This window comes from Turicibacter sp. St.80E1, assembly GCF_059728495.1.
In genome coordinates this window covers 1,692,843-2,154,215 of the sequence record NZ_AP039386.1, presented here as the reverse complement: position 1 = coordinate 2,154,215, position 461,373 = coordinate 1,692,843, and the positions used below count along the sequence as shown (strand labels likewise).

Annotated in this window: 394 protein-coding genes, 19 tRNA genes, 9 rRNA genes, 1 other RNA gene, 4 pseudogenes and 4 riboswitches (2 of these 431 running past the window's edge); of the genes and pseudogenes, 349 read left to right on the top strand and 78 right to left on the bottom strand. The window is 36.8% G+C overall.

Annotated features, from left to right (window positions below):
• The 3 genes from AC6I0I_RS10325 to AC6I0I_RS10315 all read left to right on the top strand — a co-directional run.
• Positions 1 to 1,893, top strand: the 3' portion of a protein-coding gene (locus AC6I0I_RS10325; RefSeq protein WP_262953855.1) for a glycoside hydrolase family 3 C-terminal domain-containing protein. The gene continues 330 nt to the left of window position 1, outside the view; the window shows 1,893 of its 2,223 coding nt (coding positions 331-2,223); its start codon lies beyond the left edge, outside the window; its stop codon occupies positions 1,891 to 1,893.
• A gap of 65 nt (positions 1,894 to 1,958) precedes the next feature.
• Positions 1,959 to 2,087, top strand: a complete 129-nt coding sequence (locus AC6I0I_RS10320; protein WP_255421455.1) for a hypothetical protein — start codon at positions 1,959 to 1,961, stop codon at positions 2,085 to 2,087.
• 484 nt (positions 2,088 to 2,571) lie between these two features.
• Positions 2,572 to 2,739 (top strand): hypothetical protein, encoded by a 168-nt coding sequence (locus tag AC6I0I_RS10315; protein WP_161831001.1) that lies wholly within the window; start codon positions 2,572 to 2,574, stop codon positions 2,737 to 2,739.
• A 298-nt stretch (positions 2,740 to 3,037) separates the two neighbouring features.
• Here the strand turns inward: AC6I0I_RS10315 and AC6I0I_RS10310 are convergent, their stop codons facing one another.
• Genes AC6I0I_RS10310 through AC6I0I_RS10300 form a run of 3 tightly spaced genes read right to left on the bottom strand, consistent with a single transcriptional unit; the run spans position 3,038 to position 5,675 of the window.
• Positions 3,038 to 4,159 carry a hypothetical protein gene (locus AC6I0I_RS10310; RefSeq protein WP_262953856.1) on the bottom strand — a complete coding sequence of 374 codons (1,122 nt, stop codon included), beginning with the start codon at positions 4,157 to 4,159 and terminating at the stop codon, positions 3,038 to 3,040.
• A 14-nt stretch (positions 4,160 to 4,173) separates the two neighbouring features.
• Positions 4,174 to 4,980: a hypothetical protein gene (locus AC6I0I_RS10305; RefSeq protein WP_161831003.1), complete on the bottom strand. Its 807-nt coding sequence runs from the start codon at positions 4,978 to 4,980 to the stop codon at positions 4,174 to 4,176.
• A 2-nt stretch (positions 4,981 to 4,982) separates the two neighbouring features.
• On the bottom strand, positions 4,983 to 5,675 hold the full coding sequence (locus AC6I0I_RS10300) for an ABC transporter ATP-binding protein (protein WP_262953857.1): 693 nt from the start codon (positions 5,673 to 5,675) through the stop codon (positions 4,983 to 4,985).
• A gap of 333 nt (positions 5,676 to 6,008) precedes the next feature.
• Between AC6I0I_RS10300 and AC6I0I_RS10295 the strand changes: the two genes are divergently transcribed.
• Entirely contained in the window at positions 6,009 to 6,263 is a 255-nt protein-coding gene (locus tag AC6I0I_RS10295) for a hypothetical protein (RefSeq protein ID WP_262953858.1), read from the top strand.
• Positions 6,264 to 6,700: 437 nt separating this feature from the next.
• Here the strand turns inward: AC6I0I_RS10295 and AC6I0I_RS10290 are convergent, their stop codons facing one another.
• Entirely contained in the window at positions 6,701 to 7,003 is a 303-nt protein-coding gene (locus AC6I0I_RS10290) for a hypothetical protein (RefSeq protein ID WP_161831006.1), read from the bottom strand.
• 256 nt (positions 7,004 to 7,259) lie between these two features.
• On the opposite strand from AC6I0I_RS10290, the gene AC6I0I_RS10285 reads away from it, so the two are divergent.
• Positions 7,260 to 7,475: a hypothetical protein gene (locus tag AC6I0I_RS10285; RefSeq protein ID WP_161831007.1), complete on the top strand. Its 216-nt coding sequence runs from the start codon at positions 7,260 to 7,262 to the stop codon at positions 7,473 to 7,475.
• A 72-nt stretch (positions 7,476 to 7,547) separates the two neighbouring features.
• Positions 7,548 to 8,045: a YbhB/YbcL family Raf kinase inhibitor-like protein gene (locus tag AC6I0I_RS10280; RefSeq protein ID WP_161831008.1), complete on the top strand. Its 498-nt coding sequence runs from the start codon at positions 7,548 to 7,550 to the stop codon at positions 8,043 to 8,045.
• A 37-nt stretch (positions 8,046 to 8,082) separates the two neighbouring features.
• Here AC6I0I_RS10280 and AC6I0I_RS10275 read toward each other — a convergent pair whose 3' ends face one another.
• Entirely contained in the window at positions 8,083 to 8,298 is a 216-nt protein-coding gene (locus AC6I0I_RS10275; RefSeq protein WP_161831009.1) for a hypothetical protein, read from the bottom strand.
• Between the two features lie 338 nt (positions 8,299 to 8,636).
• Between AC6I0I_RS10275 and AC6I0I_RS10270 the strand changes: the two genes are divergently transcribed.
• Positions 8,637 to 9,299 (top strand): deoxynucleoside kinase, encoded by a 663-nt coding sequence (locus AC6I0I_RS10270; RefSeq protein ID WP_237658868.1) that lies wholly within the window; start codon positions 8,637 to 8,639, stop codon positions 9,297 to 9,299.
• A gap of 21 nt (positions 9,300 to 9,320) precedes the next feature.
• Here AC6I0I_RS10270 and AC6I0I_RS10265 read toward each other — a convergent pair whose 3' ends face one another.
• The gene (locus AC6I0I_RS10265; protein ID WP_161831011.1) at positions 9,321 to 10,535 is read right to left on the bottom strand and encodes a cation:proton antiporter domain-containing protein; all 1,215 of its coding nucleotides are present in this window, start codon (positions 10,533 to 10,535) and stop codon (positions 9,321 to 9,323) included.
• A gap of 184 nt (positions 10,536 to 10,719) precedes the next feature.
• Positions 10,720 to 11,550 carry an AraC family transcriptional regulator gene (locus tag AC6I0I_RS10260; protein WP_262951003.1) on the bottom strand — a complete coding sequence of 277 codons (831 nt, stop codon included), beginning with the start codon at positions 11,548 to 11,550 and terminating at the stop codon, positions 10,720 to 10,722.
• Positions 11,551 to 11,778: 228 nt separating this feature from the next.
• Here AC6I0I_RS10260 and AC6I0I_RS10255 point away from each other — a divergent pair, with 228 nt between their 5' ends.
• Together AC6I0I_RS10255 and AC6I0I_RS10250 are read left to right on the top strand one after the other, a co-directional pair.
• A complete protein-coding gene (locus AC6I0I_RS10255) occupies positions 11,779 to 12,180 on the top strand; it encodes a GNAT family N-acetyltransferase (RefSeq protein ID WP_262953859.1) in 402 nt (133 codons plus the stop codon).
• A 711-nt stretch (positions 12,181 to 12,891) separates the two neighbouring features.
• Positions 12,892 to 13,467, top strand: coding sequence for a GNAT family N-acetyltransferase (locus AC6I0I_RS10250; RefSeq protein WP_262951004.1), 576 nt, complete (start codon positions 12,892 to 12,894; stop codon positions 13,465 to 13,467).
• On the opposite strand, the gene AC6I0I_RS10245 is transcribed toward AC6I0I_RS10250, so the two are convergent.
• A complete protein-coding gene (locus AC6I0I_RS10245) occupies positions 13,461 to 13,901 on the bottom strand; it encodes a staygreen family protein (RefSeq protein WP_262951005.1) in 441 nt (146 codons plus the stop codon). The genes AC6I0I_RS10250 and AC6I0I_RS10245 overlap by 7 nt on opposite strands.
• Positions 13,902 to 14,823: 922 nt before the next feature.
• Positions 14,824 to 14,999: riboswitch (Lysine riboswitch) on the top strand.
• A 106-nt stretch (positions 15,000 to 15,105) separates the two neighbouring features.
• Here AC6I0I_RS10245 and AC6I0I_RS10240 point away from each other — a divergent pair.
• The 6 genes from AC6I0I_RS10240 to AC6I0I_RS10215 all read left to right on the top strand — a co-directional run bounded on the left by AC6I0I_RS10240 (position 15,106) and on the right by AC6I0I_RS10215 (position 22,289).
• On the top strand, positions 15,106 to 16,536 hold the full coding sequence (locus AC6I0I_RS10240; RefSeq protein WP_161831016.1) for a YfcC family protein: 1,431 nt from the start codon (positions 15,106 to 15,108) through the stop codon (positions 16,534 to 16,536).
• Between the two features lie 12 nt (positions 16,537 to 16,548).
• A complete protein-coding gene (locus AC6I0I_RS10235) occupies positions 16,549 to 17,679 on the top strand; it encodes a M20 family metallopeptidase (RefSeq protein ID WP_161831017.1) in 1,131 nt (376 codons plus the stop codon).
• A 496-nt stretch (positions 17,680 to 18,175) separates the two neighbouring features.
• Positions 18,176 to 19,342 (top strand): AI-2E family transporter, encoded by a 1,167-nt coding sequence (locus AC6I0I_RS10230; RefSeq protein ID WP_262951007.1) that lies wholly within the window; start codon positions 18,176 to 18,178, stop codon positions 19,340 to 19,342.
• A 131-nt stretch (positions 19,343 to 19,473) separates the two neighbouring features.
• Positions 19,474 to 20,841: an immunoglobulin-like domain-containing protein gene (locus tag AC6I0I_RS10225; RefSeq protein ID WP_262953860.1), complete on the top strand. Its 1,368-nt coding sequence runs from the start codon at positions 19,474 to 19,476 to the stop codon at positions 20,839 to 20,841.
• A 69-nt stretch (positions 20,842 to 20,910) separates the two neighbouring features.
• Positions 20,911 to 21,444, top strand: coding sequence for a helix-turn-helix domain-containing protein (locus AC6I0I_RS10220; protein ID WP_161832943.1), 534 nt, complete (start codon positions 20,911 to 20,913; stop codon positions 21,442 to 21,444).
• Positions 21,399 to 22,289 (top strand): IS3 family transposase, encoded by an 891-nt coding sequence (locus AC6I0I_RS10215; RefSeq protein WP_161832944.1) that lies wholly within the window; start codon positions 21,399 to 21,401, stop codon positions 22,287 to 22,289. The genes AC6I0I_RS10220 and AC6I0I_RS10215 overlap by 46 nt, the downstream gene beginning before the upstream one ends.
• Before the next feature lie 25 nt (positions 22,290 to 22,314).
• Here the strand turns inward: AC6I0I_RS10215 and AC6I0I_RS10210 are convergent, their stop codons facing one another.
• Both AC6I0I_RS10210 and AC6I0I_RS10205 read right to left on the bottom strand, forming a co-directional pair.
• The gene (locus AC6I0I_RS10210) at positions 22,315 to 22,755 is read right to left on the bottom strand and encodes an N-acetyltransferase (protein WP_202618801.1); all 441 of its coding nucleotides are present in this window, start codon (positions 22,753 to 22,755) and stop codon (positions 22,315 to 22,317) included.
• Positions 22,752 to 23,498 carry a hypothetical protein gene (locus tag AC6I0I_RS10205; protein WP_161832721.1) on the bottom strand — a complete coding sequence of 249 codons (747 nt, stop codon included), beginning with the start codon at positions 23,496 to 23,498 and terminating at the stop codon, positions 22,752 to 22,754. Before AC6I0I_RS10205 ends, AC6I0I_RS10210 begins: the two co-directional genes overlap by 4 nt.
• Positions 23,499 to 24,114: 616 nt before the next feature.
• On the opposite strand from AC6I0I_RS10205, the gene AC6I0I_RS10200 reads away from it, so the two are divergent.
• The 33 genes from AC6I0I_RS10200 (at position 24,115) to tsaD (ending at position 48,840) form a co-directional block, all read left to right on the top strand.
• A complete protein-coding gene (locus tag AC6I0I_RS10200) occupies positions 24,115 to 25,182 on the top strand; it encodes an NAD(P)H-dependent flavin oxidoreductase (protein WP_262953848.1) in 1,068 nt (355 codons plus the stop codon).
• Positions 25,183 to 25,311: 129 nt separating this feature from the next.
• Positions 25,312 to 25,818 (top strand): acetyl-CoA carboxylase biotin carboxyl carrier protein, encoded by a 507-nt coding sequence (gene accB / locus AC6I0I_RS10195; RefSeq protein ID WP_161832719.1) that lies wholly within the window; start codon positions 25,312 to 25,314, stop codon positions 25,816 to 25,818.
• Positions 25,819 to 25,856: 38 nt separating this feature from the next.
• Positions 25,857 to 27,212, top strand: coding sequence for an acetyl-CoA carboxylase biotin carboxylase subunit (locus tag AC6I0I_RS10190; protein WP_161832718.1), 1,356 nt, complete (start codon positions 25,857 to 25,859; stop codon positions 27,210 to 27,212).
• Positions 27,213 to 27,215: 3 nt separating this feature from the next.
• Positions 27,216 to 28,058, top strand: coding sequence for an acetyl-CoA carboxylase, carboxyltransferase subunit beta (gene accD / locus AC6I0I_RS10185; protein WP_161832717.1), 843 nt, complete (start codon positions 27,216 to 27,218; stop codon positions 28,056 to 28,058).
• Positions 28,059 to 28,997: an acetyl-CoA carboxylase carboxyltransferase subunit alpha gene (locus AC6I0I_RS10180; RefSeq protein ID WP_262950339.1), complete on the top strand. Its 939-nt coding sequence runs from the start codon at positions 28,059 to 28,061 to the stop codon at positions 28,995 to 28,997.
• Positions 28,998 to 29,023: 26 nt separating this feature from the next.
• Positions 29,024 to 29,989, top strand: a complete 966-nt coding sequence (locus AC6I0I_RS10175; protein ID WP_262950341.1) for a beta-ketoacyl-ACP synthase III — start codon at positions 29,024 to 29,026, stop codon at positions 29,987 to 29,989.
• Positions 29,990 to 30,016: 27 nt separating this feature from the next.
• A complete protein-coding gene (gene fabK / locus AC6I0I_RS10170; protein WP_161832714.1) occupies positions 30,017 to 30,946 on the top strand; it encodes an enoyl-[acyl-carrier-protein] reductase FabK in 930 nt (309 codons plus the stop codon).
• A gap of 22 nt (positions 30,947 to 30,968) precedes the next feature.
• On the top strand, positions 30,969 to 31,895 hold the full coding sequence (gene fabD, locus AC6I0I_RS10165; RefSeq protein WP_262950343.1) for an ACP S-malonyltransferase: 927 nt from the start codon (positions 30,969 to 30,971) through the stop codon (positions 31,893 to 31,895).
• 12 nt (positions 31,896 to 31,907) lie between these two features.
• A complete protein-coding gene (gene fabG, locus AC6I0I_RS10160; RefSeq protein WP_262950345.1) occupies positions 31,908 to 32,651 on the top strand; it encodes a 3-oxoacyl-[acyl-carrier-protein] reductase in 744 nt (247 codons plus the stop codon).
• Between the two features lie 20 nt (positions 32,652 to 32,671).
• The gene (gene fabF / locus AC6I0I_RS10155) at positions 32,672 to 33,910 is read left to right on the top strand and encodes a beta-ketoacyl-ACP synthase II (protein WP_161832711.1); all 1,239 of its coding nucleotides are present in this window, start codon (positions 32,672 to 32,674) and stop codon (positions 33,908 to 33,910) included.
• A gap of 50 nt (positions 33,911 to 33,960) precedes the next feature.
• A complete protein-coding gene (gene fabZ, locus AC6I0I_RS10150; protein ID WP_161832710.1) occupies positions 33,961 to 34,386 on the top strand; it encodes a 3-hydroxyacyl-ACP dehydratase FabZ in 426 nt (141 codons plus the stop codon).
• A 218-nt stretch (positions 34,387 to 34,604) separates the two neighbouring features.
• Positions 34,605 to 34,775 (top strand): hypothetical protein, encoded by a 171-nt coding sequence (locus AC6I0I_RS10145; protein ID WP_161832239.1) that lies wholly within the window; start codon positions 34,605 to 34,607, stop codon positions 34,773 to 34,775.
• Complete coding sequence (gene tnpB / locus AC6I0I_RS10140) at positions 34,765 to 35,121, top strand: IS66 family insertion sequence element accessory protein TnpB (RefSeq protein WP_161832238.1); 357 nt, start codon at positions 34,765 to 34,767, stop codon at positions 35,119 to 35,121. The genes AC6I0I_RS10145 and tnpB overlap by 11 nt, the downstream gene beginning before the upstream one ends.
• 83 nt (positions 35,122 to 35,204) lie before the next feature.
• Positions 35,205 to 36,788 carry an IS66 family transposase gene (gene tnpC / locus AC6I0I_RS10135; protein WP_262953973.1) on the top strand — a complete coding sequence of 528 codons (1,584 nt, stop codon included), beginning with the start codon at positions 35,205 to 35,207 and terminating at the stop codon, positions 36,786 to 36,788.
• A 759-nt stretch (positions 36,789 to 37,547) separates the two neighbouring features.
• A complete protein-coding gene (locus tag AC6I0I_RS10130; protein ID WP_161832708.1) occupies positions 37,548 to 38,507 on the top strand; it encodes a M23 family metallopeptidase in 960 nt (319 codons plus the stop codon).
• 210 nt (positions 38,508 to 38,717) lie between these two features.
• Positions 38,718 to 38,808 (top strand) — tRNA-Ser (locus tag AC6I0I_RS10125).
• A 19-nt stretch (positions 38,809 to 38,827) separates the two neighbouring features.
• Positions 38,828 to 38,904 (top strand) — tRNA-Glu (locus tag AC6I0I_RS10120).
• 10 nt (positions 38,905 to 38,914) lie between these two features.
• A tRNA-Asp gene (locus AC6I0I_RS10115) sits at positions 38,915 to 38,990 on the top strand.
• Between the two features lie 6 nt (positions 38,991 to 38,996).
• Positions 38,997 to 39,073 (top strand) — tRNA-Pro (locus tag AC6I0I_RS10110).
• Positions 39,074 to 39,080: 7 nt separating this feature from the next.
• Positions 39,081 to 39,154 (top strand) — tRNA-Gly (locus tag AC6I0I_RS10105).
• A gap of 37 nt (positions 39,155 to 39,191) precedes the next feature.
• Positions 39,192 to 39,277, top strand: a tRNA-Leu gene (locus tag AC6I0I_RS10100).
• Between the two features lie 17 nt (positions 39,278 to 39,294).
• A tRNA-Arg gene (locus AC6I0I_RS10095) sits at positions 39,295 to 39,371 on the top strand.
• A gap of 332 nt (positions 39,372 to 39,703) precedes the next feature.
• Positions 39,704 to 39,779, top strand: a tRNA-Asp gene (locus tag AC6I0I_RS10090).
• Between the two features lie 8 nt (positions 39,780 to 39,787).
• A tRNA-Glu gene (locus tag AC6I0I_RS10085) sits at positions 39,788 to 39,864 on the top strand.
• 279 nt (positions 39,865 to 40,143) lie between these two features.
• Positions 40,144 to 41,660: ribosomal RNA gene (locus AC6I0I_RS10080) — 16S ribosomal RNA — on the top strand.
• A gap of 92 nt (positions 41,661 to 41,752) precedes the next feature.
• Positions 41,753 to 44,646, top strand: a 23S ribosomal RNA gene (locus tag AC6I0I_RS10075).
• A 173-nt stretch (positions 44,647 to 44,819) separates the two neighbouring features.
• A 5S ribosomal RNA gene (rrf, locus tag AC6I0I_RS10070) occupies positions 44,820 to 44,928 on the top strand.
• Together the 16S, 23S and 5S rRNA genes with 10 tRNA genes alongside form the textbook arrangement of a ribosomal RNA operon.
• Positions 44,929 to 44,939: 11 nt before the next feature.
• A tRNA-Gly gene (locus AC6I0I_RS10065) sits at positions 44,940 to 45,013 on the top strand.
• A 104-nt stretch (positions 45,014 to 45,117) separates the two neighbouring features.
• A complete protein-coding gene (gene ytaF / locus AC6I0I_RS10060) occupies positions 45,118 to 45,717 on the top strand; it encodes a sporulation membrane protein YtaF (RefSeq protein ID WP_161832316.1) in 600 nt (199 codons plus the stop codon).
• Between the two features lie 508 nt (positions 45,718 to 46,225).
• Entirely contained in the window at positions 46,226 to 46,672 is a 447-nt protein-coding gene (tsaE, locus tag AC6I0I_RS10055) for a tRNA (adenosine(37)-N6)-threonylcarbamoyltransferase complex ATPase subunit type 1 TsaE (protein ID WP_161832315.1), read from the top strand.
• 2 nt (positions 46,673 to 46,674) lie between these two features.
• Positions 46,675 to 47,370: a tRNA (adenosine(37)-N6)-threonylcarbamoyltransferase complex dimerization subunit type 1 TsaB gene (gene tsaB, locus AC6I0I_RS10050; protein WP_161832314.1), complete on the top strand. Its 696-nt coding sequence runs from the start codon at positions 46,675 to 46,677 to the stop codon at positions 47,368 to 47,370.
• A 6-nt stretch (positions 47,371 to 47,376) separates the two neighbouring features.
• Positions 47,377 to 47,805, top strand: a complete 429-nt coding sequence (gene rimI / locus AC6I0I_RS10045; RefSeq protein WP_262953929.1) for a ribosomal protein S18-alanine N-acetyltransferase — start codon at positions 47,377 to 47,379, stop codon at positions 47,803 to 47,805.
• A 15-nt stretch (positions 47,806 to 47,820) separates the two neighbouring features.
• The gene (gene tsaD / locus AC6I0I_RS10040; protein ID WP_262953928.1) at positions 47,821 to 48,840 is read left to right on the top strand and encodes a tRNA (adenosine(37)-N6)-threonylcarbamoyltransferase complex transferase subunit TsaD; all 1,020 of its coding nucleotides are present in this window, start codon (positions 47,821 to 47,823) and stop codon (positions 48,838 to 48,840) included.
• A gap of 250 nt (positions 48,841 to 49,090) precedes the next feature.
• On the opposite strand, the gene AC6I0I_RS10035 is transcribed toward tsaD, so the two are convergent.
• Positions 49,091 to 50,053 (bottom strand): GNAT family N-acetyltransferase, encoded by a 963-nt coding sequence (locus tag AC6I0I_RS10035; protein WP_262953927.1) that lies wholly within the window; start codon positions 50,051 to 50,053, stop codon positions 49,091 to 49,093.
• Positions 50,054 to 50,123: 70 nt separating this feature from the next.
• Entirely contained in the window at positions 50,124 to 52,040 is a 1,917-nt protein-coding gene (locus tag AC6I0I_RS10030) for an ABC-F family ATP-binding cassette domain-containing protein (protein WP_262953926.1), read from the bottom strand.
• A 198-nt stretch (positions 52,041 to 52,238) separates the two neighbouring features.
• On the opposite strand from AC6I0I_RS10030, the gene AC6I0I_RS10025 reads away from it, so the two are divergent.
• From AC6I0I_RS10025 to AC6I0I_RS09945, 17 genes are all read left to right on the top strand, one after another.
• Complete coding sequence (locus AC6I0I_RS10025; RefSeq protein WP_262953925.1) at positions 52,239 to 52,898, top strand: redox-sensing transcriptional repressor Rex; 660 nt, start codon at positions 52,239 to 52,241, stop codon at positions 52,896 to 52,898.
• Positions 52,899 to 53,116: 218 nt separating this feature from the next.
• Positions 53,117 to 53,746, top strand: coding sequence for an ECF transporter S component (locus AC6I0I_RS10020; protein ID WP_161832308.1), 630 nt, complete (start codon positions 53,117 to 53,119; stop codon positions 53,744 to 53,746).
• A complete protein-coding gene (coaBC, locus tag AC6I0I_RS10015) occupies positions 53,747 to 54,958 on the top strand; it encodes a bifunctional phosphopantothenoylcysteine decarboxylase/phosphopantothenate--cysteine ligase CoaBC (RefSeq protein ID WP_262953924.1) in 1,212 nt (403 codons plus the stop codon).
• Entirely contained in the window at positions 54,952 to 55,725 is a 774-nt protein-coding gene (locus AC6I0I_RS10010) for a type III pantothenate kinase (RefSeq protein ID WP_161832306.1), read from the top strand. Before coaBC ends, AC6I0I_RS10010 begins: the two co-directional genes overlap by 7 nt.
• A 228-nt stretch (positions 55,726 to 55,953) precedes the next feature.
• The gene (locus AC6I0I_RS10005) at positions 55,954 to 56,241 is read left to right on the top strand and encodes a co-chaperone GroES (protein ID WP_161832305.1); all 288 of its coding nucleotides are present in this window, start codon (positions 55,954 to 55,956) and stop codon (positions 56,239 to 56,241) included.
• A gap of 39 nt (positions 56,242 to 56,280) precedes the next feature.
• Positions 56,281 to 57,900 carry a chaperonin GroEL gene (gene groL / locus AC6I0I_RS10000; protein WP_161832304.1) on the top strand — a complete coding sequence of 540 codons (1,620 nt, stop codon included), beginning with the start codon at positions 56,281 to 56,283 and terminating at the stop codon, positions 57,898 to 57,900.
• Positions 57,901 to 57,968: 68 nt separating this feature from the next.
• Positions 57,969 to 58,310 (top strand): holo-ACP synthase, encoded by a 342-nt coding sequence (acpS, locus tag AC6I0I_RS09995; protein ID WP_161832303.1) that lies wholly within the window; start codon positions 57,969 to 57,971, stop codon positions 58,308 to 58,310.
• 240 nt (positions 58,311 to 58,550) lie between these two features.
• Complete coding sequence (locus AC6I0I_RS09990) at positions 58,551 to 59,549, top strand: LolA family protein (RefSeq protein ID WP_161832302.1); 999 nt, start codon at positions 58,551 to 58,553, stop codon at positions 59,547 to 59,549.
• A 724-nt stretch (positions 59,550 to 60,273) separates the two neighbouring features.
• Positions 60,274 to 60,954 (top strand): response regulator transcription factor, encoded by a 681-nt coding sequence (locus AC6I0I_RS09985; protein WP_161832301.1) that lies wholly within the window; start codon positions 60,274 to 60,276, stop codon positions 60,952 to 60,954.
• A gap of 2 nt (positions 60,955 to 60,956) precedes the next feature.
• Positions 60,957 to 62,357, top strand: a complete 1,401-nt coding sequence (locus AC6I0I_RS09980; RefSeq protein WP_262953923.1) for a sensor histidine kinase — start codon at positions 60,957 to 60,959, stop codon at positions 62,355 to 62,357.
• 72 nt (positions 62,358 to 62,429) lie between these two features.
• Positions 62,430 to 63,590, top strand: coding sequence for a pyridoxal phosphate-dependent aminotransferase (locus AC6I0I_RS09975; protein WP_161832299.1), 1,161 nt, complete (start codon positions 62,430 to 62,432; stop codon positions 63,588 to 63,590).
• 299 nt (positions 63,591 to 63,889) lie between these two features.
• The gene (locus AC6I0I_RS09970) at positions 63,890 to 65,776 is read left to right on the top strand and encodes an N-acetylmuramoyl-L-alanine amidase family protein (protein ID WP_262953922.1); all 1,887 of its coding nucleotides are present in this window, start codon (positions 63,890 to 63,892) and stop codon (positions 65,774 to 65,776) included.
• A 263-nt stretch (positions 65,777 to 66,039) separates the two neighbouring features.
• Positions 66,040 to 67,182: an MGDG synthase family glycosyltransferase gene (locus AC6I0I_RS09965; RefSeq protein WP_161832297.1), complete on the top strand. Its 1,143-nt coding sequence runs from the start codon at positions 66,040 to 66,042 to the stop codon at positions 67,180 to 67,182.
• A complete protein-coding gene (locus AC6I0I_RS09960) occupies positions 67,157 to 67,981 on the top strand; it encodes a RecX family transcriptional regulator (RefSeq protein WP_161832296.1) in 825 nt (274 codons plus the stop codon). Before AC6I0I_RS09965 ends, AC6I0I_RS09960 begins: the two co-directional genes overlap by 26 nt.
• A 48-nt stretch (positions 67,982 to 68,029) precedes the next feature.
• Positions 68,030 to 68,737, top strand: coding sequence for a GntR family transcriptional regulator (locus tag AC6I0I_RS09955; protein WP_161832295.1), 708 nt, complete (start codon positions 68,030 to 68,032; stop codon positions 68,735 to 68,737).
• 80 nt (positions 68,738 to 68,817) lie between these two features.
• Positions 68,818 to 68,933, top strand: a riboswitch (FMN riboswitch).
• Between the two features lie 98 nt (positions 68,934 to 69,031).
• A complete protein-coding gene (locus AC6I0I_RS09950) occupies positions 69,032 to 69,691 on the top strand; it encodes an ECF transporter S component (protein ID WP_161832294.1) in 660 nt (219 codons plus the stop codon).
• A gap of 158 nt (positions 69,692 to 69,849) precedes the next feature.
• Positions 69,850 to 71,025, top strand: a complete 1,176-nt coding sequence (locus AC6I0I_RS09945) for a sugar ABC transporter substrate-binding protein (RefSeq protein ID WP_161832293.1) — start codon at positions 69,850 to 69,852, stop codon at positions 71,023 to 71,025.
• A 218-nt stretch (positions 71,026 to 71,243) separates the two neighbouring features.
• Here the strand turns inward: AC6I0I_RS09945 and AC6I0I_RS09940 are convergent.
• Positions 71,244 to 72,382, bottom strand: a protein-coding gene (locus AC6I0I_RS09940) for an IS3 family transposase (protein WP_262953963.1) whose coding sequence is annotated in 2 segments (ribosomal slippage) — positions 71,244 to 72,157 and positions 72,157 to 72,382 — 1,140 coding nt in all. Because the reading frame shifts where the segments join, the coding sequence is not laid out codon by codon here.
• A gap of 484 nt (positions 72,383 to 72,866) precedes the next feature.
• On the opposite strand from AC6I0I_RS09940, the gene AC6I0I_RS09935 reads away from it, so the two are divergent.
• From AC6I0I_RS09935 to metK, 8 genes are all read left to right on the top strand, one after another.
• Complete coding sequence (locus AC6I0I_RS09935; protein WP_161832292.1) at positions 72,867 to 74,282, top strand: peptidoglycan DD-metalloendopeptidase family protein; 1,416 nt, start codon at positions 72,867 to 72,869, stop codon at positions 74,280 to 74,282.
• 184 nt (positions 74,283 to 74,466) lie between these two features.
• Positions 74,467 to 75,744, top strand: a complete 1,278-nt coding sequence (locus AC6I0I_RS09930) for a hemolysin family protein (RefSeq protein ID WP_161832291.1) — start codon at positions 74,467 to 74,469, stop codon at positions 75,742 to 75,744.
• Between the two features lie 760 nt (positions 75,745 to 76,504).
• A 16S ribosomal RNA gene (locus AC6I0I_RS09925) occupies positions 76,505 to 78,021 on the top strand.
• A gap of 92 nt (positions 78,022 to 78,113) precedes the next feature.
• Positions 78,114 to 81,007, top strand: a 23S ribosomal RNA gene (locus tag AC6I0I_RS09920).
• Positions 81,008 to 81,064: 57 nt separating this feature from the next.
• A 5S ribosomal RNA gene (gene rrf / locus AC6I0I_RS09915) occupies positions 81,065 to 81,173 on the top strand.
• A gap of 11 nt (positions 81,174 to 81,184) precedes the next feature.
• Positions 81,185 to 81,258, top strand: a tRNA-Gly gene (locus tag AC6I0I_RS09910).
• Positions 81,259 to 81,342: 84 nt separating this feature from the next.
• A complete protein-coding gene (locus AC6I0I_RS09905; protein ID WP_161832934.1) occupies positions 81,343 to 82,524 on the top strand; it encodes a DNA recombination protein RmuC in 1,182 nt (393 codons plus the stop codon).
• Positions 82,525 to 82,592: 68 nt separating this feature from the next.
• A riboswitch (SAM riboswitch) is annotated at positions 82,593 to 82,694 on the top strand.
• A 148-nt stretch (positions 82,695 to 82,842) separates the two neighbouring features.
• Positions 82,843 to 84,033, top strand: coding sequence for a methionine adenosyltransferase (gene metK, locus AC6I0I_RS09900; protein ID WP_161832933.1), 1,191 nt, complete (start codon positions 82,843 to 82,845; stop codon positions 84,031 to 84,033).
• A 102-nt stretch (positions 84,034 to 84,135) separates the two neighbouring features.
• Here metK and AC6I0I_RS09895 read toward each other — a convergent pair whose 3' ends face one another.
• Positions 84,136 to 85,422 (bottom strand): ISL3 family transposase, encoded by a 1,287-nt coding sequence (locus AC6I0I_RS09895; RefSeq protein ID WP_289461271.1) that lies wholly within the window; start codon positions 85,420 to 85,422, stop codon positions 84,136 to 84,138.
• A gap of 257 nt (positions 85,423 to 85,679) precedes the next feature.
• Here AC6I0I_RS09895 and AC6I0I_RS09890 point away from each other — a divergent pair, with 257 nt between their 5' ends.
• The 20 genes from AC6I0I_RS09890 (at position 85,680) to gpmI (ending at position 112,923) form a co-directional block, all read left to right on the top strand.
• Positions 85,680 to 86,570, top strand: a complete 891-nt coding sequence (locus AC6I0I_RS09890) for a diacylglycerol/lipid kinase family protein (RefSeq protein ID WP_262950885.1) — start codon at positions 85,680 to 85,682, stop codon at positions 86,568 to 86,570.
• Positions 86,571 to 86,710: 140 nt separating this feature from the next.
• Complete coding sequence (locus AC6I0I_RS09885; protein ID WP_161832317.1) at positions 86,711 to 87,076, top strand: hypothetical protein; 366 nt, start codon at positions 86,711 to 86,713, stop codon at positions 87,074 to 87,076.
• A gap of 52 nt (positions 87,077 to 87,128) precedes the next feature.
• Positions 87,129 to 87,788: a B3/B4 domain-containing protein gene (locus AC6I0I_RS09880; RefSeq protein ID WP_262953683.1), complete on the top strand. Its 660-nt coding sequence runs from the start codon at positions 87,129 to 87,131 to the stop codon at positions 87,786 to 87,788.
• Between the two features lie 100 nt (positions 87,789 to 87,888).
• Entirely contained in the window at positions 87,889 to 89,541 is a 1,653-nt protein-coding gene (locus tag AC6I0I_RS09875) for a glutamine--tRNA ligase/YqeY domain fusion protein (protein WP_262953682.1), read from the top strand.
• 301 nt (positions 89,542 to 89,842) lie between these two features.
• Positions 89,843 to 92,065: a DNA helicase PcrA gene (pcrA, locus tag AC6I0I_RS09870; protein ID WP_161832320.1), complete on the top strand. Its 2,223-nt coding sequence runs from the start codon at positions 89,843 to 89,845 to the stop codon at positions 92,063 to 92,065.
• A gap of 206 nt (positions 92,066 to 92,271) precedes the next feature.
• Positions 92,272 to 94,260 (top strand): NAD-dependent DNA ligase LigA, encoded by a 1,989-nt coding sequence (gene ligA / locus AC6I0I_RS09865; protein WP_262953681.1) that lies wholly within the window; start codon positions 92,272 to 92,274, stop codon positions 94,258 to 94,260.
• A 12-nt stretch (positions 94,261 to 94,272) separates the two neighbouring features.
• Entirely contained in the window at positions 94,273 to 95,460 is a 1,188-nt protein-coding gene (locus AC6I0I_RS09860) for a CamS family sex pheromone protein (protein WP_262953680.1), read from the top strand.
• A 24-nt stretch (positions 95,461 to 95,484) separates the two neighbouring features.
• On the top strand, positions 95,485 to 97,350 hold the full coding sequence (locus tag AC6I0I_RS09855) for a sensor histidine kinase (RefSeq protein ID WP_262953679.1): 1,866 nt from the start codon (positions 95,485 to 95,487) through the stop codon (positions 97,348 to 97,350).
• A gap of 24 nt (positions 97,351 to 97,374) precedes the next feature.
• Entirely contained in the window at positions 97,375 to 100,215 is a 2,841-nt protein-coding gene (gene uvrA / locus AC6I0I_RS09850) for an excinuclease ABC subunit UvrA (RefSeq protein ID WP_262953678.1), read from the top strand.
• 652 nt (positions 100,216 to 100,867) lie between these two features.
• Positions 100,868 to 101,884 carry a resuscitation-promoting factor gene (locus AC6I0I_RS09845; protein WP_237658955.1) on the top strand — a complete coding sequence of 339 codons (1,017 nt, stop codon included), beginning with the start codon at positions 100,868 to 100,870 and terminating at the stop codon, positions 101,882 to 101,884.
• 802 nt (positions 101,885 to 102,686) lie between these two features.
• Positions 102,687 to 103,625 carry an HPr(Ser) kinase/phosphatase gene (gene hprK, locus AC6I0I_RS09840; protein WP_161832325.1) on the top strand — a complete coding sequence of 313 codons (939 nt, stop codon included), beginning with the start codon at positions 102,687 to 102,689 and terminating at the stop codon, positions 103,623 to 103,625.
• A 55-nt stretch (positions 103,626 to 103,680) separates the two neighbouring features.
• A complete protein-coding gene (gene lgt / locus AC6I0I_RS09835) occupies positions 103,681 to 104,532 on the top strand; it encodes a prolipoprotein diacylglyceryl transferase (protein ID WP_161832326.1) in 852 nt (283 codons plus the stop codon).
• 50 nt (positions 104,533 to 104,582) lie between these two features.
• A complete protein-coding gene (gene ppaX, locus AC6I0I_RS09830) occupies positions 104,583 to 105,230 on the top strand; it encodes a pyrophosphatase PpaX (RefSeq protein WP_161832327.1) in 648 nt (215 codons plus the stop codon).
• Between the two features lies 1 nt (position 105,231).
• The gene (gene trxB / locus AC6I0I_RS09825) at positions 105,232 to 106,161 is read left to right on the top strand and encodes a thioredoxin-disulfide reductase (protein WP_161832328.1); all 930 of its coding nucleotides are present in this window, start codon (positions 105,232 to 105,234) and stop codon (positions 106,159 to 106,161) included.
• Between the two features lie 113 nt (positions 106,162 to 106,274).
• Positions 106,275 to 107,605, top strand: a protein-coding gene (locus tag AC6I0I_RS09820) for an IS3 family transposase (RefSeq protein ID WP_411040339.1) whose coding sequence is annotated in 2 segments (ribosomal slippage) — positions 106,275 to 106,676 and positions 106,679 to 107,605 — 1,329 coding nt in all. Because the reading frame shifts where the segments join, the coding sequence is not laid out codon by codon here.
• 198 nt (positions 107,606 to 107,803) lie between these two features.
• Positions 107,804 to 108,280, top strand: a complete 477-nt coding sequence (locus tag AC6I0I_RS09815; RefSeq protein ID WP_262950709.1) for an NUDIX domain-containing protein — start codon at positions 107,804 to 107,806, stop codon at positions 108,278 to 108,280.
• 27 nt (positions 108,281 to 108,307) lie between these two features.
• Positions 108,308 to 109,177: an RNase adapter RapZ gene (gene rapZ / locus AC6I0I_RS09810; RefSeq protein WP_161832330.1), complete on the top strand. Its 870-nt coding sequence runs from the start codon at positions 108,308 to 108,310 to the stop codon at positions 109,175 to 109,177.
• 11 nt (positions 109,178 to 109,188) lie between these two features.
• Positions 109,189 to 110,169, top strand: a complete 981-nt coding sequence (locus AC6I0I_RS09805) for a gluconeogenesis factor YvcK family protein (protein WP_161832331.1) — start codon at positions 109,189 to 109,191, stop codon at positions 110,167 to 110,169.
• Positions 110,170 to 110,173: 4 nt separating this feature from the next.
• Positions 110,174 to 111,133, top strand: coding sequence for a DNA-binding protein WhiA (gene whiA, locus AC6I0I_RS09800; protein ID WP_161832332.1), 960 nt, complete (start codon positions 110,174 to 110,176; stop codon positions 111,131 to 111,133).
• Positions 111,134 to 111,381: 248 nt separating this feature from the next.
• Positions 111,382 to 112,923 (top strand): 2,3-bisphosphoglycerate-independent phosphoglycerate mutase, encoded by a 1,542-nt coding sequence (gene gpmI, locus AC6I0I_RS09795; protein ID WP_161832333.1) that lies wholly within the window; start codon positions 111,382 to 111,384, stop codon positions 112,921 to 112,923.
• 40 nt (positions 112,924 to 112,963) lie between these two features.
• Here gpmI and AC6I0I_RS09790 read toward each other — a convergent pair whose 3' ends face one another.
• Positions 112,964 to 113,743, bottom strand: coding sequence for a M15 family metallopeptidase (locus AC6I0I_RS09790; protein ID WP_161832334.1), 780 nt, complete (start codon positions 113,741 to 113,743; stop codon positions 112,964 to 112,966).
• Between the two features lie 161 nt (positions 113,744 to 113,904).
• Between AC6I0I_RS09790 and AC6I0I_RS09785 the strand changes: the two genes are divergently transcribed.
• From AC6I0I_RS09785 to AC6I0I_RS09730, 12 genes are all read left to right on the top strand, one after another.
• A tRNA-Thr gene (locus AC6I0I_RS09785) sits at positions 113,905 to 113,978 on the top strand.
• A 551-nt stretch (positions 113,979 to 114,529) separates the two neighbouring features.
• Positions 114,530 to 115,819, top strand: a complete 1,290-nt coding sequence (eno, locus tag AC6I0I_RS09780; protein WP_161832335.1) for a phosphopyruvate hydratase — start codon at positions 114,530 to 114,532, stop codon at positions 115,817 to 115,819.
• A gap of 254 nt (positions 115,820 to 116,073) precedes the next feature.
• Entirely contained in the window at positions 116,074 to 117,177 is a 1,104-nt protein-coding gene (locus tag AC6I0I_RS09775) for an AI-2E family transporter (protein WP_161831804.1), read from the top strand.
• A 112-nt stretch (positions 117,178 to 117,289) separates the two neighbouring features.
• Complete coding sequence (locus AC6I0I_RS09770; RefSeq protein WP_262953488.1) at positions 117,290 to 118,261, top strand: sodium:calcium antiporter; 972 nt, start codon at positions 117,290 to 117,292, stop codon at positions 118,259 to 118,261.
• A gap of 52 nt (positions 118,262 to 118,313) precedes the next feature.
• Positions 118,314 to 118,544 (top strand): preprotein translocase subunit SecG, encoded by a 231-nt coding sequence (gene secG / locus AC6I0I_RS09765; RefSeq protein ID WP_161831806.1) that lies wholly within the window; start codon positions 118,314 to 118,316, stop codon positions 118,542 to 118,544.
• Positions 118,545 to 118,861: 317 nt separating this feature from the next.
• Positions 118,862 to 121,192, top strand: a complete 2,331-nt coding sequence (rnr, locus tag AC6I0I_RS09760) for a ribonuclease R (RefSeq protein WP_161831807.1) — start codon at positions 118,862 to 118,864, stop codon at positions 121,190 to 121,192.
• Between the two features lie 33 nt (positions 121,193 to 121,225).
• Positions 121,226 to 122,722 carry a CapA family protein gene (locus tag AC6I0I_RS09755; protein WP_262953487.1) on the top strand — a complete coding sequence of 499 codons (1,497 nt, stop codon included), beginning with the start codon at positions 121,226 to 121,228 and terminating at the stop codon, positions 122,720 to 122,722.
• A 23-nt stretch (positions 122,723 to 122,745) separates the two neighbouring features.
• Positions 122,746 to 123,213, top strand: a complete 468-nt coding sequence (gene smpB, locus AC6I0I_RS09750) for an SsrA-binding protein SmpB (protein WP_161831809.1) — start codon at positions 122,746 to 122,748, stop codon at positions 123,211 to 123,213.
• Between the two features lie 386 nt (positions 123,214 to 123,599).
• Positions 123,600 to 124,001 carry a hypothetical protein gene (locus tag AC6I0I_RS09745; protein ID WP_161831810.1) on the top strand — a complete coding sequence of 134 codons (402 nt, stop codon included), beginning with the start codon at positions 123,600 to 123,602 and terminating at the stop codon, positions 123,999 to 124,001.
• Between the two features lie 433 nt (positions 124,002 to 124,434).
• The gene (locus AC6I0I_RS09740; protein ID WP_161831811.1) at positions 124,435 to 124,959 is read left to right on the top strand and encodes a DUF4358 domain-containing protein; all 525 of its coding nucleotides are present in this window, start codon (positions 124,435 to 124,437) and stop codon (positions 124,957 to 124,959) included.
• Positions 124,960 to 125,020: 61 nt separating this feature from the next.
• Complete coding sequence (locus AC6I0I_RS09735) at positions 125,021 to 126,433, top strand: MBOAT family O-acyltransferase (protein WP_161831812.1); 1,413 nt, start codon at positions 125,021 to 125,023, stop codon at positions 126,431 to 126,433.
• A gap of 14 nt (positions 126,434 to 126,447) precedes the next feature.
• Positions 126,448 to 127,569 carry a DHHW family protein gene (locus AC6I0I_RS09730; RefSeq protein WP_161831813.1) on the top strand — a complete coding sequence of 374 codons (1,122 nt, stop codon included), beginning with the start codon at positions 126,448 to 126,450 and terminating at the stop codon, positions 127,567 to 127,569.
• A 152-nt stretch (positions 127,570 to 127,721) separates the two neighbouring features.
• Here the strand turns inward: AC6I0I_RS09730 and AC6I0I_RS09725 are convergent, their stop codons facing one another.
• The 3 genes from AC6I0I_RS09725 to AC6I0I_RS09715 form a co-directional block, all read right to left on the bottom strand.
• On the bottom strand, positions 127,722 to 128,543 hold the full coding sequence (locus AC6I0I_RS09725) for an ABC transporter permease subunit (protein ID WP_202618736.1): 822 nt from the start codon (positions 128,541 to 128,543) through the stop codon (positions 127,722 to 127,724).
• On the bottom strand, positions 128,524 to 129,282 hold the full coding sequence (locus AC6I0I_RS09720; RefSeq protein WP_161831815.1) for an ABC transporter ATP-binding protein: 759 nt from the start codon (positions 129,280 to 129,282) through the stop codon (positions 128,524 to 128,526). The genes AC6I0I_RS09725 and AC6I0I_RS09720 overlap by 20 nt, the downstream gene beginning before the upstream one ends.
• A 117-nt stretch (positions 129,283 to 129,399) precedes the next feature.
• Entirely contained in the window at positions 129,400 to 130,425 is a 1,026-nt protein-coding gene (locus tag AC6I0I_RS09715) for an ABC transporter substrate-binding protein (RefSeq protein WP_161831816.1), read from the bottom strand.
• Positions 130,426 to 130,747: 322 nt separating this feature from the next.
• Here AC6I0I_RS09715 and AC6I0I_RS09710 point away from each other — a divergent pair, with 322 nt between their 5' ends.
• The 10 genes from AC6I0I_RS09710 to AC6I0I_RS09665 all read left to right on the top strand — a co-directional run bounded on the left by AC6I0I_RS09710 (position 130,748) and on the right by AC6I0I_RS09665 (position 139,377).
• A complete protein-coding gene (locus AC6I0I_RS09710; RefSeq protein ID WP_161831817.1) occupies positions 130,748 to 131,788 on the top strand; it encodes an ABC transporter ATP-binding protein in 1,041 nt (346 codons plus the stop codon).
• A gap of 9 nt (positions 131,789 to 131,797) precedes the next feature.
• Positions 131,798 to 132,715 (top strand): carbohydrate ABC transporter permease, encoded by a 918-nt coding sequence (locus AC6I0I_RS09705; protein WP_161831818.1) that lies wholly within the window; start codon positions 131,798 to 131,800, stop codon positions 132,713 to 132,715.
• Between the two features lie 18 nt (positions 132,716 to 132,733).
• Positions 132,734 to 133,576: a carbohydrate ABC transporter permease gene (locus AC6I0I_RS09700; protein ID WP_262950718.1), complete on the top strand. Its 843-nt coding sequence runs from the start codon at positions 132,734 to 132,736 to the stop codon at positions 133,574 to 133,576.
• 95 nt (positions 133,577 to 133,671) lie between these two features.
• Positions 133,672 to 134,988 carry an ABC transporter substrate-binding protein gene (locus tag AC6I0I_RS09695; protein WP_161831820.1) on the top strand — a complete coding sequence of 439 codons (1,317 nt, stop codon included), beginning with the start codon at positions 133,672 to 133,674 and terminating at the stop codon, positions 134,986 to 134,988.
• Between the two features lie 62 nt (positions 134,989 to 135,050).
• Complete coding sequence (locus tag AC6I0I_RS09690; protein ID WP_262950719.1) at positions 135,051 to 135,992, top strand: DHH family phosphoesterase; 942 nt, start codon at positions 135,051 to 135,053, stop codon at positions 135,990 to 135,992.
• An 11-nt stretch (positions 135,993 to 136,003) separates the two neighbouring features.
• Complete coding sequence (gene surE / locus AC6I0I_RS09685) at positions 136,004 to 136,720, top strand: 5'/3'-nucleotidase SurE (RefSeq protein WP_161831822.1); 717 nt, start codon at positions 136,004 to 136,006, stop codon at positions 136,718 to 136,720.
• Between the two features lie 435 nt (positions 136,721 to 137,155).
• On the top strand, positions 137,156 to 137,674 hold the full coding sequence (locus tag AC6I0I_RS09680) for a helix-turn-helix domain-containing protein (protein WP_161831823.1): 519 nt from the start codon (positions 137,156 to 137,158) through the stop codon (positions 137,672 to 137,674).
• Positions 137,675 to 138,057: 383 nt separating this feature from the next.
• Positions 138,058 to 138,453: a rhodanese-like domain-containing protein gene (locus AC6I0I_RS09675; protein ID WP_161831824.1), complete on the top strand. Its 396-nt coding sequence runs from the start codon at positions 138,058 to 138,060 to the stop codon at positions 138,451 to 138,453.
• A 135-nt stretch (positions 138,454 to 138,588) separates the two neighbouring features.
• The gene (locus tag AC6I0I_RS09670) at positions 138,589 to 138,840 is read left to right on the top strand and encodes a hypothetical protein (protein ID WP_161831825.1); all 252 of its coding nucleotides are present in this window, start codon (positions 138,589 to 138,591) and stop codon (positions 138,838 to 138,840) included.
• A 66-nt stretch (positions 138,841 to 138,906) separates the two neighbouring features.
• A complete protein-coding gene (locus AC6I0I_RS09665; protein WP_161831826.1) occupies positions 138,907 to 139,377 on the top strand; it encodes a hypothetical protein in 471 nt (156 codons plus the stop codon).
• 115 nt (positions 139,378 to 139,492) lie between these two features.
• On the opposite strand, the gene trhA is transcribed toward AC6I0I_RS09665, so the two are convergent.
• The gene (gene trhA / locus AC6I0I_RS09660; protein ID WP_161831827.1) at positions 139,493 to 140,140 is read right to left on the bottom strand and encodes a PAQR family membrane homeostasis protein TrhA; all 648 of its coding nucleotides are present in this window, start codon (positions 140,138 to 140,140) and stop codon (positions 139,493 to 139,495) included.
• Between the two features lie 304 nt (positions 140,141 to 140,444).
• Between trhA and AC6I0I_RS09655 the strand changes: the two genes are divergently transcribed.
• Positions 140,445 to 141,842, top strand: coding sequence for a flotillin family protein (locus AC6I0I_RS09655; RefSeq protein ID WP_161831828.1), 1,398 nt, complete (start codon positions 140,445 to 140,447; stop codon positions 141,840 to 141,842).
• A gap of 170 nt (positions 141,843 to 142,012) precedes the next feature.
• Positions 142,013 to 142,822 (top strand): M15 family metallopeptidase, encoded by an 810-nt coding sequence (locus tag AC6I0I_RS09650; RefSeq protein WP_262950277.1) that lies wholly within the window; start codon positions 142,013 to 142,015, stop codon positions 142,820 to 142,822.
• A gap of 91 nt (positions 142,823 to 142,913) precedes the next feature.
• Here the strand turns inward: AC6I0I_RS09650 and AC6I0I_RS09645 are convergent, their stop codons facing one another.
• The 4 genes from AC6I0I_RS09645 to AC6I0I_RS09630 form a co-directional block, all read right to left on the bottom strand.
• Entirely contained in the window at positions 142,914 to 143,474 is a 561-nt protein-coding gene (locus AC6I0I_RS09645; protein ID WP_262950276.1) for a lipofamily protein, read from the bottom strand.
• 326 nt (positions 143,475 to 143,800) lie between these two features.
• Entirely contained in the window at positions 143,801 to 144,664 is an 864-nt protein-coding gene (gene fba, locus AC6I0I_RS09640) for a class II fructose-1,6-bisphosphate aldolase (RefSeq protein ID WP_262953486.1), read from the bottom strand.
• A gap of 202 nt (positions 144,665 to 144,866) precedes the next feature.
• Positions 144,867 to 146,054 (bottom strand): AI-2E family transporter, encoded by a 1,188-nt coding sequence (locus AC6I0I_RS09635; RefSeq protein ID WP_161831831.1) that lies wholly within the window; start codon positions 146,052 to 146,054, stop codon positions 144,867 to 144,869.
• 717 nt (positions 146,055 to 146,771) lie between these two features.
• Complete coding sequence (locus AC6I0I_RS09630; protein WP_161831832.1) at positions 146,772 to 148,100, bottom strand: MATE family efflux transporter; 1,329 nt, start codon at positions 148,098 to 148,100, stop codon at positions 146,772 to 146,774.
• 213 nt (positions 148,101 to 148,313) lie between these two features.
• Between AC6I0I_RS09630 and AC6I0I_RS09625 the strand changes: the two genes are divergently transcribed.
• The 4 genes from AC6I0I_RS09625 to AC6I0I_RS09610 all read left to right on the top strand — a co-directional run bounded on the left by AC6I0I_RS09625 (position 148,314) and on the right by AC6I0I_RS09610 (position 155,447).
• Entirely contained in the window at positions 148,314 to 150,461 is a 2,148-nt protein-coding gene (locus AC6I0I_RS09625; protein WP_161831833.1) for a heavy metal translocating P-type ATPase, read from the top strand.
• A gap of 246 nt (positions 150,462 to 150,707) precedes the next feature.
• A complete protein-coding gene (locus AC6I0I_RS09620) occupies positions 150,708 to 151,406 on the top strand; it encodes a response regulator transcription factor (RefSeq protein ID WP_161831834.1) in 699 nt (232 codons plus the stop codon).
• Positions 151,381 to 153,750 carry a sensor histidine kinase gene (locus AC6I0I_RS09615; RefSeq protein ID WP_262953485.1) on the top strand — a complete coding sequence of 790 codons (2,370 nt, stop codon included), beginning with the start codon at positions 151,381 to 151,383 and terminating at the stop codon, positions 153,748 to 153,750. The genes AC6I0I_RS09620 and AC6I0I_RS09615 overlap by 26 nt, the downstream gene beginning before the upstream one ends.
• Before the next feature lie 335 nt (positions 153,751 to 154,085).
• Positions 154,086 to 155,447, top strand: a complete 1,362-nt coding sequence (locus tag AC6I0I_RS09610; protein ID WP_262950269.1) for an MATE family efflux transporter — start codon at positions 154,086 to 154,088, stop codon at positions 155,445 to 155,447.
• Between the two features lie 155 nt (positions 155,448 to 155,602).
• Here AC6I0I_RS09610 and AC6I0I_RS09605 read toward each other — a convergent pair whose 3' ends face one another.
• Complete coding sequence (locus AC6I0I_RS09605; protein ID WP_262953484.1) at positions 155,603 to 156,037, bottom strand: VanZ family protein; 435 nt, start codon at positions 156,035 to 156,037, stop codon at positions 155,603 to 155,605.
• A 51-nt stretch (positions 156,038 to 156,088) separates the two neighbouring features.
• Positions 156,089 to 156,496 (bottom strand): hypothetical protein, encoded by a 408-nt coding sequence (locus tag AC6I0I_RS09600; protein WP_161831838.1) that lies wholly within the window; start codon positions 156,494 to 156,496, stop codon positions 156,089 to 156,091.
• Positions 156,497 to 156,714: 218 nt separating this feature from the next.
• On the opposite strand from AC6I0I_RS09600, the gene AC6I0I_RS09595 reads away from it, so the two are divergent.
• The 9 genes from AC6I0I_RS09595 to AC6I0I_RS09555 all read left to right on the top strand — a co-directional run bounded on the left by AC6I0I_RS09595 (position 156,715) and on the right by AC6I0I_RS09555 (position 165,627).
• The gene (locus AC6I0I_RS09595) at positions 156,715 to 156,915 is read left to right on the top strand and encodes a hypothetical protein (protein ID WP_497993645.1); all 201 of its coding nucleotides are present in this window, start codon (positions 156,715 to 156,717) and stop codon (positions 156,913 to 156,915) included.
• Positions 156,916 to 156,998: 83 nt separating this feature from the next.
• Positions 156,999 to 157,793, top strand: a complete 795-nt coding sequence (locus AC6I0I_RS09590) for a hypothetical protein (RefSeq protein WP_161831839.1) — start codon at positions 156,999 to 157,001, stop codon at positions 157,791 to 157,793.
• 77 nt (positions 157,794 to 157,870) lie between these two features.
• Positions 157,871 to 159,127 (top strand): MATE family efflux transporter, encoded by a 1,257-nt coding sequence (locus tag AC6I0I_RS09585; protein WP_262950266.1) that lies wholly within the window; start codon positions 157,871 to 157,873, stop codon positions 159,125 to 159,127.
• Entirely contained in the window at positions 159,124 to 159,912 is a 789-nt protein-coding gene (locus AC6I0I_RS09580) for a ZIP family metal transporter (protein WP_161831841.1), read from the top strand. The genes AC6I0I_RS09585 and AC6I0I_RS09580 overlap by 4 nt, the downstream gene beginning before the upstream one ends.
• Before the next feature lie 110 nt (positions 159,913 to 160,022).
• Positions 160,023 to 160,289, top strand: coding sequence for a metal-sensing transcriptional repressor (locus tag AC6I0I_RS09575; protein WP_161831842.1), 267 nt, complete (start codon positions 160,023 to 160,025; stop codon positions 160,287 to 160,289).
• A gap of 48 nt (positions 160,290 to 160,337) precedes the next feature.
• Positions 160,338 to 162,773 (top strand): heavy metal translocating P-type ATPase, encoded by a 2,436-nt coding sequence (locus tag AC6I0I_RS09570; RefSeq protein ID WP_161831843.1) that lies wholly within the window; start codon positions 160,338 to 160,340, stop codon positions 162,771 to 162,773.
• Between the two features lie 395 nt (positions 162,774 to 163,168).
• Positions 163,169 to 163,369 carry a heavy-metal-associated domain-containing protein gene (locus AC6I0I_RS09565; RefSeq protein WP_161831844.1) on the top strand — a complete coding sequence of 67 codons (201 nt, stop codon included), beginning with the start codon at positions 163,169 to 163,171 and terminating at the stop codon, positions 163,367 to 163,369.
• A 299-nt stretch (positions 163,370 to 163,668) separates the two neighbouring features.
• Positions 163,669 to 164,451, top strand: coding sequence for a YiiX/YebB-like N1pC/P60 family cysteine hydrolase (locus tag AC6I0I_RS09560; RefSeq protein WP_300855968.1), 783 nt, complete (start codon positions 163,669 to 163,671; stop codon positions 164,449 to 164,451).
• Positions 164,452 to 164,460: 9 nt separating this feature from the next.
• On the top strand, positions 164,461 to 165,627 hold the full coding sequence (locus AC6I0I_RS09555) for a hypothetical protein (protein ID WP_262953483.1): 1,167 nt from the start codon (positions 164,461 to 164,463) through the stop codon (positions 165,625 to 165,627).
• Positions 165,628 to 165,694: 67 nt separating this feature from the next.
• On the opposite strand, the gene AC6I0I_RS09550 is transcribed toward AC6I0I_RS09555, so the two are convergent.
• Both AC6I0I_RS09550 and AC6I0I_RS09545 read right to left on the bottom strand, forming a co-directional pair.
• Positions 165,695 to 166,135, bottom strand: coding sequence for a threonine/serine exporter family protein (locus tag AC6I0I_RS09550; RefSeq protein ID WP_262950261.1), 441 nt, complete (start codon positions 166,133 to 166,135; stop codon positions 165,695 to 165,697).
• Between the two features lie 11 nt (positions 166,136 to 166,146).
• Positions 166,147 to 166,902, bottom strand: a complete 756-nt coding sequence (locus AC6I0I_RS09545; RefSeq protein ID WP_262950260.1) for a threonine/serine exporter family protein — start codon at positions 166,900 to 166,902, stop codon at positions 166,147 to 166,149.
• A gap of 391 nt (positions 166,903 to 167,293) precedes the next feature.
• Between AC6I0I_RS09545 and AC6I0I_RS09540 the strand changes: the two genes are divergently transcribed.
• From AC6I0I_RS09540 to AC6I0I_RS09530, 3 genes are all read left to right on the top strand, one after another.
• Entirely contained in the window at positions 167,294 to 167,494 is a 201-nt protein-coding gene (locus AC6I0I_RS09540) for a cold-shock protein (protein WP_161831848.1), read from the top strand.
• A gap of 252 nt (positions 167,495 to 167,746) precedes the next feature.
• A complete protein-coding gene (locus AC6I0I_RS09535) occupies positions 167,747 to 168,214 on the top strand; it encodes a nucleoside deaminase (RefSeq protein ID WP_317452438.1) in 468 nt (155 codons plus the stop codon).
• A 22-nt stretch (positions 168,215 to 168,236) separates the two neighbouring features.
• Positions 168,237 to 169,037, top strand: a complete 801-nt coding sequence (locus tag AC6I0I_RS09530) for a sugar phosphate isomerase/epimerase family protein (protein WP_262953482.1) — start codon at positions 168,237 to 168,239, stop codon at positions 169,035 to 169,037.
• Positions 169,038 to 169,059: 22 nt separating this feature from the next.
• Here the strand turns inward: AC6I0I_RS09530 and AC6I0I_RS09525 are convergent, their stop codons facing one another.
• Positions 169,060 to 169,320, bottom strand: a complete 261-nt coding sequence (locus AC6I0I_RS09525; protein ID WP_161831851.1) for an alpha-helical endospore appendage domain-containing protein — start codon at positions 169,318 to 169,320, stop codon at positions 169,060 to 169,062.
• Positions 169,321 to 169,529: 209 nt separating this feature from the next.
• Here AC6I0I_RS09525 and AC6I0I_RS09520 point away from each other — a divergent pair, with 209 nt between their 5' ends.
• From AC6I0I_RS09520 to AC6I0I_RS09510, 3 genes are all read left to right on the top strand, one after another.
• Positions 169,530 to 169,907 (top strand): VOC family protein, encoded by a 378-nt coding sequence (locus tag AC6I0I_RS09520; protein ID WP_161831852.1) that lies wholly within the window; start codon positions 169,530 to 169,532, stop codon positions 169,905 to 169,907.
• Between the two features lie 336 nt (positions 169,908 to 170,243).
• Positions 170,244 to 170,831, top strand: a complete 588-nt coding sequence (locus AC6I0I_RS09515; protein ID WP_161831853.1) for a hypothetical protein — start codon at positions 170,244 to 170,246, stop codon at positions 170,829 to 170,831.
• A gap of 550 nt (positions 170,832 to 171,381) precedes the next feature.
• On the top strand, positions 171,382 to 173,613 hold the full coding sequence (locus tag AC6I0I_RS09510) for an alpha-galactosidase (RefSeq protein ID WP_262953481.1): 2,232 nt from the start codon (positions 171,382 to 171,384) through the stop codon (positions 173,611 to 173,613).
• A 50-nt stretch (positions 173,614 to 173,663) separates the two neighbouring features.
• Here AC6I0I_RS09510 and AC6I0I_RS09505 read toward each other — a convergent pair whose 3' ends face one another.
• A complete protein-coding gene (locus AC6I0I_RS09505) occupies positions 173,664 to 174,545 on the bottom strand; it encodes an AraC family transcriptional regulator (RefSeq protein WP_161831899.1) in 882 nt (293 codons plus the stop codon).
• A 150-nt stretch (positions 174,546 to 174,695) separates the two neighbouring features.
• Here AC6I0I_RS09505 and AC6I0I_RS09500 point away from each other — a divergent pair, with 150 nt between their 5' ends.
• The 5 genes from AC6I0I_RS09500 to AC6I0I_RS09480 all read left to right on the top strand — a co-directional run bounded on the left by AC6I0I_RS09500 (position 174,696) and on the right by AC6I0I_RS09480 (position 180,368).
• Positions 174,696 to 176,021: an FAD-binding oxidoreductase gene (locus AC6I0I_RS09500; RefSeq protein ID WP_161831900.1), complete on the top strand. Its 1,326-nt coding sequence runs from the start codon at positions 174,696 to 174,698 to the stop codon at positions 176,019 to 176,021.
• 90 nt (positions 176,022 to 176,111) lie between these two features.
• Complete coding sequence (locus AC6I0I_RS09495) at positions 176,112 to 177,464, top strand: MATE family efflux transporter (protein WP_262953480.1); 1,353 nt, start codon at positions 176,112 to 176,114, stop codon at positions 177,462 to 177,464.
• A gap of 242 nt (positions 177,465 to 177,706) precedes the next feature.
• The gene (locus tag AC6I0I_RS09490; RefSeq protein ID WP_262953479.1) at positions 177,707 to 178,087 is read left to right on the top strand and encodes a desulfoferrodoxin family protein; all 381 of its coding nucleotides are present in this window, start codon (positions 177,707 to 177,709) and stop codon (positions 178,085 to 178,087) included.
• Positions 178,088 to 178,636: 549 nt separating this feature from the next.
• Complete coding sequence (locus AC6I0I_RS09485; RefSeq protein WP_161831902.1) at positions 178,637 to 179,107, top strand: hypothetical protein; 471 nt, start codon at positions 178,637 to 178,639, stop codon at positions 179,105 to 179,107.
• A 463-nt stretch (positions 179,108 to 179,570) separates the two neighbouring features.
• The gene (locus AC6I0I_RS09480) at positions 179,571 to 180,368 is read left to right on the top strand and encodes an AAC(3) family N-acetyltransferase (protein ID WP_262953478.1); all 798 of its coding nucleotides are present in this window, start codon (positions 179,571 to 179,573) and stop codon (positions 180,366 to 180,368) included.
• A gap of 16 nt (positions 180,369 to 180,384) precedes the next feature.
• On the opposite strand, the gene AC6I0I_RS09475 is transcribed toward AC6I0I_RS09480, so the two are convergent.
• Complete coding sequence (locus AC6I0I_RS09475; protein WP_262951090.1) at positions 180,385 to 180,948, bottom strand: 5-formyltetrahydrofolate cyclo-ligase; 564 nt, start codon at positions 180,946 to 180,948, stop codon at positions 180,385 to 180,387.
• Between the two features lie 71 nt (positions 180,949 to 181,019).
• Between AC6I0I_RS09475 and AC6I0I_RS09470 the strand changes: the two genes are divergently transcribed.
• A complete protein-coding gene (locus AC6I0I_RS09470; RefSeq protein WP_262953477.1) occupies positions 181,020 to 181,826 on the top strand; it encodes a DUF4037 domain-containing protein in 807 nt (268 codons plus the stop codon).
• A gap of 479 nt (positions 181,827 to 182,305) precedes the next feature.
• Positions 182,306 to 182,953 carry a YczE/YyaS/YitT family protein gene (locus AC6I0I_RS09465; protein WP_262951093.1) on the top strand — a complete coding sequence of 216 codons (648 nt, stop codon included), beginning with the start codon at positions 182,306 to 182,308 and terminating at the stop codon, positions 182,951 to 182,953.
• A 51-nt stretch (positions 182,954 to 183,004) separates the two neighbouring features.
• On the opposite strand, the gene AC6I0I_RS09460 is transcribed toward AC6I0I_RS09465, so the two are convergent.
• Positions 183,005 to 183,835 (bottom strand): AraC family transcriptional regulator, encoded by an 831-nt coding sequence (locus AC6I0I_RS09460; RefSeq protein WP_262951094.1) that lies wholly within the window; start codon positions 183,833 to 183,835, stop codon positions 183,005 to 183,007.
• Between the two features lie 487 nt (positions 183,836 to 184,322).
• Between AC6I0I_RS09460 and AC6I0I_RS09455 the strand changes: the two genes are divergently transcribed.
• The 3 genes from AC6I0I_RS09455 to AC6I0I_RS09445 all read left to right on the top strand — a co-directional run bounded on the left by AC6I0I_RS09455 (position 184,323) and on the right by AC6I0I_RS09445 (position 189,870).
• The gene (locus AC6I0I_RS09455) at positions 184,323 to 184,916 is read left to right on the top strand and encodes a hypothetical protein (protein WP_262953476.1); all 594 of its coding nucleotides are present in this window, start codon (positions 184,323 to 184,325) and stop codon (positions 184,914 to 184,916) included.
• Positions 184,917 to 185,920: 1,004 nt separating this feature from the next.
• On the top strand, positions 185,921 to 186,625 hold the full coding sequence (locus AC6I0I_RS09450; protein ID WP_161831909.1) for an ABC transporter ATP-binding protein: 705 nt from the start codon (positions 185,921 to 185,923) through the stop codon (positions 186,623 to 186,625).
• 2 nt (positions 186,626 to 186,627) lie between these two features.
• A complete protein-coding gene (locus tag AC6I0I_RS09445; protein ID WP_262953475.1) occupies positions 186,628 to 189,870 on the top strand; it encodes an FtsX-like permease family protein in 3,243 nt (1,080 codons plus the stop codon).
• A 552-nt stretch (positions 189,871 to 190,422) separates the two neighbouring features.
• Here the strand turns inward: AC6I0I_RS09445 and AC6I0I_RS09440 are convergent.
• Positions 190,423 to 191,367, bottom strand: coding sequence for an IS30 family transposase (locus AC6I0I_RS09440; protein WP_497993641.1), 945 nt, complete (start codon positions 191,365 to 191,367; stop codon positions 190,423 to 190,425).
• Between the two features lie 306 nt (positions 191,368 to 191,673).
• On the opposite strand from AC6I0I_RS09440, the gene AC6I0I_RS09435 reads away from it, so the two are divergent.
• The 3 genes from AC6I0I_RS09435 (at position 191,674) to AC6I0I_RS09425 (ending at position 193,845) form a co-directional block, all read left to right on the top strand.
• Entirely contained in the window at positions 191,674 to 192,351 is a 678-nt protein-coding gene (locus AC6I0I_RS09435; protein WP_262953835.1) for a YybI family spore inner coat protein, read from the top strand.
• Between the two features lie 145 nt (positions 192,352 to 192,496).
• Positions 192,497 to 193,132: a pentapeptide repeat-containing protein gene (locus tag AC6I0I_RS09430; RefSeq protein ID WP_262953834.1), complete on the top strand. Its 636-nt coding sequence runs from the start codon at positions 192,497 to 192,499 to the stop codon at positions 193,130 to 193,132.
• Between the two features lie 11 nt (positions 193,133 to 193,143).
• A complete protein-coding gene (locus AC6I0I_RS09425; RefSeq protein ID WP_262953833.1) occupies positions 193,144 to 193,845 on the top strand; it encodes a DNA alkylation repair protein in 702 nt (233 codons plus the stop codon).
• A gap of 19 nt (positions 193,846 to 193,864) precedes the next feature.
• Here the strand turns inward: AC6I0I_RS09425 and rluF are convergent, their stop codons facing one another.
• Positions 193,865 to 194,572 (bottom strand): 23S rRNA pseudouridine(2604) synthase RluF, encoded by a 708-nt coding sequence (rluF, locus tag AC6I0I_RS09420; protein WP_161831914.1) that lies wholly within the window; start codon positions 194,570 to 194,572, stop codon positions 193,865 to 193,867.
• Positions 194,573 to 194,722: 150 nt separating this feature from the next.
• On the opposite strand from rluF, the gene AC6I0I_RS09415 reads away from it, so the two are divergent.
• The 3 genes from AC6I0I_RS09415 to AC6I0I_RS09405 all read left to right on the top strand — a co-directional run bounded on the left by AC6I0I_RS09415 (position 194,723) and on the right by AC6I0I_RS09405 (position 196,302).
• The gene (locus AC6I0I_RS09415; RefSeq protein WP_161831915.1) at positions 194,723 to 194,986 is read left to right on the top strand and encodes a hypothetical protein; all 264 of its coding nucleotides are present in this window, start codon (positions 194,723 to 194,725) and stop codon (positions 194,984 to 194,986) included.
• An 82-nt stretch (positions 194,987 to 195,068) separates the two neighbouring features.
• Complete coding sequence (locus AC6I0I_RS09410; protein ID WP_262953832.1) at positions 195,069 to 195,581, top strand: YehS family protein; 513 nt, start codon at positions 195,069 to 195,071, stop codon at positions 195,579 to 195,581.
• A 121-nt stretch (positions 195,582 to 195,702) separates the two neighbouring features.
• Positions 195,703 to 196,302 carry an ATP/GTP-binding protein gene (locus tag AC6I0I_RS09405; protein ID WP_262953831.1) on the top strand — a complete coding sequence of 200 codons (600 nt, stop codon included), beginning with the start codon at positions 195,703 to 195,705 and terminating at the stop codon, positions 196,300 to 196,302.
• A 303-nt stretch (positions 196,303 to 196,605) separates the two neighbouring features.
• Here the strand turns inward: AC6I0I_RS09405 and AC6I0I_RS09400 are convergent, their stop codons facing one another.
• Positions 196,606 to 196,782: a hypothetical protein gene (locus tag AC6I0I_RS09400; protein WP_411040340.1), complete on the bottom strand. Its 177-nt coding sequence runs from the start codon at positions 196,780 to 196,782 to the stop codon at positions 196,606 to 196,608.
• A gap of 653 nt (positions 196,783 to 197,435) precedes the next feature.
• On the opposite strand from AC6I0I_RS09400, the gene AC6I0I_RS09395 reads away from it, so the two are divergent.
• The 5 genes from AC6I0I_RS09395 to AC6I0I_RS09375 all read left to right on the top strand — a co-directional run bounded on the left by AC6I0I_RS09395 (position 197,436) and on the right by AC6I0I_RS09375 (position 203,138).
• On the top strand, positions 197,436 to 198,932 hold the full coding sequence (locus AC6I0I_RS09395) for a dynamin family protein (RefSeq protein WP_262953830.1): 1,497 nt from the start codon (positions 197,436 to 197,438) through the stop codon (positions 198,930 to 198,932).
• On the top strand, positions 198,922 to 199,695 hold the full coding sequence (locus AC6I0I_RS09390) for a hypothetical protein (RefSeq protein WP_262953829.1): 774 nt from the start codon (positions 198,922 to 198,924) through the stop codon (positions 199,693 to 199,695). The genes AC6I0I_RS09395 and AC6I0I_RS09390 overlap by 11 nt, the downstream gene beginning before the upstream one ends.
• Positions 199,695 to 200,480: a hypothetical protein gene (locus AC6I0I_RS09385; RefSeq protein ID WP_262953828.1), complete on the top strand. Its 786-nt coding sequence runs from the start codon at positions 199,695 to 199,697 to the stop codon at positions 200,478 to 200,480. Before AC6I0I_RS09390 ends, AC6I0I_RS09385 begins: the two co-directional genes overlap by 1 nt.
• 12 nt (positions 200,481 to 200,492) lie before the next feature.
• Positions 200,493 to 200,915: a hypothetical protein gene (locus AC6I0I_RS09380; RefSeq protein ID WP_262953827.1), complete on the top strand. Its 423-nt coding sequence runs from the start codon at positions 200,493 to 200,495 to the stop codon at positions 200,913 to 200,915.
• A 573-nt stretch (positions 200,916 to 201,488) separates the two neighbouring features.
• Complete coding sequence (locus tag AC6I0I_RS09375) at positions 201,489 to 203,138, top strand: ABC transporter transmembrane domain-containing protein (RefSeq protein WP_161831919.1); 1,650 nt, start codon at positions 201,489 to 201,491, stop codon at positions 203,136 to 203,138.
• A 317-nt stretch (positions 203,139 to 203,455) separates the two neighbouring features.
• Here AC6I0I_RS09375 and AC6I0I_RS09370 read toward each other — a convergent pair whose 3' ends face one another.
• Positions 203,456 to 203,629, bottom strand: coding sequence for a hypothetical protein (locus AC6I0I_RS09370; RefSeq protein WP_161831920.1), 174 nt, complete (start codon positions 203,627 to 203,629; stop codon positions 203,456 to 203,458).
• 309 nt (positions 203,630 to 203,938) lie between these two features.
• Between AC6I0I_RS09370 and lysA the strand changes: the two genes are divergently transcribed.
• The 8 genes from lysA to dapF all read left to right on the top strand — a co-directional run bounded on the left by lysA (position 203,939) and on the right by dapF (position 212,269).
• Positions 203,939 to 205,234, top strand: a complete 1,296-nt coding sequence (lysA, locus tag AC6I0I_RS09365) for a diaminopimelate decarboxylase (RefSeq protein ID WP_262953826.1) — start codon at positions 203,939 to 203,941, stop codon at positions 205,232 to 205,234.
• 12 nt (positions 205,235 to 205,246) lie between these two features.
• The gene (locus AC6I0I_RS09360) at positions 205,247 to 206,443 is read left to right on the top strand and encodes an aspartate kinase (RefSeq protein WP_262953825.1); all 1,197 of its coding nucleotides are present in this window, start codon (positions 205,247 to 205,249) and stop codon (positions 206,441 to 206,443) included.
• A 13-nt stretch (positions 206,444 to 206,456) separates the two neighbouring features.
• Complete coding sequence (locus tag AC6I0I_RS09355; protein ID WP_161831923.1) at positions 206,457 to 207,587, top strand: M20 metallopeptidase family protein; 1,131 nt, start codon at positions 206,457 to 206,459, stop codon at positions 207,585 to 207,587.
• A gap of 12 nt (positions 207,588 to 207,599) precedes the next feature.
• Complete coding sequence (locus AC6I0I_RS09350; protein WP_161831924.1) at positions 207,600 to 208,580, top strand: aspartate-semialdehyde dehydrogenase; 981 nt, start codon at positions 207,600 to 207,602, stop codon at positions 208,578 to 208,580.
• A gap of 13 nt (positions 208,581 to 208,593) precedes the next feature.
• Positions 208,594 to 209,469 carry a 4-hydroxy-tetrahydrodipicolinate synthase gene (dapA, locus tag AC6I0I_RS09345; protein ID WP_161831925.1) on the top strand — a complete coding sequence of 292 codons (876 nt, stop codon included), beginning with the start codon at positions 208,594 to 208,596 and terminating at the stop codon, positions 209,467 to 209,469.
• 13 nt (positions 209,470 to 209,482) lie between these two features.
• On the top strand, positions 209,483 to 210,244 hold the full coding sequence (gene dapB, locus AC6I0I_RS09340; RefSeq protein ID WP_161831926.1) for a 4-hydroxy-tetrahydrodipicolinate reductase: 762 nt from the start codon (positions 209,483 to 209,485) through the stop codon (positions 210,242 to 210,244).
• A gap of 13 nt (positions 210,245 to 210,257) precedes the next feature.
• Positions 210,258 to 210,971 (top strand): 2,3,4,5-tetrahydropyridine-2,6-dicarboxylate N-acetyltransferase, encoded by a 714-nt coding sequence (dapD, locus tag AC6I0I_RS09335; protein ID WP_497993634.1) that lies wholly within the window; start codon positions 210,258 to 210,260, stop codon positions 210,969 to 210,971.
• A 428-nt stretch (positions 210,972 to 211,399) separates the two neighbouring features.
• A complete protein-coding gene (gene dapF, locus AC6I0I_RS09330; protein ID WP_262953824.1) occupies positions 211,400 to 212,269 on the top strand; it encodes a diaminopimelate epimerase in 870 nt (289 codons plus the stop codon).
• A gap of 272 nt (positions 212,270 to 212,541) precedes the next feature.
• Here the strand turns inward: dapF and AC6I0I_RS09325 are convergent, their stop codons facing one another.
• Positions 212,542 to 213,711: a NupC/NupG family nucleoside CNT transporter gene (locus tag AC6I0I_RS09325; protein ID WP_161831929.1), complete on the bottom strand. Its 1,170-nt coding sequence runs from the start codon at positions 213,709 to 213,711 to the stop codon at positions 212,542 to 212,544.
• Positions 213,712 to 214,168: 457 nt separating this feature from the next.
• On the opposite strand from AC6I0I_RS09325, the gene AC6I0I_RS09320 reads away from it, so the two are divergent.
• Positions 214,169 to 214,939, top strand: a complete 771-nt coding sequence (locus tag AC6I0I_RS09320; RefSeq protein WP_262953823.1) for a sulfite exporter TauE/SafE family protein — start codon at positions 214,169 to 214,171, stop codon at positions 214,937 to 214,939.
• Between the two features lie 28 nt (positions 214,940 to 214,967).
• On the opposite strand, the gene AC6I0I_RS09315 is transcribed toward AC6I0I_RS09320, so the two are convergent.
• Complete coding sequence (locus tag AC6I0I_RS09315) at positions 214,968 to 215,687, bottom strand: GerMN domain-containing protein (RefSeq protein ID WP_262953822.1); 720 nt, start codon at positions 215,685 to 215,687, stop codon at positions 214,968 to 214,970.
• Between the two features lie 376 nt (positions 215,688 to 216,063).
• On the opposite strand from AC6I0I_RS09315, the gene AC6I0I_RS09310 reads away from it, so the two are divergent.
• The 3 genes from AC6I0I_RS09310 (at position 216,064) to AC6I0I_RS09300 (ending at position 218,800) form a co-directional block, all read left to right on the top strand.
• Complete coding sequence (locus AC6I0I_RS09310) at positions 216,064 to 217,008, top strand: L-lactate dehydrogenase (RefSeq protein WP_161831932.1); 945 nt, start codon at positions 216,064 to 216,066, stop codon at positions 217,006 to 217,008.
• 98 nt (positions 217,009 to 217,106) lie between these two features.
• Positions 217,107 to 217,925 (top strand): Cof-type HAD-IIB family hydrolase, encoded by an 819-nt coding sequence (locus tag AC6I0I_RS09305; RefSeq protein ID WP_161831933.1) that lies wholly within the window; start codon positions 217,107 to 217,109, stop codon positions 217,923 to 217,925.
• Positions 217,926 to 218,503: 578 nt separating this feature from the next.
• On the top strand, positions 218,504 to 218,800 hold the full coding sequence (locus AC6I0I_RS09300; protein ID WP_161831934.1) for a YciI family protein: 297 nt from the start codon (positions 218,504 to 218,506) through the stop codon (positions 218,798 to 218,800).
• A gap of 44 nt (positions 218,801 to 218,844) precedes the next feature.
• Here AC6I0I_RS09300 and AC6I0I_RS09295 read toward each other — a convergent pair whose 3' ends face one another.
• Positions 218,845 to 220,827 carry a penicillin-binding transpeptidase domain-containing protein gene (locus AC6I0I_RS09295; protein WP_161831935.1) on the bottom strand — a complete coding sequence of 661 codons (1,983 nt, stop codon included), beginning with the start codon at positions 220,825 to 220,827 and terminating at the stop codon, positions 218,845 to 218,847.
• 555 nt (positions 220,828 to 221,382) lie between these two features.
• Between AC6I0I_RS09295 and AC6I0I_RS09290 the strand changes: the two genes are divergently transcribed.
• Both AC6I0I_RS09290 and AC6I0I_RS09285 read left to right on the top strand, forming a co-directional pair.
• The gene (locus AC6I0I_RS09290; protein WP_161831936.1) at positions 221,383 to 223,986 is read left to right on the top strand and encodes an ABC transporter ATP-binding protein/permease; all 2,604 of its coding nucleotides are present in this window, start codon (positions 221,383 to 221,385) and stop codon (positions 223,984 to 223,986) included.
• A gap of 137 nt (positions 223,987 to 224,123) precedes the next feature.
• Positions 224,124 to 224,990: a LysR family transcriptional regulator gene (locus AC6I0I_RS09285; protein WP_161831937.1), complete on the top strand. Its 867-nt coding sequence runs from the start codon at positions 224,124 to 224,126 to the stop codon at positions 224,988 to 224,990.
• On the opposite strand, the gene AC6I0I_RS09280 is transcribed toward AC6I0I_RS09285, so the two are convergent.
• Positions 224,987 to 225,562, bottom strand: coding sequence for a chromate transporter (locus AC6I0I_RS09280; RefSeq protein WP_161831938.1), 576 nt, complete (start codon positions 225,560 to 225,562; stop codon positions 224,987 to 224,989). The two genes, AC6I0I_RS09285 and AC6I0I_RS09280, sit on opposite strands and share 4 nt — an antisense overlap.
• A gap of 4 nt (positions 225,563 to 225,566) precedes the next feature.
• Complete coding sequence (locus AC6I0I_RS09275; RefSeq protein WP_262953821.1) at positions 225,567 to 226,160, bottom strand: chromate transporter; 594 nt, start codon at positions 226,158 to 226,160, stop codon at positions 225,567 to 225,569.
• Positions 226,161 to 226,367: 207 nt separating this feature from the next.
• Between AC6I0I_RS09275 and istA the strand changes: the two genes are divergently transcribed.
• Positions 226,368 to 227,855 carry an IS21 family transposase gene (gene istA, locus AC6I0I_RS09270; RefSeq protein ID WP_262953820.1) on the top strand — a complete coding sequence of 496 codons (1,488 nt, stop codon included), beginning with the start codon at positions 226,368 to 226,370 and terminating at the stop codon, positions 227,853 to 227,855.
• On the top strand, positions 227,843 to 228,607 hold the full coding sequence (gene istB, locus AC6I0I_RS09265; protein WP_262953819.1) for an IS21-like element helper ATPase IstB: 765 nt from the start codon (positions 227,843 to 227,845) through the stop codon (positions 228,605 to 228,607). The genes istA and istB overlap by 13 nt, the downstream gene beginning before the upstream one ends.
• Positions 228,608 to 228,857: 250 nt before the next feature.
• Here istB and AC6I0I_RS09260 read toward each other — a convergent pair whose 3' ends face one another.
• On the bottom strand, positions 228,858 to 230,489 hold the full coding sequence (locus AC6I0I_RS09260; protein ID WP_304407259.1) for an ISL3 family transposase: 1,632 nt from the start codon (positions 230,487 to 230,489) through the stop codon (positions 228,858 to 228,860).
• Between the two features lie 248 nt (positions 230,490 to 230,737).
• On the bottom strand, positions 230,738 to 230,956 hold the full coding sequence (locus AC6I0I_RS09255) for a helix-turn-helix domain-containing protein (RefSeq protein WP_161832926.1): 219 nt from the start codon (positions 230,954 to 230,956) through the stop codon (positions 230,738 to 230,740).
• A gap of 750 nt (positions 230,957 to 231,706) precedes the next feature.
• Here AC6I0I_RS09255 and AC6I0I_RS09250 point away from each other — a divergent pair.
• From AC6I0I_RS09250 to AC6I0I_RS09240, 3 genes are all read left to right on the top strand, one after another.
• The gene (locus tag AC6I0I_RS09250; protein ID WP_161832925.1) at positions 231,707 to 231,976 is read left to right on the top strand and encodes a Mor transcription activator family protein; all 270 of its coding nucleotides are present in this window, start codon (positions 231,707 to 231,709) and stop codon (positions 231,974 to 231,976) included.
• 44 nt (positions 231,977 to 232,020) lie between these two features.
• Positions 232,021 to 232,254 (top strand): HTH-like domain-containing protein, encoded by a 234-nt coding sequence (locus tag AC6I0I_RS09245; protein WP_161832924.1) that lies wholly within the window; start codon positions 232,021 to 232,023, stop codon positions 232,252 to 232,254.
• Between the two features lie 496 nt (positions 232,255 to 232,750).
• Positions 232,751 to 233,641, top strand: a complete 891-nt coding sequence (locus tag AC6I0I_RS09240) for a glucosaminidase domain-containing protein (protein WP_161832923.1) — start codon at positions 232,751 to 232,753, stop codon at positions 233,639 to 233,641.
• 120 nt (positions 233,642 to 233,761) lie between these two features.
• Here the strand turns inward: AC6I0I_RS09240 and AC6I0I_RS09235 are convergent, their stop codons facing one another.
• Positions 233,762 to 234,433: a manganese catalase family protein gene (locus tag AC6I0I_RS09235; RefSeq protein WP_262951201.1), complete on the bottom strand. Its 672-nt coding sequence runs from the start codon at positions 234,431 to 234,433 to the stop codon at positions 233,762 to 233,764.
• Positions 234,434 to 234,628: 195 nt separating this feature from the next.
• Here AC6I0I_RS09235 and AC6I0I_RS09230 point away from each other — a divergent pair, with 195 nt between their 5' ends.
• From AC6I0I_RS09230 to AC6I0I_RS09220, 3 genes are all read left to right on the top strand, one after another.
• Positions 234,629 to 234,931, top strand: a complete 303-nt coding sequence (locus AC6I0I_RS09230; protein ID WP_262951202.1) for a hypothetical protein — start codon at positions 234,629 to 234,631, stop codon at positions 234,929 to 234,931.
• 18 nt (positions 234,932 to 234,949) lie between these two features.
• Positions 234,950 to 236,098, top strand: coding sequence for a SadB/YajI family lipoprotein (locus AC6I0I_RS09225; RefSeq protein ID WP_262953716.1), 1,149 nt, complete (start codon positions 234,950 to 234,952; stop codon positions 236,096 to 236,098).
• Between the two features lie 141 nt (positions 236,099 to 236,239).
• Entirely contained in the window at positions 236,240 to 237,025 is a 786-nt protein-coding gene (locus AC6I0I_RS09220; protein ID WP_161830908.1) for a membrane lipoprotein lipid attachment site-containing protein, read from the top strand.
• A 191-nt stretch (positions 237,026 to 237,216) separates the two neighbouring features.
• Here AC6I0I_RS09220 and AC6I0I_RS09215 read toward each other — a convergent pair.
• Positions 237,217 to 238,553 (bottom strand): IS3 family transposase gene (locus tag AC6I0I_RS09215; RefSeq protein WP_370512580.1). Its coding sequence is split into 2 segments (ribosomal slippage): positions 237,217 to 238,146 and positions 238,149 to 238,553, totalling 1,335 coding nucleotides; the frame shifts between segments, so codons are not numbered across the junction.
• A 260-nt stretch (positions 238,554 to 238,813) separates the two neighbouring features.
• Here AC6I0I_RS09215 and AC6I0I_RS09210 point away from each other — a divergent pair.
• Entirely contained in the window at positions 238,814 to 239,791 is a 978-nt protein-coding gene (locus tag AC6I0I_RS09210; RefSeq protein ID WP_161830910.1) for a helix-turn-helix transcriptional regulator, read from the top strand.
• A 106-nt stretch (positions 239,792 to 239,897) separates the two neighbouring features.
• On the opposite strand, the gene AC6I0I_RS09205 is transcribed toward AC6I0I_RS09210, so the two are convergent.
• The gene (locus AC6I0I_RS09205; protein WP_161830911.1) at positions 239,898 to 240,806 is read right to left on the bottom strand and encodes an SDR family oxidoreductase; all 909 of its coding nucleotides are present in this window, start codon (positions 240,804 to 240,806) and stop codon (positions 239,898 to 239,900) included.
• A 236-nt stretch (positions 240,807 to 241,042) separates the two neighbouring features.
• On the opposite strand from AC6I0I_RS09205, the gene AC6I0I_RS09200 reads away from it, so the two are divergent.
• From AC6I0I_RS09200 to AC6I0I_RS09125, 16 genes and pseudogenes are all read left to right on the top strand, one after another.
• Positions 241,043 to 241,402: a hypothetical protein gene (locus tag AC6I0I_RS09200; protein ID WP_161830912.1), complete on the top strand. Its 360-nt coding sequence runs from the start codon at positions 241,043 to 241,045 to the stop codon at positions 241,400 to 241,402.
• 107 nt (positions 241,403 to 241,509) lie between these two features.
• A riboswitch (cyclic di-GMP riboswitch) is annotated at positions 241,510 to 241,594 on the top strand.
• A 13-nt stretch (positions 241,595 to 241,607) separates the two neighbouring features.
• Positions 241,608 to 242,681 (top strand): EAL domain-containing protein, encoded by a 1,074-nt coding sequence (locus AC6I0I_RS09195; RefSeq protein ID WP_161830913.1) that lies wholly within the window; start codon positions 241,608 to 241,610, stop codon positions 242,679 to 242,681.
• Between the two features lie 302 nt (positions 242,682 to 242,983).
• Entirely contained in the window at positions 242,984 to 243,889 is a 906-nt protein-coding gene (locus AC6I0I_RS09190) for a hypothetical protein (protein WP_161830914.1), read from the top strand.
• A complete protein-coding gene (locus AC6I0I_RS09185) occupies positions 243,877 to 244,542 on the top strand; it encodes a hypothetical protein (protein ID WP_161830915.1) in 666 nt (221 codons plus the stop codon). Before AC6I0I_RS09190 ends, AC6I0I_RS09185 begins: the two co-directional genes overlap by 13 nt.
• 15 nt (positions 244,543 to 244,557) lie before the next feature.
• A complete protein-coding gene (locus AC6I0I_RS09180; RefSeq protein WP_262953717.1) occupies positions 244,558 to 245,352 on the top strand; it encodes a polymer-forming cytoskeletal protein in 795 nt (264 codons plus the stop codon).
• Positions 245,353 to 245,361: 9 nt separating this feature from the next.
• Positions 245,362 to 245,991, top strand: coding sequence for a DUF4004 family protein (locus tag AC6I0I_RS09175; protein ID WP_262953718.1), 630 nt, complete (start codon positions 245,362 to 245,364; stop codon positions 245,989 to 245,991).
• Positions 245,992 to 246,307: 316 nt separating this feature from the next.
• Positions 246,308 to 247,840, top strand: a complete 1,533-nt coding sequence (locus tag AC6I0I_RS09170) for an ATP-binding protein (RefSeq protein ID WP_262953719.1) — start codon at positions 246,308 to 246,310, stop codon at positions 247,838 to 247,840.
• Positions 247,841 to 248,111: 271 nt separating this feature from the next.
• Positions 248,112 to 248,843 (top strand): response regulator, encoded by a 732-nt coding sequence (locus AC6I0I_RS09165; protein WP_237658861.1) that lies wholly within the window; start codon positions 248,112 to 248,114, stop codon positions 248,841 to 248,843.
• A gap of 158 nt (positions 248,844 to 249,001) precedes the next feature.
• Entirely contained in the window at positions 249,002 to 249,310 is a 309-nt protein-coding gene (locus tag AC6I0I_RS09160; protein WP_161830919.1) for a hypothetical protein, read from the top strand.
• Between the two features lie 55 nt (positions 249,311 to 249,365).
• On the top strand, positions 249,366 to 249,800 hold the full coding sequence (locus tag AC6I0I_RS09155) for a potassium channel family protein (protein ID WP_161830920.1): 435 nt from the start codon (positions 249,366 to 249,368) through the stop codon (positions 249,798 to 249,800).
• Complete coding sequence (locus AC6I0I_RS09150) at positions 249,800 to 250,474, top strand: potassium channel family protein (RefSeq protein ID WP_161830921.1); 675 nt, start codon at positions 249,800 to 249,802, stop codon at positions 250,472 to 250,474. Before AC6I0I_RS09155 ends, AC6I0I_RS09150 begins: the two co-directional genes overlap by 1 nt.
• Positions 250,461 to 251,921, top strand: a pseudogene (locus AC6I0I_RS09145) (TrkH family potassium uptake protein). The gene AC6I0I_RS09150 and the pseudogene AC6I0I_RS09145 overlap by 14 nt, the downstream one beginning before the upstream one ends.
• A 433-nt stretch (positions 251,922 to 252,354) precedes the next feature.
• Positions 252,355 to 253,488, top strand: a complete 1,134-nt coding sequence (gene nagA / locus AC6I0I_RS09140; RefSeq protein ID WP_262951212.1) for an N-acetylglucosamine-6-phosphate deacetylase — start codon at positions 252,355 to 252,357, stop codon at positions 253,486 to 253,488.
• A 359-nt stretch (positions 253,489 to 253,847) separates the two neighbouring features.
• Complete coding sequence (locus tag AC6I0I_RS09135; RefSeq protein ID WP_338617808.1) at positions 253,848 to 254,147, top strand: hypothetical protein; 300 nt, start codon at positions 253,848 to 253,850, stop codon at positions 254,145 to 254,147.
• A 14-nt stretch (positions 254,148 to 254,161) separates the two neighbouring features.
• A pseudogene (locus AC6I0I_RS09130) lies at positions 254,162 to 254,416 on the top strand (helix-turn-helix domain-containing protein); the annotation flags it as partial.
• A gap of 11 nt (positions 254,417 to 254,427) precedes the next feature.
• On the top strand, positions 254,428 to 255,183 hold the full coding sequence (locus AC6I0I_RS09125; RefSeq protein WP_338617586.1) for an ISL3 family transposase: 756 nt from the start codon (positions 254,428 to 254,430) through the stop codon (positions 255,181 to 255,183).
• 173 nt (positions 255,184 to 255,356) lie between these two features.
• Here AC6I0I_RS09125 and AC6I0I_RS09120 read toward each other — a convergent pair whose 3' ends face one another.
• Positions 255,357 to 256,601, bottom strand: a complete 1,245-nt coding sequence (locus AC6I0I_RS09120) for an MFS transporter (RefSeq protein WP_262950296.1) — start codon at positions 256,599 to 256,601, stop codon at positions 255,357 to 255,359.
• A 145-nt stretch (positions 256,602 to 256,746) separates the two neighbouring features.
• Entirely contained in the window at positions 256,747 to 257,736 is a 990-nt protein-coding gene (gene bsh, locus AC6I0I_RS09115) for a choloylglycine hydrolase (protein WP_262953670.1), read from the bottom strand.
• Between the two features lie 650 nt (positions 257,737 to 258,386).
• Here bsh (AC6I0I_RS09115) and AC6I0I_RS09110 point away from each other — a divergent pair.
• From AC6I0I_RS09110 to AC6I0I_RS09040, 15 genes are all read left to right on the top strand, one after another.
• A complete protein-coding gene (locus AC6I0I_RS09110; protein WP_161830929.1) occupies positions 258,387 to 259,238 on the top strand; it encodes a sialate O-acetylesterase in 852 nt (283 codons plus the stop codon).
• A 349-nt stretch (positions 259,239 to 259,587) separates the two neighbouring features.
• Positions 259,588 to 259,854: a hypothetical protein gene (locus AC6I0I_RS09105; protein ID WP_262953669.1), complete on the top strand. Its 267-nt coding sequence runs from the start codon at positions 259,588 to 259,590 to the stop codon at positions 259,852 to 259,854.
• A gap of 299 nt (positions 259,855 to 260,153) precedes the next feature.
• Positions 260,154 to 260,981, top strand: a complete 828-nt coding sequence (locus AC6I0I_RS09100) for an aldo/keto reductase (RefSeq protein WP_262953668.1) — start codon at positions 260,154 to 260,156, stop codon at positions 260,979 to 260,981.
• Positions 260,982 to 261,222: 241 nt separating this feature from the next.
• Positions 261,223 to 261,939, top strand: a complete 717-nt coding sequence (locus AC6I0I_RS09095; protein WP_161830932.1) for a MurR/RpiR family transcriptional regulator — start codon at positions 261,223 to 261,225, stop codon at positions 261,937 to 261,939.
• A gap of 181 nt (positions 261,940 to 262,120) precedes the next feature.
• On the top strand, positions 262,121 to 263,479 hold the full coding sequence (locus AC6I0I_RS09090) for a PTS transporter subunit EIIC (protein WP_262953667.1): 1,359 nt from the start codon (positions 262,121 to 262,123) through the stop codon (positions 263,477 to 263,479).
• 55 nt (positions 263,480 to 263,534) lie between these two features.
• Positions 263,535 to 264,965 carry a 6-phospho-beta-glucosidase gene (locus AC6I0I_RS09085; protein ID WP_262950370.1) on the top strand — a complete coding sequence of 477 codons (1,431 nt, stop codon included), beginning with the start codon at positions 263,535 to 263,537 and terminating at the stop codon, positions 264,963 to 264,965.
• Positions 264,966 to 265,198: 233 nt separating this feature from the next.
• Complete coding sequence (locus AC6I0I_RS09080) at positions 265,199 to 265,957, top strand: Tim44 domain-containing protein (RefSeq protein WP_262950369.1); 759 nt, start codon at positions 265,199 to 265,201, stop codon at positions 265,955 to 265,957.
• A 421-nt stretch (positions 265,958 to 266,378) separates the two neighbouring features.
• On the top strand, positions 266,379 to 266,771 hold the full coding sequence (locus tag AC6I0I_RS09075; protein ID WP_262950367.1) for a hypothetical protein: 393 nt from the start codon (positions 266,379 to 266,381) through the stop codon (positions 266,769 to 266,771).
• Positions 266,772 to 266,850: 79 nt separating this feature from the next.
• A complete protein-coding gene (locus AC6I0I_RS09070) occupies positions 266,851 to 267,624 on the top strand; it encodes a MerR family transcriptional regulator (RefSeq protein ID WP_262953666.1) in 774 nt (257 codons plus the stop codon).
• A gap of 83 nt (positions 267,625 to 267,707) precedes the next feature.
• Complete coding sequence (locus AC6I0I_RS09065; RefSeq protein WP_262953665.1) at positions 267,708 to 269,033, top strand: MATE family efflux transporter; 1,326 nt, start codon at positions 267,708 to 267,710, stop codon at positions 269,031 to 269,033.
• A 516-nt stretch (positions 269,034 to 269,549) separates the two neighbouring features.
• Positions 269,550 to 270,530 (top strand): LacI family DNA-binding transcriptional regulator, encoded by a 981-nt coding sequence (locus AC6I0I_RS09060; protein ID WP_262953664.1) that lies wholly within the window; start codon positions 269,550 to 269,552, stop codon positions 270,528 to 270,530.
• 190 nt (positions 270,531 to 270,720) lie between these two features.
• Positions 270,721 to 272,385 carry a glycoside hydrolase family 32 protein gene (locus AC6I0I_RS09055; RefSeq protein ID WP_262953663.1) on the top strand — a complete coding sequence of 555 codons (1,665 nt, stop codon included), beginning with the start codon at positions 270,721 to 270,723 and terminating at the stop codon, positions 272,383 to 272,385.
• 13 nt (positions 272,386 to 272,398) lie between these two features.
• Complete coding sequence (locus tag AC6I0I_RS09050) at positions 272,399 to 273,712, top strand: MFS transporter (protein ID WP_262953662.1); 1,314 nt, start codon at positions 272,399 to 272,401, stop codon at positions 273,710 to 273,712.
• 1,060 nt (positions 273,713 to 274,772) lie between these two features.
• Complete coding sequence (locus tag AC6I0I_RS09045) at positions 274,773 to 275,492, top strand: hypothetical protein (protein WP_262950360.1); 720 nt, start codon at positions 274,773 to 274,775, stop codon at positions 275,490 to 275,492.
• A 299-nt stretch (positions 275,493 to 275,791) separates the two neighbouring features.
• Positions 275,792 to 276,526, top strand: a complete 735-nt coding sequence (locus AC6I0I_RS09040) for a Fic family protein (RefSeq protein WP_262950358.1) — start codon at positions 275,792 to 275,794, stop codon at positions 276,524 to 276,526.
• A 246-nt stretch (positions 276,527 to 276,772) separates the two neighbouring features.
• Here AC6I0I_RS09040 and ssrA read toward each other — a convergent pair.
• Positions 276,773 to 277,118, bottom strand: a transfer-messenger RNA (tmRNA) gene (gene ssrA / locus AC6I0I_RS09035).
• Between the two features lie 209 nt (positions 277,119 to 277,327).
• On the opposite strand from ssrA, the gene AC6I0I_RS09030 reads away from it, so the two are divergent.
• The 3 genes from AC6I0I_RS09030 (at position 277,328) to AC6I0I_RS09020 (ending at position 278,770) form a co-directional block, all read left to right on the top strand.
• A complete protein-coding gene (locus AC6I0I_RS09030; protein ID WP_262950356.1) occupies positions 277,328 to 278,365 on the top strand; it encodes an RlpA-like double-psi beta-barrel domain-containing protein in 1,038 nt (345 codons plus the stop codon).
• On the top strand, positions 278,343 to 278,480 hold the full coding sequence (locus AC6I0I_RS09025; RefSeq protein ID WP_161830936.1) for a hypothetical protein: 138 nt from the start codon (positions 278,343 to 278,345) through the stop codon (positions 278,478 to 278,480). The genes AC6I0I_RS09030 and AC6I0I_RS09025 overlap by 23 nt, the downstream gene beginning before the upstream one ends.
• A 101-nt stretch (positions 278,481 to 278,581) precedes the next feature.
• Positions 278,582 to 278,770, top strand: a complete 189-nt coding sequence (locus tag AC6I0I_RS09020; protein WP_262950355.1) for a hypothetical protein — start codon at positions 278,582 to 278,584, stop codon at positions 278,768 to 278,770.
• 29 nt (positions 278,771 to 278,799) lie between these two features.
• Here AC6I0I_RS09020 and AC6I0I_RS09015 read toward each other — a convergent pair whose 3' ends face one another.
• A complete protein-coding gene (locus AC6I0I_RS09015; RefSeq protein WP_262950353.1) occupies positions 278,800 to 279,672 on the bottom strand; it encodes a LysR family transcriptional regulator in 873 nt (290 codons plus the stop codon).
• 154 nt (positions 279,673 to 279,826) lie between these two features.
• Between AC6I0I_RS09015 and AC6I0I_RS09010 the strand changes: the two genes are divergently transcribed.
• The 8 genes from AC6I0I_RS09010 (at position 279,827) to AC6I0I_RS08975 (ending at position 292,629) form a co-directional block, all read left to right on the top strand.
• Complete coding sequence (locus tag AC6I0I_RS09010) at positions 279,827 to 280,195, top strand: hypothetical protein (protein ID WP_262950352.1); 369 nt, start codon at positions 279,827 to 279,829, stop codon at positions 280,193 to 280,195.
• A 328-nt stretch (positions 280,196 to 280,523) separates the two neighbouring features.
• On the top strand, positions 280,524 to 284,684 hold the full coding sequence (gene gltB / locus AC6I0I_RS09005) for a glutamate synthase large subunit (protein WP_262953661.1): 4,161 nt from the start codon (positions 280,524 to 280,526) through the stop codon (positions 284,682 to 284,684).
• A 304-nt stretch (positions 284,685 to 284,988) separates the two neighbouring features.
• Entirely contained in the window at positions 284,989 to 286,173 is a 1,185-nt protein-coding gene (locus AC6I0I_RS09000) for an AI-2E family transporter (protein ID WP_262950350.1), read from the top strand.
• 203 nt (positions 286,174 to 286,376) lie between these two features.
• Positions 286,377 to 287,366 (top strand): SPL family radical SAM protein, encoded by a 990-nt coding sequence (locus tag AC6I0I_RS08995; RefSeq protein ID WP_161830942.1) that lies wholly within the window; start codon positions 286,377 to 286,379, stop codon positions 287,364 to 287,366.
• Positions 287,367 to 287,735: 369 nt separating this feature from the next.
• On the top strand, positions 287,736 to 288,101 hold the full coding sequence (locus AC6I0I_RS08990) for a hypothetical protein (RefSeq protein ID WP_262953660.1): 366 nt from the start codon (positions 287,736 to 287,738) through the stop codon (positions 288,099 to 288,101).
• A gap of 220 nt (positions 288,102 to 288,321) precedes the next feature.
• Complete coding sequence (licT, locus tag AC6I0I_RS08985) at positions 288,322 to 289,164, top strand: BglG family transcription antiterminator LicT (RefSeq protein ID WP_161830944.1); 843 nt, start codon at positions 288,322 to 288,324, stop codon at positions 289,162 to 289,164.
• A gap of 128 nt (positions 289,165 to 289,292) precedes the next feature.
• On the top strand, positions 289,293 to 291,170 hold the full coding sequence (locus AC6I0I_RS08980) for a beta-glucoside-specific PTS transporter subunit IIABC (protein WP_262953659.1): 1,878 nt from the start codon (positions 289,293 to 289,295) through the stop codon (positions 291,168 to 291,170).
• Between the two features lie 16 nt (positions 291,171 to 291,186).
• Positions 291,187 to 292,629, top strand: coding sequence for a glycoside hydrolase family 1 protein (locus AC6I0I_RS08975; protein ID WP_161830946.1), 1,443 nt, complete (start codon positions 291,187 to 291,189; stop codon positions 292,627 to 292,629).
• Between the two features lie 360 nt (positions 292,630 to 292,989).
• On the opposite strand, the gene AC6I0I_RS08970 is transcribed toward AC6I0I_RS08975, so the two are convergent.
• Entirely contained in the window at positions 292,990 to 294,075 is a 1,086-nt protein-coding gene (locus AC6I0I_RS08970) for an LCP family protein (protein WP_237658864.1), read from the bottom strand.
• A 190-nt stretch (positions 294,076 to 294,265) separates the two neighbouring features.
• Between AC6I0I_RS08970 and AC6I0I_RS08965 the strand changes: the two genes are divergently transcribed.
• Positions 294,266 to 296,701 carry a U32 family peptidase gene (locus tag AC6I0I_RS08965; RefSeq protein ID WP_497993614.1) on the top strand — a complete coding sequence of 812 codons (2,436 nt, stop codon included), beginning with the start codon at positions 294,266 to 294,268 and terminating at the stop codon, positions 296,699 to 296,701.
• A 69-nt stretch (positions 296,702 to 296,770) separates the two neighbouring features.
• Positions 296,771 to 297,430: a DUF421 domain-containing protein gene (locus tag AC6I0I_RS08960; RefSeq protein WP_262953657.1), complete on the top strand. Its 660-nt coding sequence runs from the start codon at positions 296,771 to 296,773 to the stop codon at positions 297,428 to 297,430.
• A 21-nt stretch (positions 297,431 to 297,451) separates the two neighbouring features.
• Here the strand turns inward: AC6I0I_RS08960 and AC6I0I_RS08955 are convergent, their stop codons facing one another.
• The gene (locus AC6I0I_RS08955) at positions 297,452 to 298,183 is read right to left on the bottom strand and encodes a tRNA 2-thiocytidine biosynthesis TtcA family protein (protein ID WP_161830948.1); all 732 of its coding nucleotides are present in this window, start codon (positions 298,181 to 298,183) and stop codon (positions 297,452 to 297,454) included.
• A gap of 191 nt (positions 298,184 to 298,374) precedes the next feature.
• On the opposite strand from AC6I0I_RS08955, the gene AC6I0I_RS08950 reads away from it, so the two are divergent.
• The 30 genes and pseudogenes from AC6I0I_RS08950 (at position 298,375) to tnpA (ending at position 320,011) form a co-directional block, all read left to right on the top strand.
• Positions 298,375 to 298,575, top strand: a complete 201-nt coding sequence (locus tag AC6I0I_RS08950) for an alpha/beta-type small acid-soluble spore protein (protein ID WP_161830949.1) — start codon at positions 298,375 to 298,377, stop codon at positions 298,573 to 298,575.
• A 50-nt stretch (positions 298,576 to 298,625) separates the two neighbouring features.
• Entirely contained in the window at positions 298,626 to 298,823 is a 198-nt protein-coding gene (locus tag AC6I0I_RS08945) for an alpha/beta-type small acid-soluble spore protein (protein ID WP_161830950.1), read from the top strand.
• 171 nt (positions 298,824 to 298,994) lie between these two features.
• A complete protein-coding gene (locus tag AC6I0I_RS08940; protein ID WP_161830951.1) occupies positions 298,995 to 299,192 on the top strand; it encodes an alpha/beta-type small acid-soluble spore protein in 198 nt (65 codons plus the stop codon).
• A 146-nt stretch (positions 299,193 to 299,338) separates the two neighbouring features.
• Positions 299,339 to 299,692: an arsenate reductase family protein gene (locus AC6I0I_RS08935; RefSeq protein WP_161830952.1), complete on the top strand. Its 354-nt coding sequence runs from the start codon at positions 299,339 to 299,341 to the stop codon at positions 299,690 to 299,692.
• On the top strand, positions 299,673 to 300,008 hold the full coding sequence (locus AC6I0I_RS08930; protein WP_161830953.1) for a thioredoxin family protein: 336 nt from the start codon (positions 299,673 to 299,675) through the stop codon (positions 300,006 to 300,008). The genes AC6I0I_RS08935 and AC6I0I_RS08930 overlap by 20 nt, the downstream gene beginning before the upstream one ends.
• Positions 300,009 to 300,085: 77 nt before the next feature.
• Positions 300,086 to 300,622, top strand: coding sequence for a DUF402 domain-containing protein (locus tag AC6I0I_RS08925; RefSeq protein WP_161830954.1), 537 nt, complete (start codon positions 300,086 to 300,088; stop codon positions 300,620 to 300,622).
• Positions 300,623 to 300,630: 8 nt separating this feature from the next.
• Positions 300,631 to 301,743, top strand: a complete 1,113-nt coding sequence (locus AC6I0I_RS08920) for an aminopeptidase (RefSeq protein ID WP_161830955.1) — start codon at positions 300,631 to 300,633, stop codon at positions 301,741 to 301,743.
• Positions 301,744 to 302,377: 634 nt separating this feature from the next.
• A 16S ribosomal RNA gene (locus AC6I0I_RS08915) occupies positions 302,378 to 303,894 on the top strand.
• Between the two features lie 92 nt (positions 303,895 to 303,986).
• A 23S ribosomal RNA gene (locus tag AC6I0I_RS08910) occupies positions 303,987 to 306,880 on the top strand.
• Positions 306,881 to 306,937: 57 nt separating this feature from the next.
• Positions 306,938 to 307,046 (top strand): 5S ribosomal RNA (rrf, locus tag AC6I0I_RS08905).
• A 12-nt stretch (positions 307,047 to 307,058) separates the two neighbouring features.
• Positions 307,059 to 307,135: transfer RNA gene (locus AC6I0I_RS08900), tRNA-Asn, on the top strand.
• Positions 307,136 to 307,144: 9 nt separating this feature from the next.
• A tRNA-Glu gene (locus AC6I0I_RS08895) sits at positions 307,145 to 307,221 on the top strand.
• Positions 307,222 to 307,235: 14 nt separating this feature from the next.
• A tRNA-Val gene (locus tag AC6I0I_RS08890) sits at positions 307,236 to 307,311 on the top strand.
• Positions 307,312 to 307,317: 6 nt separating this feature from the next.
• Positions 307,318 to 307,393, top strand: a tRNA-Thr gene (locus AC6I0I_RS08885).
• A 5-nt stretch (positions 307,394 to 307,398) separates the two neighbouring features.
• Positions 307,399 to 307,474: transfer RNA gene (locus tag AC6I0I_RS08880), tRNA-His, on the top strand.
• A 21-nt stretch (positions 307,475 to 307,495) separates the two neighbouring features.
• Positions 307,496 to 307,569, top strand: a tRNA-Cys gene (locus AC6I0I_RS08875).
• Between the two features lie 15 nt (positions 307,570 to 307,584).
• Positions 307,585 to 307,673: transfer RNA gene (locus AC6I0I_RS08870), tRNA-Leu, on the top strand.
• Positions 307,674 to 307,754: 81 nt separating this feature from the next.
• Entirely contained in the window at positions 307,755 to 308,540 is a 786-nt protein-coding gene (locus AC6I0I_RS08865; protein ID WP_262953788.1) for a DUF1189 family protein, read from the top strand.
• A gap of 101 nt (positions 308,541 to 308,641) precedes the next feature.
• Entirely contained in the window at positions 308,642 to 309,733 is a 1,092-nt protein-coding gene (gene queG, locus AC6I0I_RS08860; protein WP_262953787.1) for a tRNA epoxyqueuosine(34) reductase QueG, read from the top strand.
• A gap of 120 nt (positions 309,734 to 309,853) precedes the next feature.
• Positions 309,854 to 310,375, top strand: a complete 522-nt coding sequence (locus tag AC6I0I_RS08855; protein ID WP_161832801.1) for a tRNA (cytidine(34)-2'-O)-methyltransferase — start codon at positions 309,854 to 309,856, stop codon at positions 310,373 to 310,375.
• A 132-nt stretch (positions 310,376 to 310,507) separates the two neighbouring features.
• Positions 310,508 to 311,497 carry a LacI family DNA-binding transcriptional regulator gene (locus AC6I0I_RS08850; RefSeq protein WP_161832802.1) on the top strand — a complete coding sequence of 330 codons (990 nt, stop codon included), beginning with the start codon at positions 310,508 to 310,510 and terminating at the stop codon, positions 311,495 to 311,497.
• Positions 311,498 to 311,785: 288 nt separating this feature from the next.
• A complete protein-coding gene (locus AC6I0I_RS08845) occupies positions 311,786 to 311,908 on the top strand; it encodes a PTS transporter subunit EIIB (protein ID WP_237658991.1) in 123 nt (40 codons plus the stop codon).
• Between the two features lie 15 nt (positions 311,909 to 311,923).
• Positions 311,924 to 312,115 (top strand): annotated as a pseudogene (locus AC6I0I_RS08840) (glucose PTS transporter subunit EIIB); the annotation flags it as partial.
• A complete protein-coding gene (locus AC6I0I_RS08835; protein ID WP_317453426.1) occupies positions 312,116 to 313,159 on the top strand; it encodes a PTS transporter subunit EIIC in 1,044 nt (347 codons plus the stop codon).
• 199 nt (positions 313,160 to 313,358) lie between these two features.
• Positions 313,359 to 314,327, top strand: coding sequence for a carbohydrate kinase family protein (locus tag AC6I0I_RS08830; protein WP_161832803.1), 969 nt, complete (start codon positions 313,359 to 313,361; stop codon positions 314,325 to 314,327).
• Between the two features lie 18 nt (positions 314,328 to 314,345).
• Complete coding sequence (locus AC6I0I_RS08825) at positions 314,346 to 315,776, top strand: glycoside hydrolase family 32 protein (protein ID WP_262953786.1); 1,431 nt, start codon at positions 314,346 to 314,348, stop codon at positions 315,774 to 315,776.
• Between the two features lie 488 nt (positions 315,777 to 316,264).
• Positions 316,265 to 316,999, top strand: a complete 735-nt coding sequence (locus AC6I0I_RS08820) for a Fic family protein (RefSeq protein ID WP_161832805.1) — start codon at positions 316,265 to 316,267, stop codon at positions 316,997 to 316,999.
• Between the two features lie 1,147 nt (positions 317,000 to 318,146).
• Complete coding sequence (locus AC6I0I_RS08815) at positions 318,147 to 319,031, top strand: GIY-YIG nuclease family protein (protein WP_262953785.1); 885 nt, start codon at positions 318,147 to 318,149, stop codon at positions 319,029 to 319,031.
• Positions 319,032 to 319,138: 107 nt separating this feature from the next.
• Complete coding sequence (locus AC6I0I_RS08810; RefSeq protein ID WP_262953784.1) at positions 319,139 to 319,405, top strand: hypothetical protein; 267 nt, start codon at positions 319,139 to 319,141, stop codon at positions 319,403 to 319,405.
• Between the two features lie 163 nt (positions 319,406 to 319,568).
• Positions 319,569 to 320,011: pseudogene (tnpA, locus tag AC6I0I_RS08805) on the top strand (IS200/IS605 family transposase).
• 147 nt (positions 320,012 to 320,158) lie between these two features.
• On the opposite strand, the gene AC6I0I_RS08800 reads toward tnpA, so the two are convergent.
• Positions 320,159 to 320,386, bottom strand: coding sequence for a DUF3892 domain-containing protein (locus AC6I0I_RS08800; RefSeq protein ID WP_161832788.1), 228 nt, complete (start codon positions 320,384 to 320,386; stop codon positions 320,159 to 320,161).
• Positions 320,387 to 320,607: 221 nt separating this feature from the next.
• Here AC6I0I_RS08800 and AC6I0I_RS08795 point away from each other — a divergent pair, with 221 nt between their 5' ends.
• The 6 genes from AC6I0I_RS08795 (at position 320,608) to AC6I0I_RS08770 (ending at position 327,442) form a co-directional block, all read left to right on the top strand.
• Complete coding sequence (locus tag AC6I0I_RS08795; RefSeq protein ID WP_161832787.1) at positions 320,608 to 322,329, top strand: phospho-sugar mutase; 1,722 nt, start codon at positions 320,608 to 320,610, stop codon at positions 322,327 to 322,329.
• Positions 322,330 to 322,475: 146 nt separating this feature from the next.
• Positions 322,476 to 323,039, top strand: coding sequence for a hypothetical protein (locus AC6I0I_RS08790; RefSeq protein ID WP_161832786.1), 564 nt, complete (start codon positions 322,476 to 322,478; stop codon positions 323,037 to 323,039).
• 735 nt (positions 323,040 to 323,774) lie between these two features.
• Positions 323,775 to 324,779: a nucleoid-associated protein gene (locus AC6I0I_RS08785; RefSeq protein ID WP_161832785.1), complete on the top strand. Its 1,005-nt coding sequence runs from the start codon at positions 323,775 to 323,777 to the stop codon at positions 324,777 to 324,779.
• A 453-nt stretch (positions 324,780 to 325,232) separates the two neighbouring features.
• On the top strand, positions 325,233 to 325,676 hold the full coding sequence (locus tag AC6I0I_RS08780) for a hypothetical protein (RefSeq protein WP_262951054.1): 444 nt from the start codon (positions 325,233 to 325,235) through the stop codon (positions 325,674 to 325,676).
• Between the two features lie 221 nt (positions 325,677 to 325,897).
• Positions 325,898 to 327,001: a Panacea domain-containing protein gene (locus tag AC6I0I_RS08775; protein WP_161832783.1), complete on the top strand. Its 1,104-nt coding sequence runs from the start codon at positions 325,898 to 325,900 to the stop codon at positions 326,999 to 327,001.
• 228 nt (positions 327,002 to 327,229) lie between these two features.
• Positions 327,230 to 327,442, top strand: a complete 213-nt coding sequence (locus AC6I0I_RS08770) for a hypothetical protein (RefSeq protein ID WP_161832782.1) — start codon at positions 327,230 to 327,232, stop codon at positions 327,440 to 327,442.
• Positions 327,443 to 327,551: 109 nt separating this feature from the next.
• Here the strand turns inward: AC6I0I_RS08770 and AC6I0I_RS08765 are convergent, their stop codons facing one another.
• A complete protein-coding gene (locus AC6I0I_RS08765; RefSeq protein ID WP_262951056.1) occupies positions 327,552 to 329,207 on the bottom strand; it encodes a putative polysaccharide biosynthesis protein in 1,656 nt (551 codons plus the stop codon).
• A 188-nt stretch (positions 329,208 to 329,395) separates the two neighbouring features.
• Here AC6I0I_RS08765 and AC6I0I_RS08760 point away from each other — a divergent pair, with 188 nt between their 5' ends.
• The gene (locus tag AC6I0I_RS08760; protein ID WP_161832780.1) at positions 329,396 to 330,469 is read left to right on the top strand and encodes a PAS domain-containing protein; all 1,074 of its coding nucleotides are present in this window, start codon (positions 329,396 to 329,398) and stop codon (positions 330,467 to 330,469) included.
• Positions 330,470 to 330,514: 45 nt separating this feature from the next.
• On the top strand, positions 330,515 to 331,594 hold the full coding sequence (locus AC6I0I_RS08755; protein ID WP_262951058.1) for a PAS domain-containing protein: 1,080 nt from the start codon (positions 330,515 to 330,517) through the stop codon (positions 331,592 to 331,594).
• A gap of 62 nt (positions 331,595 to 331,656) precedes the next feature.
• Here the strand turns inward: AC6I0I_RS08755 and bsh (AC6I0I_RS08750) are convergent, their stop codons facing one another.
• Positions 331,657 to 332,646: a choloylglycine hydrolase gene (bsh, locus tag AC6I0I_RS08750; RefSeq protein ID WP_262951059.1), complete on the bottom strand. Its 990-nt coding sequence runs from the start codon at positions 332,644 to 332,646 to the stop codon at positions 331,657 to 331,659.
• Positions 332,647 to 332,825: 179 nt separating this feature from the next.
• Positions 332,826 to 334,451, bottom strand: a complete 1,626-nt coding sequence (locus AC6I0I_RS08745; protein WP_161831242.1) for a potassium/proton antiporter — start codon at positions 334,449 to 334,451, stop codon at positions 332,826 to 332,828.
• 217 nt (positions 334,452 to 334,668) lie between these two features.
• Between AC6I0I_RS08745 and AC6I0I_RS08740 the strand changes: the two genes are divergently transcribed.
• Genes AC6I0I_RS08740 through AC6I0I_RS08725 form a run of 4 tightly spaced genes read left to right on the top strand, consistent with a single transcriptional unit; the run spans position 334,669 to position 337,486 of the window.
• A complete protein-coding gene (locus AC6I0I_RS08740) occupies positions 334,669 to 335,712 on the top strand; it encodes a ParA family protein (protein WP_161831240.1) in 1,044 nt (347 codons plus the stop codon).
• Between the two features lie 18 nt (positions 335,713 to 335,730).
• The gene (locus AC6I0I_RS08735; RefSeq protein ID WP_161831239.1) at positions 335,731 to 336,264 is read left to right on the top strand and encodes a hypothetical protein; all 534 of its coding nucleotides are present in this window, start codon (positions 335,731 to 335,733) and stop codon (positions 336,262 to 336,264) included.
• Between the two features lie 24 nt (positions 336,265 to 336,288).
• Complete coding sequence (locus AC6I0I_RS08730; RefSeq protein ID WP_161831237.1) at positions 336,289 to 336,660, top strand: hypothetical protein; 372 nt, start codon at positions 336,289 to 336,291, stop codon at positions 336,658 to 336,660.
• A 46-nt stretch (positions 336,661 to 336,706) separates the two neighbouring features.
• A complete protein-coding gene (locus AC6I0I_RS08725; RefSeq protein ID WP_262953783.1) occupies positions 336,707 to 337,486 on the top strand; it encodes a CPBP family intramembrane glutamic endopeptidase in 780 nt (259 codons plus the stop codon).
• A 243-nt stretch (positions 337,487 to 337,729) separates the two neighbouring features.
• On the opposite strand, the gene AC6I0I_RS08720 is transcribed toward AC6I0I_RS08725, so the two are convergent.
• On the bottom strand, positions 337,730 to 338,086 hold the full coding sequence (locus AC6I0I_RS08720) for a hypothetical protein (protein ID WP_262953782.1): 357 nt from the start codon (positions 338,084 to 338,086) through the stop codon (positions 337,730 to 337,732).
• 132 nt (positions 338,087 to 338,218) lie between these two features.
• Here AC6I0I_RS08720 and AC6I0I_RS08715 point away from each other — a divergent pair, with 132 nt between their 5' ends.
• The 9 genes from AC6I0I_RS08715 to AC6I0I_RS08675 all read left to right on the top strand — a co-directional run bounded on the left by AC6I0I_RS08715 (position 338,219) and on the right by AC6I0I_RS08675 (position 343,728).
• Positions 338,219 to 339,034, top strand: coding sequence for a DUF3658 domain-containing protein (locus AC6I0I_RS08715; RefSeq protein WP_262951063.1), 816 nt, complete (start codon positions 338,219 to 338,221; stop codon positions 339,032 to 339,034).
• 124 nt (positions 339,035 to 339,158) lie between these two features.
• Entirely contained in the window at positions 339,159 to 340,247 is a 1,089-nt protein-coding gene (locus AC6I0I_RS08710) for a helix-turn-helix domain-containing protein (RefSeq protein ID WP_161831229.1), read from the top strand.
• A gap of 2 nt (positions 340,248 to 340,249) precedes the next feature.
• The gene (locus AC6I0I_RS08705) at positions 340,250 to 340,567 is read left to right on the top strand and encodes a heavy metal-binding domain-containing protein (RefSeq protein ID WP_262953781.1); all 318 of its coding nucleotides are present in this window, start codon (positions 340,250 to 340,252) and stop codon (positions 340,565 to 340,567) included.
• A gap of 31 nt (positions 340,568 to 340,598) precedes the next feature.
• On the top strand, positions 340,599 to 340,916 hold the full coding sequence (locus tag AC6I0I_RS08700; RefSeq protein ID WP_161831225.1) for a heavy metal-binding domain-containing protein: 318 nt from the start codon (positions 340,599 to 340,601) through the stop codon (positions 340,914 to 340,916).
• Positions 340,909 to 341,037, top strand: coding sequence for a hypothetical protein (locus AC6I0I_RS08695; protein ID WP_255421463.1), 129 nt, complete (start codon positions 340,909 to 340,911; stop codon positions 341,035 to 341,037). The genes AC6I0I_RS08700 and AC6I0I_RS08695 overlap by 8 nt, the downstream gene beginning before the upstream one ends.
• 12 nt (positions 341,038 to 341,049) lie before the next feature.
• A complete protein-coding gene (locus tag AC6I0I_RS08690) occupies positions 341,050 to 341,253 on the top strand; it encodes a PLD nuclease N-terminal domain-containing protein (protein ID WP_262951065.1) in 204 nt (67 codons plus the stop codon).
• Positions 341,250 to 342,188, top strand: coding sequence for an ABC transporter ATP-binding protein (locus AC6I0I_RS08685; RefSeq protein WP_161831224.1), 939 nt, complete (start codon positions 341,250 to 341,252; stop codon positions 342,186 to 342,188). The genes AC6I0I_RS08690 and AC6I0I_RS08685 overlap by 4 nt, the downstream gene beginning before the upstream one ends.
• Positions 342,164 to 342,928, top strand: coding sequence for an ABC transporter permease subunit (locus AC6I0I_RS08680; RefSeq protein ID WP_262953780.1), 765 nt, complete (start codon positions 342,164 to 342,166; stop codon positions 342,926 to 342,928). The genes AC6I0I_RS08685 and AC6I0I_RS08680 overlap by 25 nt, the downstream gene beginning before the upstream one ends.
• A 131-nt stretch (positions 342,929 to 343,059) precedes the next feature.
• Complete coding sequence (locus AC6I0I_RS08675; protein WP_262951069.1) at positions 343,060 to 343,728, top strand: restriction endonuclease; 669 nt, start codon at positions 343,060 to 343,062, stop codon at positions 343,726 to 343,728.
• Here AC6I0I_RS08675 and AC6I0I_RS08670 read toward each other — a convergent pair.
• On the bottom strand, positions 343,725 to 344,894 hold the full coding sequence (locus tag AC6I0I_RS08670) for an AraC family transcriptional regulator (protein ID WP_262951071.1): 1,170 nt from the start codon (positions 344,892 to 344,894) through the stop codon (positions 343,725 to 343,727). The genes AC6I0I_RS08675 and AC6I0I_RS08670 overlap by 4 nt on opposite strands.
• Before the next feature lie 140 nt (positions 344,895 to 345,034).
• Between AC6I0I_RS08670 and AC6I0I_RS08665 the strand changes: the two genes are divergently transcribed.
• The 8 genes from AC6I0I_RS08665 (at position 345,035) to AC6I0I_RS08630 (ending at position 358,870) form a co-directional block, all read left to right on the top strand.
• Entirely contained in the window at positions 345,035 to 346,381 is a 1,347-nt protein-coding gene (locus AC6I0I_RS08665; RefSeq protein ID WP_161831217.1) for an MATE family efflux transporter, read from the top strand.
• Between the two features lie 916 nt (positions 346,382 to 347,297).
• Entirely contained in the window at positions 347,298 to 349,361 is a 2,064-nt protein-coding gene (locus AC6I0I_RS08660; RefSeq protein WP_262953779.1) for an alpha-galactosidase, read from the top strand.
• A gap of 734 nt (positions 349,362 to 350,095) precedes the next feature.
• Positions 350,096 to 351,505 (top strand): melibiose:sodium transporter MelB, encoded by a 1,410-nt coding sequence (melB, locus tag AC6I0I_RS08655; RefSeq protein ID WP_161831214.1) that lies wholly within the window; start codon positions 350,096 to 350,098, stop codon positions 351,503 to 351,505.
• Positions 351,506 to 352,050: 545 nt separating this feature from the next.
• On the top strand, positions 352,051 to 353,172 hold the full coding sequence (locus AC6I0I_RS08650) for a translation initiation factor IF-2 N-terminal domain-containing protein (protein WP_262951075.1): 1,122 nt from the start codon (positions 352,051 to 352,053) through the stop codon (positions 353,170 to 353,172).
• A gap of 223 nt (positions 353,173 to 353,395) precedes the next feature.
• Complete coding sequence (locus tag AC6I0I_RS08645; protein ID WP_262951076.1) at positions 353,396 to 354,268, top strand: methionyl aminopeptidase; 873 nt, start codon at positions 353,396 to 353,398, stop codon at positions 354,266 to 354,268.
• Between the two features lie 187 nt (positions 354,269 to 354,455).
• Positions 354,456 to 357,485, top strand: a complete 3,030-nt coding sequence (lacZ, locus tag AC6I0I_RS08640) for a beta-galactosidase, LacZ type (protein ID WP_262953789.1) — start codon at positions 354,456 to 354,458, stop codon at positions 357,483 to 357,485.
• Positions 357,486 to 357,923: 438 nt separating this feature from the next.
• Entirely contained in the window at positions 357,924 to 358,508 is a 585-nt protein-coding gene (locus AC6I0I_RS08635; protein WP_262953778.1) for a hypothetical protein, read from the top strand.
• A gap of 77 nt (positions 358,509 to 358,585) precedes the next feature.
• The gene (locus AC6I0I_RS08630; protein ID WP_161831207.1) at positions 358,586 to 358,870 is read left to right on the top strand and encodes a hypothetical protein; all 285 of its coding nucleotides are present in this window, start codon (positions 358,586 to 358,588) and stop codon (positions 358,868 to 358,870) included.
• Positions 358,871 to 359,306: 436 nt separating this feature from the next.
• Here the strand turns inward: AC6I0I_RS08630 and AC6I0I_RS08625 are convergent, their stop codons facing one another.
• The 3 genes from AC6I0I_RS08625 to AC6I0I_RS08615 form a co-directional block, all read right to left on the bottom strand.
• Positions 359,307 to 359,756 carry a GNAT family N-acetyltransferase gene (locus AC6I0I_RS08625; RefSeq protein WP_161831205.1) on the bottom strand — a complete coding sequence of 150 codons (450 nt, stop codon included), beginning with the start codon at positions 359,754 to 359,756 and terminating at the stop codon, positions 359,307 to 359,309.
• A 142-nt stretch (positions 359,757 to 359,898) separates the two neighbouring features.
• Positions 359,899 to 360,906 (bottom strand): aldose epimerase family protein, encoded by a 1,008-nt coding sequence (locus AC6I0I_RS08620; protein ID WP_161831203.1) that lies wholly within the window; start codon positions 360,904 to 360,906, stop codon positions 359,899 to 359,901.
• Positions 360,907 to 361,148: 242 nt separating this feature from the next.
• Positions 361,149 to 362,162, bottom strand: a complete 1,014-nt coding sequence (locus tag AC6I0I_RS08615; RefSeq protein WP_161831201.1) for a LacI family DNA-binding transcriptional regulator — start codon at positions 362,160 to 362,162, stop codon at positions 361,149 to 361,151.
• 469 nt (positions 362,163 to 362,631) lie between these two features.
• Here AC6I0I_RS08615 and AC6I0I_RS08610 point away from each other — a divergent pair, with 469 nt between their 5' ends.
• The 4 genes from AC6I0I_RS08610 (at position 362,632) to galE (ending at position 367,138) form a co-directional block, all read left to right on the top strand.
• Complete coding sequence (locus AC6I0I_RS08610) at positions 362,632 to 362,994, top strand: PH domain-containing protein (protein WP_262951126.1); 363 nt, start codon at positions 362,632 to 362,634, stop codon at positions 362,992 to 362,994.
• A 366-nt stretch (positions 362,995 to 363,360) separates the two neighbouring features.
• Positions 363,361 to 364,530, top strand: coding sequence for a galactokinase (locus AC6I0I_RS08605; RefSeq protein WP_161831197.1), 1,170 nt, complete (start codon positions 363,361 to 363,363; stop codon positions 364,528 to 364,530).
• 94 nt (positions 364,531 to 364,624) lie between these two features.
• Positions 364,625 to 366,145, top strand: a complete 1,521-nt coding sequence (gene galT, locus AC6I0I_RS08600; RefSeq protein WP_161831196.1) for a UDP-glucose--hexose-1-phosphate uridylyltransferase — start codon at positions 364,625 to 364,627, stop codon at positions 366,143 to 366,145.
• A gap of 12 nt (positions 366,146 to 366,157) precedes the next feature.
• Positions 366,158 to 367,138 carry a UDP-glucose 4-epimerase GalE gene (gene galE / locus AC6I0I_RS08595; protein ID WP_262951124.1) on the top strand — a complete coding sequence of 327 codons (981 nt, stop codon included), beginning with the start codon at positions 366,158 to 366,160 and terminating at the stop codon, positions 367,136 to 367,138.
• A 461-nt stretch (positions 367,139 to 367,599) separates the two neighbouring features.
• Here galE and AC6I0I_RS08590 read toward each other — a convergent pair whose 3' ends face one another.
• The gene (locus tag AC6I0I_RS08590; protein WP_202618704.1) at positions 367,600 to 368,043 is read right to left on the bottom strand and encodes a hypothetical protein; all 444 of its coding nucleotides are present in this window, start codon (positions 368,041 to 368,043) and stop codon (positions 367,600 to 367,602) included.
• Positions 368,044 to 368,118: 75 nt separating this feature from the next.
• Positions 368,119 to 368,661, bottom strand: a complete 543-nt coding sequence (locus tag AC6I0I_RS08585; RefSeq protein ID WP_262953777.1) for a hypothetical protein — start codon at positions 368,659 to 368,661, stop codon at positions 368,119 to 368,121.
• Between the two features lie 126 nt (positions 368,662 to 368,787).
• On the opposite strand from AC6I0I_RS08585, the gene glpK reads away from it, so the two are divergent.
• The 5 genes from glpK to yjeM all read left to right on the top strand — a co-directional run bounded on the left by glpK (position 368,788) and on the right by yjeM (position 375,076).
• A complete protein-coding gene (gene glpK, locus AC6I0I_RS08580) occupies positions 368,788 to 370,275 on the top strand; it encodes a glycerol kinase GlpK (protein ID WP_161831190.1) in 1,488 nt (495 codons plus the stop codon).
• A 296-nt stretch (positions 370,276 to 370,571) separates the two neighbouring features.
• Entirely contained in the window at positions 370,572 to 371,252 is a 681-nt protein-coding gene (locus tag AC6I0I_RS08575) for a DUF554 domain-containing protein (RefSeq protein WP_262953776.1), read from the top strand.
• Between the two features lie 141 nt (positions 371,253 to 371,393).
• Complete coding sequence (locus AC6I0I_RS08570; protein WP_262953775.1) at positions 371,394 to 371,840, top strand: NUDIX hydrolase; 447 nt, start codon at positions 371,394 to 371,396, stop codon at positions 371,838 to 371,840.
• Between the two features lie 121 nt (positions 371,841 to 371,961).
• Entirely contained in the window at positions 371,962 to 373,200 is a 1,239-nt protein-coding gene (locus AC6I0I_RS08565) for an aminopeptidase P N-terminal domain-containing protein (protein WP_262953774.1), read from the top strand.
• 385 nt (positions 373,201 to 373,585) lie between these two features.
• Positions 373,586 to 375,076 (top strand): glutamate/gamma-aminobutyrate family transporter YjeM, encoded by a 1,491-nt coding sequence (gene yjeM / locus AC6I0I_RS08560; protein ID WP_161831183.1) that lies wholly within the window; start codon positions 373,586 to 373,588, stop codon positions 375,074 to 375,076.
• Between the two features lie 42 nt (positions 375,077 to 375,118).
• Here yjeM and AC6I0I_RS08555 read toward each other — a convergent pair whose 3' ends face one another.
• Together AC6I0I_RS08555 and AC6I0I_RS08550 are read right to left on the bottom strand one after the other, a co-directional pair.
• Positions 375,119 to 376,081, bottom strand: coding sequence for a Na/Pi cotransporter family protein (locus tag AC6I0I_RS08555; protein WP_262953773.1), 963 nt, complete (start codon positions 376,079 to 376,081; stop codon positions 375,119 to 375,121).
• A gap of 135 nt (positions 376,082 to 376,216) precedes the next feature.
• The gene (locus AC6I0I_RS08550; RefSeq protein WP_262953772.1) at positions 376,217 to 377,833 is read right to left on the bottom strand and encodes a Na/Pi cotransporter family protein; all 1,617 of its coding nucleotides are present in this window, start codon (positions 377,831 to 377,833) and stop codon (positions 376,217 to 376,219) included.
• Positions 377,834 to 378,445: 612 nt separating this feature from the next.
• On the opposite strand from AC6I0I_RS08550, the gene sufC reads away from it, so the two are divergent.
• From sufC to AC6I0I_RS08520, 6 genes are all read left to right on the top strand, one after another.
• Positions 378,446 to 379,288, top strand: coding sequence for a Fe-S cluster assembly ATPase SufC (gene sufC, locus AC6I0I_RS08545; protein ID WP_161831178.1), 843 nt, complete (start codon positions 378,446 to 378,448; stop codon positions 379,286 to 379,288).
• 70 nt (positions 379,289 to 379,358) lie between these two features.
• Positions 379,359 to 380,576 (top strand): Fe-S cluster assembly protein SufD, encoded by a 1,218-nt coding sequence (sufD, locus tag AC6I0I_RS08540; protein ID WP_262951121.1) that lies wholly within the window; start codon positions 379,359 to 379,361, stop codon positions 380,574 to 380,576.
• A gap of 13 nt (positions 380,577 to 380,589) precedes the next feature.
• Complete coding sequence (locus AC6I0I_RS08535; protein WP_161831175.1) at positions 380,590 to 381,819, top strand: cysteine desulfurase; 1,230 nt, start codon at positions 380,590 to 380,592, stop codon at positions 381,817 to 381,819.
• Positions 381,806 to 382,246 (top strand): Fe-S cluster assembly sulfur transfer protein SufU, encoded by a 441-nt coding sequence (sufU, locus tag AC6I0I_RS08530; protein ID WP_161831173.1) that lies wholly within the window; start codon positions 381,806 to 381,808, stop codon positions 382,244 to 382,246. The genes AC6I0I_RS08535 and sufU overlap by 14 nt, the downstream gene beginning before the upstream one ends.
• A gap of 45 nt (positions 382,247 to 382,291) precedes the next feature.
• A complete protein-coding gene (gene sufB / locus AC6I0I_RS08525; protein WP_317452441.1) occupies positions 382,292 to 383,713 on the top strand; it encodes a Fe-S cluster assembly protein SufB in 1,422 nt (473 codons plus the stop codon).
• A 103-nt stretch (positions 383,714 to 383,816) separates the two neighbouring features.
• Positions 383,817 to 384,122: a YgaP family membrane protein gene (locus AC6I0I_RS08520; protein ID WP_161831169.1), complete on the top strand. Its 306-nt coding sequence runs from the start codon at positions 383,817 to 383,819 to the stop codon at positions 384,120 to 384,122.
• A gap of 495 nt (positions 384,123 to 384,617) precedes the next feature.
• Here the strand turns inward: AC6I0I_RS08520 and AC6I0I_RS08515 are convergent, their stop codons facing one another.
• Positions 384,618 to 385,079, bottom strand: coding sequence for a CBS domain-containing protein (locus AC6I0I_RS08515; protein WP_161831168.1), 462 nt, complete (start codon positions 385,077 to 385,079; stop codon positions 384,618 to 384,620).
• Between the two features lie 236 nt (positions 385,080 to 385,315).
• Here AC6I0I_RS08515 and AC6I0I_RS08510 point away from each other — a divergent pair, with 236 nt between their 5' ends.
• The 6 genes from AC6I0I_RS08510 to AC6I0I_RS08485 all read left to right on the top strand — a co-directional run bounded on the left by AC6I0I_RS08510 (position 385,316) and on the right by AC6I0I_RS08485 (position 396,524).
• Entirely contained in the window at positions 385,316 to 385,642 is a 327-nt protein-coding gene (locus AC6I0I_RS08510; RefSeq protein ID WP_262951117.1) for a YunC family protein, read from the top strand.
• A gap of 309 nt (positions 385,643 to 385,951) precedes the next feature.
• Positions 385,952 to 387,967, top strand: a complete 2,016-nt coding sequence (gene glgB, locus AC6I0I_RS08505; RefSeq protein WP_161831166.1) for a 1,4-alpha-glucan branching protein GlgB — start codon at positions 385,952 to 385,954, stop codon at positions 387,965 to 387,967.
• A gap of 45 nt (positions 387,968 to 388,012) precedes the next feature.
• Positions 388,013 to 389,185: a glucose-1-phosphate adenylyltransferase gene (locus AC6I0I_RS08500; protein ID WP_161831165.1), complete on the top strand. Its 1,173-nt coding sequence runs from the start codon at positions 388,013 to 388,015 to the stop codon at positions 389,183 to 389,185.
• Entirely contained in the window at positions 389,175 to 391,622 is a 2,448-nt protein-coding gene (locus AC6I0I_RS08495) for a glycogen/starch synthase (RefSeq protein ID WP_161831164.1), read from the top strand. The genes AC6I0I_RS08500 and AC6I0I_RS08495 overlap by 11 nt, the downstream gene beginning before the upstream one ends.
• A gap of 316 nt (positions 391,623 to 391,938) precedes the next feature.
• Entirely contained in the window at positions 391,939 to 394,368 is a 2,430-nt protein-coding gene (locus AC6I0I_RS08490) for a glycogen/starch/alpha-glucan phosphorylase (protein ID WP_161831163.1), read from the top strand.
• Between the two features lie 825 nt (positions 394,369 to 395,193).
• A protein-coding gene (locus AC6I0I_RS08485) for an IS3 family transposase (protein WP_497993588.1) occupies positions 395,194 to 396,524 on the top strand; the annotation gives its coding sequence in 2 pieces (ribosomal slippage) (positions 395,194 to 395,595 and positions 395,598 to 396,524; 1,329 coding nt in all).
• A gap of 42 nt (positions 396,525 to 396,566) precedes the next feature.
• On the opposite strand, the gene AC6I0I_RS08480 is transcribed toward AC6I0I_RS08485, so the two are convergent.
• The 3 genes from AC6I0I_RS08480 to AC6I0I_RS08470 all read right to left on the bottom strand — a co-directional run bounded on the left by AC6I0I_RS08480 (position 396,567) and on the right by AC6I0I_RS08470 (position 398,851).
• The gene (locus AC6I0I_RS08480) at positions 396,567 to 397,208 is read right to left on the bottom strand and encodes a hypothetical protein (protein ID WP_262950675.1); all 642 of its coding nucleotides are present in this window, start codon (positions 397,206 to 397,208) and stop codon (positions 396,567 to 396,569) included.
• Positions 397,209 to 397,220: 12 nt separating this feature from the next.
• Positions 397,221 to 398,069: a polysaccharide deacetylase family protein gene (locus AC6I0I_RS08475; protein WP_262953887.1), complete on the bottom strand. Its 849-nt coding sequence runs from the start codon at positions 398,067 to 398,069 to the stop codon at positions 397,221 to 397,223.
• 179 nt (positions 398,070 to 398,248) lie between these two features.
• On the bottom strand, positions 398,249 to 398,851 hold the full coding sequence (locus AC6I0I_RS08470) for a methyltransferase domain-containing protein (RefSeq protein WP_161831159.1): 603 nt from the start codon (positions 398,849 to 398,851) through the stop codon (positions 398,249 to 398,251).
• A 150-nt stretch (positions 398,852 to 399,001) separates the two neighbouring features.
• Between AC6I0I_RS08470 and AC6I0I_RS08465 the strand changes: the two genes are divergently transcribed.
• The 6 genes from AC6I0I_RS08465 to rbr all read left to right on the top strand — a co-directional run bounded on the left by AC6I0I_RS08465 (position 399,002) and on the right by rbr (position 405,161).
• Entirely contained in the window at positions 399,002 to 400,900 is a 1,899-nt protein-coding gene (locus AC6I0I_RS08465; protein WP_262953886.1) for a DEAD/DEAH box helicase, read from the top strand.
• The gene (locus tag AC6I0I_RS08460; protein ID WP_161831156.1) at positions 400,897 to 401,373 is read left to right on the top strand and encodes a hypothetical protein; all 477 of its coding nucleotides are present in this window, start codon (positions 400,897 to 400,899) and stop codon (positions 401,371 to 401,373) included. The genes AC6I0I_RS08465 and AC6I0I_RS08460 overlap by 4 nt, the downstream gene beginning before the upstream one ends.
• Positions 401,374 to 401,378: 5 nt before the next feature.
• The gene (locus AC6I0I_RS08455; RefSeq protein WP_161831154.1) at positions 401,379 to 401,936 is read left to right on the top strand and encodes an NUDIX hydrolase; all 558 of its coding nucleotides are present in this window, start codon (positions 401,379 to 401,381) and stop codon (positions 401,934 to 401,936) included.
• Positions 401,937 to 402,141: 205 nt separating this feature from the next.
• Complete coding sequence (locus AC6I0I_RS08450; protein ID WP_262953885.1) at positions 402,142 to 403,476, top strand: ABC transporter substrate-binding protein; 1,335 nt, start codon at positions 402,142 to 402,144, stop codon at positions 403,474 to 403,476.
• A 118-nt stretch (positions 403,477 to 403,594) separates the two neighbouring features.
• A complete protein-coding gene (locus AC6I0I_RS08445) occupies positions 403,595 to 404,419 on the top strand; it encodes a PHP domain-containing protein (RefSeq protein WP_161831152.1) in 825 nt (274 codons plus the stop codon).
• A gap of 163 nt (positions 404,420 to 404,582) precedes the next feature.
• Positions 404,583 to 405,161 (top strand): rubrerythrin, encoded by a 579-nt coding sequence (rbr, locus tag AC6I0I_RS08440; protein ID WP_262953884.1) that lies wholly within the window; start codon positions 404,583 to 404,585, stop codon positions 405,159 to 405,161.
• A 33-nt stretch (positions 405,162 to 405,194) separates the two neighbouring features.
• Here the strand turns inward: rbr and AC6I0I_RS08435 are convergent, their stop codons facing one another.
• Positions 405,195 to 406,529 carry a dicarboxylate/amino acid:cation symporter gene (locus tag AC6I0I_RS08435; RefSeq protein ID WP_161831150.1) on the bottom strand — a complete coding sequence of 445 codons (1,335 nt, stop codon included), beginning with the start codon at positions 406,527 to 406,529 and terminating at the stop codon, positions 405,195 to 405,197.
• A gap of 317 nt (positions 406,530 to 406,846) precedes the next feature.
• On the opposite strand from AC6I0I_RS08435, the gene AC6I0I_RS08430 reads away from it, so the two are divergent.
• The 4 genes from AC6I0I_RS08430 to AC6I0I_RS08415 all read left to right on the top strand — a co-directional run bounded on the left by AC6I0I_RS08430 (position 406,847) and on the right by AC6I0I_RS08415 (position 409,842).
• Complete coding sequence (locus AC6I0I_RS08430; RefSeq protein ID WP_161831149.1) at positions 406,847 to 407,710, top strand: shikimate dehydrogenase; 864 nt, start codon at positions 406,847 to 406,849, stop codon at positions 407,708 to 407,710.
• A 5-nt stretch (positions 407,711 to 407,715) separates the two neighbouring features.
• A complete protein-coding gene (gene aroQ, locus AC6I0I_RS08425) occupies positions 407,716 to 408,165 on the top strand; it encodes a type II 3-dehydroquinate dehydratase (protein ID WP_262953883.1) in 450 nt (149 codons plus the stop codon).
• A 253-nt stretch (positions 408,166 to 408,418) separates the two neighbouring features.
• Positions 408,419 to 409,114, top strand: a complete 696-nt coding sequence (locus AC6I0I_RS08420) for an acyl-[acyl-carrier-protein] thioesterase (protein ID WP_262953888.1) — start codon at positions 408,419 to 408,421, stop codon at positions 409,112 to 409,114.
• 107 nt (positions 409,115 to 409,221) lie between these two features.
• The gene (locus tag AC6I0I_RS08415) at positions 409,222 to 409,842 is read left to right on the top strand and encodes a hypothetical protein (RefSeq protein WP_161831146.1); all 621 of its coding nucleotides are present in this window, start codon (positions 409,222 to 409,224) and stop codon (positions 409,840 to 409,842) included.
• A gap of 58 nt (positions 409,843 to 409,900) precedes the next feature.
• On the opposite strand, the gene AC6I0I_RS08410 is transcribed toward AC6I0I_RS08415, so the two are convergent.
• Positions 409,901 to 410,749, bottom strand: coding sequence for a patatin-like phospholipase family protein (locus AC6I0I_RS08410; protein ID WP_262953882.1), 849 nt, complete (start codon positions 410,747 to 410,749; stop codon positions 409,901 to 409,903).
• A 218-nt stretch (positions 410,750 to 410,967) separates the two neighbouring features.
• Here AC6I0I_RS08410 and AC6I0I_RS08405 point away from each other — a divergent pair, with 218 nt between their 5' ends.
• Both AC6I0I_RS08405 and AC6I0I_RS08400 read left to right on the top strand, forming a co-directional pair.
• A complete protein-coding gene (locus AC6I0I_RS08405; RefSeq protein WP_262950682.1) occupies positions 410,968 to 411,843 on the top strand; it encodes a radical SAM/SPASM domain-containing protein in 876 nt (291 codons plus the stop codon).
• Positions 411,844 to 411,854: 11 nt separating this feature from the next.
• Complete coding sequence (locus tag AC6I0I_RS08400; RefSeq protein WP_262953881.1) at positions 411,855 to 412,265, top strand: peptide deformylase; 411 nt, start codon at positions 411,855 to 411,857, stop codon at positions 412,263 to 412,265.
• Positions 412,266 to 412,399: 134 nt separating this feature from the next.
• Here AC6I0I_RS08400 and AC6I0I_RS08395 read toward each other — a convergent pair whose 3' ends face one another.
• Positions 412,400 to 412,861 (bottom strand): hypothetical protein, encoded by a 462-nt coding sequence (locus tag AC6I0I_RS08395; protein WP_161831142.1) that lies wholly within the window; start codon positions 412,859 to 412,861, stop codon positions 412,400 to 412,402.
• Positions 412,862 to 413,279: 418 nt separating this feature from the next.
• Here AC6I0I_RS08395 and AC6I0I_RS08390 point away from each other — a divergent pair, with 418 nt between their 5' ends.
• Positions 413,280 to 413,561 (top strand): nucleotide pyrophosphohydrolase, encoded by a 282-nt coding sequence (locus AC6I0I_RS08390; protein ID WP_262950685.1) that lies wholly within the window; start codon positions 413,280 to 413,282, stop codon positions 413,559 to 413,561.
• A 40-nt stretch (positions 413,562 to 413,601) separates the two neighbouring features.
• Here the strand turns inward: AC6I0I_RS08390 and AC6I0I_RS08385 are convergent, their stop codons facing one another.
• Positions 413,602 to 414,141: a metal-dependent hydrolase gene (locus AC6I0I_RS08385; RefSeq protein ID WP_161831140.1), complete on the bottom strand. Its 540-nt coding sequence runs from the start codon at positions 414,139 to 414,141 to the stop codon at positions 413,602 to 413,604.
• A gap of 99 nt (positions 414,142 to 414,240) precedes the next feature.
• Between AC6I0I_RS08385 and AC6I0I_RS08380 the strand changes: the two genes are divergently transcribed.
• The 7 genes from AC6I0I_RS08380 to AC6I0I_RS08350 all read left to right on the top strand — a co-directional run bounded on the left by AC6I0I_RS08380 (position 414,241) and on the right by AC6I0I_RS08350 (position 422,362).
• On the top strand, positions 414,241 to 416,847 hold the full coding sequence (locus tag AC6I0I_RS08380) for an ATP-dependent helicase (protein ID WP_262953880.1): 2,607 nt from the start codon (positions 414,241 to 414,243) through the stop codon (positions 416,845 to 416,847).
• Positions 416,848 to 417,169: 322 nt separating this feature from the next.
• Positions 417,170 to 418,465 carry a hypothetical protein gene (locus AC6I0I_RS08375; RefSeq protein WP_262950689.1) on the top strand — a complete coding sequence of 432 codons (1,296 nt, stop codon included), beginning with the start codon at positions 417,170 to 417,172 and terminating at the stop codon, positions 418,463 to 418,465.
• Positions 418,449 to 419,111: a DUF6320 domain-containing protein gene (locus AC6I0I_RS08370; protein WP_161831137.1), complete on the top strand. Its 663-nt coding sequence runs from the start codon at positions 418,449 to 418,451 to the stop codon at positions 419,109 to 419,111. The genes AC6I0I_RS08375 and AC6I0I_RS08370 overlap by 17 nt, the downstream gene beginning before the upstream one ends.
• 200 nt (positions 419,112 to 419,311) lie before the next feature.
• Entirely contained in the window at positions 419,312 to 419,764 is a 453-nt protein-coding gene (locus AC6I0I_RS08365; protein WP_161831136.1) for a zinc ribbon domain-containing protein, read from the top strand.
• A 410-nt stretch (positions 419,765 to 420,174) separates the two neighbouring features.
• The gene (locus tag AC6I0I_RS08360) at positions 420,175 to 420,372 is read left to right on the top strand and encodes a hypothetical protein (protein WP_161831135.1); all 198 of its coding nucleotides are present in this window, start codon (positions 420,175 to 420,177) and stop codon (positions 420,370 to 420,372) included.
• Between the two features lie 137 nt (positions 420,373 to 420,509).
• Positions 420,510 to 421,853: an AMMECR1 domain-containing protein gene (locus AC6I0I_RS08355; RefSeq protein WP_161831134.1), complete on the top strand. Its 1,344-nt coding sequence runs from the start codon at positions 420,510 to 420,512 to the stop codon at positions 421,851 to 421,853.
• A gap of 83 nt (positions 421,854 to 421,936) precedes the next feature.
• Positions 421,937 to 422,362 carry a DUF2871 domain-containing protein gene (locus tag AC6I0I_RS08350; RefSeq protein ID WP_237658877.1) on the top strand — a complete coding sequence of 142 codons (426 nt, stop codon included), beginning with the start codon at positions 421,937 to 421,939 and terminating at the stop codon, positions 422,360 to 422,362.
• 26 nt (positions 422,363 to 422,388) lie between these two features.
• Here AC6I0I_RS08350 and AC6I0I_RS08345 read toward each other — a convergent pair whose 3' ends face one another.
• Entirely contained in the window at positions 422,389 to 423,474 is a 1,086-nt protein-coding gene (locus tag AC6I0I_RS08345) for a lysylphosphatidylglycerol synthase transmembrane domain-containing protein (protein ID WP_161831133.1), read from the bottom strand.
• Positions 423,475 to 424,088: 614 nt separating this feature from the next.
• On the opposite strand from AC6I0I_RS08345, the gene AC6I0I_RS08340 reads away from it, so the two are divergent.
• From AC6I0I_RS08340 to AC6I0I_RS08330, 3 genes are all read left to right on the top strand, one after another.
• Positions 424,089 to 425,288 carry a M20 family metallopeptidase gene (locus AC6I0I_RS08340; protein ID WP_262953879.1) on the top strand — a complete coding sequence of 400 codons (1,200 nt, stop codon included), beginning with the start codon at positions 424,089 to 424,091 and terminating at the stop codon, positions 425,286 to 425,288.
• A gap of 169 nt (positions 425,289 to 425,457) precedes the next feature.
• A complete protein-coding gene (gene cysK / locus AC6I0I_RS08335; RefSeq protein ID WP_161831131.1) occupies positions 425,458 to 426,387 on the top strand; it encodes a cysteine synthase A in 930 nt (309 codons plus the stop codon).
• 18 nt (positions 426,388 to 426,405) lie between these two features.
• Positions 426,406 to 426,849, top strand: coding sequence for a hypothetical protein (locus AC6I0I_RS08330; RefSeq protein ID WP_161831130.1), 444 nt, complete (start codon positions 426,406 to 426,408; stop codon positions 426,847 to 426,849).
• Between the two features lie 199 nt (positions 426,850 to 427,048).
• On the opposite strand, the gene AC6I0I_RS08325 is transcribed toward AC6I0I_RS08330, so the two are convergent.
• The gene (locus AC6I0I_RS08325; RefSeq protein ID WP_161831129.1) at positions 427,049 to 427,474 is read right to left on the bottom strand and encodes an Hsp20/alpha crystallin family protein; all 426 of its coding nucleotides are present in this window, start codon (positions 427,472 to 427,474) and stop codon (positions 427,049 to 427,051) included.
• 126 nt (positions 427,475 to 427,600) lie between these two features.
• Positions 427,601 to 428,707 (bottom strand): DEAD/DEAH box helicase, encoded by a 1,107-nt coding sequence (locus tag AC6I0I_RS08320; protein ID WP_262950695.1) that lies wholly within the window; start codon positions 428,705 to 428,707, stop codon positions 427,601 to 427,603.
• Positions 428,708 to 428,919: 212 nt separating this feature from the next.
• Here AC6I0I_RS08320 and AC6I0I_RS08315 point away from each other — a divergent pair, with 212 nt between their 5' ends.
• A complete protein-coding gene (locus tag AC6I0I_RS08315; protein WP_161831127.1) occupies positions 428,920 to 430,683 on the top strand; it encodes a helicase-related protein in 1,764 nt (587 codons plus the stop codon).
• A gap of 54 nt (positions 430,684 to 430,737) precedes the next feature.
• Here the strand turns inward: AC6I0I_RS08315 and AC6I0I_RS08310 are convergent, their stop codons facing one another.
• Entirely contained in the window at positions 430,738 to 431,370 is a 633-nt protein-coding gene (locus tag AC6I0I_RS08310) for a YczE/YyaS/YitT family protein (RefSeq protein ID WP_161831126.1), read from the bottom strand.
• A 730-nt stretch (positions 431,371 to 432,100) separates the two neighbouring features.
• On the opposite strand from AC6I0I_RS08310, the gene pulA reads away from it, so the two are divergent.
• The 3 genes from pulA to AC6I0I_RS08295 all read left to right on the top strand — a co-directional run bounded on the left by pulA (position 432,101) and on the right by AC6I0I_RS08295 (position 436,744).
• The gene (gene pulA / locus AC6I0I_RS08305) at positions 432,101 to 434,230 is read left to right on the top strand and encodes a type I pullulanase (protein WP_161831248.1); all 2,130 of its coding nucleotides are present in this window, start codon (positions 432,101 to 432,103) and stop codon (positions 434,228 to 434,230) included.
• Positions 434,231 to 434,343: 113 nt separating this feature from the next.
• Positions 434,344 to 435,825 carry a coproporphyrinogen dehydrogenase HemZ gene (gene hemZ, locus AC6I0I_RS08300; protein WP_262953878.1) on the top strand — a complete coding sequence of 494 codons (1,482 nt, stop codon included), beginning with the start codon at positions 434,344 to 434,346 and terminating at the stop codon, positions 435,823 to 435,825.
• Entirely contained in the window at positions 435,815 to 436,744 is a 930-nt protein-coding gene (locus AC6I0I_RS08295; RefSeq protein ID WP_262953877.1) for a 3'-5' exoribonuclease YhaM family protein, read from the top strand. The genes hemZ and AC6I0I_RS08295 overlap by 11 nt, the downstream gene beginning before the upstream one ends.
• A 37-nt stretch (positions 436,745 to 436,781) precedes the next feature.
• On the opposite strand, the gene AC6I0I_RS08290 is transcribed toward AC6I0I_RS08295, so the two are convergent.
• Positions 436,782 to 438,275, bottom strand: a complete 1,494-nt coding sequence (locus AC6I0I_RS08290; protein ID WP_497993575.1) for a peptidylprolyl isomerase — start codon at positions 438,273 to 438,275, stop codon at positions 436,782 to 436,784.
• Positions 438,276 to 438,461: 186 nt separating this feature from the next.
• Between AC6I0I_RS08290 and AC6I0I_RS08285 the strand changes: the two genes are divergently transcribed.
• The 17 genes from AC6I0I_RS08285 to AC6I0I_RS08205 all read left to right on the top strand — a co-directional run bounded on the left by AC6I0I_RS08285 (position 438,462) and on the right by AC6I0I_RS08205 (position 458,373).
• Positions 438,462 to 438,554 (top strand): YjcZ family sporulation protein, encoded by a 93-nt coding sequence (locus AC6I0I_RS08285; protein WP_161831122.1) that lies wholly within the window; start codon positions 438,462 to 438,464, stop codon positions 438,552 to 438,554.
• Positions 438,555 to 438,640: 86 nt separating this feature from the next.
• Positions 438,641 to 438,727: a YjcZ family sporulation protein gene (locus AC6I0I_RS08280; RefSeq protein WP_161831246.1), complete on the top strand. Its 87-nt coding sequence runs from the start codon at positions 438,641 to 438,643 to the stop codon at positions 438,725 to 438,727.
• A 347-nt stretch (positions 438,728 to 439,074) separates the two neighbouring features.
• Positions 439,075 to 439,557 (top strand): NADH-quinone oxidoreductase subunit NuoE family protein, encoded by a 483-nt coding sequence (locus AC6I0I_RS08275; protein ID WP_161832289.1) that lies wholly within the window; start codon positions 439,075 to 439,077, stop codon positions 439,555 to 439,557.
• Between the two features lie 109 nt (positions 439,558 to 439,666).
• Positions 439,667 to 440,011: a hypothetical protein gene (locus tag AC6I0I_RS08270; protein WP_161832288.1), complete on the top strand. Its 345-nt coding sequence runs from the start codon at positions 439,667 to 439,669 to the stop codon at positions 440,009 to 440,011.
• A 56-nt stretch (positions 440,012 to 440,067) separates the two neighbouring features.
• Positions 440,068 to 440,613 carry an ATP-binding protein gene (locus AC6I0I_RS08265; protein ID WP_262953875.1) on the top strand — a complete coding sequence of 182 codons (546 nt, stop codon included), beginning with the start codon at positions 440,068 to 440,070 and terminating at the stop codon, positions 440,611 to 440,613.
• 20 nt (positions 440,614 to 440,633) lie between these two features.
• On the top strand, positions 440,634 to 441,002 hold the full coding sequence (locus AC6I0I_RS08260) for a (2Fe-2S) ferredoxin domain-containing protein (RefSeq protein ID WP_262953874.1): 369 nt from the start codon (positions 440,634 to 440,636) through the stop codon (positions 441,000 to 441,002).
• Between the two features lie 31 nt (positions 441,003 to 441,033).
• Positions 441,034 to 442,854, top strand: coding sequence for an NADH-quinone oxidoreductase subunit NuoF (gene nuoF / locus AC6I0I_RS08255; protein WP_262953873.1), 1,821 nt, complete (start codon positions 441,034 to 441,036; stop codon positions 442,852 to 442,854).
• Between the two features lie 11 nt (positions 442,855 to 442,865).
• Complete coding sequence (locus tag AC6I0I_RS08250) at positions 442,866 to 444,623, top strand: NADH-dependent [FeFe] hydrogenase, group A6 (protein ID WP_161832284.1); 1,758 nt, start codon at positions 442,866 to 442,868, stop codon at positions 444,621 to 444,623.
• A gap of 494 nt (positions 444,624 to 445,117) precedes the next feature.
• Entirely contained in the window at positions 445,118 to 448,690 is a 3,573-nt protein-coding gene (gene nifJ / locus AC6I0I_RS08245) for a pyruvate:ferredoxin (flavodoxin) oxidoreductase (RefSeq protein ID WP_161832283.1), read from the top strand.
• Positions 448,691 to 449,049: 359 nt separating this feature from the next.
• Complete coding sequence (gene glgC / locus AC6I0I_RS08240) at positions 449,050 to 450,315, top strand: glucose-1-phosphate adenylyltransferase (protein ID WP_161832282.1); 1,266 nt, start codon at positions 449,050 to 449,052, stop codon at positions 450,313 to 450,315.
• Between the two features lie 4 nt (positions 450,316 to 450,319).
• Positions 450,320 to 451,741 (top strand): glycogen synthase, encoded by a 1,422-nt coding sequence (locus tag AC6I0I_RS08235; protein ID WP_262950701.1) that lies wholly within the window; start codon positions 450,320 to 450,322, stop codon positions 451,739 to 451,741.
• 471 nt (positions 451,742 to 452,212) lie between these two features.
• Positions 452,213 to 452,776: a GTP cyclohydrolase I FolE gene (gene folE, locus AC6I0I_RS08230; RefSeq protein WP_161832280.1), complete on the top strand. Its 564-nt coding sequence runs from the start codon at positions 452,213 to 452,215 to the stop codon at positions 452,774 to 452,776.
• Positions 452,777 to 452,787: 11 nt separating this feature from the next.
• Complete coding sequence (aroC, locus tag AC6I0I_RS08225; protein ID WP_161832279.1) at positions 452,788 to 453,939, top strand: chorismate synthase; 1,152 nt, start codon at positions 452,788 to 452,790, stop codon at positions 453,937 to 453,939.
• On the top strand, positions 453,939 to 455,021 hold the full coding sequence (aroB, locus tag AC6I0I_RS08220) for a 3-dehydroquinate synthase (RefSeq protein WP_161832278.1): 1,083 nt from the start codon (positions 453,939 to 453,941) through the stop codon (positions 455,019 to 455,021). Before aroC ends, aroB begins: the two co-directional genes overlap by 1 nt.
• Positions 455,012 to 456,283, top strand: a complete 1,272-nt coding sequence (gene aroA, locus AC6I0I_RS08215; RefSeq protein ID WP_262950702.1) for a 3-phosphoshikimate 1-carboxyvinyltransferase — start codon at positions 455,012 to 455,014, stop codon at positions 456,281 to 456,283. Before aroB ends, aroA begins: the two co-directional genes overlap by 10 nt.
• A 10-nt stretch (positions 456,284 to 456,293) precedes the next feature.
• The gene (locus AC6I0I_RS08210; protein WP_161832276.1) at positions 456,294 to 457,544 is read left to right on the top strand and encodes a tetratricopeptide repeat protein; all 1,251 of its coding nucleotides are present in this window, start codon (positions 456,294 to 456,296) and stop codon (positions 457,542 to 457,544) included.
• 100 nt (positions 457,545 to 457,644) lie between these two features.
• Positions 457,645 to 458,373 (top strand): zinc metallopeptidase, encoded by a 729-nt coding sequence (locus AC6I0I_RS08205; RefSeq protein ID WP_262950703.1) that lies wholly within the window; start codon positions 457,645 to 457,647, stop codon positions 458,371 to 458,373.
• Positions 458,374 to 458,645: 272 nt separating this feature from the next.
• Here AC6I0I_RS08205 and AC6I0I_RS08200 read toward each other — a convergent pair whose 3' ends face one another.
• Positions 458,646 to 459,356, bottom strand: a complete 711-nt coding sequence (locus AC6I0I_RS08200; protein ID WP_161832274.1) for a hypothetical protein — start codon at positions 459,354 to 459,356, stop codon at positions 458,646 to 458,648.
• Positions 459,357 to 460,276: 920 nt separating this feature from the next.
• Here AC6I0I_RS08200 and AC6I0I_RS08195 point away from each other — a divergent pair.
• Positions 460,277 to 461,373 carry the 5' end (the start) of a DUF3427 domain-containing protein gene (locus AC6I0I_RS08195; protein ID WP_262953872.1) on the top strand. Its footprint extends 1,726 nt past the window's final position, so 1,097 of the gene's 2,823 nt are visible here — the first part of the coding sequence; it begins with the start codon at positions 460,277 to 460,279; its stop codon lies beyond the right edge, outside the window.

Below are 461,373 nucleotides of genomic sequence, written 5' to 3'. Positions count from 1 at the left end.
AAACGTTCGCCGTTAGGAGGAAGAAACTTTGAATATTTTTCAGAGGATCCTCATTTAACAGGTGAGTTGGCAACCGCGTATATTTTAGGTTTACAGCAAAAAGGGGTTGGAGCGTGTCTCAAACACTTCGCTTGCAATAATCAAGAAAGTTATCGGATGACGGCGAGCTCAGAAGTTGATGAGCGGACGTTGCATGAAATTTATTTTCCTGGATTTGAGAAGGCAATAAAAGAGGCAAAGCCTTGGAGTGTGATGTCTTCGTATAATCGTTTAAATGGGGAGTATGTTGGCGAGTCTTACTCGCTACTAACGAATCTTCTAAGAGATAAATGGGGATTTGATGGATTTATAGTCAGCGATTGGGGTGCCGTGAATGACCGGGTTTCTGCTTTAAAGGCGGGGATGGATTTACAGATGCCGGGTCATCATGGAATGAATGACGATGTTTTATTAAAGGCAGTAAAACATAACGAAATAGATGAAGAAGTTTTAGATCAGAGTGTGAAGCGCCTATTAAAAAAGGTTTTTAAGTCTTATGAGAATAATAAGCAGGTTGTAGTTAGTAAAGATCAACACCATCAACTGGCGAAAGAAATTGCGGTAGAGAGCGCGGTCTTATTAAAGAACCAGGGGGTATTGCCACTTAAAGAATCGGGAAATCGACTTGCGTTTATTGGGGAGTTTGCCAAGGCGCCGCGGTATCAAGGTGGGGGGAGTTCGCATATTCACCCTTATCAGATAGATACGGCATTAGAAGCGGTGAAGGGGATAACGGATGTGTCGTTTGCTCAAGGGTTTTTACTCGAGGACCACCCGCTTAATGAGCGTTTATTACATCAGGCGATTGAGTTGGCAAAATCGTGTGACGTTGCTGTTATTTTTGCAGGGTTGCCAGAATCCTTTGAAACGGAATTTTATGATCGTCCCCATATGAAGTTACCTGCTGTTCAAAATAAACTGATTCAGGAGGTTGCGAAGGTTCAGAAAAATACGGTTGTTGTTCTTCATAATGGAGCACCTGTGGAGATGCCGTGGGTGAATGAAGTAAACGCCATTTTAGAGATGTATTTATCTGGCGAGGCTGTTGGGGAAGCGACGGTGGATTTATTATTTGGTCGGGCGAATCCATCAGGGAAGTTAGCGGAAACGTTTCCTCTTCGTTTAGAGGATCATCCAGCTTACTTATCCACAAAAGTGGTTGACCATCGCGTGTATTATAATGAGCGTCTGTTTGTGGGGTATCGTTATTATGATGCAAGAAAGATGGATGTTTTATTTCCGTTTGGTCATGGATGTAGTTACACGACTTTTCAGTATGATCAATTAAAACTCAGTCGGGGACAAATAGCTGAGGATGAGCCGTTGGTGGTTCAGGTGAATGTAACGAATACAGGAAATTATTTTGGTAAAGAGGTTGTCCAACTCTATGTTGAAAATCCCACTGGTGATACAATTCGTCCAGTGAAGGAGTTACGTCAGTTTAAGAAAGTTGCATTAAGTCCTAAACAGACGCAGACGGTGACTTTTACGTTAACTAAACGTGATTTTTCATATTATCATCCGACGCTTCATGATTGGTATGTAGAGACGGGGGAGTATGGAATCCTTTTAGCTAAATCATCGAGAGATATTGTTCTTAGGGGAACCATTAAAGTAAAAGGGAAAACAAAGGTACCAACAGGAATAACGACGAATACAACGTTTAATGAACTTATTAAAAATCCGAAGTTGAGTCAAATGATAACGGAATTAATTGAGACGATGAAAGAAGATTATCAATTAGATATAGGGATGATCCAAGAGATGCCTATTCGCGCCCTTGCAAGTTTCCAAGTCGTTGATCAAGAAATGGTGAATCGATTAGTCACCATTTTAAATATCTTAAACAAATAACGCATAAAGGTTGGAACAGTTTGGAATATTAAGACTGTAACTTAATATTAAAGGAGGCGCGTGTTATGAAATTAGCACCTGCTCAGTTACATAGTCTTAATGAATTAAATTTAAAACGAGGAAGTACGCTTACGAAGGCAGCGATTTATAAAGATCACCTTAAATCGAAAAGCAAAGATGAGCAAACTCGTTAACCTGTTTAATGGCCATGTATTCTTTTAATGTATTGAAGTTACTAAAAACCACTCCTTAAGGAGTGGTTTTTAGCGAAGACCGATAGAGTGAAGAGGGTTAGGAGTCATTATTTTAAAAGAGGATAGATTCCTTTGTTCACGTTGCTATATTTTATCAACAGGTACTCATTGAGTTTTTGATTGATGCATCTCGCTAGTTTAAAGGGAGGATCATTATTTTTGAACGCGAAAAGTCCACGTCAATGATCAGTTGGCGTGGGCTTTAAAATAGGAGCGTAAAATCAGATAAAAGGAGGAACTTTGGTTAGAAGATTAATCTCTAACCATTTATAGTTTTTACAATGTGATATAAACTATTTATTAATTAAGAAAAAAAAGTTATAATTTTTTATAGCGAGATAAAAATAGGAAATTTTTTCATATTTCATAAAAAAACTAATACCATCCCTTGTTTCATTGGGTGATTGAAAGGGGGTGAAAAAGAATGGGGTTAAAAGCCAAACGAAATCTTTGGTTGTTAATTGGGGTTATATTAGCGGTATTTATTCGGATTTCAATCATATTCCCCGGTGTTAATTTTGTTTTAGCGTTCCTATGCTTCATGCGAGCTTATACGTTGCAACGACAGGTGAGAAAAGCAGAAGTTGGTTAAAAGGAAACAGAAAAAGCATTCTAATTGAACGACGTCCCAAGGGAACGTTTTTCATTAGAATGCTTTTGTTTATTTTAAAAGAAAGAAAAGCAATGGGGAGAGAAGGAGGAAAGGGAAGATAAATTTAAGAAGTGAAGAGAAAAGTTTAGGGGTTAGCGTCGGCAAGGCGACAATAAGGAATAGAATAATTAAAAGTAAAAACCCGATGTTTGATAATTTGATTTCCTTCAGAACATTAATGATTGTTTTTTTGAAATCGGCAATCATAAACGTGCCATCCTCCTTCTATTAATTTTAATTATTTGGAATCATTATCTGTAAAATGAAGTTTGTAATCCTCTGCTAATCCTTGCGTTAAAGAGGTATCTAGTTTTCCTTCGTAAACTACTTCATTTGTTTTTGGATTGATGATGGCAATAAACTCTGCACTTGATGTGTTTTTACGTCCGACGTATGTGACATAAAGGAGATCATCGTGGGAAACCATCGATTTTATATAACTTAAATCATACTTTTCATTTAATGTCGCAAGAAATTTAGGTTGAACCATTTCGACCAACTCAATCGATTTCGATTCCTCATTGACCATACCTTTAACTAATGTATCTGCTAGATTGAAGAAGTAATCGTTATTTAATGGAACAAGCTCATTGATAGAGGCATTTTCATCTTTATAAGATAATGAATAAACCGTCGATTCATTCGTTTTTAAGTTGCGTACTTTTAATTGTCCAAGTGATAAATCTACCTCATACATCTTACCGCCTTCTACCAAAATGGCAGGGTAGTTAGTTGCTGAAAATTCCTCTTCGAATTTAAGTGTTAATTCTAATGTTTGAGGATTTAATTGATAGATTAAAAGTTTATTATTTTTATCTGCTAACTGACTATAAACTCTTGTAATGTAATAATAGTCTCCCTCATATTCAGTTAAATATTCATCTAATGTACTTTCTCCGTAATTTAACTCTTTTAAGATAATATCCTTTTTAAGTACTTCGCCTGTACTCAATTCTTTTGAGCGAAGTCTTAAAAGAGGCTCTTCATTCGTATAAAGATAAGACGAGTTAAATTCTGCAAGCACAATATAATCTGTTGTTTCAAGTTTTGTTGCCCATCCTAAATGACGAAATAAATCGCGGTTATTTAAAACCTTTTCACCAGCACCTCTTAAAGGGTCATACTTTGTCTTCGTCAGTTGTGCACCATCATGGGTTAAGACAACCTTCGAGTATTGGTTGGGCCCCGTTTTCGCAATGGCTTCGAATTGTAAATCGGCTAAAAGATTCGCATCGCCCGATAATGTTTCAATTTTATACTCAACGTTTTCTGGAACCTCACTCTTAGGTGTCATAAATCCAAGGGCCGTTAGTGATAATAGGCCAGCCGTACCTAATCCAATCATATGATATAACTTCATTTCTCTCACCTCACCTAAATTGAAACTTTCTTATTGATTAACCATGTACATAAGCCCATCGTCAGTGCACTCATAACAAACACAAATCCGTAATCGACGATTAAACGTTCATCCATATATAAGTATAGTGTTTTAGTGTAGAGGAAGAGAGCGATATTAGCCAATAAAAAGGCACCGCCACAAATAATTCCAATCACTTTTTTTGAACGATCGCACAAGACGAAGAAAGAGATCAGACTAAACATTAAAATAATGAATCCTAGTTTATAAATAAAATCTCCCATAGAAAGTGGTAAAACAAGACCAATTGAGTTAGAGTAATGCAATAAACTCGTTACCGGTTGGGGAGCAATTAACTCTTTAGGGAAGACAAGTGTCATGACAAAACTTAAAATCCATAAAATGAATAGAATTAATCCATAAAAGCAAAAAACCGAGAAGACGGTGACGAGTAATTTAGAGAAGAAGATTTTCAGACGACTTCCTTTAAGTGTCAGTAACATATAGATTCGTTTTGATGCCCCAAACCATTCTTTATACCAAAGATAAAAGGCAAAACAAACTAATAGAATGGCACTTAATAAAAAGAGAAGGGGAACGGGTGTTGAATCAAATAATAGTGTTAGACTGACACGACCATTTTCTTTGACATAGGTTTCTAAAGAGCTCTCCATAATTTGTGGGAGAATTTCTTTTTGATAAGTTTTATTAATGAGTTTATAAAATAGGCCGGTCGATACGGCACTTAGTGTGATAAATAAGGTTAACATCCATGGAAGCAGCTTCTTTATCTCAATTTCAATTAGTGTTAAAAATTTCATAATTATACCTCGCTATATAAAGATTTCATTTTTTCAACAATCGTCAATCCTTCTTTTTCAGCCTCATCTTTTGAGAACGTTGCAAATACTTTTCCGTCTTCAAGGAGAACGATATGATCGGCAATGTCTTGAACTTCATCAATTTCATGAGTTGTTAAGATGACGGTTTGATCTTTTTCTAAAAACTCTGATTTAAGTAAATTGATAAATGTTTGACGGGTAAAGACGTCAATTCCACTAAATGGCTCATCTAATAATAGATAAGGGGTGTTTTGGCATAATCCAATAATAATGTTAAAGCGAGCTAAATTTCCCTTTGAAAGTTCCTTTAGTTTTTTATCAGTAGGTACCTTAAAAAATTTAATCATTCGCCACGCTTTTTCAATATCGAATCCTTCATAAAAGACTTGGGCAAATTCTAAGTTTTTAGGAATGGTCCATCCTAAATCATGAATTGGAATATCAGGAACATAGGCTAATTGGTTAATATTTTGTGACGTAATGGGGGTTTGATCAATTAAAATTTCTCCCTTATTAATAGGGACGAGTTTCATGATTGATTTCATTGTCGTACTTTTCCCCACCCCGTTGAGTCCAAGTAAACAAGTAATTGCTCCTTTTTGAAATTGAATGGAAACATCATCGAGAACAACTTTTTTCCCATAACGTTTCGTTACATTTTTCATCTCTAACATAAGAAACCTCCTTTAAAATGCTCATCTGCGTTCTTGAATCAAGTATAGCGTGTAAATATTAAGAAACAGCCATCCAAATTATAAAGAAATTCTTAATAAATTCTTAAGATAGCAAATAAAAGGGAGTGAAATGACATGACCTAGCTGGTAAGCCGTAACACATTCTATATAAGTGCAGATAAGTTTTCTATCATAGATATTCAGTCCTATCTATGATAGCGTTGTGAGGGCATCCTGCAGAGGAGATTTGATAGCATATTGCTTAATTTATCTTTAGTTCTGTGATATAGTACAGATAAGAAAAATCTGAGAAAAAGTGGGGATGTGACGATTGTGTTTAAAGATGTTTTATTTATGTTAGGTCAAGATGAATTGCATATTTATGATTATTTTACAAGAGAATTTTTAGATTCGGTGAAGCTCGGACAAAAGCTACAAATTGAATGTTATGATGAAATGGTTTATCTTTCAGGTGAATTAAAGAAAGATTCCATGACTGATAAATTATTTTTACACGATCGGAATGGATTTACGTGCTATATTGAATATGGACAAGTGTATGAAAAAGTATGGATTTTAAATGATTAAAGGGACGGCTTTTGAACCGTCCCTTTTTTGGAAGAATTCAGTCTGTTGAGTACGTAAAGTGTGTGCAACATCCCCCCTTTTTTTTATCGTAGAATCGTTCAAGCTATTAGTTTAGAAGAGAAGGTGATTAGGTTTACGGTGAATCAAACAACCGGGTGAGCGTCCGAAATAGAGGGTCATGGGCTCTTGCGTATATCCCTAAGGAGAGCTTAAACGGAAGCTGTATACTGATGATGTTGTGATGGATAAATGAAGTGGACAAGAAATAGGGTGCCCTTTTAGGAAGTAGCTACTACAGTAAACACGTCTTAAAAAAATGAGCAGAAGTGGCAACGATAGAGACTTCAACAAAGTAAAAGCTAGCGCCCTAGAACGCTAGCTAGTAATCAAGTCTTACCACACGATAGATAACGATTAATGGATTCTTACGCCATATGTTAGGATTCCAACTTTCTGATGCGGATAAACATGTCTAATATAATAATCAACATCAACGTCACTGGAATTGCTTTTTTTAATAGATAATGCGTATCTTGGAGTACTTCTAAAATAAAGGGGCTAACGAATATAACGACTGCAGCAAAGATAACATGTAGTCCTATAATTTTACAAATTTTTTGATTTGAAGAATAGTTCACATTAAAAAGAATATTAGATTTATATTGTAAAAATCCAATTCCTCCAATGATTAAAGATAATAAACAACAAATGATCATATTTCCCACGAACTCATTAGTCATAACCTATCCCTCCACAAATGTTTGATGGTCATTTAATTGATAAAAGTTTACAGTAATCTAAAGTTTGAACATCTAAATTTTCCTCAGGTCTTGAACTTATCAACACGATATGGTAAAAATTACATGATTATTATACCATATCGTGTTGATAAGAAGGATAACAATGTTAATTAAACAAATGAAATATTCCTGATTTAAGTGAATAAGTTGAAGAGTATAGGAATTATCCGAAAGCTATAAATTTAGGGGGATTAAAATGAAAGTGTCAAAGAGATGTCCAAAATGTGAGAGTACAGAGATGATTCGCGTAGAGGGGACTGCCGGCCCTTACGGAACGGGGAATAATATAGCAATTGGCGCTACGATTTTTTCTTATGTCAAAGTACCGAGATATGTTTGTTGTGAGTGCGGATACGCCGAAGAGTGGATTGATCCTGAGGATCTTCCAAAATTAAAAAAGAAGTTTGGTTAAAACGTTCTATTACAGGATTAAATATCACCTAAACGTTGTATAATAAAGGGAGTTAAAGTTGGAGGTGATGACATGAAAGTGACAAGTTCGGGTATTGTAAACGGTGTGATTATGGATCAATACGGATGCCGTGGCGAAATGAACGAGTATGAAATGCCGACCTATTCTTTACCCCTTACGATTAAAGATGCCCCTCAGGGGACAGTGTCTTATGCACTGGTGTTAGAAGATAAAGATGCCTTTCCGGTATCAGGATTCTCGTGGATTCATTGGACAGCTGCTAATATTGTGCGAACGGTGATTGAAGAGAATGAGAGTCAAACTGCAACAGATTTCGTTCAAGGTGTGAATAGTTGGATCAGTGATCAGGGGGGAAATACCCCAGCACAGGCTTGTTCCTACTATGGAGGAATGGCACCACCGGATGCTCCACACCTTTACGAACTTCATGTGTATGCCCTAGACAAAATGCTAGATTTAAAACCTGGCTTTTACTATAATGAACTCTATCAACAGATGGAGGGCCATATTTTAGCACAGGAAACCATCAAAGGAATTTATTCAAACTAAAAATAGCCCAGGCTCATGACTTGGGCTATTTTTTGATTTAAAGACTGCTATTGGGTTTGTTTAAAAAGTAACCAGCCAGTGCTGCAACTAAGGCAAGCATCGCAACAATAAAGAATAGTTTCCAGGAGTATAAGAGAATTCGATCTAACGATTTAAAAAATAGACCTAGAATTAAGTTAAGAACTAAAAGAAATGCTTGAATGAAAAATCCTAACACACTAATCACTCTTAATCCATATAATGTTCGTTCCATGAAAAGGCTCCTCCTTCAACGTGAATAATTTTATTGTATCAAGAGAAATCAGGTGAAGATGTCGACAGGAGGAAACTTTTTTAAAATATTTTTTATGTGTGGATAAGTGTATTAAATAATTAGGATAGGGAGAAGGAATAGAGGAAGGCATAGGACTTATTCTTTAGCGTTTATCCACATCTCATGTGGAATGAAAAATATGGATGAATTTGGCTAAGTATTATGTGTGATTTTCGTCGATATTTGTGCTATTATTGACAACGTTCAAACTTTTTAAAACATCATTTTAAAAGTTTTATCATTTTAAAGGACAGTATGAAAGGTATGGGTGAATAATGTTGATTACAATTGGAGCGATGATTGGTGCAGGAAAAACAAGTTTAGCAGAATTGGTGGCTAAACATTTCAATTCGGAAGTTTTTTATGAGAGTGTGGATGATAATCCGATTTTACCTTTATTTTATACAGCATCTGATGAAGAGATTCAAACCAAACGATATCCTTTTTTACTACAATTATGGTTTTTAAACACTCGCTTTAAAAGCATTAAGCAAGCGTTAGTTGAGGATAATAATGTATTAGATCGAAGTATATATGAAGATTGGTATTTTGCAAAGGTAAATAAAGATTTAGGACGTATTTCTGACTTAGAATTCAGTTTATACGAATCACTTTTGAATAATATGATGGAAGAGTTAGAGGGGATGCCTAAAAAGGCACCGGACTTAATGATTTATTTATCAGGAAGTTTCGAAACTATTATTGACCGTATTAAAAAACGTGGACGTGAATATGAATTAGATGAAGGACTTGTTTCTTATTATTACGAACTTTGGAAGGGATACGATCAATGGATTGAGCAGCATTATCAAGCAAGTGAGGTGCTAGTCATTAATATTGATGAGGTTGACTACGTTAATAATGAAAATGATAAGAAAAAGGTATTAAAGATGATTGAAGATAAATTAAATGAAATTCGTCAATCATCATCAAATGCCTAATAAAATAAAAGAAGCCGGGTCCTAATGGGACCCGGCTTCTTTTGTTTCCTTTTGCAAAAACTTATCACTTGTTAGTTTAATTCCAATGGCACCAATTGGAGCTGTAATTAGCACACTTAAAATAGCGATTGCTTGCATAATTTCCCCGCCGGCAACCCCCATTTCTAAGGGAATGGCGGCCTTTGCAGATTGAACAGTTGCCTTTGGAAGATAGGCAATCACACAAAATAATCTTTCTTTATAGGAGAGGTTTGTTCCAATTAGGGCAATTAAAACCCCAATCGAGCGAAGGGTTAATGAAACAATTAAAAGGGCACAACCAATTAAGAAAAATTGTCCGACGAGATTTGGATTAATAGCCATCCCTACAAAGGCGAATAAGTAGAGTTTCCCAACTTTCCAGATTGAATTCATGAGCGCTAAAATAGAAGGGGCGTTATCAACGATGAAATTTCGAATCCAAAATCCGTAAATCATAACTGTTAAAAGTGAATTAAATAATTCAAGGTGAAACTTTTTTTCGATGAAACGTAAAATTAAACAAATTCCAAAACAAATCAAAGTTTTTATATAAATGGAAGTCGTATGTTTTAGAAGGGGCTTGGTAAGAAGATAAAGAAGGTATCCAATAAAGAGACTAAAGATGATGGAAATTGGAATCATTAAAATTTGTAATCCAATTGATGGGGTACGTCCTCCTTGGGTATAAATTCCTAAAAAAGTAGTAAATAAAGTAATGGCTATGGTATCATCCGCACTTGCCCCGACTAAAAGCATTTGAGGAATGGCCTTATCTTGTCCGATTCGACGGTCAATTAAATCAATCATAGAGGGAATAAGGACGGCTGGACTAACAGCTGCAATAATAAAACCTAAAATAGCCCCCTGAATAAAATTAAAATGAAGCAGGGGCATCGCTAAAAGGGCGATCGTGAATCCCTCAAGAGTAGCGGGAATGGTACTTAGTAAAATAGCAGGGCGTCCAATTTGTTTCATTTGTTTTAAGCTTATCCCAAGTCCACCGATAAATAAGACGGTAACGAGTGCAATATCTTTTAAGGTTGGTGAAAGTTGAAGAGTCACATTAGGAACAATATTTAAGAAAGAGGGGCCAATTACCATTCCGAGTAGCATCATTCCAATTAATGAAGGTAGTTTAATTCGTTCAAATAAACGACCACTATAATGGGCACCCATACCAATGAGTATTAGGCTAATAAATAAGTAAAAAATCATTCTTTTTTTCCTCCAAATTATAAATGTATGTAGGATGTAAAAAAGGCGTTATAGGTGCTGAAATAGATTCATTGAATCGTAAGTCTAGCAACGTTACCCTAAAAAGTTATATCTATTTGCTTTTTTTATCATACGCTTATTTTCCGTTGATTATCACAAAAAAAGGATGCCCAATAGGGCATCTTTAAGTTGCGTTGTGGGTATTACGATACTTTCGGGGGCATGTTCCCGTTACTTTTTTGAATATTTTAGAAAAGACAAGTGCATCCGTATACCCGACTGAATGTGAAATCTCTTTGATGCTAAGCGTTGATTGTTTAAGAAGTTGACAGGCCTTGTCTATTCGATAATGAATGAGATAATTTTTAGGAGAGTTATCCATTCTTTCATTAAATAATTTTGTTAAATATTTGCGATTGATTCCGATATGATTTGAAATCTCTTCGATCGTAATCGGTCGTGAATAATTGGTTTCAATATATTCGATGGCTTGACGAATATAATCCGATTGTCGATTAGATGCTTTAACTTTAGGCGGTTGTGGCAAGCTGTGGTCACAAAGTGCCCCAAGTAGAGAGTAAAATCCACTGATTGCTTGTAAATCTGCGCTTTTTGGATGTTTAGCAGATTCTAAAATATAATCAAAGCACGTTTCGATTTGTTTGCTATTTTGACAGTTTAAAATAGGTGTTTTCTCCGATAAACCAATTCGCTCTAAATATTCTGGGACGTGTTCACCATTAAAACTCACAAAGTAGTAGGTCCATGGATTTAGTAGGTCTGGTTTATAGTTAACGATTGCACCGGGCGGAACTAAAAAACACGTTTCCTCCACTAGCGTATAATCTTGTCCATCAATAGTTAAGTAGCCAGACCCCTCCGTTACATAATATAAACTATAGTAGTCACGAATCCCCGGTCCCCAAGACTGATGTTTTTCTACTTGACTTGTTCCACAGTAGTAAAGCATAAAGTCTAGTCGTGAGTAGTCAGCTTTTGGTTTGAAGCAGTACATAGTCTAAAATCCCCTCCTTCTCGAAGACATTATACCATATTTTAAATAAGTAAGTAAGATTATTTGTAAGCACTTTTTTGCATATGTTATAATGAGAGTTAATGAAACTGTATGCGCTTTAATAAAAGGGGCCCATCAGTTAATTAGTGTAAAAATGAAGGGAAGTCGTGTTGATTGAATAGAGATTGCTTTTATAAGATTTATGATAATAGACGGGGAGGGAATTTAGTGGAGGTTAGACGAGGAAATGTAAAAGATGTATTGGATGTAGCCCAATTGGCCCTTGTATTGTGGCCAGATCATTCGTTACATGCGATGGCACTTAACGTATTAGAATCGATTCAAGGAAAAGACGCGGCATGCTTTTTAGCCATTTTGAATCATGAGGTAATTGGTCTAGCGTATGTGAGGTTAAGACAGGGGGAATCTTATTTAGAAGGTTTATTTTTAAAGGAAGACTATCGATGTCGGGAATATTTAATGCAATTAATTAGGGCCTGTGAACAATGGGCGAATGAAAAAGGAACCAAAACATTAATAAGTGGCCTTAACGTGGGAATGCAAGAGGGGAATCCTATGTATCGTTATGTACATTTAGAGTGGGGATTATATGACCGACCATTGGTGTAAGTTTAAATGGAGCGTTGTCAGTTGACATTCATAGGCAATAAAAAAACAGGTGGATGACTCCATCTGTTTTTTTATTGCCTATCATGTGAGTGGCGTTTAACGTAGGTAATCTCATCATCTGAAACCGTTAGAAATTTATTTTGAATCAGGGGCCGTAAATGCGAATCATGTTTTATCAGGAAAAAAATTTAATCGCATCACGTGGGAAAAGTTACTTGTTGAATAAAACGAATAGGCGATTTCTTTAGTCGGAGACAGTTTAGACGAGTACGGTAGGACGTATCTTTTAGTTTATTTTCTCCTTTTGAGCAATTAGGAATAAATCTTTTGCGCAAGATGTATTCTCTGACTTCCTGTTTGAGTCATAATTTGGGTCATAAGAAAAGGTACCAGTCGTATAGTTCATACATGAAACCGAAGACGAAGGTACCCTTTATTATCGTCTTACCGTTTAATTTCATCAAAGAAATCAGTGTATAACAAGGCAAAGACGATGAATAGAATAATACAAATAGCAGCCGTTCTTCCGTTAAACCATCCCATGTTATCACTTCCCCATGAAAGGATTTAAAGAACTCATTCTTGTACAGTAAAGGATATGCTAAGATAAATTAATAAATGAAACTTTGAATGATTCAATGTAGATAAAAATGGCATGGTCATTAGGACGGATGTATATAATAAAAATAAAAAGGTTGGGGAGATGATGAAATGGAAATTCGCACTTATCAACAGGAGGATGAGCGTGGGTGGTTACATTGTCGGGTGTTATCTTTTCTAGATACAGCCTACTATGATATTGTCCTTAATCAAAAGGAAACCTATAGAAACCCGGCTATTGAACTCGTTGCGATAGAGGATGATAAAGTCATTGGTCTTTTAGATATCGAGTGTGAAGAGAAACCGATGACTCTTTGCACGGCGGATCAGACGTTAGGGGGGATGATTACGCATTTGGCCGTGCACCCGGATTATCGTAGGCAAGGGGTAGGGCAGGCTTTGTTATTAGAAGCACAAAATAGATTAGTTAAGAGTGAGATTACTTATCTCGAGGCGTGGACCCGTGACGATCTATGGGTTCATGAATGGTACCTTCATCAACAATTTGAAAAATTAGGGACCTATTTACATGTTTACATTGAGGGCAGTGATGGGATCGCATCCAAAGTTGATGGATTAATTCCGGTACAAACTTTTTGTCAGTATGTTGGAAAGGATAGTGAGAAGATAAAGAAAAAGTACAAACGTGTTCACGAATGTACCGGGTTTTATAAAAGGATTCAATAGTCATTAAAGCAACCAAAACAATCCGTCCGATTTAGGTGGGAATCTTGGGATTGGAAAAAAACATAAATAGGGGCTTGTAGAAACTGGGGATAGAATTGAAAAAAGGATTCATCCCCCTTTTTAATAGCTTTTAATGCTAAAGGGAGTTCGCGTAGAAAGATTTCATTTCTTTTTTCTGTTGAGGCAGTTCCATCAATTCCATCAAGCCGAATGTAAATATAAAAGTAAGGGTGACCAGACTGATGAGCTAACCATTCACCAACGACCTCATCACGCTTTGTTGTTAGTTGTTCATAGGCAAATTCGGATCCAATGACTAAAAAGAGTTCTCCCGTCTGATCAGAGTGGGTCAATGTGTACCGTCTAGGGTGTAATTGGTATAAACGGTTTAATCGGTTATTGACCCATAACTTATTCTCATTAAAGGTACTCATTAAATCGCCCCCTTCAATGTAGTTTATGATGGGAATTAAAGATTGTTATTTTTTTCGAAAATTTTTTGATTCAAAATAATAATCGCTTTTTTAATGGATACCGACCGCTTCATCCGCTCGATCTCATTAAAAAAATAGTTTGATGGATGAGATAAGACATAAAATAGAGTGAGTCTATCTTGTGCCTTTTTCCACAGTTTGATTCAATTATCCACAGGTTTGGGATAGATTATCCACAACGCTATTCCGCCTACATATAATATCTTTTTTCGACATTTCGAAGGGATAAAACATAAAATAAATGATAATTTTCTATTTTTATGCGTATTAATCGATAAAAATAGAAAATTTGACATTTTAACGGATATAAAACGTTGTATTTAGTTGAAAAGTAAGATAAAATGACAGTGTAATTAAATACGTTGTGGATAGCATTGCGAAGATTAACTATCTTATTGACGGATTAGGACGAATGCTTGATAAGAAATTAATTTTTGTAAGAAACCGTAATGAAACAGTGGAAATTAGGATGAGGGAGTTAAGTCAAACAGGGTTAACCCAATTCAATGTATATCTGTGGATAATTTATGGATCGCTATCATTTCGCATTTAAATCATCCCAACTTAGTACGGTTATATCTAAAAAGTCCTGATATGGCCCTCAGGGCTTTTTAAAGAATTAAATAAAAAAGAGAATTAGGGTTGGGGAGCAATCTATTATGATAAATCACAGGGGAATCCTGTTAGCATATTATCATGGAAAAAGAATCAAACAGTGGATCTGTTTGATTCTTTTTTTTAGTTTAATTAAACAGAGAGCGTATTCATTGAAAAAACAGGAGTAGGACAGGGAAATTTAATGAAAAGGACCTTGTCTTTCACTAGGGAATAGGGTATGATAAGAACATATTTATTTGAATAGTTTTTAGATAGAGGTGCGGTAATTAAGAGTACTATTGAGGAGTGAAGATGTTGATGCAATAGGAAAGGAATTCTCGCCGAAGCCTATAATTGATACTTTAAGATTATAGAGCTGGTGTTAAATAAAATATATTTAACATTGTCACGGTTTGATCATCGTGGAGAGCTATCATTTAAGAATCCCCAATAGGAATCGTGTATTCTTTTTGAGAAGTCTTGAGTGAAAAGCTCAAGGCTTTTTTTATCTAGAACTATTTAAAAATTAAAGAGTAGGGGGAGTATTATGATCAGTTTAGAAAACAAAACAACATGTGCAAGTGTGAAAGAAAAAAAACAATTTAAAGTTCCACACACGTTGGTGATTGTAACTGCAATTTTAGTTTTGGTTGCCATTGCAACTTGGATTATCCCAGCCGGAACGTATGAACGTGTCGTAAATGATTTAGGAAATACGGTCGTTGTAAATGATTCATTTTCATATGTTGAATCAACACCTCAAGGATTATTTAGTTTACTACAGGCTCCAATCCATGGAATCGTGGGGGCAGCTGAAATTATTGCCTTTTTATTTATTGTGAGTGGTTCGATTGCGATTATTACTAAAACTCGTGCTATTGACGCGGGTATTACAAACGCGGTTAAATCATTTAAAGGAAAAGAATTATTAATGATTCCTGTTATTATGGGTCTTTTCTCATTAGGTGGAGCTGTCTTTGGGATGACGGAAGAAGCAATTCCATTTATCGCCATGTTAATTCCTTTATGTTTAGCATTAGGTTATGACAGTATCATGGCGATGGCGCTTTCTTATATGGGATGTATTGTCGGATTTGCTACGGCAATGTTAAATCCATTTTCTGTTGGGATTGCTCAAAGCATTGCGCAAGTTCCAGCCGGAACAGGTGTTGGTTTCCGTACAGTTATTTGGTTAGTGACAACCATCGTTTCAACCTTATATTTAATGTGGTACGGACGACGTATTAAAAAGAATCCAACTTTAAGTCCAGCTTATGAAATCGATCAAGCTCGTCGCCAGGATATGGATGCAATGGAGTCAGAACAATTAGAATTTACGATGCGTCATAAAGTAATTTTAGCCTCTATCTTAGTTTGTTTAGGCATTATCATTGTAGGGGTCTTGAAATTTGGTTTTGTTATTCCTGAAATTTCTGCGGTGTTCTTAGCGACAGGAATTGTTTGTGGAATCATCGGACGTTTAAGTTTTGATGATATGGCTACAGCATTTATTCACGGTGCAAAAGATATGATTAGTGCTGCTGTTGTTGTAGGTTTTGCCCGCGCGATTGTGATTATTGCCCAAGACGGTCAAATTATTGATACCATTTTATATAATTTATCGAACGTTATTGGTCAATTACCATCATTAGTAGCAGGTTATGTGATGTTCTTTGTTCAAATGTTTATTAACTTCTTTATTTCATCAGGTTCTGGACAAGCGGCATTAACGATGCCAATTATGGCTCCACTTGGTGAATTAGTCGGTATTACGCCACAAACATCAATTTTAATTTTCCAATTTGGAGACGGATTCTCAAATGCGATTTTCCCAACAAGTGCTGTCTTAATGGCTTGTCTTGGTGTATCGGGAATTCCATGGTCTAAATGGATGAAATGGATTTGGCCATTACAATTAATTTTTGGTGCTTTAGCTATTATTTTTATTACTATTGCTATTCTTATGGGATGGTCGTAAGGGGGATTTATCATGAAAGAACAATTAAAAGTAATTAGTGAGTCGTTAAAAGATCGTTTAGTTGAAATGAATCGATATATTCATGACCATCCTGAACTTGGAAATCAGGAACACGAAGCGGTAAATGTATTAACAACTTTTTTACGAGAAAATGGATTTGAAATTAAATGTCCAGTTGCCGGATTAGACACAGCCTTTGAGGCGGTTTATGATAGTAAAAAACCTGGATTATCAGTGGCTTATTTGTGTGAATATGATGCCCTACCTGAACTTGGACACGGTTGTGGACATAATATGATCGGTGTAATGAGTGCAGGGGCAGGTGTTGCATTAAGTAAGGTAATTGATGAGATTGGTGGAAAAGTCTATGTCTTCGGAACACCAGCAGAGGAAACAAATGGTGCTAAAGTTACAATGACAGAGGCCGGATTGTTCAATGGAATGGATGCTGTAATGATGGTGCACCCCTCGGGATTTACGACAGAGAGCGGGACATCGTTAGCAATGGAGGCGTTGCAATTTGATTACACAGGCCGTCCAGCGCATGCGGCCGCCGCACCAGAAAAGGGAATTAATGCATTAAATGCGGTGATTCAATTATTTAATGGGATTGATGCCTTACGCCAACATGTGACGCCAGATGTAAGAATGCATGGAATTATTACGAACGGTGGAGTGGCAGCAAATATTGTACCGGAACATGCAACCGCCCAATTTTATATTCGTGCAGCAACGAAAGAGTACCTAGCCGTTGTGAAGGAAAAGGTATTAGGGATTGCTAACGGCGCTGCTTTAATGACGGGAGCCACTTTAGAGGTGAGTAACTACGAGATTTCATATGACGATTTAAAAACAAATGAACTTCTTTCAGAGACATTTAATGAGAATATTCGTTCATTAGGAATCGAAGAAATTAAAAAGCCGTCTAAGAGCACAGGGTCAGTAGATATCGGAAATATTAGTAATATTTGTCCAACTATTCATCCGTATATCGGAATTGCTGATTGTGAAATTACGGGACATTCTCAACAGATGGTAGATGCAACTGTTACAGATTTTGCCCATGATCGCTTAGTGATAGCAACAACGGCTCTTGCTTATACGGGATATGATGTATTAGCAGGAAATGTTAAATTAAAATAAAAATCATCTTTGGTGTGCACCCCAAATGTTAGACTAAAAATCTAATGTTAGGGGTGCTTTTTTTATTGTTTTATTCTCCTTATAGCGATATTCAAGATACGGCTATTGAAAGGGGAGATACAATGCTATTTATCTCCGTGATGATGTGCATTTAACTTTTTATAATGGGAATCACCGGGATGTTTATCATTTACACAGTTTTTCTATTTTAGATCCATCATCCAAAATGTATGAGCGCTACGTATAGATGTAGAAAAAAATTATAAAAATATCCATAAATATATAAGTTTATTTTGTTTTATGATATATATAAGTATATAAGTCTAGATAAGTTTTTTACATCATAAAAAAACCTTGTGTTGTAGATGAGGTTCTCTTAACTAATCTCTTCAGTTTAGATATTGGTTGTTGTATTAAATGTAGAAAACGGCTCTGTTTTTATATCGTTAGGTAGTGGCATAAAAATACTAGGGAAAGTTTGTTTTAAGGAGGAGCTATGAAAATCAATTGGGATAAGAAGTATACAACAATTGCTGTTTATGCATTAATTGTGATTAGTTTAAGTATCGTATTTAATAATGTGATTTCTAAACTAGATGTTTTTACTGGAAAGTTAAATCAAATCCTGGTCGTTTTCCAACCGTTTATTATTGGATTTGTTATTGCTTATTTATTAAATTTTATTCTTAAGTTTTATGAAGAAAAAGTCTTTAAAATAAAGATGATAAAAAAAATAAGAAATTTTCCTTCCCGAGGATTAGGGATTTTGTTTTCTTATGTGACAGCACTCATCATTGTTTACCTCTTTATGCAATTTGTTCTTCCTCAATTGATTGAAAGTATTAGTGGATTAATTAATGATATTCCACGATATGTAAGAGAGTTAACAAGTCTTATTGAAACAGAACTATATGAAAGAAATATAGATCAAGAATATATGGCAATTATTAATGAAAAATTTGTGGAAATTACAAACTGGGTGATTCAACTGTTAACCAATATTCTCCCCTTAATTGGAAATATGGTGATGTCTGTTGCCTCAAGTATTTGGAATATTATACTTGGAATTATTATTTCAATTTATTTATTAACGGATAAAGAAAAATTCTTTGCTTTAGGGAAGAAAATTGTAACTTCAATTTTTAATCCTAAGCATACTACCATTATTTTAGATTTAGCTAATCGAACTAATTTAACATTTGGGAAATTTATTGGTGGGAAAATTGTTGATTCGGTGATTATTGGGATCCTCACCCTGATTATCTTGGCAATTTTTAAAATGCCATATATGGTTTTAATTTCGGTGATTATTGGTATTACGAATGTTATTCCATTCTTTGGTCCGTTTATTGGAGCTATTCCATCGGCCATCATTATCTTATTTGTTTCACCTATTCAAGCTTTATGGTTCTTAATTATTGTTCTTGTCATTCAGCAGGTGGATGGAAATATTATCGGACCTAAGATTTTAGGTGATTCCATTGGAATCTCAGCATTTTGGATTTTATTTGCGATATTAGTTGCTGGAAAATTATTTGGATTGATAGGAATGATTATTGGGGTGCCGATGTTTGCGGTTATTTATTCAATTATTAAAGATATTATTGAGGCGAGATTGCGTTATAAAGGATTACCGGTAGAAACGTCTCATTATACGAATTAAAAGGATGCCTTTTAGGCATCCTTTTTTAGTTCCATAAAAATGTAAAAAAGAGAAGTTTTAAAAATAATTCATAAATCGTCCTTTAACGACACATATTAAAAATAACAAATTTTTGAAAGGAAGTAATCGAAATGAGAAAGAGACTTCTTCTAATGACAAGCCTGATTAGCTTTTTATTTATTTCCTCGTTGAATGTTTATGCGAGTGAGTTTATTGAATTTCCAGATGAGCGTTTAGAAGTTGCGATTCTTGAGGAAATGGGGAAAAAGGAAAACGATAAGATTTCAGTAGCAGAGGCACAAAAGGTACAATTTTTACCCCTTTCAAATAAGGGAATTCAAAATCTAGAGGGGATTCAGTATTTTGAAAATGTTAATCATCTACAATTAGGGTTTAATCAACTAACAGACATCACCCCATTACATAAGTTGGATAACCTTAATATTTTAGATTTACAAGGTAATCAACTTGAAGATATTTCCCCCCTAGAAGGCCTAGAACATTTAGTCTCTTTAAATCTTAATGGTAATAACTTAGGAACGTTAGAATCTCTTACTAAGATTCATGGCCTAGGTTATTTGTATGTGAATAATAACCAAATTAAAGATATTTCCCCGACAGCTCATTTGGAAAAACTAGATGTATTTGATTATTCAGGTAATCAAGTCAGTGATATTAGTTGTCTAACCCGATATCATGAATTACGATATGGGGATTTAACTAAACAACAGATAGTCCTTCCTACTCAAAAGGTGAAAAAAGGGAGCGATGTGATTATCGACAATCCAATAAAGACTGTTGAAGGGGGAGTCGAGGATATTACGGTTAAAAACGGAATATATGATGAGTCTACCAATCAGATTATGATAGAAAATGTGACGGAGGATCAAACGGTGGAATACACCTTTGAAGCGACGATTGACTATCCTAAGTATGGGGGGGAAATTGATTTCACTGGTACGGTGACAATGGATATTCAAACAACATTAGGCGGGTTGCCTATTTTATACGGGGTAGATGATATTGAGATTCCATATGGTAAAGAATTTGATTTATTAGAGGGAGTTACGGCGCAAGATGCTGAGGGGGTAGATTTAACGGAACAAATTGTAGTTGAAGGAGAAATTGATGTTTTTACAGCAGGGGATTATGAAATTATTTACCGCGTAACGGATAGTGAGGGTCAGATCGAAACCGTGCACCGACTTGTGACTGTTGCGACTCCAGTTATCGGAAACCAATCTCCAGTTATTAATGCACAGAATCGTATTGTTAACAAGGGAGATAGCTTTAATCCATTAGAAGGTGTGACGGCAATGGATGAAGAAGACGGCGAATTGACTGCTAACATCGAAGTAATTAATAATACTGTTAATGTCAATGAAATAGGTATTTATGAAGTGACCTATCGCGTACAAGATTCTAATGGGGCGACCACTATTATAACGGTTGATGTAGAGGTACATGATATTCCAACCACCGGATTTTCACTATTTTAAAAAGGGTCTAATTATGATGTGCACCCCAAATGTTAGACTAAAAAATCTAACGTTAGGGGTGTTTTTTCTATGGCTAAATATAGTCCAGAATTCAAATTAAGGATTGTTAATGAATATTTACAAGGGACTTTAGGTTATCGATCGCTTGCTAAGAAATATCAGATTCCAAGTCAATCACAAATTGAAACATGGGTTAGACAGTATAAACAAGAAGGAAAAAACGGATTACAACCAAAAGAAAAACAAGTATATACTGGAGAATTTAAATTAAATGTATTAAACTATATCAAGACAACAGGTGCTTCATATAGCCAAACTGCTATTCATTTTGGAATATCAGATATAGGAACGATTGCGAATTGGAATGCAACGTTTCTAAAAGGCGGTGTAGAGGCATTACTTAAACCGAAAGGAAGGTCTCAAAGCCCTATGCCAAAATTAAAAGCATCTAAACAACCGAAAACTTTAACACGTGAACAACAATTAGAAGAAGAAATTAAATTACTCAGAATTGAGAATGAATACTTAAAAAAGTGTCACGCCCATGGGATTACGCCATGGAACCAAAGAATCAAATCGAGACAAGAATCATCCAAGAATTAACGGCTAATTTTAAATTAAGTGATATTTTAAAGGTCACAAAATTTCCTAAATCAACCTATCATTATTGGGTTAAAAAGATGGCGCAAGAGAATCCAGATCAAGAACTTGAAAATCTTATTTTAAGCATTTTTAAAGAAAATGATGAGAATTATGGTTATCGTCGAATCACAGATGAGCTTCATCATCGAGGTCATCGGGTTAACCATAAGAAAGTCTATCGTCTGATGAAAAAGCGTGGAATTATTTGCGTTAAGTTTAGTCATAAATCACGTAAATATCGTTCGTATAAAGGAACTGTTGGAACAGTGGCTAAGAATCGAATTAACCGCCGATTTAATACCCCTTATCCGTATCAGAAATTGACAACAGATGTGACTGAGTTTAAAACGCAGGAAGGAAAGAAATTATATTTAAGCCCAATCATGGACATGGCAACCGGTGAAATTTTGTCCTATTCAATGAGCCATAAACCTGACTTGAATTTTGTCATGGAATCTCTGAATCAGGTCCTACCTATTCTCAAACAAGCAAAATATAGAATAACCCTTCATTCCGATCAAGGTTGGCAGTATCAACATCAAAAATGGGTTAAAGCATTAAAAACACATAAAATTTTTCAAAGTATGTCACGAAAAGGAAATTGTCTAGATAATTCACCGATGGAAAACTTCTTTGGAATCCTTAAACAAGAAATGTACTATGGAAAGACATTTAAAACCTATGAGGAGTTAAAAGAAGCCATTGAAAACTATATCTACTACTATAATCATAAACGAATTAAAAGAAAATTGGCTGGTATGAGTCCAGTCAAATACCGAATTCGTACCAGCCAATTAGCTGCATAATATTAAGTTCAACTTTTGGGGTTCACTACATTAAGACCCTTTTTTTCATGATGTATTCAGCTTTACCTGAATCTACATTCAGTTGACGATCGATGATTTGAAATCCCATTTTTTTATAAAACAGGACGGCATTTTTGTTCTCTTCATAGACAGCTAGGGTAAGTTCTGATTGGTGCCGAAAAACAACTTCTAATAGTTTTTTGCCAATTCCTTGATGTTGATAGCGAGGTAAGATAAAGAGTGCACCGATAAAAGCTTCCTCTATAAGACTAATAAATCCTTTGATGACTCCGCCCTCTTCAAACACTAAAGTTTTTGATTGTGGAAGATATTCTCGCTTCACAACTTCATAACTTTTTTCCCAATAGTGAAGATCAATAAAGGGATGGGCATCTACTGTACTTTGAAACCAAATATCCATTACCGAATCAATATCCGAATCTACCATTTTTCTTATCATTGTCATTTATTACCTCCTAGAAAATAGTCGTTTAACTGCTTCATCATGTAAGGTTTATTATTTTCTAATTGTTTAAAGCGGTGGGCATTAGCCCCAGATGGATGGGGAAACCCCCGGAGGATTTGCTTTTCATTTATCATCTGGTGATTTGCTAGGTATAACAAAGCTTCCTCCACGCCTTTTCCTAACGGAATAATGAGTACATTATGGAGATTTGATAGTTCATCCACAAAGTAGTGTTCGATATATTTGAGTAAAATGGGGGTTTTTAATAATTTAGGTTGATGCCCGGTATAATTTTTTCCTTTTACAAATACAGGGTAGGGAATGAGGGACAGGGTGTGGAGTAATTCATCGTGAGTTGTGAAGAGTTCCTCCACATCGTCGATGTGGAGAAATTCATTTAGTTTTAATTGGCGAAGTAAGTCTAATAGATTTTTACGTAGTGCCCCACTAAACCTTGCCTGAACTTTACATTGATATTTTATTTCCTCAAGTGAACATCCTGTTTCGAGACAGGAGCGGGCTGTGCTAATAGCCGTGTTCATTTGCTCGAACCCCGGTGTAATACCTACAATAAAAATTTTAGCGTGGGGATTGATATATTCATTGTGAGGAGCGTAATAAATTTGAACACCATTTCCTTCTTCAATTAGAAAATCACGTGTGAGTAATTCCTCTTTTGTGTATTTTTTTTTCAAGGGCAATTGTTTAATAGCGGGCACGTAGTTTTGAAGAAATTGTTTCATGTGAATAGACCTCCATTTCTTTCGTTCATCAATGAAGTGATTTAGTAATGAATATCTTCATTAGGATTCCACCCTTGTGATAGGTAATACTTCCTTTTAGGCTTTTTTAAATCGTTAATGATGTGAAATCTTCCGTAGTAACCGTCGTCTACTTATATATTACAGCTTTTTAATAATAGAAGCTAGCCATACTGAGTGGAGATTCGATTGTGGTGATAAACAGTTTTTAAATCATAGTGCCGAAAGAGGGGGGATAAGTTGGAACGAGCGGCTACATTTCTGTGAAGACGTTATTTATACGGTATTCGTGTAAATTTTAATTTCTTCTACTTAGAAAGCGGTTTCGGTGAGTTTTTTTCTCCTTTGATTAGGGAGGTATTTGCTAAAAATAAGGCCTAATGTTCAAAAAAAAAGACGCTAAACATATAGTTAATGGGTGAGATAGAGAAATAAATGTTTCCTATTTTCACGAGATAATGTAAAAAAACTTTGAAATTCAAAAAAATAATCTCCTTTTAGAAAAGAGATGTGCTATAATTCCACCATAGTTAATAAATAGAGTATTTAAACCTATTATATAGTTTTAAATACTACATAATTATAGGTGGTGGATAAAATGGAATTTAAATCATTAAAAATTGGAAAATTCGAATTGGATCTTCCAATCGTTCAAGGTGGAATGGGAATCGGAATTTCGCGCTCAAATTTAGCGGCGGCTGTCTCAAATAGCGGTGGGCTAGGTGTCCTATCAGGTGCACAAATTGGCCATGATGAACCTGATTTTGAGACGAACACGTTACAAGCAAATCTAAGAGCTGTTAAAAAACATATTAAAAAGGCAAAGGAAGCAACCAATGGGAAGATGATTGGAATTAATCTGATGGTTGCGATGGAAAACTACGAGGAACATGTACAAGCTGCTGTTGATGCGGGAGTTGATATTATTATTTCGGGGGCTGGATTACCGCTTACTTTACCAGGGTTGCTAAAAGGGTCTGATACAATGTTTGCACCTATCGTTTCAAGTGCCCGTGCTGCCAAAGCGTTACTTAAAAATTATGACCGTAAATACCAAGTTGCACCGGATATGATAGTGATAGAGGGCCCTAAGGCTGGGGGACACTTAGGGTTCAAATTAGAGGATATTGAGAAGGATACTATCGATCTAGATCAAATTGTTAAAGATGTTATCGAAATTTCAAATGATTATGCGCAAAAGTATCAGAAGGAGATTCCAGTTATTGTTGCAGGGGGAGTTTTTGACGGAAATGATATTGCTCATTATTTAAAATTAGGAGCCGCTGGTGTTCAAATGGCAACTCGATTTATTGCAACAGAAGAATGTGATGCGCATATAAATTTCAAAAACGCCATTATCAATTCAAAAAAGGAAGATATTATTTTAGTAAAAAGTCCGGTTGGAATGCCAGGACGAGCAATTTTAAATCCATTTAGTCAAAGGTACGGAATTAAACGTGAAAAAATTAGAAAATGTTATAACTGCGTAAAACCGTGTAATCCGGCGACGACCATTTATTGTATTAGTAAAGCCTTATTACATGCGGTGCGTGGTGAGGTAGATGAAGCATTACTTTTTTGTGGGTCAAATGCCTATCGAGTCAATGAGTTAACGACTGTCGATGATCTGATGCAAACTTTAAAGCAGGAACTCTTATCTGCCTAATAAAAAAGTAAAAGAATAGCCCTCTAGGGTTGACAGATATCTAACTGTCCTTTATATTAAATAATATATTTGAACTTCAAAATATTTGAAAAGGTTAATATTTGATTTTGGAACAAAGGAGGAATAGAGATGAGTCAATCAGTGAAAGAATTAGATCGTAATGACGTAACGACTGATTATATGGATAATGTCTTACAGTTAATGGATCGATTTTCAAATAGTGATATGACACAGTTAAAGGTAGAAGTTGAGGGGTTTAAAGTTTCACTTCAAAGAGAGGTTAAGGAGATTATTCAGACAATTTCATCGGTTCAACCTTCGGTGACGGAAGTTGTTCCAGTGACACAAACACAGATTGTTTCGGTTAATAATGAGGGGGTTGAAGTTTCTTCGACGAATAACCTTAAAGAAGTGAAGGCGCCATTAGTAGGAACGTTCTATAGTTCTAATGAACCTGGTGGGAAACCATTTGTTTCTGTCGGTGATACCGTTAAAAAGGGACAGGTTTTATGCATTGTTGAGGCAATGAAAGTCATGAATGAGATTGAATCGCCTTATGATGGGGTTGTGAAGGACATTATGGTTGAGAATGAAGAGGCTATTGGATTCAATCAAGTATTAATGCGTATTGAATAGAATGATTAAGTTTTTGGTGAAAAAGGTGAGGTGTAAAAATGTTACACAAGATATTAATTGCGAATCGTGGAGAAATTGCGGTTCGAATTATTCGAGCATGTAAGGAAATGGGGATTGAAACCGTAGCAATTTACTCAACGGCAGATGATCGGGGATTACATGTTGATTTAGCTGACGAGGCGATTTGTGTAGGACCTACTAAAATTCAGGATAGTTATTTAAATATGAATAATATTTTGAGTGCTGCTGTTGCTACAGGGTGCGATGCTATTCATCCGGGATTTGGATTCCTATCCGAAAATAGTACCTTTGCAACATTAACAGAGGAGTTAGGTCTTAAATTTATCGGTCCTAAAGGGACTGTCATTGATCAGATGGGGAATAAGGCTAAAGCACGTGAGATGATGATTCAATCAGGCGTACCGGTTGTACCGGGCTCAGATGGATTAATTGAAACTGTTGAAGAGGGGAAAGCAATTGCAAATCGAATCGGTTATCCTGTGTTAGTCAAAGCCTCTGCCGGCGGCGGAGGACGTGGGATGCGTATTATTCGTGATGATTCTGAATTTGAAGAGCTATTTCAAACGGCTAAGTTAGAAGCCAAGATGGCATTTGGGGATGATTCGATGTATATGGAGAAGTTTATTGAGAATCCAAGACATATCGAATTTCAAATTTTAGCTGACCAATATGGAAATGTCGTTCATTTATATGATCGCGATTGTTCAGTACAACGACGTAATCAAAAAGTTATTGAAGAAGCACCGTCTCCTGTTTTAGACCAAAAGACTCGTCAGCGGATGGGAGAGATGGCGGTCCTTGCTGCAAAAACGGTTGGCTATGAAAATGCGGGAACCATTGAATTTTTATTAGATAAGCATCATCAGTTTTACTTTATTGAGATGAATACACGAATTCAAGTTGAGCATCCGATTACAGAGATGATCACGGGAATTGACTTAATTAAAGAACAGATTAAAATTGCTTCTAATTTACCGTTATCTTTTACACAGGATGAGATTAAGATTCAAGGGCATGCCATGGAATGTAGAATTAACGCTGAAAATCCGCATCAAAATTTCAAACCTTCTCCGGGGACAATAGAGGTTTTAAATCTACCGAGTGGATTTGGTGTACGTGTTGACACGGCTGTTTATCAAGGATATGAAATTCCTCCATTTTATGATTCAATGGTTGGAAAGTTAATTGTTCACGGGGAGAACCGTGATGAGGCTGTGGCAAAAATGAAGCGTTCATTAGAGGAATTGGTAGTAACGGGGATTGATACAAATATTGATTTCCAATATGCAATTATGGATCATCCAGATTTTATTAGTAATGATTATGATACGAGTTTTATTCAACAACATATGCGTGAATTGGAGGTGGGATAATAAATGGGATTTTTTCTACAACGGCAGAAGAAGTTAAAATCATCAACTCCTAAACGAGATATCAACGAGGGAGTTTATACAAAATGTGAATCATGTAAAGAGGTTGTATCGGTTAGACAATTAAACACTAATTTAGGAGTTTGTCCAAGTTGTGGATTTCATCATCGGATGACGGCACAACAACGGTTGGATAGTCTGATTGATCCGGGAAGTTTCAAAGAAATAAATCGTCGCTTACATACGCTTAATCCGTTATCCTTTCCAGGATATGAGAAAAAAATCGAAGGATTAATGGAGAAAACTCAATTAAATGAAGCAGTAGTGACCGGAATTGGTAAAATTGCCGGATACAGCGTTGCTATCGGTATTATGGACAGCCATTTTTTAATGGCAAGTATGGGCTCAGTCGTTGGTGAAAAGATTACGCGTTTAATCGAGGTCTCTACTTCACGTAAAATTCCACTTATTATGGTGTGTACATCGGGTGGTGCGCGGATGCAGGAGGGAATTTATTCCCTTATGCAGATGGCTAAAACATCGGCGGCACTTGCTAAACATAACCAAGCAGGCTTGTTATATATTAGTGTTTTGACCCATCCAACGATGGGTGGAGTTACTGCCTCATTTGCTACTTTAGGAGATATTATCATTGCAGAAAAGGGTGCCTCTGTTGGATTTGCGGGGCGTCGTGTTGTTGAACAGACGATTAAACAAAAACTTCCTGATCATTTTCAAACAGCTGAATTTTTACAGGAAAAAGGACTAGTGGATTTAGTTGTTAGTCGATATGAGTTAAGAGATAAACTTGCAATGTTAATTGAATTGCACGAAGGGAGTGAATGTTAGATGTCTATTCTTGATTTAGAAGTAAAGATTTCTGAGATTGAAATGAAATTAAATGAAATTTCATTAGACGATCAGGAGGAGATAGAGGAACTACAGCAACAATTAAATCGTTATAAAAAACGCGCCTATCAACATCTAACAGCATGGGATCATGTTACATTAGCCCGTCACTCCAAACGTCCTAAGGCACGTGATTACATAGAATATATTTTTGATTCTTTTATTGAGTTACATGGTGATCGGTTATATCGTGATGATGAAGCGATTATTGGGGGAATTGCAAAGTTAGGGAATCAAGCAGTCACTGTTATTGCCCACCAAAAAGGATGTACAACAGCTGAAAATATTAAGTGTAATTTTGGAATGCCTCATCCTGAGGGATATAGAAAGGCATTACGTTTGATGAAACAGGCTGAAAAATTTAATCGTCCGATTATCACTTTTATTGATACACCAGGGGCCTATCCGGGACCCGAGGCCGAGGAACGTGGGCAAGGTCATGCTATTGCAGAGTGCTTACGTGAGATGTCAAATTTAACGGTTCCAACTTTATCAATTGTTATTGGTGAAGGTGGAAGTGGTGGGGCTTTAGCCTTGGGAGTTAGCGATGAAATTTGGATGTTAGAGTATGCGATTTACTCTATTTTATCCCCAGAGGGATTCGCCTCTATTTTATATAAGGATGGATCACGCGCGCAGGAAGCGGCCGAGGTGATGAAACTAACAGCTAAGGAATACTTAGATCGAGGAATTATTGAGAAAATTATAAAAGAACCTATTGGTGGGGCCCATCAATTTCCACAATACGTATTTGACCAATTAAAAGAACAGCTAAATGGGTACCTTTCACAGGTGAAAAAAATGACAACAAGACAATTGTTAAATAAACGTTATAAAAAATATAGATTGATTGGGGAATACGATTCCCTTAATCGTTAGCATTTAAGAAAGCAGAGGTGAACTGAGTGGGGATTAAGATTTTAGGGAGTGGATATTGCGTTCCCGCTGCTAAATTAAATAATAAGCAGATAGAGTCCATTGTGGATACAACGGACGAATGGATTTTTACACGAACCGGGATATCGAATCGTTATATTGCTACAACCGAAGATACAACGGATCTAGCTTATGGTGCAGCCAAAGGTGCGATTGAATCTGCGGCTATTGATTTTGATGAGATTGGTTTAATTATTGTTGCCACATTTACTCCTGAGCAATTAACACCGTCAACAGCATGTCTAATTCAGGCAAGGTTAGGTATTAGTCAACCTGTTATTGCATTTGATATGAATGCTGCCTGTACCGGTTTTGTATACGCACTTGTAACTGCGGAACAATTTTTAAAAGCTAATCCAATCAAGAAAGCTTTAGTGATTGGTGCAGAAGTTTTATCGAAAATTATGGATTGGAATGATCGTTCAACCTGCGTATTATTTGGTGATGGTGCAGGTGCGGCTGTTATTGAGTATGATGGTACGCCGTCGCCAAGCTTTTATTTAAATTGTAAGGGTGACGAAGAAGGTGTACTAGGTACAAGTAAATTTCCTGTTAACAATCCGCTTTATCAAACGGAGATAACACCTATTTCTTTTCATATGCATGGTGCGGCAGTCTTTAAATTTGCCGTAACAGCGATTAAAGAAACTATTGAAAAATTATTAAAGGAAAATCAACTAACATTAGAAGATATTGATTTAATTATCCCACATCAGGCTAATAAAAGGATTATTGATAAAGTTGTTAAAGATTTAAGCGCGTCATCTGAGCAATTCTTTTTAAATGTCTCCGAATATGGAAACACATCGGCAGCGAGTATCCCAATTGCATTAAATGAAGCAATGAATAAACAGATAGTTAAATCTGGGGATCGTGTCATGCTAATAGGATTCGGTGGGGGATTAACATGGGGCGGATGCATCGTCTCTATTTAAAATATGAACATAAGGGAGGATAAAAAGATGTCTTTGACAACTTTATTAAATATTAAATATCCAATTATTCAAGGAGGAATGGCGAATATTTCTTTAGCGGAGCTAGCAGCAGCAGTTTCTAATGCAGGCGGATTAGGTATTATTGGTTCTGGTGGCTGGGATGCCAATCGATTAAGAGATGAGATTGTAAAATGCAAGAAGTTAACAGATAAGCCATTTGGGGTTAATTTAATGTTAATGAACCCACATTGTGATGAGCTGGCTAAAGTTATTGTAGAAGAGGGAGTTAAAGTTGTTACTACGGGTGCTGGAAGCCCCGGTCCATATATCGAGATGTTTAAAGCAGCTGGAATCAAAATTATTCCTGTCGTGCCTTCGGTGGCTCTTGCAAAGCGTGTTGCGCGATTAGGTGTAGATGCTATTATTGCTGAAGGAACAGAATCGGGCGGACATGTAGGTGAGCTAACAACGATGGCCCTTTTACCTCAAGTAGTTGATGCCGTTGATTTACCGGTTATTGCGGCAGGTGGAATTGCCGATGGTCGCGGAATGGTGGCGGCGATGGCTCTAGGAGCTTGTGGTGTTCAAATTGGAACAAGGTTCTTAACAGCAAAGGAATGTCCGGTTCATGAGAACTATAAACAGGCTATTTTAAAGGCGAAGGATACGGATACAGTTGTTACGGGACGAAGTGTTGGAGTCCCTGTTCGTTGTTTGAAAAATCCAATGACTAGAGAATACGTGGCTCTTGAGAAAAAAGGAGTTTCTGCTGAGGAACTTGAGTATTTAACATTAGGATCATTACGTAAGGCTGTTCTTGATGGGGATGTTAAAGGTGGTTCGGTTATGGTTGGACAAGTGGCCGGAATGCTTTCAAAAGTACAAACAGTCTCTGAAATTATTGAGGATATTTATAACCATGCATCAAAGGTTATGGAAGATTTAAAAGTCAGCTAAGAGAGAAAGGGGCAATCATATTATGGCGAAAATCGCATTTTTATTTTCTGGTCAGGGATCACAATATGCTGGAATGGGTAAATCTTTTTATGAATCTAATGAGAGAGCGCGTCAATTAATGGATAAAGCGAACGAAATCTTACCCTTTAACATAAAGGAATTATGTTTTGAAGATGCGGAAAAAAGATTAAATGAAACGACTTATACACAACCCGCTATTTTCGTTGTTTCTCAAATGGCATTATCATTATTAGAAGAGGCGGGGGTTAAACCAGACGTTTTAGCGGGATTTAGTTTAGGGGAATACTCAGCCCTTTGTGCAGCAGGAGTGTTTGATTTTAATGCAGGTGTTTCATTAGTTGCAGATCGTGGAGCTTTAATGGGAGCAGTTACGAATGGAAAAATGGCAGCTATACTTGGACTAGATAAAGAAAAGGCAGAGGCTCTTTGTCAGGAGGCATCAGATAAAGGAATTGTTGAAGTCGCTAATTTAAATTGTCCAGGACAAATTGTGATTGGTGGAACGGTAGAAGCAATTGACTATGCCTGTGAAATTGCCAAAAATTATGGAGCAAAACGAGCCATTGTTTTACCGGTCAGTGGTCCTTTCCATACCTCTTTATTACAAGAGACGGCAAAAGATTTTGGTGAACTTTTAGAGTCTAAAGAGATAAATGAGCCTCAGATTCCACTTGTTCTAAATGTACTCGGGGATTACTATCGTTCAGATAGAGACTTAAGGGAGTTAATGGTTTCTCAAATGGCGACGAGTGTTGAGTGGGAAAAAAGTATTCGTCAAATGATGGATGCGGGAGTGGATACTTTTATTGAAATTGGTCCCGGAAAGACATTAAGCGGTTTCGTGAAAAAAATTAATCGTCAGGCTAAAGTCTTAAACGTTGAAGATATGGATTCATTACAAAAAACATTAAATGAATTGAGCGCATAGGAGGAATTTTAAATGAAACTACAAGGGAAAGTAGCTCTAGTAACGGGAGGATCACGTGGAATTGGGGCCGCTATTGCGTTAAAGTTGGCATCACTAGGATGCCATGTGGCTATTAATTACGCGGGGAATGTTAACAAAGCAGAAGAAACATTAGCTCGTATTCAATCGTTAGGTGTAGATGCTAAAATTTATCAGGCTAATGTGGCTAATTATGACGAGGTAGAGGTCATGACTAAGCAAATTATCAAAGATTTTGGACATCTCGATATTATTATTAATAACGCAGGGATTACGGCGGACAATTTAATGATGAGAATGGATCAACAATCTTTTGATTCTGTAATAGATGTTAATTTAAAAGGAACGTGGAATGTTTGTAAAAGTGTGACACGCTCTATCTTAAAACAGCGAGAGGGAGTTATTATTAATCTATCGTCTGTTGTTGGAATGAATGGAAACATTGGACAAGCAAACTATGCAGCCTCAAAAGCTGGAGTTATTGGATTGACTAAATCATTAGCGAAAGAGTTTGCATCACGTAAAATTCGAGTAAATGCGATCGCTCCAGGCTATATTAAATCGGATATGACAGCTAAACTATCAGATGATGTTACTGAAAAAGTTTTGGAAAATATCCCGTTAGGTCAACTTGGAGAAGTAGAGGATATTGCAAATGCCGTGGCCTTTTTAGTAAGTGATGAGGCACGATATATTACAGGGCAAGTCTTAGTTGTAGACGGTGGAATGGCTATTTAATGAAAGAGGGTGTAATGACTGTGAATAAGCGTAGGGTTGTAGTGACAGGATTAGGAACTGTTTGTCCCGTTGGTAATGATGTTGATACGATGTGGGAAAATATTAAAAATGGTGTTTGTGGAATCGATGAAATTACTCATTTTGATACAACTGATTTTAAAGTTAAATTAGCTGGAGAAATTAAAGATTTAAATATTGAAGATTATATTAATAAGAAAGAAGCTAAACGATTGGATCGTTTTAGCCAACTGGCCTTAATAGCTGCTAAGCAAGCCTATGAGGATTCAAAAATTAATATGGATGAGATTGAAGCCAATCGCTTTGGAGTTATTTTAAGTTCGGGAATTGGTGGAATTGGAACAATTGAATCGGAAAAGGAAAAAGGAATCAAAAAGGGATATGAACGTGTATCACCATTTTTTATCCCAATGGCTATTGGAAATTTGGCTGCCGGAAATGTTGCTATTATGCTAGGGGCTAAAGGAGCTTGTTTAGATATTGTAACTGCATGCGCCGCTGGGACTAATTCAATTGGTGAGGCCTTTAAATATGTCCGTGATGGATATGCTGATATTATGTTAGCGGGTGGTGCAGAGGCTTCAATTACACCGCTTGGTATCGGTGGATTTTCTTCAATGAAGGCCTTATCTACAGCAACAGATAAAAATCGTGCATCTATCCCTTTTGACGCTGAGCGTAATGGGTTTGTTATGGGAGAAGGTTCAGGAGCATTAATTTTGGAAGAATACGAGCATGCCAAAAAACGTGGAGCAACTATTTATGCCGAGCTTATTGGATATGGTGTAAGTTGTGATGCATTCCATATGACAGCTCCTGATACAGAGGCAAATGGTGCTGCCGCTTGTTTTACAATGGCATTAAATGATGCAAATATTACAGCAGATCAAATAGATTATATTAACGCACATGGAACATCGACGCCATTAAATGATAAGTTAGAAACTCTAGGAGTAAAAAAGGTATTTGGTGATCAGACAAATGTGATGCTTAGTTCAACTAAAGGGCATACAGGGCATCTTCTAGGGGCAGCGGGAGCAGTGGAGGCCATTATTACAGTTAAATCGTTACAGGATGGTTTTGTTCCAGGAACTATTAATTATTCACAGCCTGATCCTGAATGTGATTTAGACATTGTTCCAAATCAGGGACGTAAAATGGATATTGAATATGCGTTATCAAATTCGTTAGGATTTGGTGGACATAATGCGTGTGTTATTTTCAAAAAATATGCCGGATAAAAGATTAACTTTTCTTTCTATATTATATGTATTAAATGGAGGGTGCTTAAATGGTTTTAAATAGTAATCAGATTCAGGAAATTATTCCTCATCGTTATCCATTTTTATTAGTTGATCGTATAGATGAATTAGAACCTGGTAAGAGAGCATTAGGGACGAAATGTGTTTCTGCAAATGAAATGCAATTCATGGGACATTTTCCGCAACAACATGTGATGCCTGGGGTTCTTATTATTGAGGCCCTTGCTCAAGTAGGGGCAGTTGCCATCTTAAGTTTGGAAGCTAATAAGGGGAAAATTGCCTATTTTGCAGGTATTAAAACGGCGAAGTTCCGTCAAAAGGTTGTTCCTGGAGATGTGTTGACTCTAGAAACTGAACTAGTTAAAGTGAAGGGGAGTATTGGAGTCGGCAAAGCAATTGCAACTTTAAATGGTAAGGTTGCTGTAGAGGCCGAACTAACATTTGCGATTGGATAATAAAATAAAAAACTGTTTTAAAGCGGGTGATTTGTCCATGCTTTGAAACAGTTTTTTTATGGGTTTTTAATAGTTAGTATTCGTAACTGATGATAAGAATGATTTTTGAATCTATTTAAAAGGGAAAGTTACTAAGTAAGCGCGTAATATAAACATGTCTATTTTGACCTCCAACTTTGAGCTATACTTTAGCTATCAAAGAAAAGGAGGTCATTTTTATGAAGGAAAGTCCATTAATTGTTCCGATTCAACTTGAAACAGATTCCACTAAAAAAAGAACTCCCATCTGTTGTGTTCAACTGAATGGAAGTGAAATAACTTTTTATCCTGGGATTAATGACGATCTTTTAAGGAGAGTTCTGACGGAGTTGATGAAAAATGTTAGTTGATTTCACTCATGTTAAAAATATTTTTGTCGTTTGTGGTCGGACGGATATGCGTTGTGGGATTGATCGTCTCGCGGGAATTATTACGGATAAATATAATTTAGATTTATTTGATGATGCCTTATTTCTTTTCTGTGGTCTAAAAAAGGATCGATTTAAAGCACTTTATTGGGATACGGATGGCTTTATCCTCTTATATAAAAGGCTAGAGAATGGGAACCTTCAATGGCCACGAAACCAAGAAGAAGTCAAAAAGTTAACGAGTCAGGAGCTTCGCTGGTTACTTGAGGGACTCTCTATCCAACAGCCTAAAGCTATCAAACCCGCCCGCAAAGGATGCATTAATTAAAAATGGTAATAAATCCTGTATTTTCTATATAAAGTTGGACATACTAAGACTAATAAAATCATTTAGAAAAGAGGTGAGCCAAGTTGAACACGTTTGAATCAAAACTAATCGAAGAAAATCAGAAACTATTAAAGAAACTGGATCAACAAGCTCAACTACTCGCCCAAAAAGAGGAAAAAATTAATAAGCTCCAATTAAAAATGATGGAGCAGACCGACAAAATTGATACGCTTATTGAACAGGTTGAGTTTCTTTCAAAAAAGCTTTTTGGATCCTCAAGCGAGAAAACTAAGGTTGATCCAGGTCAGCTTACCCTTTTTGGGGATCCTGTATTAGAAGAACCTCTGACAAAGGATGAACCGACAGAGGAAATTACGTATCGCCGTCGTAAGACATCTGGTCGTAAAGCAGAATTAACGAAAGATTTACCTATTGAAGAAGTTCATTGTGAACTTCATGGAGAGGATTGTACATGTGACCATTGCGGTCAGGCCATGAAACCAATGGGGAAAAAGGTTGTTCGTGAAGAAGTCTGTTTTGTACCTGCACGATTATATAAGAAAGTTTATATTTCACATGCCTACGAATGTGATTGTCATGATCCTAATCTTGAAGCTAAATCCATTCGTTGTGCCGAGGTTCCTAAGGGACCTATCCAACGTAGCTTAGCAGGACCAACAACATTGGCTTGGCTTTTTCATCAAAAATTTGAACTCGGATTACCAACTTATCGCCAAGAGAAAGAATGGTCGTCTTATGGATTAGAAGTAAGTCGGAAAACTCTCTCTAATTGGATTATCCGTGCCTCTTTTGATTGGCTAGAACCTTTATATAAACTATTTCTAGATAAATTACGCCAACAAGAGGTCCTACATGCGGATGAAACATATTATCAGATTTTAAATCGTTCGGATGGAAAACCTGCTACATCAGAGGCTCGAATTTGGTTGATTCGTACCATCAAAGATGTGTCCCATCCCATTGTTTTTTATCACGCCGATTTAACACGCGCGAAGTCTGTTATTTTAGAACTACTTCGGTCGTTTAAAGGATGGCTTCATTGTGATGGCTATATAGCTTACAAAGATTTGCCAAATGTGACCACCGTGGGGTGTTGGGCACATGCACGCCGGAAATTTCAAGAGGTTTCAACGGAACATGGGAAAGCCAAACAAGCCGTTCACTTCTGTAATCAAATCTTTCGGTTAGAACGAGAGTTGATACACCTTTCCCCTGAGGAACGTCAAATCCAAAGAGAATCAAAAATTCGGCCAATCATTGAATCCTTTTATCAATTTATTGAAGGGATTCGTACGGTTAAAGGTAAGTTACAAACAGCGATTGTTTATGCCCAGAACCAAAGACGAGCACTCACAGAATTCTTGTCAAATGGACGTTTAGAGATCTCTAATAATTTAGCCGAACAAGCTATTAGACCCGTTGTCGTTGGACGTAAGAATTACCTCTTTTCAACGAGTGTCAAAGGGGCCCAAGCAAACGCCATGGCATATACCTTAATTGAAACAGCCAAAGCCAACGGATTAAATGTCTATCGTTATTTAACCTACCTTTTTGAAAAACTTCCAAATTGCGAATTCTTAGTAAATCCACAGCTATTGGGGGACTTTTTACCCTGGTCAAAAATAATTCAAGAAAATTGTAAATAAAAAGCAAGATTCAGTGTGCCTTTAGTGTACAACGAACCTTGCTTTTTTTCTATCCGTATTATAATTACCCGCTTACGTTACTAACTCTGAAAGTCGTCTTTTATTAATGGATTCTTTATGACGCATAGGTGTAGGCTAATGTTTGGACATAATTTTAAAAAAACAATGATTATAAATTCGTTATTCCTTTTTAATCCTGCTATAATAAAGGAAATGGAAAAAAAGTAGGTGTAACAATGTCATTAGCATATGGTTTATTATTAATAGTATTTATTTTTATTGAGTACTATTTTACTATCTTATTCAGTCTAAAAAGTTAAATTTTCAAGGAAAAGACCGTTGGGTACAATTAGCAATCGTTTTTAATATCATAATCACTCTTTTGTTAATAATAAGCGGAGGGATAGGAATAATCACGTATTTGTTTATTGTTTTATTATTAGGAAGTGGAGGGTTTTACTATCTGTATAAAATTAAATATGAGAAAATTGGTTTTATAGGGAGTTTGTTTTGCTCTTTCTTTTTGTTTGTTTTTTTAGTTTTACAGCTTTGGATTTACGGTGTGGGGATTTAAGTTAACCGCAATTAAATGTATAAAAAAGGTAAAAGGATGATGCGCGTATCTTGCATACGATATTTTTAAAATTGGCATACTATTATTAGACTATTAATAAAGAGGAAATGATGATCCTGTTAGGAGACTTTAGTACCTTTCTGTTTATTAGTAAAGTAAATTCAATTTTGGAAATGGGTGAAAATATGAAGCATAGACTTTTAATACCACTGTTACTGTTTGTTATAGTGTCCATTCCGAATCTGATTGTTGATGCCGAAGATAGTAATCATGAAGCACGATTAAAAATGTATAAGGATTATGAATTGGCATCAGGGGTTCCATGGTATGAAATCGCGGCTATCGATCAATATGAAAGAAATACATATAAATTTAAAGAGGGATCAGATAAGTTGAAGTATGATACCATTTCTATTTTTATTACAAATGAGCGATGGTCTGGTCCTGAAAATCCTTACTATTATGATAATGATAGTTATACGATTAACTTGTTTGGGGGAATTGGAAAAGACGGAAATGGGGACGGGGTTGCTGATATTAATAATGAGGAAGATGTGATGTATACGATGGTTGAGTACATCAGATCATTTGATACATTTAAAGAAGCCTTGAACTCTTATTATCAACAGGATCAGGCGGTTAAAATTATTGAAGAAATTGCACAGCTTTTCAAACATTTTGATACTATCGTATTAGATAAGCGATGCCTTCCAGTTTCTAAAAGATATAGTTATAGTTTTCAAGATAATTATGGTACTGCTCGAAGTTGGGGAGGTGCTCGGTCTCATGAGGGAATTGACATCTTTGCAAATTATTCAACTCCCGTTTTAGCAACTGCATATGGAGTGGTAGAAATAATGGGATGGAATGATTATGGTGGCTATCGTATAGGTATTCGTGATATTTATAATACTTATCAATACTATGCTCATTTACAAGGTTATGAAGGCGATTTGAAGGAGGGGGATATCGTAGAACCGGGGCAAGTTATTGGATATGTTGGAAGTACAGGATATGGTAAAGAAGGGACGAGTGGGAAGTTTCCACCTCACTTACACTTTGGATTATATAAATATGATGGACGCTGTGAGTGGGCATTTAATCCTTATCCGCATTTAAGACGTTGGGAAAAAGAAGAACAGTAAGTAAATGAGGCCTCTCATAGTGATATGGGAGGCTCTTTTTAGATAATATTTCTAGGGATAAATGTTGTTTATGAGTTAATAAAAGTGGGGATAAAAGCTATTATTCTAATAAAATATAAATTTTTAAAAAAACTTTATAAAAAGTGTTGACCTTTAATGGGGGACATGGTATTATAAATGTGTGCTCAGGGATGAGCTAAAAAAACAAACGGAGTAGTACTCAAGTGGCTGAAGAGGTGCCCCTGCTAAGGGTATAGGTCGGGCAACCGGCGCGAGGGTTCAAATCCCTCCTGCTCCGCCATAATAAAAAAATGTTGTATGGCCCGTTGGTGAAGTGGTTTAACACACATGCCTTTCACGCATGCATACACGGGTTCGAATCCCGTACGGGTCACCATTTAATAAAAGGTCCAGTGGTGTAGCGGTTAACATGCCTGCCTGTCACGCAGGAGATCGCGGGTTCGATTCCCGTCTGGACCGCCATTTATTCGGGAAGTGGCTCAGCTTGGTAGAGCACCTGGTTTGGGACCAGGGGGTCGCAGGTTCGAATCCTGTCTTCCCGACCATATATAAGCGGGTGTAGTTTAATGGTAGAACTTCAGCCTTCCAAGCTGACTGTGAGAGTTCGATTCTCTTCACCCGCTCCAATTTTTTTGGTGAAATGCCGTTAAAAAGCCATGATAGGCGGTCGTGGCGGAATGGTAGACGCGCCAGCTTGAGGGGCTGGTAGGAGCAATCCTGTGGAGGTTCGAGTCCTCTCGGCCGCACCATAAAAACAACTAGAACAGCGCCCATAGCTCAATTGGATAGAGCGTTTGACTACGGATCAAAAGGTTAGGGGTTCGACTCCTCTTGGGCGCGCCATAATAAAGATAACAGTAAGAGTTTGTAAGAACTCTTTTTTGTTTTTATAAATAAAAATATTTGCTGAGAGAAGAAAAATATTTAGAAATTAATATCATTCGTAAAAAGAGACATTAAACTTATAATTTATTGAATATAAATAAATATTGATTGAAGATGGAGCTTTTGAATTTCCTATTTTAGAGATAGAAAGAGGAGGGGCGGAATCACGATTTATATGGTTGTTATGCGATTATCTATACGAGCGAGAGATCAGTAAAATAATTGACTGTGTTTTTCAAAAAAAAATATTGACATGAAATGTGAACTATGATAGTATAATTCATGTTCTTGGTCCAGTGGTGTAGCGGTTAACATGCCTGCCTGTCACGCAGGAGATCGCGGGTTCGATTCCCGTCTGGACCGCCATATTATATGGCCCGTTGGTGAAGCGGTTTAACACACATGCCTTTCACGCATGCATACACGGGTTCGAATCCCGTACGGGTCACCATTTAATTTTTTAATAGGATAATTATTTTATTAAATTATTTAGTGGTTAGAAAAAAGTTAAAAAGTGTTTGACAGAAGTTGTTGAACATGATAAACTAGAAAAGTCGCCAAGAGAGGTGGACAAGAAATCTTACAAAAAAAGATAAAAAAACATTTGACAGAAAAAGTCGAATGTGGTAAGATAAAGAAGTCGCCAAAAGGCGAGAGAAGTTCTTTGAAAACTAAACAGAACGTCAAGAATCATAAGCGAAAGAAATTTCGCAAGCTAAGGAAACAAACAATTATGGAGAGTTTGATCCTGGCTCAGGATGAACGCTGGCGGCGTGCCTAATACATGCAAGTCGAGCGAACCACTTCGGTGGGAAGCGGCGAACGGGTGAGTAACACGTAGGTGATCTGCCCATCAGACGGGGACAACGATTGGAAACGATCGCTAATACCGGATAGGACGAAAGTTTAAAGATGCTCCTGGCATCACTGATGGATGAGCCTGCGGCGCATTAGCTAGTTGGTGGGGTAAAGGCCTACCAAGGCGACGATGCGTAGCCGACCTGAGAGGGTGAACGGCCACACTGGGACTGAGACACGGCCCAGACTCCTACGGGAGGCAGCAGTAGGGAATCTTCGGCAATGGGCGAAAGCCTGACCGAGCAACGCCGCGTGAATGAAGAAGGCCTTCGGGTTGTAAAATTCTGTTATAAGGGAAGAAAGGTGATAGGAGGAAATGACTATCAATTGACGGTACCTTATGAGAAAGCCACGGCTAACTACGTGCCAGCAGCCGCGGTAATACGTAGGTGGCAAGCGTTATCCGGAATTATTGGGCGTAAAGAGCGCGCAGGTGGTTAATTAAGTCTGATGTGAAAGCCCACGGCTTAACCGTGGAGGGTCATTGGAAACTGGTTGACTTGAGTGCAGAAGAGGGAAGTGGAATTCCATGTGTAGCGGTGAAATGCGTAGAGATATGGAGGAACACCAGTGGCGAAGGCGGCTTCCTGGTCTGCAACTGACACTGAGGCGCGAAAGCGTGGGGAGCAAACAGGATTAGATACCCTGGTAGTCCACGCCGTAAACGATGAGTGCTAAGTGTTGGGGGTCGAACCTCAGTGCTGAAGTTAACGCATTAAGCACTCCGCCTGGGGAGTACGGTCGCAAGACTGAAACTCAAAGGAATTGACGGGGACCCGCACAAGCGGTGGAGCATGTGGTTTAATTCGAAGCAACGCGAAGAACCTTACCAGGTCTTGACATACCATTGACGCCTCTAGAGATAGAGGGTTTCCTTCGGGGACAATGGATACAGGTGGTGCATGGTTGTCGTCAGCTCGTGTCGTGAGATGTTGGGTTAAGTCCCGCAACGAGCGCAACCCCTGTCGTTAGTTGCCAGCAGTGAGATGGGGACTCTAACGAGACTGCCAGTGACAAACTGGAGGAAGGTGGGGATGACGTCAAATCATCATGCCCCTTATGACCTGGGCTACACACGTGCTACAATGGTTGGTACAAAGAGAAGCGAAGCGGTGACGTGGAGCAAACCTCATAAAGCCAATCTCAGTTCGGATTGTAGGCTGCAACTCGCCTACATGAAGTTGGAATCGCTAGTAATCGCGAATCAGAATGTCGCGGTGAATACGTTCCCGGGTCTTGTACACACCGCCCGTCACACCACGAGAGTTTACAACACCCGAAGTCAGTGGCCTAACCGCAAGGAGGGAGCTGCCTAAGGTGGGGTAGATGATTGGGGTGAAGTCGTAACAAGGTATCCCTACCGGAAGGTGGGGATGGATCACCTCCTTTCTATGGAGAAAGAGACGTTCTGTTTAGTTTTGGGAGAATTTCGATTTTCCTAGAATTGATCTTTGAAAACTAGATATCTTCTGAAGAAGAAAAGTTAAGTAATAAAGGGCGCACGGAGGATGCCTAGGCACTAGGAGTCGAAGAAGGACGCGACAAACGGCGAAACGCCTCGGGGAGCTGTAAGTAAGCAAAGAGCCGGGGATATCCGAATGGGGAAACCCGCTAGTGGTCATACGCTAGCACCGTATGGTGAATCAATAGCCATAGAGGAGACAGACCCAGGGAACTGAAACATCTAAGTACCTGGAGGAAAAGAAAGAAACATCGATTCCCCAAGTAGCGGCGAGCGAACAGGGAGGAGCCCAAACCGGAGTAATCCGGGGTAGAAGGACCTTCAGAAATGACTGAACATGATAGCCGAATGGTCTGGGAAGGCCAACCGGAGGGGGTGAGAGTCCCGTAGGTGAAATTGTGTGAAGCAGGGAAGGGATCCTGAGTACGGCGGGACACGAGAAATCCCGTCGGAAGCAACGAGGACCATCTCGTAAGGCTAAATACTACCTAGTGACCGATAGTGAACCAGTACCGTGAGGGAAAGGTGAAAAGAACCCCGGAAGGGGAGTGAAAGAGAACCTGAAACCGTGTGCCTACAACTAGTCAGAGCCCGTTAAAGGGTGATGGCGTGCCTTTTGTAGAATGAACCGGCGAGTTACGATATCGTGCAAGGTTAAGTTGAAGAGACGGAGCCGAAGCGAAAGCGAGTCTGAATAGGGCGAGGAGTACGATGTTGTAGACCCGAAACCGTGTGAGCTAGCCATGAGCAGGCTGAAGGTCAGGTAACACTGACTGGAGGGCCGAACCAGGGCACGTTGAAAAGTGCTTGGATGACTTGTGGCTAGGGGTGAAATTCCAATCGAACACGGATATAGCTGGTTCTCTCCGAAATAGCTTTAGGGCTAGCCTCGATAAGAGTCTACTGGAGGTAGAGCACTGAATGGGTGATGGCCCCACCTCGGGGTACTGATCTCAATCAAACTCCGAATGCCAGATAGATATGATCGGGAGTCAGACTGTGGGTGATAAGGTCCATGGTCAAAAGGGAAAGAGCCCAGACCGCCAGCTAAGGCCCCCAAGTGTCCGTTAAGTGGAAAAGGATGTGGAGATGCACAGACAACTAGGAGGTTGGCTTAGAAGCAGCCATCCTTTAAAGAGTGCGTAATAGCTCACTAGTCGAGTGACTCTGCGCCGAAAATGTACCGGGGCTAAACGGACCGCCGAAGCTGCGGATTGACACGAAGTGTCAGTGGTAGGAGAGCGTTCTAACAGCACAGAAGCAGTACCGGAAGGAGCTGTGGAGCGGTTAGAAGTGAGAATGCCGGTGTGAGTAGCGAAAGATAGGTGAGAATCCTATCCATCGAAAGCCTAAGGTTTCCAGGGGAAGGCTCGTCCGCCCTGGGTAAGTCGGGACCTAAGGTGAGGCCGAAAGGCGTAGCCGATGGACAACAGGTAGAGATTCCTGTACCACTTAATAAACTGAAGGAGTGACGGAGAAGGCTAAGTTGAGCGTGTGAATGGATTCACGTGTAAGCAGTGAGGTGGTCATGTAGGCAAATCCGCATGGCGAAACATTGAGCTGTGATGCCGAAAGCCCGCAAGGGTGAAGTCAGCTGATGTCACGCTTCCAAGAAAAGCTTCTAGGGATAATTTATTAGGTGCCCGTACCGATAACCGACACAGGTAGGCGAGGAGAGAATCCTAAGATGAGCGAGAGAACTCTTGTTAAGGAACTCGGCAAAATGACCCCGTAACTTCGGGAGAAGGGGTGCTTGTGAAAGCAAGCCGCAGTGAAAAGGCCCAGGCGACTGTTTATCAAAAACACAGGTCTCTGCTAAACCGCAAGGTGATGTATAGGGGCTGACGCCTGCCCGGTGCTGGAAGGTTAAGAGGAGAGGTTAGCGCAAGCGAAGCTTTGAATTGAAGCCCCAGTAAACGGCGGCCGTAACTATAACGGTCCTAAGGTAGCGAAATTCCTTGTCGGGTAAGTTCCGACCCGCACGAAAGGCGTAACGATCTGGGCGCTGTCTCAACAAGAGACTCGGTGAAATCATAGTACCTGTGAAGATGCAGGTTACCCGCGACAGGACGGAAAGACCCCGTGGAGCTTTACTGTAGCTTGATATTGAGCACTGGTGACACATGTACAGGATAGGTAGGAGACGAAGAGACCAGGACGCCAGTCTTGGAGGAGTCGCTGTTGGGATACTACCCTTGTGTTACTGGGGTTCTAACCCGTGGCCATGAGCTGGTCAGGGGACAGTGTCAGGTGGGCAGTTTGACTGGGGCGGTCGCCTCCCAAAGAGTAACGGAGGCGCCCAAAGGTTCCCTCAGAATGGTTGGAAATCATTCGAAGAGTGTAAAGGCAGAAGGGAGCTTGACTGCGAGACCAACAAGTCGAGCAGGGACGAAAGTCGGGCTTAGTGATCCGGCGGTACCGAATGGAAGGGCCGTCGCTCAACGGATAAAAGCTACCCCGGGGATAACAGGCTGATCTCCCCCAAGAGTTCACATCGACGGGGAGGTTTGGCACCTCGATGTCGGCTCATCGCATCCTGGGGCTGTAGTCGGTCCCAAGGGTTGGGCTGTTCGCCCATTAAAGCGGTACGCGAGCTGGGTTCAGAACGTCGTGAGACAGTTCGGTCCCTATCCGTCGTGGGCGTAGGAAATTTGAGAGGAGCTGTCCTTAGTACGAGAGGACCGGGATGGACACACCGCTGGTGTACCAGTTGTTCTGCCAGGAGCATAGCTGGGTAGCTACGTGTGGAAGGGATAAACGCTGAAAGCATCTAAGCGTGAAGCCCCCCTCAAGATGAGATTTCCCATTCGAAAGAAGTAAGATCCCTTGAAGACGACGAGGTAGATAGGTCAGGAGTGGAAGTTTGGTGACAGATGAAGCGGACTGATACTAATCGATCGAGGACTTAACTAAATAGGAAAGGCAAAAACGAGCGATTATCACAGGCAGAAAGTGAAAAGAACTGAGGAATCACGAAGGTGATGAACAGTTATTGAACTTTACCACTGTGATGCGAGAGTTGCCGGACAAGAAGAAGTAAGCAGAAGATATCTAGTTTTGTGAGATTGATAAGATCTGACAGAAGGTCTAGTGATAAGGGCAAGGAGGGCACACCTGTTCCCATACCGAACACAGAAGTTAAGCTCCTTAGCGCCGAGGGTAGTACGCAAGTGCGAGAGTAGGACGTCGCTAGGCCATAAAAAAATGCGGGTGTAGTTTAATGGTAGAACTTCAGCCTTCCAAGCTGACTGTGAGAGTTCGATTCTCTTCACCCGCTCCAAATAGCCAATTAACATCCTTTGGGATGTTTTTTTTGTTTTGTAGTCCCTATTACTACTTTATTTCATATAGTATCTTGTAATAAAGTAAAGGTAGGGATAGAAAATGAACTTTTTAGCTATTCTATTATTTTCCGCATCGGTTACCTGTGATAATCTCATAATAGGTTTAAGCTATGGTGCAAGAAAAATAAAAATTTGCTTTTTAAGCAATTTAATTGTTGGTATGATTTCATGCCTAGGTACCCTAGGTGGAATGTATATAGGTAATTTATTTGATGGATTTTGTGTTGGTTCGATTGCCCAGTATATAGGTAGTGCCTTACTATTTTTATTTGGTATTTATATGTTTTATCAGTCATTCAGGAAGCATTTAAAAACTAAAAATGATCGCGAAATCTTAGATGATGCTGCCAATGTTGCTGAACAATTTGATATGGATCATTCTAAATCTATCGATTTACGGGAAGCGTGCATGCTAGGTTTTTTTCTATGTATAAATAATTTTGGACTTGGGATCGGCGCTGCCCTTACAGGCCTTAATATTTATTTGACATCAATAACCTGTCTGATTTTAAGTATATTTTTTATCGAACTAGGATGCCGATTAACATACAATTTGTTGAGCCAAAATACTGTTAAGTATGCCGAATACGTTGCGAGTATTATGATTATTTTATTAGCTTTATATCAGTTAATTTCTTGAACGATTAAACAGGCGAGAATTAAATTAAATTAAATCCTGTGGATATAAGTAGCTGTATTTCCCCCTTATCCACAGGAATTTTTTATTTGTTGTCGATTAAATATAGGATGGTACATAATTATCTTAGAGATTTTCTTTATACGTCCATAGTTAGCTGTTCTTCTATAGAGGGACAGAGTACAATGAAAAGGGTTTCTAATTTAAGGTGTCTATTATTTAATTAAAGTTTTTTATTATACCCATCGGTTTAATTGTTAACCTTTATAAATAGAAAAATAAATAATTTTTAGATAGCTACATCGTGTTACCAACAGGATAGAACATTTAGAATGCTGTCGTTTTCTATCATTTTTCAGTGCTTTTATAGATAAATGTCGTATTAACAATAATTATGTGATATAGATATGTTATAATATAATTAGAAAATATTATAGATTAGAAAGTTATTTTTGATGAAAATTAATCCATAATAATGTAAGTTTTATTCTATGAGGTATAAGGTGATAGTATGACATATAAAATCAGAACGACGTCGTTGGAACAGACGCAAGATATCGCATATAAAATTGGTAAATGGGTAAGTAATGGAATGATTTTAACATTAGAGGGTGATTTGGGTGCCGGAAAAACCACTTTTACTAAAGGGCTCGCGAAGGGATTAGGAATTAATCGCAATGTAAACAGTCCAACATTTAATATTATAAAGGAGTATCAAGGTCGAATTCCTTTATATCATATGGATGTCTATCGCTTAGAAAGTGGTGGAGATGATATCGGATTAGATGATTACTTGTTTGGTGATGGGGTATGTGTTATTGAATGGGCAAGTCGCATCGAGGATTTACTTCCGATGGAAAGATTAGATATAAAAATATTTAGAGAGGGAGAAAATCAACGTTGTATTGAATTAACTCCTATAGGAAAAAATTATGAAACGATTGGAAAGGTGTTGTAAATATGTTAACAATCGCTATTGATACGTCCAATACTACTTTATCAATTGCCTTAGTAGAAGATAATCAAATATTATATGAGATCATTGAGACAACTAAAAATGATCACTCAAGACGCTTAATGCCTGCAATTGATCGTATGTTTAAACAAACTCAACGTTTTCCTAAAGATTTAGATTTAATTTCGGTTGCAAAGGGACCAGGATCTTATACGGGAGTAAGGATAGGTGTTACTGTTGCTAAAACATTGGCGTGGACGTTAAAGAAACCATTAGTTGGAGTTTCAAGTTTAGAGATATTAGCTCGTAATCTCTATGAAGAGGGCTATGTAGTCCCTTTATTTGACGCGCGCCGCCAATCAGTTTTTGCGGGAGTCTATGATGGGAAAACATATGAATCAGTAATTGCCGATGGTCACTATGATTTATCTCAGTTACTAGAAATTTTATCGAAAAAGGATAAAAAAATATATTTCCTAGGTAATGATGTTGTTAAGTATTGGGAAGTAATTACACAAACTTTAGGAAATAAGGCGATTAAGGTAGAAGATGCCGATTTAAATATTCCGCATGCTTCGATATTAGCTCAAATTGCTGTGAATAGGAAACCTGTTAATGATATCCATCACTTTTGCCCGACGTATCATCGCTTACCAGAAGCTGAGGTTAATTGGTTAGCGGAGCAAAAAATAAAGGAATAGATGGTTATGTTAATTAGATTAATGACAGTAGAGGATATTCCAGAGGTCTCATTATTACATGAGAATTTATTTTCCCAGGCCTTTAACTTTATCGATTATGCGGTGCAGCAAGACTTTTATTATGGTATTGTCATTGAAGTAGATTGTACGATTGTGGGCTATTTGGTTGGGCAAATTATTTTTGAAATGGCAGATTTATTTTACGTCGCGATTGACCCACGGTATCGCTCACTAGGTTATGGTAAACTGCTTGTGGAACGTTTTATTCTGGATGCCTTTGAAAATGGAGGAGAAAATATGACGTTAGAGGTTCGACGTAGTAATTATGTAGCTATTCATTTATATGAACAGTGTGGATTCCTTTCAGCAGGGATTCGTAAAAATTATTATGCGGATTCTGAAGATGCCGTATTAATGACTCGTAAAATTAATTAGAAGTAGGTGATGGTCATGGACAAGGATATTATAGTATTAGCTGTTGAAAGTAGTTGTGATGAAACAAGTGTGGCCGTTATTAAAAATGGTATTGAGATATTGTCGAATGTTGTTTCTTCACAAATTGAAAGTCATAAACGTTTCGGGGGGGTGGTGCCAGAGGTGGCAAGCCGCCATCACGTTGAGAATGTAACGATGGTATTTGAAGAAGCTTTATTAAAGGCTAATATAGATTGGAAAGATATAGACGCTATCACGGTAACAGAGGGGCCGGGATTAATTGGTTCATTACTTATTGGGATTAATGCTGCTAAAGCACTTGCCTTTGCACATGATATTCCACTTGTGGGGGTACATCACATTGCCGGGCATATTTATGCTAATCAACTTGTAGAAACTCTTCAATTTCCTTTACTTGCATTGGTTGTTTCGGGGGGACATACGGAATTAGTTTATATGGAAGACCATTATCAGTTTAAGGTTATTGGTGAGACGTTAGATGATGCTGTAGGGGAAGCCTATGATAAGGTTGCGCGCACTTTAAAATTACCGTATCCGGGAGGTCCGCATATTGACCGCTTAGCTGCTTTAGGGGAAGACACTTATAAATTACCACGGGTTTGGCTGGATAAGGATTCGTATGATTTTAGTTTTTCCGGACTGAAGTCAGCAGTAATCAATACGGTGCATAATGCTAAGCAAAGGGGCGAGGAGATTATACCTGAAAACTTAGCGGCAAGTTTCCAAGCGAGTGTGGTAGAAGTTTTAGTTGAGAAAACGATGCGTGCGGCAAAAGAGTTTCATGTTAAACAAATTATTGTAGCCGGTGGTGTTTCGGCAAACAAAGGATTGCGACACGCACTTGAAAATGCGGTTAAGGCACAGGGGCAATTCAAACTAACAATTCCACCGCTTTCGTTGTGTACCGATAATGCTGCAATGATTGGAGCCGCTGGAACACAGGCTTATTTAAGAGGTCATCGTAGTAATATGGAGATGAATGGGCAATCAGGTATGGAATTAAAATCTATTTAAAGGAATAAAAAAACGGACGACATTGGTTCGTTTTTTTATATAAAAGACATCGTCTAAGATTTTGATCAAGATGATTGTCTGACATCTCTACCGCCTAATGATTAGTACCCAAAGTAGGTAATAAAAGATGAAGGGGCCTTTTCTTTATATAGAGTTGATTCGTTTAATAGTTAGCTCTATTAATTAAGTCATCTTATAAATCATGACGATCTCATCCCCATTGAGCTATATTTATCAATAAGGAGAAACACTATAATTGAGCAATTATTTTTTGCGTATATTCTAATCTTTCTAACCCCATTTGTTTTCCTATGGAAGTGAAAAATTGAAAATCGCCCTCTATTATTTTATGAATGAGACTAGAATTTAATCCTTCTGTTGAAATGACTTTCATGAGAGTAGAGGCGCTAATCTGTTCAATATAATAAAGATCATGGATTATTTTTTCTTCCTCTGTAAGAGGTGTGGATAACTGTCGAGCTAAGCTATGTAATGCCTCGTTAATTTCTTTAGCAGACCAATTTAGATCGTTTAATTTAATTAGGGTTTCATGAATAAACTTACTATTAGTTTGTAGTTTTTCAAGTAATCCACAGAATGTTGCTAGAAAGTATAATTTTGAAGTATTTAACTGCTCGGGATTAAAAAATCCAAGATGGTTTATGATAGAGTAAAGCGATTCAGGATTGTGATAATGTGGAAGTGCATAATCGAGGTAGTCCTGTAACTGTCTGCTTGGTTCTTTTTTTATTTGTCCATATAGATGTATATCTTCATATGACCCTTTGTTGTAAAATGCTTGTTGCCGAATGCCTTCATGCCTAAATCCTATTTCCGTTAAAAATTGATGGTGTATAGGTTTTAAGAGGGGAGTCTCAATTTCGATTCGATGAATGTCCTCTTCAAATAGTTGGGTGATTAGTCGTGTTAAGACCCTCTTCATTTCTATGTAGGAATGTTCTAAATCGAGTTCGAATTCTAAACGAAGACAGCGGTTATCTTGATTTGAGCGATCAAGTTGAAGTATACCTTGTATTTGATTTTCTATACTTTTAAGTAAGTATGATGTCGAATTTTCAGGGTTATCCCCAGATTGAATGACACAATCAAAATCAGGAGAGATTGTCTGACAATGATTATCATTTTTCCATTGACTCCATTGTTGATAAGTTAAAAATGCCTTCTTGTGAATAGTTATTTCTTTAGCTTCCATGCCTGTCCTCCTGTAGATAAGATGATTCATTATATGAAAAAACTCTATCTCATATGAGATAGAGTTTTTATTAATCTATTTGTGCTAGTGATTCCCAGGTGTCCATAGCTTCTAAAAGAAGTTCCTCCAATTCTTCAATACGAGATTGGACTAGAGCCGATTTTTGCGAATCTAAGTAAACTTCTTCTTGGAAGAGCTCAGCCTTTTTGTAAGCCAGTTCTTCTTCATACGCATTTATTTTATTTTCAATGTCTTCTAATTGTCGTTTACGTTGTTGTTCTAATCGTCGTTGTTCCTTTTGTTTTTGATAGTCGGTAATGCTATTTGTTGAACTGTTCGCCATTTCATTTTGTTGAGACGCCATTTGTTCATTAATCAGACGTTTCTTTTCGATATAGTCAGAATAGTTTCCTAGATAAGAGACGACCCCATGTGGCGTTACTTCTAAAATACGTGTAGCAATTTTATCGATAAAGTAACGATCATGTGAAATGAAAAAGAGTGTACCTTCATAATCTTCGAGGGAAAGTTCTAACATTTCTTTGCTATCGATATCAAGGTGGTTAGTTGGCTCATCTAAAAGTAAGAAGTTATTTCTTTGGAGCATGAGTTTACATAGGGTAAGACGGACTTTTTCTCCACCCGAGAGTTGGTGCACTGTTTTAAATACATCATCACCGGTGAATAAAAAGTTTCCAAGTAGAGTTCGAATATCTTTTTCTAGTCTATTCGGGAAAACGTTCCAAACCTCATTTAGTACTGTATTATTTGAGGTTAAATTAGCCTGCTCTTGATCAAAGTATCCCATATCAAGGCTTTTTCCGTAGAAAATATCACCTTCTAGTGGTGGAAGATCCCCGGCGATTGTTTTTAAGATTGTAGATTTTCCAATTCCATTGGGTCCGATGAGAGCCACGCGTTCAAGGCGATTGATATGGAAATCCAAATGATCTGAGATTGGCTTATTATCATCATATCCAACGGCTACATTTTCTACCTTGAGAACATCGTTTCCACTACGACGATCGATTTCAAAGGTAATCCCTATAGACTTATCATTTAATTTAGGCATTTCGATTCGTTCCATTTTATCTAGGAGCTTTCTACGCGATTGAGCTCTTTTAGTTGTTGAGGCACGAACTATATTTCGGCTAATAAAGTCTTCCATCTTCGAGATTTCTTTTTGTTGCTTTTCATATTGTTTCATTAAGGCAGCGTAGGAAATGGCCTTTTGATCCATATAGTCTGAGTAATTCCCCTTATACTTTGTACATTTACGGTACTCAATTTCATAGACGGTTGTGGCTATCTGGTCAAGGAAGTATCTATCATGGGAAACAATAACAACAGCACCTGGGTATTTTTTTAAATAACCTTCAAGCCATTCAATGGTATCAATATCTAAATGGTTGGTTGGTTCATCGAGAATTAAAAGATCAGGTTTTTGAAGTAATAATTTAGCGAGTGCTAATCTCGTTTTTTGTCCTCCACTGAGGTTAGAAATTTTTTGGTCGAATCCGATTTCGTTAAATTTAAAACGATTTAAAATATTATTAATTTCTGATTCATAAGTATACCCACTCATTAATTCAAATTGATGGTTTAATTGTTGATATTGATCAATAATTTTTAGATAGTTCTTGCTCGTTGGATCTTCTTCAGCCATTTTTAAACTTAGTGCTTCTAATTGACCTTTAAGCATAATTGTTTTTTGGAAAACCTTTAACATTTCATTATAAATGGTATCATTTGAATTGATATGGCTAGATTGCGCAAAATATCCGAGGATGACGCTTTGCGGCTTATGGATTTCCCCACTATCATAGTCAATTTCATCTGCAATCATTTTTAGTAAGGTAGACTTTCCTGCCCCGTTACGCCCAACAACGGCAATGCGTTCCCCCTTTTTTACCTCAAATTGAACATTTTCAAGAATTGGGGTCCCCGAATAAAGTTTAGTTAGTTTACTTGTTTGTAATAAAATCATTTTGTTTCTCCTTTACTAACTTCTTAGAAGATTCACTCATTTAAGATAATATCTTAAGTATAATGCTTAAATCAGAGATAGGCAACGGAGTGCCTCAAATAATCTTTAAAATTTAACATATAGATGTTTTATTTGTGGATACTATTCACAATGATTTGTTTTCATGTTATTATTTAAATATGATAAAGGAGGTTTTGTATGCTATCAAATATACCAAACGCAACACTTAAACGATTAGCACTTTATCGTCGTTGTTTCGTAGAACTCGATGAGATGAGAGTGAGACGAATTCAATCGGGAGAGTTAAGTCAAAAAATAGGGATTGATTCTGCAACTATCCGACGTGATTTTTCATATTTAGGTGAATTAGGTCGCCAAGGTTATGGATACGAAGTACGTGTGGTATTAGAGGCATTTAATAATTTATTGAAACCAGGTGACGCGCAACGTTGTATTTTGATTGGGGTTGGAAACTTAGGGCGCGCTTTAGTAAAGTATTTTAGTTCGGATAAGTTTAAAAGACGATTATTTAGAACACCTGTTAATTTAGTCGCAGGATTTGATATAGATGAAAGTTTAGTGGGTCAGCATATTGGGGAGTTGCCGATCTATCATTTAGATAATTTATCTTCATACATTGAAGAGAATCATGTAACCTATGTGATTTTAGCGGTTCCACCATTTGTTGCTCAAAAAGTAGCGACTTCATTAGAGGGATTAGGTATTAAAGGAATTCTGAATCTTTCTTCAACTGTTATTAATGTGAGTGAGGATATCCTTGTTCATGAAGTTGATTTAAATATGGAGTTAGAAACGTTATTCTTTTATGTTTTTCAACGCGAACAGCTAAAAAAATAAGTCGAATGAAAAATCTATTCTCATATGAGAATAGATTTTTTCTATAATGGTAAATTGTTGCTATTATTCATAAAAATAGGTATAATTGTGGGCGATGAGAATGTTAGCGGTTGTTAATGGTGATTATTTTGACATCAATTAAGAAGAAGCTAACGTTTTTCATACGATTATTCGAGACGTTGCATCTAAAGGAGAGCGACAGTGGAGGAGAAGATAAGATGAATCAGGCAAGAAAGAGAATGAAGTTTTTAATTTTAGTAACTATGTTTTGCAGTATCCAGGTTATTTTAATGTTAACCCCGCTTGGGTATATTCCTTTAGGACTTGTACGTGCTACAACGATGCATATTCCTGTTATTTTAGCTGGAATTTTGTTAGGCATAAAAGGTGGGGCTATAACAGGTTTAGTTTTTGGGGTAAGTAGTGTCGTTATTAATACATTGACGCCTACGATTACGTCTTTTGTGTTTACTCCTTTTTATTCATTGGGCGATTATAGCGGAAATTTTTGGAGTCTTGTGATTGCGATTGTGCCGCGCGTATTACTGGGTGTTTTAGCTGCGATAATCTATCAATTATTTAAACATAAGGGCAATAAATTATCCGTTATCGGAAGTAGTTTTACGGCATTAGTGTGCACAATTATTCATTCTATTTTAGTATTAGGCATGATTTATGTATTTTTTGGCCCAAGCTATGCGTCGGCAAAGGGTGTTGAAGTTTCAGCATTGTTTGGTTTATTATTAGGTGTTATTACAACAAATAGTTTATTAGAAGCTATTTTAGCGGTGGTTATCGTGGCACCACTAACTAAGGTTTTAGAACCTATAACTAAGAAGGTGATGTAAATGGAAAAAAAAACAGTAGTCATTGGAATCTGTGGGGGGATTGCCGCTTATAAGACTGCACAGTTAGCGAGTAATTTATATAAAAAGGGCTATGATGTCCATGTGATTATGACAAAAAATGCAACGGAGTTTATTACTCCGATGACGTTTGAAACGTTAACGCATAATCGGGTATCAGTAGGAACATTTGATCGAAATTTTCAGTATGACGTTAACCACGTTTCATTGGCTAAACGTGCGGATGTATTTGTCTTAGCACCTGCATCAGCCAATTGTATTGCGAAGATTGCCCATGGAATTGCTGATGATATGTTAACAACAACTTTTTTAGCTGCCAATTGTCCTAAATTAATTGCTCCGGCAATGAATACAGGGATGTTGAATAACCCAATTACTCAACGTAATATCCAGCAATGTAGGGAATTTGGGATGACTATTATTGAATCTGCTAGTGGTTACTTAGCTTGTGGAGATGTCGGAAAAGGTCGCCTGGCAGAAATTGAAGATATTGAGGATGCCATTGAGTGTTTATTGATTAAGGATAAGCCTTTAGCTGGGATTAAGGTTGTTGTGACGGCCGGGCCTACACAGGAGGATATTGATCCTGTACGATTTATAACGAATCATTCTAGTGGTAAAATGGGGTACGCCTTAGCGAGAGCCGCACGTAATTTAGGTGCTGAGGTGACGCTTATAACGGGGCCTACTTCTTTGAGAAAACCTGTTTTTATGACGATTATCGAAGTAAGAACAGCAGATGAAATGTTTCAGGAAGTATCTGGATTAAAAGATCAGTATGATATTTTAATTAAATCTGCCGCAGTCTCTGATTATAGGGCCTCTTTTGTGAATCCACATAAGTTAAAGAAACAAAGTCAACAGACGACACTTGATTTAGTCATGAACAAAGATATTTTATTAGCTATGGGGAAAGAAAAAAAAGATAGCCAAGTGATATGTGGATTTGCAATGGAAACTGAAAATTTAGAAGAAAACGCCACTAAAAAATTGTTAGGTAAAAATGCGGATTTAATCGTTGCCAACCAATTAAATGAAGAATTTGCAGGTTTTAAGGGGGATACAAATGTGGTGACGCTTATTCAAAGAGATGGAATCGTGAAATTGAATAAGATGTCTAAGGAAGCCCTCGGATATGAAATTATGGAACAGTTATTGAAGATTTTAATAAAGAAAAGGGGAACAATATGTTAATCGTTATTGATGTCGGAAATACTAACATTACGTTAGGGGTATATGATAAAGACGATTTAATTGCTACATTTCGTTTAACAACTAAATTACAAAGAACATCTGATGAGTTTGGAATTACGTTATTTTCTTTTCTTCAAACAAAGGATATTAATCCCCAAGCGGTAGAGGCTGTTTTAATTTCGAGTGTAGTTCCTAAAATTATGCATTCATTAACTAATGCTATTCGTAAATATTTTAATATTGAACCAATGATTGTAGGGCCTGGAATTAAGACTGGAATTAGTGTTAGAACGGAAAATCCTCGTGAAGTTGGGGCGGATCGTATTGTAGATATTGCGGCTGCTTATTATATTTATGGAGGCCCTGCGCTTGTTATTGACTTTGGAACTGCCACAACTTATGATTATGTAAATGAGAACGGGGAGTTTGAATTTGGAGTAACTTCTCCAGGGATTGAAATTTCGGCACAGGCGCTATGGACGCAGGCAGCTAAATTACCAGAGATTGAAATTAAGAAGCCAGAAACGATTATGTGCCGTAATACGATTACTAGTATGCAAGGTGGTTTGGTTTACGGTTACATTGGCCAAACAGAATATATTATTAAGAAGGTAAAAGAGGCAGTTGGAAAGGATATCAAAGTAGTGGCCACAGGGGGATTGGGGCGCATTATATATAACGAAACTGATATGATTGATGTTTATGATCCAGATCTTGCATTTAAAGGAATGAGAATCATTTATCATAAAAATAAAGGCGGATTTTAAACCTTTTAAAAAATAGGGACCAAGTGCCACACTTGGTCTTTTTTTATCATAAATAAAAGGCTCTCCCATGTATTTGGAATAAATAGATCTAAGAAGCATATTAATCAGTAGGTAGATAATAATAAAAAGGATTTTTTCTTAAAATTATTGCCATTATTTATTCATCTCTGTATAATTTATTTAATAGCACTCATTATAATAGAGTGATAAAAACGAGGAGGGAAAGACATGTTAAGACCATTAAACGATAATGTTGTTATCGAAATTGTTGAGCTTGAGAAGAAAACGGCAAGTGGGATCATTCTTTCAAAAGAGACTTCAAAGCCAAGTCACTCAGAGGGTGTTATCGTGGCCGTTGGGGAAGGAAAGTGTTTAGAGAATGGAACGCTTAAGACGCCTTCTGTTAGTGTAGGACAACGTGTCATTTATAATGGATTTGCGGGAACAAAAGTTTCCCATCAAGGAAAAGATTTAGTTATTTTATCATCGGATGATGTTTTAGCGGTTGTTGAGTAAGTTATAAATAGATATTAATATAAGGGAGGATTTTATAGTATGGCAAAAGAGATTTTATTTGCAGAAGATGCCCGCCGTGCAATGATTCGTGGTGTGGATAAGTTAGCTGATACGGTGAAGGTAACTTTAGGACCAAAGGGACGAAATGTTATTTTAGAACAAAAGTTTGGAACGCCCCAAATTATTAATGATGGTGTCTCAATAGCTAAGGAAATTGAGTTAGAGGATAAATTTGAAAATATGGGAGCTAGATTAGTTGCTCAAGTTGCAAGTCGAACAAATGATGTTGCGGGTGATGGAACGACAACAGCGACAGTTTTAGCACAGGCGATGATTAGGGAAGGAAATAAAAATATTGTGGCTGGAGCCAATCCAATAACGATTCGCCGTGGAATTGAGCGTGCCGTGAAAGTAGCGGTAGAAGCATTAAAGGCTAATTCAAAACCAATTGAAGGCAAAGAATCAATTGCTAACGTAGCAGCTATTTCAGCAGCAGATGAGGAAATCGGTAAACTGATTGCTGAGGCAATGGAGCGAGTTGGAAATGATGGTGTTATTACACTTGAAGAGTCAAAAGGTTTTGAAACGACAATGGATATTGTTGAGGGGATGCAGTTTGACCGCGGATACTTATCTTCTTATATGGTGACTGATACGGATAAAATGGAAGCCGTTTTGGATAATCCCTATATTTTAGTAACCGACTCTAAGGTAGGTACTTTACAGGATATTTTACCTATTCTTGAACAATTGGTTCAAACAGGACGTCCAATGGTCATTGTAGCAGACGATATTGAAAATGAGGCATTGGCAGCATTAGTTGTTAATAAGTTACGTGGAACATTTAATGTTGTAGCTGTTAAGGCTCCAGGTTTTGGTGATCGTCGCAAACGCATGTTAGAAGATATTGCTATTTTAACGGGTGCACAGTTAGTAACAGAAGAATTAGGATTAGAATTAAAAAATACAACGTTGGATCAGTGCGGACGTGCTGGACGAGTGATTGTAACCAAAGATCATACAACCGTTGTTGAAGGAACAGGTTCACAAATGGACATTAATGCTAGAATTGCTCAAATTCGCGCAGAACTTGAAAATACAACATCGGAGTTTGATAAAGAAAAATTATTAGAGCGTTTAGCGAAGTTAAGCGGTGGTGTGGCTGTTATTAAGGTTGGAGCCGCAACGGAAACGGAGCTTAAAGAAAGAAAATTACGCATTGAAGATGCCCTTAATGCAACTCGTGCAGCAGTTCAGGAAGGAATTGTCGCAGGTGGTGGAACAGCCTACATGAATATTTATAATGAGGTATCAAAAATTGAGGCATCAGGTGATGAAGCAACAGGAATTCAGATTGTATTGAAGGCATTAGAGGCTCCAGTTCGTCAGATTGCTGAAAATGCGGGAATTGAAGGATCTATTATTATTCATAAATTGAAAGAGTTAGAGGCCGGATATGGATATAATGCTGCGACAGATGAGTTTGTAGATATGTTTAAAACCGGTATTGTTGACCCAACGAAGGTGACTCGCTCAGCATTACAGAATGCAGCTAGTATTTCTGCTTCTTTCTTAACGGCTGAAGCAGCGGTTGTAGAAATTGAAAAACCTCAAGTTTCACCGGCATCACCTGACATGAGCGGTATGGGAATGATGTAAAAAAAAATCTCTAGATTTTTCTAGAGATTTTTTTTATTATAAAGGAAAGAGGAAATGGAGGTTTTTTTATGAAGGGAATTGGTACTGATATCATTGAGATTAAAAGAATAAGTGAAGTGCGGCAAAAGGAACGATTTATTGATAAAATTTTAAGTGAGGAAGAAGTCACTTTGTATTCCCAATTTGTTAGTGAAAAGAGAAAAAATGAATTTATTGCAGGGAGATGGGCTGTTAAAGAGGCCTTATATAAGGCATTAGGGTCATTTTGCCACGGGAAAAAATATCAAGATTTTAGTATTGTCAATGATGAGACGGGGAAACCCTACTTATTAAAGCCAGTAATAGAAAATGTTCATCTTAGTATAAGTCATTGTGATCATTATGCGGTGGCTTTTGTTGTTTGGGAATAATTAAAATAGGAATCGTTTCAGGCAACTAATGACGATTCTAGACAATGTTAGTTGTCTGAAGGGCAACCTTTTCTAAAATGGAATAAATTTTGCGTAATAAAGATATAATTCTTATTTTATTTTAGGATAGGAGAGGTAAGTGTTTACTTCATCGATAAGTTTTTCTTTTAGTAAAGCATAAATTCAGTTGCTTCCTCATAGGATTAATTGAAATTGAACTTAATAAAGAGGTGGATAGCGATGAAGAAATTATGTTTAATGTTCACAGTAGTACTTACAGTGCTATTAACTGCATGTGGGGAAATGTCGCAGCAAGATGTTGTTGACAAATTAACTAGTAACGTAGAAGATGCTAAGTCTTATTATGCAACAGGGGTAATGGAAGTTGATAATAATGGACAAGTGTATCAGTACAACGTAGAAGTGGCTTATCAAAAAGATAACAAGTACAAAGTAACACTAAAAAATGAAACAACGAACAATGAGCAAATTATTTTAAAAAATGATGAGGGAGTTTTCGTTTTAACACCTGCATTAAATAAACAATTTAAATTCCAAAGTGATTGGCCATTATCAAGTTCACAAGTTTATTTATACCAATCATTAATTACGGATATTTTAAATGATGCAGAAGCTAAATTCGAGGCCACAGAGGATGCATATACATTCGAAACTAAAGCGAATTATCACGGAAATCGCGATTTAGTCTCTCAAAAAATTACTTTTGATAAAAAAGAATTAACACCAACAGAAGTTTATGTTTTAGATTCTAAAGGTGAGCCACGTATTTCAATGAAGTTTTCATCATTTGATTTTGATAAAAAGTTTAAAGATGGATATTTCGATTGCCAAAAAACAATGGAATATTCACAGGAAACAATGGGAGAGGGAGCTTTAGCAAATTTAGAAAGTGAACTCTATCCTGCTTATTTACCTGAAGGAACAACATTAGTTAATAAGCAAGCTATCGATATTCAAGATGGAGAGCGCGTGATTATGACATTTAGCGGGGATCAAGAGTTTACAATGATTCAAGAACCTGCTGCATATAATGAGTCTACAGGGGTAGAACCTGTTTCAGGACAACCTGTAATGATTAATGGTACAATTGGAGCATTAAGCGATAACTCAATTACATGGGTTGAGGGAGGCGTTGAGTGCTTCTTAGTTTCTGAAACATTAGAGACAGAGGAGTTAGTTTCAGTTGCTGCATCAGTTTCTAATCTTGCAGAAAAATAATAAATAAATCAAATACGTATGGTAAGGTACCCTGAACTTTTAGGGTGCCTTTTTACGATGGTCGATGCATGGTCTTTTGATCAAAGGGAAAGAAGAGAGGGCAACGAAAAAGGGTCATGGGATGTAGGATAATCTCAAAGGGAGTGTATACCTTTTAATTGTCGAACAAAAGAAGTAATTGGTGAATAAGGTTGAATCCATAAATTTTAGATTTATTAATAATTTTACAATCGGGATATGTTTGATTTAGTTGTTTTAAATAATCGTTATTTTTAGATGTGACGATTAGTTCGCATTTATCACTTATTGGGTGTGAAAGTTGAATAGTCGTTTGAAGGTTCTCGTCCGAGATATGATTTTTTTTTGTTTCACCTGGAAAAACAAGTAATTCTGAAAGAAGTGAGTATAATAGAAAGATAAGGGTAATTAATGTACAGGTGAGTAGAACAACAATAATTTTCTGATAATTAATTCGATGAATGGTAGTTCCTCCTCATTTTTTATGAATTTATTTAGCAAGGAAAGATGAACAGTGGTTAGAGTAAGTGATTCAGTCAAAGGCTTATAAAATATAATCATTGGATTTACCTATTAGGAAGGCCCGATAAAGGCGAAGTTACCTCTATATATAATAATAAAAAAATTATGTTTTTCTTGTGTACAAATTGTATCCATTTATGTTAAATTTTAAAGAGAGATTTTTTTCCTATTGGAGAGTGTTAGGATGAGTATAAAATATAAGGTCTTAGTGGCTGAGGATGAGTTAAAGATTAGAGAGATTCTTGTAGACTGCTTAATGGATGATTACGAGGTGATTGAGGCAAAAGATGGGTTAGAAGCACTTCGGTTATTTCATTCACAACAGTTTGACTTAGTTTTATTAGATGTTATGATGCCTGAGAAAGATGGGTTTTCTGTTTTAAAAGAGATTCGTTTGGTTTCTAAGGTACCTGTCATTATGTTAACGGCACGTTCTAGTGTGGAAGATCAAGTGCGTGGTTATGATTTAAAGGTAGATGATTACGTCACAAAGCCGTTTGATAATCAGGTTTTATTAGCAAAAGTTCATCGATTGCTATCTCGTATTAATGAAGACGATGAAGTAGAAACTTATGAATTAGCTTTTGATGGTCTGGTCGTTAATAAATTATCGAGGACGGTTCGTGTGGATAATGAACTGATGGATTTTAGACCTAAGGAATTTGACTTATTAGTTTTTTTAATTGAAAATCACCGAATTGCGTTAGATCGCGATCGAATTTTAGATGCGGTTTGGGGAATCGACTATTTTGGTGATACTCGTGTTGTGGATACGCATATAAAAAAAATTCGTAAAAAATTGGGGGACTATTCGAAATATATTCATACTGTCTTTGGTGTTGGGTATAAGTTTGAGGTGATATAGTCTTGCGTTTAGCAACAAAGATTTTTTTACTTTTATTTGGTTTGTTTTTTACGACGCTTCTTTTAGATATTGTTGCCCAATACTACTTTTATGATTTTGCTTATCCGGGTTATAAACAAAATCAAATTTATCGCTTGGTTTATGAAATAAAAGATGAGGTTCCGAACTTTCAACGTTTCACGAATGACTTTTTTTCTTATATGAACGGGATAGAAGATAAATATTTGATTAAATATAAATTACATAGTTCAAATACCTCGCAGCTAAATTTAGAATATTTAACGGATAATGATATCTTTTTCGAATCGACGACTGATAAAAATGTGACAACGTATCATTACTATACTAAAATTAAATTTAAGGAAGGAGAAGAATGGATTATTGAAATCTCCTATTCTTTACAAGTTTTAGGTGAAATGTTGTCCGTTTTTACAAATTATTATATCTTTATCTTCATGATTTTAGCTATCTTGGTACTCATTTTTGCTATTTGGTTAACAGAACATATTACTAAACCTTTATTGCATATGAAGCGGGTTACTACTAATATTGCAAATATTGATTTTAGCGAAAAATGTGAAGTAAATTCAGATGATGAGCTAAGAGAGTTAGCAACAAATATTAATGTTATGAGTGAGAATTTAAACAGGACGTTAACTGAATTACAAGTAGCGAATGAACGATTAAAAGATGATATTGCTCGTGAGCGAGAATTTGAACAAATGCGTTCAACTTTCTTTTCCACAATTTCGCATGAATTAAAAACTCCACTTACAATTATTAAGGGGATTGCTACTCGAATTCAATCGCGTTCAATGTCTCCCGACGAGGTTAAGGTACAATTAAACTCTATCATAGAAGAGGTTAATCGGATGACGGTGATGGTTCAAGATACATTAAATTATATGAAGATGGAAAATCCGGAGGATATTTTAGAATACAGTAGTTTCAATTTAAAAATGTTAATTGAGCATTTAAATAATAAGGTTAAGCATATAATGGGAGAGAAGAAATTACATATTCATTTAGATTTGGAAGATGAATATGTAGAGGCAGATTCTTCGAAGATTATGACCGTCGTTACAAATTTATATTCTAATGCTATTCGTTATACTCCTGATGGTGACCACATTTATGTAAGTCTTAAACGCTTTGGAAGTAAGGTTCAGTTTGAAATTGAAAATACGGGGATTTTTATTCCAGAAGAGGAATTGGATCGAATATGGGAACCTTTTTATCGTTTAGAAAAGTCAAGAAATAGGGACAGTGGGGGAACAGGTCTAGGACTACTAATTACGAGTAAAATTTTGCAGATGCACCAAAGTCATTACGGGGTCGTTAATACCTCACGAGGTGTAAAGTTTTATTTCGATTTAAATGTAGATCCAGACTTTGATGAATAGGGGGAATATATGAGGGTCATTTGTTATTTACAAATGGCCTTTTTATTATTTTAAAATTAGGGGGATGATCAAATGGAATTAAAAATTAATCGGTACGCTTCAATGCTAAAACCTTCATTGATTCGGGAAATGAAAGTGTTAGCAGATAAATATAATGATGTTATTGATTTTACATTAGGGGAACCCCATATATCTCGGCATACCTATGAGGTTATTCAAGAGGGGTTACATCATAAAATGATGGAATCTTCGTTGGGTTATTCTCATCAATATGGAATTATAGAGTTAAGAATGGCAATTTCAGAGTATTGTAAGCATAATTACGGCCAGATTTATGATCCATATTCAGAGATTATCATTACAACAGGTGTTTCTGAACCTATTAGTGCGGTTTTTAAAACAATTTTAGAGGAAGACGATGAGGTTATCATTTTTTCTCCATCCTTTACTTTATACAATACGAATGTTCAAATGTATGGGGGAAAAGTTGTTTTATATGATATGGTGGAAAATGATATGCAGGTAAAGGAAGAGGTATTAAGCAGGTTAATTACTGCAAAAACGAAAGCTATTTTAGTGAATTCTCCATGTAATCCTACGGGGAAAATATTTTCTGAAGAGGAAAATGAGGTGATATACAACTGTATAAAGGATAAACCTATTTTTGTGATTAGTGATGAGATATACCGTGAAATCGTGTTTGAACAGAAAAAATGTTGTTCGCTTTCAAAATATCCACGATTAAGGGATCGTTTATTTATTTTAAATGGTTTCTCTAAGTCATATGCGATGACGGGATGGCGGATAGGGTACGTATTAGGCCCAAAAGAGTTTATCAATACGGTAGCCGTTGTTCATCAAAACTTCGTTGCTTCTGCTTCAACTATTTCTCAATATGCGGCTCTTGAGGCATTAAATCACCCAGAATTGACGAAAAACATTCAGCAACTTTACGAAAAAAATAGAAATTATGTTTACCAACAGTTAAAACCGTATTTTAAGCATGTTGTATTGCCGGAGGGAGCCTTTTATCTCTATATAGACGTAAGTAATTACGGGTTAACTTCATATGAGTTCGCAATGAATTTACTAAAAAGTAAACAAGTAGCCATTGTTCCTAGTATGGCCTTTGAACCAAATGATTCGGGATATGTTCGTTTATCTTATTGTTGTGACTTTGAAACGTTGCGAGCAGGCGTTTTACGTATACAAAATTTTATAAAAAGTTTGTAAAAGAGTTAATTTACCCGTGACCTATGATAAAATACTGAAGGACTTGCATGTGATAAAAGTCATGCGATGATAGTTTAAAAATGCGGTATCTTAACATGAAGCAGTATCTCAATTAATTATTTGATAAATTTAATGTTAATGGTAAACCTAGAGATAGAACAACCGACTTTAGGAGATACGTGATACAATATAGCTTTATTTTTTAGAGACATTATTAAGGAAAATAAAATTTTTTGTTGTATAGACGAAAGACGATTAACCGCAAGAATATTTAATGTAATGTTGAAAGAGAGATGGCAATGAAGAAGAAATATAGAAGTTATAGTTATTATCCCAGTCAGAGAAAAAAGAAAATTAAAATTAATAAGGTAAGATTTACGCTATTTATCTTAAGCTGTTTACTTATTCTTAGCGGTATCGGTTTTGGATTAAAGCTGATATTAACCGATAAGGTTGATGTTTCCTTAGCGTTAACGGACGATCTTAATCCTAAGGAAGGGGAAAGTTTGTATCGACTATCGTTGAGTTGGGAGCCGTTGAAAAAAGATGCTTATAAGGAAATTCAAATCAACATTAATGATAAGTCCTACGTATTAGATAATACGGCTACAAGATTCGATGTTGATTTGTCGGCTCCTAACACCGATTATAAAATTACCTTCCAGGCAAGGAGGAAGGGGCTGTTCTTTTCTAAAAAGGTAAAAGACGTGATTCGTACATTTGCCGATAATGAAAGGATAGAACAATCAATTGCTGATTTAAAGATTAAGGACCATGTTTTATTATTTAGTCACGCGCTAAAGAAAACTAAAGAGATGAAATTTGATTCCGAAGAGATTCGTTATGAAATCATCGATGTGATTAACCAATCTGTCATTGAGGGTGATGTTACCATCACGAGCGAGGATAGAGAAGAGGTTAATCTTCAAGTCGAAATACCGATTGAGAAGTTAGTGCAGGCACCCGTGTTAGCTTTAAGAATGAGAATGGAGATAAATAATCATATCCTCTCGATTCCTGTTCAAGTAAATAAAGGGAGTCAGGTATTCAAAGGTTTAGATGGCTACGAATTATTACCTCAATCAGATAACCTTATTTTAGTTAATAAGGAACTTCCCCACCTGAATTACAAAAATCATCAATTTTATGCAGAATCCTTACACCTCAATATAGGGACAACGGATATTTTAACGTATCAACTAGTTGATGCATCTCGTAATATTATTGTTGATGAGGCTTACTTAGAGGGTGGAAATAAAGCGATTGAATTGTCGGATCTTAAGGAAGGAAATTACGTGGTTAAGTTAAACGATCTTCCTTTATACACGGATGAAGTCTTAAGCGAGCAGTGGTACTGTATTCTGAGAAATGGTGTAGCTAATCATGTGACGCTGAAATCAGAAAATGGCTTACTCTATCTTATCGTTCGTTCAGTGAAGGAAGTTCCTGAAGATGTGTATGATATTTTAATTGATCCTGGTCATGGGGGATTGGATGGCGGAACGGTTGCAGGTGAATTAACGGAGGCAAATGAGGCGCTTAAGCTGTCTAAGTATATAGCTTCAAGATTGGAGGATCATGGACTGAAGGTTAAGTTAACTCGTACTGAGGATGTAGATCCTGCTGGTCCTGGTAAATCTGATTATGGAAAATCGCCTTTTTATGACGAGGGAAGGGTTGAGCAAGTTTATCGTTATCAGACAAAATATATGATTTCTAATCACTTGAATTCTTTTAATGAGTCATTAGAAGGATTTGAGGTTTATAGTTCTGTTATCAATGACGATGATTGGTCTTCAAGGGTCTCTACTGCCTTAAAGGAGGCGGGACAAGATCCCCGTGATTCGGTAAAGAGTGAATTTCGTTCTTCAGAAGGGTCATATAAAAAATATTTTGTTTGCCGCGGATCTTCTTATGAAGAAAAATATGGTTGTCTTAATGATTCTCTTGACTATTTATACATTATTCGTGAAACAGGAGGGGCATTATCACAGTCTTCAGAATTAGTTGAACATAATAATAGCTATGATTCAATTCCACATTATGGGTCAGAAACGCTACTCATTGAATATGCATATCTCGATAATCCTAAAGATTATAAGGAATGGATTGCGGATTGGAAATCATGGGGCGAAGCGGTTGTAAAAGCAACGGTGGAGTATCTTGGAGTAAAATACCAAAAATAAAAAGGGGGAATCCCCCTTTTTATTTTTGGTAGAGTTTCCTATGTTGAATGTGGGAGTGGAGTATAGAATGGACGTATAATCTTAACGGAAAAGGTAAAGGTTATTATGGTAAATTAACATTTTAATTAAGAGGTGCCTGACAGGTGTTAAATTAATGGATATTATTTCTTAATAATGGATACAAAATATTTTTTATGATATCATATTATTTAGATTTTTAACATTTTATAGTAATAGAGATTAAGTGAGAGGGAGAGGAAATAATGAAAAATCAAAAGAAAGTATTAATATTAACTGCTCCTTTTGGTAGCGGGCATTTACAAGTGTCTAGTTCACTAACGGAAGAATTCTCCAAGTACGAAAATGTTATTGTAGAAGAATATGATTTATATTCTGAAGAGTTTCCGACATTATCTAAAACTATTCAAAAGGCTTATTTAAAAAGTTATAAACCGATTGGTAAAGACGTTTATCGCATGTTATATTACGGGTCTAGTTACGCCGTTCATGATTCATTTCAAGCTAAAATTTTGAAACCCTATTTGGAGTTTGGAATGCGATCATTGCGAAATAAAATCGAGTCTTTTAATCCCGATGCTATTATTAGTGTCTTTCCGGTAACTTCCTTATATACATTAGAAGATAAAGGATTTAAAATTCCAATCTACACAGTTATTACTGATTATTACGCAAGTGGGCTATGGCTTTACAAGGGGGCACGCCGTCACTATGTGGCCAATAATCGAATGGTGGCTTGGGGAGTCGCTAATGGATTGACACAAAGTCAATTTATGTTAACAGGAATACCTGTTCATGGGAAGTTTTATAAGGAGCTTAACCGCCAAGAGATTTATAAAAAATATGGGTTAGACCCTCAAAAGCGTACAGTTTTAGTTGCAGCAGGGGCACATGGTGTTGTTTCACATGTTGATGAGATTGCAGCCCGCTTAGCTTCCCAACCTCAGATTCAGGTTATTGTTGTCTGTGGAAATAATACAAAGTTATATGATCAAGTAATTCAATTGTTGGATGAATATGAAAATCTCAAGGTATTAGGTTACTGTCAGGAAATGCATGAGCTGCTCTCAATTGCTGATTTAATGGTTACGAAACCAGGTGGAATCTCACTAACTGAGGCTGCAATTAAAGGTGTTCCGGTTATTTTATATAATCCAGTTTACGGACAAGAATTAGAGAATGCAAAATATTTCTCAGATAAAAATGCTGCCGTGATTGTGACGAGTGAAGCAGAGTTAATCTATCATGTATTAATCATTTTAAATGAAGACGGGTTACTGGACGAAATGAAATGTAATATTAAACAGTTAGCGCGAGCATATTCGGCTAAAACAATTGTTGAGGATGTGTTGAAAGATAGTGATGAGTACTACGAACAACAACTATAAAGTATTAAAGCTTACCCATGTAAATGGTCCCGATTATGAAATTGCTTTAAGAGTTCCGAATGGGCAAATTGTTTTGTTGCCCGTTCATGAAGAGCTCGTTTTAAAGTTTAGGCTAGTCGTTGGGAAAGAATTAGACGAGTTACAAATTGATGAATTGAACGGTAAGTTGGATTTAGGTGATGCCTATCAATACACGTTAAAATTATTATCACGGCGCTCTTACACTACTGCTCAAATCCAAGAAAAATTAGAATCTAAAAATTATGCTGCTCATGTTATTAATGAGGTTTTAGGACGTTTAATTAATGCTGGATTATTAAATGATGGAGAATATGTAAGATCGTATATTCATCAAGAAATGGTAATGGGGAAAAAGGGTCCCAATAAAATAAAGTTAGAGTTAATAAGAAAAGGGGTATCTGAATCGGTAATTGATCAGTATCTTCCTGCGTATGGAGAGGAATATCAGACTGAACATGCATTAAAAATTGCCCATCGTATAATCAATAGTAACTATAAATACGGAGTGCACGTTATTAGACAAAAAGTTATAAATCAGTTAATTAATAAAGGATTTAATCAACAAATAATCGATAGGGTTATGAATCAGTTAGAAGTGGAAGATACTCAAGATAATCAACAAGCTATTTTAAGGAAAGAGGTGCAAAAGTATTATCAAAAGCACCGGAGTCTAAATGACTATCAACGTAAAACAAAGGTTGTTTCGGCTTTAATAAGAAAAGGATTTAATTATGAGGATGTTTTAAGTGTTTATCATAATCTGATGGAGATTGAATAGTTAGAGGGGCGATTCGTCCCTTTTATTTTATGAAAGAGGGTTTTGGACATGACACAGCCAATTTATTTAAAGGTAAAGGGGTTAATTGAAGAGGAAATTAAACAATTGGTACCTAATGCTATTATTCAATCAGAGCGTGACTTAGCCGTAAAATATTCGGTATCTCGCATGACCGTGAGAAAGGCGATTGAATCATTAATCCAGGAGGGGAAGCTATATCGTAAAGATAAGGTGGGAACATTTGTTGCTGATGATAAACTGCATGAACCTATTGCAGAATTAGTAGGTTTTACTTCTGAAATAAGTAGTAAGGGAATGAGACCTCATACAAAGGTTGTTAGTTATGAGCTAATTGAGGCGGACGAGAGATTAGCCCAAAAGTTAGAAATTAAGATTCATGACCGTGTACATAGTTTATTAAGACTTCGTATGGCGGATAATCGTCCAATGACATTGGAACATAATTACATTCCTGTATCTGTGATTAAAGAGTTACCTCAATCAGTTATTAATACCTCGATTTATGCATTTTTGGATGAGGCATTAAATGTTAAAATTGCATCCGGGTCACAAACTGTAACAGCCATTAAGGCTAACGAGGAAGTATCTCGATTATTAGAGGTACCATTAAATGAACCTTTACTCTATTTAGAATTAACTTCGGTTTTAATGAATGGCCAAGTTTTGGAATTTGTTGAAACATACGCTAATCCCCAAAATTATACGGTACGTATTCATTCGCGAAGAAAATGGTAAAATAAAGAAATAATCCGTAGGGGATTATTGACATGAGAGTCATAAAGGGGTAAAATGACAGTGTAAATTGAATCCATTTAATAAATCTTCGAGGCAGGGTGAAAATCCCTACCGGCGGTAAAGCCCGCAAGCCGTAAGGTTGATCTGGTATAAATTCCAGAGCCGACAGTTAAAGTCTGGATGGGAGAAGATTCGTTTTTGATATACTCTTTTTAGGATATATCTCACGAAGGTTTATTAACGTGAGATCTTTTTGCATTTCACTAAAACTTTAAATGTATTGGAGGAGAGTGTATGAAAAACGCAACAACAAGTTTCAAAGAAACAAAGAATTTAATTTTACTAGGGGTTTTTATTGCATTGGGGACAATTTTAATGCTCATTGAAATTCCTTATCCATTAGTTCCCTTCTTAAAATTTGATTTAAGTGAATTAATTGTACTATTAACTGTTGAATTATTTGGATTGATTCCGGCAATTATGGTGGCTTTCTTTAAGTCCCTATTAAATATTATGCTAGGTCTTAGTGCAACACCTATGCATATCGGATCTATTACAGCCTTTATTGCTTCTACGACCTTAGCGTTTCTGTACGTTATAATAAAAAAATATATTTCTGGATCAAAAATAGGACAAAAGGCATTACGATTCATTTTAGTTATTACAGGGTTTTCTCTTATTTTAACGATATGTAATTATCTCTTTATTACACCTATTTATTTCGGGGGATTATGGTTTACAGATGTTATAGAATGGGCAACTTTGGATTCTTTTATTCCAGGATTACCTTTTAACTTAGGTTATGGAGCTGCCATTGCGCTTGTTTATGTTCCGTTTAACGCATTGAAAGGTTTAATTGTATTGGGTGTATATGAATTAATTTCCCCTCGATTGTTAACAGCATTACGGTTTAGTACGAAGCATAAGAGAGTGTCGTCAGTAACTGCCAAATAAACTTAGGTTACTCTATAACTTTAATATAAATTATATTTATCCTTTATATAGAAAAGAGGTGGTGTTTGCCACCTCTTTTTTTGATATAATAAACATCAGATAAATGGAAATGATAGTTAAAAATAATCCTTTATAAATGAATATGAGAGGGTGTTTGGATGAAGAGAATGGTATATCTGATTTTTTTAATTTTTATAATGCTAGGTTTATATAAGTACATTAATCAAATTAATCTACAGTCATCTGAGGTATTGCAAGTATGGGTTAATGAATCGGATTATGAGGTATTAGAAACTGTAAATCCTATTTTTGAGAGTATGTATAACGTAGAGGTTCAATTGAAAATTATTCCCTCCGATAAAGTCATAACCAATCTGCCGCTATATAAAAAGTCTAATGAGTATCCGGATATTATTAATGTTTCACATACTTTAATTTCTGATCTAGTAGAAATGAATGCCATTCATCCAATGAGTGATATTTTCGATTCCTTTAATATATTGCCTAATGTAAAATCGGCTTTTAAGGTAAAGGGCGAGTATTATGGGGTACCTTATAATGCGCAGACCGATATTTTGTATTATAATAAGGAAATGTTTAAATACGGCATACAATCTTTTTCGCAGTTATTTGATGAGGACATATCTTTAGCGATTGATTATCAAAGTATATATCATATTAATCCATTTGTTACTGGATTTGGGGGATATACCGTGGGTGTTGATAATTTTGGTGATACTAATTTTTATGATATTGGGTTAAACAATGAGGATGCTATTCGAGGAATAGCCGCAATGTTTTATTTATTAGATAAATCATTGGTTTATCAAACCGAATTTGAAGTGTATCGATCGTTTATCAATCAGTCATCAGATTTGTTAATTGCTCCAGCCTCATTAGTATCTTCTCTATTAGAGGTGTATCCTAATTTAGGCTATCAAGCGATTCCTAACTTTGTAGAGGATATTTTACCGTATACATATACAAAAATCGACACGTATCAAATAACTCAATCGTCGAAGAATCAGGAGTTAGCTGCCAAGTATTTAAATTATTTATTAACCGAAGAGGTGGCGAAAGTACGATATGATTTAACAAAGGGAATAGCCCCTGTAGATTATGCTACTATTATCTCTCAGGAGGAGTATTATAATGTCGTGAAAAAACAATTACATCGCTCAATCCCATTGCCTAATCAAGTTGAATTTAGTTTTGTGTACCTTCCTTTTCAAAGAGCTTCCCAACAAATGTTACGACTTCCGTATCAGATTGAAACGATTATGAATGAGACTGTAGACTGCATCAATAGTGAATTAGAAAAGGTAATTAAATAACGGGAAATAAAGTGCCCTTATAATAGATATAAACCAGAAAAATGATATTTTATGATTAGTCTGGTTTTAGTTCTATGAGAGAGGTGCTTTTTCTTATGTAATGACACGGTTTCGGTATTATTTAAACAAAGACAAATAGAAATCCTATAACTCGGTATCTAATTGATTAGAGTGGATTGGATCTAGGTCAATATTTTGGACACAAAAAAGTTAAGTTTTTAAGCAATTTGTCGTGCAAGTTGCTCACATTCTTCTGGCGTTAAATAATTAATGGAACCATGAATCCTTTTGCGATTATACCAGCCTTCAATATATTGAAATAGGGCCATTCTAGCCTGTTCAAATGTCACATATGTAGTTTGATACACTTCTTCTTTCTTTAGAGTGGCATGGAAAGATTCGATACAAGCATTATCATAAGGACATCCTTTACGACTGAAAGACTGGATCATCTTAAAGTCTGAAGTTAAGTCTTTAAACTCTTGGCTAGTATACTGTGATCCTAAATCAGTGTGGAGAATAATCTCATCTTTAGGTTTTTGAGAAACATAGGCATTCTTTAAAGCTTTTACGATAATATCTGTGGTCATTTGTTTTGAAAAATGATAACCAATAATTTTCTTTGAATGTAAATCCATCACTGAAGCTAAGTAGCACCAACCTTCTTTTTGAACGTAAATATAAGTAATATCGGATACCCATTTTTGATTAATTGAAGTCGTCGAAAAATCCTGTTCTAGAATGTTATTACGTTCTAAAACAAGTTCCTTAGACTGTCTATAAGGAGTATATTTTCTTTGAATAATCGAAGCTAAACCGCTTGATTTCATTAACCGTTGAACACGTTTCAAGCTAACAGTGAATCCCTCTTTAATCAATTGATGGTGTACCTTAATAGCACCATACCGACACTTACTTTCAAAATAAATTTCTTTAATACGTTCAAGTAGTTTCTGATTTTCACGTTCCCATTTTGATTCAGTTTGATGCTTCGATTGATAATAAGTACTTCTTGGAACACTTAAGACCTCACAAAGTTGCTTAATATCGTGTTCCTGATGGTGTTGATTAATAAACTGACATAATTCAGATTGACTTACTTTCTCGCGAATATGGTCATAGCCTTTTTTAATATTTCATTCTCCTCTTGCAGACGTAACATTTCTTGCTTCATGCGTTTAATATCCTCTAGGGTAATTTCTGTATCATCTACCGAGGCAATCGGAGAAATTTGTTTAATCCATTTGTAAATTGTTACTTCTGAAACACCATATTCACGACTTAGATCTTTAACTGAACGTCCATTTTTATAAAGTTCAACAATCATTGATTTAAATTCATTATTATATTTTTTCATACAGACACATCCTTTTATTAAGTCTATTGTAACGACTTAACTTAAGTGTGTCCATAAAACTATACTAGCACCAGATACCTTGAGAAACTTAAAATTTTCTTCTTTATCTTAAGATATAATGCCTTAAAGTTTATAATAAAAAATACTTAAAAAGGTAAGGCTTGGAATTACTAAGGGTAAATATTAATCGTTAAAAATTAATTAAGCATTACTAAAGGAGACACGCTTTAATATTTTTAATTAAATAGAAAAAATTCAACAATTAATGTGGAAAAGATGTATAATTTCTGATAAAATTGTTCATTTATAGTCGTTTTATTAAGAAAATCTTTAGAAAGACACAAATTGGACACATTTGTGTGAAAAAATTAAAGTCAGAGAGGGAACTTAGATAAAAAATTAATTTTATATAGATTCTAACAGTCACCAAGACTAAAAAATTACCTTATTGTATTGTGAAATAAGGCGTGGAGGTCGTAATGATATGAAGAACAAGATAATTGGTGCATTAATTGTCACCATGTGTATAACGGGGAATAGGCAAAAACTAGTGGAGGCAGCTCCAGTAACAACACAAAATGTTGTTTATCGTGTATATGTAGATGAAGAGCCTATTGGGCTTATAACAGATAAAAGTGAATATGATAATTTAGTAAATAAACAAAAAGAGGAATTATCAAAGAAATATGAAAAGCAAACAGTTATTAAATCGCCGACTAATGTTCGACTTGAAAAAGAGGTTACTTTATTACCGTTAAATACGCTAGATAGTCAATCCGTTTTAGAAACAGTGGCTGAAAAAGCAAATTTCCAGGTTTCGGCCTATAAAATTTCAATTAACGAGGAACAGTTTGTAGTAGAGGATGCCAATGTAGTGACTAATACACTTTTAGAGTTAATGGTGCATTACACTGGAGTGGAAGATATTCAGAAAATAATGGATATTGAAAATGAGATTACTCCTTTAACTGAGGCGGGTTCACAATATATTGGTGCAAAACTATTAGAACCGGTTAAGGTAGAAACTGAATATGCTAATTTAGATGGTATTTTAAGTCGTGAGGAAACGCGAAGAATGGTGTTATATCGTCAAACGCAGCCTCAAAAGACGGTACTTTTTAATGAAGATTCATCATTATGGGATATTGCCACAGAGAATGGTTTGACTGAAGAGGAATTACACTTATTAAATCCTCAAATCAACGGTTTATCTTGGAATGAGCTATTAGGAATGGAGTTAGATGTAACGCCATTGAATCCAATGATTATTGTAGAGACTGAAAAAGAAAAAGTTGAAATTACAGAATTGCCATATGACGTGGAATATATTGATGATAGTACGTTACCAAAAGGAGAGACTGTCATTGAACAAGAAGGCCAAAATGGGCAAAGTTTAAAGCGGCTGAATATTGTCTACGAAAATGGCGTACAATCTTCTTTATCAGTCGTAGAAGATTCACAACTATCAGAACCGGTTAAACAAATTGTAAAACGAGGGACAAAGGTTATTTCTGGTGTAGGAAGTGGGAATTGGATTTGGCCAACGACTACGCGTTCAGTAACCTGTGGCTATTTATGTTATAGCGGACACTATGCTATCGATATTCAGGCTTATATTGGGCAACCTGTTTATGCAGCTGATGGCGGTGTTGTAATTAGTGCTGGATATAGTAATGGATATGGAAATAATATCTTAATTGATCATAAAAACGGTTATTATACTCGTTACGCGCATTTAAATTCATTGAATGTCTCGGCAGGAGACAGTGTCCAAGGTGGACAGACGATTGGTGAAGCTGGAAATACCGGAAACTCAACAGGACCACATTTACATTTTGAAATTCGTCCAAATACGGGAAGTCAACCAAGCTACGCACCTAATCCGTTAGATTTTTATTAATTAAAGGAATGAAAACCCCTAATAATTAATATACTCTAGAGCATATTAATTATTAGGGGTTTCTTTTTGTTATCTAGTTTGTAGTGAATTTGTATAAACCTGGACGTATTATTGACAAATACCCTTGAAATTGATATAGTAAACTACATAATAAAAATAGAAAATTATAGGAGTGTGAATTGCCTTGGACCCGTCCATGTATTATGTAATACTTGTTATCATGATTATTCTATCTGCCTTTTTTAGTGCCTCTGAGACTGCCTTTTCAAGTGTAAATTTAATTCGTTTACGTCAATATGTAGACGATGGTAGACCTGGAGCTAAAAAGGCACTAAATGTAGCGGAACGATTTGATGAAGTATTATTAGCAATTTTAATAGGAAATAATATTGTTAATTTAGCCTCTGCATCGCTTGCAACGATTGTCGCAACAGAAGTTTTAAATCTAGGTGCTTCGGGTGCTCCAATTGCGACGGCTGTCATGACCGTTTTAATTATCATTTTTGGTGAAATTTTACCCAAATCTTACGCAAAGGAAAACTCTGAATCGTTAGCATTGTCAATAGGTACTATCTACTATTATATGATAAAAGTAATGAAGCCTTTAATCTTTATCTTTATGGTATTAAAGGATTTTGTAGCTAAATTATACAGTAAAAAAGAAGACGAACCTTCAGTTACGGAAGATGAACTGAATGTAATTATCGATACTATGGAAGAAGAAGGGGTACTCCAACAGGATGAGGTTGAAATGTTACAGAGTGTTCTTGATTTAAGTGAAACATTCGTAAAAGATATTATGACTCCTCGTGTTGATGTTGTTGCCGTAGATGTTCATGATTCTACTGAAAATGTTAAAAATGTATTTTTTGAAGAAAAATATTCACGTATTCCCGTTTACGATGAATCGCGTGATAATATAGTTGGTATTCTTTATGAACGTGACTTATTTTCTGCTATTATTGAAAATGGATCAACAGATGATCTTTTAATTGCAGATGTGATGCGTGATCCAATGTATGTTTCCTATACAATGCGCGTTTCAGATTTACTTACCCGGTTACAATTAGAAAAACAACATTTAGCAATTGTTGCGGATGAGTACGGAGGAACTGCCGGATTGGTTACGATGGAAGATGTTCTAGAGGAAGTCGTAGGGGAAATATATGATGAACACGATGAAGAGGAACAATTGGTCGTTAAAAAAAGTGATACTCTCTATGAGGTGAAGGCCGAAATAGAGTTAGATGAATTATTTGATATCATGGATATTGATTTAGATATTCCAGAAGACGCTTATTCATTAGGAAGTTGGATGTATTCTAAAATAGAAGATATCCCGGAAATCGGAGATATGTATCAGTATCATAACCTGATATTTACGATTATTGAAGTAGAAGATCGCCGAATTATTAGGGTTAAAATTGAGGTTGTAGAACCTGAGAATGCACCTGAGGAATAGATTGAAAGAGTGGTAGGGCTAGTTAGCTTAATACCGCTCTTTTTGATTTTAGAGTCAAACACGCAGAATATTACAAGTTGAGAGATGAAAAGCTCATGCACGCATAAGATTCCGAACATATAGGAAATGAATTTTAGTTAGATAGCAATTTAAGGATTATACGAGAGATGGATGATTAGTAGGTAACCTGGCATGATAACTATCAACTGGATGAGTATGTCACGGAAAATGGTTCATTGTAAAAAAATATTTTGTAGTGTAGATCAGATGTACGCGTGTACGTGAGAGAATAGTTTTCGTGATTAAAGCTTTTAAAAATACCCTCATAGAGTGTAGGAGATAGAATCCTTTATGTGAAAGCTGATTATATAGGACCCTTGAATGGTATAAAAAAATATTAAATAATGAAAAAATATTTTATTTCGACGATATCTTATTTAATTTATTAAAAAATATAAAAAATCGGTTGACTACTAGATGACAAGATGTTATTATAAATGAGTCGCCAAAAGGGCGATGGAAAAGAAAACAAAAAAAGTTAAAAAGTGTTTGACAGAAACGGTTGAACATGATAAACTAGAAAAGTCGCCAAGAGAGGCAGACAAGAAATCTTACAAAAAAAGATAAAAAAACATTTGACAAAAAAGTCGAATGTGGTAAGATAAAGAAGTCGCCAAAAGGCGAGAGAAGTTCTTTGAAAACTAAACAGAACGTCAAGAATCATGAGCGAAAGAAATTTCGCAAGCTAAGGAAACAAACAATTATGGAGAGTTTGATCCTGGCTCAGGATGAACGCTGGCGGCGTGCCTAATACATGCAAGTCGAGCGAACCACTTCGGTGGGAAGCGGCGAACGGGTGAGTAACACGTAGGTGATCTGCCCATCAGACGGGGACAACGATTGGAAACGATCGCTAATACCGGATAGGACGAAAGTTTAAAGATGCTCCTGGCATCACTGATGGATGAGCCTGCGGCGCATTAGCTAGTTGGTGGGGTAAAGGCCTACCAAGGCGACGATGCGTAGCCGACCTGAGAGGGTGAACGGCCACACTGGGACTGAGACACGGCCCAGACTCCTACGGGAGGCAGCAGTAGGGAATCTTCGGCAATGGGCGAAAGCCTGACCGAGCAACGCCGCGTGAATGAAGAAGGCCTTCGGGTTGTAAAATTCTGTTATAAGGGAAGAAAGGTGATAGGAGGAAATGACTATCAATTGACGGTACCTTATGAGAAAGCCACGGCTAACTACGTGCCAGCAGCCGCGGTAATACGTAGGTGGCAAGCGTTATCCGGAATTATTGGGCGTAAAGAGCGCGCAGGTGGTTAATTAAGTCTGATGTGAAAGCCCACGGCTTAACCGTGGAGGGTCATTGGAAACTGGTTGACTTGAGTGCAGAAGAGGGAAGTGGAATTCCATGTGTAGCGGTGAAATGCGTAGAGATATGGAGGAACACCAGTGGCGAAGGCGGCTTCCTGGTCTGCAACTGACACTGAGGCGCGAAAGCGTGGGGAGCAAACAGGATTAGATACCCTGGTAGTCCACGCCGTAAACGATGAGTGCTAAGTGTTGGGGGTCGAACCTCAGTGCTGAAGTTAACGCATTAAGCACTCCGCCTGGGGAGTACGGTCGCAAGACTGAAACTCAAAGGAATTGACGGGGACCCGCACAAGCGGTGGAGCATGTGGTTTAATTCGAAGCAACGCGAAGAACCTTACCAGGTCTTGACATACCATTGACGCCTCTAGAGATAGAGGGTTCCCTTCGGGGACAATGGATACAGGTGGTGCATGGTTGTCGTCAGCTCGTGTCGTGAGATGTTGGGTTAAGTCCCGCAACGAGCGCAACCCCTGTCGTTAGTTGCCAGCAGTGAGATGGGGACTCTAACGAGACTGCCAGTGACAAACTGGAGGAAGGTGGGGATGACGTCAAATCATCATGCCCCTTATGACCTGGGCTACACACGTGCTACAATGGTTGGTACAAAGAGAAGCGAAGCGGTGACGTGGAGCAAACCTCATAAAGCCAATCTCAGTTCGGATTGTAGGCTGCAACTCGCCTACATGAAGTTGGAATCGCTAGTAATCGCGAATCAGAATGTCGCGGTGAATACGTTCCCGGGTCTTGTACACACCGCCCGTCACACCACGAGAGTTTACAACACCCGAAGTCAGTGGCCTAACCGCAAGGAGGGAGCTGCCTAAGGTGGGGTAGATGATTGGGGTGAAGTCGTAACAAGGTATCCCTACCGGAAGGTGGGGATGGATCACCTCCTTTCTATGGAGAAAGAGACGTTCTGTTTAGTTTTGGGAGAATTTCGATTTTCCTAGAATTGATCTTTGAAAACTAGATATCTTCTGAAGAAGAAAAGTTAAGTAATAAAGGGCGCACGGAGGATGCCTAGGCACTAGGAGTCGAAGAAGGACGCGACAAACGGCGAAACGCCTCGGGGAGCTGTAAGTAAGCAAAGAGCCGGGGATATCCGAATGGGGAAACCCGCTAGTGGTCATACGCTAGCACCGTATGGTGAATCAATAGCCATAGAGGAGACAGACCCAGGGAACTGAAACATCTAAGTACCTGGAGGAAAAGAAAGAAACATCGATTCCCCAAGTAGCGGCGAGCGAACAGGGAGGAGCCCAAACCGGAGTAATCCGGGGTAGAAGGACCTTCAGAAATGACTGAACATGATAGCCGAATGGTCTGGGAAGGCCAACCGGAGGGGGTGAGAGTCCCGTAGGTGAAATTGTGTGAAGCAGGGAAGGGATCCTGAGTACGGCGGGACACGAGAAATCCCGTCGGAAGCAACGAGGACCATCTCGTAAGGCTAAATACTACCTAGTGACCGATAGTGAACCAGTACCGTGAGGGAAAGGTGAAAAGAACCCCGGAAGGGGAGTGAAAGAGAACCTGAAACCGTGTGCCTACAACTAGTCAGAGCCCGTTAAAGGGTGATGGCGTGCCTTTTGTAGAATGAACCGGCGAGTTACGATATCGTGCAAGGTTAAGTTGAAGAGACGGAGCCGAAGCGAAAGCGAGTCTGAATAGGGCGAGGAGTACGATGTTGTAGACCCGAAACCGTGTGAGCTAGCCATGAGCAGGCTGAAGGTCAGGTAACACTGACTGGAGGGCCGAACCAGGGCACGTTGAAAAGTGCTTGGATGACTTGTGGCTAGGGGTGAAATTCCAATCGAACACGGATATAGCTGGTTCTCTCCGAAATAGCTTTAGGGCTAGCCTCGATAAGAGTCTACTGGAGGTAGAGCACTGAATGGGTGATGGCCCCACCTCGGGGTACTGATCTCAATCAAACTCCGAATGCCAGATAGATATGATCGGGAGTCAGACTGTGGGTGATAAGGTCCATGGTCAAAAGGGAAAGAGCCCAGACCGCCAGCTAAGGCCCCCAAGTGTCCGTTAAGTGGAAAAGGATGTGGAGATGCACAGACAACTAGGAGGTTGGCTTAGAAGCAGCCATCCTTTAAAGAGTGCGTAATAGCTCACTAGTCGAGTGACTCTGCGCCGAAAATGTACCGGGGCTAAACGGACCGCCGAAGCTGCGGATTGACACGAAGTGTCAGTGGTAGGAGAGCGTTCTAACAGCACAGAAGCAGTACCGGAAGGAGCTGTGGAGCGGTTAGAAGTGAGAATGCCGGTGTGAGTAGCGAAAGATAGGTGAGAATCCTATCCATCGAAAGCCTAAGGTTTCCAGGGGAAGGCTCGTCCGCCCTGGGTAAGTCGGGACCTAAGGTGAGGCCGAAAGGCGTAGCCGATGGACAACAGGTAGAGATTCCTGTACCACTTAATAAACTGAAGGAGTGACGGAGAAGGCTAAGTTGAGCGTGTGAATGGATTCACGTGTAAGCAGTGAGGTGGTCATGTAGGCAAATCCGCATGGCGAAACATTGAGCTGTGATGCCGAAAGCCCGAAAGGGTGAAGTCAGCTGATGTCACGCTTCCAAGAAAAGCTTCTAGGGATAATTTATTAGGTGCCCGTACCGATAACCGACACAGGTAGGCGAGGAGAGAATCCTAAGATGAGCGAGAGAACTCTTGTTAAGGAACTCGGCAAAATGACCCCGTAACTTCGGGAGAAGGGGTGCTTGTGAAAGCAAGCCGCAGTGAAAAGGCCCAGGCGACTGTTTATCAAAAACACAGGTCTCTGCTAAACCGCAAGGTGATGTATAGGGGCTGACGCCTGCCCGGTGCTGGAAGGTTAAGAGGAGAGGTTAGCGCAAGCGAAGCTTTGAATTGAAGCCCCAGTAAACGGCGGCCGTAACTATAACGGTCCTAAGGTAGCGAAATTCCTTGTCGGGTAAGTTCCGACCCGCACGAAAGGCGTAACGATCTGGGCGCTGTCTCAACAAGAGACTCGGTGAAATCATAGTACCTGTGAAGATGCAGGTTACCCGCGACAGGACGGAAAGACCCCGTGGAGCTTTACTGTAGCTTGATATTGAGCACTGGTGACACATGTACAGGATAGGTAGGAGACGAAGAGACCAGGACGCCAGTCTTGGAGGAGTCGCTGTTGGGATACTACCCTTGTGTTACTGGGGTTCTAACCCGTGGCCATGAGCTGGTCAGGGGACAGTGTCAGGTGGGCAGTTTGACTGGGGCGGTCGCCTCCCAAAGAGTAACGGAGGCGCCCAAAGGTTCCCTCAGAATGGTTGGAAATCATTCGAAGAGTGTAAAGGCAGAAGGGAGCTTGACTGCGAGACCAACAAGTCGAGCAGGGACGAAAGTCGGGCTTAGTGATCCGGCGGTACCGAATGGAAGGGCCGTCGCTCAACGGATAAAAGCTACCCCGGGGATAACAGGCTGATCTCCCCCAAGAGTTCACATCGACGGGGAGGTTTGGCACCTCGATGTCGGCTCATCGCATCCTGGGGCTGTAGTCGGTCCCAAGGGTTGGGCTGTTCGCCCATTAAAGCGGTACGCGAGCTGGGTTCAGAACGTCGTGAGACAGTTCGGTCCCTATCCGTCGTGGGCGTAGGAAATTTGAGAGGAGCTGTCCTTAGTACGAGAGGACCGGGATGGACACACCGCTGGTGTACCAGTTGTTCTGCCAGGAGCATAGCTGGGTAGCTACGTGTGGAAGGGATAAACGCTGAAAGCATCTAAGCGTGAAGCCCCCCTCAAGATGAGATTTCCCATTCGAAAGAAGTAAGATCCCTTGAAGACGACGAGGTAGATAGGTCAGGAGTGGAAGTTTGGTGACAGATGAAGCGGACTGATACTAATCGATCGAGGACTTAACTAATAAGGAAGTAAGCAGAAGATATCTAGTTTTGTGAGATTGATAAGATCTGACAGAAGGTCTAGTGATAAGGGCAAGGAGGGCACACCTGTTCCCATACCGAACACAGAAGTTAAGCTCCTTAGCGCCGAGGGTAGTACGCAAGTGCGAGAGTAGGACGTCGCTAGGCCATAAAAAAACGCGGGTGTAGTTTAATGGTAGAACTTCAGCCTTCCAAGCTGACTGTGAGAGTTCGATTCTCTTCACCCGCTCCAAATAGCCAATCAACATCCTTTGGGATGTTTTTTTTATATATGTTTATAAGTGATAGGACTAATAGTAAAAGAGGGGATAAGATAATGATTGGGTTATATCTTTTAATAATTATTTTAATTGTATTAGTTGTAATGGGGCTAAGAAATCAAAGTTTAAAGAATAGTGAGCATTCCTATTCGCTTATTGAAAATCAACATAAACAGTTATTGGATGAGCAACAACGTATGGAAAAAAGATTACAACAAGCCAATTTTCAAATGATTGATACGATTGGTCAAAATAATGAACGTATTATCGAAAGATATGCTCAATTTGAACGTACGATACGTGGGCAATTATTACAACATAGTACGATGGTTACGGAGAATTTACAAAAAGATTTTGAACAATTAAATGAACGAATTGAAATAAATTTAACACGTATTAATGATAAAGTGAATGAAAGATTAGACAACTCATTCAATAGAACAAATGAGACATTTCAGAGTATTTTAATGCGATTAGCAAAAATAGATGAGGCTCAAAAAAAAATTGAAAGTTTATCAACAGATATTGTCTCATTACAAAATTTATTAACGGACAAAAAAAGCAGAGGAACTTATGGGGAAATTCAACTCTATCAAATACTTGCCTCAGTTTTCGGAGATAAAAATGATCGGCTTTATCAAATGCAATATCGTCTATCTAATGGAACCATTGTAGATGCTATTTTATTTGCACCCGCTCCATTAGATAATTTACCTATCGATTCAAAATTCCCTTTGGAAAATTATCAACGCATGATGGATCGCAGCTTATCTCAGTTAGAGAGACAGGTAGCCACTAAAAAATTTAAATCTGATGTTAAAAAACATATTGATGACATTGCATTAAAATACGTTCAGGCTGTGGAAACTTCAGATCAGGCGATCATGTTTATGCCAGCCGAGGCTATTTTTGCGGAGATAAATGCATATCATTCCGATTTAATTGATTATGCACAACAAAGAAGGGTCTGGTTGGTATCACCTACTACATTAATGTCCACATTGACCACCATTCAGGTAATTCTAAATAATATTGAGCGTGATCGCCATGCGCTAGTGATTCAGCAAGAACTTAATAAACTAGGAGACGAATTCAAAAGATATAAGGAGAGATGGGATAAGTTAAGTAAACATATCGACACCGTTTCTAAGGATGTAAAAGAAATACATATTACAACTGAAAAAATTGGGACTAGATTTGATTCTATTTCAAATGTCGAGTTAGATTTTAAAGAATAATTTTTACAATTGACAAAATGTGATTTTATACTTATAATGATAGAGAAAATTAAAATATATAGAATATACTCTTATTCAGAGCGATGGAGGCATAGGGGCCTATGAAGTCGCGGCAACCTCCTTATAAAGGAAGGTGCCAACCCAAGCGAGTTTAACTTGAACAATAAGAGGGTTTGAATGAATTAGTTATTCAAGTCCGCTTATGGCGGGCTTTTTTTTATTAACTAAGAATGTTACATGAGTGATGACCCGTTTTATTATCGTTAATGAAGTATTAGGATAGAGTATAGCGTAGCAAAATTAAAGGAGGACATTATAATGTCAGAACGTCGTTTATTTACATCAGAATCTGTAACAGAAGGACATCCAGATAAAATTGCAGACCAAATTTCAGATTCTATTTTAGATGCCATTTTAAGTAAGGATCCGATGGCCCGTGTGGCATGTGAAACATCAGTTACTACTGGATTAGTTTTAGTTTTTGGAGAGATTACTACTTCGTCTTATGTGGATATTCAAAAGGTGGTGCGTGAAACAATTCGTGAAATTGGATATGATCGTGCTAAGTATGGGTTCGATGCCGATACATGTGCTGTACTAACTGCTATTGATGAGCAATCGGGAGATATTGCTATGGGAGTTGACAATGCACTTGAGGCAAGAAATGGTGTTATGACCGATGAGCAGATTGAAGCAATTGGTGCTGGTGATCAAGGTCTGATGTTTGGGTTTGCAACAAATGAAACAGAGGATTATATGCCATTACCTATTTCATTAGCGCATAGATTAGCTCGCCGATTAACAGAGGTACGTAAAAATGGAACATTAGATTATTTAAGACCTGATGGAAAAACACAAGTAACGATCGAATATAATGAAGATGGAAAACCAGTAGCGATAGATACTGTGTTACTTTCAACACAACATTCACCAGAAGTTAGTCATGAGAAAATTGAGTCAGATATAAAAAAATATGTATTTGATGCTGTCTTACCCGAACATTTAGTGACTGATAAGACACGTTATTTAGTTAATCCAACAGGACGTTTTGTTATTGGTGGACCACACGGGGATGCGGGATTAACGGGACGAAAAATTATTGTTGATACTTATGGAGGATATGCTAGACATGGTGGAGGTGCATTTTCTGGAAAAGATGCAACGAAAGTTGACCGATCAGCTGCTTATGCTGCCCGCTATGTAGCGAAAAACTTAGTTGCTGCCGGATATGCAGATAAGATTGAAATACAACTTTCATATGCAATCGGAGTAGCACAGCCTACCTCTATCATGGTAGATACATTTGGAACGGGGAAATTATCCGATGCAAAGATTGTGGAGATTATTCGTCGTAATTTTGACTTACGCCCAGCTGGTATTATTAATATGTTAGATTTAAGAAAACCAATTTATCGAAAAACAGCAGCTTATGGACATTTTGGTCGCAGTGATGTAGACTTTCCTTGGGAGCGTTTAGACAAGGTTGAAGTTTTAAAAGAGCAATTATAATTGTTAAAAAAGAGTCTGGTTAAAAATAGGTTCTTTGTCAAATAGTGTTGCTGATTAATTTGTAACCTGTTACAACGAAAATTCAAATCGAAATCCTAGTAGCTATGCTGCTAGGATTTTCGTTTTAGGCTTTGTTAGATTTTGAACCATGAGAATACGAGATTTAAAGTGATAGAAACTACGATATCCAAAGGCAATACGCTTAATGACCTTAATTTTATTATTAATTCCTTCGATGGGACCATTTGTGTAATGAGTTGAGAGTGTATTTTTAATATAGGATTGATAAGTTTTAAAGGTTTGGAAAGCCGTTTGAAACTCAGGAGAAACAAGCGGATGTTCCGTTTCGAGTAAATGATTAAATCGTTTTAAGTTTTTTGTCTGAAGAGCGAAAAGTAACTCTTGATATAAATCATAGGTTGCTTTTAATTCAGGAGATAAATCAAGTAGAAAGTTTAAGATATCAATTTCACGCATGGGTTGTTTAAAGCAGTAAACTGATCGATAAGTGGTGGTATTAAGTAAAGCGTGAGATTTTAAAAATAAGCGCCAATAACGTTTGAATTTACGACCATGCTTTTTGAACTTTTTCATGAATCGGATTCGAGTTTTGTTCAGTGCACGAGAGAGATGTTGAACGAGATGAAATTTATCAATGATAATTTGGGCATGAGGAAAAAGATCCTTAATGAGGCTGATGTAAGGAGCGTACATATCAATCACAATATTTTTTACTCGATGACGTGCTTCCTTTGTGTATCGTTTAAAATAAGCTTGAAGGGAGTTTAAACGACGATCTTCAACGATATCGATGATTTGTTTTGAGTCAGCATCGCAAAAAATAAAAGACATATGCCCCTCAGCAGACTTAACGGATTTAAATTCATCAAAACAGAGATTTTCAGGTAAATAATTAAGGTTTAAGGTTTGAGATTCATAAAAGCTATGGATGATTCGATTGACGGTTGAATGAGAGACCTGATGGCGACGTGCGATATCACATTCAGAAATTTTATTTTGGGCCTCTAAAGCAATGGCGTGTTTCGTATGATAAGAAATGTAACAGTTCTTTTCAACAATTGAAGTACTTAGTGTAAAAGTAGACTGGCAATGCCCACAATAATAACGCTGTTTTTTTAGGTCTAAGTAGGTATCGTGAAGAGAGACTTTTGGAATGACAATTCGAGAGGTTTTAAATCCATGCTTCTTAAATTTTGAATCAAATAGGGTTCCGCATTTTTGACAATGAGTCGGTTGATACGTAAGAATACCTTTAAAGATAAAGCTAGTAATTCCGTTCAACTTCACTTCCTCAAGATAATCTTCTGAAAATGTAATATTTTTATCTTTAATATTTAAAAGTTTTCTAGTAAAATATGAGTGAGACATTAAATCTTATCCTTTCAATATTGTTTTAGTCGATAACATTGTAACAGGATTGAGACTTGAAGTCTCTTTTTTTTATCCTATGAAAAAAGTGCTGCTTAATCAGCAACACTAAATATTATAGAACCTAAAAATAAAACTAGACTCTTTTTTTGTAGGTTTAATTATAAAATCGTAGGATATAAATTTACATTTTTTATTTAATTGGTGATATAATATAGTATAAAATTACTGTTTGATGTTTGAAAGGATGTGCCTCTGTGCTTAAAAGGTTATTACTTATTATTAATCCTACTTCTGGACGTGGGATGATAAAAGACTACTTATTATTGATCATTAAGGAGTTAAGTTTGGCAGGATATGAGGTAGTTGTATATCCGACTAAGTCCAAAAATGATGCAACCAATAAAATGAAAGAGGCAAAATCCTATGATTTAATTGTTGCCAGTGGAGGGGATGGTACTTTAAATGAGGTTATTACAGGTTTAATTAAAGCAAATGCCAATACACCAATTGCCTACATTCCAACAGGGACAACGAATGATTTTGCTACAACATTGGGGATACCTAAAAATATCCCGCGAGCTGTTAAATTATGTACAGAGGGTAAAATTGCCCCTATTGATATCGGGCAGTTTGATGAAAGATACTTTACATACGTCGCAGCATTTGGAGCGTTTACCGATGTTGCTTATGAAACTCCACAACCTCGTAAAAATATGTTAGGGGGATTAGCATACTTAATAGAGGGGTTATTAAAGTTACCAGCTATTCAATCTTATAAATGTCGAATCACATACAGCGGTGGTGTGATTGAAGGCGATTATATTTTTGGAATGATTTCAAATTCGGATTCTGTTGCGGGAATTAAAAATGCGTTTGGAAATCATGCTGATTTAAGTGATGGCTTATTCGAGGTCACTTTAATTCGTGCCCCTAAAAATTTATTGGATATACACCGAATTTTAACTGATTTTTTAAATACGACGTATGATCCGGAGTATGTAGTTACCCTAAAGACAGATCGGATAACTGTAGAGAGTGAACAAGATGTAAAATGGACGTTAGACGGTGAAGACGGTGGGGTACTAAAAAGTGTACACATTAGAAGCTTACAACACCGCGTTCAAATTTGTTGTCCTAAATTATAATATTATAAAATCTTTAAATTACTAGATGGTGGGGGCCGTCTAATGATTTAAAGATTTTTATTTATACGGGAAAATCTGAATGGAATAAAAGCCCATTGAAAAGACCATTCTATTAGTAATCAGAGTCTTGAGGTGATGAAATGATTGTTACTTTATTTTTAGTACTATCAGTACCTATTTTACTTTTATTTTTCCTTAATCAATTAAGAATTGCACAAATTTCTTTGAATCACTTATTTTCATGGTTAAAGTGGTATGGGCTATGTCTCATTGTTTATTATGTATTATCATCTAACCAGTACTATTTTGATAAAGTCAACTATTTAATGGTAGACGTGGTGAATTTGAGCGTGCTAATTATTATATCATTTGGTATGATTATTTATGTTCATCAATATTGTATTGATAAAGAAAGAGAAAATAAAATGAAAGAACTGGCAATAGCATACGCCCTACTGCAAAAGGAAGAGCAGGAGCGTGAGAATGATTCCCTAAAAAAAGAGTAGGACTATTATTTTATGAGGGATGATTGAATTGGATAACGTGACGGAGGTTTTCATGAGAAAAGTAACTGTAAGTAAGAATTTAAAAGAAAAAGTACCGGGGTATTGTTTAGCAGTGTTATCTTTTGATATCAAAATTGAGTTAACCTCGGATGCTTTAAAAGAAGAGATGACTAATTTAGAGCGTGAAGTGCAACAAATGCTAACGTTAGAAAACCTATTAAAACAACCACGGATTGAGGCTGCACGAGTCGGTTATAGAAGCTTGGGAAAGGATCCTTCTCGTTATCGACTGGCAACAGAGGCCTTGTTACGCCGACTCATAAAGGGAAATGGTTTATATCATATCAATAATGCTGTCGATATTGGAAATATATTATCTGTACGTACTCAAAGAAGTGTAGCAGTACTAGATGAGGATAAAATAATGGGAGATATTTTAATTCGAATTGGGGAAGATGAACCGTATGAGGGAATTGGTCGAGGAAATATAAATATAAAGAATATACCCGTATATTGTGATAAAAAGGGACCCTTTGGTACACCGACGTCGGATACACCTAGAACCCGCATTACGGAAAATACCCATAAGATATTATTGTTTATTACTTCCTTTAACGGTACAGAAGGATTGTTGACTGATGTGGAGTTAGCTAAAGAGCTGTTTTCTAGATTTAGTGTCTCATCAATTTTTTCAGTTGAAATAGTGGAATAAGGTACTATGTAGGACAGACTTATGATATAATTTTAAAATAGATTTTTATACAAAAAATGTTTAATTTTACATTTTTGATATGTAAGCGAGGTGTTTTTTTATGGAAATGATTAATGAAAATTCCAATTTCATTAAGACGATTATGAAGGAAGACTTAGAAAGTGGTAAACATAAAGAAATTATTACACGTTTTCCACCAGAACCAAATGGTTATCTCCATATTGGACATGCAAAAGCCATTTTAACTAACTACTTATTAGCTAAAGAGTTTAATGGAAAAATGAATTTACGTTTTGATGATACAAATCCCGTAAAGGAAGATGAAGAGTTCGTTCAAGGGATTATAAATGATATTAAATGGTTAGGTGTAGAATATAATCAATTATTATTTGCTTCCGATACATTTGAAAAGATGTATGAGCATGCTGTTGAGTTAATCAAAAAAGGGAAGGCATATGTCGATGACCAAACGCCTGAACAAATGCGTGAAAATCGTGGAACCTTAACACAACCGGGAGTAGAATCTCCTTATCGAAATCGTACAGTTGAGGAAAATTTAGAGTTATTTGAGAATATGCGTAACGGGCTTTATAAAGATGGTGAGAAGGTTTTACGTGCTAAAATTGATATGAGTTCTCCGAATATGAATCTTCGTGACCCAGCTATTTATCGTATTTTACATACCTCACATCACAATACAGGGGATAAATGGTGTATCTATCCAATGTATGATTATGCTCATCCACTTGAAGATGCCTTTGAAGGAATTACTCATTCCCTTTGTTCATTAGAGTATGAGGATCATCGTCCATTATATGATTGGGTGATTGAAAATTGTGAGACTGAAGCAAAACCACGACAAATTGAGTTTGCACGTCTTAATATGAAAAATACTATTATGTCTAAGCGATATCTTAAACAGTTAGTGGATGAAGGCGTGGTATCTGGTTGGGATGATCCGCGTATGCCAACAGTAGCCGGATTACGTAGAAGAGGTTATACACCAGAATCAATTACTAATTTTATTCAAGAGGTAGGTCTTTCTAAGGCAGTAAGTACAGTGGATCCTCAAATGTTAGAACACTTTGTGCGAGAGGATTTAAAGTTAAAAGCACCACGTACAATGGCAGTTTTACGCCCATTAAAGGTAGTTATTACTAATTATCCAGAGGGTGAAGTTGAATACCTTGATGCAGAAATTAATCCAGAGGTTCCAGAAATGGGAACACGCAAAATACCTTTTTCACGTGAAATCTATATTGAACAAGAAGATTTCATGGAAAATCCAATTCCAAAATATTTCCGTTTATTCCCTGGAAACGAAGTCCGTTTAAAACATGCTTATTTTATTAAGTGTACAGATGTGATTAAGGATGAGGATGGAAATGTGATTGAGATTCACGCAACTTATGATAAGGATACAAAATCGGGATCAGGATTTACGGGTCGTAAAGTAAAAGGAACAATCCATTGGGTGGATGCGAATCATAATATTCCAGCTGACTTCCATTTATATGAACCGTTACTTATTGAAAATGAAGAAACAGAAGGATTACCATTCTTAGAACGTATCAATAGAAACTCAGAAGAGGTTGTTCATGGTTTTGTAGAAGAAAACATGAAGGATGTAAAAGCGCAAGATAAATTCCAATTTTTCCGCCATGGTTATTTTAATGTTGATCCAAAACGTACTCAAGACGGTAAGTTATCGTTTAATCGTATCGTTTCATTAAAATCAAGCTTCCGTATTTAATTTATTTATTAATTTTAATGAAAAGCTCGTAGATTAAATCTATTTATTTAATCTGCGAGCTTTTTTATGGATAAGAAATGGTTAGGAAAGAAAAAGTTTCATTCTGACATTGCATAAGCTTACTTTATTTTTCCTAGACTAATAGGTAGAGTTAGAATTTTTATTAATATTTTGATAAAACATTAATTAGGGAATGACTGTTTATTTAATTTGAATACTAAAATTGTTATAATAAAACAGATTATGTTTAATAATGTTGAAACTTTGATAGTGCAGATGACTTTTATATAGAGGTGAAATAATGAATCAATTACTACATAATATGAACCCTCAACAGAAAGAGGCAATTTTAACAACTGAGGGACCGCTTTTAGTGATGGCCGGGGCGGGATCTGGGAAAACCCGTGTTTTAACCCATCGAATCGCTTATTTAATGTCGGAAAAGCAGGTTTCTCCTTACAATATTTTGGCGATAACTTTTACGAATAAGGCAGCAAGAGAGATGAAGGAACGCGTAGAAAAACTAATTGGGGAACGCGGAAAAGATGTATGGATTTCTACTTTCCATTCGATGTGTGTTCGTATTCTGAGGAGAGATATTGATTTAATTGGGTACGATTTGAATTTTGGAATTTTAGATGATGCGGATCAATTAAGTGTGATAAAGACTGTAATGGAAGATTTAAATCTTGATCCTAAGAGACAATCTCCAAAATATTTTTTATCTCAAATTAGTAACGCTAAAAACGAACTTAAATCTCCACGTGATTTGAGCAAAGAATTTGAAAATGAAGACGTAATTCGTGTATATGAAAGATATCAACAGATTTTATTTAAAAATAATCGTGTTGATTTTGATGATTTATTAGTGCTTACGGTCCACTTATTTGAAAAGCATCCGGAAGTGTTAACATTTTATCAAAATAAGTTTCAGTATATTCACATTGATGAGTACCAAGATACGAATAATGCACAATATCAAATTGTTTCATTATTGGCTCAAAAGTTCAGAAACATCTGCGTCGTTGGCGATTCGGATCAATCTATCTACAGTTGGCGCGGAGCAAATATTGAAAATATTTTATCATTTGAACACGATTATCCTGATGCAAAGGTTGTATTATTAGAGCAAAATTATCGTTCAAAGCAGATGATTCTTAATGCAGCAAATGATGTGATTCAAAATAATAGTGGCCGCCTGGACAAAAGATTATGGTCCGATCGTGGTGAGGGGAATCAAATTGAATATTATCGAGCGCTAGATGGGGATGTTGAGGCAACCTATATCGCGGATAAAATTTCATATATGCGCCGAGATAGTTATGATTATCATGATTTCGCTATTTTATATCGCACAAATTCACAATCACGAGCGATTGAACAGGCATTTTTAAGACAAAATATTCCGTATCGTTTAATAGGAGGACAGAGTTATTTTAAACGAAAAGAGATTAAAGATTTAATGGCTTATTTACGTTTAATTTGTAATCCTGATGATGATTTATCATTTAAACGTATCGTCAATGAGCCTAAGCGTGGAATTGGTGCAGCTTCAATTGAAAAATTAACTCAGTTTGCGAATGAGGCCGAATTATCATTAATGGCTTCAATTGATGAGGTTGACAACGGCATTGCCCGAGCAACTTTAAATAAATTTATTGATTTTAAACAGATGATTTATATGCTACGTTCTCAAATCGAAGCTTACTCTATCGCGGAATTCATTGATTTAGTTTTAAGACAAACTGGATATTTAGAGATGCTTGAAAATGAAAACACGATTGAGGCGGATAGCCGTATTGATAACTTAGGTGAGTTTCAATCGATGGCGACCCAGTTTGAAGAGGTAGATTTAAATGAAATTTTGGCTGAGGAAGAGAGTGAGGAACGCGCTGATGAACTCTCAACTATGACTAAACTTGTCATATTACTTAATGATTTAATGCTTCAAACCGATACCGAAACGGAAGAGGAGGCAAATGAATCCAAAGTTACCTTAATGACGATTCACGCGGCTAAGGGATTAGAGTTTCCAGTTGTGTTTATTTGCGGATTTGAAGATGGAATTTTCCCATTACATTCGGCTTTAGAACAAGGAGGAGACGAACTTGAAGAAGAGCGACGGTTAGCATACGTAGCTATTACTCGTGCGGAAGACATTTTATTTATTACAAATGCACAAAGTCGCTATCAGTATGGTCGACGTTCCGCAAATCGAGAATCGATGTTTATTCATGAAATATCTGATAAGTATTTAAATAAAACAGGAATCGAAACTCGTTCAAAACGCCCATCATTTACGTTACAGGAAGCATTAGATAATAGAAGTCCGAAAAAGACTATCCAAACGATAACCCTCACAACAGATTCATCTTGGAAAAGCGGGGATAAGGTTTTACATGATAGTTTTGGAGAAGGAGTCGTTGTCGGAGTTAAAGGTGAAATTGTTTCGATTGCATTTAGTTCCCCACATGGGATAAAAAAATTAATGGGATCACATCCCGCTTTGAAAAAACGAGGATAAGGCATATAATCAACCTAAATGTATCCGGGTGTATCTGTAGGGAGGATAACCTTATATAGGTATAAATCATTATTTTTAATAGGGTATAGACTGAGTAAGTTTTTATTGAAATCACGTTTTTACTTAATAGGGGGAAATAGGATAATTGAACGCCACTAGGATAGATAGAAATTAAAGAATATTATTTTTGATTGGAGGATTTAATGATGTTGAAGCAGCGTGTGGAAGAGTTAACAAAGCTATTAAATCAATATAACACAGAGTATTATGTCTTCGATAATCCAAGTGTTAGCGATCGCGAGTATGACCGGCTTTTACAGGAATTAATTGAAATAGAACAAAAAAACCCTGAACTTAAGACTCCAACATCCCCGACAGTGCGTGTTGGAGGCGCCGTTTTAGAAGGTTTTGATAAAGTGTTACATACGAATCCAATGTTGTCGTTAGGAAATGCTTTTAATGAAGGTGATTTAAGAGAATTTGATTCACGGATAAGGAAAGTGACGCCTAATATTAATTATGTTTGTGAATTAAAGATTGATGGGTTAGCAGTGACACTTCATTATGAGAATGGCCAGTTTGTTCGCGGTGCGACACGTGGGGACGGGACAACTGGAGAGGATATTAGTGAAAACTTAAAAACGATTCGGGCGATTCCGTTAACGATACCTTATAGTGATTTATTGGAGGTTCGTGGAGAAGCGTATATGTCAAAAGAGACGCTAGAAAAGTTAAATAAGCGCCGTGCGCAGAATGGAGAAGAGTTATTCGCCAATCCCCGTAATGCGGCTGCAGGGTCACTACGACAATTAGATTCTAAAGTGACGTCTAAACGTGAATTAAGTATGTTTTGTTATGCTGTGCCTAGTGCTAAACAATTAGGATGTAAAACGCATGCTGAAAGTTTAGATAAAATTAAGGAAATGGGATTTAATGTTAATCCAAATTATGAAGTATGCCAGTCTATTGATGAAGTATTAGCGTATATTGAAAAGTGGTCTACGATGAGAACGGAATTACCTTATGATATTGATGGAATTGTGATTAAAGTGAATCAATTGGATGATCAGGAGATTTTAGGTAATACGGTTAAAAGTCCTAGATGGGCCATTGCATATAAGTTTCCTGCCGAGGAGGTTGAGACTGTCTTAAAAGATATTATTTTTACAGTTGGTCGAACGGGGATGGTGACGCCTAATGCCGTGTTAGAGCCTGTTCGTGTAGCGGGAACACGGGTAAGTCGTGCGACGTTACATAATGAGGATTATGTAAAGGAACGTGACATTCGCGTTAATGATCGTGTAATTATTCGGAAGGCAGGGGAAATAATTCCTGAAGTAGTGAAGCCTTTAATCGAAGAAAGAAACGGTGATGAGGTACCTTTTGAGATGATTCATGAATGTCCACGCTGTGGAAGTGTTCTAGTTCGCGAGGAAAATGAGGCGGATTACTATTGTTTAAACATTGACTGCCCGGCACGTATTGTGGAAAGTTTATGCCACTTTGTATCACGTAATGCGATGAATATTGATGGATTAGGGATTAAGGTAGTACAGCAATTATATGAGCAACAGTTAATAAAAAATGTGGCCGACATTTATAAACTAGAGCGAAATCAGTTATTACCGCTTGAACGTATGGGCGAGAAAAAGGTCTCGAATTTATTAGCGGCTATTGAAAATAGTAAACAGAATAGTTTAGAACGGTTATTGTTCGGATTAGGAATTCGTCATGTGGGGAGTAAAACGGCTAAAGTTTTGGCAACTCACTTTGAAGAGATAGATAAATTAATAGGGGCCACTTTCGAAGATTTTAAAGGAATACCTGAGATTGGTGAAGTTATTTCAAAGAGCGTTATTCATTACTTTGCGGATGAATCAAATAAAATGTTGATCGAAGAATTAAAGACATTAGGATTAAATACGCTTTATACAGGAAATAAATTAGTGGCTAATACGCAGGAAAGTGCCTTCTACGGAAAAAGCGTGGTGTTGACTGGAACATTGACAACCTTATCGCGTAAGGAAGCGAGTATGAAGTTGGAGGAATTAGGGGCAAGAGTTTCAGGAAGTGTAAGTGCTAAAACAGATTTCTTAGTTGCAGGTGAGAAAAGTGGTTCAAAGCTTAAAAAGGCACAGGAGCTTGGAATCACGGTGATTGATGAAGAAACGATGTTAAAAATGATTGGTGAATAGGAGGGGTATACAATGAAATTAAAACGCGGATTTTTGTTAGCTGTTATCTGTTGTTTAGTTGTTTTGGTGGGGTGTTCTGCGCCCCCAACACCTAAGGTAGAAGAAGGGGGTTCAGAAGATGATTCCATGAAACGCCAACTCTTGTCTAACGAGGCAACGGCGGAATATTATCGGACGATGCTTCCCTATAAGACAAGTCCAACGAGGGGATTAGTTTATTCACGATATTCTAAAATGAATAACCGTTATGATATTGACGCATTTGAACTTGCCTTAATGCGAGAATCACAATCATATTTTTCTCCAGATCAAGTCTATTTCCAAGAAGGGCAAAACCTGACAAAAGCGATGGTTCAACGACTCTTATCTAAACGTTTAACCGAGGCGGAATTAGCTCAAGAATTAGAAGTAGACGCTAATTATAAGGATATCGGGTTAAATCCTACGAAAGATGAGGGAATTAATATTGATGGAATGGATGTCAATCCTGTTTACCTAGCATATTTACTTGAACAGGATTACGTGGTGACAAAAGATGAGAATACGGTTCTCGAAGGGGTAACCATAGGGTTAGCTTTAAATCCTTATCAAAATTGGAAAAATGAATTAGGTTACGATCAGACGATTGTATTGGATGAAGAAGCCTTAATTGAAAAAGGAAAAGAGATTGCTACTAGATTAATAGATATTCTCAGACAGGAAGAAGCTTTCAAGGATGTTCCAATTATGATTGGCTTATTTATCGTTCAAGAGGAAAGTGCGGTAACGCCAGGACATATGGTGGCGAAGACTTTAGTTGGTAAAAATAGTTCAACGATAAAAAATTGGGAATCAGTGAATGAGAAGTATTATTTGTTACCAGATAGCGCGATATTGGCGGTAGATGCTAACTTATCTAATCAGTTTAGTTCCTTTAAAGATACGATTAAAGAATATTATCCACATTATTATGGAGTCATAGGTCTTGCTCATGTTTTAAATAATAAAGTAGATAATTTGGAGATTATTATTAATATAGATTTTTATGGTTTAGCCGAAAAATTGTCTTTTCACCAGTTAGTGGCTCAGTTAATTCCCGATTCTTTTTCATCGGACTATGACATTGATGTGGTCATTCGTTCTAGTGATGAAATTTATGGAATATTAAAAAAATCAGCTAATGAACGCGAGGTAACATTAAAACTTACAGGTTGGAAATAAAGGATTATTTAGGAAGAGGTTAAAATGAAAAAATTATTTTGGCGTATAACAATGACGTTTTGGGTTCTATTCGGAATCGTTGTCGTCTCTTTTACGCTAACTTTCTATTGGAATTATGAAAAAATTTATTCTCAAAAATTGTTAGAGATTGATAGAGACGTTAATAAAATAGGAACTCAAATAGATCGTAATATCGTTTCATATGAACGGTTGCTTAAAACAGAGGAGTATAAACTTTTAACATTAACCGAAGATAATTTAAGGGTGTTGGAATCCTTAAATGATGAAGCACGTCATCAACTAATGAAGGATGGGGGTTTTGTAGAGTCTGACGATTTATTTGAATCTGCGTACCTAAGTGCGATTAATAGTATGAATGATATCTTACAAAAAAATCGGGAACTTTACGTGGACGATCATCGAGTATTAGATTTTCAAATCGTACCGATATTCGATCAGGGATATTCGGATGTTATGTCTAATAACTATCCAGAAGGGACTGAAACAATTAAGGTAGGTGATGCCCTTTATCTGGTCAATGATAAATTTGCGGATAAACGGAATTGGACAATCTACAAGCTTATCGAAAGTCAAGGAATATTATTTGGGTATATAAAATTATCAGTTGTATCGATTGGTCCGGGTACGTATGGGATTAATAGTGATCAGATTGTTGAAATGATTTATTATATTGGTAATAATCAATATATCGACGAAGAATTACCTACAAAGTTAAGTTCCCGAATTAAGGAATCAAATTTTGAGGAAGCATCTCAGTTATTAAAGGATAATGGGTATTATACGAATCGGTATATTTCATCCAAAAATAATATTAAAATGATTTATTACGTTGCCAATAAAGATTTAAGGAAAGCTATATTGAGGGAAACAATTAGTCTATTTGAATTTAGTACAATTTTGTTAACTTTACTATTTTTCTTTGCAGCGTATACATTATTTATCGTAATTATTAAGCCATGTTATTTATTAATTGAATACGTTGAACGTTGTGGAAATGGGGATTATTCTATGCCACCTAGAATTAATCCAGCATGGAAGACATCATTCTTAATGGTCCGTAATGCTTATTTAGAAAATGAACGCTTATTAAAGGTTAAGGATAATCAAAGTCAGGAATTAGAGCTTGCTTGGCAACGGTCCTTGCTCGCTAGCCAGGCGAAGACGTTGTTTTTAGCTAAAGTGTCTCATGAATTAAAAACGCCATTAAATGCGATTAAAGGTTATGTACAGTTATTGAAGTTAAGTATTGAGCAACCTAAGCAAAGAAAACAATTAGAAATTATTGAACATTCGAGTGATATTTTATTAAAGCATGTTAATGAATTATTAGACTTTTCAATGATCGAGGATGGAAAGGTGAAACTTACGGTTACGCAAATTAATGTTTTCCACATGGTAGACACTATTAAAGAGCTATTTTTTGTAGAAACAGCCAATAAGGGAATTAAGTTTATTGTGAATACGGATTCGACGATTCCAACTGAATTGTACGGTGATGAGGGACGAATTAAACAGATTATTATCAATTTAGTTTCAAATGCGATTAAGTTCACTGAGCAGGGAGAAATCAGGATTGACCTTACCTTGGATTATCAAAATGAATCAGATGCCTATTTAAGTATTAAGGTTACGGATACTGGAAAAGGAATAGCCCCAGATAAATTAGAATCGATTTTTGAGGCATTTACTCAAGAGAATAATACGATATCAAGACGTTTCGGTGGAACAGGCTTAGGATTAAGTATTTCAAAAAGATTAGCTGAGGCAATGGGGGGACGGTTAACCGTTGAAAGTACGGTTGATATTGGATCAACGTTTACTCTATTTTTACCACTTTCGAAATCTTTAGTGGAAGAGCAAGACATTTAACGTAAATGCACGAGGTGACTAATCATGAATGACAAAATTATTGTAAAAGGTGCACGTGAACAGAATTTAAAAAATATTGATGTTGAAATCCCACGTAATCAGTTAGTTGTATTGACTGGTTTATCGGGGTCTGGAAAGTCCTCTCTTGCATTTGAAACAATTTATGCTGAGGGACAAAGGCGTTATGTAGAGAGTTTATCAGCCTATGCAAGACAGTTTTTAGGTAATATGGAAAAACCGGATGTTGATTCAATTGAAGGGTTGTCTCCGGCTATTTCGATTGATCAAAAGACGACGAATCGTAATCCAAGATCAACCGTCGGAACTGTAACGGAAATCTATGATTATCTTCGCTTATTGTTTGCAAGGATTGGTAAACCCACTTGTCCTGTTCATGGAATTGAGATACAGGCGCAATCGATTGAGCAAATGGTTGATCGCCTATATCAGTACGAGGAACGGACAAGAATGCAAATTTTAGCTCCCGTTATTGTCGGTAAAAAGGGTAGTCACGTCAAAACGCTTGAAGGATTAAAAAAAGATGGATATGTACGTGTACGTGTTGACGGAGAGATGCTGGATTTAGATGATGAAATTAAGTTAAATAAAAATAAAAAGCATACGATTGAGGTTATCGTTGACCGCATTTCATTAAAGCCAGATACTCGTTCAAGGGTTGCGGATTCATTAGAAACTGCTTTGAAACTTGGAGCAGGTAAAGTATTAATTGATGTTGTAGGCCGTGAAGAATTAATCTTTAGTGAGCACTTTTCGTGTCCTTATTGTGATTTCTCCGTCGATGAACTTGAGCCGCGCATGTTCTCATTTAATTCTCCTTTTGGTGCTTGTCCTGAGTGTAGTGGCCTAGGGGTACAAAAGAAAATTGATATTGACCTATTAGTCCCAGATCAGCGATTATCTATTAGTCAAGGGGCTATTCGTGGATGGGAAAAAGAAGAAACTCATGGGCGTAAGTTATTAGATACCGTATGTCAACATTATGGGATTGATTTAGATAAACCATTTGAAGAATTGAGTGACGAGGAAAAGAACATTATTTTTTATGGAACATCAGAGCCTATTCATTTTCAACTTCAATCAGAGAGTGGAGTTAAACATGAGAAGGTGGATACTTACGAAGGGGTTATTAACAATTTAGAACGAAGATATATGGAAACGAGCTCTTCATTTATGCGGGAATGGATTGAAGGGTTTATGTCTGAATTAAAATGTAATAGATGTCATGGAAAACGACTCTCTGAACAAGCATTATCCGTATTAATTGATGGAAAAAATATTGATGACTTTACGGAATTATCGATTCAGGAAGCTTTAGATTTTATTCAGGAGTTAAGGTTAAGTGAAAAGGATTTAAAGATTGCCCATTTAATTTTAAAAGAGATTAAGGAGCGTTTGCTCTTCTTAGTTAATGTTGGTTTAGATTATTTAACTTTAAATCGTTCCGCGGGTTCCCTGTCAGGAGGAGAAGCTCAAAGGATTCGATTAGCTACTCAAATTGGGTCACGCCTATCAGGAGTTTTGTATGTGTTAGATGAACCTTCTATTGGTCTTCACCAGCGGGATAATGATCGATTAATTGATACCCTAAAGTCCATGCGGGATTTAGGAAATACGTTAATTGTTGTTGAGCATGATGAAGATACGATGATGGCGTGTGACTATTTAATCGATATCGGTCCCGGTGCAGGAATACACGGTGGGGAAATCGTAGCTCAGGGAACACCAGAAGAAGTTATGCAAAATGATCATTCAATTACAGGTCAGTATTTGAGCGGTAAAAAGCAAATCTATTTACCAAAGGAACGTCGAAAAGGAAATGGACAATTTATAGAGATAAAGGGTGCAAAGGAAAACAATCTTAAAAATATTAACCTAAAAATTCCGATGGGAATTTTAAATGTGGTGACGGGCGTATCAGGGTCAGGAAAATCAACGCTTATTAATGATATATTATATCGTTCCATTGCCTCTAAGCTTTATCGGATTAAGGATAAGCCGGGTGAACATAAGGAGTTAAAGGGCATGGAGTATATTGATAAAATCATTGATATTGATCAATCACCGATTGGTCGAACGCCACGTTCAAATCCTGCCACTTATACGGGAGTTTTTGATGATATTAGAGATCTTTTTGCGTCAACTAATGAGGCAAAGGTTCGAGGATATCAAAAAGGCCGTTTTTCGTTTAATGTGAAAGGCGGAAGATGCGAATCTTGTCATGGCGATGGCGTATTAAAAATTGAAATGCATTTTCTACCAGATGTTTATGTGCCTTGTGAAGTTTGCCATGGAAAACGTTACAATCGTGAGACACTTGTGGTTACCTATAGAGGAAAAAATATATCAGATGTATTAGATATGACAGTCGAGGATGCTTATATATTTTTTGAACATCATCCGAAAATAGCACGAAAATTAAAAACACTTTCTGATGTAGGATTAGGTTATTTAAAATTAGGACAGCCTGCATCGACCCTATCTGGGGGAGAAGCACAACGTGTGAAATTAGCATCCGAATTACATCGTCGTATTACGGATAAAACGGTTTATATTTTGGATGAACCGACCACGGGGTTACATATCGAGGATGTGAAAAGACTGTTAAAAGTTTTAAATCGCATGATTGACGAAGGTGCAACGATTGTTGTGATTGAGCACAATTTAGATGTTATCAAAATGGCTGATTATATTATTGATTTAGGTCCAGAAGGCGGAACAAGGGGCGGAACTATTGTGGCTAAAGGAACCCCGGAAGAGGTGGCTAAGGTACCAGAATCATATACGGGTAAATACTTAAATAAAATTTTAGTACGTGATCGGGAAAGACAAAAAAATCTTAGTTAATTAACGAGACTAGGATTAGTCTTACGGTGTATTTGGTGTTTTAGTAACATTGGATAAGATAAATTTTTAAATTTATATATAGATATGGATTGTTGTTCCCATCTAATTTTTTATGCTAGATAGGCAATCCTACTTACTTGAAGTAACCACACTAGGCAGTTCGATTTGAATTGTAGAAGAAAGTTATGTTTTTGAGGATACAAAGGAGAGAAGACGTAAAAATGTCCTCTCTCTTTTTTTAGTCGATGATATTAGCAGCATAAGAGGGATAAATGTGAATGGTTTTTAAATGAGGGATTAGGTGTATTAATAAAAAATATTTTTAAAAATTAATGTATTCTGTATAGTGTATTAAAAAAGGACCAATAATAGAGTAAACAGATTAATATTTAAATTTTTTCTTCTTTAGACAAAAAGTCTTAGTAAAATAAGGAAAAATATCGAAAACCGAACATTTTGTGTCTTTTTCGGGTCTAATTATGTTCTTTTTGTGTAAAAAGTGTATTAAACAAAGGGTTAACCGGTTTAGAAGGTTGACCTTTTTTTTGTACGCGTGCTATGATAGGCACGTCGTAAGCTCACTCTAGAAAGATTACTTGCTTGTTTATCGGACGTAAAGAAGGAGGTGAACTGTTGCTAAAATGGGCTATCGATGAAAGTCGTTAGGATTTGTTTTAGGCAACAGGCGCATGAGATGAAACGAGATCTAATTGCATTTATTATGTCATTATGCGTAATTGTAGTTGGAATCTACGCTGTCATGCAATCCAACTTGAAGGAAGTAAACATCAATGATAACGGAGAGCTGAATACATTCACCACATATCAACAGACGGTGGATGCCTTGTTAAAAGAGCAAGGAATAAGAGTTGGAAATTTTGATGATATGAATGTAAGTTTTGATGAAGAAATTTACGATGGAATGGACATTGAGATTAATCGTGCCCAGTCAGTCGTTATTAATGATGGTGGAATCAAAACTTTAGTCATGACAACAGAATCAACAGTAGATGATGTATTAAAACAACGTAGTATTGAACTTAGTTCAACAGATGAAATTTCAGTCGATAAATCTTCTTTGGTTGAGGGAGATATGGAAATTGAAATTACACGTGTAGAAAAAGCATATGAATCCGTATTTGAAGAAATTAATTTAGATACAGAGTATGTTTACACGGAGGACATTCCACAAGGGGAACAAGAAGTATGGAATGAAGGTTCGCCAAAAGTAGTCGAACGCGTCATCGAAAAGGTTTATAAGAATGGAGAACAGATCGAACAAACTGAAGTAAAGACGAATGTGGTTGACGAAGGTCAAACCAAAACGATTGCAATTGGAACGGGTCCAATTACATCTTTCGTTGCTAATATGACTGCCTATGATATTCATTGTGCAGGATGTGGAACACGAGTGGCGTGTAAACCATACACAGATATTAGCTCAACCATTTACTATAATGATAGTACATATGGTTCAGTTCGGATTGTTGCCGCTGGAAAAGATTATCCATGTGGAACAATCGTAGACATTGACGGAATCGGTAAAGCGATTGTTTTAGATCGCGGTGGTGCTGTTACCGGAAATGATTTAGATTTATTGGTCAATACAAATCCATGGGATTTTGGCCGCAAATACAAACAAACTAAAGTCCTCAGATTGGGCTGGTAATCTTTCGTTTACGAAACGTAATCGTCATCAAAATTTTATATGCTTGTAGAGGGATGGACAGTTAGTGAAAGTTCTTACGACAATCAATAATTTAGGTCATTAGCTGAAGTCATATAAAAGGCGAGAAACGTCGTTGCGTAAATAGTATGAAAAGGGTCTTCTGATTTTAACGTCGATCGGTTAAAGTCAGGAGACCTTTTTTTGTTATTAAGAGACATCTGTAAAAAAGTAATCTAATTTACAACAATTACTAAAAGTTTATGATAGAATAGAATTAGATTATTGGCGCGAACTATATTAAATTGATCTGGATTAAAGAAAGATCCTTCTTTGTTTTATAAAGATGATTTAAAGGTTAAAGTAGGTCAATATTTAAAAATAAGCATTCCTAAGTTAAATTCAAGAGGAAGATAATTTCTAGATAGCGTGTTCAGAATAATTAGTCAGATTCATTTATTTATGAGTAGAGGGAGCATATTCTTAATAGCAATCATTCAGTAGAGGTATAATTAATACGAAGGTTTGTTGAAGATGATTTTATTTTTACTTTAATATAAAGTATTTTCATTGCAGAGTGAATTTGTCATTATTCCAACTTCTAGATTATTTACTAGAATGGTGAATGAATTGTTGGAGTCGGTTACAGACTATTGAAGGGAAATCGTGTTTGGGGGAATTTTTTAGTCTAATTCATGTACATTCTATCTTATTGAAAGAATTTAATCCCTATTTATTAAAGGAAGCTTTGGAAACAATCCGTGAGGCTGGTTAGTTTATATTATAATTTGGTGGTGAATAGTTGATGAACGTAGTAACAGTTGAAGATTTAGTAGCGGAATTAGAGCTAGAGATCGTGACAGGGAAGGATAAATTGAATCGTCCGATTACAGAGCAGATGTTGTCACGTCCTGGAATGGAATTAACAGGTGTTGTTGAGTACTTTAGAGATAGTGCGAAGCGTCGTGTACAAATTATTGGGACTAAGGAATGGTTATACTTAGAGTCGCTCGATAGCGAGGTTCGACGTGAAAGAGCCCGTGTTTTATTCACTGAGGAAACGCCTGTCATTGTGTTTTCAAAAAATTTCAATATTCCACAAGAGATGATTGAACTTTCTGAGGAAACAGGGGTTCCACTTTTAAGAAGTGCAAAAGAAACGACCGTTTTATTTACATCTATTTCTAACTATTTAGAGGAGGCATTATCTCCTATCGAGTCAGTTCATGGAGTATTAGTGGACGTCAATGGAATCGGTGTTTTAATTACAGGTAAAAGTAGTATTGGGAAAAGTGAGACTGCGTTAGAGTTAATCCATCGTGGACATCAGTTAATTGCAGATGATCGTGTTGATATTTTTGAAAAAGAACCAGGTTTAGTAGTAGGGCGTGCTCCAGAATTGTTACAACAGTTTATCGAGGTACGTGGAATCGGAATTATCAATGTCGTTGAGATGTTTGGGGCGCGTGCTTACCGTCATAAGAAACGTGTAACTTTAATGATTGAACTAGAAGATTGGAATAATGAAAAAATATATAATCGCATTGGTTTGTCAGATGAGACGACTCGCTTATTCAATACGGACATTCCAAAAATCACGATTCCAGTTCGTCCGGGACGTTCGATTGCTTCATTAATTGAAGTTGCTGCTATGAATCATCGGTTAAAGGTAATGGGGTATAATGCGGCAGAAGCATTTACTAATCAATTAAATCAGTTTATTCAGTCAAAGAGTAATCATTAAAAAGTGAGGATGAGTTATCCTCACTTTTCAAATCAGATAGAATGGAGGAAGGGTATTGGATCATTCAACAATTGAACCGCTTAATAGAGTATTTTTGCAACTTGGCCCACTTACGATTTATTGGTATGCTGTTTTTATCATGTCAGGGGTTGGCTTAGGCCTCTTTTTAGCAGTGCGTGAAGGGAAGAGAATGGGAATTGGATCAGAGTTTTTTTATGATCTCGTTACTTATGGATTACCTATCTCAATTGTGTGTGCTAGACTTTACTATGTTTTATTTAGTCTTGATTATTATTTAGCTAATCCAGGCGATATTATTAAAATTTGGCAAGGTGGATTAGCGATTCATGGTGGAGTAATTGGAGCAGTCATTTTTGGCTATATGTTTTGTAAAAAGAGAAAGGTTAATTTTTGGCTAGTCGCTGATATCGCAGGGGCAAGCTTTCTTATTGCGCAGGCACTTGGGCGTTTCGGTAATTTTATGAACCAAGAGGCGCACGGTGGAGCAGTTCCCGGATCAACGTTAGATGCTCAACGGGAGTTTTTAAAATCTTTATTTATTCCTGATTTTATTGTGAATAATATGTATATAAATGGGGTATATTATCATCCAACATTTTTATATGAATCTTTATGGAATATAATAGGTTTTTTAATTATTATTTTTATTCTCCGTAAACTATCTCGTGTACTTGTTGGAGAGATTGCGGCTTTTTACGCTATCTGGTATTCGGTTGGACGTTATTTTATTGAAGGAATGAGAACAGATAGTCTAATGTTAACAGATTCCATCAGGGTAGCACAGTTTATTTCATTAATGATTATCCTTGTTGTTTTTTCTATCGTGATTGGACGTCGCATGATGAAGAAGGAATTAATTTCATATAGGAGCTTTTATAAATCATAAGTCTTGGAATCGATGAGATTTCAATCTATTTAGGAGGTGTGATAGAAGGGATGTTAAAGGCTGTTTTATTTGATTTGGATGGAACGTTAGTTAATACAAATCACCTGATCTTTAATTCTTTTAGACAGGCATTTTCGGAATTAATGAGTCATCGTGTATTAAGTGATGAGGAAATTATGGACTGTATCGGTCCGACTCTTCATCAAACGGGTGAGAAGTATTTTCAAGATAATGCGGAGCAATTTGTTCATTGCTATCGTAAATATTATCAACAAGATCATGATGAGATGATTGAGGCATTTCCGGGAATTGTCGGGATGTTGCAGATGCTTCAAGAAATGGGATTAAAATTAGTCATTGTGACTTCAAAAAAACGTGACATGGCGATTAAGGGATTATCTTATTTGAATTTGCTCTCATTTTTCGATTTAATTGTGTCATCTGACGACGTAACAAATCCTAAGCCACATCAGGAACCAATTCAACGCGTGTTAGATTACTATCATTTTTCGGTTGATGAATGTTTAATGGTTGGGGATAATTCGCATGATATTGAATGTGCTCATGCTGCAGGTGTGAGGAGTGTTGCGGTAGGATGGGCAATGCGAGGTTCGGATTATTTGAAAACGTATCATCCGACTTATATAATTAATGAGGCAAAGGAATTAGTTGATATTGTTAAAAAGGAAGGGATATAGAATGGAAAAGATTTATGATTTAGCTATTATTGGCGCGGGGCCAGCAGGGATGACTGCTGCAATTTACGCGGCACGTGCAAGTTTATCAGTTGTAATGATTGAGCGAGGTGCACCGGGTGGGCAAATGGTGAATACATTTGAGATTGAGAACTATACCGGTTTTGAAAAAATTTCGGGTCCTGAGTTATCGATGAAGATGTTTGAACACGCTCAAGCGGCTGGGGCTGAATATGCATATGGCAATGTAGAGAATATTAGTTTAGGTGATGATGACATTAAGATTATTGATTGTGGGGATCATCATATTAAAGCACAGACAGTTATTGTGGCAACGGGAACTAAACACCGATTATTGAATGTGCCAGGAGAAAGTGAGTTATCTGGCCGCGGTATTTCTTGGTGTGCGGTTTGTGATGGTGCTTTCTTCCGTGGGAAAAAAGTAGCCGTTATTGGTGGGGGTGATTCCGCAATTGAGGAAGCTATTTATTTGGCGGGACTTGTTGAAAAGGTTGTTGTTATTCATCGCCGTGATGAGCTACGTGCACAAAAGATTTTACAAGAAAGAGCTTTCGCAGATGACAAAATTGAGTTCGTATGGGATTCCGTTGTAGAAGAGTTTGTAAATAAAGATGGAAAGTTAGGCGGAGTTAAGGTTAAGAACGTAAAAACAGATGAAGTATCTAGTATTGAAGCAGACGGTGCCTTCATCTATATTGGTCTAGACCCAATCACTGATATGATTAAAGAGTTAGAAGTGACAGATGAGGCTGGATATATTGTAGTGGACCATTCAATGATGACACCGGTTCCGGGAGTTTTTGCAGCGGGAGATGTTATTAGTAAAGAACTTCGTCAAGTTGTTACTGCTGTAAATGACGGTGCCATTGCAGCGCAGTCGGCATTTAAATATATTGAAACGAAATTAAGATAACTAATACTAATAAAAAAGTAAAATGTACCCTAGAGAGTAGACAAATAAAAAAAGTCTACCTTCTAGGGCCTTTTTGTTATAATATTAACTATTAGATTTTAGGAGGATTTTAAATGAGCAAGAAGTTATTTACACCACAAGAGATTGAACAACTCAAACAAAACGAATATGTTAAGTCAGTATCTGAAAAAGGGATTACTTATACGAAAGAATTTAAGGAGAACTTTATTATGATGAGCGAGAAAGGAAAGTTTCCGCGAGAGATATTCGAATACTATGGATTTAATGTTACGGTGCTTGGCATGCAGCGTGTGAATTCTGCAGCTAAACGTTGGAAACAAGCCTTTAAAACCCAGGGCCCATTAGGATTGGATGATAGTCGTACTAAGAATTCTGGAAGGTCCCTAAAACGAGAGTTAACGCTAGAAGAACAATTATTACGCACGCAGGCTGAATTAGAAGTTTTAAAGATTGAGAACGAATTATTAAAAAAGTTGAGACTCATGAGAAAAATGCTCGAATAGTCTCTAAAGAAGTAAAGTTTCAAATGATTCATCAAGTAGTGAATCAGACATCAACTAAATTTAAATCTTTAATTTCTCATTTATGCGATAGTCTTGGTGTTTCAAGATCAGGTTATTATCGTTATTTTTCGTTATGTGCTGAAGAAGCTCGTTTAAAGCGATTAAAGGAGGAACAACATCGTTTAGAAGTTATTCAAAAGGCCATTTGTTTTAAGGGACGAAAAAACAAGGGAATTCGCCAAGTAGCGATGGTTCTTAAAGGGGAATTCAACATTATCTTTAACCTAAAATCTATTCATCGAATCATGAAAAAGTATGGACTATTGAGTCAAGTTCGTCGAAGCAATCCCTATCGTAAACTCGCTAAAGCGACACAAGCACATCGTGTCTGTCCAAATCTTGTTAATCGTCAATTTAGGCCATTAGAACCTTATAAAGTTCTATTAACCGATATCACTTATTTAAAATATGGAAAGGGTCAGACTGCCTATCTCTCGACCATCTTAGATAGTGCAACAAATGAAGTTTTAGCTTTTCAATTAAGTGAGCATTTAAAGATAGATTTTGTTCTCCAAACACTGAACCAACTTCAAGAAAATCCGACTGTCCAATTAACGAAGGAAACGATTATTCACTCCGATCAGGGCGTGCATTATACGAGTCCGCAATTTTCGAATCAATTAAAGGAATTAGGAATTCAACAATCAATGTCTAGGAAGGGGAATTGTTGGGATAACGCTCCACAAGAATCATTTTTTGGGCATCTAAAAGATGAAGCAGATATAACCAATCAACTGACATTTGATGATTTACTCATTGAAATTGAAGAATATATAGATTATCATAACAACTTTAGATATCAATGGAATTTAAAAAAGCTGACTCCTGTAGGATACAGAAATCAGCTTCAAGTTGCTTAGGTTTTTTTCTTTGTCCTTGACAAAGGGTACAGATTAAAATGGGATTGTAGGTAATCGAAAATAGTTATTCTTTTTTTTAGATTAAAAGTAGGATACCGACATATAATATAGAGTTGTTAGAATCAACGTTGTCAATATCATTTTTCCTATTTCGCTCGGATGTGTGATATAATAGCGATAGTGGAAGAGGGTGGAATAATGCGTGTCGTAAACAGTTTATTGCTAAAAGATGACAAAATATTGTTGTTATTTAAACAAAGTCGTCAAAAATGGTTTTTACCAGGTGGGAAAGCCGAATTTAGCGAAAATGTTATTCAAACGGGAATAAGGGAATTTTTTGAGGAGTCTGGCCTTCAATTACAGCACGTTAGCCTTGGTGCCGTGACGACGGTTGTAGTCGAAGAGGCTGAAGGACAAAAGGAATGGATGTTATACACAATTAAAGGGACCGATGCCGATGGCTCATTACAAGAGGTTAATCGCGAAGGCATTTTAAAGTGGCATGATGTAGGTGAGTTAGATCATTTACCGATGTTTGAAGGTGATCGTTTTATCATTAAGCATTTAATTCATCACGATGAACCCATCGTATCGACACAGTTTTATACTTCGACTTATGAACTAATTAAGGTTATATCAAGTTACGATGTTGAGGATAAAGAAGTTTTAAGTTAACGAATGAAAATGAAGGGGTGTGCTTAGATGAAGAAAATTAATTTATTAATTGTAACCGGAATGAGTGGTGCCGGGAAGAGTGTCGTTTTAAATAGTCTCGAAGACGTTGGTTATCATTGTATTGATAATTTTCCACCGAAACTGTTACCTAAATTAACAGATTTAATTATGGGGACCAGTGAACATGTAGTTAATTTAGCGGTGGTTATTGATTTACGTTCATTGGATTTTGATTCTATCGATGAGATGTTATACTTTTTACAAGATAGTCACTATGTGAATGTTCATGTTCTATACTTAGATGCGAATGATGAGACGTTAGTGAAGCGATATAAGGAAACACGTCGAACACATCCGTTATCAAGAGATACCAACTTATTAGATGGAATTCATAAGGAACGTAAATTACTAAAACCTATTTTTGATATTTCTGATTTTAAAATTGATACGACGGGTTTACCAGCAAAAGAATTAAAGAAACAAATCATTACGAAGTATGGGAATATCGATAAGGATTATTTTAGCGTAACATTTATGTCGTTTGGATTTAAACATGGGACACCGATTGACACAGATATTATGTTCGATGTTCGATTTTTACCTAATCCATTTTATATTGAGGAGATGCGTCCACAAACCGGGCTTGATGAAAGTGTTTATGAGTATGTCATGGGGTTTGAGGAGACCACAACATTTTTATCGAAATTGACTGATTTATTGCAATTTTTAATTCCAAAATATAAAGCGGAAGGAAAATCTCAAGTTATTATAGGAATTGGGTGCACGGGTGGACAACACCGATCAGTGGCAATTGCGGAGTATTTATCTCACGCATTTGAACATGACTATGCGACGAATGCCACACATCGGGATATTCATCGTGCGTATAAAAAGTAGGGGGAAGCATTATGGCAGAATATGATTTAAAAGTAGCGGTTATTGGAGGGGGAACGGGCCTTTCAACGATATTAAGGGGACTAAAACGATATCCTATTGATTTAACTGCTATTGTAACAGTAGCCGACGATGGGGGGAGTTCGGGAAGTTTGAGAACGGATTTCGATGTTCCCCCTCCGGGGGATATTAGAAATGTACTCGTAGCTTTATCAGAGGTAGAGCCTCTTGTGCAGGAGTTATTTCAATATCGATTTACTGGTCAAACCGATTTGGCGGGACATCCTACCGGAAATTTATTAATCGCAGCGATGACCAATATTACTGGAGATTTTGCATCTGCTATTCAAAAGTTGAGCGAAGTATTAAAAGTTCGAGGATGCGTATTACCAGTATGTAACACTCCGTTATGCTTGTGTGCGGAGTATGATGATGGTACAATCATTCAAGGCGAATCACTTATCCCGACTGTTGATAAAAAAATTAAACGGGTTTATTATACTAAAAAGGATGCAAGGGCACTTGAAGAGGCTGTTGAAGCTATTATGGAGGCCGATTTAGTTCTACTTGGTCCAGGAAGTTTATATACAAGTATTATTCCTAATTTATTATTTAGTGAGATTTCTGATGCTTTGGTTAAAACATCTGCTGAATGTGTCTATTGTTGCAATATTATGACTCAACCCGGTGAAACAAATGGATATACGGCTTCTGATCATGTGCGTGCGCTTCATGAACATGCAGGTGCAAGCTTTGTTGATAAGATTATTGTGAACGATGAGGAACTTGATACTGAGACATATGAGCGTTATTATGATCAAAAATCGGATATTGTTATAATCGATGAATGTAATCTTCAAGAAATGAATATTGAGATTATTAAAAGTCGTTTAGTTTCATATAACAGTGTAGGGGAGGTACGCCATAACGCTAAAAAAGTAGCGGCAACTATCTTTTCGCTACTATTAGATATCGAGGAAAAAAGGGAGGGGTGATACCATGTCATTCGCTTCTGAAACAAAAAAAGAATTAGTTCAAATACAATCAGATGATTGTTGTGCAAAGTCTGAATTATCGGCATTGATTCGGATGAACGGTGTGATTTCGTTATCGAGTAAAGGTTTAGTTTTGGACTTTGCGACCGAAAATGCTGCGATTGCCAGGAGAACTTTACAATTAATTAAGCAATTGTTTGATACAGAGGTAGATTTACTATCTCGAAAAAAAATGCAACTTAAGAAAAATAATGTTTATATTATTCGTATTAAGAAAAATGCCCGCGAAATTGCGACGGAGTTAGGGATTATGTCAGATACCGGCTTTGTTTTAGGAATTGCTAAACATTTAATAGAATATGATTGCTGTAAAAGAGCTTATTTACGTGGAGCTTTTTTAGCAGGTGGATCAGTAAATAATCCGGAGACCTCCTCTTATCATTTTGAAATTTGTACGCTTGATGAAGAGCATGCAGAGGATTTAAAGGATCTGCTTAATGTTTTTGACTTAAATGCTCGTGTTCTTCAAAGAAAGAAGGGTTATATTACTTATATTAAAGAGGCCGAGAAAATTAGCGATTTTTTAAGAGCGATTGAAGCATATAATGCCGTACTAAACTTTGAGGATGTTCGTATTTTTAGGGATATTAGAAATTCAGAGAATCGTTTGAATAATTGCGAGATTGCTAATGAAACGAAGACAATTGCTGCTGCAAAGCGCCAAATTGATAATATTGAACTAATAGACTTTGTTTACGGAATTAATTCATTGCCGGAACGTTTGCAATATGTTGCTAGACTCAGACTAGAATTTCCTGAGGAGAATTTAACGTATTTAAGTGAAGTTGCAACGCAACGCGGGATGAAATTGACAAAATCAGGAATTAATCATCGAATGAGAAAGTTAACAGAAATGGCCGAAGAAATTCGTGAAAATCAGCAAAAACGAGCTGAACAAAATTAAACTAAAGTGAGATGATTCTTATTAGTTGTTTCCAATTAGAAACAAAAAGTTAAACCTTATTCATGTACAATGTGTATGAATAAGGTTTTTTTAGAATATAAGAAAAGCTTGGATAAAAAATATTTAATTAGAAATAATAAAAAATGTTTTTGTCTGAAAAAAATTACAACCGCTTACAAATTGATATCCGTATACTTGTGAATTAAAGTTTAGTATACTATTATTATAAGAACGAAGGAGGAAATACTATGACTAAAAAACCTGTAGCATTAATTATTTTAGATGGTTTTGGTTTACGTGATGAAACTGCTGGAAATGCAGTTCAAGCAGCTAAAATGCCAAACTTAGATCGTTTATTCCATAAATATCCTCATAATACGTTAGAGGCATCTGGATTAGGAGTTGGATTACCTGATGGACAAATGGGGAACTCAGAGGTAGGACACTTAAACTTAGGTGCAGGACGTATCGTTTATCAATCATTAACTCGTATTAACTTAGCTGTGAAAAATGGAGACTTAAAAAATGATCCTGTTATTGAAAAAGGATGTGCACACGCATTAGAAAATAACAAAAAAGTGCATGTTATGGGATTATTATCACCAGGTGGAATTCACTCACATAATGAGCATATTTACGCGTTAGTAGAAGCAGCTAAAGCTCAAGGTGCAAAAGAAGTGTATGTACATATTTTCTTAGATGGACGCGATACTGCTCCTAAATCAGCATTAGAGTATGTAGAAGCATTAGAAAATAAATTAACAGAAATCGGAATTGGAAAAATTGCGACTGTATCAGGGCGTTATTATGCAATGGACCGCGATAAAAACTATGACCGTACTCAATTAACATATGATGCAATGACTCAAGGAACAGGTGAAAAATTCGAATCAGCGAAAGCTGGGGTTGAAGCTTCATATAAAAACGATATCTTAGATGAATTCGTTGTTCCATTTGTAGTTGATGCAAACGGATTAATTCAAGATGGAGATACAGTAATTTTCGCTAACTTCCGTCCTGACCGTGCACAACAAATTGCAATTGCATTATCTAACCCTGAAAATGTAGCAAGCTTTGCTAAAGAAGGTAAAGAAGCATTAGATCCTTCAAAAGGACCTAAAGATGTTTACTTCATCTCAATGATGTCTTACGGGGATGCTGTAAAAGGACCAGTTGTTTTTGGATTACAGGATTTAGCTAATACTTACGGAGAAGTTATCTCAGCAAACGGATTAAAACAATTACGTATCGCTGAAACTGAAAAATATGCTCACGTTACATTCTTCTTTGACGGTGGGGTAGACAAAGAAATCGAAGGAGCAACACGTGTATTAATTAACTCACCAAAAGTTGCAACATATGATTTAAAACCTGAAATGTCCGCATACGAAGTTGCAGATGCTTGTGTGGCTGAAATTAATAAGGATATTCACGATACAATTATCTTAAACTTTGCTAACCCAGATATGGTAGGACATACAGGGGTATTTGATGCAACAGTTAAAGCTTTAGAAGCAGTTGATGAGTGTTTAGGTAAAGTAGTTGATGCGATTATCGCTAAAGGTGGAGTCGCTATTATTACAGCTGACCACGGAAATGCTGAAAAATTAGTGGACGAAAATGGTGGAGCATATACAGCTCATACATCAAATCCAGTTCCAGTCATCGTAACAAAAGAAGGAATTGAGTTACGTGATGGTGGAAACTTAGGAGACTTAGCACCAACAATGTTACAATTATTAAATGTTAAACAACCTGAAGAAATGACAGGAAAATCAATTATTAAATAATAATTTTTATGAAAAGGGCATCGCTTCTCGCGATGCTCTTTTAAGATATATTTTTTTCGAAATGTTGATAATCTTTTGGTTGGTTCCAATCACCACCCCAACTCCAACCATATTTTTTGAAAATTTCACATACTTCACTTTCCGCAGTAATCATACCAGGAATCTCCTGTCCCCGGTCCGTATAGTCTTCGCCGTTTGCGGGTAACACTTTATTTGCGTACACATAAGGATTTATTTTAGGATTAATGTCAATCGCTAATCCGTAGGCGTGATTTGAAGGAGTAGATCCATTTGTAATCATCCTGAAATTAAAGGCGCTTGTATTATTATCTTCCATGGATAATTCATCAGAGTTATCGTAATGATGGATGGCCTTCATTTTTTCAATTGGAAAAGAAATTGTATAAAGTTCTTTAAAGATTTGTAGTACCTCTTCGGCAATCGCCTGATTTACAATGAGTTCTCCTTGGTGTATCTCACCATCAAAACCAACATGAAGAATTTCTAGGTACCGTAGGTCATCATATTCAATGTATTGTGGATCGATTGGGATTAAGGAAGCGAGAGAGTCTCCGTATTTTTCTTGTAGAGTTTGAATGGTAAAAAAGTCATCTACCGTGAACTCGGGAACTGATGATGTTTCAGAAACTTGATCATTTTCGGTGATCGTTGAACTAGGTGGGGAAACTTCCCTTACTAAAGGATTTTCTTCAGGTGAAGAAAAAGGATCGGATTCTTCTGAAACAAACGATAAGGTAATAGGGAGGTATAGACTAAGAGGAATTCCAATCATTAGGAGTGAGATGATAATTTTTTTCATTTAAGACGTCTCCTTTTCAAAATGGGTTGATAGGTTTATTATTGAGTAAGGTTATTATAAATGAGATCGTTGAAGAAATTTAGTTTTTTATGAAATACTCCTAAATGATGGGATAGGGGATTGAAATTTTAGAAATATATGTTAGAATAATAGTGTGAATGGCCAGGTTAGTTTAGTGGTAAAACAACGCAATGGTAATGCGTAGCCGCGAGTTCGATTCTCGCACCCGGCACCAGTTTATGAAAAGATTGATTCAGCTTGATGAAGCTGATTTTTTTTTGCTTTTTTCGCCAATTTTTATATCTTCACTTAAAATAAAAATCTCGAGGTTTGTAGAATTTATCGATTGTTTCATCCACAATGGTTATTAAATAAGGGGATGGGAAGAGGGAGCGGCAGGTTGATGATTAAGTTTTCATTTTTGAAAGGCTTTTATCGTCATTAAAATGGATTTCTTTACTTTAGGAGAAGATTTAGATTTTTTCTACATTACCGCATCAGTTGTTTATAGCGAGGGATTAATTGGTTAAAGATGACACTTTTATTTTTAATAAAGGATATCTAATAGAGATATAATAAAGTGTATAAATGGAGGATATTTAGAAATAATAAGTAATTACCTGATTTGGAAAAGGGGAATTAAGGAGTTTGTCGTTTTTTTTAGTATTATGGTAGGAATGAATAAAAATATAAAAAATAGCGTTTTCAATTTAAAAATATCTTTAATATGCAAAAAAATGTATTATAATAAGAAGTGTGAAAAAATTAGAAAAAGGAGTGTCTTAAATGCCTTATATTGCTGATGTATATGCTCGCGAAGTATTAGATTCTCGCGGAAATCCTACTGTTGAAGTAGAAGTAACAACTGAAAGTGGATCATTCGGACGTGCTTTAGTACCATCTGGAGCTTCTACTGGAATTTATGAAGCAGTTGAATTACGTGATGGAGATAAATCACGTTACTTAGGAAAAGGTGTTTTAAACGCTGTTAAAAACGTTAACGAAGTTATCGCTCCTGCTTTAGTTGGTATGGACGTTACTGACCAATGTGGAATTGACCGTTTAATGATCGAATTAGACGGAACTAAAAACAAAGGAAAATTAGGAGCTAACGCAATCTTAGGTGTATCTATGGCTGTTGCTCATGCTGCTGCTGACTTTGTTGGATTACCATTATACCGTTACTTAGGTGGATTCAACTCTAAAGAATTACCAACTCCAATGATGAACATCATCAATGGTGGAGAACATGCAGACAACAACATCGACTTCCAAGAGTTCATGATTATGCCTGTTGGAGCTCCAACATTTAAAGAAGCTATCCGTATGGGAGCTGAAGTATTCCATGCATTAAAATCAGTATTACACGGTATGGGATTAAACACTGCAGTTGGTGATGAAGGTGGATTCGCTCCAAACTTAGAATCAAACGAAGCTGCTATCAAAGTTATCTTAGAAGCTATCGAAAAAGCTGGATATGTTCCAGGTAAAGACGTAATGATCGCTATGGACGTTGCTTCATCTGAGTTCTACAAAGATGGAAAATACGTTTTAGCTGGAGAAGGTGGAAAAGTATTCACTTCTGAAGAATTATGTGATTTCTACGCTGAATTATGCTCTAAATATCCAATCATCTCAATCGAAGACGGTTTAGACCAAGACGACTGGGCTGGATGGGATTATTTAACTAAAAAAATCGGAGATAAAGTGCAATTAGTTGGAGACGATTTCTTCGTAACTAACACTGAGCGTTTAGCTGAAGGTATCGAGAAAAACGTTGCAAACTCTATCTTAATCAAAGTTAACCAAATCGGTACATTAACTGAAACTTTCGAAGCTATTGAAATGGCTAAGAAAGCTGGATACACTGCAGTTGTATCTCACCGTTCAGGAGAAACTGAAGATGCTACAATCGCTGACATCGCAGTTGCTACAAATGCTGGACAAATCAAAACAGGTTCAATGTCTCGTACTGACCGTATTGCAAAATACAACCAATTATTACGTATCGAAGACGAATTAGGTGAACAAGCTGTTTACAACGGAGTTAAATCATTCTATAACTTAAAAAAATAATTTAATTATTTTAGTTTAGATTAACTTTATGCCCCCTCTCTTTCTCCGACAAAGAGAGGGGGTTTTTAGTTTATCATCTGAATGATAGGTTAACGCTTATTGCAGGAGCTAGGTCTACAAGTAGGTGTTAAAGGATATACTGTAATTGGATTAAGGGTGAGGACACTCTACAAAGGATAAAGTGGATTATTTATGCCGAAATTAGCGTGCGTAGATTATTCTTCTCGCTATATATTTAAAAAGGGGGATTGTCAGTGAAGTTTTTCAAGGGATCAATCAATTACGCTTGTTTGAATGGGGTTCTTATTTTAATCGGTATTTTGGTATTGATCCATATCATTAAATTAGTTTTTCCGATTTTAACTCCAGCTCTTGCTATCATGAATTTTATTTTGTCACCATTTTTGATTGCAATTTGTCTTGCTTATTTATTAAATCCAGTCGTTGAATTGTTTTGCCGATTTAAAATTAAGCGAAGTTATTCCGTCTGGTTAACATTCTTAACGATTATAGGAACTGTTTTTTATGCTATTTTTAGCCTTATTCCCTATTTTGTTGTAAATATCCAGCAGGTGATGGGAAGAATTCCTGCCCTATTAGAAAGACTTCAATTTTTAGTTGATAAGTGGCAATTAAGCGATATCGATTTTTATCATTATGATTTTACAAAGTTGTTTTCTCAAAACTCTGAGGTGATTAAAATTTTCTCATCGTTTCTATCACGTTTAGGACCGTGGCTATCTTCATTTAGTAGTAGTTTTACCTTGGTGTTAGGAATGGTTTTTTTGGTACCGGTAGCGTTGTACTATATTTTGAGCCATTTTCATGAAATAAGGGGAGGAATTCGCCAGGCATTACTTATACATCATCAGGACCGACTATTCAAAATGCTTAAAGAATGTGAGTCTGTCGTGACCGCATATGTTTCGGGAACATTATTGGTTTCTGTTGTTCTGTCTATTATAGCCTCTATCTATTTTTCAATTATTGGATTAGATAATGCGATTGTTTTTGGGACTCTCATTGGATTTTTAAATATTATCCCCTATGTGGGACAGGTTATTGGGACGATACCTGCTGCGATTTTTGGTTTGATGGTTTCGCCGTTAACCCCGATTTATGTTATTTTAGGAGTTGCAGCCTTGAATGTGATTGAGGGAAATTTAGTTAAACCGTTTGTTTTTTCTAAATCGATTGATTTTCATCCGATTATTGTATTTACGTTGATTATGATTGGTGGACAGTTTTTTGGGGTTATTGGAATGATATTAATTATTCCAATCGCAGGTATTTTGAAAATTATCGGAAGATATATGTGGGAATTAATGAAAGAGAAAAAAGAAAAAGTTCGCGCTTAGCGAACTTTTTTTTGTCTGTTGTTGCAAGGAAATGCTCTTACTGCATATTTTAGTTTATTATAACATACGGTTAGATGTATGAGTTTGGTTATGGTCGTAGGAGGAGCTTTTGATGGGGATGCTATTAACTCAGTACTTTATATTATCAATCATTGTTGTTGTATCATCCATACGTATTTCTTCTTGTGTAGATGAGTTTACAAAACGGACTAAAATTGGTGGAGCCTTTATTGCAGGTATCGTATTAGCAGGGGTGACTTCCCTTCCGGAATTAATTACAAGTCTTTCTTCTACCATTGTGTTAAATAATGCTGATTTAGCAATGGGTGATATTTTAGGGAGCAACGCTTTTAATATTTTTATTTTAGCGGTAGGAAATTTAATATTTATTAAATCGCGTCTATTTAATTGGACAAAGCAGTTGAATGTAAAGACAAATGTGCTGAGTACGTTCGTTTATTTTTTTATTTTCTTGAACTTATATGGGTTTTTAACCGGACGAATAGGTCATATTGGAATTACATCATTTTTTATTTTAATTTTATATTATATCAATATTCGCCTAGTTGCTGATGGCGAGGAGCAGGAATTGTTAAATCCAAAGGTTACGTGCCGGCTCAGGGTTCTCGTCTATCAATTTATTTTATCTGCTATTGTAATTGTTGTTTCAAGTTTACTTATTTCTGTTGTTACAGACAAGATTGCTCGAATAAGTGGAATTGGGTCTTCCTTTATTGGGGCCATGTTTTTAGGGGTAGCAACTTCTCTACCGGAGATGGCAAGTTTGGTAAGTCTTGTGCGCCTAAAAAATTATGATTTAGCGGTAGGAAATATTGTAGGAAGTAACCTATTTAATTTCGTTATTATAGCATTGGCGGATATTTGTTATGTATCAGGGAGTATTTTTGAATTTTTAGATACATCGAATCGATTGTTAGTTATTGTCGGTTTATTAGAGTCTATTTTGTTAACTTATATGTTATTAAGAAAAGAAGTGAAAAATTTATTGTTATATGTTTTACCCTCTTTAATGATTATTTTTATTTATTTTTATTATCTAAGACTCTCCTTAAATAATGGTTGAAATTGTATACTGGATATGATAAAGTTTTGTTATAGTATAAGGAGGGTTTAGGATGTTTCAATATGGCGTAGTAGATATTCTATTTATGATTGTTTCTGTAATCCTAATTATTTTGGTAGCCTTACAAAGTTCTAAACAGGGGTTAAGTGATTCTCTTTCAGGTGGTAATAGCGAGTTATTTAAAAATCAAAAGGAACGCGGAGCAGAGGTATACGTTGTTCGAGCAACATATATTTGTTCAATTGCCTTTTTAGTTTTAGGATTAATGGTTTTTATGAAATAATTGTGGGCTCATATTCAAAATGAATATGAGTTTTTTTATTGAATGAAGTAGGATATGAATAGGATTTAAAAGTTAAGGATGCGGTTAAACTCTTTTTCGTAAGGTAGAGCTTGAGGGGAATAGAGGTAATGGATGAGCTCCTTTTATAAAAATTGGGTAAATTTTTTAGAGTAGGGAATAATAGTGATATAAAATAGACCTATTTGTATAAACTAGTGATAGGATAGTTTTGGTTAGTTTATCTATTCGTAGTAAAAAATGGTTAAATGTTTATGGAGTTATGATAGAATATAAGTTATGAGTTGGAGGTGTGCTATTTGCGCAATACAGTATTAGAGTTATTAGGATCGAGTCACTATGAGGCAATGACGATTGATGAATTAGTGGATTATTTACAGATTGATGATTCAAAGTCTTTTAAGGAATTTGTTAAATTGATGGTATCTCTTGAAGATGAAGGGATCGTGGTGCGTTCAAAAAATGATCGATATGATTTGGCGCGTGAGTTAGGTTATTATAAAGGAATTATTTCTATTCACCCCAAAGGATTTGGGTTTGTTGAAATTGAAGATATGGATGACGTTTATGTTCGAAGTGAGGATTTAAACGGGGCGTTACACAAGGATACGGTACTCGTAAAAATTTTACCAAGTTCAAAAGGTGATAGTTTAGAAGGTGAAATTACTCAGGTTCTTGAACGAGGAATGACGGATTTTATTGGGACGTATTATGAAATCAAACAGGTTGGCTATGTTAAACCGGACAATTCACGCTATCAGGCTGTTGTGGCAATTCCTAAAAATAAAACGAAGGGTGCTGTTAAAGACCATAAGGTGCGTGTTCGTATTATAGACTATTTAGAGAATAATGTGGTGAAAGCAGAAGTCACTGAAATTTTAGGACATAAAAATGATCCGGGAATTGATATTTTATCGGTTGTGTATAAGTATGATATTGTTCCCGAATTTAGTAAAGAGGCATTAGAACAGGCGGAGCAAATTCCGAGTGAACCTGATTATGATAGTTATAAAGGACGCCGTGATTTACGAGGGGAAACTATCGTTACAATCGATGGGGATGACGCGAAGGATTTAGATGATGCTGTCCATGTTCGTATGCTTGAAAATGGGAATTATTTATTAGGAGTCTCAATTGCCGATGTTTCTTACTATGTGACTGAGGGATCACCTCTTGATCGAGAAGCCTTCTTTAGAGGAACGAGTGTCTACTTGGTTGACCGTGTGATTCCTATGATTCCACATCGTTTATCAAATGGAATTTGTTCATTAAATCCACAGGTTGATCGTTTAACAATCACGTGTGAGATGGAAATTTCTCCAAAAGGTGAAGTCGTTAACCACGAAATTTTCCCTTCTATTATAAAGACAACTGAACGGATGACTTATAATCACGTTAATCGCATTTTAATTGATGAAGATCCACAATTATGCGAGCGCTACAAGGAGTTAGTTCCGACTTTTAAAATGATGTATGAACTTTCTCAAATTTTACGTCAACGTCGTCATGATCGAGGATCGATCGATTTCGATTTAGAAGAGTCAAAAATTATTGTGGATGAATATGGATTCCCAGTTGACGTGGTTCTTCGTGAACGAGAAATCGCGGAACGAATTATCGAAGATTTTATGCTAGCGGCAAATGAGACAGTGGCAGAACATTTTCACTGGATGGATGTTCCGTTTATTTATCGTGTGCATGAACATCCAAAACCAGAAAAGTTAGAACGTTTCTATAAATTAGCACGTGCATTAGGTTATGAGATTAAGGGAACGAAGGAACATGTTCATCCAAAAGCTTTACAGATGATTACAGAAGCGGTACATGGTAAACCAGAACATGCAGCCATTAATACGATGATGCTTCGTTCGTTACAAAAGGCACGGTACAGTGAGGAGAGTCTGGGCCATTTCGGATTGGCGGCCGAGTTTTACACACATTTCACTTCCCCAATTCGACGTTATCCGGACTTAGTTGTTCATCGATTAATTCGACGTTATTTATTTGACCAAGATTTATCGAAAGAAACCCTTGCTTATTATTCAGCGGTCATGCCTGAAATTGGTGAACAGACATCTAAGCGTGAACGGGATGCAATTGATGCAGAGCGCGAAGTAGAGGATATGAAAAAGGCGGAATACATGACTCAATTTATTGATGAAGAGTTTGAAGGGATTATTTCTTCAGTCACTAAGTGGGGAATGTATGTGGAGTTGCCAAATACCGTAGAGGGTCTTGTTCATGTGAATGATTTAACAGATGATTACTATGAGTTTGATGAGGATAATTTGGCTCTAATTGGGCGTCGAACTAAAACGGTGTACAAAATAGGGGATAAAGTTAAAGTTATCGTTTTAGCAGCTAGTAAAGAAGAACGTACGATTGACTTCCAGTTAGTAGGAATGAGTAAAAGCCGTCAAAAACGCGGATTTAAACGAATTGATACACGGGAAGTGTCACGTAAAGGGCGCTCAAAGGATCGTTCACGTGATAGAAAAGGAGGTAACCGTGATTATCGTCCTGTTCGTTCGCGTAAAACGAATAAATCAACGGATACTAACTTTAAAAATCCAAAACCAAAACGTAAAAAAACGAATGCTACTTCAAATGGCAAGTTGAAAAAGAAGTAATAGGTTATCGATTGAAAGGGAGCAAGGAAAGTCATGATGAAGAAATTGAAATCAATTAATTGGCGTAATGTTATCTTATTTTTATTCGTCATGGTTGGTTTATTAGTATTAGCCCAATCGTTCGTCTTACCAGACATGGTTGGTTGGGATGTTGAACGTGTGAAACACTATGAATCGGGTAATGATATAACGATTGATTACCGCTCTGTTTATTCGGATACAGTTGCCTATGGGACTGTTACCGAACAAGAAAAGTGCGGTAAAGAACAAAAATGCGATGTCATTTTAACCTTTTCTAAAGGAAAAGATGTGTCGAGTCAGTCTGAGGAAGAGGTTAAAGCATATATAGATGAGTTAATCGCTAGTCAATTGATTGATTTTAAACAAGTTGTATATAATGAACCAGAATACTCAAATGAGGTAAATCAGGGGTATCCTATTAGTTATGATGCCGAACCTTATGAAGAAAAAATTAGAATTACCTTTTCTAAGGGACCTGAGATTCATGTTTATGAGGCAAGCATGGTAGGTATTGGTGATATTTTGTTACATGACACGGTTTATAATGATTTCCGTGTAGAAGGAGAGGCATTTGACTTTGCGCCACTTTTTGAACATGTCAAACCTTATATTGATCCAGCTGATTTTGCCTTTGTTAATCAAGAAACAAACATTGGTGGGGTTGAGATTGGTCTATCGAGTTATCCTAATTTTAATAGCCCTTATGAAATTGCAAGGGATTTAATTAATATTGGATTTAATATGTTTTCACGTGCAAATAACCATACGTTAGATAAAGGTGAAGACGGAGTTTTAGCAGCTCAAAAACACTGGGAAACCTTTGAAGGAATTATTACGTCTGGATCGACGGATTCTGCAGAAAAAAGAGAACAAATTCCTGTTATTGAACAAAATGGAATTAAAGTTGCTTTATTATCTTATTCCTATGGGTTTAATGGACATCGTCTACCAGAGGATAAACCATACTTGGCCAATGAATTTGATTATGAAATTGCACGCTCTGATATAGAAAAAGCGAAAAGTGTGGCCGATGCTATTGTCGTATCGATGCACTGGGGAGTTGAATATTCAAATATTCCGAGTGAGATGCAAAAAGAACAAGCTCAATGGTTAGCCGATCAAGGAGTTCATATTATTTTAGGGACTCATCCTCATGTTTTACAACCTGTGGATTTATTAACAGGGCAACACGGAAACAAGACATTGGTTGCTTATTCGCTTGGAAATTTTGTTTCTGGACAAAAAGGTTTAGATCGCTTAGTCGGTGCTATTTTAAAATTTAATATTAAAAAGACGACAATTGGAAATGTAACAACGATCGAGATTGAAAACCCTCAGTTAATGCCAACTTATAATTATGCAAAACAAGCTGGACAAGAATACGATGTTATTCCATTGATTGATTCCGATCAGGCAGAGTACTTTGAGACAGTAAGGGCGTTAATGGAGACTTATTCATCAACAGTTGAAGTAGTAGAGTATATTACTTATGATAAGGTAGAGCAATAAAGTTTTTATAAGGTGGTGTAATAATGCCAAAAGGCGTGGGATCAACAATAGCACAGAATAAAAAAGCGGGGCATGATTATTTTATTGAAGATACGTTTGAAGCGGGACTTGTACTACAAGGGACAGAAATTAAATCTATCCGTGCTGGAAAGGTTAATTTACGGGATTCATTTGTGAGGATTGATCGTAATGAGGCATTTGTTCACAACATGCATATTTCGCATTATGAGCAAGGTAATCGTTTTAATCATGATCCGTTACGTACCCGAAAGTTATTGTTACATAAAAAGGAAATTGATCGTTTAATTGGCGTTCAAAAAATGGGAGGATACTCATTAATTCCTTTAAAGTTATATATCAAGGATGGCTACGCTAAATTATTGTTTGGAGTTGCTAAAGGTAAGAAAAATTATGATAAACGTCAAGACCTTAAAGCAAAGGATGCTAATCGTCAAATCGAAAAGGCCTTACGTGATCGACAAAAGTATTAAAATTAAAAAAGTCAGTATTTCATTTTTAAAAAGAAATACTGACTTTTTTTATAGATTAGTAGCGGCATTTGAATTTTATAGTTATCATAAATAGTAGACCAATTATTTAACTATATTTTCACTTAAAGGGTTGTTAGATTGATCGATTAAACAGAAAATCATATATTTGAAAAGAGGCTTAATTCCCTGATGGACGGGAGAGTAGGAGAGAAACTTTAAGGATACGAAAGTTATAGCGGATGATAGCGATGTATTACAGAAGGAGAGGTTATATGGTGGATAGTTATTAATTATAAGTAAGATACATATTTATAAATGAAGGGGCATATAATGTTTGAGGTAGTGCCTATAGGAGTAGGCATCGTCAGAGAATAAGGGGGGAGAATATGTTAAAAACTGAAACACTTAACATCATCGAGTTTAATAATGGTCAGTTTAAGAAACCAGTTTTGATTAGATATACTATTGTCATTCATTCGAATGAGCCGAAACCTTATGATGAAGATGCCTTAAATTTAATTAGTTTTCTTAAGAGTTTACCCGAACAATTTGAAACGGTTGAATTGGTCTATCAGGTTGCAGACGCAAAGGTAACAAATTTAGTCCGTCAAAAGATTGTGGTGAAGGTTGATGAAAACATCTACTCAACTTATGTTTTAGATGATGATTTAGACTTATTTTTTAATTTGTTAAGGTTATTTAAAAACTATGAGTATGATGTTGAAGGGGAGGAGCAAAGTGTTAATCCAATAAGATTGGCTGTTGCCCTAAAAAATTATCAAATTTAATGATCCCCAAAAAAGGTCCTGTTTCATTGAGAAGGATCTTTTTTTATCTGCTCCTTTTATAGATTAAGTGATCAAGGTAATCGTTTTAATGAAATAATCGTACTTATTCGGAGGATAAATCAAATGATAGACGAGGCTAGTGCGAGAAATTTATTAGCAAAGAAAGAAGTCCCTACGGGTTCCATTTATAAAATCAAGGTGTTTGTTTATAAGGTTTTTACGTAAACCCAATAAGGGACTTTAATAGATACTGATGGACGTTTAAGGAATATCCACAAGCGATAAAGGATCATTCTTGATTGAGAAATAAAAAAAGGGTGGAAATAATGTTATTATTTATTTAAATAATGGAACACTATTAATGAATAAATCGTCTAATTAAACGAATAGAAATTTGTTAATCAAATCGAATCACTTCATGGAGGAATCAAAGATGAAAAACTTAAAGTTAATGTTAGTGGCCTTATTAATGATTGTATTAACTGTCGGATGTAGTAAGGACAAACAAGAAACACCTTCTTCGGGTGAAGTATCGCCTAAGGAAGTTATTAATCAAATCCAAGCCGAACTTGCAAAAGCATACGATGTAAGTTTAGAAGATGGGGTTTTACCAGGATATGCGTTAATCGATATGACAAATCAAGATGAAATGGCGATGTATGAAGGAATTTTTAATCCAGAAGATATTAAGTCAGGATATATTTTACAAAACTTAATGAATGTTAGATCAGAATTAATTATGGTTGCTGAAGGAAAAGATGCGAAAGCGACAGAAAGTATTAAATCATCTTATGAAAAAGTTTTATCAAATCAAGAAGCTACATGGTCAACTTATTTACCTGATCAATATGAATTGGTAAAAAACAATAAAATAAAAACAAAAGGAAATTATATTTTATATGTAACAAGTGAAGAGTCTGAAAAAATTATTAAACTTTTTGAAAAGGCTGTTAAATAAAATAAAGAGTTAGATTGGGGATAACCCAATCTTCTTTTTATATGAAAGGAGATGATAATGAATGGTTTTTAGTAGTTTAGTTTTTCTATTTGTTTTTTTACCCCTTACGCTACTTCTCTACTTCAGTGTGCCTCGAAGGTTAAGAAATACTATTTTATTAATCGTGAGTCTTATTTTTTATGCCTGGGGAGAGCCAATTTATATTATTTTAATGCTTTTCTCTACGGTGACAGACTTTGTACACGGCCTATTAGTAGAGAGGTACAGGAATCAACCTAAAAAAGCTAAGCTTGTGGTGTTGTCTTCGATTACTATTAATTTAGGGTTATTAGTGTTTTTTAAATATTCTACGTTCTTATTAACTAATATTAACTTATTATTTCACACAAATTTTTATATTCCCCAAATGTCCTTACCGATAGGAATTTCCTTTTATACCTTTCAAACGATGTCCTATACGATTGATGTGTTCAGACAGGAAGCTAAGGCAAAGAAAAATATGATTGATTTAGGAGCCTATGTCACCATGTTTCCACAGCTTATCGCGGGACCAATCGTTCGATATCAAACGATTGCAAATCAGTTAGATCATCGAGTAGAGAGTGAAGATCTCTTTGCCAAAGGAATTTGGCGTTTTACCATTGGGTTAGGTAAAAAGGTGTTATTGGCTAATAATATAGGATTACTATGGAATCAAATACAATTAACAGAGATGAGTGATTTATCAATTGTAATGGCATGGCTTGGATTAGTGGCTTTTGGATTTCAAATTTACTTTGATTTCAGTGGATATTCTGATATGGCTATTGGTCTTGGCTACTTATTTGGATTCGAATTATTAGAAAACTTTAATTATCCCTACATCTCACAAAGTATTACCGAGTTTTGGCGACGATGGCATATTTCGTTAGGATCATGGTTTAGAGACTATGTGTATATTCCATTAGGCGGAAATCGTAAGGGTAAAAAAAGAATGTATTTGAATTTGTTTATTGTTTGGATGTTAACGGGATTGTGGCATGGGGCAAGTTGGAATTTTGTGTTATGGGGCTTATACTTTGGAATCTTAATCATCATAGAAAAGGCCTTTTTGCTCTTTTGGTTATCACGTGCTCCTCGCTGGATGCGGCATGTCTATACAATTATTTTATTACTGATTGGATGGGGACTTTTTGCGTTTGAGGACTTTCATCAATTAATCAATTATTTTACGGTGCTTTTTGGATTAAGGAACGCGACATGGGTTAACCAGGAAACACTCTATTATTTAAGCCAAAATATCATTCTTTTCGTTCTCTTAACGATCGCTTCTACTCCTATGATTCGTCTAATTGGGCAAAAACTATTTAATAGCCCATATGGTTCAGTAATTAAAGCATTCATCGTTCCTATGATTTGTTTATTGATTTTAATTGCCTCAACGGCCTATTTAGTCGACTCATCTTATAATCCATTTTTATATTTTAGGTTTTAAGGAAGGATAGCTATATGAACAAATTAACGAACCGATTAATCAGTTTTACTTTTTTAATCTTTATTTTTGGATTTTCCCTCCTTAATTTATTGACGCCAGATCGCGAAAAGTCAGAATCAGAGAATCGATTGCTTCAGCAATTTCCGCACTTTTCTTTAGATCGTCTATTGTCAGGGGATTATACAAGGGATTTTGATAAATACATGACGGATCAATTTGTTTTAAAAGACCACTGGGTTGGTTTAAAATCGGATTTTGAACAATTCGTCCACAAAAGTGAGAATAATGGTGTGTACTTTGGAAAGGATGGTTATTTATTAGAAAAGTTTTCTGATAAAGGAGAGTATTTTGATATTAATTTACAGGCCATTAATTCTTTTCACAACAAAATGGAGCAACTAAATACAACGGTGATGCTTGTTCCAACAGCAGTTAAGATTTATGAGGATAAACTCCCTCTTTTTGCCCCAACATATGATCAGGAAAAAATGTTGTCCCAGGCGCAGGATGAATTGAAGGTTCACCTGGTCGATGTCATGCCTATTTTAATGGAGCATAAAGAAGAAGCTATTTATTATAGGACGGATCATCATTGGACCACGCTAGGTGCCTTTTATGCGTATCAACAATTGTTGAAAGAATGGGGAATTAATCCTTATTTGGATTATCATGTAGAGACTGTTACGCACAATTTTTATGGGACGCACTATTTTAAAGCAAATGATCATCGCTTAAAACCGGATGAGATTCATGTGTACTATCCGAATCACCCCGTTGACTTTTCACTAACTTTTCCGGGAACAGGGGAGTCATTAGATGGATTATATAATTATGATTATTTAGATCAGCGAGACAAATATTCTCTGTTTATCAACGGGAATCAAGCTTTGACGGTGATTAAGAGTAATGTTGAAAATGGTCAAAAATTAGTGATGTTTAAGGACTCTTATGCCCATAATTTTGTCCCATTTCTCGCCATGCATTTTGAGGAAATACATTTAATCGATTTACGCTATTTTAATTTAAATCCGTATGATTATATAAGAGAACATGAATTTACTCAGGCATTATTTTTATATAATTTATCGAGCTTTGGAACAGATTCTACGATTAAAAAGTTAAAGGCCTATCATTAAAAAAGGAAGAAGGAACAATTTGTGTTCCTCCTTCCTTTTATCAAATAAATTCGGATATAGAAAAATCTATTGAGTAAGATTAAGACTCGTTTTCTTTCCTTCATGACTATAAACGAGGAGAGGTTCATGAGAGGGTAGTCGTCAACGGGCACTTATTTTTTTGTACTTTGTTTTTTTCTTAAATAGGTTTCAAGAAGGTTGACCCCTTGATACATAATAAGGGTAAGGATGGATAGAACGAAGACGCCCATCATGACAACATTTAATTTGAAAACTTGTCCCCCGTAAACGATAAGATATCCAATTCCCGCTTTAGAGGCGATGAATTCTCCGACGATGACACCGACCCAGGTCATACCGATATTAATTTTTAAAAGATTAATCATATTAATTCCGTTAGCGGGTAAAATGAGTTTGGTGAGAATTTGCCATTTATTTGCCCCGAAACTTTGCATGAGCTTGATTTTATCGGGATCCACCGTTACGAAATAATTATAAGCAGACATAATCGTGACGGTAATTGAGGTAATCACAGCAATGACAATAATTCCTTTCATGCTAGCGCCGACCCAAACAATTAAAATAGGGGCAAGTGCTGTTTTAGGAAGCGCATTTAGGACAACGAGGAAAGGGTCAAAGATTTTAGCGAGTTTATCTGACCACCATAAACAAATCGCAATAAATAACCCCCCAATTGTTCCGATGACTAAACCAATTAAGGTTTCAAAGAGGGAAATTCCAATATGTCTAAATATTTCTCCCGTTTCAATATATTTAATTAATAAGAACCAAATGGCAGAAGGTTTACTCACAAAGAAGTCATCAATCCATCCAATCGTGGCTGCAACTTCCCAAAGAATTAAGAAAATGAGACACGATAAAAGTTGAATCCATAAAATATGCCGGGCCTCTTTTTTGATATTTTTTAAATAGCTAAGGTAACCAGCTGAGCCTTTACTGTCTTTTTTCATCATTTTGCAACTCCTTCCAGAATAAATCGAAGTAATGTTGGAATTCGGGAGCCGTTCGTGCATTGAATGGCGTTTTTTCACCATCTAATGTTAAGTGAATTTGGTGAACACTCTGAATAGTTGTTGGACGGTGACTCAAAACAGCAACAGTATCAGCGAGTGAAATAGCTTCTGAAATGTCGTGGGTAACAAGAATAGCAGTTTTATTTTCTTTCTTAATGATTTTATAGATATCGTCTGTAACGGTTAGTCTCGTTTGAAAATCAAGCCCTGAGAAAGATTCATCTAACAATAGGATATCAGGATTGAGGGCAAGCGTTCGAATTAGAGCGGCACGTTGTTTCATTCCCCCTGAAAGTTCCCGTGGAAAATTATTTCTGAATTCCCATAAATCATAAATTTGTAATAGCCTTTGTATTTCTACTTTCGTTTTATCATCTAGCTTATGTTGAATTTCCAGACCAAGTGTAATATTTTTCATAATGGTTCGCCACTCAAAAAGTTGATCTTTTTGAAACATATAGCCAATTTTTTTTCCGTGGGTATCGATAGATCCTGCAGTAGGTTCTAAAAGTCCGGCAATTATATTTAAGATAGTTGATTTTCCGCATCCTGAAGGCCCGAGTAACACTAAAATTTCGCCTTCCTTTACAGAAAAGTTGATATCTTTGAGAATTTGACGTTCTTCATCTAAGGAGTAGAAATCTTTGTAGATATGATTCACATCGAGTATGTTTGACATATAATGACACCTCCATTTTGCGCATATGTCATACTATATCATATTAAAAATAAAGCGGTTTGTACCTAAAAAAGGATTTAACTCCGAATCATCGAGGTTAAATCCTTTTTTATGACGTTATTTTATAGATTCAACTGCATGTTCAGCATAACTTGTATCCACGATAACATCGTAAGGTGCACGTTGATCAAGTTGTCCAGCTTCCTCCATGACTGTCATGAGGTTATTTAGACTTTCCTCTTTTAAAATAGGGGTTTCTGCCCATGCATCAATTGATTTATATCGATTAACAACAGTGACTAAATCGTCATACTCCATTTCGCTAAAGAATCCATGGATTGAGGTTGCGATTTCTTCACTACTGTGTGAAGCGACCCATTGTTGCGCTTTGTAGATGGCATTTGTAAAGGCCTGGATTTGATCACCATTTTCGTTCATATAAGAAGCTGTCGTACTGTAGCAAGTGTAAGGGATGTTATCCACTTGTTCCCCAATAGAAGCTACAATATAACCTTTCCCTTCATTTTCCATAGAAGTTGCTAAAGGTTCAAATAAGGTTACATAATCCGCATCTAGTCCAGTAAATGCGCCTGCCATTGCATCAAAGGCAATATCTGTTCGGACATTGACTTCTGCATTTTTATCATCAGGGCGTGCATCTAAACCTTTTGATTTAAGGACATATTCAAGCGTCATTTCAGGAACGCCACCTTTACGTCCACCAATGATTTCAGATCCTTTTAGACTATCGAATGTAAAATTAGGATTAGGATTTTTAGATACTAAGAAACTTCCATCGCGTTGTGTTAATTGAGCAAAGTTGATTGGAATATCCTTTCCACCTTCGTTATAAACATAGATGGTTGCTTCAGGTCCCATAAACCCAACCTGAACTTCACCAGAAATGAGGGCTGCCATTGCTTTGTCAGCTCCACCAGCATTTGTTAATTCTACCTCTAAGCCTTCTTCCTCGAAAAATCCTTCGCTCATGGCTACATAACTAGGGGCATAAAAGACAGAGTGAGTTACTTCTGCTACCTTAATTTTTGTTAATGAACTTGTATCCTTTTGACAACCGGCTAAGAGACCTGTAAATACAAATAATAATATAAAGAACGATAGAAAACATTTGAAATTTTTCATAATATCCTCCTTATTACCGACACATTATTTCTCGGTCTAAGATAGTTTATTAAGGAGTGGGCGAAAGTGTGATTAATCGTAAAGAATTAATAAAAAAATATTTGTTTATTATAATAATTTTATTATTGGGCATAATTGTAAGAGAGTGAAAAAACAATCTGCATAGTTCGACAGTTATTGAAGGATATCTCTATTTTTTTAGGGAATTTTGTTGACTTAAACTACCATTATTCTTTAGAATACTAAATGAATGCAAAAAAATTATAAAAGTATCCCTATAAGTTGAGTCGTAAACGGATGCATATTTTTGGAGGTTAGTTCAATGGAAGTAAGATTAGAGGGCATTACAAAGAGCTTTGGCGATTTTACCGCAGTTAACAACTTGAATGTCACAATTGACGATGGAACATTAGCAGGACTTTTAGGCCCATCGGGTTGTGGGAAATCGACAACACTGTACATGATTGCAGGATTAGAAAAACCAACAAGTGGACGTATTTATTTTGGTGATGAAGATGTAACGGATTTACCACCAGAAAAACGTGGAATTGGACTGGTATTCCAAAACTACGCATTATATCCACATATGACAGTCCGTCAAAACATTATGTTTCCTTTAGAAAATGCTAAAGTTCCTAAAGCGGAAGCATTAAAGACTGCCCAAGAAATGGCTGATTTAGTTCAAATTGGTCACCTTATGGATAGAAAGCCGGGAGAATTATCAGGAGGACAGCAACAACGTGTGGCAATTGCTCGTGCTATTGCTAAAAAACCACGCGTATTGTTATTAGACGAACCATTATCAAATCTTGATGCTCGCTTACGTTTAGAGACGCGAGAAGAAATTCGCCGTATCCAACAAGAAACGGGTATTACTACTATTTTCGTAACTCATGATCAAGAAGAAGCTATGAGTATTACGGATACAATCGTTTTAATGAAGGACGGGGTATTACAACAAAAAGAGGCGCCTCAAGAGATGTACCGTAAACCAGCTAATCAGTTCGTCGCTTCATTTATGGGAACGCCACCGATGGGATTTTTAACAGGTAAAGTTGAAAATCATAAAATTATGATTGGTTCATCTGTTTTAAGTGAAATGGAGGCTGCAGATGGTGAAGTAATCATTGGGGTGCGCCCAGAATCATGGCGTTTATCAGAGCATGAAGGAATGGATGCGACGGTAACGATGGTAGAGGTTATTGGACGTGATACTTTAATGACAGTTGAAGTTGAAGGACAAAAAATTCGTTGCTTAATTGATTCAGATTATGAAGTGAAAGTTTCAGATAAAGTTAAACTGGCTGTAAAACCACAAGCCATTCATTTATTTGATAAAACTTCAGGTCATCGTTTAGGGTAGGTGTATAAAATGAAAAATAAAACCAATCTCTCAAATGCGACTAAAACTACGATTAAACAAAACTTTTTAGGTTATTTATATTTATTACCAACCCTCATCATCACACTGATCTTTGTTGTGTATCCATTAGTAATGTCATTTCGTATGGGATTTTACGAAAGATATAATTACTATACTGACGAAGGAAGTGGATTTGGATTATCAACATTTCAGTTTGTTTTAACAGACGCTAATTTTCAAAAAGCGTTAATGAATACTTTTTTAATTGTTGTTATCGCAGTACCTGTTTCGATGATTATTGCGTTGGCCATTGCTTTACTTTTAAATTCAGGAATTAAGGCGAGTAAGTTTTTTCAAGCAATTTATTTCTTACCTTATGTAACGTCTGTTATTGCAATCGGAATCGTTTGGAGTTGGTTATTCCATAGTGATTTTGGATACATTAATCAATTTTTAGGGTTATTCGGAGTACAGCCGATTCAATGGTTAAACGATCCGAAGATGGCCATTTGGGCCCTTATTATCTTTAATATTTGGAGTGGATTAGCATTTAAAATTGTTATCTTCTTATCAGGATTGCAAAATATCGATCCCCAATATTATAAAGCGGCGCAGATAGATGGAACACCTAAATGGAAGGTTTTCACACGTATTACGTTGCCACTTTTATCACCGACTGTGTTTTTCTTAACAATTACGTCTGTTATCGGAAGTTTTAAAGTCTATAATGAGGTATTCGCCTTATTTGGTGGTAAACCTGGCCCAGCTAATAGCTGTATGACTGTCGTATATTACATTTATGATATGTTTTATGGATCTTCTCAAGTACATAAAGCAGCAGCGGCATCAATTATCTTATTTGTAATTATCTTGATTATTACAGGTATTCAAATGTTGTTAAGTAAAAAATTAGTTCACTATAAATAAAAATAGGGAGTGTACAGAGTGGAAAGTAATACAAAAAAAATTACGTCAGTTTGGGCCAAAGTACTCATTTATGCAGCGCTCATTTTAGGGGCATTGGTGATGCTTTTCCCATTTATTTTCATGCTTTTAACATCATTAAAAACATATGGTGAGTCAATCTCTGTGCCACCTAAAATTTTTCCAGCGGTGGCACAATTCGAAAATTATAAAACGGCAATGGAAATGGCTCCTTTCGATATTTATTTTAAAAATACGTTAATTTCTTCAGTTGGAAATACTATTTTAACGTTATTTGTAACGATTTTCGCGGCTTTTTCATTTACACGCTATAAATTTTTCGGAAGTAATACTATTTTTACGCTTTTATTAGCGACGATGATGGTTCCAGGTGAAATGTTAATTATTCAAAATTATCAAACGGTTTCAACGTTGGGTTGGATTGATACATTTCAAGGGTTAATTATTCCTTATATTGCAAATGTTTTTTATATTTTCTTATTAAGACAATATTTCATGCAAATACCGGAACAATTATATAAGGCAGCAAAAATTGATGGATGTAGTGATTGGAAATACTTATGGAAAATCATGATTCCTAATACGATTAGTGCGATCGTAACGATTGCTATCTTAAATTTCATTGCAAGTTGGAATGCCTTCTTATGGCCATTATTAATTACAAATAATGATAAAATGCGTGTTTTAACGATTGGGTTAACACATTTTACAAATGAATCGGGTTCACAAGTTCATTTGCAAATGGCAGCAGCAACAATTATTATTATTCCAGTTGCAATCATTTACTTATTCTTACAAAAATATATTATTAGCGGAGTGACTCGTGGAGGATTAAAAGGGTAGTCTCCCCTAATAACATCAATGGTGAGTATAAAAGGAAGATTCCTTTATACATATAAATATATCATTCAATGTAAATTGAATAGGAGGTCTAAACCGTGAAGAAATTAATGTTATCATTATCTCTTGTTGCTGGTTTAACATCCCTTGTCGCATGTTCCTCAAAGGATAACAAACAACCAGAAAAAGAACAATCAGAAATTGTTACAACTATTGAAAATCCTGTAACCATTGAATTTTGGCATGCTATGGCAGGAACAAATCAGGAAGCTGTAGAAAAATTAGTTGCAGATTTTAATGCTACCGTTGGAGCAGAAAAGAAAATTACAGTTAAACCTGTTTACCAAGGTCAATATACCGATTTAAAAACAAAAACAACAGCTGCTTTAAAATCTGGATCGGTTCCAGCTATCGCGCAAGCTTATCCAGACTGGGTAGCTGAATATTTACAATCAGGTTCTGTTGTGGATTTAGATCCGTATATTAATGATGGAAAAGTGGGAATCAAAGATTTCGATGACATTATTAAATCTTACCGTGAAGAAAATAGCCAATATGAAGGTGGAAAATTCTATTCACTTCCATTTAATAAATCAACAGAAGTTTTATATTACAATAAAAAATTCTTTGATGAAAATGGTTTAAAAGTTCCTACAACTTGGGATGAAGTAGAAGAAGTTTCTGCTAAAATTCATGAGTTAACGGGAAAAACAGCATTTGGTATTGACGCACCTGCAAACTATTTCATCACGATGGTTCAACAATACGGTGGTAAATATACAAATTCTAAAGGAGATATTTTATTCGCCGAAGATGGAGCAAAAGCAGCTAAAGAAGCATTAGAGTTATTAAAACGTAATGCAGACGCTGGATATTGGCGCTTACCAGGGGAAGATAAATATTTATCAGGACCTTTTATGAGTGAATTACTTTATATGTATACGGGTTCAACAGCTGGATACTCTCACATTGCAACAGCTGACTTTGAAGTAGGAATTGCTCCAATGCCTCAAGTTTCTGATGAAACAGGAGCGGTTATTCAACAAGGAACAAACGTTGTTGTATTTGATCAAAACAAATCAAAAGAAGAAGTTTATGCTGCTTATGAGTTTGCTAAATATTTATCATCATATGAAGGAAACTTATTATTTGCAACTGAAACATCATATCTTCCAATCCGTGAGTCAGTTGTTGCATCTGATGCTTACCAAAATTATGTTGTAGAATCAAATGATCAAACAAAAATTGTAGGGCCTGAACAAGCAAAATATTTCTTCTATGACCCATCATTCTATAAAGATGCATACTCTTCATACAACGTACGTATGGCAGTTGAAAAAGCAGTAGAATCAGTTGTGTTAAATGGAGTTTCTCCAGAACAGGCAATTGAAGAAGCGGTTAATTCTTTAAAATAATAGTAGTTTAGAATAGGGGTAGGCAACTATCCCTATTTTTTATATCGTAGGAGATGATTATTATGGATATTACCCAGCAAATTGTTAATAAGATAGAAGAGTTTGAAACCATTATTATTCACCGACATGTGATTCCGGATGGAGATGCATATGGTTCATCGTTTGGACTATACGAAATTATTAAAACAACTTTTCCAAATAAAAAAGTATACATTGTAGGGGAAGAACTTGACTACTTACGCTACATTGGGGTTACTGATAAGATTGAGGATGAAACTTATCAGGGGGCTCTAGTTATTGTTACAGATACACCGAATGCGGCACGAATCTCTGATGAACGTTGGAAATTAGGGGCTTATAAAATAAAAATTGATCATCATCCATTTACAGATGAATTTGCGGATATTGAATGGATTGATACTTCTTATACTTCAACATGTGAAATGATTACACATTTATTAATAAAATGTCATTTGAAAATTAATGCGAATGGGGCCCGCTGTTTATACAATGGAATCGTATCGGATAGTGGACGATTTTTATTCAGGGGGGTTTCACCTCAGACATTAAAATATGCATCAGAGCTATTGAAGTATAATTTTGATATGGTAGAGCTGTATGCCCAAATGTATACGCAGTCTAAAGAAATGGTACGATTTAAAGGGTATACTCTTTTAAATTTTGAGGAGACTGAACACGGAGTTGCTTATGTTAAGTTAACTGATCAATTATTAAAACAGTTAAAGGTTTCAGAGAATTCGGCTTCATCTCAAGTTAACACATTAGCGAACATTGAAGGAATAAAAATATGGGCCTTTTTTGTTGAGGATAAAGACTCAGGAGTTATTAGAGTTAACCTTCGATCAAGCGGTGCTGCTGTTAATGAGGTTGCTAAAAAATATGGCGGTGGTGGCCATATTCAAGCGGCAGGTGCTCGGGTAGAAGCATGGGCGACTGTTAATGAAATTATTGAAGATTTAAATGCCCTGGCGGCGCAAAATTAGGAGAGGATAAGATGAAGATTTTAATTACAAATGATGACGGAATTTCTGCCCCTGGGATTGGCAAACTTGCTAAGTTAGCTTCCCATTATGGTGAGGTGTATGTTGTTGCTCCCCATCATAACAACAGTGCTGTCGGTCATGGAATTACGATGAGGCGTTCCTTAAAATCTTATTCAACCTTGATGGAGGGCACTCAGTTAGCGGTAAGTATCGATGGGACTCCAGCTGATTGTGTAAAATATGCAACGGCACATTTAAAAATAATTCCTGATTTAGTCCTATCAGGGATAAATGATGAAAGGAACGTTGGGACAGATGTATTGTACTCGGGTACAGTATCTGGTGCAATTGAGGCCAATCTCTGTGGGTATCCAGCTATGGCTATTTCGACAACAGATTCTAACTTTGACGTTGTAGTTACCTATTTGCCTGAAATTTTAAATAAATTACTGGAGCGTCCGTTACGATCAGATACTACAATAAATATTAATTTTCCTTCGTTGGCCCATCCTAAAGGAGTTAAAATTACAACCGTTGGGATAAGTCGTTATGAGGAGGTTTATGTCGAGGATTCGGAGGGACATCGTTTGTCTGGTCCTTTGTTAGATATTGATCAGTCAGAAGAGACTGATGTGAAGTCTATTATGAAGGGATACATAACGATTTCTCCACTTAAATTTAAACTAGACGATGATGAACAAATCAATGAGTTAAAAAATATTTTTTAATACGCATAATATCCAATTCCTGAGAAATTATTTCCCAGGAATTTTTTTATAGGCATGGGTTTAACTCTTTTTTATCTAATAAAAATTAGTATGATGTATACCAGTTGCCTTGTTTTCTCATTAATAACTCCTCTAAAAACGGAAATTAATGAGGTTTTATTGAAGAATGATGTCTTTTATTGCATCTTTCCATAGGATGAGAAAAAAATTTAGTTGAAAATATGAGATTTTAGAAGAAAAAAGGGATTAACGTCAAGGAATAATAACGATTATTTTCTCGTAAATTGGAAATAATGAGGGTCATGTGAGAAAAATAATAGGGTGTCAGATGTTTAGAGACGGGGGGATTTATCATGTTAATTTAGGTTGCTTGTGGCAACGACTATCTCCTTATACAATGGGTTTAGTGATGGAGTAAAAAGGAGGTTAACAAATATGTTAAATGAAAATATTAAGTTAATGAGACAGTCAAGGGGATTATCTCAAGAGAAACTAGCTCGTGAGTTAAAAGTAGTACGTCAAACAGTTTCAAAATGGGAACGGGGATTATCAGTTCCTGATTCCGAAATGTTGATTTCTATATCAGCAATTTTAGAAACAAACGTAAGTGTTTTATTAGGTGAAACGGTTAGGGTATCCAAGATTGAAATGAATGAAGACCTACTAGCTATTTCAAAAAAACTAGAGGATATAAATTTGCAACTCGTGCAAATTAAAGTCTCAAGAAGAAAAAAAATTCGATGGTTATTGATCTCCCTCGTTATTATTATTTTGATTATTTTTATTGTGCTATTCTTATTAAAGAGTCCTTACCTTGGTTGGGACTATAGTCATCCAGAAACGGTCGTGGTCGGTGTCCTCTTCCATATCTTCGAATGGTTATTTATTAGATTATCGCCACTTATTTTCATTGGAGCAATTATGGGGATTTTCCTTAAAAAGAAAAACGCATAAGATTATGATGTCATTTGAAAAAGGATGATAAAGCAGAAAAAGTGGAATAGTGGCAATTTGTTTAAGAAAAGGCATTCATTTATTAATGAAATTCTCGCCTTTTTCTTTTTTAGGTGAATTTAAAAAGTTCAATTTAAATTAAGTTTAAATATGTTTTTAATAACTACTCTTTTCAAGTCAATCGTAGGGAGCAATAAAGGGGAATATTTCATTTTAAAATAATAGATTCCCTTTTTATTTGTATTAGATAGTCTCTTGCCTCATAAGAGAGATGGAGTATCATATTAAAGGCAATAAATATATGAAATTTCATAGTCACAAGAGAATATTTTTATCTTCCCTTTTCATACTAATAGTAATGATTAGAAATGGGTGTGACATTAATGACATTTTCCAAAATTAATAGACTAACTCTTTTACTTTTTTTCTTTTTATTTTCTTTTACGCCAGTAGAATACAGGGATATATCTGCAAATGCCCATCAGAATCAAGGCATTCTCTATTTATCTAAGGCGGAAGCTGAAAAAATGGCAAATGATACACGAAACAATCTATTAGTAGATGTTCGAAATCACGCGGAATATCTTCAGTTCCATTTGGATCATGCAATTAATATTCCGATGTCTGAATTAAATGAACATTTGAATGAGTTAGAGCCGTATAAGGAGAAAAACATTATTATTTATTGCCAAAAGGGAACACGTAGCAAATATGTAGCTCAACAATTAAATTCTTTAGGCTATAAGCATTTATATGTGATTATGAATGGCGTTAATTGATCAAATAGAATCATCCAAATTTTTGGATGATTTTTTTATTTTATACGCTAATTTTAGGATAAAATACTAACAAAAATTCGACTTTTTAATATAGTATATTGTAAAGCTCAAGGGAAACCGAAAGGAGGAGATAACATGGAAGGATGGCAGTCCTATGCTATAACCAATGAAATAAAAGGAGCCAATACCTTTAAATCTTCTCATCAATTTGAGCCAAACCCCAATTCTACTCATTCAATGGATAGTTTTGGGTACTTAAGAGGTGACACCCCAGTCATTGTAACAAGAATCGGAAATCATTATTATCATCATCACTATGTGTATGTTCCCATTATGCAGAATAATATCGAGTATTATTCAAATGAGATAAATACTCCAATGCGGTAACTAAACAGATGTGGGAGGTAGTAATGAACGACAAAATACAGTTAACATTAAAGGAGATAAGAAACTATGAAAAGAAACGATTATACACGTATGCAAGAAGGAACAGAATGGTATACTGAAGGTATGGAAGAAAATTACTTCGACTTTAATCAAGAATATGAAGCAGAGGAATATGAAGCCGAAGAATGTGAATTTGAAGAGTTCAAAGGATGCGGTTGTCAACAACGTAAACCAGAAAAACCTATGAGAGGATGCGGATGCCAACAACGTAAACCTCAAATGGGATGCGGATGCGGACGTGAACGTCGTTGTAAAGTGATCGTTGAACCAACCGTATATTGTAGAACAGATAAAGAAGTTCATCATTGTGTAAAACATATTATTCCAGTTGTATGCAAAGAAGTAGAACATCATCATTATCATCATAACTATATTACTAAAACAGAAGTTGTGAAAGAATATGATCGTCGTGACCATGGACGTCGCCCTCAAGACGTGTGTAAAAAAGCAGGATGCAACGATAAATTCGACTGCTAATTATATAAAAGAACCTCTTAGCAAAAAAAGACTGAGTCAATTACTCAGTCTTTTTTGTTATATCTAAAAAGGCGTGTGGGAAGTAAACGTTGTTTAAGCGTCTTTTAGATACTGGTTATAGAACGTATAAGTAAATACAAAGGAAGTGATAAAGGCTTCCCATCATGATAAAGAGGTGAAATATTTCATGAAATCCCCAGTGTTTAAAGGATAAAGATTTTGGTTTTAGGGCGTAAATCACACCCCCAACAGTATAAAGCAACCCACCAAAGATTAAAAGAAATAATCCATTTGTACCTAAAGATAATAATAAAGGTTTAAAAACAAAAATAGCTAACCATCCCATCACAATATAGATTGTTGTAGAGATAACTCGAGGGCATTTAAACCAGGCTAATTTAAAGACGACGCCGAGTACGGCGAAGAGGCCAACGATACTAAATAAGATCCACCCTAATTTGTTATCTAGTGCAATTAGGCAAAAGGGAGTATAGGAACCTGCAATTAATATAAAGATCATACTGTGGTCGAGTCGTTGTAAAAAGTTAAGAACGTGATCAGATGAAATTACCATATGGTAAGTTGCAGAGGTAGCATACAGTAAAATCATACTTATTCCAAATATAATAACTGCTGTTAATTCAATCGAGGTCTTACCAGAAACGCATACCTTTGTAATCATAGCGATTAGTGCTAGTAAAGATAGGATAGCTCCTATAAGGTGAGTTAAACTATTAATGGGTTCGCGTATATAATTTCTCATTCTTGTTCCTCCTAACTATATAATCTAGTTTTTAATACTAGATAACGTGATAATAAAATTATATGTCTAATAGGTATCATTGTCAACTAACAATGTTGAAAGATGTTAAATCGTCCTAAAGGGACAGAATAAATATTATTTTGTTATAAAACCGATATTTTCATACTCTTTAATTTTTAAAATAGGTGATGCCTTCAACTATTTTATCTTATAAGTGAGGGGGTTAATAAGTAAACCTTAGTGTTCTATCTGGGGGAATATTGTCATATATTTATGATAAGGTTGGAATTGAGGAGGAGTGAAGATGATACCTATCATTATTTTTGTTGGGGTGTGTATTCTGTTGTTAATTGTATGGAAAAAGGCACCGCAGGATAAGGCGATTGTGGTGACGGGGTTAAAGCGTCGTGTTATTAGCGGAAGCGGGGGAATCGTGATTCCTTTTTTAGAACAAACGTCGCGAATTTCTTTAGAAAATATTAAGGTTGAAGTAAAGACACATGAATCACTTGATAGTAACGGTGTACCACTTGATACGGATGGGGTAGCTATTATTAAGGTTAATTCGGATCCCCGAAGTGTTTTGTTAGCAGTTGAACAGTTTAATACAGGACGTGAGAAGGAAACGATTAATGTTATTAAAGAAACGGTTCAAGATGTACTAGAAGGAAAGCTTCGGGAAATTGTCTCTAAAATGACAATTGAGGAAATTTATAAGGACCGCGAGATGTTCGCCAATGAGGTGGAAAATGTTGCAAAGGCGGATCTAGATAAGATGGGGCTTGAGATTAAAACATTTACGATTCGTGATATTGATGATACAAAGGGGTATTTAACAGCACTAGGAGCTAAACAAATTGCAGAAGTTAAGAAGAATGCTGCAATTGCGGAGGCTGAGGCTGAACGGGATAAAATGCAGAAAACTTCAGAGGCAAAGCGCCTTGGAACCGAAGCGCAGTTAAAAGCAGAAACGGAAATAGCTTTAGCTAAGAAAGAAAAAGAATTACGTATACAGGCTTATAAGGAAGAGGAGCAGAAGGCGCAGGCAAAAGCGGATTACGCGTACGAGGTTGAGCAGAATGTGGTGAAAAAGAGCGTGATTGAAGCTTTGAAAAATACTCAATTATTTGAGGAGCAACGCCAAACAGAGATTGCTGTTCAGCAGGCGATTAAACAGGAGAAAGAACTAGAGGCAACAGTTAGAAAGGTTGCAGAAGCCCAAAAGTATAAAGAAGAACAGGAAGCCGATGCAAAACGATATTCTATTATTAAAAGTGCGGAAGCTGAGGCAGAATCAATTCGCATTAAAGGTCAGGCGGAAGCGGAAGCAACGAAATTGAAGGGAGAAGCAACTGCACTAGCTATGAAGGCAGAGGCAGAAGCACTTCGTGAGAAAGCGGAGGCCTATAAACAATATAAAGAGGCGGCTATGGTCCAAATGATTGTCGATAAGTTGCCGGAAATTGCAAAAAATATAGCTGAACCTTTATCAAAAACAGAAAAAATGGTTATTATCGATAATGGTGATGGACGTGGTGCAGCAAAGGTTACCCAAAATATTACGAAAATGATGACAGAGGTTCCTGAAGTGGTCGAGGCATTAACTGGGGTTAACTTAGTGCAATTGATTTCTAATTTTCATCCAGTAAATAGCGATGATGATCATCAAGTGAATAATGAAGAGGTTTCTAACGGAGGATAATAATAATCTTGAAAATAGAATAGAAAATTCGTCTTTTTTATGAGTTTAATGACGAAAAAAAATACAATAATTGTCTAATTCTTTCGATAATTTAAACTAATTAGATTAATTTGTGATATACTAAAAGAAGATAAACAAATAGATGGGATAGGTAAGAAACGATGAAATGGATGGAGCTAGTACGTAAAAGAATTGAATTAAAATTTATTTTAGGATTAGTATTGATGGTCAGCGTTTTGAGTGTAAGTAATTATTTAACCATTTCTGGTGAAAGTGATGCGAAGTTATTAGAAGACTCTTCAAAGGTATCGCAGGTACGGGAAGATCAGGCAAAGGATGGAGAAAATCAATCTCTTGAAGAAGAAACGCAAGATAAACCTGGATTTTATGAAAACATTGTTACGGTTGCTGAAGGGGATGCAACACTTGTTTTAGTGAATAAAAATTATGCGTTGGATTCTAATTATGAGCCATATGACCTCGTATTACCTAATGTATTAACGGTTGGGGGAAACCGTAATCAATCAATCTATTTGCGTGAAGAGGCAGCTTTTTACCTTGAGCAATTATTTACGACTGCTCGTGAAGAGGCTGGTTTAATTCTCTTAGCACGTAGCGGTTATCGATCATATGATACTCAGGTTGCACTTTATCAACGTTATGTTTCAGAGAGTGGCCAAGAGGCAGCTGATAAATTTAGCGCAAGGGCTGGACATAGTGAACATCAGACGGGGTTAGCTATTGATGTGACGTCTGATAGTGTGGATGGTGACTTATCAATCTTATTTGGTGAAACGAACGAAGGAATATGGTTGAAAGAGAATGCCCATCGCTTTGGATTCATTATCCGTTATTTAGAAGGGCGCGAATCTGAAACAGGATATCAGTATGAACCCTGGCATTTACGTTATGTAGGAACTGAAGCAGCAACGGAAATTTATGAAAATAATTGGATATTAGAGCAATATTTAAACCAATAAAAAAACTACCCAATAATGGGTAGTTTTTTTGATTTAAAACAATATAGGAGTAGAAAAAACTACTGTTTTGACTTCATTTCTTAAAGAACGGTTATTGAATTTCCATTTTACCTGTTACTTTTGACGAGTCATCTAATTGGAAACTATCTTGTGCCGCTTTATCTTTAAAGTATACATTTCCATCGATAGTTGCATCAATTAGTTTAAAGTTATTACATTCAACATAGACGTCACCTTTAAATGTTCCACCTTTAATTGCTGATCCATCTTCTTTAAAGGTAGCACGGGGAGCTGTTAATGTATAAGAAGCGGTTTTAACCTTGTTTTCATCTTGATTATATAATGTGATTAAGCGAGGAGTAACAACGTCACCTTTTTTAAGACCACCTTGGAAAACTAAATCGTGATCAGCTGTTACATCATTTTGAAGGATTACAATCCAACTTGTTTCGCGTGCAACCTCTAATGATTTATCATCTGTTACGAGCGAAGGATTGGTAATTGTATCAACAGTATTATTTTTAGAATCGTCATTCTTTTTGTCTTCTACCGTTGAAGTTTGATATGGTGTTTCGCCTTGTTTAGTGTGGCTACATGCACTTATAAGAGTAATTACTGTGATGATGGCAAGAGCCGTTAAACTTTTTTTCATAGATATGACCTTCCTATCCTAATTAAAATTATTTTTATTAACTTAATCGCTTTTGATTGGATAAGTTAACACATCTATTTTCTTTATCACATGAACGGATAAAAAAAATGAATGGAATATCACCCATTAATTGGATGAAGCGAATAAACACAAAGATATTTTATCCTTTTTTTATCTAAATATACAAAAGTTAAAAAAATATTGGTATTTTAGGAAGTCATTCTATTAAATTTTAATAAGATGCAGTTTAGAGGGGGGGAGAGTAAAAAGAATTAATAAAAAAAACCGCCTACAAAAGGTAGACGGTTTTGATGGAAGAAGGAAAATTAAGCTTTGTTAATTGATCCGAATAATTCCATTTTTTCTTTAACAGTTGCTTTGATAGCTTCGAATCCTGGGTTTAATAATTTACGAGGGTCGAATCCTTTACCTTCTAAATCTTTTCTAGCTTCGATGTATTTACGAGTAGCTTCTTGGAATGCTAATTGGCATTCAGTGTTAACGTTGATTTTAGCAACACCTAAAGAGATTGCTTTTTTGATCATTTCTTCAGGGATTCCTGTTCCACCGTGTAATACTAATGGAGTGTTTCCAGTTGAAGCGTTGATTGCTTCTAAAGCATCGAATGCTAATCCAGCCCAGTTTTCAGGGTATTTACCATGGATATTTCCGATACCAGCAGCTAACATAGTAACTCCTAAGTCAGCGATTTGTTTACATTCAGCTGGGTCAGCAACTTCACCTTTACCAACTACACCGTCTTCTTCTCCACCGATTGATCCAACTTCAGCTTCTAAAGATAATCCTTTTTCAGAAGTTAATTTAACCATTTCAGTTGTTTTAGCGATGTTTTCTTCGATTGCATAGTGAGAACCATCGAACATGATTGAAGAGAATCCAGCTGCCATAGCATCTAATGCACCTTGGTAGCTTCCGTGGTCTAAGTGTAAAGCTACAGGAACAGTGATGTTTAATTCTTTCATCATTCCATTTACCATACCCACGATTGTTTCATAACCGCACATATATTTTGCAGCACCTTCAGAAACACCTAAGATAACTGGTGAGTTATTTTCTTGAGCAGTTAATAAAATGGCTTTTGTCCACTCTAAGTTGTTGATGTTGAATTGCCCAACAGCGTATTTACCTTCATAGGCTTTTTGTAACATATCTTTAGCAGAAACTAGCATGTTGTTACCTCCATTGTATTATTAAAATTATTGGACTTAGAATTTCACAAATCTTGCTTATTCTTATCTTCCTCATCCATAATTATAACGGAATCTATAAGAAAAATAAATAAAAATGTTAATATTCCCATCTGTTAAACTGAATAAAACTAAAGACATTAGGCCTGTTTCATAACAATCTCAAAAAAGAAAGGGCTATCATTTAGAGGTGAAGATTTGTTGAAGAAGCGGGTGTTTCTTTTTTTATTTTGTGAAGTCGTCGTGAGAGATAGACTTTGATAAGTGCAAGAACAGGAACCGATAAAATCATACCGATTGTTCCAAAATAATTACCACCAATTAAAATAGCCATAAAAATCCAAACAGGTGCTAATCCTGTACTATCTCCTAAGATTTTAGGTTGAATAAAATTTCCGTCAATTTGTTGGTAAATAATTAAAAGTGCAGCGCCTAATAGACCTAATTTTATATCAGTAAAAAGTCCTAAAATAATGGCTAAGGTGGCACCAATCATTGGTCCAATATAAGGAATCACGTTCATGACTCCTGCGATAAAACCGATGAGTAGGGCAAAGGGATGACCGATAATGAAAAGGAGGATGGTTGATGCAATTCCAACAAGTAAGGCATCAAGCAGTTGACCTAAAACAAATCCCCCAAAAATTTGATGAACATCATGAATAAAATGTTTCAGCTTTAATTTAAAAGTTGGTTTTAAAGTGATGGTTGACACTTTATCGAGGACATCAAAAATGATTTCTTTATCTTTTAAAAAATAAAAAGTTAGAATTAACGTTGCGAATAAGTTGAGGCAAAAGGTAGCAACATTAGTGACCATCCCTGTTCCCGAAGCAAACATTTTTTTAAGAAATCCACTTAACATTCCTGTGATATACAACGTCACCTGATGAATCTGATCATCCGTAATATGTAGGGATTTAAAATATGCTGCTAGTTTAGAAAGACTTTCCGTTAAAATCATTTGCACATGCGGAATATCGGCCCCAATGGTTAATAGATTTTGAACAAGTGGTGGAACAACAGCCTGAATTAATAGGAAGAGGCTTCCCAGTAAGGAGAGAATCAAAAGAAGGAGACAGATGAGACGCACCTTTTTAGCATCAGGCTCTTTTTTAAAGACGGCTTTCCAACCTTTGATCCACCATTTTTCTAAAAACAGCAACGGTCGATAGAGAATATAAGAGATTATAAAGGCGTAGATAATAGGTGAAAGGGCATTAAATAGGTGGGCCAACATGATTCTTAACGTAAGAAAAATGTCCCCTGCATGGCGAGATATTTGATAAACACAGACTAAGATGACGCCAATAATTAAGGTAATCAGACCGATACTGAGATATTTTTTATTTATTTTTAATTTCTCAAACATATCCTCACGTGACTGCTACTTCAAACATAGCTAAAAAGTGATTGTTATTAACTTTGGGACTGGTTAAATTGAAATGAAAGTTTATAATCTTTGTTGAATTTGAATTTTTTTATGTCATTCATATAGACAAGTTAGCTTTATTTATGTTGTTTCACACTTTTTAGTTTTTAGGCTGTCTAGTAGCAGTTCCTCCTCTCTTTTTTTAAAGTGTATCTTTCTTAATTATTTTCTTTGTTCCCATTTCTGGTTCGTTTCCAATTTTCTGATGGTGCTTCTCTGAAGTTATGATTAGGACGCGTAAAGGTTTTAAGGAGTTTCTGTTAAGTTGGTAAGGGATGTTGTGTGTGTGCGCTTGAAATATTTTCGCTTCTGCTTCCCTTATTCGTGTCACAGGTAGTTCTTGTTTAATTAACGATTTACTCCTGTCCAATCGTTCGTAGGATGAGGGGTAGAAAAAAAGGGACCAGTAAAGAAAAGGCATCTTAATATCAAAGTGGATGCCGCTTCAATCAAATTGAAATCAGGTAAAAAATTGAATTTTTATTCCATGATGATTTTTCCCTTTAATGTTAGAATGCACGAATTCAATGATTTTAATCTTAAAAATTTGGCTAAAAATTAAGGAAATGGAAAATATCTTGAGCTCTTTTTATGCTAGTTATTTTAGGAGGTAGTGGATAAAAAAACCGCTAGTTTTATAACTAGCGGCCATATGTTTTAGTAATGTTTAAATTCTCGTTTTACTAAATAAAAAGCGAGGAGAGAAATGATTAAATCAGTGATGGGTTGCGCAATCCACACCCCAGTTAAACCAAAGAAAGTTGGTAGGAAAATGATGAGGGGGACGAGTAAAATAAGTTGGCGTAAAACGACTAACCCAATAGAAATTCTTGATTGTCCAATGGCTTGAAATAGGTTAGGCGCAGTTGTTGCAAGAGCACATAGTGGAAGCGTAAATAAATAATATTTGAGTCCACTTACTGTTTGTGTGAGTAGCATCTCGTCAGAATTAAAGAATCGAACAAGGTGCTCAGGAATCAGTTGGATGAGAATATACCCAACCATAAAAATCACTGTTGAAGCAAGTGTTCCTAAGATGAAGGTTGACTTAACTCGATCAAATCGTCGTTGTCCATAGTTATACCCAATAATAGGCACGCATCCTTGATTAATTCCGATGGCGGGCATTAACGCTAAATTGGTAATTGTTGTAATGGTTGTGAAGGCCCCAATAGATAGGGGAGTTCCGTAGTGTGCTAAAGAGCGGTTAAATAATATTTGCACGAGGGCGGTCATAATTTGAACAAGGGATGTTGAAAGACCAAAAATTAAAATAGGGATGATATAGGTACGACGAGGTTTGAATAAAGAAGGTTTTAATTTTAGGTTAGATGCCCCACGTGTATAGTAATAAAAGACGTAGGCAAATACAAAAAGATAAGAAATGACCGTTGCAATTGCAGCACCTGCAATTCCTAAATCAAAGGTGAAAATGAAAATAGGATCCAAAATCACGTTAATTAAACAACTGGCAATCAAAATAAGGGCGGCTCGTTTAGGATTTCCTTCTGAACGAATGCTTGCCATGAGAGAAAATCCGATAATATAAAAAGGAATCCCAAGAATCATAATATCTAAATATTGAGTGGCCAGTGGAAGTGTCGTTTTGGTAGCCCCGAATAAGGTGAGAAGCGGGGCTTTAAAGGTTGTGAAGATAAAAATGAGAAGAAGACTGATGAGAAGGCCAAGAACCGGAACTTGATTTAGAAAATTTTGCGCTTCAGCTTCCTTTTTTTCCCCAAGTTTTAAGGAAAGATTAGCGATGACCCCGTATGTAATCAAGAGCTCACTTGCTAAAATGAGCGTTATAAAGGGTAGTACTGTTCCTAAGCTAGTTAAGGCGATATTCCCAATTTCAGGGATGTGGCCGATGAAAATTCTATCAACGGTATTATATAAGGAAACGGTCATCATACTAATAATAGCTGGAATACAATATTTAAGTAGTAAGCGATGAATAGGTTCAGATTTAAGTGGTGAACTCATGTATAAAATCCCCCTTGCTTTAAAATAATATATTTTCTTATCTTATCAAAAAATGTCAGATGATGCGACTGTTTTTTTAAAAAAACAATTTTTATAACAATAAAAATTAACTTTTATTGGAAAGGTAAGTTGACAAAGTGGGGTCGAGGGCATATATTAGGAGTATGAACATATGAATAATTATTCATATGAGTGGATAGGAGGAGGATGGTTATGGAGACTAATCGAGTGTTTAAGCTAGTATTAATGGGATTAAATTGTGCGAACTGTGCGAATAAAATTGAAACTCGTATTAATCATTTAGAAGGTGTAGAAGAGGCAACACTTAATTTTTCTACCAACCAATTAACGGTTTTAATAAAAGATACAGTAAATAAGGATGAGATCGTTGGTGGTATTAAACAAATTGTTAAACAATTAGAACCAGATGTTGTCGTTAAAGAAAGCGAAACCGCTATTGGTCCTCATAATATGTGTCATCATGGAGAATGTGGGGGAGATCATGATGAAAAAGTCAAAACGAGAAGTTTCTTTGTAGAGAATATAGCTTTATTACTTGGGGTATTTATCTTTATTATTGCGAGTTTGTTTGCTATTGAGGAACCAGTAAAGATTGCCCTTTATGTTGTCAGTTATTTATTAATTGGAGGGGAAGTTTTACAAACTGCGCTCCGAAATATTTTTCGGGGTGAAATCTTTGATGAGAATTTTTTAATGATGGTTGCGACAGTGGGAGCGTTTGCCATTGGAGAATACCCAGAAGCGATTGCAGTGATGCTATTTTATGAAATCGGTGAATTATTTCAAGGATATGCTGTCAATCGTTCGCGTAAATCAATTAGTAGCTTATTAGATATTCGTGCCGATCATGCTAATTTAGTGACCAAATCAGGAGTTAAAGAGGTTGTACCGGAGGCCGTTTTAATTGGTGAATGGATTGTGGTGAAACCAGGGGAACGAATTCCGCTTGATGGAGAAGTGATTGAAGGTGAGTGTTACTTAGACACGTCTGCCTTAACAGGGGAATCCGTTCCGAGGTTAGTGCGCGTAGGAGACGAAGTTTTAGCAGGTTGCATTAATACGAATGCTTTGATTACGGTTCGTGTGACAAAAGTAGCCGGGGAATCAACCGTAGCCCGTATTCTTGAATTGGTGGAAAATGCTTCATCTAAAAAGGCGGAGACTGAAAAATTTATTACTAAATTTGCCCGTATTTATACACCGGTTGTTGTCGGATTAGCTGTTTTACTTGCGGTTGTTCCAACGATGATGGGGGCCGACCTCTCAACGTGGCTTTATCGTGCGCTAAGCTTTTTAGTTGTTTCATGTCCTTGTGCGTTAGTTGTTTCGATTCCACTCGGTTTCTTCGCTGGACTCGGCGGGGCATCGAAACAAGGGGTTCTAATTAAAGGCGGAAATTATCTAGAGGCATTAAATCATGTCGAAACGGTTGTTTTTGATAAAACGGGAACATTAACAGCAGGGGTGTTTAAGGTCACTCAAATGAATCCTATGGGCATGGATGAAACACAATTTTTAGAGTTCGCCGCTTACGCGGAGAGTCAGTCAACACATCCAATCGCAACGTCTATTGTTGAAGCTTATCGTCAGGTGATTGATTCAACACGAATAACAGCGTATGAAGAGATAGCGGGGCATGGAATTAAGGCAACAGTAGATGGAAAACAAGTTCTCATTGGAAATAAAAAACTCATGACTCAAGCACATCTTGAAAGTGAAGAGGTTGAAACAATAGGTACCGTTATTCACTTGGCAGTGAATGGAGTTTACGCTGGATATATGGTGATTTCTGATGAAATTAAGGAAAATGCGAAAATGGCGGTGACTAAATTAAAACAACAAGGGATAAAACGTATCGTGATGTTAACAGGAGATCATGTAGGTGTTGCAAATAAAGTCGCGGAAGAACTTTTAGTGGACGAGGTTTATGCCGAGTTATTGCCTGATCAAAAGGTGGAACACGTGGAGGCCATTTTAGGGCATAAATCAAAAGATAAACACGTTGTCTTTGTTGGCGATGGAATGAATGATGCACCGGTTCTTGCGCGTGCTGATATCGGGGTAGCGATGGGAGGTATTGGTTCGGATGCCGCGATTGAAGCCGCAGATGTCGTGTTAATGGAAGATGATCCGTTGGCGCTTTGCAAAGCGATTGAACAGGCAAAACAAACACGCGCGATTTTATATCAAAATATTATTTTTGCTTTAGGGATTAAAGTGCTCGTCATGATACTTGTGGCTTGTGGCTTAGCAACGATGTGGGCCGCGGTGTTTGCAGATGTAGGTGTGACTTTATTAGCAGTCATTAATAGTACACGGGCGTTAAAATTACGCAAATAAGTGGATGACCTTATGGTCATCCTTTTTTATGTTTGTGGGTGAGGGCAGAAGTCTAGTAACAGAAAAGTTTTTATTTTCTTTAGAATTTCTTTAGTTTTATCCCTACTTTTTCTTAAAAATTACTTGTTATACTAGGGTTAACAGTTGGAGAGACAGAAAGGGGATGGTTTCTTGAAGTGGTGGGGAGATCAATCTTTTAAAATGGTATAATGAAAGAATCATGTTTGTGTTAGGAAGAGGGATAGGATGAAAAAGTCACATATTTTAATTGTTGAAGATGAGCGCGAGATTGCAGTGGCGATTGAGGCGTATTTATTGAATCAAGGCTATTTGGTGAGCATCGCCGCAAACGGGGTTGAGGCACTTGAAGTGGTTTCCTCACAACCCATTGATTTAGCGATTGTCGATGTCATGATGCCGAAGATGGACGGCATTACTTTTACGATGAAATTAAGAGAAACGCATCATTTTCCAGTGATTATGTTATCGGCTAAATCGGAGGAAGTTGATCAAATTATGGGACTCAATATGGGGGCGGATGACTATGTAACCAAACCGTTTCGTCCGCTTGAATTACTCGCCCGTGTCAATTCACAACTAAGAAGATACCAGCGTTTTTCGGCCATTAATCCCGAAAATCAACAAAATGTGTTAACGATTGGGGGACTTGAGTTAAATATGGAGACGAAAGAGTTCACTGTCGATGGGAGTTTGGTAAAATTAACTCCTATCGAATATAAAATTCTGAATTTGTTAATGAGGCATCCTGGTCGTGTCTTTCCGGCTGAGGAGATTTATGAACGGATTTGGAATGAAACGGCAGTAAGTACGGATACCATTATGGTTCATATCCGTAATATTCGAGAGAAAATTGAGATTAATCCAAAAAAACCAAAATATTTAAAGGTGGTGTGGGGCGTTGGCTACAAAATTGAAAAACAATAAATGGTTTTGTTTAATTGTATCCTTCTTTGTGATCTTAGGACTTTCGTTGGGAATGATGGCAACCTATCCAAAGATTGCAACCTATGTTAAGAAAAATCAAGAAGGATATTACGATCAATATGATATGTATAGTCAAATCACGATAAAAAATTATTTAACTTATATTGAAGCTTTAGATGAAAGACACAATGATTTCATTGGTCTAGCTAAAGATCTCTATGATGATAAGGGAAATTCAAGAAATTTAGGCGCATGGTGTGAAACTCTATTTGAGTATTATACCGAGACAGATGATATTGGGTACGAGGAGTATATCGATGAAGAGTATTCAGAGGGAGGAAATGAATATTCTGTTCCAACAGTTGCCGTAGATTATCGGCGTATCTTAAAAACAATTAATCCCCAGTTAGCGCGGGAGTTGGCAGACGTTCCGTTTGAACAACTCACTGAAGAACAATTAGTACAAGTCATCGAGTGTTTATTATCTGAGATGATTTCAGAAGAAATACGATCTCTTCGGGGGGAATATCATCTATCTGAATTGGATTCAATCGTCCGGGAGACTAAGTCAGAGTCGGAGGCGGATGAGGCCACTGAAAATCCCTCTTTTTCGACTGAGGAGTTGGAAAAAGACAAGAACCTAGCTCTCTTATTAAATGAATTAAGTGAAAATGACTTAAAGGAGCTTCAAAAAGAATATCAATATTTTATTCGTTTAGATTATGATGCGGCTGGGAGATTATCCATTCCTTATTTTTATGGAGAAAGCGGGAAGTCATCGCAACAATTTGCCTACGAGAGTTTAAAGGAAACTTCTAATCCTTATTTTATGTCTTCTGAGCTAGCCCCCATTAAAAATATGACGTTTATTTATGGAATCCCTAAGGGGAGTACAGCCGGGTTTGATTATGGGAGTGGTTATTATGCAACTTCTACGATTAGTATATTTTATGAATCAATAGTTGTCCTTTTGCTTACTGGGGTTACGATACTCATTCCGCTTGCCGGTCTGAATCAATTTAAACTCATAAAGGGATGGTTTAAATGGCCACTTGAGATAGTGAGTATTATTTCTACTGGCTTAATTGGCGTTTATCTATTGATGATTGAGCTGATCCATTCTGTGATTTCTAACCCACCCTTCTTACTTGAGTTATCTGAGAAGTTTTCGGTGAACTTAACATTTATTCAAAATCTAAGCTTATGGTTTATGCTTCTTTTAGTTACATTTATGACTCTCCTGTATTTTAAACAGTTGATTGTTCAAGGAGGGAGACGAACAATGCGTCAAAATTGTTGGTGTTATCGCCTAGGACGATTCATTTATCGTCAAGGGAAACGGTTGACAGAAGTTGATTTAAAAGAAGAAAATACGAAAAAGTTAGCCTTGTTTATTTTTATCCAAGCAATTTTAGTTTCTTTATGTTGTTTCGGTTGGTTTGTCGGGATCATCGGGGTGATTATTTATAGTGTTGGATTGTACATCTTTTTACGTAAACACCTTCTGACTATTCAACAAAACTATGCTACTCTATCTCAGATGACGGAGGCATTAGCAGATGGAAATTTAGATGTTGAAATGAATCAAGATCTTGGCATTTTTAATGCCTTCAAACAAGAAATTGTAGCTATCCAAGGTGGGTTTAAAAAAGCTGTGGATGCAGAGGTTCGAAGTCAAAAGATGAGGAGCGATTTAATTGCGAATGTATCGCATGATTTGAAAACGCCGTTAACGTCGATTATTACGTACACGGATTTATTGAAAGATGAGACGTTATCTAAAGAGAAGCGGGAGCAATACTTACAAACGCTTGAGAAAAAAGCGCAACGATTAAAGGTACTGATTGAAGACTTATTTGAAATGAGTAAGGCAAGTAGCGGAAATATTACAATGAATCTTCAAGAAGTGGAGGTGACGTCGTTAATGAAACAAACGTTACTCGAACTTGAGGATAAAATTCAGGATGCGAATTTAATGATTCGGCGCCAGTTTCCAGCCCATAAAGTGATATTAAAATTAGATAGTGAACGAACATTCCGCGTGTTTGACAATTTAATTTTAAATATGACGAAGTATGCGATGCCAGGAACTCGGGCGTACATTGAGATTTTAGATCAATCAGAAGTCGTTCAAATTGTATTTAAAAATATGTCAGCAGATGAACTTTGTGTAAGTGCACAGGAGTTAACGGAGCGTTTTGTTCGTGGGGATCAATCCCGTCATACGGAAGGTTCAGGATTAGGACTAGCGATTTCAAAAAGTTTTGTGGAGCTTCAAGGCGGAAGTTTAGATATCCAAATCGATGGAGACTTATTTAAAGTTATAATTACTTTTACTAAATAAATCAGAAAAAGGAGTCATGCATGAATAGGCGTGACTCCTTTTCATATAGAGTTAGGAAACCACAGATTAGAAATAGGTAAGAGGGGGGGAAGAATTGTTTTTAATGACAAGAGACTTGTATTATTTTCAAGTTCATTTATCATTCTACTTTTCTCCAAAAAGTTCATCTAAAGTTTCAGAAAGAGTTCATTTACCAAAGGGCTGTTGTCATTTATACTTATATATGAATAAAGTATTTGGCGATTGCTAAATACTTTATTTTATGAAATACTTAACGTGCGATTAAGTGATTTAACAAGATAGAGTGTGAGAGGGTTAAGGAGGAGATAAAATCAATGGTTTTGGAAAATGATTTAGGAAGAGATGATATTAAGAAACTGGTGTTTAGGTTGGCCATTCCATCTATGTTGGCCCAGTTTATTAATGTTTTATACGGCGTAATCGATCGCATTTATGTTGGAAATATTGCCGAGATTGGCGATTTAGCGCTCGCCGGAATTGGAATATGCGCCCCGATTACAGCTCTCGTTTTAGCTTTTGCGTCGTGGATTGGAGTTGGTGGGGCCCCATTATTAAGTATTTATTTGGGAGAGGATAAAAAGGATGAGGCACGCCGTGTATTAGCCAGCTCGTTTATGATGCTTTGTGTGATTTCTTGTGTGTTAACTATTCTTTTATTGCTGTTTAAGAAGCCTTTATTACTCGGGTTTGGAGCAAGTGAGGTGATTTATCCACTAGCAGATGAATATTTTTCGGTCTATATTCTAGGGACCATTTTTGCTCTACTTGCTCTTGGGATGAATCAATTTATTTTAAGTCAGGGATTCGCGAAGGTGGCCATGAAGTCGGTTTTAATTGGAGCTATTTTAAACATTGTTCTGGATCCTATTTTTATTTTTACGCTTGATATGAAAATTCAAGGGGCCGCCCTGGCGACCGTTATTTCCCAAGTTGTTTCATGTGCGTATACGTTGAGGTTTTTATTTGGGAAGCAGACATTAATCCCGATTACCTTTGGTGGCTATTCTTGCTCAATCATGAAAAAGATTTTAAAAATTGGAGTTATTCCATTCATTATTGTTGCTTTGGATAGCGTGATGCTCATTGCCTTAAATATGGTTTTTAAAAGTTATGGTGGAGAAAAGATGGGAGATCTTCTCATTACAGCGACTGCCATTTTACAAAGTTTTATGCTCATGATTACGATGCCTCTTAGTGGGATTACGATGGGAACACAAGCCATTTTAGGTTATAATTATGGAGCTCGAAATTCAAAACGGGTACTGTCAGCTCAAAAGTATATCTTTATTTTAAGTTTAATTTTCATCCTGATTATGTTATTGATTGCTCAAACGATTCCCCATTTATTTGTGAGAATTTTTACTGATAATGTAGAAACGATTCAGTTAACGAGTTGGGCAATTAAGATTTATACGCTCGCCTTAATTGGAGTGGCTATTCAATACGTGGTGGTGGATGGATTTACGGGAATGGGTGTCATTAATGTCGCTATTTTACTATCGATGGGACGAAAATCATTTTTCTTTATTTTCGTCTGCCTCATTCCGCTAGTATCAGATGTGACTCACGTTTATTATGCGGCACCGCTTTCTGATACGATTGGTGCGACGATTACGTCGATTTGTTATTGTTTATTAATTAAGCGTATTTTAAGAAAGCGAGAGCTCGCTGTTTAGTGAAGAGCTATAAATATAAAGAAGCCGGTAGATTTTCATTAGTTAAATGAAAGCCTACCGGCTCTTTTTATAGATTAGTCGAGCTTTTTTTATAGGTTAATATTTCATCAAATGAATGAATCGATGAGGTTTCTTCTTGAAACTTAAAAGTTTGTTTATCGTTTGATGAGTTTATATACAATATAGCCGATTAAGCAACCTAGAAAATTTAACAAAATATCATCGACATCAAAGATTCCTAAGTAAGTGAGGCGTTGGGTTAGTTCAATCCCTAAAATACTAAGCAGGGCGATAACAGTAAAGCTTAAAAATGAAGATCGACTTGGATAAGCTAAAGGGAATAAAATACCAAACGGAATAAAAAGGATGACATTTAATATGAGGTGGGCTTTGGAGTAGTGGATGTCTTGAATGAAGGTTTTAAATGGGATGAGATTTACTAAGGAGGAAGAGCCCATTTCAACTGAATTTTTATTAATCATCATGCGATTCAATACTTCATTCACGTCGCCAAAAAATTTAAAAACGATGAAGTTCATTAACATTAAGAAATATATCCAAAATAAGAGTTGAATCCATTTTTTAGTCATGGTTCTATACCTCCTTTAAGTGGGATTACTACTTTTATTTTACCTAGAAATTTACTTTATATCACCTTTTATTGAGTAGACGTTTCCATTTGTAGGAACTGTAAATAAAACGTAATATTTTTCATTTGCACTTAAACCATAAAATGTTGTACTTCCTTTTCCCCCAGAAACTGTAATAGTTTTATTACCAACACTCTTGTTGTTTTTATTATAAAGATATATAGTTGTTTGATTTTGTGTTCCTGATGGTTGAGGAGAGATGACAGAGAAACTAGTGATGGAAACTGTAATAGATGACTTTCCAGTAAACCAACTATCAGTGTATACCTTTGCTCCAATTCTGTCAATTTTAAAGGCATAGGCTCCCTTTGATAGATTATGTACTGGGGCGTTAGTCCCTGGTCTAGTGCTTCCCTTTGTTGAATTTTCATTTAAATTATGTGTTATTTCAGTATTCATTATACGTAATCTCCTTTTGTTTATTTTTAGGTAGATTTTCTCATAAGATTAATAATAAATTGAATTATGAGAAGCTCCGATAGTCATTATATGTATGAGTGTTTGGAGTGTGCTAGCTGTTTTTTGAAAATTGTTTTTTAATTTTATAATCGTTGATTTATACGCTAGGTTTAAGAGAGGTCGTCTTTTAATATATGTTTTGGGGTGGATGCAAAGGAATGAATATGATTAATGGAGCCATCTTAATGTCGCTGGAACGATGTTTATTTTTTATTATTCCCTTCCTAATCCCCATGTTATCTAATGAAATCAATATTTATTATGTAACACTAATGTCGGATATCATTGGTGGAAAGATTGGTGGAAAGACTATATCTATTTGTGAAGTGCCTTTTAAGAAAGTGGGAAATAGCCATTAATGAATGGAGAGACTTTTGAAAGGTAGGAGGTTAATAATCTCTGACCTTTTGTCATATATTGATTAAGAAAGGGGGGGGATTTGATGAGGAAGTTTTTAGGTGAGGAGTTTTATACCCTATATCGTGCAAGTTTAGAGATGTTGTTAAAAATTATTCCTGTTATTTGGGGAGCGCTCGCTTTTTTGAGTGGGATGATTCAAATGGAATGGGCTGAAGAAATAATTATTTTTCAGGTCGTTGGTTTAATGATGAGGTCATTAATCATTGGAGCGATTCAAGGATGGTTGGGGACCTTTATTTTTGTGACGCTTGTGTTTGTGTTGATGAAAGTCCTTAATGTACCAACCGATATCATTAATGGACAGATTATTAAAAATCTGACAGCACCTCGTCCACGGGGAAAGGGGCATTTTTCTCGCACGGATTGTTTGTTTAATATGATTGGGACGTGTGTTTTAATTTTCGTTTTTTGTTTTTTCCCACAGATTATCGCTAGTTATCATGTCGTGGATGGGGAATTAAAGATTTTAGAGCCACTTTTAAATTTAACGGTCTTTGAAAAGTATCAACCGTTCTTTTTGATGGTTTATGTCTTAGGATTTATTTACTATGGGTGCCGTTTTATAGTTGGACGGATGACGGGAAAACTTTTTCTTTTTTGTGTGATTTATAAAGGATTATCGTGCCTCCTTTTTTGTACGATGATTTTAAGTCCTTCCATCTTTAATGAGTCTTTTTTTACAACCCTTTTTTCATTTCAATCGGTGAATTGGCTAGTGGAGGATCATGTCGTGAGCCAGATATTGGTTGGAATTTCAGTCATTGGTTTTGGGATTGATATATTTGAAGGAATAATGGAGTTTTATCGACAACGCTAACGGTTAGGGGGAATGGAGATGAAGATGCTGTCTGAATTAACCCTTCTTTTCTAAGAGTTTGAAAAGAAGGGGATAATATGTTTAAGAAAAATGAGTTAGATCAATTAGCACTTCCGCTAATGTTGAGTAATGTTTTAGGATTAGTCATCGGTTTGTGTGATCAGGCGATTATGGGGCATTTGTCGATGGAGTGTTTTGCGGTAGTCGCTATTGTTTCAGGGTTTATCAATAGTGTAACGGGGATTTTAGGGATGACGGCCACTCGATTTAATATTTTAGGTTCAAAAGAGACGACATCGGTTAGGGTAATGGATGATATGTGGGCACAAGTTGTTCTAAGTATTGGCATCGGTCTTTTGTCAATACTAGGGATGGTAGGATGTGGGCCATTTATTTTTCAATACATTTACCAATTGAAGGGTGCCGTTCTGTCTGAATCATTAAATTATGCGATGATTTTTAGTTGCTCCATCGGATTAAACTTATTACTTTTTACGTGTTCAAGTTATTTGAAAATTGTGAATCAAACAACGTACATTTTAATAGGAAATACGATAGCGGCCATAACAAACGTTTTATTGGACCTCGTGTTTGTTTACGGGTGTTCACTTGGAATGATTGGAAATGCTATCGGGTCGATTTTAGCACTTATCCTCAATTTAATTATTTATGGGTGTCTTTTTCAAAGAAAAGGTCTATTGACATTTAGGAAAGTGAAATGGGAGAGGATAGGCGTCATTTTATGGGGTTCGATTCCGATGATGATTCAAGAATTTTTGGAAAGTACGGTGTTTGTTCTCGTAATCGGCGCACTTATTTCACGGATTGGTTTGCAGGAAATGGCGGTCTATCAAGTAATTAATCAGTTACAAACGATTGCCTGGATGCCGATGTATGCTTATGCCCAGGCGTCGTTAACGTTGGTTCATAAAAGTCCATCGTGCTATCGTTTAGCAACAATTCGTTCGGTGGGAATGTATTTGATTATTTCAGTTATGATGGTAGTAGGTTGGAATCCTGTCATTCATTTTCTAACGAATCAGGAGGAATTAATCTTAGCAACAGAAACCTACTTTATAGGCGCTTTAAGTCTTGGTGTTTTTTATAATGGTGTCACGGTATACCAGCAGACGTTACAGTCTTTAGGAAAACAAAGATGGGTTTTGTGTATCAGTTTTCTCTTTTATGCCATCGGAGGAGGTTTGATTAGCCTAGGATTACAAGGATGGGACTCGCTATGGGTGGTTTATTTAGGCTTAGCGGGAATTTACGCATTATTAGCAGTGATGATGAGCGTTAAATTGAAAGTTTTGATGAGGGGGGGACTAGAATGAGTCCAGTTTTATTAGCTTTTTTAGGAACGATGATGACGTTTTTAGCGACCACAATCGGTGCTGCTTTTGTTTTTTTCTTTAAGAATGGAATTAATGCGTTTTATCAGCGCATTTGTCTTGGTTTTGCGGCGGGAGTGATGATTGCGGCTTCGGTTTGGTCACTTTTAATTCCGGCGATTGAAATGGCGGCTGAGCAAGGAGGGATTGGATGGATTCCTGCGGCTGGAGGTTTTGTCTTAGGGGGCGCATTCTTATATTTATTGGATCAGGTACTTCCCCATTTGCATATGATGAGTGGGTTAGAGGAAGGACCGAAGACAAATTTTAAAAAATCTACTCTTTTGTTTTTAGCGATTACTTTACATAATATTCCCGAGGGACTTGCAGTGGGTCTTTCCTTTGCGTTAGCTGCAAGGGAGGGAAGTTCACTTAGTTTAAGTGCCGCGTTAATTTTAGCGATAGGGATCGGTCTTCAAAACTTACCGGAGGGAGCAGCAGTGTCACTTCCGTTAAGGGAGCAAGGGGTTAGTACGAAAAAGGCATTTGCATTTGGTTCATTATCGGGGATTGTTGAACCGATAGCGGGTGTACTTGGGGCTGCGCTTGTCGGTTCGATTATTGGGATTATGCCCTGGTTTTTAGCATTTGCTGCGGGGGCAATGATTTATGTCGTTGTCGAAGAGTTGATTCCAGAGGCCCAATTAGGGGATCATTCCCATTCCGGTACCGCCGGTGTGATGATTGGATTTTTGGTTATGATGATTTTAGATGTTGCACTCGGTTAGTCTCGTACAAAGAAGAGGTGTGAGTTATAAATGAATCGGTGATTGACAAAACTAAATAGGGTGATATAATAAGTTTACCCCCCACCCAGGGGGGGAGGAGGTAGTAAGAGATGAATGAAGAAAAAAAGAAAGCAATCCAGGTGTTAAAAACAGCACGTGGTCAAATAGATGGGATTATTAAAATGATTGAAGAGGATCGTTATTGTATGGATGTGACAAATCAGATATTCGCTTCTCAGGCGCTCTTAAAACGAGCAAATATTTTAATATTGAAACAACATTTAGATTACTGTGTGACTCAGGCCTGTCTTAACGGAGGCAGTGAGGAAAAAATTAATGAAATTATCTCTGTGTTGGAGCGTGCTATCAGTAAATAAACGGGTAGAAATCCATTAAAGGAAGAGAATGAAAGAGGAGGCTACTAGATGACGAAGAAAATATCGATGAAAATTGAAGGGATGAGTTGTTCATCGTGTGCGAATCGATTAGAGAAGGCCATTAATAAGCTAGAGGGGATTGAGCAAGGAAATGTTAATTTTGCGACGGAGATGTTAACAGTGGTTTATGATGAGGCGAAAACATCACCCATGGCAGTAGAGTTAGCGGTTGAAAAAGCGGGATTCAAAGTGAGAAAAGATATAAAAGATTATTCCTTTAAGGTTAAAGGAATGAGCTGCTCATCATGTGCGAACCGCCTTGAACGTCTTGTTCAAAAGTTAGAGGGGGTCGAGGCGGCAAGCGTGAATTTTGCAACTGAAAAGTTGACGGTAAAGCTAAATGCCGATGTGATTGGATATAATCAGCTTAAGGAGGCGACCCAGTCGGCCGGATTTGAGTTATTAACGGATGAGGAGATCAAGCAGCAGCCAACGAAGGAAGTGAGCGAGGCCCACCGATTGTTTAAGCGATTTATGATTTCTCTCATTTTTTCGGTGCCTCTTTTAATTATTTCAATGGGCCATATGGTGGGATTACCCCTTCCGCACATGATTGATCCAATGAGGAACCCTCTAAATTTTGGATTGATTCAACTTGTGTTGACGTTACCTGTTGTCTTCACAGGGTATAAGTTTTATCAGGTCGGCATTAAAAATTTAGTTCAATTAAGTCCCAATATGGATTCGTTAGTCGCGATTGGGACATTGACCGCCTTTTTATATAGTTTATTTGGTATTTATCAAATTTCGCAGGGGGATGCACATTATGCGATGCATCTTTACTTTGAATCGGCAGCCGTTATTTTAACTTTAATTACGCTCGGAAAATATTTAGAGGCAGTCTCGAAAGGAAAAACATCTCAGGCAATTAAAGCGTTAATGGGGCTCGCTCCAAAAACGGCTACTGTTGAAAGAAAGGGTGTGGAGTTAGAAGTTCCGATTGAGGAGGTCATGGTCGGAGATCTTGTCCTTGTGAAACCTGGTGAAAAGTTGCCTGTTGATGGAGAGGTCGTAGAAGGAATGACGGCCATTGATGAGTCGATGTTAACGGGTGAAAGTATTCCGGTGGAAAAAACCGTAGGAAGTCAAGTCATTGGGGCCAGTTTAAATAAAACAGGCTTTATTAAATATAAAGCGACACGAGTGGGGCGCGACACGGCATTATCTCAAATTGTGAAGTTAGTCGAGGATGCCCAAGGATCTAAAGCTCCGATTGCTAAAATGGCGGATATTATTTCTGCTTATTTTGTTCCTATCGTCATGGGATTGGCTGTGATTTCCTCACTTTTATGGAAAGTGTCAGGCGAAAGTGATGTATTTGCCTTGTCTATTTTTATTTCCGTTTTAGTGATTGCCTGTCCGTGTGCGCTTGGATTGGCAACACCGACGGCTATTATGGTCGGAACAGGAAAAGGTGCGGAGTATGGGGTCCTCATTAAAGGGGGAGAAGCCCTAGAAATGACGCACCGTTTACAGACGATCGTTTTTGATAAAACAGGAACGATTACAGAAGGGAAGCCGAAGGTGACCGACGTTTTAGCGTTGTCCCTATCCGAAGAGCAATTATTAAGTTATGCAGCGAGTGCCGAGAAGGCGTCCGAACATCCGTTAGGAGAAGCGATTGTTCGCGAGGCACAGGATCGGGGCTATGCTTTATGCGAGTTAGAGTCATTTCACGCGATGATTGGTCGTGGAATCGAAGGTGTGATTTTAGGTCAGAAGTTGCTTATTGGTAATCTAAAGCTTATGGTTGAACATCAGATCGATGTCTCTTCTTTACAAGAAAAAACGGATGAATTAGCCTATGAAGGAAAGACTCCGATGTATATGGCGATCGATGGAGAGTTAGCTGGTGTGATTGCCGTAGCGGATACCGTAAAAGAGAGCAGTAAAAAAGCAATCGAGACGTTACATCAGATGGGAATCCAGGTGGCAATGATTACTGGGGATAATCAAAAAACGGCGGATGCGATTGCGCGTCAGGTTGGAATTGATCTCGTGTTGGCGGAAGTGTTGCCAGCTGATAAGGCGAATGAGGTTAAAAAGTTACAACAATCGGGACGTAAGGTCGGAATGGTTGGAGATGGGATTAATGATGCGCCCGCTCTTGCTCAGGCCGATATTGGGATTGCGATTGGAAGCGGGACCGATGTTGCAATTGAGTCGGCTGATATTGTCTTAATGAAGAGTGATTTAATGGATGTTTCAACCGCTATTCGACTAAGCAAGGCAACGATTTTGAATATTAAGGAAAACTTATTTTGGGCTTTCGCCTATAATGTGCTAGGTATTCCTGTAGCAATGGGAGTTTTACATTTATTTGGCGGACCGTTATTAAATCCAATGATTGCGGCAGCAGCGATGAGTTTAAGTTCAGTTTCTGTTTTACTTAACGCGCTCCGTTTACGTAAATTTAAGGCTTAGGGAATGAAAAAGGTGAGCAGATAGTTGCTCACCTTTTTTGTTTGGGAAAAGGCTTGATCAACAAAAGGATGGACGTGTCCATGTTTGAAAGAGTTTAACTTTTATTTCGGTTAAGCACACAGATGCAACGGGCTTATGGGATGCCACCTTTTTTATCTATAGAAAAACAAGGTGTGATCACCGGTTAGTCACAAAAAGAACACAATTTTGTAGGTAAATATTGGTAATCTTTTGTGTGCGATGACGTATAATGTACTAGATGAGATAAAAAAGAAAGTAAAAAATGAAGCTATTTGCCGTATCAATTTATGAAGTAGTTATCGTAGTAAAAAGGTCAAGGACCTCATAAATCTTACACTTGAGCGTGTAAAGAAATAGAATGGAGGAATGGTAACGTGAGAAGAAAACTTCGATTACATGGAATGAACTGTAAAAATTGTGTGACACATGTGAATAAAACATTACAATCCCTCGAGACAACAAATTTACAAGTTTGTGTGGGGGCTCAGTCAATGTTAGTGAATACTGGAGGAACAAGTGCGTTAATCCAGCAAGCCATTGATGGAGCGGGTCATACTATCCTTGGAATTGATTAGTAGCAGTTTCTCACATCAAAATAATAGAGTAAATGAAAGACTGTCTAAACATTAAAGGGAATGTTAACCGTATTCCATGACAGAATGATGACATTTATTTATACAGAAGATGAAAAGGTAGTTTCTATGTTTCATAGAAACTACTTTTTTAATGAGAAAAGAGTTAAATGGATAATTTCAATATAATAGTCCATATTTTAATTAAAAATACTAATTAAGGAATTTAATTAAATATTTACTTTTTTTGTTTTTTTTTGTATAATCGGTATGTAATAAATATAGGAAAAGGAGAGATTAAGGTGAAAAAATGTATTTTAATGTTGTTAACTGTAGTATCTATGTATTCTACAGGAACAGTAAAGGCAGAAACAAATTCAGATTACGAGGTGAAAATGCCAGAGCAGTCTATATTAAGAACAGAGGGATTAGAGTCTTATTCACAACGTATCCGAGAATTAAACCAAAAGGAAATTGATAAACTACCTAGGGATGAGCAACAAGATGCAATTAGTTCAGTTTTACAAGTAATATCTGAATTAAATCAATCTAAAGTAGATGAAATTACACAGATGAAGGAACAAAGCGTAGGTGATTTAATTGAATCTAATACTCGTGGGAGAACTACGACAATTGAATGGCAGAATTATGGGGATATTTTAGTAACTTTAGATTCTAAGACTTTAGGATGGAATCATGGTCACGCGGGAATTGTAGATTTTAATAAAAATCGAGTAATTGAAGCGAATCCTGGGGAGGGAGTTCAGAGCAAGTTGAGTTATAATAAGTATTGGAAGAGTGTTAATACTGATGAACTTTATGTGGGTGGAGCTTCCCAATCAAATTATAAAACTGCGGTAAATTATGCAGCTAAACAAATTGGTAAGCCATATACGATTATGACCACGTTAAGTAATACAGATAAGTGGTATTGTTCTAAATTGGTGTATAAGGCTTGGTTAAGTGCAGGTTATAATGTAGGGGATCACTATAAAGACAGTGCATGGAAATATGATTTTATAGGTGTTACGCCAAAACAAATTTTATGGGATGATAATGTATTCTTTTACCAAAAGGTAAAATAGGAGAAAAAAATGAAACGAAATATTTTACGTCTTAGTTTATTGGTTGGCACTGTTTTAATCGGTTGCTATTTACTAAAACTGACAATAGGAGGAAGACCTAAAGAGTTTTCTAGTTTACAAATTATACCTAATGATTATTACACACGTTCTTATCTTGTTTATGGGAATTCGTCGGGTGAAATAATAGACAATCAAAAGCTACCGAAAGGAAAAGGAGTTGGCTACTCCTCCCTTCGACAAGTAGGAAATAGGGTTTATTTTGACGCCTACCCGGAGATTTCAACGATTTTAACTTATAATACTCAAACACATACGTTAGATGAAATGGCAACACTAGATCGGAAATATGAAAGTATTAATCCTTATTCTGAACAATTAGCCGTGATGATTAATGGTGGTTTTTTGGGTGATGGGGAGTCTTACCGTTCGGGGATTTGCTATTTAGATGAATCGTGGGAATGTCTAGATTTAGAAAGTAATCTTCATATTTGGACGGGAACTGTATTTAAGGATAAGATATATGTTTATGCAGATGCTGCCTATCCCCAGTTTGATGAAAATGACAATATCATAAGGGAAGAAAAAATATTGATTTATGATAAAGGATTCAATCAAATAGCTTCAATTGATGTGAATGAGGAATTAAATTTAGGACGAGACGTGATTTATTTTTATCCTTATCAAGATTCATTATTTTTGTTAGGAGAAGGACTAGAGACTGGACAGTTTACGATCCTAGAGGTAGATGAACAGGTACAGGTAAAGTCACGACTTAGTTTTGCAGAAACGAATAATGAGGCGAGAAATCTTTGTACGCCGTTATCCTTTTTCGAAGAAGATAAGGGAAACCTTATATTAGAATTGGCGTGTGATAAGGCTAAAGGATCGGTTGGTTATGATCCTGCAAGGGTACAAGAAGATAACTTATTATTGAAACTGGATTTTAATCATTTGGATTCAACTTCCCCCGCTATCAAAGAAATCGGAGAACACCGAACGGTTGGTGTGAACTTTGAAACCAATACGCTCCTAACCATTAATCGATTAGACAGCTCGACGATTAATTCAGTTCATGTTTATAATTTAGATTTTGATTTTCAAGAGATAAGAGAGCTTGAAAAATTTGATCATCGGCTACCAATGCTTATCGATTTTGTTGAAAGAAAAGATAACTGAATGATATAGTCATTTGTAAAATTTTTTGAAACAAAAAAGGGTCCATTTTATAGTAAAGTGGACCCTTTTATTGATTTCGGTCGATATTGATATGATGGGTGAGTCGGAAAAGAGAGGAAACAAGTAAAATTCCGAAAGCTAGGGAACCGGCAATCGCAATTGTATGAATAAATGTTTCTAAAAAGGCAACAATATCCCCTGTTAATGCGTGTTCCATGGTGTAGTAAATTCCGCTACCCGGAACAAGTGGGATTAAGGCAGCGATTAAGTAAACGGTAATAGGGACTTTGTGGATACGAGCCATAATCTCTGAGTAAAGGGCGATAATAACGGTTGCGATAAAGTATTGAATGAGATCCGTTCCTAAAAATGAGGACCCAATGAAGGCAAGCCAACCAATTGTTCCACCGAGCGCGGCATAAAAAACCATTTTCCCACGAATATTAAAAATAATGCAAAATCCGGCGGTGGCAATAAAGGTATAAAGACAAGGTAGTAAAACGTCCAAGATAATCCCTCCTAAAAATATGTTGAAATGGAAAGGGCGATCCCTGTTCCCACTGCGATTGAAGTCGCGGTTAATAAGGCTTCTGTCATTTTAGTTTGACCGGCAATAAAGTCACCGGCGATAATATCACGAACAGAGTTTGTAATGGCAACCCCAGGGACAAGATTCATCACTAATCCGATGATCATCTTATCGACATGTGAAGCCAATTGAAAATGACAGACGAGCGTTGAAAGAAGACCGCAGAAAAAGCTACATAAAATAGTCGTAAAAAAAGGATTCGTTCTCAACTTTGTTAGATGATGAGCGGTGATTTTTAAGAGAGGACCAATCCAAAAGGACCAAAATGCATCAACAAATGCCCCTCCAAAAAAGAGGGTGAACATTGAAGAAGTAATGGCATAGGCCATTAATTGAGCGTAAAAACCGTAGATAGGCCGTTTAGAAATCTCATCTAATTGGGCGTCCACAATATTTAAATCAGGGGTATTTTGACAAATTTGTCGACATAAATGATTTAATCGCTCGACCTTATCTAAATTCGTTGTTCGGTCGTGAATCCGCTTAGTTTTAGTTAAATTAATATGTTGGGTGGTCATTAAGGTGACGATGATAGTATTTGGAATTGCGTAAACATCGACCTCGCGTGCACCATAAGCTAACACCATTCGACGAATGGACTCTTCAACGCGATAAATCTCTGCTCCATTTTCAAGAAGCATAGTTCCGAGTCGCACACTGACATTTAATAATTGATCAAAATTCATGAGGAATACCACCGTCTTTCATAAATAATATGTTTGCAGATAGGAGAACATTTTGTTGATCACCAGTCACCTTTGGAATCGAAATAAGGGGAATGATCGTTCTGAATCTATAAGAATTTGTCTTTATTATATAAGAAAGAAAGGGGCCTGTTAACCCTAATTTTTTATTTTGATAGAATGCACAAAAACAAAGAAAAAAAATAAAAATTTTTTCTTAAAGGAATGTATATTTTAGTTTACATATTTTTGGTATGTATGTTATAATAAATATAACTTAATAGTCTTTTCTAATTTAAATTTGAACCACTGGGGTAGTATTTAACTCGAACATTGATTGAAATTATTTGAAATACGGCATTAAGAAATAAAAAATCTTAGGAGGTACTTGATTATGACAACAGGTACAGTAAAATGGTTTAACTCAGAAAAAGGTTTCGGATTCATCACTGTTGAAGGTGGAAACGATGTATTCGCTCACTTCTCAGCAATCCAAGGAGAAGGATTCAAAACTTTAGAAGAAGGTCAACAAGTTTCTTTCGAAATCGTTGAAGGAGATCGTGGACCTCAAGCAGCTAACATCGTTAAATTATAATTTTTAACTTCATTAGCTTAAAAGCTATAGATAGATATTCTATCTATAGCTTTTTTTAATTTTATAGTCTAAAAAAGAAATAGGTGTATATATTTAATAGTAGGAGTTAAACAAAGTTAGTTTAGGTAAAAAAATAAATTGTTACTGGCAGGACTGCTCGTTTAATAGGCCACTTTTTATTTAAATAGGTGGGGAAATGAAAGGTTTGTTATCGTTTGATGGGGCATAATTACTGAAAGCGAGGGATTAACCATGGATGAAGCCATGAGATTATGTATTAAAGAAGCAATAGAGGGAGTAAATAATGGGGATGGTGGACCTTTTGGGGCGGCTATTTTACAGGATGGAAAAATAATTGCATTAGAACATAATCAAGTGATTAAAACAAATGATCCAACGGCTCATGCTGAAATCAATGCGATACGTCGTGCTTCGCAAATCCTAAATCGCTTTGATTTAAGTGATTGCATATTAGTGACGTCATCGGAACCTTGTCCCATGTGCCTAGCCGCGATTTTATGGGCAGGTATAAAAAAGGTGTATTACGGATGTAACGTGCGTGACGCCAAGGAAATTGGATTTGCCGATGAATTTATTTATGACTTCTTAAAGGATAAATCTAAAAACTCCCCCACTATTGCTCTAGAAGAGATGCTTCGTGAAGAGGCGTTAGAGGCTTTTAAAATTTGGTATCAGAAAAAGGATAAGATCCCTTATTAAGAGGATAAGGAGGAATTATTAGATGATAAATTTAAGTTACGGAATGCCCCAGTTAATGGATGTGGATGGAATGGAAGAGAATTTTCAACTCTGCAAGGAACTAGGGCTTGATTTTGTTGAATTAAATTGTAATTTACCGATGTGCCAACCTGAAACAATGAATGTTCAGTATCTTAATCGCCTAAAGCAACAGTATGGTGTTTCTTGTACGATTCATTTACCTGAGGATTTAGATTTAGGTCATTTTAATCGTCATGTTCGTGAGGCTCATTTAAAAGTGTTAGAGGAGGCGATTGGGGTAGCTGATCGGCTTGGATGTAAAATTTTAAACATTCATATGAATTCGGGAATGGAGTTTAAAACGCCGGAAGGTGAGATAGCTCTTTATGAAAAATACGAGTCAAAATATTTAGATAATATTAGAGCGAGTTTAGAACTGGTTGATATTTGGTTAGGTGGAACGGGTGTACAGATTGCGATTGAGAATACGGGGGTATTAGACCGGCGATATATTCAAAAGGCAGTAAATGAGCTACTTAAGAGCGGAAGGTTTTGTTTGACCTTCGATGTAGGACATGATTATATTGCTTCTCATAAAGATCAAACGTTTATCTTAAACCATCGCGCTCTGATTAAACATCTTCATCTTCATGATGCAACGTTAGAGCGCGACCATCAACCATTGTACACTGGGGATGTAAAGATTGATGAGGGGTTAAAGTTGGCCTTGGAAAATAAGACGGGTGTTTTAATTGAAGTTAAAACAAAGTCAGCTCTTGAAACCTCAGTGGCAAAGTTAAAGGAAAAAGGGTATATTCGTTAAAAAACCTCCACGATGGAGGTTTTTATTTTGAAAATTCGGATTCAAAAAACTCAATTTTGGCTTGTAATATTCTTTCAAGTCCTGTGATAGCATGGGTAAGTTCAGATAAACAATTTTTAGACGTATAAAGTTCAGCGGGGGTTATCCCTTGTGAGTTAACGATATCAGTTAATCGCTTTGCTTCTGTATAAATCGTATCTACGAAAAAAGATTCCTGTAAAGCAATAGACGCAATTAAATTATTAATAGCTTGATTATGATTCGGTTGTTCGGGTGATAACATATTAAAATTCCTCCTTAGTCATCCTAAAAAATCAACGACACCTATACTTTATTTTATGCATCATCGGTTAAGATGTTATTAAAAGCTCATGTTATTTGTCTAAATAAGATAAAATTTTTTCCAGGTTAAATGTGATGTGTTTTATTGTTTAATTATTAGAAAATACGTTACAATAATAAGGATTATAAATGAGTTGGAGGAATGAATCTGTGGTTAATTATATTGCAAAGGTAACAATTTATGTAAATAACCAAGAAGAGGCGAAACAATTTTGGACAGAAAAAATGGGATTCATTTGTCATGAACAACCGATGGGACCTCACTTTAAATGGATGGAAGTTCGCCCAAAAGAAGCAGAAAAAACTTCTTTTGTTATTTATGAAAAGGAACTCATGCTAAAACAGAATCCAAAGGCAAATGTGTTACACCCTAATGTGATTTTAAGCACAACAGATATTGAGGGTGCTTATCAACAATTGCAAGCAAATGGGGTAAAGGTTGGCGAGTTACAAATCATGCCTTACGGAAAAATGTTTACATTCGAAGATCAAGATCACAATATCTATCTTCTTCGTGAAGATCAATAAAAGGGGTGATGGAGCGTTCCATTCCCCCTTTTTTAATTTTGTATAATTTGGAATGACTTGACTTATAATAACTATAGGTCAGAGTGAGCTTTTACGACTTCAATATGTTTAGATAGATGTACGCTTACTTTGTAGCGCACCATTGTTTAATTATTTAGTGACGCTCATAAATTTAGAAATCTCTTTTTATCTATCGTATAAAAAATGAAAACAGAGATAGATGATTAGTCGATGGTGGAATTTTTAAACGGATGTTTAGGAATTATTTTAAAGGAAGGGTATGTTTAAAAAGAAGTTGTTCATTCTAATAATGTATACTTGAGGAGGTTGGTTGGTGTGGAAAAGAAGATTCGGTTAGCGAGTTCAATTATTGTTCCAACATTATTATTTGTACTATTTACAGTTTCTTACCAAAATTATCGTCCGCAGGAAAGTGTCAAAGAATTACTAGAGGATTATAAAAATTTACAATATAATACGGATGATGTCGCTGTTAAATTAACTACGAATTCAGCGGTTGAAACCGTCCTATTAAATAAGGTATTACCTAATATGAATTATAAAGTATTACAAAGTCAGATTGATGATGATAAAGCAATTGTGACGCTCGAGGTAAGTAATGTTAATTTAGATCATATGCTTCAACATTATGAATCAAATGTCGTAGAACAAACGATTAAACCGATTGAGGATGATGTTCTTGAGGCATCCGCTCATATTGATGATTTAGAGGTTAGTTTGCTTGTAAATCTTATTGATAACCCAGATATTCAAAAGGATTACATCACCCAACAAATTGAAGTAACCTTACACAAACAAGGAAGTGATTGGGTTCTTGAAGATAGCGATGAATTATTTAAGGCAGTGATTGGAAGTCAGTCAGACGTCATTTCGTTTGAGCATTTAGTAAGAGAAACAAATTGAAATTAAAAGAGACTATTTCGCTAAAGCAAAATAGTCTCTTCTTTAAGTTTTCTTAAATAGCATGAGTAGATGAGATAGGGGGCATGATTAAAGAAGTTTTTGTTCGAAAGGGAAAACAGAAGTTGATGCGTATTAACAAGGGTGGTTGGTGGCATTTTTTTGAAGGATGTGACAATAAAACATAATTTTAAAAAATAAAAGTCATATTATTTGTGTTTTAGAAAAACGTACGATATAATAAATTTGTCTTAAAAAAAGACAAAAAATATTGCAATAAATTTCTTGCCAAGCTTTTTAACAGAAATTTATCCCCTCAAGAATATTTAATAATTATCCCCTCAAATAATTATTAAAACCTTAAAAGACAGGTCCAGTTACTTCTCGTAACTGGATTTTTTATTTTGATCGGATAGATGCTGTTTCTTCGTAAAGGGAGATTAAATAACATACATTTAACCATATATCTATAACATCTAAACATAGAAAGAAAACGTTTTTAAGTTTATAATGAAAACATATTCAAAAGCAATAAGAGCGAGGAGAGAAGAGAATGCCAATCTTATTTAACGATCAAACAAAAGAGTTTCACTTATATAATCAAGCAATTAGCTATATTATGACTGTTTTACCGAATGGGCAATTGGGGCAATTATACTATGGAAAGAAAATTCGTCATAATGCATCGTTTTCTCATTTGCTAGAACAACGTCCGCGTCCGTTATCAGCGTGTACATTTGAAGGAAATATGAGTTTTTCATTAGAACATATTCGTCAAGAATATCCATGTTATGGAACAGGTGATTTCAAATATCCAGCCTATGAAATTTTACAACAAAATGGTAGTGATATTACTGAGTTCGAATACGTTTCACATCAAATTTATAAAGGGAAACCAGCTTTAATTGATAAGATGCCATCAACATATGTTGAGTCGGATGAAGAAGCAACAACATTAGAAATTACATTAAAAGATGCGTTAATTCAAACAGAATTAGTTTTAACGTATACGATTTATGAAGAGCGTCCGGTTATTACACGTCATGCGACATTTAAACATTTAGGACAAGAGGAAGTAACCTTAACAAATGCCATGAGTATGGCAGTTGATTTTCCAGATTACAACTATGAAATGGTTGAATTAACGGGAGCATGGTCAAGAGAGCGCTATGTAAAACATCGTAAATTAGAACATGGAATTCAGTCTGTGTATAGTATGCGTGGAGCTAGTAGCTCAAATTACAATCCATTTTTAGCATTAAAACGTCCGCAAACGACGGAAAATAGTGGGGAAGTGTATGGATTTAGTTTAGTATATAGTGGAAACTTCTTAGCACAGGCAGAGGTTCATACCTATGGTACGACACGTGTGATGATGGGATTACATCCAAATCGTTTTAATTGGGTATTAAAACAAGGTGACGTGTTCCAAACACCAGAAGTTGTTATGGTTTATAGCGAAGATGGATTAAATGGAATGAGTCAAACGTACCATGAATTATATCGTACACGCTTATGCCGTGGATATTGGAGAGATCGCGTACGCCCAATTTTAGTAAATAACTGGGAAGCAACGTATTTTGATTTTAATGAAGATAAAATTGTATCAATCGCTAAAGATGCTAAAGAATTAGGAATTGAATTATTTGTATTGGATGATGGATGGTTTGGTAACCGCGAAGATGATACTGTAGGTTTAGGAGATTGGTACGTTAAAAACTTCGATAAGTTGCCAAATGGAATCGCCGGACTTGCGAATCGTGTAACGGATCTTGGAATTAAGTTTGGGTTATGGTTTGAACCTGAAATGGTAAATAAAAACAGTGATTTGTACCGCGCACATCCTGACTGGATTTTAACAACACCAAATCGTGGGGCTTGTCATGGACGCCATCAATTTGTCTTAGACTTCTCACGTAAGGAAGTGGTTGATTACATTTATGAAGCAATGGCAAAAGTATTATCAGAAGCGCCTATCTCTTACGTAAAATGGGATATGAATCGAAATATTACAGAATGTTTCTCAGCAGTTGCATCAGCTAAAGATCAAGGAAAAGTATTCCATAAATATATTTTAGGGGTTTACGACTTATATGATCGTTTAACGACTGAATTCCCAGAAATTTTATTTGAATCATGTGCGAGTGGGGGATCACGTTTTGACCCAGGAATGTTATATTACGCACCACAAACATGGACAAGTGATGATACAGACGCTGTGGAACGTTTAAAAATCCAATATGGAACATCAATGGTTTATCCGATTAGTAGTATGGGTTCACATGTCTCAGCTATTCCTAATCATCAGTTATATCGTAATGCGCCGCTATCAACACGTGCCAATGTCGCGTATTTTGGAACATTTGGTTATGAGCTTGACTTAAATAAATTAACAGAGGCAGAAAAGAATGAAGTGAAGCAGCAAGTTGCCTTCTTTAAAGAATACCGTGAGACCATTTTTAATGGAACATTCTATCGCTTATTAAGCCCATTTGAGGGGAATGAAACATGCTGGATGATTGTTTCACAAGATCAAAAAACGGCACTTGTTGGATATTATCGTCCGTTAAATGAGGTCAATGTAGGATTCCGCCGCGTTAAATTACAGGGGTTAAATCCAGATTTAAAATATACGGTTTCAATTAATGAGACCACTAATTACGGAGATGAACTCATGAATGCTGGATTGATTACATCTGATGGTTCATGTGGAGAAAATAAAGCACCATACGATGGAACAAATGGTGATTATCAGTCACGTATTTATTTATTAAAAGCAGAATAATGCCACCACACATTTCGCACACGCCTACAAAAAAGGGAACGACTAATGATTTAATCGTTCCCTTTTTCATGTTGGTGGGGGTCGCTATCCCGTTTATAGTGGTTTTGAGTATTAGCCTTACGGTAATTTAAGGGACTTAACCCTGTTATTTTCTTAAAAGCTTTGGAAAAAGCCAGTGGGTCATTGTAGCCACACGAGTTAGCGATGGTATGGACGGCAAGTTCCGAATTAATAAGAAGTTCCGATGCCTTTGTAATTCTAAATTTCATTAAAAATTGTTGCGGGGAAAGATGAAGTGTTTGTTGGAATAGGGTCGTTAAATAGGTACGACTTAATGAAACGTAATTGGCAATATCGGTCACTAAAATAGGGTTTTGATAGTTTTTTTGAATATACTCGACTGCCTTGCTAATATAAAGATTATCTGTTTCAACATCTTCCTCATAGGGAAGTTCTGCCGATTTTGCTAACGTCGCAAAGAATAAAAAGAGAATACCTTGCAACGAGAGTTCATGATAGTGTCCCCATGTATCGTGCTCAAGCATTTGCTCAAGGTACTGAGTCAGTTGTTCAGATTCTTGGCATCCAAATGTATAGTCTGTTTCTCCCATTCCTCCATACTTTAAATAAGTTTTTGCCTTACTCCCATTAAATCCAATCCATAAATACGTCCAAGGATCGGTTTCATCGGCTTGATAAAAGGTTAATTCTCCGGGGCGAATTAAAAAACCTTGCCTTGCTTCAATCGTATATTTTCGATCGTTTACATAATAATATCCTTTTCCTTTAATCACATAATGAATCAGGTAGTTTGGTCGTACGGCTGGGCCGAAACTATAACCAGACGGACAATTCTGGCGCCCACAATATAGGAGGTGGAAATCTTCAAATGTTGGATCCTTGAATTTTAAAAATGAATACTGTTGCGTCATACAAGCTCCTTACGGTTACTAAGATTTCTTTATTTAGATTATAACGCAAAACTTATTGAAACGATATCGTAGAATTTGTAGAAAAAAATAAAATTATGATATGATAGTGGAAATAATAAGATTGAATTCAAAGGTGAGAGGTACTTAAAAATGAACGCTCAATTAAATGGATTAATTGTAACCAAAGAAAGCCCTAATTATGAAACGTGTTGTTTATCTTGGAACCGTGCAATCGATAAACATCCATCTATGATTATTTATTGTCAGCAAACTGAAGATGTTGTTTTTGCTATTCATTATGTGAGAGAGAAACGACTCCCTTTTCGCGTGCGATCAGGAACTCATCATTATGCAGGATATTCAACGGGAGATGGAGTAGTGGTAATCGATGTAAGTCGAATGGATAAGATTGTATTAACTGATCAGTCAGTCACTGTTCAGGGGGGAGTTCGCAATCGGGAATTGTATGAAAAAGTTTGTCAGGCAGGATATGCGTTTGCTGGTGGGGGGTGTCCGACCGTCGGTGTTGCAGGGTATACATTAGGTGGTGGATGGGGATATTCTAGTCGATTGTTGGGATTAGGGTGTGATTCGTTAATTGAAGCAGAAATTGTGATTGCTAGTGGAGAAGTACTCACAGTGAATCAAAAACAACATGCTGAATTGTTTTTTGCTCTTCGAGGTGGCGGTGGTGGAAACTTTGGAGTTGTTACCTCTTTAACCTATCGCCTCTCACAAAAAAGAGCAATAGCGACGCTTATCAATATTGATTATCCACACCAAGATTTTGAAAAAGTGGCCGAGGTGGCTTTAATATACCAAACACTTTTTCATGGATTGGACCGTCGAATGAATTTAAAAATGGCGATGTACCATAGTGATGGAAAAGGAAGAGGTGTTAAACTTACAGGTTTATTTTACGGGCAAAAAGAAGAAGCGGCGATGTTATTAAGTGAATTTTCATCTGCTCCTCTATTTGAGGTGAGAGAGATGAGCGTATTAGAGGCTAATCGTGAAATTCAAGATAGTCACCCAGACTTTGAAATGTATTGTTCAGGTGGTCGATTTGTCATGCGCGATTATACAAGGGATGAGTTCATAAACATGTTGAATTTAATGGAGGAGCGGGCACAGGGATCTGTTTATACCGCACTAACACTGTATGGATTAGGGGGCGCCATTTCAGATATCTTAGGTTCTGCAACTGCCTTTTATTATCGAGATGCTAGATTTATTCTTGGGTTTCAATCGGTGTTTGAAGATAGGAAATATAAAGAAGAGAATATTCTTTTTGTTCAGGAGCGTTTTTCTACACTTCGTACATACACTAAGGGATCATTTATTAACTTCCCAATAGAGCAAGGTGAGAACTATGAAAAAGAATATTATGGAGATAACTTAGCGCGACTTCAAAGGGTGAAAAGAACCTATGATTCCGATCATCTTTTTAATTTTGAGCAAAGTATTCGTGGATAGAGGATAAAATCTTTTTAATGTCTTTTAAACATTGACAGTTAAAGTAGCGATTGATAAAATGAGATAGATTTTTTTAGAAGAGAGTGATGAATGATGACAGATATGACGAAAGGAAGTCCGGCCAAATTAATTTTGGCTTTTACTATTCCTATTTTAATTGGTAATTTGTTTCAACAGTTCTATAGTATGGTCGATACAGCCATTGTTGGTCAATTTGTTGGCGTTGGGGCATTAGCAGCTGTTGGGGCAACGGGAGGCGTTATTTTTTTAGTTCAAGGTTTTGTAAATGGATTAACGCATGGGTTTTCAGTGATTGTTTCTCAACGCTATGGGGCCAATGACGAGCTTGGAATTAAAAAGGCAACGGCAACCTCAATTTACCTATCAGCGATTGCGACGGTTGTTTTAACAGTGATTTGTGTATTACTTGCTAAACCGGTTCTTCAATTAATGAATACACCCGTTGATATTTTAGAAGATGCAACTTCTTATGTGACGATTTTCTTTGGAGGATTAGTTTCAATTATTGTTTATAATTTATTGGCGTCTTTATTGCGTGCATTTGGGGATAGTAAAACGCCACTATATTTTTTAATTTTAGCTTCAATTACAAATATTATTTTAGATTTAGTGTTGATTATTAATTTTAAAATGGGTGTCGCGGGAGCGGCAATTGCGACGGTTGTTTCACAGGGGCTTTCGGGATTATTATGCTATTTCTATATGATTAAAAAGTTCGATATCTTGACCCTCAAGAAAGAACATTTTAAGTATGATCCGATGTTAGTTAAAGAGTTAATGTATGTGTCGTTACCAATGGCACTTCAATACGCGATCACAGCGATTGGAGTGATGATTTTACAAGTGGCAGTGAATAGTTTTGGTTCAACGACTGTAGCAGCTTTTACAGCAGCGACGAAAGTAGAACAGCTAGTGGTTCAACCGGGAATTGCAATTGGGATGACGATGGCAACCTATGCGGCCCAAAACCTAGGAGCACGACGTATTGATCGTGTACGTCAAGGAGCTCGCCAGAGTGCGTGGATTACGATTGTGACGAATGCGTTATCGAGCGTGATCGTTATTTTCTTAGGAGGCTATATTGTCCAGTTATTTATCCCGTCAGCCAATGTCGAGGCTTTACCGATTTCGATGGAGTATTTGAAGATAACGGCTATTTTTTATCCTGTTTTAGGGTTATTGTTTTTATATCGCTTTGCTCTTCAGGGGCTTGGAAATACGGTTGTTCCAATGTTTGCAGGGGTCATGGAGTTGGTGATGCGTACAATTGTTGCGTTTACTTTACCAGGGTTACTAGGATACCAAGGGGTTTGTTTAGCAAGTCCATTGGCCTGGATCGGTGCAACTGTCTGGCTGATTTGGTCGTATTTTAGAATCATTCCTAAATTAGAGCGCGCGCATCCGATAGAAAATTTAGAATAATAAAAGGAATCTCTATTCTCTCATGATTGAGGATAGGGATTTTTTTATGTACACCTCAAATAAATAAGGGATTTTTGGCGATGAATTAGATTTTTAAGATGTCGATAAAAAGAGATTAATGTTGGATTTTGCGAAACCGAAAAGGAGATGAAAAATAAAGTGCATTATCATTGAAGTTGATGATTTTAATGGTTATAATAGGCTTATATTTAGGTATTCAAAATTGAATGGAGGATTCTAGTATGAAATTTTATATGTGCCCAGAAACAAAAACAGTAATCGAGGTCATTGAAGGTCAACAAGCACCATTAACTTGTGATGGAAAACCAATGGAAGAATTAGTACCTAACTCAACAGAAGCTGCAATTGAAAAACATATGCCAGTTTTATCAATTGAAAATGGAGAATTAAAAGTATGTGTGGGTGAGGTAGAACACCCAAGTATCGAAAAACATTGGATTCCATTCGTAGCTGTTAAAGCTGGAGATTTAGTATTACGTCGTTCAATTAAAGCAACTGAAAAACCAGAAGCTGTATTCCCATTAGGAAACTTTAAAGGGGAAGTTGAAGTTTACGCTTGGTGTAACTTACACGGAATTTGGAAAGCAACAATCACTGCTTAATTTATAAAGATGAGAGAGTCGGTAATATCCGGCTCTTTTTTTTTGTTTGATGAGATAATCATTTGGAAAATTACCGCCTTTCGAATGAAAGCTCTCGATGAATTACGAATAAGGGGGGGATAGGGAGAGAGAAGGTTTGAATCATACAAAAATATTTAACACGTGAATTAACCCTTTTAGGGAAATTATCTTATTAAGGATTAGCCACTTTTTAGGCTGATTATTCTTTGGTAGGAACTTAAAAAATCAGCGGGATGTTTGAACGAATAATAAGTTGTTTATAATACAGCTATACTAAGATATGACTCGATAATAGAAAAGTGATTGGATAGTATACGAGTTCAAGCAATAGAAAAAAGGGTGATGACACACAAATAGGTGAGTTGCCAAGATGAAACGGATAAGAAGGGAGGAAGATGTTACTAGAACACGAATTGGATAAAAGTTAGCAATCTGTCGCGATAGACTTTCAACGGAGTCACTTCGTCTGTAGACGAAATGAACGAGTAGGATGTTTAATGTACGATTAGTTTTCAGTAACATTAATTTATGAAAATTGGATTAAATTGTAATCAGGCAAGTACAGAATTAAAAGAAAAAATTATTTCTTATTTTCAAGATGAAGGGCATGAGGTTATAGATTTAACGGATAATTCCGATCAAAATCCTTTGAATCAATCAAAGTGGACAGTTGAAAAGGAATGGACAGTCATCAAAGAGCCGAATTGCCAATCGTCTCGACCCCATGCAGCATTGATGGTCAATCGTTTACCTGCGACTTCTATTATTGGAGTAAAGGAGAACACGATGACATCCGTAAGATTAGGGGCCGATCTTCCACAGCTTGTTTCAATGGCCAACGAGGCATGGATAAAACCTGCCTTATATAGACAGATCAATTATAAAACGGTATGGGCGACCCTTAAAAGAGCAAATCATTGGAAACACTCAGTAAAAAAATGGAGAGAGAATCATCGTAAAAATTCAAAAGAAAGCTCCGAAAACGAAAAAATTCAATGAAAGGGAAGTATGGGGGGCATTCTTGAAAGTTGTCTAACTCCCCTTTCATTAATCATTCTCTAATCTAATGTTTAGGATAAGAATGTTTTTCTTTATAGAAAACTTAGGTTAAACACGCCCCTAATGATAAAAAATATAGATTTTACAAAAGTATATATAAAACGACATAGCTGTGCGAATAAGTGAACAATCTTTTCTTTTTTTGCAGAAATTTAGGATGAATCATTTTCTAAATTGGTAGGATAAAACTATAAATAGAAATAGGTGGTAAAATCTTATGTTTTCTAGATGGATGGGTATTTTTTCTTGTAAGCAGCTAGGCACTTTTCCTGTATAATGTGCTTAGATAAAATAAATATAGTAAGTTATAATGTGGGGTATTAGGGTAACTTATTATATCAGTTAGAGAAGAGAAATGAAGATGATAACCATTGGTTATCATGGATTGGGAAGGGGAAGCATCATGGAATTAACAGGAGTAAAAAAGAGTACGACAACACCAATAACTAAAGCAGATGTGGTAAAGCAACTAAAAAAATTAAAGCTTGCTGATTTAGATTTATTGGTGGTATATGCAAACTTGGAGGCATTTGATTATATTATTGGTGGGGCTCAGACCATTGTTGAGGCCATTTATGAAGTGACAGGGTATCTTACGACAATCGTTATGCCTGCTCATTCTATTCACCAATCATGTCCAACCTTTTTTGATGAAGCATTGCCAAAGAAGTGGAAGGAATTAATGGTGAAGCATACGCCTGCGTATAATGAAAGTCTGTCACCTATTTTATCAGGTGAAGTGGCAGAAGCATTTGCCCGTATGCCTAGGGTTTACCGCAGTGCTCATCCGGTAGCCTCATATTTAGCTTCAGGTCGTAAAGCGGCTTGGTTTATGTCAGGTCATCAATTAGGTTCGATGTTCGGTGAGCAATCTCCCGTACAAAAGTTGTATGCACAAGATGCAAAGGTATTATGTTTAGGAATTGATTATAATCAATTAACAGCTCTCCATTTGGCTGAATACTATGCAGATTGTCGACCAAAGAAAATGCATGAGGCTATTGTGAATCGAGAGGGAGAAGCAAAGTTAGCTGAGTTTGAGGATTTAGCCTTTGATTCAACTTCTTTTAATGAAATCGGTGCGGCCTATGAGGCAGCAAACCATGAGGTGCCAGTTTTTGAAATTGGGAAAACAACGTGTAAATTAGTAGATTATCGCACATTAATTGATTTTGCTACGGATTATTTAAAGGCGAAATAAAAAGGAGTGAGACCGTTTATGTCTCACTCCTTTTTGTATAGATCTGGCATTCTGTAAAGATATATTGGGGACAAATATCGTGAGGTTCAGATGCGATTGAATCGACCATTTGACATTCATAAGCGAGTGCAATGGTAATAAGTTCAGGGAAATTTTTGAGGTAGCGATCGTAAAATCCTTTTCCATATCCAATACGATGACAACATCTATCAAATGCAACACCGGGCATAATCATTACTCCTTTTTTATCGGTAACACGCTCAGTTGTTGTCGGCTCTAAAATATTAAAGGTTCCACGTGCCACTTCTTCAAGGGAGTTAATTTTATAAAATTCCATGGAATGGTTAATAATTTTAGGAATGGCCACTGTCTTATTTAACCGAAGGGCTTCTTGTATAATGGGGATTGTTTTAACCTCATTTTGGTAATTAAGATAGATAAAGAGGGTAGAGGCCTGTTGGAAGAGGGGGGATTGACAGACACGGCGAGAAATGAGGGTGCTGTGGTGGTTGATGATTGATTCGTCCAATTGACGTCGTTTATTAAGTATATCTTGTCGGATTTGTTGTTTAGGATTCATATAATCACCTCGTATAAAGAATATTCATGACAAAGTTTTGTTAGTCATATGGTTAAAGGGGAGGGGATAAAATGGAGTTAATCATAGAGAAGCTTGTATCCGAATACATGAAATTAGATGAGGTAGAAGCAATCACGCTTGCAGGGTCCCGAGCGTCAGGGAGAAATGATTCCCAATCTGATATTGATTTGGATTTGTTTGTGACCAGAGCCATTCCGATTGCGAAGAGGCGAGAAATTGCATCAAAGTTTTCAGATTGTATGGAGATTGGAAACGAGTTTTTTGGAAGTTCGGATGAATTTATAACCCGTGATTCGTTAATCGATATCGATATTTGTTTTTTTGATTTAGAGGAGATTCGTCAAAACTTAGCTAGTGTGATGGAAGATGTCCAGGCTCAAACGGGATATACTACGTGTTTTGTTTACAATGTTTTAAATGCCGAAGTACTTTATGATAGAAATCAAGAACTCAAACATTTAAGGAAAAAGTATCAGCACGTTTATCCAAGATCTCTCAAACAGGCGATTGTAGATAAAAATTATCCGATTTTAAGGAACGCCTTTTCTTCTTACTATCACCAAATTGAAAAGGCGATCTCACGTGGTGATTTAAATAGTATCAATCATCGGGTAACAGCCTTTTTAGCAAGTTATTACGATATTATCTTTGCGATAAATGGTGTTCTTCATCCAGGTGAGAAACGTCTCTTATCAATCACAGAGTCAATATGCGTAATTTATCCACCTCATACAAATCAATATGTTCAGACGATAATTAAAAGTATCGGCGTAGATGACCAATGCCTTTTACAGACATTAAACTTATTAGTTGACGAATTAGAGATTCTATTAAAGGGGAAAGGATTTATTTCATAACTTTTAAAAGCTCGGAACCACCTCTTAGAAAATTACCCTTTTAAGTGAAAATATGTAGGACGTCTTAAGTAGTTTTACTATGTTGAAATTGTGAGAAAAGAGTAACGTTTTCTGGTGCTCTCTTTTTATTTTAGTTGCTTTATGATAAGAATTATACAACTAGATTCTTTTAACTGTGACATCTGTTTTGTCCTATAAAGGTCCGGATAATTTTTAAAAACCTTTAATGCTTTTAGTTATATGATAGGCTGCCTTGAACGGTATTATGGCAGATATGACTTAAGAGGGCGATAATAAGAGGGGAACAACTTAATTTAAATGGATTGGCTGAAGGGATATAGGAGAGTGGCTAGGTATAACTCGTTGGATAATAGGAAAAAACAGACATCTAACCATATCAATCTGAGTTTTTGAAATGTACGTTTTTTTCTCTAACCCCTATAATGACAGTAGATCATTTTGAAGAAAGAGGGGTTGGCATGAAACGAGCAAAAGTAGATTATATAGAATATATCGGGGGGATTTTATTACTAACGTTAGGTGTGGCACTGAGTTCTAGGGCAGGACTTGGAACAGGATCATTAGATTCGATCAATTTTGCATTGGCTAAGCGAACAGGTTTAAATTTATCGGTTATTATTGTTGGGATGGCTGGAGTGGCTATTTTAATATCTGCATTGATTCGTCGACAGAAGCCTCGATTAAAACCATTAATAGCAGCCTTTTTAATGGCTGTTTTTACTGAAGGATGGGTTAGCGTTGTGGAGACAATTTCTATTCAGTCGTTTTTAATGCAACTTTTTGTGTTTTTTAGCGCCCTTATCTGTATTGCCTTTGGACTCGCTATTTACCTAAAACCGAAGCTACCGGCTAATCCGAATGATGATATTACAGTTTCTCTTCATGAAGTCTATCACCTTAGAATCGGAACAGCAAAGTTGGTCGTTGATTTAACCGCGATTGGGATTGCTTTACTATTAAACGGTCCAATTGGGGTGGGAACTCTTTTATTAACCTTTTTATTAGGCCCACTTGTGAATCAAATTAACGCTATCTTTTTTAACCCTCGTATATTACCGATGAACAGGGAGATGAAAATGTCTAATGTAAATGAAAGTCTGAATTAGACACTTAACATTCTTTTCTAAAAAGTTCCTTTCATAAAAAAACAAGACGAGTTAGACGTCTTGTTTTTTTATGAGACGGAATTCAGTAGGTGAGACACAGTGAATCTTTTTAAAAGACTTTGAAAACGCAAGTGGATCTTGGTATCCACAGGATCGGGCGATATCCGAGACGGATAAGTCGGTTTCAGTTAACAACTGTGCGGCCTTTGTCATTCGAAATTGGATCAGGAATTGTTGAACAGACATGCCAACATGCTTTTGAAATAAGGCAGTCAAATAGGTTCGATTGAGACAAAGATAGTGGGATACATCACTAACTTTAATAGAATTGGCATAGTTATTTTGAATAAAGGCAATGGCCTGGTTAATGTAATGGTTTTCGTTTTTAGCCTGTTTAGATAGATTGTTTGGAGCTGATTCCGCTAATTTTGCTAAACATAAGTAAAGTAATCCTTGGTATTTTAATTCATTTGCCTGTGTAAGACTGTTGTAGTTGAGCATTTCGGTGACATAATTTTGTAACTCTTCACAATGCTCGTAGTGTAAGACTAATTGTTGGTCGGAAAATCCCGCAGCCTCTAAATATTTTTTTGCCATTTCTCCATCAAACCCAATCCAAACATAAGTCCATGGTTGGACCGGGTCAGCCTGGTAAAAGGTAAGTTCGTCAGGACGAATGAGAAAACATTGATTTTTAGTGATCTCATAGCATTGATCTTTTGAGTAATAACGCCCCTTTCCATCCATTACAAAATGTAATAAATAGTTAGAGCGGATAGCTGGTCCAAACGAATGAGAAGACTCGCACTGGTGTATTCCACAAAAACATAGATATAAATCACGGAAATGTTTATAATTAACTTCAAGACTTAAATGTGACACAATGAAATGCTTCCTCCCCCGAAAAAGACTAGATTTATTCTTATTATAACACAAAATGAAAGCGTTTGAATATATCAAAAAGAATGCAAATAGGCGTTTATTTGAAAATAGGTGGGAACTAGGGTGGTAGGAATAAAAAGTGAGAAATGTTTGAAAGGTTGATGCAAAGGGAAACTTAATTATAAAAGATGAAAAGTTAACTTGTTAGATTTATTCTTATGAGAATGTTAATTAGCCCTATTAGTCTATGATGGAGAATTTAAATGAATTTGGTCAAAGAGATTAATCGTTAGATGACTTATAAAAAGATGGATATAACGATTATTTATATAGGTTGCACGTTGAACAAATTTTTTTGATTTAAAAGTTGTAAAATTTGCGCTGCCCCGTCGAAAAAAATATAAATTTGCGTATTTTAAAGAGGATTTGAGAATACTAATAGTGGTTTCCGTTTATGAAACCAATTTCGTTAGAGGAGGTAGTTCAAATGTCTAATTGTAATCGTACTCCCGATCAAGAAGAGTTTGCTGAGGAAGTGGCAACTGGGGCAAAACACGTCGCACATAAAGTGGCCCACGAAGTGAAAGATTTAGCGGCCGACGTAGAACACGGGGCTAAAAAAGTCATGCATGGCGTGGACGATGTAGCCGAAGATGTGGCCCATGGTGCAAGTAAAATGGCGCATAAAGCAGCTCATGGTGTTAAAGATATGGCTGAAGATGTCGCATGTGGAGCTAAAAAAGTCATGCACGGCGTTGAAGATGTAGCTGAAGATGTGGCCCATGGTGCAAGTAAAATGGCGCATAAAGCAGCCCATGGTGTTAAAGATGCGGCTGAAGACGTGGCTCATGGGGCTAAAAAAGTGGTGAATGGTGCTGAGGATGTTGCTGAAGATGTCGCTCATCATATCGCTAAAGGAGCCAAACATGTCGCTCATGCAACAGAACACGTTTTACATGAAGCGAAAGATGGTCTAGAAAACGTGGGCGAGAAAATTGAGCATGCCTCAAAAAAAGTGGTAAATAAAACAAAAGAATTCGTTGACGATATCGTCCATCCGAATGATCATTTAGAACAATAAAAAAACAGCCCATCTGGGCTGTTTTCATTTATAACTGATGTTTTATCTAACAGAAGTTAGTGTTGCAATCATTTCAATGAACGGCGGTGTGATGTAAAATAAGGCAGTTCCAATAACTAAACCTTTAACCGCGTCTTTTAACATTTGAATTTGTTTCATTTTTATATCCTCCTTTGGTGTTTAATAACCCCAAAGGTTTTACAGGCCTTCTTCCTATAAAACGCGTGGTGCGTTTAAACAAGAAAAATAAACAGAGCCTAGTAGCCGCGTTTTCCGTCTGTTATTCGGAAATTAGCCGTCATATTGGTTTCTGTGATAATCTATTGTTTATCATTTACGTTTGCAATCTGAGCTCTATTTATGAAAAAGCGCTCGTAATTAACTTATGTGGTAATTACTTTCTTTTTGTGAATGCTTCGTCATTATCATTTCCGACGATAATGTTAACAACACATCAAGAACAGTACATGGAAATTGTTCTTTCCCTAAACCTCGAAACATTCCTTGTCTTAACGCAAGGGGTTGCTTTAATAGCATAACATCCTTCTTGAAATAATGCAAGAGAAAAAATGAAAAAAATAGATGTAGGGATTAAATAAATTTAGATTTAAGTCTTGTATCTTTATAGGAACTCACGCATAATTAAAGATAATTATAAGTTAAAATAATGGTTCTACGATGGATCTAAATAAATGGTTTTATGTTGAATTTCGTCCGTTTTACTCGGTATCACGATAGGTTGGAAAGTGTGGATAATCAAAGGTGAAAGGCAGTTTATTTAGTTATAACTTATAATAACTGAATACATTCCCAAAGATTTGATTCCCTTTATAGTGGGTCTTTCCCTTATAGAAACCAAACAACTTATCTTCTTTTCCTAACGGTGAAATCTTGTTTATTTTATCGATAGGATAATGAAGAAACCGGGGAGAGATAGGGCGGATTCAAGGCATGTAGGTGACGGTCTAACTAGTGAATTGTAACTATAAAAGGAGTGACGGTGTGTGAAGGAGTATATCACGTTTAAAGAGGTAAAAAAGATCTATAAAATGGGTGAAGTGGAGATTGAGGCATTAAGTGGCGTCAATTTTTCGATTGATAAAGGTGAGTTCGTCGTCATCGCAGGTGCGAGTGGGGCCGGGAAAAGTACAGTTTTGAATATATTAGGGGGGATGGATACTGCAAGCAGTGGTGAAATCTTTGTTGGGGGGAAAGAAATTACCCATTACACCAATAAGCAATTAATTACGTATCGTCGCCACGATATAGGGTTTGTGTTTCAATTTTATAATCTTGTTCAAAACTTAACAGCCCTTGAAAATGTTGAACTAGCAACGCAGATTTGTGAAAATCCATTAGATATTCATGAAGTATTGGAGGCGGTCGGTCTTTCCCATCGTAAAAATAACTTTCCAGCTCAATTATCGGGTGGGGAACAACAACGAGTTGCGATTGCACGGGCGTTAGCCAAAAATCCGAAGCTACTCCTTTGTGATGAACCAACGGGAGCACTTGACTACAATACAGGGAAGGCTATTTTAAAGTTATTACAAGATACGTGTCGACAAATGGGAATGACGGTCGTCATGATTACTCATAATCTTGCGATTGCCCCGATGGGAGATAAAGTAATCCATGTTCGTAATGGTCGAGTTGCGAGTATTGAAATCAATGAGAACCCGATTCCTGTTGAAAGGATTGAGTGGTAACGATGGCGAAAAGTTTAACAAAAGACACATTTCGAGATATCAAAAAATCATTTGGACGCTTTTTTTCAATTTTAATGATTTGTGCGTTAGGGGTAGCCTTTTTTGTTGGAATCAAGTCGGCGCCTCTTTCAATGGAAAAGACTGTGGATCAATACTATGACGATTATCATATGATGGATTTACGTCTTGTTTCCACATTGGGCTTTACCGAAGATGATGTTGAGGCCCTTCGAAAGCTCGATGGAATTGAGGGAATTTTTCCGACTTATTCACAAGATGTTTTAACGACGTATCATAATCGTGAATTAGTCCTTAAGCTGCACGCATTGCCTAAAGATTTAAGTGATGAAAATAAAAATTATCTTAATCGCGTGAAAGTCATTGAAGGGCGCCTCCCACAAAAATCAGGTGAAGTTGTGATTGAGCAAGGTGCTTATATGGATCAAATTAAAATTGGTTCTAAGTTAACCCTTGAGTCTGGAACCGACACCCCGCTTAGTGATCAACTTCACACGGTAGAATACACAGTTGTTGGAATTGTACAAACGCCGTATTACCTATCATTTGATAAGGGAAGTTCAACTATCGGTAGTGGTCAGATTTCTAGCTTTGTGATGATTCCACAAGAAGATTTTAAGTCAGAAATATATACCGAAATCTTTTTAACCGCGGAAGGGGTCAGAGATTTAGATACCTTTAGTAAAAAATATCAAGAGGCGTTAAATCCCCTCGTTTCGTCGATAGAAGAGGTAGCTCACCAACGCACGCAAGTACGCTATGATGAAGTTGTGCAGGCTGCAACGGAGGAATTGAACAAAGGGAAGGAAGAGTATGACGCTCAACGGAAAAAGGTTGAAGGCGAGTTACAACAGGCTGCCGCCCAGTTAGAGGAGGCACAACAAACCATTACCTCGGGTAAAAATGAGTTGACACAACAAGAGTCTGCCTTTCAAACGACCATCAATCAGGCCAAACAACAGTTAAATCAGGCCGAAACAGAACTCACTGATCAACAAAAAGTATTTGATGAGAAATATCAACAATTTTACGCTATAAAAGCGTCATCCTGGGAGCAAATTGAATTAGCTAAACAAGAAATGAATCAAGCAACAACTAAGGTTAGTCAATTAGCTGAAGCCATTGATGGATTAAAGGAATTATTGAATGGACCGTTGTTATCTGAAGAAGAAAAGGTGGCAACAAAGGAAGAGTTAACAAAGCTTGAAGCTCAATATCAACAGGCGAATGAACAACTACAGACTGGAAGAGAAGAACTTGCTAAAAAGGAACAGGAACTTATTGACGGTGAACAACAATTAATTGAGGTAAAGCAAGGGTTAATACAAGCGAAAGAAGCGTTAAACCAGCAAAAAACTCAGTTAGATTTTCAAATAAAAACAGCTCAGGAGAAGTTTGACGAGGCTAGACGTCAGCTGCAACAAGGTGAAATAGAATATAATGAGGGAAAACAGCAATATGAGGAAGGTAAGAAAGAGGCAGAAGAAGAATTCAAAAAGGTCGAGGAGCAACTAGCAAAGGCTCAAGAACAAATTGATGAAATATCGCATCCTAAATGGTTGATTCTCGATCGAAATAAACATTATTCATTTGTTGATTATCAAGGGGCATCCGATAGTATTAACGCGATTTCACAAGTTTTCCCGGTTTTCTTCTTCATGGTAGCTGCCCTTGTTTGTCTAACAACCATGACACGGATGGTAGATGAGCAGCGAATGAATATCGGAACATTGAAAGCACTTGGGTATGGGAAATATCAAATTGCCTCTAAATTTTTGATTTATGCCGGACTTGCTAGTATGATTGGAAGTATACTAGGTGTGGCTGTAGGTAATCTCGTGTTTCCAAGTGTTGTTGTAAATTCGTATTCGATGATGTATATTTTACCTCAACCGATTATTGTATTTAGTTGGCCGCTCATTTTATTGGCGGTTGTTATTGCCGTTTGTGTGACGACCTTATCTGCTTATTTTGCACTTAGTGCAGAATTAGTCGAGACCCCTTCACTTTTAATGAGACCGAAGGCCCCAAAAGAAGGAAAACGAATTTTACTAGAACGAATTCCATTTATTTGGAATCGATTAAGCTTTATTGCCAAAGTGACTGTCCGTAATATTTTCCGTTATAAGAAACGATTTTTTATGACTGTATTTGGGATTGCGGGATGTACGGCATTACTCTTAACCGGATTTGGGTTAAAAGACTCCATTCGTACGATTGTGGATAAACAATTCAATACTTTATTTTTATATGATATGACGATTTCTTTTGATCGAATGGTAACAAATACGGATCGTCATATGTTTAAAGATGCGTTGTCTCATGAGGAAACATTCGGTGCTACTTTATTGACAACAACCGAAAATGGTAAAGTGATGGCAAATGATGAGCAGAAGGAACTGACGTTATTTATCCCAGATGATTTAGAGAGCTTAGGGGATGTGATTCATTTCCAAAATCGCTTGACTAACGAAGAACTTCAACTCACAGATCAGGGGGCGATCTTAACTGAAAAGGCAGCCAAACAGTTAAAGGTTAAGGTGGGGGACCAGGTGACGGTTGAGAATTCGAAGGGAGAGCAGGCCCAGGTTAGTATAGTAGGAATTACAGAAAACTACATTTCTCACTATATTTATTTATCAAAGTCATTGTATCAAAAGTTATTTGGACGAGAAGTAGAGCCTAATCAATTACTCGTTTCTTCTGATTTGTCTGATTCGAAGACGAAGTCTCAAGTTGCTAGTGAATTGATGGCACGTGATGAGATTAGTGGAGTGAGCTTTGTTTCGGCTTTAAAAGATAACTTTGATGACATGTTAACGAATTTAAACTATGTTATTATTTTATTAATTATTTCCGCGGGTGCTTTAGCATTTGTTGTGTTATATAACTTAACGAATGTAAATATTTCGGAGCGTATGCGTGAGATTGCAACGATTAAAGTACTTGGCTTTTACGATCAGGAAGTATCAGCCTATATTTATCGAGAAAATATTATTTTAACGTTAATTGGAACACTTGTTGGGCTTGGATTAGGAGTGTTATTACATTTATTTGTTATGACGACAGTTGAGGTAGACATGATGATGTTTGGTCGTCAAATTGCGGGAACTAGTTATTTATACGCAGCGGGATTAACCATTCTCTTTGCTGTAATTGTGAATTTTGCCATGTACTATAAGTTAAAAAACGTCGAAATGGTGGAATCATTAAAGTCAGTGGACTAATTTGAAAATCCCTCTCTCTAAAAAAAAGAGAGAGGGATTTTGTATAAAAGAAAGGGGATTCTTGTTTGTTGTATACCTTTGCGCACTCGAATTCTTCGACAGACTTCGCTATAATCAATGTATAGAGTTGATGAGAGATAAAGTCTTAGTTATTGGATTTAACTCTATAGGTGGGAAGTGTCTGTCGTGAGTTTATCATGCATATCATTTAATTATTGGGAGTTTTTTAATTGTTAAAGAACCTTTATGGGGGTAAAGGTTATCAGTCTATAGGGCCTCTATCGTGAAAAGATGGATAAAGAAGGTGTCTTTTATAAGGGGGAGCTAAAAGATAGGTGATGATAAAAAGTTTAAGTGTTAGAGCGTTTTATCGTCGCTAGATTCGGTCTTTAGTTCATATGTATCCAGCCATTCGGGTTGTTTCTTAAGGTGTAAAATTCTTTTCGATTGGGAGATAGACGGTGAGTTGACTAGTTTGAAAATCGTTTAATTTATATTCAGATGGGCTATTATTGGGAAAGGGCCCATCTTTTTTTTTGCTAAGACGAATTGTCAATACAAATGCGACAGTTTCTCATGAAATAGCTCGAATGAAGTTTTCCAACCTAAGCATTTTCGTGGTCGATGATTAATGAGGAGGAGGGCTTCATCAATCTCTTTCTCACTAACTCGTGCTAAGTCCGTCTTCTTCGGAAAGAATTCTCGAAGAAGACCATTGGCATTTTCATTACTTCCTCTTTGCCAAGAGGAATAGGCGTCAGCGAAGTAAACAGGAACCTTTAAATCTGCTTCTACTTTGGAATAACAAGCAAACTCTTTTCCTCGATCAACGGTATAAGTTTTAAAGGTGTCTTTAGGAAAATGTTCATATAACTCACTAATCGCTCGGTACATTTCAGATGCTGAGTGATTTTCGATTTTAACGGCGACATAAAATCGTGTTTGACGTTCAATAAATGTAGCTAAACATCCTTTACTTTTACCACGGCTTGAAACAACTGTATCAAGTTCCCAATGACCAAATGCCTGACGTTTTTTTACCTCTTTCGGACGTTGATGAATTGATGTCCCAATGTTAAATCGTCCGCGTGTTTCTCGTAGTTTTCGGCGTTTTCCCTTTTGCCTTAAACAGCTTAAATCCCCTAACAAAATCGTTCCGTCATAAATCCAACGATAAATAGTTTTGAATGAAATAACCCCCTTTAAAACCGTATTAGAAATTTGTTCAGGCGACCAGGTTAACTTTAAATAATGTTGGATGGTTTGAATAACTTCTTCAGATTTGGTCTCTGGACGATGACAAACTAAGCGACGTTGCTCGGCTAATTCATCTGCTAGCTCTGCTTGATACATCTTTTGAGTATTTCGTTTTAGTTCACGAGCAATGGTTGAATGATGACGATTTAATTGCCCCGCAATTTGTCTCGTTGAATAACCCATTTTTGAAAGAACTTCTATACGTGTACGCTCAAATGTGTTAAGATGTTTATAACTCATAAATAGATCTCCTTGTTAAGAATTTGGTGTGGTAACTTCATTCTATAACAAAGAATTCTATTTATGAGCTTTTTTTATTTGTCGCACTTAATATTACAATCTGTCCTAAGAAAAGACCGATTGATTCATGAATCGGGAATAAAGCGGAGTATTTTGTAAAAATCATGGATCATTCGTTGAAATAAACGGCTTACCTGCTCCTTTTTTGTATTTAACGGGTTTTAGTTTTAGAAGATTTTTATTGCCTAATCATGTTTTTCTTTGATGGACATATAGTTTAAAGAGATGAGGGGAGGAATCAGGAGTATGCAACTTGATCAAGCAGTTCTTAGTATTCAATTTGGTGATATCGATGGAGATTATAATTGTGAAAAAGTCGTTCTTTTTGGAACACCGTATAGTCCGAATCAACCCTATATTCAGCAAGTCGAATTATTAATTCATTATATGGATGATCGAAAATTAAAGTTTCAATTAGATCTTATAGGGTACGATTTACAGTTGTTTCTCGGCGATTTTTTAAAGATGAATCAAAGTCAAATTTTAATTACAGGGCGAACAGGCGGCGAGAATGATGCGGTGATTGTTCGTTTATACACGTTGGAGGATAACAGATTAAAACTTCTACTAGATGAAGAGGATCTAGCTAAAAAATTGACGTGTCAAGCTGGATATATTAATATGAATGGAATGATTGGAGTCACTTGCCCGGCGACAGGACAAACGTTTATGATTGATAGTCGTGGCCCAATGACACCTTATGCGGGTGTGAGAAAAGACTTAATTCAGCCAATGATTACTACATTATATACGCTATATCCGGTGAAACAACCGTATGAAAAATATTATAGCTTACAAATTCAACAGCGAATTATCGGGGCTCATCCTTCAGATGTGTTAGGAATGATTCAAACGGTCATTGAATTAACTCAGGAGGCACCCATTATTAAAAGTCAACGGTTAATTAATTTCTCTAAAATGTAGGAATAAGAGATAGGGAGTGGGTTAAAGGCCATCTACAGCGAACTAAGCATGAGTTTAGTTCGCTGTAGATGGCTTTTTTTAGGAAGACAGAGAAGAAGAAATCGTGATATGATAGTAGTAAATTTGAAATAGGGTGCGATAGAAAATGCAAAAAATAGAAAAACCGAAATTATCCCCATTGTTGAAACCTGAACAATGTTTTGAGTTACTTATTAGAGAAGACTCTTTTATTCAAGGAATGTTATTTGAAAATGTGACGATTTCATCTCAACTGATGGATCGCCTTTATATTAGCAAATGTCATTTTAAAAATGTTCACTTCGAACCGTGTCAATTTGACCGAATGGATCTAACGGATACCGTCTTTGAAAATTGCGAGCTCTCTCATCTAAAATTAATGGATGGAAGTATCCATCGCTGTGAATTTAAAAATTGTCGATTAACAGGGAGTGACTTATCGAATTGTAGTATTTGGCATACTACTTTTTTGGAGAATACGATGCAATATGCTAATTTTTCCTACAGTAAATTTAAATTTGTTAACTTTATAAATAATCAAATGAAAAACAACAGTTTTAATGAATGCCAGTATAAGAAGGTAAGCTATGAAGAATGCCAATTAGCAGAAAGTGAATTTATAAATACATCGTTAGCAACCCTCGACTTTTCAAGTTGTGATATTCAACAGATCATCGTTCCAGTTGAAAACTTAAGAGGATTGACCGTTTCAAGCGAGCAGGCGGTCGCATTAGCCAGCTTGCTAGGTCTTAAAATTGTTTAGGAGGGTGATTAATGAATATAAGGGCTGAACTTTTAAAGCTAGCAGAGCCTGATTATCAGGTCTTCGCCTCACGTTTATTACCGGGGACACCTCATATTCTAGGGGTGAGGCTACCCTACTTAAGGAAAATGGCACAAAAGATTGTGAAAGAGGGAGCTACTTCTTTTTTATCAGAGCGTGAGACGGTTTACTTTGAGGAAGTGATGTTAAGAGGGATGGTCATTGGTTACCTGAAGAATCTTCCTCTTGAGCGCCACCTTTACTACATCAAAGAATTTGTTCCATTGATTGATAACTGGTCAGTGTGCGATAGTTTTTGTTCAGGATTGAAGGTGGTGGGGTGTCATCCAGAGTATTTTTGGTCTGAAGTCACGGCGTATTTAAAATCGACGAATGAATTTGAAGTCCGTTTTGGCGTCGTGATGCTCTTGAATTATTATGTGAATAATCGTTATGTGGAGCAGGTGCTTGGGTTGCTTGAAGAAACGATGCATTCCGGCTATTATGTGCGGATGGCGATTGCCTGGGCGATTTCTGTTTGTTATGTGAATTATCCACAGCTAACGTTAAGGTATTTACAAAAGACAACACTTGATACCTTTACTTATAATAAGGCGCTCCAAAAAATTAGGGAATCTTTAAAAACTGATCCCGATACCCGGGCATTGATGAAGCAGATGAAACGAAATGAAAAAACAGCGCCCCCTTCTTAGTAGGAATCGCTGTTTTTTTTTACCACTCTTGTGGTGTATAGTTTAAATCTTTAAATAAACGATCTTTTTCTTTTTTTGTTAAGTCGCGCCATTGTCCAATTGGAAGATTTCCTAAATGGATATTCATAATACGGACACGTTGAAGACGGTAAACTTCATAGCCTAATGCTTCACACATCCGGCGAATTTGACGATTAAGACCTTGGGTTAAAATGATTTTAAATTCGTACTTAGAGAGTTGTTCTACATAACAAGGAAGTGTTTTTGTTCCAAGAATTCGGACTCCCTTTGACATTTTTTCGATAAATTCAGGGGTAATTGGTTTGTCAACTGAGACAATATATTCTTTTTCGTGATTATTCTCAGCTCGTAAAATTTCATTCACGATATCTCCATCGTTCGTTAATAAAATGAGCCCATCTGAATCTTTATCAAGTCGCCCGATATTAAAAATTCGAAGAGGGTGATTCACTAAATCGATAATATTTCCTTTGACGTTTTTTTCTGTTGTACACGTAATACCTACCGGTTTATTTAAGGCAATATAGACATTATTACGCGCTAAGCGAAGACGTTGACCATTGACCATAACCTCATCTCCAGGTTTCACTTGGTCACCAATTTTCGCTTTTCGTCCATTAATTTTAACGCGTCCCTCTTCAATTAACTTATCTGCTCCACGACGAGACGCTTTTCCTGATTCACTAATAAATTTATTTAAACGCATCATTTCACATCCTTTAGCGATATTTTTTAAGTATACTCTGAAATGTCGAACTTGTCGATAAAAAAATATTTTCGTTAAGTAGGATGGACAACTGATGAATAAAATATGAATTATGCTATAATAAAGTAAAACGTTGAGGAGGCATTTCAAGTGGATCAATATTATTTAGTGATGTTTTTACGAGAAGGAAGTTACATTGAATCAAACGTCGATTTGTTAGAATTAGACGCGACGACGATTTCAGAAGTGGTGGAGCGTTTAATTGACTATCATAATAGTGATGAGTTAGAGGATGAGCTTCGAAGCTGTGGCACAAACATTCGAGCAATTATTCGTGTTTATTTAAATCATGTCGGTGATTATGGTTATGAAGATTTCTATCATTTAGAATTAGTGACACCAAAGTCATTGTAGGGGATAAGGAGCGATCTTTTGTGAGATGGCTCCCTTTTTCATGATATAATAAGAAAAAAGACGAAATGTTGGAGGTTTTGACATGAATAATAATGATATTTTAATTCGTATTCGATATGCCTTGAATTTAAAAGACGGGCAAATGGTTAAAATTTTTAAATTAGGGGGAATAACCCTAACTGAAGAGGATGTTAAAAGGTTATTAACGAAAGTTAAAGAGGAGTTTGGATTTACAGACGCTGAGGATGAAGAAACAATGGTGTGTACGAATAAAATGTTAGATGCCTTTTTAAACGGATTGATTATTTTTAAACGAGGACCTCAGGAACAAAAAACAGAATCGACGTCTCAACCGGTGACGATTAAGCGAAATAATGTGAATAATATTGTTTTAAAAAAATTAAAGATTGCGTTATCGTTAACGGCGGAAGAGGTGATTTCAATTTTAAATTTAGCGGGTGTTTCGCTTTCAAAAGGTGAATTAAGCGCAGTATTACGAAAAGAGGGGCATAAAAACTACCGTGAATGCGGTGACCGTTATTTACGAAACTTCTTAAAAGGGTTAGCGATTCAATATCGAATGGTCAATAAATAGTTTGATTCGGCGTCGTTATTTGAAGGAAAATGTCATTGAAAAAGACGAGATTTATTGATATAATTTAGACTCAAAGAAGAGTTCTGAGATAAAAAAATTCGATACATTGGAGACGTGAAAGATGACAGTAAGAATTGCAATCCTAGGTGGACCAAGATGTGGGAAAACAACGCTTATTCAACAGTTATATGTCGATATGAAAATTCGTGATATTAACGTAGGGGTAGCGACGGAATATAGTACCGATTATTTACGCGATAAAGGGATGATTGAATCGATTTCGGAACAATATGGAATTTACTTGGGACAATTACATTTAGAGAATGCTTTAAAAGGACATGAGTATGCCGTGACAGACTATGCAACATTTGTTCCTTATATTTATGGACGTTTAATGCTTGGGGATAAAAAACGTACGAAAAAAGAAATTGAAATTTTAAATGATTTATATAGTTTAGCGATTCGCGATTTACCAAACTATGACTATATTTTCTTTGTTCCTCGTGAATTTGGATATAAAAAAGATGGGGTTCGTTGGCAAGACGAAGAAGTCGCGCAACAAGTAGATAATGCGATTTTAGGTTTCTTAAATGCAGAAAATGTGAAATATGAACTTATCACAGGATCGACTCGTGAACGTTCTCAAAGAATCTTAGATATTGTAGGAATCGATAAAGAAATTGTAGCTCCACAACCGGTTCAAGTGGAATTAGCTGAGTAAAATAAAACAAAAAAACACGACACAAGATGAAGGGTGCCGTGTTTTTTTATGAATTTTTTTTGATATAAATCCTTAATGCTTTAATGATTAAAAACCATAGATAGATTCCCGCCCCAATTTTGATAAGTGCGAGTAATTGCATGATTATGATTGTGAAAGATGGTGAAATATCAATCTCCAATTTAATAATCCTCCCGAATTATAATCTATTAAATATTATAAGTTATATGTAAAAATATAGCAATTACTTTTGGAGCCTATTCGACATTAATTAAAATATTTAAGCGAATCTTTGCTAAAGGATTAATTAATGTAAATGTTAATAAAAAATGGTTCTACTACTATTTTGGTGAAAAGCCCTTTAATACGTAGAAGTTCAAAATTTTCTTGTCCATACATTTGTCTTTTAATCATTTTCATTCCGTTGACATTCCCCTCACAAATTGCATTAGTGTATGAATAAACTAATGCATTACTGATTGATTACTCATTACGTTTCATTCACCGACAAACTGACGAAGTAATTTAATTTTGTGAGTAGCGTAACGTTCTAGCCATTGAAATAATTTAAATATTTGCCTCATCGTGACCAATTCTCTAAATACGCGGATGGCTGTATATAACTCACTTAAATCCACACGAACTTAAAGTAGTTCATTTAATAACTCCAATTTCGCTTGAGTTAAAGACATTGTTTTTTTCCAGATGAATGAGGTGAGTTGAAACTTTGGGGTTTTCAATAATTTACTAGTTTTTTTGTGTTTTCTCTGGTGACTTTTCATACCACATAAGGGACAATGATTAAATTTTGATTCAGATTTTAAACAAATAAAGATTGTATTCCTATTATTTTTGACGGATTTAATCACAAGGTTTTCAGGAAAAAAAGGCATTAAAATTCATGATTATATACCTTTCTAAGACGTCTTTTCATTATATAATGTAAACGTTTTATAACTGAAAGAGTGGGAAAAAAACTTTTTAGTGACATTCATACACTTTATCGGATTAGTGATATCTTTGTATATGCAGCTACTATTTTACAAGTTAAATTTTATATAATGAATTGTAAAATTAATTTACTAAATGTTATAATAAAATACATAAAATCACAATTTTTTTAGGAGGAAAAGATGAATATTAAAAATTTAGAGGTAGTATTAAATAAATATAATATTAAAAATAAGGAAGCAATAGAAAAAATTAGAAATTCAGTGGATGAATTTCACAAAGAAATAAACTCACAAGAATGCACAGAAATTATTTGGGATTCTACAGTTAATAAGTACTATAAAAATATTCATAATCTTAAGTTAGCTTTAAATAACAAAAATATTAGAGAAAATATTAGTAATAGTTTAATTAAGGATTTGGATAATTTTCTGAATATTTGTCGAAATCCAGAATTTCATATTGCGTTTGTAGGGGCTATTAAGGCAGGGAAATCAACATTAATTAATGCATTATTAGGATTAGACTTAGCGTCTACAGCAGTAACACCTGAAACGGCAGCATTAACGAAGTTTAAATCATCAGAGAATAAGCATTATGTTAAGGTAACTTTTTATAGTGAAGTAGAATGGGATTTTTTATGGAATAGTGTTCAAGATTCAAAAGCAGAAGTATTTTTAGAGGAGTATAGTAAATTAAATGCAGATAGTGAAAAGAGTAATTGGTTAAATCATAAATCTATAGTTAAAGAGTTTGATCATCTTGTAAACTTAAAAGAAGAAATAAAAAAATGGACTTCTTCAAAAGAAGCAACACATTATTTTGTTAAAGAAGTAGAAGTAGGGATTAAAGATGCAAATATTCCTAAAGATGTCGTTTTTGTAGATACCCCAGGATTAGATGATCCAGTGAAATATCGTTCTGATATTACGAGAACATACATTGATCGAGCAAATGCTGTATTAGTGTGTGTAAAGTCGGACGCTTTAACTGGTGGAGAGTTAGCGACAATTTATAGTGTGTTTTCTAATAGTCGATATAATCCAGAGAAGGTTTATGTTATTGGGACTCAATTAGATTCATTAAATAGACCGATTGAAAATTGGAAGGAACAAAAAGAAGAGTGGCTTAAACATTTGAGTAAAAACGACTGTTTTGGGAACAATTCTTTAGCCCAAAATAATTTAATTAGTGTAGCTTCTTATTTGTATAACTTGGTAAATGAATTTGATAATTTAAGTGAAGATGAAATCTACTTCGAGTTAGAGCCGATTGCTCGTAAATTTAGAGTCAAAGAGTTTGACAAAAATTTAAATCAGCTTTTAGAATTATCAAATATTGATTTTTTAAAGGCTAAACTGAACCAAGAGGTATTAGTTAAACATAAGAAATTACTATTACAAGATATTTCTGAAAGTTATAAAAATCATAGATTAGATATCTTACATCTTCTTAATTGTATTAAAGAGAATCAGGAAGATATCTTAGCTATCGCGGATGCGGACATTAATACTATTAGAGAAGAATCCGAAAATAGTAAACGCATTTTAGAATCTATGCAAAAGGAAAAAGAGGAGATGGAAAAGGCTTTAAAACAAATTAGAATTTTAACAGAGAAGAGAGCGGAAGAGTTATATACTCAAATTAGGGGGCTAGGAGGAAATAAAAATGTTAAATAGACAATCAAAGGTTGCCCCCATTACCCACAAAAAACCTATCGATTTATGGAAAATTATCTATAAGGGGGGAAAGTTTTTATGGAATCTATTTTTTAATAAAAAGAAAGAAACAAGTGAAAAAATCAGTAAACAATCAGCTATATTAGATGGACAAGAAACTATTGATGAGATTATGGTTACTAATAATATTTTTCAAGAGTTTCTTACTGATTTAAATACAGACATTGAAGTAATAGAAAATCACTTGTTAACAGAGGTTTCCTATTTTTTTGAAGAGTTTCTTGAATATATTAAGGATGAATGTGAATCGTTTGATAAGCATGGAATTAATATACGTAAAGTAGAGAAAGATTTTTTGAAGATAAAAAGGTGTCTGAATGGTCAGTTAAAGAAAAAAATACATCAGACTATTTCATTAGATAATTTAGAATGTCGGGAAATATTGTCTTTAAGACCAGGAAATAAAAAAAAGGAAAGAATGGATAAATTTCTAGATTCAATATTTCAAATATGTTTAGATGAATTGATTCATGAAATTAAAGAAGAATTATTAAACCTTGTAGAAGAAATGGAGGTTATACTTGAAGATGCTTTAGATGTAATATCACAGTGTTTAAAACAGAAAATAACAGCTTGTGATCATTTTGAACAAAGTAACGCTCAATATGTCATAACAAAACAAAGTGTAATCATTGAAGCTATTTTGAAAAAAAAATTAGTTGAAGAAATATTACATCATTATGTGGAAGAAGGTGGTTTATAATGGGGTTTTGGAGCGCTTGCAAATCATTTGCCAAGAAGGTCGGTAGAACTATCGGATCAGGTATAGAGACAGTAGGAAGAGTTATAAAATCTGAAACGGTGGAAAATATGGGGAGAAAATTGAGAGATATGTGCACAGAGGTTGATAAACTTTCACAAGAAGTTAGCGAACTATCAAGCTATATCAAGGAGAGTGCGCGTTTATCCGAGACAATACGTATTAACGAATCTCTTAGTAATTTTAGTTTAAATCTTCAGAAGCAAGCTGATGAATTGGAAGAATTATCATTAAAAGAAAGTAAAATTTATTTTGAATATTTAATTGAACAATTACGTGAGACAAACGGTAGTAATGGGGTTAAAATTAATCTTAATAAAATGAAGAGAGAATTTTTAAAAATCGAAAGAAATATTAGGGGAAGTTTTAAAGTTCATTTGGCTAAAAGGATATCATTAGATGATACCGAATGTCTAAGGATACTTCAACTTGAAGAGGGGTTAGAGAAGAAACAACGGATGGAGTGTCTAGGAAATAAAGTTTTATTAGAAGCTAGGGAACAACTTTGTGATAATATACGCGAGTGTATTCTTGAGCAACAAGAATACATTGAAGATCAGGTTATAGACAAACTTGAGGAAGTTATTTGTTCTTTAAAAGAGTTAAATGATAAGGTATTAGAGTTTGAGAAAATTAAAGTAAATAATGAAGACAAGATTGAGCTAGAAAAAGCAAAATGTATTTCAAAAATAGAAATTATTAATGATGTTTTGAATTTAATGGATTAGGAGATTAAGTAGATGAACTTTTGGGAGTTTATTGGTTTACCAAGCAAACAGAGTATTGTTAATTTACAAAATGAATTATATCGTACGAATGAGAAGTTAGAGAGTTTAAAAGAATTAGTAGCAAAAGAAAGAGAGTTACAGCTTTTACACTTCAAAGTTGATGAAATAAATAAAGATTGTGAGGACATTAGGGACAGTAACCATAATATTTCTAGTAAATTACAAGAACTTTTACAAAAAATAAGCAATGAGTTGAAAGAATATAAGGAAGAGTTGGAATCTGTAATAACTAGTACTGGGAATAAATTACATAATGATAACGAGAAGGGGTTTGGAGCTTTACATCAAGATTTAGAATGTATGGAGATACTTTTAAAAGTATTAGCTATACAAGATTTAAATAATGGAATAGATAAATTAAAGGATTTTGAATAATGATGAAAGAATCGTAAGCGTGTAATATAAACACAGCTATTTCGGCCTCCAACTTTGAACTATACTTTAGATATCAAAGAAAAGGAGGCTATTTTTTACGAACGAAAGTCCATTAATTGTTCCGATTTAACTTGAAACGGAATCAACTAATTATAATTTAGACTTATTTTATGATGCTTTATTTCTTTTCTATTGTTTAAAAAAGATCGATTTAAGGCTCTTTGGAGTAGTACCTGTCAAGTAGACAGTTAATAAAAAACGAATTGATGAGGTATGTAGTCTGTATTCAACTGGACTCATACCGTATTTGTTAAATCGTAGGGGGAAATAAATTCTAATCATATAATCAGGAGGAATTAGTCCATCATTTAGATGGTTTGATTCCTCTTTTTTTTAGATCAAAATTTACGATAATTAAAAGAAGATATAGATTTCATCTATGTCGAATATAATAGGAGGAGTAAAAAAGAGATAAAACGCGACACGAGATGAAGGGTGCTTTTTTTATGAATAATCATTTACATATAATGGTAAAAGTGGTAGATTGGAGATAATAGTTCAAAAGGGGGGAGATTGGATGAGGGAAGTTTATCAATTTTTAAGGGGTATCATCAATCGAAAGGAAGGCTTATGCTTTACATCACGGTTAGCCTTTTGGTTAAAGGGTTACTTTTAATGATTCCATATTTAACAAAACAGTTAATTGATGACATTCAGTACCAACAATTAGGAGGATTTAAGTCAACGACGTTGTTGCTCATTGGAACAATGATCGTCTTTTCATGTGTATTATCGTTAAAGTATTATTTACAACAGTTGATTGAGATTCGGGTATTAAATCAAATGAAGCAGAGTATGTTAGTCAAACTATTTAACGGTAAGAATGATCAGTTTATTTCCACGACAACAGGGGAAATTATTCAAAAAATTTTTAATGATACTGAGACCATTCGTCCGTTAATCGTTAGTGCCTGGGTCGATGTTTTGATTGATGGGGGTTATGTCGTCGCGTTAATTTTCATCATGTTTAGGATGAATGTGATTTTGACCTTGCTTTTATTAGTGTTAATCCCCATTTTCCTTTTTCTTTATAAAATTTATGCGCCAAGAATCGAGAAGACAAGTCACGCATTGATTCAAGAAGACGAACAATTAAAAAGTATGGCAGAGGAACTCATGGCAGGGCGTCTGGATATTAAAGTAAATCGTGCGCAATCGTTTATGGAGCATCGGATTCATCATGGACTGAATCAGTATTTTAAACAATCTCTCCAAAAAACAAAAAATGTCATGCAATATGACTATTTTTATGTGACGGGCGTGATGAATTTAGCAACGTTATTGATTTATTGTTTTGGTGGGTATTTAGTGTTTAATCATCAAATTTCGATGGGGACGCTGATTTCGTTTAATTTATATTTTTCTAAGGTGTGGAGTCCAATCGAAACATTTATGGAGTTGACAAAAGAAATGAAGGTATGGAACGTCTCATTTGAGCGAGTTAAGAATTTTCTTTTACTCGAGGAGGAGCCGGACTCTTCTTCGACACAGCTTCCAACGTATACGGACCTGGTGATTAATGACTTAACTTTTTCGTATGAACACCGGACTTTGTTTAATCACTTGAATTTGGAGTTAAAGAAAGGAGAAAAAGTTGGAATTAAAGGCGGAAATGGTGCCGGAAAATCAACGCTTGCTAGTTTCCTAATTAAATTGCGTGACGGATATGACGGGAACCTACACTATAGCGGTGTGGATTATACGGCGCTTGATGCGCGAACGATTAGGGAACACGTTATCTATCTTCCCCCAAAATCATTTTTATTTAGTGGAACTGTTCTTGAAAACATTACACTCACAACGGATCCTTCTTCGGAAAAGTTAGACGCGTTTTTCGCTCTAGAAGAAGTGCAATCACTTTTAAATGTGCTAAAAGATAATCAACGCGATTTAAATACAACGGTTCAGCCCGAAACTCCGCTTCTTTCAAGCGGCGAACAAAAAATCATTCAACTCTTACGCGGAATGTATTTAGATGGGGAAGTCTATATTTTAGATGAACCGCTAAATTACGTTGATGGGAAGTATAAGCAGTTAATCATCGAGTGTATTCGTACCTATTTAAAAGATAAAAGTGTTATTATTATTTCTCATGATGAAGAGATTTTTGCTTGCTGTGACCGAGTGTATCGTTTAGATAAGCAATTGATTTTAGAACCTTGATAAATAAGAGGCATGAAGATCCTGAGTGATTTTCATGCTTTTTTGTCATCTCCAACATGCGCGGGAACTAAAAAATAAAGTAAAATATAATGTATTTTTCATAAAAAGAGAGAGTTATTGTTTAAATTCGTGTTTATTTTTCAACAATAAAAGCATAAAATGGGGCACATTCAATTTTAATGCCGGAGTTAGGGTCAATCATTGGTGACCATGATGTTGTTATGAATGAGAGTCTATATGTCATTTAGTCATTTGAAAGGTTGCCATGAAAAAACGTGAATAAGCATAACTGGGGTTATGCTTATTCACGTCTTTGTTTATTTACCGATGCATTGACGACAACGATTATAATCGTCACGTTCGGGAAATCTAGTATCAACTCGCCCTCCAGGGCCTACTTCTAAATTGCAATTGGCGCAGTAAGGAATTTCTTCATAGGTTCCTTCCTCATAGAAGTGTGACAAAGGTTGCATCATTAATTCTTCAAACATTATAATTCCCCATTTCTTATACGATTAGGAATAGTTCTATCATACCCTAATTAAATGTAGAATAAAACGAGTAATGATTGGAAAAAATCGTAAGAAAACGGTTGTTAAAACGTATCGAATCCGTATAAATTGGCTTAGACGTGAATATATTTTTTACTGTACGATAAGTGAGATGAATAATTCGGCCAGTCTCACAAGTGCTAATACCATTTTTATATGGGATGATGAATGAAGCTTCCTTAACTTTTAATCTGGGGAGCTTTTCTTTGTAAGTACGATTTTTTCGTTATCTAAAGAAAGGACGACGCAATGAAACTATTAGGAACGATGTCAGTAAAAAATGATGAATTACATATTGGAGGGGTGAGTTGTTTAGATCTCGCTAAAAGTTACCAGACTCCGTTATATGTATTTGATGAACAATTACTTCGTCAAAATTGTAGAGATTATGTGAATTATTTTAAAGTAAATGAACGTAAAAATCGAGTTGCTTATGCAGGAAAGGCTTTCTTACCACTTTACATGTGTCAATTAATTAAGGAAGAAGGTCTATATCTAGATGTGGTATCGGGTGGTGAACTGTACACGGCCCATAAGGCGGAATTTCCAATGGAGCGTGTTCTTTTTCACGGAAATAATAAAACGATTGATGAAATTCAGATGGGTCTTGATTTAGGGGTTGGTCGTTTTGTTGTTGATAATTATTATGAGCTCGATTTACTTGAGGCGTTTTGTAAGCAGCGTGGACGCAAGCAAGCCATTTATTTAAGGATAACGCCTGGGATTGAAGCCCATACCCATGATTACATTAAAACAGGACAAATTGATTCTAAGTTTGGGTTTACGTTAACCAATGGTGACTTGTATGAGTGTTTATCGGTTTTTTCACGCTATGAGCACTTAGAGCTTGTTGGATTGCACGCCCATATTGGATCGCAAATTTTTGATGTAGAACCTTTCCTAGATGAAGTAGACATTATGATGAACTTAGTGAAAGAACTTGACGAGAAGTATCAGATTAAGATTCGAGAGGTGGATCTCGGTGGGGGAGTAGGCGTATATTATACTGAAAATGATCACCCAAAAACAATCGAGCAGTTTTGTGAAGCTATTTTGAGTAAAGTTGATACCTCTTGTCAGCGGCTAGGTATTGAGGTCCCAACCCTTGTTATTGAACCTGGACGTTCAATCGTGGCCAATGCGGGAAGCACACTTTATACGGTAGGATCAACAAAAGACATTAAGGATATTAGAACATATGTTAGCGTTGACGGCGGAATGACTGATAATATCCGGCCTTCTCTTTACCAGGCACGCTATGAGTGTGCGATTGTTAATAAAATGAGAAGTGGTGATCAAAAACAAGTAACGATTGCGGGAAAATGTTGTGAAAGTGGAGACATTTTAATTACAGATGTTGATATTTTAGGAATTGCTAGCGGAGATATTTTAATTATTGCTTCAACGGGGGCGTATGGTTATTCGATGTCTTCAAATTATAATAAAATTCCGAAGGCACCCGTTGTTTTTGTTCACGATGAAAAATGTCGATTAGTTTGCCGTAGACAAACATTAGAGGAATTATTAGCGTTAGAAGTTTTATAGAGGGGGAGAATCATGAGGGGATTAGTGCATAAATATGGGGGAACCTCAGTGGCGACGCCAGAAAAAATAAAAAATGTAGCCAAACGAATTATCCGAGAAAAGGAGAAGGGTCTGGATATGGTCGTTGTTGTTTCAGCAATGGGAAAAACAACGGATCATTTAGTGGAACTGGCGGGTCAAATCAGTCAACACCCCGATGAAAGAGAGTTAGATTTATTACTTTCGACGGGTGAACAAGTCTCGATTGCTTTATTAACGATGGCGCTTCAGGAGGAAGGGTACGAGGCTATTTCTTTAACGGGATTTCAAGCGGGAATTAAAACGGTGGGCCCTCATACCAAAAATAAAATTATCGATATTGATATTGATAAAGTTAAGGATTATTTGGCAGAAGGAAAAATTGTCATTGTCGCGGGATTTCAAGGTATGAACGAATTAGGGGAAATAACAACACTTGGCCGTGGAGGATCAGATACGACGGCAGTTGCACTTGCCGCAAAATTATCTTTTCCTTGTCATATTTATACGGATGTTGAGGGGATTTATTCTGTCGATCCACGATTGTATAAGCCGGCTAAGAAATTAGAAGTGATTAGTTATGAAGAAATGATGGAAATGGCGAGTCTTGGAGCAGGAGTCATGGAACCAAGGTCAATTTTAATCGGTCAAAAGTATAAAGTTCCTATTTATGTCGCTTCAAGCATGAACCAAGAGAAGGGAACGTATATTAAGGAGTATGACGGGACAATGGAAGAAAAAGTAGTAACAGGACTAAGTGTTTGTGATGATATTTTAATGGTAACGATTAGTCAGATTCCTGACGCAGCAGAAAACATGGCTTTAATTTTTGACAAGTTAGCCGCGCGTCATGTTAATGTGGACATGATTAGTCAGGCGGCCTCATTCGGGGGACTGCTGAGTGTATCCTTTACGGCCAAAGTTGAGGATAGAGGGGCGGTTCAAGCGGTGATGGACGAGTTAGATCCGCAGTATCATGTATGTATGGAGTCTGAAATTTCAAAGCTTTCAGTCGTCGGAATGGGAATGCGAAATCAAAGTGGAGTGAGTGGTCGCTTATTCCGAATTTTAAGTGATCATAAAATACCATTTAGACAAGTGACGACTTCGGAGATTAGTATTTCTTATGCGATTGATCGTTTAGATAAAGAACGAGCCGTGGCCATTTTATCACAGAGGTTGAACCTGTAAGGGGGGATGACAGATGGATTTAAATGAAATAATGAAGTCTCATCGGAGGTATTTGCATCAAATTCCTGAACTAGGCTTTTGTGAGTTTAAGACATCAGCCTATCTTAAAGAACAATTACTTCAATTAGGATACGAGGTATATCCTACGGCAAAGACAGGACTCCTCGCCTATCGCCGAGGAGAGAGTGAAACATGTATTGCTTTTCGGGCGGATATGGATGGTCTTAGTTTAACTGAAGAAACTCAGATGGAGCATCCTTCTATTCATGAGGGGCAAATGCACGGATGTGGTCATGATGGTCACATGTCCATTCTTTTAGGATTTGCGACATATTTATCGACCATCAATGAACTAAAAAAGAGCGTTCTACTAATTTTTCAACCCGCGGAAGAGGGCCCTGGAGGTGCCGAGGTCGTTGTTTCCGAAGGGGTGTTCACGAAGTATCACGTTCAATACATTTTTGGCTTACATCTGTATCCAGAAATTGAAGAAGGAAAGTTCGGTCTTAGAAAAGGTGTGATGACGGCTCAGACGGGTGAGGTTGATATTAAGGTGCAGGGCCGTGGAGGTCATGGGGCTTTACCACATTTATCAACGGATGCGTTAGTCATTGCTTCACAGTTATTAATGAGTTATCAGACGATTGTTAGTCGTAATTTAAACCCTATTTCTTGTGGTGTTTTAACGATTGGGACGATGCATGGTGGAGAACGGCGAAATATTATTGCAGAAGAAGTAGAGTTGACGGGAACGATTCGAGCATTTAGTGAAGAGGTTTATGAAACGATAAAGCGTCGAATGGTTGAGATTAATCAAGGTCTTGAGTCGATGTTTAAGGCCCGAATTACGACAACATTTAGAGATATGTACCCGTGTATCGTAAATGATGCTCATTTAGTGGAATTGATTAAGTCTTCTTCCCTCGCCTCATCGATGGTTGAAATGGACCCGATGATGATTGCGGAGGATTTCGCTTATTATCAGAAGGAAGTTCCGGGATTGTTTTTTATGCTAGGAACTCGAAATGAGGAACGGGGATTTACGTACCCTTTACATCATTCAAAATTTAATTTTAGTGATGAGGTTTTTATGCGGGGACTTAAACTTTATCAGGAAGTTGGAAATTTACTAAAAATTTATTAGGGAGTGTGTGAAATGAGTGGGGTTAATGTTGCGATTGTTGGGGCGACTGGATTAGTCGGGCAAACTTTTTTAAAGGTGTTGGAAGAAAGAAACTTTCCTATTCATCACCTGTACTGTTTTGCATCAAGCCGTTCGGCAGGAAAGGAAATCACATTTAAGGGTGAGACTTATGTTGTTGAAGAATTAACGGAGCAATCATTCGATTACCCTATTGACATTGCTTTATTTTCAGCAGGAGGAGAAGTGAGTAAAAAATTTGCACCTATCGCTGTATCTAAAGGGGTACGTGTCGTTGATAATTCAAGTGCATGGCGAATGGATCCAGAGGTTGCGTTAATTGTTCCAGAGGTGAATGGGGACACGTTAACACCAGACGATTATTTAATCGCTAATCCAAATTGTTCAACCATTCAGTCGGTTGTTCCATTACGTGTCTTACACGAGGCGTATCAAATTAAACGAATTGTTTATTCAACTTATCAGGCAGTGTCTGGATCAGGGATTAAAGGCTTAAGAGATTTAGAAGATGGAACACAAAAATTTTATCCACACCCAATTACAGGAAACTGTCTACCTCACATTGATATTTTCTTTGATAATGGATATACGAAAGAAGAAATTAAGATGATTGAGGAAACGAAAAAAATCCTAAACGACCAAGAAATTAAAATTACAGCGACAACGGCACGCGTGCCTGTAAAATACGGACACTGCGTTTCTATGAATTTAGAATTTGAAAAAGAGTTTGAGTTAGACGACGTTTATCGCTTATTAGAACAAGTGCCTAATCTTGTCGTACACGGCAAAGAAAATCACTTAGATTATCCCCTTCCAATTGATGTAGCGGGGCATGATGAAGTTCACGTTGGAAGAATTCGTCGTGACTTTAGTGTAGATTCTGGTTTAAATTTATGGGTCGTTGCCGATAACATAAGAAAAGGTGCTGCAACTAATGCGGTTCAAATTGCTGAATCTTTACTGACATTTATGTAGGAGGGATGTCTTAATGTTTAGAGGATCAGGTGTGGCACTCGTGACACCATTTAAAACGGATGGTAGTGTAGACTACGATCGGTTACAGGAGTTATTAGAGTGGCATATTCAAAATCAAACAGATGCCATTATTATTTGTGGAACGACGGGCGAGTCTGCAACGATGAGTGATGAAGAACGTCGTTCGGTTATTAAATTTACGGTGGATGTTGTTGGCAAGCGTATAAAGGTCATTGCCGGAACAGGGAGTAATAATGCAGCGTATGCTCTTGAGTTAAGTCAATATTGTGAATCGATCGGTGTGGATGGATTACTCGTCGTGACCCCTTATTATAATAAGGCGACAGATCTTGGACTGAGACGTTATTATGAAATGATTGCGAATGCGGTAAATATACCGATTATTTTGTATAATGTTCCTGGTCGAACAGGAGTTAACTTAAAGCCATGTGTCGTTAAAGAATTAGCGTTAATTCCTAATATTATAGGAATTAAAGAAGCGAGTGGAGATATCGCACAGGTAGCCGAAATTGCTCGCTTATGTGGAAATGATTTTCTCATCTACAGTGGAAATGATGATATGATTGTTCCTATTCTTTCACTGGGTGGACAAGGAGTTATTTCGGTATTAGCGAATATCTTACCTCAACAAACGCATGATTTAGTTGAAGCATATTTAACGGGTGACGTTTTAAAATCACGCCAGTTACAGTTAGAGATGAATGGATTGGTTCATGCGCTCTTTATTGAGGTCAATCCAATTCCAGTTAAGACAGCTATGAATTTAATGGGAATGAATGTGGGTGGACTTCGTCTCCCACTAACAGAAATGACAGCAGAACATGTAGAAAAATTAAAAGAAGAAATGATGAAGCAACAATTATTGTAAGAGGTGAATGTAGATGTTAAAAGTTGGTTTAAGTGGTTGTAATGGAACGATGGGGCGTATTTTAAATGAGTTATTGCAAGAGGATCAACACACGACCGTTGTGTTTGGAATCGATTTAGATCCGACGCGATTTGAAAATGAATATCCTGTTTTTAAAATTCCGAAGGAAGTGACAGTGCCATGTGATGTGGTGATTGATTTTTCAAAACCAGAGAATATTGATGCATTGATTGATTATTGTCTATTAAACCGTGTACCGGCCGTCATTGCAACAACAGGTCTTACGGAGGAACAGGAGTCAAAGATTGTAGAGGCGTCTCATCAAATTCCAATTTTCCGTTCAGGGAATACGTCTTTAGGTGTTAATGTATTGCTTGATTTGGTAAAGACGGCAACACGCTTATTAAATGACCAATTTGATATTGAGGTTATTGAGAAACATCATAATAAAAAGGTGGATGCTCCGAGTGGAACGGCGTTTATGATTGCAAGTTCAATTAATGAGGAGCTTCATAATTCAATGGAATACCATTATGGTCGCCAAGGAAACCATACGAAACGAGAAGAAAAAGAGATTGGAATTCATTCGGTTCGTGGTGGAACCATTCCAGGAGAGCATACGGTTATTTTTGCAGGTCCAGATGAAATGATTGAGATTAAGCATACAGCATTATCGAAAAAGATTTTTGCACAGCAGGCGATTAGAGCAGCTGAGTTTGTGACACAACGTGAGCCTAAGTTATATAATATGCATGATGTGATGAATGCAAATTAGGGGAGGTTTTTGAATGAGTCAGGTGGGATTGTTAGATCCATATGAAATTGCACGTTATATTAAGGAAGCGAAAAAAAGTACGCCCGTTAAAGTGTATGTAAAAGGTGATTTAAAGGGTGTGGAGTTTCCCAATTGCCGCGTCTTTGGAGAAGGAGAATTTCTAGTTATTTTTGGTGAATATGAGGATGTTCAACCTGTTCTTATTCAAAATAAGGATCGTATCGCGTACTATGAAATGGAAAACGATCGTCGTAATTCGGCGGTTCCAATGCTCAACTTAAAAGAAGTTAAAGCGCGTATTGAACCGGGTGCTATTATTCGCGATAGGGTCAGTATTGGAGATAACGCCGTTATTATGATGGGAGCTGTTTTGAATATCGGGGCAGAGATTGGTGAAAATACGATGATTGATATGAATGCGGTTATTGGGGCACGCGGAACGATTGGAAAAAATGTTCATGTTGGAGCAGGTTCCGTGATTGCTGGTGTATTGGAACCACCTAGTAAAACTCCCGTTATTGTTGAAGATGGTGTAATGATTGGGGCCAATGCCGTTATTTTAGAAGGTGTTCGTGTAGGAGAAGGTGCGGTTGTTGCTGCAGGAGCTGTTGTGACAGAAGATGTGGCGCCTTATACGGTTGTAGCTGGAGTGCCAGCGCGTGTTATTAAACAAAAAGACGAGCAAACGACGGCTAAAACTCAATTGGTAGAAGATTTACGTCAATAATTAAAAAAAGTAGTAAAGTAAAAATCTGGTATAGTACCTTCGGGGTAGACAAAAAAATAAAAGCGCGCCTATCTCATATGGTAGAATCGCTTTAAGGTCTACTAAGGAGGTACTTTTTCTTATACAATTCAAAAAGATTAATCGCCATTTTAACTATTCTAAGCTCTAAGGAGTTAAAACTTCGTGCCGTTAAACTTTATTTGAAGGGGGAGTCTTGTTCCCCTGTTTGTGAACCATTGAAATCTAAGATCCCAAACGAATTTTGTCTTCTTTTCACTATTTTACCCACTAAGGAACGGGGAGGAGTCATATTCTTCTGATCCTTAATTATTTAACTATTATTTTTCGTTATATTGTTGCAGGAAGGGGAATATGATAAAAAAAGAAGTTGTAAAGTACTCAGTTGAGAGTTGATGGGAGGGGATCCTTTGTTAAAATTTTGTAAGTATCAAGGAACGGGAAATGATTTTATTATTGTGAAACAGTCTGAGATAGATGGCGTTACGTATTCTTCGCTCGCTAAAAATGTGTGCGATCGACGATTCGGAATTGGCGCGGATGGGATGATAGTTGTTGCCCCCTCAACGGTTGCTGACATTCGAATGATTTTTTACAATGCTGATGGCAGTATAGCTACGATGTGTGGAAATGGAATTCGATGTTTTGCCAAATATGTGTATGATCATGGCCTGGTGGGGCAAACCTCTTTTTCGGTGGAGACATTGGCGGGCGTGCTGACGGTTGAACTCGTGTCTATGACGAATGAAGAAAGCAACGTTAGAGTCAATATGGGATGTCCATGTTATGTTCATCCGGCAGTTCCTAAGGTGACATCGGATGGAAAATTCATTAATCAAACCATTGAATTAGAGGGAGAACCTTACACGATAAGTAGCCTCTTTATTGGAACGATTCATACGGTTATGTTCGTTTCAGAAATTGATGAGAAGATGGCGACCCACTTAGGGGAGCTGATTGAAAATCATGCCATGTATCCACAAAAAACAAATGTGAACTTTTGTCGGGTGATTGATCCTCATCACATTGAGGTTTTAACATGGGAAAAAGGAGTGGGTCTTACGCTCGCCTGCGGAACTGGATCAGCAGCCTGTGCTGTGTTAAGCAGGCAACTGTACCAGTGTGATCAATCCATCACCGTTTCTATCAAAGGAGGAACTCTTCTGATGGAACAAGAGGAAGATGGGGTATATATGACAGGGCCGGCTCGTTTGATATGTACGGGGCAATATGTTTATGGGGAGTCGCCACAAGGGGAGCAAGACCTCGACAGCTTCTAAAAATAAGAAAAACCTTCTAGGGGATAGAAGGTTTTTATATATATGAAACTAGTAGGGGGAACTAGTATTGAGTAAGCTAGCCACGTATAGGGGCAAGGATTAAAATAATTTATCAAAATTCAGGGGCACGTTAGCTGAACTTTGAAGCTTCGGGGAACATTATTTTAATCGGATTTAATGACTAGCTTCAATAGTAATATATGAAAATCTAACGATTTGGGAACGGTGATCTTATACTTTATAAAAAAATGGACGAATTATCGTCCATTTTTTTATAAGAAGAGTCCGACAACGCCAGCTGTCATAATATTAACGAGGGTGGCGATTAAAAGGGCCTTCACACCAAGTCGGGCAACTACAGGAACTTTATTTGGGGCGATTGCAGAATAACCACCCACAAGGATTCCAATGGACCCAATCCCGGCAAACCCACACAGTGCAACAGTCATCATCGCTTTTACATTTTCCGATAACTCACTAAATTGGGGTAAGGCAAAGGCAACAGCTTCATTGGTCACTAATTTTGTTGCGAGAATTTGAGAGACGAGCGAAACTTCTTCTTGAGAGACTCCCATTAAATAGGCAATTGGTGTAAAGAGAACACCTAAAATTGATTCAATTGATAAGTTCGGGGCAAACAAGGCGATAAAATTATTAATCATTCCAACAAGAGATAAAAACACGATAAGAGCGACGGTGATCCCAATGACACTTTTAAATCCCGTCATCGCATAGTTCATCATTGTTTCTATAACATTGACCCCTTTATCATTTTCTACATGAATGACGACCTCACGATCATATTCAGTCGGCATGAAAATTTGCGTAAGAACGAATGTTGAAAGAACAGTCAGAGGCATAGAAATTAAAATCCATGTCATTGAAGCGCCATAAGAGGCGTAAAGTCCAACAACAGATACACTAATGGATGTCATTCCACCGACAAGTGTTGCAAAGATGACGTTATCTTTTGCCTGAGGAAGATAGGATTTAGTGACGAATAGAGATTCTGTTTGACCTAAAAACATATTGGCTATTCCGTTTGTTGCAACTAACGTATCGACTTTTAAAAAACGGGCTAAACATTTACTTACGATAGAAATAAAGCGTTGTAATAGATTAAGGTGAAATAAAATCCCCATTAATGCTGAAATGAAAACGATAGGTAATAAGGAGTTAAGAAAGAACACAAACTGATCACTGATTCCACCAAAGACAAAGTCAATTCCTATTTTTGATTGATCTAATATCCAGCTAACGCCTACTGAAAGCCATTCTACCCCAATCCAAATAGGGGTTTTAATAAGAAAGAAGGCAAGAATAAATTGGCCTAAAAACGCCAACCCTACAGATTTCCATTGAATTTTTTCCCGGTTATTTGATGCGAGATAAGTGACGAGAACAATGAGCGCGGTTCCCAAGAGGGCAAATATCTTTGTCATAATAAAAAAACCTCCATACTATTATTTTAGTAATTATTTTCGCGTATTGCGATTCGCTCTTCAATTAAGATGGTAAAAGTTGAAGAATTTTGTTGTTTCCTTTTAAACTGATTCCATTTTATCAGAAAGAATCGGTCCATTCTAGAGTTATCGTGAGACATTAATCGTTCATCGTATAAAAAAACCTCCTATCAGGATTGTTGCTTTTCCTTGAGATGAATCAAATAGGAGAAAAAAACTCTCCAGACGGGAAGTTTTGTTGGGGAAGATTTCCCCTTAAAAACCGAAAAATAATGACAGTTTTTCGACTTTTATCCCTGTTTCATATGGAATAAAGCGAGGAAATGAGTCATAGAATGATATAAAATGTAGAAAAGATAAATGAAGGTGTGTGATGTGATAAGATGGCAATGGATGAGTAGTAAAAGGGTGAGTGAAAGAAGAGGAGGGAACCATTGTGATTTTAAAAACTGTTATCTGTTTAATAGCTGGCCTTTTTGCGGGAGTAGGTACTGGGTTATCAGGGCTTAGTGCCGCGTCTGTGATTTCCCCGATGTTAATTAGTTTTTTAGGTGTTTCTGCCTATGAAGCAGTAGGGATTGCTTTAGCTTCAGACGTTTTAGCCAGCGCCGTATCCGCCTATACGTATGCTAAAAATAAAAATATTGATATAAAAAATGGCTTAGTTATGTTAGGGAGCGTCCTTGTATTTACCCTAATCGGAAGCTATGTTTCCAAATTAGTACCTAATCAAATCATGGGGAATTTTTCAATTTATATGATGTTATTAGTTGGAATTAAATTTATCGTGAAGCCTGTCCTAACTCCAAAGGAAGTGGCGGATGAAAAAACGGTTCGAACGAAAATCATCCAATCTCTTTTATGCGGAGGACTTATCGGGTTTATTTGCGGATTTATTGGTGCAGGTGGCGGAATGATGTTATTATTAATTTTAACAAGTGTTTTGCGATATGAGTTAAAAACCGCCATTGGGACGAGCGTTTTTATTATGACCTTCACTGCATTAACTGGAGGTGTTTCTCATTTTATTATTGGCGGAATGCCAGATTTAGTTATCTTATTTTTATGTATTCTTTTTACTTTATTGGGGGCGCGGTTATCCGCACAATTTGCCAATCGGGCGTCAGAGGTTGTTTTAAGCCGAACACTAGGCGCCATTCTTTCGATTCTTGGCCTTGTGATGATTGGAATGTCGTTTTTTAGTTAAATGAAAAAAAGGATAAATCCCGAAGGATTTATCCTTTTTTCACATACTCGGTTGCATCGTCGACCGAAACTTTAAAATATCCACTAGACGTGGTGTCACTAGGATTTTTATAAGGTTCCTTGTTAACGAATAGAGCAACTTTTTCAACATTATAGTTATAACCATAAGTGTTGACGAGCGACTCAATAAATTTAGGTTCAATTTTTGAATCTAAATCTGTTGATAAATCGAAGCTATCATTGAAATAAACATTTAAAATTCCTTTTTCTTCATCAAGCTTAGCTGATGTAACAAAGGTTTCATCGTTTACCGCAACAAAATCTTCATTTTTTTGATTATTTTTCAGAGCATTTGTTAAGGCGTTAATATAAGCGCCATCGACAAGTTCGACTGTTTTATCGACGTAAAACATTTTTTCTTTTTCTACATCATAATAGTAGAGTCGACTCGTCTTCTTTTGTGTTTGTGTTTTCTGCTTGGAGCCTGAATCAGAATCTGAATCAGATGCATCCGAAGCATCGTGATTAGTATTAGTGTTAGAATCGGTATCCGCGGTTTGCTGTTTAGAACTAGAATCAGGTTGATCAGCTTTATCGGCTTGATCTTTTTGACCTTCATTCACTGAAGACTCGTTATTCACTACGTCTGTCTTGTTCTCTTTAGAGTCTTTTTCGTTTAATGTTTGGCAACCAAACAAACTAAAAACCATAAAGAAGCAAGTCATGATAGCTACGATAAGTTTCTTCATAAGCTCCCTCCTAAATATTCGATTCGATAGTATTATAACAAGCTAGGATGTAAAAAAAGGAAGAAATGTGGCAGAGAATTAAAATTTTAATAAAAAATTTAAATTTTTGCATATTTTTTATAAAAATGCATATATAAAGGGAATTTAAAGTAAGATGAAGCTCCTAAATTTTAGAATGAGGCTAGCTGTTATTTTTACAAAGATGAATGGAAGATGTATAGACAGGGGGTAATTTTGGGGATAATTTGAAAGAATAGTTTATTGTTAAGCAGTATAACTATAGATAAATGCTATTACATTAATTAGATTTATTTATTTTACCTATAGTAAATAAAGAGGTAAACTATTTAATAGCAATCCAAGGAGGTAGTGGTGAATGAAAAAAGAAATTAGACGTGTTGTATTAGTAGGAACAGGGTTTGTTGGAATGAGCTTTGCTTACTCATTGATTAACCAAGGTGGAACAGAGGAACTTGTTTTAATTGATGTTAATAAAGATAAAGCTGAAGGAGAAGCAATGGATTTAAGTCACGGGATTCCTTTCGGGCCCGAAAAAATTAATATTTGGGCAGGAACTTATGAAGATTGTAAAACGGCAGATGTTGTTGTTATTACAGCGGGAGTCAATCAACAACCAGGTGAGACACGTTTAGCTTTAGTAGAGCGTAACGCAAAAATTATGCGAGATGTTGTCAAAAATGTTATGGCATCAGGTTTTAACGGAATCTTATTAGTTGCAAGTAACCCAGTTGATGTTTTAACCTATATTGCTTGGCAAGAATCAGGATTACCAAAACACCGTGTAATTGGAACAGGGACTACATTAGACACTGCACGTTTACGTCATGAAATCGGGAAATATTTAAAAGTTGACCCACGTAACGTTCATGGATATATTGTCGGAGAACATGGGGATACTGAAACCCCATTATGGTCACATACAACTGTTGGTGTTAAACCTATTTTAGATATTGTAAAAGATCATCCAGAATTTACGAAAGAAGACTTAGACAAAATTTACGTTAATGTTCGTGATGCGGCTTATCATATCATCGATCGTAAACGTGCGACTTATTACGGAATCGGTATGTGTACGACGCGTTTAGTTAAAGCCATTTTAAATGATGAAAACTGTGTCTTACCAGTCTCAGCATATTTAGAGGGACAATATGGATTACATGATATCTTTACTGGAGTTCCAGCCATTATTAATCGTGATGGAGTTCGTGAGGTATTTGATTTAAATATTACAGAAGACGAGTTAAAACAATTAACAAAATCTGTTTCCATTTTAAAAGAAACGTTAGATACTGTGCGATAAAAAATTGTACCGTCTCTTTACGTGTATGACATTAAAAAAAAAAGTTGGTTCATCTTAAATTTAAAAAGGTTTTATTTGCGCCCAAACGAGGAATGTATATGAATATCAAATTAATTTGTATTGATATGGACGGAACATTGTTAATGGATCAGCAACGAGTTGCCCAGGTAGATCAAGAGGCAATTAAGTATGCTAATGATAAGGGCGTCCATGTAGCTATTACAACAGGACGGGTCTATAATTGTGCCAAGCTGTATGCTGAAACGATAGGATTAAAAACGCCGATTATCGCCTCAAACGGGGCCTTTATAGGGGGAACAAACGGTGAACAAATTTACTGTAACCCACTAAATTTGTCGGATATTAAGCAGTTTATGGAATTAACGCAAGAGGAGGGACTACTCTCTTATTTAACTGCTAATTTCGGAATCATTTCAACCCTAGAACTTCCGGATACTAATATTTATAAAGTATTAAATCAAACGTTACCTGATCAACAGAAAATTCGGTTAGAGGTGATTTCTACGCTGGATGAATTAGCCCCATTCGACGGGGAAGTGTTAAAAGGCGTTTGTGTTGGCCAAAACGCGGATCAGTTAAGTCGAATTAAGGCAAAGCTTAAAGAAAGTTGCCCCCATTTAGAGGTGGTATCTTCCTGGAACAATAACTTTGAGGTAATGAGAAAAGGAAGCTCGAAAGGGGAAGCCGTAAAACAGTTAGCAGAATATTTAAAAGTTTCACCAGATCAGGTAATGTGTATTGGAGATAGCGAGAATGATTTATCTATGTTAAAAGTGGCAGGTATTGCGGTTGCTATGGGAAATGCGACACCGGAAGTGAAAGAAGTAGCAGATTATATAACTGCTGATAATAAAAATGGCGGGGTATCTCAGGCTATTTACGAATACATTAAATAAAAAAGGAATAGACCGATTATTCCTATTCTAGATAAAAGTTGTAGATAGGCGTTTAATTTTGCCTTATTTCTAATTTTAAATGAAGTATTAAGTTTAGAAAGGGAAGGATTAGCTATAATAAAGAAGGTAGCAAATCTTTAGAAATAAAGGCTTACACTATCATGTCTTTTCTTCCGTTATAGCATAGGTAGAAAACTTATAGACAACGTTGTCTATAAGTTTTCTTTTTGCTAAAAATAAAAGGTGTTGATTAAAAAAAGGAAGAATATCCATAATAAGTTAAAAGAATTGTTAACCTTAAGAATTCTTTTTAAAGGCAGATTTTCTGTATAGACTCCTTCTATTATTATCATAAAAGACTTGCCACTCCCTTCAGGTATGGCAGGTCTTTTATTCTTTATCCCCTTAAACTTTAATAAAAAGCTAATAACGATTATTTTTAATTAAGCGTCATAACGGGACTGTAGGCCAGCGGGACAAATAATGATATAGTAGAGGGTTTAGTTGTATTTTCATAGACAACAGTGATGTGATTGAATTAGAATAATTGAAACGAATAGAAATAGAGGTGCTTATGAATGAAGTTTTTTATGGTAGAAGGGACACTCCAACATATAGAACAAATGAATGAAAAGGTAATGATGGAACATAAGAGTTATACGCAAAAGGAAATGGACGCGGGAAATATTTTAATGGCAGGTCTTAAGGAGGATATGAGTGGCGGATTGTTTATAATGAAGTCCGATTCCTTAGCTCATGTACAAACCTATTTAGAAAATGAACCTTTTTATACATACGGGATTCAAACGTATCGCATTATTGAATTTTCACCCCATTTTTTAACTCAAAATTTAGCCCAATGGCTCGAAAAATAAAAAAAGGTAGGAGACTCTCGTGAGAGAAGTTCCTACCTTTTTCATTATTTAAGGTAATTAACGAAAACCTCTTTAACCATTTTAACAACACCTAATGTGCCGACACCTTCTTGGACATCCTCTACAACCATTGCAACTGATAATTTAGACGATCCTAAATCAGTTGCAACAAACCAACCATTTTCACTTCCAGTTTGTCCTTGAGTTGATTTGATTTCCGCCGTTCCCGTTTTTCCGGCTAATTGAACCCCATTTATTTTAGCAAGGTGGCCCGTTCCGTCAGCATCATTTACGACTGCTTGAAAATCGGCTTGTAGAATGGATAGATTCTGTTCTGAAATAATCGCATCCTTTAAAACTGTTGGCTGATAATCTTCACTTAAAACAAGATGCGGGGACATAATGCTTCCATTGTTGGCAAGTGAGCTATACGCAAGTGCCATATTTAAAGTGGAAACTAAAATTTCGCCTTGTCCGTAGCCTGTATCTGCTAGTAAAATATCTCCCGTTAGTGATCCACTATTAGAAATCTGACTTTCCTTAATTGGGTAACCAATATTTAAATCGCTTCCGATGGTGAAATTATTAGCCCCCTGAATAAGAGCGTCGCTTCCCATAGCTAGGGCATTCATTGCAAAATAAATATTATCGGAATATTTAATCGCTTCTTTAAGGCTAATAGATGTTTGATCGTTAATGCGGTGAATATTATAATTTCCCCATGAACGATTAGGTTGCCAAGTAGAACCATTGATGGTTTTAACTTCGTTTGGATTTAATGTTCCATTTTCAAGCCCAGTTGCCGCTGTAATCAATTTAAATGTAGACCCAGGGGAATAGAGGCTAGCAAATCGGTTTTTCTCGTCTTCATAACCAATTGCCTCGCGTTGTTGTTGAACACTTTTTGTCATATAGGTTGTAAACCAGTTAGAGTTATAGGAAGGTGAACTTACAAGTGCTAAGACTTCCCCCGTTGTTGAATCAACTGCTGTCGATGATCCCTTTTGCCCTTTCATACTATCGTAGACAATTTGTTGAAGGTTAGAGTCGAGGGATAAGTGAATATCCTTCCCATTTTCAGGTTCCTTACTAATCAACGTGTCAACTTTTTCACCCTCACGCTCGATATAAATTTCATAACCGTTGATTCCACGTAAGGTTGTTTCATAGACTTGCTCAAGCCCAGATTTACCGATCATAGACTGAGCAGTATAAATACCCTCTGTATCTTTTGACAACTCTTCCTCATTAATGGGACGAATGTAACCGAGTAATCTTCCAAAGGCTTCGCTGTCTTTATAAATACGTCCATGTTTTGCCTGTTTAATAACGCCATCTAAATTTAAACTTTCTAGTATGACGAGTGCCTTCGCATCGGGGAGAAGATCAACCAGTGGAACAAAGTATTCCTTATTCGTATTTGCCTTTAATTTTTTTGTAATAGTTTCCTCACTAATATCGAGTAACTCAGAAATTTTAGCTATTTTTTCAGCTTCATTTTCTTGTTCGAATACGGCGGGGTGAATTCCAACGCTAATTAAGTCGCCATCAGTCGCTAAAGCTTCATTGTTTCGGTCGAGAATACTTCCGCGATTCGCAGTTTTCGTACTAATTCGTACTTTATCGCCGCGTTTCATCGTTGGAAAAATTAAACTTTCACTCCAAAGAATTTTTAACTCCTTATTTTCTTTAACAAATGGAAGTGCAAAATCCTTAAGCTTTAATGTTCCTGCGATAGTATCCATTGTTAAATTGAAAGGGATAATGTCATTTTTATGATCAATTTCTCCCATTTCAAATGTAAAATGTGCGGCTTTAATTCCAGAATAAATACTTTTGTATTTTGTTACAAATTCCTCTTCTGTTATTCTTTGTTTTGATTCTTCACTCAGTAGCTGATAAAGCGCGGCGTAATCTCCACCCGAAAGTGTTTCGGTAAAATTTTTAAAAAGCAGTTCATCAGCATTTGAGGAACAACCAGTTAAGATAACGATGCAGAGTAAAAGAACGGATAGAATTCTTTTCATTTGAAACCTCCTTTTGATGTTTAATGGTTATAAATTGACAACAGCTAAGTAGACTAGAAAGAATATAGTTCTTTTGTCAATTATACCCGATTTAGTGAATGAAGTATACGTTCCTCCTTTTGAGAAGAGGCGAAGGATTCACATTTTCTCATTTGTTATAAATTATTGAAATGGAGCGGGGATTATTCCGCTTTTATTTTCTTTTATTGTGGGATGACTTGAAAACGTTTAAACGAAAAAAACAAAATATATCAAAAGTTTGTATCATAGAATGAGGGAGTGTCCATAATGACCTTAGTAGCCTAGAAGTTAGGCTGACTTTTAAATCGTGGAGTGCTAAACATAAATAGACGAAGAAGAGATAGATAAAGTATTTGTCGTAGAAAAATAAACTTGATCTTTAGACCCAATGGCAGGGGTAATTTATTATGTGCGACGGTTTTATTAGGGCGCTTTAGATGAAAGATAGATATGTTGTAAGGTTTTTTAGTTGGAGAGTTTATTTTGAGTTTATTTAAAGGTGGTAAAATCCAGGCTTAAAAGAGGAGGAGAGAAATGTTACAGTTAAAAAATATTGTTAAAGATTATATGATTGGTGATTCGACCCAAAAAGTGTTAAAAGGAGTATCCATTAATTTTAGAGCGAATGAATTTGTTTCTATTTTAGGACCAAGTGGTTCCGGGAAGACAACCCTCCTTAATATTATTGGGGGGCTTGATCAATATACAACCGGTGATTTAATTATTAATGGGGTATCAACACAAAAATATAAAGATTCAGATTGGGACCTTTATCGAAATAAGTCGATTGGTTTTGTTTTTCAAAGTTATAATTTAATTCCACATCAAACAGTATTGGCTAATGTTGAATTAGCGCTCACTCTTGCGGGGGTGTCTAAATCGGAACGAAGACGGCGTGCTACTGAGGTTTTAACTAAAGTAGGTTTGGCGGATCATTTACATAAGAAGCCGAATCAGATGTCAGGGGGACAAATGCAGCGGGTAGCTATTGCTCGGGCCTTAATTAATAACCCTGAAATTTTATTAGCCGATGAACCGACAGGTGCATTAGACACTGAAACGAGTGTTCAAATTATGGAATTATTAAAAGAAATCGCCCGCGATAAATTGGTTATCATGGTCACACATAATCCGGAATTAGCAGAACAGTATTCAACACGGATTATTCGGCTATTGGACGGAAGAATCCAAGATGATACGAGTCCATTAGAGATTGTGCAGACACCATCTTCGGAAAAGGAAGAAAAAGGTCGACATGTTTCAATGTCTTTTTTAACAGCCTTATCTTTAAGCTTTAACAACTTAAAAACTAAAAAAGGACGAACGATTTTAACGGCTTTTGCTGGGAGTATCGGAATTATTGGAATTGCAATGATTTTATCGCTCTCAAGTGGAATGCGGGAGTATATTAATCAAGTTCAAGAAGATACGTTATCATCATATCCCATTACGATTGCGCAACAGGGAATTGATTTACTCTCAACTCGCCAACAACATATCGATACTTTATTAAATATGAGTGGAGAAGAGGAGCATGAAACAGATAAAATTTATCAGGGTGGTTATGCAGCAGATATATTACAATTAGCATCGGTTAAACTTTCAGATAATAATTTAGCTCAGTTTAAATCGTTTTTAGAGAGCAAGGATGGACAGGTAATTAAAGATCAAACAAATGCGATTCAATATGGGTACGATCTAGATTTACAAATTTATAAATCTGATACACAGGATGGAATGATTAAAGTTAATCCTAGTCCACTACTTGAAACAGAGCAATCACAGATGATGAATGAAGAGTTAGGAAGTGCCGTGGGAATGTCATCGACGGGAATCTGGACCGAGATGATAGATAACCAAGAGTTACTTTTTGGGCAATATGATTTAATTGCAGGAGCTTGGCCTCAGAACTTTAATGAGGTGGTTGTGGTTGTCGATGACTCGAATGAAATTTCGGATATGACACTTTATGCGTTAGGATTAAAAGATGTTGAGGAATATAAAGAAATCCAAGCAGCGGTTGAAGAGGGAGTGGCGATTGATTATGACAAGTATCCAAAGCAATCGTATACCTATGATGACATTTTAAAGCAAGAATTCAAACTTGTCTTAAATTCTGATTATTATGAAAAAGTTGGAGATACCTGGGTCGATCGTACAGCGGATGAGACTTATCTTTCAACCTTAATCAGTGAAAAATCTATTCCAATTCAGGTGGTTGGAATCATTCGACCAAATAAAGAGGCAGTTGCAACAACCATTTCGGGAACTGTGGCCTATCGTCGTGATTTAATCGATTACGTGATTGAAAAGATCAATCAGAGTGAGATTGTCCAAGAACAAAAGGCAAATGCAACAATCAATGTATTCACAAATCAGCCGTTTGCCACAGGAGAATTTACAACACAGGAGGAGCTATTATCACAGTTAACAGACGAACAAAAAATGATGTTAGCTGCCCTTCCAGAGAGTGAGCAGGTTAATTATTTGAAAGCTTATGCAGATACATTATCAGCAAGTTATGATAATAATTTACAACTATTGGGTGCCCGTGATTTAAATAAGCCAGCGACGATTTCCCTATATTTAAAGGATTTTAGCTCGCGAGAGACTGTAACTCAAGCTATTGAACAATATAATGAGGACCAACAAAAAGCGGGGCATGATAGTAATACAATTGAATATACAGATATGGTCGGTCTTATGACTTCCTCTATGACCTCTATTATTGATATGATTACATATTTACTTATTGGGTTTGTGTCCATTTCATTGGTTGTTTCATCAATTATGATTGGGATTATTACGTATATTTCTGTTCTTGAACGAACAAAGGAGATTGGAATTTTAAGAAGTATGGGTGCCTCTAAGCGCGATATTTCACGTGTCTTCAACGCGGAGACGGTGATTGTTGGTTTTGCAGCTGGAATGATTGGAATCGGTGTAACGTATTTATTGAATATCCCGATTAATTCGATTATTTCTCATTTATCAGGTGTTAATAATCTAGCAGCTTTACCATTAGGTGGTGCCATTGTGTTAGTCGTTATTAGCGTTATCCTAACGATGATAGCAGGCTTAATTCCTTCGCGATTAGCGTCTAAAAAGGACCCGGTGATTGCACTTCGAGCAGAATAAGATTAAAAAAGATTGGTACGGGGAGATACTCCACGCCAATCTTTTTTGTTGATGATCTTTCGGTGTAGTGCTATGATAAAAGATACAAATCAAGTAAAATGATGACTTGTTTGATATAAATTAGGAGGTAATTTTTGATGAGTATTCGTCATTTACGTATTTTTATTACGGTCGCATCACTACAAAATATGAGTGCAGCAGCCGAACAACTTTTTATTACCCAACCGTCGGTTAGTCAGGCTATTAAAGAGTTAGAACAATATTATGGTGTAAGATTATTCGAACGTTTGTCAAAAAAATTGTATCTCACGCAAAGTGGAGAGGCCCTATTAAAGTACGCGACGCACCTTATTCAATCATTTGATGAAATGGAAACGATGATGAAAAATAAGTCGGATGTTATTTCTTTACGAATTGGTGCCTCTATTACTGTCGGGGGATCATTAATAAACCGTATTTTAAATGAGTTTAACGAGCAGCATCCGAAGATTAAAACACAGGTTATGATTCGTAATACAAGAAAGATTGAAAGACTTTTATTATCGAGTAAGTTAGATGTTGCCTTAGTTGAAGGAAAGGTATCGAGTAAAGATTTAATCTCTAAATCGGTCTATGAAGATCAATTAATTTTGGTTGTTGGAAAGCAACATCCTTTTTACGGATGTGATAAATTAAGCATCTACGATCTCCAAGGGCAAGATATTATTGCCCGCGAAGAGGGAAGTGGGACGAAGATTATTTTTGATAATATCTTAAAGGAATATCGAGTTGATGTTTTTGAAAGATGGAGTAGCTCCGATACATTATCTATAAAACAGGCAGCGATTCAATCACGGGGGATTGCAATTTTATCGAGTTTAGTTGTCGAAGAAGATTTAAAAAAAGGCACACTACATAAGATTGCCCTTGAAGAAGTTTCATTATCAAGAGAAATTTATGTTGTGTACCATAAAAATAAATTTTTATCAGATTCATTAAAGTATTTTTTAGACTGTCTGCATTAAAATAACGTTGGAAGTAAGTAAATAAGTGTCCCAATAAATCCCGAACCAAAAATAACTGGGATAGGTCCAACTTTGAATTTACGGATGGCCACTAATCCTACAACGAACAATAAGAATTCAACAATTCGAAAGTTTGATAATACAATATCTTGTTTTTCAGCTTGGAAAATCGCAAGTGTTAAAATTGATAATCCAGCTGATGAAATAAGGGCCACAACCGCTGGTCTTAAACTTGCTAAAATGGTTTGGACACCAGAAAAATTACGATATTTGTAGTAAAAATGAGCCAATGTTAAACAAATGATGAATGATGGAATAATAACACCAATTGTACAGATTAAAGCACCAGGTAATCCACTTAATTTTGTTCCAACAAAAGTTGCCGCATTAATTGAAATAGGTCCCGGTGTCATCTCTGCAATAGTTACGAGATCCGCAAATTCGGCTAATGTCATTAATTCACGAATATTAACAATTTGATTTTGAATAAGAGGAAGTGCGGCGTAGCCACCCCCAACGCTAAATAATCCAACTTGAATAAAACTTAAAAATAAACTCCAAATGATACTCATTGTTTTAGCCCTCCTTTACCACTTGCTGTTTTGATTTCACAATTTCCATAAATAAAGTAACAAAACCGATGCCTAGGCATAGGAAGATAACTGTCATAGCACTAATGCCAAAAACATATGTCATGATGAAAGTAATAAACATGAGCGATGTATAAAGAACACTTTTTGTTTTAATGATATTTTGTGCAAGTTTAATGACAACATCACAAATAACAGCGGCAACCCCAGCACGCATAACCATAAGGGCAGTCGCAATCACTGTACTTTCTCTAAATTGCTTATAAAATAAAGAGATGACCGAAATAATAAAAATAGGAGGAATTGATGTCCCTAAAATCGCGACTAATGATCCGATAATCCCTTGCATACGATAACCTAGAATAACTGATGCATTGATTGGGATAGGTCCTGGAGAAGATTGCGCAATAGCCGTAATATCAAGCATTTCACTTTCCTCTAACCATCCTAGTTCTTCTACAAATTTCTTTTTCATCAGAGAAACAATAACGAATCCACCCCCAAAAGTCGAAGCACTTAAAATAAAAGTGGACCTAAATAACTCCCATAAAATTTTTGAATCTAATTTTTTCTTTTCCATAACAACGCTCCTTTTTAAAAAAACACTCACAGTGCAACAAATTACCTTAACATGAATATTTTACATGCTTTTTCATTATATAGTATGAATGCTAAATAAATGTAGGCCAAATAAAGCAATAATGCTCAAAAAATAATAGACCACTTAGTTAAAACATCCTGTAGAATTTTGTATGTTAATCATATAGCTATGGGAGGTTCCGAAAGGATGAAGATTGAAGTGGATATGTATGAAAAAATCAGATATCTCTATACACAGGAGAAAAGGTCACAACGGGAGATTGCACGGTTATTAGGAATCTCTCGGACAACGGTCAGAAAATATTGTGATGGATCTACTTTACCGGGGGTTAGAAACGGTGTAAGTGGGAGAAAATCGTATGTTATCACGGATGAAGTTTTGAGGTTTATTGAAGATTGCCTACTTGAAGATGAAAGTGAAAATCTAAAAAAACAAAAACATACAGCAAGAAGAATTTATACTCGACTGGTTGAAGAGTTAGGTTTTTCCGGAGGAGAATCAACGGTCAGACGATTAGTTGCCCAAATAAAAAATAAACCCTCTAAGGCTTTTGTTCCATTGAGTTATGATCCTGCCGAAGCAGCACAAATTGATTGGGGAGAAGCGACGATTTACTTAAACGGAGAGCGTACAAAAATTAATTTATTTTGTATGAGACTTTGTTTTAGTGCAGGAATTTTCGTTAAAGCCTATTTTAGACAAAATGAAGAAAGTTTCCTTGATGGAAATGTATCCGGATTTGAATTCTTCAATGGGGTTCCTAAAAAGGTTATTTTTGATAATGCGAAAGTCGCCGTTAAAGAGGGATTTGGGGTTCACGCCAAACCGCAAGACCGATATAAAACATTAGCGGCTCACTATGCCTTTACAACCGAGTTTTGTAACGTCGCCTCAGGACATGAAAAAGGTCTTGTTGAAGGTTTAGTTGGATGGGTTCGAAGAAATCATTTAGTCCCACTCCCAAGGGTTAGTATCCTTGATGAATTAAATGGATTTTTATATGAAAAATGTAAACTTTACTATCAACATCAGATTCAGGGACGCCATCAAACAGTCGGCGAAATGTTTAATATGGAAACGCCTTTTTTAACTCGACTTCCTGTCTATAAGTTTGATACAAGCCGCTCAATGACAGTCAAAGCTGATCAATTTTCAACCATCAAATTTGATTATAACTACTATTCTATTCCCATCGAGTATGCAGGGAAATCTGTGAGTGTAAAAGGCTATGGAAATGACATTTATATCTATTACCAACATCAACAGATTGCGCATTATACGCGCCAATATGTAAGAGGAGAAACATTCTATACATTAGAACATTACATGACATTGATTGAACAACGCCCTCGAAGTGTGTATAACGCCAGGCCCGTCAAACAATCTGTTTCTCAAGAAATTCTAAAAATCGGGCAACGATTAAATAACCCAAGAGAAATGGTGAAACTCTTGAGACTATGTATCGACTGTGGAGAAGATCGTGTCATCACTGCCGCAAAATCTCTATCGACCCAAGATTTAACATTCAACCAAATTCGAGGCTTACTTATTCAACCCTCTTTAGAGGAATCTAATCAAACGGCAACGGTTATTCAAGGTGAAATCTCAGTTAAGAGACCTAATTTAAATAGATATGATGAATTATTAGAAGGAGTATCAAAATGGGTACAATAAATACAAATAAGGAAATTATAAAACTATACGCACGCCAACTAAAGACACCAACCTTTTCAAATTATGATGAAATTATTCGACAGCTGCAATCAGAGGATGGTTACGAAGAGTTTTTAAAAGAAATCATGAGAACAGAGTTATTACAACGTCAGGATAACTTACATAAAAGAAGAATTAAAGCTGCCAAATTTCCCATTCATAAAACGATTGATGAATTTGATTTGAATCGCTTGGAGAATGTTTCGAAAGCATATATTTCAGAATTATTAAGCTGTGATTTTATTAATCAAAAACAAAATATAGTCATGATTGGAAACTGCGGTTCTGGCAAAACACACTTATCTATCGCTCTCGGATTAAAAGCTTGTCAAGTGGGGTATAATGTCCGCTTTTATACGGCCGTTAATTTAGCGACAGAGTTAGTTGAAGCTTTTCAAGAGGGAAGACTCTCTAAAGTGGAAAAAAGTTTAGCTAAAGCAGATTTACTTATCATCGATGAGTTATCTTATTTAACATTTAACCGCCATCAATCAGAGTTATTATTTCAGGTGATTTCAGAACGTTCAGAACGTGGGAGTGTCATTATCACAACTAACTTAGAGTTTTCTAAATGGACAGAGTTATTTGAAAATGAAATGATGGTTTCAGCTTTAATTGATCGGGTCACTTTTCGTTCACATCTATTAGATATGAATGTTTCAGAATCCTATCGATTTAAAGAAACAAAAAAAAGACTTCAACAAGAAAAGTAAAGCAACTGATTTACAGGCATAAATCAGAAGTTATTTCTTGTTGAAATCCACAAAACTAAATTAATTATAGCATGTTTAAGAGAAGAAACAATACTTTTTAAACATGCTTCATTTGAAACATCAGTGGTCTACTTTTTTACGAGCATAAAGTAACAGATGGTCTACTATTTTAATGGCGTAACTGGCCTACTATTTTTTGAGCACGTGGTACACTTTTTGATTCTTCCGCTATTTTGGTGAAAAGCCCTTTCTAGGAATAGAGCACTTTAATACGTAGAAGTTCAAAACTTGCTCGTCCATACATTTGGCGTTTAATCATTTTAATTCGGTTGACATTCCCTTCACAAATCGCATTAGTGTATGGATAAACTAATGCGTTACTGATCGATTGCTCATCACGTTTCATTCGAAGACAAAACTCACGCAGTAATTTAATCTCATGAGTAGCGTAACGTTCTAGCCATTGAGATAATTTGAATACTTGCCCCATCGTGACCAAATCTCTAAATACTTGGATGGCTGTATATAGTTCACTTAAGTCTGCATGAGCTTGAAAGAGTTCATTTAATAAATTTAATTCTGGTTGAGTTAAAGACGTTGGTTTTCGCCAAATGAATGAGGTGAGTTGAAACTTCGTTGCTTTCAATAATTTACTAGATTTTTTTGATATTTTTTCTGTTGCCTTCTCACTTGTTTTTACGGGGAGATTTGCTTTAATTTCTTGAACTTTTCGACGAGTTGAAGAAGCTCCTCCTTTAAACCCTTGGTGGATGAGTTGTTCATGAATCCAACGAGCAGTTTTTCCCTCCTGACACCATTGTGTGATTTGATTTAAATAGGGGACAAATTGATTAACACGGGGCTTTCGTATTTGCTTGGGAGGTTCAGATAACTGAATATACTTCGCTACGGTTGTCCGACTTAACTTAAGTTGTCTGGCTGTTTGACGAATAGAGCCTACTTGTTGGTAGACCTTTTGAATCTCCAAAATGAGTGCCCATTTTGCTTGTTCCTTTTCAGATAATGATTCATGACTGGATATTGAGTTCACGTTAGTAATCGTTATATCTGTCGCTGGATCTGTTTTTTTAGTGATTGAAGATTCAGGCATGATAAACCATCCTTTAGGAAAACGAGAACTAATGGTTTCTTTAACAACCGTTAATAGGTTTTTAAGAAAGTGCCACTTGTCGGCAACCTGAATAATGTTAGGATTCGTTAAATGAATGGCTTTAGTATAAGTTGTTGCACGATCACGTGTCACTAATTCAACTGAGGGATGTTTTTCCAACCATTCTTTAAACGCTTGAGTCGAACGAGAGGCCAGAATTTCAACCGGACGATGCGTTTCTAAATCACAAATAACCGTTCCAAAGTCGACCCCTCGACGAAAAGAAAAGTCATCAACCCCAATATGGGTTAATGACTGATTTTTTATATCTTTTTCAGTAGAATCGATACGTCGTAATAAATCTAATAGTGCATCTCCACTTCGTTTATATCCAAGTTTAAAAAGAAAGCGTGATAAAGCTTCCGCACTCATCGATAATGATAATTGAAGAAAAACCTCTTCAAGACGAATGGTTAAACGCCGATAGGCATTTAAAAAGCCAGTAAATCTTTCAGTAAAAATTTGACGTTTACAGTTAGGATTTAAACAAAAAAACTTTTTAGCTTGTATCCTTAATTGAACAGGTTTATTAAGGATAGACGCATCTAATGGTTTTCTAAGATACGTACTGTGTACCTGGTGACTTTTCATCCCACATAAGGGACAGTGGTTAAATTTTGATTCAGATTTTAAACAAATCAAGATTATATGCTCATTATTTTCAATGGATTGAATCATAAGATTTTCAGGGAAAAAGACATTAAGATTCATGATGATATACCTCTCTACGATGTCTTTTCATTATATCAGGTAAAGCGTTTTATCACCAAAAGTCAGGAAGAACCACTATTTTTTGAGCACGTGGTACACTTTTTTATTGACATTTATAATATAGGAAATAAGTATATTTTATCAAACACATAGGTAAATACCTATACATCGTAAAGAGTCTTAATATAATAAGGATAAAAAAAAGTCATCGAAAGATGACTTTTTTAATGAGTGTAGGGGGAAAGACCCTAGTTTTGATTTTCGATACTAATAATATCTCGAATATCTTCAATATCTAGGGCATCTGCAATCCTCTCAATATGATTAAAATTAATGTTTTTTCTCTTTTGATTAGCTAGTTCACTCAAAGCAGCATGACGGATATCAGTTAGTCGAGATAACTCTCTTAATGATAAACCTTCTTGCTGAAGTAGTTCATTAAGATTCACAATAACTTTTTTAGACATTTATGAAGTACCTACCTTTGAAAAGAATTGCTCCCTCAAGAAAAATATCATATAATGTAAAATGACGTGGTACGCGTAAACGTACCGAAGGGGGAAATAGGGAATGATTTTAGTAAACTACTAAAAGATAAGTACTAAATTGTCGATAATATCATGTTTTTCTAGGTATTTTGTCGATATTTGATGGATAATTGAAGAGGGAAGATATCACTAATTTTAAGAAATAAATTAGGCCCATACTAGTATGAATAATAATGGATTATCTCATTGATAGTAATTATTGGGAAAAGGAATAAGGCGCTTTTTTGATCGCCGGGGAGGATCAAAAAGGAAGTGAATGTTTAGTATTGTTATCTAAACGCTTCTCTTTAAAATGTACTGTAAAATTTTATTCTCAGACAAAAATCACTAAAATTTAATTAAAAATTTAAAAAGTAGATATCAGGTACGCAATCAAATTAACTAGAAAGCATGGATTATTTATCGAAATTTCGACGCGTAACCGGTTATAATATGAAAAAAATATCGACAAATTCAGGCATTTTGGATGAATTTTAGTTTATTTATTCTTATCTATCTAAGAAGAGGAAAAGTGTTAAAGCCCTTGATTTAAAGGCTTTTTTTGTTGATTTATCTCCCTTTAATAACTCTAATATTGGAATTATTTGTGGAATTTTACAAGGAAAAACTGCAATGATAATTTTGGATAAAAACTTTATGATTGAGAGAGTCTATTGAAGGAGGTGAATCATGAAAGGTAAGGCACAGGACTATAACGGAATCTATAGTGACATGGTAGAGGTATTAGGCGAGGAAATGACTCATAAGATTTATCAGTATTATAGGGGACAACAGGTGTCTTTCCCAATGAGATTATATAGTAAAACATACACCGAGAAGTATTTAAAACAACATTATAATGGAAAGAATTTAAGAGATTTAGCGAGAACATTAGGGTATTCTGAACGTTGGATTAAGCAATTAATTGATCAGTTTGGAATCGAATCGAAAGAGACCTAATGTCCGTTTAATATAGAACTTAGTAATAAGATAGGGTGATATGTGTGGAGGAGTTGCGATTAGGAAAAGCCTTAAGAGAGTTATACAATCAGGCTGCGCAGGCACAAGATCGCGTTATTATGTTATATTTATTTGGGGTTAAACACGGAAAGATGATTGTAGAGAAGCAATTATCCCTTAGTTATATTTTATGTTATGCGCAATTGCCGGAGTCGTATAGGAGTGAGATTGAAAAAGGGATTAAATTGGGTCAATACGTGAAAGCCATAGAGAGATAAAAGCTAAATCTAAATTTATGATGAACCGTTCAACCTATATGAATCTCAAAGGCTCATTGCTAGATTCGCCCTTAAGAGAATATCGTTTGAAAAAGATTTTTACAAATCTTAATTGCTCAAAACAATGAGTTGATAACAGGGTGATTAAAACAGAGGTAGAGTGAATACTCGTCGAATACTACTCTTTTTTTATGCTCACGTCTAGGAAGGTAGGAGAAGAAATAGCTCCGAGTTATAAGTTTTTAACAAAAAAAATAACCTAATTTCCCAAGTGGATTAGGTTATTTTTTTGTTTATTTATATAATAATCGGATAAATTATAGTAAAAATGTCCACAATTAATTAAAGATACGGTAGATTTGTATGAAAACATTCCAAAGGGGTCAACCGATTAAAATTTATGCTATAATAAATAAACTAAAAGACAACTGGATGGGAGGATGTTCATCCATTTTTCGTTGAGTGTAAAGTAGACTTTTAGAAATAGGGGGATTTTATGAAGAAAAGTTTTGTATCAGTCCTTTTTATTCCAATATTGGTGCTTAGTTATTTTGGTTTTTTTTCAGGGGAAAATTTTAATCATTCATTAAAAAGGGAACAATTAGACCTTCCCTTTATTATTAATTATGTCGATGAGCAAGGGGGAGACCAGTTTCAATTAAATTGGCAGGAGCTTATCGCTTTAATTGCCGTCGATGATACGAAAGACTTATCGCAAATTTCCGCTACAGATTTAGAAGAGGTAGGTTCTTATTTTATTCAAGATGGCGTTTTACAGTCTTTTGAGCAAGTTTTAGACTCAAGGGCATATAGCGAAACTGAAAGGGAGAAAGCCTATGAACATTTAAATATGCTTGCCGATTATGGGTATGTTCCTCATAAATTAAAATCAGATTCATTTGAAATGATGTTTATTAACTCTTTAAAGGAAGGTGCCATTGAAAACTATCGACTTTATGGAATATTACCGTCGATTACAATTGCGCAAGCTATTTTAGAATCTAACTTTGGCCAATCAGAATTATCTTTACAAGCTAATAACTTGTTTGGAATTAAAGTTGGAGTTAACTGGGATGGCGAGGCGATCACGGTTGCAACAACAGAGGGGTATAATACTGAAGTGATGGATACTTTTCGAAGTTATGGATCATTCAAAGAATCTCTTATTGACCATGGCGAATTTTTAGTTAACAATCCAAGATATAAAAATCACGGTGTCTTTGAGGCTAAAACCTATCGCTCCCAAGCACAGGCTTTAGAGGATGCTGGGTATAGTACGGTCATGGATGAACAGGGAAATAAAATATACGCCCAAAGAATTGGTGAATTAATTCGGCAATATAATTTGCAGTTAATTGATCATTCGTTACATGTAAGTGAGAACTAAAAAAACATAAGACACCTTGTCAAATCGGCAGGTGTCTTATGTATTAAAAAGTGTAAAAATAAAAGTGGACACATTTATGGTCCACTTTTATTGTGAGGATGACTATTCTTTAATGGAATCTTATTTGTTTGGGTTTTCAAATGATGGAGGTGTTGGATTTGGCGATTCATGTTTAGGCCCTGGACTTGATAAGTCAAAGTAGAGTTTAGAATCTTCAGTTACCCCAAAGTCACGATTAGAACCCGTATTTTTTACTTTATTGAGGGCCTCACGGAAGAGAGCATTATGGGCTTCTTCACGATTGAGTAGAAAATCGATCGTCTCTCTTACATATTTATCATCAATTTGACGGTATAAATATTCATAAACAACTTTTGCTCGTTGTTCAGATGCGATGTTTGAGAGAAGGTCAGCTACTAAATCACCGGTAACATTGACATAAGTTGCTGTCCAAGGAAATCCTGATGAGTTAACCAGTTCTGGATTTAGTCCATGCACAACATGTGCTTCTACTTCACCCGCAACTGCTGCTTGGTAATTTAAATCATGACCATTTAACAGGTTAATCGTTTGAGCAACAATTTCCATATGGCTTAATTCTTCAGCAGCGATGTCTAAAAAGAGGTCTTTAATCTCAGGGTCTTTAATGCGAAAGCTTTGTGACATATATTGTAATGCTGCTTTTAATTCTCCATTTTCACCACCTAATTGTTCTTGTAATAGGATGGCATATTGTGGGTTTGGAAGTTCAACCCGAACAGGGTGCAAATATTGTTTTTCATGTTTAAACATAGAGGAACCTCCTGATAGTAATTTCAACCTTAGAGTGGACATTTTTTCCTTCCCTATACCCTTTTTTAAAAAAGAGCAGACGTTAGTGGATAGGTAATGGTAAAATAGAGACATCTAGTCAGCATAGATTTTAAATTGTTATATTTAATAAGAGTAAGATTATAATAATTATGAAGATAGGAGTTTTGTAAACGGATGAGCCCATTAGAACAAAAGCTACAACAAGAAGTGATAAAAAATTGTCAACATATTGAAACGGTGTACGGTTGTAAAATGACGCGTCTTGTTCAAACGATTGAACGATTTGGCATTGTTAAAACAGCACGCGAAATTTTTCGAAAGCGCCGAACTTCTGACAACTTTAATCGTCTCGTCGAACTTGGACAAACGAAGTTAACGATGGAAGCAGTCATTGTGAAGGGAGAGTATGCCCAGTTATTTACGGACGAAGAAGTCAATTTATGTTATGAATTATTATGTGAGAATGGATATTACTAGAAAAATAGGGGGAAGGTCATGAAGAAAAAAATCGGGTTTTTACTTGCAATGATGATGCTTGCTGGGTGTCAGTCGCCAAAAGATCAGAAGATTGAGGAGCAACCAGTTGAAGAGGTGTCAAAGAAAAGAGAAGAAATAACGACAAATTTAACAAATCAGGAATTAACCCATCTTAATGAATATTTAAGTGAGTTAAGTCAGGCGGGTTTTTTATCGTATGATAGCCAATCTCCAGATCAGACCCAGCTATTAGATTTAGGTTTTATGCTCTATGCGTTTGAAGGAAAAATTCCTGATAGAGTAGAGGTTGACGGTGCGTCTTACAACCCATTTCCGTATGAGGAATTTAACAAAAAATTGAATTTTTATTTTGATTGTCAGTTAGAGAAGGAAGGAAATGATGAGTGGTTATTTCAAGAGGATACATTTTATCATCCCTTACTTGAAACCGGATTTTCAAAAAATAAAGTGACCCAAGTTGACCGAGTATATGATAATGGGGACGGAAGCCTTTTAGTAGAGGGAACCCTATATCGTTTCAAGTCAAGTATGGAAGAAGATCTTTATTCTCAATATGTTCAACCTAAATCAACGTGGACATCTTCAATGGATGCTCAACTTATCGGAAATGTGACGGTGACATTTGTTCAATCAGAAAAGCTATTACATGATGTGATTGATCAGTATCAAGCGAATTATTTTGAGGGGATAGAAGAAGAGGCTTCTGATGAGAGTCAAGAAGTGAATGCAGATCGTGCCGAATATGAAGAGCCTCAGACTGAAACATTAGAGGAGGAAGATCATTTAGAAATCCCAGATGAACGAACCTATTCTCCGACTGACTATATCCCGGCTTATCAAACAGATATTTTTGATTATGAGCAACAACCTATTCTAACAGCAGGGGTGGTTGATTATATTATGGAAGGAGACGGCGCATCCGAAAGTTATACAGCCATTTTAAATATTGTTCCATATAGCAACGATTACCCGTATACTATTTCTTTAACCGTTTCGAATAAATTCCCACAATTACAGGTGGGCGATCGATTAGAGGTCTACATCGTACCTGAGGTTCGAGATATTGAAGAATCAGAGGGCGTTATTATGGCTGAGTTACAATATTTTAGATATTTAAGTGAAGAAGAGTTAGCCTCTAGATTTTAAATGACGGAGAACCAAATTTCTAATATGAAATTTGGTTCTTTTTTGTTAAAAAAAGGTAAACTCAAAATGGCTGCCGACGGAATTTGACGGAGATTATAGGTATAATAAGCGTAGCATCAAGCAAGATGGGGGGAAACTGGGATGAAAAAGTTAATTTGTTTAATCATAGGGACTCTTTTGTTATCGGGGTGTCAACCCGTGTTAAAAGGAATCGAGGAGGTAGTGGATTCAAAAATAAAAACTTCGCCAAAAACGGAGATAACCGAAGAAAAACCGGAGATAACCGAAGAAAAACCAACGATACTTGAAGAGAAAAAAGAGATAACTGATCGGTTAGCTAATGAGGATTTTTATCGTGCTAATCATTATTTTAGTAGATTAAATGAGACAGGGATGAGCACCTATCAAGAGGGGGTAACGACCCATGAAGAATTGTTAAATCTAGCGTATTGGTTATATGTTGGGGAGGGTGGGGAAGTCAATCATGAGCTATTGAATGAGACGTATTACGATGTTATTCCTTATGATAATTTTAATGAACAAATTAGTCTTTATTTTGACCATGAGTTGGAGAAAAAGGGAAGTGCGACATGGGGATTTCAGGAAGATAATTATTATCAACCCGCACTAGAATGTGGATTTTTATCCTCAAATTTTACTCAAGTGGATCGCGTGTTTGAAATCGAGGAGGATCGCTTTTTAGTCGAAGGAACGATTTATCGTTTTGATCCTGCAATGGTCGATTATTCCTACTTTGAATACCTTCAACCTAAATCAACGTGGCAGCCTGCAATGGATAGTGAGTTGATTGGAAATATGGTCGCCGTTTTAAAACCAGCTGCTCAAGGGGAGCGTTTGGTGATAGAATCGTATGAGACCAATTACTTTGCTCCTGAATATAGCGATGTTGTGTCGGATGTGGAATAGGATGAAGTTACTATCCCATAAGCAATGAGATGTTTGTGTTGTGTGAAGGTATAAAAAGATGGGACCCTTATTAAATAGAAAAATAAGTAAATCGTGACCGCAGTCAAACTGCTTTTCAATCAGTTCTTAAAAAGGATGAACCTTAACTTTAATCTAGAACCTATGTCAAGGACATTTTAAAAAAACATGAGCTAAGCTACATTTAAAAGATGACTTCTATAACCTACAGGAGTCATCTTTTTTAAATTCCATTGGTAACGTGCTGTATTATGATACATCATATATCGTTTAACTTCGCGCTTTACCTCATCTAATGTTTGGCATTCTTTAATAGGAGCCTCATCTTTGAAGTGACCAAAGAAGGATTCTTGGGGTGCATTATCCCAACAGTTTCCTTTTCGAGACATGGACTGACCTAATCCCTTTTTCTTTAATAGAGCTTGGAAGCTTGGACTTGTATAATGTACTCCTTGATCCGAGTGGCTAAAAGCTTCTGGATGAAGTGGGATTCGTTTATTCCTAAATAGTTTTTCAATCGTTTCAATCACCAATGACATCCGTAAACTATCCGAAACATGATAAGATAAAATTTCATTGGTAGAGGCATCTAAAATAGTTGATAGATAGGCTACTTTGCCGGTTCCATAATATAAATAAGTAATATCAGTGAGTAAGACTTTACCTGGAGTTTCTTGTCTAAATTCTCGATTTAAAAGATTAAGAACAACGCGATGTTCTTCTGTTGCCTTTCTTAGTTTCAAATAAGGGTTACGTCGACGATGGGGACAGGTAATTCCGTATTTTTTCATGATGCCTCTAATTCGTTTAAGGCTATAAACAATCCCCATTTCACCTTCTAATGTCATTTTAATTTGAAGAGATCCCTTTTTATATCCACGACGATTAAAAATGTTCAAAATAAGATCCCTAACCATTAAATCAACTTCTTCACGCTTCAGTCGATTCTGTTTTGCATCATCACTAAAATATCGATAATAGCCTGAGCGTGAGACGTTTAAGACATCACAAAAATAGCCGATGACACCTTTTAAGTTAAAGTGTTCAATGACTTGTTTAATTAACTCATACTTCTGTGAGGGAGTTAGGGATTTGGCTAGTTTAGTAACCCCCTCTCCATCAAATACACCTTTTTTAGTAGTTCATTCTCAGCTTCTAATAATTTAATTTTAGCTTCAAGTTTAGCTGTCTGTTCTTGAGCTGTTAATTCCCTATTTAAACGACGTCCCGAGTTCATTTGACGCGTATCTTTTAATCCAACTAATCCTGATTTTTTATAAGCTAATTTCCAACGAGAAGCAGCAGCTTCAATTCGTTTCATTCCAATCATTTCAACATTAAATCCTGCTTGTTCAAAAACCATACGGGGAGTTTTTCCCTCATCCAGTTGTAGAACTAATAAACGTTTAAATTCATCCTGATAAGTAATTGCTTTTTCTGATACCTTTTTAACATAAGGATTTTTATTTAAGATTTTGATTTCTTTCTCTGTAAACTTCTTTTGACTCATTCTCTTCACCATTCTTCTATCAAGTTATCTTTTTTCTATTATAAAACAAAAGAACCTATAAGCTCACACTTTTTTCAAGTGTCTATCTTATAGGTTCTAGTTTACTTAACAGGTCATCCTTTTTCTTTGAACAAATAATTTTTAACTATTTTTTTGTACCGACAAATTGTGTCGGTATTGCTTAGTATAATGGTAGGAGATGAAGAATTACTTCCGATGTAGATGATAAGAGAATTTTTTTAGTAGTGGGTGATAATGATATGTATGATAAAAATACACGAATTTTATATATGCTAGAACGGTTATTAGAAAAGAGTGAAGTCTCAAAGGAAGAAATTCAAGAAATGTTTAGGATTGATAGTCGGACGTTTGAACGGGATATTGCAACATTACGTACTTATTTTAGTCATCGAATGGGGTCGATGGGGGACCAATACATTGAATATGACTATCAAAAAAAGAAGTATTACTTAAAAAATCCCGTTAATCAACCGCTAGATGCCAAGCAAGTGTTAGTTTTGATTAAACTCTTACTTGGTACACGTTCGTTAGCTGTTGAAGAACTTGACCAGATGATTGACTCCCTTTGTACGTTGTTAGACATGAATGATAAAAAAAGAATCCAAAATTTTATTAGTAATGAACGGCTTCATTTTACGCCGCTTAAACATGAACAACAATTAATGGATCGCATATGGGACTTTAGTCAATTAATTGATAGTTCTCATAAAATGATCATGGAATATAAAAAGGCGAATCATACGATATCGACTTATACAGTTGCCCCAGTTGGACTCCTGTTCTGTGATTTTTATTTCTATGTGGTGTGTTATGTGACCGACAGAGAAATCCCATATCCGATTTCCTTCCGTGTCGATCGAATTTTATCGTATCAAGTGTTGAAAGAAACATTTAAAATTCCGTATGCTCACCGATTTGAATCCGGTGATTTTCGTAACAAAATTAACATGATGTATCAGGGGGAGTTGATTAAGTTTACGTTTAAATTTACGGGTCATTCCGTTGAAGCAGTGCTTGATAAATTTCCTATCTCACGAGTGATTGAAGAGGGCGACGGATACTGTATTATTGAGGCAATGGCTTATGAACAAGGACTACTCATGTGGATCTTTAGTCAAGGGGATTGGATCCACCTATTATCTCCACAAGATTTAATTGAAAAAGCAAAGGCACGTTTAAACCGCATGCAGCGTTACTATGAACCATTAGAAGCTTAAAAAGGGTGAGTCTATCCGTTTGAGATAGGCTCACCCTTCTTTTATAGATGAGAGGTTCACAACTGATGAATGAGTTGAGGTGATTAACATAGATCATGTTGAGTCATTAACTCCCTGTAATCGTTCCTCCATTTGGATGAAGAATTTGTCCGGTCATATAACTTGAATCATCGCTTGCTAAGAAGACGTAAGATTCAGCTACTTCGAACGGTTGACCTGCCCGATTCATCGGAACTTTTGGTGTTTTTGTTCCGAATGTTTCAATGTGCTCCGCTGACCAAGAGGCAGGTTGGAGAGGGGTCCAAATAGGTCCAGGGGCGACTCCATTCACACGAATGCCACGATCGACTAAGGAACTAGAAAGCGATCGAGTGAACGCAACAATAGCCCCTTTAGTAGCACTATAATCGATCAATTGTTTTTCTCCCTCGTAAGCGGTGACGGAAGTCGTATTAATAATTGTACTTCCCGATTTTAGATGAGGAAGCGCAGCTTGGACAAGATAGAAAAAAGAATATATATTTGTCTTAAAAGTTAAATCTAATTGTTCGGCACTTATATCAAGAATACTATCGGCAGTATATTGGACGGCGTGATTATTAACAAGGATATCAAGTTTTTGAAAATGTTTCAGTGTCTTTTCGACGGCTTCTTTTGTGTGGTCGATGTCAGTTAAATCGCCCGAAATTAAGATACATTCCTGACCTAGTTCTAAAATATGTTGCTTTGTCTCCTTTGCGTCGATTTCTTCGTTTAAATAGGCAATGGCCACGTTGGCCCCTTCGCGTGCAAAGGCATAGGCAACTGCCCGGCCAATACCGGAATCTCCTCCTGTAATCAGGGCAACTTTGCCTTTCAATCGCCCACTTCCTTTAATATATGGATTTTCTGAGATGGGACGAGGGTTCATCAAATATTCCATCCCCGGTTGCTGATCCTGATGTTGCAAAGGAAACGCAACCTCAATCTCTTCACAGTTTTCAACAGTTCCAAGCTTTTTATAAACGGGATACATAGGACACCTCCTTAGTTTCTCTGTATTCCATGCATAACGTCATAGGATACGAGAGGTGACGATGAGGATGCAAATCTTCTTAAAAGTAAAACATTTCTCGTCATTAATATATATGAAAAAAGCGTGATATTTATGATTTTAGTGGGGATTTTGGAAAAAATGACACGACCCTTTTGTTATAATAGCGGGAAAGAGACATATATTTGAGATGAAATGATAAATAGGGGGAGAATAACATGAAGGGCATGAATCAATTTGCAAAGACCCACTCGCATGCACTTACGCTGCTAAAAGGGTCAATGGAGAAGAAGAAAGCCAATTTTTATGTTGAAAAAGGGTATCCTTCTTTAAACCATTTTTTAGATCAAAAACATCGGACACTATTTTATGGAGAGATTGAGATGGGGGTTAAAAAAATAAAGGGGAACATTCAACATCACGTTCATTGTTTTTTACGTGAAATCCATCCTCTTTTACTCAAGCTCTTACTAAAGATGAATAATTACGTGTTAATGAACGATGGGAACCCTAAATTTAGAATTATTCACCAACATCTCAAATTAGTGATTACACTTATCACGAAGCAACTCAACTAATACCGAAAACACGATTTGCCTAGATAAAAGGGGAGTTTTAAAAAATTTAATTAAAAATAATTGATGTCGAATGCACAAGAGTCTGATACACTAGAAAGAAGAAAATATTCTGATTTAGATTCGATGAGTGGCTTTCGTGAATGTGGGTACCTTGGAAGTCAGGAGAAAATGGTACAACCGGCTAAATTAGTAGTTGGAGGATAAGATGATTAATAAAGTTTTGGGCAGTAATTTTACGACGAAGAAAATCTTAGCAACAGAAACATTAGGTGAATCATCTCATCTGAGGAAAAGTATTTTGGATTATTTCGGGTTACGATTTATACTTTTAGGTGGATTAGTGATGCCGCATCAGTCTGTTTTGGCAACACCTACAACGAATCAGTTGGAGTTTAGTGAGTATCAACGACAGATGGAGGCTTCAGTGATTGGACTAGTCTTCATTTTAATGGCGGTGGCAACCTTTTTTTCTCATCGTCTCTTAGCGGTTTGGGAAAAGCGAAAACAAAAGTATCGATTTATCCATAAGTTAGCTCATGATGAATTTATTCTTTATTACCAACCGATCGTTAATCCAGATCAACATAAAGTGATGGCATGTGAGGCGTTATTAAGGATGAAAGACAACGATAACATTTTATCACCGTTTCATTTTCTAGAGACGGTTGAGGAACTTGGATTAATGGAACGCATCACGCTGTGGGTTTTACAACGGGTGATTCAAGATTATCCAGAAATTAAAGCGCATAATCAACATCTTGATGACGAATTTTATATTTCTTTAAATGTTTCCTTTAAAGAGCTAGCTAGCCCTTCATTTATTGAACAGGTAAAGGAGATTTTAGCTCATGTGGATTTAACTGAAATTAAACTTTGTTTTGAGATTATCGAAAAGTATCACCTTGAGAATCAAAGCTTGACGAATCAGGTGATTCGTGAATTAAGATCGCTTGGGGTTAAAGTGGCGATCGATGATTTCGGTGTCGAGTATGCGAATTTAGATATGCTCGATAAAATTGATTATGACATTATTAAGCTAGATAAACATTTTATCGATGAAATCCAAACCTCTTTTATTCGCCAGGCATCCGTCTTATTTATAGGAAAAGTGATTGAATATTATCAAAAAAGAATGGTGATGGAAGGGTTAGAGTATCCTAAACAACTCGAAGTTTTGCAAGAATTATATCCAGGTGTTGTCTATATTCAAGGTTATTTGTATTCACCGCCGATTAGCTTAGAAGAATTCAAAGTATTTACGCTTAAATCGGTAGAGTGAGCAAGTTAAATGTTTAGTCGAATCAATGAGGAATAGAGGGAATGATGCTCAAAGCATTTAAAAAGAGGTGTCCGAACTAGGGCACCTCTTTTTATGACGGGTTGGATACTTTTAAGTAACCATTAATTTAAGCTATGAGGCCTGTTTTAGGAAGAGGACAGGTATTCTTATTTTAGTACACACTGTTTTGTTTGTTTAACTTTTTGCGAAACAATGTTTTATTAACGCGTGACAACGTAACATTGTTATGTTATATTAAAAGTAGAGTGTAACACTGTCGATAGGGAAAGGTGTTGAGAAAAATGCGTCGTAACGATTGTTTATCTATTAGTGGAAAAGAGCAGGTGTTAGGTGGAAGTTATAAAGAGGTCCGTCTTTCGGGATATGGATCTATTCAAGGAGCGTTGACTGCTGAGCTTTTGAAAGTAAGTGGGCTAGGAATGTTTGATGAAGGTGTAACTGTGTCACAATTAGAAGTAAGTGGCCAAGCAACGTTCAATCATCACCTAGAGGTACATGAGGCAAAGGTAAGTGGTTTGTTAACAGCGAAGAAGAACGTCAGTTGTCAGGAAAAGTTTGTAGTAAGTGGGAAGGTAAAAGGTGAGAGTCGGATGAATATCCGTGAGTTAACAATTTCTGGCCTTTTGACTGCCTTACAGGAACTTGAAGTTGGGATATTAAAGCTTTCAGGAAAATTAAGTGCGAACAGTTTAAAGGTAGAAAACGCAGAGATATCTGGGATGGTAACGATAACAGGGGAACTGTGTGCACATGTGTTAGAGATTCGAGGAATGATGACGGCCGATTCGGTTGAATCCGAAGTCTTAAAAGTGAAAGGACGGATAGATTGTAAGGACATGATTAATTCAGAAAAGGTTGAGATTTCATCAACGTCTGGATCTTCATTTAATGAACTCGGAGCGAGCGACGTTAAAATTTGTGAGTTAGAACCGAAACATGGATTACTATCACGACTTTCAACACTGTGTCATTTATTTTCAGGCACAACCGTCGTCAAAGGGAACTTAATTGAAGCGGATTCTGTTTATGTTGAAAATGCGAGAATAAAAAAAATTCGTGGTCAGGATATCGTGATTGGACCGCACTGTGAAATTGAGGCGATTGAATACAGTGGGACGTTAGTGGTTGATTCAACCTCAACAGTAAAACAAGCAACGATGCAGGAGGAGAAGCGATGTTTAATTTAGAGATAAACGGAATAGGTCAAAGTGGTGGAGGAACATTTGGCGATGTGAGTATTGAAGGGATCGGTCGTTTCACCGGACCTATTAAATGTCAGCAGTTTACGGTCTCAGGTGTTGGTTTTTCAAAAGAGGTTGAGTGTGAGCAGCAGCTCGTCATTGAAGGAACCTTAAAGTCTAAATCTCTTAAAGCGAAAGAGATTCATGTTTCTGGATTATGTAAAGTAGTAGGTGAGATGAAGGCACTTACTTTAAATGTGTTTGGCTATTTACATGTCGATCAATCCCTTAAGTTCGAACAGGCCGTGATTGAAGGGAAAGCCAAATTAAAAGAATCACTTGAGGCGAATCATTTAGAGCTCTTGTTTGTTGAGGATTCTTTTTTTGAGGTCATCACGGCAACCACTATTCGGATGACACGCTCATTAGAAAGTACACGGTTATCACAAAATAAGTGGTTTTCTCTTAAAAAGCGAACGGGGTTAATAAGTGGTGAATTAATCGAGGGAGAGGACATTCATTTAGAATATGCACAAGTCAAACAGGTTTACGGCGATCGTGTGTTTGTAGGGCCGGGATGTCACATCGATACGATTGAGTATAAAGAACAATTAGAAATTGCCCCTGGTTCAGTTGTTAAAACCATTAAACAAATTTAGAAAGGAGAACCGGAAATGGCTAGAAAAATAATGATTTATGGGGATGGATCCGTTTCGGGTGGAGAAGTGTCGAAGGTACGCGTGTTTGGTGACGGAACGATTCAGACTGACGTTGTAGCTGATTCCATTAAAGTTTACGGCACGGCAATATTTAATGGAAAGGTGGAAGCAGAAGAAATTAAAATTTTAGGTGAGGCACTGTTTAATGGACAGGTGAAAGCGAAGAAAATGAGTGTTTATGGGACTGCTACCTTTGAACAGGAGGTCACCATGAACCGATTAAGTGTTTATGGAATGGTTCAATTATCGAAAGATGCGGTTATTGAGAAGCTAAAAAATATGGGCTATATTCAAATAAATGAGCGCTTAAAAGGGCGAAAAATAAAAAGTTACGGAAGTATAACTGGAAGGGGCCGATTACAGACGGAGACGCTATTATCTAAAGGGGTATTACAACTTGAAGGTGATATTGAAGGAGAGGAGTTAATCTTCAAAGGTGGTGTGTGTCAGGCTGCACTCGTAAATGGTGAAAATGTTGTGATAGAAGTTGCTACTATTTGTCAGTGTCACAGTATTGGGGCTACGAATTTAACCATCAAAAAAGCCGCCTTTAAATCTAATCAACGGGCCCTTATGGTCGCAGAAGAAATTGAGGGTGACCAGTTAAATTTAAGATGTATTCGAGCGAAGGTCGTCCGCGGAGATGTGATTAAACTAGGGGATCATTCTACGATTGACCGGTTAGAATATCGGACGCTAGTAGCCAGTCCATCCAAAACCATTTCGGTTTCACAATCTGTTAGAAGTTAGGTGATAAAAGTGGAAACAGCATTAATCTCAAAAAAAGAGTTATTACAGACGATGAATATCTCATATGGACAACTTTATCGATGGAAGCGTAAAAAACTTATTCCGGAGGAATGGTTTATTAAAAAGTCCGTTTCAACTGGGCAGGAAACCTTTTTTCCCCGTGAACAGGTGCTCGAGAGAATCAGTAAGATTATCGAGTTAAAGGACCAAGTCTCGCTTGATGAATTGTCCGATGTCTTTTCACCAAAAGATGAAGAAATTTCTCTAGAACTAGAACGATTACTTGATAAACAGATTATTACGTTGCAGGGGGTGGCATTGTTTGAACGAATGTTAGAGGGGAGCGCCGATCTATCAGACTTGAAACAGGTGTTAATGGTGAAGATTGTCGATCACCAAGTCGTTAGCGGGAATCTTACGTTTGATGAGGGGAAGTTGCTTTGGCAATTTTTAGATAAGCATTATCAACGCTTAAATAGGGAAGAGTCCTGTCTATTGTTGATTCGCCATTTAGGATTACCCTTTGTGGTAGGGGCTTTAAATCGAGAGATGGTCATCATTGATGAAGGTGACAAAGTTGTTTTAGAGGTTGAGTTATTAAAAGAGATTGGGAAAATAAAATTAGCCTTATTGGGTTAAATGAATGGATTGAAAAAGGGAAAGAATAGAATTAAAATAGGGGGATTTGTCGATACTAGGATTGATTTTCATCGAAGGCGCCTGTTGATGAGGTGACCATTTGACACTAGTTTTTTTCTCGTATCCTTTTCAAAAGAACAATCACTGGTTTGAATCGGGTGGTCCAAGCCTCGTTCATCACGATGCGTTGAGGCGGTAGTTTGGCGAGTATCAATCCGTGTGCTAGGGTGATTTCCTAAGTTACACGAACACAATTAGAAATTATTCCTCCTAGATAAAATCTTTTTCGCCCTATATGTAGAAAGAAGGAATTTTGTTGAAAAGGTTATCTGTTATTAAAAATAGTATAAAAATGATTTTTATTTTCTTAATCGGTTTAGTTCTTTCGTTTCTGTTTGATTATCTTGGATTTAATGAGGCGAATATTATTCTTGTTTTTACCTTATCTGTTTTATTGACAGCGCAATTTACCGATTTTTTTATCTATAGTTTTATTTCTTCCCTGATCGTCGTGCCCTGTTTTAATTTCTTTTTTATTGAACCACGGTATTCGTTTAATGTTTATGATGCGGATTACCTCATTACTTTTTTCATTATGTTGATGGTGACCCTTATGGCCAGTATACTTACCAATCGTATTAAACGGATTGCAGCGGTGGCAAAGGTAAGAGAAAATCGAATGAAATTTTTATATGAAAGTAATAAACACTTATTACTCGTTCAGGGTCAGGAACCAATTGTAAATGAAAGCGTGAAAAATTTAGCTCGTATTTTAAAAAGAGATGTGGCGATTTCTCGATGTGATGAAAATCATCAATTATTACCGCTTCAAAATTATAGTTATTCATTGAAAGAAGAGGCTTCCTTGTTTTTAAAGAGTCTCTCTACCGAAGAAATGGCAAAGGTAATTTCCTCCGATCATGATGGGTTAGATCCAAACTTACAAATTTACTACTATCCGATTCTGGGAAAAAATGATACACTCGGTGTGATTGCGATTTCACTTATAAATAAGGATAAACTTGATGAAAATGAAATGACATTACTTCAATCCTTGTCAACTCAAATCGCTTTTGCTCTTGAAAGAGAACGATTATACGAGCAACATAAACAGGCTAATTTAGAGGCCGAACGCGAGCGCTTAAGAGGAAACTTACTTCGTTCAATTTCACACGATTTAAAAACACCGCTGACGAGTATTTTAGGGTCTACTTCAACTCTTATTCAAAACAATCACATCATTACCGAGGAAATTCGCTTAGAGTTGTTAAATAATATTTATGATGAGACCACTTGGCTTCAACGGTCGATTGAAAATATTTTAAGTATGACAAAGATTGACGAGGGAAGATTAGAATTAGATAAACATCCGGAATTATTAGAGGAATTGATTACCGAGGCAGTTACACGAATTCAACGCTTCCATCCGCAGGTTAAGATTGTGGTCGATATTGAAGAAGAGATGGTTTTCCTAAATGTTGATGCCGTATTAATTGAAACGGTTCTTGTCAACTTACTCGATAATGCCGTCCATTTTTCAAAAGAGAATCAAGTTATTACTGTTAGAGCTTACCCAGTTGGAAAGGATGTCTGTTTTCAAGTAATTGATGAAGGAAGGGGAATTTCAGAAGAAGATTTACCGTTTATTTTTGATCGATTTTATACAAAAGGGCAAGGGGGAGTATCGCATAAAAAAGGAATTGGCTTAGGTCTTACGATTTGTAAATCAATTGTGCAAGCCCATCATGGGACAATAACGGTCTTTAATAATGTGCTTAATGGATGTACGTTTGAATTTTTGATTCCAATGGATTATGAGAATGGGGCACTATCGAGCGTAGAAGGATAAAATCTTTACACTTTCTTTATGCTAGGAATAAGTTATTTAATACAATCTTTATACCAGATTTGATAAACTAAAGGTAAAAACATAAAGAGGTTCGTCATTTAAGTCGGAGCTAACGATTTGAATATCGATCGTATGAATAAGCCCTTAAGGTTTAGTTTTGGAAAGTGGACGTTAGGATGAGGCGTTAGAATAAAATAAAGAGATTGGTGTCGAATAAGTCCCCCTCGTATGAATTTAAGGGGAGAAGACGAGCTCTAATCGATGATTAAGAATGGAAGTGATGATGATGGAGATTAAGCCGTTGATTTTAATCGTAGAAGATGATAAATCAATTGCTAAGTTTGTGAAGGTGTCGATGGAGGCACAGGGATATAAATGTATTGAAACAACAACGGGTCAAGGCGCATTGGCCTTAGTCTTTTCAAGTAATCCTGATGTCATCATTTTAGATTTAGGACTACCGGATATGGATGGGCTTGAAATTATTGAAAAGATTCGTCCGCTCACTCATGCGAAGATTATTGTCGTTTCGGCACATGGACATGAACGAATTAAAGTTGAAGCATTAGATACAGGGGCAGATGATTATTTAACAGAGCCGTTTAATGTTTCAGAATTATTAGCCCGTGTTCGTGTTGCTTTACGCCAATTAAAACAAGTTCACGCATTAGGTCAGATGGCTCAAATGCATGAGGAAGCCACTTCTTTTAAAGTGGGAGATTTGTTAATCGACTTTGATAAACGCAAAGTGGTGATTCGTGAGGAAGAGGTCCATTTAACCCCGATTGAATTTAAACTGATTGAATTAATGGCGAAGCATGCTGGCCGCGTATTAACTCATCGATTTATGATTCATGAGATATGGGGTGGCTATGGCGAGAATGAAACACAGTCTTTACGCGTATTCATGGCAAATATCAGAAGAAAAATTGAACTAGAGCCGACGCATCCGCGCTATATCATTACGGAAGTTGGGGTTGGTTATCGTTTAGTGGATGAATAAAAAGGAGTTATCACTTTGAGTTGATAGCTCCTTTTTTGCGTTAAATAACAGGAAATATCTTTATGAGACTCTTATAAGAGAGGCAGTTATCTTAATACAATCTTTATACTAATTTTGTTAAACTAGGAGATGCCATTAGTTAAGACGAGGTGAAGATGATGGGGCAACTAATTAGTGAGACTCACTTTGAAGAGTGTATCTCAAATTCGATTAAGTATTTAAAAAGTTATCAATATCCCCAAGCGCTTGCAATGATTCATGAGGCGATGGTAGTCAATGATACATCTGCAACGGTATATAACTTATTAGGGATCTATTATGAAATGAAAGGTGAGTATTCTCATGCACGCAAACTTTATCTGGCGTCGAGCTCGCTGGATGCTTCATTTTTACCAGCGATGAATAACCTCAATCGTTTGGTGTCTTATTCAAACGAAAGAACATTAGAAGTGATTGATTTTGGATAAAAGTTGATGGGAACAAAATAGAGTATTTATTTAAATCTGAAAGGATGTTTGTGAGATGAATTCGAAAAAAAAGAATTATATAATTATTGCGGGTTGTAGCCAGTTTGGGGCAACGATCGCCGCTGCTTTTTCCCAACAGGGATGTAATGTTGTTGTTATTGATTCAAACGCTGCTTCTTTTCGTAAACTTCATTGCGGATTTAGTGGATATAAACTAGTAAAAGACGCAACGGATATTAATGCGTTAATCCAGGCAGGAATTGAACAAGCCTCATTAGTCGTTGCTGCAACGGAAGATGACAATGCTAATATTATGATTGCTCGAATTGCAAAGGAGATTTTTCATGTCGAAGACGTTGTCTCACGACTATATGATGTAGATAAACAGGTGTTGTATCAAGATTTAGAAGTTAAAATAATTCGTCCTACTCGATTAACTATGCAGGAGTTTGATAAATTGATGACGCGACGTGAAGGAGGAAATTTCTAATGAAGGTTTTAATTGTTGGAGGACGCGGGAAAGCCGATTTCTTAATGAATTCATTACTTGATAAAAAAAATAGCGTGACGTTAATACACGATGATGAGGAATATTGTAGACAATTAGCCCGTAAATACGACACGACGATTATTTGTGGGGATGGAACAAAACGTTATATATTAGAAGAAGCCGAGATTGAAAATCAAGATATCGTCATTGCATTAACACCGAAAGATTGTGCGAATTTTGTCATTTGTCAATTAGCGAAGAAAGTTTATGGGATAAAGAGAGCTTTTGCGACCGTCAACAATCCTAAAAATGTTGACGTGTTTAAAAAATTAGGGATTGATTCGGCGATTAGTGCGACTTACGTGGTGTCAAATATGATTGAACAACTTGCGACGATTAATGATTTATCTCATTTAACGGTGATGGAATCGGGCCATATTCATTTAATGGAGTTGCTGGTGAAGGAGCAGGATCCAATTGTAAATCAACAGATTAAAGACATTGATATTTCTGAAGAAATGATTATTAGTTGCATCATTCGAAATAATCAGGCCTTAATTCCAAAAGGAGATACATTTATTTTATCGGGTGATAAACTTATCATTTTATCAACAAGCACTCAACCTCAATCATTTATCGGACAGTTAGTAGGTGATTCCTATGAAACGCGTTAAACAAAAATATTTAGTCATGGCTTATTTATCACGCTTTATGATGATTATTGGCCTCATTTTATTCATTCCTTTATTGGTGCTCCCCTTTTATCCGCAAGAGGTGATTTATTGCAAGGATTTCATTATTCCTGCCCTTATCGCTATCTTATTAGGAGGGGGATTAACGAAGGTACTTCCTTTTGAGCGATCACAACGACTCTCGGTGGGGGATGATGCGGTGATTGTGGTAGGGGCTTGGATCCTCGCGATTATATTTTCGGCCATGCCATTTGTTTTCTCTCATCAATTAAATGTAACACAAGCCATTTTTGAATCGGTAAGTGGTTGGACGACGACGGGATTATCGGTTGTTAATACGGAACAAACGGCGCACATTTTTTTAATTCATCGAAGTGTTACTCAATTTTTTGGAGGGGTAGGAATCGTTCTAGTGTTACTGTCGGCCCTTTCGAGTACATTTGGATTGCAACTTTATCAATCAGAGGGGCATAATGACTATTTGCTTCCTAACTTGATTAAATCTTCACGCCTTATTTTAGGAATTTATTTTGGCTATATTATTATTGGCGTGCTACTCTACACCCTATTTGGGATGCCGTTATTTGACGCGATTAACCATTCAATTGGTGCCCTTTCTACAGGTGGTTTCTCCGTTAAAACATTAAGCATTGAGGCCTATGATTCTGTGGCAATCGAGGTGATTACCATTGTTCTGATGTTATTAGGAACAACGAATTTTGCTGCCCATCTTCTGCTGCTTAGGGGAAGATTAAAATCGTTTTTTAAACTAGGTGAAATTAAGTTTATGGCGCTTTTGATTGGAATTGGGGTGGCACTTTTGACAGTTTCATTAGCCGGAACGGTATTGGGGTCATTAGGTGACTCGTTCCGAGTGGCTATTTTCCAAGTTATTTCAGCGTTGTCTACAACGGGATATGCGACAACAAGTTACACAACATTCACTTCGTCCGCATTGTTTATCATGATTGTTTTGATGATTATCGGGGGATGAGCCGGTTCAACATCAGGTGGGATTAAGCTCTATCGTTTCCTTTTATTAGTCAAACAGAGTATTTGGAACGTGTATCTTCAATTTAAACCTGAACATTTTATTAAGGAACCCTTTGTATTAAAGCCCGAGGGAAAAGTTTATTTAACGAATGATGACTTCAAAGAGGCCTCAAATTATGCTTTTATTTATATGGTCTTGCTAGGAATTGGGACGTTTATATTTTTAGTGATGGGTTATCCTCTTCAGGAGTCGTTATTTGAGTTTGCGTCGTCATTAGGAACGGTCGGTCTTTCGATTGGAATAACTGCTCCTGATCTTCATCCACTTTTATTGTGGACGGAAATAGTGGGGATGCTGTTTGGGCGCTTAGAAATTTGGGTTATCTTTATTTCACTGATTAAAATTTGTACGAGACGTAAAAGAGGTCGCAACTAAGAAAACAACCCTTGTTGTTAATCTGATTCAAAAGCATCGCGATTCTTTTTAACACTTCCTAATTAAGAGAAAAAAGAGGAAGGATCGTTCATAAATATCAAATGGATACGGTATGAGTTCATAAAGGGTCTCATACCGTATTTATTTAGGATGCGGTTGTGATCAGAATCATTAATGTCGGTTGATAGGGGTAACTTTCTCTAGCGTTTGTGGTAAACTAAAGAGTAGCAGCCTCTCATTAGGGTGAGGGGTGAAATTGGTGATACCGTTTTCTAGTAGTTACTTCAACGGGGCATTGTCAGTGTGAGACTTATAGTCGTTACTTTCTTTGTTAGCTTACAAAAAATTTAATCCAATTCGTTTGTAAAATCGCCAGACAGTAATAAGATAGGGAGCGTTGGGCAATTTGAATTTAAGGGATAGAGGTGTGAGAATGAAGGCAATTAAGAATGGGAAAATCATAATGCCCCAAGGTATTCTTGAAAATCAGGTGCTTGTATTTGACGAAGTGATTAGATCGATTCAAGTAGAGGTTCCCGAAGATTGTGAAGTCATCGATGCCCGTGGCATGTATGTGTCTCCAGGATTAATTGATGTACACGTGCATGGAAGTTGTGGTGCTGATACGATGGATCAATCGGTTGAGGCCATCGAGACCATTAGTCAAGGAATTGCTCAAAATGGGGTGACGGCTTTCTTACCGACAACGATGACCATGAGCCAAGAAGATATTTATGGAGCTTTAAGCGTCATTCGGGAATGTATGAGACGGTCATTAGTTGGGGCTAAAGTTTTGGGTGCCCATATGGAGGGACCGTTCATTAATGAGTTGTATAAGGGGGCGCAGTCGAGTCAATATATTGTAAAACCAAATTTTTTATTTATAGAACCATATACCGATGTTATTAAATTGGTTTCCTATGCACCAGAGTTGGATGAAAGTTACGCGTTTACCAAAGCGGTGAAGGAAAGAACAGAGATAACCTTATCTATTGGCCATACGAATGCCACCTATCAACAAGCTAAAGAGGCCTTTGCCTGCGGATGTAGTCATGTCACGCACTTATTTAATGCAATGACGCCACTTAATCATCGGGAGCCTGGCGTGGTTGGGGCTGCATTAAGTAGTGATGTTTTTACAGAATTAATTGCGGATACGATTCATATTCATAAAGATTTATTCCCGTTTGTGTTGGCGAATAAGGGAAAAGAGAAAATTGTGTTGATCACAGATAGTATGCGCGCCGGATGTATGAAAGATGGAACGTACGATTTAGGTGGGCAAGCCGTGTTTGTTAAAGACGGAGCCGCCCGACTTGCTAGTGGAAATTTAGCTGGAAGTGTGTTGACCTTAAATCAGGCCGTCTATAATTTTTATAAGTATACAGACGTCACGTTGTGGGAGGCGATTCATATGGCTTCTTTAAATCCAGCGACATCCATCGGTATCCATCATCAAAAGGGAAGTCTGGATGTATCAAAAGATGCAGACATTGTTATTTTTGATGAGGAACTCAATTGTTATTTAGCGTTCGTTGAAGGACGCGAAGTAGTTAATAAATTTTGAAAAAGTGGGTTATTAATAACTGATTAAATGGGGTACTATCCCGCTAAAATGCTTATTTTAGACGAGTAGAGGATGGGATTTTCATTATAAAAAGAAGCCATTAAGGGATTATGCTTAATGGCTTCTTTTTATAAGTCTTTACTTTTTAGGAAGGGATCTTTATAAGATAATTGAATGTTTCGTGGGGGGAAGGTGCTGAGCTGCCTAAGAGGAATCTTAAGTGGTTCTATAATTTTTGGTGTGGGTGGGATTACTCACACCTTTTTGATTGCCATAAATATTGAGACAAAAAAAAGAGACATAGTCCCCAAAATCCTATACAATGTAATCGGCTAAAACAACACGAAAGGATTGGTTTTATGTCTCATACTAATTGTATCTCAACTTTACTTGATTTAAAAGATAAAAATATTACTTTTTCAGAAAATTGTATCCAGGAAACTCAGATTAAGAATGTTCGTTCTAAACTTATTTTAGGGACTCTTTCTTTTCAACCGACTCATTGCTACCACTGTGGTCATTCTTTTGACTCAAATATCATTAAACACGGCTTCAAAACTTCACGTATTAAGCTAGTCAAAATTTCCGGATTTGATGCTTATCTAGACTTAAAAAACAACGTTATAAATGCCGTCATTGTGACCGAACATTTACCCTAGAAACATCTCTTGTTAACCCTAATTGTTTTATTTCCACTCCCGTAAAACAAGCCATCTTTTTAGAAGCTAGTCATAAGAAATCCGAAACAGATATTGCACGTGAGCTTAACGTTTCTCATTCAACCGTTAACCGCGTCATTCATTCTTCCTATGAAGAACAGCCGCTTCCCTTTAATTCTCTCCCAAAAGTTCTTTGTTTTGACGAGTTTAAGTCGGTTAAATCGGCCGAGGGTCACCTGCCATGCGAAGCATGTATCCTCCATTGGTAGGGAACGGAGCAATGTCCTTCATTTTTTGTGATGCGTCCAATGGAAAGCTAATTGATATCGTTGAAGACCGTCGCTTAAGTACACTAAGGACTTATTTTATGCGATTTTCTAAAGCAGCTCGTGAAGGTGTAACCCACGTCGTCATTGACATGTACGCCCCTTATATGACACTCATTAAAGAGGTATTCCCTAAGGCTAAGATTGTTTTAGATAAATTTCATATCGTTCAACTAGTCTCTCGTGCTCTTAATAAAACACGCATTCGTTTCATGAATCAAAATAAAGAGTTTTATAATAAATTCAAACATTATTGGCGACTTCTCTTAAAAGCCCAAGAAGATCTTAATGCCACTCATTACTTCTATTCCAACTGCTTCAAAAAGATGATCTCTCAACAAGAAATTATTGACTTTTTATTAGCCCTAGACCCTGAACTAAAGGAGACTTATGATTTCTACCAAACTGTCCAACAGGCTATTAAACTTCGTAACCTTGAAATATTTCATCATGCCATTCAACACCCCTCTGACCTGCTTTCACACGAAATGAAAACAGCTTTAAAAACACTCACTCATTATCAAGATTATGTCAAAAATACTATCGAAACTCCTTATACAAATGGAGTACTTGAAGGAATTAACAACAATATCAAAGTCATTAAGCGAATCGCTTTTGGATACCGTAGTTTCTACCATTTCAAAGCAAGAATTTTGATTATTCATAAATACACTTTTGAACAAAAAAAGAAGAGGAATCAAACCATCTAAAGAATAGCCTAATTCCTCCCGATTATATGTATAGATTTTATTCACCCACACTATTTGATAAAGAACCTCTTAAGTTCGTCATCAGCAGGACCCGTGGATTAACATTTCTTTCAAAAGAGACAAAAACGGAGTGAATACTTTCACTCCGTCGTTGAATGTTGAATAAAGAATAATTATTTTTGTAATAATTTTTTAGCTTGGATTTGCCCCATTAAGTTTAAGATGTAACCGACTACCCCAACGGCAATGAATAACATACAAGCAGAAGTTAATCCAATTTTATTTGAAAGGGTTGTAAATAATAAGGCTGAAATCGAACTACCTAAGGCGAATGACATACCGACTTTTGCTAACTTCATTGTTCCATCACGTTGTCCAAAAACATCTGACGGCATAAAGGCTGGTGCTGATGTGATTGTAAAGACAGTTAATCCAGATAAGATAGGAACAAGGAATCCAACAAAGCTTCCGGTTGGCATAAAGGCCATGATAATTAAAGCTAATACGTTAGCGATTCCTGATAAAACCATTGGAACGAATGATCCTAATTTATCGAATAATTTACCACCGGCAACGTTACCGATTAAACATGAAACACCAAAGATTGAACCAGCAACACCTAATTGACTTGCTTCAAATCCTTTTTTAGCTAAAACTGGAATAGCCTGTGTTGATACAGCTACAACGGCGAAACAGATTAATGCACAACCACACCAGAATGTCCAGAAAGCAGATGTTTTACTTGTTTCTTTATCTGATAATCCATCAAATTTTTGACGTACAGGTTTTGCTGATGTTTCAGTTGAAACTTTTTCTTCAGGAAGCTCACCTTGTTTTGGATATCTAATAAATAATAAGGCTAATGGCACACCAATTGCAATCATCGCTAAACCTAAGATGATGTATGTTCCACGCCATCCAACGTTCGCTAATAAATTAACGGTAATAGGTTGTAAGAAGACGTTACCAATTGATCCACCTGCTAAGGCGATTCCTAATGCAGTCCCGCGTCCTTCACCTGGGAACCAGTGTCCCATCATAACTGGTAATGATAATCCTGTGAATAAAATTGTACCGATTTGTGTACAGAAAGCACTCGCGTTAAACATAATTGCATTTTGTGCTAAACCGTATGACGCGAAGGCTAAACCACCAATAATTAACCCGGCAACATAAATATATTTAATTTTGAATTTATCATAAAATTTAGCGAAGAATGGGTTAAATAAAGCAGGGATTGTTCCTGATAAATACAATAAAGTAAATCCAACTTCAGTTACGACCCCTGATTCAGAAACCGGTGTTTGCATTTGACTTTGTAAATTTTGAGAAATACAGTATGGTAATGCTTGGATTAACATACAAATGAACACGATAAAATATCTTTTACCATTGCTAGCTTTTACAGTCTGATCCATATCAGAGTCCTCCTATATCATTTTCCGTATTTAGTTTTCGTTATAAATGGGCAATTTTTAAGAAACAATTTCTAGAAATAATCGGTTAATCAATGATAAGGAGTTAGTAGCTCCCAAAAAGATTGTTTCTTAAAAATAAGAATCTTTAATTTTGTTGCATAACAGTAAACTCGTCATTAAATGTAAACAATTTCACTTCTTTGGCATCTAAATCTTCGTGATACATATTGATCGCGGAAATACTATGGTTCGTATAAGTTTTATAATAGTAGATTCCTTTTTCTTGATCGATACATGACGTATACAAAGTGATGTCATTTAAATGTTGAGGCGTTACAACCGATCCACGTACCATGGCGACACCATTTAAAATATGGAAAAACTCGCTCATTCCAGAATAATTGACATCTGCATAATCAATATGATTACGTAAGAAGGCAGCTTTTACGAAGCGTGAAGGTGAAGAGTAGTCACCAGGTAATCCAAAGGCACCAAGCCCTTGACCTAATGGTTTTAGATTCTGTTCACCCCATGTGGTATCTTGAGGTTGGGTAGCAGTAAGTCCCATATACTGTGTTAAATTTGTAAGGTGCCAATCAAATGTTGGCGCATTCGTCAAAACACCGACCTTATTATCCATCACTTTTAATCCATTTACGGTTTTTTCAACGACAATACTTTCACCTGTTTTATCGCAGATCATCCAATGGAGTGGTGAAATCGGTACTTGTTCATTTAATGGGACCCCAACTAGTACAACATTTTTTAAAGCTTCTTTTACCTCTTTAACCGTTTCAAAATTAGCGGCAACCCATAAGAGTAAATCGTAAGGTGCAATATTTGTTTTACCCTCTACGGATTTGTCGTCCCAGTGTGCATATTTCGGAAAATTTAATCCCGCTGCAGCTAATCCCTTCTCATTACAAACATCTGCATAAGAAGGATGTTCATCAATTAGTGTTCCCATTCCGATAATCGCATATTTTGTTTGTTCTACTTCTCCAGTTGCACGATTTTTATAATCAAAATGTCTTGGAGTTAAGAGAACGGATTGATTGAACGAATACTCAATATCCATGTTGCGACCAAATAAATGAGAACCGTCTTTAGCTGTTAGTGATAGTGCAGTACACATCGGTGATTTCCCCTTTCTAGTACATCAACGTTCATTTAATCTGACATTGTTTTAAGAAATCTTACCTTGTTGAATGTAAGATTAAGATTTATATTTTATACAATATATCTACATTTATGAGTGATAAGCTCTACCATTTTAGAGCAAAATACTCATCGAAAAACAAGGTCTACTCTTATAATGCCAAATTCTTGATGTATTAAACGCACATTTTAAGGATATTGCTAATAATTTTTAAATTAAAGAGGGTCCATTGATAACGTTAAAATGGATGTTTTTTTGTAAACATGAGGCTTAATTCATCATGAAAAACCTCTTAATCAACGTTACTGATATAGTTTAATCCCATTTTGAAAATAAGTAAAATAGATTATTTTTATATAGATTATAAGTAAAATTTATGTAAGGGGAATCACGTGGATGAAGAAGGATCCTAGTCTTCTAATAAAAGGAAATTCAACTTTGATTCGCATAAAAAGATTTTATATTTGATGAAACAGATTCTTGTGTTCGAAAAGAGAATTATCTTAAAGTTAAAGGTCTTAAAGAATTTTTTTTAGATGTTCATCTAGGGGAGGCCGAATAATTCCTTTCAGAGAGTAAATCATAACTAGTTGTCATTAAATTTATCAAAGGAGAAGGTGGAAAAGGTGATTAAATCGATTTTAATGTTAGGACAATCCAATATGGCTGGAAGAGGGTTTATTAGCGATGTTCCTCCTATTTATAATGAACGAATTCAAATGTTGCGTAATGGAAGGTGGCAACTCATGACTGAACCCATCAATGTTGATCGACCGGTTTCAGGGATTAGCTTAGCAGGTTCATTCGCAGAGGCATGGTGTCATGAAAATCCAAGTGAAACGTTAGGGTTAATTCCGTGTGCTGAAGGAGGAAGCGCATTAGATGATTGGGCAATTGATCAATCATTATTTAAGCATGCACTTAGTGAGGCTAAATTTGCGATGCAAAGCAGTGAATTAATTGGTATTCTCTGGCATCAAGGAGAAAGCGATAGTTTTAATGGAAATTATAAAGTCTACTATAAAAAATTACTTCTAATTATAGAAACGCTTCGTGAAGAGCTCGGTGCTCCAAATATCCCATTAATTATCGGAGGATTACCAGACTTTTTGGGCAAGCAAGGATTCGGGCAAAATTGTAAGGAATATGAGTTCATTAATAAAGAATTAGAGAGATTTGCGTTTAATCAAGAAAATTGTTATTTTGTAACGGCGAAGGGGTTAACTTCTAACCCGGATGGGATTCATATAGATGCTATTTCTCAAAGAAAGTTTGGAATAAGGTATTTTCAAGCCTTTTCGAAGCAGGAACATGTCCTAACCCCACTCATTCATGAGGAAAAATTAGTAGGGCAATTAGCCGCACGCAAAAATACAAAAACCGAAAAAATTTACATAAAAACATTGGATTTTTCACTTGGGAAAATATCATACGATGACTATCTATCTGCAGTAATGAAAATTAACTCAGAGGAATAAAATCTTAAATTAAAGGAGGAAGGGATTACTTTTGATCCCTAGTCATAACATTTTAATAATCGTTAGAATGTGTGAGGAGTATGATAAGTAAAGGGTGTACTGTATGAGCAATAAGAATAAAAAATAACGAAGGATTTGAATCAATCGATGGTTTAAAAATAATGATTGATAACAGACTCGCTCTAATTTCAATGGTTGTTATAGGTAGGAATATATCGAAAAAAGGTGCGATTTTATCATATGAGGACAGTTATTTACATATGATTTGATGTAATGTCCACTTAGATGATAAATGTGTCGTTTATAGAATGGAGTGTCCAGTGGGGATCAAGTCTGGGGGGATTTGTTGATGAAAAAAAATGAGAATATGATTAGTTTCGTTTTGGGAATTATTTCAGCGGTTCTATCAGGGTTAACATTTTTAATTGTCCTTTTCTTTGCAGAGCTAACTGAAGATGGGGGATTAGGATTTCAATCGATGTTAGTCATATTAGGTTTAGTTTTTAACATCCTGTCCTTAGTTTGGGCAAATTCGAACACAAAAAAAATGCGATTTGGACTCATTGTATCAGGGATATTGTACCTTTTTTGGAGGAGGGTTCTTCGCTATTATTAATGCCATTTTAGCAATTATTGCGGGATGCGTTGTTAAAGTAAATAAAAAAGATGAACTAAAATTTAATGTTATGGATAAAACAATAGATTTAGGATCCATTGTTAAAGGAAAATAAGCGACAGTGTGATAAAAAGGGCAAAGACGTTAATCTTTGCTCTTTTTAGACGTTATAGGGAGATTTTTCAGTAGGATAGGCGGTCTCTCTGTTTAATAATTAGCGTCTTAATAACATAGGAAATGATTTGTTGCTTAACTTTAAAGGTGGTATAATAAGGAAATAAATAATCAGTTGAGGAAGGATGAAGAATGTGTTAGCGAAGATGATTACATTAAATAATGGTGTCAAGATGCCGATCATTGGATTTGGAACTTTCAAGGTTGAAGATGGACAGCAAACGATTGATGCGGTGAAGTGTGCACTTAGTATGGGATATCGTCATATTGATACGGCCGCCGTGTATCAAAATGAAGAGGGTGTCGGGCAGGCTATTAAAGAGAGTGGTGTGCCACGAGAAGAAATTTTTTTAACGAGCAAAGTGTGGAATAGTGATCAAGGATATGAATCAACCTTAAAGGCATTTGAAACGTCATTAAAAAAATTACAGACGGATTATTTAGACCTATATCTTATCCATTGGCCTAAAGCTTTAAACCGTGAAACATGGCGCGCTCTAGAAGAATTATACCGCCAAGGACGTATTCGTGCGATTGGTGTTTCGAATTTTAAAGAGCACCATCTTGAGGATTTATTAGAGGTAGCTACGGTGGTGCCAGCTGTTAATCAAGTGGAATATCATCCACGGATGATGCAAACTTCACTTGCAAACTATTGTAAGGAAAAAGGAATCCAATTAGAAGCATGGGGACCTTTAATGCAGGGACAGGTGTTTGAGATTGATGTCTTACAACAATTAGCAAAGAAATACAATAAAACAGTTGCTCAAATTGTGTTACGTTGGGATATTCAAAACGGTGTGGTCACGATTCCAAAATCGGTTAATGCCAATCGAATTCAAGGAAATGCTGATATCTTTGATTTCGAACTAACAGCGGAAGACATGGCACAAATTAACGCGCTCAATAAAGAGGAGCGTATCGGTCCAGATCCAGACCATATTACTTTTTAATTGATGAGGGCTAACCATTATCCGAGTGTGGGTAATGGTTTTTTAATTAGTAAAGATAAATAGGCGGAGGATGAGGCGATAGACTAAGCATGTTTTAGGTCCAATTATGTTAATTAATTGGGCAGAGGGTACAAATGATAACGGTTATAAAAAAAGGCTTACTTTTATAGAACTTCGTGCCAAAATATGCTAGTATGATACCAGGAGTATAAAAAATAAAAGTGCATAAAGAGGAAGTTTTATGTTTAATCATGAACAAATAAAAAAATTTACGGATGTCGAGATGTTAATTTACAACTACATCTTGCAAAATGCTCAGCAAATTCGATTTATGACCATCAGAGAGTTAGCCGATGCGACACATGTATCAACATCGGCCATTATGCGATTTTGTAAAAAGTTAGATTGTGAAGGCTATGCTGAATTTAAAGTACAGTTTAAAATGTATTTAGAGGAGAAGAAGGAAAAACAACCTCTCAATGATATTTCTGAAATTACGCATTACTTTGAAACCATTCATCATGGGGAATTCGAGGAAAAGATAAATCAAGTTGCCGATATTGTGAGTGCCTCGGAACAAATTGTTTTTATTGGTGTTGGAACATCTGGAATCTTAGGTAAGTATGGAGCTCGTTATTTCTCTAATATCGGAAAGTTCAGTTATGTGATTGATGATCCCTTTTATCCGAATATAGGACACGTGAGTGAAAGAGCAGTCGCCATTGTTTTATCCGTTTCAGGAGAAACAGAGCAAACGATAAATTTAGCGAGACATTTTTTACAGCAACGTTGCACGATTGTAAGCATTACGAATAGTACAAGTTCAACGTTGGCTAAAATGTCACACTATAACTTGTCTTACTATATGACGAGTCAAAAAAACAATAAGGAATATGATATCACCACACAAGTTCCTGTTGTCTTTATTTTAGAGTCAATCGGTAGACGGATTAAGTAGGTGCATATACACAGTTAGTGTCTATGCACTTTTTTGTTGTCACAAATTGTTTCGCATTTGGCACAAATATCAAAGCGCTGTCACATATGCTTATAGCCCGAAATACTAATGACAGAAAGGGCTTTATTATTTACAATATGTATGAAACAAAGTTAGAGAATGATGTGGAGGTATATTAAAAATGGCGATTGATTATGGTCAAACAGCAAAAGAGTTAATTGTTGCCCTAGGTGGGAATGAGAACATCAATAATGTAACGCACTGTGCTACACGATTACGTTTTATTTTAAATGATCACTCACATGTGAATAAAGAGACAGTTGGTAAGATTAAAGGAGTTATTACAACGGTAGAAGCGGGGGGACAATTCCAAGTTGTGATTGGAAATCACGTGAAAGATGCTTATGAACAAGTGTTAAAATTAGTGGATATTAGTGAAGAGAATGTTTCAACATCGACTGAAAAAGTTGGACTTTTCAGCCGTATTATTGACGTGATTTCAAGTATTTTTGCCCCATTCTTATACACGTTGGCAGCGTGTGGGATTTTACAAGGAATTTTAGGCGTTTTAGTGGCTTTAGGCTGGATAGATACGGAAGGTGGAACTTATCAAGTTTTAAACTTTATTTCTTGGACAGCCTTTACCTTTTTACCTGTATTGATTTCGGTTACAGCCGCTAAAAAGTTTAAAGTGAATCAATTTATTGCGATTGTTATCGCGTGTGCACTTATTTCGCCTGATTATAATGCCATGGTCGATAATGGAACGCAGTTAAGTTTCTTAGGCATTCAAATTCAAATGTTAAGCTATACTTCATCAGTTATCCCAGTTATTTTAGCCGTATGGGTAGCTGCATATGTTGCACGATTCTTTGAAAAAGTATTGCCAACCGTGATTCGAAACTTATTTACACCAATGTTTACGATTGCTATCATGGTTCCATTTACTTTATTAGTGTTTGGACCATTTGGAGCGACAATTGGTGGAGCTATTGGAGATACTTATAACTACTTATATAATTTAAGTCCGATTGTAGCGGGAATCATTGTTGGAGGACTTTGGCAAGTACTTGTTATTTTCGGAGTTCACTGGGGAATTACACCTGTTACGGTAGGAAACTATGCCTCACTTGGTTTTGATACGTTTACCGCTTTACAAGCATCAGCTGTGTTTTCACAAGCAGGGGCAGCGTTTGGAGTCTTCTTTAAGTCTAAAAATAAAGAATTAAAAGAGGTTTCTTTACCAGCCGCTGTGACAGCCGTTTTTGGAATTACTGAACCTGTTGTTTACGGAGTTAACTTACGACTTAAAAAACCAATGATCTGTGGATGTATCGCGGGTGCTGTGGGTGGAGCAATTGCCGGAGCCTTCAATGCTGTATCATGGAGCTACAATATGCCGGGTATTGCAACAATTCCAGCCTTCTTTAAATCAGGTCATATGACGCCATTCATTGGATTCATCATTTCAATTGTCGTTTCATTTGTACTCGGAATGGTATTAACAATGATTGTGGGATTTGATGACGAAACAAACTAATTAAACTGATAAATAAACGATAAAGGATGACGCTAATAGATAAGGAGAGACACAAATGAATCAATTACCTAAAGATTTTTTATGGGGTGGAGCTGTTGCAGCCCATCAAGTAGAAGGTGGCTATAATAAAGGTGGTAAAGGCGTGAGCATCGTAGATGTCCTAACTGGAGGGGCACACGGAGTCGATCGCGTTATTACCGATTCAATTGAAGAGGGAAAATATTATCCAAACCATGAGGCTGTTGATTTTTACGGTCATTACAAAGAAGATATTGCACTATTTGCAGAATTAGGATTTAAATGTTTTAGAACGTCTATTGCTTGGACGAGAATCTTCCCAAAAGGTGATGAATTAGAGCCAAATGAGGAAGGATTAAAGTTTTATGATGACTTATTTGATGAATTATTAAAATATAATATTGAGCCAGTCATTACGTTATCTCATTTTGAAATGCCACATCATTTAGTTAAAGAATATGGTGGATGGACGAATCGTAAAGTCATTGATTTCTTTGTTCACTATAGTGAAACAGTGATGAAACGTTACAAAGATAAAGTAAAATATTGGATGACGTTTAATGAAATTAATAATCAAAAAAATTATAAGTACCCATTATTCGGATACACGTGTTCAGGGGTTATTTTTAATCATCATGAAAATCCGGAAGAATGTATGTATCAAGTTGTTCACCATCAATTAGTGGCCAGTGCAAAGGTTGTGACGTTGGGTCATCAAATTAATCCTGAGTTTAAAATTGGATGTATGATGGCTTGTGTTCCTCTTTACCCTTACTCTTGTAAACCAGAAGATATGATGTACTCTGTTGAATCGATGCATGATCGTTACTTATTCTCAGATGTTCATGTTCGTGGAGAGTACCCATCTTATGCGATTAAAGAGTGGCAACGAAAAGGATTTAATATCCATATGGAGCCGGAAGATAAAGAGATTTTGAAAAATGGGACGGTCGATTATATCGGATTAAGTTATTATATGACAAACGCTGTTAAAGCTGATCATGTAGTAGAGGGAACGGGGCTTGATGGATTCCCTGGAAGTGTTCCAAATCCTCACGTAAAAGCATCTGATTGGGGATGGCAAATTGATCCGATTGGATTACGTTATGCCTTAAATCTACTGTACGAACGTTATCAAAAACCATTATTTATCGTTGAAAATGGATTTGGCGCGATTGATAAAGTTGAAGAAGATGGATCGATTAACGACGATTATCGAATTGACTATTTAAGAGCCCATATTGAAGAAATGAAAAAAGCCGTTGTATTAGATGGGGTTGACTTAATGGGATATACTCCATGGGGATGTATCGATTGTGTGTCATTTACAACAGGTGAATATAAAAAACGTTATGGATTCATTTATGTTGATAAACATGATGATGGATCAGGAACGATGAAACGAATGAAAAAGAAAAGCTTTGATTGGTATAAACAAGTCATTGCAACAAATGGAGAAGAATTATAATATAGTTTACAAATGATAGTTATTCAATCAGTGAAAAAGGTGTTGTCAACGGACAACACCTTTTTTGTGTATTCGAAGGGGGGGATTAACCATTGAGGGTAGGAACCAGGTGCTAGTCAAACGAGGGGGGATGTGATATAATCGTGCTCATATAAAAAGCATGGGAGTATAATGGATAAAAAAGTAAGAATGAGTCGATGGTCAGTCTAGGTTGAGGGAGAGGGGAATTTCATATGAAAAAAAAGTGGGCGGTTTTTGGAATTGTCATTACCTTAATGATAGGGTATTGTCAAGTTGTTGCACAAGCAGACGTCGGGGGTTCCTTTTCAGGTGGAAGTTCGAGTAGAGGAGGCGGTGGAAGCCGTGGAGGAACAACGACCTATCACTCTTCCTCTTCAAGTTCGGCTTATGGGAGACGCTACGGTTCACAAACTTCACCGGTCGTCCTCTTTATCATCGCTGGGTTAATGGCAAGAGGGTTTTATGACCGTCCAAGAAACCGTAGCAATTTGAAAAAAGAAGGCCGGATTGCATTAGCGCAGCTACGAGATGCGGATCCAACGTTTAAAGAAAGAGACTTAGTCCATACCGTTCAAGAGATTTTTATCAACGTCCAAGAAGCCTGGTCGGCAAAAGATATGCGTCTGGTTGAAGACATGGAAACACCTGAGCTTTTTAGGCTTCATCAATCACAACTGGAACGCTATCGCCAAAAAAAGTGGACCCCACATGTTAAAACGAAACGAATTACCGCTGTACGCCTCGTCTCTTTTTCAGAAACAGCTAACGAATTCTCAATCGTCATTTGCTTATCAGCTCGCGTTGTTGACTATACATTAAGTCGAGACGGCCTAGTGGTCGAAGGTGAAAAAAGAAAGGTTCATCGCCGAGATTACCGCTTACGTTTTAACCGCTCGAAAAAAGGGAATCAAGATTGGCGTCTCGACGATTACCGCGAATGGATGGAAAACGAATTTATGCGCTATGATTAAAAAGACATAAATTCCTCAGTCATTCTCAAGTCGTTATCTAATAGAGAGGACTTGATCTAATAAAAATCACCGATATAAAACATTAAAAATAGAATAACCTGATCGATACAAAAAAAGGCCAGCGAGATTAAGAAGAAACTCGCTGGCTTTTTTGCATAAATCGATGCAGGCTTCCCAATTTAACTAGGGAAGCCCTTTTAAAGGTTAGTTGGCTGTTTCAGACGAGGCAGTTTGGATAAGGGGAGTCATTGTTTTATCTCATCATTATGATGCGGGCATCGAATAGAAATCAATGTCAACCATTCTCTATCCCTTCTGGGATTAACCGATGTCTTTCCTTCCCTAACGCTCATATCCTTTAATTTACAATTTTAGTGTTAAACGATATAATGAGGTTAAATATTGTCGTAAGGGGAATTATATGAGAAAAAAGTTTAGGGTTATTACGTTGTTTCCGACGATTTATGTCATCATGTTAACTAGTTTAACCTTGATTGCAACGTCTTCGTTAAATGTTAACGGAATGTTTGATTTTGTTAAAGGTTGGATGGCGCTTTCCCTCGTTGTTTTATTCCCGTTGCTGATCGTGATGCAATCAATTATGAGTGCGATGAATCACTTTAAGGGCTGGGTGCCAGTGGGTGTTTCTGTGGTGGCAACGATGTTCTATCTCCTTGTTTTAATGAGGGATGATACGAGGGGCCTATTTTTAACGATGATGGGTTACGCCGTGATTTATTCGATAGAGGGTTTCATTGGGTATGGGGTAGGTAAGGTTATTTGTAAATTGAGATCCACCCAAAAGGTGAAATAAAGAAACGAGAGAGGTTTGATTGATCACAACAAGTTCGACCGCCTCCTAGTGTGCCAGTATAGATTGAGGAGGGAGTTAATTGCTATTTACAATTGGACAGGTGACGAAAATGTATCATGTGCGCCATGATACCCTAAGATATTACGATAAAATAGGTTTATTAAAACCTACGTTAAAAAAGGAGAATGGATATAGATACTATACTATTCGCGACTTAGAGTTACTAGAATTTATTTTGTTAAGTAGACAATTAGATATTCCCCTTAAGCGATTACAGGAAATTTTAAATCAAGGTAATATAGACGATTATATCAAGTTATTTTCTGATCACGAGTCTTTTATTGAAGAAAAGATTAAACAGTTAAATGAACTAAAAAAAGAGGTGAGCCGATTTAAGCAAAAAACGATTGCGATGAGAAATTTTGAAAATGATGAATGGCCAGAAATCCCAACCTATGAATCGATAGATAAAACATTGCCGTTTATTAGTCAAAAAGGGGACGAGTCATTAGCTGAAATTGTAAAAAATAAAGATTTAATTTTAATCACAAAATACAATGAGGAAGGAGCATTAATTGTTGATAGTAGCCTCATTGGGTTTGAAATCTTTGAAGATGAGAGTTTTGATATTGAAAAATATAAAAATTATATGAAGTATCATTTGAAGGGAAGATACATGACTTTCTCGAGAAAAGGTACCGTGGGGAATATGATAGATTTTATTAACGCTGCGATGAGTAAATACGGGATAGAAGATGAGGTGCTTCCTATCATCGAGTGTACGTTTAATATGGTTCGTCTTGATGAAAGTACGATACACTTTGCTAAAATTTATATCCCAATCCATGAATAAATAAAAAAAGAGGCTTGACTCTCGAGTTGCTCCATACTTTATTCTTTTAGACATAATTAGTTAATAAAGTTGGAGGAAACATGATGCAAGATAATCTTTTATTAGAGGGAAAGGTCTCTAAAGTATTTTTAACTTTTTGTATACCGGCTATTTTATCTATGCTTATTGCGGGGATGCAAACCATCATTGATGGGATGTTTGTTGGAAATGTTCTTGGAACTCACGCCATGGCGAGTATAAATATTGCTGCCCCTTTTATGCAATTAATCCTAGGTATGAGTATGATTGTGAGTATCGGAACGCAAAGTTTTATAGGGTTAAGGATGGGGGAAGGTCATATTGAAAAGGCACAAAATGCATTCAAAACCTTTCTCTATCTTATTCTTTTAGTCGGTGGATTCATCACTTTAATGGGAGTCGGATTTAATGATAAAATTGCGACATTTTTAGGGGCAAGCGATCTCTTAAAACCCCTGGTATGTACGTATATAAAAACAATTTCTATCTTTACGATTCCAATGGCCATTATGTTTTTGTGTGGATTTTCTAATCGCTTAATTGGAAGGCCCGATTTATATTTTAAAGGGATGTTAGTTAGTCTACTATGTAATCTAGGATTAAATTATTTATTTATCGCTAAGTTAGGTTTAGGGATAACGGGGGCGGCTATGGCAACAGGGCTTTCTTATTCATCAGCGTTATTAATGGTCATATTACCGTTACTTGATAAAGAAAAATTGATTAATATTCATCTGGGTAAATGGGATTTAACGACGGTTTTACCTGTTTTATATAATGGATCTTCTGAAGGAATTATTTCGCTTTCTGTAGCAATTAGCGCCTATATTTTTAATATGGCTTTTATGAGTATAGCGGGTGAAAATGGCGTGGCGGCATTCACTGCTATTAATTACGTGGGGCAATTTGGGATTTGTATTTTATTTGGAATATCCGATGGAATCGGCCCTATTGTTAGTTGTAGTCACGGAAGTGAACGCTATGATCGGGTGAAACAAATTTTAAAGTTGGCCCATGTTGTAGGTATCGCGATTGGAACGTTAATATTTATCGTTTTATTTTTATTCGGAGAAAATTTAATTAAACTCTTTATGAGCGTTGATCAACAGATTGTTGATTTGGCTGCTCAAGGGGCAAAAATATACGCTATCGCCTTTTTTATGAATGGATTTAATATCATCACGTCTGGATACTTTACGTTTATTGGGGAAGCCCTGAATTCAGTTATCATTGCGGCGAGTAGAGGGCTATTATTTATTATCCTAGGAATAATCCTTTTACCTCAAATTCTAGGTATTAATGGCGTATGGGCAACCATCCCCTTTGCGGAATTTCTAACCATCATTCTCGGAATAACGCTCATCGAGATGAATAACAGACGATGCCTTTAAATAAAGAGTAGAAAAATAAAGACAAAGATGAGTCTCGTATTGGAAGTAAACCAGTACCGTAAGATTGATCTTTGTCTTTTTGGTATAAATATTTCCAAGTTACCTTGCAACTACAGGATAGGAATAGGAGTTCTTGTTATCGACTAGATTTAAGTTGAAAAATTAACATCATTTAAGTTGATCTACTATCTTTCAAATGAGTTAAACGGTGATTGCTATTGGAGGAATTGGGTTAATCCATTTAGACGGGTGATTTCGATTCACTGTTTGTTCACAAAGACCAAGGAATCACCGTGATAGTCTGGAATTGGCTTTTTTGTAATGGAAAGGCGATTATGACTGGTAATATGGATTAGTTGATTGAACTTATTGCATAGGTAGTCGTTAGAAGCTTCGATCCCTATTTATTTTTAATTGAATAAAAATTCAAATTAGGTTCGATATGTTATAAACATAGCTATTTAGTTCGTGATAAAATAGAGTTAGTTTTAGTAATAATAAATATATGGAGGTTATATGGCGAACATTAAAGATGTAGCTAAACGTGCTAATGTAGCACCAAGTACGGTATCTCTTGTTTTAAATAATACGGGCTACGTTTCCCAAAAGACGAGAGAGAAGGTAGAGGAGGCGATGAGAGAGCTAGATTATAAACCTAATGAGTTAGCACGAAATTTATCTAGAAATAAAACTAATATTATTGGCATTATTGTTCCAAGTTTAAATCATCCCTTTTTTAGTACCTTTATTAGGTATGCCGAGAAACATTTATACCAGTTAGGTTACAAAACGATGGTTTGTGGAACGGCTAATAGAGATCGAGTAGAACATGAGTTTCTTGATTTATTAAGAAGTCAGGTTATGGATGGAATTATTATGGGGGCCCATTCGCTAGATGTTGAAGATTATAAGAGGGTTAATCGTCCATTAGTAGCGATTGACCGGTATATTGACGAAAAGATACCGATTGTTTCTTCTAATCATCAAAAAGGCGGTGAAATGGCGGCACTAAAATTAATTGATAATAATTGTAAGAATGTCGTACACATTAAAGGGGCCTCAATTGTAAAAACCCCTGCTCATCAATACCACGAGTCCTTCAAAGAGTTACTAGAGAAAAATAATATCAACGTATTTGAAGTTGAAATGGATGTTAATTGTTTCGATTCTCAAGATTTTTTAAAAGTTGCACGAGAGCTATTTGAATGTTATCCAAATGTGGATGCGATTTTTGGTTCAGATTTAGCTATGTTGGCGTGTTTACAACAGGCTAGAGAATATGGATATAATATTCCAAAACAATTAAAACTTATTGCTTATGATGGAACGTATATTACCTCTATGAGTGAGAAACGGCTAACTTCGATTGTTCAACCTATTGAACAGTTAGCGATTAAGGCTGCAACTACTATTGTAGATTTAATAGAAGGAAAAGAATTGAAGAGTAGCAGGATAATGTTAGATGTACAGTTATGTGAAGGGGAAACAACTCTATAAAAAAAAGAAGCTATCTTATACCGGATAGCTTCTTTTTTACCATTTTCAGGTTTAAAAACGCTTGCAAATGAAAGGTAAATAATGTATGATAAAAATATCGAACCGGTTTGATACTTTTTATATCACATTAATGGAAATCGTTTTTGAAATCGTTATTGCATTGATGTTACATTAATTAAGGAGGGGTATAGTGAATTTTTATTCAGGAAATTATTGTTGTCTTGAGATATTTGCTAGGTGTAAGAGTGGAACTCAAGGTGGGATTAAATTACTAAATAAGATAACTAATGAAAGTCAGGAAAGCACAGCAGGAAAATATAATTACATTTTGTTAAAATTTCCTTTAATAAAAAAGCAAGAGTATCAATTGATATTAGAAAATGTTGATATTTCTATTGCATATTTAAGTCAATGTGATGACATATTGGATAAGGGAGTTAAATTTATTGAGATAAGTGATAACTATTCGTTGACTACACAAGATGATTTATCTGATTGGTATGATACCCCGTATCGCGAACAATACCATTTTGGGCCATATAAAAATTGGATTAATGATCCAAATGGTCTTTGTTACTATAAAGGATACTATCATATGTTCTACCAGGCGAATCCTCATGAACAAAAGTGGGGACATATGTATTGGGGGCATGCAGTCAGTCGGGATTTGGTGCACTGGATACATTTACCGTATGTCTTGTTTCCGCAAGAAGAAATATTAAATGCCAAAGATTTAAAAGGGGGGGCATTTTCCGGATGTGCGGTAGCATTAGATGATCGTATTCAATTTTATTTAACACGCCATCTTGGACCGTCGGAGGACTGTGATGAAACAGTACAGTATCAAACAATGGTTTCCTCGAGGGATGGGATTAATTTTGGAAAAGAGGAGATTATCATTGAAAAACCGGGAAAACCATTCTCGTTTAATTTTCGTGATCCAAAAGTTTTCTATCATAATGAGAAATGGAAAATGGTTCTGGGAACTCAGCTAAATAATATCCCCGCAATTGTCTTGTATGAATCAAAAGATATGAGAAATTTTGAATATTCGGGGGAGGTAATACTAGAAAGTCAAAAAGGTGTATATACAATAGAGTGTCCAGATTTATTTGAGTTAGATGGGAAATTTGTGGCCATTGCAGCGTATATGTTTTATACAGATGACCAAGGTCGTATTCAGCCGACGATGTATTATATAGGTGAATTAGAGGGACATCGTTTAAACGTTGAAAAGAGAGGCTTGTTCGACTTTGGAAGCAATTATTATGCCGTTCAAACGTTTGAACATGCGGGTAGAAGAATAGCTATTGGATGGATTTCAGATTTTTATGAGGAGCACGTGGTAGAAGAAAATGGTGCTTATGGTAGTATGGCATTACCTCGTGAGCTTTCATTGAAAAATAATCATTTATATATGAAACCCGTTAAGGAGGTATACTCTTTAATTGATAAGGAATTATGCAGAGTTTCGAAACAAAATATTAGAATCAATAAAATCAAGGGGAATTGTTACTATAGTAAATTGAAATTTAAAGGAAACAGTGATTTTGATTTATTGCTTGGAAAAAATGAGAAAAGTAGTATTCGATTAAAATGTAATAATAATGAGGTATCCATTCAAACAAATGGAGTCAAATCGAGTCATGTTCAATTTATTGCACCTATAAAAGAGGTTCGTACCGTTGAAATCTTTGTTGATCGTCGAGTCGTTGAAGTTTTCCTTAATGATGGCGAAGCAGCGGGAACAAAGCTTTTTTATACAGAATCCACAGAAGGGATTTTTGAGTTATCTTGTACGGATACAGATGTAATCGATGAGGTAAGTGTATATACAGTTAAAACAATCTGGTAGAGGGGGATTTTCAATGAGTATAGCTTTAAAAATGAAAAATTGTAAAGCAGTAACAAACGGATTAAGCTTGAGTTCTAAGGTAGCTTATGGTTGTGGGGACGCAGCTTGTAATGTAGTTTGGGGGGCAATGAGTGCGTGGCTAATGTATTATTATACAAATGTCGCTCATGTAAGCGCATTATCGATAGGGACTATTATGTTGCTCTCTCGTATTATTGATGGATTTACTGATATTATTATGGGAATTATTGTTGATAAGACAAAATCGAAACATGGGAAGGCGCGACCATGGCTATTGCGTATGGCTATTCCGTTTGCTATTGCTACGGTAGCCATGTTCTCAGTTCCTGAATCGGATAACACAATAAAGTTAATTTATATTTTTGTAACCTATAATTTGGTCAATACCTTTTATACTGGAATTAATGTACCTTATGGAGCTTTAAGTTCATTAATGACACAGGACCAATATGAACGCTCTCTTTTAAATATTTATCGTATTGTATTTGCACAAATTGCTAATTTTATTGTAGCTTCGATGACAATGCCATTAATTCAGGCTCTGGGTGGGACAAGATATTCTTGGTCACTAGCGTATGCAATTTTTACAGCTGTTGCAGTTGGATTATTTGTGATTAATTTTATTGGAACGAAAGAAGTTGTTGGGGAAGATGCATCAAAACGTGAGGATGTTCCAGTTAAGGTTGGTTTAAAGGCGTTGATTACTAATAAATACTGGATTATTGTTACAGTATTAGGAGCATTTACTAGCATTTTTAATGTCTTAATGATAAGTGTTAATACATACTATAGTGAGTATATTTTAAATGATGTAAATATTGCTTCTATTTTGAATTCAGCATACATGGTTCCAATGGTGATAACATTATTATGCATTGTACCACTTGTTAAAAGGATTGGAAAGAGGTATACAAATGTTCTAGGATGGATAGTAATTTTAATTAGTTATTTAGTTTTATTAATCAATCCGTCTAATACGATGTTAGTTATTGGGACATCATTGTTGCGCGGAGCAGGATTTGCCTGTGTAATGGGGGTACAATTTGCGTTTATTGCAGATACGGTAGAGTATGGACAATGGAAGTCAAACGTACGTACAGAGGGGTTAATTTTTAGCGCTCAAAGCTTAGGAGGAAAATTTGGAGCGGGATTAGGAAGTGCCTTAGTAGGTGGTGTTTTAGCAATGGGTGCGTATGATGGAGCATTAAGTGTCCAACCGGATACAGCGCTTATGGCAATTAAAGTTTTATATTTAATCCTACCAATTGCCGTTGCCTTAATTCAACTTTTATTAATGATTCCATAGAAACTTGATAAAGAGTATCCTCAAATTATTAAGGACTTAAAAGAAAGAGAGTTACGTAGAGAATTATAAATTTTAGTTAAATTAGACAGGATATTAAAAACGAGGTATAGTCTATAAGAGATGGGACTTTTAGTAAGGTTAAAAAAAAACAAATTTACCTTAATTCTCTAAATCTGATTAGATTAATCAGCGACGGAGTAGACTAAAGGAAACTCAATTAAAGATAGAATTGAATAAACTGGGTCATATTTATTATCCGGAAAGGATATATAATTTAGATCTATCTTTCCACGTTTCATTCCTCTAATTATTATGGATAACGAAGTCATCGAGGTCTATTGTAGCCTCGGTGACTTTTTTTATAAATGAACATCTTCCGTTATACGGGTGTTTCCGTAAAGCCTTTAACGAGGTATTAGAAAAATATTAAAGGAATGACGCGAAGGAGGGGAGAAATAACAGAGGGGAATGCATTTCCTGATTATATTTCCATGCGAGTGGAGATGTTGCCGACCCCTTTTAAAGGACCTTTGGATCCTGAACGGTAATAGAGACTTTTGGCCGCAGTTGAAAACACTAGTTTAACTAGTGTTTTTTTATGAATTTAATTGAATCAGCTCTATTTAACTGGTTCGAAATCAACGGTTAGAAATAGAGGTTGAGTTGACTCGTTAATAAGCTATATAAGGATTACAGATAAAAAAGATTTAGCTTGCTTTTTACGGGCAGTGAAGCGATATGTAGGATAATTGTCTGCTTATGTTTAAGTAGAAAGGTGTGTGTAGAATGAAAGCGTTGAACGGAAAATGGCTTTAGGTGGAATCTCTTATGGATATTACGTTAAGCAACGGGATTAAGCGCCCAAAAGGTTATTGAGAATGTGTCTAGATGATGTGAAATGATAATTAGTTAGAAATATTATGTGAGTGGTAATGAAATTCAAATAGGTTTCATATTAGGCTTTGTCGGATCATAAATTATAATATATAACGTTGCAAAAAACTGTGTTTAATTTCACATGATTAGATTATAAAATTCTTAAAATTGGGGGGCATGTGGTATGGAGAGTTTATTTGGTGAATGCAATAATAGATTTACTTTAGAATTATTATCTGAACTCTTCTCGTTGAACCAGTCGGAAATTATTCGTATCCTTAAAAAGAATATTTCTAATTTTGAATTTAGTTATTGTAGCCAATCAGCAATTTCTGAAATGGATTTAGACGGACAATGTATAGTCGATAATTTTTCTGATAATGAGCTTAAATATACTTTTATACTCTCTATGCGTGGACTGAAAAAATTCACCAATATTTTAATGAACGAATTTAAAGGATTTTTTGTAAGATTTTTAACAGAGAAAGAGATAAATGAGTTATTAAAAATAGTCTATGAAAATGACAGCGTAAAGGATTATAAAAAAGGTTTGGTCGCACCTCGGGGAGAAATTGGAAGAGAATTTAGGAAAATACATATTAATCCCTTTTGGGATAAGGTCAATGAGGAATTAAAAATGTTTATAATTGATTGGCTTGGGGTCGATGATGTGAATCATATCCCATGGATCGCGTATCAACAAACGTTAATGATTATAAAATTTGGCTATAATCTTTCACCCGAATTACGAAATGAGGCCAATATTATTTGGCATAAACTAGTGGATCTTCGCTGTCAAGTTAATGATGGAAAAAGGAAGTTGCATGAGGGATGGTTATTAGATTACGATAAACAGGAATTAAAAAGTATAAGAAAGTTTTTAAAGTTCTTGAAGGATAGATAATATAAAAAACCATTATCTCAACTCAGATTTATTCTGAACTCAGATAATGGTTTTTGTTTACGTTGTGTATTTTTTGGTGGAGATGGGGCGTTCCGGTTAGTATCCACGTCCAGATATCTATCGAATAGGATAGTAAATAGTCTTTTATATGATAAGTAGATAGTCACATTTATGATATAATAGTCTTAGTATTGCTATTTAAAGTAATTAATGTTAGACAGGGATATTAGATTATTGGAATAAATGACTTTAACAGTCCATAATAGAATAAATGAATTTATAAAGAGAGGAGAGTTTTTATGTTTACGTTATTAGATGAAAAGAAACAATTGTTAGATAATAAGCGTCCTTTAAGTAGAGAGGTTCTAACGAATTTAAAGAAATATTTTGATGTTGAATTTACCTATAATTCAAATGCCATTGAAGGAAATACATTAACGATTACTGAAACAAAAGTAATCTTAGAAGATGGTCTAACAATAGGTGGAGGCAAAAGTTTAAGAGAACATCTCGAAGTTTTAAACCATAAAGAAGCTATTGATTATATACAAGATGTCGTTAGTAAAGAGTTTGATTTATCAGAAAGAGTCATTCGAGATCTTCATCATATTATTTTAAAGAGCATTGATAATTCAAATGCTGGTGTTTATCGAAAAGCAAATGTATTAATCAGTGGTAGTATGCATCGACCACCAGAATATTTTCTTGTAGAAGATAAAATGAGAGAGCTATTAGATTGGTATGATGAAAATAAAGAAACAATGCATCCCGTAAAATTAGCAGCATTATTCCATTTTAAATATGTTTATATCCATCCTTTTATAGATGGAAACGGCAGATCAGCGAGATTATTAATGAATTTAATTCTACTAAGAAATGGATATCCACTAACTGTTATTAGAAATACTGACCGTGTAGATTATATGAGTGCATTAGAAAAAGCGAGTACGACTGGTAATACGGATGATTTTGTTGAATTTATTGCACAAGCAGTAGATAGAAGTTTTGGTACTTATTTATATTTAATAGGGTAAGAAAAGGTCGATTTGTCCTTATTCATAACGAAGCCATCGAGGTCCATTATAACCTCAGTGGCTTTTTTCATGACTTCAAACAGGTCCTCCTCATTTACTCAGTTCGTTATCAACGATTAGAAATCGAGGACGGTATGAATCATCAAAAAGTAGTATAAGAGTATAAAAAAGGAATTATCTCAACTCAGTTTTAACTGAACTCAGATAATTCTTTTTTCTTCATAAATATTTCGGACGTGTATTTTTTGGTGGAGATGGGGGGAGTCGAACCCCCGTCCTAAAACACCGACCACTTAACTTTCTACAAGTTTAGTCTCCTATTAAATTTAACGGGTGACTGGTCAGGCGACACACCTGTCAGACCGCGAGTTTGATCATCTCTTCTAGGCTATTCAAACGGCACAGACTAGCGTATCCCACTTCAGTGAGCCTAGTCATTCAACATGGGCGATTGAATGGTAGGCAGCTACGTTATATTAAGCAGCTAATTGTAAGTTTGTTTTTCCGGTTATTATAACCTCGACCTTTTAACGTGGGCTAACACGACTTGCTTATTAAGCTCAAATGCCCCAGTCGAATCCGTAACATCCCCAGGTTAATTTGATTACATGACTCATTATACTTCATTTTAACCACTTTGACAAGCCATCGACCCTGTCAATTGTAGCTAATCCATCCAATAGTATGGGCATTTAACATCCAAATTATGAATCCAATCACTAAAAAAGGTCAGAAACGTGTAAAAAATAAAAAATTGGTCATAATATACATGTGCAAAAACCATTTAAATTGAGGTGGAATATGTTAAATCTAATGGTAAATTTCATGGTTGTCCTAGGCTTTATTTTCCCACAGCCAATAGCGCCAGAAAGTACGACGGCGGTGGAAGAAGATAGGACACAGCTTTTAGATAAAGAACCAACGTCTGAAGTTGAAATGCCCACCGAATCGGAATCACAGGAAGTGAAGACTGAGGTCGCGACCTTGAATTCCGAGGAATCTGAAAGTGAGGGGCAACAACAAAAAGAATTGGCACTCAAACAATTAAGCACGGCCTTGATGGCCGTTCAACAAGAGGCCGATTCAGAAGTAGAGATGAACGTCGTGACGGTAAATGGGCAAGAAAATGACTCACAGTCAGATGCAGTGGTGAATCCTGAAAATGAGGCCACTGATGCTGTAGAAAATGAGACAAATGATGACATGGACGAGCCTGCGATGGATTCGGATGAAGAAGAGGGCGCTCCTCCTGAAGCAACTGAAGAAAATCAGATACAAGATACGGGAGATGAGGTTGGAAATCAGGAGCCGGTAGAAGAGTCAACAGACGCTACCTTAGCAGAGGAATCCGGGGATGAAACACAGGATCAAGTCGTTGCGAAAGAGCAGACGGATGCCTCTGAGGATGGAGTAAGCGAGACAGAACCGGTCTTTAGAGATTACCGACAAACATTTTATAGTGTGAAAGCCGGGGAGGTTCGTGTGGGATACGGACTTAGTTACCAAGACGACGGAGTAAAAGTTATTGATAATGTGATGCATTATTATGATTCAGAATATGAATGGCTTCCTATTGTAGCAGTGAATATCGATGAGGTCATGGAAGTTGGATTGAATGAGCGAGGAATTCCAAGTTATTATGGAACCGTTCTAGAAATTACATATCCGACAGGAGACACGCAAAAAGCAATTGTATTGGATGCTTGCGGGGCTTGTAGCTGGGATAACCGAATTGATTTATGGGTTTATGATTATGATTATCAACATGATGTGACAGGAATTGAATATCGCATAGTGAGAGAGGGATTTAAGCAAGATGAAGAACAAGCACGAAGTTGAATCGATTGAAGTTAAGTTATTAAAAATGATTGAACAACATGAAATTACAGAAGATGACTACAACTTAATTACGAAATATTTAAAAAAAGTGAAAAACGACTTAAAAAAACAGTAGCGAAACCTACTGTTTTTAGCGATGCCAAAGCAGAAAGCGACTGGTGTCCTCCTCATTAGTTGATGTATAATCAAAGAAAGTAAAAAATGGGGAGGAGAATGATGGAGTATTTAACTTATGTGGCATGGGATTTTCCATTATTCATGAGTCAACTCATGGGTTATGGCCTAATAATTCTTGTTTGTGTAGGTATCTATCAATTTATGAAAGGGTTACTTCAAAAGTTGTATACGATTATTCATAGATTGGATGTAATCGAAGCAAAGTTAGAGTCAAAAAATAAAGATTAAATAATAAAAAAAGCTGAGTTTGTTGGAACTCAGCTTTTTTTCGTTTGAAGGAGGAAGTCCTTAAATAAACGGGCAGAGGGAGTTAAGGATTGATTTTTTAATGTGATGAGGTAAGCTTCTAAAGGTAAGGTCCCTTTGATTGGAATGGCTTGGATATCTTGTCGAATAAGTGGCGTTGGATTTAAAGCTATGCTAACCCCATAATTGAGTGCGACCAGTTCAAGAGTCGTCTCTTTTTGAGCAATTTCTAAGGTGTTAGGCAAGGGAAGGTGTTGCTGGACGAATAACTGGGTGATAGCGAGGTGCTCCGGTGTTTGAGTCGGGGGAAGAATGAACAGTTGCTCCTGAAGTTCTTGTAAGGAAATATCACTTCGATGAGCGAAAGGATGGGTAGAAGAGATGAGAAGGTGCCATTTCCACGTTGCAAGCGTGGTGGTGTCTAATTCATAATCAAGCGGAACAGAGGTAGAGATAATTAAATCATGGGCACCTGTTTTTAGATGATCTATTAAGGTGTGTGTGTCGGATTGTTTGAGCGTGAAGGTGAGGACTTGTTCGCTTAGGAAGGTTTGCATGAGCTTAGGAACGAAGGTGGGTTCGAGCAAGGCATCAAAGCCAAGTCGGATGATGCCATCCGTTTGATAGGAAAATTCTTTTAATTTTTGCTCGCCTAATTTAATTTCATCCAATGCCTGTTCAACGTAAGTGAGAAAAAAGCGTCCATAGCGCGTGAGTCGAACATTCCGCCCTTGTTTTTCAAAAAGGGGTGTTCCTAACTCCTTTTCGAGCATCGAAATCGCATGACTTAAGCTAGGTTGGGTAATCGACAGCTCCTTTGCTGCTTGCGTATAATGCTCTAAGTGTGCGAGTACACGGAAATATTCAAGATGGTTTAAATTCATAGCATCACATCCAATTCATCAAAAAACATCAATTTTTTACCTATTATATCATAAAAAGCGACACGGTTAGTGACGATTCATAGGCTTTCGCATATGCTACCAATAGAGGTGAAGGTCAATCAGACCTTAATTCATTAGAAAGCGGGATGGTGTTGTGATAAGACGAGAAATGGGATTATTTAAACTGGCACTTGTGTTGATCCAGATCGTCATCATCTTGATGTTGGCACCGATGACGAAAGAATTTGTTGCCCCATTCATGGGAGGGGTTGTTCTTAATACAGTGACGTATGTTATCCTCTTTTGCCTACATGCGTATGCGTATCAAGTCTGTCTAAAAAGTCGCATGCCAAAAGCGGGGCACGTTGTTTCAGTAGCGGCAGTGATGTTTCAGTCCTGTTGGGTGCTCTATTTAGTGGCGACTATTCTGTTAGGGTTTGAGATGCTTTTATTGTTAACAAAACATTGGCCGTTCAAACATAAAGTTAAAAAAGTAAATTCACCAAAAGGAATGTCGCGATAAGGTTGCCCCTTAAGTGGGCTGTTTGGCGATCAAGGGGTTAAATGTATCACTTGAAAGCTTTGCACGAGCTAAAATGAAAAAGGGTTCATCGTTAGGGAGGTTCAATAGCGAAGGTACAAAAGGCATCACTGTGTATAGATTGAACCTCTGATGAATGAGCATTTTACGATTTAACTTAAGATAAAGACGCCGGGAATCGGCGTCATTTTTATGTTAGAAAGGTAAAAAGTATGAGAAAACCTGACGCATGAGTTGACGGGAATATGACTTCATATCATAATTAATATAAGCATCTAAAAATGCAGGTACGGGAGTAAGGAGGAAGTGTATGTTTGATCATTCGAATTGTGGGATTGGAGCAATTGCCAATCTAGACGGAACATATAGTCACAACATTATTGAACAAGGGATGACACTCTTAAAGGCACTTAGTCATCGTGGTGGAACATCAAAGGACGGAACAGGGGATGGATGTGGAATTTTATTACAAATTCCTACATCGTTTTATGAGAAAAGGTACGGAATTCAAGGGGACTTTGCAGTGATGATGACCTTTTTACCGAAAGGAGAAAATGATCGCCAATTGGCCAAAGATCATATTTATGAAACTATTAAAGAATTAAAGCTACAACTTATCAAGGAAATTGTCGTTCCGGTGGATGCGAGTTTTCTGACGCCAACGGCGACTCAAACGGAGCCAGTGCCCACTCAATTTATCATTGATATGACAAATCAAGTGGAGACAGTTTTATATAAATTACATCGTTTTATTGAACAAAAGTGGAAAGAGGAAGAGTTATCTGATCGTACGTGCTATATTTTATCGTGCTCGTCACAGACGATTGTGTACAAGGGGTTATTGCGTCCTGATGAATTACCACGCTATTATTTAGATTTGCAGGATGAAAGATTTACTTCTAATTTCTGTATTGTCCATCAACGCTTTAGTACGAATACGAAGCCGTCATGGAATTTAGCTCAACCTTTCCGTTATTTAGCGCATAATGGAGAAATTAATACCGTTTCTGGAAATATTAATTGGTCGAATGCACGAGCGGGACTGTCGGCGTATCCAGAGGTTTTTCCGATTTGTAACGAGAAACATTCAGATAGTGCGAATCTTGACCGAACGTTAGAAGCGCTCCTTCATGAGAATTTTACGCTTGAGGATGCAGTGACGCGCCTTTTACCGAAGGCGTATGAGCATGATGCGCGCCTAAGTGACGACTTGAAGGCTTATTATGAATATTGTGGGTTAAAACAAGAGGCATGGGACGGTCCAGCTGGAGTTATCGTTTGTGATGGACATAAATTAATTGCGACGCTCGATCGTAATGGACTGCGTCCGTTTAGATATGTTCAAACAGAAAATCAAATTGTTCTTGCCTCAGAAATTGGAGTGTTAAATACGCCACTTGAGGAAATTAAGGTAGCTAGCCGTATTCAGGCAAGTGAAATTCTATGCGTTGATTTAGATGAGCAAACTGTGACGACAGATGCAGATATTAAAGCCGTATTATCCACGCAAAAACCTTATCGTGAATGGTTGAATGAACGACTCATTAAACCAATTGCCACGCATAGCGAACAATTTTTAACGGAAGATTTTGAACACACAGCGAAGAAATATTTTTATACAAATGTGGAATACATGCAGGAATTAAAATCATTAGTTGAAAATGGAAAAGAGGCGATTGGATCTTTTCCATATACGGCAGCCTTAAACATGTTACAAGCGCGCCCGCAACTCTTTTTTGATTTCTTTAAACAAAATTTCGCCCAAGTGACGAATCCACCACTGGATTCAATTCGAGAAAAATCAGTGTTTTCATTAACAACGACCGTGACCTCAGTAACTTCTTTACACGATGAACGATTAGATTATCCTGTTTATGAGTTCTCAACTCCAATTTTAACCGGTGACCAGTGGATGGCACTTTCTGAGGAAGAGGCTTTCGACCCACGTTTCATTTTCCTAGAATACGAGTCAACGTTAAAAGAGGCAGTGGATCAATTGCGACATGATGTCAAAAAAGCCGTGTTAGCTGGTTCACGTTTGTTAATTCTTGAACAGGAGGCTGAAGGAAAGACGATTCCTTCTTTAATGGCGACTGCCATCGCACACGAAGTTTTAGTTGAAATGGGGAAACGATTAGAAGTGCGCTTAGCCGTTTGTTGCGCGGATGCACGCCTTCCTATTCACCATGCGATGTTACTAGCTTATGGGGCGGACGTCATTTACCCATATTTCTGTTATGAATACATCCAACATCAAACAAAACTTTTTGCAGATGAAGCATATGACAATTATATTGCAGGATGTAACCAGGCGCTTCTTAAGCTAATGGCAAAGATGGGGGTTGCAACCGTGGACTCTTATCGAGGGTCGAAAGTGTTCGAAGTGGTCGGTCTAGATCAAGAAGTGACTGCTTTATTTACAAATCAACCGTCTCTTTTTGGCGGTAAAACATTCGAAGACCTTGATGCGATGATGGAAGATGGCGTGGACATTAGCAAGGCTAACGAATATCAAAACATGGACTCAGTCTTCATGAACCATGCCTACTCCAAATCATTTATTAAAGAGCTAAAAGCAACAATCCAGGCCAATGATTATGAGGCTTTCAAATCCGTGATGGAAGCGGAGCGTGGACGTTTGATCAATGTACGCGACTGTTTATCATTAAAGGCAACAGAGCCGCTTTCACTAGAAGAGGTTCAATCGACAGAGGAGATTGTGCGGCACTTTGTAGCATCGGCCATGTCTTATGGGGCATTATCGGTTGAAGCTCATCGCACGATTGCTCGCGCGATGAATGAACTCGGGGCAGCCTCAAATAGTGGAGAAGGTGGAGAGCTCGTTGAACGTTTTGGAACCATAACCGCTTCTAAAGTGAAACAAGTCGCATCAGGCCGCTTTGGTGTGACTTATGATTACCTAAAAAGTGCCCAAGAAATTCAAATTAAAATGGCCCAAGGGGCAAAACCGGGAGAAGGTGGACACTTACCTAAATCGAAGGTAGATGAACATATTGCTCGTGTTCGCTACGCGAAACAGGGAGTTGATTTAATTTCACCGCCACCTCATCACGATATCTATTCGATTGAAGATTTAGCTCAATTGATTGATGACTTACAAACAACGAATCCAAGTGCCCTAATTAGTGTTAAATTAGCTTCGTTACCGAATGTGGGGACGATCGCTAATGGCGTGGTCAAAGCGGGAGCGAAAAAAGTTGTTATTTCAGGATTTAACGGAGGAACAGGGGCCTCTCCTAAATCTTCGTTAAAATATACAGGACTTCCATGGGAGTACGGTCTATTCCAAACACATAAATCATTACTTGAGAATGATGTCCGTCATGAAACATGGATTCAGGTCGACGGACAAATCAAATCAGGGTATGATGTTGTTTTAGGAGCTATTCTTGGGGCAGATGAATTTGGATTTGGAACGATGTGTCTGGTGATGCTTGAATGCATTGGATGTAAACAGTGTCATACGGGAAAATGCCCAGCGGGAATTACGACGCAAGACCAAAAATTACGTCAACGTCTGAAAGAGGATCCAACGATGTTAAAAACTTACTTTACATTTGTGGCCCAGCAGGTACGTGAATTAATGGCCTTGTTAGGGGTTCGTTCATTAGCAGAACTTCGTGGACGTACTGATTTACTTGAATTAGTATCGCCGAATCCTTATCATTTAACACTAGATTGGCTAGAAGTATTGCCAGTGAATCAACCTATGCGTGTTGAAAATCCGGCGCTTCAACCGGTTCATTTAAATGAGTCGGAGGTTAACGTGATCGATACGCAACTTCGTACACTGGGGGTTCAATTGGTGAGCGACTCGGCTCGTACGTTCCAAACCTATGGTTATGCTGGGCAAAGCTTCGGGGCATTTATGAATGAGAGTGTTAAACTCATCCACACAGGATATGCGAATGACTATGTTGGAAAAGGATTAAGTGGTGGTCAAATCGTCATTAAAGCGGACGAAACGACACGCGAAAAATCCATTGAAGACCCTAACTACACGAATCATCATTTAATTGCAGGAAATACAATTTTATACGGTGCAACTTCAGGATCATGTTATTTAGAAGGACGCGTAGGAGAACGATTTGCCGTTCGTAATTCGGGAGCTATTGCCCTTAATCATGGAATGGGCGTTCATGCGTGTGAATACATGACAGGTGGTGTGGTCGTTTCACTCGGTTCTGTTCAGGCAAATGTGGGGGCAGGAATGACGGGTGGACTCTTATTCTTGTACCAAGCAAAATATTTAGACGAGAAACTCAATCAATCTTACGTGCAAGTCTTTGAGATGAAGGACCGTCATCGTGAGATTTTAAAAGACATATTAACAGATTACGTGAAACAAACTGATAATCCGTTAGCAACGAAAATCTTAAAGAATTTTGATGATGAAGTTCATCAATTTACATTAGTGACATCAGCTGATTACTATCAATTAGAATTATAAAAAGAAGAACCCCTCATGATGGGGTTCTTCTTTTATCGATGTAATAGTTTTTTTAACAGTCGAATGGGGGTGTAAATAATCGCAACATTAATTAAAAGAACAGCCATGAATTGAATAAGGATGATGATTAATTCTCCCATCGTATCCCCTCCTTTCACTTGTTTATTAGTATAGCATATTTTAAAGCAGTGCAGGGAATGGGGTGTGCGTTTTCAATGGGATTATTTTAATCTCTTACTATCTATCTTATCGAAGTGGTGTTACAATGAAAGTACTGAGTTAATCAAGGAAATGAGGTTTTTCAATGTTACAACAATTTAAAAGAAATAAAGAGCGTTGGCAAAAGTATTTAGGATATTTCTTAGTTGGAGTAGGCGTTGTCGTTGTTTATTTTACCTTGCGGAATATCCACCTGATTATGGGCAGTCTAAAAAACTTCATTTTACTGATCCGCCCGATTATTATCGCCTTTGCGATTGCTTATATTTTAAATCGTCCGATGCAATGGATTGAGCAGGCGTTAAGTCGGCTCACGAAACGGATGGTTAAACGAGACTTATCGTCGGGGTCGCGACGAGTTATCTCAATTTTAATTTTATTCCTACTCGTTGTTGGAGCGATTTACTTCTTATTTAATAGCATTATTCCTCCAATCTTCACGAATTTACGTTTATTACTCGAGTCGCTTCCAGCCCTTCAATCAAGTATTAATCGCTATATGAATGAGTTTGGTCCGTATGTACAAACGGTGATTACAGAACAACAAATCGATCAAATTTCGCATTTAGTGACCAATATTTTGAGTTCATTAGGAACTCATGCCCTTCAAGTTGGAACAGGCGTGATTACGAATGTGACGGGCTTTGCGATTAGTACGCTAACGACGATTATTTTATCGGTGTACTTTTTAAAAGATAAAGAAGTGTTGATTGATTCGCTTCACAAAGGGGCACAGGCATTACTTTCAACACGTACCTTAAGACGTTGCAAGCAATTGTTAGTCGATTTAGATACGGTATTTGGTGGATTTTTAATCGCCCAATTAATCGCGGCCTTGTTAGCCGGAGTTTGCTCAACGATTATTTTATTAATTATTAATCATCCATTCGCAATTTTAGTCGGATTAGTGACGGGGATTGCTAACGTTATTCCATATATCGGTCCGATTCTTGGAGCGGTGTTAGGATTTGTATTAGCTTTATTTTCAAGTTGGCAACTGGCAGTCTTAACGCTTATTTTATTGACCATTTATCAACAACTCGATGCGAATGTCATTCAACCGAAATTGTTGAGTAATAGTGTTGGACTGAATCCGGTGTGGGTACTGATTGCCATTCTTATTGGCGGACATTATTTAGGCATGCTTGGAATGATTGTGTCGATTCCATCAGCTGCACTCGCTCAAATTTATTTAAGTCGTCGTTATCATCGCCTGAAACAATCTGGGATGTTGACGGAAAAAGGGTTTGCAAGCGATGAAACTAATTAGTGTGGTAAAGAAATAGCAAAATGAAATATTTTTTGTATGTTGGAGTAAAAAACGCTAGAGTTTAAAGGAGCTTTAGCGTTTTTTATTTCAAAGAATTAAATCGGCTAATTTCGTAAAAAATAGTAAAATGGAAAGGAGGGAACTGCTCCGCTTAACACGCTCATGCTCTTTAAGTTTAAGGTGCTACGGGTAGCAGGATTCGGATGTTTAAACCTTATCATGTGTATATTGAAAAAGAGGCCTTGTCTTATAAACAGACAAAGGAACTGAAGAAACAGTTAGAAAGTAGGCATCTTCCTATCGATGTGATTGAGAATGGGCAAACAAAGGTTGCTAAGGGGAGGGATACCTCTGGTGATGAGGTGCTCATGATTAGTGTGTATAAAAACCAGGAATTTAGGGCGGCCCCTCCATTTGCGGATTATGCGATTCCTTTTGTATCGGGGTGCGTAGGAAGGTGTGAATATTGTCGGGCAGCTCAGTGCCGGTCATTTGTGAGGGTATACGTGAATGAAAATGATTTATTGAAAAAGGTAAAAAGATACGCTCAAAAGGGGTTAGCAGTGACGTTTGAAGGTTCTTTAGAGGCGGATCCTATTCCTACGGAACCGTATACGCACGCCTTAGCCCATATGATTGAATTCACGGCTAAGCAGCCGAATGTTTTCTTTACTTTTACGACTAAATTTACAGACGTTGATTCCTTGTTATGCCTAAATCATCAGGAACGGACGAAAGTGCGTTTTTCGATTAATACGGATACCGTGATTTCTAGTTTTGAGGAGGGAACGCCAAGTATGAAAGAGCGGATTATGGCCGCCTTTAAGATGATGAAGGCGGGCTATCCAGTTGGGTTTGTTATTGCGCCTGTCTTCGTTTACCCTAATTGGAAGGAGGACTACCTTATGTTAATTAAACGGCTAAAGGAATATTTAGAATCTGCACATCCCTCCCAACCAGTGACTTTTGAAATTATGGCTCATCGCTTTATGAAAGTTGCTAAAAATCATCTCTTTCAAGTCGTTGAAGATCCCTATCTTCCAGTAGATATTCAAGAAATGTCTTACAAGTATGGCCCTTACTTTTACGGTAAAAACAGTTACGATGTCGCTACGATGGATCAAATAAAGGAGTTATTTGAATTCGGGCTTGCCCATCTCCCATTTAACTATGAGATTAAATATATCGTATAAATCCTAATCTGAGCGCATTAACTATAAAAAATAAAACTCGTAGAGTCTATCCCAAGGGGCGATCTACGAGTTTTTGTTTGATAACATTCATTAATTTTTGGTCGACTGATTCCGTTATTTTTTACGGGGGTGTGACGACTTTTGGCATAAGCGAAAAGTCCCTCATTTGATGGAAAGAAGTTCTCAGGTATAGGTCATCTTCGCTGCTAAATTTTTTCTTCGTTTGACACAGTGATTGGCCATGACTTGAAAAAAGATAAAAAAGAGGGTATCGTCATTTTATCAACTCTTAATATCGAATAATAGTAGGGGGGGGGTCATGGATGAAAAAATTTAGTTATCGCTTTTTTAGCTTTTATATGTTTAGCGTTGAGTATAAAAAACATTTCGTGTGTATATCATTCAAAGGAACTATTTATTGAAAAAAATAGTTTACCTGAAAATCAAGTTCCGAAAATCATTCATTCACAAGAAATGATGGATGAATTTATATTCGGCTTCATTCATTCAGAAAATAGGAAAGTTGAGCTACCGGGCTCAAAACCAGATTATGCGATTAAAATCGCCACTAAGCAAAAAAATATTTGGTGGTTAGAAAATTTTATTTGGATCAATCAAGATCAAATCATCACTAGCAACAACAATGATTTAGAAAAAAATGAAGGAACGCTCTATAAAAAAGGAACAGGAATATATCACACGATAAATTCAATTTTAAGTGAAGGAGGGTTATAAATATAATTGATTGCACCTTTACGGCCTGTTTTCATAAGGGATATAATCCAAATATACGTATACTTTTTTTTCCTGTAAAACGCTATCGTAAAGCTTTACAAATAAATTTTTACGTGATATGATGAACGTAAGGATTGTAACTGGTTAGGCAGGCAAAACCCACTTCTATAGGGAGGGTTTTGCCTTTTTTTAATGCCTTTATAATGGGAGGGGAAAGTAGATGTATATTGAAAAGGTACTCAACAATAATGCGTTTATATCTCTGGATGAAAATGGTGAAGAGATAATTGTAATGGGTAAAGGAATAGCGTTTGGAAAGAAGGGGCAGCAAGAAGTTAATCTTACGAATAAAAACTATAAAGTATTTTCATGTAAGGATAAAAGTATTAATCATAAATTAATTAATATTGTTTCGGATTTGCCACAAGAATATATTTTATTAACCCGTAAGATTATTTCGATGTTTGAGAAAGAATATAATAAAAAGTTAAATGAAATTATTTATGTAAGTTTAACGGAACATATTCATGGCGCTATTGAACGTTATCATCAAGGAATTCAAGTGAAAAACCCATTATTAATGGAAATTAAACGACTCTTTGCTGAGGAATATGAAATTGGGCGTCGGGCTTTAACGATGATTCAACAGGAGTTGGGAGTTATATTTGAGGAAGATGAAGCGGGGTATATTGCGTATCATATCGTGAATGCCGAACTTAATAATGATATGATAAATATTGCCAATATAACAAAAGTAATGCAGCAAGTATTAAATGTCATTAAATATCATTTTAAAGTAGAGTTTAATGAGGAATCTAGTACGTATTACCGATTTATTACGCATTTAAAGTTTTTTGCTCAGCGTATTTTTAGTCATAAGGTTTACGAGGATGAGGATACCGAATTATTTTTTATTTTAAAGGAAAAGTATCAGGAGAGTTATCATTGCACCGTGAAAATAAAGGAATTAATCTATCAGAACTATAATTACGAGTTATCACTCGAGGAACAACTGTATTTAATGATTCACATTGAAAGAATTAGAACGAAGTCAATCATATAGATTCGGTAATAATGCTAGATAGTCGACTAGCTTATTATATATAAAAGGTTGTAACTACGTTATAGATATGTATCTATAGACGTAGGCAAAACTTCATTTTATTTGTTTAAATGAATGGAGGAGAAAAAATGGATTGCAAAAAATTAGCAGAAGGAATTCTTGAAAAGGTGGGGGGAAAGGAGAATATTGAATCGGTTGTTCATTGTATGACAAGGCTCCGCTTTGTTTTAAAGGATGAAAATCTAGCAGATGACGATCAAGTAAAAAAAATCGAGGGAGTTATCGGTCTCATGAAGAAGAATGGCCAATACCAGATTATTATTGGTAATGAGGTAGCATCGGTGTATAAGGAGATTTGTACATTAGGTCATTTTAAGGAAAACATGTCAGGTGGTTCAATCAAGAAGAAAAAACAAAACATTATTTCTGAAATCTTGGATATCATCTCAAGTGTCATGTCCCCAGTTATTCCGGCTATCATTGGGGCAGCAATGATTAAAGTTTTATTAACCGTTTTACCGATGTTAGGGTTGTTAAATAATACAAGTCAAACGTATGAATTGTTATCAGTGATTGGGGATGGGGCCTTCTTCTTTATGCCAGTTTTAATTGGAATGTCGGCGGCTAAACGATTTGATGCTAATCCTTATTATGCAGTGAGTATTGCCTTGATTTTGTTACATCCTAATTTCATTGCTCTTTTAAATGGGGCAAATGAGGCAGGAGAAACGATTAAGTTCTTTAATTTAATCCCAGTGACTTATGCTAATTATGCTTATTCAGTCATTCCGATTATTTTATCTGTTGCAATTTTACCTTATATTGAGCGGCTAGTGGATAAAATAACGCCAAGCATTACAAAGAACTTCTTAAAACCAATGCTTGTCATGTTATTTATAGCACCTATTGTTATGGTTGTTATTGGTCCACTTGGGGCTATTTTGGGAGATGGCTTATCGGCCTTTGTTTATTTCATCCAAGATAAATTAGGATTTATTGCGGTTGGTTTAATAGCAGCTATATTCCCATTTATTGTTATGACGGGAATGCATCATGCCTTTACTCCAATTAAATTGGGCGTTTTAGCCACAACAGGTTTTGAAGGATTTATTTGTATCGCAGAATTTTGTTCAAACATGGCTCAAGGGGCGGCTGCATTAGCTGTAGCCATGAAATCTAAGAATTCTGCTACTAAACAAAATGCAGGTTCCTCAGCCTTTTCAGCTCTAGTGGCAGGAATTACAGAGCCAGCATTATACGGAACAAATCTACGTCTAAAGAGACCGATGATTGGAGCCTGCCTAGGAGGGTTGATCGGTGGATTAACAGGCGGTTTCTTCCAAGTAAAATGTTATGGAGTAGCAACACCGGCTATTGTAACTCTCCCACAATATCTTGAAGAGGGAAATCCTCAAAGTCTGATTTATATTTTAATTACATTAGGGGTAACGATTGTTTCAACGTTTGTGATTACATATATCGTTGGATTTGAGGAACAAGTTGAAGGAAATAATGAGGAAGTTGCGAACGAGGAGTCTATCCTTCCTTTAAATACGGGAGTAAACATTATGAGTCCTTTAGAAGGGCATATGATTGATTTATCCCAAGTGAATGATGTTACATTTTCTAGTGGAGTAATGGGGGATGGGATTGCGATTATCCCAACAAAGGGCCGAGTGATTGCGCCATTTGATGGAAAAATAGACGTTTTCTTCAAGACGCATCATGCGATAGGGTTAAGAAGTGAAACGGGTGTTGAGTTATTAATTCACGTAGGTTTAGATACTGTAAATCTAGAAGGAAAATACTTTACTCCGTATAAAAAACAAGGAGATTCAATTAAATCAGGTGATGTTATTTTAGAATTTGATTTAGAAAAAATTAAAGAAGCTGGCTATGAATTAACTACACCGATTATTGTTACTAATACACAGCAATTTATGGATATCATTGCTAAGGAAAAAGAGGTTGTAACATTTAATGATCAAGTGTTAGCTATTATTTAATGAGGGGGATATGAGAATGACTTGTTTTAAAATGCCAAAAAATTTTTTATGGGGGAGCGCTTCGGCTGCCTATCAAGTGGAAGGTGCGTATCTAGAAGATGGAAAGGGGCTTTCTAACTGGGATCAATTTGTTAGAATTGAAGGAAAGACCTATAAAGGAACAACGGGGGATGTGGCGGTAGATCACTATCACCGATTTAAGGAAGATGTGAGGCTCATGGCAGAAATGGGGCTTAAAACATACCGTTTCTCTATCTCATGGCCTCGGGTGATTCCGACGGGAAATGGAGAGGTAAACGAGATAGGTTTGAAGTTTTATGAAGATTTAATTGACGAATGTTTAAAATATAACATTGAACCTATGGTTACAATTTTTCACTGGGATCTTCCCCAATCGTTAGTTGATCAATATAATGGATTTGAAAATCGTCGCATTATTGAGGATTTCGTTAACTATGCCAAAATCTTATTTGATCGATTCGGAAATAAAGTGAAGTATTGGATTACCTTGAATGAGCAAAATGTCTTTACCTCATTGGGATGGTTAACAGCCATGCATCCTCCAGGAAAATTTGACGATGAAAAAACATTTTATCAGGTGAATCATCATGCTTTTATGGCCCATGCACAGACAGTCTTATTGTTTAAAAAAATGGTCCCAAATGGGAAAATCGGGGCAAGCTTTGCTTATAGCCCAAGCTATTCACTAGATTGTAATCCAATGAATGCAATGTCTAAAATGGATTTTGATGATATGAAGAATTTTTGGTGGATGGATATGTATGCCTATGGACGATATCCCAAATCAACATTCACTTATTTACAAGGAAAAGGAATTGCTCCACAGTTTGAAGACGATGATCGACAGATTTTAAAGGAGGCCGCTTCAAAGGTTGATTTTATGGGAGTTAATTATTATCAAACAAGTGTGTGTGAATATAATCCTCTTGACGGGGTTACTCCATATGGAACTTTTAATACAACAGGGACAAAGGGTTCGGGTCAAGTGACGGGCCAACCAGGACTATTTAAAAATCCGTCTAACCCTTATTTAAGTACTACAGATTGGGATTGGACAATTGACCCTATGGGACTACGTTATGGATTACGTGAAATTACGAGTCGCTACAATTTACCAATTATTATTTCTGAAAACGGATTGGGCGCTTTCGATAAGAAAGAGGAGGACGAATCAATACATGACCCTTATCGAATTGCTTTTTTAAAGGCACACATCGAAGAACTTAAAGTCGCTATGGCGGAGGGTTGCGAGGTCATCGCCTATTGTACCTGGTCATTTACTGACTTATTAAGTTGGTTAAACGGCTATCAAAAACGTTATGGATTTGTTTATGTTGATCGAGAAGAGGGAGAAGAGGGAGCTAGTTTAAACCGATATAAAAAAGACAGCTATTATTGGTATAAAGAAGTTATCGCATCAAATGGAGAAATTTTATAATTAGAAGTGTAAGATAAGATAAATGGTACTAGATTGACACTATCCTTTTAGGATGGTGTCTTTTTTTAAAATTGATGAATAAATCTTTGGGTGGTCTTATTTAATAGATAGGAAGAGATAAATTCATTTCATTTTTTTGACTCTTGCATGGTTCGAAACTGGAAAATTGGGTTCTTAGAATAACGTAGCCAGAATTATAATTTTTTCGGAAACTTTTTTATAAGCATCTTATAAGAAAAGAGTAAATTTAAAAGGGCTGATTTTAAATAGAAATTTAAATCAGCCCTATCCGATATAATTTTATTGCCTTTTCTAATGACGAGATAGAAGGTTAAGGTTCAGCTCAACGAATGATCCATTTTAGTAAATTCCAGTATAATTAATAATTTTTCGATTAATTTCAAGAAGTCCGCTCGTTGGAGAGTATTCATCAGTCGCGTAAACTTTATCATGCCATTCAACGACGTTTTTTTCTAGTGTCATTGGCACTAAATAGTAAAGTCCGTCTGATAAAATTGAGCCGTAACTTAAGTCAGTCGATGGAATTTGGAGCTGCTCTATTTCTCGCTCTCCGCTTAATAATAATTGAGTTCCAAGTGCGATAATTTCATTGGTTGTTAAATTAGTTTGAATATAAGGTAAAAATTCTTTCATTAAGCCCATTAATTTTACTTTGTTGTAAGAAACTGCTTTTTGAACAACAAGTGCAATCACACGTCGTTGACGCTCCATTCGTTCATAATCCCCGTTTCCTACTTTACGAATTCGCATATAGGCAACAGCCTGACGACCGTTAAGTGTTTGAAGACCAATGTCATCGATAAGTGCCGCCTCTTCACCACTCACTTCGACATTCATTTCAGCAATCACACGGTTTAATTCCTGGAGTTCATAATCTTGAACGTCTACTTCGACACCGCCTAATTTATTAATAATTCGTTCGACTGCATTGAAGTTGACGGTTACATATTTTTGAATATCTAAATCAAAGTTTTGATTGATGGCAGAAACAGCTAGGGATGGTCCCCCGTAGGCATAGGCATGGTTAATTTTTTCAAATCCGTGTTTTTCATCGATATAGGCAAATGTATCGCGTACCACAGATGTTAAATAAGCCTGGTTTGTTTTATTATTGAAAGAAAAGACCATCATGGCGTCTGAACGAGTATTGCTATATTCATCTTCACGAGAGTCTACCCCGAATAAGGCGATGTTCGTCACACCCATTCCTTTTTTCAGGTCTAAAATTTCCTGTGAAACGTCTAAATCTGTTAATTCTTCACGCTCGACATTCGATAACATTTTATGGGCAGCTCCATAAACGACGCCACCAATGATTAAAAGGAAGAGAATTAATACTAAGAATCCCTTTAAACACCCATACTTTTTCTTTCGCTTTTTAGGCTGTTTTTCCTCCTGTTGCATCTCTACACGTTCCTTACTCATTATCTTCACCTAGTTTCTCATTAAGTCATGTTTAGTCGCGTAAACTCTAATATTTTATAATATGCGAGTATTTATTACAATATTAAAAACTTCCTATTAATATATTTTTACAAAATTTATGTTATTATAACTACCAATTTATAAAAATCTAAAAAATTGGTCATTGGTCGACTTTCAGATGTATGTTACAATGAAAGAAATTACGAAAATTGGAGCTGATCGAATGCCGACAATTGAATTATTAGCACCAGTAGGTCATCATGAAGGATTATTAGCAGCAGTTAAAAATGGAGCTGATGCCATCTATGTTGGTGGAGCCGCTTTTGGAGCTCGAAAAGAAGCTGCCTTTAGCCATGAAGAATTAGTCGAGGTTATTAAATACAGTCATCTGCATAACGTTAAGGTTTATGTTACAGTTAATACCACTATTTTTGATCAAGAACTCGAAGCGTTAAAAGAATATATTCATTTTCTATATTTAAATGATGTAGATGCGATTATTGTTCAAGATCTTGGGGTAGCACACCTTGTGAAACAACTTTATCCCGATTTTGAACTTCATTTTAGTACCCAAATGACGTTACATAATACTAAAGGGGTCGAATTTGCGAAACATTTCGGAGCTGATCGCGTCGTCGTTGCACGTGAAAACACGCTTGAAGAAATTAAAGCGATGAAAGAGGCGGTAGATATTGACCTTGAAGTTTTCGTCCATGGGGCACTTTGTGTTTGCTACTCAGGACAATGTTTAATGAGTAGTATGATTGGAGCACGTAGTGGAAATCGTGGGGCATGTGCCCAAACATGCCGTCTTCCGTATGAATTAGTAGACCTTTCAACAGGAGAAACATTGGATTCTTCAGTAGGAGACTTTTTATTAAGCCCAAAAGATTTAAAAACGATTGATGAAATTGGGGCCCTTATCGATGCAGGGGTGACCTCATTTAAAATCGAGGGGCGTTTAAAGAAACCAGAATATGTCGCGACGGTTGTTAAGGCATATCGTGAAGCCATTGATCAGTATGTAGCGACACGCAAAATTAAAATTTCCAAGCAAATGCATGAAGATATGGATCAGATTTTTAGCCGTGGGTTTACGAAAGGATATCTTTTTGGTGAGCGCGGATCAAGCCTGATGAGTACGGACCGTCCTAATCATAAGGGGATTCTTATCGGAGAGGTGACCCATGTCAAAGGAAAACGCGCGACAATTGAATTAAAATCCACTCTTGAGGTAGGCGATGGGTTGCGTTTTGTCAGTCTAAATCAAAAGGATCAAGGACTGCAAGTACAAAAGATGTTTGTTAAAGGAAAGACTGTGACTCTTGCAAAAAAAGGAGGCGTGGAGTTAGAACTTCCATTTACCGTTACGAAGGGCATGAAAGTTTATAAGACAACTTCCTTTTCTTTAAGTAAGCGGGCAGCTGTAAATGAAAAATCTATTGATAAAATAAATATTTACGGCGAGGTCAGTGCGAAAAACGGGGAGCCGCTAAAAATAATGGCCTGGGATGACGACTCTAATTTGGTAACGGTAGAAAGTGAAGAATGTTTTGTTGAAGCTCAAACGACGCCTTTATCGCAAAGTCGTTTGAAACAACAATTAGGGAAAACGGGAAGTACACCTTTTAGTTTTGCTTATCTTAATATCACCATGGATGAAGGCATCACGTTACCTATTTCAGTCATTAATAAAATAAGACGTGAGTTGTTAGAAGAATTAGAAAAACGTCGTGTCAAAAAATATGCGGACCGCCAAAAGTCAGTCGTTGAGCCTATCCTCACATCATATGATCAACAGGCTTGTACCCCATCGTTAATGGTTAGTGTCCGAAATATTAAACAATTGAAGGTGACGTTAGCACAAAATATTAAAACGATTTATTATAAAGATATTAAAACGTTAAAACGAGCCGTTGATTTAGCAGATGAATATGGCGCGACAGTTATTCCTCAACTTCCACGGATTATGACAGATGAAGAAATTTCATATGCAGTCTATGTGATTGAAAGTTTACCTATCCAGACAATCATGTTAGGTGAATATGGGATGTATGAGGCATTAAAAAACAAAGATTATACGTTTTTAGCGGATTTTTCATTTAACACAAATAATGTTCAAAGTATTGAGGCTTTTAAGTCGCTCGGTATTTCCCAGGTAACATGTTCATATGAAATCAATCAAAGACAGATGCGTCAACTTGTAAAAAACACGCCACTTCCAATCGAAATGGTTGTATATACAAGGATTCCTATGATGATTACTAAACATTGCCCGGTCAAACTTTTAAATCAACAGGAGTTTTGCCGAATGTGTTTGAGCACGCCATTTGGACTAAGAGATCGTAAAAATAAGGTTCTCCCTTTATTGAGAACTGGAAATTGTATTACGGAAATTTTTAATTCGCAACATCTGATTTTAATTGAATTTTTATCTGAACTTCAACAGATGGGTATTCACAATTTCCGCCTAGAGTTTACAAATGAACCGGATGAAATGATAGTAGATGCGATAAAGGTCTACCAACAGGTGCTAGAAACAGGAAGCCTTGATCGTGGATGGCTCGAGTCATATAAAAATCAGGATGATTATACGAAGGGTCATTATCACCGCGGGGTTCAATAATTTACGTATATAAATAAAAAAATTCCTCCATAATAAAGAAGGTAAATTCTTTTTAAGGGGGAATTTTTTATGTCAAAGATTATTTTATCTATTTTATTAGCGGGTCTTTTTTACGTTGTTTTATTAGTGTGTTTTAAAATTATGGGTAAGCGTGAAGTTAATCAGTTAAGTACGGTTGATATTGTCATTAATATATTAATCGCCAATGTAGCTGCAGGCGGAATTGTAGAAGAGGAGTACTGGTTAGATGCATTAGGCGGAGTTCTAGTGCTAGTTATGTTACAAATTTTAATGGCGAAGTTTCAAATTAAATATCCGCGTGGGCGGGATATTATTGAGGGGGAGCCTTCAATGGTGATAAAAAATGGCTTCGTTGATTATGATGAATTAAAAAAAATTAGGGTAGACCTTGATGATTTAATGATGCTGCTTCGGGGAGATAATGTGGTTGCCCCCGAGGAAGTTCAGTATGGAATTGTCGAAAAGAATGGAAAGCTTACGGTTTATACGAAAAAAAATCCGACAAAAACTTTTCCATTACCATTAGTCATTTCAGGACAAGTAAAGCTGAAGGCGTTGGAGAGTCTAGATAAGGATGCAGATTGGTTAATGAATCAGCTAGAGCTAAACCAGTTTTATCGATTAGAGCAAGTTGAATATCTTTTTTATGAAGAGCAAAAACTCGTTATTTATATGAAAGACGGCATTAAAAAGTTAAAAATAAAATAAGAGTCGTGGGAACCACGACTCTTATTCTTTATCGTTGAAATCATTAAATAGTGAAACACGATCCCCATTTGATAAGGAATTTAATAAGTTTTGTTTTGCCATAGGGTATTGAGCATATAATTTTTTTAATAGTTGCTTAACATCTTCACGACTCGTGTGCTTATCCATTGGACAAGTACTTGGTACGATTGGTACATGACGGTTGGCAGCAGCAATAATATCGTCTTCATAACAATAAACAAGTGGACGAATAAATGTAACATCGGTTCGGTCTAAGTACATTTTTGGTTTGAATGTTGATAGGAATCCGTTGTACATCGTATTCATGACTAGTGTTTCAACTGCGTCATCGGCGTGGTGGGCCATTGAGATTTTATTACATCCTAATTCGGTTCCTTTTTTTATTAAGATGGCCTTTTTGAATTTTGAACATAATGAGCAAGGAATTTTCCCGTCTGAAGAAGCATTTAATTTTAGGATTTCATAGACTTCTGTATCAACAAGGTGATATTCGATTCCGTGCTTTTTACAGAATTCTACGACAGGGTTAAAGTCCATTCCGGGGAATCCAAGTTTTAAAGTGATGCCAACTAATTCGAATTTAACAGGTGCAAATTTTTGATAAAGGTGTAGGGCATATAATAGGGCCATGCTATCTTTTCCCCCACTAACACCAACGGCAATTTTATCCCCTTCTTCAATTAAAGAAAAATCTTGATCCGCTTTTCTAATACAACCTAAGATCTTTTTCATAATACTCACCGACCTTTCGCTTGACATTATAACGAATAAAGTCGAAAAAAACAATCATTTGGTATAAAGATTAATTTGGTAATACGTATTGAAAAGGGAATTTGTTCTTTTGTATTTAAAAAATAAAATATTAAAAAAATGTATTAAATTGTCGAAATAACGCATATTAAGATTGTCAGGAGGTGAACGACATGGCAAACAACCAATCTAAAAATAAATTAGTTGTACCAGGTGCCCAAGCAGCAATCGATACGATGAAAGCGGAGATTGCAAATGAATTCGGTGTACAAATGGGTCCGGATGCAACAGCGCGTCAAAATGGTTCAGTTGGTGGAGAAATCACTAAACGATTAGTGGCAATGGCTCAACAACAAATGGATCAAACAAAATAATGCACATGATAGATAAATTTACGTATAATAACTGTCTGGAGATGACGAATATGGCAAACCAATCTAAAAATAAATTAGTTGTACCAGGTGCTCAAGCTGCAATTGATAATATGAAAGCAGAGATTGCGAATGAATTAGGTGTACAATTAGGTGCGGATGCAACAGCGCGTCAAAATGGTTCAGTTGGTGGAGAAATCACTAAACGATTAGTGGCAATGGCTCAACAACAAATGAATCAAACAAAATAGTTATTCCAATATATACGTATTAAAGGAGAGTTGAATGCTCTCCTTTTTTTATGAGTAATATAATGGCAGATTGGTGAATCTGTTTAATGAAAGGATTTATATTGATTTATGAATTTAAGGCGTATTATTTTGTCGAAATATCACATATTAAAAATGTTAGGAGGTGAAACTATGGCAAATCAATCTAAAAATAAATTAGTTGTACCGGGTGCAAAAGCAGCAATCGATAATATGAAAGCAGAGATTGCAAACGAATTAGGTGTACAAATGGGCGCAGATGCAACTGCACGTCAAAATGGTTCGGTTGGTGGAGAAATCACTAAACGTCTTGTGGCACAAGCTCAACAACAAATGAATCAAACAAAATAAAAAAACTACGACTAAACTAATCAACACGACTACAAACTACACAAATAAAAACGGTCCGATACGGATCGTTTTTATTTGAAAGGATTGCCAAATAACTGACATCTATTTAAAATTTCGATATAATGTTAGTCATAGGAGGTAATAATATGAATGTTTTAGTTTATCCAAAGTGTACGACGTGTAAAAAAGCAATAAAGTGGTTAAAAGATAATGATGTAGAGGCAGTTGTTCGCCATATTGTAGAAGAACCTTTATCTAGAGATGAGATTAAAGAATTGCATTTGAAATCAGGATTAGAAATCAAAAAGTTTTTTAATACAAGTGGGATGAAGTATCGGGAGTTAGGTTTAAAAGACCGATTAAAGGAAATGAGTTTAGATGAGTGTTATGATCTATTAGCAAGTGATGGAATGTTAGTTAAACGCCCGCTTGCATATGACGAAGAGAAGGTAACTTTAGGTTTTAAGGAAGACACTTACAATGAACAGTGGAAAAAGTAGCAGGAAATTGCAAGAGGTTAACGAGAATCAATTAAAGGAAATATGGAATTCAACGCAAATCGTTATTACCTTAGCTTACACACCGATATGTGGAACGTGTCAGGTGGCGAAAAGAATGTTAGAGGTTGTATCTAACTTATTACCCCAGGTACCATTCCTGCAAATTAATTTAAATTATTATGGTGAGCTGGCGCAAAAATATGAGATTATGTCGGTTCCGTGTCTAATGATTCATCATCAAGGAGAATGTGTAGAGAAAGTTTATACATTTATTTCTGTCCCCTTTTTATATAAAAAAATAACTTCTTACTTATAGTTTGTGATGAAACGCTATTTTCGTGGTAAAATAATACATAATGGGAAATGTATGACTAAACGAAAGAGGGGATGGCGATGAATTATCCGAAAATCGGACAAACAGTCGAGATACATAGCTATAAACATAACTCTAATATTCATCGCATTTGGCAGGAGACGACCATTTTAGATGTATCTAATGGAGTGGTTATTGGGGCTAATCATAAAACATTAGTCATGGAAAGTGACGGGAGAACGTGGTATACGAGAGAACCGGCAGTATGCTATTTTTTTAGTGAGTATTGGTTTAATGTTTTATGCATGTTGCGTAAAGATGGGGTTTACTTTTATTGCAATTTAAGTTCCCCTTTTGTATACGATCAAAAGACGATAAAGTATATTGACTACGACTTAGATATAAAGGTTTATCCTAATTTAAAATACGATATTTTGGATGTCGAGGAATATCGTAGACATGGGGAAGAAATGGGGTATTCATCAGAGGTTAAAGAAATAATTAATCAACAACTCCTTTTATTGAAGGAGATGATTGAATCTAAAAAAGGTCCCTTTGCGCCAGGATTTGCAGAATATTGGTATGATATTTATAAGAAACGATTAATAAAAAGGTGAGTGAGAACATGCGTGATCCACGATTAGAAAAATTAGCAAAAATGTTACTCGAGTATTCTAATAAGGTGAAAGCTGGACAACACGTTTTAATTAAAGGGAATGTCTTGACGAAGCCATTGATGAGGGAGTTAATTAAACATACTTATCGTTTGGGGGCTTATCCTCATATTGAGTTATTGGACGATGAGATTGGTCGTGAAATTTCACTCGGTAATACAGAAGAACGAATGGAACAAACGGTAAAGTGGAATCTTGAAAAGTATAAAGACATCGATGCGTTTATTACAATTATAGCCGATGAAAATGATTCAGAGTATAGTGATGTTCCTTCAGAAATCAAGGTGATGCAAGCGAAAGTTGGGAAACCAGTTTCTAATTTAATCGTGAATACAAAGGAATGGGTTTTATTAAACTATCCGACTTTTTCTTTAGCACAAAAGGCAAAGATGAGTTTAGAGCAATTTGAAAATTTCTTGTTAGATGTTTGCCTCGTGGACTATTCGAAAATGAATGAAGCGATGCAGTCTTTAAAAACATTAATGGAAAAGACGGATAAAGTTCGCCTTGTTGCACCGGGTACGGATTTAACATTTTCAATCAAGGGAATGCCAGCGATTCCGTGCGCAGGAGATTGTAATATTCCGGATGGTGAGGTCTTTACTGCGCCTATCAAAGATAGTGTCAACGGTGTTATTCAATATAATACAGCGAGTCCTTATCAGGGAACGGTCTTCAGTAATGTTTGCCTAGAATTTAAGGATGGTAAAATTATTAAAGCAACAGCAGATAATAATGTCGAACAGTTGAATGAAATTTTCAATTCTGATGAGGGAGCCCGTTATGTTGGAGAGTTTGCTATTGGGGTTAATCCCTTAATCCAACATCCGATGGGGGATATTTTATTTGATGAGAAAATTGATGGAAGTTTACATTTTACTCCGGGGCAAGCTTATGAAGAAGCAGATAACGGAAATCGTTCAGCTATCCATTGGGATTTAGTTTTAATTCAACGACCAGAGTACGGAGGGGGATCAATTTACTTTGACGATGTCTTAATTAGGAAAGATGGACGCTTCGTATTAAGTGAGTTAGAGTGCTTAAATCCTGAAAATTTAATATAAAAATATCGTGGGGCGCCTTAAGTATTAGAAAGAGATCTAATTACTAGGGCGCTTTTTGGATGAATAAAATAGAGGAAATATTAAATAAAGTACCTTAGATTGTTCTTAGACGAGAGAAAATGCAACCTTTAAGCGAGGAGGGGGAGATCCAATTCATTTCAGAAAGTAGGATGATTTTCTCTTATTTTAAGGGGCGCATTCAGTTTTATATCCCCCAATGTTTGGAATACATAGTCTTATATTTTTTGGGAGAATAGGGTTAGAAAATATGGGTAATCTTTGATATATATAGGAGAAATGTTAGGAAAAATAGAAAAAATATAAAAAAATGATAAATGTAGTTGATTTTTGATATTTATCATGCTAATATAGAGAAGTCGCCAACAGGGCGATGGAAAAGAAAACAAAAAAAGTTAAAAAGTGTTTGACAGAAACGGTTGAACATGATAAACTAGAAAAGTCGCCAAGAGAGGCAGACAAGAAATCTTACGAAAAAGATAAAAAACATTTGACAAAAAAAGTCGAATGTGGTAAGATAAAGAAGTCGCCAAAAGGCGAGAGAAGTTCTTTGAAAACTAAACAGAACGTCAAGAATCATGAGCGAAAGAAATTTCGCAAGCTAAGGAAACAAACAATTATGGAGAGTTTGATCCTGGCTCAGGATGAACGCTGGCGGCGTGCCTAATACATGCAAGTCGAGCGAACCACTTCGGTGGGAAGCGGCGAACGGGTGAGTAACACGTAGGTGATCTGCCCATCAGACGGGGACAACGATTGGAAACGATCGCTAATACCGGATAGGACGAAAGTTTAAAGATGCTCCTGGCATCACTGATGGATGAGCCTGCGGCGCATTAGCTAGTTGGTGGGGTAAAGGCCTACCAAGGCGACGATGCGTAGCCGACCTGAGAGGGTGAACGGCCACACTGGGACTGAGACACGGCCCAGACTCCTACGGGAGGCAGCAGTAGGGAATCTTCGGCAATGGGCGAAAGCCTGACCGAGCAACGCCGCGTGAATGAAGAAGGCCTTCGGGTTGTAAAATTCTGTTATAAGGGAAGAAAGGTGATAGGAGGAAATGACTATCAATTGACGGTACCTTATGAGAAAGCCACGGCTAACTACGTGCCAGCAGCCGCGGTAATACGTAGGTGGCAAGCGTTATCCGGAATTATTGGGCGTAAAGAGCGCGCAGGTGGTTAATTAAGTCTGATGTGAAAGCCCACGGCTTAACCGTGGAGGGTCATTGGAAACTGGTTGACTTGAGTGCAGAAGAGGGAAGTGGAATTCCATGTGTAGCGGTGAAATGCGTAGAGATATGGAGGAACACCAGTGGCGAAGGCGGCTTCCTGGTCTGCAACTGACACTGAGGCGCGAAAGCGTGGGGAGCAAACAGGATTAGATACCCTGGTAGTCCACGCCGTAAACGATGAGTGCTAAGTGTTGGGGGTCGAACCTCAGTGCTGAAGTTAACGCATTAAGCACTCCGCCTGGGGAGTACGGTCGCAAGACTGAAACTCAAAGGAATTGACGGGGACCCGCACAAGCGGTGGAGCATGTGGTTTAATTCGAAGCAACGCGAAGAACCTTACCAGGTCTTGACATACCATTGACGCCTCTAGAGATAGAGGGTTTCCTTCGGGGACAATGGATACAGGTGGTGCATGGTTGTCGTCAGCTCGTGTCGTGAGATGTTGGGTTAAGTCCCGCAACGAGCGCAACCCCTGTCGTTAGTTGCCAGCAGTAAGATGGGGACTCTAACGAGACTGCCAGTGACAAACTGGAGGAAGGTGGGGATGACGTCAAATCATCATGCCCCTTATGACCTGGGCTACACACGTGCTACAATGGTTGGTACAAAGAGAAGCGAAGCGGTGACGTGGAGCAAACCTCATAAAGCCAATCTCAGTTCGGATTGTAGGCTGCAACTCGCCTACATGAAGTTGGAATCGCTAGTAATCGCGAATCAGAATGTCGCGGTGAATACGTTCCCGGGTCTTGTACACACCGCCCGTCACACCACGAGAGTTTACAACACCCGAAGTCAGTGGCCTAACCGCAAGGAGGGAGCTGCCTAAGGTGGGGTAGATGATTGGGGTGAAGTCGTAACAAGGTATCCCTACCGGAAGGTGGGGATGGATCACCTCCTTTCTATGGAGAAAGAGACGTTCTGTTTAGTTTTGGGAGAATTTCAATTTTCCTAGAATTGATCTTTGAAAACTAGATATCTTCTGAAGAAGAAAAGTTAAGTAATAAAGGGCGCACGGAGGATGCCTAGGCACTAGGAGTCGAAGAAGGACGCGACAAACGGCGAAACGCCTCGGGGAGCTGTAAGTAAGCAAAGAGCCGGGGATATCCGAATGGGGAAACCCGCTAGTGGTCATACGCTAGCACCGTATGGTGAATCAATAGCCATAGAGGAGACAGACCCAGGGAACTGAAACATCTAAGTACCTGGAGGAAAAGAAAGAAACATCGATTCCCCAAGTAGCGGCGAGCGAACAGGGAGGAGCCCAAACCGGAGTAATCCGGGGTAGAAGGACCTTCAGAAATGACTGAACATGATAGCCGAATGGTCTGGGAAGGCCAACCGGAGGGGGTGAGAGTCCCGTAGGTGAAATTGTGTGAAGCAGGGAAGGGATCCTGAGTACGGCGGGACACGAGAAATCCCGTCGGAAGCAACGAGGACCATCTCGTAAGGCTAAATACTACCTAGTGACCGATAGTGAACCAGTACCGTGAGGGAAAGGTGAAAAGAACCCCGGAAGGGGAGTGAAAGAGAACCTGAAACCGTGTGCCTACAACTAGTCAGAGCCCGTTAAAGGGTGATGGCGTGCCTTTTGTAGAATGAACCGGCGAGTTACGATATCGTGCAAGGTTAAGTTGAAGAGACGGAGCCGAAGCGAAAGCGAGTCTGAATAGGGCGAGGAGTACGATGTTGTAGACCCGAAACCGTGTGAGCTAGCCATGAGCAGGCTGAAGGTCAGGTAACACTGACTGGAGGGCCGAACCAGGGCACGTTGAAAAGTGCTTGGATGACTTGTGGCTAGGGGTGAAATTCCAATCGAACACGGATATAGCTGGTTCTCTCCGAAATAGCTTTAGGGCTAGCCTCGATAAGAGTCTACTGGAGGTAGAGCACTGAATGGGTGATGGCCCCACCTCGGGGTACTGATCTCAATCAAACTCCGAATGCCAGATAGATATGATCGGGAGTCAGACTGTGGGTGATAAGGTCCATGGTCAAAAGGGAAAGAGCCCAGACCGCCAGCTAAGGCCCCCAAGTGTCCGTTAAGTGGAAAAGGATGTGGAGATGCACAGACAACTAGGAGGTTGGCTTAGAAGCAGCCATCCTTTAAAGAGTGCGTAATAGCTCACTAGTCGAGTGACTCTGCGCCGAAAATGTACCGGGGCTAAACGGACCGCCGAAGCTGCGGATTGACACGAAGTGTCAGTGGTAGGAGAGCGTTCTAACAGCGGAGAAGCAGTACCGGAAGGAGCTGTGGAGCGGTTAGAAGTGAGAATGCCGGTGTGAGTAGCGAAAGATAGGTGAGAATCCTATCCATCGAAAGCCTAAGGTTTCCAGGGGAAGGCTCGTCCGCCCTGGGTAAGTCGGGACCTAAGGTGAGGCCGAAAGGCGTAGCCGATGGACAACAGGTAGAGATTCCTGTACCACTTAATAAACTGAAGGAGTGACGGAGAAGGCTAAGTTGAGCGTGTGAATGGATTCACGTGTAAGCAGTGAGGTGGTCATGTAGGCAAATCCGCATGGCGAAACATTGAGCTGTGATGCCGAAAGCCCGAAAGGGTGAAGTCAGCTGATGTCACGCTTCCAAGAAAAGCTTCTAGGGATAATTTATTAGGTGCCCGTACCGATAACCGACACAGGTAGGCGAGGAGAGAATCCTAAGATGAGCGAGAGAACTCTTGTTAAGGAACTCGGCAAAATGACCCCGTAACTTCGGGAGAAGGGGTGCTTGTGAAAGCAAGCCGCAGTGAAAAGGCCCAGGCGACTGTTTATCAAAAACACAGGTCTCTGCTAAACCGCAAGGTGATGTATAGGGGCTGACGCCTGCCCGGTGCTGGAAGGTTAAGAGGAGAGGTTAGCGCAAGCAAAGCTTTGAATTGAAGCCCCAGTAAACGGCGGCCGTAACTATAACGGTCCTAAGGTAGCGAAATTCCTTGTCGGGTAAGTTCCGACCCGCACGAAAGGCGTAACGATCTGGGCGCTGTCTCAACAAGAGACTCGGTGAAATCATAGTACCTGTGAAGATGCAGGTTACCCGCGACAGGACGGAAAGACCCCGTGGAGCTTTACTGTAGCTTGATATTGAGCACTGGTGACACATGTACAGGATAGGTAGGAGACGAAGAGACCAGGACGCCAGTCTTGGAGGAGTCGCTGTTGGGATACTACCCTTGTGTTACTGGGGTTCTAACCCGTGGCCATGAGCTGGTCAGGGGACAGTGTCAGGTGGGCAGTTTGACTGGGGCGGTCGCCTCCCAAAGAGTAACGGAGGCGCCCAAAGGTTCCCTCAGAATGGTTGGAAATCATTCGAAGAGTGTAAAGGCAGAAGGGAGCTTGACTGCGAGACCTACAAGTCGAGCAGGGACGAAAGTCGGGCTTAGTGATCCGGCGGTACCGAATGGAAGGGCCGTCGCTCAACGGATAAAAGCTACCCCGGGGATAACAGGCTGATCTCCCCCAAGAGTTCACATCGACGGGGAGGTTTGGCACCTCGATGTCGGCTCATCGCATCCTGGGGCTGTAGTCGGTCCCAAGGGTTGGGCTGTTCGCCCATTAAAGCGGTACGCGAGCTGGGTTCAGAACGTCGTGAGACAGTTCGGTCCCTATCCGTCGTGGGCGTAGGAAATTTGAGAGGAGCTGTCCTTAGTACGAGAGGACCGGGATGGACACACCGCTGGTGTACCAGTTGTTCTGCCAGGAGCATAGCTGGGTAGCTACGTGTGGAAGGGATAAACGCTGAAAGCATCTAAGCGTGAAGCCCCCCTCAAGATGAGATTTCCCATTCGAAAGAAGTAAGATCCCTTGAAGACGACGAGGTAGATAGGTCAGGAGTGGAAGTTTGGTGACAGATGAAGCGGACTGATACTAATCGATCGAGGACTTAACTAATAAGGAAGTAAGCAGAAGATATCTAGTTTTGTGAGATTGATGAAATCTGACAGAAGGTCTAGTGATAAGGGCAAGGAGGGCACACCTGTTCCCATACCGAACACAGAAGTTAAGCTCCTTAGCGCCGAGGGTAGTACGCAAGTGCGAGAGTAGGACGTCGCTAGGCCATAAATAAAAAGCCTCAATAGCTCAGTTGGTTAGAGCACTTGACTGTTAATCAAGGGGTCCTAGGTTCGAGTCCTAGTTGGGGCGCCATTAAAAAATGGCCCGTTGGTGAAGCGGTTTAACACACATGCCTTTCACGCATGCATACACGGGTTCGAATCCCGTACGGGTCACCATTAAAGATAAAAGTGGAGGATTAGCTCAGCTGGGAGAGCATCTGCCTTACAAGCAGAGGGTCGGCGGTTCGAGCCCGTCATCCTCCACCATAAATAGCCGGAATAGCTCAATTGGTAGAGCAACTGACTTGTAATCAGTAGGTTGCGGGTTCAAGTCCTGCTTCCGGCACCATAATGGCGATTGTGGCGAAGTGGTTAACGCATCGGATTGTGGCTCCGACATTCGTGGGTTCGATTCCCATCAGTCGCCCCAGATTTAATAAATAGAAAATTAGGCGCCATAGCCAAGTGGTAAGGCGTGGGACTGCAACTCCCTGATCATCGGTTCAAATCCGATTGGCGCCTCCAATTAGATAATAATGTGCCTGGGTGGCGGAACTGGTAGACGCACAGGACTTAAAATCCTGCGGGTGGTGACACCCGTGCCGGTTCGATTCCGGCCCTAGGCACCAATTTTATTTAAGTGAGTAGAATATACTCTTTTTTTTTGTTTAATAGAAAAAATACTTGTGATGTAAATGGGCGTGTATACAATGAAAAAATTAAAATGCATGTTAGAAACCAGCTATTCGATTGACGCAATATTTTATTTAAGAAAATCTTCGATACTTGTTAGCCTAGTGTTTTTAATTATATTATCAATAATGCAAATGACGCCTACAGCATTTGTTTTAATCGGTGATGCTCCGTATAGATGGGACTTAAATGTTTGGGATATTTCAGAATCTTCGCAACATTTATTAGAAGATAATTTACCGGATGATTGCGTGGTTAATAATTATAAACTTAGTTGTAAGCAATCTCTAGATATTGTGTTACAAAATGAGGTTAGGGTGGCCTTTAATTTACCGACTAGCACGGTTAGAAATGGGCTAATCTTTAATGAGGATCATTTTTTATTTGTAATAGATGATATGAATTATAAATTTGATTATTCAAAATTTGAGGGTGTTGACTTTTCAAATATAACTTATGATGAAATGTTTATGCGTGTAGCTTCAACTATTAAACCCATGTTTATGCCAGCTATGTTATTAGAGACGTATCAGTCAGGAATCTTATTGACATTCGGATTTGTTTTAATAGTCTCTGTCTTATTTATGTTATTAAGAATAGGGCGCCAATTGTTTTTAAGCTATAAAGAGGTGTTAAATCTTGTGATATATTCGTCAACATTTCCGGCGATTATGGCTTTAGTGATTGGGATGTTTAATGGAGCCTGGTCCATCATTATTTATAATATTGGAACTTTGATTGTATTATTTTTTGTTTACCGATCGAGAGTAGAGCCCTATTTATCGGGACAACGAGCAGGCTAAGCCTGCTTTTTTTATTCGTGAAAAGGTGCGACAATTTGGGGTGCAATGATTTTACTTGTGTTTCACTTAAAATCCTAGTAAAGTAAAAGGAAAGAAAGGTGATGGATTTGGAACAAAGGGAAATAATAAATAAATGTACGATACAAGAAGTTAATCATTTAAATTCTGATCACATCAAAGAGGAATTAATTCAATTTAGTAAAACCATTGGAATCAATGCTATTGGTTTCAGTACGGTAGAACCTTTCCTATTTTTAAAGAAGGAGTTAAGGAAAAGGGACGAGTTGGAATGGACATCTCATTTAACAAAAGGATCCATTGAAGATCGTACGAATCCTTTGTTGTCGATGGAGGATGCGAAATCGTTTATTTCAATTGCGATCACTTATCCTCGTAAGACTTGTTTGCCTAAGCAGGAAAAGGATGATCCGTTTGTACAATTTTCGAGGTCATCATGGGGGAATGATTATCATCAGATGGTTGATCATAAACTACACTTGCTAGAGGAATGGTTGAAGGAAAGAGTTTCGGGAATAAAGGTGATTAGGAGTGTGGACACGGGGGTTTTTAACGATCGTGCCATCGCATTACGTAGTGGAATAGGTTTTAGTGGAAAAAATAGTTCCATTATTCATCAAGAGTTTGGGAGCTATATTTATTTAGGGGAATTATTAGTGAATTACGAGTTTAGCCCTGATCGTAGTTTAGAGCGTCAGTGTGGGACATGTGATCGGTGTGTTCGTGCCTGTCCAACAAAGGCTATTCAACCGGATGGAAGCTTAAATGAAAAACGATGTCTTTCTTATGTGACGCAGGCAAAGGAGTACTTAAATCCTGAATTATATGAACGAATTAGTCAGAATATATACGGTTGTGATATTTGTCAAGAAGTTTGTCCATTTAATGCAGACGTCGATTCTCATCATCATCCTGAATTAGAGCCGACAGGTGTTGAATTTCCTAAAATTAAGGAGATTTTGACGATGACAAATAAGGAATTTAAATTAAAGTATGGTCACTTAGCCGGATCGTGGCGCGGCGTTACCGTGTTAAAACGAAACGCGATGTTTAACGCAGGTTTTTATAGATATAAAGAGGCTCTACCAGAAATTTTGAAAATTAGAGATGGACAAGGTCCCGATTGGCTAAGGGAAGCAGCTAAACAGGCGTATATAAGGTTAGAGAAAAGATAAGATTCTTTCAAAAAGTGAGTTTTTTTGTGTTAAAATATAAGGTAGATGGAATAGAGTTAGCACCCGTTTATTTTTGAAGACGGTGGTTGCACTATTTTAAAATCGTTGAGGTGATTAATTATGGCAATTCATTTAGTTCAATATAATCCTGAAATTCCTCAAAATACTGGGAATATTATGCGTACTTGTGCAGCAACGGATATTAAATTACACTTAATTAAACCAATGGGATTTTCATTGGATGAAAAAAGTATTAAGCGTTCGGGTGCAAACTATATAAATGAAGTAGACTATACGGTTTATGAAAACTGGGAAGATTTTGTTGAAAAAAACCGTGGCGGTAAATTTTGTTTTTGCACGCGTTATGGACAGAAAAATCACGCACAAATGGATTTTTCTAATCCTAAGGAAGATTACTATATTATTTTAGGTGCTGAAAGTAGTGGGATTCCGAAAGAAATCCTTCGACCTTATTTTGAAAATTGTTTCCGTGTTCCAATGACGAACAAGGTGCGTTCATTAAACGTCTCAAATGTGGCGGCCATTTTAGCATACGAAGCATTACGTCAACAAGAGTTTTTAGATTTATGGACGGTAGAACCATTCAAAGGAGCAGACTGGGTGCTGCGTGACGAAGAATAAACAACGATAAAAGGCGGGAGAATATGGGGTTATTCACCGCCTTTTATATGGGATGAGAACTCTGATATTGGCTGAAAAAGATTTTTTAAGGAAAAAACCGTTAGGATAGACGGAGATTGAGCAGGTGTTTTAATGAATATAATTGAAATTGCAAAGTTAGCAGGGGTCTCAAAATCAACCGTCTCAAGGTATTTAAATAGTGGGTATGTCAGTGAAGAGGCTGCTGAGAAAATAAAAGAAGTAATTGAGCAAACAGGGTTTGTCCCAAAACGCCAGGCCCAGGCGATGCGTTCTCAACGAACCAATTTAATAGGTGTGATTGTCCCTAAAATTAGTACTGAAACAGCCGCACGTGTGATTGAAGGTGTCACAAGTGAGTTGAGTCGAATGGGATATGAAGTGTTGATTGGAAATACTAATTTATCGATTGAAAAGGAGAAAAATTATTTAAAGGTTTTTAAAAATCAAGTAGATGGGATTATCTTTATGGCGACAGAAATAACATCTGAACATCGGAAACTTTTTGATCAGCTACGAATTCCTCTCGTTGTCATTGCCCAAAAAGTGAAAGATTATCCGTGTATTATTCATGATGATTATCATGCATCTAAAGATGCCATTCACTATTTAATTGACAAGGGACATCGCTCGATTGGGTTTATTGGTGTTGGAGAATATGATGTTGCAGTAGGAATTGATCGTAAAAAGGGTTATTTGGATGCATTAAAGAGTCAGAATCTTCATATTAATGAGGACTATATACAAATTGGTGATTTTAGTCCTGAAAGTGCATTTCAGTTAACGGAAAAGTTAATGTCTTTACCTAAACCACCAACGGCTATTTTTGCAGTGACGGATCATCTAGCTATTGGATGTATGGAGTATTTGAAGGAGCATGGGTATCAAATTCCTCAAGATGTAGCAGTTATGGGGTTGGGGGATAGTAAAATTTCGGCCTATATGACGCCTTCATTAACAACGATTCACTATCATTTTCAAACAATGGGGGCTCAAAGCGCCAGTCTGTTAATTGAACTTATTAAATCGGGTAAAGAAAGCTCAAAAAAAATTGAAAGCGATTTTGTTTTGAACTATAGACTTATGGAACGGGATAGTGTATAATAATCTTCGTAATGAAGGTTATTATTTTTTTATGCATTATGGGAACGTTCCCTCAAAGTGAGGGAGAAATGTTGAAAGGAACGATGATGTTCTTCATTTTTTTCACGGAGGTGGGAACGTTCCCCTATAAGAGGTTAACAGTTAATAAAGGTGATTAAATATTCATAGGAAATAATACCTGTATAATGAAAAGCAATTATTTGCATCATATATGAGGTTCTATGGAGGTTTCTATTATAAAAAGGTAGACTTCATAGAGGGAATAGTTAGATAGGAGGAGTCAGTCTTATGGCAAGTGCGAATTATGGTGAAGTAGCTAAAACAATTCTAGAGGCAGTTGGTGGAAAGGATAATTTAGCAAGTGCTGCGCATTGTGCGACGCGTTTACGTTTAGTTTTAAAGGATGAATAAAAAGTAAATAAATCTGAGATTGAAAAAATGGATATTGTGAAAGGGGTATTTTCTACGGCAGGACAGTTCCAGATTATCATTGGACAGGAAACGGTAAACCGTGTTTATGCGGAATTAGCGGCCCAAGCTGGAATTCAGGAGATGAGCACGGCTGATGTGAAAGATGCGGCAATGGAAAAATTAAACCCATTTCAACGATTTTGTCGAATGTTATCAAATATATTCGTTCCAATTATTCCTGCGATTGTCGCTGCCGGGTTACTAATGGGAATTTTAGGTGTTGTCGATAAAATTGGATTAAGCCACTTAAAAGAAGAATGGTGGTTTATGTTATTAGATATGTTTTCATCGGCGGCTTTTAACTTCTTACCGATTTTAATCGCTATTTCTGCGGCAAAACAATTCAAATGTAACCCATATTTAGCGGCAACAATTGGGGGAATTATGATTCACCCTGCTTTACAAAATGCATGGACATCAGGAACTGGTTATGAAACAGTTAATGTATTAGGGTTAATTGATATGCCTTTATTAGGGTATCAGGGAACTGTTTTACCTATTTTAATTGTGATTTTTGTTATGTCATATATCGAGAAGTACACACGTAAAATCGTTCCAAAGATGTTAGATATTTTAGTTACACCGTTAATTACTGTATTATTAACAGGGTTCTTGGCACTTGTTGTTATTGGTCCGCTTGCTAATACAGTAGGATCAGCCATTTCTACATTTTTCACTTATGCGTTAAATAATTTTGGAATTTTTGCGGGATTATTACTAGGTGGTTCGTATTCATCAATTGTTATTACAGGAATCCATCATAGTTTCCATGCAGTTGAGTTAGAGTTAATTGGGAATACGGGGTTTAATTCATTATTGCCAATTTGGTCAATGGCAAACGTTGCACAAGGTGGAGCGGCATTAGCTGTCTATTTTTTAACTAAAAATGCTAAAACAAAAGCCATCGCCTTACCATCTGCAATTAGTTGTTTATTCGGTGTTACGGAGGCAGCTATTTTTGGAGTGAATATGAAGTATGGTCGTCCATTCATTGGTGCTGCTATTGGAGGTGCTTTAGGTGGAGCGTATATTGTATTTTCTAAGGTTGTATTTACGGCGGTTGGTGTAACTGGTCTTCCAGCTTTAGCCATCGCTAAAACGGGAACAACAATGAATTATTTAATTGCAATGGGAGTTGCAGTTATAGGGGCATTCATTGCAACATGGATTCTTGGAATTAAAGAAGATTAGTTAAACGGAAAGCGAAAATGGGTAATGGAGTGAAGCTTTATTATTCATTTTTGCTTATACGGGATAAAGTTTATGATACAAACATTTTTATAGCATGACGCATTGAAAAAATGTAGTAAAGAATAGATTTTGAAGTTAGAAATTTTCAAGTATAAAGACGATTGTAAATTTAATCGCAAGTAAAGAGGAGAGTCGTATGGTGAAAAAAGTTATTTCAATTGGAGAAGCACTTATTGATTTTATTCCACAACAAAAAGGAGTAGCCCTTAAAGATGTAGAGGGATTTTTACGTGTTCCTGGTGGTGCCCCATTAAATGTTGCAGCAGCCGTTGCCAAATTGGGTGGAAAGGCTCAAATGTTAACAAAGTTAGGAGTCGATGGCTTTGGGGATGCAATTTTAGAAGAGGTTATGCCATTAGGGGTCGATGTTTCGCGTGTTAGTCGAACGAATCAGGCGAATACAGCACTAGCATTTGTCTCTCTAAAAGAAGATGGTGAGCGTGATTTTTCATTTTATCGTCATCCGAGTGCGGATATGTTATTAGGTGAAGAAGAAATTTGTGAAGAAGACTTTATGAATGGAGCAATCCTACACTTTTGTTCTGTTAGTTTAATTGATGCACCGATTAAGCAGGCTCATAAAAAGGCGATTGAATATGCCATAAAACATAATGGGATCATTAGTTTTGATCCAAATGTTCGTCTTCCCTTATGGGAATCACCTCAAGAGTGCCGACAGGCTATTTTAGAGTTCTTACCTTTAGCCCACATTGTTAAAGTGAGTGATGAGGAATTAGAATTTATTACTTCAATTAAAGATGAAGAAGAAGCATTAAAATCTTTATTTGTTGGAAATGTAGAGGTTGTCATTTATACAAAAGGAACGAATGGATCAGAGTTTATCACCAAGGGCCGTACGATTCATGTTCCGTCATTTAGAGTAAAAGTTGAGGATACAACAGGAGCTGGGGATTCATATATCGGATCATTCTTATACCAGGTTGCCCAAACGGTTGATACGCTAGAGGCATTCATCCAACTTGATGAGGAGAAGGTGATGGACATGATGACATTTAGTGCAGCCACTGCCGCATTAACAGTGTCTAAAAAGGGGGCTATTGCCGCGTTGCCTACAAAAGAAGCCGTTATTGAAATGATGAGTCGATAGGTTTAGGAGGAATAGAGGATGATGACAAAACAACAGTTTGTGAACCAAATTACTTTAGAAAAAGAAAGAAAATTACCGCATATTAATCAAGATAAATGGCGTAATAAATTTCATCTGATGGCCCCTATTGGGTGGATTAACGATCCAAATGGGTTATGTTATTTTAAGGGATTATATCATGTGTTTTATCAGTATTCACCATTAGACGCTAAAGGCGGATTAAAGTTTTGGGGACATTATACATCCCCAGATATGGTAAATTGGACTGAACATGAGATAGCATTATTCCCAGATATTTCAGAAGATATCGACGGTGTTTATTCAGGATCAGCGCTTGTTTATAACGATGAAATGTATTTATTTTATACAGGAAACGTTAAATACAAAGGAGACCATGATTACGTTTTAACAGGACGGGAGCAAAATGTCATTATGGTTAAATCAACAGATGGATTTAACTTTACAGAAAAGCAGGTTTTATTAACGAACCAAGATTATCCTCAAAATATGGGATTGCATGTCCGTGACCCTAAAGTATGGGAGGAAAATGGCATTTTCTACATGGTTTTAGGGGCACGTTCAATTGATGATAAAGGGTATGTCCTTTTATATAAATCATTAAATTTAACGGAGTGGGAACTTGTTAGTGTACCGGCTGGCGGATTAGATGAGATGGGATATATGTGGGAGTGCCCAGATATGTTTAAATTAGATGGCAAAAATGTCTTTATGTTCTCACCACAGGGAATGGAGGCTAAAGGGTTAAAGTATCATAATGTTTATCAAAGTGGTTATGCGATTGGGTCATTTAATGAATCAAAGCAACAATTATCATTAGGTAAATTTGACGAATTAGATCGTGGTTTTGATTTTTATGCTCCCCAAACATTTAAAAACCATGATGGTCGTGTCATAATGTATGGATGGGCTGGTGTCCCGGATGCGATTGAACATCGTAATCCGACAGTAGAAATAGGGTGGCAACATTGTTTAACATTGCCACGACAACTGGTCTTAAAGGGGGAAAAACTTTATCAATTCCCTGTTGAAGAGTTAAAAGCGATGCGCAAAGACGAGACGGTCATTCCCAACGTTCCATTAGGTGAAAAAAGAATCTTTGAATTATTTGACACTAATACGTATGAACTGGATTTAGCCTTTAAGGAGACGACATCTTTTGAACTGGCATTTCGTGAAGATTGTAGGTTAGCGTGGAAAGAAGGGATCTTTACGTTAACTTTAGGAGAGAGTGGTTATGGGCGCGATGAGCGTTCAGTTAAAATTGAATCCATTTCAAACCTCCACATTTACTCTGATCATTCAATTTTAGAAGTGTATTTGAATGGGGGGGAAGATGTGTTTACCTCACGTATTTATAACAAAGGTGTAGATCAAACGTTAGAATTGATGGGAACGGGAGAAGTAACGTTAACTAAATGGACGTTATAAAATGTATAATCCCTTAAAAGGGTAATTTTATCTCGATTATTGGAGAGGAATGAAGCTATTAAAAGAAATAGCTTCATTCTTTTTTATATAAACGAAAACCACCTGCTATGCGGGTGGTTCTTTAATGCCTTTAGCGAGGTATTAGAAGAAAAAAACTCCTTATGTCTAAAATAGAAAAGGTTTCCCGACCACTTTCAAATTGACATACCGGTCTCCTCCATTGCCAGATCTGTGAATGAAATGAACTCTTAGATATCCTCCGACAGTAGGGTATGGGCTTTCCGATTAGTATCCAAGTCCAGATATAAATCGAATACGATAGTGACTAGACCTTTATATGATGAATGCATAGTTACACTTATGCTATAATAGTCTTAGTATTGCTATTTAAAGTGATTAAGGTTAGAAAGAGATATTAGATCATTGAAATAAACGATTTTAACAATCTACAATAAAATAAATGAATTTATAAAGAGAGGAGAGTATTTATGGTTACGTTATTAGGTGAAAAGAAACAATTGTTAGATAGTAAGCGTCCTTTAAGTAGAGAAGTTCTAATGAATTTAAAGAAATATTTTGATGTTGAATTTACCTATAATTCAAATGCTATTGAAGGAAATACATTAACGATTACTGAAACAAAAGTAATCTTAGAAGACGGTCTAACAATAGGTGGTGGTAAAAGTTTAAGAGAACATCTTGAAGTTTTAAATCATAAAGAAGCTATTGATTATGTACAAGATGTGGTTAGTAAAGAGTTTGATTTATCAGAAAGAGTTATTCGGGATCTTCATCACATCATTTTAAAGAGCATTGATAATTCAAATGCTGGTGTTTATCGGAAAGCAAACGTATTAATCAGTGGTAGTATGCATCGACCACCAGAATATTTTCTTGTAGAAGATAAAATGAAGGAATTATTGGATTGGTATCATGAAAACAAAGAAACTATGCATCCTGTAAAATTAGCAGCATTATTTCATTTTAAATATGTTTATATCCATCCTTTTTTAGATGGTAATGGAAGAAGTGCACGCTTATTAATGAATTTAATCTTGCTAAGGAATGGATATCCACTAACCATTATTAGAAATAGTGATCGTGTAGATTATATGAGTGCATTAGAAAAAGCGAGTACGACCGGTAATACGGATGATTTTGTTGAATTTATTGCAAAAGCAGTAGATAGAAGCTTTGATACTTATTTATATTTAATTGGATAAAAAGCCCAGTTGAATATCATAAAGCGTTAAATCGAATGATTAGAATCGTAAATCTAATATAATGATCATTCTAGTGAATCATAAGGAAAGAAGCTAGCCATAAATAGTGATTAGCTTCTTTTTAATTCCATGTAGCTTGATTTAATTGTAGGGAGATTTTGTTAATTGACGTTTCATTGGTGAAGATTTCGAGGAATTGGGTTATATCAAAATAGCGAGTTCCTTGTGGAGTATCTTTAGTGTTTTTGGAAATTCACACAGGGTAAATTGTTTTAGTAAAAAGAATCGGTGAAGATCACTGCCTAAGTCTTTTTTTCAGTTTCTAAAGCTTCTTTGATAATATCAATTATATTTTTTTGGTTATGGTGTTAGATGCCCCCGTAAGGTATTAATGAAATCAAGTTCCTGTGAATCATGATTAAAATAGACCACAATGATACAACTACTTTCATCAATTCCTCGCAGCTTCTTTTGCTCCATATAGACTGATATATTTGTGTAATCGGTAATTACGTGTATGAGGTGTGTAGTATAGATTATATTTAAAGGTGATTGCATCAAACTTTCATGATATGGAACTAAATTAGTGTCACAATAGAATGCTTCAAAGTCATTAATGAGATCAATCATGGCCACTTCATAAGGATTAAGAACTTCTTTGAATTTCTTACCAATATCTATAAATGTTGTAAAGGCAAACTAAATCGAAGTTTTGTTTTAACCACGATTTTAGAATTTTCTTGTTTAACAACAGCATCAGGCATAATAATGGTCCCTTTTAAGTATTGAGAAAATTTCACCGTTTAAATAATACGTTAGTATTATTTGTTACTATATTCTCTTTTTGAGATTACCTTAGAAAATAATGAATTTCAGCCATATCTATACCCTTAAGTTTATAAGGTGAATTCATCATATCAAGGTATTTGACTTTAGTCTTATAAAAAAATTTTATTATATCAATAAAAGGAAGTACTTTGTTTAAATTATTATTTAGATTAAATAGGTGAGTCATGTACTAATATAATTTTTAGTAATGCAGTGTTAAGTTTTTTTCCGTGCATTGAGGTAACTATATTAAACGAAATATTTACGGTTAGCAACATTGAGTCATAAAATTTTAAAGGTGTTAAGGGAGTGAAAATAGATGAGTATTGCTTTGCAGATTTTGTTAAATGATGGAGAAATAGATGGAAAGAAAACAGTATATGTATCTAATCGTGATATTCGTTGCGAGTATGTTCCTAGAAAGAAAGTTTCAAGTTTTTCAAGTGATGAAGTAGCCGTTTATTTATTAATCGGAACAGATGATGAACAGAGGGAATTAATTTATGTAGGTGAAACTGAGGGGGCCTCAACACGCTTATGGGATCATCACAAACAAAAACGTTTTTGGGATTGTGCCTTTTTCTTTGTTAGTAATACACAACATTTAAATAAAGCAGATGTGAAGTTTTTAGAATCTAAGATTTATCAAACGATTAAAGAAGCGGGACGTTATCAGTTAATTAATGCGAGTATACCAAAAGAAAGTCATGTTCATGCGATTCGAAAAACTGAGCTATTGGATATCTTAAAAACAATTGAATTTATTTTGGGGGGAGCATTCAATTTTTTTCCGTTCAAAAAGATTGATATTGAAGAAGCTGTGTCAAGGACCCAAGCACAAATTAATGAGCTTAAGCAACAACTAGATGAATTAGAATTGTTTTATATAACACAAAAACAAGCATCTGCTAAAGGGTATTTATTAGGTGAAGGTAAAAAGTTTGTTGTCTTAAAGGGTTCGAAGACAGCGCCAATTGAAAAGGCAGCTAATACCTTTAAAAGCTTAAGTGCTGCAAATTACCTTAAAAAATTACAAAAACAAGGAATTATTGAACAAATCAATGGACAGTATGAATTCAAAGAAACTCATGTCTTTAACAGTCCATCTGGTGCATCGGATCTTATTTATCTTGGGGCAACAAATGGATGGAAAGAATGGAAAAATGAAGCGGGAGAATGCTTAGAAAAACTACGGGAGTACTAGTAAAAAAATTCTATCCACTTGAATATTAAGTGGATAGAATTTTTTTATATAAACGAAAACCACCTGCTATGCGGATGGTTATTTAAATTTTTTAGTGAGGTTTATCCATGAAGGATAATAATAGTTTAGCGCATCCGACATGGGATGGTAGATATCATATCTTGTTTGCCCCAGAAGACAGAAGGAAGATAATCTATGGAAAATATAGATATGGAAATAGAAAGTTTTGGTGTCGAGGGTATTATGTAAATACAGTAGGGAGAAGATTCAACAATATACGTGAACAATTAAGAGGGGACTACGTAGCAGATCAGTTAAGTTTATTTGAAGAATATGATCCGTTTACCGGACAAAAGAATTTGAAGAAAAAATAAGAGATTCTTTTAGGATCAGTGTGTAAAACTGATACAAAAGGGAAACCGTTCAGAGGGCCTTTGGCCCTGGCCAGCAATAGAGGCTTTTGCCCCCATAAAAAAATCACCTTTTTTCTATAATAGAGTTGTTCAAGCTACTATTTTAGAAGAGAAGGTGATTTTTATGGCGAATCAAACAAATAGTTTATCGCACACAAAATGGATGTGCAAATACCATATTGTGTTTACTCCTAAGTATAGACGAAAAATAATATAGAATCAATATAAAACAAGTATAAGAGATATTTTAAAACAACTTTGTGCCTATAAAGGAGTTGAAATTATTGAAGGGCATTTAATGCCAGATCATGTACATATGTTAGTAAGTATTCCACCTAAAATGAGTGTATCCAGTTTTATGGGATATTTGAAAGGAAAGAGTGTGCTGATGGTGTTTGATAAACATGCAAATTTGGAAATCGGCATTTTTGGGCAGAAGGATATTACGTAAATATGGTTGGCCTAAATGAGGCAACGATAAGGAAATATATTCGGGATTAGGAACAGCATGATATTGTGATGGATAAATTAAGTGTAAAAGAATATGAAGCCCTCTTTAAGGGGTAGCCAGTAGAACGAGCCCTCCTTTAGGGGTGAGCAAAGGTGGCAATGGCAATTAGCCCAAACAAAGTGAAAGCTAACGCCCCAGGACGCTAGCCGGTAATCAGGGCGTATAGCCCTGGAGAAAACTACTCGGTTGACGGGTAGTTTTTGTTAGAATGTTGGTAAATTTGAAAGATTATTTCCTTTATCACCATCGACAATTCCGCGAATATAGGTTCCTCCGCCTTTACCTTTAAAGGTTTGGGCATTGGCGATGAGCCCTTTGGCGCAAAGTTCTTTAGCTGTTTCATAGTCATATTCTTTTCCGGTATTCGATTTAAAGGCGATAAGATCGCCATCACTATTGTGACGAACGGCAACGAATGTTTCTTTTTCCATTGTTAACAGCCTCCTTTTCATTAGATAGTGTACCCGATATGTCTAAAATAAATCAGAGAGTTAAATTAAGTTTTAACAAATAATCAAGAAAAAAATGAAATAGGTAACCGGTGTCGGATAGATTATCCTTTTGTCAGTATTTTTTGATAAGCAATTGTTATTTTTAGTTTTCTAGTGTGATATAATAGGAATTAGATTTATTGAGATATGGAGGGTATTATATGTCGTTTGAAACAAAGTACCAACAATGGTTAGAGCAAGAGGGGTTAGAATCATATTTAAAAGAGCAATTAGAAAATATGAATGAAACAGAAAAAGAAGATGCATTTTATCGTAACTTAGAGTTCGGTACTGGGGGAATGCGAGGAGTTGTTGGTCCAGGAACAAATCGCATGAATGTTTATACAATTCGTAAAGCAAATGAAGGATTTGCTCAATATTTATTAAAAAATGTTGAAAATGCTAAAGAGCGCGGAATTGTAATTGCGTATGATTGCCGTCATTTCTCACCAGAATTTGCAATGGAATCAGCGAAAGTAATGGCAACTCACGGAATTAAAGCGTATGTTTTTGAATCATTACGTCCAACACCTGAGTTATCATTTGCCGTTCGTTATTTAAATGCAGCGGGTGGAATTGTTGTCACTGCATCACATAATCCACCTGAATATAATGGATACAAAATTTATGATGAAACAGGGTGCCAATTAGTTCCTGCGGAAGCTGACCAAGTGATTGAACTTGTTGATTCGATTGAGGATGTATTCAACATCTCTGTTAAATCGGAGGAAGAATTAAAAGAGGCTGGATTGATTCAAATCATTGGATCAGAGATTGATGATGTTTATACAGAACGTGTAAAAGCATTAGAGATTAATCCAGATTGCAACAAAAAGGATTTAAAAATTGTGTTCTCACCATTACATGGAACAGCGAATATTCCAGTACGTCGCGTGTTAACGGAGTGTGGATATGAGCAATTACATGTTGTTGAAGAGCAATGTGTGGCGGATCCAAACTTTACAACTGTTAAATCGCCAAACCCTGAGGAGGCATCTGCATTTGAAATGTCAATTGCATTAGGAAAAGAGATTGATGCCGATATTTTAATTGCAACTGATCCGGATGCAGACCGAGTAGGTTTAGCTGTTAAAAATCCAGAAGGGGAATATGTTTTATTAACTGGAAATCAAACAGGTGCTATTTTAATTCATTATATTTTATCTCAAAAGAAAGCACACGGAACATTACCAGCGAAAGGGAAAGTGTTCAATACGATTGTAACATCTGATATGGGGGCAACAATTGCTCGTTCGTATGGATTTGATGTGGTGTCAACGTTAACTGGATTCAAGTTTATCGGAGAGCAAGCGCGTTTAATCGAAAATACGGATTATGAGTATGTTTTCGGGTATGAGGAGTCTTATGGATATTTAATCGGTGACTTCGTTCGCGATAAGGATTCTGTTCAATCTGTATTAATGTGTGCAGAGGCAGCTGCTTATTATAAAGAACACGGAAAAACGTTATATGACGTATTAATGGAGTTATATGAAACATATGGTTTCTACCGCGAAGCGTTAGTCAATATTACGTTAAAAGGAAAAGAAGGGGCAGATAAAATTCAAGCCATTTTATCTGATTTCCGCGAGTTTACACCAGTAACAGTTGCAGGAAAAGAAGTCGTGTCTGTTGAGGATTACAAAGAAAGCGTTCATACAGACTTAACAAATGATTCAACATCGGTGATTGATTTACCGAAGTCAAATGTTTTAAAATACACGTTAGCAGACGGTTCTTGGTTTGTATTACGTCCATCTGGAACTGAGCCAAAGGCAAAGGTATACATCGGTGTTATTTCAGATGTATTAGAGAAAGCTGATGCTCAAGTCGCTAAAATTAAAGAAGACGTATTAGCGCGTGTAAATGAAATTATTGCTTAATTTATTTTAATTAATTGTCGCACACACTGACGTAAAAACTTCTATGATACATTTATCATAGAAGTTTTTTTTATGATAAGGAATTTAGCACATCAGTTAATTTTTGTGCATATAATGAAAGGACTACATACGAGGGGAGGGCTGTTATGAATGTGACAGTAGACCATCGTAATGTCGAAAATAAGACAGATTTAACTAAGTTAGTGACGGAAGAGGTAGCAGCATTTTGTTTAAAATGGAAACAGGGATTGGATCAGTTGTTGTGTAGCGACGTGGTATTAATTATTAATCGAAAACGATACGGCTATGAGGTAAAGTATCACTATTCAAGTGGGCCATGGAATTGGTTATTTCAATTAGAATTATATTATCCTAATAAGATGAGTGAAATGCGTCAGATAGCTTATATGAAGATTAATAAGTTTATGACATTGCCGATGGGGTGTGGATTTGGAAGGAAGGTGTTTGAACACCTGTTAGATTGTTCAACATCACTAAAAGAGTTAGATATGATTCGGTTGCGTTCTGTTCGAAGAGCCATAGGTTTTTGGGAACGTATGTCGTTTGTAAATACAAAGCAAGTTGATGGGGTGATCCAAGACGAGGTCTGTGTTAAGATTCCATCGACATTAACAGGATACGAATATGTTTATAGCCTCCGTCCGTGTGATTGTGAGGCCTGTCAACAGGCGAAAAAGCAGGGGAAATAGCCCCTGCTTTTTCTTTTAGCAGATAAACGTCAAATTTTGATTTAATTTTAGTCTTCATGTGTTGTATACTTGTAGTTATGCGATAAAGTTAAACGATATTCCACACGCCAGGTTTTTTTCGTGACAAGGGGCACAAATACGCGTTAATGAGTGTGAGAAGTTGTTTCCTACACGAATATGAAGGGTTTTGGAACAATGCCCTTTTTCTACAAGGCGAAACGGATTTCACCTTCGAAGGAACGATTACGTTTTCGTGATTGATATACTTATGGGCGCATATAGAGACGATAGAATGGGTTACAATCGTTATGTGGTGTATAAGTGACATGGAATGAGACCATTAGTTGTACATGCTACATCACATTGTTTGGAGGAAAGACGCTCCTAAAGCGATTGGATGCGCGTGAGGGTGCTACCTTATTCAACGAGGTAGGGACCTCCTTTTGAATGGAGTCAAGGTGATCATTTAGTCAACTTGTTGATTGTCAGTTCGAACAAGTGGGAGGCCCGGAGTTAAAAAATCGGGGATGAGGAGGAATCTTTCATTTGCAACGGATTGTCATTCTTGGGGGTAGCAAATTCTTCGAATGTGTAGGTGAACGGGGTGAAAGAGAAGGTGCCATGTATTGGACATCATCGGGATGAATTGAATAGCGACTAGTTATACGTTTGAACGGAAACGTTAATTATTCGTTTAGAAGATATCGTTTGTTTAATGATTAAGGAGGTTTTGAGATGGCGGTTAATGTGAAGAGTTGTTATTTATTTTTACTGGATAATGTTCATCAGATGTTTATGCCGACGGATCGTCCGTTAGATGAGACGGTGGATGGGGCGTATCATTTTTTGGAAAAGAATATTGAAAAGTGTGTCAAAAATGCAGCGGGACGTCCGGCTGTTTTTCGTGAGGATAGTGAGGTGCGACAGTTATTTTTAGAGTACCGTAATCGTACGATTCCATTTCTTGAATTTGCGAATCATGTGGCGGCAAAGCGCTATGATTTTAAGGAGCGTTATGAGATTTTAACGGCGAGCGATTTATTCTTATGTGAGATTGAAATGGCCGAGGTAGAGTATGTTGTTGGACTTGAGTTAACGTGTAAAGAGGGGATGGTTCATCATGTGAATCAAAGTGAGACGGGAATTCAAAATAATCTATTGGTTCATCAGTCTATTATACCGATTGCAAGTTTAAAAAGTGCTAACTTTTTTATGATTGATTTAGATAAAATGACGTTGACTATTCTTGAGGGGATGACGTCAACGGAAGACGATGATACGCACCTTTATGCTGATAAAATCTTGGAGTGTAAAACGGAAATTTCAGTTAAAGAAGCAGTTAAAAAGGCCCGACATGTGGCAGCAGAGGTTATTGAACATCATGAATTAGATAAACTTGAAATGGTACCGGCTTTTGAACGGGTAATTAAGGAAACGATTAATGAAGGAAAAGATATCGATATGAAGGAGATTGCCGAGGAGGTCTTTTATCAGGCTCCCGAGGCTAAAATGGCATATGTTGCAGAAATAGAAAATCAAGGGATTGAAAAACCAGTTCAAAATACAAATTGGGTAAAGATGCCGCTTAAGAAGACACAGAAATTAAAAACTGATACAGGAATTGAAATCACTATCCCGCTGGATTATTATAATAATAAAGATTATATTGAGGTATTAAATATGCCAGATGGACGTCTAGCCATTCAAATAAAAAACATTGGGAATATTGAAAACAAATAGGAAAAAGAAGGCCGTAGCCTTCTTTTTTTTATGATTAAAAGGTTGATCGTTGTATCACATAGGGGATGTTCCCCTAAGCTTTTTCAACAAATTTTAAAAATTAATGTATCTTTTTGTCGAATAAAACAGAATAAAGTGTAACATTTTATCGAAAAATGTATCATTTTATTAACGAGGAAGGGGAGAGTTATTTTTTAAGGAAGGGTAAAAAGTTGCATGTTGGAAGTTCCGAGGGGGGGGTGTAGCCGATCCCAATTTTTAATTTGGCGACTTGCTATTGAGGGGGCGATTAGTTTTATCTCAGAGGAGGAGATTAATTGTTGTGTGGTGAAGGGGAGATTGGAGGATTATATAAGGCGAATCTTGTTATAGAGCGGGAGGTAGAGCTCACTTTTTAGGAAATTTGGCGTATAAATATAAGAGGGGGGAATCTAAAGAGAAGAGGTCTTAGATGTGGAGATGGTGCTAGAAGTTATTTTGCGTGTTTTGTTAATCGGGTATTATTTAATGATGGCAGTGTTTGTCATCAGGCAAATCAGAATCAGATTTTTAGCTGATGAACAGTATGCTCTTTATGCCAATTATGTAAATGATCAGAATCGAAAGCGCTATGGGTGTCAGGTGAATTATTATAAAGCATTAGTGAGAGGTACACTGGTGCAATTGGGTGCAATCCTACTTGGGATGGCACTGATAGATTACGCTTGGTTTACGTGGATGAGCATCGTTGCTATAGTGTGCACGGTGCTAGAACCTTTATTCGTCATGGTTTCGTTTCCAAAGTTGGTTGATTTTAAATATAGGACGTGGTTGTTATTATACTTAAAACGATTGATAGGCATTGTTTTAGACGGTTATATAATATTTGCACTCGCTGTGGTATGTTTTATTTATTAAAGGGAATAGATAAAAGTGCGGAGATTTCATAAGGAGATGACCGCACTTTTATGCTGTGATACGCATTTTTTAGCAAAATTTAAAATAAAAATGATACATTTTATTGAGAAAAGTGTATCATTTTTGTATAATAAAACCATAACATTTGTTAATTAAAAATGTATCATTTTAACGCACAATTCATCAAGTTATGATCGTGTTTTTTTAGAGGAGATTGAGTTATGAGTGTGTTTTGTATGAAATGTCAATGTGAGGTGGGATATCGGGTTGTTGAGGAAATAGGGAAAACAATTATAAAGGGTTATGATGTCAACTATAAAAAAAAGAGCGCCATCTGTGAAAGATGCGCGCAACCCGTTTTTGTTGAGCAGATTCATGATGAGAATAAGGAACAGTCAAAAAAGAGTTATCAAGAGCTAGTTTCGCGAGAAGCCATCGACATTATTACGTCAATTATGGAACGCTATAATATTGGTAAACGCCCATTGTCTTTAATATTAGATTGGGGCGAGTTGACGATTACTCGCTATTTAAAAGGAATGGCTCCCAAAAAAGAGTATTTGGATACGCTTAAGTTAATTAACGAGAAGCCATCGGCATTTGCCCAGATATTAAATCAGAATCAGGAAAAAATTACTCGTAAGGCCTATGAGAAATGTTTAAAAAAAATCACCGATTTAACGACTACCGATGAGCAACTAATAGATGAAGATGTTACGCCAACAGTGAGTATGGATGATTCAGTTCAAGAGACGGAATCGTTTTGGGAAGATTCCTCTTCAATAGTACCGATGTTGGAGGATAACGATCAACAACAGGGGGATAAAGCACAAGATAAAATTTATCATGTCGTGCAATATATCCTAGGTGTCAGTGAGGATGTGACTCCGCATGCTCTTCAAAAAATACTTTATTATGCGCAAGCCTTTTTCAAGGTGTTTTATGGGTATCATTTATTTGAGGATGATTGTGAGGCATGGGCTCAGGGGCCTGTTTATCCTAATATTTATTATCAACTAAAGGATTCTTATGATCATCCATTAATGAAAAATAGTTGTTCGTTAGATGATAAGGAACAATTTTTTATTGACTTAATTATGCGATACTTTGGTTGTTATAGTGGAAAATCACTTGAACGAATGACTCACTGTGAGAAACCGTGGCGAGATGCCCGATCTGGCATGATGTCGGTTCAGGTAGAGGGGCGCGTGATTGAAAAATCATCGATTGAGAAGTACTTTATGGATGTTTACAAAAAGTATAATATGTTGAGTATGACGGATATTATTGATTATTCAACGTCACTATTTAGTCGAATTTTATAGCGATTATGTCGAAATAAAGCGCGATAAGGAGAAAAGCTTGAACCTGAGCGACAAAAGACGACAAAAGGTGATGATAAAGTGTTTATAATGTACAAATCCGCCTATAAAAGCGTTTAAATTTTATAATTTTCGTTAAAAATAGGCTAAAATATGACAAAAGATATTATTTTATGTACGGCTTTATGTTATAATGATATCACTTAAAATTAAGGGAAAGTAGTGAGATTTATGGTCCTCCAAGTTTATGAAATGACAAATCAAGCAATTACAGGCTATAAGTTGTACGACGAGGGCGTACAGGTCGCTACGTTAGAGCAGCGATCAAATCAGTGGATTGCTGGAATTTTTTATAATTTCAAAATAAAAACAATGACAACAGATAATTTTCAATCGGCTTACCATTGGATTGAGTCAACCTTACAAGAGAGCAAGTCTGCTTAACTAGTGACGCACACCGTAAGGTACAATTTAATGATAATCGGGATAAGCTATATATAAGGATGATTTTCTGTCGACTATCGATTTCATCCTTTTTTTATGCCCTTTATCTTTAACGAGCTACCTTCGTTTTATTGCTTTTTATATTTTTACGAACTGTTTTACTTAAAAGCATGAAAAGATAATAAGTTGCAAAGTAGATAATTGCTCCTAGTAATGCACAGCTCCCTAATTCAATCAGCGCTTGAATTTTTTGGCCGAGTGACAGTGTCTTTAGAAGGTGCTTCAAATAGGAAACGGCAATTCCCATGACTAAACTTGAGCATAAAATGGGAAAGCAGTCGCAAAGTATTTGATTAAATTGAAGAAGGGAATGCTTCTTAATTTGAAGGAGGCTTAAAATAATCCAACTCAGATAAGCTAGGATGGTAGAGTAAATAAAGCCGTTTATTCCGAATAAGGGAACGAAGAGGAAATTACTAATATATTTAATGATGAGGGAAAATACTAAGTAATAGATTCCTTTTCGTTGAAGGTTTAATCCTTGTAAAATAGAGCAAATAATGCTGTAAAGTGCATAAAAAATTCCGAGCCACGCACCGATAGCAAAAAGGTTTCCACCGAGTTGATTAATTGATTTTGTTGAAGGATAAAGAAGAAGATAAACATCATCTGCAAGAAGGCTAATTCCAATTACGGCGGGAAGTGTAATGACTAAGGTGAGCCGAAGTGCTAAGCGGATGGTTCGTCCAACCGCCCGATTCTTTTTTTGTTGATGATAGTTTGTGAGCTCAGGTACAAGAGGTTGGCCAAAGGCCAATGCAAAAGAAACGGGAATCATAATCATTTTTGCGAGTTCGGTTATATACATTCCATAATAGACTTTTTGAGTTTTGACGGCTAAACCAGATTTAGTTAATAGCTGGTGGAAGTGTAGGGTATCAATATTTTGATAAAGTGAGGTCGCTAACCCGAGTAGAGCAAAGGGAATCGAACATCCTAAAATCTCGATGAATAGTCTACTAGGTTTCCGTTTGGGATGAGGCGGACATTCGGCGAGCTTTTGATCATAACCTGGGACCTCCCAATACCAAAAATATAAGAGTACGATTAAAGAAGCAATCCCAGCTAAAAAAGCGGCGAATACAGAGATAGAGACTGCTTCTTGGTAACTATGATGTTGGACTTTAATAATAAAGAAGGATCCCCCGAGGATGATAAGTATTCTTACGATCTGCTCAACAAGTTGTGAAATAGAAGTCGGTGCCATGTTTCTATTTCCTTGGAAGAAGCCGCGGATAATAGACATAACGGGAATGACAGTTAATGCGATACTACAAACCTGAATCATATGTATAATGTCTGGTCCATCGTTAAGGAGCGCCTCTTGCTCTGCCTTTGTTTTTAAAAGGGAGGCGGCATTGTTTAAAATGTGATGAACGTAAATCGGGGCTAGGTGATACATAGCTAGAAATCCTAGAAAACCGAAGATAATCATTCCAATGACACTGTATTTAAAAGCTCGTCTAGCGGTGTCATATTCATGTTGGGCTTGATATTTAGAAACAAACTTTGCCATTCCAACAGGAATGCCAAGTGTCGATAAGCTAATAAAAAGACTGTAAATCGTATAGGCATAACTATAAAGGGTTTGTCCTTGACTGCCTACAAGTGCCTTAAATGGGATCACATAAATAATTCCAAGAATTTTAGTGAGAAACATACTAAGGCTTAGAATCATTGCTCCTTTAAGAAAACGTTGGTTCATTCTTGCTTCTCTCCCTCCGTGAATGAATCTTAATCCTAAAATTATTATGACGATTTTTACCAAGTATAAACGGGAGAGTATAAAATACTAAAAAAGAATTTTTTTAGAGGGGAACTCAAGTGAACAGGAGATTTGGAATGGGGAAATAAAATCCCAGTCTTTAATCCATTAGAAAAGGAGGAATAGTAATGGTCAATCCCTATCAACTTTATGAATTTTTATCGCACGCGTTGCTCGTTGTCTCTCCTGACGGAAGGTGTGACTATCTAAATCGGGAGGCAAAGCGACTTTTACCGACGATTCATGATTTTAGTCAATTAACTTTCGATGAGATTATTGGTCACTTCGGCTTTTCGGCGGATCGCGAACATCTAACGAAATTAATTGCCATTACGTTTCACACACAACAAAGAAAAGAGTTAACATTAAAGGATAGAAATGGACAGTTCGCCACGGTTAATACCATTCCATTAGAGGGGGCTGTTTTAGTCGAGTTCGGAGTTAATACGCAATTAAGTCGTTGGCGTGATATTTTTAAGTTTGTCGTTGAAGATTCTGAGGATATGATTTTTTATAAGGGGAAAGATTTAACGTATGAGTATGTGAATAAGGCGTATACGGATTACTATAATCTTTCACCTCGAGAAATTTTATCGAGTAGTGATGTAGACCTCGTGAATATGGGGGTTTTATCTCCTGTCCTTCAATATCAATGTCAACAAAGTGATGAAGAGGCGTTGAAAAACGGATGCTTTTCTGGAATTGAAGTTTGTGGTGATCGGTATTACCAGGCGGTTAAACGTCGAATAAATGACGGGGTATTTTGTATCTCGCGTGATATTACTGAAGATATTCGCCTTCGTCAAGAAACAGAGAGGGATCTAGTCACGGGCTTACAAAATGAACAATCACTCGCAAAAGTGATAAAGTCGCTATCAAAAGAAAAAGAGCATCATTTTATCGTGATTTATCTTGAAAATTTGGGTCAAATAAGTAAAAGTAAAGGAATTACTTATTCCCGCCAGTGTATTCAACAAGTGTCCCATTTTGTAAGGGAATACTCAGAACTTTTATTCTTTTATGTTGAGGGGATTGGTTTTATAGGATTATTTGATAAAATGCCTAAAAATCCAGATCACTTTTATCATCACTTTATGGAGAAACTTCATCAACAACATGTCCCATCTCAATTAGAAATATCAGTGATGTTGAAATCAACTCAATCAGATCCTGAGTTTTTTCAATTTATAAAAAAACATTAACTCGTATAGTTAGGATGTAATATTTGATAGTAAGGAGATTACACGATGACCACCAACCACCTATTTGAACATCTCTCAACCCCTATGATCCTCATTGATTTAAGTGGTAAAATACAAGCTTTAAACAAGCAAGCCAGAGAACTTTTAAATGATGTTGATTTAGCGATATCAACGGATTTATTCGCCCTTTTGGAAAAAGAAGGTTTTAAATGTCAACCCGACGCCTTTCAACCGTTATTAACACGTGTTCAGTGTGGTGAAAATCAGAAGTTGAGTATTGAACGCAGAAATGGTCAATGTTTTACACTCCATTTCATTTCAAATGAGTCATCGATTATCGTGGAAATATTACAAGAAAACGCCGATTCATTAAAAATGAAATTATTTGATTATATGATTGATAGAATTCCAACAAAGATGATCTTTTATAAAGATCAACAAAATATTTATCGCTACGCTAACCTTGCCTATGTCAAATCATTTCATCTGACCCATCAAGATGAACTGATCGGGTTGACAGATGAGGATCTCTTCAATAGAAAAATTATTTCTCCTATTGTTTACTATCAATGTATTCGTGGAGATGAAGAAGCTCATAGTGAGGGAGAGTATTTAGAGGTCGAATACATTGAGGGTGCTTATTATCAAATTTTCAAGAAAAAAGTGGGCGATGGTATATTTGGGATCGTCAAAGATGTAACAGAAGAAATTATCGGGAAGCAAGAGGCGGAATGTGATGTTATCACCATGCTTCAAAATCGGAAGGCTTTATTAAAGGTATTAAATGCGGTCCCGAAGGATACAGAATATTATGCGATTGGAATTTTACTTGATAATTTAGGTGAAGTAGCAAGGCATAAAGGGGTTGAATATGCTCATCAATGTTTGGGGCAAGTCTCGTATTTTGTTAAAGAGTATCAAGAAATTTTATTTTTCTATTTAGAAGGAATTGGATTTATTGGGCTATTAGATAAAATAAAAGGTGATTTAGAACAATTTAGACAATCCATTGAGGCTGATATTTCAAAACAAAACTTCCCAACGGATTTAAAATTGTCGACAATTGCCATAAAAGTAGATCAGGATTCGGCCAAGAAGTTTCCCTTACCCAATAGGCACAAGTAATGGCATGAACCAATTTTTCAAAAAAAACATCATCTCATAAACGAGATGATGTTTTTTTTGCGTTAATTTTGATAACAAATATCTTGTTTTCCTAGGTAAGGGAACGTTGTAATGTGGTCAGCATTCATTGTATCAGGTGTTAATTTAACCGCGTTGATTCGACGGTTATAGTAATCTGTGTAGTAATAAGTTTGAGATTCTTGACACATGGCTGATTTATAAACGGTAAAGTTCATGGATCCATCGGGGTCAATTTCAGATCCTTTCATCACCGTAACTTCTGATAGAACATTAAAGAAGGCTGTAACCCCACTTATTTCATCGTCGGCTCCAACAACGGCATCACGGAAAAAGACGGTGCGGACAAATCTTGCAGCGGGAGAACCGTCTCCTGGAATTCCGCACATGCCAAGTCCATGACCAAATGGTTTAACGAGTAGATTCCCCATTTCTTCTGGTTGTGGAGTTTTACAAGAAAGGGTTACATATTGGCTTAAATTTGTTAATTGCCAGTCGAAGGTTGGGTCGTTTGTTAGAACACCGACTGGATTATCGTGGATATGCATTCCGTCTTCCATATATTCAATAACAATACTTTCACCTGTTTTATCTGTAAAAATCCAATGTAATCCCGCAACTGGTAAATCCGGTTTGAAGGGAATACTTGTTAAGATAACAGAGGGTAAGGTCTCTTTTAACTCGCTTAAAGATGAAAACGTACTCAGCACCCAATAGACGAAATCAGAAGCTGATAAAGAGATTTTATCTTTTACAGCAGTTGAAGAGAATTTTGCGAAGTGTGTGAAATTTAATCCTCCACCAGCTAATCCCTTTTCATTAACCCCGTCAAAGAGAAGAGGGTGATTGTCAATGACGATTCCCATGGCTATGCAAGCGTATTTAGAGGTGATTGTTTCTTGGGTCGCAACGTTTAGCCACTTAAAATTCCTTGGAACAATTTGAACGGCCTGGTTATAAGAAGCAGGAACATCAAGGTTTCGTCCAAAAAGATGTTTTCCATCCTTTGTAGATAAGCATAATCCTGTGCACATTTTATTTTCCTCCTTAAGATATATAATAACCTTATTAAGATTTGTGGGATGGGGAGTTGTATACCCCATTTAATGAATGAAATGATTTTTAATACGCTAAAGAGAAGGGTCTTTGTTGTTCAACGGGTGAAATTCATAAAAAATGAGGTCTAATAATGATATTAGGAACAAACCCTCCCTCACATACAAGAAATAATTCCTTGATGAAAATGCTCGGCTGTTAGAACGAGTGTATCTCCGTTTTCAATGCGCGTATCTCCTTTGGGGGTAATATTCGTTCCATCTTGACGTTTAATCAAAATGACGAGTGTTTTATGGGGAAGGTCAAGGTGTTTAATCTGTTTATGGACCCATGGGTGCGAGTTATCAATCTGAATCTCAGTGAGGGGGAGATTCGTGTATTCTTGAAAGTGTGTGCCACTGACAACGAGTTGGTCCCCGGGTAACAATTTAGTATCTCCATCAGGAATTAACGTTTGGTCTTTACGCCGAATCATTAAGATAAGTGTATCGGTAATTTTTAAATCACGGATGAGGCGGTTTGCCCAGTGATGTTTTGGGGTAATGGTGATCTTTAATAGGGGAAGATGCGCTTCTTCCTGATAGTCGGTAAAGGTTTTAAAGACGTTGGCATGGCGATCAATCATGGCCAATTTTTTAGCAACGGCAGGGAGTAGCGTTCCTTGAAGAGCGACGGAGATGAGGCAGATGCAAAAGCTAATATGAAAAATATCATACGTTAACGGTTGTCCGCCAAGAAAGGTTAAGATAGCAAAAACGATGGAGGTGGCGCCCCGCAGACCGGACCAGGAGAGGAGAACTTTTTGTTGCCAAGACGTCTTGAAGGGGAGCATGAGCAAAAAGACGGTGAGGGGACGGGCAAGAAAGGTGAGCCAGAAAAAGATTAAGAGGGCGGGCACGAAAATAGTGGGAATTTTTGAGGGAAAGGCGAGTAAACCGAGAAGGAAAAAACTTAAAATTTGCGCAAGACCCGTGAGCCCATCGAAAAAATTGACGAGAATGACTTTATTTGGAATCTGACTATTACCGATAATGATTCCACAAAGATAGGTGGCAAGATAACCGTTACCGCCTAAAATCGTCGGTAAAGAATAGGAAAGCAGGGCAATGGATAGGACAAAAATGGTTTCAAATCCATCAATCATAAAGTTCACCCGTTTTAACACATGGGCACTTAAAAGTCCAATGACAGTTCCTAAAAAGGCACCTATACCTAACTGAGTGAGAAGAAGTAAAGGGACGTCGCTCATGAGAGCTGTCTGATTCATCAATCCAATACAAAGGGTGGTGAGCATGTAGGCCATTGGATCATTACTTCCACTTTCTAATTCAAGGATGGAAGCCGTGCCTTCTTTTAAATTTAGTTTTTTAGATCGGAGGATTGAAAAAACGGAGGCCGCATCGGTTGAACTAATGATAGCCCCCATTAACAAGCTTTCTAAGCCTTTCATCTTTAAAAAGAAAAAACAGAAAAAGCCGGTGAGCAGGGCGGTTAATAACACACCGAGCGTTGATAAAATAAGGGCAGGTTTTACGACAGGGCGCGCCGCCTTCCAACTCGTTCCAAAGCCCCCATAAAAAATGATAAAAATGAGGGCGATGGTACAAAGTTGTTCCGTGAGTGAATAGTTGGTAAAGGAAATTTTAAAAAATCCGTCGGATCCAAAAACCATGCCCAAGAGAATGAAAAAAAGCAAGGTTGGTAACCCCAGTCGATGGGTTAGCTTACTTAAAAAAATACAGGTCATTAAGATCAGGACACAAATTAAGAGGGAAATCTCCATCAAATCCCACCTTTCTTTCACGATATAGGAATAAATTGAGTGTCGTATCTCTTTATTCTATGTAGGTAGCCGCTATTTTGGGAGTCGATTTCATCGCGTCATGTGATAAGTGATTTTAGTGGGAAAAAGATGAAGCGTTCTTACGTTTTCTGCTAAAGGGGATACATGAATACAAGAGATGATTAATATACTGATAGTATTGAAAGGGGGAGATAACGTGGGGAAAGCAAAAGTGATTTCGGTTATCAATTATAAGGGCGGGGTTGGAAAGACGGTGACCTCGTTTAACCTAGCCGCGGGACTAAACTTCTTAAATGGACATTCTGTGTTACTAATTGATTTAGATCCACAATGTTCATTAAGTACGATTTGCATGAAGGCCTACTCGAGGACGTATGGGAATGAGGATAAGTATAAATTTAGTCATCTTCAAGAAGATGAATGTATTAATCACGTGTTCCGCACGGCTTTGAATCAAGATATTTTAGATTTTGAGATGCCAATTGACTTAGAGCGGCTCATTAAAAGAGATTTTTATAAAACAGAACGGCTTCATCTGAAGGGATTTGATTTCATTCCCGCCACGATGCTTGTGAGTGCAAGACAAGGTGCGATAACAGGGCTTGAAGATATTGATGGAGATATTCGACGAAGTTACGGAGATAGTTCCAATAGCCAGTTAATGCGCCTTAGTATTTTAGCGAAGTTTTTTAAGCAATCTAAACTGGATGAACAATATGATTTCATTATTTTTGATTGTCCGCCAACGAATAACTATGTGACCCAAAATGCTTTATTTGTGTCGGACTATTATTTAATTCCAACGATTATGGATAATATGGGATTACAAGGGGTGACGCATATTAGAAATATCGTGGAGAAAAAGGAAATTTTAGAGTTTTGTCGGGCGTATGAGACGATCATTCGTTTGGCACCGGATTCATCCTATTTAGCGTATTTAAAGCCAGGAGTTCCTAAAATGCTTGGGATTGTCGAGACATTAAAGAAAGCAGGGACAGACACGAAAACGTTAAGAACACAGGTTGATCTTAAATTTCCACGCATGCTATTTGAATCAGTCATTGAAAATCAGGTGAAAATTTCTCGTTTAACCGGGGATGGGGAGTGTTGCTTCGTTAAACCAGAGGTGATGACGAAAGTTAAACCTAATCAAATGTACGGGAATTTAGTGTTTGAGGTGTTGGACCGACTTCACATTGAAAAAAACAAATCTACCCGCAAAGTAACAGATTATTTATAAGAAATTGGAGGGAGTTTAGTGGCAAAAATTAAAGATATTATCGGCGTTCTCACAACCTATGAAAAGATTACTCAGCTCGTCGGTGGGGAAGAATTAGAGGGAATTAAAGAGTTTACGGCAGTATTAAAAAACTATCGCCAATTAGAGATCTCAGCTTTTGAACAAAAACTTGTGGAAGGTCAGAAGAAAAAAGATCCGACGCTTTCACCAAAAAATCAGGCGATTCGTTTAGGGCAACTTTATTTTAAAGAGGTTTATCATGGGGGGATTGATGAATCTCAACGAGAATCATTAACGATTTATTTATCTTTACCAGAAAATAACGGATTAAAAGCCATTTTAGATTTACCGAGTCATGAACGTTGTTCGTACATAAGTCAGCTATCCGATAAGGAGCTAACAACCAATCATCTTGCCTTTTTAGGGATGGCCTTATTCAATGCTAAATTAAAGGGACGCACCAAGGCGGACCAAAAAAAGAATTTACTTGATATTTTATGGACCGTTAGTGAAAATCAAGCGATGAATGATATTTACGATAGCGCCATCTAATCAGGCTTTTAGGGAGGCGATAAAATGAGAGGGATCATCATTTTTTTATCGTGTATTTGTTTAGTGGGGTGTCGCCCGATTCATCAGGCCGTGTCTTCTTATGACATGAGTTTGTTACCCAGTGATTTTGGTGGTCATTCTGCTTATGCGGTTGGAATGAGCGAGGAAGGAAAACCTGTTTTCATCGATCCCAATCGAGCTTTTGAAACAATCGTTGAACAATATAAAGAGGGGTTTCAGGCTATTAAAGAGGAGTATTATTTATTTCCCATTACGAAATGGAATTGGCGCTCGTATGGGTATTATGGGTGGCAGATTACCCATGAGGATGAAGACGTTGTGAATCAAGCGTATGAAATTTCGCGATTTTTTCAAATTTACCAAAATAGTTTTTAACTTTTTGAATCAAGATTGATGAAATAAGAGACAGGGGGGAGAGTGGATGAAAATGAAAAATGCGGTAAATTCAATTCCGGTCGTTAAACACCTCATGCCATATTTAATGGTCGTTATCGGGTTTTTAGTCTTGTTAAGAACGCCACTATTAGCAGGAGTTTCGAATCCGGAACTATTTTTAATGGGGTACTTAGGATTCTTTTTAATTTTCTCCGTGACTGTTGGGAAAAAGGAAATGGGGCCTTTTTATAATAAAGGTGGAAGTTTGATTAATCTCATCGCTATGACGGGAATGGTCTATTTCTTCGGAATTTTGGCGGAAAGTGTAGCGGGAAGTTTTTTATCAGCTAACGATCCTCAATTATTGGATCAATTGACCTATCCGTTAACAGCGACACACGTCGTGCATGAATTGGCACGTTACTCACTCGTTGGTATTGGAGAAGAAATTTTTAAGTTTTGTCTCTTTTTAATTCTTTATGGGGTTTTGGTTCGGGTGATGAAGAACCGGATGATTTCTTGTATCGTTAGCGTTTTGGTGACGAGTTTCTTCTTTGGACTGTTGCACATGAACTATAACTTTGATCAGTGGCTTAACATTACGTTGATTATTGGATCGGGTACGGTTGTTTATTTTTACTTTTTATTTAAGTATCGGACGATTGTCCCATTGATGCTGGCTCATGCGCTACAAGATTTTTTAGTGACGATGGAGCACACCGAGGGGCTATCTGGAATTTATATGTTATTTTTAACAGGAATTGTTCTATGTTGGTTTATTGCTCGATTCGGTTTAGGCTATAAATTAAAAGTCTTAGATGAGTGAGACCATGACCGAACAAAAAAAGCGAAGCTATCTTTGAATCGGATGACTTTTTAATAAGGGCGATGATAAGGAAGGGCCTATTTAGGAATCGAGGTTAAGACACGTTTTGTATTTATTCGGCAATAATGCCTTTTAACTTGCTTTATGAGGGATAGTCAAACGAGCGGATGATTGATGGATGAAAAAAAGCATTGACCCTGTAGGGCTCAATGCTTTTTTTATATGGAGGCGGAAGGTTTTCCTTTATTTTTTAAAAGACAGGCGTGATTTTTGAAGGAGTCGAATAAGAACATAGCCGATTGCTAGTGTTAAGTTAAAAAGCCCAATAGCAAGGCTCGCCATTAAAAGGTGTGTGGCAGTGAGGGTTGGGAGCTCTCTTGTTTGGATGGATGGGTTTTCCCTCGTTAAAACATCTGATTTTAAAGGGGGATCGTCAATTGAGTCAACTGATGATGAGGGGATGCTTTTGGCTTCAATCACAATCGGTTTAAAGTAATGAGGGGCTGATTCTTGCTCATAGGTCATGTCACAGGTTGTGAATACGAGGCTTGATAATAAAAGAATCAAGATCATACAGATTAATTTTTGTCTCTTTTGCATTTTAAAGGCTCCTTTTTGACAAGTTGCCTATACTTTATCATGGAAATATTAAGAAAAGTGTGGTAAAACTATTAAGATTTTATGAAGATGAACGGGCAAGGCAGGAAAGAAAGGGCAATAGGAGGTTTTACGATGATTGATGTGTTTTTTAGTGAAGGGGCGGCTTATACGTGGTATTTGTCAACGATTCCGGTTGAGGAGCGAACGGATGAACCGATACAGGAATTTGAATCCATTATTTATTTACCGTTTCTATTTGACTTAGGGGATTTTTCAGATGGAATCAGTTCTACTTCAAGGGAGGACCTTTTTTGTGAGATACATCGGAGCAAGTTCTCAAGTGAGGCCGAATTAAGATCCCGATTTCGTTCGCTCACTAAGCAGTGGCAACGTTTAGAGAAAGAGGCTCAGCGTGGAGCGACCTTTCGAATTTGGGTAGGTCCATCGGCGAATGATGGGTGTGGCCTTTATTTTCTTTGTTCCATTTTAAAGGATATTGAGGTGAGTTTATCGGTTGTTCACCGTCCCCCTTATCAGCTGACTCCGTTTAAAAGCCTTGTCTTTTTTCGAAATTGGGACGAGATGACAGAAAATTATTTTCAGATGCTTGTTCAAGGTGAGACCGTTTTATCGGAGATAGAGAAAAAGGTGTTTGCGATGATGTGGGAGAATCAGTTAAAAACCTCTCCCTTACGGGTGATGCTAGAAGGAAAGGTGCTTGGAGTTTCTGAAGACTTTTATGATTCCTTTATTCGATGGCAACTGCTTAAAGGATCGACCTCCGTAACTGATTTAATAAGAAACCTTGTCTTAGAAAATGAACTGTCTTTAAATGAAGGATGGTATACTAAACGAATTAAAGCGATGCTTGAAACGGGGATCTGTCAAGTGGTGGTCCCTTCTGATGAGTTTGATGATCAGGTTATCAAATGGGGAGGGGAATCTTAGAGTGGAGCGAGCGTTATCTAAAAAAATCAACGCATGGTTGATTTTATAAACTAAAGTCGATTATTATTCCATTGAGATTGGCCCATACTAATCCTATAATAGGCTTAGGAAGTTAGGTGATAAGGTGTCAGAACTAAAGATTGCAAAAATGATTATGAAACGAAGAAAAGAACGGAAAATGACGCAAGAAGACCTGGCTAACTATTTAGGGGTCTCTAAGGCAGCCATTTCGAAGTGGGAGACAGGTCAAAGTTATCCTGATTTAGCGTTGCTCCCGATTATTGCCGCCTATTTTAATCTAAGTGTGGATGAACTCATCGGGTATGAACCACAGATGGATAAAAATGAGATTCGCTCGTTGTATCAACGGTTATGTCATGATTTTACGACGCAACCTTTTGATGAAGTCATCACGACTTGTCGAGATATTGTTCGTCGCTACTATTCTTGTTATCCGTTGTTATTTCAAATAGGCGTTTTAATGATTAATCACAGCATGTTAGACCCAAACCAAACACAGGCTATTAATGAGTGGGCACGGTCTTTATTTGAGCGTGTAAAAGTAAATAGTGAAGATGTTGATCTTGCGAAACAAGCTCAAACGTTTGAGGCACTTAGTTACATCTTATTAAATCAACCGTTAGAAGCGCTTCGCCTCCTTGAGGGATGTCAAAAACCGATGGCAACGGGAGAACTTTTACAAGCTCAAGCCTATCAAATGATGGGGGAGTGGGAGGAAGCGCAAAAGTCAACGCAGATTGCTTTATATAAAGGACTGATGTTGATGATGGAGGCCTTTCCAATGATGCTCTCATTAAATGACGGGGCAAAGTTTGAAACAGTGTTGCAAAAGCTGTTAGAGGTGGTTCAAACATTTGAGTTAGAAGGATTAAATCCGTATTGCTTAATGCCTATTTATTTGTTGGTGGCTAAGAAATGGATGGGGCTTCAAGAAGAGGAACGGGCACTTGATTACTTAGAGCAATATACGAAATTAGCGACATCCATCGGGTCTTCCTTTTATTTAAGAGCCTCGACTTTCTTTAATCAGTTAGATCAGTGGTATGAGACGTTTGATCTTGGAAAAATGGCGCCGCGAAATGAGGTCATTATTAAACAATCCATGATAGACGCTGTGGTGATGGAACCTTTATTTATGTCTTTACAAACAAATGAACGCTTTATCCAATTAGTGAAACGGCTAGGAGAATGAAAATGTTAATTGTTACGACACAGGAAATACCCGGGAAAGTAATTTTAGAAGTGAAAGGATTAGTTCGAGGAAGTACGGTGCGTTCTAAAAATATCGGAAAAGATATTGGTGCCGCCTTAAAAGGAGTCGTTGGTGGTGAATTAGCTGGCTATAATGAAATGTTAACGGAGGCGCGCCAAATTGCGATTGGACGAATGGTTGAGGATGCAAAGTCAAAAGGAGCCAACGCGATTGTTGGCATGCACCTCATGTCTTCATCTGTCATGAGCGGAGCAGCGGAAATGGTCGTCTATGGGACAGCAGTGCTTATTAAAGAATAGGTACATTGAGAAAAAAAGGAGTTGAGTATGGATGCTAATTGTAACAACGGATCAGATTGTTGGGAAAGAAATTGTAGAAGTGAAGGGGCTTGTTCGAGGAAGTACGGTACGTTCTAAAAATATCGGAAAAGATATTGGCGCCGCCCTAAAGGGAGTCGTCGGTGGTGAATTAACGGGCTATAACGAAATGCTAACAGAGGCGCGCCAAATTGCGATTGGACGAATGGTTGAGGATGCAAAATCAAAGGGAGCTAATGCGATTGTCGGGATGCGTCTGATGTCATCGGCTGTGATGAGTGGTGCCGCGGAAATGGTCGCTTACGGAACGGCGGTCGTTATTCATGATTAAACTCATTATCGGGTGTTATGTGGTGAATTTAATCATTGGAGGAGGGCTCATTCTTTATAAATTCATCGAGCGTCAAAAAGAGAAAAAAGAGGAGCGTCAACATGATTACAAAGATTATTAGGGGGGGATTTTTATGACTCAATGGTCTGACTATTTACCATTTTTAATTCCGTTAGGGGTGGCTCAGTTCGCCCTAGCTATTTTTTCGGTGATTCATGTGGTGAAGCACCCATCTTATCGTTTTGGAAATAAAGCGTTATGGATTGTTGTAGTCCTTGTGTTTCAGTTTATTGGACCGGCTGTTTACTTCTTATTTGGAAGAGGGGACGAAGAATGAGAGTCCTAGAGGTCAAAGGGTTACGTAAACAGTTTGGGGACCAAACGGTGCTTGAAGACGTTTCTTTTACGATTCCTAGTCAGTGTATCTTTGGGTTTTTAGGACAAAATGGGGCCGGGAAGACGACGACCATGAAATTAATTTTAGGACTTTTAAAAGCAACGTCAGGAGAAATCTTTGTGTGTGGTGAGCCGGTTGTTTACGGAAATACTAAAACGAATCGGCTGATTGGGTATCTTCCTGATGTCCCAGAGTTTTATGCTTATATGACGCCTCGTGAGTATCTATTGTTATGCGCAGAGGTTACGGGACTTCCAAAACACGTGATAAAAGATAGATGTGACGAACTTTTAGATCTTGTTGGACTGTCTAACGTTAATCGGCGAATTGGCGGATTTTCACGGGGAATGAAACAACGATTAGGGATTGCCCAAGCTTTACTCAATAATCCTACATTACTCATTTGTGATGAACCTACTTCCGCGTTAGATCCTGTTGGACGAAAGGAAATTTTAGACGTTTTATTAAAGGTGAAAGAACAAACAACAGTTTTATTTTCGACGCATATTTTATCAGATGTGGAACAAATTTGTGATCAGATTGCGATTTTGCATGAAGGAAAACTCGTCCTAACGGGCGATCTGTTGACGTTAAAAAAACAATTTGCTCCTCGTCAAATCCAACTTGAATTTAAGGATGCCGCGCATGCGAATGAGGTGCATTCATTATTACTGAATGAGGCACGTATTCAAAAGATTAACCAACAAGCAACGATGCTAAATGTTGAGGTGAACGATTTAGAGGGGGACGGGCAGCATCTGTTGAAATTAATCCTTGAAGCAAGGATCCCGATTTATCAGTTCAAAGTTGTAGAGCCAAGTCTTGAATCGTTATTTATGGAGGTGATTGGATGCGAGCCTATGTTGCCTTTATAAAAAAAGAAGGACTGGAATTAGTCAGAACGTATAAATTATTATTAATGATTCTTATCTTTTTTGCTTTTGGTGTCATGAGTCCGTTGATGGCTAAGCTTATGCCGGATTTAATGAGCCAACTTGTGACGGAAGGAATCGAAATCTCTTTACCCGAACCGTCAGCCATCGATTCGTATGCGCAATTTTTCAAAAATTTGACGCAGATGGGGTTAATGGTAATCGTGTTAATGTTTAGTGGGACGTTGACGCAAGAATTAGGCAAGGGGACGCTGGTGCACTTAGTGACGAAGGGACTTGCCAAATCAACGGTGCTTTTGGCTAAATATACGGTTTCAGGGCTGAGTTGGACAGGTTGTTTGTTGTTGACGTTTGTCGTGACGTATGGATATACGGTTTATTTGTTTCCGGGTGATGAGATGTCGCATTTAGTTTATTCAGTGGGGGCGTTGTGGTTATTCGGGCTATTTTTATTAGCTTTATCACTCTTTTTCCAAACGCTTGTCAAGAGTCAGACGACCTCACTCATGTTCGTTGCCTTATGTACTGGAGGATTATTTTTTGTCAATTTATTTCCTCGCATCCAGGAAGTGAGTCCATTAAAATTGGTGACAGATAATGTTGCCATGCTGAATCAGGCGTATGACTTAAGTTCACTAATAACCCCGGTTTTGATAACGCTTGGATGGACGGTTATTTTATTAATAGGATCACTTGTGATTTTTAGAAAAAAACAATTATAACTTTTCTTTATCCGACAAAGGACCTACTGGTAGTAGGCCCTTTGTCGGATTTTGTATTTCAATCCTTTTTATATCGCTGAATAGAAGGAGGAAATTTTTCCAAAATAGAGGTATTGAAAGGATGTGTTTGTATGAATGATTTAAACGAGGGGAAAGTTTTAAAGTTAATGAGTTATATCATGTTAGGGTTATTCGCTTGGGTGACCTATTTTAATTTCCAAGGGGTATTTATTCGAATGGTTGAATTATTTGAGAGTCTGCCGATGTGGTGGTACCTTCTTGTATTGGTGCTGTTTGCTGTTTCAGTTGTGTGGTCTATTAGTAGAGGAGAGGAAGAGATTCACCAAATTGAAGAAGAGATGAATCAGGCGAAACAGTCATTAGTTCGTTCAGAGCGCTGTTTACGATTACTGCAATATGAGGTAAAAGATATTCCAGCGTTTCAATTTAGTTTTTATTGTGCAGATTTGTTAAGGATGCTTGATTATCAAGAAGTAAGAGTCAAAAATTATAAGTTCATTCGAGCCATTAATGAGGTCGGTGAAAAGGTTTATATTGAGTGCCTCGTAAAGGAAGCGGGCGAGTCCGTCAATAAAGACGATTTATCTCCCCTTCTTCATACGATGAAGCGAGATGATGTATTCAGAGGATTAATCATGACCATAGCTCCTTTATCACCGGAAGTGCGGGAACTGGCGAAAAAGTATCATATTCTTTGTTTAGATGATCAAGCCATTCAAGAGATTATTTCATTTGTGACCCGTGAGGGTGCCGAAATGTTGGAGATGGACTTTATTTAATTTAATACTTTATAGTGTTGTCGATATTGTTTAGGCGTTTGGCCCGTGAATTTTTTAAAGTTTTTTGTAAAATGACTTTGATCAGTAAAATGTAGAAGGCTACAAATTTCAAGAATAGAATGATTCGTCATGGCGAGGAGTTGTTTGGCCTCCTTAATTTTTTCTCGCATCATATATTCACTAATGGTCATGTTCATTTCTTTTTTAAATAACCGCGCTAGATAGCTAGGATTAAAGTGTAGTGCCTGACAGACATCGTGGACGGAAGGATTTTGATAAAGATTTTTTCTTATATAAAAGGTGACCTCTTTAACTGTTTGCGAGTTTTTCGTTCGCCTTAAGGCGTGCACCCGATGGGTCAAGTCAATTAACGCACTGATTTTTAATTGATTTAAAGTTGTTAAGTCGGTTGTTTTATTGATTTCTTGTAAATAGAAGGTATTGATTTTGTAACTAATGGCAATTGGAAGTCCACTCTCCCTCGCGGTTTTTGAAGCAACAATAATCATGGAAGCAACCATTGTTTTCATCGTTTGAAGTGGAGTTTCTTTAAGGTGGTCGGAAAGAAGTGGAAAAGGGTTTATGCGATCGAGGATTGGCAGAAGTTCTTTCACCCGTCCATGGCTAACACAGGCAAGGATTTGGTTTTCATATTGGATGTCACCAGGAATGTGTGTGTGAACATGGTCGTCAATTCGGATAAAGGTGAAGTCCTGTCGAAGTTTATCTTCTAATTGAGAAATCATAGCCTCGTTATAGAAGTTTTCCTTTAAAATGTCCTCGACGGTAAGGCGTTGCTGATTGATGAGCAAATGAACTAAGGCGGCTTGATGTAAAATCTGATTTAAACATGATGATGTTGTTTCAGCTTCTAACGGTATAGATGGTTTGTTAAGGCAGGGCCCCATGACGTAGGTTATGGGGTTCATTTTTGTTTTTAAGTCACTAACAAAAATAAATGCCTCATTGGCTGGAGAAAATTTAATTTGCGGATAGGGGTGAAGATTTGAAAAGTCATAAATAGATGTCATCCATTCGGAAGGGGGAGTCTCAGAACCTATCTGTTGATGTTTATCAGTGATGACTTGAACAGGCCATCCAAATCCCTGTTCAAGCAATGCTTTCATGTAAGCGATGTCGTGTATAAAATGGGAAAATGTCGTCATATCACACCTCATTTTAGTCAAATTCATTATAAAAAGGTCAAATTTATACTTAAAATATTTAAAATTCCATGATAATATTATTCAGGCTTAAAAACAAGTCTTTTAGTTAAATAAAAAAGGAGTTAAGGAGGTTGTCGGGAATGATGCAAGAAAATATATTAGGAACCGAAAAGATTTCAAAATTATTTATAAAGTTTTCAATTCCTGCTATTTTATCGTTAACGATAGCAGGGGTTCAAACAATGGTAGATGGAATCTTTTTAGGAAACTTTGTTGGAACGAATGCGATGGCGAGTGTCAATATTGCCGCTCCGTTTATGCAATTGATGATCGGGATGAATATGATTGTCGGAATTGGGGGAGCCAGTTATATTGGGCGCAGTTTAGGTGAAAAAGATTTTAAACGAGCGCAAGATATTTTTAAATCAGCCTGTCTTTTTATGCTAGGGTTATCTTTAATTGTTGCTTGTTTGGGGTTTACTTTTAATCAGCAATTAGCGACTTTTTTAGGAGCGAATGAGGTTTTACTTGCGGATTCAGCAACGTATATTAAAATCTTAGCGTTATTTGCTCCATTTATTAGTTTCTCATTTATTTTAGGAATTTTCGTTCGTTGTATCGGAAAACCAAATGTCTTTTTATTTAGTTCAATCGCTAGTTTTTTTGCAAATATTATTTTAAATTATGTGTTAATTAAACAGTTAAAGTTAGGGATTGTAGGGGCTCCAATCGCAACTGGGTTATCATTTACCACTTCTTTTTTAATTGCAGCGATTCCGTTTATTAAAAAGAGTTCGGTTTTAAACTTTTTTACTGGAACGTTTAATTTAAAGTTTACGGGGCAATTGTTATATAACGGCTCATCGGAAGGGATTTCTTCGTTAGCAACAGCCATTTCAACGTTTGTGTTTAACATGGCATTTATGGAAATTGCCGGTGAAGATGGTGTTTCGGCCTTTACGGCAATTGGATACATTTCCTTGTTTGCGTCATTAATTGTTTGTGGGATTTCGGCAGGAATTGGGCCCGTCATTTCTTATAATTATGGTGCAAAGTTAGACTCTCGTGTGAAGCAGATGATGAGTTTATCATGCAAGGTCGCCATCGTGATGGGAACGATACTCGTCTTCACTATTTTCTTATTTGGAAAGTATTTAATTCTTTTATTTGTGAGTGATAATCAGGCGGTTCTTGACCTAGCGTTACATGGCTCTAAAATTTATGCCTTTACGTTCTTCTTTAACGGTCTTAATATTTTATTCTCAGGATACTTTACGTCAATTGGCGATGCTTTAGCTTCTATTATTATCGCAATTTGTCGCGGAATTATTTTCATCCTAGCGGGAATTAGTATTTTACCTCAGTTTATGGGGATTAGTGGGGTTTGGATGACAGTCCCTGTGGCTGAAATTTTAACCTTGCTTGTTGTCTTCTTCTTATTTAAACAAAGAAACTTAAAAAATACATCTTCATTAATTGAAGATTAAATTCTAGAGTGGCTGCGATTGACTCTCCCCTTAAAGGGAATCAATCGTAGCCTATTTTTTTATAAGATAGAATAGGAAGCTCTTAATTAGATAGGGAGTTTAGTTTCTTTTAACTGAAACCTTAAAGGCATTTTATCATGCAAAACCTTTAACTACCCGGTCATAAATTTACTGATGAATTTAAACAACGAAGGGCCCAACTCTATCTAAGCGGAAAAACGCGAAGAGAAATTATTGCTAATCAGCTTTACCACCTTTTGATTATTGAATTAAACAATTACGACAAGCCGGTTCTTTTAGTAAAGCTGGGAGTTGCATCTCTGAGGGAAACTGAATGAACAAGTAGTACTTTCATGGTAGATAAAAAAATAAAAGCAACACGTCAATTATGATTCAATCGCTTTAAGGCCTAATCAGGAGGTACTTTTTCTTATGCGCGGGAACGGTTAATCCCAACATGTCTTATGCCCAAGAATTAAAACCATATCTAAGGGGGCATCTATTTTTGAACTGCTTAAGATTTAAGATTCCAGACTGGGAAATAGCTGATCAAGGTAAAGGTGAACATGCCTTTATAAAGCAAGTGTTAAAAAAGTTAACAAATGATGTGGAATAAAATTGATGTGTCTACAACTGATGGAGGAATATGAATGTAGTTAATATATAGTAAGGAAATTATTAAAGCTTCTTAGTTCATCATGCGTGTTGATTCTACTCATCCATTAGAAGTGTCAAAAGATGATGCCAAGTTATAAGTTTGGTTTTTTCTTGTTTCTTTTATTCTTCCGAAGAATCATTGATGAAGAGTTGAAGTAAAACTTTACTAAAATAATAGTTGAATAAACTTAAGGAGTATATTATAATCTTTTTAGAAAGCGTTATCCTAACAAAGGATAACAGGTTGGAGGAGAAGAAGATGGGATTTTTAATTGATGCGAAGCGATTAGTATTCGGGATTGAAACAAAAAAAACAACGTATGTATTTGCGATTGATAATTTAGGACTTGTTCGTCATCTTTACTGGGGAGAGAAGATCGACTCATTGGATGATTTTGATGTTCCACCATTATCTGAGATTTCAAGTAATGATCCAATTCTCGATTTAACGGACGAGGAATATCCGGTATATGGGGGAATGCGTTATAAGGAAAATTGCTTAAAGGTGATTTTTGCGGATGGAACGCGTGATATTGAGTATAAGTATGATGGATATACGCAAACAGATGAGGAGTTAGTGATCCATTTAAAAGATGCCCATTATGATTTTGCGTTTAATTTACATTATAAAGTGTACGAAGAGCTAGATTTAATTGAGCGTTTTGTGTCGTTAGAGAATAAGATGAACGAATCAGTGACGGTTGAAAAGATCCATAGTGCACAGCTACATATTCCGTATCAAGATTTAACATTAACGTCAAGCCATGGACATTGGTTAGCGGAATTTCAAGAGTTTAAGCAGCCACTTGGACAAGGAAAAATTGTCTTAGAAAATCGCCGTGGAATTTCGACGCATAATCATAATCCATTCTTTATTTTAGACCGTCAGGCAACAGAAACAAGTGGAGAAGTGTATTACGGAATTTTAAAATTAAGTGGGAACTTCTCAACGATTATTGAGCCTCGTCCTTATGGAGGAACATTAGTACAAATGGGAATTAATCCGCACGACTGCTTATTAACGTTAAATGCAGGGGAAACATTTGTTGCACCGGCGATGTTGTTTGGTTATACAACAGAAGGATTTGAAGCGATGAGTCACCACATGCATGATTATGCGAAGCAACATGTTTTACGCGAAGGGGTTCGTCCGGTTCTTTATAATTCATGGGAAGCAACGGAATTTGATGTTCAATGTGATGAACAAATTGCGTTAGCGCGTAAGGCAAAAGAGATGGGTGTTGAGCTATTCGTGATTGATGATGGATGGTTTGGACAACGTCATAGCGATGCAGACGGACTTGGGGATTGGTATGTGAATGAAGAAAAATTCCCTGAGGGATTAACACCGTTAATCGATGCGGTTAAAGGAATGGATATGATGTTTGGAATTTGGATTGAGCCAGAGATGGTTAACCCGCCAACTCAGTTATTGAAAGATCATCCAGATTGGATTTACCATGTAGAAAACCGCGTGAATGATACGTCGCGTAATCAAATGGTTTTAAATGTGACGTTACCAGAGGTTCAAACGTTTATTTTCAATATGATTGATGACTTACTGTCAAAATATGACATTGATTATATTAAATGGGATGCGAACCGTCCAATCTCGCAAACAGGACTTTCACGCGAGATGTGGGTTCGCCATATCGAGGCTGTTTATGACATTGCGCGTCGCGTGAAAGAACGTTATCCTCATGTTTTACTTGAGGCTTGTGCATCAGGAGGAGGACGTGTTGATTATGGAATGTTGGAAAACGGATTTGATGATTTCTGGACAAGCGATAATACCGATGCGTATGACCGTTTAACGATTCAAAATACGTATTCTTACGTGTATCCAATTAAAGCCATGCGTGCTTGGGTAACGGATGCGAATAACCGTGTGACAATCCCACTTCGTTTTAAATTCCATAGCGCGATGATGGGAACGCTCGGAATGGGATGTAATATTTTAAAATTCACAGATGAGGAAATGAAGCTATCTGCGGAATTAATCGAGGAGTACAAAGAAATCCGTGACGTGGTTCAAAACGGGGACTTCTACCGCCTAAATCATACGTCTCGTAACAATTACTACTGTTATGAATATGCGAATGAATCAGAAGCAGCATTATTTGTCTTCTTACCGCAGACACAAATCGCCCGTACAGGCGTGCGTATTAAATTACGTGGTCTAGATGAAACAGCGACTTATACTTTTATGTTAGCAGGAGCAGAGGTAAGAAAGACCGGGGCTTACTTAATGAATCACGGGATTGATGTCAAATTGAGTGGCGATTACGCGAGCACTATCATTAAATTTAAAAAGAGTGAGTAGTTTTTATAAAGCTATAATAAGTGATGATCAGGGCTGACCTCCTTAACGGGGGCAGTCCTTTTTTATATAAATGAAAACCATCAGTTTAATTGGTGGTTTAAATCAAAAAGAGTGTCTTGTAAAAAGTGAGGATAAAGCGTCAATCGGTTTAAAATCTCAGATACGATTAGGTGAATCAGGGACTTTGTTTGTGAAGTGCAGATAAATGGGAATGGATCGTTGGTTTAGTTTTAGGGGGGGGATAGGATCAACGATGATGAAGTACGCTGAAAAAGCAATAAAATAGCTCTAGCTAGCAGTCAGCGTTCGGGATACCTACTAGCCAGCTGATAGGATGTCTAAAGGGTGCTAGTTAGTTGAAAAAATTGATTGGACGAATAAATAGATGATGTTAAGAATTTCAAAAATGAAAATTTTATGATGAATGAAACAAATAGTTATTAAATTTAAAGCGTTTTTTTCACATTATATGAGTAGTTATTTTAGTATAAAAGTAAGCGTGTTTTAAGGAATCCCTCACAAGAAATGTGAGAAATTTATGTGGAATAAGGTCTAAAAATTAATGAAAAAAGTCGAGCTAAAATCCTTTAGTAAAAAAAGTTATTTTTTTACTATAAAACGCTTGCAAAAACGGTTTCACTATAGTATATTAGAGACATAAAGGAAATAAAAACGATTACGGTTTATGAGAGGGATAAATCGTAACGAATCTGTTAAAAAAGGGAGAGGTAAAAATGCAATTAACGGCAAGAGCAAAATACTCTTATGGAATAGGGGCATTAGGAAAGGATTTAGTTTACGGAATTGTTGGAACGTATTTAATGTTTTATTTTACGGATGTAATCGGACTGGCTCCAGCATTTGTCGGAACATTATTTTTAATTGCTCGTATTTGGGATACAGTAAACGACCCAATGATGGGAATGGTTGTAGATAATACGAGAACAAAGTGGGGGAAATTTAGACCTTGGATTTTAATCGGAACCATTATTAATGCAGTTGTTTTATTCTTCTTATTTAAAAAACCTGATTTAGATGGATTACCATTATATGCTTACTTCTCAGTGATGTACATCTTATGGGGAATGACTTATACGATTATGGACATCCCTTATTGGTCAATGATTCCATCGTTAACAAAAGATAAAGCAGAACGTGAAAAAGTCGCTGTTATTCCTCGTATTTTTGCAAGTATCGGTGGTTTAACAATCGGGACATTCGGATTAACATTTGTTGCTAAGTTAGGACAAGGGGATCAAGTTAAAGGGTTCGAATCATTAGCGTTTATCATTGCCGTTGTCTTCATCGTTTCTTCTTTAATTACATGCTTTAATGTTAAAGAACCATCAACAAAAACAGATAAAGCTTCAACTAAAAAAGCAGAACGTGTGACGTTAAAACAAACATTTAAAATTATTGCTCAAAATGATCAATTAAAAGTATTTATCGGTATCGTTTTATGTATGAACTTAATGTTACAACTTTTAGGTGGGATGGCACTTTACTACTTTAAATATGCGAACGGATATGTTCCAGGTGATGAAGTACCAATGTTCACGATCTATAACGGATTTGCTGGATTTGCTGAAATCGGAGGGTTATTATTATTCCCAATCTTAGCTCAAAAAATTGGACGTCAAAAATTATTTAAAGTAGGATGCTTCGTACCAGTTGTCGGATTAATCGGATTATTATTAACAGGAATTTTTGCTCCAAATAATGCATTATTCGTTGTGATTTCAGCGTTATTAGTTCGTGGTGGTGGAGGATTCGTCCTAGCTTCAACAACAGTTATGTTAGCAGACGTTGTTGACTATGGAGAATTTAAACTTGGAACTCGTAATGAAAGTATTATCTTCTCTTGCCAAACGTTATTAGTAAAATCAGCATCAGCATTCAGTGGATGGGCAATCGGTGTTGGATTACAAATGATGGGATTTGTGGCAAACCAAGAACAAAGTGCTGGAACTATTTTAGGAATGCGTGGATTAATGACAATTCTTCCAATTGCTTTCATCGTAACATGCTTTGTCATTTATAAAAAATACTACAAGTTAAATGGAGATTTCCATGAAGAAGTATTAATTGAATTAGAAAACCGTAACCAAGAAACAAATCCATTCGGATTAAAAAAAGCAATGTAATTGATAGAAAATCGACAGAATAATTTCTGTCGATTTTTTGATTATCCGTTGAAATAAATAAGGTTATTAATGATTTTGGGAGGTAAAGATGTAGATTAAAATAAAATTTTACTAAATTAAATAGAAAGTCATGGTGAGGTAAGCAGCCTTTGTCTTCCTTCTATCGTTATAATAAAAGGTCCCTTGAGGGCATTTCTTTCAATAAGAAGGGTGTACCGTAGTATCAAAAGTATTCTTTGATGATATAGACCCTTTTTTACTGTTTTATTTATAGCAAGTTATATATTAGCCATATGGATAGAATCTTCTATCTGAATAGGGAGAGGAGTATTAGCAGAAAGTAAGGTACTTAATGTTTTTCTCTTTTTCCGACATTTTAAAGAGAAATGAGGAGAAGTGTGTCAAAAAGCGATGATTTTAAAGGTGTAAACGATTAACTTTTCCTTTATTTGAATAGTTTCGTCATAAGTTGAATGTTCAAAATGAAAGGATGATGTTAAAATGTTGTTATATGTTAAAGATTGTTTAATGGGGGGGAAGTTCCGGTGAGAGTATACGAATTTGCTAGAAATTATGAAATGACAAGCAAGGAGCTTGTAGGGATTTGTCAGGAGTTAGGAATTAGTGTTAAAGCACAATCAAAGTTAGATGAAAAACAATTATCAGCATTAAGCCAACATTTTAACCGTGAAGAAGGGCATGCTAAACCGATGGAGAATGTAAGTGAAGTGGAAGCGTGTTTAGTAGAAATGGATACAAACGATGAAGTGGAAGCGTGTTTAGTAGAGATGGATACGAATGATGAAGTAGAAGCGTGTTTGATTGAGATGGACACGAACGATGAAGTAGAAGAGTGTTTGCTTGAGACGGATGCGAACGACGGGATGGAAGAGGTAGTGATCGCAGATCAACCAGAGGAAGGAATCATTGGACGTAAAATGGCGTATATCGTGACGGAATGTGAGCCGTTTACTTCGCTTGGGGAACTTGGAAAAATTTCAGCTGAGTTTGCGAAAAAGAGGGTTAGCGAGGGCCACTCATTAGTGGTTGCATTACCTAAATATCAATCAATTACGGATGCCTATGGAAAAGAAATGGATTGGCTAATGGACTTACCGGTTCGACTTGGAAATAAAACTGTTCGTGTTTCATTATTCAAATTAGTCATTGATTCGGTGACGTATTTATTTATTGGAAATGATGGATATTTCCATCGTGACGATATCTATGGATATGACGATGACGTTGAACGATTTGCTTTCTTCAACCGTGCAGTGCTTGAAGCATTACCGTACTTAGGGGACGCCGTGGAAGAAATTCACTTAAATGATTGGCACACAAGTATGATTCCATTAATGTTAGAGGTAGATTACAAATCACGACCATTCTACCAAGGAGTTAAAACGATCTTAACGATCCATAATTTAGAATACCAGGGATGGTGTGAAGCTGAGATTTTACCATCGATTCTTGGAATTAGTCGTCAATATTATGAAAATGGATTAACGCGTATGGGTGACGCGGTTAACCTATTAAAGAGTGGGATTGAAACGGCACATCAAATTCGATTACAAGGAATGAGCCAAAGCCAGCTAACACTCCCACAAATTCAACAAAGTGGAATGGTGGCATTAATTGAGAATAAATTAAATCATCAAGTAGCCTAAAGAACATCTAGTGTCTTTTAAGAAAAGACAAAGAGTATTAAATTTTAAGTGGGTAATTTTGATAATAAAAAGCGAGTGTGACATCCGATTAACGGTTCACCCTCGCTTTTTTATTCGTTTATCGACGGAGTTCTTGAGAATCTTATGCTTAAAGATAGGATTTTTTCCATAATAATAGTATAGTTATAAAGGAAAGTTATTTTAAACGAAAAGGTGATGACACATGCAAAAAATAGGACGTAATGATAAATGTTGGTGTGGAAGTGGAAAGAAATATAAACAATGCCACTTAAAAATAGAAGAAAAAATTTCAAAACATTATCATCAAGGAGATGAAGTCCCAACCCGTGAATTATTAAAAACAAATGAACAAATTGAAGGGATTCGTAAAGCGGGGCGTGTGAATACGATGGTGCTTGATAAAATTGCAGAGGTGATTAAAGAGGGAATGAGCACTGAGGAATTAAACCAAATTGCTCATCAATATACGATCGAATTAGGCGGAACGCCGGCTCCGTTAAATTATCATGGGTTCCCTAAAAGTATTTGTACCTCAATTAATGAAGTTGTTTGTCATGGGATTCCAAGCCCAGATGAAATTTTAAAATCAGGTGACATTGTTAATGTGGACGTCACAACGATTGTTGATGGCTACTATGCGGACGCTTCAAGAATGTTTATGATTGGGGAAGTGGACGAAGAAAAACAAAAACTCGTTCGTGTGGCCAAAGAATGTCTTGATTTAGGATTAAAAGCGGCACAGCCTTGGGGTTATATAGGGGATATTGGAGCGGTGATTTCCGAACATGCAGCACAATATGGCTATACGATTGTTCAAAACATTGGTGGACATGGGGTCGGTGTTGAATTCCATGAGGAGCCTTACGTGAGCCATGTCGGCGTACGTGGAACAGACTGTCTGATTGTTCCAGGAATGACGTTTACGATTGAACCGATGTTAAATATGGGAGTTGCTGAAGTCGTTGAACATGAATCAGATGGATGGACCATCTATACAGCTGATCGTAAACCATCAGCCCAATGGGAGTATACGATCTTAATTACCGAAGAAGGACCGGAAATTTTAACACATTAATCAAAAACACGGATAGAGTCTCTTTATCCGTGTTTTTTTTTGTCTCTTTGAATGTAGATAAAATTTTTAGATTTAAAAACGAACAAATAACCTAGAAATCGTTTACATATGGTTGGATGTATGGTAATATTTTAGTTGTAAACAAGAATAAATTTTACTAAAATGAGGGGGAAGTAACGTGCAAGAAATGAAAGACATTTATGGATTACTAACAGATCCAAGCGTATTTGAAGTGAATCGTCTAAAGCCACACAGTGATCATCGCTATTACGAGACATTAGATGAGGCACGACGACAAGAATCAATGAAATGGCGTCATGATTTAAATGGAGAATGGTTATTTAATTATAGTGAAAATTTAGATTCACGTCCGATCGGATTTGAGACATTAGATGGGGATTGTTCTCAATTCGATAAAATCCAAGTACCGGGCCATATTCAACTTCAAGGGTATGATAAACCTCATTATGTGAATACACAATATCCGTGGGATGGACACGAAGAGTTAAAACCACCTTATATTCCAACAAAGTATAATCCAACCGCTTCTTACGTGACTTATTTCGAAGTTCCAAAAGAGTGGGATGGACAAAAGGTGTGCATTTCATTCCAAGGGGTTGAAACAGCGTTCAATGTTTGGTGTAACGGGACGTATGTTGGATATAGTGAAGATAGTTTTACGCCAAGCGAATTTGACTTAACGGAGGTTATTAACCGTGAAGGACAAAATAAACTAGCTGTTCAAGTTTATAAATGGTCAACAGGAAGCTGGCTTGAGGACCAAGATTTCTGGCGTCTATCAGGAATTTTCCGCGACGTATATTTATATACGACGCCAAAGACTCACATCGAAGATTTATTCGTCAAAACGCCGTTGCATCACAACTATCAAGATGCAACAGTTGAAGTAGATTTTACGGTGAGTGGGGAAGAGGCAACGATTTCTGCAAATTTAATGGATGCTAATCATCAAGTGGCAGCCTCAGGAATGTGCCACGTGGTTGATGGAAGATCAAGATTAACGCTACAAGTTGAAAATGCTCAGTTATGGAGTGCGGAGCATCCGTATTTATATCAATTAGAATTAGAAGTTAAAGTTAATAATCAAGTTGTTGAAGCGATTTGTCAGCGCGTTGGAATTCGAGAATTTAAAATGATTAACAAGATCATGCATATTAATGGAAAGCGTGTGGTCTTCCGTGGCGTGAATCGCCACGAATTTAGCGCAACCTACGGAAGAAGCGTGACGCGTGAAGAGATGGAATGGGATGTGAAGTTTTTAAAGGCGCATAATTTTAATTCGGTTCGAACGTCACATTATCCAAATGCAAGTTATTTTTATGAGTTATGTGATGAATATGGATTATATGTCATCGATGAGACAAATTTAGAGACACACGGGACTTGGCAGCGTATGGGGGCCGTTGAGTGTAAAGATGTGACGATTCCAAATGGTCGTCCTGAGTTTTTAGAGATTATTTTAGATCGTGCGAAGTCGATGCTTGAACGTGATAAAAATCATCCAAGTATTGTGATTTGGTCATGTGGAAATGAAAGTTACGGTGGTGAAAACTTGTATAAAATGTCTCAATACTTTAGAGAACGTGATGAGACGCGTCTTGTTCATTATGAAGGCGTGTTCTGGGATCGACGTTTTAATGAGACATCAGATATGGAAAGTCGAATGTATGCGAAGGTTGAGGAGATTAAAGAGTTTTTAGATCATCAACCAACGAAACCGTTTATTTTATGTGAGTATACGCATGCGATGGGGAACTCGAATGGGGGAATGGATCGCTATATTGCGTTAGAAGATGAGTATGACATGTACCAAGGAGGATTCATCTGGGATTATATTGATCAAGCTTTATGGTCAAAAGATCGTAATGGTAACCCTTATTTAGCGTTTGGTGGCGACTTTGGAGACCAACCAACGGACTATAACTTCTGCGTCAATGGAATTATTTATGCAGACCGTACGATTTCCCCTAAAATTCAAGCGATTAAAGGTGCTTATCAACCGTTTATGATTGAAGTAAAAGGTAGTGGGGCAGAGATTTATAATAAGCATTGTTTCACAGACTTAAATGAGTACGTGATTAAGTGGCAAGTAGAAGAAGGGGATGTTGTAGTTGCTAAGGGAGAAACAGAGGCCTCATTGGCTCCATTAACTCGAGGATTTATCGAGTTAGGAATCGACGTTTTACCATCAGCCCACGAGCAAGTTGTGACGGTTTCTATTCATCAAAAAGAGGCAACTCTTTATGCCGAGGCCGGTCATGAAGTTGCCTTCGGTCAACAAGTTATTGAACCGACGCAAAAAGAAAATATTTCTCGGGAAATTAAATCGTTTACGATTGCTGAAGGGGATGTCAATGTTGGAATAAATGGCGATGGATTTGAGGTCATTTTTGCGAAGAACCTGGGGCGCATCGTTTCATTAAAATACGATGGAGTCGAGTATATTCATCAACCTAATTTATCATTAATGCCAAGCTTCTGGCGTGCGTCAACAGATAACGATCGAGGAAATCAAGCGCCAATCCGTATGGCCCAATGGAAATTAGCATCTTTATATGCTTTCCATGAGTCAATGGATATTCATCGCCATGAAGATGGTTTAGAAGTTATCTTTAATTATAACTTGAATACGATGCCGATTTCACATGCGATGGTTACTTATTTCATCAATTCTTATGGACAAATCCGCGTTACGATGAAATATGAGGGAGTTAAAGGGTTACCGAATATGTTTAAGTTCGGAATGGATTTAGCGATACCAGCGGACTTTGATACGTTGACATGGCGTGGATTTGGACCTGATGAGACGTATGCCGATCGTGAATTTGGTGCACGTTTAGGAACATTTACGAATAAAGTAGCAGACAATGTTGCTCAATACGTGATTCCTCAAGCGTGTGGAAATCATACGGGTGTTCGTTTCGCAACGGTAACGAATGAAGTTGGACAAGGATTACGCATTAGCGGTGACGTTCCATTAAGCCTGAGCGCTCTTCCATATTCAGCACACGAATTAGAGGCCGCTTACCATCATTACGAATTACCACCGGTTCATAAAACAGTTCTATCGATTAATTTAAAAGAAATGGGAGTCGGAGGCGACGATTCTTGGGGCGCACGTCCTGAGCCGTGCTTTGAGATTCCGGCAGATCAATCTTACGAGTATAGCTTTATGATTGAAGCTGTCCGTCAATAATCAAAAGACACCTAAAAAGGAGACGAATGTCGTCTCCTTTTTTTGTTGGAATAGAAATATGTACCCTAGAAATCCATTTGTTGTGAAGCGTTAGAAGCAATCCCAAACTGCCCCTGATGGGTTTGCGAGCCTTCATTATTTGATTTAAATTGACAACTCTTAAACTGTTATTTTATACTTATATTGTATGAAAAAGGAAATTAAAACATAGCGTAGAGACTACTCAGTGATTTAAAAATCGAGTTGTGAATGTAGTTTTGATGCTTGTTAAGGCAGTAAGAGCTTTTAATAGAGTACCTTATTTTAATGAGGAGACTTTATAAAAGTCACGATTCTAATTCTTTCAGCCATTAGGTTATGTTGGGTGATACTTGTTTACCTTTTAATTTTATTGAATCGTTTATTAGATTTTGTTAGGGAAAATAGGGAGAGATAAAGATGAAAAAATTATGTTTTTTATTCCTGTTAGTCGGTGTTTTAATGGTAGTAGTTCCACGTTCCTCTGAAGACGCTAGTTTTATTGTTCACGGGGGGGGATCTGTCGATGATGATAATATGGTTGAGGATAGAGCATTGACTTATGATGAGCTAATTCAGGAAGTAATGAAAAATGAAAATCTAACGGAAACGGAAGCTAAACAATTTATAGGTGTTAGTGAAGAAAACTCTGGAAGAGCTACCTATAGAATATATAAAGCTTCAGTTACTGTGACATCAACTTATAAGCCACAGGTCGTATTTTATTGTGAAACAAGTGAGTCAGGAGACAACAGAGGAATTTTATCGTTATTAAATACCTCTCTGAGTTGCGATTATAATGGGAGTACAAAACAATTTTCTGGAACGCTTTATACAAACTTAGAAAGTGCCTCTTGTATATACTTTGAACTAAATGGGGATTTCTATCATAAAGGTACGACTACTAGGACTGAAGAAAAAAACACAGTGAATTTTTCCGTTTCTTATGCTAGCAACCATTTTGAGTATATTTATAAAGCGGACAGATATAAATTAGGTCGTTAATTTAAGATCCCATACTTAATAGGCTATTTTTAATGGATCTCTATCTTAACTTCATAAATCCGGGGGAGGGCGTTTAAATGAGTGATAAAAGATTATTTGTTGTAGTGTTGATTGTCTTTTCTGTTGTCCATAAAGGGGTTTTATATTTATTAAGTAAAGTAGCGATTCATTTGAGTGAGAATTTTCTTTTAAAGACGGTTGTCGCCGGGTTAGAGTTTATCCTTATCGCTTATACAGTTTTGTTTTGTGCAAAGGAAGGTAAAGAAAATAAAGTCATTCGTTACATTGGATTTACTTTTAGTGGGATTTTGATGATTATTGCAATCATTGGTGTTTTTCATTATTATGGGATGTTAAAATAACTTCGTTTGAAAAGAAAATTTAGGAGGGATGGCGCGGCTGAATCCCTCTTTTATTTTAGATTTTATCGTTATCTTGAATGCATCGCGTGCATTGACGCATGATAAGTAAAGAGTTAGGAGGTGACGCATGAAGAAAAAAGAGGTCTATTCTTCGAAAAGACAAATTAAATCTTTCTTCATCGCCTAAATGGATGGATTAGCGAGAATCTTAAAATTACTGAGTATCCTTATCCGGTCAGCATTTGACTTGTTTATCTTGTTTGTATTGCTTTATATGGTCTATATTGTCTTTATCAACTGATGAGCTAAAGACTAGGGGGAGAAAAAGAAAAAGACTTCTGCCACCTGTCAGAAGTCTTTGCACGAGTAGGATGCAAGGCTATAAATGGGAATCATAAGAAAGAGCTTAAGAAGACTAAGCTTTTTTTTTATGATTCTATTCAGCGATTGATTCAACCCCTTTGTACATAAAGTAAATTTCATGATCGTGAAATTTATTTTTGTGATAGAAGTCAGCGACAATTAAATTATTTGTCGTTAACGTTAATCCCGCTAATTTTTGTTCCTTTGTATACTTGGTCATGTAGTTGAGAAGTTTTGATCCGTATCCACGTTGACGAGCGCTCGGTGCAATGAAAAATTCATCAATGAAGAGTTCATCTTTGTACCACCATGTTCGCTCATGACAAAGCGCAGCCCCAATTAATTCTTCTTCATCTGTTAAAAGAAGGAAACCGACAAAGCGTGGATTTTGGCTTAACTCTTCAATGTATTTTTGGGCTTTGATGTCTGACCAATTACATCCCCATTGTTCATTGTTATAAACGTTTTGCAGTAACGCGGCACACTCTTCCAAGTATTCGTTTTCATAATAGGCGATTCTCATGCCTCTTCCTCCCTTCTTTATCTACTGCTAGCATATGAGAAGGAAGGGAATTTTATTAACGGTTTTATCGGGGAAAGAGGGGACAAAAAAAGCACCCAATCAAGGATGCTTTTTTTGATAAAGTGGCTAAATATCTTCCTAACTATTTGGTGAAAGTAAAGGTCGTGCTAGCACGATAAGTTTCACCTGATTTTAAGACTTGTGATTCAATATCAAAGGGGACGAGGTGAGTTTCGAAACAGACCCCTAGACGCGGTTCACCTTGACGATTATTTTCAAATAGGAGCTCATTCGTTAAGAAGTTTCCTGTATAAAACTGCATCGCTGGCGCTGTTGTTGAAACCGTTAGTGTTCGCCCAGAATTTAAATCTTTGAAGGTGACAACGTCTTTTGTATCAGAGAGTAAATACAAATGATCATAGCCTGATGCAAGGTTAAAAAGTTCTGTTTTTTCTTTGTTCGTTGGATCAATAAGTGTTGGTTGATTAAAGTCAAAGAGTGTATGTTCAACAGGCACCCAAGTTGTTGTAAAGGCTTGGGTTTTATCAATTTCGGCAACATGGCTTGCTTTTATTTGGAGTTCATGTTTGTCAACGGTTGTGCTGCCATTTCCAGCTAGATTAAAGTAAGCATGTTGTGTGAAGTTTGCGAGGGTGTCTTGGTCTGTTATCGCCGAATAAGCGACGATAAATTGATTGCCCTTAAGAATATAATCAATGGTTGCCGTCAGGTTTCCTGGAAATCCAGCTTCCTGATGTGGAAGGGTCGCTGTGAGTCGATAACCTGAGTCGATGGTTTCGATGGCAAAGTTGGCATCACTGAGGCACTCGGCACCTCCATGAAGGTTATTTGGCCCGTTGTTAATGTCTAGTTGATAAGTTTTATTGTTTAAGGTGAAAGTGCCATTTTTAATGCGGTTAGCCGTTCGTCCAATGATGGCATTAAGGTAACACCCATTTTCAAGATAACTTTCCACGTTTTGATAGTTTAGCACGAGGTTTTGTGCGTAATCGTCAGCTGCCAATGCCACTTTTGTTAAACACCCCCCGATGTTTAAGAAGCGGACTTCTAATTCTTGGTTTTTCATTCCATATTCAATGATTTGTATTCCATTGAACGTACCTTTTACTGTTTGATTATATTGAATCATGTGATTTCCCCCCAGAAATTAAGATAAGATTGTTGTTTAGATCATTATTCCCTTAGCGCAGGGAACTTAAGCCCTGGCAGTTGAGGATAGCCACGAGCTTCGCTACGTGGCGCAGGAAACCCTCAACCTTTTAGTCAATCTAGTTTCATCGAGCAAAGGCCCTATAAAGTTTCCTTTCGGCTCAGTTCTTCTTCGAAGAAATGGCCGAAAGTTCAACCCGTACGGTCCTTTAAACGCTCGCTTCAACTTTTTGTTTTTGTGCTGGCTCGTTTGATGAGTTGGGTTGGGATGGTGACTTTTTTGGCGATGGTGCGGTCGTTGGTGATGCGTTCGATGATAAGGTCAAGTGCTGTTTCTCCCATGTGTTTAGTGTTCATGTCAATGGTAGTGAGGGATGGGATCGTATATTGTGAAAGTGAGATGTTGTCGTAACTAATGATTGAGACGGTTTCAGGAACTTTAATATTATTCTCGTTCAGGGCTTTGAGGCATCCGATAGCGAGAGCGTCCGATGCAACGATGTAAGCATCGAGTAGTTTTCCTTTTTTAATAATATCCGACATAATTTCATATCCGGAATCAGCGGTAAAGGACCCAAGATAAATGTTATTTTGTTGGAATGCTTTTAACTTTGTCATTTGATTAATGTAAGTTGTGAGTCGAACATCGAGTAATTCCTGTCCATCTAGCGTTTTTTCGACTCCACAAATGAACCCAATTTTCGTGAGTTTTAGATCCACGAGGTAATCGATAATATCTTTTGTTGCTTCCTTTAGATCGGCAATAACGACGTCGATATTATAGTGTTTACTGTAACAATCGACGAGGACGAGGTGTGGGTGAGTCGCGTGAAGACTTTGGATTTCTTCTTCGCTATATTTCCCTAATGCAATTAATCCATCGAGGTTCATTGCCGAAATTTCATCATACGACGTTGAGGGTAAATAAATCTTTTGCAGTTGAATATTACGAGATTGACAGTGGTTTTCGATAGCCAGTCGAATCGACATATAATAAGGATCTGTGATTTCCTCAGCGACAGAGTACCAATAAATCAAACCAATAGTAATGGCAGTATTTCTTTTAGCGGTTTTATTCCGTTTGCTTAACGGAACATAGTTCAATTTTTCTGCCGCTGTCATAATCTTTAGTCGCGTATCATCAGAAACATTAAAATTTTTATCTTGGTTTAAGACACGTGAAATGGTTGTAATAGAAAATCCGGTTAAATCAGCGATATCTTTTATTTTAGCCATAGCACGTCCTCCTTTCTATCTAAGAGATTGAGTTATATTTTTATCGTGAATGCTTTAGTGTTGCGTTTTTATTTTCTAATAAAGGAAAAAAATGAACCTTTAAAGAACTCCCCATTTCATAAAGGTTACTATTTTTGTTACATTTTCTATTTTATCATTAACTTTTAGGAAATAAAATAGTCTTTTTTAATAAAAAGAAAACGTTTTATAAATAAGTGGGTGATTGGTGTATATTTAATCCTTATATAGGGAATCCTATAAGAAAATAGAGACGTTTATTATTGTTCTTTATTGGCGATAGGGGCAAACGGTGATTAAATCTTTAAGGATAATTGATGGAAGGGAAGGTTCTCTCCTTTAAATGGAGGAATGAGGAGAATTTTAGAGGGGTTTAGCTTATAAATAGCAGGCGTATACGTCGTTAAAAAGTGTTATAAACTGAAAGAGTCTAGATGGTAGGAGTGATTTTATGGAAAGTAAGATTGCGGCGCTCATGTCAACGTCTTTGAATGATGGAAGAGATTTATTTGATTTTATCATGAATGAGGATGAAAAAGTTTTATTGTCCTTTCGATCAGTACGGGATCGTTTAGTCGTAACGAATAAGAAATTATTAATTATTGATATTCAAGGGATTACCGGACGAAAGAAAGAATACATGATTATCCCGTTTTCGAAAATTACAGCTTTCTCATGTGAAAGCTCCGGAACATTTGATTTAGATGCGGAGTTAAAGGTCTGGGCCTCTGGTATCAATCAGATGCAATTTGAATTTATCAAGGGAACGAATATTCGTCCCTTGATTCAAGTGTTAAATCAAGCAATCTGTTAGTCTTATTTGAATCGCCATAAAAAATAGGAGCGGAAGACAGCCTCTCCTGTTTTTTATGGCGATTAATGATTCAAAGAGAAGGGAACGGTGACATGGAATGGGGAGTAGCGATAAAAAGTACAAATAGTAGATGTTTGATTTTAGTGTGATTAAGTTAAAAAATAGTTCAAAAAGTCGCATAGGTAATAAGACGATCATGTCCAACTGTTTTTAACTGTGGATGAAACAGCGTATTTAGAATAAATTTTTAAAAAAATGTAAGGGTTTTTAAAATAACCTCTTGATTTTTTTACTAAAAAACATTAAAATTTTAGTAGAGCAGAGAGAGCTGAAATGAAATGAATGAGAATAGAGAGGAAGATCATAATGAATATTGAAAAATTAAAATCGGCGTTTACGAAAGTTTTTGGAGTTAAAGAAAACATCCAACTATTTTTCTCACCAGGACGTGTTAACTTAATTGGAGAACATATTGATTATAATGGAGGATGTGTGTTCCCATCAGCGATTACTTACGGAACATATGCTGTTGTGTCACCACGCGAGGATCGCTTAGTTCGTTTATATTCAGGTAATTTCGAAGAATGCGGAGTGATTGAATTTAATCTATCGGATTTATCACATACAGAAGATGAGCACTGGAGTGTTTATGTTAAAGGTGTGATGGAACAATTTGAAAAAATGGGATTTGAAATTAAGACAGGATTCGATGCCTATGTTTATGGAACCATTCCAAATGGTTCAGGATTATCTTCATCAGCATCTCTTGAATTACTAGTTTCACAAATTTTAAAAGAATTAAACGGTTATGAGATTACAATGATTGACATGGTGAAATTATCACAACGTGCTGAAAATGATTACGTGGGCGTAAATTGTGGAATTATGGACCAATTCGCGATTGGAATGGGGAAAAAAGACTATGCCATCAAATTAAATACAAATGATTTAAGTTATGAATATGCGGAAGCAGATTTAGGAGATAATTCTATTTTAATTATGAATACGAATAAAAAACGCGAATTAGCGGATTCAAAATATAATGAGCGTCGTGGAGAGTGTGATGAAGCATTGGCACTTCTTCAAACGGTAGCAGATATTAACTATTTATGTGATTTATCAGAAGAAGAATTTAATCGTGTTTCGAATGTAATTAATAAGGATGTTTTATATCGTCGTGCTAAACATGCGGTTACAGAAAATGAGCGTGTTAAATTAGCGACACATGCTTTAGCAGCAAAAGATTTAAAACGTTTCGGTCAATTATTAAATCAGTCACATAAATCTTTACGTGACGATTATGAGGTAACAGGAAAAGAGTTAGATACTATTGTTGAATTAGCTTGGGCACAAGAAGGGGTTTTAGGTGCTCGTATGACAGGTGCAGGATTTGGAGGATGTGCGATTGCACTTGTTCAAAATGATGCATTAGAAACGGTGAAAGAGGCTATTGCTAAAGGGTATAAGGAAAAAATCGGATACGATGCACAACTTTATGTGGCAACAATTGGAGATGGGACAAAAACAATTGCTTAAGAAAGGGAGCGTATGGGGGGACGATGAAAGATATTTCATCACACCCTCTTCGTCTTTTGCCTAAGATTGTAGATAGATAAGAGGAGAGTAGGATATGGACATTAATTATGAGATTAATCGTTTAATTCAGTTTGGATTAGCACATCATATGATTGAAGAGGCGGATGTTTTATACGCTGCAAATAAAATAATTGATCTTTTAAAAGTACCATCGTTTGAGTACGAATCAGTTGAAGGTGAGGACCTTGAAAACCCAAGTACCATTTTAGAGGGGATTTTAGATTATGCGGTAAAACAAGGGGTTTTAGAGTGCGATAGTATTGATCACCGCGACTTATTTGATACGAAAATCATGGATTGCTTAATGCCACGTCCGTCAGAAGTGGTTAAAACATTTGAAAGCTACTATGCGAAAGATCCGAAAGAGGCGACACGTTATTACTATGACCTAAGTAAAGCTTCGAATTATATTCGTTTGAGCCGAGTGGCTAAAAATGTGAGTTGGAAAACAACAACAAAATACGGGGATTTGGATATAACGATTAATTTATCAAAGCCTGAAAAGGATCCTAAAGCTATTGCATTAGCGAAAAGCTTACCAAGTTCTAATTACCCTAAGTGTTTACTTTGTCAAGAAAATGTGGGTTATGCAGGAACGTTGAATCATCCAGCTCGCCAAAATCATCGAATTATTCCATTAGAGTTAACCGATGAATCATGGTTTTTACAATACTCTCCTTATGTTTATTACAATGAGCATTGTATTGTTTTAAAAGGTGATCATGAACCGATGCAAATTTCACGCTTAACATTTGAACGCTTGTTACAATTTGTTAGTCAATTTAAGCATTATTTTTTAGGATCAAATGCTGATTTACCGATTGTTGGGGGATCAATTTTGACACATGACCATTTCCAAGGTGGAGCTTATGAATTTGCAATGGAGCAGGCTCCAATTTTAAAAACATTAAATGTGTTAAATTATCAAGATGTAGAGGTTGGTTTTGTTCAGTGGCCGTTAAGTGTTTTACGCTTAAGAGGTGAAGATCGTGATCGTCTTGTTGAGTTAGGAGATCTTATTTTAACGGCATGGCGCACATATAGCGATGAGGCACTCGGTATCTTCTCACATACTGATGGGGTACCACACAATACGATTACGCCGATTGCTCGTTTTAAAGATGGAAAATATGAGTTAGATTTAGTATTACGTAATAATCGTACGTCGGATGAGCATCCAGATGGAATTTATCATCCACACGCGCATCTTCATCATTTGAAAAAAGAGAATATTGGATTAATCGAGGTCATGGGGCTTGCAGTGTTACCAGGGCGACTTCTTCATGAGCTAGATGTGGTGAAGCAAGCTTTAGTTCGACGAGATCCAAATGTATTGGTAGCAGCGGGTCTTGAAAAGCATCTTCCATGGCTTAAGGAGATGTTAGCAGCCTATGCATCAGTCACGGCAGAAGAGGCGATGGATTTAATTCATGATGAAGTTGGGCAAAAATTTGTTGAAATCTTAGAGTGTTGTGGTGTATATAAATTAACAGACGAAGGATTAGATGGGGTTCAACGATTTATTAACCATATTAATATTAATTGTTCGTTATAAGGAGGAAAAAAGATGAAAGTTTTAGTGACAGGTGGAGCTGGATATATTGGATCTCATGCCGTTTATGCCTTAATTGAGCAAGGTCATGAAGTGGTTGTTGTTGATAATTTAGTGACGGGACATCGTGCAGATGTTCACCCGGATGCAAAGTTTTATCATGGAAGTATTGCTGACTACCGCTTTATGACGGACGTTTTACGAGGGGAGAATGTAGATGGCGTGATTCACTTTGCGGCCTACTCATTAGTGGGTGAAAGTATGACAAATCCGTATAAATATTACGATAATAATATGAGTGGAACGAATGTTTTATTAAAAGCCATGGTGGATTGTGGTGTTTCTAACATTGTTTTCTCTTCAACAGCTGCAACTTATGGAGAGGCGATGAATATTCCAATTTTAGAAACAGATCCAACGAATCCGACTAATGTTTACGGAGAAACAAAGTTAGCGATGGAACGTATGATTAATTGGTACCACCAAGCACATGCGATGAATTATGTTTCGTTACGTTATTTCAATGTAGCGGGGGCTCATCCATCAGGACTAATTGGAGAGAAACATGATCCTGAAACACACCTTATTCCGATTATTTTACAAGTGGCGTCAGGTCGTCGTGAAGCGATTAACGTGTTTGGAAATGATTATGATACGGCAGATGGAACGTGTATCCGTGATTATATCCATGTGTGCGATTTAGCTGAGGCTCATATTTTAGCGATGAAATACTTAGTTGAAGGTGGAGAAAGTACGATTTGTAACTTAGGAAATGGCGAAGGATTCAGTGTTTTAGAAATGATTGAAGCAGCACGTGAAGTGACAAATCATCCAATTCCAGCGATTATCTCTCCACGTCGTGCAGGAGATCCAGCTAAATTAATTGCTTCAAGCCAAAAAGCGCAAGATATTCTTGGATGGACGCCTAAACATCCAGAAGTCAAAGATATGATTGCGAGTGCATGGGCAGTCGAAAAGAAAAAAATGCAAGCTTAATGCAAGCAAAAAATAAATAATAAAAAAAAAGATGATCCCGCGTCTGCGTAGATCATCTTTTTTTGGGTTTGAAAGAAAGTCAATTTTTTAGAGAAGTCTTGATGAGGTATATTTTAGGTGCAAAGAGGTACTAAGAATTGAACTTCTAGGAGGTATAAAAGGGTGAATGGGAAGGTAGGGCTCGTCTTTTTTTGTGCTCAGAATATTCAAAGGTGTGCAAACTGTTACATCATTTGTATTGAAAACGTATTCAATTTGTGGTAAAGTATAGATGTTATCACAGAACTCGTCTTTTGGGAGTATGGTTTGATCTGGGGGGATAGACCGGTTGTGACGACATGAAAGGAATGTAATCACGTTTAGTATTAATGAATGATCCTTCATCGACGGGATGGAGGAACGAAATGAATGATTTTTTATTATTTAATGATAAAAGCTACTTCACGGTGAAGTAGCTTTTTTTATGTTAAAATATAGTCATTTTTTAAGGAATCAGTCTCTGAAAAGTCGTAGCCTTGAAGTAAGTTCATATGTGAGAAAAGCTGAAAAAGATAAAGATCGCTCATCAGTTCTTCGTGAGAGTGGGTCCCGTTAGGTTCGATGAGTTCAATCTCGGTTAGGGGGTCTTCTCCATAATAGGTTTCGATATGAGCGATGAGTTCAATAGAGGGAGAGGGATGCTTTCCCATGTAGCGCAACATTCTTTCGATTTCAGATACGGTTTGTTCTAGGTTTAATTGTTTTAAGGTGATGAGTTCCGATGAGTTGAAGGTTTTATCATATTCCATTTTATAAAGACATCGCCCGAGTTCGTGGACAACAAAGAAGAGGTAATAGATATCAACATCATTTCCGGTAAAATCAATGGCGCCATCATGGCGCTTATAACTAATGAGGTACTTCATTAAAATCCCCTCCTTAAAATAAGTGCTTACTACAGTTTATTCAATAGAAGGTAATAATTTAACGAAAGAGGAGAATTACTTAAAAAAAGATTCAAAAAAATAGGGGGATATATTTTTATTTTGTTCATCATAAAACGTACAGTAAATGGTTTCGGGATGGACGCCGTTTAAGTTATAAACATACAGGAAGTAATCCTTATTTGATAGATTTTCGAGAAAGGTTTCTTGGTTTAGAATGAGTTCAAGCGTGCTTGCTTGCAAGTTTTCGTTGGCTCCCCAGATGATGAAGTAATCCTTTGTTTGGTACGTTTGACACTGGTTGGTATGGGCATGGGGGGCCGCTTGATGTTCACCGTCAAAACTATATCTCCAAAATAGAAGTGCATTGGGTTTATACCAGGCAACATCTAATTGATGCGTTTTTTCATTACGATATAAAATAAATATCTTCTCATCCCAATTCAGCTGTTTAATCACCTCAATTTCGTTGCCTAACCGTCGACTTAAATGTGTCGTAAGTTGTGAGGGTGAGGCGGTTGTAAAGTGTAAAAGGGCTAAATCGACGGCGAGAAGTATAAAAAGGGCAGATAGACATTGGCGTTTAAGTTGCTTAATCATAGGATCCTCCTAATGGTAAGTCGTCTTTTAAATGTATGCGCAGAAGTGGGGGATTATCATTTTAGAAGAGGATATTTTGAAAACGTGGTATAATGAATGAAAAGGCTTTTGAAAAGGAGTGAGAACATGGATTTAATTTTAGCCATTGATCAGGGAACAACGAGTACGCGAGCGATTGTATTTAATAAACAAGGCGAAATCATTGAGAAGGCGCAAGAAGAAATTTCATGTCTCTATCCCAAGTCAGGGTGGGTCATGCAAGACGCGAATGAAATTTGGATTTCGACCTTAGCGGTACTGAATCGGATCCTGTTATCTCCCAATATTGATGTGAATCAAATAAAAGGGATTGGAATTGCGAATCAACGTGAGACTACTCTTTTGTGGGATAAAAAGACAGGGCGTCCGCTTGATTTAGCCATTGTGTGGCAGTCTAGACAAACGGAGTCGATTTGTGAGGAGTGGAAAGCACGAGGACTTGAAGATTGGGTAAAATCTAAAACTGGATTATTAATTGATCCCTATTTTTCAGCCTCAAAGATTCGTTTTTTATTAGATACCATTCCCGGAATTGAAGAGAAAGTAAAAAATGGCGAGGTGCTATTTGGGACGATTGATAGTTATTTAGTTTGGAAACTTTCTGGGGGAACGACGCACATTACGGATGTAACGAATGCTTCTCGAACGCTGTTATTTAATATTCATACGGGGGAGTGGGATGATGAATTACTGGAGGCATTTAACATTCCAAGGTGTATTTTGCCTAAGGTTTGTCAGACATCGGAAGTGTATACGGAAACTGCAGCTCATTTAATGGGACGTTCAATTCCAATCGCAGCTGTTTGCGGTGATCAGCAGGCTGCTCTATTCGGACAAGCGTGTTTTCATAAGGGTGCTGTTAAAAATACGTATGGAACAGGCTGCTTTGTATTAATGAATACAGGAACAAAACCGGTGTGCTCTAATCATGGGTTATTGACGACGGTTGCTTGGAAGATTAAGGGGGAAGTTTACTATGCTTTAGAGGGAAGTGTGTTTGTGGGGGGAAGTGCGATTCAATGGCTACGAGATGGTTTACGGTTAATCAAGCATGCGAGCGACTCAGAATGTTATGCGAATCGGGTGGAGGATTGTGACGGCGTTTATGTGGTTCCTTCTTTTGTCGGATTAGGGACCCCTTATTGGGATAGTGAGGTGCGAGGGGGAATGTTTGGATTGAGCCGCGGAACAACGAAGGAACATGTGATTCGTGCAACACTTGAGTCGATTGCTTATCAGAGTAAAGACGTTATTTTAGCGATGGAAGAGGATATTCATCAATCAATTAGCGAATTAAAGGTTGATGGAGGGGCTGTTCAAAATAAATTTTTGATGCAGTTTCAAAGCGACCTTTTAGGTGTTAATGTACTCGTTCCTACGGTGACGGAAACGACGGCTTTAGGGGTTGCTTGTTTAGCAGGGCTTGCAACAGGTGTTTATCGGCATCTTGATGAAATTGCTGATTCAGTTCAGGCAGGACAGCGTTATTTCCCCCAGATGGACGAAAAAAGGCGAGTGCAACTCTATGAAGGGTGGAAATGCGCAATTCAAGCGGTACGAATTTTTAAAGCGTAAGGATCGAAGGGGCACCGGAGTAGGGGAAATAATTAATCCTGGAATCTATCCTTATAAGTACAAAATATGACAAAAAAATCAGCTATTGTTTCGTATAATAAAGAAGCAATAGGGGTGTGATTAGCAGAGAAAAAACTAGATTGATGATGGTTGGCAGCGTCTAACGATGATTGATTTAGTTTTTTTCTTTTGGGGATGCCCTGTCCGTTAGAAGAGGAATTTTTTAGAGTACACGGCGATGCGTCTAGGCGTGAAGCGCCTTTACCCAATAGGGTTATTAATAAGGGGGGAATACGGTGCTTGGGACGGTTGTTAATGCGGCGGCAATTCTAATTGGTGGAGGAGTTGGCTTGTTACTGAAGGGCGGGTTACCTAGTCGATTTAGTGAACAGGTTATGAGGGCTTTGTCGTTGTGTGTGTTATATATTGGGGTAACAGGAATCTTCGAGGGAGGCCAGACCCTTCGGTTGATTTTATCGATGGTCATCGGCACGTTAATCGGAGAAGGATTAGATTTGGATGCTAAAGTTGGGAGAATTAGTTCGTGGGTTGAACGCAAATTTCATCGACCGAATCAACATGTATCATTAGCTGAAGGATTTTTAACGGCTAGCTTATTATTTTGTGTGGGGGCGATGTCAATTGTAGGAGCACTTGAGGATGGACTAAAGGGAGATGCGTCTATTCTTTATACGAAGTCGATGCTTGATGGAATTTCCGCTCTTATTTTTTCATCAAGTTTAGGGGCAGGCGTTGTCTTAGCTAGTCTATTTGTTTTTATTTATCAAGGCTCTCTTTCGCTCTTAGCAGGAGTTATATCGCCGTTTTTAACGGAGGGTGTTATTTCGGAGATGACGTGCGTGGGTTCATTGATTATTATTGGATTGGCGCTCAATATGTTGAAAATAACAGATTTAAAGTTAATGAATTTTGTTCCATCTATTTTTATGCCAATTCTGTTAGCTATTATTAACTAAATAGGATGATTTTAGGTCATTGATTCCCGTGAGAATCTTGAAAAAAAAGTAAAAAAAAAGAGTAATAATACGTATCTAAGAAATTAAGGAGTATAATTAAGGAATGGCCGGTAAGTTTAATAAGAGATTGGAGTGGAGAGAATGATAGAGGATATTTTTGGGGAAAAATTACCAAATCAACAGTATAGAGATCGTAGAGGTGTATACGCCATCATTTTAAATGAAAAAAATGAGGTTGCGACGGTCCAACTTCCACATGGGTATGTTTTACCAGGGGGAGGGGTTGAAGGTGATGAAACAAAAGCTGAATGTCTTCGTCGTGAATGCTTAGAGGAATTAGGATGGGAAATTGAAATTAATCAATTTGTTTGTGCTGCATCGAATTATCACTATTCGATGTATCGAAAGCAATACTTACATTCAATTGGTTATTTTTATTTAGCAACCTATGTCAAGCAAGCGACGGCTCCAATTGAAAAAGATCATCAATTAGTTTGGATGAGTTTAGAAGATTGTCGCTTAAATCTGATTTTAGATCATCAGGCGTGGGCAATCGAAAAAGTAATCGGTATCTTAGGTCAGCTGTAATCAAACAACTGGATGTCTACTTGGAATCTTTTGCTAATTGTTGTGAAGGAATATTTTTTTCTTAATATACGTCCAAGGGATGTGCTATAATAATATAAAACTTTTCAAAGGAGTGAGGAAAATGTTAGAAACGTTAAAATTTAGACGTCAAAAATTAGGGGGAAATATTAAAGATAATTCATTACTAATTATTTTCTCAGGAGAGGCGCCTGTACGATCAGGAGATCAGTTTTATGACTATACACCTCACCGTAACTTCTACTATTTAACGAATTTAGACCAACCGAAGATGGCCTATGTTTTACGTAAATATAACGGTGTGATGGAAGAATATTTATTTATTGAACAAGTAACAGAGCTCGAAGAAAAATGGACAGGTAAACGTTTAAGTAAGGAAGAAGCAACTAAAAAATCAGGGATTAAAAATGTATTACCGATTGATGAACTGCGTACGGTTCTTGGTCGATGGTTATTAAATGATAACTTTGAGAATGCCTATTTTGATTTTGAGCGTGGATCTTATCAGCATGCAGATACCGTTCAAGTCTTATTTGCTAAGGAATTAAAGCGTCAATATCCATTTTTACACGTTCAAAATATTTATCATGATATCACCGCTTTACGTTTAATTAAATCAGAAGATGAAATCACCAACATGCGAACTGCGATTGAAAAAACTCGTTTAGGGATTGAAGCTTTAATGAGAAATTCTAAACCTGGAATGTATGAGTATCAATTAGAAGCACATTACGATTTTGTGATTAAAACTGAGGGAGTAAAACATACGTCGTTCCATACGATTGCTGCGGCTGGTGCTAATGCGACGGTTCTTCACTACGATAAGAGTACATCCCTTTGCCAAGATGGAGATTTAATTTTATTTGATCTTGGATGCGAATGGAATTACTATTGTTCAGATATTTCACGAACTTTCCCAATTAACGGAAAATTCAGTGATCGTCAACGTGAAGTCTACGAGGCTGTTTTAGAAGCTCAAATGGAAATTATCAATAACGTTAGACCAGGACTTTCAATGCAAGATTTAAATGAATTTGCGCGTAAAAGATTGGCAGAGGCGTGTCAAAAAGTAGGATTAATTGAGAAGGAAGAAGACGTAGAGAAGTATTATTATCATAAAATTGGTCACTATTTAGGATTAGATACACATGATGTTGGAGGTCGTGGTGGAATTTTACAACCAGGAATGGTCATTACGATTGAGCCAGGACTTTATATTGCGGAAGAAGGAATTGGAATTCGTATTGAAGATGATATTCTTGTCACAAAGGATGGTCATGAAAACTTATCAAAAGATATTATCAAATCAGTCGATGATATTGAAAACTTTATGAAAAAATAATTAATTTTCCCCTCGTAGACTAAGGTCATGAGGGGATTTTTTTGTGGTTCGTTAGTAATAATTAAAGTTATTGTCGGCTTATATTTGGTAAATGGACATCGCTTTTGAGTAAATATTCCTAATGTGATGAAATGGATGAGTTAAAAGGAGTTAATATCATTGGAAATAGAAGGTTTTGGTTGAGATAATGAGTATTATCCATTTAGTGACTGTAAAATGGGAGAATAGGACCTCAATTGTATTTGTGATAAAATTCATCAGAACTTGACAAAATGAGTAGGTTATTGATAATCTAAAAGTATATACCCATTATAAATGGGGTATAGTATAAAACGTTTAGTTCAATAACTGCAACTAAAATTTATTACACAAGGGAAGGGAAAGCATGGAAAAAAGTAGTTCTGGAAAGCTTACGTTAGTATCGCTTATTTTAATGATTTTTACATCAGTTTTTGGATTTGCTAACATGCCTCGTGGATTTTTCTTAATGGGTTATGCGGCAATTCCTTGGTATCTTGTGGCGGGAATTTTGTTTTTTATTCCTTATGCCTTTATGATTGCTGAATTTGGAGCAGCTTTTAAAAGTGAAAAAGGTGGAATTTACTCATGGATGGAAAAATCAGTAGGGCCACGTTACGCTTTTATGGGGATTTTTATGTGGTATGCCTCATATGTCATTTGGATGGTAAACGTTGCTTCAACGATTTGGGTTCCTGTTTCCAATTTGATCTTCGGTCATGATACGACGGGGCAATGGAGTATTTTCGGATTAGCAAGTTCTCAAGTTTTAGGAATTTTAGGAGTTATTTGGTTAATTCTTGTTTTCCTTTTAATTTCTCGTGGATTAGAGAGTATTAAAAAGATTACTTCAATTGGTGGAACTGCGGTTGCCTTATTAAATGTCGTTTTATTAGTGGGAGGTGTGACCATCCTTATTTTAAATAAAGGACAATTAGCACAACCGATTCATGATGTAGCGACATCGTTTACTGTTTCACCAAATAGTAATTATCATAGTATTATTTCAATTTTATCATTTTTAACGTTCGCTATTTTTGCTTTCGGTGGAACCGAAGTCGTAGGTGGGTTAGTTGATGAAACAGAGGACCCAGTTAAAACATTCCCTAAAGGATTATTAATTGCCGCTGGATGTATCGTATTAGGATATACGGTTGGTATCTTTATGGTTGGTATTTTTACAAATTGGGATAGCGTCTTATCAAGCCCAGATATTAATATGGGGAATGTAGCTTATGTGGTCATGAATAACTTAGGTTATGAGTTAGGATCAGCTTTAGGATTTGGAGAACAAGTTGCCTTACAAATGGGGGCATGGACAGCGCGCTTCGTTGGTTTATCAATGTTCTTAGCCTTTAGTGGAGCCTTTATGACTTTATCATATAGCCCATTAAAACAGTTAATTGAAGGAACACCAAAAGAAATTTGGCCAGAAAAAATGACAAAAATGAAAAATGGATTACCTTTAAATGCGATGAAACTTCAAGCGCTTATCGCGATTACACTCCTAGCGTTAGTTTCATTTGGGGGAGAATCAGCAGCGAAGTTTTTTGATAAACTTGTTTTAATGACTAACGTTGCAATGACAATTCCTTACTTATTCATTGCCTTTGCATTTATTTCGTTTAAAAAACGAGATGATATTGAAAAGCCATTCGTCTTATATAAAAATAAGACAATTGCAATTGGAATTTCGTGGGTTGTAACGATTGTGGTTGCCTTTGCTAACATTTTCTCTATTGTAGAACCTGTAACAAGTGGAAACTATGATCAAACACTATGGATGATTGCAGGACCAACGCTTTTTAGTGCGATTGCTCTTGTATTATATGCTCGTTACGATAAACGTACAAAATAAAAAAAGGATGATTACGTGTAAGGCGTAATCATCTTTTTTGTTTTAATGATAGGTGTGACGGGAAAGTCTTTTTTTATCGTGAAAAACAAGTTCCGCAAATTTAACAAATAAACGACTAAATGGTAAAAATAAAAAGACAGTCGATAGATTGAAGAATAATTGTATATTAGCGACTTGGCGCTCCGGTGTAGAACTAAACGCATCTGTAAAATGAATGAGCACCTCGATGAAAGGTAAGAATAAAAGTGTTCCTAAAAGATTGAATGTAAAATGGATAAGGGCGGCTTGTTTTCCAGCTGTGTTTCCACCTAAGCTCGATAGGATGGCGGTGAGACATGTTCCAATCTCATGACCGAACAGAATAGGAATCGCTGTATATAGATTAATCGCACCTGTTGCAACGAGTGAAATTAGAATCGCCGTCGATGCCGATGAACTTTGAATCAAAAATGTAATAGACATTCCAAGTAAAATACAAAGTAATGGGTTTCCTTGGACGTTGAAAATGAGCTGTTTAAATAAGGGGGACATGACGATAGGTTCCATTGAAGTTTTAACAATCGCAAGGCCTAAAAATAACATCCCAAAGCTAAATAAAAAGTATCCTATGTAATGAGGCGTCCTTTTTTTAAAGAGAAGCATGCATGAGGCACCGATGAAAATAAAATAGGGGATCATCTCTGTAAGGTTTAAGGTAATGAGTTGCGTCGTTACCGTTGTTCCAAGGTTAGCCCCCATAATAACACCGGTCGCTTGTAAAAGGGTCATTAAACCGCTATCTACTAGACCTACAACGACGACGGTGATGGCGGAACTACTTTGGACAAGTGCTGTAAAGAGGCAACCGATTAATGCTCCCTTGTAAGGTGAGGTAATCGTCGTTGAGACTGTTTCCTTTAATCTATTGCCCGCTAAGGATTTAAGCGCGTGGCTCATTTGCCTCATGCCATATAAAAATAACGCGAGGCCACAAAATAAGTTTAGTATGATAGGTAGGATAGTCATGTTCATTCACTCCTATTATGTATAGTATCTTTAAAAGTCTATGATTTTTAAAGATACTATAAACCATAAATACTTCGACGAACTTTCAGGTTAGAAATGAAAAAAAGATAGGATTCGATCCTATCTTTTTTAAAATTATTTTGCTGTCGTATTTCCTAAGCTTAGAACATATTCTGCAATATTAATCGAATGATCACCGATACGCTCAAAGTTTGAAATCGCGTCTAAGAAAACAGCACCACTGTGGGCATTACATTTATTCTGGCTTAAACGCTGAATATGTTTATCGCGTAAAAGTTCCTCTAAACGATCGATATTTTCTTCGAAAATCATCGTATCATTAGCTTTTTCACGATTGTTTGTTTTATAGCTTGTATAAGAAGATTTAATAGATTCAATCGTATAGTTATAAATTAATTTTAACTCTTCTAAAGCATCTTTTGTAAAAGTTAATTTTCCAGTTGAAACTTCCTGAGCTAACTCTGCGATGTTTTTACTATGATCTCCGATACGTTCAATGTCGTTCACGATTTTAATCATCGATGCAATACGGTTTGTATCGACTTCTGTAATATCATGTGATGAAATTGAGACTAAGAAGGTCGATAAATCGCGCTCAAGACGATTTATCTCAGCTTCATTTTCATAAATTTTCTTTGTTTGTGATAAATCGCTTTCGATTAAAGCATTTGTTGCCAGTGTAACATTCTCTTTAGCGAGTTCAAACATAGTTAAACTTTCTTGGAAAGCTTGTTCAAACGCAATCGCCGGCGATTCGAGGAAACGAGGATCGAGTCGATTGATGGTTGTTTCGCTTTCTTTATCTTTAAGAGCTAAGTTAGCTAATTTAACGAATAGTCCCGCAAATGGTAGTAATAAAGCAGCATTCACAATATTAAAAATGGTATGAGCATTGGCAATTTGTCTATCAATGTCTCCACCAATTGTTACAACAATTTGTGAGAGGAGATTAATAAATGGTAGGAAAATTAAAGTTCCTATTAGGTTAAACGCTAAGTGAATGAAGGCAGCTTTCTTAGCTACTTTATTGGCATTTAAACTTGATAATAAGGCAGTGACACAGGTTCCGATATTATTACCGAATAAGATTGGGATTGCGACTTGCAAGTTAATCGCACCAGTTGCAGCTAAGGATAAAAGAATTGCTGTTGATGCAGAAGAACTTTGAACGACGGCAGTCATAATGGCCCCAACTAAGATACCTAAGAACATATTTCCTTCAAGTGCCACAATTAAATCTTGGAAGAAAGTTGTCTCGGCAATTGGGCTCATTGACTCTTTCATCGTGGATAATCCCATGAACAGTAAACCAAAGCCGAAAATAATTTTTCCGATTTCTTTTCGATTTTGTTGCTTCATAAATAAGATGAGTGCCGCTCCGATAATAATGAATAACGGAATGTAATCGTCAATTTTAAATGTAATTAATTGACCCGTAATCGTTGTCCCGATATTGGCCCCCATAATAACCCCTACAGCTTGGTATAAGCTCATTAAACCGGCGTTAACGAAACCAACGACCATGACCGTAGTTGCACTACTACTTTGAATAATTGCTGTGACAATTGTTCCTACTAATGCCCCTTTAAACGGATTCGTAATGGCTTTATCGAAGAAAGATTTCAAACGAGATCCTGCAGCGTTTTCAAGACCGTCTCCCATAAATTCCATACCGAATAAAAATAAGGCGAGTCCACTAAATAGACCTAGTAAGATGTTTATGTATTCCATACAGTTACCTCCAAATTTTATCCTGTTCAATCATACTACAAAATCGCTTAAATGAAAATAATATGTTAATAGAATTACCCATATTTAAATTAAAAAACCGTCATAATTTTTGAAATTATAAATATTTATCAATTTTTATAAAATCGTTTTTGAATCTAAGGAGAAAAGAGCATTCATTGTTGGGATGATATTGTTATTTATATAAGGTTGTAAATCTCATTTGTTGTGAGGAAAGAAAGGGGTGCTTTCTAAATTAATGATTGTTTTTAACGACCAACTTCAGGGCGTTAAAAAGTGATTTTTATTTTTGGCGAAGAGGGAGGTTAAGTTATATGACATAAAATCAATTAACGATTAAGGGGAGTTATGCTCATAACTCATAAGAAAGTGGCGTAAGATTTCTTATGAAATCGAAAATAAATGATTTATATTTATAAATCACCGTATGTTATTGGATGAAATGTCTAAAACTAACAAAGATTGGGGGCTTTATCCTATAAAATAACTGATTTTAAAAGAAGGTTATTATATTATTTGGTTTTAAGATACTAATTTAGTATAATAAAATTAATTTGAAAAAAATGTAGATGATTTGAACGGAGGAAATATGACATGCAAAAACCTGTTTTAACGATATCAGAATTACATGCGAATGTTGAAGATAAAGAAATTTTAAAAGGTGTAAATTTAGAAATTAAAGGGGGAGAAGTTCACGCGATTATGGGGCCAAACGGAACGGGGAAATCAACGCTTTCTTCGACGATTATGGGGCATCCAAAATATAAGGTGACAGGTGGTCATGTCACATTAAATGAAAAAAATGTGTTAAAAATGTCAGTTGATGAACGTGCACGCGCAGGATTGTTTTTAGCGATGCAATATCCAGCAGAGGTTCCTGGTGTGACAAATTCAGACTTTTTACGCACAGCTATGCAAACGCGTATGGAAGACGGAAAGGATGTTCCATTATTTAAATTTATTCGTGAATTAGATAAGAGTGTGGCAAAGCTTGAAATGAGAGAGGATTTACCTCATCGTTATTTAAATGAAGGATTTTCAGGTGGAGAAAAGAAACGAAATGAAATTTTACAAATGCTCATGTTAAAACCGAGTATTGCCATTTTAGATGAAATTGACTCAGGACTAGACGTCGATGCGCTTCGAATCGTAGGAGAGGCTGTCAACTCAATGCGAAGTGAAAACTTTGGGTGCTTGTTAATTACTCACTACCAACGTTTACTTGATCACATTAAGCCTGACTTTGTCCATATTATGATGAAAGGACGTATCGTTAAGTCTGGTGGTGCAGAATTAATCGAAAAAATTGATCGTGAAGGATATGATTGGATTAAAAAAGAATTAGGGATTGACGATGAACGCGTCATTGTAGAAGATGAAAAACGTAAAGTTGTATCAATTGGAACGTGCGCAACGAAAGAAATGTTAGACCTTTAATCTAAGCCAATACTATTAAGTTTATAAATAAATGAAAGTTTAATGTAATAGATGAAAGGGGTCAAATAAAATGACGCAGTTACCAAATTGGTTTAATGAAATGCAAAAAACGGTATTGGATAAAATGAAGACATTGGCCTTGCCTAAAGCGGATGGCACAGTGATTAAAAAGTGGGCTTTTGATCAACCTGAGATGCGTCAGGAGATGAAAGTTAATCAGGAGGATGTTTTATCAGCACTCACGTTTTTAAATGATGAAGCGGAAAAAAACATGATGATTGTTTGTGACGGTGAAATAATCTATAAGAAGTTAACCGAGGCATTTGATGGTGTAACGATTGCGACTTTAGAAGAAGCGTTAACGACGTATGAGGAGTTATTTAAATCTCATTTAATGTCGGTAGTTCCAATGGAGGAAAATCAATTAGTCGCGACTAATGTTGCGCATTTAAATAGTGGATTATTTATTCATATCCCTAAGAATAAGGTCATTGAAGAATGTTTGAATGTCATCTATGTTCAAATGAACGGATCGTTAATGAATCGCACACTCGTGGTGGCGGAACCGAATTCCCAATTTAAATATATCGAAAATTATTACAATCAGTCTCAAGCGATGATTAATGCGGTGTCTGAGGTTGTTGTTTTAGATAATGCGCAAGTTGAGTATGCGGCAATGGATCGATTACACGAACAAACAACGGTTTATCAATGTCGTAAAGCTTCAGTTTCCTCAAATGGTAGATTTTTATTATCATTGGGTGCATTAAATGATGGAAATACGGTATCTGAAAACTTAGTAGATTTAAATGGACAGGGTGCGTCGGCATGGGTGAAGACGGTTGCTATTGCAGAAGGTGGACAAAAGCAAAATATTACAATTAATATTGAGCACCATGCCCCGTATACAGAGGGTCACATTGTGAATCATGGAGTGTCAAAGGATGCAGCGCAGTTAACGTTTAATGGAATTGGAAAGATTAATAAAGGAATGCGTGGATCAAATGCTCAACAGGAAAGTCGTGCGATGATTTTATCTGAAACGGCCCGCGCTGATGCTAATCCAATCTTATTAATTGATGAATACGATGTGCAGGCGGGACATGCTGCGGGTGTCGGAAAAGTTGATGAAGAACAACTTTATTATTTAATGAGTCGTGGGTTAACGCGCCAAGCGGCCGAAATTTTAATTATTCATGGGTTTTTAATGCCTTTTATTGAAGATATTCAAAGTGAATCAATTAAAGCTGAATTCGTAAAAGTAATCGAACGTAAAATTAACGCTTAAAGAGGTGAATGTAATGTCAATTGATGTGAATCGAATCCGTGAAGATTTTCCTATTTTAAAGGAAGAGATGAATGGGCACCCTTTAGTTTATTTAGATAGTGGTGCAACGACATTAAAGCCTCAAAAGGTCATTGATGCCGTCAATAATTACAATACAAAGACAACCTCAAATGTTCATCGTGGCGTCTATCAGTTGAGTAATGATGCCACTGAATTATACGAGGGAGCTCGAGAAAAGGTTAGACAATTAATTAATGCTAAGACGGCATCTGAAATTGTCTTCACTAAAGGGGCGACGCATTCTTTAAATTTAGTGGCCCAAAGTTTCGGTCTCTATCATTTAAAGGCAGGAGACGAAATTATTGTGTCTGAGTTAGAACACCACAGTAGTTTCTTACCTTGGCAACACGTAGCACGGGTGACGGGGGCTGTTTTAAAGTTTATTCCTCTTGATGCGACAGGACATATTACGGTTGACAATTTTAAAAAAGTTTTAAGTGAAAAGACGAAGGTTGTTGCCATTAACTATGTTTCTAATGTAATGGGGTATGAATCGCCAATTAAAGAAATTACTGCATTAGCTCATGAAGTGGGAGCGATTGTTTCAGTTGATGCTGCACAGGCTGTTCCGCATATGAAGATTGATGTTCAAGACCTAGATTGTGATTTTTTATCATTTAGTGCTCATAAAATGTGTGGGCCGACTGGGGTTGGTGTTTTATACGGTAAATATGATCTTTTAAATTCATTAGAGCCTATTGAATTTGGTGGAGAGATGATTGATATCGTAGGAGAAACAACATCAACTTGGAAAGATGCTCCTTATCGCTTTGAAGCGGGAACACCTGTTATTGCAGGTGCGATTGGATTAGGAGCAGCAATTGACTACTTACAATCTATTGGCTTTGATGCGATTGCTCAACACGAGTTGGAACTTCGTGAATATGCGGTTTCAAAGTTAGATGAATTAGGTGGAATTACAATCTTTAATCGTGATGCAAAGACGGGGATTATCTCATTTAATATCGATGGGGTTCATCCGCATGATGCAGCGACGATTTATGATACGGAAGGAATTTGTGTTCGTGCAGGACATCATTGTGCGCAACCCCTTATGGGATGGCTATGCCAACCTGCTACACTAAGAGCAAGTTTTTATTTATATAATACAAAAGAGGAAGTGGATGCATTTATTGAGGCCACTCGTAAAGGAAAGGAGTTTTTTGACGGTGTCTTTTTCTAATTTAGAGCAACTATATCGCCAAGTTATTATGGATCATTATAAAAATCCTCGTAATAAAGGATTATTGCAAGAGGACGGATATCATGAAGTACATTTAAAAAATCCAACCTGCGGCGACGATATTACTGTTCAAGTAAAGGTTGAAGATGGAAAACTGACTGATTTACGTCATCAAGGGACAGGGTGTTCAATTTGCTGTTCTTCAGCGTCTGTTATGACGCAAACATTAAAGGAAAAAACATTAGATGAAGCTCAAGCTATTACAAATAACTTTTATGAACTAGTAAAAGGAAACGACTATGATGAAGAGTTAGATATGGGGGATTCACCTGTTTATCAAGGTGTTTCAAAATTTCCAGCACGTGTAAAATGTGCAACTATTTCATGGAAGGCTGCAGAGCAAGCGATTAACGAATTAAAAAAATAAGAGTTAAGATGGATATCATACCAAACCGAAATGGAGGGTTACTGGGTGAGCGCTGAAATAAAAGAAAAAAAGCATGAACTTGAAGGTATTGTAACGGACTATAAATACGGTTTTAAGACCGAACATAAAAATTTAAAAGACACGGGAAAAGGAATTTCTGAAGCGGTTGTTAGGGAAATCTCAGCGATTAAAGGTGAACCAGAGTGGATGCTTAATTATCGGTTAAAGGCTTATGCCCATTTCGCAAAAACAAAGATGCCAGCATGGGGACCTGACTTATCAGAAATTGACTTTGACGAGTATACTTACTACATTAAACCTTCTGAAAAGGCTGAAAATAGTTGGGAAGACGTTCCTGATGAAATTAAGGATACATTTGATAAATTAGGAATTCCTGAAGCAGAGGCTAAATTTTTATCAGGGGTTTCAACTCAATATGAATCAGAAGTGGTTTATCACAATAACCAAAAAGAACTTGAAGAAGCTGGCGTTATTTTTATGGATACAGATTCTGCCTTACGCCAATATCCAGATTTATTTAAAGAATATTTTGGTAAGGTTATTCCATATGCGGATAATAAATTTGCCGCGTTAAACAGTGCAGTTTGGTCAGGAGGATCGTTTATTTACGTTCCAAAAGGGGTTAAAATTGAAAAACCGCTCCAATCTTATTTCCGTATTAATACAGAAAGCATGGGACAATTCGAGCGAACATTGATTATTGTTGATGAGGGAGCTGATATCCATTATGTTGAAGGATGTACGGCACCGACCTATTCTGCCGATTCGTTACACGCCGCTGTTGTAGAGATTTATGTTCGCAAAGGTGGGCGTTGTCGATACTCAACGATTCAGAACTGGTCAAATAATATTTTAAACCTAGTAACGAAACGTGCTGTGTGTGAAGATTACGCGCATATGGAATGGATTGACGGGAATATCGGATCAAAGATTACAATGAAGTATCCGGCGTGTGTGTTAAAAGGTGAAGGTGCGAAGGGAACAACGATTTCAATTGCTTTTGCTGGAGAAGGACAAATCCAGGATGCAGGGGCTAAAATGATTCACTTAGCTCCTAATACGTCATCGACGATTATTTCGAAATCATTGTCACGAAATGGTGGAAATGTAACTTATCGTGGGATTGTCGAGCATGGGAAAAAAGCGAAGGGAGCAAAATCTCATGTGGAATGTGATACGATTATTTTAGATAGTCTTTCAAAGTCAGATACAATTCCGTATAACATTGTAAAGAATGATGATGTTACTATCCAACATGAGGCGACAGTTTCTAAAGTTTCAGAGGAACAGTTATTTTATTTAATGAGCCGTGGGTTAACTGAGGAACAAGCAACAGAAATGATTGTTATGGGATTCATCGAACCTTTCGCAAAAGAGTTACCGATGGAATATGCTGTAGAATTAAACCAATTATTAAAATTAGAAATGAACGGATCAATTGGATAAAAGATAAAGGTGAAAAGGCAATGTCTCTAATTAGACATTGCCTTTTTGTTGTATATATTTGTCGAAAAAGTGGAATATTAAACACGAAAGGAATGATGAATCTATGTGTGTGAAAAATGTTGGGCGTACAGACGCTTATATTCGAATTAGTGCAGGGTTAATGCTCATTAGTTTAGGAATCATGAAGCATAAAGGATGTTTAGCTGCTTTAGGGAGTCTTAAAGTTGCTGAAGGGGTAACAAGATATTGCCCAGTTTTAGATCTTTTCAACTGCTCAACGATGTCTGATGAGGAATTATTAGATGAGGCATTAGGAAGTTGTGTCTTAGATGTTGAGGAAGATGAGGATGAATTCGAAGAGTTAGAGCATGAATGTGGATGTCATTGTGACCATCATGCAGAGGCGTAGGATAGCCGGTCGTTTAAATGGAGCTCTTTTCTTTAAACAGAGTTAATTTTGTCAGCTAGAAGCTGACCGAAGGTTTAAACGATTCTGTTCATTTATTTAGTTTTGGATGGCGAAAAAAACTCGTAGTACTTATCCATTCATGATAGGGTAGGTGCTACGAGTTTTTTTATGAGCTCACAAAGGGGGGAACTTTAGGAGGATTAAGGATTCGATTTCCTTCAAGACGTTGTCTTAAGAGATGAAGTTATTTATAGACCTTCCGGACAAGTGAATGTCATTCTAATGTGATGATTAATAGGTTAAGGTTGCTATGACGCTCTAAACAGGAATAGGAGTTTTTGTGATAGGATGACAAAGATGTTTCCCACTAATATAAAAACGAAAATATCGTTAAGTAAGATACTTTCGTTTTTACGGTTAATTTTACTATAAGGGGCTTTATCAAGAGTGAGATGATAGAGTGGAAAAGTGAGGAACGATTGAATCCCAATCACTTTATAGTGGGAAATCGTCAACCTCTAAGTCGCAATTAGGGTTTGTACAAGGTTCAGATATTTCTTTTAGTGCAATTTCAGCACGCCCATCCGTCAATTGATGGATGGCCAAATCGCCAAGTGAAATCATTCCAACTAATTGCCCCTCATCGTCCGTAACGGGTAGGCGGCGCACCTGTTTATCGGCCATGAGTGAGATGGCGCATCCGACTTCTGCATCTTCTTTAATGGTGTAAACGGGTTGCGTCATGATTTCTTCGACTTTAGTATTCATAGGGAGGATATCAGCGAACGCCCGGATGACAATATCACGATCTGTAATAATACCGATGACTTGTGAAGCATCATTGATGACAGGAACAGAACCAATATTATGTTTTTTCATCACTCGAGAGGCATTTAAAACAGTATCGTGAGCGGTAATTGCTTCAATACCATCAGTCATAAATTGTTTTACATTCATGAACAGGACTCCTTACCTTATATATTTGTATTTAGTTTGTGCAATCACCGTAGTCTTATCCCACTTATTAGTTCATTTATTCAGAAAGTGTAAGAGTTTTAATAAAGAAAGAGGTAGGGATAAGAATCAGATTCTATTCTCCCCTGGAGTGAGAAGTTTATTAATTTCGTTAAATTTTAGGGAAAGGATATCATGAATGATTTTTTGTGCGCATATGCTATAGGGAGGTGATGAGTGTGCTAAACATAAATAAAATTAACATTGAAGGTTATGAATTCTTAACTTATGAGGTAGCGTTACCTAAAACTACATTATTTATTGTGTCACATGAAACGGTGGGTTATATCATGTGTGCGGCTCTTGATATTGATTTCTTTAATAATAGTGAAAAGTTAAGAGCTCGTAAAATTATTGCAGGGCGTGCAGAAGGAGTTCGTAGTATTCAACAACTTTTAGATGCTCCGCTTGCGAAAGTAACGGTTGCTTGCGAGGAGTTAGGAATTAAACCGGGGACAATTGGTAGAGATGCCTTAGTGTTAATGGCAAAGAGCGTTGAAAAATAGTTTTATAAAAGGGGTTATCCGTTAGAGGATAATCTTTTTTATTGTCAGGCTCTGGTTAGTGGGAGATGCCTTGTGCCAATCAGTAGGGGATATCTACTGGGACGGGGGAACCTATTAAAAAGTATAAAACTACGATGCATCCTTCAAAATTAGACAAATCAATTCCCTATTCTACGCTATAATAAAGGAATGAATGATTTACCATATTAATTCGAATATCGGGTGACACTCGTTCTTTAGAAGTTGAGATGTGGAATATCATTTAAAAGGAACAGGCGTCGCGCTACTGTTTATTAAGGGGGAAGTTTAATGTTTGAATTTGAATTAGCACAGGAAAATCGCAACTCATTTAAAAATGAAATTAAAAGTAGCTTAGTAAAAAAGGTGAAACCTTATTGCGAATTTACGGATATCGATCGCTACTTTTTTAGCGAGGGGACACATAAGCAACTTTATAAAAAGTTTGGGGCACATGTTGTTCGTGACGAATCAGGAATTTTAGGAACATACTTTTGTGTTTATGCGCCTCATGCTAAACACGTGGCAGTTGTTGGTGATTTTAATCATTGGAATGGAGAATTGCATGGGATGATTGGAGAGAATGGAATCTGGTCACTTTACATTCCAAAATTGCAAGAGGGTCATTTATATAAATATGAAATTACAACATCATGGGGGGAAAAAATCCTTAAAGCCGATCCTTACGCTTTTTATGCGGAAAATCGTCCAAATACGGCTTCAATGATTTATGATATTGAAGGATTTGAGTGGACAGATGAGAAGTGGGTTAACAAACGCCGACAATCTAATATTTTTGAACAACCGTTAAATATTTATGAATTACACCTAGGATCTTGGCGTCGTGGGGAAGAGCTAGTAGAGACAGAATCTTTTCATACTTATGCTGAAATCGCGGATGATTTAATTCAATATGTCTTAGATCATAGCTATACGCATATCGAATTAATGCCACTTTATGAACATCCATTTGATGGGTCTTGGGGATACCAAGCAACAGGATATTACGCAGCGAGTAGCCGTTACGGGGAACCAAAGGATCTCATGATGTTTATTAATCGATGCCACGAAGCAGGAATTGGTGTTATTATGGACTGGGTTCCAGGACATTTCTGCCGTGATGCACATGGTCTTTATAAATTTGATGGGGAAGCAGTTTACGAATATCCATTTGATGATGCGGCCGTTTCAGAATGGGGAACAGCTAACTTTGATTTAGCTAAAGGAGAAGTACGTAGTTTCTTAATTTCAAATGCTTTATTTTGGATGAAGTACTACCATGTCGATGGATTCCGTGTTGATGCCGTGGCAAATATTATTTATTGGGGTGGAAATAAGGAGCGTGGTGAAAATCACGGTGCCATTGAATTCTTAAAACGTATGAATACTGAAATCTTTGCCGAGGATGATAAAGTATTAATGATTGCTGAGGATTCAACAAGCTATCCATTAGTCACTGCACCAGTTTCTGTTGGCGGGTTAGGATTTAGTTACAAATGGAATATGGGATGGATGAACGATACATTAGACTATATTGAATTAGATAATATTTATCGTCCATATCATCATAACTACATTACTTTTGCAATGGCATACGCCTATAGTGAAAACTTTGTCTTACCATTTTCGCATGATGAAGTTGTCCATGGGAAGAAATCATTAGTTGATAAAGCTCCAGGAGATTACTGGCAAAAAATGGCCCAATATCGTTTGTTATGTACTTACCAAATGACATTACCAGGTAAGAAGTTGAACTTTATGGCCAATGAAATTGCTCAATTCCATGAGTGGAAAGATAAGGAGCAAGTGGACTGGCATTTATTAACATATCCGGCTCATGATGCGTCAAATCGATATATTAAAGATTTAAATAAAGTCTATTTAAATGATGCAGCGTTTTGGGAATTAGATCATTCATTTGAGGGATTTGAATGGATTGACGTTAATAATAATGAGCAAAGTATGTTCTCTTATATTCGCCGTGCGAAAGATTCTGAGGATTTTGTCGTAGTTGTGCTAAACTTCAAACCAGTTTCTTACCATAACTATCGTCTTGGTGTTCCAAAAGAAGGAGAATATGTAGAGGTTTTAAATAGTGATCGTAATTATTATCATGGATCAAATCAATATAATGGATTACCATTGGTTGCATCTGAGGGAATCTGTCATGGAAAACCATACTTTATTGAAATGACAATTCCACCATATGGGGCAGTTATTTTAAAGTATCGTGCTAAAAAGATGGAAGAGGTTGTTTTAGAGGAAGAAGAATTAATTGAGACAATGGAAGCAGAGATGGAAGTTTAATTGTTCGTTGTTTTGAAGGTATTTTGCTAAGGGGAGGGGAAAAGAATGGCAGTTAATAGTGTCGCTATGATATTAGCCGGGGGGAAAGGAACCCGATTAAAAGAGCTAACCATTCATCGTCCTAAGCCTGCCGTATCATTTGCAGGAAAGTATCGTCTAATAGACTTTGTCCTAAGTAATTGTACAAATTCAGGAATTGATCAGGTTGGGGTATTAACACAATATGAACCGTTAGAATTAAATAGTTATATTGGAGAGGGGAGTTCATGGGATCTTGATGTCCATGGGGCATCTGTTACATTAATGGGTCCTTATACGTCTCGTGATTATGGGTTCTTATGGCAAGGGGGAACAGCGGAGGCTGTCATATTAAATATGCCGTTTATTGAGCAATATAACCCAGATTATTTATTAGTTTTATCGGCAGATCATATTTATAAAATGGATTATCGTAAGCTGATTGACTATCATATTGAAAAGGGATCTCAATTGACAATTTCAACGATTCGTGTTCCCGAAGAAGAGACTAAAAGATTTGGAATGCTGAAGGTTAATCATGAAAATCGAGTGATAGAGTTTGAAGAAAAGCCTCAGAAAACAGAAAGTCGTTTAGCATCGATGGGGGTCTATGTTTTTAGTTGGAAGAAGTTTAAAGATGATATTATTCATAAGTATCAAAGACATCTTTATGAGGGGGTCGACTTTGCTCAAGATGTTATTCCTTACTTTATCGAGACGAACTCAGCTGTGTTTGCTTATGAGTACAAAGGGTACTGGCGCGATGTTGGAACGGTTGAAGGTTATTGGAAAGCACACATGGATTTATTGGATTCCGATAATGATTTAAATCTTCATGATTATAGTTGGCCTATTTTCTCAAAAACACCTAACCTCCCGCCACATCATATCTTAAAGGATGCGAAGGTCCGAAATGCTTGGATTAATGAGGGAAGCATGGTTTTCGGTGAAGTATATGATTCAATCATCGGTCATCGTTGCATTATTCAAGAGCGTTCCATTGTTGAAAAAAGTGTCATTTTAACAAGTGCTCAAATTGAACATGATTGCCATATTAGTTATGCTGTTATCGGGGATGACGTTGTGATTCCGGCTCATACTGAGATTCATGGCGATGAAACGAATATTGTTTTGGTGACAAATGATAATTTAGAAGAAATTCTTGAGCATCAGGGGAGGGGAGAAGATCATGAAAAATAAGGCATTGTGTGTGATTGATGGAACGAATACTTCCCAATCGCTTCAAAACTTACTAAATCAGCGTTGTGTGGCTGCCCTACCTTTTGCAGGACGTTATCGTTTAGTCGATTTCGCCCTATCGAATGCCGTCCATTCTGGGATTACAAATGTATCAATTTTTCCGGATGGGGACTATCACTCATTAAGTGACCACATCCGATCAGGAAAATTTTGGGGACTTGATCGTAAGGTCGATGGGCTATTCTTGCTTCCCCCTAAAAAAGAAGTAAGTGCCATTGCAAATACGCTCACTTTTGCGCGAATGAGGGAATATATTGAATATTTCCTTCGTTCCCGACAAAAATATGTGGTTTTATACCATGCCAATATTATTACGACCATTCCATTTGAAGAATTGGTTCAGTCACATATCGATTCCAAATCAGATGTGACTCAGGTTCATTATCGGAATAAACCGGTTAATATTTTTGTTTTATCACGTGAATATTTAATTGATTTAATTTTAAAATATGAAATTTCCCCTTATCAAACGGTTCTTGATTTAGTTGAAATGAATGACGGGATTAAAATTAATCGTTATGAGCATCGTATTTACACGCGGACCATTGATTCTATTCTGTCGTACTATCGAGCAAATCTTGATATGCTACATTATGAGTATGGGTTTCAAATTTTCTTGCTTGAGCGTCCCGTTCTTACGAAGACAAAAGATGAATCACCGACGTTTTATACGAAACAGGCCGATGTCACCAATTCAATGATTGCAAATGGGTGTCGAATTGAAGGTAAGGTTGAAAACTGTGTGCTATTTCGGGATGTAACGATTAAACGAGGGGCCATTGTTAGAAACTCGGTTATTTTACCTCGAACGGTTATTGGGGAAAATAGTATTATTGAACAGGTCATTACGGATAAGCACGTTTATATTAGTGACGGGGCTCGCCTGAGTGGTCAAGAGTATACCCCTATTGTTATTGGAAAGGGACAGCGAGTGATTGGTAATAAAGGAATTAGCGTCGCTCAAATCTCAACTGAATGTGTACCATTCTATAAAACGGGGGGACTCGCTGATGTAACGTTTGAACTCACACAGGAACTTATTAATCAGGGGTTAAATGTAGATGTTATTTTACCACTTTTTAACTCATTGTCTGATCGATACCAGGAAAATTTAAGTCATGAATTACGATCGGTTGCTGTGATAGGGAAATTGGATGTTCCTTATGATGTTTATCGTTATACGAAAGATGGAATTAATTATTATTTCATTTCATGTGGGGAGTTAACACGTGAAAAATTATATGGTTATCGTGATGATTGTCAACGTTATGAATTATACTGTTATCTCGCTTTAGATTTTATTGAAAAAAGCGGACATAAATACGATATTATTCATTCTCATGACTGGTTAACGGGTCTAGTTCCATATTTCATGAAAAATGTATTCGCAAAAAGAAGCAATCACTTTATGTTTACAAAAACAGTGTTTACGATTCATAATATTCATTATCAAGGAATATGCGATGTATCGGATTTAGCCATTATTTCGCAATTTGATTCGATACCAAATGAAGTGATGCTATTTGAAAAAGTCAACTTTATGAAAACGGCTATTGTAACAAGTGATGAGGTGACAACCGTTTCTGAAACTTATTGTAATGAAATTTGTTATCCATATTTTGCGGAGGGGCTTGATCGCTTTATTGTCGCACGAAAAGATCATTTACATGGTATTTTAAATGGGATTAATTATAATTATAATAATCCGGCAACGGATTTGAGTATTTATAAACGATATACACCGAAGACCGTTGAAAATAAGAAAGAGAATAAATGTCAAATGCAACGTGAATTAGGACTTCCAGTGAATCCAAATGTGCCGGTCATTGGAATGGTTTCGCGTTTAGTTGAACAAAAGGGGTTTGATCTTATTTTAAAGGTCTTTGAAGAACTCATGAATGAAAATGTTCAATTCGTTTTATTAGGCGATGGGGATTACAAATATACGAGTTTCTTTAAGGCAATGGCCCAAAAGTACCCGAATAAGGTTTCTGTAAATATCGGATTTTACTCATATAATTCTCAAATGATCTATGCAGGAAGTGACCTTTTCTTAATGCCTTCACGTTTTGAACCGTGTGGGATTAGCCAAATGATAGCATTAAAATATGGAACGATCCCGGTTGTAAGGGAAACAGGGGGATTAAAGGATACTATTATTCCATATAATGAATTTATTCAACATGGAAATGGATTCGGTTTTGCTCACTATAACGCGCATGATATGTTGTTTACATTAAAGCGTGCGATTAATTTTTATCATATGCCTGAACATTGGGATAAATTAGTTCAGAGTGCCATGAGTCAAGATTTAAGTTGGAAAAATTCAACGGAAAAATATATTAATCTTTATAGAAATTTAATTAATGAAGAGTAGGAGTCGGATTAGACTCCTTTTTTTATGAGGTGATTCCATCACCTTTAATAGGGATCAGGTTTATGAAGATAAGAGCGTTATTTTTTTGATGGCACCATGATATTGAAAGAGAGAGGTATTTCTGTAATATTTTGGTTCTGGCGAAATAAACGAGATGAAATTTGCAGAAATATAGCATTTTTTAGCTTTAAAAGGAACGCGTTACATCTGAAACAGAGCTTTCATCTTTTAAATTATCTGATATAATAAGATTATGAAATGGAAAGATATGTAACATCGGAGGGGTGTTGCATACATGGAAGGGAGATTTATTCTCATGGCTAATGTATTTGCGAATAAAGACGTATTTAAGGATACGTTTCAGACGCGAGTGGAACAAATTTACGGCGTTAAATTTGAAGAAAGTACACCGCACCAAAGATATTTCACACTAGGGACACTTGTTCGTGAGTATATCTCATCAAATTGGATTGAGACAAACGAGGCGATTGTTGAGGGGAAGCATAAACAAGTCTACTATTTCTCAATGGAGTTTTTGATGGGACGTTTATTAACAAATAACATCATGAACTTGGGAATCCGTCCGGTTATTGAAGAAGCAATGAATGAGTTAGCAATTGACTTAAATGAATTAGAGCGCATTGAGGCAGATGCGGGTCTTGGTAATGGGGGATTAGGTCGTCTAGCAGCATGTTTTATGGACTCTATTGCATCTTTAGGATTACCAGGGCACGGTAATGGATTACGTTATCGTTATGGATTCTTTGAGCAAAAGATTATCGATGGTTATCAAGTAGAAATTCCAGATAAATGGTTACAACGTGGTTACGTATGGGAAGTTCGTAAGTCAAATGAATCGGTTGAAATTCCGTTCTACGGACACGTTCAAATAGAGAATGTTGATGGGAAAGAAGTCTATAAACATGTACCAGCTGAGTATGTAAGAGCTGTGCCTTATGATGTACCTGTTGTAGGGGACGTAGCGAATAATAATAAAACGGTTAATACATTACGTTTATGGTCATCGGAACCGACAGAAAATAAGTATCCTGATCATATTTCAGCTGTTGAATATGAAAAAGATGTACGTAATATTTCAGAATTCTTATATCCAGATGATTCAACAATAGAAGGAAAAATCTTACGTTTAAAACAACAATACTTCTTTGTAGCAGCCGGTGTAAGATGGGCTGTACGTCAACATAAAGAAGTTTACGGAACATTGAATAATTTCCATGAAAAAAATGTGTTACATATTAACGATACGCATCCAGCCTTAATCGTTCCAGAATTAATGCGTATTTTAATTGATGAAGAGGGGTACGGTTGGGATCAAGCTTGGGAAATTACTCAACATTCATGTGCTTACACGAACCATACAATTTTAGCGGAAGCACTTGAAAAATGGCCGGTTGATTTATTCCAACCATTATTACCACGTATTTATATGATTACGGAGGAAATTAACCGTCGTTACTGTTTAAAATTATTAGAGTTATATCCAAATCAACCAGAGAAAGTAGCTGAATTAGCTATTATTGGATATAATCAAGTGCGTATGGCTCATTTAGCAATTGTCGGGTCATTTAGCATTAATGGGGTTGCACAGTTACATACAGATATCTTAACTCATATTGAGATGAAAGATTTCTATCAAATGTATCCGGATCGTTTTAATAATAAAACAAACGGAATCACGCATCGTCGTTGGTTATTACATTGTAATCCAGAATTAACAAAGTTATTAGATAAAGAAATCGGAACAGGGTATCATACGAATACGTTTGAATTAGCGAAATTAGAGGATAAATTACATGATGAGCGAGTTCAAAAAGAAATTATGAATATGAAATATGCTCGTAAACAAGCGTTAGCAAATCGTATTGAACGTGAGCAAGGTGTGAAGTTAGATCCAAACTCGATTTTTGATATTCAAGTTAAGCGTCTTCATGCGTATAAACGCCAGTTGTTAAACGCAATGCATATTATGTATTTATACAATCGATTAAAAGAGGATGAACAATTTAGAGCGAACTTCCATCCTCAATCATTCATCTTCGGAGCAAAGGCAGCATCAGGTTACTATTTTGCTAAGAAGGTTATTAAACTTATTAACTCGATTGCTCAAAAAGTTAATAATGATCCAGAAACGTCTAACTTATTAAAAGTTGTTTTCGTAGAAAATTACAATGTCACGTATGCTGAGTTAATTATGCCAGCTGCTGATTTATCAGAACAAATTTCTACGGCATCAAAAGAGGCATCAGGAACAGGAAACATGAAGTTTATGATGAATGGGGCTATGACCATTGGAACATTAGATGGAGCGAATGTTGAAATTCATGAGCTAGTTGGAGATGAAAATAGCTTTATCTTTGGATTAAATGCGGATGAAGTTAATGATTACCAACAAAATGGTGGATATAACCCATGGAATCTTTACCATACAGATGTTCGTATTCGTCGTGTATTAGATCAATTAGTTAATGGATTCTTAACACCAGATAAAGAAGAATTCCGCGATATCTTTAATGCCGTGACACATAATGGCGATGAGTATTTTGTCTTAAAAGACTTTGATGCTTATGTGCGTGCGCAGGAGGCTGCTAATCAAGCTTATAAAAATCGCAAGAAATGGACTGAAATGTCAATGATTAATATTGCACGTTCTGGTAAATTCTCATCAGACCGTACGATTCAAGAATATGCAGACCAAATTTGGCATTTAGAAAAATTAAAATTTTAATAAAAAAAATCTCACGTTAGCGTGAGATTTTTTTTATTATTAAGACCTCAATAAGTTCTTATGTGATAAAATCGCTAGTTATTCATTGCATATATAGGGAATTTTTGGTAATTTATTGTTATAGATAAATAAGGCGGTGAAAATAGGAGGGGTTGAATGTTTTTAACGGTTGGACATAAGATTAAGTTATGCCGTAAGAGGCAACGTTTTAAAATGCGATGAAAAATTTATTTGTCAGTCTAACAGTATAGAAATTAGGATTTCTATAGCAGTGGTTGTAGAATATCCCCCTCTTGATCACAGTAGATCTATAAATATTCTGCTTTTAGTTGAGACAAATAAAGACTAACATCCTAATCATTTGATAAGGAGGGAGAAAATGTCTAATTTATTAAAGGTTATTATTTGTTTAATATTAATTTTCACGTTAATTAACTCAGTATTGCGCATTATATTAACAATAGGAATGGGTGGAATAGGAAAAATAGGATACGCATGGCCAGCTCTATTACATGTAGTTATTGTGATATATTTTTGTAAAGTTATTATTTCTTTTCGTAAAAGGGTATAGCGTTTAGCTAGGCTCTTTTATGATCCTCAATGAGTGATATAGATGAACTTGAAAGATTAACGATGAAAAAAGATTTATTAATTTACTCTAATTTGTAAGACTGACTGTAAAAGATGATAAGTTTTTTAGACGATTATCTATCGAGCACACAAAAAAAGATAAAATGTACCCTAGAGAGTAGACAAATAAAAAAAGTCTACCTTCTAGGGCCTTTTTGTTATAATATTAACTATTAGATTTTAGGAGGATTTTAAATGAGCAAGAAGTTATTTACACCACAAGAGATTGAACAACTCAAACAAAACGAATATGTTAAGTCAGTATCTGAAAAAGGGATTACTTATACGAAAGAATTTAAGGAGAACTTTATTATGATGAGCGAGAAAGGAAAGTTTCCGCGAGAGATATTCGAATACTATGGATTTAATGTTACGGTGCTTGGCATGCAGCGTGTGAATTCTGCAGCTAAACGTTGGAAACAAGCCTTTAAAACCCAGGGCCCATTAGGATTGGATGATAGTCGTACTAAGAATTCTGGAAGGTCCCTAAAACGAGAGTTAACGCTAGAAGAACAATTATTACGCACGCAGGCTGAATTAGAAGTTTTAAAGATTGAGAACGAATTATTAAAAAAGTTGAGACTCATGAGAAAAATGCTCGAATAGTCTCTAAAGAAGTAAAGTTTCAAATGATTCATCAAGTAGTGAATCAGACATCAACTAAATTTAAATCTTTAATTTCTCATTTATGCGATAGTCTTGGTATTTCAAGATCAGGTTATTATCGTTATTTTTCGTTATGTGCTGAAGAAGCTCGTTTAAAGCGATTAAAGGAGGAACAACATCGTTTAGAAGTTATTCAAAAGGCCATTTGTTTTAAGGGACGAAAAAACAAGGGAATTCGCCAAGTAGCGATGGTTCTTAAAGGGGAATTCAACATTATCTTTAACCTAAAATCTATTCATCGAATCATGAAAAAGTATGGACTATTGAGTCAAGTTCGTCGAAGCAATCCCTATCGTAAACTCGCTAAAGCGACACAAGCACATCGTGTCTGTCCAAATCTTGTTAATCGTCAATTTAGGCCATTAGAACCTTATAAAGTTCTATTAACCGATATCACTTATTTAAAATATGGAAAGGGTCAGACTGCCTATCTCTCGACCATCTTAGATAGTGCAACAAATGAAGTTTTAGCTTTTCAATTAAGTGAGCATTTAAAGATAGATTTTGTTCTCCAAACACTGAACCAACTTCAAGAAAATCCGACTGTCCAATTAACGAAGGAAACGATTATTCACTCCGATCAGGGCGTGCATTATACGAGTCCGCAATTTTCGAATCAATTAAAGGAATTAGGAATTCAACAATCAATGTCTAGGAAGGGGAATTGTTGGGATAACGCTCCACAAGAATCATTTTTTGGGCATCTAAAAGATGAAGCAGATATAACCAATCAACTGACATTTGATGATTTACTCATTGAAATTGAAGAATATATAGATTATCATAACAACTTTAGATATCAATGGAATTTAAAAAAGCTGACTCCTGTAGGATACAGAAATCAGCTTCAAGTTGCTTAGGTTTTTTTCTTTGTCCTTGACAAAGGGTACAGATTAAACAAATTATGCGGTTTTTAATACTTCGTATAACTTTTCTTTTAGCTGATAGTAATGATTTGTTGCCTCAACATAATCATTATAACTGTCTTTCACCTGATTAAATGATGTTGTTACACTATTAAAGTATTGAATCGCTGTACTTGGTTTATCTTGATCAAAATTTTCCTTTAAACCTTTTAAGTTTTTGTTGAGTGCGCTAAGTTGTTGATTAAAGGTTTTTAATGTATCTAGACGTTTTTTTTCAGCATCAATGGCCTCCGTCGCTACTTTCTTTTGGTCTTCTGTTAAAGCGGAAGTTGTTTTTTCAAGTTTAGATGTGACATCGGTTTTAATAAATTCAGCTAATTGGACCTCTAATTTTTTTGTTTCGTCGTATGCCTGATTGAAGGTTTCAAATGCTTGATCGGTTTCTGTTCCTTCAGTATAAGTTTCACCTAAGGTAATTAAAGCTTGGACAGCCTCATATAATTGGCTTACATTTTTTTCAATCGTTAAATCACTGACCGTTGTTTCATTTTCAATCTTTTTATCTATTTCGCTAAGCGTTGAATAGGTTTTTGTTTTAGGTGTTTGGTATGAAAAGGCGATAGTGAGGCCAATTCCTGTAATCACGATAGCCAATATAATTGATATTACTTTTTTCATGAAAAGGTCCTCCTAAATATCTTCGCTATTAAAGAAATTTCTACTAAAATGTTGTTCTGGGTTATAAGGTAGGAATTCATATCCTAGGTTTTGATAATACTCAATGACACGTGGCAATGCCTCAAGTGTTGAATTTTTCTCATGGAATAAAACGACTAGATTGGTAACGGCTGATTTTAATTGCATATCTGCTTCAATTTTTTCTAAAATTTGATTTGCATCGCTATATTTCCAGTCTAAAGAATCAACGTCCCAATCCCAACATTTGAACCCAGCTTCATTTAAAGCTTTGATGTGTTCTGGTGTAAAGGTTCCTCCACCTGTTCCATAAGGGGCGCGGCAAAGTTCACTTTTAAATCCACCTGTCATTTCTTCAATCAAATTTTGTTCCTCTTTCAATTCAGCAACAAAGTTTGCAGGTCCGTTATCACCATATAGGTGGTTGTAGTTGTGAGACAGGGTATGCATTCCGATATAATGCCCGTCATCTTTCATTCGTTGCAATACTGCTTGTGCTTGATTATTATTAGTGAGGGAAGTTCCGAGGACAAAAAATGTTCCTTTTACTTGATATTGATCTAGAATGTCCATGACTTTGGGAGCATTCGCAGAGGGTCCGTCATCGAATGTAAGGTATACAAATTTTACTTCTTGATTACGCCAGCGTTTAAGCGGTGCTGATGAATCAAAGGCTAACTGTTCCAGTTTAGGTTTTTCAAAGGATAATTTTTTTTCCTGATTTGATGCATTTAAAAAAAATCCCCCGGCAATGATTAAAACACTAATAATTGTAAGAGATAAATAAAACAGTGGTGACGGTTTTTTCTTCGTCGAATAGTAATCTCGGTTGTAATAGGCCATAAGTCATCTCCCTTTCTCTGATTTTAATTGTTCCCTCACGGTTTAATGGAGGGGATATCCTATGTATAGTATATCCTAAATTACAGAATAAAACAAAATACTTTTTTTTTTGGATGAAAAAATTAGAATTGGTCTTTAATTATGTCACAATTTGCGATATTATTAGGTATTATTTTAAGCTAGATTCCAAGACCATAAATTAAAAAACGCTCCCTATGATCCTTATGGTAGTTTGGAAGTGTGATTTCTTTTTTTAAATGGAAAGGAGTTCGCTGATCAAGAAAATATTGATAGTCATCAGAGGGATAGTAAAGAATGAGTTCAACTTCACGGTAACACTCCTCGAGAGAGATTAAAATTTTTTCAATAATTTTTCTAAATATTTGAATTGAAAATGGATTAAAGAAGTAAAACTTATTTTCATTTGAACGAATGGGGTAGGTTTCACCGAGTCCACAATAAAAGGTGATATCATTTTGTGCAAAGGGATGCTTTTTAAAATAGTTTTTTTTGTTAAGAAGGGCTACTTCATAAAATTGTTCATTCATTTCTATCCCGGTGACGGGGATTTGAAAGAAATGATGAATATAAAAGTTGAGACGCCCTTTTCCGCAACCATAATCAACCACATGGTCGTTTTGATTTAAGGTATAGTTTTCAAATAGAAAGTTTAGAACCTCATAAGGTGTCGGTTCGTATCGATGGTATAGATGTGAGGTATGATATTTATCTGTCCCTTGTGTTTCAATATTTAATAAATGTTCATAGTCTTTTTCAGTCACGAGTGATACCCCCATTTGAATTTAATAATTTAATTGTAGGGGCATCCGGTTGAAGTTGCAACCGAGATCTTTTATTTTATAAAAATAAGTGGTGGTTTTTATCAAAAAATATAAAATGAGGCTATTATCTAAGGAAAGGGGAGTGAAAAGATGCGTGAGGCGGGAGAGATTCGCGTAAAAAAGATGTCGGCTCACAGACATCCTTATGAGCATCAGTCGGAGGCTTTAGAGGTTTTGGGGGAGATGGATAAGCATTCGAGTTTTAAATCTGTACTCGTTATCCCAACGGGGGGTGGAAAAACATTAACGGCATGTTGGTGGTTATTAAAGGGGGCGCTTAACAATAATAAAAAGGTATTATGGTTGGCGCATCGACAAATGTTATTAGAGCAAGCTGCAAAAACATTTGAAGACAATGCTTTTTCTGATGTGATGACCCAACGATCAGGATTTACCTATCGAATAATTTCGGGGGCACATCAATCGATGCAGGAGGTTCAGCCAGGTGATGATTTGCTCATTGTGAGTAAAGATAGTTTATGTAAACGGTTAAAACTCTTGAACAAATGGTTAAAAAAGGAAAAAGAAATTTACGTCATTATTGATGAGGCGCATCATGCGAGTGCGCCGACGTATGAAAAGATTTTACAACATATTCAAAATCGAGTGGCATCTGTTAAATTATTAGGATTAACAGCTACTCCTTTTCGAACGGATACGCGTTATTTGAGTGATGTTTTTCCGGATGATATCGCCTATAAGGTTGATTTAATTGATTTAATAAAACGTGGGATTTTATCAATGCCGTATTTTGAGGAATGCCAAACAGAATTAGTTTTAACTTTGACGGATCAGGAGAAAAAGCAACTCATGGTGGACGATTTTCCCATTGAAATTGCGGAAAAGATGGCCAATCATAAGTTAAGAAACGCAGCGATTGTTAGGCAGTATGATAAAGAAAAATATGGTCCTACTATCGTTTTTGCTATTAACCGACTTCATGCCCTTGTTCTAAAGTCATTATTTGAAAAGGCAAAGATTCGTTGTGGTGTAATCATTTCCCGGGAAACGGATGATATTTTGGAAATGAAGCAATTGGTGATGGAGAATGAATCTATTATATTAGATTATCAGTTAGGAAAAATTGATGTTTTAATAAATGTTAATATTTTGACGGAGGGAATAGATTTGCCGATGACTCGTTCGGTCTTTTTAACCCGCCCGACCACATCTGCTGCCTTAATGACACAAATGATTGGCCGAGCATTACGAGGTGTGAAGGCGGGGGGAACGCATCAAGCCTATATTGTTAGTTTTATTGATGATTGGCAGGACCAAGTGAAGTGGGTTAATGCTAAGACCTTACTACAGGATCGAGAGGAAATAGTTGAAGAAATGGGCGATGAAAAAGAAGAAACTCAGAAAATGTATGAGAAAATTTCTTTTGCCAAATTGGAGGAGTATATCCATTTGCTAGACTCTAGTATTGATACAAAGGCACTTGAATCAATCCCCTTTATTAAGCGTGTTCCTTTGGGAATGTATGCATTTACTCTAGTGGATCGGGGAATTGAGCGAAGTCATCAAATTTTAGTTTACGATAGTACAAAGCGACGTTACGATCATTTAATTGCCCAATTACCGACGTTTTTTGACTATCATCACGTTCATGAAGAGATTACCTCTATTCAACTCTTAAATAAATTAACAGAGATTTGTGCACGTCGTTGCTTTTTAGGAGAAATGATTCCATCCTATGATGAACGTGACATTCAAGCGTTGTTACGTTATTTCAGTCGCTATCGAGAGGCGCCTCCATTTATTCCACTTGATGAGATGGAAAGGAAGAGTCTTGACTTGTCACAGGTTGCCTGCCAAATTATTGAGAAGAATATGACGAGAGCACAGCAACGGGCCTACATTGATTCACTTTGGAATGACCCAGAGCAACTATTCTCTATTTACTTTCACAAAAAACTGTTCTTTGTCCAACAATTGAATATTGAATTAAGAAGATGTTTAAAAGAGGAGGAAAATAAACAGAGATGAATCCTTATGATATTGCTGCTTTTTTGTCAGATGTTGAGTTACCCTATGTAAAAGAACGCCATCTGATTAAGCAAATTCACCACGATTTGGCGGTGAAGACATCGTTGGCGACATTTGAAATAGCCATCGATCATTGTTTAATAAGGCTAGATTCACAATTAGAGCGGGAACTTCAACAGTTAAGATCACACGGCGAATGTTTAATGGGGGGAGTAAATCCTATTCAAGATATGGCGCATTATTTAAAGGTGATTAAATTAAAACTCCTGTATACCGAAGCGGAGTATGTCAAACTAAAATTACGCACCCTTTTAAAACTTGTGGGTTATAAAAGAAGAGGGGAAAAGGTTATGAGCGAGTTTGATGAGTTACTGGATGAACTTAATCTGTTAGTGTTTGTCAAAGGAGAACTTGTCATTAAGAGGGTTGAAATAGGACTCGATGATTTTATGACAATTCGATTAAGGAGTTGATTTGAATGTTAAAGGAAAAAATTGAAGGATACGTGCCTCAAAATAAACAGGAGATGCAAGATAAAAAGGTAATGCTCGATTACTTGAATTTATTTGGGTCTCAATTACTGACACGAGAAAATGAATTTGCCCATTTTACAAGTTCAGGGTTTGTGTTGAATGAGGCGAGAGATAAAGTATTGATGGTCTATCATCATATTTATAATAGTTGGGCATGGACTGGAGGGCACGCAGATGGGCAAGCGGATTTATTGGCCGTTGCCTTAAAAGAAGCGAGAGAGGAGACGGGGGTTAAACACTTGACTCCGTTAACTGATGACATCATGTCAATTGAAATTTTACCGGTTATTGGGCACATGAAACGTGGAGAATATGTAAGTGCTCATCAGCATTTAAATGTTTCATATGTTTTAATTGCTAGTGAAACAGATGAGTTACGAATTAAAGAAGATGAAAATAGTCAGGTAGGATGGATTCCTGTTGATGAGATCAAACATTATGTGAGAGAAGAACATATGCTTCCCATTTATGAAAAGTTAATTCGACGTGTAAGCAAGGTTTAAGGCAGACTATGAAATGAAAAGGGTTTAATTGTTTCTGAAAAATGTCATTTTTGTGTTCTTTTTGTGAAATATTTGAAAAATATTGCATAAAGTGAAAAAATTGTATATAATCCTCTCGTAAAGTAAAAAGAACGACCCTTACCTGTTGGGAGGTAAGTCTTTTTCAAAAAATTCAATGGCCATATTGAATGGGAGGACGAAGAAAGTGAAAAAATTATTAGCATCATTTGCTGTATTATTTGGATTATCTTCGATGGTTGCTTGTTCACAAGACCAAAAAGAAGAAGGTAAAAAAGAAGAGAGCAACATTGTAAAAACAATTGAAAACCCAGTAGAAATTGAGTTTTGGCATGCGATGTCAGGACCAAACGAAACAGCGGTTAATCATTTAGTTGAGGAATTTAACGCAACAGTTGGGAAAGAAAAAGGAATTACAGTTAAACCTGTTTATCAAGGGTCTTATCCAGATTTAAAATCAAAAATTACGGCAGCAATTCGCGCTAAATCAGCACCTGCAATTGCTCAAGCTTATCCAGACTGGGTTGCTGAGTATTTACAATCAGGAGCAGTTGTTGAATTAGACGATTATATTTTCGATAAAGAAGTAGGAATTGAAAACTTTGATGATATTGCAAAAGCTTATCGCGATGAAAATAGTCAATATGAAGGTGGAAAATTCTATTCATTACCATTTAACAAATCGACAGAAGTTTTATACTATAACAAAACATTCTTCGAAGAAAATAATTTAGAAGTTCCAACAACTTGGGAAGAATTAGAAGAAGTATCTAAAAAAATTACTGAATTAACAGGAAATCCTGCATTTGGATTCGATTCAGCGGAGAATGCATTCCTTACTTTAGTTAAACAATTTGGTGGAGAATATACAAATACTAAAGGTGAAGTGTTATTTGGGGAATCAGATGCAGCAGTTGAAATGTTAGAAATGATTCAAAAGAATACAGATGCTGGATACTGGCGTTTACCAGGTGAAGATAAATCTATGTCAGGACCATTTACAAGTGGTTTAGTACAAATGTTTGTTGGATCAACATCAGGAGCAGCACATGTTATTAATGGATTAAAAGAAACAAATGCGTTTGAATGGTCAGCAGCACCAATCCCTCAAAAGAGTGAAGATACAAAAGCGGTTATTCAACAAGGGACAAACGTTGTTGTGATGAAACAAGGATCAACAACTGATGAGCAAGTTTATGCAGCTTATGAGTTCGCTAAATTCTTAGGAACACATGATGCAAACCTTTACTGGACAATGAATACAGGATACTTACCAATTCGTCAAACAGTTGTTGACTCTGAAGAGTATCAAAACTATATTATTGAGTCTGGAGATATGACAAAAGAAGCTGGACCAAAACAATCAGATTACTATTTCTACGATGTAGTGTTTGTAAACCCTGATTTCAGTTCATACAATGTACGTACAGCAGCAGGTGTTGCGGTTGAAAATGTTGTATTAAATGGAATGGAACCACAAGCTGCAGTCGATGAAGCTTTAAAATCATTAGGTTTAAAATAACAAAAAGAAGATAGCCATTGGCTATCTTTTTTTTGATAAATAGGGTAGAGGAATGGATGTTGCTATAAATGTCGAATTTCGTTATAATGAAATCAAAAACGAGAAGGAGATGGATTAAATGTTAGTCGATTTACATATGCATTCTTACTATTCTGATGGATCGTTTTCTCCGAGAGAGGTGGTGGAGTTAGCAAAGAAAAAGGGTCTCGGTTTCATTTCAATTACGGACCATAATACGATTGCTGCCCACGACGAGTTTGAAAAATCTTGTCAGGAACTCGGAATGAATTATGTCCTTGGCGTGGAACTAGACTGTGTTTTTGGAGAACGATCGATTCATTTGCTTGCCTATCAATTTAAGGTAGATGAGGGCTTATTAGAGGTGATTAAAAGATCGCGTCAGCAGTTAGATCAAATGGGAGTTGATTTAATTCAACTCATGGAAAAAGATTATGATCAGCTTTCATCGACGGATTACGAGGCATATACTTATAATCGTCGGTTAGGTGGTTTTAAAGGAATTCATTATTTAAAAGATCGGGGAATTACTGAAAGCCTGATGGATGGATTAAAAGTTTATCGTGACTATGGAATCTTTTATTCCAATTACGATTTTCCACGCGTTGAGGAGGCCATTAAACACATTCATCGTTGTGGTGGGAAGGCTGTGCTAGCGCATCCAGGAAAATATTATCGGCAATCTTCATTAGAAGACGTTCGTAAAGATTTTAATCGATTGCTTCAAGCCGGGATTGATGGAATTGAATGTTATTATCCGATCCATAGTGATGAGTTAACCGCATGTTGTGTTGATTTTTGCAAGCAACATGACTTAATGATGACGGTAGGATGCGATTGCCATGGGGAAATGAGTAAAAAAGATAATGAGTATGTGATGGGATGTTTGAAAAAGGATGAAACAGAGTTAAACTTAAAATTCTAATGCTAGGAAGGGTTCGGCGTCTTCATACCCTATATTTCGTGTCAACAATCAGAAGGTGGGTAACCGATTTTCATCAAGCGTCTATTTTCAATTAGTTCTTGAATGTTTAAGCCCCCCTAGAGCATATAGTTAAAAGGAATATATGTTTAATGGGGGTGGTGGCATGAATCGGGATATTGAGAAAATTGATAAACCAACGTTACGGCAGGCCCTAAAGGGGACTGAGTCTGAGAAAAATCTTCAAAAAGCGTTAATCGGTGAGGCATTGGCTCATAGTCGATACCAGTTTTATGCCAAGTGTGCAAAGTCGGCTGGCTATGAACAAATAGCGGCGATTTTTTTAGAGACAGCAGGAAATGAACAGGCACATGCTGAGATTTGGTTTCAACTTCTTGAGGGAGGGGAGCTTACAGCGGAGGAGGCTTTAAATTCTGCGGCCTATTTTGAACACGGAGAATGGACCGATATGTATCCATCATTTGCGGATGTGGCTCAAAGCGAAGGGTTTGAAGAATTAGCTCAAGAGTTTTTAAATGTAGCTGCTATTGAGCGAGGTCACGAGCAACGATTCCGAGAACTTTTAAAGAATGTTGATACCGATCATGTTTTTGAAAAGGAACAGCCCGTCATCTGGGTTTGTCGTCATTGTGGTCATCGTGTCTATGCGAAGGAGGCACCCGATCATTGTCCGGTTTGTGGCCATCCAAGAGGCTATTTTGAGTTACTGTGTCATAACTATTAAAAAAGCATCGATCGGGATGATCGATGCTTTTTTTTATAAAGAATGATAAGTTTCTTCGTCTAAGGCGTTTTCGGATTTAGCAACGGCTACAGCTGTTGCGGCATCTCCTACAACGTTTAAGGCAGTCACTAACATTTCTACTGGACGGTTAATAGCTAGGATTAATGAGTAGGCAAGTAAAGCGGCATCATTTTGGTACCCCATTCCTGATAAGACCGTGAATAGGATGACCGCTCCTGCCCCTGGAGCAGCCGGTGTTCCGATTGAGGCGATGAGTGCCAAAATCGCGATAAGTGAAATACTTCCGACTGTTACTTGATAGCCTGCACTTGAAGCGATAAAGATTGCGGCAATCACTTGCATAATCGCTGTTCCATTCATATTAATGGTCATTCCAAGTGGAAGAATAAATGAGGCGATTTCTTTATTAACACCTAACTCTTCTGTTGTCGTTTTTGTATTTAACGGTAAGGTTGCTGCTGACGATGAAGTTGAGAATCCGAACATCGCCACTTTAGCCGTTTTTTTAACGAAGGCCATCGGATTTAATCGGGTCATGATAAAAATAAATAGGGCATATCCTAGTGTGAGGAACACTAACAGAGTAAGGACTACGGTAATAACATAAGCTAGTGCTGGTTTTAAATGCTCAACACCGTAGATGGCAAATGTACGTGTTAATAAAACGAAGATAGCGAAAGGTCCAAATTTAGTGATTAAGAAGGTTAAGAAGACCGTGATAATCTTGTTAACATCTTCAAGTAATTTCTTTAATACGCTAATTTGTTCACCTAAATGATTAATAGATAATCCTGTGACGACAGCTAAGAAAACAATAGATAAGATACTTCCATTTGTTGCAAAGACTGAGGTAATGTTATTTGGAATAGCCTTGACAAAAATAAGAAGTGGATTTGATCCGGTTGTTCCTGTTTGAGCGCTCATATTGTCGATGTTTACATTAAAAATTCCAAATTGATTAGCGACTAAACCGACGATTCCGGCTAATACTAAGGCAAAGAGTGAGGTGATTAAGAATCCCCCAATTGTTTTATAAGATAGACGTCCTAGTGTCTTTGTATCAGAGATACGGCACATCGCAAGCGCGATTGAAGTAAAAACCATTGGGACAATGACAAGTTGCATAGAATTTAAAAAAAGTTGCCCAAGAATGTAGAAGATTCCAATTGCATCAGTGGCCCCCTCGGCACTAATATCTTGAAATAGAAGTTTATTAATCGTTGCCCATAGATTAGGATTGCTATTGAGTAAATGCTCGCGTAAAACTAAAAATAATGACCCAAATGTTAATCCGCAGATTAGGGCAATAGCCATTTGAATCGCTAGACGGTTCTGATTTTTTTTCATGACTTTCTCTCCTTGGTGTTTATAATTAGAACCCTATTCGCTAATGGAATAGATGAAAAAAGCCCTAAGTCATAAAGGGATCCTTTAAAACTTAAGGCAATAAACATACAGCGCATCATTAAAACAGACAAAGTAGCTTCTTTATTGTCAAATCACGACTATATCTTTCCTTAATTACTTCTCGTGAGTAATCTTAAAGGGTTCCTATTGAAAATAAATATATCTTGTTTTCATCATAGAGTCAAGATTTATTTTACAAAAGCAGACAAAAATGTTATGGTGATTATAACATGGAATAGTTTAGAAGGAGTGATGAGATGAAGTCACAAATTAGTGGTACGACGCAATTAATTGGGATCGTTGCGAATCCTATTCGGCACAGTATTTCACCGAAAATGCATAATGCGGCATTTGAAAAGCTTCAACTGGACTACGCTTACTTAGCTTTTGAGGTTGAAGAGGGACAATTAGCGGAGGCCGTTGCTGGACTACGAGCGTTAGGGGCCCGTGGCTTTAATGTGTCGATGCCGTATAAAAGTAAAGTGATTCCGTATTTAGACGAGTTATCACCCGCCGCAACACTGTGTCAGGCAGTTAATACGGTTGTGAACGAGGCCGGTAAATTAGTTGGACATATGACTGATGGCAGTGGATTGATGCAAGCGTTAAGAGATGAAGGATTTGAAGTTAGGGGAAAAAAAATTACGATTGTCGGCTGTGGCGGAGCTGGGAAAGCCATTCAAATTCAAGCGGCACTCGATGGAGCCCGAGAGTTAGCCATCTTTAATCGATCGGTGGCTCGTGGCCAAGAGATGGCAGATTTAATTAATCGTCACACCTCGACAAAGGCGACCTTTTATCCGTTAGGCGATGAGGCATTACTGAAAGAACAATTGGCAACAAGTGATTTATTGATTAATGCGACCAATATTGGGATGGGCGAATTAAAGGATCAGTCGTTTATTAGAGATTCAAGTCTTCTTCCAAGGGATTTGTTCGTGTGTGACATCATTTATAACCCTGCAAAGACGAAACTTTTACAGCAAGCCGAAGAGAGGGGTTGCCGCATCATGAATGGAGTTGGCATGATTATTTATCAGGGAGCGGAGGCCTTTAAAAAATGGACGCACCATGAGATGCCCATTGAAGAAATCAAAAACGTGTTAAATTTGAAAGGATGATAACGATGAAGCTACTCGTATTAAATGGTCCTAATTTAAATATGGTTGGTATTCGTGAACGAGGGGTTTACGGGACGAAAACTTATATGGAAATGGTTCACTATATTAAAGAAGTGGCAAAGGAACGTGGCCACGATATTGAGGTGCGACAAAGTAACAGTGAAGGGGAGCTCATCGATTGGATTCATGAAGCCTATTTAAAAGGTTATGAAGGGGTAATTATGAATCCAGGGGCATACACTCACTATAGCTATGCGATTTTTGATGCGATAAAATCAATTGCTCCCATCCCCGTTGTTGAGGTTCATTTATCAAATGTCCACGCACGGGAATCTTTTCGACAGACTTCAGTGACGGCACCCGCTTGTGTGGGGCAGCTTTGTGGTTTCGGAGAATTGGGATATGGTTTAGCTATTCAAGCGCTTGAGCAGGCCGTTCAATCACTAAACGGTTAATGTTTTGTCTATCAACGATAAAAAATCGATGAATCGAAAGATGATAGAAGTTTTAGCTTATTCGTAAAGAAAGGCACCCTATCAGCAGGTGATAACGTATCATCAGTGATTAGGGTGCTCCATTTTTTCATCCTAACCATCGGGAAGTGTGAGCAGACGGAATACGGCAGGCGGGGATTGCCGTATTTTTTTATTGTTTAAATAGGAAAATTTTAGTTATAATAGAGAAAAAGGAGGGATTGATTTGTATAAAATGAATGGCTGTGTGCGATTTAGTGAGGTAGGAGAAGATGGGCGGTTAACATTACCCCATTTGATTAATTATTTTCAAGATTGTAGTACATTTCATTTAGAGGATATCGGATTAGGGACAGACTACTTTGTCCAACAAAATCTAGCCTTTTATATTTTATCGTGGCAAATTGAAATCAATCGCCTTCCTTATTTAGGTGAGGAAATTAAGGTAGGGACGTTGATTTATGGATGTAAAGGGATGTTTGGCTATCGAAATTATATCATGTATGACGTTGCGGGAAATATTTTAGCTTACGCTAATTTATGCGGATGCTTTATTGATGCATCGACGGGAAAATTTGTTAAATTATCAGAGGATGAGGTTGAAAAGTATCCGATTGAAGAAAAAATAGAGATGAATTATTTACCCCGTAAAATTAAAGTTCCTTCGAGTAATCAGGTGTTAGAACCCATTCGCGTGAGAAGGCATCAGATTGATGTGAATGCACATGTTAACAATAGTCAGTATGTTGCGATGGCCCTTGACTGTTTAGAAGGAACAGAAACGCTGACACAAATACGGGTTGAATATAAGCGAGCAGCTAAATTAGGAGATGTCATTATCCCAACCGTTACAAAGGAAGGCCAGTCGTATTATGTGACCCTATGTGATGATCAGATGCAACCGTATACGGTTATTACTTTCGGGGTTTAAAGAGGAGGAAGTCTTTTTTAAGCCTTCAGTTTTTGTTATAATCTGTCATTTATTTGAGACGGACGCATATACTTTACTAAAGACAGATAGGTATCGGGGATGATAAAATGACTATCGTTGATGAAGGTTTTATGAGCGATGAGGGAACCGAAAAACTGATTCAGGCGACCAATGAGATGCTAGATTATTGTGAGGCCTGTGAAAGTAAGGGAAATGAATTTATTAAAATTGCGAACTGTATTTTAAACCGAGAGGAGTATTATGATTTTTTATCGGTCTATAAAAAATTCGATAATAATTTTGGAATCTTAGAAAGTTTATCATCACAGGTGACGTTTCCAACAACAATTTTACAGGCGGTTTCAATTACAGCGACGATTAAAGAAATTCAACGGAATATTGAAGATTTAGTTCAAATGATGGAGGTTGCTCATCTACGGATTGAAACGCAACAAATCAATGTTCATATGGCACGACTCATTGAACGACTCATTGAATTTATGGATTTTGATGCCATTGATTATGATGATTTAAGCGAGGCAATGGAGAGTACGTTTATGATTTTAAAGGTACTTGATGTGTTTGATGAGGAATACAAGGAGGCTTATTATCCAATGAATGTACTTCATATTATTCCTTTTCATACGAAGGCAGAAGCATATAGTTATGCGTTACAGCATGGAATTAGTCGTGATTTTATTTTAAATCGTCACGGGCACCTTTTATAAGGGGATTTAAAGAAAGCCCGTCTTTGTAACTGAATAAAAAAGGCTAGAACGAGGGGTTCTAGCCTTTTTTATTCCATTGTTTTAGACGGTCGAGTGTTTCAAGGGCATCCTGATATCCAAGATCATATAGTTTCTTTAGTTTTTCTTTATCCTTTTCAAAGCGACTAATTTTAACGGGGGAGTGAGGTGCAATAACGGTAGTTTGTCCGCGAACCTCTAACTCTTTAATCAATGAGAGCGTGTCATTATACATTGCATGACGGTGATCGAGTGCCTTAATCATATTCGGATATTTTTTTAATACGTTCTTATAAATCGAGCGAAATCCTTCAGGTTTTTTGATATAGTCTCGGTCGCGGGTAAGGACGACAATCACATGGTCACATCCATCGGCCAAGGCTTGTTTAACAGGTATGGAATCAGAGGTTCCTCCATCTAAGTAATCGCGCCCCTGATATCGAACGACAGGGGAGAAGACAGGAATGGAGGAAGAGGCTTTGATGAGCGTGGAGTCGTAATTAAGATGTGATTTGTCAAAATAGACGCATTGACCGGTAAGCGCATCAGTTACCCCAAGTTTAAATTCACAGGGTGAAGAGAGAAAGGTTTCGTAATCGAAGGGGTCGAGTTGGTGAGGAATTTCATCAAAGATGAAATCCATTCCAAATAAAGACTTCGTTTGAATAAAATTTCTAAGACTAAGGTAGCGTTTGTCATGGAGATAATTCGTATTAATACGAAATCCGCGTCCACGTTGCATCGAAACGTAAGAAACGCCATGGCAGGCCCCTGCTGATACCCCAATCACGTAGTCAACGAGTAAGTGATGATCTAAAAAACAATCGAGGACCCCACACGTATACAGTCCACGCATGCCGCCACCTTCTAAAACTAGTCCAAGTTTCATCGTATGTCTCCTTTCAAATGCGTTGTATATCTTTTTACATTATGCCATATTTTGATAAATATGTAAGGGATTGATTCAAAGATCTTGATTTTTTTATTAATAGAGGAGGGAGAAAGCGGGAATCCTCATTTTATTCGGTTCTTTTTTTGTTTTATGATGTAGAATCGTGTTAAAATAGGAGAGATCTATTCGTTGATAATGACTAGGAGGGTGAGACGATGCCAAGGTTTAAACGAGTCTATATTGAGATTACGAATCGGTGTAATTTAAAGTGTGATTTTTGTCCAAGTGCTACGCTCGGTCGTGGTGGGCGCATGATGAATGAAACAGACTTTATTCATATTTTAAAGGAAGTAAAGCCGTATACCGATTATTTATATTTTCATTTATTAGGGGAGCCCTTCTTAAATCCGAGGCTTGAGCGTTTTTTACAATTGAGTCATGAATCCGGCATGCAAGTCAATCTTACGACCAATGGTGTTCTTATTCAAAAGGTGGCCCCAATTTTGATAAAGTCCCCAGCTTTAAGACAAATAAACTTTTCTATTCATTCGTTTGAAGCGAATGAACAAACAGGGACGTTAAAGGATTATTTATTAAACATTGCCCGTTTTATTAAGGAGGCACAGTCTGAACGTCCTCTTTATTGTAATCTTCGATTATGGAATATGGATGCGGAAGAGTTAAAGGCTAAAAATACGTTGAATACTGATATTTTACGTTTGATTGAGGATGTTTTTGAGTTAGATTTTAGTTTAAGCGAGCGATTACAACAGACGCATCAGGTTAAGATTAAGGATCGCGTGTTTATTCATATGGCGGAAAAGTTTGCATGGCCGACGCTAAATCGTGAGGTGATTAGTGAGCGGTTATTTTGTTATGGCTTACGGGATCATTTGGCGATTCAGGCGGATGGGACGGTGGTTCCGTGTTGTTTAGATAGTGAGGGAAATATTCCGCTTGGAAATATTCATCAAACGCCGTTGCGTGAGATTTTAGCAAGTGAACGCGCGGTTAATCTATATGAGGGGTTCTCGCAACGAAAAGCAGTTGAAGAGTTATGTAAGCGGTGTGGGTATGCCCAACGATATTAAGGAGTGATAAGATGATTCGTCCGATTATGAAAGATGTTAATTTTTTATCGAAGAAATCGGTAGTGGCAACGAAAGCCGATTTAGCTGTTGCTAATGATTTAGTGGATACTTTACGGGCCAACTTAGATGGCTGTGTTGGAATGGCGGCTAATATGATTGGTGTACAGAAGCGCATCATTGCATTTGCTGTTGGGGAAATGATTGTTGTGATGATGAATCCGGTCATCGTGAAAAAGAAAAAACGCTATGTAACAACAGAAGGGTGTTTATCACTAACCGGTGTACGCGAGGCGGTAAGGTATGAGGAGATTGAGGTTGAGTATACGGATCGAAATTTTGTTAAACACCGTGGGACTTTTACAGGCTTCGTTGCTCAAATTATTCAACACGAAATCGATCATTGCAATGGAATTATTATTTAAGTAGAAGTGTTCGTCTTCTTACTGATGGGCTAAATGGCGAGGATAACCCTCATGCTCGAAATAACAAAAAGGCACCTTAATGGTGTCTTTTTGCTTGGAGATGAATAAAAAAAGCTCTCTTAATGAGAGCTTCTTCAGGGGCTTTTTGATGAACTAGAAATCAAAAAGCCAATCGTTGTCGAGACGAGGTGACCAATTTGAAAAATTCCATCGTTGTAAACGTCGCCACCGATCATCGTATAGATTGTTAATGTAATCAGACAAATGAAACAGACACCTGCTGTAAAGAAAATATGGATATTGGTACCCTTTAAGAGGTGGTGTGTGTTTTCTTTTTCTTCACATGGACAAGTTTTTTCAGAAGATGATTTTGTTCCGGTTGGGATGTTCATTCCTAAAATATAACCAAAAATACTCGATAGACTCGTTTGAAAAATGGCATTAATCGTTGGTTGAGAGCTTAGTGCAGGAATGAAGACAGCACAAATTAACTGAATTAACAGGAGGATGCCGATGAGAAGAACAGATTTACAGGCTAAATCTAATTTGTGCCATTCACGCTGCATTTTTCGACATAGGGGGAATCTTTTTTTCAAGAGCATCACCTGATTTATTAATCGTTAATACACTATATTGTATGCGCTTTACTTTTGAGGTGTTTGGGGGTTTTGGATGGAAAAAGTTGAATGGAATTAATTGGATATAAAAGCAAGGGAAATCCAAAAAACTTTCGAGGGGCGTTTACTTTCTGGGGGGGAATTAATGAATAGAACCTTTTCTTCAATGAGGCGTGTTTAATTGATTTGGATCCATGCAAAAGGAATTCGGATACGGGGGTGGGTTTTAAAGGTTAAGACGGATGAGAGTTTGTCAATGGATGTTTATCTCCCAATGGTTTTCCTTAGAAAAAAGACGGAGACCGCAGGAGAACGGAATGAAATAATTTTTGATTTGAATGTATTGTTTATTAAAATATATGGTAAAATAATACATAAGTAGAAATGAGGTTACAAGATGAAAGAAACGATGCAAAAAATTATGGAATTTCGTGATGAACGGGGATGGAAACCGTATCACACGCCGGAAAATTTGGCAAAATCGATTTCAATTGAAGCAGCGGAATTATTAGAGTGTTTTCAATGGGATCATTCGTTTGATCAGGAACATGTCTGTGAAGAATTAGCGGACGTGCTTATTTATTGTTTACAGATGGTTGATGTATTGGAAGTAGACGCTAAAGAGATTATTTTTAGTAAGTTAGAAAAAAATGCGATGAAGTATCCGGTTCAAAAATAAAGGCCGTTTCTAAAGAAACGGCTTTTTATCAAAGCGATTGTTATTCATAATAGGGGCTTAATTTGATTAAAAGATACGTGAATAAAGTTAAAAAGAGGATTCCGTTAATCACGCCTTCGCCTTTGGCGCCCGTTTTAAAATTAGCGATCCGTATCTTCTTTTTCCACGGATAAAAAAGGCACACGCCTTGAGTGGTTAAGAGGTCGAGAAAAATGTGCGAGCTATGTCCCACGAGGAGCCCGGTGATAAGTAACGTGTAGAAGTCTTGTCCAATATTGAGGTAAGGCGCATAGCTAAGGAGAAGTAGGAACAAGAAAATAGAGAGTAGACTGTGGGTTAAGGTCCGATGTTTAAAGTGTGTTGAGATAAAGGTAGACGTAACAGGGAATAAGCTCCCGATTTGGGAGTTTTTTAAATCGATGTCGGGTAATGTTGAACCAATGATGGTTGCTGTGCAATAAAGGGTAATTATAAAGAGTTGTGAAGCGGCATTGGCGTGTGAATAAAGATGGGCGATCAAATATTGTTGAGTTACCACTCCAAAGACGAGTCCCGCTCGTTGATGCGTCGTTGTTGTCATAGTTAGTCTGCTCCTCTGGGGTCTTCGATTCAAAAGTGTTGTTTAAGTTTATTATACCGTAAAATGCGAATAAATGTTTGTTTTTATTATATCTAATTTATGGAAGGGAATGGACGAAATGGGTTAGATCAGGCATTAAAACAATTAAATCAAGCACAGCGAAGGGTTGTAGAGGAGTTAGAACAGTCTTTGTTGGTTATGGCACCTGCGGGAACAGGGAAAACGAATGTCATTGCACTGCGTACCGCTAAATTTATTGAAGCGGGAATTCAACCGTCACAAATTTTATGTTTAACATTTACTAATAAGGCATGCTATGAATTAAAGGATCGCCTAACAAAGGTAATTGGTGTTAAATCCAAGGGAATTGTTGTTAAAACGTTTCATAGTCTTTGCTATCAATTAATTAAGGAAGAGGCGAAAGCTCTTGGAAAGTTATCGACCGACGTTGTTGTGATTGATGAAGAGGATGCGAAAGAGGTGATTAAACGCTTGGTGGGGCGTGAGGGACTTCTGATGGATCACGTGTTTGAGTATATTCAATCGCTCAAAGTGTATCAAATGGGGCGTCGCCCACTCGATTCCTCTCTTGTCCAAGAGTTTCACCAATCCGAGGCGGCGTTACGATTATTGTACCGTTTAAAAAATTCGGATGCAGGATGCGAGACACTTGCTTACTTGTCGCAGTATGGAAGTTGGCTTTATCTAGAATACCAACATTATTTAAGGCACCACCAATTTTTAGATTTTAATGATTTATTACTTTATGCGGATGAGTGTTTATCGCAGAAGGAGATTTTAACCCGTTGGCAATCTCGATTCGCGGTTGTGGTGGTTGATGAGGTGCAAGATACAAGCTTAATTGAATATTACTTAATTAAAAAGATTGCCCATTCGTTGAACTTTAGCGCGTTTGGTGACTTTAATCAAACGATTTATGAATGGCGTGACTCTAATCCTGTCGTTATTCGACAAAAGATTATTGAGGATTTTTCTCCGCTTTGTTTAGAATTATCGTTGAATTATCGTTCGACGAAGCGGCTCGTCATGCTCGGTGCTAATTATTTAGAAAATGGGAAACAGGTAGGGCTTATTCATCGTCATTTATCACCTAAATGCATCGAATCCGCAAGCGACGAGATGGGGACTGCTCCAGTTTTTTATGAGGCAGCGACTAAACAAGAGGAAATGAATTTTATTATTGATCATTTAAAGTATCAAAGACAGGAGGAACTTGCTAATACGGTCATCTTGACTCGGAGTAATCGTCAAAATAGTGAAGTGGCAAACTTTTTGCAGGCCGGGGGTATTGCGTGTTATTTGGTGGATCAGTTGACACTATTTAAGCGAAAAAATATAAAGGGCCTACTCTCTGTGATTAAATTTTATTTAAATCCATACGATGAACTTTCCCTCAAACGTTTTTTACCTTTATTCGGTGAAACAATTGATTGGAATCAAATGAGTCATCCAGCGTATTTAAAGCGATATAAAGAATATGATTTACGGCTTACCGACTTTTTTAGACGAGAGGCTTATCAGGAGGGAGAGCCTTACGGACTATTAAAAAAAGTTCACGAGGAGGGTCGTTTAGTTATATTTGATGTGGAATCGACAGGACTTGATGTGACACGGGATGAAGTCGTTCAAATTGCCGCTATTGCCTTGCAAAATGGACGCGTCATTGAGACATTTGAGCGGTTTATTAAACCTCATCAATCAGTTGGAGATTCGGCACTTGTTCATGGGTTTACAGATGAATTTTTAGAATGTCGTGGTGAAGAGGCAGTCACAGTTTTTTCTGACTTTTTACAGTTTATTCAGGGGGCCTTACTCATTGGTCATAATGTGGGATATGATATGAAAATTGTTCGTTCACACATGGGTCGCATCGGACTTATTTTTGAGGGAATGATTGGGGTTTACGACACGCTAGATATCGTTCGTCGACTTTATCCGAACTTAGTTAATCATAAGTTAGATACGGTGAGTGACTTTATTGGTGTTGATCACGAACCGACTCACAATGCAATGGATGATATTTTAGCAACAAAGGATGTTTTGTTAAAAAGTATGCCTCGGTTGATGCAGGCACATGAAAAGCGAAAGAATGTGATGGCTTATTATCAAGAAAAATTAAATCCGGTCATCGAACAATTGCACGAATTTTATGCGCTCATTGAAACAAAAACGCCAATGGCTGTGTTGTTAACATTGAAAGAACGCTTTAAACACGTAGAAGAAGATAAGGTTGAAAATGAAACCGTTGAACAGGCAAAATTTGAGGAATTCATCGCCTTTGTTGAGGCGTTTTATCGTGCAACGCTGAAAAGGGATAATGGCTTATTCATGTGGGAAGTTTGGATGCGTTTGCTTGAGCAACTTTCGTTATCGAGCAGTGAGCTAGATCGTGTGATGAAAGATCAAAATAAACTAGCGGTGATCACGGTTCATCAATCAAAAGGATTGGAATTTGATCACGTCATTATTCCATTTTTGAATAAGGGAATGTTTCCGCTTGATTTTCAAGGAACGAATCAAGAGGAAGAGTGCCGGCTTTTTTATGTGGCAATGACGCGAGCGAAAAAGACGTTACTATTGACGCGCCACGTAAAGGAGCATAGCACATCAAAGAGGGAGAAAGAGCGTAGTCCATTTATTGATTATTTATATACAATGGCTGAAGGTCAGATGAATAATCGTTAGCTACACCATTGTAGATGTAAAGGGTAGGCTTAGGTGGCTTTAAATTTGACACCTTTTCTTCCCCCTGTCCTTTTTCCAGGGGATTAAAAAGAAAGTTTTCTTCCTAGCTTTCACCTTTTAAATCGTGTATGATTAGTTTATAAAAGCCCTAGATGGAACGACTCATGAGCAGGGATAATTATTCGTGCGTGTTGAAAGGGCCGAATAACCGATGGGGCTGTGAAGATTAAGAGGACGTGATGCAACGGGAACGCACATGTTTTTTAGGAGGCACTGATTCTACTTTGATGGCGCTAAGATAAAAGAAGAGGGGAGGTTAAGTATGAATGAAAATTTTCAAACTTTTTATTGGAGTAAATTAGATAACGTGGCTAAATTATATGCCCTTGTTTCAAATGCTAGGGCGACAAATGTTTTTCGAATTTCGGTTCAGATGAAAGAGACGATTCAACCGGAACCTTTGGTAGCCGCATTAAAACAGGCGCTTGTAGAAATGCCTTCATTCCGCGTTCGTTTACGGCACGGATTATTTTGGTCTTATTTTGATATGAATGATCAACGTCCTAAAGTTCGAAAGGAATATACCTATCCTTGTTCTAAATTGACCAAGTTTACTAATAATAATTACTTGTTCAATGTGACGTACTATGAAACCTTTATTCATTTAGAGATTTTTCATGCCTTGGCGGACGGGGCGGCTGCTACTCAGTTTTTAAAGGTCGTTGTTTACTACTATTTAAAAAATCGGTATCCCACGCAATCGTTTGCCCCGCTTCATCTTGGACAACAACAAGTCTCTTTACCAGCGATGGATGAGGATAGTTTTTTAAAGGTGAAAAGTGAAGCGAAGGGGAAGGTGATTCCTCAAACCACCGTTGCTTATAAAATAAGAGGGATAAAAAAACGTCCCCAAGAGTTAAAGGTTATTCATGGGACGCTATCGACTCAGCAGGTGATTAAGGTTGCCAAAGCGCATCAAGTGAGCGTGTCTTCCTTTATTTGTGCAGCGCTTATCTATGCCATTTACGAGTCAAATTATCGATTTAATCAAGATCAATCACCGATTATTGTGACCGTTCCGTTTGATTTACGACGACACTTTGATTCTCAGACGTTACGTAACTTTTTTTTCAATGTGGATGTGAAAATTCAACCAACCGCTGATATGACGTTTGAGGAGTTATTAAAACAAGTCGATCGGCAGTTAAAGGATGGGAAACAATTGGATGTGATTCGACGTAAAATAAAGGATAATGTCAGTGCACAAAAAAATATGATGATTCGTTTCGTGCCCTTATTGATTAAAAATATGGTGATGCGTCATATTTATCGGGAGGCAGATAAGGGCGTGACGACCACAGTATCTAATTTAGGGAGAATTGAGTTCGCAGATGAAGTGCAGCCTTATGTTGAACAGGTTCGCGTCCTTATTCCGTTGACCCCTCACCAACCTATTCGATGTGGCGTCATTTCGTATCAAGATCAATTGACTGTCACGTTTACTTCCGCTTTAGAAGAGGTAGATGTTCAACGATTCTTCTTTAGATTTTTAAAAAAATACGGAATGGAGCCTACCATTTCATGTAATGAGGAGTTTAATCATGAAATACTGTATTAAATGTCAGATGAACATTCAAAATCAACTCCATTTTTGTCCCCTTTGCGGACAAGAACTAGAGTCCGTGACTAACGACACACGCCGTGATTATCCTGAACGTTTTGCTAAACGTCGCCGCTATTCCTTACGAAAACTTTTGATTTTTGCAGCGATTGTCGTGATCTTTTTTTCTTTAATGAGCGGCGTTTTCCATCATGTAGAGTGGAGTCTGGTGGCCATTATTTCGGTTATTACGATTTATTTAACAAGTAGTGCTATTTTAGGGGTGAGAGTGCGGAAAAATATTGGTCCGAACTTGTTAATGCAAGTCGTCGGGATTTCAAGTATTGCTCTTATGATTGATGTCTTTTTCGGTTATCAGGGATGGGCGTTAGAGCTTATTCTCCCATTGACGTTAGCAGTTGGAACAACGGTTATTACCGGGACGATTGCATTTAATTCAAAGCAATTTACGAATCTTGTGATTTATCAATTAATTTTAGGGTTCATTGGTGTCATCCTATTAGTTTTAATATATTTTAGATTTATTGTTTTACACCAGTTTGCCGTGTTTGGAAGTTACTATACGATTTTAACGTGCGTCGGCCTCTTCTTTTTTGCTGACCGTCAAATGATTCATGAACTTAAGAAAAAGTTTCATTATTAACGTTGTAAAAGGTAACTGGAAGTTTTAACTTCTGGTTACCTTTTTTGTCGATTGGATGCCTCACGCTCTTCTTTTACCACGGGTCAACAGCCGTTTACGATTGATTAGGATAAAAGGTGGAGCGGAGCTAGTTATAGTTTGATTGGTGACTGAATATAATGAGGTGATATCATCAATCTAATGGACTAGGGGGAGAAGGAATGAATGCATTTTTTGAGGGAATCGGAAGGAAGTTTTCCCAAACGGGACAGGATGCTGTAAAGAAGACGAAAGATTTGGCGGAAATATCACGTATCAATTCACAGATGACGGAGGAGGAAAAGAAGTTAAATAAGCTATATATGAAACTCGGACAGTTATATTATCAAATGAATAAGGAAACTGCCGATGCTGTGTATTTAGATATTTTTCAAGCGATCGGAGGTTGCTTACAAACGATGGATCGATATCAGGTGATGGTTGATGAAATTAGAGGAATTAAAAAGTGTCGTCGCTGTCAAACAGAGGTTGCACTATCTTCAATGTTTTGCCCGACATGTGGTAATAAATTAAGCGATGATCGTGAAACAGGTGTCTCAACGATTTGCCCAGACTGTGGGATGGAGAATGGATCAAGTGCGACGACATGTATGAAGTGTGGGAAATTACTTTAATAAAGTGTGGAGGATTGACGCGGATGAACGCCGGAAATCCCCTTTTTTTATGAAAAGATGTAGGGGCTAACCGGTGAACGGACTATCGGTAACTAGAGTTTGATGAGATGCAAAGTAATGAAAATAATAGAAATAAATAATATTTTTAACTAAAAGGTAAAAAAAGGTCGAGATGAAGCGGAGGATTCGTATAATTAGTATTATATTCCAATAAAGAGTGAGGGGTGGAGTTATTCTAGCTGTTTTTGTAACGGTGGCGAAACGATTAGCTAGAGTTACAGGAGCCTATCATGCTCGCCATTTAATGGATGGAGGTACACCGAAATTAGCTAAATCTAACCGTTGGATTGGGCGATGAAAAAGCCGTGTACTTGAGTTGGATTCTAATAGAAATAGGAGGAGTAGGACGAATGGGGAAATCACTTGTCTATGGATTCATCTGGTTTGTAATGACTTATCTTTTAGATAAAGGGGTCTTATATGTCTTAAGGGTGAACCAAATCATCGAGCCATCGCAGGAACTAAATCTTGGTTTAGATTTTTTACTTTGGTTAGTCGTCGGGGCTATCGTTTACGGCGTGGGGGCCTTCATGTTTAAACAAAAATAAAGGTGGATACAAAAAAGCGTCGGGAACTGCCGACGTTTTTTTGTTTGCCAATGAGGGATATCCGTTTAAAAAGCGTATAAACTATTAGAGATATTTTGTCTGCCGATAGGGGTGGACGAAAGAAATGAGGTGTACCTTTGAAAGGATATTACTTAATGCCCCATCCACTGATGTTAATTCCTGAGATTGGAAAGGGTGAAAGCTTAAAACTATATCAAGTGAGTCTAGCTTGCCACCAGATTGCCCAGGAGTTGAAAGACTTATCCGTTAAAACCATTATCATATTGGTGGCGGCCCCGAAGGATAAGCCCTATTTTGGTCTTTACGGTGGCGATCGATTTAATGGGAATTTTAATGATTTCGCATCAGAATCTATGGAGATTCATGGGAAACTAAATGAAGATTTTATTCAAAAACTGCAAGAGTTGGCGATGAGGGACGGATTACCCGTTTTAATAAAGGCAACAGAGGAATGCCAGTTAGATGAGAAAGTGCTTATTCCACTTTCATTTATCCAAAAATATGTTGAAGATTATCAATTAGTTCCGATGACTTGTCCTGTCTTTGATGACCGGACCCTCTATTTATTTGGCATGCATCTACAGGAGGTAGCCCATTTATCGCAAGAACCCGTGGCGGTGATTATCAGCTCTAATTTATCACAAGGGCCCTCTGCTACGCATGCGGTCTCATTTGATCAGACATTTTTAAACCTAATGACATCTAAACAACCACTTTCGCTATTTGATTTAAGTGAAGAGATCGAGTTTCAACAAAACGAGGACGTCGTTTCCTTAATGAAGATTTTACTTGGAACGTTAGATGGAAAACGAATAGGGGGAGAACTTTATGCTTACCAAAATCCATTTGGTGTTGGATATGGCGTCCTTTCTTTAACTGCTCTTGGTCCGGGGACCAAGGCGTATAAATACATTGGAAGGTCAGGTGAAGTGAAAGGTGGGGAATTACTAAGGGGGAATAATCCTTATGTTTCATTAGCGAGAAAATGTATGGAAGATTATATGAGCGGGACGAAAACCTTGTTAAGTAAGGCGGCTATTCCTGAAATGATGATCATTCATCGCCATGGTGTCTTTGTTTCGTTTTATAAAGAAGGGACTTTACTTGGACGATTTGGAGATGTACAACCTTGTACGGATTGTGTAGCAACTGAAATCATGCATCATACCCTCTCTTTCATCCGCACATTAGAAACGTCAATGACCGAAGGCGAACTTTCACAACTTAAAGTGACCATTGATTTAGCGTTAAATCCGCAGGTTGTGACTGCCGAGGACCTTAATCCTACTTTTTATGGAATTAAGGTCAGTAAGGGGGATCATCAGGGAGTTATATTACCAAAGGACGGTACCTATCAATCTAGTAGGGATCAACTTTTGCTTGCCTGTGGGCAAGCGGGGATTCCCTTTAGTGAACAGATGACTATTGAACGATTTGAAGTCATTCATTATGAGGAATAAGCCCCTTCTTTTAGGGCCTATTATTTGACAGGGGGGAGTAATTGAGCTAAAATAGGGGAAACATTTGAAGAGGAGTGGATGGAATGATGATCAAGAAATTATGGAATCTCTCATTTACGTATACGTTGATTGCCCTTTTATCGGGTGTCTTTTATCGTGAGTATACAAGGGGAATTGGTTATACGGAGGCAACAAACTTATCGCTTTTACATACCCATTTATTTGTGTTAGGAATGCTATTTTTCTTAATTGTATTAGCATTAGAGTCAATTTTCAAACTAAGCCAACAAAAATTATTTAATGGTTTTTTATGGACGTACAATATAGGCTTAATCGTGAGTTCCGTGATGATGGCGGTTCGTGGATGGTTACAAACGCAAGGTGGCGAGCTTTCACGTGCAGTAGATGCCTCTGTTTCTGGAATGGCAGGAGTAGGACATATTTTACTTGGGGTTGGAATCGTGTTATTTTTCTTCAATTTAAAGGGTGCCATTTCATCAAAGGCGTAACAAAAAAGACGTATGGGCAAATTGCCCTAATACGTCTTTTTTAATTGCCAGGGAGTTGATTGTTGATCGGGGGATGGCATCCTGGGTATTTTTTTGTTTTTAGTAAAAGTTAAATGGACAATCATTGAAATGATTCCACTAATAATTAAAAAGGAATAGAAGCTGATTCCTCGACATAAAAGCATCGCTGGTAAGATGAGATGTGTCGTGAAGAGTAGCTTGAACGCACTCATAAATGCATTTTCTGAGGCACCAACCGATCCGGGTAACGGAATAGAGGAAACCGCTAAAGAGACGAGCGATTGAACCGAAATAATTTGAAAGAGGCTAAATCCTTCGAGATGAAAAGCCTTATAGACAAAGTAAGGAATTAAATAACTTGCCGTTAATTGAACAGTTGTTGTTAGAATCACACGTAATAATAATAGAGGCTGTGTTTTGATATAATCTGCACCTTTGGTGTATTCCTTCACCATGGCCTCTAATTTTTCTCGTTTCTTTTCAACATTTTTAATTAAATGTAACCTGCTCAGTATTCCAGTGACCCCATTAATTAATTTATAAATGAATTTTTTTGAGAACATCGCTAATAAAATACCTGCGGTAAGAAGCGTGTTCATACAGACGCTAAACATTAAAAAGTATTTAATACCGCTTAAATTTTCTAAAATAAATTGTTGGTTAAATAAAAAGACGATGAACGCATAAATCATCATGACCACTTGGTAAACGGCAGTGATAATGAGCAAATTAAGGGATGAATATGAGAGGTGAATATTCGCTTTATTCATATAAAACATTTGAGCGGGTTGGCCCCCTGAGGCAGACGGGGTAATTGAGCTAAAGTAAAAGCCAACGAAGGCAAAGCCAAGACATTTAAGATAAGAAATTTTTTGTCCAAGTGCTCGCAAAATAGAGAAGGTATTAAAGGCCTCACAGCTCACAAACGTAAACATCATAAAAAGTCCAAGTAGTAGATAAAGAGGGTTGACACTTTCAATGGTTTCTAAAAGCGTTGCCATTGATTGATCCTTAAGGATAAAGTATCCCGTTAGGATAATTAAGCAGGCCATAAAGAGTAGGCTTAGTAATTGTTTTAATTTGCTGTTCATACGTGCATCACCTCTTTTGATAAAAGTTAAATAATTGTTAGCTATCCATATAAAAAAAGCTATTTTCTTTCATTATGGTAAAAAAGTTAGTGTTTTACCCGTTCACTCGTAATTTTTTTCTTTTTCGTCAAACTTCATGAAGTATTATAGCATATCTATCTTCATTTCGTAAGGGAGCGACTTTCGAAAATTTGGTAGATATTATTGATAAATGAAATAGATTGGAAATGACCATATTATAACGAGAAAAGTAAAAAATACGGAAGGGCCCGATTTACTTTTAGTATATGAGATAAATCTTAATATTTAGCTTTTAAAATTCTTAAGATTTTCTAAATCTTTTTAAAAACACGTCAATCTACCCCCGTTTTTAAATCCGAGCTGGTTAGGACAATTGATGAAAGGTAGATAAACGGTTTCGGATTCTTTCACTTAGAAATCTACACGATGAAGTGGATTTAATGCTAGATGATAAGAGAATTGAGACTTTTAGAGGGTCAAACGGTTGAAAAGAAGATGGGGATTTTTGTTTCCATCTAGGTGGCTACCGTTACCGATTTTTTGTTTAGACGTAATTTAATAACACCTAAAGATTGAAGAAGGAGATTTTTGATATGAGTCAGATTGAGGATTATTTAACGCAGGTGGCTAACCATGTTCAACAAAATAAGGAGAAGTATGTGACCCTGAGTCATCAACTTCATGAACACCCCGAAATAGGGAATGAAGAGCGGTTTGCATGTTCGCAATTAACACACGCCTTAAAAGAGGCGGGGTTTGAGATTAAGATTGACATTGCGACTCACCCAACCGGCTTTATAGCTATAAAAGATAGCCATAAGGAGGGCCCATCCATTGGGATTTTAATGGAGTATGATGCCTTGAAAAAAATAGGCCATGCATGTGGGCATAATGTGATTGCAATGATGAGTTTAGGAGCAGCACTTGCGACGGCATCAGTGATGGATGAACTTGGAGGGCGCTTGATTGTATACGGAACGCCAGCTGAAGAGGGGGGGCCTCATGGTAGTGCTAAGGAGAGCTATGTTCGTGAGCATCTTTTTGACAAGGTTGATGCCTGTATGATGATTCATCCCTTTCATACAACAGCGCCAACACAGCCCACTCTCGCCATTCGAAAAATTAATTTTGAGTTTTTTGGGCGAGCCTCTCATGCAGCGGCCGCACCGGAAAAGGGGATTAATGCATTAGACGCCATGATTTTATTTTATAATGGTATTAATGCCATGAGACAACAATTGCCGAAAGGCGTTTTGATTCATGGGGTCATTACTGATGGGGGAGAGGCTGCTAATATTATTCCTGCTCATACGCAGGCGAGTTTTTATATCCGAGCTCCTTATTTTGAGTTATGCGAAACGTATAAAGATAAGGTCATTAAAATTGGTGAGGGAGCAGCACTTGCGACGGGATGTACGTTCTCCTATGATGAATCACTCAATTGTGTTAAGCAAATGTTAATTATTCCAAGTTATGAGAAATTGTTTGTAGAAGAGGCCCGCCGATTAAACTTAGAGGTGAAAACGAAAAATTGTAAAAGTATTGGCTCGACGGATGCCGGAAATGTAAGTCAGGTTGTGCCGACGATTCATCCGACGATCAAGATATGTGATGAACCGGTGACACTTCATACCGAGGCATTTAAGGCGGCAGCTCATAGTCAACAGGCCGACCAGGCAATTAGGGACGGCGCCATTATTTTATCACGAATTGCAGTGCGCTTATTAATGGAGCCAGACACGTTAAAAGAGATTAAAGACGATTTTTCTAAAGTAAAACAAAATCTACGGTAACAAGAGAACGGGTGGAAGATTGTAGGTTCCACCCTTTTTGACTTTAGTCAACGGATTGTTGTTAAACAGTCAATTTAGAAAAATGACTATTAATAGGGAAGAATGAATATGATTTTTAGTGAGGAAGTTATTTTTTTATGGATGCTTAATAGATGAGGGGGCGTATCCTATGGCATATATTGCAAATCAATTGGTAGATTTAATTGGAAATACACCGTTGTTAAGGTTAAATGGGCTTGCGCATGAGGAAGGGTTGCAGGCAGATGTTGTGGTGAAGTTAGAATATTTTAATCCATTAGGAAGTATTAAAGATCGCGTGGCTTACGCTATGATTAAGGATGCTGAAACTAGGGGAATATTGACAAAGGATTCGACGATTATTGAACCAACGAGTGGGAATACAGGGATTGGGCTTGCCTTTGTGTCAGCAGTCTGTGGGTATAAACTTATATTAGTGATGCCGGAAACGATGAGTGTTGAACGACGAAATTTATTAACGGCATTAGGCGCTCAACTTGTTTTAACGGATGGTGCTAAGGGCATGACAGGAGCAATTGATAAGGCTCAGGAATTATGTAGAAGCACACCTGGTGGTGTCACATTGGGGCAATTTGATAATCCAGCGAATCCAGCGATTCATAAGGTAACGACAGCGGTAGAAATTTGGGATGACGTTGATGGTGAGATGGATATTTTTGTCGCGGGGATTGGAACCGGAGGGACTTTGAGCGGTGTCGGAGAAGTGTTAAAAATGTATCGCAAAGATATTCAAGTGGTTGGGGTCGAACCGCTAGGGTCTGCCGTTTTATCGGGAAAAGAAGCAGGGCCACACCGAATTCAGGGAATAGGGGCTGGCTTTGTTCCCCCTGTTTTAAATACAGACATTTTGGATGAGGTGATAGCTGTATCTGATGAGGATGCCTTAACTATGATGCGTCAATTGGCACGCTTAGAGGGATTGTTAGTCGGTATTTCTTCTGGGGCAGCCGTTTTTGCCGCCTGTCAATTAGCGAAACGAGAAGAGAATCGCGGAAAGCGAATCGTTGTGATTTGCCCTGATAGTGGAGAGCGTTATTTATCAATGGGGGTTTATCATTAAAGTAAGGGGATGCGTGTTATGAAACGATTGCTAGTTGCTTTAAGCCTTGCGACAATTCCTCTTTATGGGTGTCACAATGGAAATTTAGATTCCTCAATAAATGAAGAGGAAAATTGGAAAGCTCAGGAGATTGTTGTTTTAAAGGCAGACGAATCAACGGTTGTTAAACGTTTATCTCAAGAAGTTGAAATTGTTCACTTTATTGGAAGCTTACAGTTAGATCAGTGGAAGGTCGCCACGTTACCAAAAGGATTAACGCTTCTCGGAACGTTCTCATTCAATCAGGAAGAGACGGTAAAATTCGGCCATGATGGTCTGTCATCTAAAGAAAATCATAGGTGTGATTTGTTATACTACGAGGATAGCCGGTATGTGACGTTAAAGGTCATTGGCTTTCAGATACATTTTGAAATTCCACCGCATGACGCCCGTGAGTTACAATCGTATTTCACGGATAAATAGGAATATAAAAACTTGCTAACATAAATCAATATAATTTTAGAAAAAATTTATTTTTTATCGTTGAAAAAAGCTGATGTCAACAAACATCAGCTTTTTTTTCGGTGTCGATTACGCGCCAGGTCTTTACTTTTGAATTGATATTCCTCTGAAAAGGCTAGTGTGCAAGAATCTCTCCGATTGGTATCGAAGCCACCCTTCGTTATTTAATATCAATGGTACGACGATTGAGGACCACCGTTTCTAGTTTAGGTAAAATAATGGTGAGTGTATCGTCTTTTAACGTGGCAGTAATTTGATCAACATCGACGTCGTAAAGACTAAAAGCTTGGCTAAAGGACTGACTTTGATAAGATTGAAAAGAATCTTCCGTCGTATTTAATGATTGATGAATGGTTAAAATGAGTTGTTGGTTTTCAACATTTAATTGAATGTCTTCTCGTTTTAGATTTTTAAGTGTGAGTGTGAAGACGTATTCGTTTCCCTTATCTTCAAATGCGGTGTTATTGATTGGGGCAAGCGCCGATTGAAAAGAATTAATGACCATATTTTCAAGCTGGTCAAATAAATTAAAAAAGTTAAAAGGAGTGACAGAGTTATTATTTCTGTCAGTTGGTAAATTAGACATGTTAATAACCTCCTGTTTCAAAATTCAGACTATACAACATTAGCGTATGCGGTTGGGCGTTATTGGTGAGAGATTTTTTAAAATTAAATAAAGAAAGGAGTCTCCCATTCGGTTGACTCCTTTTGGTTATTTAAATGTTCGTCGTGGTAAGTTGCGGCGTAATTTTCGCTCAATCATGTTGAATTCTAAGTTATCCTTTGGGGCGACGAACATGCAAGTATATCCGTCTTCACCCGCGCGCCCTGTTCTCCCAATTCGATGAATATAAGTTTCTGGTGTTTCAGGGATATCGTAGTTATAAATGTGTGTGACACCAGAAATATCTAATCCACGGGATGCAACATCAGTTGCAATGAGATACTGTAAATCAGCCTCACGAAATGATTTTAAAATTCGTTCCCGTTTATTTTGGGCAATATCACTATGAATGACTTGAACATTAAATTTTTGTTTTTTCATTTTCGCAAAGAGCTCATTGGCACGTCGTTTGGTCCGCACGAAGATGATAGCTAAAAAGGGGTTATCTTCTTGGAGCGCTTGAGCCAGCCGATCAAATTTTTGTCGATCAGTCGTTTCGACGACTTCTTGGCGGATAGTATCAAGCGTCACTTTTTTAGGCTCAATGTTTACGACAACCGGAGAATAGGTATAGTAGTAAGCTAGCTTTTTAACATTAGGAGCCATTGTTGCTGAGAAACAAAGCGTTTGACGGTTACGCGGGGTCGCTCTTAAAATTTGATCTACCTCATTTTTAAATCCCATCAGTAACATTTGATCCGCCTCATCAATGACCACGGTTTTAACATGATTTAAATCAATGGTCTTTCGCTCTAAGTGGTCGAGGAGCCGTCCCGGCGTTGCGATAATTAAATGGATGTTTTTCTTTAATTTATTAAGTTGGGAACCAATGTTTCGACCGCCGTATGCGGCAAGGACATTGAGTTTTTTTGCTTTTGCCAGTTGTTCGGCTTGTTCAGTAATTTGCAAGGCTAATTCACGTGTAGGAGTAATAATTAAAGCCTCCGTTTTAGTAGATTCTGGCGAAATTCTTTCAAATAGCGGGAGTAGGAAAGCTAATGTTTTCCCGGTTCCTGTTTGGGCTTGGGCAATCACATCTTTATCAGCGATAATTAATGGAATACATTCTTGTTGAATAGCTGTTGGTGTTTTAATTCCTGATTTTTTTAGAATTTGAACGAGGGGTTCACTCATTCCTAATGATTTAAAATTCATAAATGACAGACCTTTCGTTAAATAGATTCAATTAATGATACCACAGACTGACGTAAAATACATAAAAAGATAAATAAAGACAGGATGAGATGATGCCGATTGTTCTCCTTTTTTGCTTGAAAGCACTGATATTATTTAGCCTTTGAACATATTATATAGTAGAAACCTTAAACCACAATCCATCTGATGACATAGGGTGAAAGAGGTGTCTTATGAAGAAAATACAGGGAATTGATAAAGAAATTAAAAAACTTAAGGCGCACCTTAATCAGTTAACATTAAATGATAAGACAAAATCAATGGGAGGTTTATTAAATAAGGAAAATATTTTACGTAAAAAAATGAAAATTATTCTTTATTTATTTGACCAATTAGAGGAGATGAATGAACGAAATTTGTATGAAGCTTATTTGTTACAACTTAAAGAAACATCGAAACAGATTTTGACTTTATACAATGAAGAGAATGAAACAGAATATCAATTAGAGGAAGTTATTGAAGGGTTTGAGGAAGAGTATATTCAAACAGGAGTGTTATCCATTTTACTTAGTCACTATTTACCTGAGTTAATGCATGCTCCTCACCATGCTAAATTGCCGACTCACCCTAAGGATGAATATCCGCGAGCACGTCAGATGAAACGAAAATTTTATTTGCATTTAGGAGAAACGAATACAGGGAAAACGTATCAGGCGATGAAGGCATTAGAGAAAGGAAAAAACGGCATTTATTTGGCGCCTCTTCGACTCTTAGCTCTTGAAAATTATGAGAAGATGAATCAAGATGGAGTTCCTTGTCATTTATTAACAGGTGAGGAAGAAGTGATTGTTGATGGGGCGCAACATATTAGTTGTACAATAGAAAAACTAGATTTAGAGTTAGAGTATGACGTTGCGGTTATTGATGAGGTTCAATTAATTCAAGATAGTGTTCGGGGTTCTTCGTGGACTCGTGCTATTTTAGGAATCTTAAGTCCAGAGATTCATTTGTGTGGGGCACTTAATGCAAAGTCTTTACTTATTCAGATGATAACAGAATGCGGAGATGAATATCAATGTCTTGAGTATACACGAAATGTGCCGCTACAATTTGAATCGATGCCTTATCAGCTAAATAGACCCGAAAAGGGAGATGCGCTCATTGCTTTCTCAAAGAAAAAAGTGCTTGAGTTATCAAGATATTATCAAGACCGAGGATATAAGACGAGTATTATTTACGGTGATCTTCCCCCAGAGGTTCGGCGTGTTCAATATCAGTCATTTATTGAGGGAGAAAGTGAGTTGTTAATTTCGACGGATGCAATTGGGATGGGAGTTAACTTACCAATTAGAAGGATTGTGTTCGTAAGTGTTAAGAAGTTTGATGGGGAAAAGGTTCGGGAGTTGACTTCGCAGGAGGTTAAACAAATCGCGGGACGTGCAGGGCGAAAGGGAATTTATGATATTGGGTATGTAGCAGCAATTGATGAAAATCTTTCTTTTGTTGAGGAAAAGTTGAAATGTAAAGATGAGGTGATTAATCAGGCTGTTATTGGTCCACACGAATCGATGCTTGAAATCCAAGGAATCCCACTCATTGAAAAGCTTATGATTTGGGAGGAGCATTATCGAAACTTAGAGCATTATAAGCAGATGGATATCGAGGGTTATTTATATGTCCTAGGGCAAATTAAGCGGTACAAGTTATCACAATGGGCTCAATGGAAAATTATGAAATTACCGATTAATGTAATGCAGCCAGAGTTGCTCCATTTATTGTTGATTTATATTGAGGAGTACTTTATGAATGATAATCGAGAAATTACTAAACCACGACTGCATGCCGAGGACTTAGAGGTATTAGAAACACATTATCAAGAAGTTAACCTCTATTATTCTTTTTCCAAGGCGTTCCATTTAGATTTTGATATAAATTGGGTGTACCGAGAACGTTCTAAAATCAGTAAAAAATTGAACTATCTCTTGTGGCGTCTTTAAGGCAAAAAAAAAAGCAACACCGGTCATGTTGCTTTTTTCAATCGCCTGATTAAATTAGTTTGGAATGATTTGTGTGGCCTTTTTCTCAATGATTGGCAAGAAGTATTGGATACAAGGTCCAATTAAGAGTGTTGTAATAATCGTTCCTAAACCTAAAGCTCCACCTAATGTAAACCCAACAACGATACAAATAACGTCCATTGTAATACGAACCCATTTATATTGCCAGTTTGATTTATCAACAATGATAAGTGGTAATTGATCGGTTGGAGCAACACTTAAATTAGCTGATTTTAAGATTGAGAATCCAATTGAAATAACGACGCAGCTAATAGCGACAATCAATAAACGAACGATTAAAGGTAAGGCTGCAATTCCAACGTTTTCTAAAGCTAAGTTAATTAAATCGAGGAAAGGTCCTGCTGTAATAACTGCTAAAAATGTTCCGAGACGGATATATTCACGTGTGAAGATAAGCATTCCAATGAATACAGTTCCCATGACAAGGATGTTCGCTTGTCCTACTGTGATATTTAATAAATTTGATAATCCTTGCATAAAGATGGTGAACGAGTCAACCCCAGTGCTTGATTTAATAAAGAAAGCAACTCCTAATTGAATGATGAAGCATCCAACTAAAAAGAAACCAATTCGAATAGCATAGTTTTTAATGTTAAATTTACTCATTTATAATCCTCCTAAAATAGTTCCCACGTTTTAGATAACACTTACAATTGTAACTGTATTCATCATACAAAAAATATGTGATGTTGTCAATTTAAATATGTTTTTTTGTCACTTTATTATGAAAGAGGTCCCATTTTTTAAAAAATATTATGGAATTATAGGTACATAATGTAATAGATAGAAAAAAGTGGATATTTATAAGAGGATGTTGTCTATGATGGAGTAAAATCACGCATACTAAAGAAGTGGTAATAATTTTGTCACGTTCCTATATATAAATAAGTCCATTATCTACACTTAATTTAATAAATGAAATAAGAGAAGTGGAAGCACTTTAAGGCGGATAGCTCATCAGTCAAAATTTTTTATCTTTAAAAGAATTCTAATGTGTTGCAGTCATCGGTTTTGACTTGATCTAAATGTAACAATGAGCGCGATTTTATTAAAGGTGAAGTTTTTATTGCTTTAGATGTACTTTGTCTTTTTATTCGATTCATTCAAAAGTTAAGGTTGCTTCATGAGAGGTGGAATTTCTTTCGCTTTATACATGGGTTTAAAATTCGGTGTTATCGGAAAAATATTTTGACCACTAACTCATCGAGGACGGTCTAGATTTATTTTTGATAGATTGCTCTTGCTTCTCGTTTTAGATGAAGGGTGGAAAGATATAAGGAATTTCCGTTTATATATAGATGAAAATGAGTGTAAGGAGGGATGTTTAGTGTTAACGATGCAAGGAAGATTTTCATGCTATTTAGATGAGTATAATAAGATTACGGTACTTGTTCCTAAAAGTTACTATGGGGGAGAAATTGATCCATTTTATTTAATTGATACAGAGACCTCGGAAACTTACGAATTAAAGGTCGAAGAAAAATGTGATTTTTATAATGAGATTAAGTATATTTTGTCGATTAAAGGTTTCGTTAAAGTCGGAACTGAATATCAAGTGATTGATACTTATCAAAATACCAACTATCTATTTTTAGGATACATTGCTAGAACGGCTGAATTTGATAAACGATTTTATTATGAAGGTCAAGATCTAGGGCCTACCTATCGAAAGGAAAGGACTCAATTTAAGGTATGGGCCCCTACGGCGACGCAAGTACAGCTCATTTTATATGAAGATGATGTGACTCATTTTAGACGCATGAAAAGATGCCCTCGAGGGGTATGGGAGTTAACGATTGATCAGGATTTGGAGGGTTGTCGCTATCGCTATGAGATTGTAAATAATCTTATTCGTCAAGAGGCCATTGATCCTTATGCTATTGCCTCAACGGCCAATGCTGAGTATAGTGTGGTTGTGGATCCCTCGAAGTGTGTAAAAGTAAATCAGGCTATTCGTCCTAAATTGGAACATCCGACGGATGCCATTATTTATGAGTTAAGTATTCGTGATTTTACTATCGATCCCTCGTCACGCGTGAACCAACGTGGAAAATTTTTGGGACTTACAGAGGAAGTCGTGGACGAAAAAACTGGGCGTCGCTTTGGTCTTGCGTATCTTAAAGAACTTGGGGTAACGCATATTCAATTGCTACCTATTTTTGATTTTTCAGGTGTCGATGAGCTAAATCCTCTAGATTCCTATAATTGGGGCTATAATCCTGCACAATATAATGTTCCAGAGGGGAGTTATGCCTCAGATGTTCATAACCCGTATACTCGCATTAATGAACTTCGAACGATGATTAATTGTTTGCATGAAAATGGATTTGGGGTTATTATGGATGTGGTATATAATCATGTTTATGAACGAAGAACTTTTCCATTTGATGCGATGGTTCCTACGTATTTTTATCGTTATGATTATCAAGGGATGCCGTCCGATGGAAGTGGATGTGGGAATGATTTAGCCACTGAGCGACGAATGGTACGTAAATTTATTTTGGATTCTATTAAGTTTTGGACAAAAGAATATGGCGTGGATGGATTCCGATTTGATTTGATGGGGATTCTCGATGTGGATACGATGAATGAAATTAGTCAATTTTGTGAGGAATATGACCCAAGTATTTTATTATACGGTGAAGGTTGGGATATGAATACCCCGTTACCACAAGCCCAAAAGGCGGCAAAGTTTAATGCTTATAAATTACCTCGTATTGCTCATTTTAATGATGCTTTTCGCGATACGATTAAGGGACATACGTTTAATCATCAGGATCGAGGGTTAGCACTAGGGAATTTTGGTTCTGCTAACTATGGAAAACGATTGCTATCAGGAAGTTCGGGTTTAAATGAAGATATGTTTTATCAACCGACCCAAAGTATTAATTATATCGAATGTCACGACAATCATACGCTTTGGGATCGAATGAAACTATCAAATAGTGATGAAGATAGTCTAACCTGGCAAAAACGACAGATATTAGCAACTGCAATGGTCATTTTAGCACAAGGAATTCCATTTATTCATTGTGGGCAAGAATTTTTTAGAAGTAAGCAAGGGGTTGAAAATAGTTATAATTCACCCGATTCAATTAATGCTATTCGATGGGATGAAGCGTATCAGCATGAAAAAAGTATGAATTTAGTTAAAGGGTACATTAAAATTCGTCGGGCACATCGTGCCTTCCGTTTACATAACGCCTATCTTGTAAAAAAACATCTGTCTATTTTTCAACATCATAATTCTGTGATAGAATATAATTTGAGAAATGTGAAGGATTACGGATGTTGGAACGACATTCGGGTATTCTTTAACACTCAAAATTATGAAGTGAATATACCTATCATTACTTCTGATTTTACGTTGATTGCTGATGAAAATCAAAGTGGGATTACTCCCATTAAATTACTAACAGGTGATTTGAAAATGCCGCCTTTAAGTGTGATGATTCTTGTAAAATAATGCAGCTTTTAAAAGGTAAGACATTGAGATGATGATAGGGCTTAAGTCAAAATAGATAGTGAAAAATCCTTAGCACTGCTAAGGATTTTTTATTCAGAAATGGAGTGCAAATCATGACGGATATTGTCCATATTAAAGTAGAGGGAATCGAAGATGAACTTATTTTGAGCGCTATGCAAGTACTGAATCAGACGTTTTATGAAACGTCGTCCATTAATCAATCATCGGCTCCAAATCTAACGTTTAAGTTTTCTGAGCGGATGGAGAATGATCGTCTCCTTGTGCAGGGGGAGTTAAATGGCAAGGTACAATCGCTTGAAAGAAAAGTCGTTTTAAAACAGGAAACTAAGATTCGTAAATATGCGTATCTAGCGGTGTATTTACTTTTATTACAACAACATACAGGAAAAGTTCAATCATGGGGATTGTTAAATGGGATGCGTCCTACGAAGCTTGTTCATGGGATGAAAAAACGAAACTATAGCGATACTGAAATTAAGGAGTATATGCAAGAGGAGTATTTAGTGTCTGATGAGAAGATTGATTTGTTACTAGAAGTGGCTAATCATCAATTAAAGGTTATTCCTGACTTACACACCATCCATGAAGAAGTTAGTATTTATATTGGGATTCCATTTTGCCCAACACGTTGTGCGTATTGTACGTTTGCCGCGTATGCTTATGAACCGTTTAAAAAATGGGTTGAACCGTTTTTAGATGCCTTACTAGAGGAAATTAAAATAGTTGGGTCCTTTGTTAAAGAAAGAGGCATTAAAATTACCTCTATTTACTTCGGTGGGGGAACAGCCACCACCTTAACGAAGGAACAGTTCGAAATGTTACTCCTCACGGTTTATCAAAATTTAGCTAGTGCAGCAGAGGTGCGCGAAATTACGGTGGAAGCGGGACGGCCAGATACGATTACACCAGAGAAGTTAGCGTTATTAAAGCAGTATGGAATTCACCGAATTAGCATTAATCCGCAATCATTTCATCAGCGAACGTTAGATGAAATTGGCCGTCATCATACGGTTGAGGATGTCATTGAAAAATATGAGATGGCAAAGCAATATGGGTTTGATAATGTGAACATGGACCTTATTGTGGGACTTCCAAACGAAGGATGTGAAGAGCTTGCCTATAGTTTAAGGGAAATAGAGCGGTTACAACCTGAATCGTTAACGGTTCATATGCTTGCCTTTAAACGACGTTCGAAAATAACGAAAAATCGTGGACTTTATACGACTGCTTCAAAAGAAGAGTTACAACGCATGGGTCAAATGACGTATGATTTTGCGAAAGAAAATCACTATATTCCGTATTATTTATACCGACAAAAAAATATTTCAGGTAACATGGAGAATATCGGATATTCTAAGGTTGGACAAGAGAGTATTTATAATATTTTAATTATGGAAGAAGCACAAAATATTTTAGGATTAGGTGTTGGTGCATCAAGTAAATATTTAATTGGGACTTCTGTTCATAATCCAAAAGATTTAAAAACATATATTGATTCTTATCAAACGTATGCCGATAAGAAGATTGAGACACTCATTGAAAGTTTGGAGATAGGTGATACACATGCAAATTAAAGATTTAAAAGCAAAAGAGGATACAACATTAACTGTTATGATTAAGTCTGTTCAGTCGCTAAGAACGGCTGCACAAAAACCGTATTTAAAATTTGAATTTGTAGATAAGAGTGGTTCGATTTTTGCGAATAAGTGGAGTGTGAAACCGAGTGAGTTAGAAGCTTTTTCGGCAGGACAAATTGTGACGGTCAAAGGATTGGTTCAACTTTATAATGCTCAAAAGCAGTGGAATATTGAATCCATTTCTGTGGTAGAGGGGGATGTCGATCCCGCTGATTACGTCGAATCTTCTTCAATGACAGTTGAGTCATTAAAGGAATATATGGGGCAGTTTATGGGGCAAATGCAAGAGGGATATTATAAGGAGATTCTTCAATACTTCTTAGAAAAATATGAACAAGAATTTTATGTGCATCCGGCAGCCAGCCGAATGCATCATGCCTTTCGCTCAGGACTAGCTCAACATGTTTTTGAAATGTTGAAAATGGGAGAAGCTTATTGTGAGCTTTATCCGATTGTAAATCGTGACTTGCTCTATGCTGGAATTATTTTGCATGACCTTGGAAAATTATTTGAGATGAGCTATGAAAAGTGTGTTAAGACGGAGTATACGCTTGAGGGGTTAATGGTTGGACATATTAATATGATGGTTTCAATGATTGACGAAGCTTCTCGTGAGTTAGGCTATCAAGGGGAAGAGGTATTGTTTTTAAAGCATATGGTTATTGCTCATCACGGGAAATTAGAATGGGGTTCACCTAAGGAACCTATGATTATTGAAGCTGAATTACTACATTATTTAGATGTTGTCTCTGCTAAGATGACGGCAGCGACGATGGCGCTTCAGCACTGTGCCGCTGGAGAAATGAGTGATCGTATTCCGATGTTAGATAACCGAAGATTTTATCACCATAAATAAAAAAATGACTGGTCGTTTTAGACCAGTCATTTTTTTATTATTCAGCTGTATCTCCTGTTTCTTGATTGTTTTCCTCAGCAGGTTGATTTTCATTTGATTGTGTTTGACGGGCAGCCTCTTCATCGGCAGCTTGTTTTTCGATGTTCGCTACAATTGTTTCATAACGTTTTTGTAATGTCTCATCGGTAAATTTAAAGTTAGCCTCTGAGCGGAATTTAATTAATAATGTCTCTAAACGTAATTGAGTATATTGTTGTTGGCGTGCTAATGACTCAAGTTCTTCTTTCGCATCTTCGAAAGATTTTACTTCAGTTTTTTCTTCAGCTTCTTTATCTGTTGATTCTGATTTTTCAGCTTTATCGGCTTGTGCTTTTTCACCGTATTTTTCATCATATAATTGTTGAAGCATTTCATCTGTAATCGGGTAAGCCTCGGCTAAGGCTGCATCTTGCAATTGAGCGAGTTTGAAATATTCATAAATTTCATCGTCGTTATTTAATCCGTTTTGCGCCATTGCTGTATAATAATTTGTTCCGTAAGCAACTTTAAATTGATCAATTAATTCTTTAATGGCTTTTTTGTCAACTGGATATTTCTTTTCTAATAATTTACCGTCAATTAATGAAATTCCATCAGATAATCCGTAAGCTGGAACTAATTCATTGTATAATTGCTCAACCGTATATTCATGGTCTTTAATTTTAGCAACGACTGAATTACTAGTTTCATTTGATTTTTTATATGTTTTTGAATAATCAGTATATTGCTCTTCTAAGAAGTCGTTCATTAAGACAAATCCTGCTTCTTCACGTTTTTCCGCAAGGGCAGCAACGAACGCTTCATCTGATAATTTTTTCTCACGAAGTTTTTCAGTTAATTCCTCTTTTACTTCTTCAAATGGTTTTTTCTCACCTTCAGAGTATTTATAAATGACGTGATATCCAAATTGTGTTTTAACTGGCTCTGTTGTATACGTTCCATATTCTTTTGCTAACTCTTGGAAAGTAGCTTCTTTATCTTCTGCTTCATCTAATTTTTTAATAATTTCTTTTGCTGTCTTTTCATCAGCCACTAAAATATGGCGAGCTCCAATTTCGTAAGCTCTCTCATATGCTTTTTCAAGTTCTTCATCCGTTACGACTGAAATTTCATCCGCTACTTTTTGGCGATATAAATTTAATTCGATATATTGGCGAAGTTCCGCTTCATCCTTAAATCCTTGAGCAGTTAAAAATTCCTCAAAATTAGCATTTTTTTCTTTATATTGAGCGATGATTTTATCGACTTCCGCTTCATCAATTTCATATTGTTGAGATAAAACATCGAAATCAACTAAGTCTAATAGTGCACCTAATCCCGCTTTGGTTACCATTTTATCAAATACTTGTTGTTTTGTAATATCACCGACATCAGAGGTAATAAATTTTTCATTTCCATTTGGGACACTCATCCCAATTTCGTTTTTATTTGAACAGGCACCGAGAAATAATGTTGTAACAACGGCCGCTGTTGCTAGGAAGTACTTTTTCATTGTGTTCACATCCTCTATTTTGTTTAATTTAACGTTTTTAATCATATCATTTTTCAAATTTTGGAACAATATTTTTTTGGTAGGTTTTTGTGGAATTTGAGTAAAAACATAAACCAAATTGCGAAAAATTCATAGGATATATTAGCTCAGGAAACTGAGTGGAAAGGTTGGAAAGGAGTTGAGATTATGTTCGGAAATGGTTGTGCATTTATCTTAGTTTTATTTATCTTATTAGTTATTATTGGATGCGGATGTGGATGCGGATTCGGTATGTGCTAATCGAAGTAAAATGAGATCCAAGTAATCTTAAGCTCAATTGGGAGCCTATATCTAAATTATGATTAAATTTTAAGGAGAGATTTATTATGTGTGGAAATAACTGTGCATTTATTTTAGTTTTATTTATTTTATTAGTGATCATCAGCTGCTGCTGTGGTAGAATGGTTTGCTAATTAGTAAATAATTTATAGTGATAAAAAGTGAATGGTATCCGCTATTATGTGGGGAAAAGGACCGTAAGGTCCTTTTTATTATGCAAAAATAAGCCTAGGATAGTTTAGAATAGCTATTTCCTTATTATAAGGATAAGAGATAGAGAAGGGATCTTTAATCTCATTCACATGGGTTTGTTAGAAAGTCTTTTTAAATGTCTAAATTGTACTCAAGAGACATATAGTTTATTAGGTGTCAAAAAGAGATTAAATCAGAGGCGATTTATTTGATTTAAGTTTTTTTCAAGTAGATAAACACCGACTTTTTGGTCATCTCTTTGATTCTTAATTATTAAGGAGGAGGTCTCATGAGACAATCAAGTTTAACGCCAGAAAATTATGAAAAGTTGTCACTTTTTATCGAGGCGCATTCGAAAGAGACGGATGGCTTAATGCCGATTTTACATGAAGCACAAAATATTTTTGGGTATATTCCACTTGAGGTTCAAAAATTTATCTCAAGTCGGACGGGAATCTCGGTAGCTAGAATTCATGGAGTCGTTACGTTCTATTCCCAATTTTCAACAACTCCTAAAGGTGAGCATGTGGTCGGGGTTTGCTTAGGAACGGCTTGTTATGTCAAAGGTTCGCAGGCGATTTTAGATAAAATAAAGGCAGAGCTTGGAATTGAACCTGACCAGACAACGGCTGATGGAAAATTTTCATTAGTAGCCACACGTTGTATTGGGGCCTGTGGGTTAGCCCCTGTTATGACGGTAGATGATGAGGTTTATGGAAAGGTGACATTGAAACAAATTGATGACATCTTTAAAAAGTATAACGATGAATGAATCTATCCCATTTTTGTAAGGGGCGAATGAAGCGACAGGGTCGGTTTGAGCCTACCCTCGATGCTTAGAAAATTTGCTTAAATGGGTAAGAATAAAAGGAATGATAGCTGTGAATAGGAGTCCAACTTTTAAATGTTTCCCTATTTATGCGTTAAGTCCCGGGATAGACGATCAACTTCAACAGGTTCATGACCTATATGTAGGTGATTTATTGAGTCACGTGTTAAAGCAGGCTAAACCTCATCAAGTATGGTTAACGGTTCAGAGTCATCCAACGATTGTTGCGGTTGCAAGTTTAAAAAATTTAAGGGCAATTATTGTGGTAGACGGAGTGGAGGTACCGGCAGAAACGATAGAGGCTGCTAGTCAAAATGGAGTTCATTTATTTTCTTCTCCCTTGAGCGCTGTCGAACTTATCAAGTTATTTACATTGAGGGATAGCCAGAGGTATTGAAATGAGATAGTGCGTCTGGTGATTGAGGACAACGATGATGTGGGGGAGGAAAAGAGATGCGGGACTTATCAATGTCTATTTTAGACCTGGCAATGAATTCAATTCGGGCGCATGCAACGGTGATTGAAATTAAGGTCGCGGAAACATTAGAGTGGAACGAACTTGAACTTGAAATTAAGGATAATGGGGTTGGAATGTCGTCACAGGTGTGCAAGGAAGCAACTTATCCTTTTTTTACAACGAAGAGTAATCATAGAGTAGGATTAGGGATTCCGTTACTGATTGAGCGGGCTAAACAGTGTGAAGGAAATGTTCTTATTCAGTCTAGGGAAGGAATTGGAACGAGTGTACGCGCTAAAATGAAGCTCAATCATCTGGATCGTCCACCCTTTGGAAATATCCATCAGACGTTGTATACCATTATTCAGATAGCCCCCACGGTTAATCTGATTTATATGCATCAAAAGGGATCATTGAATTATCAATTTGAGACGCTAAGCGTCAGAGAAGTTGTGGGTGAGGAATTAATGAATCATCCGAATACAATAGCGTGGGTGAAGCGGGAAATTGAGACAAATGATTTTTCATTTACATCCTATTGAGATGAGGGGAGTGATTGGTTGTGAAAACATTAGAGGAGTTGGAGCAAATTCGTAAGCGCACATTAGATGATTTGCATTTAAGACGTCTTGATCAGGCACCGGTCAAAGTAGTGGTTGGTATGGGGACATGTGGTATTGCCTCAGGTGCGAGAGAAGTTTTAAAAGCGTTTGTACACGAGGTGAATCAACAGGGCTTAATGAATGTAATGATCACTCAATCGGGGGAATTTGAAGTGTGCGGAAATGAACCGGTCGTGGAGATTTTTGATCATTTAGGGAAAACAACGTATCTTCAGATGAATGGGGAGAAAGCAAAACACGTTGTCCTAGAACATTTAATGAACGGAAAGGTCGTATCTGAGTTTACGGAAGATAGCACTTCTATTTAGATGTTTTTTGTAAATAAGAGGGGGGAACTTCATGTCAGAATATCGTGCGCATGTTTTGATTTGTGGAGGAACGGGTTGTACGTCTTCACGATCAAAAGAGATTAAACAAGCATTAGAGGAAAAATTAGAAGAGCTCGGACTTGACGAGGAAGTCAAAGTGACGATGACGGGGTGCTTTGGCTTATGTGAAGCGGGACCGATTATGATTGTCTATCCAGAAGGTGTTTTTTATTCTAAGGTAAAGGTAAGCGATGTAGATAAGATTGCAACGGAGCACTTATTAAAAGGACGAATTGTTAAAGAGTTACTTTATAAGGAAGCATTAGTTGATGGTGAGGTTAAATCCGTCAATGAAGTCGAGTTTTATGCAAAACAAACCCGATTAGCTTTAAGAAATTGTGGGAAAATTAACCCTGAAAATATTGATGAGTACATTGCTTACGATGGATATAAGGCATTAGCCAAGGCATTAACTGAAATGACACCTGAGGAAATTATTGATCAAATTAAAACATCAGGTTTACGCGGTCGTGGGGGTGGAGGATTTCCAACCGGATTGAAGTGGGAGTTTACCTATAAGGCAAAAGGAGATCAAAAATATGTGGCTTGTAATGCCGATGAAGGTGACCCAGGAGCCTTTATGGATCGCTCTATTTTAGAGGGAGATCCGCATGCCGTTTTGGAGGCTATGGCTATTGCAGGATATGCCGTAGGTGCTAATACGGGGTATATTTATGTTAGAGCAGAGTACCCTATTGCGGTTAAACGATTGCAGATTGCCATTGAACAAGCCCATGAATACGGAATGCTAGGGGAAAATATTTTTAATACAGGTTTTAATTTTGATATTGAATTACGTTTAGGTGCAGGGGCATTTGTTTGTGGTGAAGAAACAGCTCTTATCGAATCGATTGAAGGAAAGCGGGGAATGCCGCGTCCACGTCCACCTTTTCCAGCGGTTAAAGGGGTATGGGGAAAACCAACATTATTGAATAATGTTGAGACGTATGCGAATGTGTCGCAAATTATTTTAAATGGGGGCGAATGGTTTTCAAGTATTGGAACTGAACGCTCGAAGGGAACAAAAGTATTTGCATTAGGTGGAAAAATTAATAATACGGGACTTGTTGAGATTCCAATGGGAACGACTCTTCGCGAGGTTGTTTACGATATTGGGGGTGGAATTCCGAACGGGAAAAAGTTTAAAGCTGCCCAAACAGGAGGACCATCGGGAGGATGTTTAACTGAGGAATATTTAGATACGGCCATCGATTTTGATAATTTAGTTTCACTGGGTTCAATGATGGGATCTGGGGGATTAATCGTTATGGATGAAGATAACTGCATGGTTGATATCGCCCATTTTTATTTAGATTTTACATGCGATGAATCGTGCGGTAAGTGTACGCCTTGCCGTGAAGGAACGAAACGTATGAAAGAAATTCTAAAAAAAATCACGGAGGGAAAAGGTGAACTTAAAGATTTGGATGAGCTCGAACACTTAGCAAAATATATTAAGGAAAATTCGCTATGTGGTTTAGGTCAATCTGCTCCGAATCCTGTATTGTCAACATTACGCCATTTTAAAGAGGAATATTTAGCGCACGTTGTTGATAAACGTTGTCCGGCAGGAGTTTGTTCAAATTTATTAGAGTATTATATCACTGAGAAATGCATCGGTTGTGGTTCATGTGCGAGATCTTGTCCAGTGCACTGCATTCAACCTATTGGGGAAGTTGTGAATGCTAAAACAGGACGTCGTCGCCATGTGATTGACCCAGAGGCGTGTATTAAATGTGGTTCTTGTATGGCCCACTGTCCGACTAAAATTAGTGCAATTATTAAACGATAGGGGGAGGAAAGATGGGAGTCGTTCATATTACTTTAAATGGAATGCCGTATACGGTTCCTGATACGTATACGATTTTAGAGGCTGCACGCGAGGCAGGGATTAAAATCCCAACCCTTTGTTTTTTGAAAGATTTAAATGAAACAGGTGCTTGTCGAGTGTGCGTTGTTGAAGTGAAAGGCGCTCGTTCGCTCGTAACGGCATGTAATATGAAAGTGAGCGAGGGAATGGAAATTAAAACACATTCAAAACGTGTGTTAGACGCCAGAAAAATGACCGTCGAACTTTTACTTGCTAATCACCGTGTCGAATGTACGACATGTGAACGTAATCATGACTGTGAGTTGAAACAATTGTCTAATGATTTAAATTGTGATACCCATCGGTTTAGTGGAGAATGCCGAGTTCCATTTTATCGGGATGATTCATATTCCATTGTGAGAGATACATCGAAATGTATTTTATGCGGTCGTTGTGTTGCCGCCTGTCGTGAAAAAGCAGGGACAGAAGTGTTAGCCTTTAACCAACGAGGCTTTCAAACGTACATTGGACCAGCCTTTGAGATGAGTATGGATCAAGCAGGGTGTATTCATTGTGGACAATGTATTAATGTTTGTCCAACAGCAGCTCTGTCAGAACATTCAACAATTGATGAGGTCATTCAAGCGATTGATGATCCAGATAAAGTGGTTGTCTTTCAAGTGGCACCTGCCGTCCGTGCTGCTTTAGGTGAAGAGTTTGGCTTACCAATTGGAACTCACGTTGGGGGAAAAATTGCGGCAGCCCTTCGTCGAATTGGCGGCCCAACAGCGAAAGTTTTTGATACTAACTTTAGTGCAGATTTAACCATAATGGAAGAGGCCTATGAATTATTAGATCGTGTTAAAAATAACGGTGTCTTACCCATGATTACTTCATGTTCACCGGGATGGATTCGATTAGCTGAGCAATATCGACCTGAAATTTTACCGCATCTTTCTTCATGCAAGTCACCCCAACAAATGTTTGGTGCGATTTTAAAATCTTATTGGGCGGAAAAAAATCAAGTAGACCCAGCTAACATCTATTGTGTTTCGGTAATGCCATGCATTGCTAAAAAAGGAGAGTTAGAACGAGAAGAGATGAAGACAAACGGCTTGCAGGATGTAGATGCTTCTATCACAACACGTGAACTTGCACGAATGATTCGAATGTACGGTCTTGACTTTGTTCATTTACCTGATGAGGCTTTTGATCAACCTTTAAGTGAATACAGCGGGGCTGGAACCATTTTTGGGGTAACCGGAGGTGTGATGGAGGCCGCCTTAAGAACAGCGGCAGATGTCTTATCTGGACAAAGCCTAGAAGAAATTACTTATCATTCAGTGCGTGGGGTTGATGATTTAAAAGAGGCAACTTTAACGGTGGGGGATTTAACATTGAATGTTGCGGTCGTTCATGGTGGAAAGCATGCCTTAGAACTGGTGGATCAAATTTTAAAAGGTCAAAAACAGTATCACTTTGTAGAAATTATGGGATGTAGTGGTGGATGTGTAGCTGGTGGTGGTCAACCCCATGTACCAGCGTCGCTTTACAATGCAGGAGTCGATGTGAGAAGTAAACGGGCTCAGGCACTTTATAGTGATGATGAGCGACAACATATCCGAAAATCTCATGAAAATCCAGTTATTTCAGCTTTATATCAGGAATATTTAGGCGAACCTAATAGCCATAAGGCACATGAACTCTTACATACAACGTATGTCAAGAGAGATATTTATTCTCAAGACTAGGGAGAGGTTAAAAGAGGGGATTCTACTGAAAGTGAAGGCCGTTATCTTTTCATGAATGGGACCTAGCGTTTGAGTAGGATCCATCGTGTTATAAAAAATCCATTTATGAGCAATAATCTTGGGGTGTGACCGAGTGAAACTTACGAGGGCTCATGGTAAAACTAATGAGTCCTGTAAGTTTTTTTACGAGGTAAAAAAATAATCGTTATAATGTTTTTTAAAAATAAAAGCAAATAACTTTGATAGTTGATAAATGTTAGGTATACTAAGAAAGTAAAGATGAAAAAACGTTCCTTTTATCGAATTAAATCGTTATTTAAGCGAAGGGTAAGAATGGGTTCGATAAGGGGAAAATAAAGGTTTACACCATTAATTGATTATGATGTTAAAAAATGTTAGAATCATAATGGAAGCATTTTACTATCATTGTTTTGAAGAGTTAAGTATAGTATAATGGACATATTTCTAGTTATGAATGAGGGAGGTTAAGTTTTATGTCTAAAGTGTTCCAATCAATGGACGGATGCCAAGCAGCGGCTTATGTTTCGTATGCATTTACAGAGGTCGCAGGAATTTATCCAATTACGCCGTCAACACCTATGGCGGAGTATACAGATTTATGGGCATCACAAGGTAAGAAAAATTTATTTGGAGCTCCAGTGAAATTAGTGGAGATGCAATCAGAAGCGGGGGCAGCTGGAACAGTCCATGGATCGTTACAAGCAGGTGCATTAACAACGACTTATACAGCATCACAAGGGTTATTATTAAAAGTTCCAAACATGTATAAAATTGCGGGTGAATTATTACCTGGAGTTATTCACGTATCGGCTCGTGCGATCGCGGCTCAATCATTATCAATCTTTGGGGATCATCAAGATATTTATGCTGCTCGTCAAACAGGATTTGCTATGTTATCGACAAGTTCTGTTCAAGAGGTGATGGACCTAGGAGGAATTGCTCACTTAGCAGCGATTAAATCAAGTGTTCCATTCTTACATTTCTTTGATGGATTCCGTACATCACATGAAATTCAAAAAATCGAAGTGATGGACTATGCAGAGTTAGGAAAATTATTAGATTATGATAAAGTACGTGAATTCCGCGCTCGTGCGATTAACCCAAATCACCCAGTGACAAAAGGTTCAGCACAAAATGACGATGTTTACTTCCAAACACGCGAAGTTCAAAATAAATATTACGATGCAGTACCAGCCATCGTTGCAGATTATATGGAGAAAATTAGCGAAATTACAGGTCGCGAGTATAAACCATTTATGTATTATGGGGCAGAAGATGCGACTGAAATTATCGTAGCCATGGGATCAATCACAGAAACGATTAAAGAAACAGTTGATTATTTAATTAAAAATGAAGGACGCAAAGTCGGGGTTATTACCGTTCATTTATACCGTCCATTTAGTTCAGAATACTTTTTCAATGTATTACCAAAAACGGTAGAACGTATTGCGGTTTTAGACCGTACGAAAGAACCAGGGGCAACAAGTGAGCCATTATGTTTAGATATCCGTTCAATTTTCCATGGCCGTGAAAATGCTCCAAAAATTGTAGGAGGTCGTTTCGGATTATCTTCTAAAGATACAACACCTTCACATATTGTTGCAATCTATGATAATCTATCAGGTGAAATGAAAGATGACTTCACGGTAGGTATTATTGATGATGTGACGTTTAAATCATTACCAGTTAAAGAAGAAATCATGGTTTTAAATGATGATGTAACCGAAGCGTTATTCTTTGGATTAGGATCAGATGGAACAATTGGTGCTAATAAAAATACAATTAAAATCATTGGAGAAAATACGGATTTATATGCGCAAGCATATTTCGCCTATGATTCTAAGAAATCAGGTGGATTAACACGCTCTAACTTACGTTTTGGAAAAGATGTTATCCGTGCGCCTTATTTAGTTTCTACACCAAGCTTCGTTTCATGTTCAATGGATACATACATTGGAAAATATGATATGATTAGCGGATTACGCCAAGGTGGAACGTTCTTATTAAATACGGTTCATTCAGCAGAAGAGATTGTAGAACATATGCCAAATAGCTTTAAAAAGTTATTAGCACAAAAAGAGGCGAAATTCTATATTATTGATGCCGTGACATTAGCTAAAGAAATTGGATTAGGACGTCGTACAAATACGATTATGCAATCTGCTTTCTTTAAATTAAATGAACAAATTATGCCTTACGCTCGTGCGCAAGAATTAATGAAAAAGTATGTAGAAAAATTATATTCACGTAAAGGTGAGGCTATTATTGCGATGAACTTTGCTGCGATTGATAAAGGGGCAGAGGGATTAGTAGAAGTTACAGTTGATCCTGCATGGGTGAACTTAGCCGACGAAGAGGTAAAAGTTTCTGAAGGACGCCCTCATTTCGTAGAAACAATTGCTGATGTGATTAACCATAGTAAAGGAGATACTTTACCTGTTTCAGCATTTGTTGATTATGCGGATGGAACAATGCCAAATGGAACAGCGGCCTATGAAAAACGTGGAATTGCAAACTTTGTTCCAAAATGGATTGAGGAAAACTGTATCCAATGTAACCAATGTGCTTACGTATGTCCTCATGCGGTTATTCGTCCATTCTTAGTGACTGAGGCTGAAAAGGCGCAAGCGCCAGAAGGAACACGTACATTAAAAGCAATTGGTAAAGGATTAGATGGTTTAGAGTACTGTATTCAAGTTTCAACATTAGACTGTACAGGATGTGAAGTATGTGCCCACATCTGTCCAGGTAAAAAAGGAAATAAAGCATTAGTTATGGTTCCAATTGGTGAAGAGTTAGAAGCAGGGCAAGCTGCTCGTGCGGATTACTTCTTCAACGAAGTGTCTTATAAAGATGATTTATTACCGAAAACAACGGTTAAAGGTTCTCAATTTGCTCAACCATTATTCGAATTCTCAGGAGCATGTGCAGGATGTGGAGAAACGCCATACATTAGTTTATTAACGCGTTTATTTGGTGATCGTATGACTATCGCCAATGCAACAGGATGTTCATCAATCTACGGTGCATCATTCCCTGCAACACCTTATACAACAAACGCTGAAGGGAAAGGTCCTGCATGGGCGAACTCATTATTCGAAGATAATGCAGAGTTTGGATTCGGTATGCACATTGCAGCAGAAACATTACGTAACCGTATCGGATTATTAATGGAAGAAAATATCGAAAAAGTTGATGCTGAATTAGCGGGATTATTTACGAAATGGTTAGATAACCGTAATAGTGGAGAAGTAACAAAAGCATTAGCTCCTCAATTAGAGGTTGCAATTGCAAACTCTTCGAATCAAGAGGTTCAAGAAATTTTAGATTTAAAAGATTACTTAGTTAAACAATCGAACTGGATTATTGGTGGAGATGGATGGGCTTATGACATCGGTTATGGTGGATTAGACCACGTTATCGCTAATAATGAAGATGTTAATATTTTAGTTTTAGATACAGAGGTTTACTCGAATACAGGTGGTCAGTCATCTAAGTCATCGCGTGCCGCTTCAATCGCTAAATTTACAGCGTCAGGTAAAGGTGGTAAGAAAAAAGACTTAGCTGCCATTGCGATGTCATATGGACACGTTTATGTTGCCCAAGTTTCTCACGGTGCAAATCAAGCACAGGTAATCAAAGCAATGATGGAAGCTGAAAAACATCAAGGTCCATCAATTGTTATCGCTTATTCACCATGTATCGCACACGGGATTAAAGGCGGTTTAGCAAACTCAATGAGCCAAGCAAAATTAGCTACTGAATGTGGCTATTGGCCAACATATCGTTTCAATCCTGAGTTATTAGAGGCTGGGAAAAATCCATTACAATTGGATTCAAAAGCTCCAAATTGGGATAAATACCGTGACTTCTTAATGAGTGAAGCTCGTTATGCTCAGGTGACAAAAATTAATCCAGATCATGCAGAGGAGTTGTTAGAGGCTAATCGTAAAGATGCACAACGTCGATTCCGCCAATTACAACGTATGGCTGCTTTAGACTTCTCAGATGAGGTTGAAGTAGAAGAAACAGTAACTGAAGAATAATTTCATACACACGTACTCACACATCAAAAATGTCTAACGTAGGGGAACCCCTCGCGTTAGACATTTTTTTATTGGTTAAATTAACGGATTTAGTCAGGCTAGTGGGGTTTTCTCTCCATTCATTAAAAGACAAAAAAGAACATCTAAGGGTCATAAAAGAAATAAAAATGTCGAGAAAACGTTTTCTTGATAGGTGATGTGTAACGGGTTACGATAAAACAGAATAATTATGAGGTATGTGACAAAAGACGATAAAAATACCGAATCTAGCGTGATAATATTAGGTGGTTCGAAGGTGCTAAGTAGTGCTGAATAAAAATTAATGGCCAGCTTAAACGATAGAAATGGGGGAATTTTTAATGAAGACTTTAGCTATGATTTTAGCAGGAGGGCGTGGGTCACGCTTAGACATTTTATCACTTGGGAGAGCAAAACCAAGCGTTCCATTCGCAGGAAAATTTAGAATTATCGATTTCGTATTGAGTAACTGTTCAAATTCAGAAATCTATGATATTGGGATTTTAACTCAATACTTACCTTTATCATTAAACGAGCATATTGGGGTAGGTCAAGCTTGGGATTTTGACCGTAAAAATACAGGAGTTACATTATTACAACCATGTGAAGGGCATTCATCAGATCAATGGTATACAGGAACGGCGGATGCAATTTTACAAAACATTAGTTATATTAAACGTAAAAATCCGGATAATGTTTTAATTTTATCAGGAGATCATATTTATAAAATGGATTATCGTCCATTAATTGAACAACACATTAATAACAATGCAGATGTAACCGTTTGTGCACAAGAAGTAGATTGGGCGGAAGCTTCACGTTTTGGAATTTTAACAGATGATGAGAACGGACGTATTGTAGAATTCGCTGAAAAACCAGCAGAACCTAAAAGTAATTTAGCTTCTATGGGAATTTATGTGTTTAAAACAGATGTATTAATCAATACATTACAACATCTTAAAAAAGAGGGATTAGATTTTGGTAGCGATGTTATCCCACATTTAATTGAGCATGGACACGTCTATTCTTACCGCTTCCGTGATTATTGGAAAGATGTTGGAACTTATGAATCATATTTAGAGGCTAACTTAGAATTAACAACAACTGTTGATCAAATTCAATTAGACATGTATGATCCAAATTGGATTATTCATACAAAGAGCGAGGAAAAACCAACAGCTAAATTTGGTTCAAAAGCTCAAGTTTGCCAAAGTTTAATTTCAAATGGATCAATCGTCGCTGGATCAGTTACAAAGTGCGTGGTAAGTCCAGGTGTTCATATTCATCCAAATGCAATTGTTCGTAATAGTATTATTATGAATGACACAATTATTGAAGAAGGATGTGTCATTGACGGAGCAATCATTGATAAAGAATGCGTCATCGGTAAAGGAAGTATTATTGGACGCGGAGCAGTATCATGTGCAAATGAAGATAAACCAAAAGTATTATCTAGTGGTTTAAATGTTATTGGTAAAGGGGTACGTCTACCTGAGGGAACAATTGTTGAAAGAAACGTTCGTATCTTCCCACATGTTTCAGAAGAAGACTTCAATGATAAAATCATCACTTGTGGTCGTACAATCTATCCTGCTAAGGAGGCCTAAGCCGGTGAAAGTTGCATTTGTCTCGTCAGAAGTTTATCCATTTATTAAAACGGGGGGGCTAGCCGATGTGGCATACGCCCTTCCAAAAGCATTAGCCAAACAAGGTCATGATGTTTGTGTGATTTTGCCGGGCTATAAACAAATCCCAGAAGGGTTATTAAAAGGGGCCTATTGGGTGACGAATGTTGAAGTCATGGGGAAAATGTTCTGGATTAACTGTGTTGAATTAGAGGGAATCAAATATTATTTAATGTTTGAACCTTTATTTTCAAATCGTGATTCTATCTATGATTGTCCGGACCGTGATTACCAATTTGCAATGTTCTGTGAGGTTACGTTAAGGTTATTGAAAAATATTAACTTCCAGCCAGATATTATTCATACAAATGATTGGCAAACAGGATTGATTCCATTCTTTATGAATCAACGCTATTATGCGGATCCATTTTACTATAATACCAAAACGGTCTATACCATTCATAACTTACGATTCCAAGGTCAATTTTCATCGCATGCTGTTCGCCATCTAGGCTATCGTTTTGATGATATTCAAATTAACTACATGCAGTTAGGAATCCAGTATGCGAATAAGGTAACAACGGTTAGCGAAACGTATGCGAAAGAAATTCTAACTGATTTTTATGGAGAGAATCTAAATCATATTTTAAAAATGCGTCAAGCGGATTTAACAGGAATTGTTAATGGAATTGATGTGGATTTATTTAATCCAGAAACGGATCCGGCATTAGTTTCTCCATATACCGTTGAAACGCTTGAATTAAAGGCTAAAAATAAAGAAGAGTTACAACAGCGCTTTAATTTAGAAGTAAATCCTGATATTCCATTAATCGGTATTATCACTCGATTAGACTCACAAAAAGGGCTTGATTTAATCACACACATTTTAGAAGAGCACTTAATTTATGATCGCGTACAGTTTTTCTTACTTGGATCAGGGGAAGCGAAATACGAACAATATTTCCAATGGATTCGCGATAAATACCCAAATCAAGTTGGAATCTATTTAGGATATAACGGAGAGCTTGCTAATTTAGTTTATGGAGCAAGCGATATGTTCTTAATGCCGTCATTATATGAGCCATGTGGATTATCACAATTAATTTCACTCCGTTACGGAACGGTTCCGATTGTACGTGAAACGGGAGGATTAAACGATACGGTTCATTCGTACAACGAAGAAACAATCGAAGGAAACGGATTTAGTTTTACAAATTACAATGCACACGATATGCTACACACACTTCGCCGCGCGGTAAATTATTATCGTCAAGATAAAGATGTTTGGCGCCAATTGATGGTTGCAGGGATGACAGGAGATTATTCTTGGGAAAATTCGGCCCAACGCTATGTTGAATTATATCAATCAATGATGGATCAACCATTAGAAAGCATAAAAGCAAGCTAACTTGCTTTTATGCTTTTTTTTCTCATATAACCGAGAAATAACCATCGGTTTCAGATAACGATTAATTATCAGCGATGATAAACTGCCACGTAGAATGGTTCTAATTTTTGATAAGGTGAGAATTTAATGTATGAGGAGGATTCTCGTTTGTCATTAGGATGGTTGTTATTGTTATCCTGTTGAAGGAATGACGCAACGTCAATGGAAGGCCATTTTTGAAAAAGTTAAATTTATGAAAGGCAGTGGGTTATGGGAACAATCTTTTTCTTTGCTTAGAAGGTGTGCGGGGAAGTAGAGTTTTTTTGAGATTAAAAGAGGGGGGATGTTTAAGGACCCTCTCTTTGTCTTATAATAGGAAATAACGGGAGACATAGAGCGCGTATTTTGAAAATGTTCGTCATTTTTAATATAGAATATGATAAAATAGCATATATATTTAAATGTCGAATGACTAGGTGAAAAGGTGATAATATGTCAGTGGATAAAAGTAAAATTGAAACAGCGGTTAAGATGATTTTAGAAGCAGTTGGAGAGGATCCAAATCGACCAGGAATCATTGACACACCAGCGCGTGTCGCACGTATGTATGAAGAAGTTTTCTCAGGGTTACATGAGGATCCGAAAAAACATTTAGAGGTTTATTTTAGTGAGGAATATGATCAATATGTCGTTGTTCAAGATATCGTTTTCCATTCGATGTGTGAGCATCATTTACTGCCATTTTTCGGACGAGTTCATGTGGCTTATTATCCGGAAAATAATGAGGTTGTTGGATTAAGTAAAATTGCACGTGTAACAGACGTCATTTCAAGAAGACCTCAACTTCAAGAACGTATGGGAAAACAGATAGGAGATACAATTGCGAATTCGATTCAATCTAAAGGGGTCATGGTAGTCATCGAGGCTGAACATATGTGCATGGTGATGCGCGGCATTAAGAAACCTGGTGCAATCACGAAAACTATTTATAGCACTGGAATTTTTAAAGAAGATTTAGCGATGAGACAGGAAGTGTTAAATTTAATAAAAGGATAAGGAGGAATAGGATGCGTTATTTATGTAGCGGTGAATCACATGGTCCACAGTTAACGGCTATTATTGAAGGGGTTCCTGCGGGGCTTTTGTTAACTGAAGAGATGATTAACAAAGATCTTAAACTCCGTCAACAAGGCTATGGACGTGGCGATCGAATGAAGATAGAAAGTGACCAAGTGCAGATTACAAGTGGGGTACGCCATGGGATGACACTTGGATCGCCTATTACACTCGTTATAAAGAATAAGGATAATAAAAATTGGTCAGAGGTCATGGCTATTGAGCCAATTCCTTCATTAGAATACGACATTAAAAAGGTTCCACGACCTGGACATGCGGATTTAGTAGGGGCGATGAAATACGGACACCGTGATTTAAGAAATGTATTAGAGCGTTCCTCAGCCCGTGAGACGGCCATTCGCGTTGCCGTTGGTGCTGTTGCTAAACAAATTTTAGCGGCGCTAGGAATTGAGGTTCTTTCGCACGTTTTACAAATTGGAAAGGTTTCAATCGGGGAAACGCATTTATCCTTTGACGAAATTAAAGAGGCTATTCAAGACTCGCCTGTTCGATGTGTGGACCCGATTGTTTCTGCTAAGATGTGTGCACATATCGATGATGCGAAAAAACAAGGGGATTCAGTAGGAGGAATCGTTCAGGTTCTCGCTAAAAATGTGCCACCGGCCCTTGGAACCTATGTTCAATTTGATCGTAAGTTAGACGCCAAAATTGCGGCCGCTTTTATCGGGGTTCAGTCGGTAAAAGGGGTGTATTTTGGTGATGCGATGCTTTCAAGTTCTTCTTTTGGAAGTGAGGTTCATGACCAAATTGCCTATGACCAAGGATTTATACGAACGAGTAATCACTACGGTGGCTTCGAGGGTGGAATGACTAATGGAATGCCATTGGTTGTCCATGCGATGATTAAACCTATTCCAACGTTATACCAACCCTTGAATTCGATTCATATAGAAACGAAAAAGGTTGAAAAGAGTATGATTGAGCGATCAGATAGTTGTGTGGTGCCGGCGGCCGGAATTGTCCTAGAATCTGTGCTTGCGATGGAGTTAGCCCGTGAAATTTTAGAGGAGTTTGGATCAAATCAAATGTCAAACTTAGTAGAGGCGATGAATCGTCATCGTCAAGCGATGAGGGATTTTTAATGAAACAATTACAAGTTAAAACGTCATCAAGTGAATATCCCATTTACATTGGGGAAGACTGCCTAAGTGTCCTAGCGCCTTTTTTACAACAGGCAACTCAAACGATTGTTGTGACCGATCAAACAGTCTATGATTTACATTATCAAAAGTTATCACACGTATTGCCGGAAAATACGATAACTTATATTATTACTCCCGGGGAAAGCTCAAAAAGCTTTGATTGTTATCATCAGATTCAGACGTTCCTTATCGAAAGTCAAGTCGATCGTCAAGCCTGTTTACTTGCCTTCGGTGGGGGCGTTGTGGGCGATTTAGCTGGATTTGTTGCCGCGACTTATATGAGAGGGATAGATTTTATTCAAATTCCAACGACATTACTGGCCCATGATAGTGCTATTGGAGGGAAGGTCGCTATTAATCATGAATTAGGAAAAAATTTAATTGGCGCTTTTTATCCCCCAAAAGCCGTGGTTTATGATTTGCGTTTTTTAAGAACACTATCGGAAAAGGAATGGCGATGTGGGTTAGCAGAGATGGTTAAGCATGGATTTATTGCGAATCCCTCTTTACTTCGTCAGTTGCTACAAATTCAATCGTTAGATGCCCTTTTGGACGAGACTTTTGCCCAGTTATTAATTCAAAGCCTCATGGTGAAAATGGAAATTGTTCAAATGGATGAGTTTGAACAGGGATGTCGTGCCTATCTAAATTTTGGTCATACATTTGGACATGCCATTGAATTAGATGAAAAGGAACTTTCCCATGGAGAGGCCGTTGCGATTGGTATCTTATTTTCGCTTTACTTAAGTGAACATATTTTTGGTATTGATTTAGCTATCGGTCAATATTTGACCTATTTAAAACGACTGCATTTCCCACTTCCGTTTAACGTCGATCATGCTAAACGGTATTTAGGGTACATGATGCATGATAAAAAAAATCAACGAAAACAGGTGCGCTTCGTCTTGCTAAATCAACTAGCTAAACCCGAGTTGGTTTCATTTTCGATAGCGGGGCTTGAAACGTTACTTAAACAATTTCTTAGCGAATTCACGACGAAGGAGGAGCGTGTATGTCACTAAAAGGAAGTTTAACGGTAGCTTCAGATAAGTCGATTACTCATCGTGCTATTATATTTAGTAGCCTTTCAAAGGGAACAACCCAGATTTATAACCCACTTCTTGGGGAAGATTGTCTAAGTACACTTGAAATATTTAAAAGCTTTGGCGTTAAATCTCACATTGAGAATAACTGTTTAACGATTACGAGTCCGGGAATCGACTCCTTTGAGATTGAGTCTCCAGTTTTAGATGCTAAAAATTCCGGGACGACAGCGCGCCTATTAATGGGCGTGTTTCCTTATTTGAAAAAACCGGTGACATTAATCGGGGATGACTCTTTATCAAGGCGGCCAATGAGACGGGTAGTGACCCCGCTTTCTCAAATGGGAGCGCGCATTGAATTAAAGGAGGAAGCAACGCTTCCGGCTCATATCTTTCCAAGTCACTTAAGTGGTATCTCGTATGTATTACCTGTTGCTAGCGCACAAGTTAAATCGGCGGTGATGTTAGCGGGGATGTTAGCAAAGGGAAGAACAACGATTAGTGAACCGATTCCCACGAGAGATCACACCGAAAAGATGTTTGAAGATTTTAAAATTCACTATCAAAAGCTCAATCGAGTGATTACGATTGAGGGCCCTCAAATGCCCCAAACACCTGGAGAAGTTTTTGTACCTGGAGATATTTCTTCTGCGGCCTTTTTTATAGTTGCCGCACTGATTGTTCCTGGAAGTGAAATTATCATAAATAATGTGGGAATTAATGAAACGAGATCCGGGATTATTGACGTTATTCAGTCGATGGGAGGAAATTTGACCCTTCTTAACCCACGTTATTTTGGAGGCGAGCCTGTAGCTGATTTAAAGGTAGAGTATACGCCTCGTCTAACGGCAACGGTTATTGAGGGAGAGTTGATTCCACGCTTAATTGATGAAATTCCTATCTTAGCCTTGCTTGCAACTAGAGCGGTTGGAACAACAGTCATTAAGGATGCTGAGGAGTTAAAGGTTAAAGAAACGAATCGTATCGATGTAACTGTTCAGCAATTGTCATCGATAGGAGCTAAGATTAAGGCGACAGAAGACGGAATGATTATTGAGGGAAATCCTATGGAGGATTTTTGCGAGGCTAAGGTATCTAGCCATAAAGATCATCGTATTGCGATGATGCTTTGCGTCGCTTCACTCTTATTAGAAAAACCATTAGTTATTGAAGATGTTGAGTCTATGAATATATCTTATCCGGACTTTTTACAACATTTACAAGCGTTATCAGAAAATTAGAGGTGTTAAAATGGCAATTGAATATTTTATTGAAAAATACGAACAAGGACAATTAACAGAGGATATCATTGAGAAAATGCAACATTTTGCATTTGATGCAACGGACGATGAAATTTTTATTATTGCACAAATTTTTGCTGCTATTTCTCATGTTTCAAAGGCCATTGAACTCGTTGAACCGTTGCTCGCTAAATATCCTAATGAGGTGAACTTAAAAACCTTTTTAGCCGACTTATATTTAGACTTAGCAGAAGATGAAAAAGCGTTAGAGCTTTTATCTGGAAGCGACGAAGAAACAAATGTTAGTGTATTATTATTAGAGGCCGACATGTATATCGCTCAGGGACTATTTGAAGTTGCTGAAGATAAATTAAAAAAGGCGCTTGCCCTAGAACCTAAGAATGATTTAATTCACTTAGCGTATGCTGAATTTTACTATCATATTGGGGCTTTTGAACAAGCGTTAGATTTATACTTAGATTTGATTGAATGTGCCTTAAATGCAGAGGTTAACGTCTATGATCGATTAGCAACATGTTATAGTCATATCGGTGAGTTTGAACAGGCACTTCAACAATTTAACTTATCAGAAAAGTACTTTGGAAAATTAAATACAGATCAATTATTTAACAAAGGGTTTCTTGCGTATCAAGTAGGGGACTATTCATTAGCTAAGCGCACGTTTAATGAGCTCAAAGAACTTGATCCTAGCTATGACACGATTTACCCATTACTCGGTAAGATATATTTAAAGGAAGAAGAGGCGAATCGGGCCCTTGAAGTGATTCAGGAGGGAATTAAACATAATGAGTTTAATGCCGAACTCTACTTTTTAAAAGGAGAAGCGCTTGAACAATTAAAGGATTTAGAAGGAGCGCGTGATGCGTACTATGAAACATTAAATTTAGATCCTGAAGATGTCGAGGCTGCTTTAAGAGGAAATCGTATCTGTTTAGCCCTTCACGACTATGAGGAAGTGGTCCATAATGTTCACCATTATGAGGAAAATGGACTATTTGATGATCATTTTGAATGGGATTTAGCTATCGCCTTTTTAGAGTTAGAAGACTATGATCAAGCGGCGGCTTCTTTTGAAAAGGCATGGATGAATTATAAGGACAATCCTGACTTTTTATTCGATTATGCTCAGTTTTTAATTGAGGAAGGGCGCCAAAGCGAGGCAGTAACTCACTTAGAAACTATTTTACGTTTGGATGCCACATTAGCACCAGCACGAGAGTTATTAGAGAATTTGATGTAACAATTGTATAAAACTCAAAAAAGATTTCATGGTCTTTAAAGATTAACTTTTAAATGGTGTATAATAAGTTTAGTGTTAATCGAGTAGAGGTGATTGAACAATGTTCTTATATTATGGAGGTTATTACGGTGGATACGGGATGGGTTCGCATTCATCGTATTGGATTTATTTATTAATTGCTTTATTAGTTCCGATGTTAGCGCAGGCGTATTTATCATCAACATTTAATCAATATTTACGTGTCCGTGCTTCATCTGGGTTAACGGGAGCAGATGTGGCTCGTCGTATTCTAGATCGTAATGGATTAATGGACGTTCATTTAACAGAAGTTGGAGGACGCCTGAGTGATCATTATGATCCTACACGTAAAACCGTTCGCTTATCTCATGATATTTACTACGGAACATCGCTTGCAGCCTTAGCGGTAGCGGCCCATGAATGTGGTCATGCGATTCAGCATGCGAATGCCTACGCTCCTTTGCAATTCCGTTCGGCAATGTTTCCTATTGTGAATTTTGCTAATAAATTTGGATATTTAGCCATTTTATTAGGATTTATTTTCGGTGGATCTCAATTTCTATTATTAGGGATTATCCTCGTTGGGATTACCGTCTTATTTCAGTTGGTTACGTTGCCCGTTGAATTTAATGCTTCGGCACGCGCTTTAAACCAGCTTTCAGAGATGAATATTTTATATAGCGGAGAAGAAAAAGCGGGGGCACGAAAAGTGTTAACGGCAGCAGCATTAACTTATGTTGCAGGAGCAGTGGTGGCCGTTGCGGAGTTATTACGTTTAATTATGATTTTTAATTCACGTCAAAATGACTAAAAAAAGGAGATTAACTTAATAGTCAATCTCCTTTTTTCGTATTCATTCCTGAAAATATAAAAAAAGACATCATTAGGGGGAGGATGTCTTTTTTTAAAGTAGCATATTTTATAGAAACAGAAGAAGAATGGAATTCTTCTTTTGGAATGATTTAATTATATCACATATTTTATTAAAATCAAACATTTTTCACCATTTTTTGATAAAATATGTCGATTTTTATCTTAATTGTAATGGAATGATCTTAAAATTAGGTGAAATGGATAACTTAATCAGATGACTATCTGACTGAATTGATGATGTGTTAACAAATAAACATCTGATGTGATGAAGGCGGGGGACTTAACCGCTGTTAAATGATGATGTTTTAAGAAATAAACGGTCGTATAACAAAATTTGTTTTTAAACCGAACATAGCGCTTTTCATAGGATATAATTTCGATATATTTGGTGTCGTGTTTATCGATGATGGGAATCAACTCTTTTTTAATCATCATTCCTTCAAGAAATTCATTCTCATTTTCTTGTTCTGGTTCAAGTTGCTGAATGTAACAATTAGATCCTTCAATTGATTTAACATTTTGCCGCATCTCGCCAATAAAAGATTCATGGGTTTGGATGAGATCATAAAGAGAAAGATAGTCACAATTGGCCCTTTGAAATAAAAGGGCGGGAGGATCCTCATAATTACCATTGACATTAAACTCTAGCATGCCGTAATGGATCATCCGTCCGAATGTAACCTTTTGATCGATAGCCATTCCATTCTCTAAAATAAGATACTTCTTCATCATAAAGTTAGCGGGCGAATCTTTTATTTCGATTTTTTGAGTGATAAATTCGAAAATACCAATCATGTTGGATTCTAGTAATAACGTTTTACAGTGATCGCATTCTGAGACAGTGAGCATAAAGGAATGCCCCTCAAATTCAGGGGAATCCGATGCCCGCGTCACAAACGGGGTATTTAAAATTTGTTGCATCTAAGGAACCTCCTTATTTATTCTCTTTTAAATGGATTAGAATGATCTATTAATAGCATAATGGGGGTCCTTTTAAAAGAGGGGGCTAGAATAAAAATTAAAAAACAACTGGTTTCAGGGAAGAAAATCCAGTTGTTTAATGAAAGATATTATTTTTTATTAAAGAAGGAGTTTTGGTGGAAGTTTCTCAAACTCAATAAGTGGAGAATCTAGGATGTCAATCAACGAAGTTGTTGTCTCCACTTATAGGGAGTTAATTATTCTGTTCTATCTAGCTGCTTTCCCTACACTTAAGTTATGGACTAATTAATCAATTTTTATTCAGTCCTTCATTAAAATTTATAAAAAAAACGTTCGGGGGGACGAACGTTTTTTTAGGAGAGAGTAATATGAAGTTTTTAGGGGGGGAGTAAGTTTAAAACTTACCCTTATAATATGGACAATAATCAAAAAAATATTCAGACAAATAAAGAAATAAAAAAAATATTCAAAAGGGTTAGAAAATCAAAACTCCTTAAATTGAAAAAGCGTTCATGGGGGGGATGAACGCTTTTTCAAATTTAATAAATTTAGGAAGAGTTATATGTGAAAAATATTTTAGGGAGTGTAAGCTTATCACTTACACTTCTGTTATTGGCAAAATAAGTAAGAAATATTCACGGCTTTAAATCTTTTTATTAAATTATATGTTTGGGATCTTTAGCTAGCTGGGCTGGCGGGTAATTTTTATAACTAAACCTGAGGCGAGGACGGCGTTCACCGCGAAAGAGTTCGACCGTATGCTTAGATAGATAAGTGGCTCTTTAAATAACAATGCTTTGGATGGTGGAACGTTATCTTTTAGGAGGAATAGGGTTAAATCTAAGATAGTTGTGGTAAAATAATAATAATTTAATAATAAAAAAGGAATGATATGATAAATGGAACAAGAAACTACCTTTATCCGAAATCACGGCTCACAAAATGTTTTAAGCGATTTGCTGATGTCGCTTGAAGAGTGCGAGAAATTTTATTTCACGGTGGCCTTTATGACATTTGGTGGGGTGCAATTATTGGTACAGAAGTTAAATGAATTAAAGGAACGTGGAGTTCACGGGAAAATTTTGACCTCTACTTACCAGCAATTTTCAGAACCAAAAGCGATTGAAAAATTACAGAGTTTTAAAAATATTGAAGTCCGATTATATGATGAGCCTATAGAGGGAGGTTTGCATGCCAAAGGTTATCTTTTCATGAGAGGGAATTGGGTGGAGGTATATATTGGATCGTCTAATTTAACACCGAGTGCATTAAGGCAAAATATTGAATGGAACGTTAAATTAATCAAATCTGTTGAGGATGCGATGGTAAAGGAAATATTAGCAGATTACCAAACGCTCTGGGAACGTGCGGGGATTTTAACTGAGGAAAAGCTTGAAAAATATCGACAAAGCTATCAAAAATATCAACTATTTAAAAAAGAAAATGTGATGGAGATAGACCACGTCGCCAAAAGTGAAATTCCTCAACCTAATTCGATGCAACAACTTGCGATGGAACGTCTGCGTCGTTTACGTGAAAAGGGAGAGAGTAAAGCATTAGTTATTGCGGCTACAGGAGCAGGTAAAACGTATATGTCGGCGTTTGATGTGGCGCAAGTGAATCCAAATCGAATGTTATTTCTTGTTCATCGTGAAGATATTTTGTATCGGGCAAAGGAGACGTTTGAATATGTGCTAGGTAAAACGGGTAAGAAAATGGGGATTTATACCTCCAATGTTAAGGAGGTAGAGGCGGATTACTTATTTTCTACTGTCCAAACAATGTCCCGGCATTTTAAAAATTATGCAAGGGATTCTTTTGATTATTTGATTGTTGATGAGGCTCACCATATCGGGGGAGAAACTTATCAGCAGTTGTTAAATTATTTTACGCCAAAGTTTTTATTAGGGATGACGGCAACGCCCGAACGATGTGACGATTTTAATATTTTTGATTGTTTTGATGGGCACGTCGCGTTAGAAGTACGACTTCGTGA

Bases quoted from the DNA above. Each gene is read 5' to 3' on its own strand.
- AC6I0I_RS10320 (WP_255421455.1), top strand. From the start codon at position 1,959: ATGAAATTAGCACCTGCTCAGTTACATAGTCTTAATGAATTAAATTTA.
- AC6I0I_RS10315 (WP_161831001.1), top strand. From the start codon at position 2,572: ATGGGGTTAAAAGCCAAACGAAATCTTTGGTTGTTAATTGGGGTTATA.
- AC6I0I_RS10310 (WP_262953856.1), bottom strand. From the start codon at position 4,159: ATGAAGTTATATCATATGATTGGATTAGGTACGGCTGGCCTATTATCA.
- AC6I0I_RS10305 (WP_161831003.1), bottom strand. From the start codon at position 4,980: ATGAAATTTTTAACACTAATTGAAATTGAGATAAAGAAGCTGCTTCCA.
- AC6I0I_RS10300 (WP_262953857.1), bottom strand. From the start codon at position 5,675: ATGTTAGAGATGAAAAATGTAACGAAACGTTATGGGAAAAAAGTTGTT.
- AC6I0I_RS10290 (WP_161831006.1), bottom strand. From the start codon at position 7,003: ATGACTAATGAGTTCGTGGGAAATATGATCATTTGTTGTTTATTATCT.
- AC6I0I_RS10285 (WP_161831007.1), top strand. From the start codon at position 7,260: ATGAAAGTGTCAAAGAGATGTCCAAAATGTGAGAGTACAGAGATGATT.
- AC6I0I_RS10280 (WP_161831008.1), top strand. From the start codon at position 7,548: ATGAAAGTGACAAGTTCGGGTATTGTAAACGGTGTGATTATGGATCAA.
- AC6I0I_RS10275 (WP_161831009.1), bottom strand. From the start codon at position 8,298: ATGGAACGAACATTATATGGATTAAGAGTGATTAGTGTGTTAGGATTT.
- AC6I0I_RS10265 (WP_161831011.1), bottom strand. From the start codon at position 10,535: ATGATTTTTTACTTATTTATTAGCCTAATACTCATTGGTATGGGTGCC.
- AC6I0I_RS10260 (WP_262951003.1), bottom strand. From the start codon at position 11,550: ATGTACTGCTTCAAACCAAAAGCTGACTACTCACGACTAGACTTTATG.
- AC6I0I_RS10250 (WP_262951004.1), top strand. From the start codon at position 12,892: ATGGAAATTCGCACTTATCAACAGGAGGATGAGCGTGGGTGGTTACAT.
- AC6I0I_RS10245 (WP_262951005.1), bottom strand. From the start codon at position 13,901: ATGAGTACCTTTAATGAGAATAAGTTATGGGTCAATAACCGATTAAAC.
- AC6I0I_RS10240 (WP_161831016.1), top strand. From the start codon at position 15,106: ATGATCAGTTTAGAAAACAAAACAACATGTGCAAGTGTGAAAGAAAAA.
- AC6I0I_RS10235 (WP_161831017.1), top strand. From the start codon at position 16,549: ATGAAAGAACAATTAAAAGTAATTAGTGAGTCGTTAAAAGATCGTTTA.
- AC6I0I_RS10230 (WP_262951007.1), top strand. From the start codon at position 18,176: ATGAAAATCAATTGGGATAAGAAGTATACAACAATTGCTGTTTATGCA.
- AC6I0I_RS10225 (WP_262953860.1), top strand. From the start codon at position 19,474: ATGAGAAAGAGACTTCTTCTAATGACAAGCCTGATTAGCTTTTTATTT.
- AC6I0I_RS10220 (WP_161832943.1), top strand. From the start codon at position 20,911: ATGGCTAAATATAGTCCAGAATTCAAATTAAGGATTGTTAATGAATAT.
- AC6I0I_RS10215 (WP_161832944.1), top strand. From the start codon at position 21,399: ATGGAACCAAAGAATCAAATCGAGACAAGAATCATCCAAGAATTAACG.
- AC6I0I_RS10210 (WP_202618801.1), bottom strand. From the start codon at position 22,755: ATGACAATGATAAGAAAAATGGTAGATTCGGATATTGATTCGGTAATG.
- AC6I0I_RS10205 (WP_161832721.1), bottom strand. From the start codon at position 23,498: ATGAAACAATTTCTTCAAAACTACGTGCCCGCTATTAAACAATTGCCC.
- AC6I0I_RS10200 (WP_262953848.1), top strand. From the start codon at position 24,115: ATGGAATTTAAATCATTAAAAATTGGAAAATTCGAATTGGATCTTCCA.
- accB (WP_161832719.1), top strand. From the start codon at position 25,312: ATGAGTCAATCAGTGAAAGAATTAGATCGTAATGACGTAACGACTGAT.
- AC6I0I_RS10190 (WP_161832718.1), top strand. From the start codon at position 25,857: ATGTTACACAAGATATTAATTGCGAATCGTGGAGAAATTGCGGTTCGA.
- accD (WP_161832717.1), top strand. From the start codon at position 27,216: ATGGGATTTTTTCTACAACGGCAGAAGAAGTTAAAATCATCAACTCCT.
- AC6I0I_RS10180 (WP_262950339.1), top strand. From the start codon at position 28,059: ATGTCTATTCTTGATTTAGAAGTAAAGATTTCTGAGATTGAAATGAAA.
- fabK (WP_161832714.1), top strand. From the start codon at position 30,017: ATGTCTTTGACAACTTTATTAAATATTAAATATCCAATTATTCAAGGA.
- fabD (WP_262950343.1), top strand. From the start codon at position 30,969: ATGGCGAAAATCGCATTTTTATTTTCTGGTCAGGGATCACAATATGCT.
- fabG (WP_262950345.1), top strand. From the start codon at position 31,908: ATGAAACTACAAGGGAAAGTAGCTCTAGTAACGGGAGGATCACGTGGA.
- fabZ (WP_161832710.1), top strand. From the start codon at position 33,961: ATGGTTTTAAATAGTAATCAGATTCAGGAAATTATTCCTCATCGTTAT.
- AC6I0I_RS10145 (WP_161832239.1), top strand. From the start codon at position 34,605: ATGAAGGAAAGTCCATTAATTGTTCCGATTCAACTTGAAACAGATTCC.
- tnpB (WP_161832238.1), top strand. From the start codon at position 34,765: ATGTTAGTTGATTTCACTCATGTTAAAAATATTTTTGTCGTTTGTGGT.
- AC6I0I_RS10130 (WP_161832708.1), top strand. From the start codon at position 37,548: ATGAAGCATAGACTTTTAATACCACTGTTACTGTTTGTTATAGTGTCC.
- ytaF (WP_161832316.1), top strand. From the start codon at position 45,118: ATGAACTTTTTAGCTATTCTATTATTTTCCGCATCGGTTACCTGTGAT.
- tsaE (WP_161832315.1), top strand. From the start codon at position 46,226: ATGACATATAAAATCAGAACGACGTCGTTGGAACAGACGCAAGATATC.
- tsaB (WP_161832314.1), top strand. From the start codon at position 46,675: ATGTTAACAATCGCTATTGATACGTCCAATACTACTTTATCAATTGCC.
- rimI (WP_262953929.1), top strand. From the start codon at position 47,377: ATGTTAATTAGATTAATGACAGTAGAGGATATTCCAGAGGTCTCATTA.
- tsaD (WP_262953928.1), top strand. From the start codon at position 47,821: ATGGACAAGGATATTATAGTATTAGCTGTTGAAAGTAGTTGTGATGAA.
- AC6I0I_RS10035 (WP_262953927.1), bottom strand. From the start codon at position 50,053: ATGGAAGCTAAAGAAATAACTATTCACAAGAAGGCATTTTTAACTTAT.
- AC6I0I_RS10030 (WP_262953926.1), bottom strand. From the start codon at position 52,040: ATGATTTTATTACAAACAAGTAAACTAACTAAACTTTATTCGGGGACC.
- AC6I0I_RS10025 (WP_262953925.1), top strand. From the start codon at position 52,239: ATGCTATCAAATATACCAAACGCAACACTTAAACGATTAGCACTTTAT.
- AC6I0I_RS10020 (WP_161832308.1), top strand. From the start codon at position 53,117: ATGAATCAGGCAAGAAAGAGAATGAAGTTTTTAATTTTAGTAACTATG.
- coaBC (WP_262953924.1), top strand. From the start codon at position 53,747: ATGGAAAAAAAAACAGTAGTCATTGGAATCTGTGGGGGGATTGCCGCT.
- AC6I0I_RS10010 (WP_161832306.1), top strand. From the start codon at position 54,952: ATGTTAATCGTTATTGATGTCGGAAATACTAACATTACGTTAGGGGTA.
- AC6I0I_RS10005 (WP_161832305.1), top strand. From the start codon at position 55,954: ATGTTAAGACCATTAAACGATAATGTTGTTATCGAAATTGTTGAGCTT.
- groL (WP_161832304.1), top strand. From the start codon at position 56,281: ATGGCAAAAGAGATTTTATTTGCAGAAGATGCCCGCCGTGCAATGATT.
- acpS (WP_161832303.1), top strand. From the start codon at position 57,969: ATGAAGGGAATTGGTACTGATATCATTGAGATTAAAAGAATAAGTGAA.
- AC6I0I_RS09990 (WP_161832302.1), top strand. From the start codon at position 58,551: ATGAAGAAATTATGTTTAATGTTCACAGTAGTACTTACAGTGCTATTA.
- AC6I0I_RS09985 (WP_161832301.1), top strand. From the start codon at position 60,274: ATGAGTATAAAATATAAGGTCTTAGTGGCTGAGGATGAGTTAAAGATT.
- AC6I0I_RS09975 (WP_161832299.1), top strand. From the start codon at position 62,430: ATGGAATTAAAAATTAATCGGTACGCTTCAATGCTAAAACCTTCATTG.
- AC6I0I_RS09970 (WP_262953922.1), top strand. From the start codon at position 63,890: ATGAAGAAGAAATATAGAAGTTATAGTTATTATCCCAGTCAGAGAAAA.
- AC6I0I_RS09965 (WP_161832297.1), top strand. From the start codon at position 66,040: ATGAAAAATCAAAAGAAAGTATTAATATTAACTGCTCCTTTTGGTAGC.
- AC6I0I_RS09960 (WP_161832296.1), top strand. From the start codon at position 67,157: ATGAGTACTACGAACAACAACTATAAAGTATTAAAGCTTACCCATGTA.
- AC6I0I_RS09955 (WP_161832295.1), top strand. From the start codon at position 68,030: ATGACACAGCCAATTTATTTAAAGGTAAAGGGGTTAATTGAAGAGGAA.
- AC6I0I_RS09950 (WP_161832294.1), top strand. From the start codon at position 69,032: ATGAAAAACGCAACAACAAGTTTCAAAGAAACAAAGAATTTAATTTTA.
- AC6I0I_RS09945 (WP_161832293.1), top strand. From the start codon at position 69,850: ATGAAGAGAATGGTATATCTGATTTTTTTAATTTTTATAATGCTAGGT.
- AC6I0I_RS09935 (WP_161832292.1), top strand. From the start codon at position 72,867: ATGAAGAACAAGATAATTGGTGCATTAATTGTCACCATGTGTATAACG.
- AC6I0I_RS09905 (WP_161832934.1), top strand. From the start codon at position 81,343: ATGATTGGGTTATATCTTTTAATAATTATTTTAATTGTATTAGTTGTA.
- metK (WP_161832933.1), top strand. From the start codon at position 82,843: ATGTCAGAACGTCGTTTATTTACATCAGAATCTGTAACAGAAGGACAT.
- AC6I0I_RS09895 (WP_289461271.1), bottom strand. From the start codon at position 85,422: ATGTCTCACTCATATTTTACTAGAAAACTTTTAAATATTAAAGATAAA.
- AC6I0I_RS09885 (WP_161832317.1), top strand. From the start codon at position 86,711: ATGATTGTTACTTTATTTTTAGTACTATCAGTACCTATTTTACTTTTA.
- AC6I0I_RS09880 (WP_262953683.1), top strand. From the start codon at position 87,129: ATGAGAAAAGTAACTGTAAGTAAGAATTTAAAAGAAAAAGTACCGGGG.
- AC6I0I_RS09875 (WP_262953682.1), top strand. From the start codon at position 87,889: ATGGAAATGATTAATGAAAATTCCAATTTCATTAAGACGATTATGAAG.
- pcrA (WP_161832320.1), top strand. From the start codon at position 89,843: ATGAATCAATTACTACATAATATGAACCCTCAACAGAAAGAGGCAATT.
- ligA (WP_262953681.1), top strand. From the start codon at position 92,272: ATGTTGAAGCAGCGTGTGGAAGAGTTAACAAAGCTATTAAATCAATAT.
- AC6I0I_RS09860 (WP_262953680.1), top strand. From the start codon at position 94,273: ATGAAATTAAAACGCGGATTTTTGTTAGCTGTTATCTGTTGTTTAGTT.
- AC6I0I_RS09855 (WP_262953679.1), top strand. From the start codon at position 95,485: ATGAAAAAATTATTTTGGCGTATAACAATGACGTTTTGGGTTCTATTC.
- uvrA (WP_262953678.1), top strand. From the start codon at position 97,375: ATGAATGACAAAATTATTGTAAAAGGTGCACGTGAACAGAATTTAAAA.
- AC6I0I_RS09845 (WP_237658955.1), top strand. From the start codon at position 100,868: ATGAAAGTCGTTAGGATTTGTTTTAGGCAACAGGCGCATGAGATGAAA.
- hprK (WP_161832325.1), top strand. From the start codon at position 102,687: ATGAACGTAGTAACAGTTGAAGATTTAGTAGCGGAATTAGAGCTAGAG.
- ppaX (WP_161832327.1), top strand. From the start codon at position 104,583: ATGTTAAAGGCTGTTTTATTTGATTTGGATGGAACGTTAGTTAATACA.
- trxB (WP_161832328.1), top strand. From the start codon at position 105,232: ATGGAAAAGATTTATGATTTAGCTATTATTGGCGCGGGGCCAGCAGGG.
- AC6I0I_RS09815 (WP_262950709.1), top strand. From the start codon at position 107,804: ATGCGTGTCGTAAACAGTTTATTGCTAAAAGATGACAAAATATTGTTG.
- rapZ (WP_161832330.1), top strand. From the start codon at position 108,308: ATGAAGAAAATTAATTTATTAATTGTAACCGGAATGAGTGGTGCCGGG.
- AC6I0I_RS09805 (WP_161832331.1), top strand. From the start codon at position 109,189: ATGGCAGAATATGATTTAAAAGTAGCGGTTATTGGAGGGGGAACGGGC.
- whiA (WP_161832332.1), top strand. From the start codon at position 110,174: ATGTCATTCGCTTCTGAAACAAAAAAAGAATTAGTTCAAATACAATCA.
- gpmI (WP_161832333.1), top strand. From the start codon at position 111,382: ATGACTAAAAAACCTGTAGCATTAATTATTTTAGATGGTTTTGGTTTA.
- AC6I0I_RS09790 (WP_161832334.1), bottom strand. From the start codon at position 113,743: ATGAAAAAAATTATCATCTCACTCCTAATGATTGGAATTCCTCTTAGT.
- eno (WP_161832335.1), top strand. From the start codon at position 114,530: ATGCCTTATATTGCTGATGTATATGCTCGCGAAGTATTAGATTCTCGC.
- AC6I0I_RS09770 (WP_262953488.1), top strand. From the start codon at position 117,290: ATGGGGATGCTATTAACTCAGTACTTTATATTATCAATCATTGTTGTT.
- secG (WP_161831806.1), top strand. From the start codon at position 118,314: ATGTTTCAATATGGCGTAGTAGATATTCTATTTATGATTGTTTCTGTA.
- AC6I0I_RS09755 (WP_262953487.1), top strand. From the start codon at position 121,226: ATGATGAAGAAATTGAAATCAATTAATTGGCGTAATGTTATCTTATTT.
- smpB (WP_161831809.1), top strand. From the start codon at position 122,746: ATGCCAAAAGGCGTGGGATCAACAATAGCACAGAATAAAAAAGCGGGG.
- AC6I0I_RS09745 (WP_161831810.1), top strand. From the start codon at position 123,600: ATGTTAAAAACTGAAACACTTAACATCATCGAGTTTAATAATGGTCAG.
- AC6I0I_RS09740 (WP_161831811.1), top strand. From the start codon at position 124,435: ATGAAAAACTTAAAGTTAATGTTAGTGGCCTTATTAATGATTGTATTA.
- AC6I0I_RS09735 (WP_161831812.1), top strand. From the start codon at position 125,021: ATGGTTTTTAGTAGTTTAGTTTTTCTATTTGTTTTTTTACCCCTTACG.
- AC6I0I_RS09730 (WP_161831813.1), top strand. From the start codon at position 126,448: ATGAACAAATTAACGAACCGATTAATCAGTTTTACTTTTTTAATCTTT.
- AC6I0I_RS09725 (WP_202618736.1), bottom strand. From the start codon at position 128,543: ATGATGAAAAAAGACAGTAAAGGCTCAGCTGGTTACCTTAGCTATTTA.
- AC6I0I_RS09720 (WP_161831815.1), bottom strand. From the start codon at position 129,282: ATGTCAAACATACTCGATGTGAATCATATCTACAAAGATTTCTACTCC.
- AC6I0I_RS09715 (WP_161831816.1), bottom strand. From the start codon at position 130,425: ATGAAAAATTTCAAATGTTTTCTATCGTTCTTTATATTATTATTTGTA.
- AC6I0I_RS09710 (WP_161831817.1), top strand. From the start codon at position 130,748: ATGGAAGTAAGATTAGAGGGCATTACAAAGAGCTTTGGCGATTTTACC.
- AC6I0I_RS09705 (WP_161831818.1), top strand. From the start codon at position 131,798: ATGAAAAATAAAACCAATCTCTCAAATGCGACTAAAACTACGATTAAA.
- AC6I0I_RS09690 (WP_262950719.1), top strand. From the start codon at position 135,051: ATGGATATTACCCAGCAAATTGTTAATAAGATAGAAGAGTTTGAAACC.
- surE (WP_161831822.1), top strand. From the start codon at position 136,004: ATGAAGATTTTAATTACAAATGATGACGGAATTTCTGCCCCTGGGATT.
- AC6I0I_RS09680 (WP_161831823.1), top strand. From the start codon at position 137,156: ATGTTAAATGAAAATATTAAGTTAATGAGACAGTCAAGGGGATTATCT.
- AC6I0I_RS09675 (WP_161831824.1), top strand. From the start codon at position 138,058: ATGACATTTTCCAAAATTAATAGACTAACTCTTTTACTTTTTTTCTTT.
- AC6I0I_RS09670 (WP_161831825.1), top strand. From the start codon at position 138,589: ATGGAAGGATGGCAGTCCTATGCTATAACCAATGAAATAAAAGGAGCC.
- AC6I0I_RS09665 (WP_161831826.1), top strand. From the start codon at position 138,907: ATGAAAAGAAACGATTATACACGTATGCAAGAAGGAACAGAATGGTAT.
- trhA (WP_161831827.1), bottom strand. From the start codon at position 140,140: ATGAGAAATTATATACGCGAACCCATTAATAGTTTAACTCACCTTATA.
- AC6I0I_RS09655 (WP_161831828.1), top strand. From the start codon at position 140,445: ATGATACCTATCATTATTTTTGTTGGGGTGTGTATTCTGTTGTTAATT.
- AC6I0I_RS09650 (WP_262950277.1), top strand. From the start codon at position 142,013: ATGGAGCTAGTACGTAAAAGAATTGAATTAAAATTTATTTTAGGATTA.
- AC6I0I_RS09645 (WP_262950276.1), bottom strand. From the start codon at position 143,474: ATGAAAAAAAGTTTAACGGCTCTTGCCATCATCACAGTAATTACTCTT.
- fba (WP_262953486.1), bottom strand. From the start codon at position 144,664: ATGCTAGTTTCTGCTAAAGATATGTTACAAAAAGCCTATGAAGGTAAA.
- AC6I0I_RS09635 (WP_161831831.1), bottom strand. From the start codon at position 146,054: ATGTTTGAGAAATTAAAAATAAATAAAAAATATCTCAGTATCGGTCTG.
- AC6I0I_RS09630 (WP_161831832.1), bottom strand. From the start codon at position 148,100: ATGAGTTCACCACTTAAATCTGAACCTATTCATCGCTTACTACTTAAA.
- AC6I0I_RS09625 (WP_161831833.1), top strand. From the start codon at position 148,314: ATGGAGACTAATCGAGTGTTTAAGCTAGTATTAATGGGATTAAATTGT.
- AC6I0I_RS09620 (WP_161831834.1), top strand. From the start codon at position 150,708: ATGAAAAAGTCACATATTTTAATTGTTGAAGATGAGCGCGAGATTGCA.
- AC6I0I_RS09610 (WP_262950269.1), top strand. From the start codon at position 154,086: ATGGTTTTGGAAAATGATTTAGGAAGAGATGATATTAAGAAACTGGTG.
- AC6I0I_RS09605 (WP_262953484.1), bottom strand. From the start codon at position 156,037: ATGACTAAAAAATGGATTCAACTCTTATTTTGGATATATTTCTTAATG.
- AC6I0I_RS09600 (WP_161831838.1), bottom strand. From the start codon at position 156,496: ATGAATACTGAAATAACACATAATTTAAATGAAAATTCAACAAAGGGA.
- AC6I0I_RS09595 (WP_497993645.1), top strand. From the start codon at position 156,715: ATGAATATGATTAATGGAGCCATCTTAATGTCGCTGGAACGATGTTTA.
- AC6I0I_RS09590 (WP_161831839.1), top strand. From the start codon at position 156,999: ATGAGGAAGTTTTTAGGTGAGGAGTTTTATACCCTATATCGTGCAAGT.
- AC6I0I_RS09585 (WP_262950266.1), top strand. From the start codon at position 157,871: ATGTTTAAGAAAAATGAGTTAGATCAATTAGCACTTCCGCTAATGTTG.
- AC6I0I_RS09580 (WP_161831841.1), top strand. From the start codon at position 159,124: ATGAGTCCAGTTTTATTAGCTTTTTTAGGAACGATGATGACGTTTTTA.
- AC6I0I_RS09575 (WP_161831842.1), top strand. From the start codon at position 160,023: ATGAATGAAGAAAAAAAGAAAGCAATCCAGGTGTTAAAAACAGCACGT.
- AC6I0I_RS09570 (WP_161831843.1), top strand. From the start codon at position 160,338: ATGACGAAGAAAATATCGATGAAAATTGAAGGGATGAGTTGTTCATCG.
- AC6I0I_RS09555 (WP_262953483.1), top strand. From the start codon at position 164,461: ATGAAACGAAATATTTTACGTCTTAGTTTATTGGTTGGCACTGTTTTA.
- AC6I0I_RS09545 (WP_262950260.1), bottom strand. From the start codon at position 166,902: ATGAATTTTGATCAATTATTAAATGTCAGTGTGCGACTCGGAACTATG.
- AC6I0I_RS09540 (WP_161831848.1), top strand. From the start codon at position 167,294: ATGACAACAGGTACAGTAAAATGGTTTAACTCAGAAAAAGGTTTCGGA.
- AC6I0I_RS09535 (WP_317452438.1), top strand. From the start codon at position 167,747: ATGGATGAAGCCATGAGATTATGTATTAAAGAAGCAATAGAGGGAGTA.
- AC6I0I_RS09530 (WP_262953482.1), top strand. From the start codon at position 168,237: ATGATAAATTTAAGTTACGGAATGCCCCAGTTAATGGATGTGGATGGA.
- AC6I0I_RS09525 (WP_161831851.1), bottom strand. From the start codon at position 169,320: ATGTTATCACCCGAACAACCGAATCATAATCAAGCTATTAATAATTTA.
- AC6I0I_RS09510 (WP_262953481.1), top strand. From the start codon at position 171,382: ATGCCAATCTTATTTAACGATCAAACAAAAGAGTTTCACTTATATAAT.
- AC6I0I_RS09505 (WP_161831899.1), bottom strand. From the start codon at position 174,545: ATGACGCAACAGTATTCATTTTTAAAATTCAAGGATCCAACATTTGAA.
- AC6I0I_RS09500 (WP_161831900.1), top strand. From the start codon at position 174,696: ATGAACGCTCAATTAAATGGATTAATTGTAACCAAAGAAAGCCCTAAT.
- AC6I0I_RS09495 (WP_262953480.1), top strand. From the start codon at position 176,112: ATGATGACAGATATGACGAAAGGAAGTCCGGCCAAATTAATTTTGGCT.
- AC6I0I_RS09490 (WP_262953479.1), top strand. From the start codon at position 177,707: ATGAAATTTTATATGTGCCCAGAAACAAAAACAGTAATCGAGGTCATT.
- AC6I0I_RS09485 (WP_161831902.1), top strand. From the start codon at position 178,637: ATGAAAATTGGATTAAATTGTAATCAGGCAAGTACAGAATTAAAAGAA.
- AC6I0I_RS09480 (WP_262953478.1), top strand. From the start codon at position 179,571: ATGGAATTAACAGGAGTAAAAAAGAGTACGACAACACCAATAACTAAA.
- AC6I0I_RS09475 (WP_262951090.1), bottom strand. From the start codon at position 180,948: ATGAATCCTAAACAACAAATCCGACAAGATATACTTAATAAACGACGT.
- AC6I0I_RS09470 (WP_262953477.1), top strand. From the start codon at position 181,020: ATGGAGTTAATCATAGAGAAGCTTGTATCCGAATACATGAAATTAGAT.
- AC6I0I_RS09465 (WP_262951093.1), top strand. From the start codon at position 182,306: ATGAAACGAGCAAAAGTAGATTATATAGAATATATCGGGGGGATTTTA.
- AC6I0I_RS09455 (WP_262953476.1), top strand. From the start codon at position 184,323: ATGTCTAATTGTAATCGTACTCCCGATCAAGAAGAGTTTGCTGAGGAA.
- AC6I0I_RS09445 (WP_262953475.1), top strand. From the start codon at position 186,628: ATGGCGAAAAGTTTAACAAAAGACACATTTCGAGATATCAAAAAATCA.
- AC6I0I_RS09440 (WP_497993641.1), bottom strand. From the start codon at position 191,367: ATGAGTTATAAACATCTTAACACATTTGAGCGTACACGTATAGAAGTT.
- AC6I0I_RS09435 (WP_262953835.1), top strand. From the start codon at position 191,674: ATGCAACTTGATCAAGCAGTTCTTAGTATTCAATTTGGTGATATCGAT.
- AC6I0I_RS09430 (WP_262953834.1), top strand. From the start codon at position 192,497: ATGCAAAAAATAGAAAAACCGAAATTATCCCCATTGTTGAAACCTGAA.
- AC6I0I_RS09425 (WP_262953833.1), top strand. From the start codon at position 193,144: ATGAATATAAGGGCTGAACTTTTAAAGCTAGCAGAGCCTGATTATCAG.
- rluF (WP_161831914.1), bottom strand. From the start codon at position 194,572: ATGCGTTTAAATAAATTTATTAGTGAATCAGGAAAAGCGTCTCGTCGT.
- AC6I0I_RS09410 (WP_262953832.1), top strand. From the start codon at position 195,069: ATGAATAATAATGATATTTTAATTCGTATTCGATATGCCTTGAATTTA.
- AC6I0I_RS09405 (WP_262953831.1), top strand. From the start codon at position 195,703: ATGACAGTAAGAATTGCAATCCTAGGTGGACCAAGATGTGGGAAAACA.
- AC6I0I_RS09395 (WP_262953830.1), top strand. From the start codon at position 197,436: ATGAATATTAAAAATTTAGAGGTAGTATTAAATAAATATAATATTAAA.
- AC6I0I_RS09390 (WP_262953829.1), top strand. From the start codon at position 198,922: ATGTTAAATAGACAATCAAAGGTTGCCCCCATTACCCACAAAAAACCT.
- AC6I0I_RS09385 (WP_262953828.1), top strand. From the start codon at position 199,695: ATGGGGTTTTGGAGCGCTTGCAAATCATTTGCCAAGAAGGTCGGTAGA.
- AC6I0I_RS09380 (WP_262953827.1), top strand. From the start codon at position 200,493: ATGAACTTTTGGGAGTTTATTGGTTTACCAAGCAAACAGAGTATTGTT.
- AC6I0I_RS09370 (WP_161831920.1), bottom strand. From the start codon at position 203,629: ATGTTTGAAGAATTAATGATGCAACCTTTGTCACACTTCTATGAGGAA.
- lysA (WP_262953826.1), top strand. From the start codon at position 203,939: ATGAAACTATTAGGAACGATGTCAGTAAAAAATGATGAATTACATATT.
- AC6I0I_RS09360 (WP_262953825.1), top strand. From the start codon at position 205,247: ATGAGGGGATTAGTGCATAAATATGGGGGAACCTCAGTGGCGACGCCA.
- AC6I0I_RS09355 (WP_161831923.1), top strand. From the start codon at position 206,457: ATGGATTTAAATGAAATAATGAAGTCTCATCGGAGGTATTTGCATCAA.
- AC6I0I_RS09350 (WP_161831924.1), top strand. From the start codon at position 207,600: ATGAGTGGGGTTAATGTTGCGATTGTTGGGGCGACTGGATTAGTCGGG.
- dapA (WP_161831925.1), top strand. From the start codon at position 208,594: ATGTTTAGAGGATCAGGTGTGGCACTCGTGACACCATTTAAAACGGAT.
- dapB (WP_161831926.1), top strand. From the start codon at position 209,483: ATGTTAAAAGTTGGTTTAAGTGGTTGTAATGGAACGATGGGGCGTATT.
- dapD (WP_497993634.1), top strand. From the start codon at position 210,258: ATGAGTCAGGTGGGATTGTTAGATCCATATGAAATTGCACGTTATATT.
- AC6I0I_RS09325 (WP_161831929.1), bottom strand. From the start codon at position 213,711: ATGACAAAGATATTTGCCCTCTTGGGAACCGCGCTCATTGTTCTCGTC.
- AC6I0I_RS09315 (WP_262953822.1), bottom strand. From the start codon at position 215,687: ATGAAGAAACTTATCGTAGCTATCATGACTTGCTTCTTTATGGTTTTT.
- AC6I0I_RS09310 (WP_161831932.1), top strand. From the start codon at position 216,064: ATGAAAAAAGAAATTAGACGTGTTGTATTAGTAGGAACAGGGTTTGTT.
- AC6I0I_RS09305 (WP_161831933.1), top strand. From the start codon at position 217,107: ATGAATATCAAATTAATTTGTATTGATATGGACGGAACATTGTTAATG.
- AC6I0I_RS09300 (WP_161831934.1), top strand. From the start codon at position 218,504: ATGAAGTTTTTTATGGTAGAAGGGACACTCCAACATATAGAACAAATG.
- AC6I0I_RS09295 (WP_161831935.1), bottom strand. From the start codon at position 220,827: ATGAAAAGAATTCTATCCGTTCTTTTACTCTGCATCGTTATCTTAACT.
- AC6I0I_RS09290 (WP_161831936.1), top strand. From the start codon at position 221,383: ATGTTACAGTTAAAAAATATTGTTAAAGATTATATGATTGGTGATTCG.
- AC6I0I_RS09285 (WP_161831937.1), top strand. From the start codon at position 224,124: ATGAGTATTCGTCATTTACGTATTTTTATTACGGTCGCATCACTACAA.
- AC6I0I_RS09280 (WP_161831938.1), bottom strand. From the start codon at position 225,562: ATGAGTATCATTTGGAGTTTATTTTTAAGTTTTATTCAAGTTGGATTA.
- AC6I0I_RS09275 (WP_262953821.1), bottom strand. From the start codon at position 226,160: ATGGAAAAGAAAAAATTAGATTCAAAAATTTTATGGGAGTTATTTAGG.
- istA (WP_262953820.1), top strand. From the start codon at position 226,368: ATGAAGATTGAAGTGGATATGTATGAAAAAATCAGATATCTCTATACA.
- istB (WP_262953819.1), top strand. From the start codon at position 227,843: ATGGGTACAATAAATACAAATAAGGAAATTATAAAACTATACGCACGC.
- AC6I0I_RS09260 (WP_304407259.1), bottom strand. From the start codon at position 230,489: ATGAATCTTAATGTCTTTTTCCCTGAAAATCTTATGATTCAATCCATT.
- AC6I0I_RS09255 (WP_161832926.1), bottom strand. From the start codon at position 230,956: ATGTCTAAAAAAGTTATTGTGAATCTTAATGAACTACTTCAGCAAGAA.
- AC6I0I_RS09250 (WP_161832925.1), top strand. From the start codon at position 231,707: ATGAAAGGTAAGGCACAGGACTATAACGGAATCTATAGTGACATGGTA.
- AC6I0I_RS09240 (WP_161832923.1), top strand. From the start codon at position 232,751: ATGAAGAAAAGTTTTGTATCAGTCCTTTTTATTCCAATATTGGTGCTT.
- AC6I0I_RS09235 (WP_262951201.1), bottom strand. From the start codon at position 234,433: ATGTTTAAACATGAAAAACAATATTTGCACCCTGTTCGGGTTGAACTT.
- AC6I0I_RS09230 (WP_262951202.1), top strand. From the start codon at position 234,629: ATGAGCCCATTAGAACAAAAGCTACAACAAGAAGTGATAAAAAATTGT.
- AC6I0I_RS09225 (WP_262953716.1), top strand. From the start codon at position 234,950: ATGAAGAAAAAAATCGGGTTTTTACTTGCAATGATGATGCTTGCTGGG.
- AC6I0I_RS09220 (WP_161830908.1), top strand. From the start codon at position 236,240: ATGAAAAAGTTAATTTGTTTAATCATAGGGACTCTTTTGTTATCGGGG.
- AC6I0I_RS09210 (WP_161830910.1), top strand. From the start codon at position 238,814: ATGTATGATAAAAATACACGAATTTTATATATGCTAGAACGGTTATTA.
- AC6I0I_RS09205 (WP_161830911.1), bottom strand. From the start codon at position 240,806: ATGTATCCCGTTTATAAAAAGCTTGGAACTGTTGAAAACTGTGAAGAG.
- AC6I0I_RS09200 (WP_161830912.1), top strand. From the start codon at position 241,043: ATGAAGGGCATGAATCAATTTGCAAAGACCCACTCGCATGCACTTACG.
- AC6I0I_RS09195 (WP_161830913.1), top strand. From the start codon at position 241,608: ATGATTAATAAAGTTTTGGGCAGTAATTTTACGACGAAGAAAATCTTA.
- AC6I0I_RS09190 (WP_161830914.1), top strand. From the start codon at position 242,984: ATGCGTCGTAACGATTGTTTATCTATTAGTGGAAAAGAGCAGGTGTTA.
- AC6I0I_RS09185 (WP_161830915.1), top strand. From the start codon at position 243,877: ATGTTTAATTTAGAGATAAACGGAATAGGTCAAAGTGGTGGAGGAACA.
- AC6I0I_RS09180 (WP_262953717.1), top strand. From the start codon at position 244,558: ATGGCTAGAAAAATAATGATTTATGGGGATGGATCCGTTTCGGGTGGA.
- AC6I0I_RS09165 (WP_237658861.1), top strand. From the start codon at position 248,112: ATGGAAGTGATGATGATGGAGATTAAGCCGTTGATTTTAATCGTAGAA.
- AC6I0I_RS09160 (WP_161830919.1), top strand. From the start codon at position 249,002: ATGGGGCAACTAATTAGTGAGACTCACTTTGAAGAGTGTATCTCAAAT.
- AC6I0I_RS09155 (WP_161830920.1), top strand. From the start codon at position 249,366: ATGAATTCGAAAAAAAAGAATTATATAATTATTGCGGGTTGTAGCCAG.
- AC6I0I_RS09150 (WP_161830921.1), top strand. From the start codon at position 249,800: ATGAAGGTTTTAATTGTTGGAGGACGCGGGAAAGCCGATTTCTTAATG.
- nagA (WP_262951212.1), top strand. From the start codon at position 252,355: ATGAAGGCAATTAAGAATGGGAAAATCATAATGCCCCAAGGTATTCTT.
- AC6I0I_RS09135 (WP_338617808.1), top strand. From the start codon at position 253,848: ATGTCTCATACTAATTGTATCTCAACTTTACTTGATTTAAAAGATAAA.
- AC6I0I_RS09125 (WP_338617586.1), top strand. From the start codon at position 254,428: ATGTCCTTCATTTTTTGTGATGCGTCCAATGGAAAGCTAATTGATATC.
- AC6I0I_RS09120 (WP_262950296.1), bottom strand. From the start codon at position 256,601: ATGGATCAGACTGTAAAAGCTAGCAATGGTAAAAGATATTTTATCGTG.
- bsh (WP_262953670.1), bottom strand. From the start codon at position 257,736: ATGTGTACTGCACTATCACTAACAGCTAAAGACGGTTCTCATTTATTT.
- AC6I0I_RS09105 (WP_262953669.1), top strand. From the start codon at position 259,588: ATGAAAAAAAATGAGAATATGATTAGTTTCGTTTTGGGAATTATTTCA.
- AC6I0I_RS09100 (WP_262953668.1), top strand. From the start codon at position 260,154: ATGAAGAATGTGTTAGCGAAGATGATTACATTAAATAATGGTGTCAAG.
- AC6I0I_RS09095 (WP_161830932.1), top strand. From the start codon at position 261,223: ATGTTTAATCATGAACAAATAAAAAAATTTACGGATGTCGAGATGTTA.
- AC6I0I_RS09090 (WP_262953667.1), top strand. From the start codon at position 262,121: ATGGCGATTGATTATGGTCAAACAGCAAAAGAGTTAATTGTTGCCCTA.
- AC6I0I_RS09085 (WP_262950370.1), top strand. From the start codon at position 263,535: ATGAATCAATTACCTAAAGATTTTTTATGGGGTGGAGCTGTTGCAGCC.
- AC6I0I_RS09080 (WP_262950369.1), top strand. From the start codon at position 265,199: ATGAAAAAAAAGTGGGCGGTTTTTGGAATTGTCATTACCTTAATGATA.
- AC6I0I_RS09075 (WP_262950367.1), top strand. From the start codon at position 266,379: ATGAGAAAAAAGTTTAGGGTTATTACGTTGTTTCCGACGATTTATGTC.
- AC6I0I_RS09065 (WP_262953665.1), top strand. From the start codon at position 267,708: ATGCAAGATAATCTTTTATTAGAGGGAAAGGTCTCTAAAGTATTTTTA.
- AC6I0I_RS09060 (WP_262953664.1), top strand. From the start codon at position 269,550: ATGGCGAACATTAAAGATGTAGCTAAACGTGCTAATGTAGCACCAAGT.
- AC6I0I_RS09050 (WP_262953662.1), top strand. From the start codon at position 272,399: ATGAGTATAGCTTTAAAAATGAAAAATTGTAAAGCAGTAACAAACGGA.
- AC6I0I_RS09045 (WP_262950360.1), top strand. From the start codon at position 274,773: ATGGAGAGTTTATTTGGTGAATGCAATAATAGATTTACTTTAGAATTA.
- AC6I0I_RS09040 (WP_262950358.1), top strand. From the start codon at position 275,792: ATGTTTACGTTATTAGATGAAAAGAAACAATTGTTAGATAATAAGCGT.
- AC6I0I_RS09030 (WP_262950356.1), top strand. From the start codon at position 277,328: ATGTTAAATCTAATGGTAAATTTCATGGTTGTCCTAGGCTTTATTTTC.
- AC6I0I_RS09025 (WP_161830936.1), top strand. From the start codon at position 278,343: ATGAAGAACAAGCACGAAGTTGAATCGATTGAAGTTAAGTTATTAAAA.
- AC6I0I_RS09020 (WP_262950355.1), top strand. From the start codon at position 278,582: ATGGAGTATTTAACTTATGTGGCATGGGATTTTCCATTATTCATGAGT.
- AC6I0I_RS09015 (WP_262950353.1), bottom strand. From the start codon at position 279,672: ATGAATTTAAACCATCTTGAATATTTCCGTGTACTCGCACACTTAGAG.
- gltB (WP_262953661.1), top strand. From the start codon at position 280,524: ATGTTTGATCATTCGAATTGTGGGATTGGAGCAATTGCCAATCTAGAC.
- AC6I0I_RS09000 (WP_262950350.1), top strand. From the start codon at position 284,989: ATGTTACAACAATTTAAAAGAAATAAAGAGCGTTGGCAAAAGTATTTA.
- AC6I0I_RS08995 (WP_161830942.1), top strand. From the start codon at position 286,377: ATGTTTAAACCTTATCATGTGTATATTGAAAAAGAGGCCTTGTCTTAT.
- licT (WP_161830944.1), top strand. From the start codon at position 288,322: ATGTATATTGAAAAGGTACTCAACAATAATGCGTTTATATCTCTGGAT.
- AC6I0I_RS08980 (WP_262953659.1), top strand. From the start codon at position 289,293: ATGGATTGCAAAAAATTAGCAGAAGGAATTCTTGAAAAGGTGGGGGGA.
- AC6I0I_RS08975 (WP_161830946.1), top strand. From the start codon at position 291,187: ATGACTTGTTTTAAAATGCCAAAAAATTTTTTATGGGGGAGCGCTTCG.
- AC6I0I_RS08970 (WP_237658864.1), bottom strand. From the start codon at position 294,075: ATGAGTAAGGAACGTGTAGAGATGCAACAGGAGGAAAAACAGCCTAAA.
- AC6I0I_RS08965 (WP_497993614.1), top strand. From the start codon at position 294,266: ATGAAAGAAATTACGAAAATTGGAGCTGATCGAATGCCGACAATTGAA.
- AC6I0I_RS08960 (WP_262953657.1), top strand. From the start codon at position 296,771: ATGTCAAAGATTATTTTATCTATTTTATTAGCGGGTCTTTTTTACGTT.
- AC6I0I_RS08955 (WP_161830948.1), bottom strand. From the start codon at position 298,183: ATGAAAAAGATCTTAGGTTGTATTAGAAAAGCGGATCAAGATTTTTCT.
- AC6I0I_RS08950 (WP_161830949.1), top strand. From the start codon at position 298,375: ATGGCAAACAACCAATCTAAAAATAAATTAGTTGTACCAGGTGCCCAA.
- AC6I0I_RS08945 (WP_161830950.1), top strand. From the start codon at position 298,626: ATGGCAAACCAATCTAAAAATAAATTAGTTGTACCAGGTGCTCAAGCT.
- AC6I0I_RS08940 (WP_161830951.1), top strand. From the start codon at position 298,995: ATGGCAAATCAATCTAAAAATAAATTAGTTGTACCGGGTGCAAAAGCA.
- AC6I0I_RS08935 (WP_161830952.1), top strand. From the start codon at position 299,339: ATGAATGTTTTAGTTTATCCAAAGTGTACGACGTGTAAAAAAGCAATA.
- AC6I0I_RS08930 (WP_161830953.1), top strand. From the start codon at position 299,673: ATGAACAGTGGAAAAAGTAGCAGGAAATTGCAAGAGGTTAACGAGAAT.
- AC6I0I_RS08925 (WP_161830954.1), top strand. From the start codon at position 300,086: ATGAATTATCCGAAAATCGGACAAACAGTCGAGATACATAGCTATAAA.
- AC6I0I_RS08920 (WP_161830955.1), top strand. From the start codon at position 300,631: ATGCGTGATCCACGATTAGAAAAATTAGCAAAAATGTTACTCGAGTAT.
- AC6I0I_RS08865 (WP_262953788.1), top strand. From the start codon at position 307,755: ATGAAAAAATTAAAATGCATGTTAGAAACCAGCTATTCGATTGACGCA.
- queG (WP_262953787.1), top strand. From the start codon at position 308,642: ATGGATTTGGAACAAAGGGAAATAATAAATAAATGTACGATACAAGAA.
- AC6I0I_RS08855 (WP_161832801.1), top strand. From the start codon at position 309,854: ATGGCAATTCATTTAGTTCAATATAATCCTGAAATTCCTCAAAATACT.
- AC6I0I_RS08850 (WP_161832802.1), top strand. From the start codon at position 310,508: ATGAATATAATTGAAATTGCAAAGTTAGCAGGGGTCTCAAAATCAACC.
- AC6I0I_RS08845 (WP_237658991.1), top strand. From the start codon at position 311,786: ATGGCAAGTGCGAATTATGGTGAAGTAGCTAAAACAATTCTAGAGGCA.
- AC6I0I_RS08835 (WP_317453426.1), top strand. From the start codon at position 312,116: ATGTTATCAAATATATTCGTTCCAATTATTCCTGCGATTGTCGCTGCC.
- AC6I0I_RS08825 (WP_262953786.1), top strand. From the start codon at position 314,346: ATGATGACAAAACAACAGTTTGTGAACCAAATTACTTTAGAAAAAGAA.
- AC6I0I_RS08820 (WP_161832805.1), top strand. From the start codon at position 316,265: ATGGTTACGTTATTAGGTGAAAAGAAACAATTGTTAGATAGTAAGCGT.
- AC6I0I_RS08815 (WP_262953785.1), top strand. From the start codon at position 318,147: ATGAGTATTGCTTTGCAGATTTTGTTAAATGATGGAGAAATAGATGGA.
- AC6I0I_RS08810 (WP_262953784.1), top strand. From the start codon at position 319,139: ATGAAGGATAATAATAGTTTAGCGCATCCGACATGGGATGGTAGATAT.
- AC6I0I_RS08800 (WP_161832788.1), bottom strand. From the start codon at position 320,386: ATGGAAAAAGAAACATTCGTTGCCGTTCGTCACAATAGTGATGGCGAT.
- AC6I0I_RS08795 (WP_161832787.1), top strand. From the start codon at position 320,608: ATGTCGTTTGAAACAAAGTACCAACAATGGTTAGAGCAAGAGGGGTTA.
- AC6I0I_RS08790 (WP_161832786.1), top strand. From the start codon at position 322,476: ATGAATGTGACAGTAGACCATCGTAATGTCGAAAATAAGACAGATTTA.
- AC6I0I_RS08785 (WP_161832785.1), top strand. From the start codon at position 323,775: ATGGCGGTTAATGTGAAGAGTTGTTATTTATTTTTACTGGATAATGTT.
- AC6I0I_RS08775 (WP_161832783.1), top strand. From the start codon at position 325,898: ATGAGTGTGTTTTGTATGAAATGTCAATGTGAGGTGGGATATCGGGTT.
- AC6I0I_RS08770 (WP_161832782.1), top strand. From the start codon at position 327,230: ATGGTCCTCCAAGTTTATGAAATGACAAATCAAGCAATTACAGGCTAT.
- AC6I0I_RS08765 (WP_262951056.1), bottom strand. From the start codon at position 329,207: ATGAACCAACGTTTTCTTAAAGGAGCAATGATTCTAAGCCTTAGTATG.
- AC6I0I_RS08760 (WP_161832780.1), top strand. From the start codon at position 329,396: ATGGTCAATCCCTATCAACTTTATGAATTTTTATCGCACGCGTTGCTC.
- AC6I0I_RS08755 (WP_262951058.1), top strand. From the start codon at position 330,515: ATGACCACCAACCACCTATTTGAACATCTCTCAACCCCTATGATCCTC.
- bsh (WP_262951059.1), bottom strand. From the start codon at position 332,646: ATGTGCACAGGATTATGCTTATCTACAAAGGATGGAAAACATCTTTTT.
- AC6I0I_RS08745 (WP_161831242.1), bottom strand. From the start codon at position 334,451: ATGGAGATTTCCCTCTTAATTTGTGTCCTGATCTTAATGACCTGTATT.
- AC6I0I_RS08730 (WP_161831237.1), top strand. From the start codon at position 336,289: ATGAGAGGGATCATCATTTTTTTATCGTGTATTTGTTTAGTGGGGTGT.
- AC6I0I_RS08725 (WP_262953783.1), top strand. From the start codon at position 336,707: ATGAAAATGAAAAATGCGGTAAATTCAATTCCGGTCGTTAAACACCTC.
- AC6I0I_RS08720 (WP_262953782.1), bottom strand. From the start codon at position 338,086: ATGCAAAAGAGACAAAAATTAATCTGTATGATCTTGATTCTTTTATTA.
- AC6I0I_RS08715 (WP_262951063.1), top strand. From the start codon at position 338,219: ATGATTGATGTGTTTTTTAGTGAAGGGGCGGCTTATACGTGGTATTTG.
- AC6I0I_RS08705 (WP_262953781.1), top strand. From the start codon at position 340,250: ATGTTAATTGTTACGACACAGGAAATACCCGGGAAAGTAATTTTAGAA.
- AC6I0I_RS08700 (WP_161831225.1), top strand. From the start codon at position 340,599: ATGCTAATTGTAACAACGGATCAGATTGTTGGGAAAGAAATTGTAGAA.
- AC6I0I_RS08695 (WP_255421463.1), top strand. From the start codon at position 340,909: ATGATTAAACTCATTATCGGGTGTTATGTGGTGAATTTAATCATTGGA.
- AC6I0I_RS08690 (WP_262951065.1), top strand. From the start codon at position 341,050: ATGACTCAATGGTCTGACTATTTACCATTTTTAATTCCGTTAGGGGTG.
- AC6I0I_RS08685 (WP_161831224.1), top strand. From the start codon at position 341,250: ATGAGAGTCCTAGAGGTCAAAGGGTTACGTAAACAGTTTGGGGACCAA.
- AC6I0I_RS08680 (WP_262953780.1), top strand. From the start codon at position 342,164: ATGCGAGCCTATGTTGCCTTTATAAAAAAAGAAGGACTGGAATTAGTC.
- AC6I0I_RS08675 (WP_262951069.1), top strand. From the start codon at position 343,060: ATGAATGATTTAAACGAGGGGAAAGTTTTAAAGTTAATGAGTTATATC.
- AC6I0I_RS08670 (WP_262951071.1), bottom strand. From the start codon at position 344,894: ATGACGACATTTTCCCATTTTATACACGACATCGCTTACATGAAAGCA.
- AC6I0I_RS08665 (WP_161831217.1), top strand. From the start codon at position 345,035: ATGATGCAAGAAAATATATTAGGAACCGAAAAGATTTCAAAATTATTT.
- AC6I0I_RS08660 (WP_262953779.1), top strand. From the start codon at position 347,298: ATGGGATTTTTAATTGATGCGAAGCGATTAGTATTCGGGATTGAAACA.
- melB (WP_161831214.1), top strand. From the start codon at position 350,096: ATGCAATTAACGGCAAGAGCAAAATACTCTTATGGAATAGGGGCATTA.
- AC6I0I_RS08645 (WP_262951076.1), top strand. From the start codon at position 353,396: ATGCAAAAAATAGGACGTAATGATAAATGTTGGTGTGGAAGTGGAAAG.
- lacZ (WP_262953789.1), top strand. From the start codon at position 354,456: ATGAAAGACATTTATGGATTACTAACAGATCCAAGCGTATTTGAAGTG.
- AC6I0I_RS08635 (WP_262953778.1), top strand. From the start codon at position 357,924: ATGAAAAAATTATGTTTTTTATTCCTGTTAGTCGGTGTTTTAATGGTA.
- AC6I0I_RS08630 (WP_161831207.1), top strand. From the start codon at position 358,586: ATGAGTGATAAAAGATTATTTGTTGTAGTGTTGATTGTCTTTTCTGTT.
- AC6I0I_RS08625 (WP_161831205.1), bottom strand. From the start codon at position 359,756: ATGAGAATCGCCTATTATGAAAACGAATACTTGGAAGAGTGTGCCGCG.
- AC6I0I_RS08620 (WP_161831203.1), bottom strand. From the start codon at position 360,906: ATGATTCAATATAATCAAACAGTAAAAGGTACGTTCAATGGAATACAA.
- AC6I0I_RS08615 (WP_161831201.1), bottom strand. From the start codon at position 362,162: ATGGCTAAAATAAAAGATATCGCTGATTTAACCGGATTTTCTATTACA.
- AC6I0I_RS08610 (WP_262951126.1), top strand. From the start codon at position 362,632: ATGGAAAGTAAGATTGCGGCGCTCATGTCAACGTCTTTGAATGATGGA.
- AC6I0I_RS08605 (WP_161831197.1), top strand. From the start codon at position 363,361: ATGAATATTGAAAAATTAAAATCGGCGTTTACGAAAGTTTTTGGAGTT.
- galT (WP_161831196.1), top strand. From the start codon at position 364,625: ATGGACATTAATTATGAGATTAATCGTTTAATTCAGTTTGGATTAGCA.
- galE (WP_262951124.1), top strand. From the start codon at position 366,158: ATGAAAGTTTTAGTGACAGGTGGAGCTGGATATATTGGATCTCATGCC.
- AC6I0I_RS08590 (WP_202618704.1), bottom strand. From the start codon at position 368,043: ATGAAGTACCTCATTAGTTATAAGCGCCATGATGGCGCCATTGATTTT.
- AC6I0I_RS08585 (WP_262953777.1), bottom strand. From the start codon at position 368,661: ATGATTAAGCAACTTAAACGCCAATGTCTATCTGCCCTTTTTATACTT.
- glpK (WP_161831190.1), top strand. From the start codon at position 368,788: ATGGATTTAATTTTAGCCATTGATCAGGGAACAACGAGTACGCGAGCG.
- AC6I0I_RS08570 (WP_262953775.1), top strand. From the start codon at position 371,394: ATGATAGAGGATATTTTTGGGGAAAAATTACCAAATCAACAGTATAGA.
- AC6I0I_RS08565 (WP_262953774.1), top strand. From the start codon at position 371,962: ATGTTAGAAACGTTAAAATTTAGACGTCAAAAATTAGGGGGAAATATT.
- yjeM (WP_161831183.1), top strand. From the start codon at position 373,586: ATGGAAAAAAGTAGTTCTGGAAAGCTTACGTTAGTATCGCTTATTTTA.
- AC6I0I_RS08555 (WP_262953773.1), bottom strand. From the start codon at position 376,081: ATGACTATCCTACCTATCATACTAAACTTATTTTGTGGCCTCGCGTTA.
- AC6I0I_RS08550 (WP_262953772.1), bottom strand. From the start codon at position 377,833: ATGGAATACATAAACATCTTACTAGGTCTATTTAGTGGACTCGCCTTA.
- sufC (WP_161831178.1), top strand. From the start codon at position 378,446: ATGCAAAAACCTGTTTTAACGATATCAGAATTACATGCGAATGTTGAA.
- sufD (WP_262951121.1), top strand. From the start codon at position 379,359: ATGACGCAGTTACCAAATTGGTTTAATGAAATGCAAAAAACGGTATTG.
- AC6I0I_RS08535 (WP_161831175.1), top strand. From the start codon at position 380,590: ATGTCAATTGATGTGAATCGAATCCGTGAAGATTTTCCTATTTTAAAG.
- AC6I0I_RS08520 (WP_161831169.1), top strand. From the start codon at position 383,817: ATGTGTGTGAAAAATGTTGGGCGTACAGACGCTTATATTCGAATTAGT.
- AC6I0I_RS08515 (WP_161831168.1), bottom strand. From the start codon at position 385,079: ATGAATGTAAAACAATTTATGACTGATGGTATTGAAGCAATTACCGCT.
- glgB (WP_161831166.1), top strand. From the start codon at position 385,952: ATGTTTGAATTTGAATTAGCACAGGAAAATCGCAACTCATTTAAAAAT.
- AC6I0I_RS08500 (WP_161831165.1), top strand. From the start codon at position 388,013: ATGGCAGTTAATAGTGTCGCTATGATATTAGCCGGGGGGAAAGGAACC.
- AC6I0I_RS08495 (WP_161831164.1), top strand. From the start codon at position 389,175: ATGAAAAATAAGGCATTGTGTGTGATTGATGGAACGAATACTTCCCAA.
- AC6I0I_RS08490 (WP_161831163.1), top strand. From the start codon at position 391,939: ATGGCTAATGTATTTGCGAATAAAGACGTATTTAAGGATACGTTTCAG.
- AC6I0I_RS08480 (WP_262950675.1), bottom strand. From the start codon at position 397,208: ATGAAAAAAGTAATATCAATTATATTGGCTATCGTGATTACAGGAATT.
- AC6I0I_RS08475 (WP_262953887.1), bottom strand. From the start codon at position 398,069: ATGGCCTATTACAACCGAGATTACTATTCGACGAAGAAAAAACCGTCA.
- AC6I0I_RS08465 (WP_262953886.1), top strand. From the start codon at position 399,002: ATGCGTGAGGCGGGAGAGATTCGCGTAAAAAAGATGTCGGCTCACAGA.
- AC6I0I_RS08460 (WP_161831156.1), top strand. From the start codon at position 400,897: ATGAATCCTTATGATATTGCTGCTTTTTTGTCAGATGTTGAGTTACCC.
- AC6I0I_RS08455 (WP_161831154.1), top strand. From the start codon at position 401,379: ATGTTAAAGGAAAAAATTGAAGGATACGTGCCTCAAAATAAACAGGAG.
- AC6I0I_RS08445 (WP_161831152.1), top strand. From the start codon at position 403,595: ATGTTAGTCGATTTACATATGCATTCTTACTATTCTGATGGATCGTTT.
- rbr (WP_262953884.1), top strand. From the start codon at position 404,583: ATGAATCGGGATATTGAGAAAATTGATAAACCAACGTTACGGCAGGCC.
- AC6I0I_RS08435 (WP_161831150.1), bottom strand. From the start codon at position 406,529: ATGAAAAAAAATCAGAACCGTCTAGCGATTCAAATGGCTATTGCCCTA.
- AC6I0I_RS08430 (WP_161831149.1), top strand. From the start codon at position 406,847: ATGAAGTCACAAATTAGTGGTACGACGCAATTAATTGGGATCGTTGCG.
- aroQ (WP_262953883.1), top strand. From the start codon at position 407,716: ATGAAGCTACTCGTATTAAATGGTCCTAATTTAAATATGGTTGGTATT.
- AC6I0I_RS08420 (WP_262953888.1), top strand. From the start codon at position 408,419: ATGAATGGCTGTGTGCGATTTAGTGAGGTAGGAGAAGATGGGCGGTTA.
- AC6I0I_RS08415 (WP_161831146.1), top strand. From the start codon at position 409,222: ATGACTATCGTTGATGAAGGTTTTATGAGCGATGAGGGAACCGAAAAA.
- AC6I0I_RS08410 (WP_262953882.1), bottom strand. From the start codon at position 410,749: ATGAAACTTGGACTAGTTTTAGAAGGTGGCGGCATGCGTGGACTGTAT.
- AC6I0I_RS08405 (WP_262950682.1), top strand. From the start codon at position 410,968: ATGCCAAGGTTTAAACGAGTCTATATTGAGATTACGAATCGGTGTAAT.
- AC6I0I_RS08400 (WP_262953881.1), top strand. From the start codon at position 411,855: ATGATTCGTCCGATTATGAAAGATGTTAATTTTTTATCGAAGAAATCG.
- AC6I0I_RS08390 (WP_262950685.1), top strand. From the start codon at position 413,280: ATGAAAGAAACGATGCAAAAAATTATGGAATTTCGTGATGAACGGGGA.
- AC6I0I_RS08385 (WP_161831140.1), bottom strand. From the start codon at position 414,141: ATGACAACAACGACGCATCAACGAGCGGGACTCGTCTTTGGAGTGGTA.
- AC6I0I_RS08380 (WP_262953880.1), top strand. From the start codon at position 414,241: ATGGAAGGGAATGGACGAAATGGGTTAGATCAGGCATTAAAACAATTA.
- AC6I0I_RS08375 (WP_262950689.1), top strand. From the start codon at position 417,170: ATGAATGAAAATTTTCAAACTTTTTATTGGAGTAAATTAGATAACGTG.
- AC6I0I_RS08370 (WP_161831137.1), top strand. From the start codon at position 418,449: ATGAAATACTGTATTAAATGTCAGATGAACATTCAAAATCAACTCCAT.
- AC6I0I_RS08365 (WP_161831136.1), top strand. From the start codon at position 419,312: ATGAATGCATTTTTTGAGGGAATCGGAAGGAAGTTTTCCCAAACGGGA.
- AC6I0I_RS08360 (WP_161831135.1), top strand. From the start codon at position 420,175: ATGGGGAAATCACTTGTCTATGGATTCATCTGGTTTGTAATGACTTAT.
- AC6I0I_RS08350 (WP_237658877.1), top strand. From the start codon at position 421,937: ATGATGATCAAGAAATTATGGAATCTCTCATTTACGTATACGTTGATT.
- AC6I0I_RS08345 (WP_161831133.1), bottom strand. From the start codon at position 423,474: ATGAACAGCAAATTAAAACAATTACTAAGCCTACTCTTTATGGCCTGC.
- AC6I0I_RS08340 (WP_262953879.1), top strand. From the start codon at position 424,089: ATGAGTCAGATTGAGGATTATTTAACGCAGGTGGCTAACCATGTTCAA.
- cysK (WP_161831131.1), top strand. From the start codon at position 425,458: ATGGCATATATTGCAAATCAATTGGTAGATTTAATTGGAAATACACCG.
- AC6I0I_RS08330 (WP_161831130.1), top strand. From the start codon at position 426,406: ATGAAACGATTGCTAGTTGCTTTAAGCCTTGCGACAATTCCTCTTTAT.
- AC6I0I_RS08325 (WP_161831129.1), bottom strand. From the start codon at position 427,474: ATGTCTAATTTACCAACTGACAGAAATAATAACTCTGTCACTCCTTTT.
- AC6I0I_RS08320 (WP_262950695.1), bottom strand. From the start codon at position 428,707: ATGAATTTTAAATCATTAGGAATGAGTGAACCCCTCGTTCAAATTCTA.
- AC6I0I_RS08315 (WP_161831127.1), top strand. From the start codon at position 428,920: ATGAAGAAAATACAGGGAATTGATAAAGAAATTAAAAAACTTAAGGCG.
- AC6I0I_RS08310 (WP_161831126.1), bottom strand. From the start codon at position 431,370: ATGAGTAAATTTAACATTAAAAACTATGCTATTCGAATTGGTTTCTTT.
- pulA (WP_161831248.1), top strand. From the start codon at position 432,101: ATGCAAGGAAGATTTTCATGCTATTTAGATGAGTATAATAAGATTACG.
- hemZ (WP_262953878.1), top strand. From the start codon at position 434,344: ATGACGGATATTGTCCATATTAAAGTAGAGGGAATCGAAGATGAACTT.
- AC6I0I_RS08295 (WP_262953877.1), top strand. From the start codon at position 435,815: ATGCAAATTAAAGATTTAAAAGCAAAAGAGGATACAACATTAACTGTT.
- AC6I0I_RS08290 (WP_497993575.1), bottom strand. From the start codon at position 438,275: ATGAAAAAGTACTTCCTAGCAACAGCGGCCGTTGTTACAACATTATTT.
- AC6I0I_RS08285 (WP_161831122.1), top strand. From the start codon at position 438,462: ATGTTCGGAAATGGTTGTGCATTTATCTTAGTTTTATTTATCTTATTA.
- AC6I0I_RS08280 (WP_161831246.1), top strand. From the start codon at position 438,641: ATGTGTGGAAATAACTGTGCATTTATTTTAGTTTTATTTATTTTATTA.
- AC6I0I_RS08275 (WP_161832289.1), top strand. From the start codon at position 439,075: ATGAGACAATCAAGTTTAACGCCAGAAAATTATGAAAAGTTGTCACTT.
- AC6I0I_RS08265 (WP_262953875.1), top strand. From the start codon at position 440,068: ATGCGGGACTTATCAATGTCTATTTTAGACCTGGCAATGAATTCAATT.
- nuoF (WP_262953873.1), top strand. From the start codon at position 441,034: ATGTCAGAATATCGTGCGCATGTTTTGATTTGTGGAGGAACGGGTTGT.
- AC6I0I_RS08250 (WP_161832284.1), top strand. From the start codon at position 442,866: ATGGGAGTCGTTCATATTACTTTAAATGGAATGCCGTATACGGTTCCT.
- nifJ (WP_161832283.1), top strand. From the start codon at position 445,118: ATGTCTAAAGTGTTCCAATCAATGGACGGATGCCAAGCAGCGGCTTAT.
- glgC (WP_161832282.1), top strand. From the start codon at position 449,050: ATGAAGACTTTAGCTATGATTTTAGCAGGAGGGCGTGGGTCACGCTTA.
- folE (WP_161832280.1), top strand. From the start codon at position 452,213: ATGTCAGTGGATAAAAGTAAAATTGAAACAGCGGTTAAGATGATTTTA.
- aroC (WP_161832279.1), top strand. From the start codon at position 452,788: ATGCGTTATTTATGTAGCGGTGAATCACATGGTCCACAGTTAACGGCT.
- aroB (WP_161832278.1), top strand. From the start codon at position 453,939: ATGAAACAATTACAAGTTAAAACGTCATCAAGTGAATATCCCATTTAC.
- aroA (WP_262950702.1), top strand. From the start codon at position 455,012: ATGTCACTAAAAGGAAGTTTAACGGTAGCTTCAGATAAGTCGATTACT.
- AC6I0I_RS08210 (WP_161832276.1), top strand. From the start codon at position 456,294: ATGGCAATTGAATATTTTATTGAAAAATACGAACAAGGACAATTAACA.
- AC6I0I_RS08205 (WP_262950703.1), top strand. From the start codon at position 457,645: ATGTTCTTATATTATGGAGGTTATTACGGTGGATACGGGATGGGTTCG.
- AC6I0I_RS08200 (WP_161832274.1), bottom strand. From the start codon at position 459,356: ATGCAACAAATTTTAAATACCCCGTTTGTGACGCGGGCATCGGATTCC.